A 461,373-nucleotide genomic window follows, 5' to 3' on the forward strand; every position below is an offset into this window, starting at 1 on the left:
GGTAGTGCCCGGCGACGGTGCGGAAGGCCAGACCCTCGATCATCGGGGCGAACGACATCGAGCCGACGTAGGTGCCGAAACCGTGCCGGATCTCCACGATGCCCATCGCCTGCAGCGCCTTCAGCGCCTCCCGCACCGAGTTCCGGCTGGCCCCCAGGTGCTCCATCAGCTCGGGCTCGGTCGGCAGCGGGGCGCCCGAGGGCAGCCGCCGGTCGACGATCAGCTTCTTGATCTGCTCCTGGAGGTCCCGCGCTGCCATGGCGAGAGGGTATCCGGCCAATCGGGGGAGGGCGCGGTTCCGGGCCACGCGGACCCTCGGACATGCGAAAGGCCCCCCGCTCACGCGAGGGGCCTTCCGGTCGGTGCGCCGCCAGGGACTCGAACCCCGGACCCGCTGATTAAGAGTCAGCTGCTCTAACCAACTGAGCTAGCGGCGCCTGCTGACGAAGAGAACTCTACCTGACCGGGGAGGGTGCTCCCGACACCTGGAGGTGGCGCGGAAGGGGCCGGATGGGGCCGGATGGGGCTCGCGTACATCATTCGGACCGTCAGCATGCGTACACCGGGGACAGTTGTGAAACTGATCAACGTGCACGCTCGCGGACAAAACCACCCGAATGTGAGGCAGATCGCATGACCACTCCGGCGTTCGAGGACTTCGTTCCCGCGAGCGACTGTGACTGCCCCGGCTGTGTCCAGGGGCGCCGGCTGGGCCCCCGCCCGTCGCCCCGCCGTTTCGGCGGCCACCCGGCAGGCCGGGGCATCGTGATCGTCGCCGCCGCGTCCGCCGCCCTCGGCGCGGTGCCCCCGGCCGCGTCCGCCGCCCCCGGTCAGTCCCCGCACCGGCAGGCGGATCCCGGAGACGACGGGCCCGCCACCCCCCAGGGCGCCAAGTCCCCGCTGCACGGCACGGCGGCCAAGCCCGGCACGGTGCCCATTCCGGCCACCACCAGGACCGCGATCATCAACCGGGCCAAGCTCTGGGTGGCCGCGAAGGTGCCGTACAGCATGACCGCCTACTGGTCCGACGGTTACCGGCAGGACTGCTCGGGCTACGTCTCCATGGCCTGGGGCCTGCCCGGCAACGAGTGGACCGGCAGCCTCGGCGAGTTCGGCACGAAGATCACCAAGGAGGAGCTGCAGCCCGGCGACATCCTGCTGTACCACAACCCGGACAACCCCGAGAGCGGCTCCCACGTGGTGATCTTCGGCGGCTGGACCGACTACACGCACACCTACTACACGGTCTACGAGCAGACACCCCCGCACACCCGGACGCAGACCACGCCCTACCCCTACTGGAACCACACCGACAAGTACGTCCCCTACCGCTACAAGGGCGTGCCCGCGGCGGTCGCGGACCCGCGAGCGGCCCGGAAGGCGGCGGGCGCCGCGGGGCCGGCACCGCACGCGGTGCCCGGCTATCCGGGCCGCGGCTTCTTCCGGCCGGGGGCGGTCAACGACCACGTCACCCGGCTCGGCGCCCAGCTGGTGAGAAGAGGCTTCGGCAGGTACTACGCCACGGGTCCCGGCCCGCGCTGGGGCGAGGCGGACCGGCGCGCCGTGGAGGCGTTCCAGCGCACCCAGGGCTGGCGGGGCGGCGCGGCGGACGGCTACCCCGGACCGGAGACGTGGCGGCGGCTGTTCGCCTGACCGGCGCCCGTCCCGCGACAGCTCCCGTACATCCCACCCCCCGTTCATGACGCGTCTGGCGCGGAGGCTGGAGGCACGCATGAGTACGACCACGTCACACACCCCACCCGTACCCGAGGGACGGCCGGAGGGCGCCGCGGGTGCGGGCACCCGCCCGGCCCGGCTGATCCAGAACGAGACCACCACCGAGATCCCCGTCCACCTGCTGTTCCGGGACGACCCCGACCCGGTGGCGGTGCCGCTCAGGCCCGCCGTGGTGGGCCGCCGCCAGGGCACCGGCGAACAGCCGCGCCACAGGCGCCCGGTGCCGGTGCGCCGACGGCCCCTCCCGCAGGTCGACCCGGAACTGGCGGAGCGCCCGGGGCGGGTGCTGCCCGGGGCGGCCGGACTGCTCGCGGGGGCCTGCGGGCTCACCGGATGCCTCGCCACCACCTGGTGGGCGGGACTGCTCCCGCCGGTCCTGGCCGGGGCGCTGTGCCTGCCGGCCGGGGCGGGCGCGGGCCTCGGTCCGGCCCAGTGGGCGGCGTACGCCGGGGCCGGTGCGCTCGGGATCTGCGGCTTCGGCGGGCTGGCCCGGGGGCGGACCGGGCGGGCCTGGGTGCTCGGCCTGTTCGGCCGGTACCGGGGGACCGTGCGGCGCACCGGGCTGCTGTGGGTGAATCCGCTGGTGCTGCGGCGGCGGGTGGACGTGCGGCTGCGGCACTGGCGCAGCGAGGCGATGGCCGCGACGGATCCCGACGGCATGGCGCTGCGGGTGGTGGTGATGGTGGTGTGGCGGGTGCGGGACACCGCGCGGGCCCTGCTCGGCATCGAGGACCACGAGACGTACCTGCGCGAGTGCGTGGAGGCGGCGCTGGCCCGGGTGCCGGTGGAGCCGGCCGGGGGGACGCGGGGCGGGGTGACGGCGGCGGGGGACGCGCTGACCCGGCTGGTGGCGGAGGAGGCCGGGGGCGTCGGCGTGGAGGTGTTCTCGGTGCAGCCCGTCCGGGTGGAGTACGCCCCCGAGGTCGCCGCCGTGATGAACCGGCGCCGGATCGCCGCGCTGGACGCCCGGCAGCGGGCCAGCATGCTCAGCTCGGTCGTCGACTCGGTGGAGGACACGGTGACCCGGCTGACCGTGCGCGGACTGGTCGAACTGGACGACTACGAGCGCAAGGTGCTGGTCCGTGACCTGACGGTGGCGTTCTGCTCGGGGCGCGCGGAGCCGGTCTGAGGAGGCTTCCGGGCCGGAGGTGTGATTGGTATGGACATGTTCAACTCGTGGCAATAATCTGACACTTGGTCTAGACCTACCTCCCTGCACAGCTCACCGAACTCCCCACGTTCCCGAGGAGCGGCAGCATGCGTACCAGGACCAAGTTGTCCGCGGCCGTACTGGGTGCGGCGACCGCCGGAGCCTTCGCGCTCTCCACCGGCGGCGCCAGCGGGCACGGCTACACCGACCTCCCCATCAGCAGGCAGAAGCTCTGCCAGAACGGCACCGTGACGAACTGCGGCCAGATCCAGTGGGAGCCGCAGAGCGTCGAGGGCCCCAAGGGCTTCCCGGCCGCCGGACCCGCCGACGGCCAGCTCTGCAACGCCGGCCTGGGCCAGTTCTCCCAGCTCAGCTCGCCGAGGACACCGTCCGGCGCGGCCTGGCCCACCACGCGGGTGACGGGCGGCCAGACGTACACCTTCCGCTGGCAGTTCACGGCCATGCACGCCACCACGGACTTCAAGTACTACGTCACCAAGCCGGGCTGGAACCAGAGCCACGCCCTCGCCCGCTCGGACCTCAACCTCACCCCGTTCCTGACGGTGCCGTACAACGGGCAGCGCCCGCCGGCCACGCTCAGCCACAGCGGCACCCTGCCGGCCGGCCTGAGCGGACACCACGTCATCCTCGCGGTGTGGACGATCGCGGACACGGGCAACGCGTTCTACGCCTGCTCCGACGTCACCTTCTGAGCCCCGTTCCGGTACGGCTCGGAAACTGAGGTTCCCTTGAGGCCGACCGCCGCTACCGCCGGGTAGGTTCACGCCACGCCGATCTGCCTCAGCGGCGCACCGACCTCGGGGGAACCTCATGGAACTGCTCTTCTACGTCGTGCCGTGCCTCATGATCGCCGGCTTCGGGTCCGCCGCCTACCTGCTGGTGCGCCGCGCCCGGCGGATCAGCAGGACGTGGCGGCACGGACTGACCGCCGAGGGGCGCTGCCTGCGGATGTACACGACGACCAGCGGGGGCGGCGGGGACACGTCCGTGCGGACGGCCGTGCACCACGTCTACGAGTTCACCACCCGCGACGGCCGCACCCAGCGCTTCGAGGAGGAGGACGGCCCCGCGACCGTCATCGAGGGCGACTTCGTCACCGTGCGGTACCTCCCGGAGCAGCCCCAGCGTGCCACCGCGCTCCCGCCGGCCCAGGGCAGCCTCGCCGTCGGCACCGGCTTCGGGCTGGCCTTCATCGGGGTGTGCGTCGCCTTCTGCACGGTCTTCATCGTCGTGGCCCACGAGATCTTCACGGAGTCGGCCGGCCTGATGCCGTGACCCGTGCCGGCCGGCGGCCTCCGCCCGGGGCCGCCCGCCGGCCGGCCCCGGACACGCAGAAGGGCCCCTCACCTCGGTGAGGGACCCTTCATCCGTGCGCCGCCAGGGACTCGAACCCCGGACCCGCTGATTAAGAGTCAGCTGCTCTAACCAACTGAGCTAGCGGCGCATGACTCCCGCCCTCCGCGGACTTTCCCCCGCGGTCGGCGACGAAGAAAATACTACCTGGTCCCGGGGCGTGCTCGTGACCGCCGCGATCAGAGCCTGGATGCCTAGATCGTGAGGGAGAGCAGCACCGGGGCCGCGTTCCTGTTCAGCGTCTCCGCCGCCCGCTTCAGGCGGTGGGCGTGCTCCACCGGGAGCGAGAGGGCCAGGCAGCCCACCGACGAGCCCGCCGTGATCGGGACGGCGGCGCAGACCGTGCCGACCGCGTACTCCTGGAGGTCGAGGACCGGCACCGTCGGCGGCTGGGACTCCAGGCGGGACAGCAGCAGCTTGTCGCTGGTGATGGTGCGCGAGGTGAGGCGGGCCATCTTGTGCCGGGAGAGGTGGTCGCGGCGGGCGTCGTGGTCCAGCTGGGTCAGCAGGCTCTTGCCGACGGCGGTGGCGTGGGCGGAGCAGCGGAAGTCGACCCACTCGTTGACCGCCGGGGTGCCCGGCCCGGCGGCGTACTGGGTGACCTTCACCTCCCCGTCGACGTACCGGCTCATGTACACGGCCGCGCCGACCGAGTCCCGCAGCCGGTCCAGGGTGTGCTGGAGCTTGTCGCGCAGGGCCCGCTCCCTCTCGTGCGCCGAGGTGAGGCGGCGCAGGGTGTCGCCGGTGACGTACGCCCCGCCGGTGACCTGCTCGACGTACCCCTCGCGGCGCAGCATGCGCAGCAGGGCCGTGAGCCGCTCGGGGCCGAGGCCGGTGCGGCGGGCCAGCTCGGTGTCGGTGACGCCGGCGCGGTGGCGCGCCACGTTCTCCAGCACGCGCAGCGCGTCCTGGGCGGAGTGGTACGGGGCGGTCGGCTCGTGCATCAGCGCCACGGTGTTTCCCCCTGCGCTCGCTACTTAGGGCCGCGAAGCCGCGGATCCGGTCGGCGGATCGTCTCCACGATAGCCGCCAAAGGCCCACCGGGGAGAGAGGGTTGGCGAGATTATGCACGTGCCGCCCTCCCTCCCAACTGCGGCGCAGGCCCTCTGGCATATGCCGGAGTCATGACCCAGAGGCCGGACCTCCGCCGTTCCGCTGTTCACGGGATGTAGTCACAGGACCGCGCTGAGGAATTCCCGGGTGCGCTCCCGCTCCGGATCACTGAAGATCTTCTCCGGCGGGGCCGCCTCGATGACGCGGCCGGAGTCGAACATCAGTACCTGGTCGGAGATGTCACGGGCGAAACCCATCTCGTGGGTCACGCACAGCATCGTGATGTCGGTGCTGCGGGCGATGTCCCTGAGCAGATCGAGGACACCCGCGACCAGCTCCGGGTCGAGCGCGGACGTCACCTCGTCCAGCAGCAGCACCCGCGGCCGCATCGCCAGCGCCCGCGCGATCGCCACCCGCTGCTGCTGGCCGCCGGAGAGCCGGGTGGGTCTCGCGTCGCACTTGTCGGCGAGCCCCACCAGGTCCAGCAGCTCCCGGGCGCGCGCCTCGGCCTCGTCCTTCGGCATTCCCAGCACCCGTACCGGCGCCTCGGTGATGTTGCGCAGCACCGACATGTTCGGGAACAGGTTGAACTGCTGGAACACCATCCCGATCTTCTTGCGGACCTCCCGGACCCGCTTCTCCGGCGCCGGGAACAGGTGCTCGCCGTCGACGGTGATCGTGCCCTCGTCCGGCTTGGTGAGGGTCATCAGCATTCTGAGGATCGTGGTCTTGCCGGAGCCGGAGGGGCCGATCAGGGTGACGTGCCGGCCCGCGTCCACGGACAGGTCCAGGCCGTCGAGGACGGTGTTGTCCCCGAACCGCTTGGTCACTCCCTCCAGGCGGATCAGTTCGCCCCGCCGGGTGCCGGCCGCGGGCTTGCCGTCGTCGTGTGTGCTGGTCTCAACGGACAAGGCGTCGCTCCAGGGTGCGCAGAAGAAGGGAGGCGAGGTACGAGACGACGATGAAAGCCACTCCGATCACCGTCAGGGGCTCGGTGAACTGGAAGTGCTGCTGGGAGACGAGCCGTGCCCGGCCCAGCATGTCCAGCACGCCGATCGTCATCAGCATCGGCGTGTCCTTCAGCATCGAGATGACGTAGTTGCCGAGCGGCGGCACCACCCGGCGGATCGCCTGCGGCAGGATCACCGCCGCCCAGGTCCGGTGCACCGGCAGGCTCAGCGCCGTCGCGGCCTCCCACTGGCCCACCGGCACCGCCTCGATACCGGCCCGGTAGACCTGCATCGTGTACGTCGAGTAGTGCAGCCCGATCCCGGCGACCCCGGTGGCCAGCGGCGACAGGGTCACCCCCGCCTCGGGCAGCACGTAGAAGAGGAAGAACAGCTGCACCAGCAGCGGGGTGTCCCGCACGAACTCGGTGAGGACCCCCACCGGCCAGCGCACCCAGCGGGTGGGGACCCGCATCAGCAGCGTCCAGACCAGCCCCAGCGCGAACGAGATCAGCGACCCCAGGGCCAGTGCCTCCAGCGTGACGAGCAGACCCTGCCAGAACTGCGGCATGAAGTCGGCGACCGCTCCCCAGTCCCACTTCACCGGGCCACCCCCGCCTTCAGCCGGCGCTCAAGCATCCGCATGCCGCGGGTGAGCAGGAACGCGATCACGAAGTAGATCAGCAGCAGGTACGCGTAGATCTCACCGCTCTCCTGCAACGCCAGGCGCACCAGGTTGCCGCTGAAGGCCAGGTCGCCCATGCCGGTGATGGACACCAGCGCGGTGCCCTTGAGCAGCTCCACCAGCAGGTTGCAGAAGGACGGGATCATCTCCGGCACCGCCTGCGGCAGCAGGATCAGCCTGAGCCGCTGCCAGGGGGAGAAGCCGAGCGCGATGCCGCCCTCCCGCTGCGCGGGCTCCACCGCCCGCAGGGCGCCGCGCACGATCTCCGCGCCGTACGCGCCGTACGTCAGGCCCAGGGCGAGGGTTCCCGCCCACATCGGCACCAGCTGCCAGCCGAAGGCGACCGGCAGCACGAAGAACACCCAGAAGATCATCACCAGCGCCGAGATGCCGCGGAACACCTCGGTGTAGAAGCCCGCGACGAAGCGGACGACGCGCAGCCGGTGGGTGCGCGCGGCACCGACGGCGAAGGACACGGCGGTGGCCAGCAGGGCGCTGTAGACGAGCAGCTGGAGCGTCGTGCCGACGCCCCTGAGTACGAGTTCCCACAGTCCCGGGGTCATCCGCCGCACAGCTCCTTCGCGGTCATGTCCGTCATCTCGGCCCTTGTGAAGCCGAACGGCCGCAGGATGCGGAAGAGTTCACCGCTCTTCCTCAGCTTGTGCAGTTCGGTGTTGAAGGCGTCGCGCAGCCGGGTCTCGCCCGTCCGGAACGCGAACGCGCCGCCGTCGACGTGCGGCTTGCCGTCGACCAGCGGGGCGAAGGGCTCGGTGGCCTCCGCCCTGGCGGACTTCTTCACCACCTCACGGGTGGTCAGCGCCGTCCCCGCGAACACGTCGGCCCGGCCCGTCTCCACGGCGTTCAGCCCCGCGACCTGGTCCGGGACGATGACGATGTCGCTCTCCTCCAGCCCGGCGTCCACCGCGTACTGGATCTCCGCGTAGCCGGTGCCGGTGGCGAACCTCGCCTTCTTCCGCACGACGTCCTGGTAGGTGCGCAGCCCCATGGGGTTGCCCTTGCGGACGATGAAGGAGTCCAGCATCCGGTAGTCGGGATCGGCGAAGATCACCTGCTCGCACCGGTCCGCGTTGACGTACATGCCGGCGGCCACGACGTCGAACTGCTGCGATTTCAGCCCCGGGATCAGCGAGCCGAACTCCGTCGGCACCGGCTGCACCCGGTCCACCCCGAGCCGCTTGAAGACCGCCTTGGCCAGCTCGGGCGCCTCCCCGGTGAGGTGGCCGTCCCTGTCGATGTACCCGAAGGGGATCTCACCGGCGATCCCGAGCCGTACGACGCCCTGCGCGCGCAGCCGGTCGAGCAGGGCGCCGCCCTTTCTGCCGGACGCCGACGCCACCCGCGTGCAGCCGGCGGCGCCGAGCGCGCCCAGCACGCCGATCGCGGAGACGCCGGCGAGGAGCGAGCGTCTGCTGTGGCCGTGTTCGGGCCCGGATCTGTGTCTGCCGTTCTCAGGTGGGGGAACCATGGCGGCGCCGCTACCCAGGCGGATCCGGCCCATGCCCCCCTGGAATCCGCCGCGTCGCTTCGTCACGGGATCCGCGAAGGACCCGCACGGAACGTCGGATTCAGTGACCGGGCACGTAGCCGCGCTTCTTGTCGACCACGTTGACCAGGGGCCGGCCGGCCGCCCACCGCTCGTACAGCTCCACGAACTGGGCGCCCAGCTCGTCCCGCCAGCCGACGGTGTCCCCGCTCATGTGCGGGGAGACGATCAGCCCCGGCAGGTCCCACAACGGGCTCTCCGCGGGCAGGGGTTCGGCGGTGAACACGTCCAGCGCGGCGCCCGCGATCCAGCGCCGTCCGAGCGCACCGGCGAGGGCGTCCTCGTCGACGAGCTGCCCGCGGCCGACGTTCACGAAGAACGCCGAGGGCTGCATCACCCCGAACCGGCGGGCGTCGAACATGCGGTACGTCTGCTCGGTCAGCGGAGCGGCCGCGATCACCCAGTCCGCGCGGGAGATCAGCCGGTCCAGGTCGGCCGGGCCGTGGATGCCGGTCCGTGGCACCCGTCCGACCAGCGCGGTCGTCACGCCCAGGGCCTTCAGCGTGCGGGCGATCGCCCGGCCGATCGGCCCGGAGCCGACCACGCAGGCGCGCGTGCCCGCCACCCGCCGGCCCTCCCGGTGCCGCCAGGTGCGCTCCCGCTGGTGCTCCAGGGTGCGCGGCAGGTCCTTGGCCACCGCCAGGACCAGGGCCGCCACGTACTCCGCGACGGGCTGCTCGAAGATCCCGCGCGCGTTGGTGACCACCGTGCCGGAAGCGGCCAGCTCCGGGCACAGCAGATGGTCCACACCCGCGCTCGCGGTGTGCACCCAGCGCGGCCTCGGCCCCTCGCCCGGCCAGGCCTCGCGCACCGCGTGCGAGGTGAAGTCCCACACCAGCAGCACGTCCGCCGCCGGCAGCCGCTCGGCCAGGTGCGCGGCGTCGGTGCGCACGATCCGGGCACGGCCGGTGAGGCGGCCGAGCCGGGGCGGCGGATCGGCGTCGAGAACGAGGACCGTGGGCGTCATACGGGGCGGCTCCGGGCGTCCGACATGCGCGGATTGACCACGCTGGCACCCGGACCCGATCCCGTCAACACGTTCCGGCCGGCCGTCCGTTGCCCCGCTGTCTCCCGGCGCGGGCGCGGCGCCCTCCCCCCTTCGCGGGTGGGCCCGGTGGGGCGACGAGCAGCCGGCCCGGGCCGGCGGCACCCCGCAGACGTGGCCTCTCCTGCGAGTCGGTGGGCTGGGCCGCGTCGGCTGGGTACCCGGGTCATGGGCCGCAGGGGCCCGTACCGCCCGCACAGACGCAGGAAGGCTGGACATGACCGCACTCGGATTCCTCTCCCCGGGCCACGCCGCCGAGGACGACTATCCGCGCATCGAGCAGCTGCTGGGCAGCGACATCCGGGTGGACCTGGCCCACACGGACGCGGGCGGCGACGCGCACGGCGCGGGGGCGCCGCGTGCCGCCGTTCCCGCCGAGCGGCTCGCCGCCGGCATGGAGGGACTGCGGCTGGCCGGGGCCGAGACGCTGGTGTGGGCGAGCACGAGCGGCAGCTTCGCGCACGGCTGGGACGGCGCCCAGGAGCAGGTGCGGGCACTCGCCCGGCTGGCCGGGATGCCGGCCTCCTGCACCTCCTTCGCCTTCGTGCACGCGGCCCGGGAGATCGGCGTGCGGCGGGTAGCCGTCGGCGCGACCTATCCGGAGGACGTCACGGCCCTGTTCGCGGACTTCCTGCGGGCCGGCGGCCTGGAGGTGACCGGGACGCGGTCCTGCGGCATCACGGCGGCCGAGGCCGCCACGTGGGGGGAGGAGGACGTGCTGACGCTGGCGCGTGCCGCCGACGTGCCCGACGCGGAGGCGGTACTGCTGCCCGGCACGGAACTGCGCACGGCCGCACACGTGGCCCTGCTGGAGAAGGTCCTGGCGAAGCCGGTGCTCACCGCCAGCCAGGTGACCGTGTGGGAGGGGCTGCGGCTGGCTGACCGGCGGGTGAACGCGCCGACCCTGGGGACGCTGTTCACGCGGGAGCCGCTGGTGCAGGCGTAGCCGGACGGGAGGCCGCGGCCACGGGGCAAGCGCCACGGGGCAAGCGGCCACGGAGTGAGCGGTCACGGACAAGCGGCCGCGGAATAAGCGGTCACGGAATAAGCGGAGGCCCCCTCCTGTTGGCGGAGCGAAGGACAGCACACGCTCGCAACCAGGAGGCCCACACCGTGTCGGCAGACGAGATCCGGGGCACGACGCACGGGACCGCCCCCGTCCCCCTCTCCGTACTCGACCTGGTGACCGTCGGCGCGGGCAGCACCGCCACGGACGCCCTGCGCACCAGCGTCGCGCTGTCCCGCCTGACCGAGTCCCGCGGCTTCCACCGGTACTGGGTGGCCGAGCACCACTCCATGCCCGGCGTCGCCTCCTCCTCGCCCGCCGTGATCCTCGCCCACCTCGCCGCCCACACCGACCGCATCCGGCTCGGCTCGGGCGGCGTCATGCTGCCCAACCACGCCCCGCTGGTGATCGCCGAGCAGTTCGGCACGCTGGAGGCGATGGCCCCCGGCCGGATCGACCTGGGCCTCGGCCGCGCCCCCGGCACCGACGGCGCCACCGCCGCCGCCCTGCGCCGCACCGACACCCTGAACGAGGGCGCCGACGACTTCCCGCAGCAGCTCGCGGAACTGCTCCGCTTCCTCGACGACGACTTCCCCGACGGCCACCCCTACCGCCGGATCCACGCGATCCCCGGACCGGTCCAGGGCACCGCCCCCGGTGGCGTCCAGTCCGCGCACCGCCCGCCGGTCTGGCTGCTCGGCTCCTCCGGTTTCAGCGCCCGCCTGGCCGGGATGCTCGGGCTGCCGTTCGCCTTCGCGCACCACTTCTCCGCGCAGAACACCATCCCGGCGCTCGACCTGTACCGGCAGACCTTCCGCCCCTCCGCGGTGCTCGACGAGCCCTACGCCCTCATCGGCGTCTCCGCCCTCGCCACCGACGACGAGCGCGAGGCCCGCCGCCAGACCAGGGCGATGGCACTGAACATGCTCCGGCTGCGCACCGGCCGCCCCGGCCTGTTCCCGGACCCGGAGGAGGCCGAGCGGCACGAGTTCAGCACGTTGGAGGAGGACTTCGTCGGCTCCTGGACGGCCAACGTCGTGCACGGTACGGCCGACGAGGTCCGCACCGGCCTGGACGATCTGCGCAAGCGCACGGGCGCTGACGAGCTGATGATCACCTCGCACGCCCACCGCGGCGAACTGCGTCTGCGTTCCTACGAACTGATCGCGGACGCCTACGGGTTGCCGACCGCGTAGGTCTGCGTCCCCAGCAGTTCGGAGATGCGGTCCGGTGACACCGGGCGGGAGTACAGCCAGCCCTGTCCGGTGTCGCAGCCGATCCGGCGCAGCCGGGTGGCCTGGGCCGAGGTCTCCACGCACTCCGCGGTGACGGTCAGGCCGAGGCGGTGCGCCAGCTGGATCATCGCCTCCACGATCACCTCGTCGGCCGGGTTCGGGGCGATCGCCTTCTTGTCGCCCTCGTACTGGAAGCCGCGTACGAAGGAGCCGTCCAGCTTCAGGACCGACACCGGGAGGCGGCTGAGATACGCGAGGTTGGAGTAGCCGGTGCCGAAGTCGTCGATGGCGATGCGCACCCCCATGTCGCTCAGGGCCTGCAGAGCCTGCAGCGGCCGGCCCGACGAGCCCATCACGGCGGACTCGGTCAGCTCCAACTGGAGAAGGTGAGGGGCGAGTCCGGTCTCGGCGAGGATCTGCGCCACGTCGGCCACGAGGTCCGAGTCCCACACCTGGCGCACGGCCACGTTGACGCTGACGAAGATGGGCGGCTCGCCCGGGTGGTCCAGTTGCCAGCGGCGGGCCTGCCGGCAGGCGGTGGCCAGCGCCCAGCGGCCGAGCTGCACGATCGAACCGTCCTCCTCGGCCAGTCCGATGAACCGATTCGGCGTCAGGGTGCCGAACTGGGGGTGGTGCCAGCGGATCAGCGCCTCCACCCCGCTGAGCCGGCCGTCCTCCATGCCGACCAACGGCTGGTACTCCAGGGCGAATTCGTCGCGCTCGATGGCGGGGCGCAGGGTGGAGGAGAGGGCCTGGCGGGTCATGCGGTGCGCGTTGCGCTCAGGGTCGAACAGCGTCCAGCGGGCCTTGCCGTCGGCCTTCGCCCAGTACAGGGTCGTATCGGCCGCCTGCATCAGGCCGGTCGCGGTCGTGCCGGCCACGCGCCGCTCGACCACGCCGATGGACGCGGTCAGCGAGAGCCGCTGCCCGGCCAGGTCGAAGGGCTCCTCCAGGGACTTCAGCGCCGACTCGGCGAGGTCGGCGAGCTGCTCGGTGCCGGTGGAGTCCTCGATGAGCAGGGCGAACTCGTCGCCGCCGAGCCGGGCCACGAGGGGAGTGACGGCGCGGGTGCGGCCGGCCTCGTCGGCGACCCCGGTCAGGCGTTCGGCGACGGCCGCGAGCAGCCGGTCGCCGATGCGGTGGCCGAGGGTGTCGTTGACGGCCTTGAACCCGTCGAGATCCAGGTAGCACAGCCCGATCCGGCCGGTGCCGCTCTCGGACGGCTCGGTCTCCAGCGCGGTCGTCAGCCGCTCGAAGAACAGCGTGCGGTTGGGCAGCCGGGTCACCGGGTCGTGCATCTGCAAGTGCCGCAACTGGGCCTGGAGTTCACGGCGGACGCTGATGTCGGTGGCCGAGAGCAGCACGCCGGGGGCGCGGTCGGCCAGCGGGGTGACGGTGACCTGCACCCAGAGCGCGTGCCCGTCGGGGCGCTTCAGCCGGCGGGTGCAGCGCATCCTCGTCTGCCCGCCGCGCAGCACCTCCCGGTAGGCGTGCCAGGTGCGGGCGTCGGAGGCCAGGTCCATCAGGTCGGCGGCGAGCTGCCCGGTGAGCAGCTCCGGATCCGTGCCGAGCAGCTCGCCGAAGGCGGGGTTGGCGCCGGTGACGATGCCCTCGGGGTCCACGACCGCCATGGACAGCGGTGCGGCCGCGAAGACACGGTGGTAGGTGGATTGGTCACTGTCTGTTACGGCTGACCGGTCGAGGTCTGCCGCGGGCGTCGGCCCTTCGGACGTTCCGCTCACCGCTCGCTCCCGCAGTGCACTCGATCCCTGTCCGTGCCGGAAAGTGTGCCGATCATAGAGGCTGGCCCCGGGGCCTTCCAGCCGCTCTCCAGTCTCCCGGACGGAGTACAGGTTCTGACAGATCGTTTCTGCCCGCACCTGGACGGCTTCTTCAGGCCTCCGACCAGTTGTGACGTTCCGTGAATGTTCCGGGGTGTCGAGCGCGGGCGTGCGCCGGTGCTCCGATGGGGCGTACTCACTCTTCTGGTGCAGGCGAACAGGGCATAGAGCGACAAACCACAGCAATCTGGGTGCGGATCAAGTGAACCGTCTCCGGAGGTCATGTCCGTGCCCAAGTTGCGCAGCACCGCCGCCGTGTGCACCACGCTGTCGGCGCTCGCCGCGACCTCGATCCTCACCGGCCCGTCGGTCGCCGAGCCCTTCTCGACGGCCCCCTGTGCCCTGCACCGGACCGCCGCCCACCACTCGGAGGGCGTGGACAGCTGGAACACCGCCTATCCCCGGCCGACCGGGGCGCTGGACGCGGTGCTGGTCTTCCTCTCCTTCCCGGACGCCGAGCCGCGCACCACCCCCGCCGAGCTGACCGCCGACCACTTCCCGGCCACCAGCCGCTTCTACGAGCGCGCCTCGTACGGCAGGTTCACGCTGCGCCCGCACCCGCTGAAGCACTGGCTGCGCATGCCGCGCCCGTCGACCTCGTACGCCATAAGGCGGGACTGGAGCGCGGAGGACCGGGCCGCCTACCTGCGGGACGCGTTCGCGCTGGCCGACAAGGAGGTCGACTTCTCGCGCTACCCGGTCGTGTACTTCGTCGCCGACCCGGACGCGCCCGGCGTGGACTCGGACGCCACCAAGGTCGTGAACCTCGACACGCCCCTGCGCGTGGACGGCACGGACGTCCGCCGGGTCGTCACCGTGTTCGAGAGGCACCCGCCGGACCGGCTGGTCCTCGCCCACGAGACCGGCCACGTCTTCGACCTGCCCGACCTCTACCACCGGCCGGCCGACGGCAAGGGGGACTGGGACACCTACGTCGGCGACTGGGACCTGATGGGCAGCCAGTTCGGGATGGCACCGGATCTGTTCGCCTGGCACAAGTGGAGGCTGGGCTGGCTCGACCCGCGCCAGGTCGCATGCGTGCGCGGCACCGAACCGACCCGGCTCACCCTGGAACCCCTCGCCGCCGGACCGGGGGTGCCGGTGCAGGGCACGGGCGGCGCGCCCGCGTTCGGTCTCGGCAGCGGAGTGAAGCTTGCCGTGGTCCGCACCGGCGAGGACAGCGCCGTCGCCTTCGAGGCGCGCGGATCGGCCGGGAACGACGGCGCGTCCTGCCGGCAGGGCGTCCTGGTCTACCGGGTCCGCGGCGGCGCCGAGTCCGGCGGCGGCCCGGTCGAGGTGGTGGACTCCCACCCGCACAGCGAGGCCTGCTGGGAGAACTCGGTCTACCCGCCCCTCGCCGACGCCCCGGTCGCCCTCGGCGAGAGCTTCACCGTCCCCGGGGAGGGCGTGAAGGTGGAGGTGGAGGGGCGCACGGCATCGGGTGCCTGGACCGTGAAGATCACCCCGGCCATGACGGCGTGATCCCTGACCGGGCGGCGAACCGGCCGGAAAACAACGATGGCGAGTCCCGACCGCGTTTCCGTGGTCATGACTCGCCATCGCCAACGTGCGCCGCCAGGGACTCGAACCCCGGACCCGCTGATTAAGAGTCAGCTGCTCTAACCAACTGAGCTAGCGGCGCCTGCTGACGTCGTAGACATTAGCATCCTGATCGGCGGGAGGAAAAATCGATATCCGCACGGCCGCGCGGGCGGCTCGTACGGCAGCCCACAGGACGACCTCGGGGCCCGGCAGCCACGGGTGCCGGGTCTCCGGGGCGACCAGCCAGCGCGCACCGCCGCAGGCCTCGCCCGCGGCCGGCGCCGGGACGGTCACGGCGTCCCCGGTGCCGTGGCACAACAGCGGCGGCACCGCCTCCGTCCGGGCGGAACCCCACTCCTCCCAGGCCAGCAGCGAGGGCAGCCGCTGGGCCGTGCCCACGGCGGCGAACAGCAGCACCCGGCCCCGGAACAAGGCGACCGGGCCCGATCCGAGGCCCCCGTCCCACAGCCGGTCCAGCATCCGGCGCCCGAAGACCGCCGGGGCGCTCACCACGTCGAAGACCGTGCCGCAGGGCAGGACGACCGGGGCGTCCGGCCGCTCCTCCCAGAGCGACAGCGTGCTCCGTGGATACGTCGCCGCTGAGGCGAGCCAGACGGCGCCGTCGCGGGTCGCGCGGGTGACGTTCGGTGCGCTGCTCATGACGACTACATGTACCCGCCGTGCATGCGCGGTTCCCCTGAGTTGCCGAAAAGCCGGACAGGGTGGCGGGGCGAGGAGTATCTTGCCCACCCGGCATATGCCAGGTGGGTCGGCACGGCGGCTACACGGGATCCGGCGACGTACGTCCCTCGTTGCCGCCCCGCATCAGGTCCCGCCCGAACTCGACCATCTTCTTCGCGTAGTCCTCGGTCCACTCGGCCCGTTCGGCGATGTCCCCCGGGGTCAGCCGGTCGAACCGGCGCGGGTCGGCCAGCTGGGCAGCCGCGATCGCCTGGAACTCCACGGCCCGGTCGGCGGCGGCACGGAACGCCTGGGCCAGCTCCGTCGCGCGCGTCAGCAGGGCCCGGGGGTCCTCGACCGACTCCAGGTCGAAGAAGTGCTCCGGGTCGGAGGCCGCATCCGCGGGCTCGAAGAGCAGGGGCGCGGGGCGTAGCCGCGGTTCGTTACGACGCGGCGTGGGCTCCGCCATGTCTTGTCTCCTCCTCGTACGGTTCGCTGGGCGCCGCCTTCAGGTGGGCCACCGTCCATTGTCCCGCGCCCACGCAAGGGGCGGCCCTGGCCGATGGCTCACCCGGTGTCGTTCTCTACGGCTCCCGGCTCGGCCGCCGTTCATCGGGGCTGCCGGCTCACCCGGGGTTCACGAGGGCTGCCGGCTCACCCGGTGTTCGCTCAGGTGTGCCAGGACGGCGTGGTTCGCCTCCCAGCCGTCCGGGCGGTGTCCGTCGGCCGCCTGCGGCGGCGTGCCGGACTGCGTCCGGCGGGGTGGGGGTGCCGGGTGCCGGCCTCTTCCGCGGGTGTGCCGTCGGTCACGGTGCCCAGCTCACCCGGTGTTCGCTCAGGTGTGCCAGGACGGCGTGGTTCGCCTCCCAGCCGTCCGGGCTGTGTCCGTCGGCCGCCTGCGGCGGCGTGCCGGACTGCGTCCGGCGGGGTGGGGGTGCCGGGTGCCGGCCTCTTCCGCGGGTGTGCCGTCGGTCACGGTGCCCAGCTCACCCGGTGTTCGCTCAGGTGTGCCAGGACGGCGTGGTTCGCCTCCCAGCCGTCCGGGAACTTCACCAGCGTGCCCAGCTGGACCGGTTCCGTGGACGGGTAGTCGTCCAGGAGGTCGCCCACGCCGGCCCGGCAGACCACGATGCACGCGTGCCGGTGCCGGGAGGCCAGGACGCACAGGCGGCCGGTCTCCAGGTGGAAGGCGGTGGCGTCGGGGCGGCCGGAGAGCGGGTGCAGGACGACCGTGATGTCGTACTCGCGGCCCTGGAGCCGGTTCGCGGTGTCGACCGTCACGTCCGCCACGCCCAGGTCGGCGAGGGCCGCGCGGACCGCCGCCGCCTGGTCGCGGTGGGCCGTGCCGACGGCGATGCGGTCGGCGGTGACGGGGGCCGGGTCCGGTGAGCGCTCCGAGGTCGCCGCGCCGCCCCGGTCCAGCAGGCGGCGCACGACCGCCGCCACCGCGCGCACCGCCTCCGGGTCCGTGCGCGGGGTGTGCCGGGCGGGCAGCTCCAGCAGGCCCCAGCCGGACTCCGCGGCCTCGTCGATCACCCGGTCCGGGCCGGAGCCGTCGGAGGGCACCGCGAAGGTGAGGCGGCGGTCGCCGTGGCCGGTGCCGCTGCGGAACGGCGTGTACGGGTAGAACGCATGGGACACCAGCGGGGCCGCGGACGCCGGCAGCCGCCAGGAGACCGGCAGACGGTGCTGGGGCAGGCCCGGGTTGTGGGCCAGCAGAGTGGTGACCGCGGACGCCGACGGGTCGTAGGACAGGCCCGCCCACTGCTCGCTGCCGACGATCGCGAACGGGTCCAGCTGCCCCGGGTCGCCCACGAACAGCGCCCGCTCGAACAGGCCGGCCACGGCCAGCAGGGAGTCGGAGCGCATCTGGTACGCCTCGTCGACGATCGCGTGCCGCCAGGGCTCGTCCACCTTCACGTGCGCCCACTTCGCGGCCGTGGAGAGCACCACCGGCAGGCCGTTCAGGTCGGCCGCCTTCGCGGACGTACGGACGCCCGGCAGGCCGTCCAGCGCCTTGTCGTACGCGTCGGCGTCGCTGCTGTGCAGGCGGCCGACGGGCAGCTCGGGGTCCTTCTCGGCGAGCCGCAGGACGAGGTCGTCCACCTGGGCGTTGGTCTGCGCCACCACCATCAGCGGGCGGCCCGCGTCCGCCAGCTCCAGGGCGGCGCGCACCACCAGGGTGGACTTGCCGGCGCCCGGCGGGGAGTCGACCACCACGCCCCGCTCGGTTCCGTGCAGGGTGTCGCGCAGGATCGCGTCGGTGGCGCGGGCGGCCGCGGCCGCCGGGTCGAAGTCGACGGTCGTCACAGCACGTCCTCCTCGGTCACCGTGTCGGGGGCCTCCGCCGCGGGCTCGCCCGGCGGGCCGCCGTGCGTCCACGGGGTCTCCTCCGGGTCGGGCAGCTTCGCGCCGCCGCGCTGCTCGTGCTCGAACAGCGTGAACAGGACCCGGTCGCCCTTCTCCGGCACCGAACCGGGCTCCGGCTCCTTGCCGCGGCCCATCTTGTCCACGATCCGCAGCACCAGCAGGTCCCCGTCGGGGGCGGACTCGTGGCCGGCGAACTCCGCCGACTGCGGCTTCCCGCCCAGCGAGCGGTACACCTTCGCCCGCTCCGCCAGGTGCGGACGGTCGTCCGTGCGGACCGTCACCAGCGGGCGCGGGCTCGGCCGCTTCCCCTCGCTGTACGCCATCACGACGTCGGTCACCTCGCCCGCGAAGGCCTCGCCGGCCAGCCGCCGCCCGGCCATCACCAGCGGGTCGTCGAGCGCCTCCTGCGCCTCCAGACGAGCCTGCTCGCGCTCGCGCGTCGCCAGCTTGTTCGCCGCCGTCACCGCGTCGTCCCGGCGCGGCTGCGGCGGCTCGCCGGCCAGCACCCGGTCGCGGTGGCCGGTGAACGACCAGCGGTCCCGGGTCCAGCGTTCCTCCACGTGCGCGCCCTCCGGCAGCGCCCGCAGCAGGTCCAGGCCGCGCCACACCGCGTCCCAGGTGGGCCGGGTGCGGCTCTCCACCAGGTCGCGGATCTCCCGCTCGGCCGCGGTCAGCGCGGCCAGCCGGTCGTCGGCGGCCAGGGCGTCCTCGGCGGCGGCGAGGGCGCCGCGCGCGCGGTCGTAGCGCTCGACAGCCGGGGCCAGCAGCTTGTTGTCGAAGGCCGGGTCGGTGGCCGGACCCGCGGGCGGGCACAGCAACTGCCCGGCCGCGTCCCGCTCCAGCTCGGCCCGCCGGGCGGCATCGGCGCCGCTCGCGTCGCCGGGCGGGTCGATCCAGGCGAGGAGAGCGCCCAGGTGCTGGTCCTCGAGGCTGGACTGGCCGGTGGCCCAGTGCCGGGACAGCACGTCGGTGAGGGCGAGCAGCAGCGCGGAGCCGGGGACCCGGGCCCGCTCGCCGTAGTGGGTCAGCCACCGGCCGAGCAGCGGCACCCGGGGCGGTGCCGGGTAGGGGGCCTCCGGCTCCTGCTCGGCGGTGCGGCGGAACCGCATCGAGCGGCCGAGCAGCCGTACCAGGTCCAGGCCGCCGCGGCTCGGCACGATCAGCTGGGGCGCGTCCGCGCACAGCTCGACCTCGACCTTGACCCGCTTGCCGGTCTCCGGGTCGGTCTCGGTGCGCTCGGCCGCCTCGACCGACTCCGCGTAGGAGTCGATGTACGGCAGGACGACGTCGGCGAGTTCGGCGAGGAACGCGAACCGCAGGTCCCGGTCGCGGGGCTGCGGCACGACCAGCAGGCGGGGCGCGTCCCGGTCGGTGCCGACGAGCGCGCCGAGCGGGGCGCCGGCCTCGCCGGCGGTGGTGAGCGGCACGAACACCAGCGGCCGGCCGGACAGGTGCCGGTGCCGGACGGTCGCGGCGGGCTGGGCCCGGCCGCTGCTGACGGCCTCCAGCCGGGCGAGGGCATCGATCAGCGACACCGGCTCACCTCCGGGCGGGCGGCGTCCGCCGGGGCCGCGGCACGCGGTCCGGCCGTGCCGTCCGCCGTGCGGGGAGCCTGCGCCGTGCCGTCTGCCGTACGGAGAGCCTGCGCCCGGCCGCCGGGCTCGCGGAGGGCTTCCGCGCGCAGGGCGGCGGCCCGGCGCAGGGCCGCGACCGCCGGGTCGTCCGGGTCGCCGCTCTCTCCGCGGGCGGCGGACAGGACGTCCTCGACCGTCGTCAGACCGCCCAGTTCGGCCCGCAGGGAACGGCCGAGGCGGGTGACGGCGCCGGCGGCCTGCGAGCGCTCCCGGCAGTGGAAGGCCAGTTCGCATGCGGACAGGCACTCGGGCGCGTACGTCGCCGGTACCGCCTCGACGGCGGCGGTCAGCTCGTCGGAGGGCCGGTCGGGCGCGAAACAGGTGCCCTCGGGAAGGGAGTCGGCGATCTCCTCGATCCGGGTGAGCCGGGCGAGCTGGCGCGCGGTGACGGCGCGTTGCTTGCGGACGTCCACGGCACGGCCCGCGGGCAGGTTGGAGAAGTCCTTCGGGCACACCAGCAGCACCCTGTGGTGCACGCGCGGGGCGGGGGTGAGGCGCGCGGCGACGTCCTCCAGCGCCAGCACGTACACCGCCGCCTGCCGGGCGGCGGCGCCCACCTTCGCGGGGTCCGCCGAGCCGTCCAGCATGGGGAAGGACTTGATCTCCACCACGGACCAGCTGCCGTCCGGGTGCACCACCACCGCGTCCGGCTCCAGGAAGGCGAGCGAGCCCGCCACGTCCAGCGCCAGCATCGGGTGGTCCAGCAGCGTCCAGCCGCCCGCGTCCACGGCCTCGCGCAGCGCCAGCGCCGTACGGGCCGTGCGCCCCTCGGGGCCCTGCGCGGTCAGGTCGGGCACGGCGGCTCCCTCGGGAGGCACGGCGCCCGGGTCCAGGCGGGCGTGCGCCAGCCGCAGCAGCTCGGCGCCGCCGTCCGCCTTCACCTTCGCCTCGAAGGCGTTGCCCCGGGTCAGCGCGAACTGCGACTGCCCGAAACCGGACGGCGTGCCCAGCGCGCTCGCCAGCCGCGCCTTGTCCACCCCGGCGCCGTCCAGGATCGCCCGCCTGCGGCACCCGGGGTTCGCGGCGAGCGCCGCGAGGGCGCGCGCGTCCAGGGCCTTGGCCGGTACGTCGGGGCCGCGCAGCTCAGCGAGCCGGTGCCGGAGCCTCTTCGCCCGCGTCGGCGGGGGAGAGGTCCGGTCCGCCCGCGGCGTCGAGCGGCGACTCGCGCTGCCGTGGAATTCGCTCACCCGCGGAAGTCTGGCATCCGGCACTGACAACCGGGGAACCCGTCCCGCTCGCGACCGGTGCGGGGCGCGGGACCAGGCGGGCCCGCAGCAGGTCCGCGGCCCGCATCACACGCGGCGCCAGCAGCAGGCCGATGCCCATCACGAGGACGCCCGCGGCCGCGTCCAGGAAGTAGTGGTTGGCGGTGCCCATGACCACGAGCGCCGTCAGCAGCGGGTAGGCGACGCCGAGGACCTTCGTGAGACGCGTGCCGCCGTGGCGCCACAGCATCACGCCGCACCACAGCGCCCAGCCGACGTGCAGGCTGGGCATGGCCGCGTACTGGTTGGTCATGCCGCCCATGCCGCGCGGCGCGCTCGCCTCGCCGCCCCACCAGCCGTACGAGCTGTAGTGGGCCATGGTGTCCACGAAGCCGTTCCCGGCCGAGAGCAGGCGCGGCGGGCAGGTCGGCAGCAGCGTGAAGCCGATGAGGCCCATGAACGTGGACGACATCAGCCAGGTGCGGGCCGCCCGGTAGTGCCGGGTACGGGCCCGGAAAAGCCAGATGAGGACGGCCGGCGTGACCAGGTAGTGCAGCGAGGCGTACCAGAAGTCGGCCGGCACCCCGAGCCAGGGCTCACGGGTGAACAACCGGTTGAGCGGGTGCTCGGCGTTCAGGTACAGCAGCTTCTCGACGCGCAGGATCGCCAGACCGTGGTCGACGGCGCTGTTGACGTCACCGCGCGCGAGCAGGCGGCCCGCCGAGTAGCAGCCGTAGACCAGCAGGATCAGCGGCAGCTCGGTCCACCAGCGCAGCCGGGGGCCAGGGGCGACCTCGGTGCCCGGTGTCTCGGTCTGCGGCATCCGATCGCCCTCCCCCTTCGGCTGTGCGGCGCCCGGGCGGGCGACCGTGCCACTTTACGGTGTCCTCACAAGCGCCCATGAGGGGATCCCGTCTCGCTCGTGCGGGCGCTCAGTCCTCGAAGACGTCGGGATCGACCGCCGGGTTGCTCCAGTGGGCGGTGAGCGATGATGGAGGGACCCCGTCCCCCCTGCTTCCGCGGCGTCCACGCGGCGTCCGCGTTCCGGAAAGGTCTCCCATGGCACCGCGCATTCTGCTGGCCCGGCACGGACAGACGGCCTGGTCGCTGTCCGGGAAGCACACCGGCCGGACGGACGTGCCGCTGCTGGAGGAGGGCCGGCGCGGGGCCAAGCTGCTCGGGGAGCGGCTGCACCGCGCTCCGCTGGACGGGCTGGCGGGGGTGGAGGTGCGGACCAGTCCGCTGGTCCGCGCACGCGAGACGTGCGAGCTGGCCGGCTTCGGCGACCGGGCCACGGAGTGGGACACCCTTATGGAGTGGGACTACGGCGCCTACGAGGGGATGACCCCGGCCGAGATCCAGGCCGTCCGCCCCGGCTGGCTGATATGGCGGGACGGCGTCCCGGAGGGCGAGAGCCTCGCGGAGGTCGCGGCGCGCGCGGACGAGGTGGTCGACTGGGCGCGGTCCGCCGACCGTGACGTCCTGGTCTTCGCCCACGGGCACATCCTGCGGTCGATCGGGGCGCGGTGGCTGGGACTGCCGCTGTCCTTCGCGGCGCGTATACGGCTGAACCCGACGTCGCTGTCCGTGCTGGGCTGGGCGTACGGGGAGCCGGCGATCGAGAGCTGGAACGACCTGGGCCATCTGGCGGGCTGACCGCCCGCACCGGATCGCCGGTCACCGCGGCGGCGCGGGGAAGCGCGACCGGCGACTGGTCCGGGCAGGGGGGCCGGTATGCGCGCGTGAGGGGGTACCCCCAGCGCCCGCCCGTGCCGCCCCAGCGGCACGACTGCCCGCAACGGCGGACCGGTGCCGTGCAAGTGCCGGCGACCGCGACTCCCCAGGGGCGCGGGGCGCGCCCGGCCACGGACGGCCCGCGGCCGCGGACCGGGCGGTTGGGCCCCGGGGCGGCGGTGCGGCGTCGGTGCCTGCAGCCCCGCAGGGGCGCGGGGAACTGCGCGACCGGCCACGGACGGCCCGCGGTTGTTCCGGCCAGGGTGGCGGCTTGCCCGCGCGTGCGGGGTGCCGCGGCGCCCACCCGTGCCGCCCCAGCGGCACGACTGCCCGCAGCGGCGGGTGGTGACGTGCGGATACCGGCGACCGCGACTCCTCAGGGGCGCGGGGAACTGCGCGAGCGGCCGCGGACGGCCCGCGGCGGCCCGGCGACGTCACCCCCGCGCGTGGCGGTCCAGGAACTCGGACACCCCCGAAGCCCGCCGGTGCGGCATCAGCACCCTGGCCGTGCCCGCCAGCATCGTGTGGATGCGGGACGACTGGACCTGGTCCAGCAGGGACAGCACCCGCAGCCCAGCCTGAGCCGCCTCGTCGGGACGACCCTCGCGGGCCAGGTCGTCGGCCAGCTCCGCGGTGTACAGCGCGATGTTCCGGGTGAAGTGCGGATCCTGCAGGTCCGCCGCACGGCGCGCATGCCGGGACGCGCGCCGCCAGTCGCCCAGCGTGGACCAGCACTGAGCCTCCAGCCCCTCCAGTTCCGCCTCCCCGTAGAAGCTCATCCACTCGGGGTCGGCGTCCGAGTGGCCGCGGCCGAAGAGGGCCTGGGCCCGGGCCAGCGCCCGTGCGCAGCCGGTGCGGTCGGCGAGCCCCGCCCAGCCACCCGCCTCGCGCAGTGCGAGCAAGGACAGCAGACGCGGGGAGCCGAGGGGGCCGGCGGCACGCTGGGCGGCCTGCGCGGCCCGCACCGCCTCCCGGGGGCGGCCGGCGTCACGGGCCAGGAACGCCGTGTTGCAGAAGGCGTGCGCCTCCAGCGCCGCATCCCCGCTCATGCGGGCGGTGGCCAGCGCCTCCGCATAGTGCGAGCGCGCGTCGTCGAAGCGTCCGGAGTCGTGGGCGAGCCAGCCCACGGAGATGGCGAGTTCACCGGCGCCCGCGTGCAGCCGGTCGGTGGTGGTCTGCCGGGTCGCGCCGGCGTCCAGCAGCGCGTAGGCCGCGCGCAGCGGAGCCGACGCGCGCCGGTAGAGGCCGTCCGCGCCGTGCCGGTCGTCGAGCAGCCGGATGCAGCGGACGGCTTCCTCCAGGGCGCTCGCCTCGGAGGCACCGGGTCGTCGCGTGGGCCGGGCCGCCGCGGCGGCCGCCTCCGTGGTGAGCCCCAGTGGGCCCAGCGTGGCGGCGGCAACCGTGGCGCCTCCGCCGGTCATGAATGCGCGACGCAGCACGTCGCTCTCCTCGTGGTTCAGGTGGTCTTCCGCGTGCGGCTCGTACGGCTCGTACGGGTCGCACGGGTGCGGTGGTGCGCCGTACGGGCCGAACGGGTCACACGGGTCGTACGTGCTCAGTGCGTCATGCAGGTCATGCAGGTCATGCAGGTCATGCAGGTCATGCGGGCCGTGCGGGCCGTGCGGGCCGTGCGGGTCTAATGGATCAGACGGGTCGAACGGATCAGACGGGTCGTACGTGTCCCGCTGCGCGGACGGTCCCGGTGTGTCATACGGCTCCGCCACCCCCCTCGTCTCAAGAGCCGCGCGCGCCGCACGTCCGCGGACGGACGAGCGGGGCGCGAAGCCGAGGTCGGTGAGCGTGCGGCCGGGGAACATGTGCAGGAACACCCGCTCGTACGCGTAGTTCGGGCAACGGATCTCGCCCGCCTCGACCCGGCCGACGTAACGCGCGTCACAGCTCACCCGCTCACCGATCTCGCGCGCGGCACGCCGTACGAGCGCCGCGAACTCGGCCGGTGAACGGCTGCCGCGCAGTTGCCGGAAGGCGAGGTTCGGCCGGGGTGGCCGTTCGGGCTGTGACGAGGTCACCGTTGACGACGCCATGGCCGGGTCCTCTCGTGCGAACCGTCGAACCATGCCGGCGCCGGGGCGGAGTCGGGACGAGCCGTCCGTGTGACGCCCTGGTTCCGGCGGTGAGAACGTACCGGCTGTGAAGGTCCCGCCACGCTGTGTTTGGCTACAAACCGGATATCTCAACCACGATCTGCCATGAAGTGCCATCCTTTGCGGCACACTTGTGCCGTGCCTCGTTGACGCGTTCGTGCGTTGGACTCCATGGACCGCAACAGGGCTGTGTGGTGGAGGCCGGCATGGAGACCATCCAGAGCAACGATCCTTCGACGTCGCCGCTGTCGGCGCTCCGGACACCCGGACGCGACACGGGATGCGACCTCGTCACGGTGCCCGCCCGGCAGGGGCTGGAGGCGGTCGACATCCTGCGGCGCGGGGCCGTGGACGCGGTGGGTCCCGTTCTGCACGACGGCGGCTGCGACACCCTCGGTTTCCTGGTCCCGGCCGGCACCGCCGCCGGCTGGGACGTGCCGGGCAGCACCTGCACGGAGACGAACGGCCGCGGACTGCGCCTGAACCCCGTGCCCCCGGTGGAGGGTTCCGACTGGCTGCTGCCCCCCGGCGAAGCCGACCTCGCCACCGACCCGGCCGAGCTGCGCCGGGCCCTGGGAGAAGCGGCCAGGCTCCTGGAGGCCGCCGACAACTGCCGGTGAAGCGCGTGCGCACGGCACCTGCGAGACTGGACCGATGGGCAGGTCCAGGAACACGCGGCGCAGGTCGGCCGCCGTCGAAGCCGTCGTGGAGGCGGTCGACGGCGGGCTCGCCCAGCTCGTCCCCGACCCCGACCGCGACCGGGCCTGGACACTGCTGATCGACGGGGCGCCCCAGTCGCACGTCGACCTGGACGACCCCGCGCACCTGTCCTTCGAGTACCAGCGCCGCCTCGGTCATGTCATCGACCTCGTCGCCCCGGCCGGCAGGCCCGTGCACGCGGTGCACCTCGGCGGCGGCGCGTTCACCCTCGCCCGGTACGTCGCCGCGACCCGGCCCCGCTCCACCCAGCAGGTCGTCGAGCGGGACGCCCAACTGGTCCAACTGGTCCGCCGCGAACTGCCGCTGGACCCGGGCGCGCGTGTGCGCGTGCGGTCGGCGGACGCCCGCGCCGGGCTCGGCAAGGTGCCGGACGGCTGGGCCGACCTGGTCGTCGCCGACGTCTTCAGCGGCGCCCGCACCCCCGCCCACCTCACCTCCGTCGAGTACCTGGACGAGGTCCGCCGCGCCCTGAAGCCGTCCGGCGTCTACGCGGCCAACATCGCCGACGGGCCGCCGCTCGCCCACCTGCGCGGCCAGATCGCCACCGCCGCCGCCCGGTTCGGCGAACTCGCGCTGATCGCCGACCCGGCCGTGCTGCGCGGCAAACGCTTCGGCAACGCCGTCCTCGTCGCCTCCGACCTGTCGCTGCCCCTCGCCGAACTCACCCGCCGCGCGGCCTCCGACCCGCACCCCGGACGGGTCGAACACGGCAGGCAGCTCATCGACTTCACCGGTGGCGCCGGCCCCGTGACGGACGAGGCGGCGGTGGCCTCCCCGGCCCCGCCGCCCTCCGTGTTCCGCTGAGCACCCGCCCGGTCAGTAGGTGCCGACCTCCACGCGCGGCGGGCCGTCGTGCCAGGTGCAGAACACCGACACCCGGTCCGCGCCCCGGCTGAACTCCACCCGGATCCAGCTCTGCGTCTTCCACACCTGCATCGACCAGCCGGTCCCAGGCGTCGCCGAGACGAGCTTCGCGTCGGCCGTGCCCAGGTCGAAGACCGCCCGCCCGCCGTCGGTGTCGTAGGCCTCGACCCGGCCCGAGGCGGTGGCGGAAGCGGAAGCGGCGGGGGAGGGGCCGGCGGAGCGGGCCGGGGTGCGGGACGGCGGGGCCGACGGCCCGGCCGACGGGCTCTTCGACGGCGACGGACGCACGGTCCGGGAATCCAGCGGCTTCGGGCGCTGCGTGCTCGTGTCCGCCGCCGTGACCGGCAGGGCGCGCGGCGGGTCGTACACCGTGCCGGCCATCACCGTGTGCACACCCCACCACGAGAGCGTGACCGCCGCGCCCGTGGCGAGCAGCCAGGCCAGTACGTGTACGAGTCCTCTGCGCATCGCGGCCATACTGCCTCAGGGGGACCGCCGTACGCACTTGCCCGGGGTTATCCACAGGCACCGCACCGGTGTTGGCCGCATGGCGTACGGTGCGGCGCATGGCAAGTGTGCTCGTGGTCGAGGACGACCAGTTCGTCCGCTCGGCGCTCATCCGGCATCTGACCGACGCCTCGCACACCGTGCGCAGCGTCGGCACGGCGCTGGAGGCGCTGCGCGAGGTCGCCCATTTCCGATTCGACGTGGTCATCCTGGACCTCGGACTGCCCGACCTGGACGGCTCCGAGGCCCTGAAGATGCTGCGCGGCATCACCGACGTGCCCGTCATCATCGCCACCGCCCGGGACGACGAGGCGGAGGTCGTCCGGCTGCTGAACGCCGGCGCGGACGACTACCTCACCAAGCCCTTCTCCGTCGAGCACCTCTCCGCCCGCATCGCGGCCGTGCTGCGCCGCGCCCGCACCGGCGGAGGCGAGGCCGCGCCCTCGTCCGTGCTCCGCGTCGGCGGGCTGACCGTCGACCCGCTGCGCCGCCAGGCCGAGCTGGACGGCGCCCGGCTGGACCTCACCCGCCGCGAGTTCGACCTGCTGGCCTTCCTCGCCGGGCGCCCAGGCGTCGTCGTCCCGCGCAGGGAACTGCTCGCCGAGGTCTGGCAGCAGTCCTACGGCGACGACCAGACCATCGACGTCCATCTGTCCTGGCTGCGCCGGAAACTGGGGGAGACCGCCGCGCGGCCGCGCTATCTGCACACCCTGCGCGGTGTGGGCGTGAAGCTGGAGCCGCCGGTGGCGGCGGAGGGGGAGCCACCGCGATGAGATGGGCTCTGGTCAAGGTCTGCCTGGCGGTCACCACGATGGTCGTGGTCGCCTTCGCCGTACCGCTGGGACTGGTCGTCAAGGAGATGGCCCGCGACCGGGCGTTCGCGGGCGCCGAGCGGGAGGCCGCCGCCGTCGCGCCCGCCCTGTCCATCACCACCGACCGGGACAAGCTGGAGCGGGTGGTCGCCTCCGCGGGCGCCGGCTCGGGCCTGGCCGTCCACCTGCCCGCCGACGGCGGCCGGACCGCGCTCGACCTCGGGCACCGGCGCGCCGCCGACCGCGACATCGAGGCCGTACGGAGACTGGGCCGCGCCTCGACGGCCACCGTCCCCGGCGGCTCCGCCCTGCTGCAGCCGGTGGCGCTCGGCTCGACGGCGATCGCGGTCGTCGAGGTCTACGTCCCCGAATCCGCGATGACCAACGGCGTGGGCACGGCCTGGGCGGTGCTCGCCGCCGTCGGCCTCGCCCTGATCGTCGGCTCGGTCGCCGTCGCCGACCGGCTCGGCGTGCGCATGGTGCGGCCCGCGCAGCGGCTGGCCGAGGGCGCGCACGAACTGGGCGAGGGCCGGCTGGGCGCAAGGGTGCGCGAGGAGGGCCCCACCGAACTGCGGCTCGCGGCGGTCGCGTTCAACTCCATGGCCGACCAGGTGGTGCAGCTCCTCGCCAACGAACGGGAACTGGCGGCCGACCTCTCCCACCGGCTGCGCACCCCGCTCACCGTGCTCCGCCTCAACGCGGCCTCCCTCGGCTCCGGACCGGCCGCCGAGCAGACCCGGGCCGCCGTCGCCCAGCTGGAACGCGAGGTCGACACCATCATCCGCACGGCCCGGGACGCCAGACCGCAGACCGCGGCGGCCGGCCCCGGCACCGGGTGCGACGCGGCCGAAGTCGTCCGTGAGCGGATGGAGTTCTGGTCCGCCCTCGCCGAGGACGAAGGCCGCAAGTGGCGGGTGGCCGGCGCCGACCGCCCGGTACGCGTACCCGTGGCCCGCGCCGACCTCGCCGCCGGGCTCGACGCCCTGCTCGGCAACGTCTTCCGGCACACCGCCGAGGGCACCGCCTTCGCGGTCGACGTCCACAACGGCGAGGACGCGGTGATCGTGCTGGTCTCCGACGCGGGCCCCGGCATACCCGACCCCGAGGCGGCGATGGCACGCGGCCGCGGCTCCGGCAGCGCCGGCTCCACCGGGCTGGGGCTGGACATCGTGCGCCGGCTCGCCGAGTCCACCGGAGGCGACGTCCGCATCGGCTCCTCCGTCCTGGGCGGCACCGAGGTGCGGATCTGGTTCCAGCTGGACGGCCGGGGGCCGGTGGGACCGGGGCGCCGGGGAGCCGTGCGGAGACGGCGGACGGGCAGAAGAGCGGGAAAATTGGTCTCGACCTTTAACCGTTCCCGATCGCTTCCTTAAGCGAACCCTAAGGTCTTCGGCGACCGTCCCCGACAGGCAGTTTGTCCGATTCCGGATCGCTAGCGTGCTGCCGCATCGCACAGGGCCGGCAAATCCCTGTGACTCCCCGTGAACAGCGAAGGCAGGCACGCGCATGAGCACGCACCGGCGCAGGATCAGTGGCAGGAACAAGGCGATAGGCGGCCTGGTGGCCGCGGCCGTGGCCGGTGGCGGCGCGGTCCTGCTCACCGGCACCGCCAACGCGGCCGGCGTGAACGCGGCGTACACGCGGACCAGCGACTGGTCGACCGGCTACAGCGCCCAGTACGTCGTCACCAACAACAGCGGCCAGACCGAGAAGACCTGGACGCTGGAGTTCGACCTCCCGACGGGCGCCACGCTCTCCTCCCTGTGGAACGGCGAGTCGAGCGTCAGCGGCCGCCACGTCACCGTGAAGCCCGCGAAGTGGGACACGGACGGCCTGGCCGTCGGCAAGTCCGTCACCGTCGGCTTCGTGGTCAACGGCAAGGGTGAGCCGACGGGCTGCCGCATCGACAACGCCCGGTGTTCCGCCGACGACGGCGCCACCCCCGAGCCGAGCGGCCGCCCGACCCAGCCCCAGTCCCCGGCCCCCACCGCGACGCCGAGCCAGAGCGCCACCCCCACCGGGAGCGCGAGCCCGACCCCCTCGCAGAGCACCGGTACCGGCAGCACCGCCTCCGCCGGCTTCGCGCCCTACGTCGACACCTCCCTCTACCCGGCGTTCGACCTCGTGGCCGCCGCCGACGCGACCGGCGTGAAGAACTACAACCTCGCCTTCGTCACCGACGGCGGCGGCTGCACCCCCAAGTGGGGCGGCGTCACCGACCTGACCGCCGACGGCGTGGCCGCCCAGATCGGTTCCCTGCGGGCCAAGGGCGGTGACGTCCGGGTCTCCTTCGGCGGCGCGTCCGGCTCCGAACTGGCCACCACCTGCTCCTCGGCGGACGCCCTGGCCGCCGCCTACGGCAAGGCCGTCGACGCCTTCAAGCTGACCAAGGTCGACTTCGACGTCGAGGGCGGCGCGCTGCCCAACACCGCGGCCAACACCCGCCGCGCCCAGGCCATCGCCAAGCTGCAGGCCAAGCACCCGAACCTGGACGTCTCCTTCACCCTGCCGGTGATGCCCGAGGGCCTGACCCAGGACGGCGTGAACCTGCTGGCCGACGCCAAGTCCAACGGCGTCCGGATCAACACCGTCAACATCATGGCGATGGACTACGGACCGGCGTACAGCGGTGACATGGGCACCTACGCCGAGCAGGCCGCGACCGCAACGCAGGCCCAGGTCAAGAGCGTGCTGGGGCTGTCCGACTCCGCCGCCTGGAAGACGGTCGCCGTCACTCCGATGATCGGCGTCAACGACGTCTCCTCCGAGGTCTTCAAGGTCGACGACGCCACCCAGCTGGTGAACTTCGCCAAGTCCAAGGGCCTCGGCTGGCTCTCCATGTGGTCCGCTACCCGCGACAAGAGCTGCGCCGGCGGCACCAAGCCCACCGCCGACGCCACGTGCAGCTCCATCGCCCAGGACAGGTTCGCCTTCTCCAAGGCGTTCGGCACCTTCGAGTGACCACCGTCTTCGGCTGACCACCGTCTTCGGCTGACCACCGTCTTCGGCTGACGGCCGTCTTCGGCTGACAGCGGCACGCGAGAGCGCGGCCCGCCCCCCACGGCAGGCCGCGCTCCGGTCCGTCAGGCGGCCGGCTGCTCCACCGCCGGCAGCGTGCCCGTGCGCGCCACCTCGCCGTACCACCGCGCACTGGACTTGGGGGTGCGCTCCAGCGTCGCGTAGTCGACGTACACCGCGCCGAACCGCTTGCCGTAGCCGTACGCCCACTCGAAGTTGTCCATCAGCGACCACAGGTAGTAGCCGCGGACGTCGGCGCCGTCGGTGAGGGCGCGGCGCACGGCCGCCAGGTGGCCGTGCAGGTAGGCGATGCGCTCCGGGTCGTGCACCCGGCCGTCGGGGTCGGGCTTGTCGTCGTAGGCCGCACCGTTCTCGGTGATGTACAGCGGCAGGCCGGGCGCCTCGCGCGAGTAGCGCATGATCAGGTCGTACAGGCCGGTCGGGTCGATCGTCCAGCCCATCTCCGTGCGCTCGCCCGGCGTCTGGTGGAACAGCACGTCGTCGGCGGCCGGCCAGGGGGAGTGGTCGCTGGCGCCGTGGCCGTCCGCCCGGGGGCCCTTGATCCGGCCGGGGGCCGCCGAGACCAGCGCCGGGGTGTAGTAGTTCAGGCCCAGCGCGTCCAGCGGCGCGTTGATCGTGCGGACGTCCCCGTCGAGGACGTACGACCAGTCGGTGACCGAGGCGGTCGAGGCGAGCAGCGTCTCCGGATAGGCGCCGTGCAGCATCGGGCCGTGGAAGACGCCGTTGGCCAGGTCGTCGATCCGGCGGGCCGCCGCCAGGTCGGCGGGGTCCTGGGTGAGGGACCGCACGACCGAGGAGTTGAGGCTGACGGCGATCTGGTTGCGGGCCGGCATCACCGAGCGCAGCGCGGTCGTGCCCAGGCCGTGCGCCAGGTTGAGGTGGTGGGCCGCGCGCAGGGAGGCCGCCGGGTCGGTGCGGCCGGGGGCGTGCACCCCGGAGCCGTACCCCAGGAAGGCGCTGCACCACGGCTCGTTGAGGGTGATCCAGTGCTCCACCCGGTCGCCCAGCGCCTCGCCGACGAGCGCCGCGTACTCGGCGAAGCGGAGCGCGGTGTCCCGCTCCGGCCAGCCGCCCGCGTCCTCCAGCTCCTGCGGCAGGTCCCAGTGGTACAGGGTGACGGCCGGCTTGATGCCGCGTCCCAGCAGCTCGTCCACCAGGCGGCGGTAGAAGTCCAGGCCCCGCTGGACCGCGGGGCCCCGGCCCGTGGGCTGCACCCGGGACCAGGAGACGGAGAAGCGGTAGGCGTTCAGGCCCAGCTCCGCCATCAGCGCCACGTCGTCGCGGTAGCGGTGGTAGTGGTCGACCGCGACGTCACCGTTCTCGCCGCCCGCCGTCTTTCCCGGCGTATGGCTGAAGGTGTCCCAGATCGAGGGGGTGCGGCCGTCCTCCCGCACCGCCCCCTCGATCTGGTACGCGGAGGTCGCGGCGCCCCAGAGGAAGGAGGGCGGAAAGGTCACGGGGGAAACGGAGTCAGGCATGGAAGCGCTCCCATAAAGGGTCGTAGGAGACCGTTGGACAGGCGGTCGGGTCGAGCCGCGTGAGGCGGACCGGGGCCGGGACGGCGATGGCCCGGCCCCTGGAGGGCGGGGGCGCCGGCCCGGATCGCGGGCCCGCCCCCGGGGCGAGGGGCGTCAGCCCTTGATGGCGCCCTGCATGATCCCGCCGACGATCTGCTTGCCGAACAGCAGGAAGGCGACCAGCAGCGGCAGCGTGCCGAGCAGCGCGCCCGCCATGATCACCGCTTGGTCCGGGACGTAGCCGGTACCGAGCGAGTTCAGGGCCACCTGCACGGTCGGGTTCTGCTGGTTCAGGGCGATGATCGGCCACAGGAAGTCGTTCCAGGCGAACACGAACGTCAGCAGACCGAGCACCGCCATCGCCGGCCGCGCGGCCGGGAAGACGACGTGCCACACGATCCGCAGGCTGCTCGCGCCGTCCACCCGGGCCGCCTCGATCAGCTCCGTGGGCAGCGCCTGCACCAGGTACTGCCGCATGAAGAACGTGCCGAAGGCGGTCACCAGGCTCGGCAGGATCACCGTCTGCAGCTGGTTGGACCAGCCCAGGTCCGACATCCACAGGTACAGCGGCACGACGGCCAGCTGCGGCGGGATCATCATCGTGCCGATGGTCAGCAGCAGCAGCAGGTTGGAGAACCGGAACCGCAGCTTGGCGAAGGCGAAACCGGCCAGCGTCGAGAACAGCACCGTGCTGACGGTGATCGTGCCCGCCACGACCACCGAGTTGACCATCGCGGTGCCGAGGCCGGCCTCGTCCCAGGCCGACTCCAGGTTCTTGAACAGGTTGCCGCCGAACCACAGCGGCGGCGGGCTCTGGGCGAGGCGGCCGTCGGTGCGCGAGGCCGCGATCGCCGTCCACACCAGCGGGGCCAGCGAGACGAGGGCGAAGACGGTCAGCACGACGTAGGTCACCGGGCCCGCGTGCATCTGCCGGCCGGCGCCCGTCCGGCCGCGCCGCCGCCGCTCCTCCTTGCGCACCCCCGGGGGTGCCGTCAGTTCAGTGGTGGTCATTGGGACTTCCTCAACCGTCGGGTGAGCAGCAGATTGACCGCGGCGACGAGCAGCAGTACCAGGAACATCGACCAGGCGATCGCGGACGCCTTGCCGAGGTTGCCGATGATCCAGCCCTGGTCGTACATGTAGAGACCGAGCGTCTGGTACTGGTGCTCGGAGCCGCCCTTGGACCCGCTGACCCCGCCGAACAACAGGGGCTCACCGAAGAGCTGGGTCGCGCCGATGGTGGAGACGACGATCGTGAACAGGATCGTCGGCCGCAACTGGGGGATCGTCACGTGCCGGAACTGCTGCCAGCGGTTGGCGCCGTCGAGCGCCGCCGACTCGTACAGGTCGGCCGGGATCGCCTGCATCGCGGCCAGGTAGATCAGCGCGTTGTAGCCGGTCCACCGCCAGATGACGATGGTCGAGACGGCGAACTGGGAACCCCAGTCCGACTCACGCCAGTTGACCGGGTCGACCCCGAAGAAGTGCAGGAACCAGTTGACCATGCCGCCGTCCCACGAGTACAGCAGCGTGAACACCAGGGTCGCGGCCGCCACCGAGGTGGCGTACGGGGTCAGCATCACCACACGCCACATGGTGGAACCGCGCAGCTTGTAGTTCAGCAGGTGCGCGAGCCCCAGCGCGGCCAGCAGCTGCGGCACGGTCGAGATGAGGCCGATGGTGAACGTGTTCTCCAGGGCGTTCCAGAAGAAGTCCGACGACAACAGGTTCTTGTAGTTGTCCAGGCCCGCCCAGGTCTGGTGGTCGAGGGAGGACAGCTGCACGTCGTGCAGCGAGTACCAGGCCGTGTAGAGCAGCGGTATCAGGGAGAAGGCCCCGAAGAGGACGAAGAAGGGGGTGACGAAGGCGTACGGCGACGCCTTCATGTCCCAGCGGTACAGCCGGCTGCGCCAGGAGTCGGGGCCCGCCGGATTACCGCGACCGTGAGCGCCCCGGGCCGCGCCCGGCGGGGTGCCGGGCGCGGCCTCGGCGCTCGACGCGGGATGCGCGAGAGCCTGCTTGGAGCTGCTCACTGGCCGAGCACGTCCTTGATCTCGTTCTTGGCGGCGTCCCAGCCCTGCTCGGGGGACTTGCCCTTCTGCTCGACCTGGAGGATGCCGACGTCGGTGAGCGCGGTGTTGATCGGCTGGTCCTTGATGCCGAAGTACTGCGTCGGGATGGTCCTCGCGGAGTCGGAGAAGATCTGCGTGATCGGCGCGTCCGAGAAGTACGCCGTGGTGTCGGCGGCCGGCTTCAGGCCCGCGTAGGCCGACGGGGTGGAGGGGAAGCTGGCCTGCTTGGCGAAGACCTTGGCCTGCTGCTCCGGAGCGGTCAGCCACTTCGCCAGCGCGATGGCCTCCTTCTGGTGCTTGCCCGCCGTCGGCACACCGATGAACGAGCCGCCCCAGTTGGCCGCGGTGGGCGCCGCCGCCACGTCCCAGTTGCCCTTGCCGGCGTCACCGGACTTCTGCTCGATGTAGCCGATCATCCATGCCGGGCAGGCCACGGACGCGAAGGAGCCCTTGGCGAAGCCCTGGTCCCAAGGCTTGTCGAACTGCTTGAGCTTCGCCGACATGTCGGTGGTGGCGACCGTCATGGCGGCGTCCCAGGCCGTCTTCACGCCGTCGGACTTGTCCCAGACGACGTTGCCGTCCTCGTCGTAGTACCGGGTGTCGGCGCCGCCGAGGGCCGCGTTGTAGACGGACGACGCGGAGTCCACGAACTTGGTGCCGCCGGGCGCCTTCTTCATGTACTTCTTGCCGAGGTCGACGTACTTGGCCCAGTCGCCCTTCCAGGAGGCGGCGAGCTTGGCGCGGTCCGTCTCCAGGCCGGCCTTCTTGAACAGGTCCTTGCGGTAGCAGATCGCCATGGGGCCGACGTCGGTGCCGAGCCCGATGGTCTTGCCGTCCTTGGTGGTGGCCTGCGCGAGCTTCCAGTCCAGCCACTGCGACTTGTCGACCTCCTTGCCGAGGTCGACGAACTTGTCGGCCTGGGTCTGGACGGCCTCGGTGATGTTGCCGACCTCGATGGCCTGGATGTCGTCGGTGCCGGAGCCGGCCTGGAGGCGGGTGAGCACCTTCGGCCAGTAGACGTCGGTACGGGTGGTGACGTTCTCCTTGATGTTGATGTCGGGGTGGAGCTTCATGTACTCGTCGTAGAGGCCGGCCTGCTTGTAGCCGAAGACGCCGAAGGTGCCGATGGTCAGAGTGAGGCTGCCCTTGCCGCCGCCGCTGCCGCCGTCCGCGTCGGACGAGCCGTCGTCCGAGTCCTTGGAGCAGCCGGCCAGCAGCCCTGTGGTCAGCGCGGCGATGGCCACGACGGCCCCCAGTCTGCGGGACCCGCGGATGCTCGTGCGCATTACGTCCTCCTGTTGCCTGACGTGCCGACCCCCCGGCCAACTGCATGGAATTGGGCCCGTTCGTACTCGCTGCGGCTCGGGCGGGGAACGTGCGGGATGTGTATGTGCCAGGTACTGTGGGAGCGCTCCCACAAGTGATGTGTTGAAGGGTCGCCGGTTCGGCGCGGGGTGTCAAGGGAGCGGACAAGGGCAAGAGCGTTCAGTTATCGGGACGTTAAGTGGACCATGGCCGTCCGGTTCGGGGAGGTCAAGGGGGGTGGACGGGCCCGGCCGGCACACGGGGGACGGGGCCCTGACGGCGGCCCGCGCGGGGTCGGGGTGGCGGCCCCCGGACCGGTCACCGTGTCGGACCGGGCTGTTACATTCCAGGCCAGCACCAGAATCGGTCGAGAGAGGCGGAGCCCATGGCAAGCCATGGAGGGCGGGGCCGGAGCGGGGGGCGGCCCACGCTCGAGGAGGTCGCCGCCCGGGCCGGGGTGGGGCGGGGCACGGTGTCGCGAGTGATCAACGGCTCGCCCCGGGTCAGCGACGCCACCCGCGCCGCGGTCGAGGCCGCGGTGGCCGAACTCGGCTACGTGCCCAACACCGCGGCCCGCGCCCTCGCGGCCAACCGCACCGACGCCATCGCGCTCGTCGTTCCGGAGCCGGAGACCCGGTTCTTCGCCGAGCCGTACTTCTCGGACATGCTGCGCGGCGTCGGCGCCGGACTCGCCGAGACGGAGATGCAGCTGCTGCTGATCTTCGCGGGCAGCGACCGCGAGCGGCAGCGCCTCGCGCAGTACCTGGCCGCCCACCGGGTGGACGGCGTCCTGCTGGTCTCCGTCCACGCCGACGACCCGCTGCCCGACCTGCTCGCCCAACTGGAGATCCCGGCGGTGATCAGCGGCCCGCGCTCGGCCGGCGAGACCCTCACCTCGGTGGACTCGGACAACTACGGCGGCGGCCGCTCCGCGGTGGAGCACCTGCTGTCCCGGGGCCGGCGCCGGATCGCGCACATCACCGGCCGCCTGGACGTCTACGGCGCCCAGCGCCGGGTCGACGGCTACCGCGACGCCCTGCGCGACGCCGGTCACGAGCCGGACGAACTCCTCATCGAACAGGGGGACTTCACGGAGGAGGGCGGCCGCCGCGCGATGACGACGCTGCTGGGCCGCCACGCCGACCTGGACGCGGTCTTCGCCGGTTCGGACGTGATGGCGGCCGGCGCCCGCCAGGTGCTGCGCGAGCAGGGCCGCCGCATCCCGGAGGACGTGGCCCTGGTCGGTTACGACGACTCGGCCATCGCCCGCCACATGGACCCGCCGCTCACCAGCGTCCGCCAGCCGATCGAGGAGATGGGCCGCGCGATGATCGACCTGCTCCTGGCGGAGGTCGCCGACCGCCGTCCCGCGGCATCCCGCGGCCTGGAGCGACGGCAGGCGGTCCTGCCGACCGAGCTGGTGACGCGCGCGTCGTCGTAACGAGGGCGCCGGGGCCGCGACACGGTCAGGCGGGGAGGCCGGAATCGGCGGGACCGGGTGGCGAGGTCGAGATGCGGGACCGGGCGCCGGGCGGCACGCGGCGCCCGGCGCCTGCTCCGCCCGGCCGGGAGGAGAGGACCCGAAGGGAGAGGAAGAGCCCAGTGGAAGTGGAAGAGCCGGAAGACGAGGACCGGCGCAAGAGGGCCCGGCAGGCGAGCAGTTCGCCGTGAACGCGATCAGCCGGTGACCCGTCTTGCGACGGAGTCACCGGCTGATCACTCAGGGTGAGTGACGGGACTCGAACCCGCGGCATCCTGGACCACAACCAGGTGCTCTACCAGCTGAGCTACACCCACCATGACCGGTAGTCCGAGGAGTGCTCTCCCCGACCGGCCGAGAAGAAGTCTACAGGGTCCCAAGGGGTGCTCGCGCACAGGTTTTCCCGCGTGCCCGCGAGCGCGCCCCGCGCGCTCTACTGCGCGGGCAGGACGTGCCGCGCGGCGATCGCCCTGGCGGTGTCGGAGTCCGGCCCGGGCTGCGGGACGAAGATCGCCTCGCGGTAGTAGCGCAGCTCGGCGATCGACTCGCGGATGTCGGCGAGGGCCCGGTGGTTGCCGTTCTTCTCCGGGCTGTTGAAGTACGCCCGGGGGTACCAGCGGCGGGCCAGCTCCTTGACCGAGGAGACGTCGACGATCCGGTAGTGCAGGTAGTCCTCCAGGGTCGGCATGTCCCGCAGCAGGAAGCCGCGGTCGGTGCCGACGGAGTTGCCGCACAGCGGCGCCTTGCCGGGTTCCTTGACGTGCTCACGCACGTAGGTGAGGACCTGCTCCTCGGCGTCGGCCAGCGTGGTGCCGCCGGCCAGCTCCTCCAGCAGCCCGGACGCGGTGTGCATCGCGCGCACCACCTCCGGCATCGTCTCCAGCGCCCGCGCCGGCGGACGGATGACGATGTCCACCCCCTCGCCGAGCACGTTCAGCTCGGAGTCGGTGACGAGGGCGGCCACCTCGATGAGAGCGTCGTCGGACAGCGAGAGGCCGGTCATCTCGCAGTCGATCCACACCATGCGATCGTTCATGTGTCTCACCTTACGGCGAGCCGCGCTGAGCTGGACCGACCCTGCGGCGACCTGTCGGTGCCCGGACACGGCAAAGGGGGCGGAGCCGGACTCCGCCCCCTCGGGCTCCTCGCTCAGCCGCCGCTGCGCGGTCCCGGCAGCAGGCTCACCGCGCCGGCCGCCGTGCGGCGGCTCTGCATCGGCACCCCGCTGTCCGGATGCAGCACCGGCGGCAGGTGGCCCACCGGTCCCGGGCCGTGCAGACCCATGGGCGGGCCCTGCTGGCCGGGCATGGACATCGACGTCTCCGGGTCACTCTGCCTGTCGCTCTGCGGCCGGCGGGCCCGGTAGGCGGCCCGGTAGGCGGCAGGGGACGAGCCGAGCTGGCGGCGGAAGTGCCCGCGCAGCGCCACGGGTGAACGGAAACCGCACCGTCCCGCCACCTCGTCCACGGAGTAGTCCGACGTCTCCAGCAGCCGCTGCGCCTGCAGTACCCGCTGTGTGATGAGCCACTGCAGCGGAGCGCTGCCGGTCAGCGAGCGGAACCGGCGGTCGAACGTGCGGCGGCTCATGTAGGCGCGTGCCGCCAGGGTCTCCACGTCGAACTGCTCGTGGAGGTGTTCCAGCGCCCAGGCGACGACCTCGGCGAGCGGGTCGGCGCCGATCTCCTCGGGTAAAGACCTGTCGAGGTAGCGCTCCTGACCGCCGCTGCGGCGCGGCGGGACCACGAGGCGCCGGGCGAGCGCGCCGGCCGCCTCGCTGCCGTGGTCCGTCCGCACGATGTGCAGGCACAGGTCGATGCCCGCGGCCGTACCGGCGCTCGTCAGCACGTCGCCGTCGTCGACGAACAGCTCCCGCGGGTCGACGTGCACCGACGGATAGCGCTTGGCCAGCGTCGGCGCGTACATCCAGTGGGTGGTCGCCGGGCGTCCGTCCAGCAGTCCGGCCGCCGCGAGCACGAACGCGCCCGTGCACAGCCCGACGATGCGGGCACCCTCCTCATGCGCCCGGCGCAGTGCGTCGAGCGCTTCCTCCGGTGGCGGTGAGGTGATCGAGCGCCAGGCCGGCACGACGACCGTCCCTGCGCGTGAGATCGCCTCCAGCCCATGTGGCGCGGTGAGTTCCAGGCCCCCCGTGGTCCGCAGCGGGCCCTCCTCGCCGCCGCACACCAGCAGTCGGTAGCGCGGCACGCCGGCGTCCTGGCGGTCGATCCCGAACACCGACAGCGGTATGGAACTCTCGAAGATGGGGCCGCCGCTGAACAGCAGCACCGCGACGATCTCCTTGCGGCGTCGCCCGGACAGTTTCCGGGCCACGGCTTCCGGCGCGGCGGTGGAGTCGTGGCTCATCCTGCTAAGCCCCCCTCGGTGGTCGCGGCTCCTCGGTTGTGTCGCTCCTGCACGTTTCCCCTCGGTCCTGCACGAGTCCCCCGCCATAAAGACAGTCAAGATCGAATCTACTGGCTACCGCGGTCTTACGGTGACCAGTTCCACAGCGGCACATTGTCGACATGACAACTTGGCGTGAAGCATTCGATCACGAAGCGTTGCACTCGCGGGCCGTGCAGGGAAGTGCGCCTTGTCCCGGTGGCCAAACCGCGTAGGGTGCGCGACGGCTCACAGACCCTTTCCGTGCAGGTGGAACGGGGGTTCGGGGGTGGTCGGGGGCCCTCCTGGCCGGTACCCGGAAGTTGGCTGAAAAGATGCGTTCGAGGGTATGGAAACCGGTCAGTCGACCGGTGTCTGCCCCCGGGTGTGACGTCCGCCTCTTTGCTTGGCGCAACGCGCGGCGCACCGCTCCGAGCGGCGCAGCAGCACCCGGCACACCGCCGTGACGGCCGCCAGGCCCAGCGCGGCCCCCGTCGCGCCGGCCAGCGAGGTGCCGTACCAGACCAGGACCACGGGGACGAGGACGCAGCTGAAGGCCGCCCAGCGGATCACATCGCTCACCGTGTCCGGCGCGGCGCGCGGGTCGGAGGTCGGTCGGGGTCCGGACATCTCGTACTCCCTGTGGCGGTGGCTCACCCCGGTTCAACGCGCGTTCGACGCGGCGGTCACCGGCCGCGCATCTGTGAATCCCGTGCAAACCGCTGTACGGGGCAGCAACCATTGCGTTACGGGCGCGGCTCGTGCATGCTCCGGTGAACCCCCACGGAAGTCGGGGTAGCGCTCACGGAGCGTGCGCGAGATTCGGGCGAGGGAGGCTTGCCGCCGTACCCTTGGGGGTAAGGGGTGGGGAAGACGTTTCCCGGACACCGCTCCGCAGCGCGCTCTCACCCACCCGATGAAGGATCACAACGCCGAGACAGTCATGGCCGGTCACGAATTCTCCGAACCCGCGGACCGCAAGCGGCCGGTCGCCGATCCCACGGCGGCCGATCCCCTGGCGGCGGAAGAGCCACGCCGGGCGTGCGATCCCGCCTTCCGGCACGGAGTCGTCGTCGGCTTCGACGGCTCGACCTCCAGTGAGCGCGCCCTGGCCTACGCGATCGGCATGGCCCACCGCTCCCACTCCGGCCTGATCATCGTCCACGTCGCGAACCGGCTGCCCACCACGGTGTGGGCGGGTTGCGAGCCGCCCGTCTTCGTCGACGTGCCGGACCACCGCACCGAGGTGCTGGGACTCGAACTGGCCTGCGCGGACTATCTGGCCGAGGTGCCGTGGATCCTGGTCGAGCGGGGCGGGGACATCTGCCACGAACTCGAAGAGGTGGGGCGGGAGTACGAGGCCGATGCGATCGTGGTCGGCTCGACCCACGGCATCGTGGGGCGGATCTTCGGCTCCGTGGCCGGGCGGCTGGCCAAGCGGGCGCAGCGTCCCGTGATCGTCGTCCCGTAGCTCCTGACGGCCCGTCAACTCCCTTTGTGCAGCGCGGAACTACTCGCGCGTAGAGGTGTTCGCGTCCTGGCGTGAAGGGCATACACCGGTCATCGCACCGAGGCGTGCCGCGGGCCGGGGGGTGACGGCCGCCGGCTCAGGGTGGAGGTCAGGCTGATCCCACAGCGGCACGGAAAGGACCCCCATGTGACAGGTGGCACACATGGGGGTCCGTTCTTCGCGCCGTCGGGCCGGGGGAGCCGCTACTCCACCGTCACCGACTTGGCCAGGTTGCGCGGCTTGTCGATGTCCCGGCCCAGGGCCTTGGCCGTGTGGTACGCCAGGAGCTGGAGCGGGATGCCCATCAGGATCGGGTCCAGCTCGTCCTCGTTCTTGGGGACGATGACCGTCTGGTCGGCCTTCTCCTGGTGCTGGTGGGCCACGGCGAGGATCTTGCCGCTGCGGGCCTTGATCTCCTCCAGGGCCGCGCGGTTCTTCTCCAGCAGGTCGTCGTCGGGCACGATCGCGACCGTCGGCAGGGCCGGCTCGATCAGGGCCAGCGGACCGTGCTTCAGCTCGGAGGCGGGGTAGGCCTCGGCGTGGATGTAGGAGACCTCCTTGAGCTTCAGGGAGGCCTCGCGGGCCACCGGGTAGCCCCGGACGCGGCCGATGAAGAGCATCGAGCGGGCGTCGGCGTAGCTCTCCGCGAGCTGCTTGATCTCCTCCTCCTGCTTGAGGATCTCGGTGATCTGCTCCGGCAGCCTGCGCAGGCCCTCGATGATCCGCTTGCCGTCCCGGACGGAGAGGTCACGGGTGCGGCCGAGGTGCAGGGCGAGGAGGGCGAAGGCGACCGTGGTGTTGGTGAAGCACTTGGTCGACACCACGCAGACCTCGGGGCCCGCGTGCACGTAGATGCCGCCGTCCGCCTCGCGGGCGATCGCCGAGCCGACCACGTTGACCACGCCGAGGACGCGGGCGCCCTTGCGCTTGAGCTCCTGCACGGCGGCGAGGACGTCGTAGGTCTCACCGGACTGGGAGACGGCGACGTACAGGGTGTCGGGGTCCACGACCGCGTTGCGGTAGCGGAACTCGGAGGCGGGCTCGGCGTCGGCGGGGATGCGGGCCAGCTCCTCGATCATCTGGGCGCCGATCATGCCCGCGTGGTACGAGGTGCCGCAGCCGAGGATCTTCACGCGGCGGATCCGGCGCGCCTCGCGGGCGTCCAGGTTGAGGCCGCCGAGGTGCACGGTGGAGAAGCGCTCGTCGATGCGGCCGCGCAGCACACGGTCCACGGCGTCGGCCTGCTCGTGGATCTCCTTGTGCATGTACGTGTCGTGGCCGCCCATGTCGTACGAGGCCGCCTCCCACTCCACGGTGGTCGGCTCGGCGCTCGTGCGGGTGCCCTCGGTGGTGTACGTGCGGAAGTCGTCGGCCTTGAGGGTGGCCATCTCGCCGTCGTCCAGCGTGACTATCTGCCGGGTGTGGGCGACCAGCGCGGCGATGTCGGACGCGACGAACATCTCCTTCTCGCCGATGCCGAGGACCACCGGGGAGCCGTTGCGCGCCACCACGATGCGGTCGTTGAAGTCGGCGTGCATCACCGCGATGCCGTACGTGCCCTCGACCACCCGCAGGGTCTCGCGGACCTTGTCCTCCAGCTTCTCGGCCGGGGAGCGGGCGATGAGGTGGGTGAGGACCTCGGTGTCGGTGTCGGAGAGGAACTCGACGCCGTCCGCCTCCAGCTTGCGGCGCAGGTCGGCGGCGTTGTCGATGATGCCGTTGTGCACGACGGCGACCTTGCTGTCGGCCGACATGTGGGGGTGGGCGTTCACGTCGGAGGGGGCGCCGTGGGTGGCCCAGCGGGTGTGGGCGATGCCGGTGGTGCCCTTGAAACGCGCCGGGACCTTGGCCTCCAGGTCGCGCACCCGGCCCTTGGCCTTGACCATCTTCAGGCCGGGCGTCTTCGGGGAGGTGACCACGATGCCCGCGGAGTCGTAGCCGCGGTACTCCAGCCGCTGCAGACCCTCCAGCAGGAGGGGCGCGACGTCACGCTTCCCGATGTATCCGACGATTCCGCACATATATAGACGTATCCCTTGGCTGTCGCTCGGTCCGTCGGCTGTCGTCAGCCGTAGACCATGCGGCGCAGCTGCCTGAGCGTCAGCTCCGGCGGCGCCACCGCCCGGTATTTCAGGTCCGCCTCGATCCGTTCGAAGATCTCCGCGTTCACCAGGCCCTGGGCCTGCAGCTCGCGGTGGCGGCGGCGGACGAACTCCTGCGTCGTCTCGTCGAAGAAGGCGAGCACGTCCTGCACCACCCGCAGCGCCTCGCCCCGGCTCAGGGGCGTGGAACGCGTCAGGTGATCAAGGAGTTCGTCGTGCACCCGGTAGATCCTGGAGTATGGCCGTGAGTTTCGCAAGAATCGTGCCCGTTTCCGGGCAGGCTCCAGGCGGGTCTCCTGTGGGGCGCTGTGCGCACGCCGCACCGAGGGTGTGGTGCACGTCACCGCGGGCGGACCTCACATGCGTTTGAGGACCGCCTGCTTGGCCAGCGTGAACTCCTCGTCCGTCAGCACCCCCGCACGGTGCGGCTCGCCCAGTTCGCGCAGTCGTCGCAGCAGGGCGTCGTGGTCCTCCCCGGCCGGTTCCTCCCGGAGCTGCGGCGCCTCGGGAGGGGCGGCGGTCCCGAGGGAGGCGGAGGGGGAGGCGTCACGGGCCGTGGCCGAGGGGTGCGGCAGCCGGGCCTGGACCGCCGCCGCGACCCCGGCCAACGCACCCAGAGGCACGCCGAGTTCCCCCAGCTCACGACGGAGCGGGCTGACGTTCCTGTCCCGGCCGGGCGTCAGCCGCAGGGCGTCGCCGTCGAAGACCCAGGTGCCGCCCTTCTGGATGATTTCCGCCATGCGGGGATTGTTTCACCGGATCTGCGGGATGGTGGTCTCGACCACATCTGAAGGGAGCGCAGGTGAGACGGAACCACAGCACGACTCCCCGAACGGCCCGCATCCTCGGATCACTTCTGCTCGTGGCGGCGGCCGGCGTGTGCGCCGTCGGCACGGCCCCGGCGGCCCCCGCCGCGCCCGCCGCGACACCGACCCCGCTCGACCGGGTGGTTCCGGCACCCACCTCCGTCAAGCCCGGCGGAACCCCGTACCGCATCACCCGCGCCACCGGCGTCCGGGTCGAGGGCTCCGCCGAGGTCCGCCGGATCGGCGCGTACCTCGCCGGCATCCTGCGGCCCTCCACCGGCTATCCGCTGCCGGTCACCGACCACGGCGCCGGCGGCATCCGGCTCAGCCTGGCCCCCGGCGATCTCGGGGCCGAGGGCTACCGGCTGCACAGCGGCGCGGACGGCGTCACCATCACCGCGAGCACTCCCGCCGGCCTCTTCCACGGCGTCCAGACGCTCCGTCAGCTGCTCCCGGCGGGCGTCGAGAGGAGGACCGTCCAGCCCGGCCCCTGGTCGGTCGCCGGCGGCACCGTCGAGGACCGCCCGCGCTACGCCTACCGCGGCGCCATGCTCGACGTCTCCCGGCACTTCTTCACCGTCGCCCAGGTGAAGCGCTATATCGACCAGCTGGCCCTGTACAAGGTCAACGAGCTGCACCTGCACCTCAGCGACGACCAGGGCTGGCGCATCGCCGTCGACTCGTGGCCGCGCCTGGCCGGCTACGGCGGTTCCACCCAGGTGGGCGGCGGCAGGGGCGGGTACTTCACCAAGGCCGACTACCGGGAGATCGTGCGGTACGCGGCCTCCCGCTACCTGGAAGTCGTCCCCGAGATCGACATGCCGGGCCACACCAACGCCGCCCTGGCCTCCTACGCCCGGCTCAACTGCGACGGCGTGGCGCCCCCGCTGTACACCGGCACCCACGTCGGCTTCAGCTCGCTGTGCGTGCCCAAGAAGGTCACCTACGACTTCGTGGACGACGTGATCCGGGAGCTGGCCGCCCTCACCCCCGGCCGCTACCTCCACATCGGCGGCGACGAGGCGCACTCCACGAGCCACGCCGACTACGTCACGTTCATGGACCGGGTCCAGCCGGTCGCCGCCAAGTACGGCAAGACGGTCATCGGCTGGCACCAGCTCACCGGCGCGCACCCCGCCAAGGGCGCCCTGGCGCAGTACTGGGGCCTGGACGGCACCAGCGCGGCGGAGAAGGCCCGGGTCGCCGAGGCCGCCCGGAAGGGCACCGGGCTGATCCTGTCCCCGGCCGACCGGGTCTACCTCGACATGAAGTACACGAAGAACACGAAACTGGGCCTCACCTGGGCGGGCCTGGTGGAGGTGAAGCGGGCCTACGACTGGGACCCGGGCGCCTACCTCGCCGGCGCCCCCGCCTCGGCGGTCAGGGGCGTCGAGGCACCCCTGTGGTCGGAGACCCTGAAGACGTCCGCCGACATCGAGTACATGGCGTTCCCGCGTCTGGCGGGCGCGGCCGAACTGGGCTGGTCGCCGGCATCCCGCCACGACTGGAACGCCTACAAGGCACGGCTGGCCGCCCAGGCCCCGCGCTGGGACGCCCTCGGCATCCACTACTACCGCTCCCCGCAGGTCCCCTGGCCGAAGCGCTGAACGGCCGCCCGGACGCGCCACGGGCACCCCGCGGGACCGTACCGCGGGGTGCCCGTGCGCACCGGTGGGCCGTCAGCGGCCCGCTATGGGGTTCTCCAGGTCCCCCACCAGCTGCAGCGCGCCGGACGGGTCGGCGAGGTCCACCATCTGGCGGTTGTCGCGCAGCTGGAGCCGGTTGAGGCAGGACAGGGCGAACCGGGGGGCGAAGATGTCGTACCGGCGGAACCGGTCGGCGAGCTCGGGGTGCGCCCCCTGGTACTCGCGGGTGACCTCGGCGACGGTGCGCCAGAAGTCGTCCTCCGCCAGGACGCCCTCGGCGGCGAGGCGGGCGGAGAGGAAGCGGAAGAAGCAGTCGAAGACGTCGGTGAAGATCGACAGCAGCTTCTGGTCGTCCGGGACGTCGACGCGGACGCGCCGCACCGGGGGCGGCAGGACGGCGTCGGGGTCCATCACCACGATCTCCTCGGCGATGTCCTTGTAGACCGCCCGCCGCACCACCCCGTCCTCCAGCACCAGGATCACGTTCTCGCCGTGCGGCATGAAGGCCAGGTCGTAGGCGTAGAAGCTGTGCAGGAGCGGGGTGTAGTAGGCCCGCAGGTACCGCCGCAGCCACTCGGCCGGGGGCAGGCCCGAGCGCGCGATCAGGGCGCCCGCGAAGGTGGCGCCCTCGTGGTCCACGTGCAGCAGGGACGCCATGGTCGCGAGGGACTCGCCGTCCCGCAGCGAGGGCACGGGGCTCTCCCGCCACAGCGCGGCCAGCATCTTGCGGTACGGCGAGTGGCGGTCGGTGGCCTTCTCGTACTCCAGGTGCCGGTAGCCGACGGCCGCGCGCTCCCGGATGATCGTCAGGCCGGCCGACCTGAGCACCGGGTCGTTCTCGATCAGCTGGGCCAGCCAGTCGTTGATGGCCGGGGTCGCCTCCATGTAGGCGGCCGAGAGCCCGCGCATGAAGCCCATGTTGAGGACGGACAGGGCCGTCTTCACGTAGTGCTTGCGCGGGTCGCCGGTGTTGAAGAAGGTCCGGATGGACTGCTGGGCCAGGTACTCGTCGTCGCCCTCGCCGAGGCAGACGAGATGGCCCCGGGCCACCTCGGCGGCGAAGGTGACGGTGAGCTTGTTCCACCACTGCCAGGGGTGGACGGGGACGAGCAGGTAGTCGGCGGGGTCGAGGCCCCGGCCGGTCAGCTCCCGGTGGAACCGCTCGACGGTCTTCCCGCCCAGCTCCTGCCGGATGAAGTCCTCGTACTCGATGCCGGCCCCGGCGGTGAACGCGGCCCGTGAGCGGTGCGCGGCCAGCCACACCAGCCGGACCGGGCTCGCGGTCTCCGGGGCGTACGCCAGGTACTCGTGGACGCCGAACCCGAGCCGTCCGTTGTTCGCGACGAAGCAGGGGTGTCCCTCGGTCATCCCTGTCTCGATGTCCTGGAAGCCGCCGCGGGCCAGCTCGGCGGAGGTCACCTCGGGCTTGGTGAGCTTGTAGCAGGTGCCGGAGAGGGTGGAGGAGATCTCCTCCAGGTAGACCGGCAGTATCTCGTCGGAGAGCCCCAGCGAGTCCCTCAGCTCGATGACGAAGTCCAGCGCCTCCAGGGGCAGTTCCGTGCCGTCGCGGTGCCTGGTGATCGATCCGGTGTCGATCTCCCAGTGGTCGAGGGCCCGGCGGACCGCGCGGAACCGGTAGGAGGTGAGGCCGTCGTCGGTGCGCACGACGTACCCGTCGCCCTCGGTTTCGGGCGTGATGAGGCGCTCGTGCGCGAACTCGGCGAGCGCCTTGCGTATCAGCAGACGGTTGGCGGTCGCCCAGCGCCCGGGGGACAGGTGGGCGACGGCGTCGGCGAGGCTCATGCGGCCACCGCCGCGGTGAACCGCTCGCGCGTGCAGAAGCTCAGCAGGGCGCGCTTCTCCGGCTTGCGTATCTCCCGCTCGGCCACGAACCCGACGGCCTCGTTCAGGCGGTGCACGGCCGTGTTGCGCACGTCCGGCTCGACGACGACCCGCCGGGTCGCCGGGTCCTCGAAGAGGTGCGTCATCACGGCGGTGATGACGGCCCGGGTGAAGCCGTGCACGGGGGTGTCGGTGGGTGCGACCAGGAAGTGCATGCCGACGTCCCCCGGGCGCGGCTCGTACAGGCCGACCAGCTCTCGGCGGGCCGGGTCGTACGTCTCCATGAGGAAGGCCGGCTCGCCGTCGTGCAGTCCGAGGAAGGCGTGATGGTACTCGTCGGCCGCGATCTCCATGTAGGCGCGCTCGACGTCCTGGAGTTTCGCGTCCTGCATCATCCAGAACGCCGCCTTCGGGTGGGTGACCCAGCCCAGCAGCAGCTCGGCGTCGTTCAGGGGGTCGAGGGGGCGGATGGTGAAGGTCATACGCTGAACTCCTGGAACGCGATGGTCTTCTCGACCGGGTAGTACTCCGTGCCGAGCAGTTCCCGGACGATGCTGCTGTTGCGGTAGGCGCCCATGCCCAGGTCCGGACTGGTGACGCTGTGGGTGTGGACCCCGGCGTTCTGCAGGAAGACGCCGCGGCCGGTGACGTCGATGGCGTAGTTGCGGGCGACGTCGAAGCGGCCGTGCCCGTCGAAGCGGAGGCGGTCGCGGATCGGGTCGAGGAAGGCCGGCGGCTCGTAGTGGTAGCCGGTGGCCAGCACCAGGCCCTCCGTGCGGATCTCGAAGTCCTTGCCCTGCTCGTCCTGCCGGAAGCCGAGCGTGTACGCGCCGTCCTCGTACGCCGCCGTGTTCAGCGTGGAGTTGGTGAGCAGGCGGGTGGGGACCGGGCGGTCGCCGCTGACGGCGTTCTTCTGGTAGAGCAGGTCGAAGATGGAGTCGATCAGGTCCGAGTTGATGCCCTTGAACAGGCCCTTCTGCTGCTTCTCCAGCCGGTAGCGGGTCTCCTCGGGCAGCGCGCGGAAGTAGTCGATGTAGTCCGGGGAGGTCATCTCCAGCGTCAGCTTGGTGTACTCCAGCGGGAAGAACCGCGGGGAGCGGGTGACCCAGTTCAGCCGGTAGCCGTGGACGTCGATCTCGGAGAGCAGCTCGTAGTAGATCTCGGCCGCGCTCTGGCCGCTGCCGACGATCGTGACGGACTCCTTCGCCCGCAGCTCCTCCTTGCGGTGCATGTACTGGGAGGTGTGCAGGAAGTCCCCGCCCAGCCCCTGGCATGCCGGGGGGACGTAGGGGACCGTCCCGGTGCCCAGGACGAGGTGCCGGGCCCGGTAGAGGTCGCCGTCCCGGGTGCGGACGACGTAGAGCTCGTCCTCGTACGTCACCTCGGTGACCGTCGTGCCGAAGCGGACGCTGCCGAGCTTGCCGGCCGCCCAGCGGCAGTAGTCGTCGTACTCGACGCGCAGCGGGTAGAAGTTCTCGCGGATGTAGAACGAGTACAGTCTGCCCTTCTCCTTCAGGTAGTTGAGGAAGGAGTACGGCGAGGTCGGGTCGGCCAGCGTGACCAGGTCCGACATGAACGGGGTCTGCAGGTGGGCGCCGTCCAGGAACATGCCCGCGTGCCACTCGAAGCCGGGCTTGGACTCCAGGAAGACGCCGTCCAGTCCGGCGATCGGCTCGGTGAGGCAGGCCAGGCCGAGGTTGAAGGGGCCGAGCCCGATTCCCACGAAGTCGTGGATGCGGTGGGCGGCTTCAGGACGCGCGGTCAAGGGACTCTCCCAGGTACTGCTCGGCGTGGCCGGCGATGAGGTCGAGGACGGTCGCGAGGTCGGCCGTCGTGGTCTCGGGGTTGAGCAGGGTGAACTTCAGGTAGTGGCGGCCGCCGACCTTGGTGCCCGCGACGACGGCGTTACCGGAGGCGAACAGGGCTTTGCGGGCGTGCAGGTTGGCGCGGTCGATCTCGGCGGGGTCGGTGACGGCCGCCGGGATGTAGCGGAAGACGAGGGTGGAGAGCGCCGGCTCGACGACGACGTCGTAGCGCGGGTCGGCCGCCAGCAGCCGCCAGCCCTCCCGCGCCAGGTCGCAGACCTCGTCGAAGAGCCGCCCGACGCCGTCGGCACCCATCGTCCGCAGGGTCAGCCACAGCTTGAGGGCGTCGAAGCGGCGGGTGGTCTGCAGGGACTTGTCGACCTGGTTGGGGATGCGCTCCGCCACCATGCGGCGCGGGTTGAGGTACTCCGCGTGATAGGTGGCGTGCCGCAGGGTGGCCGCGTCCCGGACCAGCACGGCGGAGGAACTCACCGGCTGGAAGAACGACTTGTGGTAGTCGACGGTGACGGAGTCGGCGCGCTCGATGCCGTCGATGCGGTCCCGGTTCCTCAGCGAGGCGAGCAGTCCGCAGCCGTAGGCCGCGTCCACGTGCATCCACACGCCGTACTGGGCGCACAGTCCGGCGATCTCCGGGAGCGGGTCGATGGAGCCGAAGTCGGTGGTGCCGGCGGTGGCGACGACGGCCATGGGGATCAGCCCGTCGCGCTCGCAGCGCTCCAGCTCGTGGGCGAGTGCGACGGTCTGCATGCGCTTGTCGTGGTCGACGGGGACGGTGACGACGGCGTCCGGGCCGAGCCCCAGCAGTTTCGCCGACTTCCTGACGCTGAAGTGGCCGGCCTCGGAGGCGAAGATCCGCAGTTTCGCGAGGTTGTCGCTCTTGGCCTCCTCCCGCGCGAGGAGCAGCGCCTGGAGGTTGGACTGGGTGCCGCCCGAGGTGAACACGCCGTCGGCGGCCGGGCCGAGGCCGATGCGGGCGGCCGTCCAGTCGATGAGCCTGCGCTCGATGAGGGTGCCGCCGGCCGACTGGTCCCAGGTGTCGAGCGAGGAGTTGACGGCGGCGAGCACGGCCTCCCCGAGCACCGCCGGGATGACGACCGGGCAGTTGAGGTGGGCGAGGTAGCGGGGATGGTGGAAGTAGACCGCGTCCCGGAGGTAGACGTCCTCCAGTTCGTCCAGGACCGCCGCGGTGTCGCCGAGCGGCCGGTCGAGGTCGATCGCGTCGATGCGGGGTGCGAGGGCGTCGACGGTGACGCCGGTGAACGGACGGTCGGTGGTGGCGAGTTTGGCCGCCACCCGCTCGACTCCTTCGGTCACGGAGCGGCGGTAGTGCTCCGCGGTGAGGCCATTGAGCAGGTGCGAGCGCATGTGGGGGTCCTCCGAGGGGACGATCCGCGAGGGGGTGAACTTAGGTTAGCCTATCCTAAGTTTTCTGGATCAAGGCGTGCCTGTGCGGCAACCGGCCCGAATGAGTCAGGAGTTGGTCACTCGGCGGCGCGCAGCTGCTCCTCCGTCATCCCCTGTCGCCAGTAGCCGACGAAGGTGACGCGCCGCCGGTCGACCCCGCGCTCGCCGGCGAAGTGCCGCCGCAGCTCCTTGACCTGACCCGATTCGCCCGCGATCCACACGTACGGCCTTTCGGCGGCGGGGAGCACCGCGGCCCGGACGGCGTCGAGGGCCGGGCGGCGGTCGTCGTCCCGCACCAGCCAGGTGATCTCCGCGTCCGCCTCCGTCACCACGTCCTGGACGTCCCCGGTGTGCGGCACCTGCAGGAAGGCGCGGGCGCGGGTGCCGGCCGGCAGGGACTCGAGGATGGCGGTGGCGGCGGGCAGCGCGGTCTCGTCGCCCCAGACGACGACGAGGTCGGCGTCCCCCGGCGGCCGGAAGCGGATCGCGCGGTTGTCGGCGATCGCCGGCCCGAGCAGCAGGACGCGGTCGCCGGCGGCCGCCCGGGAGGCCCAGCGGGAGGCGGGTCCGGCCGGGGCGGCCGCGCCGGGGCCGACCCCGTGCAGCACGAAGTCGATGTCGATCTCGTCGGGGTCCCGGCGCAGGGCCCGCAGGGTGTACGAGCGCATCACGGCCCGTACGTCGTCCGGGAGTTCGCGCCAGCCCTGCCACCACGCGTCCCCCAGCTCCAGCGGGACGGCCGGCTCGCTCTGCCCCGGGTGCGGCAGGAACAGCGAAAGGGACTGGTCCCGCCCGTCGGAGTGGAAGGCGTGCAGGTCCGCGCCGGTGAAGGTGACCCGGACCAGGGACGGGCCGAGCCGCCTCGTCCGTGCGACCCGGAGGGAGAAGAAGCGGAACGGGGCGGCTACGGCCGTCGTCATGGGGGCTCCTGGTGCGGGAGGTGTCAGGGCGGGACGGACTAGGCGACCTTCTCGGCCTTCTCCAGGGCCTCGGCCAGCCCGGTGAGCAGGGGTACGCACTTGTCGTACGAGAGAATCGGTTCGGGTGAACGGGGGATGACCTGGCCGGCCTTGACGGCGGGCAGCTTCTTCCAGGTCGCCTTGGTGATGTCGGCCGGCTGGATCGCCGAGGTGCGGTCGTCCATCATGATGATGTCGGCCTGGTACTTGTCGACGTTCTCCCAGCTCAGCGACTCGTACCAGCCGCCGCCCTGCTTCTTGGCGCTCTCCGGCGGCTCGACGAAGTTCACGCCGAGGGCCTTGAAGTACTCCAGGTCGATGGAGAGGTCGGTGCCGGAGACGTAGAAGAGCTGGTCGCTCGCGGAGCCGGCCAGCACCCTGATGCCGGGCTTGGCCTTGGCGGCGGCGCGCAGCCGGGCGGCGGCCGCCTCGAAGCGCTTCTTGGCCCGCGTCACCTTGGCGGCCTTCAGGTCGGCGCCGAGCGACCCGGCGAGCTGCGCCATGCGCTCCAGTGACCGGGTGAGCTGCCGGTCGTAGACGGAGATGCCGACGCTCGGGGCCAGTTGGGCGATCTTCTTGCTCGACTCCTCCGGCACGTACCAGAGGGTGCCGGCGCCATCGAACATGGTGCTGACGAGCAGGTCGGGCGCGAGGGCCGCGTACTTCTCGATGCTGAACTGCCCCCAGGTGTTACCGAGGACCGTCACCTTGCTGACGTCCATGTCGCCGGCCTGGACGTCCGGCTTGCCGCCCGAGGTCCTGGTCGGGCCGAAGACGCCCTTGACCTGGACGCCGTAGTCGTACAGCGCGGCGCCGGCGCCGGTGAACGCGACGATGTTCGCGGGCACGCGGTCCAGCTTCACGGTCGTGCCGCGGTCGTCCTTGAAGGACCAGGGGCCGGGCTTGCCGCCCTTCGCCTGTCCTCCGGAGCCCGTGTCTTCGCCCTTGTCGTCCCCGCAGGCGGCGAGCGCGGCGCCGAGTCCGAGGGCGCCGCCCGCGGCGAGCAGACCGCGGCGAGAGAGGTGGGTGGCACGGGCGTGGGGCATGGGTATGACTGCTTTCGAACGGGGCTGAGCGCCCGCCGGACAAGGTCAAATGTAGGTTAGCCTAACCTCACCTGATGTCCAGAGGGCGGGGCGCCCCGCCCGGGCCCGTGCGGTTCCGCGAGGCCTCGGACTCGACGGTTCGCCGGACAATCCCAGGGCCCACGGGTACGGTTGACACCGCACGGCCGGCACCGCCGGCTGCGACGGGAATGGGTCCGACGTCCCTTTCGGGCGCGAGGGTCGGCCGCAGCCGCCCCCGCGTCAATCACGACAACTGCACACTCGGCCTGTGCGTCGGCAGGGCCTCAGTTGGTCATCCGTATCCCGGGTGGTCGACCTGAGAGACCTGCCCTCCCGCATGTGCCGCACACTCAGCTCGGCCACCCGCCATCCGTGGGAGGAACCCGAGCGTGGATCTGCAGATCATCCTGGCGATTCTGGGCACGGCGGGCGTCGTGTCCGCAGCCCTGTCCGCCCTGCAGGGGCTGCTCGACCAGGTGCCCGGCGTCATCCGCTCGTGGCGCCGCGTCGTGGACGAGGCCCGGCGCACCCGTGCGGACGGCGGGCCGGTGCCGGACGGCCGTCGCTCGTCCGGCACGGCGGACACCCCCGACTCACCCGATGGCGACTCCTCGCCATGACGGGGGCGAGGGGAGTCGGCGTGCGGCCGGCCCGCGCAGGACCGGCCGCGTACGGTCCCGGATCAGCCCACCAGCCCCAGCTCCCGTGCGATCAGCATCCGCTGGACCTCGCTCGTGCCCTCGCCGATCTCCAGGATCTTGGAGTCGCGCCACATGCGGGCCACCGGGTACTCGTTCATGAAGCCGTAGCCGCCGTGCACCTGGGTGGCCTCGCGGGCGTTGTCCACGGCGACGGTGGAGGAGTACAGCTTGGCCATGGCCGCCTCCTTCTTGAAGGGCTCACCGGCCACCAGGCGGTAGGCGGCGTCGCGCCAGGCCAGCCGGGCCGTGTGGGCCTTCATCTCCATGTCGGCGATCTTGAACTGGATCGCCTGGTTGGAGCCGATCGGCCGGCCGAAGGCGTGGCGTTCCCTGGCGTACTTCACCGACTCGTCGACACAGCCCTGCGCCAGACCGGTCGCCAGCGCCGCGATAGCGATGCGGCCCTCGTCCAGGATGCGAAGGAACTGGGCGTAGCCCCGGCCCTCCTCGCCGAGCAGGTTGGCGGCGGGCACCCGGACGTCCTGGAAGGACAGTTCGCGGGTGTCCGAGGCGTTCCAGCCGACCTTGGAGTAGGGGGCCGCCACCGTGAAGCCGGGCGTGCCGGACGGGACGATGATCGCCGAGATCAGCGGCCTGCCGTCCGGCTTGCGGCCGGTGACCGCCGTGACCGTCACCAGGCCGGTGATGTCCGTGCCGGAGTTGGTGATGAAGCACTTGCTGCCGTTGATCACCCATTCGTCCGTGTCCGGGTCCAGGCGGGCCGTCGTGCGGGTCGCGCCCGCGTCGCTGCCGCCGTCCGGCTCGGTCAGGCCGAACGCGCCCAGGATCTCGCCCGCGCACAGGCGGGGCAGCCACTGGCGCTTCTGCTCCTCCGTGCCGAACAGGTGCACCGGCATGGCGCCCAGCGACACTCCGGCCTCCAGGGTGATCGCCACCGACGAGTCCACCCGGGCCAGCTCCTCCAGGGCGATGCCGAGGGCCAGGTAGTCGCCGCCCATGCCGCCGTACTCCTCCGGGAACGGCAGCCCGAACAGGCCCATGCGGCCCATCTCACGGACGATCTCGTACGGGAACTCGTGCCGCTCGTAGAAGTCGCCGATCTTCGGCGCCACGACGTCGTGCGCGAACTCCTCCACCGTACGGCGGAGTTCCTCCAGCTCGGGGCTGAGACGGTGGTCCATGCTGATCACTGATCCTCGTGGGGCTGTGTCGGTTTACCGAGTGCGCGGACGGTGCGGGACGGGCTGGGCCGGCCCAGCTGTTCGGCCATCCACACGCTTGTGGCGGTCAGACGGCCGAGGTCGACCCCGGTCTCGATGCCGAGGCCGTGCAGCATCCAGACGAGGTCCTCGGTGGCGAGGTTGCCGGTGGCGGACCGGGCGTAGGGGCAGCCGCCGAGGCCGCCCGCGGAGGCGTCGACCGTGCTCACCCCGGACTCCAGCGCGGCGAGGGTGTTGGCGAGCGCCTGGCCGTAGGTGTCGTGGAAGTGCACGCCGATGGCGTCCACCGGCACGCCCTCGCCGTCCAGGAGGGACAGCAGCGCACGGACGTGGCCCGGCGTCGCCACGCCGATCGTGTCGCCGAGGCTCAGCTCGTCACAGCCCATGTCCCGCAGGGCCGTGCAGACGCGGGCGACCTGTGTGAGCGGTACGGCGCCCTCCCAGGGGTCGCCGAAGCACATCGAGACGTATCCCCGCACGTGCACGCCCTCGTCCTTCGCGTGCCGCACCACCGGCTCGAACACGGCCAGCGACTCGTCCAGCGTGCGGTTGAGGTTGGCCTTCGCGAAGGACTCGGTGGCACTGGCGAACACGGCGATCCGCCGGGCGCCGAGCGCGAGCGCCCGGTCCAGGCCGCGCCGGTTCGGCACCAGCACCGGCAGCGCCACCCCGGGGAGGTCGCTCACCAGCGGGAACAGCTGCTCGGCGTCGGCCAGCTGGGGCACCCACTTGGGGTGCACGAAGCTCGTCGCCTCGATCGTCGTCAGGCCCGCCCCGGCCAGCCGGCGGACGAACTCCGCCTTGACCTCGGTGGGGACGGCCGTCTTCTCGTTCTGCAGCCCGTCGCGCGCGCCGACCTCGTGGATCCGCACCCGCCGGGGCAGGTTCGGGGCCGGTACGACCATGGGCAGGGCGTCCGTGCTCACTGCGCCGCCTCCTTGGGTGCGATGACGGCCAGCACCTGGTCCATGGCGACCGTCGCGCCCGGGGTCACGTCCAGCTCGGCGACCGTCCCGGCGTGCGGCGCGGAGATGACGTGCTCCATCTTCATCGCCTCCACCACCAGCAGGCTCTGCCCGGCGGTCACCTCGTCGCCGACGGCGACCTTCACCACCGTCACCGTGCCGGGCATCGGCGCGGTCAGCGAGTCGGCGCCCGCGTGGGCCGCGCGGCTCAGGGAGGCGGCCACCGGGTCGTGGTCGCGCACGTGCCAGGCGTCGCCGTCCCGGCCGATCCAGTCACCGCAGCGGTGGAAGGTGTGCCGGACGCCGTCGAGCGTGACGGCCACCCGCCCGGCGGTGACGGCGTGGGTGCCGCGCGGGCTGTACGTCACCGGGTCCTGCACCCGCAGCGGGAAGGCGGGCGCCTTCGGGGTGCCCCCCAGGCGCCAGCCGCTCGGCACCGAGAAGGGGTCGGTCCAGCCCTCGCCGCTCGGCCGCAGCGCCTCCAGGCGCACGGCGGCCGCCGCCTCGTAGACCTCCTCCGGCACGTCCGTGGAGACCAGCGCGTCCACCACCCGCTCCACCAGCCCGGTGTCCAGCTCGCCCGCCACGACGGCCGGGTGGGCCAGCAGCCGGCGCAGGAAGCCCGCGTTGGTCTGCACGCCCAGCGTGACCGTCTCCGCGAGGGCCGCCCGGAGCCTGCGCAGCGCCGTCTCGCGGTCGGGGCCGTGGGCGATCACCTTGGACAGCATCGGGTCGTACAGGCTGCCCACCTCCGTGCCCTCGCTGAGCCCGGAGTCGGTGCGGACGCCGTCGCCCTGGGGCTCGTTCAGCAGCAGCACCGTGCCGCCGGAGGGCAGGAAGCCGCGCGCGGGGTCCTCGGCGCAGATCCGGGCCTCGACCGCGTGCCCGATCAGCCGCACGTCCTCCTGCGCGAACCCCAGCCGCTCCCCGGCCGCCACCCGCAGCTGCCACTCCACCAGGTCGAGGCCGGTGACGAGTTCGGTGACCGGGTGCTCCACCTGGAGACGGGTGTTCATCTCCATGAAGTAGTACTGCGACGGGTCCGAGCCCGGCACGATGAACTCCACCGTGCCCGCGCCCCGGTACCCGCACGAACGGGCCGCCTGTACGGCCGCCTCGCCCATCGACGCGCGCGTGGCCTCGTCGAGGAGCACGCTGGGCGCCTCCTCGATGATCTTCTGGTGGCGCCGCTGGAGGGAGCACTCGCGCTCGCCGAGGTGGACCACGTTGCCGTGGCCGTCGGCCAGCACCTGGATCTCGATGTGCCGGGGCCGGTCGATCCACCGCTCCACCAGCAGCGTGTCGTCGCCGAAGGAGGCGCGGGCCTCGCGGCGGGCGGCGGCGATCTCGTCGGCCAGGTCCCCGGTGTCCCGGACCAGCCGCATGCCCTTGCCGCCGCCGCCGGCGCTCGGCTTCAGCAGCACCGGGACACCGATCTCGCGTGCCGCGTCGGCCAGTTCGGCGTCCGACAGGCCGCTGCCGCTCGATCCGGGCACCACCGGCACCCCGGCCGCCCGCACCGTCTCCTTCGCGCGGATCTTGTCGCCCATGAGGGCGATCGCGTCGGCCGGCGGGCCGATGAAGACCAGTCCCGCCTCCTCGCAGGCCCGCGCGAACCCGGCGTTCTCGGCGAGGAAGCCGTACCCGGGGTGGACGGCCTGGGCGCCGGTGCGGGCGGCGGCCTCCAGCAGCCGCTCCACCGACAGATAGCTCTCGGCCGCGGCCGGCGGCCCGATCCGCACGGCCGTGTCGGCCTCCCGGACGTGCCGCGCGTCGGCGTCGGCGTCGGAGAAGACCGCCACCGAGCGGACGCCCAGCGAGCGGAGCGTACGGATGACGCGAACGGCGATCTCGCCCCGGTTGGCGACCAGTACTGTGTCGAACACGGTTCCCCTCCTCACATCCGGAAGACGCCGAACTGGGGGTCTCCCAGGGGCGCGTTGGCGCAGGCCGTCAGGGCGAGGCCCAGCACCTGACGGGTCTGAAGCGGGTCGATGACGCCGTCGTCCCACAGCCGGGCGGTGGCGTAGTAGGCGCTGCCCTGGCGCTCGTACTGGGCGCGGACCGGCGCCTTGAAGGCCTCCTCCTCCTCGGCCGGCCACTCCTCGCCGCGCGCCTCCAGCTGGTCCCGCTTGACCGTGGCGAGGACGCTGGCGGCCTGCTCGCCGCCCATGACGGAGATCTTGGCGTTCGGCCACATCCACAGGAAGCGGGGGGAGTAGGCCCGGCCGCACATCGAGTAGTTGCCGGCGCCGTACGAACCGCCGACGACGACGGTCAGCTTGGGCACGCGCGTGCACGCCACGGCCGTCACCATCTTGGCGCCGTGCTTGGCGATGCCGCCCGCCTCGTAGTCCTTGCCGACCATGAACCCGGAGATGTTCTGCAGGAACACCAGCGGGATCCCGCGCTGGTCGCACAGCTCGATGAAGTGGGCGCCCTTCTGGGCGGACTCGGCGAACAGGATGCCGTTGTTGGCGACGATCCCCACCGGGTGGCCGTGGACGCGGGCGAAGCCGGTCACCAGGGTCTGGCCGAACTCGGCCTTGAACTCGGAGAACCGCGAGCCGTCGACCACGCGCGCGATGATCTCGCGGACGTCGTAGGGGGTGCGGGAGTCGACGGGGACGGCGCCGTAGATCCCGTAGGGGTCGACCTTGGGCTCGACGGCGGGCACGACCTCCCAGGGCAGGGACCGCCGGGCCGGGAGCGTGGCCACGATGTTGCGGACGATCCTGAGCGCGTGCGCGTCGTCCTCGGCGAGGTGGTCGGTGACCCCCGAGACCCGGGAGTGGACCTCGCCGCCGCCCAGCTCCTCGGCGGTGACGACCTCGCCGGTGGCGGCCTTCACCAGGGGCGGGCCGCCGAGGAAGATCGTGCCCTGGTTGCGGACGATCACGGCCTCGTCGCTCATCGCCGGCACGTACGCGCCGCCCGCGGTGCAGGAACCGAGGACGGCCGCGATCTGCGGGATCCCGGCGCCGGACATGCGGGCCTGGTTGTAGAAGATCCGGCCGAAGTGCTCGCGGTCCGGGAACACCTCGTCCTGCATCGGCAGGAAGGCCCCGCCGGAGTCGACGAGGTAGACGCACGGCAGCCGGTTGTCCAGGGCCACCTCCTGCGCGCGCAGGTGCTTCTTCACCGTCATCGGGTAGTACGTGCCGCCCTTGACGGTGGCGTCGTTCGCGACGATCACGCACTCGCGCCCGCTGACCCGCCCGATCCCGGCGATCACCCCGGCCGCCGGCGCCTGTCCGTCGTACAGCCCGTCGGCCGCGAGGGGGGCCAGCTCGAGGAACGGCGAGCCCGGGTCGAGCAGCGTGTCCACCCTGTCCCGCGGCAGCAGCTTGCCGCGCGCGGTGTGCCGGGCCCTGGCCCTCTCGCCGCCGCCGAGGGCCGCCGCGGCCAGCTTGCCGCGCAGCTCCTCGACGAGGGCGAGGTGGGCCTGTTCATTGGCTCGCCAGGCCTCCGACGCGGGATCTGCCGCGCTCCGGAGCTCCGGTGCCTCCTGCATTCTGCGGTCCCCTCACCCAGTGGTCGTACTGTTAATGAGCGTTAACCATTTCCCTCAGGTTAACGACCGCTAACCGTGCTGTCTAGAATTGGGCGCATGGCCACCAGAACCGACGCCACCACCCGCCGCGAGCAGATCCTCAAGGAGGCCGCCCGGCTGTTCGCCGAGCGCGGCTTCCATGGCGTCGGCGTCGACGAGATAGGCGCCGCGGTCGGCATCAGCGGCCCCGGCCTCTACCGGCACTTCCCCGGCAAGGACGCGATGCTCGCCGAGCTGCTCGTCGGCATCAGCGGCCAGCTGCTGACCGGTGCCAAGCGGCGCCTGGCGGAGGCCGACGGGGACGCCACCGCCCCGGCGGTCCTGGACTCGCTCATCGAGGGCCACATCGACTTCGCCCTCGACGACCGTCCCCTGATCACCCTGCACGACCGCGAGCTGGACCGCCTGCGCGACAGCGACCGCAAGCTGGTGCGGCAGCTCCAGCGGCAGTACGTCGAGCTATGGGTGGAGGTGGTCCGCGAGGTGTACCCGGCCCTGACGGAGGCGGCGGCCCGCTCGGCCGTCCACTCGGTCTTCGGCCTGCTCAACTCCACGCCCCACCTGGGCCGCGCGGGCACGCTGCCGGGCCGCGGCACCACGGCGACCCTGCTCCACCGGATGGCCCGCGGCGCCTTCGCGGCAGCGGGAACGCCCGGAGACTGAGCCCGCCCGGTAGGCCTGCCGGCCGGGCCCCGCCTCAGTACGCTGAGGCCATGGGCATGGATTACGCCAAGATGCGCGCTATCGCCGAGGAGCTCGGTGCCTACGCCGAGCGGCTCGAAGGGGCCTGGAGCGTCGAGATCGGGCCGGCGGGTCCGATACTGGCCATGATGTGCCCCTCGAAGCGGCACGAGGGCACGATCCGCCGCATCTGCAAGCAGCTGGACGAGCAACTGCTCGTCACGCACCCCGGCTACATCTCCGTGAGCGGACCCGAGATCGAGCACCCGGCCCTCGGGCGGATGCGGCTGCCCGATGCGATCGTCATCCCCGAGGCCGTACTCGACGAAGAGGGCATCGCCGTCGACGCGACGCAGGTGCTGGCGGTCGTCGAGATCGTCTCGCCCTCCAACCCGAACAACGACTACGTCGAGAAGCTCGCCGACTACCCGGCCATGGGGATCGCCCACTACCTGATCGTCGACCCGCGCACCGGCACCATCGAGGTGCACTCGGATCCCTGCAGGGGCCGGTACACCGCCAAGGACCCGTACATCTTCGGGGACTCGGTCCCCTTCGGCCCCTGGACGGTGGACACGTCCGCCTTCCGCCGTTACGGCAGGGCCGGGGACTGAGCCGGACGGGTGGGGAAGGTCACCCTGGACGCCTGAACGTACTCACCGGTACCTTGGGATCTGAGCAAGCGCTTAGACATGCCCACATGTCATGCCGAGGTACGTGGAGGTGGCGGCATGCGCCGTACGGTGTTCAACGAGGATCACGAGGCGTTCCGGGAGACCGTTCGCGCCTTCATCGAGGCCGAGGTCGTACCCGTGTACGACGAGTGGTTCGCCGCCGGCCAGGCCCCCCGTGACTTCTACTACAAGCTCGGTGAGCTGGGCATCTTCGGCATCAGCGTGCCCGAGGAGTTCGGCGGCGCCGGCATGGACAGCCACAAGTTCGAGGCCGTCCTCTACGAGGAGACCGCCCGCGCCGGCGTGCAGTTCGGCGGCTCCGGCGTGCACGTGCTGCTCGCCCTGCCGTACATCAAGATGCTGGCCAACGACGAGCAGAAGAAGCGCTACCTGCCGAAGTTCGTCACCGGCGAGGAGATGTGGGCCATCGCGATGACCGAGCCGGGCACCGGCTCCGACCTCGCGGGCATGAAGACCACCGCCAAGCTCTCCGAGGACGGCACGCACTACGTCCTCAACGGCGCCAAGACCTTCATCACCGGCGGCGTCCACGCCGACAAGGTCATCGTCTGCGCCCGTACCTCCGCGCCGACCGCCGAGGACCGCCGGCACGGCATATCCCTGTTCGCCGTCGACACCAAGTCCGAGGGCTACTCCGTCGGCCGCAAGCTCGACAAGCTGGGCCTGCGCACCTCCGACACCGCCGAGCTGGCCTTCGTCGACGTCAAGGTGCCGGTCGAGGACCTGCTCGGCGAGGAGAACAAGGGCTTCTACTACCTCGGCCACAACCTGGCCTCCGAGCGCTGGGGCATCGCCTTCGGCGCCTACGCGCAGGCCAAGGCCGCCGTCCGGTTCGCCAAGCAGTACGTGCAGGAGCGCACCGTCTTCGGCAAGCCGGTCGCCCACTTCCAGAACACCAAGTTCGAGCTGGCCGCCTGCCAGGCCGAGGTCGACGCCGCCGAGGCCGTCGCCGACCGCGCGACCGAGGCCCTGGACGCCGGCGAGCTGACCCCCGCCGAGGCCGCCTCCGCCAAGCTGTTCTGCACCGAGGTCGCCCACCGCGTCATCGACCGCTGCCTCCAGCTGCACGGCGGCTACGGCTACATGAACGAGTACCCGATCGCCCGCCTGTACGCGGACAACCGGGTCAACCGCATCTACGGCGGCACCAGCGAGATCATGAAGACGATCATCGCCAAGGACATGGGTCTGTAAGGCCCCCGCGACGGCCGGCCGGTACAACCGACTCCATGAGCCAGGCACTCCAGGATCTCCTCGATCTGCTCGACCTGGAGCAGATCGAGGAGAACATCTTCCGCGGCCGGTCCCGCTCCGCCGTCGTGCCCCGCGTCTTCGGCGGGCAGGTGGCGGCGCAGGCGCTGGTCGCCGCCGGGCGGACGGTCCCGGCGGACCGGCCCGCCCATTCCCTGCACGCGTACTTCCTGCGCCCCGGCGACCCCGGCGCGCCGATCGTCTACACCGTGGACCGCATCCGTGACGGACGGTCCTTCACCACCCGCCGCGTGGTCGCCGTCCAGCACGGCAAGCCGATCTTCCACCTGTCGGCGTCCTTCCAGGCCTACGAGGAAGGGCTGGACCACCAGACGCCGATGCCGGCCGCGCCCGACCCGGCGGCCCTGCCGACCTCCCAGGAGCGGCTGCGCGGCTACGCCCATCTCGCGCCGGACGTGGTGGAGCGCTTCCTCGAGGCGCGCGAGGCCATCGACCTGCGCTACGTCGACGAGCCGCCGTACGGGAAGTTCGGCGAGCCGCGCGAGCCGCACTCCCAGGTGTGGTTCCGCACCAACGGCAAGCTCGCCGACGACCCGCTGCTGCACATCGTCCTCGCCACCTACGTCTCCGACATGACCCTCCTCGACTCCGTGCTGCTCGCGCACGGCCGCGGCGGCTGGGCCGTCGGCGACGTCGTGGGTGCCTCCCTGGACCACGCGATGTGGTTCCACCGGTCCTTCCGCGCCGACGAGTGGCTCCTGTACGACCAGGAGTCGCCGTCCGCCCACGGTGGCCGGGGCCTCGGCCAGGCCCGCATCTACACCCAGGACGGACGCCTCGCCATCTCCGTCATCCAGGAGGGTGTCGTCCGCGTTCCCCGGTGAGGCCGGCCGGGAGGCTCTACCTACCTGCCCCACATGGGAGTTGACCGGCCCGGAGGGCGCCCTGGGCGTCGTCCGGGCGCCCGGCTCCGGGGCCCGAGAAGTAGTTGCCTGCTCAAAGTGACGTGTGACGCATGGGGGACTAGGCTCTACGAGTGAAAGCCGCAGCGCACGGCATGCCCGGCCGGCGAGGCTCCGGGCCTCTCGGGACTCAGCCGCGGCACCCGGCAGCGCGATCGCGTACGGGTGGGCCGCAGGCGCCGGCAAGGTGACGCACGTCGTGCCGTTCCACAGCCTGCGGTGACACCTGAAGACCGCTCCGCGTCCTTCCGTGTTGCGCGGCGCGGCCATCCACCTCGGGATGGAAGGTAATTTCCCATGCGAGCACAGCGCGCGAGGCGCCTCGTCGCCATGTCCGCCACCGGCCTGCTGCTGGCCGGCGGGGCCGCAGTCGGCGCGGCGGGCACCGCCGCGGCCTCCGGCCACGACGACCACGGCTCCTACAGCCACAGCTGGGGAGACGACGACTACAACGGCAACCACAACGGCCACCACGGCTGGTGGAACGACGACGATGACGACGACTACGGCGGCTACGGCGGCTATGGGGACCACGGCGGCTACGGCGGCCATGGGGACCACGGCGGCTACGGCGGTCACGGCGGCTATGGCGGCCACGGAGGACACGGAGGACACTGAACCGGCAGTCACCTGAACACGATGTGCGGCCCCGCTCGCGCGGAGCCGCACGTCCACCGTGCCGGACACGGCCTAGTCGAGGCCCGCCTCCGCCAGCAGATAGGCCGTCATCGGGTCGTAGTGGCGGGGGCTGACCACGTGGTCGTCGAGCGGCACGACCACCTGCACGGTGCCCTCTGACTCGGCGAGGAACAGCGCGGGGTCGTTGCAGTCGGCGTACCCCATGGAGTCGACGCCGTGCTGCCCCGCGTACCCGGCCCAGCCGTGGTCGGCGACGACCAGGTCCGGCAGCGGACGCCCCTCGCGCTCAAGTCCCGTCAGAATAACCTTCATCGGCTCTCCGGAGTGCGTGTGCCACAGCGACGCCCCGTGCTCCAGCACCGCCACGTCCGCGAACTGCATGACGTACCCCTCCTCCGTCTGCAGCCCGTCCGGGATGACGACGATCTCGCAGCCGGCGGCGCGCAGCGCCCCGGCCGTGGCCCGGTGCACGTCCAGCAGGCCGCCCGGGTGGCCGGTCGCGAACAGCACCCGCTGCTGCCCGTCGGCCGCCTTGCGCAGCCGCGCCGCCATGCGGTCCAGCGCGTCGACGGTCAGCTCGGGGTCGATGGTGTCCTGCCCGTACCGGTGCCCCGGGTCGTCGCTGACGCCCACCCGTTCGGCCATGACCGCGAGCACGTCCTGCTCGTCCGTCCAGCGGTCGCCGAGCTCCAGGCCGAGCCAGTAGTTGCGGACACCGTTGGCGAGCTGACGGTAGTGGGAGAGGTTGTTCTCGCGTGGCGTGGCGACGTCGCCCGCGATACGGGTCCTCACCAGGTGGTCGACGAGCTGGGCGCGGCTGGGTGTCCCGGATATCGGCATGCCCCCCATTGTGGAGCAGCAGGCCACGGGAGTCCTGGGCTTATCGCCCCTGCGACGGGGGTCACCCGCCCGCGCGCTCAGGTGTGCCGCGACGCGAACCACAGCTCCATGCGGACGTCCGGATCGTCCAGGTCGGCGTCCAACAGGGCGGCGCAGCGGCCGATCCGCTGCCGCACCGTGTTGCGGTGCACCCCCAGCGCCACCGCCGTGCGGTCCCAACTGCCGTGCAGGGACAGCCAGGTGCGCAGGGTCTCGGCGAGCGCGGCCTGCCCGGTGAGCGGTGCGAGCAGCGCGCGGGCGTGCGTCTCGGCGTCCGCCGGCGCCACCAGGTCCTTGAGTGCCGGCCGGGCCGTGTGCCGGACCAGCGGGGTGCGGGTCGCGCGGGCCCGGGCGAGGGCGCGGGCCGCCTGGGTGTCGGCGGCAGGCCACTCGTCCGGCTCGACGGCATCGCTCACGCCCAGCGTCCAGCCGGGCTGCGGCTCCGGCCGCCGCCCGGCCGGCACCAGCACCCGTACGACGTCACGGGCGAGGTCGACCAGCGGCGAACCCAGGGCCGCGCCGAGGGCGGAGGCGGCGACCGCGTCCGGTGCCTGGGTCTCCGGCCGCGCGTGCACGACGAGCCACCGGCCGGTGCCGAGCAGGGGGGCCACCTCCCCGGGCGGCGCGCCGAGCAGCAGCCGCACGAGGGCGGAGGACCGGGCGGCGCCGGCCCCGCTCTGGTGCTCACCGGTCAGCAGGGACAGCAGTACGGCGGCGACGGAGGCGATGGTGTGGTCACCGGGGTCGCGCCGGGCCGTGGCCACACCGAGTACGAAGCCCTCGCCGGCGCCGAGGGCGTAGACGGCGAGGTGGGTGGCGCCCAGGGTGTCGGTGGCGGAGCTGGGCAGCGGGCGTGAAGTGCCGGGGGCGGCCGGGGCGGGCGCCCCGCCGGACGAGAGGTCCACCGCCGTCGCGGCCGTAGCCGCCCTCGGCGTCGGGCGCACCACCCCGGCCAGCTCCGCCAGCGCGGCCCGTACGTCGTCCTGCGGGGTTCCCCGGCCCGCCTGAGCGACCTCCGTGCCGTCGGGCCCGTACAGCACGGTGTGCCCGCTCATCCGCTGGGCCAGCTGACGCAGTACCGAGGGCACCGGGTCCGGGCGGGATGCGGCCGCGGCAAGGCTCTGCTGGGCCTCCGTGACCCGGCGCAGTTCCGCGAGGCGGGCCTGCGCCATCAGCTGCCACACCGCGCGCGCCACACCGGAGAACGTGGTCTGCGGCGGGACCTCCAGCAGGGGCAGGCCGTGGGCGTCGCAGGCGGCGACCAGGGCGCGCGGGACGGTGTCGTGCACCGGCGCCACGCCGAAACCGAGGGCCGCGCCGCCCGCCGCCACGATCCGGGACACGTAGCCGTCGAAGTAGGCGGCCAGACCCGTTTCGTCCCGCGGGACGTGCACCCCGGCCGTGAGCAGCAGCTCCCCGCCCAGCAGGTAGGGGTACGGGTCGGCCATCTCCGAGGTGTGCGCCCAGTGGATCGCGATGCCCGGGTCCGTCGGGCCGGCGATCCGGCGCAGAGCGAGATCCTCCCGGGCCAGCAGCGCCTGGAGTGTGACCGGTGGGGTCGGTGGGACCGCTGGTGCGGCCGCTTCCGGCATGGTGTGCGTTCCCTCCATCCGGTACGGCTCGAATGGATGAAACGTACACTTCGCAGTCGCTTTCCGGCCACCTAGTGTCGAGTCAGCACGGCAGCCGCGGGTACGGGCGGATGTCCCCGCGATCCGCTGCCGCAGCTCCTCTCCCGAGGAACGACTCCCACGTCTCTGCACGACACGCCACCGGATTGTGCGCGAAGGAGGGCCCCACATGGCCGTCGACTACACAGTGATCGTCGTCTATCTGGCCGGCATGCTGGCCATGGGCTGGTGGGGCATGCGCCGGGCCAAGTCCAAGAGCGACTTCCTGGTCGCGGGCCGCCGCCTCGGCCCCGCCATGTACTCCGGCACCATGGCCGCGATCGTCCTCGGCGGCGCCTCCACCATCGGCGGTGTGGGCCTCGGCTACCAGTACGGCCTCTCCGGCGCGTGGATGGTCTTCACCATCGGCCTCGGTCTGCTCGCCCTCTCCGTCCTCTTCTCCGCGCGCATCGCCCGCCTGAAGGTCTACACGGTCTCCGAGATGCTGGACCTGCGCTACGGCGGCCGCGCCGGCGTGATCTCCGGCGTGGTCATGTGGGCCTACACCCTCATGCTCGCGGTGACGTCCACCATCGCCTACGCCACGATCTTCGACGTCCTCTTCGACCTGAACCGCACGGTCGCGATCATCCTGGGCGGCTCGATCGTCGTCGCGTACTCCACGCTGGGCGGCATGTGGTCCATCACGCTGACGGACATGGTCCAGTTCGTCGTCAAGACGATCGGCGTGCTGCTCCTGCTCCTGCCCATCGCCGTGGTCAAGGCGGGCGGCTTCTCCGAGATGAAGGCCAAGCTGCCGACCGAGTACTTCGACCCCCTGGGGATCGGCGGCGAGACGATCTTCACCTACGTGCTGATCTACACCTTCGGCATGCTGATCGGCCAGGACATCTGGCAGCGCGTGTTCACCGCCCGCAGCGACAAGACTGCCAAGTGGGGCGGCACCGTGGCCGGAACCTACTGCCTGGCCTATGCCCTCGCCGGCGCGGTGATCGGCACGGCCGCCAAGGTGCTCTACCCGAAGCTGGGCAGCCCCGACGACGCCTTCGCCACCATCGTCAAGGACGAGCTGCCGGTCGGTGTGCGCGGCCTGGTGCTGGCCGCCGCCCTCGCCGCCGTCATGTCGACGTCCTCCGGCGCCCTGATCGCCTGCGCCACCGTCGCCAACAACGACATCTGGTCGCGCCTGCGCGGTGCCGTGCGCCGCGACGGGGACGCGCACGACGAGGTGGCCGGAAACCGCCTCTTCATCCTGGTCATGGGTGTGGCGGTGATCGGCACGGCGATCGCGCTGAACAACGTGGTCGAGGCGCTGACCGTGGCCTACAACCTCCTCGTCGGCGGACTGCTCGTCCCCATCCTCGGCGGCCTGCTGTGGAAGCGCGGCACGGCCCAGGGCGCGCTCGCCTCGGTCGCCGTCGGCGGCCTGGCGGTGATCGGCCTCATGGCGGGCTACGGCATTCTCGCCAACGAGCCCGTCTACTACGGCCTGCTCGCCTCCCTCGCCGCCTACGTCGCCGTGTCCCTGGCGACCAGGCCCACCGACGAGACGGTCCTCGCCGCCTGGCGGGAACGCCTCGCCGGACGGTCCCCCGAACTCGCGTCCGAACCGGTCCCGGCTCACCAGTAGAGTCATAGGGAAAGCAGTACAAGCGCGACAAGGCGCTGGAAAGAAGGCATTTCATCATGAGCAGCAACGAGACGCCCCGCGGCCCCGTCGACTCCTCCCGCGTCCCGCGGTACGCCGGACCCGCGACCTTCGCCCGGCTGCCCCGCCTGGACGAGGTCGGCACCACCGACGTCGCCGTCGTGGGCGTGCCGTTCGACTCCGGCGTCTCGTACCGGCCGGGCGCCCGCTTCGGCGGCAACGCCATCCGCGAGGCGTCCCGGCTGCTGCGCCCGTACAACCCCGCGCAGGACGCCTCCCCCTTCGCCCTGGCCCAGGTCGCCGACGGCGGCGACATCGCGGTGAACCCGTTCAACATCAACGAGGCCGTGGAGACCATCGAGGCCGCGGCGGACGAGCTGCTGGGCACGGGCGCCCGCCTGATGACCCTGGGCGGCGACCACACCATCGCGCTGCCGCTCCTGCGGTCGGTCGCGAAGAAGCACGGTCCGGTGGCCCTGCTCCACTTCGACGCCCACCTCGACACCTGGGACACCTACTTCGGCGCCGAGTACACCCATGGCACCCCGTTCCGGCGTGCGGTCGAGGAGGGCATCCTCGACACCTCGGCCCTGTCCCACGTCGGCACCCGCGGCCCCCTGTACGGCAAGCAGGACCTCACCGACGACGAGAAGATGGGCTTCGGCATCGTCACCTCGGCCGACGTCTACCGCCGGGGCGCCGACGAGGTGGCCGACCAGCTGCGCCAGCGCATCGGCGACCGCCCGCTCTACATCTCCATCGACATCGACTGCCTCGACCCGGCCCACGCGCCCGGCACCGGCACCCCCGAGGCGGGCGGCATGACCTCCCGCGAGCTGCTGGAGATCCTGCGCGGGCTGGCGTCCTGCAACCTGGTGTCGGCGGACGTCGTCGAGGTGGCCCCGGCGTACGACCACGCCGAGATCACCTCGGTCGCGGCCTCCCACACCGCCTACGAACTGACCACCATCATGAGCCGCCAGATCGCGGCGGCCAGGAAGGACGCGTAAGCGCAGTGACTCACGACCACGACCTGGTGCTCCGCCCGTCCGAGGCGCAGATCTCGTCCGCGCTGAATCCTCCCCCGGGGCGCAACGGCGGAGACCTGGTCGTGGAAACCCTGGCCGGGCTCGGCGCGACCACCGTCTTCGGCCTGCCCGGCCAGCACGCCCTCGGCATGTTCGACGCCCTGCGCCGCTCGTCGCTGCGCTACATCGGCCTGCGGGTGGAGAACAACGCGGGCTTCGCCGCGGACGCCTACGGCAGGATCACGGGGGAGGCGGCCCCGCTGCTCCTCTCGACGGGCCCGGGCGCCCTGACGTCGCTCGCGGCCCTCCAGGAGGCGGCGGCGGCCTCCGCCCCCGTGCTGGCGATCAGCAGCCAGGTCCCTACGGCGGGCCTCGGCGGCGGCCGCCATGGCTACCTCCACGAACTCCCGGACCAGGCGGCCTCGTTCCGGGGCGTGGTCAAGTCGGTCCACACGGTCCGCACCCAGTCCCAGATCCCGTCGGCGATCGCGGCGGCCTGGAAGTCGGCGCTGACGGCGCCGCACGGCCCGGTGTGGGTGGAGATCCCGCAGGACGTGCTGCTCGCCGCGACCGCGCTGCCGGTGGTGACGGCGATGGACGCGGCCCCCGAGGACCTGGTGCCCCGCCCCGAACTCACGGCGGTGGCGGCGGACCTGCTGTCCCGCGCCGCCCGCCCGGCGATCATCGCGGGCGGCGGGGTCGTACGGTCGGACGCGTCGGGCAAGCTGCGGGCGCTGGCGGAGAAGCTGGACGCGCCGGTGGTGACGACGTTCGGCGGCAAGGGGGCGTTCCCGTGGAACCACCCCCTGTCGCTCCAGTCCTGGCTGGAGGACCGTCACACGACGGACTTCCTGGAGGACGCGGACGTCGTGCTGGTGGTCGGCTCGGGCCTCGGCGAACTCTCCTCGAACTACCACACGTTCAGGCCCCGGGGCCGGGTCGTCCAGATCGAGGCGGACGCCGGCAAGCTGGAGTCCAACCACCCGGCGCTGGGCATCCACGCGGACGCCCGCCTGGCGTTGCAGGCCCTGCTGGAGACGGTGGAGGAGCGGACCGACGAGTCGGCGCCGCAGCGGGTGCGGGAGCTCCTGGCGAAGGTGACCGACCGCATCGCCGGTCAGGACCTCACCCTGGAGCAGGACGTGCTGGCCTCGGTCCGCCGCGCCCTGCCGGCCGACTCCCCGTCCTTCTGGGACATGACCATCCTGGCCTACTGGGCCTGGTCCGCCTTCGACGCCCACGCCCCCAACACCATGCACTCGGCCCAGGGCGCCGGCGGCCTCGGCTACGGCTTCCCGGCGGCCCTCGGCGCGGCGGCGGCCGATCCGACACGTCCGGTGCTGGCGGTGTCGGGCGACGGAGGGGCGCTGTACTCCATCGCCGAACTGGCGACGGCCAGGCAGTACGACCTCCCCGTCACCTGGCTGATCGTGGACGACGGGGGCTACGGCATCCTCCGCGAGTACATGACGGACGCCTTCGGCCAGGCCACGGCGACGGAACTGACCCGCCCCGACTACGTCGCCCTGGCGGAGTCCTTCGGGGTGCCGGGGGTTCGTACCAGCCCGGAGACCCTGGAGGAGGACCTGGCGAAGGCGCTGGCGTCCCCTGGGCCCTCGGTGGTCGTACTCCCGGCGGTACTGCGGATGTTCGCGCCGACGCACCTGGGCTAGGGCGTCCGCCCGGCTGCCGGGCGCCTATGATCGTCGGCATGTCCGCCCTCCGTGAGCGCTCCGCCCTCAGTCAACTGGCCCCCGGTGAGCGGCTTCTGGCCTACGGCACGGTCGTCCCCGCCAAGAGCGCCAAGAGCGCCAAGGGCGGCGTCGGCGGCGCCGTCGCGAACCGGTTGGTGAACACCATCGGCGCCCAGTCCGCCGGCGCCGGCAGCATCGCCGCCGGCCTGCCGCGCACCTCCGGCGCGCTGCTGCTGCGGGTGACCGACCAGCGCGTCGGACTCGTCCAGCCCCTTGACGGCACCCCCGTGTGGGAGATTCCGCGCGACTGGGTGGTCCGGGTGGAACGCCGGCCCCGCACGCAGCTGATGGCCCGCTTCCGCCTGCACTGCGCCGACGGCTCCTGGCTCGCCTTCCTGACGATGCGCCGCCGCACGGTCGAGCAGTTCGGCTCGCTGATCGGCGGCTGAGCAGGTCGCCTCAGGCCGGGTCACCTCAGGATCTTCGGGAAGTCCGCCCTGAGGTCGGCCAGTTGGGCCTCGTACTTCTGCGTCATGAGCGAAGCATTGCCGGGCTTCCGCACCCTGACCCCTCGAACTCCCGCCCTACGAATGCGTGTACAACTGTCCGACGTGTCCGTGAGTCGAACTGGTGGCGCACGGGTGCGCTCGACGGCGTTCAGGGGGACGCCGCGACGTTCAAGGGGAACTCTTCATGACTTACCGGATATCCGGACGTACCGGCGCGGTCGCCGCCGTCCTCGGTGCCGCGCTGCTCGTACCGGCCGTCACCGCGACCCCGGCCTCGGCGACCACGCCCGCCGTGAGCTGCACGTCCGCCAATACGGGCCTGGCCGCCAAGCTGAAGAAGGACATCACGGCCGCCCTGGCCGACCGCAAGGGCACCGTCGCCATCGGCGTGTACGACCGCAGCACCAAGACCACCTGCACCCTGCGGGCCACGTCCGCCTACGACTCGGCCAGCACCGTCAAGGTGACCGTGCTCGCCACGCTGCTGTGGGACGCGAAGAAGCACAACCGGTACCTGACGAGCACCGAGCAGACCCTCGCCAAGGCCATGATCACGCAGTCGGACAACACGGCGACCAGCAAGCTCTGGAAGCAGCTGGGCATGACGAAGATCAAGGGCTTCCTGACCGCAGCCGGGATGACGAAGACCGTCCCGGGCACGGACGGGTACTGGGGGCTGACCCAGGAGAACGTCACCGACGAGCAGAAGCTGCTCAAGCTCGTCACCGCCAAGAACAGCGTGCTGAGCGACAACTCCCGTGCCTACATCCTCAAGCTGATGGGCCAGGTCGTCTCCGACCAGCGCTGGGGCACGCCCGCGGGCGCGCCGTCCTCCGTCGCCGTGCACGTCAAGAACGGCTGGCTGCAGCGCTCCACGCACGGCTGGCGCGTGCACAGCCTGGGCACCTTCAACGGCGCCGGGCACGACTACATGATCAGCGTGCTGACCCAGGACAACAGCACCATGAGCTACGGCGTCACCACCATCCAGAACGTCGCCAAGGCCATCCACAAGGACCTGGTGCCGACCACCTCCGGCGCCCTGCGCTACACCCCGACCAGCCGGCCCAGCGAGGCCACCGTCGCGGTGCCCCCGCAGGGCTGACGCTTCACGAGGCGGTCTCCCGCAGGACACCGGACCGCCCTACGGTGACGGGCATGCGCCTGCGAACCGTACTCGCCACCCTCACCGCCGGCCTGGCGGCGGCCACCTGTCTGGCCGCCGCCGGGCCCGCGGACGCCCACGACTCCGGGGACGCACACGCCTGTTCTCCGGCCGTTTCCATCGACCGCTTCTCCGACGCGCTCGACAAGACGGACCACGACGGGACCTTCGTCGGCAACTTCTCCGCCCTCGCGGTGGACCGGGACGGCTCCCTCGCCGCCCTGTCGGACCGGTCGTCCCTGTTCTCCCTGGACGCCCGGACCCTCCGGCCCGAGGCGGCCGTCCACCTCGCCGACGAGAAGGGCGGGGACCTCGACTCCGAAGGGCTCGCGGTCGACCGCGACGGCACCCGGCTGGTCAGCTCCGAGACCGAGCCGTCCGTACGCCGCTACTCCCGCGACGGCAGGATCCTCGACCGGCTCCCGGCCCCGCCCGCGCTTCTGGTCGCCCCGGCCGGCCGGGCCGCCGCCAACCAGACCTTCGAGGGGCTGACCCTGCTGCCCGGCGGTCGCACCCTGCTGGCCTCCATGGAGTACGCCATCGCGGGCGACTCGGCCGGCATCGTCCGCTTCCAGACCTGGCAGCGGCACCACGGCCACTTCCGGCTCGCCGCCCAGTACGCCTACCGCACCGACGCGGGCCTCGGCGTCCCCGAGGTCCAGGCCACGCCCGACGGCCGCCTCCTCGTCCTGGAGCGCGGCTTCACCGCCGGCGTCGGCAACACCGTCCGCCTCTACCTGGCCGACCCGCGCCACGCGACCGACACCAGCGGCATCGAGAACCTGACCGGGCAGGGCGGGGTGCGCCCGGTCCGCAAGACCCTGCTCGCCGACGTCGCCGCGTGCCCGAGTCTCGGTGCCACCGCCCGGCAGCCCCAGCCGAACCCGCTGCTGGACAACATCGAGGGCATGACCGTCACGGGGCGTGACCGGGCCGGCCGTTTGCGGGTTCTCCTGGTCAGCGACGACAACGGGAACACGGCCCAGACCACGCGGTTCTACTGCCTGCGGGTGCGGGTCTGACCGTCTTCGTCCGCTCCTCGTCCCGCCTCGTTCCGCCCCTCGTTTTGTTGCGGAGGGATGAAATCCGCTTCGTCGCGTGTTGGTGCCTTCCGGCAGAGCAGGTCTACAGGGAGGCACCGGCGTGGCAACGCAACGGGGATGGGCACGGCGGCTGGCGGGCTACGCCTGGCGGTATCCCAGGGACGTCGTACTCGCCCTCGGCTCCTCGCTCGCCGGCATGGCCGTCATGGCCGTGGTCCCGCTGATCACCAAGGTGATCATCGACGACGTCATCGGCGCCCACACCCGCTCCATGGCCCCCTGGGCCGGCGCCCTGCTCGGCGCCGCCCTCCTCGTCTACGCCGCCACCTACGTCCGCCGCTTCTACGGCGGCCGGCTCGCCCTCGACGTCCAGCACGACCTGCGGACCGAGATGTACGGCACGATCACCCGCCTCGACGGCCGCCGCCAGGACGAGCTGTCCACCGGACAGGTCGTCGGCCGCGCCACCAGCGACCTCCAGCTCATCCAGGGCCTGCTCTTCATGCTCCCGATGACCATCGGGAACGTCCTGCTCTTCGTGATCTCTCTGATGATCATGGCCTGGCTGTCGCCGCCGCTGACCCTGGTCGCCCTCGCCGTCGCACCGGCCCTGTACTGGATCGCCAAACGCAGCCGCAGCAAGCTCCACCCCGCCACCTGGTACGCCCAGGCCCAGGCCGCCGCCGTCGCGGGCGTGGTCGACGGCGCCGTGAGCGGCGTACGCGTGGTGAAGGGCTTCGGGCAGGAGGAGCAGGAGACCGGCAAGCTGCGCGAGGTCGGACGCCGGCTCTTCGCCGGACGGCTGCGCACCATCCGCCTGAACAGCAGGTACACCCCCGCCCTCCAGGCGGTCCCCGCGCTCGGCCAGGTCGCCATGCTGGCCCTGGGCGGCTGGCTCGCCGTACGCGGTCACATCACCCTCGGCACCTTCGTCGCCTTCTCCACCTACCTCGCCCAGCTGGTCGGCCCCGTCCGCATGCTCGCGGTGGTCCTCACCGTCGGCCAGCAGGCCCGCGCCGGCACCGAGCGCGTGCTGGAGTTGATCGACACCGAGCCGACGATGAAGGACGGCACGAAGACCCTCCCGGCGGACGCGCCCGCCACCGTCGAGTTCGACGACGTCTCCTTCGGGTACGGCGGGACCAGCCCCGTGCTCGCGGGGCTCAGCCTCGAGATCCGCCCCGGTGAGACCCTCGCCGTCGTCGGCTCCTCCGGCTCCGGCAAGTCCACCCTCTCCCTGCTGCTCCCGCGGTTCTACGACGTCACCCACGGCGCCGTCCTGATCGGCGGCCACGACGTGCGCGAGCTGACCCTGGACTCCCTGCGGGCCGCGATAGGCCTGGTCCCGGAGGACTCCTTCCTGTTCTCGGACACCGTCCGCGCCAACATCGCCTACGGCCGTCCGGACGCCGGCCAGGAGGAGATAGAGGCCGCCGCCCGCGCCGCCCAGGCGGACCGTTTCATCCGGGAACTGCCGAACGGCTACGACACAGAGGTCGGCGAGCACGGCCTGACCCTCTCCGGCGGCCAGCGCCAGCGCATAGCGCTCGCCCGCGCCCTGCTCACCGACCCGCGCCTGCTGGTCCTGGACGACGCCACCTCGGCGGTGGACGCCCGGGTCGAGCACGAGATCCACGAGGCGCTGGGGCACGTCATGGAGGGCCGCACCACCCTTCTCATCGCCCACCGCCGCTCCACCCTGAACCTCGCCGACCGCATAGCCGTCCTGGACGGCGGCCGGCTCGCCGACCTCGGCACCCACGAGGAGCTGCAGGAGCGCTCCGCCCTCTACCGGCGGCTGCTGACCGACCCGGACGAGCTGGGCGGGGTCTCCCCTGGCCGGGTCCCCCCGGCGGAGCCGCAGGAGGACACCTCCGTCCGCGAGGAGCTGGACGCCGAGTTCGACGCCGAGCGGGGCGTGACCCCCAGGCTGTGGACCGGCGACCGCGAACCGAAGGACCAGGCGCTCAGCGGCACCCCCGCCACCCCCGAGCTGCTCGCCCAGGTCGAGGCGCTGCCCCCGGCCACCGACACCCCCGACGTCGACGAGCGCCGGGCGGTCCTGCCCGAGGACTCCTACGGCCTGCGCCGCCTGCTGCGCGGCTTCGGCCGGCCCCTGCTGGTGAGCCTGCTGCTGGTCGCCGTGGACGCCGGCGCCGGCCTGCTGCTGCCGGTGCTGATCCGGCACGGCATCGACCAGGGCGTCAGCCGCACGGCGCTCGGCGCGGTCTGGGCGGCGTCCCTGCTCGGCCTCCTGACCGTCCTCGTGCAGTGGGCCGCGCAGACCGGCGAGACCCGGATGACCGGCCGCACCGGCGAGCGCGTGCTGTACTCGCTGCGGCTGAAGATCTTCGCGCAGCTCCAGCGGCTCGGCCTCGACTACTACGAGCGTGAGCTGACCGGCCGGATCATGACCCGGATGACGACCGACGTCGACGCCTTGTCGTCGTTCCTGCAGACCGGTCTGGTCACCGCGTTCGTCTCGGTCGTCACCTTCTTCGGCATCATGGTCGCCCTGCTGGTGATCGACGTGCAGCTCGCCCTCGTCGTCTTCACCACCCTGCCGCCGCTGATCGTCGCCACCTTCTTCTTCCGCCGGGCCAGCGTGAAGGCGTACGAACTCGCCCGGGAACGCGTCTCGCTGGTCAACGCCGACCTGCAGGAGTCGGTGGCGGGACTGCGGATCGTGCAGGCCTTCCGGCGGGAGCGGGACGGCGGGCGGCGGTTCGCCGAGCGCAGCGACAGCTACCGGGCCGCCCGCATCCGCGGCCAGCGGCTGATCTCGGTCTACTTCCCGTTCGTCCAGCTGCTGAGCTCGGTCGCCGCGGCGGCGGTGCTGATCGCGGGAGCGGGACGGGTGGAGGCGGCCACCCTGACCACCGGCGCGCTGGTGGCGTACCTGCTCTACATCGACCTCTTCTTCGCGCCCGTCCAGCAGCTCTCCCAGGTCTTCGACGGCTACCAGCAGGCCACGGTGTCGCTGGGCCGCATCCAGGAACTGCTGCGCGAGCCGACGTCGACGAAGCCCGCCGACCGGCCCCTGGACGTGCCGTCCCTGCGCGGTGACCTCGCCTTCGAGGACGTGCGCTTCGCCTACGGGGACGACGAGACGGCGCTGACGGGCATCGACCTGACGATCCCGGCCGGGCAGACGGTCGCCTTCGTCGGGGAGACGGGCGCCGGCAAGTCGACGCTGGTCAAGCTGGTGGCCCGGTTCTACGACCCCACCTCCGGCCGGGTCACGGCCGACGGCACGGATCTGCGCGACCTGGACCTCACGTCCTACCGGCACCGGCTCGGGGTCGTGCCGCAGGAGGCGTACCTCTTCCCCGGCACGATCCGTGACGCCATCGCCTACGGCCGTCCCGAGGCCACCGACGCCGAGGTGGAGGCGGCGGCCCGGGCGGTCGGCGCGCACGAGATGATCGCCACGCTGGAGGGCGGCTACCTGCACGAGGTCGCCGAGCGCGGCCGCAACCTCTCGGCCGGGCAGCGCCAGCTGATCGCCCTGGCCCGCGCGGAACTCGTCGACCCGGACATCCTGCTCCTGGACGAGGCCACGGCCGCCCTCGACCTGGCCACGGAGGCACAGGTCAACCAGGCCACCGACCGGCTGGCGGGGCGCCGCACGACACTGGTGGTGGCCCACCGGCTGACCACCGCGGCCCGGGCGGACCGGGTGGTCGTGCTGGACCACGGCCGGGTGGTGGAGGACGGCACGCACGAGGAGCTGCTGGCCCTCGGCGGCCGGTACGCCGAGCTGTGGCGGACCTTCGTGGGCCGTCCGGAGCCCGAGGAGCCGGTCGGCGCGGCGCGCTGAGGCCACCCGGGCGGGCCACCCCGTCGACGCGTACCGCTGACGGTCGTGCAACCATCCGACACATGTCGTGCGTCCGTACATCAGTACGTTCATCCGGGGATGCACGACCGCGGTACGGGGAGGACGACAGTGGACAGTGGTGCGATACGCCGGCGGATCGCGATGGCCGCGGCCGCGCTGGCCGCGTCGGGGGTGCTGGGCCTCACGGCGACCGGGACCGCGCAGGCCGGCACGGCGGGCGGCTGCGGGGGGCGCGAGGTGCGGACCCTGCCCTTCCGTACCGGTGTCACCCACGTCTACAAGAGAGACGGCTACGTCTGCGCGATCACGGTCGCCAAGCGCCCCGGCGCCGCCCGCACCATGGCGGTCAGCGTGCAGGCCCGCGGCAACCGGCCGGTCGTCGACAAGGGCCGCTACCGGCACCACGCCGGCCCGGTGACCGTGCACGCCGGGCACCGCTGCGTCTGGGTCAGGGGCTCGGTGGGCGGGTCCACGGTCAGCTCCGGCTGGATCCTGTGCTGACGGCCGCGCACGCGGTCAGGAACGGGACGCCTTCTCGCGGGCGGCGGGCAGCAGCGGCTCTATGAGCTTCACGACCTCGGCCTCGGTCACCTGGCCCGACCTGGCGGCCGCGATCCTGCCGGCCGGGTCGACGACGACCGTGAACGGGATCGCCTGGGCGTTCACCAGGCCGCGGGGCAGCTTCAGCGCCTGCCGTCCCGCCGGGTCGTGCAGGGACGGGTAGCCGAGCCGGAAGTCGCGCTGGAACGCGAGGCCGTCGCCGCGGTTCTGGTCGGTGTCCAGCCCCAGCACCTGCACGCCCCGGTCCTTCCAGGCCCGCTGGATCCGCCTCAGCTCGGGCGCCTCCACGCGGCAGGGCCCGCAGGTGGAGGCCCATGCATTGAGGAGGACGACCTTGCCCCGGTAGTCGGACAGACGGACGGTGCGCCCGTCCAGGGTGCCGCCGGAGATGTCGGGCGCGGCCGGGCGATCGGCCTTGCGGAAGGTCCGGGTGAGCGGATCGGACGGGCTGGTGTCGGCGACCGGCCCCGGCCGGGAACAGCCGGCCACGACCGCGCAGAGTGCGACGACGGCGGCCACGGCCGCCCGGTGACGACGGGACATGAGGGTCCTCCCTGACCCCGGCGCCCCCAGCAGACCCCCGTGGGCCGGGCGAACACCTTGATCACCCAGAATCTACCCAAGCCCTCCACCCATCCGACGGCCACCCCCGGCGCGGCCGCCTTCGGGCAGTCACCCCCGGGCCGCGCGCGGCCCGCCCCGCCCGAACACCGTCCGCCGCTCTCGCGGGCGGCGGACGGTGGGCGGCGTGGGCGTCACCTGCCGTACGTCAGCCCGTGCCCGATCGGGTACAGCACCCGCGCCGGATCGTCCGCCCGCTGCACCGGCACCGGAAGCTTCCCGCGGGGCGAGACCCGTCCGGCGATCACCCGTGCGGCGGCGCGCAGCTCGACGTCGGTCCAGCAGTACGTCGCCAGGCATGCCTTCACGGACGTCAGCTGGGCCACGTCGTAGGGGTTGCGGACGGCCACCGCCACGATCGGCCTGCCCGTCGCCAGCAGCCGATCCACCAGGGTCCGCTGCGAGCTGCCCGCCGTCACGTTGTACGTCGCCACCACCACCGCGTCCGCGTCCCCGGCCGCCGCGACCGCCTTGTCGACGGTCGCCGCCGAGGGTGCGGTGCCGGTGGACAGGGCGGTGGCCGTGAAGCCCAGTTCGGTCAGGGCGGCGGCCAGCACGCCGGTGGGCGGCCCGGTGGTGCCGGACGGGGAGGCGGGGTCGGCGCCGACCACGAGCACCCGGGGCTCCGTACGCCGGTCGAGCGGGAGCAGGCCGTCCTCGTTCACCAGCAGGGTGGTGGTGCGCTCGGCGATCCGGTCGGCGGCGGCGAGGTGGGCCCTGGTGCCGACCGTCCGGTCGACGCCGGACCGGCTGACGTACACCCGGTCGAGGAGTCCGAGCCGGGCCTTCAGCCGCAGGACGCGCAGGATCGATTCGTCCAGACGGGCCTCCGTCAGCTCTCCCTCCTGGACGGCCTTCAGTACCGCGTGCCAGGCCACGTCCAAGGAGGGCGGGTTGAGCAGCTGGTCCACGCCGGCCTTCAGCGCGAGCACCGGCACCCGGTCGTCGCCGTACTTCGTGCGGACGCCCTCCATGCCGAGCGAGTCGGTGATCACGACGCCGTCGTAGCCGAGTTCGCCGCGCAGGATGCCGGTGAGGATCGGGTGGGACAGGGTCGCCGGGTCGCCGGAGTCGTCGAGAGCCGGGAACTGGATGTGCGCGGTCATGACCGAGTCGATGCCCGCCCGGATCGCGGCCCGGAACGGCACCGCGTCCAGCGTCTCCCACAGTTCCCGGCTGTGCGTGATGACCGGGAAGCCGTAGTGGCTGTCGACGGCGGTGTCCCCGTGGCCCGGGAAGTGCTTGGCGGTGGCCGCGACCCGCGACGACTGGTACCCCTTCACCTCGGCGGCCACCAGTCCGGCGACCGCCTCGGGGTCGGCGCCGAAGGACCGTACGCCGATGACCGGGTTCGCCGGGTTGACGTTGACGTCGGCGTCGGGCGAGTAGTCCTGGTTGATGCCCATCGCGCGCAGCTCGGCGCCGGAGATCCGGCCGAGGGCGCGGGCGTCGGCGCGGGAGCCGCCCGCGCCGATCGCCATGGCGCCCGGGAAGAGGGTCGCGGGCTTGCCGACCCGGCAGACGGCGCCGTGCTCCTGGTCGGTGGCGATGAGCACCGGCAGGCCCCGAGGCTGGTCCAGGGACGCCTTCTGGATGCCGTTGGACAGGTCGGCGATCTGGTGCGGGTCGCGGGTGTTGTGCGCCCAGCTGAAGTAGATGATCCCGCCGACGCGGTACCTGGCGATCAGCTCGGCGGCGGTGCGGACCCCGATCTCCTTGAGGTTGGCGTCGACGTCGGGCTGGTCGGGCGCGGTGGCGGAGTGGCCGTAGACCCGCATCACGAAGAGCTGGCCGACCTTCTCCTCCAGCGTCATCCGGGAGATCAGGGCACGCAGGCGGTGGTCGTCGGGGGTGGCGGCGCGGGCGTTCGCCGGTACGGTCAGCGCGGCGGTGAGTCCCGCGGTCGCGGCGAGGACGGCGCGTCTGGACGGCCGTGCGGTGTTTCCCGTGCTTCCCGTGCTGGTGTCGGGCACGTGCGCTCCTTCCGGAGGGGGACCGCTGAAAGAAACTTCCGAGGAGTCACCAATATCCAGGAAGTTTCTTTCCGTCAAGGGAACGCACAGTACCCGCCGCAGGGGCCCCGCCGACCGCCCTACGCCGCCTCGCCCAGCAGCCGCACGAGGTGCTCGCGGCCCTCGCCCAGCAGCTCGGGAAGCGGCGCGGCCCCCTCGTACCAGCGCTTCTCGTACTCCCAGCACAGCCAGCCGTCCCAGCCGTGCCGGGTGAGGACGTCCACGCACTCGGTGAGCGGCAGCACGCCCGCGCCGAGCGGCAGCGGGTTGGTGTCCTCGGCCGAGGCGATGTCCTTGACCTGCACGTATCCAAGGTGCGGGGAGAGCGCCGCGTAACTGTCCGCGGGCTGTTCACCGCCCAGCCAGGTGTGCATCACGTCCCACAGCGCGCCCACCTGCCGGTGGCCGACGGGGCCGAGGATCCGGATCGCGTCGGCGCCCGTGCGGTGCGAGTCGTGGGTCTCCAGCAGGATGCGGACACCGAGCGCGGCGGCGTCCTCCGCGGCTGTGCCCAGCCGCCGGGCGGCGACGGCGTCGGACTCCTCACGGGGCCGGTCCGGGTCGGCGCCGGGGAAGACACGGACGAAAGGCGCCCCCAAGTCGTGGGCCAACCGGAGGAGCTGACGGATCTCCTCCAGTACGGGGGCGTCGTCACCGGGGGCGGCCACGCGGGCGTATCCGGCGACGCCCAGCACCTCCACCCCCGCCCCCTCGAACAGGGCCGCGACCTCGGCGCGGCCGGCGGGGGAGAGGCCGGGATGCACCGGCTCCTCCGGATGGGCGCGCAGTTCCACGCCGTGGTAACCGTGTGCGGTCGCGAGCGCCAGGACCTCCGGTACAGGCAGGCCGGGGACGCCGAGAGTGGAGAACGCCAGCTTCATGGGCACGGAACGTACCCGCCGGTCGCCGGGTCCATGCACCACCGCCCGCGAGACCCGACGGACGAGCCACACCCCTACGACCGTTCGGCGGCCCGCACCACGCAAGCCAGGACGCACCATCCCCTGACCGCCCACGGCGAGACCAACCCCCTGAGGGGCGCGGGGAACTGCGCGACCGGCCGCAACGCACCCGCACCCGACACCCCACCGCGTCACCCGCTCACGGCAACGTCACGGCTCCAGGAGCCGCGCCCAACGGCGAGACCAACCCCCTGAGGGGCGCGGGGAACTGCGCGACCGGCCACAACGCACCCGCACCCGACACCCCACCGCGTCACCCGCTCACGGCAACGTCACCGTCCAGGAGCCGCGTTCAACGGTGAGATCAACCCCTTGAGGGGCGCGGGGAACTGCGCGACCGGCCACAACGCACCCGCACCCGCACCCGCCCGCGCACCCGACACCCCACCGCTCCCAAACCCCACGCCCCGCCCCCCGGGCAACCTCACCCCCGCGGCACTCCGGAGGAGCCCCGCACCATCAGCTCCCCCCGCACCGAAGCGATCCCCCCGGGCGGCGCGTCCTCCCGCCCCATCGCTATCCGCCCGGCCCGGGCCCCCGCCTCCGACAACGGCAACCGCACCGTCGTGAGCGCCGGCACCGCGTCGATGCTGAACGGCAGGTCGTCGAAGCCGGCCACGGAGACGTCCTCGGGAATGCGCAGGCCGGACTCGCGCAGGGCGGCGCACGCGCCCAGCGCGACGGAGTCGTTCGCGGCCACGATTCCCGTCAGCGAGGGGTCCCGGCGCAACAGCTCCAGCGTGGCCTCGTACCCGGACTGCCGGTCGTAGCGGCCGTACACCGTCCAGCGCGGGTCGTCCTCGACGCCCGCCGCCTCCAGCGCGGCGCGGTGGCCCTCCAGGCGGTGCCGGGTCGTCGTGCGCTCCGCGGGACCGGCGATGTAGCCCAGCCGCCGGTGCCCGAGTCCGACGAGGTGGTCCGTCAGCGCCCGGGCGCCGCCGCGGTTGTCGAAGGTGAGGGCGACGGCCCCGGTGTCCGGCACCGGCGGGCGCCCGCACAGCACCACCCGGGTCCCCGCCTCCGCGAGCTTGCGCAGCTTCGCCGCCACCGCCGCCGCGTGCGGCGCGTCCTCCACGGCCCCGCCGGTCAGCACCACGGCCGCCGCCCGCTGGCGCTGGAGCAGGGTCAGATAGGTCAGCTCGCGCTCCGGCGACCCGCCCGTGTTGCAGACGACCGCCAGGCGCTCGCCGCCCGCGCGCCCGCCCGGCCCGCCGATCTCGGCCTGTATCGCGCTCGCCATGAGCCCGAAGAACGGGTCGGCGATGTCGTTGACGAGGATGCCGACCAGGTCGGAGGTGGCTGCGGCCAGCGCGCTGGCGGGACCGTTGAGGACGTAGTCCAGCTCGTCCACCGCCCGCAGCACCCGCTCGCGCGTGGACGCGGCCACCGGATAGTTCCCGTTCAGCACGCGCGACACCGTCGCGGGGGAGACCTGGGCGCGGGCCGCCACGTCCGCCAGGGTCACCGTCATCGTCGTCCTCCGGTCGTGCATCGTGTCGTACGCCCACGTAGACAGCCAGACCCCGGTCCTGGTTCCGAGGATCTGTGGAGCAGACCCTAAAGCCCGGACCCGCGATGTTCGCCTCCTCGAACAACTCGAAGAGGACACGGTCTTGTACGGACCACGGTCCAGCGGCTAGTTTTCACGACGTAGAAAGCGCTTGCTGCACTGCCCCGCCGCCACGTGAGGAGGCGGCGGGGCGACGCCCACGAAGGGGACCGACGTGACACGCAAGACGGTGCGTATCGCCATGAACGGCGTGACCGGGCGCATGGGCTATCGCCAGCACCTCGTCCGGTCGATCCTCGCCCTGCGCGAGCAGGGCGGTCTCGACCTCGGCGACGGAACCGTGCTGTGGCCCGAGCCGATCCTGCTCGGCCGCCGCGAGCACGCGCTGCGGCAGATCGCCGACCGGCACGGCCTCGCGCACGTCTCCACCGACGTGGACGCCGTCCTCGCCGACCCCACCGTGGACGTCTACTTCGACGCCCAGGTCACCTCCGCCCGCGAGGGGTCGCTGCGGAAGGCGATCGCGGCAGGCAAGCACGTCTACACCGAGAAGCCCACCGCCACCGGCCTCGACGGCGCCCTCGAACTCGCCCGCCTCGCCCACGGCAGGGGCGTCAGGCACGGCGTCGTCCAGGACAAGATCTTCCTGCCGGGCCTCATCAAGCTGAAGCGGCTCGTCGACGGCGGCTTCTTCGGCCGGATCCTGTCCGTGCGAGGCGAGTTCGGCTACTGGGTCTTCGAGGGCGACTGGCAGTCCGCCCAGCGTCCCTCCTGGAACTACCGCGCCGAGGACGGCGGCGGCATCGTCGTCGACATGTTCCCGCACTGGGAGTACGTGCTGCACGAGCTGTTCGGCCGCGTGAAGTCCGTCCAGGCCCTCGCCACCACCCACGTCCCGCAGCGCTGGGACGAGCGGGGCAAGCCCTACGACGCCACCGCCGACGACGCCGCCTACGGCATCTTCGAACTCGAGGGCGGCGTGATCGCCCAGATCAACTCCTCCTGGACGGTCCGGGTCAACCGCGACGAGCTCGTCGAGTTCCAGGTCGACGGCACCGAGGGCTCCGCGGTGGCCGGCCTCAGGAAGTGCCGCGCCCAGCACCGCGGCGCCACCCCCAAGCCCGTCTGGAACCCGGACGTCCCCGCCACCGAGGCCTTCCGCGAGCAGTGGCAGGAGGTGCCCGACAACGCCCACTTCGACAACGGCTTCAAGGCCCAGTGGGAGCTTTTCCTCAGTCACGTCCACGCCGACACCCCCTACCGCTGGGACCTGCTCGCCGGCGCCCGTGGCGTGCAACTGGCCGAGCTGGGCCTGAAGTCCTCCGCCGAGGGCCGCCGCATCGACGTACCGGAGATCACCCTGTGACCATCCAGCTCCCCTCCGCCGACGGCGCCCTGCGGACGTACGAGCCGCGCACCGAGCCCCTCGCACCTGCCCCGGGCACCCCCTTCACCTCCCGCACCGTCTTCTCGGCGGCCCACGTCGTCGCCGACCCGTACGCGGACGTCTCGCCCGACTCGCCCGCCGCCGTCGACTGGGACGCCACCCTCGCCTTCCGCCGCCACCTGTGGTCGCACGGCCTCGGCGTCGCCGAGGCGATGGACACCGCCCAGCGCGGCATGGGCCTGGACTGGGACGGTGCGGCCGAACTCGTCCGCCGCTCGGCGGCCGAGGCGAAGGCGGCCGGCGGCCGCATCGCCTGCGGCGCCGGCACCGACCAGATCACCGGCGGCACGCTCGCCGCCGTCCGCGCCGCCTACGAGGAACAGCTCGCGGTCGTCGAGGAGGCGGGCGCCCAGGTGATCCTGATGGCCTCCCGCGCGCTGGCCTCGGCCGCCCGCGGCCCCGAGGACTACCTGGAGGTCTACGGCCACCTCCTGCGCCAGTCCGCCGGACCGGTGATCCTGCACTGGCTCGGCCCGATGTTCGACCCGGCGCTGGAGGGCTACTGGGGCTCCTCCGACCTGGACACCGCCACCGACGTGTTCCTGGAGGCCGTCACCGCGCACCCGGAGAAGGTCGACGGCGTCAAGATCTCCCTGCTGGACGCGGAGCGCGAGATCGACCTGCGGCGAAGGCTGCCGGACGGCGTCCGCTGCTACACCGGCGACGACTTCCACTACCCCGAGCTGATCGCGGGCGACGACAGGGGCTTCAGCCACGCCCTGCTCGGCGTCTTCGACCCCCTCGGTCCGCTGGCGGCGCAGGCGGTGCGGGTCCTGGACACGGGCGACGTGGCGGGTTTCCGCTCCCTGCTGGAGCCGACGGCCGGCCTCGCCCGCCACCTCTTCCAGCACCCCACCCGCTTCTACAAGACGGGCGTGGTCCTCCTCGCCTGGCTCGCGGGCCACCAGTCGCACTTCACGATGGTCGGCGGCCTGCAGTCGGCCCGCTCCCTCCCGCACCTCGCCCGCGCCTACGAACTGGCCGACGGCCTCGGCCTCTTCCACGACCCGAAGCTCGCCGAGGAACGCATGAAGACCCTGCTGTCGCTGTACGGGGTGAACCAGTGAGCACCCGCACGGAACTCGAGCGCTTCTCCATCAACCAGATGACGGTCAGGCAGCTGTCCCTGCCCGAACTGGCCGACGCCTGCGGCCGGCTGGGCATCGGCCAGGTGGGTCTGTGGCGCGAGCCCGTCCAGTCGTACGGGCTGGCGAAGAGCGCCAAGCTGGTCCGGGACGCGGGCCTGACCGTGACCACCCTGTGCCGCGGGGGCTTCCTCACCGCGACCGACCCGGACGAACGGGCGGCCGCCCTGGCCGACAACCGCCGCGCCGTCGACGAGGCGGCCGCGCTCGGCACCGACACCCTGGTCCTGGTCTCCGGCGGCCTGCCGCCCGGCGCCAGGGACCTGCGGGCCGCCCGCGGGCGCATCGCCGACGCGCTGACCGAACTGGCCCCCTACGCCGGGGAGCACGGCGTCCGCCTGGCCATCGAGCCCCTGCACCCCATGTACGCGTCCGACCGTTGCGTGGTCTCCACCCTCGCCCAGGCCCTGGACCTCGCCGAGCGCTTCCCCGCACACCAGGTCGGGGTGGCCGTGGACACGTACCACGTCTGGTGGGACGACCAGGCCCCCGCCCAGATCGCCCGCGCCGGCACGGCCGGCCGCATCCACACCTTCCAGCTCGCCGACTGGACCACCCCCCTCCCCGAGGGCGTCCTCAACGGCCGCGGCCAGATCGGCGACGGCGTGATCGACATGCGCGAGTGGAGGACCCATGTGGAGTCGGCCGGCTACACCGGCCCGATCGAGGTCGAACTTTTCAACGAGACCCTGTGGGCCGGGGACGGCCACGCGGTACTGGCCGAGACGGCACGACGCTTCGTGGCACACGTGATCCGCCGGACCTGACCCCCGTCGCTGTCACACCCCACCGGTACCGTCGGATCATGGCCAGTCAGGCGGGGAACAGCGGGGGCGGTGAGCGCCGGCTCGCCACGCTGGACGGCGTGCTGGAGCGGATCACGTACGCCAACGAGGAGAACGGCTACACCGTCGCCCGGGTCGACACCGGAAGAGGCGCCGGGGACCTCCTCACCGTGGTCGGCGCGCTGCTCGGCGCCCAGGTGGGGGAGTCGCTGCGGATGGAGGGCCGGTGGGGTTCGCACCCGCAGTACGGCAAGCAGTTCCACGTAGAGAACTACACGACCCTGCTGCCCGCCACCGTGCAGGGCATCCGCCGCTATCTCGGCTCGGGACTGGTCAAGGGCATCGGGCCCGTCTTCGCGGACCGGATCACCCAGCACTTCGGGCTGGACACCCTGCGCGTCATCGAGGAGGAGCCCAAGCGGCTGATCGAGGTGCCCGGACTCGGCCCCAAGCGGACCCGGAAGATCGCCGACGCCTGGGAGGAGCAGAAGGCGATCAAGGAGGTCATGCTCTTCCTCCAGACGGTCGAGGTGTCCACCTCCATCGCCGTGCGGATCTACAAGAAGTACGGGGACGCCTCGATCTCCGTCGTCAAGGAGCAGCCCTACCGCCTCGCCGCCGACGTCTGGGGCATCGGCTTCCTCACCGCCGACAAGATCGCCCAGTCCGTCGGGATCCCGCACGACAGCCCCGAGCGGGTGAAGGCGGGCCTGCAGTACGCGCTGTCGCAGTCGGCCGACCAGGGGCACTGCTTCCTGCCGGAGGAGCGGCTGATCGCCGACGCGGTGAAGCTGCTCCAGGTCGACACCGGGCTTGTCATCGAGTGCCTCACCGAGCTGGCCGGGGCCCCGCAGGAGGGGGCCGACCCCGGCGTCGTGCGGGAGCGGGTCCCCGGGCCGGACGGCGGTGACTCCGACGCCGTCACCGCCGTCTACCTGGTCCCCTTCCACCGCGCCGAGCTTTCCCTCTCCGCCCAGCTGCTGCGCCTGCTGCGCACGGACCAGGACCGGATGCCGGCCTTCCGGGACGTGGACTGGGCGAAGGCGCTCGGCTGGCTGAGGAGCCGTACGGGAGCGGAGCTCGCGCCCGAGCAGGAGGCCGCCGTCAGGCTCGCGCTCACCGAGAAGGTGGCCGTACTGACCGGAGGACCCGGTTGCGGCAAGTCCTTCACGGTCCGCTCGATCGTGGAGCTGGCCCGCGCCAAGCGCGCCAAGGTGCTGCTCGCCGCCCCGACCGGCCGCGCGGCCAAGCGGCTGTCCGAGCTGACCGGCGCCGAGGCCTCCACCGTGCACCGGCTGCTGGAGCTGAAGCCCGGCGGCGACGCGGCCTACGACAGGGACCGCCCGCTGGACGCCGACCTGGTGGTCGTGGACGAGGCGTCCATGCTGGACCTGCTGCTCGCCAACAAGCTGGTCAAGGCCGTGCCTCCCGGCGCCCACCTCCTCTTCGTCGGGGACGTGGACCAGCTGCCGAGCGTGGGCGCGGGGGAGGTGCTGCGGGATCTGCTCGCCGACGGCAGCCCCCTCCCCGCCGTGCGGCTCACCCGCGTCTTCCGGCAGGCCCAGCAGTCCGGTGTCGTGACGAACGCGCACCGGATCAACGCGGGACGGCATCCGCTCACCGACGGCCTCGAGGACTTCTTCCTCTTCGTGGAGGACGACACCGAGGAGGCGGGGCGCCTCACCGTGGACGTGGCCGCACGCCGGATCCCGGCCAGGTTCGGCCTCGACCCGCGCCGGGACGTGCAGGTGCTCGCGCCGATGCACCGGGGGCCGGCCGGCGCCGGCAACCTCAACGGCCTGCTCCAGCAGGCCATCACGCCGGGCCGGCCCGACGTGCCGGAGAAGCGGTTCGGCGGCCGGGTCTTCCGCGTCGGGGACAAGGTGACCCAGATTCGCAACAATTACGAGAAAGGAAAGAACGGTGTCTTCAACGGCACCGTGGGTGTCGTCACCTCGCTCGACCCGGTCGACCAGCGTCTGACGGTGCTGACGGACGAGGACGAGGAGGTCCCGTACGAGTTCGACGAACTGGACGAACTCGCACACGCGTACGCGGTGACCATTCACCGCTCCCAGGGAAGTGAATATCCCGCGGTGGTGATCCCGGTCACCACCGGAGCATGGATGATGCTGCAGAGGAACCTGCTGTACACGGCGGTGACACGGGCGAAACGGCTCGTCGTCCTCGTCGGTTCACGCAAGGCGATCGGGCAGGCGGTGCGCACGGTGTCCGCGGGCCGGCGCTGCACGGCGCTGGACTTCCGGCTGCGCGGCTCCTGACGGCCGGTGACCTGTCGCTGACCTGGCCGAAGACCCGCTGTCAGGCAGGGGTGACGACCCTCATCGGAAAAAATGATCGATCAAACGAGTCGTAAAGGTCACAGAGCACTTCCAGATGCAGCCCCGAGCGGGCAGGATGAGCAGGTTGGCGGCACTGAGTGCCGCCAATAGGCCCAATGGTCGACCCCGAGTGCACTCTCCTGAGCCAAATGGGGGATGGTAGAGACAGTCAGGGCACCTCGAAGATGAGGCACTACGTCGGTGAGGGAAGACGTGAGCGACAACTCTGTAGTACTGCGGTACGGCGACGGCGAGTACACCTACCCGGTGGTCGGCAGCACCGTCGGCGACAAGGGCTTCGACATCGGGAAGCTCCGCGCCCAGACCGGTCTGGTGACCCTGGACAGCGGGTACGGCAACACGGCCGCCTATAAATCCGCGATCACCTACCTCGACGGCGAGGCGGGCATCCTCCGCTACCGCGGCTACCCCATCGAGCAGCTGGCCGAGCGCTCCACCTTCCTCGAGGTGGCGTACCTGCTGATCAACGGCGAACTGCCCACCGTCGACGAGCTGACGACGTTCAAGAACGACATCACGCGGCACACCCTGCTGCACGAGGACGTCAAGAACTTCTACAGGGGCTTCCCGCGCGACGCCCACCCGATGGCCATGCTGTCCTCGGTCGTCTCGGCGCTGTCCACCTTCTACCAGGACAGCCACAACCCGTTCGACGAGAAGCAGCGCGACCTCTCCACGATCCGGCTGCTCGCCAAGCTGCCGACGATCGCGGCGTACGCGTACAAGAAGTCGATCGGCCACCCCTTCGTCTACCCGCGCAACGACCTCGGCTACGTCGAGAACTTCCTGCGCATGACCTTCTCGGTCCCGGCGGACGACTACGAGCTGGACCCGGTCGTGGTGGCCGCGCTGGACAAGCTGCTCATCCTGCACGCCGACCACGAGCAGAACTGCTCGACCTCCACGGTCCGCCTGGTCGGCTCCTCGCAGGCCAACATGTTCGCGTCGATCTCGGCCGGCATCAGCGCCCTGTGGGGTCCGCTGCACGGTGGCGCCAACCAGTCCGTGCTGGAGATGCTCGAGGGCATCCGTGACTCCGGCTCCGGCGTCGACACCTTCATCCGCAAGGTGAAGAACAAGGAGGACGGCGTCCGCCTGATGGGCTTCGGCCACCGGGTCTACAAGAACTTCGACCCCCGCGCCAAGATCATCAAGGCCGCCGCGCACGACGTGCTCTCGGCGCTGGGCAAGGACGACGAGCTTCTCGACATCGCCCTGAAGCTGGAGGAGCACGCGCTGTCCGACGACTACTTCGTCGAGCGCAAGCTCTACCCGAACGTCGACTTCTACACCGGTCTGATCTACCGGGCCATGGGCTTCCCGACCGAGATGTTCACGGTCCTGTTCGCCCTCGGCCGCCTGCCGGGCTGGATCGCCCAGTGGACCGAGATGATCAAGGAGCCGGGTTCCCGCATCGGCCGCCCGCGCCAGATCTACACGGGTGTCGTCGAGCGCGACTTCGTGCCGGTCGAGGAGCGCTGACCGCGCTGACCGCGAGGGCCTGCCCGCCGGGCGGGCCCCGGTCCCCGGCCGTGCCGGCACGGCCGGACAAGCGGAGCCCAAGAGGCGGAGCCGAAGAGGCAAGGCTGATGAGGCAGTGCTGAAGAGGCGGAGCTGATGCGGCGAAGCTGAAGAGCGAAACAGAAGGCGCCCTGAGACGCCGGTCCCCCCACGGGCCGACGACCAGGGCGCCTTCCCATGTCCCGGTGCGGATTCCCCCCACGGGATCCGGCCGGGCGCTTGGAGAGGACAGCGCCTGAAATCGCTGTCGGTGAGCACGACGGACGGATCCCGCCGTACCCCCAGTGATGCGGTGCGGTCTGCCGGGACAACGCACGCAGGGAGGGCCGCTCAAAGCTTCCCGGTGTACGTGCCCCGGCAACGCATCTCTGAGGAAGTCCCCCAAGACATCCCCAGATGCCAGTCAGCGCCCCCCAAGACGCCGAACTGACATCGCCAACTTAGACCTTCGAACCCCTTCGATGGTTACGTTCGCATCACTGTGATCTGCGTCTCTTGCATATGTCCTTTAAGTGCGCAAGAGCCCCGATACGGCGATCGAGACTCCAGCGTAAGGATGATGCGCGAGCCTTGTGAAGAGCTTATGTGAGGCTCGCGCCGGACTCCAGGGGGACTGCTACTTCGGTCCCGGCGAATCCCCGGGCCCGCCGGTGGCACTCACCGGAAGGTCCGCAGCCGCAGGCTGTTGGTGACCACGAAGAGCGAGGAGAAGGCCATCGCGGCCCCCGCGATCATCGGGTTCAGCAGGCCCGCGGCGGCCAGGGGCAGCGCGGCCACGTTGTAGCCGAAGGCCCATACGAGGTTGCCCTTGATGGTGGTGAGGGTGCGCCGCGAGAGCCGGATCGCGTCCGCGGCCACCCGCAGGTCCCCGCGCACCAGTGTCAGGTCGCCGGCCTCGATCGCCGCGTCCGTGCCGGTGCCCATGGCGAGGCCCAGGTCGGCGGTGGCCAGGGCCGCCGCGTCGTTCACGCCGTCGCCGACCATCGCCACGGTCCGCCCCTCGCTCCGCAGCCGCCGTACGACGTCCACCTTCTCCTCGGGGAGGACCTCGGCGAACACGTCGCGCGCGTCGATGCCGACGGTCTTCGCGACCGCCTCGGCGACCGTCCGGTTGTCGCCGGTCAGCAGCACCGGGGTGAGTCCGAGGGCGCGCAGCTCGCGTACCGCCTCGGCGCTGGTCTCCTTGACCGCGTCGGCCACGGCGAGGACCCCGCGGGCCCGCCCGTCCCAGCCGGCCACGACGGCCGTACGGCCCTGCTGCTCGGCCTCGCGGGCCGCGCGGGCCACCCCCGGCGGAAGGTCGTCGTACAGGCGCCCCACGGCCACCTCACGGCCGTCCACGCGTCCGCGTACGCCCCGCCCGGGGACGTTCTCGAAGTGCTCCACCGCCGGCAGCGCTCCGGTGCGCTCCTCGGCGCCCGTGGCGATCGCCCGGGCGATCGGGTGCTCGGAGGCGTGCTCCAGGGCGCCCGCGAGGCGCAGCAGCTCCTTCTCGTCCTCGCCGTCGGCGGCGTACACCGCCTGCAGTGTCATCCGGCCCGTGGTGACGGTGCCGGTCTTGTCGAGGACGACGGTGTCGACGCGGCGGGTGGACTCCAGGACCTCGGGGCCCTTGATGAGGATGCCGAGCTGGGCGCCGCGGCCGGTGCCGACCATCAGCGCGGTCGGCGTGGCGAGGCCCAGGGCGCACGGGCAGGCGATGATCAGGACGGCGACGGCGGCCGTGAACGCGGCGCCCGTGTCCCCGGTGACGCCGAGCCAGACGCCGAACGTCGCGAGCGCGATGAGCATGACCACCGGCACGAACACCGCCGAGATGCGGTCGGCGAGCCGCTGCACCTCGGCCTTGCCGTTCTGCGCGTCCTCCACCAGCCTCGCCATCCGGGCGAGCTGGGTGTCGGCGCCGACCCGGGTGGCCTCGACGACCAGTCGGCCGCCCGCGTTGACGGTCGCTCCGGTGACCCGGTCGCCGGGGCCGACGTCCACCGGCACCGACTCGCCGGTCAGCATGGACGCGTCCACGGCGGAGACGCCCTCCACGACCGTGCCGTCGGTGGCGATCTTCTCGCCGGGCCGTACGACGAACCGGTCGCCGACGGTGAGGGAGCCCACGGGCACGCGCACCTCGCGGCCCTCGCGCAGGACGGCGACGTCCTTGGCGCCCAGCTCCATCAGCGCCTTCAGGGCGGCCCCGGCGCGCCGCTTGGAGCGGGCCTCCAGGTAGCGGCCGAGCAGGATCAGCGCCACGACGCCGGAGGCCACCTCCAGGTAGATGGTGGAGGCGCCGTCCATCCGGGAGACGGTGAAGCGGAACTCGTCGTGCATGCCGGGCATGCCCGCGTCGCCGAGGAACAGGGCCCACAGCGACCAGCCGAACGCGGCCAGCGTGCCGACCGAGACCAGGGTGTCCATGGTGGCGGCGCCGTGCCGGGCGTTGGTCCAGGCGGCCCGGTGGAACGGGGCGCCGCCCCAGACCACGACGGGTGCGGCGAGGGTGAGCGAGAGCCACTGCCAGTCGTCGAACTGCAGCGCGGGGATCATCGCGAGCAGGACCACGGGCGCGGCGAGCAGGGCGGACACGAGCAGGCGGTGACGCAGGGCGCCGAGTTCCGGGTCGCCCTCGGGGGTCTCGCGGGCCGTGTCGGGCTCCGGGGCCGGCGGCGGGGGCTCCTCGGCCGTGTAGCCGGTCCTGACCACGGTGGCGATCAGGTCGGAGACCTGGACGCCTTCGGCGCAGGTGACCTTCGCCTTCTCGGTGGCGAAGTTGACGGTGGCGCTGACGCCCTCCATCCGGTTGAGCTTCTTCTCCACCCGGGCGGCGCACGAGGCGCAGGTCATCCCGCCGATGAGCAGCTCGACCTGCGAGGCCGTGCCCGCGGCTATGGCTGTGTCTGCGGTGGTGCTGGTCATGTCCGGACTCCAGACATCGGACCGGACCGTACGGATCCAGTATCAGCTGGTCGGCACGGCCCGGTCGGGGAAAAGGGCGCGTGTTCCTCAGGCCTTGCCGGCCAGCTCGAAGCCGGCCTCGTCGACGGCGGCGCGCACCGCCTCGTCGTCCAGTGGAGCCTGGGAGACGACGGTCACCTCGCCGGCCGACGCGACGGCCTTCACCGAGCTGACGCCGGGGATCTGGGAGATCTCCCCGGAGACGGAGCCCTCGCAGTGGCCGCAGCTCATGCCGGTCACCTTGTAGACGGTGGTGACGGAGCCCGGTGTGTCGGTCTGGGCGCTCATGTCGTACTCCTCGTCGTGGCGTGTGGGGCCGGAGGGTTCCGAGGGGACCCTCCATGCTCCTCACACTATACCCCTAGGGGGTATTTCTCCAAGGGGGGTTCCGGCGCGTCAGCGACCGCAGCCAGCCGAGGCCCGCCAGTGTCACCAGGACGAGACCGGCGGCCGAGAAGAGGGCGGACAGGTGCTGTTGTGCGGCTTCCGGGCGGGCCGGGGGTGCCGGTGCGAACAGCCGGGAGCCGAGTCCCGTGCCGGACAGGCGGGCCGCCATCCGGAGCGCGACGCCGTGCGTGGAGTCCCACAGGGTGTGCAGCAGGCCGACCCCCATCCAGGCGGCGGCCACCGGCGGGGCGAACCGGAAGCGGCCGTCGAGCCGTCGCAGCGAGAGCAGCGCACCGCCCGCGATCGCCGTCCACAGGCCGTGCCCGAAGGGGGTGAGTACCCCGCGCGGCAGCTCCGTCTCCAGCAGCGTGCGGAGGTCGTGGCCCGCCGTGGAGACGGCGGTGACGGCGTACCCGATGCTCTCCGGCGCGGCGAAGCCGAGGCCGACGCAGGCGCCGAGCACCAGTCCGGCCCGCGTGCCGCGCAGACCCGGTTGCCGGCGCAGCGCGAACACCAGCGCCCCCAGCTTCGCCGCCTCCCCGGCCAGGGCGACGGTGAAGAGGGCTCCCAGGGAGGGGTGCGGCAGGTACGACTCGAGGGGGGCGGCGCCGGGCAGGCCGAGCGCGGCGCCGGTCAGGAAGCAGCCGAGGATCGGGCTGACGCCCAGGTCACGGGCGTGCCGCTCGTACGCCCACAGCACGAACACGACCGGTACGAGGAAGCCGCCGAGCAGGATCAGCGCCGGCAGCGGTGCGGTGCTCCGGGTGGCGTACGCGAGGCACGCGGTCAGCGCCCACACCACGAGCCCGCCGGCCAGGCCGTGCCGCCACAGGTTCGCCCGGATGCGCGGGTACGGGGGTGGGGGCTGCTGGGGGCCGGGGATGCGGGCCCGGGGTCTGCCGGGTGGCGGGGAGTGCGTCACGGGGTTCCCCTCGGGCTGCTGGGCGGTTCATCCGCACTTTAGGCAGATGTTCCCCATGTCGCAGTCCGGGCGCGGCCGTGCGGCGGATCGTGGCGCGGCCGTGCGGCCTGCGGTGGACGGTGGCGCGGCCGTGCGGTGGACGGTGGCGTGGTCGTGCGGTCAGCCGTGTCGCGGCCGTTCGCCCACCAGGGGTTCCAGGTAGCGGACCAGGACGTCCTTGACCTCCTGGATGTAGGCCGCGCGCTCGGCGCCCTCGTGGGCGAGGACCAGTTCCAGGCCGGCCTTGTAGACGCCGAGGCAGACGTGCGCCCTGCGGGTGACGTCGGCCGGGTCGGCGCCGGGCATGAGCGAGGCGAGCAGGCTCTCGATCCGAGCGGTGACGGTCGTGTGCAGCTGGTCGTGCGCCTCCGCCATCCGGCCGGGGATGTCGGGACCGTGCATCAGTGCGAAGAAGACCGGGTGCTCGGTGTTGAACGCCATGAAGCGGTCGACGGCCGAGCCGATGGCCTGCTCCACCGGGGTGCCGGGGTCGACGGGCGCCAGCGCCTCGCCGTACGCCTCCCGCATCTCGTGCACGAGCCGGTCGCCCAGCTCGATCGCGATGGCCTCCTTGTTCGGGAAGAACTGGTAGAGCGTGCCCGGCGAGACGCCGGCCTCGCGGGCGATGGCGTTGGTGCTGGCGGCCGTGTAGCCCGTCGTGCAGAAGACCTGGGCGGCGGCCTGGAGCAGCTGGGCGATGCGGCGCTCGCCGCGGGCCTGACGGCGGCGCGGCTGCTCTTTCTCCGAGGTTCCGGACACGCGTGCTCCCCAGATCTCCGACGGTCATTGACAAACGCGAGTGGTCGCTCGCATTCTTGAGAAACGCGAGCGATCTCTCGTGTTTGCCAGTCTATGGCAACGGCTCCACCGTGCCTCCGTTCGCGCGGGCGCGGCTCCTGGTGAAGGGGACACCGCAGGATGACCGAAGTCAACAGCCCGCCCCGGGCGGGGCGCTGGACCCGCGTCGTGACCGCCCGGCCACGCCTTTCGCTGCTGGTGGCCCTGCTGCTCACCGCGCTCGCCGTGGTGGCGGGCAGCGGGGTGGCGGACCGGCTGGGCAGCGGCGGCTGGGAGGACCCGGCCGCCGAGTCGACGTACGCGACCAAGGCACTGGAGCGCGAGTTCCCCGGCTCCCAGCCCAACCTGCTGCTCCTGGTCGGCTCGGGCCGGGCCTCGGTCGACGATCCCGCGGTGGCCGCCGCGGCCCGCAGCCTGACGACCCGGCTCGCCGCCGAGAAGGGCGTGACCGGCGTCGGCTCCTACTGGCAGAGCGCGTCACCCGCCCTGCGCGCCGGGGACGGACACGAGGCGCTGATCGCCGCCCGCATCACCGGCGACGAGAACGCTATGGCCGAGACCCTCGACCGCATCGCCCCCCGCTACCGGGGCACGCACGGCCCGGTCCAGGTGAAGCTGGGCGGCATCGTCGCGGTCCGGCACGAGATGCAGACCATCATCAAGGAGGACCTGACCCGCGCGGAGCTGATCGCCCTGCCCATCACGCTGGTGCTGCTGGTGATGGTGTTCGGCAGCGCGGTCGCGGCCCTGCTGCCGCTGGGCATCGGCATCGTGGCGATCCTCGGGACCAACGCGGTGCTGCGCGGCCTGACGGCCTTCACCGACGTCTCCGTCTTCGCACTGAACCTCACCACGGCCCTCGGTCTCGGCCTCGCCATCGACTACGCGCTGTTCATCGTCCGCCGCTATCGGGAGGAACTGGCCGCCGGCGCGGACCCGCTGACGGCCGTGGGCACCACTCTGCGCACGGCGGGCCGTACCGTGCTCTTCTCCGCCCTCACGGTCGCGGTGTCCCTGGCCGCCATGATGGCGTTCCCGCAGTACTTCCTGCGGTCCTTCGCCTACGCGGGCATCGCCGTGGTCCTCCTCGCGGCGGCCGCCGCCCTGGTCCTGCTCCCCGCCGCGCTGGTCCTGCTCGGCCCCCGGGTCAACGCCCTGGACCTGCGCCGCCTCTTCCGGCGCCGCTCCGGCGACGGGCCCGCCGAGGGCGCCGCCTGGGCCCGGGCGGCCTCGCTGGTCATGCGCCGCGCCCCGCTCTTCGCACTGGGCACCACCGTGCTGCTCGTCGTCCTCGGGCTGCCCTTCCTCGGCGTGAAGTTCGGCACCGCCGACGACCGCCAGCTGCCCTCGGCCGCCGAGTCCCACGTGGTGCAGCAGCACATACGCGAGGGCTTCCCGGGCAGCCCCGGCGGCGGCCTGGAGGTCCTCGCCGAGGGCGGGGCGACCGCGTCCCAGTACGCCGCCTACCGACAGCGGGTCTCGTCCCTGCCCGAAGTGGCCCGCGTCGACGGCCCGCTGGTCAAGGGCGACGCCGCCTACTTCACCGTGCAGCCCGAGGGGGAGGCCGTGGACGACCCCGCCCAGCGCCTCGTCGGCGACCTGCGCGCCCTGCACGCCCCCTTCGACACCAAGGTGACCGGGACGGCCGCCGTCCTGGTCGACACCAAGCACGCGATAGCCGAACGCCTGCCCTGGGCGGCCCTGTTCATCGCCGTCATCACCCTGCTGCTCGTCTTCCTGCTCACCGGCAGCGTCCTGATACCCCTGCAGGCCGTGGTGCTCAACGCGCTCAGCCTGACGGCCATGTTCGGGGCGGTGGTGTGGGTCTTCCAGGACGGCCATCTGTCGGGCGCGCTCGGCTTCGCCAGCTCGGGCTCCATCGAGACCACCCTGCCGGTCCTGATGTTCTGCGTGGCCTTCGGCCTCTCCATGGACTACGGCGTGTTCCTGCTCTCCCGCATCAAGGAGGAGTACGACCGCACCGGCGACCACGACGCGGCCGTGCGGCACGGACTGCAGCGCACGGGCGGGCTGATCACCGCGGCGGCGGTCATCCTCGCGGTGGTGATGGTGGCCATCGGGACCTCCCGGGTGACCAACACCAAGATGCTGGGCCTCGGCATCGCGCTCGCGGTCCTGATGGACGCGATGGTCGTGCGCAGCCTGCTGGTCCCGGCCATCATGCGGCTCACCGGCCGCGCCACCTGGTGGGCGCCGGCCCCGCTGCGCCGCTTCCACCGGCGGTTCGGCCTCAGCGAAGGCGAGCCCGCCGCCGCGAAGGAGCCGGAGAAGGAGCCCGCGCCGGTGTGAGGCACAGTGGCACCGCACCGGTCGCCGGAGAAGGGTTGAGGGCCATGAGAGCTGTGATGTTCGAGCGGTACGGCGAGCCGGCCGGCGTGCGGGAGGTGCCGGACCCCCGGCCCGCCGGCCACGGAGTCGTCGTGCGGGTCGAGGCGACCGGCCTGTGCCGCAGCGACTGGCACGGCTGGATGGGCCACGACCCCGACATCACGCTGCCGCACGTGCCCGGGCACGAGCTCGCCGGTGTGGTGGAGGCGGTGGGCGAGCGGGTGACCGGGTGGCGGGCCGGCGACCGGGTCACCGTGCCCTTCGTGTGCGCCTGCGGCACCTGCCCGTCCTGCGCCGCGGGCGACCAGCAGGTGTGCGAACGGCAGACCCAGCCCGGCTTCCACCACTGGGGCTCCTTCGCCGAGTACGTGGCGCTCGACCACGCCGACGTCAACCTGGTCGCCGTCCCCGACGACATGGACTACGCCACCGCCGCCGGACTCGGCTGCCGGTTCGCCACCGCCTTCCGCGCGGTGGTGCAGCAGGGCCGGGTCGCGGCGGGGGAGTGGGTCGCGGTGCACGGCTGCGGCGGGGTCGGCCTGTCGGCGGTGATGATCGCGGCGGCCTGCGGGGCGCGGGTGGTGGCCGTCGACGTCTCGCCGCACGCACTGGCGCTGGCCCGGAAGTTCGGCGCCGCCGAATGCGTGGACGCGACCGGCGTGACCGACACGGCCGTCGCCGTGCGCGAGCTGACCGGCGGCGGCGCCCATCTCTCCCTCGACGCCCTCGGCTCGCCCGCCACCTGCGCCGCCTCGGTCGACGGCCTGCGCCGCCGCGGCCGGCACGTCCAGGCCGGCCTCCTGCCCTCACCCGACGGCACCACGCCGGTACCGCTGGCCCGGGCCATCGCCCTCGAGCTGGAACTCCTCGGCAGCCACGGCATGGCCGCGCACACCTACCCCGCCATGCTCCGGATGGTCCGTTCCGGCGCCCTGCGCCCCGACCTCCTGGTGACCTCCACCATCACCCTCGACGCGGCCCCGGCGGCGCTCGCGGCGATGGGGACGGCGCCCGGCGCCGGGGTGACGGTCATCGAACCCTGGGGCCGGTAGCACCGCCGGGAGCCGCCCCCGGCCCCCCGGCCGCCGCCCGGCCGGGTCAGCCGTGTCTGCGGCCGCGGTTGCCCGGGCGGGCGGCGACCCAGGCGCGGACGGTGTCGGCGTACCAGTACGGCTTGCCGCTCTCCACGTGGTCGGGCGCGGGCAGCAGTCCGTGCTTGCGGTAGGACCGTACGGTGTCCGGCTGCACCTTGATGTGCGCCGCGATCTCCTTGTAGGACCACAGCCTTCGGTCGGTCATGAGTCGCACCTCCCTGCGCGCGCCGCGGCGGCGGCCGGGGACGGCCGTCGGGGGGACCGGGCGCACGCGTCGGCGATCACCAGCCTGTGCTTGGTGAACGACGCACAGTGACCGACGGGCAACGCCTGTCGACCGCATGTGACCGACAGGCCGCGTAGGTGCGACATATGTGACAGCAACGGGGTTTTCGTGACACGGCCGTGGCGGAATCGGTTCTCCAGGCGCCCGTGGCGCTCGCGCCCCTACACCCCGCACGACCGGAGGAACGCCCGTGTCCGCCGCGCGATCGGCAGCGGGGCGTCCGGGTCGCACGGGTACATGTCCTGCTCGACGATCGCGAACAGGTCGACGTCCAGCCGCTGCGCCGCCCGCAGTACCGGACCCAGTTCCGGCACGCCGGCCGGCGGTTCGCACATCACGCCCCGGGCGACCGCGGGCCCGAACGGCGTGCCGGCCGCCCGCACGCCGGCGAGGATCTCCGGGTCCACCTGCTTGAGGTGCAGATAGCCGATCCGCTCGCCGTAGGTCTCGATCAGCTTGACGCTGTCCCCGCCGCAGTAGGCGTAGTGCCCGGTGTCCAGGCACAGCGAGACCAGGCCGGAGTCGGTGCCGTCGAGGAAGCGGGCGACGTTCTCCTCGCTGTCGATGTGGGTGTCGGCATGCGGGTGGACGACGATCGTGAGGCCGTAGCGCTCGCGCACCTCCCGTCCGAGCCGCTCGGTCAGCGAGGTGAGGTCCCGCCACTGCCGCGGCGTCAGCTCCGGGGGCTCCAGCACCCGGCCCGTCCGGTCGTCCCGCCAGAAGGAGGGGATGACGACCAGATGGCGGGCACCCATCGCCTGGGCGAGGGCCGCGACGGACGAGACGTGGCCCCATGTCTCGTCCCACACCGCCGCACCGCGGTGCAGACCGGTGAACACCGTGCCGGCCGACACTTTCAGGCCACGCCGGGCGGTCTCACCGGCGAGCACCGCCGGATCGGTGGGCAGGTAGCCGTAGGGGCCCAGTTCGATCCACTCGTAGCCGGACGCGGCCACCTCGTCCAGGAAGCGCTGCCAGGGCACCTGCCGGGGGTCGTCCGGGAACCACACGCCCCAGGAGTCGGGGGCCGATCCGATGCGGATACGGGACAGTGAGGAAGGTGACAACGAGGTCATGGCCGTCAGGGTGCGGGCGCGGGGAAGGGGTGTCAAGGGCTGGTCCGAATGTCCGGACAAAACGTTGACAGGGTTCGGCGTACCGGACTACAAAGCCGGGTAGAGCCGTGACGAAGGGAAGCCGATGGCCTACGACCTGATCACCATGGGGCGGATCGGAGTGGACCTCTACCCGCTGCAGACCGGTGTCCCGCTCGCCCAGGTGTCGTCGTTCGGCAAGTTCCTCGGCGGCTCGGCGGCCAACGTCGCGGTCGCCGCCGCCCGGCTCGGCCGGCGCAGCGCCGTGATCACCCGCACCGGCGACGACCCGTTCGGCGCCTATCTGCACGAGGCGCTGCGCGGCTTCGGCGTCGACGACCGCTACGTGAGCGCGGTCCCCGGGCTCCCGACCCCGGTCACCTTCTGCGAGGTCTTCCCGCCGGACGACTTCCCGCTCTACTTCTACCGGCAGCCCAAGGCGCCCGACCTGGAGATCGACGCCCACGACCTGGACCTGGACGCCGTCCGCGACGCCCGCATCCTGTGGGTCACCGGCACCGGCCTGAGCGAGGAGCCGAGCCGCACGGCGACCCTCGCGGCCCTCGCCCACCGGGCCAGGACCGGCACGACCGTCTTCGACCTCGACTGGCGCCACATGTTCTGGGCCGACCCCGGCGCGGCCCGCCCCTTCTACGCCGAGGCCCTGCGCCACACCACGGTCGCCGTCGGCAACCTGGACGAGGTCGAGGTGGCGACCGGGCTGCGCGAGCCGCACGCCGCGGCCCGTGCGCTGCTCGCCGCCGGAGCCGAGACCGCCGTCGTCAAACAGGGCCCCAAGGGCGTCCTCGCCGTCAGCCGCGATGGCGAGGTGGCCGAGGTCCCGCCACTGCCCGTGACGGTCCTCAACGGCCTCGGCGCCGGGGACGCCTTCGGCGGCTCCCTCTGCCACGGACTGCTGGCCGGCTGGGACCTGGAGACCGTCATGCGGCACGCCAACGCGGCCGGCGCCATCGTCGCCTCCCGGCTGGAGTGCTCCTCCGCGATGCCGACCGCCGACGAGGTGGCCGCGGCGCTCGCCGCGGGGGCGGTGCTGTGAGGGCGGGCCGCGTCGCGGGCACCCGCACGCACGGCGGCGACGGGACGCACCACCCCCGGGTGGACGTGAGCCGGCTGGTCGGCATCCGCACCCGTCACCCCGAGGCGATCGAGGAGGCCGCCGCCCGCCGGGCCCGCCGCCCCCTCCTGACGGCGGGCGATCGCCTGCTGATCGTCGCCGCCGACCACCCGGCCCGTGGCGCCCTCGGCGTCGGCGACCGGAAGCTCGCCATGGCCAACCGCGCCGACCTGCTCGAACGCCTCTGCCTCGCGCTGTCCCGGCCCGGCGTCGACGGCGTCCTCGCCACCGCCGACATCCTCGACGACCTGCTCCTCCTCGGCGCCCTCGACCACAAGGTCGTCATGGGCTCGATGAACCGCGGCGGCCTGCAGGGCGCCGGCTTCGAACTGGACGACCGCTTCACCGGCCACCGCCCCGAGGACATCCAGCGCCTCGGCTTCGACGCGGGCAAGCTGCTGCTGCGCATCGACTACGGCGACCCGGGCTCCCTGACCACCCTGGAGTCCGCCGCACGCGCCGTCGACGAGATGGCCGCGCACCGGCTGCCGGTCTTCGTGGAGCCGTTCATCACCCGCCGCACCGCCGGCGGGGCGCTGCGCAACGACCTGTCCGCCGAGGCGGTCACCAGGTCCATCGCCATCGCCTCCGGCCTCGGCGGCTCCTCGGCCTACACCTGGCTGAAGGTGCCGGTCACCGACGACCCGGACGACATGGCCCGGGTGATGGAGACCTCCACGCTGCCCGCCGTGCTGCTCGGCGGCGACGTGGGCGACGCGCCGCAGGACCGGGTCGCCGCCTACGAGAAGTGGCGCGGCGCGCTCCGCCTGCCCACCGTGCGCGGCCTGGTGGCCGGCCGCTCGCTGCTGTACCCGGCGGACGGCGACGTGGCCGCCGCCGTGGACATCGCCGCCGGACTGCTGTGAGGGCCGTATGACCAGCACCGATCTGCACCTGCCCAGGGGTGCCGCCGCCACCGACCGGTACGCGGTGGACATCGGCCCGGAGCGGGCCGGCTGGACCCACAGCGGCCTGCGCGTCGTCGACGTGCCACCGGGCGGTACGCATGCGTTCACCACCGGGGACAGTGAATGGATCGTGCTTCCGCTGGAAGGCGGATGTACCGTGCGAATCGAGGAAAAGGAGTTTCAACTCCTGGGCCGGGAAAGTGTGTTCGCGGACGTCTCCGACTTCGCTTACGCGCCCCGGGACGCCCGGGTCCTGATCGCCTCCGGCGCGGGAGGCCGCTTCGCCCTGGCAGGAGCGAAGTGCGAGCGACGACTCCCCGCCCGCTACGGCCCCGCGCCGGAGGTCCCCGTCGAGCAGCGCGGCAGCGGCGGCTGCGCCCGGCAGGTGCGCAACTTCGCCGCCGCGGACTCCTTCGACTGCGACCGGCTGATCGCCGTCGAGGTGGTCACCCCCGGCGGCAACTGGTCCTCCTACCCGCCGCACAAGCACGACGAGGACCGGCCCGGCGAGGAGTCCCGGCTGGAGGAGATCTACTACTTCGAGATCGAGGGCCGGGACGGCTACGGATACCAGCGGGTGTTCCCCTCCCGCGAGGGCGGCTCCGACGTCCTCGCCGAGGTCCGCTCCGGCGACGCCGTCCTCGTCCCCGACGGATGGCACGGCCCCTCGATCGCCCAGCCCGGCCACGCCATGTACTACCTCAACGTGATGGCCGGCCCGGGCCCGGCCCGGGAGTGGCGGATCCGCTTCCACCCCGGCCACACCGACACCACACGGGGGTACCGATGACGATCCGGCTGACCGTCGCCCAGGCGCTGGTCCGCTTCCTCGCCGCCCAGCACACCGAGCGGGACGGCGAGCGGCGGCGGCTGATCGGCGCGACCTGGGGCATCCTCGGGCACGGCAACGTCGCCGGGCTCGGCCAGGCGCTGCTCGAGTACGCCGATGCGATGCCGTTCCACCAGGGCCGCAACGAGCAGTCCATGGTGCACGCGGCCGTCGGCTACGCCCGCCAGTGCAACCGCCTGTCCACGCACGCGGTGACGACGTCGATCGGCCCCGGCGCGACGAACCTCGTCACCGGCGCCGCCCTCGCGACCGTCAACCACCTGCCGGTGCTGCTCCTGCCCGGCGACGTCTTCGCCACCCGCCCCGCCGACCCGGTGCTGCAGCAGCTGGAGGTGGGCTACGCGGGCGACGTCTCCGTCAACGACACCCTGCGCCCGGTGTCGAGGTACTTCGACCGCGTCACCCGCCCCGAGCAGCTGATCCCGAGCGCCCTGCAGGCCATGCGGGTCCTCACCGACCCGGTGGAGACCGGCGCCGTCACCCTCGCCCTGCCCCAGGACGTGCAGGCGGAGGCGTACGACTGGCCGGAGGAGTTCTTCGCCGAGCGCGTGTGGACCGTACGCCGGCCGGGCGCGGACCCCACCGAACTGGCCGAGGCCGTCCGGGTGATCCGCGAGGCGCGCAGGCCGCTGGTCGTCGCGGGCGGCGGCGTCCACCACAGCCGCGCCGAGGCGGCCCTCGCCGAGTTCGCCGGGGCCACCCGCATCCCGGTCGCCTCCACCCAGGCCGGCAAGGGCTCGCTGCGCCACGACCACCCGCAGGACGTGGGCGGGATCGGCCACACCGGCACGGCGACCGCCGACGAGCTGGCCCGCACCGCCGACCTGGTCATCGGCGTCGGCACCCGGTACACGGACTTCACCACCGCCTCCGGCACCCTCTTCGCCGGCCCGGGCGTCCGCTTCCTCAACCTCAACATCGCGCCCTACGACGGCCACAAGCTGGCCGGACTGCCGCTGATCGCGGACGCCCGCAGTGCACTGGGCGAGCTGACCGAGGCGCTGGCGATGCACGGGCACCAGGCCGCCGGCCCCTACGTCGCCGCGTACACCGAGGCCAAGGAGCGGTGGGAGCGGCGCGTAGACGCCTGCCTCGGGGCCGGTGAGCCCGCCGCCCGGCCGACCCAGCCGCAGGTCATCGGCGCCCTGGACGCGCTGGTGGACGAGTCGGACATCATCGTGGGCGCGGCCGGCTCCCTCCCCGGCGACCTGCACAAGCTGTGGCGGGCGCGCTCGTACGACCAGTACCACCTGGAGTACGGCTACTCCTGCATGGGCTACGAGATCCCGGCCGCGCTCGGCGTGAAGCTCGCCGCGCCCGAGCGGAACGTGTGGGCGCTGGTCGGCGACGGCACGTACCTGATGATGCCGACGGAGATCGTGACCGCCGTCCAGGAGGGCGTCGCGATCAAGGTCCTGCTGGTGCAGAACCACGGGTACGCCTCGATCGGCGGACTGTCGGAGTCGGTGGGCGGCGAGCGGTTCGGCACGGCCTACCGGTTCCCGGCGGTCGGGGGGACGTACACGGGCGACCCGCTGCCCGTCGACCTCGCCGCCAACGCGGCCAGCCTCGGCATGCGGGTGCTGCGCGCGCGGACGGCGGCGGAGCTGCGCACGGCGCTCGCCGAGGCGCGCGCCGCCGACACTCCCACATGTGTCTACGTCGAGACCAAAACGTCCGACACTGTGTCGGGCGCGCCCGAGGCGCAGGCCTGGTGGGATGTTCCCGTGGCCGAGACCGCGACCCGAGCGTCGGCGGTCAAGGCGCGTGAGCTGTACGAACGGCACGTCTCGACCCGACGCCGCCATCTGTAGAGGGAGTTTCTGGGCATGACGAAGATCGTCAACCACTGGATCGGCGGCAAGGCCGTCGAGGGCGCGTCGGGTGCGTACGGGCCGGTCACGGACCCGGCGACCGGCGCGGTGACCACCAAGGTCGCGTTCGCGTCGGTGGAGGAGGTGGACGCGGCGGTCGCGGCGGCAAAGGACGCCTTCACGACCTGGGGCCAGTCCTCCCTGGCCCAGCGGACCGGGATCCTGTTCAAGTTCCGCGCGCTGCTCGACGCCCACCGCGACGAGATCGCCGAGCTGATCACCGCCGAGCACGGCAAGGTGCACTCCGACGCGCTCGGCGAGGTCGCGCGCGGCCTGGAGATCGTGGACCTGGCCTGCGGGATCAGCGTGCAGCTGAAGGGCGAGCTGTCCACGCAGGTCGCCAGCCGGGTCGACGTGGCGTCGATCCGGCAGCCGCTCGGTGTCGTCGCGGGCATCACGCCGTTCAACTTCCCGGCGATGGTCCCGATGTGGATGTTCCCGATCGCCATCGCGTGCGGCAACACGTTCGTGCTGAAGCCGAGCGAGAAGGACCCGTCGGCGGCGGTCAGGCTGGCCGAGCTGCTCGCCGAGGCCGGACTGCCCGAGGGCGTCTTCAACGTCGTGCACGGCGACAAGGTGGCCGTCGACCGCCTGCTGGAGCACCCGGACGTCAAGGCCGTCTCCTTCGTCGGCTCCACCCCCATCGCCCGCTACATCCACACCACCGCCTCCGCCAACGGCAAGCGCGTCCAGGCTCTCGGCGGCGCCAAGAACCACATGCTGGTCCTGCCGGACGCCGACCTGGACGCGGCGGCCGACGCGGCGGTCTCGGCGGCGTACGGTTCCGCCGGCGAGCGCTGCATGGCCATCTCGGCGGTCGTCGCCGTGGGCGCGGTCGGCGACACGCTCGTGGAGAAGATCCGTGAGCGGGCCGAGAAGATCAAGATCGGCCCCGGCAACGACCCGGCGTCCGAGATGGGTCCGCTGATCACCGCCGCCCACCGCGACAAGGTCGCCTCCTACGTGAAGGGCGCCGCGGACGAGGGCTGTGAGGTGGTCATGGACGGCACCGGCCACACCGTCGAGGGCTTCGAGGACGGGCACTGGATCGGCATCTCGCTGCTGGACAGGGTGCCGACCGCCGCGAAGGCGTACCAGGACGAGATCTTCGGCCCGGTGCTGTGCGTGCTGCGGGTGGACACCTACGAGGAGGGCCTGGCGCTCATCAACGCCTCGCCGTTCGGCAACGGCACCGCGGTCTTCACCCGGGACGGCGGCGCGGCCCGGCGCTTCCAGCTGGAGGTCGAGGCCGGCATGGTCGGCGTGAACGTGCCGATCCCGGTGCCGGTGGGCTACCACTCCTTCGGCGGCTGGAAGGACTCGCTCTTCGGCGACCACCACATCTACGGCAACGACGGCACGCACTTCTACACCCGCGGCAAGGTCGTCACCTCCCGCTGGCCCGACCCGGCCGACGCCCCGGCGGGCGTGGACCTGGGCTTCCCGCGCAACCACTGACCCGGAGAACACGTACCGGTGCCCCGCCCTCCGCACGGGAGGGCGGGGCACCGGTACGTGTCAGCCCTGCCGCTGCTTCGTCAGCACGTCCGTGAGGTCGGCGGTGCGCGCGGCGGGCGGGGCCTTGACGGTGGCCGCCTTGCCGAACTTGTCGAAGTCCATGGACACCGTCATGGTGCCCAGCCTCTCCTTCAGCCGGACCGGCAGGCCGTCGGAGCCGACCCAGACGTCCATGACGACCGAGGTCCCCCCGGTCGCCGCGCCGAGGGCGCTGCCCTCGCCGTAGGCGTCCTTGAGCTTGCCCATCCGGTCCGGGTCGATCACGGCGTGGTAGTGCGTGGCGCGCTTGCCGTTCACGGTCTGCGTGCCGAGGTCGTCGACGTCGCGGGCGTACTTCAGGCCCTTCATGGAGGCCGAGGGGCTGCCGTTGTCGCCGGTGAGGGCCTGGGCGCCCTTCTTGCCGAACACGGCCGAGCCGTCCACCTTGATCCAGTCCTTGCCCTGGTACGGGCCGGAGCGGAAGGTGTCGACGTCGTAGTAGTAGACGCCGTCGACGAACAGGACGTGCGTCTTGGGGGAGTGGTTCACCATCTGCATGTTCGCGGCCTTGGTGTCCATCTGGACGTCGAAGGCGTACCCGTGGCCCCAGGAGTACGTGCCGGCCATGGCGATCGGGCCGCTGGTGCCGGTGTCGGTCGTCATCCGGACCTCGGCCGAGCCCAGTTCCTCGGTCCGGTCCGACGCCCTGGCCAGTGCCGCCAGCGCGGTGCCGGCGTGGTCGGCCGCCTTGACGGCCGTCTTCGCGCTCTCCGTGCCGCAGCCGGAGGCCGCCACCAGTGCCGCCACCGTGAAGCCGGCCCAGGCGGCCGTGTGCCGCATCTTCATGTCCCACCCCAAGAGCTGTGTGCCTGCTGTGCGGGGCGCACTCTATCCGGGACCACTGACATGAACGCGACCGGATTACCCGTCCGGATAGCGGACGGCTGACATTTTTTTGAAGCGCCGGCTGCGGTTCCCGTTCATGGCGGACGAAACGGGTGCCTAAGGGAAGCATGTGATGTGGCCTTGGAAAGCAAGGTCATAGTCCCGCAGGGATTGATGGATGCCTTCGTAGGGCGTTCCGACCTGTGAAACTGATGCGGCGACCGTTCATCCGCAAGTGCGGATTCCGAAGGTAAACAGCCATTGACGCGCCGGTTTTCGTCGGGGTTCCCTATGCAGCGCCGGGAGCGGACGAGACGAACGTACGACGAGCCGCCGGAGGCGATAGCGCTCCCGTCCCCCACCCTCAGTCGCACGAGTCGATCGGACCCGCCGCATGACCGACACGCTCCGCCCTGTCGAGACAGCCGCCCCCCAGGCGCCCGACAGCCCCCAGAAGCTCAAGCGCTCCATCGGCGTCGTCGGCGGCACCCTGCTGACCCTCTCCTGCGTCACGCCCGCCTCCACGCTCTTCGTGGTCGTCCCGGACCTCTTCGGCTCCCTCGGCACCGCCACCGCTCTGACGATCGCCATCGGCTCCCTCCTCTGTATCGCCGTGGCGTTCTGCTACTCCGAGCTGGGCACCCTCATCCCCAGCGCGGGCGGCGAGTACGCCATGGTGTCGACGATGGCGGGACGGCTCGCGGGCTGGCTCGTCTTCGTCCTCTCCCTGCTGGTCGTCATGATCGTGCCGCCCGTCATCGCGATGGGCACGGCCGACTACCTGGCCCCGATCGTGCACCTCGACCCGGCCATGACCGGCGCCGGCGTGATGCTGCTCGCCACCCTCGCCGGCCTGCTCGACCTGCGCGCCAACGCCTGGATCACCGGCATCTTCCTGGTGCTGGAGGTCATCGCCGCCGGTGTGGTCGCCCTGCTGGGCTTCACGCACGGCCACCGCGGGGCCGGCAGCCTCGTCTCCATGCAGGTCGCGGGCGCGAACGGCCACACCGACACCGTCACCGCCATGCTGGTCGTCTCCGGCCTGGCCATCGCCCTCTTCGTCACCCAGGGCTTCTCGACCGCCGTCTACCTCTCCGAGGAGCTGGAGCACCCGCGCCGCAACGTCGCCCGCACGGTCCTCGCCACGCTCGCCATCTCCACCGTGATCATCCTGGTGCCGGTCGCCGCCATCACCATGGGCGCCTCCGACGTCGAGGAGCTGACCGGCGGCGACATCGGCGCCATGGTCACCGCCTGGTCCAACTCCGCGGTCGGCACCTTCGTCAGCCTCTGCGTCGCCCTCGCGATCATCAACGCGGGCATCGTCATGGTCATCCAGAACTCCCGCGTCCTGTTCGCCTCCGCTCGCGACAAGGCCTGGCCCGGGCCGGTCAACGACGTCTTCTCCAAGCTCGGCCGCTTCGGCTCCCCGTGGGTCGCCACCCTCGCGGTCGGCGTCCCCGGGGCGCTGCTGTGCTTCGTCAACCTGGACACGCTCTACGGCGTCACCGGCGTCTCCGTGACCGGCATGTACATCCTCGTCGCGGTCGCCGCCCTGCTGTGCCGCCGCGGCTCCCACAAGCACACCCCCGCCTGGCGGATGCCGCTGTGGCCCGCCATGCCGCTGCTGCTGATCGCGGTCCTCGCGTACATCCTCAGCCAGCAGGAGGTGGGCTACCTGCTGTGGACCGGCGGCATCACGGCCGTCGCGACCCTCTACTGGGCCTTCTACCTCCGCCCCCGCCGTGAGACCCGCTGGCTGGTGTCCATCCCGGAGGACGCGCAGATCCCGGAGGACGCGCAGATCCCGGAGGACGCGCAGATCCCGGAGGGCGTGCGGATCCCGCGGCAGACGCAGGCGTGACCCCGGCGTGACCCCGGCCTGACCCGGGCGTCAGGACCAGAACGCCCCCGGCATCCCGCCGGGGGCGTTCCCGTGCCCGCGCCGCCGCGACGGCCCGTACCACGGCCGGAGTACACCGGGACGGGCCCGTACGCCGCAGGGAGGGTCCGGGGTTCAGCCCGGCGGCAGCACCGTGCGACGGCGGCGGCCCGTACCGTTGACGCATGGATCTTCACCGGCTCCCCGAGGGGCCCGGCGGGCCCGGCGGGCGCGCCCTGCGAGGGCTGCTGAAGGGGCCGCGCCGGCTGGCCGCCGCCGCGGCCGCCGTCGTGGCGCTCGCGGGCGCCGGCACCTGGACGGCCGTCGCCTCCGGCGGGGCGCCGCCGGTGCACCGCGGCGACCGGGTCATGACCATGGCCGACGGCACGCGCATCGACACCTCGTACTTCACCGCCGGTTCCGCCGGCCGCCGCCCCGCCGTCCTGCTGGGGCACGGCTTCGGCGGCAGCAAGGACGACATGCGGCAGCAGGCCGAGGACCTCGCCCGCCACGGGTACGCGGTCCTGACCTGGTCCGCCAGGGGCTTCGGCCACTCCACGGGCCGCATCGGGCTGAACGACCCCGGGCACGAGGTCGCCGACGTCTCCCGGCTCATCGACTGGCTGGCGAGACAGCCCCAGGTCCGGCTGGACGCCCCCGGCGACCCGCGCGTGGGCGTGACCGGCGGCTCCTACGGCGGCGCGATCTCGTTGCTCGCCGCCGGACACGACCGCCGGGTGGACGCCATCGCCCCGGCCGTCACGTACTGGAACCTCGCGGACGCCATGTTCCCGGGCGGCGTCTTCAAGAAACTGTGGGCCGGCATCTTCTTCAACAGCGGCGGCGGCTGCGCCCGCTTCCAGCCCGCCCTGTGCCGGATGTACGACCGCGTCGCCCAGTCCGGCACCCCGGACGCGGCCGCGCGCAGGCTCCTGGAGAAACGCTCGCCGTCCGCCGTCGGCGACCTCATCAAGGTGCCCACCCTGTTGATACAGGGCCAGCGGGACTCCGTGTTCACCCTCGACCAGGCCGACGCGGCCGAGAAGGCGATCCGCGCGGGCGGCGCTCCGGTCAAGGTCGACTGGATCGCGGGCGGCCACGACGGCGGGGACATGGAGACCGCCCGGGTCGACGCGCGGGTGCGGGGCTGGTTCGACCGGTACCTCAAGGGCGACGGGAGCGCGGACACCGGCCCGGCCTTCCGGATCACCCGCACCGGTGGCGTCGACTCCACCGACGGCACCGCCCGGCTGCGCGGCGCGAGCGCCGCCGCCTACCCCGGCCTGCACGACCACCGGCGGACCGTCGCCCTCACCGGCCGCGAGCAGCGCGTCGCCAACCCGGCCGGCGCCAGCCCGCCCGGCGTCTCCGCACTGCCCGGCCTCGGCGGCACCGGCCTCGCCCGCCTGTCCGCGCTCGGCGTCGGCGTCTCCCTCGACTTCCCCGGGCAGTACGCGCGCTTCGACTCGGCGCCGCTCACCCGCGACCTGTGGATCACCGGCGCGCCGACCGCCACCGTCCACGTCACCTCCACCCGCGACGACGCCGTCCTCTTCGGCAAGGTCTACGACGTGAGCCCCGACGGCACCCGGCGGGTCCTGCCCTCCCAGCTCGTCGCCCCCGTGCGGGTGACCGGCGCCAGGGCGGGCAAGGACGTCACCGTCACCCTCCCGGCCGTCGACCACGAGGTGCGCAAGGGCCACCGGCTCCGCCTGGTCCTCGCCTCCACCGACCTCGCCTACGCCTCACCGGCGGCCCCGGCGACGTACACCGTCTCCCTGAAGGGAGACCTCCGCGTGCCGACGGCCCCCGCCGTCACCACCGCCGCGGCTCCTCTGCCCGCCTGGGTGTGGTGGCTGCCGGTGGCCGGCGCCGTGGCAGCGCTCGCCCTGCTGGTCACCGGCCGCCGCGCGGCCGCCGCCGCACCCGACCCGGGGCTGGCCGACGTCCCACTGCTGATCAAGGACCTGAGCAAGCGGTACGCCCGGTCCGCCGACCGGTACGCGGTGCGCGGGCTGTCCTTCCGGGTGGACAAGGGCCAGGTGCTCGGCCTGCTCGGACCCAACGGCGCGGGCAAGACCACCACCCTGCGGATGCTGATGGGCCTCATCGGGCCGGACGAGGGCGAGATCCGCGTCTTCGGCCACCTGATCCGGCCCGGCGCGCCGGTGCTGTCCCGGGTGGGCGCGTTCGTGGAGGGCGCGGGCTTCCTGCCGCACCTGTCCGGCCGGGAGAACCTGGAGCTGTACTGGCGGGCCACCGGCCGCCCGGCCGGGGACGCCCACCTGGACGAGGCCCTGGAGATCGCAGGGCTCGGCGACGCGCTCGCCCGCGCGGTGCGCACCTACTCGCAGGGCATGCGCCAGCGCCTCGCCATCGCCCAGGCCATGCTCGGCCTGCCCGACCTGCTCATCCTGGACGAGCCCACCAACGGTCTCGACCCGCCCCAGATCCGCGAGATGCGCGAGGTGATGATCCGGTACGCGGCCGGCGGCCGCACCGTGATCGTCTCCAGCCACCTCCTCGCCGAGGTGGAGCAGTCCTGCACCCACCTGGTCGTGATGGACCGCGGCCGCCTGGTGCAGGCGGGACCGGTCCGGGAGATCGTCGGCTCCGGCGACACCCTGCTGGTCGGCACCGCCGCCCCCGTGGCGGAGCCGCTGGCGGAGAAGGTGGCCGAGCTGCCCGGCGTCGCCTCCGCCGTGCGCACCGACGACGGGCTGCTCGTCCGCCTCGAACCCGGCGGTACGGCCGAGCGGCTGGTGGTGGATCTGGTGCGGCTGGAGGTGCCGGTCGCGTCGGTCGGTCCGCACCGCCGTCTGGAAGACGCCTTCCTGACCCTGATCGGAGGTTCCGCATGAGCACGCTCACCGAGCGCGCCGAGACGGCGTCCGGCTATCGCGCGGGCCACACCCTGCCGCTGCGGGTGGAGCTGGTCCGGCAGCTGAAACGGCGCCGCACCCTGGTCATGGGCGCGGTCCTCGCCGCACTGCCGTTCGTGCTGCTGATCGCCTTCGAGATCGGCGGCGACCCGGGCGGCCGCAACGGCCAGGTCACGCTGATGGACACGGCCACCGCGTCGGGCGCCAACTTCGCCGCCGTGAACCTGTTCGTCTCGGCGGGCTTCCTGCTGGTGATCCCGGTCGCCCTGTTCTGCGGGGACACGGTCGCCTCGGAGGCGGGCTGGTCCTCGCTGCGCTACCTGCTCGCCGCGCCCGTGCCCCGGGCCCGCCTGCTGTGGTCCAAGCTCACCGTGGGCCTGGGGACGAGCCTGGCCGCGATGGTGCTGCTCCCGGTCGTGGCCCTCGCGGCCGGTACGGCCGCCTACGGCTGGGGGCCCCTGCAGATCCCCACCGGCGGCGCGCTGGACCCCGGCACGGCGGCGCGGCGCCTCGCGGTGGCCGTGGCGTACGTCTTCGTGTCCCAGCTGGTCACCGCCGGGCTGGCGTTCTGGCTGTCGACCAGGACGGACGCCCCGCTCGGCGCGGTGGGCGGGGCGGTCGGCCTGACCATCGTGGGCAACGTCCTGGACGCCGTCACCGCCCTCGGCCACTGGCGCGACTTCCTGCCCGCGCACTGGCAGTTCGCCTGGGCCGACGCCTTCCAGCCGCATCCCGAGTGGTCCGGCATGATCCAGGGCACGGCGATCTCCGTGACGTACGCGCTCGTGCTCGTCGCCCTGGCCTTCCGGGGCTTCGGCCGCAAGGACGTGGTGTCGTAAGGGTGGCGTGCGCTGCGCGGGATCGAGGCGCTGTACCGCCGGTGACACGCCGCACCCGCGGCCGGACGGTGGAGATGGTGTCAGGGAGCGGGGCGATCGGGTGATTGTTCACCGGCCCGCGTTCCATGTCTCCCCACCGCGTCTATCCCTCTCCGTGCCACGAGCCCAGAGAGAGGGAACATCCATGAAGAAGAGCGCTGTCGTCGTCGCGGGTGCCGTTCTAGCCCTGGGGCTGGGCGGGCCCGCCTTCGCCGACACCGGGGCCAAGGCCGAGGCCGTCGCCACCAACTCGCCGGGCATCCTGTCGGGCAACGTCACCCAGGTGCCGATCAGCATCCCGATCAACATCTGCGGCAACTCGATCAACGCCGCCGCCGCCCTGAACCCGGCGTTCGGCAACATCTGCATCAACCGCTGACGGCGCGGCAACGTCCGACGCCCGTCCCTTGCCCGGCCGGTCCCGGACCTTCGGGTCCCCTCCCGGGGCCGGCCGCCCGACGCGCGGCCACCGCCGTGACCCCGCCCGCCCCTCCATTCGCCCGTGCGGGCGTCCGGACCGCCTGAAAGCCGTAGCCGGACTGGCGGAACGCCCGCCGGCATGACTGTGTGTCAGTAACGCCACAGGCGCGAACACAGTCGAGCGGAGAGGGGAGCAGACATGGCTCCACAGCAGCGACGGGACCGCGTCCGGCGGCGGGTTCTGGTCTCGTTGGCGGCGGTCGCCGTCTCGGTCGCCCTGGCGGCCGGTCCCGGTCGCGCGGCAGGCGTCGCCCCGGCCGCCGCCGGCCCGCCCGCTCCCACGCCGACCTCCCCGGCGCGCACCGAGTCCGGCGTCCCGCCCTTCGGCGCCTTCCTCGACTCCGGGCCGCTCGGGGTGGTGCGCATGAGCGAGCTGAGCCGCTGGCTCGGCGGGACGGACCTGAAGGTCGCCCACACCTATCTGCCCGGCGGCAGATGGCGGGACATCGAGGGCCGGCCCGGCTTCCTGGACCACTGGGCGCGGTGGCGGCTGCAGAAGGCCGACCGGACGCTCGTGCTCAACGTGCCCATGCAGGAACGCAACGAGGAGGGCCTCTCCGACGCCGAAGTGCGGGGGCTGCTGCGGCAGGCCGCGTCCGGGGCGTTCGACGACCACTTCCGGACCCTCGCCGAGCGGCTGGTGCGGCTGGGGGTGCCGGACACGGTGATCGTGCTCGGCTGGGAGATGAACGGCACCACCTACAGCCACCGCTGCGGACCGGACCCCCAGGCCTGGAAGACGTACTGGGACCGGATCGTCACCACCATGCGTTCGGTGCCGGGCCAGAGGTTCCGGTTCGACTTCACGCCGAGCCGCGGCCTGGACGCCGTACCGTGGACCGAGTGCTATCCCGGGGACGACACGGTCGACATCATCGGCATGGACTCCTACGACCAGCCGGCCGGGCTGTCCTTCGACGAACAGGTGACCGAGCCCTACGGCCTCCAGCAGCACGTGGACTTCGCGAAGGCCCACGGAAAGCCGATCTCCTACCCGGAGTGGGGGCTGTTCCGCAACGGTGACGACGCCGAGTACATGAGCCGCATGCTCGCCTGGATCGACGAGCACGAACCGCTGTACAACACGCTCACCGACTACTGCCCGCACGGCGTGTGGCAGTGTGCTCAGAACCCGAGGTCGGCGCAGGTGTACCGGGCGGCGCTGTACGACCGCACGGGCCCGGCGACCCCGGCTCCCACCCCCACGCCCGACGGGACACCCACGCCGCCGTCGGCCCCGGCCACGACTCCGGTCCCGGCGCCCACGTCGAGCCCCGCCCCGGCGTCGGCTTCGAGCCCGGCACCGGAGGCCACGCCCGAGGCGGCGCCCACCGCCACCCCGAAGCCGCCGGCCGGCTGCTCGCCACCGGACCTGGACGACTGGACCGAGTTCTGGCTCGCCGGAAGGCACTGCACACGCCTGGACTGGTGGTCGCCGGGCCACTGAGGAGCCCTACTCCCGGCCGCGTTCCCGCCACCGACGCAGCACCTCCTTGCCGTGCCGCCGGCCGGCCGCCTCGCACAGGGCGGCGGTCAGCAGCGGCGCGGTGCGCCGCCGGGCCAGCAGCAGCCGCTGATTGACCACCGGTTCGGGACGCCAGTGGTGCTTGTACGGCTCGTCGCCGCGCAGCAGGCTCAGCGTGCCGTGCCCGCCCGCCCCGGTGTGCTCCGCGCACGCGTCCAGCAGCATCACCGCCACGTCCGCCTTCCGCTCCCGCAGGCCCGGATGGGCGCCGTAGAGATAGCCGCCGGCCAGGCCGCGCGAGAGCAGGGTCACGTCGACGGCCACCACCTCGCCGTCGATTTGGAACTCGGTGACCACCGCGGCCCCGGAGCGCACCATCGGGCCGACCGCACGCACCAGGTGCGCGTGGAACCGGGGCTGCAGGTGCTCCGCCGTCATGTTCCGCCCCCGCCACTGCAGCCGGTGCAGTTGCAGCAGCCGGCTGAGCGCCGCCTCCACCTCCTCGGGCCCGACCGGCCGCCGCTGCACGCCGAGCGCGTTCAGCTTGCGGAGCTTGGCCCGCACCCGCTGGGCCTTGGCCGACGGCAACCGGGCCACCAGCCCGTCCATGGACAGGGCGGGCAGCTCCAGGCACAGGGAGTCGCACAGCCGGCGGCGCGGACCGAGCCAGCGGTCGTAGATCCGCTCCACCGCGCCGCCCGGCCGCACCTCGCGGAAGTCGATCAGCGCCGTACGGGCCGCGTCCGCCAGGGCCCCGGTGAGCGCCTGGGCCGCGCGCCCGTCGTCGCCGTCGTCCAGCAGCAGGTCCGCGTAGTCGGAGACCGCCCCGCCGAGCGGGACCAGTGCGGGCAGCGGCCGGTGGACCAGCATCAGCGGCGCGGCGGCCACCAGTTCGCCGCCCGACCGCACCAGCAGCAGCCTGAGCCGCCCGCGTCCGCCGTACGACAGCCACCACGAGTGCAGCCAGGCGTGGGTCTGGAACGGGGTGGCGGCGGCGCACCGCTCGTACAGCCGTTCCCAGGCCGGGGCCAGCCGGGCGAAGGCGGCCTCGTCGGTGACGCGTTCGACGGTGAGGGCGGGTGACGCGGCACGCGCCGTGTGCGTCGCCGTCACAGCCGGCCGTGCGTGTCGGCGGCGGCGGCCGGCCCGGGCACCGTGGCCGGGCGGGCGGCCTCCTCGGGCCGGCGCCTCGGGCGCACCAGCAGCGCGAGAGCGCCGAGCAGTCCGCCCGCGCTCGCGCCGACCAGACCCGTCACCTCGGCCGGGGCCGAGGCCGGCTCGGTGGGCTTGAGCGCCCGGGAGAACTGCACCAGCTCGACGTGGGTCTCGGCCTTGGTGTCGTTCGCGTGCTGGGTGAGCGCGCGGGCGACCGCGTTGGCCATGTCGGCGGCCCGGGACGGACGGGTGGAGGTGGCCGAGACGGCGACCATCGGGGCGTCCGGCGAGGTCGAGGTGCGGACACTGTCGCGCAGGGTGTCCACCGGTACCCCGGCCCACACCTGCGCGTCGCCGAGCACCGCGAGCTGGGTGGCGACCCGGCCGTAGGCCTGCGCGAAGCCGAGCGCCGTGGCGGTGTCGGCCCGCTCGGTGGGAACGGCGATGACATAGCTGGTCGCCGTGTACGCCGGCGGCTTCAGCACCCCGTAGCCGCCGCCGAGCGCTCCGCCCGCGATAACGCCGGCCGCCACCAGCGACCACGGCGGCAGCGTGCGCCATCGGGAGCGGGGCGCGGTGGGCTGGTGCTGGCTCTGGTTCTCCGTCATGACGGACTTCCTCCCTGCGGGTCCGGGACTTGGGGGGTGGTCGGGGTGAGCGCCGCCGTGTAGACGTCCATGAGCCGGGCGGCGCTGCGGGTGATGCAGTAGTGGCGGGCCGCCTCGGGGGCGGTGCGCGGGCCGGGGCCGGCGGCCCGGACCCCGGCGAGCGCGCGGGCGTAGGCGCCGGCGTCGCACGGGACGCGGGCCGCGTCCGGCGCGGTGCCGGGCGGCAGGTTCTCCAGGGCCGGGCAGGAGGTGTAGCGCACGGGCAGTCCGGCCGCGAGCGCCTCCACGACGGCGAGGCCGAACGCCTCCTCGGGGGACGGCGAGGCGAGCACGTCCATCGCCGACGCCAACGCCGGCAGGTCCGGGCCGGGGGAGCCGTCGGGGACGTAGGGCCGCTCGCCGGTGAACAGCACCCGGTCGGCGATCCCCGCCTCGCGTGCGGCCCGCCGCAGGGCGCCCTCCTCGGGGCCGCCGCCCACCAGCAGCAGCCGGCAGTCGTCCGGCAGCCGGGCGAAGGCGCGGATCAGGACGTCGAAGCGCTTGCCCGGGACGAGCCGGCCGACGCCGCCGACGACGAACGCGCCGGCGGGCAGCCCGAGCCGGTCGCGGGTGCGCAGCCGGGCCGCCGGGTCGAAGGCGAACCGCGCCAGGTCGATGCCGTTGGGCACCACGGCGATGCGCGGCGCGGGGACACCCCAGCGGGCGAGCCGTCCGGCGACCGCCGGGGAGACCGCGACGGTGGCCCGGCCCAGCCGCTCGCCCAGCAGGTACAGGCCGCGCACGCCCGGTGTGAGCGGCCGGCCCTCCATCTGCGTCTCGCCCAGGGAGTGTTCGCTGGCGACGACCGCGCGCACCCCGGCCAGCCGGGCGGCGATCCGGCCGTACAGGCAGGCCCGGTACAGATGGGTGTGCACGAGGTCGTAGCGACCGCGCCGGACCAGCCGGGCCAGCCTGGGCAGCGCGGCCAGGTCCCGGTTGCCGCGCATGCCGAGGTGCGCCACCCGCACCCCGTCCGCCACCAGGCCGTCGGCCACCGGCCCTGGGTCGGTCAGCGTCACCACGTCGCACCGCACCGGCAAGTGTCTGAGCAGCAGGCGCAGTTGCTGCTCGGCACCGCCGACACGGAGCCCGGTGATGACGTGCAGGGCCTTCACCGCAGTCCCGCCACGGGCCGCCGCCGCAGCCGGTGCAGCCGGTACTTCAGCAACAGGCGTACGGCGCCGTCGTGCTGCCCGACGTGCAGGCGCGGCAGCACGTGCGGGCCGCTCAGCTCGCCGGGGTCGATGGCGCAGGCGTAGGAGTAACCGGCGTCCCGTACGGCGTCCATGACGCGCCGGTCGACCGTGCCGTACGGGTAGCAGAAACCGGCCGCCGGGACGCCGGTCAGCTCCTCCAGCAGCGCCCGGCTCTCCACGGTCTCGGCCTTGAGGAGGGTGTCGTCGGCCCGCGTGAGGTCGACGTGGGTGAGGCCGTGCGAGCCGATCTCCATGCCCGCGCCGGCGGCGCGCCGGACGCCGTCGGCGGTGAGCAGCGGCTTGCGCGGGCCCAGCGGGTCCCAGGCGTTGTCGCCGCCGAGCCGGCCGGGCAGCACGAAGAGGGTGGCCGTGCACTTCCACCGGGTGAGGACCGGCAGGGCGTTGTCGAGGAAGTCGGTGTATCCGTCGTCGAAGGTGAGGCCGACCAGTCCCCGGCCCTCCCCCCGCGCCCGGGCGGCGAGCAGCTCGGCCACCGACACCCCGCGCAGCCCCCGCCGGCGCAACCAGCGCAGCTGCCGGTCCAGCCGCTCGGGGGTGACGGTGACGCGGTACGGGTCGTCGGAGCAGTCGCCCACCGAGTGGTACATGGCGATCCACGGGACCGGACCCGTTCTGGCCCGCCGCGGCGGCGGGGCGGTGTCAGCGCAGGGCATGAGTGAGCCTTCGGGTGCGGGTGCGTAGGAAACGGAATGCGTGGGCGAGGCCCTGGACGCCCAGGGCCCAGCCGAGCAGGACGAACACGAGGGTCACGGTGAGGCCCCCGGCGGCGAGCCCGGCGAGCGGCCCCGACGGCAGGCTCGCGGCGAACCCGCCGGCCACGGCGGCGACCGTCGCCGCCCGCAGCGGCCTGGTCAGCTCGTGCAGCACGCGCCGGGCCCGCACGGGCACGCCGCGGCGGCCCATCCCCGCGAGCAGCAGGACGGCGGTGACGGTGATGCCGGCGGCGTTGGCGGCGGCGATCCCCAGGACGCCCCAGGAGCCGACGCTCCAGACGGCGGTCCAGGTCGTCGCGACGATGCCCGCGGCCATCGCGGCGACCGGGTACCAGGTGGCACGGCCTGCCGAGAAGTAGGAGCGGACCAGGACGCCCGTCAGGGTCTGGGCGAGCAGCCCGAGCGCGTAGACGCGCATCACGCCGGCGGTCGCCGCGGTGTCCGCGGCCGTGAACGCGCCACGCTGGAACAGCAGGCCGATCAGCTGCGGGGCGCAGGCCACGACCGCCGCCGCGCCGAGCAGCACCAGCGTGGCGGCCACCGCCAGGTCCCGCTCCACCCGTTCCCGGGCCCGCTCGGTGTCGCCCTCGGCCAGGGCCCGCGCCACCACCGGGAAGGTGACCGTGCACAGCATCGTCGACAGCGTCATCGGGATCTGGGCGACCTTCTGCGCGTAGTTCAGGTGCGAGATGGCCCCGGCGGGCAGGCCGGCGGCGACGAACCGCTCGATGAGCACCTGTGACTGCCGGCACAGCGCGAACAGCAGCACGGTGGCCAGCAGCGGCACGTCCATCGGCTGCGCCGCCTTCGGGCCCCCCTCGCCGGCACGGCGGTGCCGCACCTCCCTGAGCAGCGAGGGCAGCTGGACCAGCACCATCAGGAAGCCGCCCGCCGCGACACCGAACGCGGCCGAGCGCACGCCCCAGCGGTCGCCGAGGGCGTACATCGCCGTGATGATGCCGGCGTTGTAGGCGAGGTAGATGGCGGCCGGCGCCCAGAACCGCCGGTGCGCCCTGAGGGCGGCGCTGCAGTACCCGGCGAGGCCGAAGCTCAGGACACATGTCGCCGTGAGCCGGGTGCAGTCGGCCGCGAGGCCACGGTCGGGCAGGCCCGGCGCGAGCACCCCGACGAACTGCGGCGCGGCCAGTGCGAGCAGCGCGCCCACCGCCGCGAACGCCAGCGCCAGCCGGGGCAGGGTGCCGGCGACCAGCGAGCGGACGGGGTCCCCGGGAGCGCCCTGGGCGCGGCGGGCCAGCGCCATGCTGAACGCCGGGACCAGCGCGAACGCCAGCCCGTCCTCGATGAGGAGCGTCGCCGCGAACTCCGGCACGGTCCAGGCGACCAGGAAGGCGTCGGTGTCGGTCCCGGCCCCGAACAACCGGGCCAGCGACTGGTCCCGGACGAGCCCCAGCAGCGCCGCCGCGACCGTGAGCCCGGCGGTGACGAACGCGGCCTTGGCAAGGAACCGGCCGGTGGGCGGGGTGCGGTCGGGATCGGTGGGGGCGGGGCGGGGGCTGCCGTCGGGTACGGCGGTCAGAAGCCGGGGGCCGCGCCCGGTTCCGGCGGCGGGCTGGTCCCCGGACCCGTTCCCGGCGACGGCGGCCTGGGACCCGTGCTCGCGCTCGGTGACGGCGCCCAGAGCCTCGGACTCGAAGTCGGACTCGGACTCGAAGTCGGCAGGAGACGCGGCGGCCGGGGCCACCGGCACGCCGGCCCGACCGCCGCCGGAAGCCGCCGTTTCCGGCGGCGTTCCCGGCATTGCGTCCGGTGTCGATTCCGGTGTGGGTTGCGGCGTCGGGACAGCGTCCGCCGGCGCGTGAGGCCGACCGGTCTCCGGCAGCGGTCCCGGCATCGCGTGCGCCGGATCGGCGTCCGGCACCGGTTTCGGCATCGCGTCCGTCGGCGGGTGCGGCGGGTCGGCGTCCACCTCCGGCGTGGCGTCCCCCGTCGGGGCGTGCGCCGGCTCGGGCCGGGGCCCTGGCACCCCGTTCGCCGGTGTGTGCGCGGGACGGGCTTCCGGCTCCGCCGCCGTCCCCGGCGCCGCGCCCGTCGGCGTAGGTGCCGACACGGTGTCCGGCGCCGGTTCCGGCTCCCGTACCGCGTCAGCCGGCGTGTGCCCCGGCACGGTGCCCGGGTCCGGCGCCGAGTCCGTGTGCGCGTCGTCGTGCGCTTCCGCGTCGTGCGCTTCCGCGTCGTGCGCGCCCGTGTCCGCGTCCGCGGACGGAGGGCAGGCGCCTGGGCTCGCCGCGGTGTCCGGCGCCGGTCCCCGCGGTGTGTGTGCCGGCGCCGGTTCCGGCTCCCGCAACGCGTTCGCCGGTGTGTGTGCCGGGCCGGTGTGCGGGTCCGGCATCGCGTTCCGCCGGGTCGCCGCCGGACCGGCGTCCGGGTCCGGTGGCGCGTCCGCCGGTCTGGCTCTCGGGGCCGGCAGGGCCTCCGTCGCCGGCCCGGGGGCCGTACCTGACGCCGGACGCGGGGTTCCGCCCGCCTCCGGTGTGGGGCCGTCGGGCCTCATCGCAGGGCCGCCTTCCCGGTCGGCGTGTCCAGGTCGCTCGGTTCGGCGGCGGCCTCGCCCGCAGTGGCCCGATCGGCGCCGAGCAGGGCCCACCAGGCGGTCAGGCCGAAGCACACCGCGGTCAGCACGGTCGAGGGGCCGCCGATGTCGGCGTACACGAAGTCCACGAGCTGCCAGACCAGCAGGCCGCAGGCGACCAGCGCGCACTCCAGGCCGTGGCCGCCGGCCGCACGGGTCCGCCGCAGTCCGCGCAGGGCGCACACCAGCAGGGCCAGCCAGCCGCCCGCGAGGCACAGCAGGCCGATCAGGCCCTGTTCGCCGAGGACCAGCAGGTACATGTTGTGCGGGGAGAGCAGCGGCTGTTTGCGGTAGGCGGTTCCGGCGCCCTCGGTGTCGCTGCCGGAGGACAGCGCGAGCGAGGCGTGCCCGTCGCGGTACTCGGGGAATCCCTTGAGCCCCACGCCGGTCAGCGGGTGCCCCCGCCACATGTCGGTGGCCGCCGCCCACATCGTGTACCGGTCGGTGACCGACTGGTCGGGTGCGTCGGTGACCTGGGTGATGCTGTCGATCCGCTCCTGCAGCATCGCCGTACCCACCCCGAGGCCGCCCAGGAGGACCACGCACGAGGCCGCCACGACCGCGCCCACCCGCAGCGCCCGGCGCACGCCGGTCAGCACCAGCTGGACGGCGAGCGTGACGGCGGTGGCGATCCAGGCGCCGCGGCTGAAGGAGAGGGCGAGTGGGAGGACCAGCGCGACGGCACAGGCGGCGGCGACCGCGCGGTCCCGTACCGCCGAGCGTCCCAGCGCCAGACCCACCGCGCACACCAGGCCGAAGGACACCACCGTCGCCATGCCCATCACGTCCGTCGCCCCGAAGGTGCCGACCGCACGGACCTGCTCGCCCCGGTAGGAGGCGCCGGTCCCGGTCAGGTACTGGTGCACGCCGATCCCGCCCTGCCACAGCGCGAGGCCCACCAGCGACCAGGCCAGCAGCCGGAAGTCGCCCCGCCCGCGGACGAGGAGCACGACGGCCGCGGGGACGAGGACGAACACCTGGAGGTAGCGGCCGAGACCGGTGACGCCGGCGCCGGGTGAGAGCGCGTTCATCGCGGCAACCGAGACGCCGAGCACCGGCAGACCGAGGACCAGCGCCGCGGTCGGAGTCAGCGGCCGCCGCCGCTCGCGCAGCAGCCGTACGGCGCAGTAGCCGACGACCAGCGCGGAGAGCGCGTCCGCCGGGCCCGCGCCGCCCTCGCCCTCGGGCGCGATCGGGAGCGCGAGCAGGGCGACCACGGCCACCACGGACAGCACCGGGGAGGGGCGCGGCGGCCGGCGCCGCGGCAGGACCTGGGCCATCGGTCAGCTTCCCGTCGAGCGCACGAGCGCGGCCGCGGTGCGCAGCAGGATGCAGACGTCCTGCCACAGCGACCAGTTGTCGATGTAGGCGTTGTCGAACCGGGCCCGGTCCTCGATGGAGGTGTCCCCGCGCAGCCCGTTGATCTGGGCGAGCCCGGTGATGCCGGTCTGCATGCGGTGACGGGCCGCGTAGCCCGGGTAGGTCTGGCTGAACTGGGTCACGAAGTAGGGCCGTTCGGGGCGCGGGCCCACCAGGCTCATGTCACCCCGGAAGACGTTCCACAGCTGGAGCAGCTCGTCGAGCGAGCTCTGTCTCAGGAAGCGGCAGAAAGGGCTCATCCGCCGCTCGCCGGCCACGCTCCAGCGGGTGGCCGACTCGTGCTCGTCGACCGGGCGGTGGGTGCGGAACTTCAGCAGGGTGAACGGGCGGCCGTCCTTGCCGATGCGCTTCTGCCGGAAGACCACGCCGGGGCCCTCGGTGAGCCGCAGTACGACCGCGCACACCAGCAGCAGCGGGCTGACCAGTACCAGCAGCGTCCCGGACACCACGCCGTCCAGCAGCCGCTTGCCGACGTCCGTGCGCCGGTGCGAGCCCAGGTGCAGCCGGCGCACGGCGAACCCGGCGAGCCGGTCGCGCACCGTGTACGCCGGGCAGTCCGTGTCCACCTCCCACACCGTGCAGCCCGACTCGGCGAGCGCCCGCAGCAGCGGGCCCTGCTCGGTGGGCACGGCCGGGTGCACGGTGAGCACCACGCGCACGCCGTTCTGGATCAGCGCCCGCTCCACCTCCTCGCCGGTGGTGAGCACCGGCAACCGGTCGCTGCCGTCCGGGTGCTCCGCGACGACGCCGACGGGCCGAACCCCGCAGCACGGGTGCCGCAGCAGGGCGGCGGCCACCCGCTGCGCGGTCGCGGCCGGCCCGACCACCAGGGCGGTGCGCGGGCGGCGCAGCAACGCGACCCTGCGGCGCCAGTGCACCAGGCTCCGGCCCGCGCAGGCCGCCATCACGTGCAGCGTCCAGCCGAGCAGCAGGGTCCGTGCGGACAGGGCGCGCCCGGGGGCGTGCGCGGCGAGCAGCGCGGCGAGAGCCAGCCAGACCACCGCGATCCGCCCGCTCACCGCGGGGAGTTCGTCGAGCACGCCGGACACCGGCCGGGCGGAACGCGGGCGCAGCAGCAGCGCGCCGCACATCAGGAAGGCCACCGGCAGCGGGCGGGCGAGCCCGCCCAGCGCGGCCCCGCCCGTGGGCGCGGCGAGCAGGTCGGCGGCGAGCAGCGGCAGTGACGAGGCGGCCCGCTCGGGCCGGCGCCGCAGCGGTAACCCGGAGCCGCTGCCGGCGCGGGGCGGCAGGACCGAGACGGACGAGAGCCCGTGGTCCCACGGTTGCCTGCCGGGGGAGGGGACGGTACTTTCCGCGGTCACGGCTGAATGGACTCCCTGCACTCGGAGGGCACGCGCGGTCGCGCGCCCAGGAGTTCGCGGTACACGGCCGCGACCTGTTCGGCGGTGTGCCGCACGTCGTGCGTGGACAGGACGTGCCGGTGTCCCTGAGCGGCGAGCGCCGTGCGCAGCGACGGGTCGGACAGCAGCGCGGTGACGGCACCGGCCAGTGCGGCGGGGTCCTCCGGGGGGACCAGGCAGCGCGCGGCGAGGGCGGTGGGCAGGCTCTCGCGGGCGCCGTCGACGTCGGTGACGACCACGGGCCGCCCGCAGCCGAGCGCCTCCAGCGGGGCGAGCGCCATGCCCTCCCAGCGCGAGGGCAGCACCACCAGGTCGGCGGCCCGGTACCAGGGCACGACGTCGCCGACCGCGCCGGCGAACCGCACGGAGGGGTGGGCGCTTCGCCGCAGGGCCGCACGGTCCGGTCCGTCCCCGACGAGCACCAGCCGGGCGTCCGGAACCGCGTCGAGGACGTCCGCCCAGGCCCGCAGCAGCACGTCCTGGCCCTTCTGCCGGCACAGCCGTCCGACGCAGAGCACGACGGGCGCGCCGGGGTCGAGGTCGGGCAGCACGGCGGCACGGTCGGGTCCGGACGGCACGGTGGCGGGAGTGGCGGAGTCCGTGCGGGAGGGCGAGCCGTTCACCGCGGTGGGCGGCGAGCCGTTCACCGCGTCGCGGGGTGGGGCGGGGGCCGTCGGCCCGGGGTGGAAGCGGTCGAGATCGATGCCGTTCGGGATGACGGTGTACGGGGCGTGCACCCCGGCGCGTCGGCCGGTCGCGCGCTCCGCCTCGCTGACGCACACCACCCGGTCCGCCCAGCGCGCCCCCAGGCGTTCCCAGCGCAGCGCGAGCGCCGCGGTGAGCCCGCCGACCGCCTCGAACGACCAGGCGTGCGGCTGGAACACGGTCGGCACGCGTCCCCGGACGGCGAGCCGGCCGGCCAGGCCGGCCTTGGCGCTGTGCGCGTGCACAAGTTCGGGCCGTACCTCATCGATCAGGTGTACGAGCCGCCGTACCTCGCCCGGCAGGCCCGGACCGGGGGACCGGCCGGCCCGCCAGTCCCGCACCTCGGCGCCCAGCCGCCGCAGGTCGGCGCCCAGTTCTCCGCCGGGACAGGCCACCGTGACGTGCAGACCCGCCGCGAGCTGGGCCCGTGCCAGGTCCCTCACGACTGTGGCGACCCCGCCGTCGACGGGCTGCACGAGGTGCAGGATCCGCAGCCGGGGGTCGGGTGCCGACTGGTGCATTCGCGGATTACCTCGCTCACGGGTGCGCTCGGGACTGCGGTCGGGATCGCGCATCACTACCGGGCGCACACGACGACGCGGAGTGCGCCGGTCGCCGCTTCCCCCGGTGCAAACGAGCCGGGAGCCCGGCTGGTCACCACCGCGCCGCAGAGCCGTGCGGGATCGAACAACGCCGGAGCCATGACCTCGTGAGCGTGTCACCCATGCTGTGTGTAGTTGCTCTCCGGCGGACTTCGCGTGCCGCCCCGCAGAGGACGCCGTGCACATCACCCCTTCGGCGGCACAACCCTTGGGGGCGTCACGCGTTGACACAGCACCGGGCATCCGCCCGCATGTTGTGTCGATTTCAAGGAGCATTTCTCCATGTCGCGTATCGCGAAGGGCCTGGTCCTGACCTCCGCCGCCGTCGCGGCCGTCGCCGGTGGCGTCGGTGTGGCCTCCGCCGACTCCGGCGCGAGCGGCGCCGCCGCCCACTCGCCGGGCGTGCTGTCGGGCAATGTCGTCCAGGTTCCGGTCCACGTGCCGGTGAACGTCTGCGGCAACACCGTGGACGTCATCGCCGCGCTGAACCCGACGTTCGGCAACGTCTGCGTCAACGACTGACGTCGCGCCTCACCCCTTGTGCCGGCCGTCCGCCCCGCGAACCCCCGCGGGGCGGACGGCCGGTTTCACTCACCCGGTTGCATCACTCGGGGCATTCGAGCGGTTGCGGAACGTGACAGGTGAACTGACGGTGGGCTGAGGTACCGATGTCCACCGAAAGGGAACCCTCATGCGTGGTCTGCCGCCGCGGCGTCTCGCGTCCACCGTCCTCTGTGCCGCGGTCCTGGTCGGCGTCACCGGCCCCGCCGTCGCCGTCACCGACTCGGCACGGGAGCGCGCCCACGCCGCCCACCGGGCGCCCGTACCCGATGTCGAGAAGCTGCTGGCCCAGGTCAGAGCCCTGGGTGCCACCAACACCGTCTTCACTCCGGTCGTCGACCTGCTCGACCAGTCACTGACGAAGGGCACGCTGCCCGCCGACCAGGCCGCACGGCTCGGTGAGGCGGCGAAGAAGGCCGTCGCCCAGGCCGCGGCGGACCCGGCGCCCACGGCCTCCGCCGCCTCCGGCACGCCGGCGGCACCGGCCGCGCCCACGGCGTCCGCCTCTCCGACGGCGCCCCCCGTCTCGGTCCCGCCGGCGGGATCCGCCAGTCCCGGGGCGTCCGCGCCGCCGGACGCGGCGGCCAGCCCGTCGCTGTCGGCGGCCGCGGCGGCGAAGCGGGGCGACGACGCCAAGCAGCCCGCGGCCCGCGACGCCGTCGACGACCTGGTCACCGCACTGGACCAGGCGATCGACAGACTCGTCGACGCCATCACCGCCGACGCCGACCAGACGGTCTCATCGGCGGAGGACGCCGCGGACGCCGCCGGCGCCGCCGCGGACACCGACGCCGACGCCGCCGACCAGGTGGCCACATCGGTCGCCGACGTGGTGAACGACCTCCTCGACCTCATCGACTCGTCCCTCGGCGACGCCACGACCTCGCTCCCCTCGACGACCGCCCTGCCGTCACTGGAGCTGCTGCCGGCCCCGGCGCTGTCACTGGACTGACACGCACCGCGGGGGCGCGCCTTCCAGGCATCTCATATGTCTTGTCCGGTCGGGGTTTCCGACCCGGCCGGAACTCGTTGGGCACGGTGTCGGACATTCCCCGGGGTGACGCCAAGTCGCCGAAGAAAGGAACACGATGAAGTCCCTGAAGGCTGCCGCCGTGGTCGCCGGTTCCGTGGCACTTGCCGGCGTCGCCGCGCCCGCGTTCGCCCAGAGCGCCCCCGGCCTGCCGCCCACGAGCCTCAACGGCGCCGTCGGCACCATCGCCGAACACCCCCCGACGGTCAAGGACCTGATGCCGGTGCAGCACCAGTCGGACGCGCTCGACACCGAGAACAAGGACTCCGTGCTGCACACCGCCAAGGGCGCCACCGAGTCCCTCAACCAGCCCCGGCTGCTCGGCGGCCTGCCCATGCACGGCTGACGCCCCCGCACACACGGGCCGGTACGCACCCGCCGTACCGGCCCGTGGTCGTGACCGGGTATCGCCGTGACCGTCTCGGCCGCGACCAGGCATCGCCGTGACCGGTCGTCGTCGGGCCCGGTGCGAGGTCCCCCGATCGTGTGGAGGGGCGCGGGACTCTGCTCCGGACGGGTGAGGAGCCGCCGGGGCGCCCCACGGGCCGTCGGTATGGTCGCGCGGTGACCTCAGCACCCAGCGCAGCGGGCGGCAGCCGCGCGTTCGCCCTGCTGCTCGTGCTCACGGGCGCGGCCGGCCTGCTCGCGTCCTGGGTCATCACCCTCGACAAGTTCAAGCTGCTGGAGAACCCCGCCTTCGTGCCGGGGTGCAGCCTGAACCCCGTGGTGTCCTGCGGCAGCGTGATGAAGAGCGCCCAGGCCTCGGTGTTCGGTTTCCCCAACCCGATCCTGGGACTGGTGGCCTACGGCATCGTCGTCTGCGTGGGCGTGAGCCTGCTCGCCGGTGCCCGCTTCCCCGGCTGGTACTGGCTGCTCTTCGACGCCGGCTGCCTGTTCGGGGTCGGGTTCGTCTCCTGGCTGCAGTTCCAGTCGCTGTACCGGATCAACGCGCTGTGCCTGTGGTGCTGCCTGGCCTGGACCGCGACGATCCTGATGTTCTGGTACGTCACGTCCCTCTGCGTGCGCGACGGCTTCCTGCCCGCTCCCGCGTGGCTGCGATCGTTCTTCGCCGAGTTCACCTGGGTGCCTCCGCTGCTGCACATCGGTGTCGTCGGCATGCTCGTGCTGACCCGCTGGTGGGACTTCTGGACGGGCTGATCCGCCCGCCCCGGCCCGCCGGCCCCCGACGGCGTGGCCGCACGGCCGTCCGGTGTGACCCGGGCCGCCCTTCGCCGGTTACCGGTACGGACAGGATCCGGGTCTTGGACGAGGAGGAGTGCGCGATGGTCGTCGGTGCCGGCGGAGTGGCGGTGGGCACGGAACAGCGGGTCACAGCGGCGGCACACAGACCGTCACGCCGGGAGGCGGCACGGGGGCTGCTGGTCTCGGCCGCCGCCCTGGCACTGGCCCCGGCCGTCGCCGACTCCGGGCCGGCGCGACCGGCCGGGGATTTCCGCGGCGGAGCCTTCGACGAGACCTACCGGGGCCGCCGGATCCGGGGGTCCTGGGTGCCGGACCCGGCGGGGCCGGAGGCCGGCGGCGCCTGGCGGATCGCCGTCGACGGCCGTCCGCTGCACCTGATGCGCCGGGCCGACGGCACCTGGCTGAGCATGCTCGACCACTACACGTCGTATCCGACGCCGCTGGCGGCGACCCGGGCCGCCGTGGACCAGATCGGCCCCCGGCAACGGCTGCGCGCACCGGCGCCGGGCCCGGACGGCGGCGAACACACCGGTGGCCACACGCACATGGGGGGACGGCATGGCGTACCTGCGTAAGAACGTCCGTACGCTCACCGCCGGCGAGCGGCGGCGGTTCGTCGACGCGCTGCTGACCGTCAAGCGGCGCGGCGAGTACGACGAGTTCGTGCGGCTGCACATCGACTACTACACCGCCGACGGCGAGGACGGTCTGCGTGCCGCCCACATGGCCCCGTCCTTCCTGCCCTGGCACCGCCGGTTCCTGCTGGAACTGGAGCGGGCGCTGCGCCGCGTGGACTCCTCGGTGACGGTGCCGTACTGGGACTGGACCCGGGACCGCACGACGGCCTCCGTGCCCTGGACGCGGGACCTGCTCGGCGGTGACGGGCGGCGCCCGGACCGGCAGGTGATGACGGGACCGTTCGCCTACGCGGCGGGCCACTGGACCCTCAGGGAGGGCGTCACGGACGCCGCGTTCCTCACCCGCGACCTCGGCGGCTCCGACGACCACCTGGAGCTGCCCACCGGCGGCGAACTGCGACGGGCGCTCGACGACCCGGTCTACGACGCGTGGCCCTGGAACTCCACCGTCCGCCATGGATTCCGCAACAAGCTGGAGGGCTGGGGCAGCGGCACCGGCAGCGCCTCCTGGCACAACCACAACCGGGTGCACCGCTGGGTCGGCGGTGCGATGCTCGGCGGCGCGTCGGTCAACGACCCGGTGTTCTGGCTGCACCACGCCTTCGTGGACCTGCAGTGGCACCGCTGGCAGAGCGCCCACCGGGACGGCCGCTACCTGCCCGAGGGGCCGCCCGGCGCCGGCGACGAGCAGCACGGCCGGGTCGTGGCCCGGCACGACAGGCTCCCGCCGTGGGACGAGACGCCGGACCAGTTGGAGGACGTGAGCCGGATCTACCGGTACGCGTGAGGCCCGGGACGACGAAGGGTCCCGGCGCTCGGAGCGCCGGGACCCTCGACTGCGTTTCGGTCCGGCTCAGCCGCCGTAGCCCTGGTCGTCTAGTCGTTGACGCAGACGTTGCCGATCGCCGGGTTCAGCGCGCCGACCACGTTGACCGTGTTCCCGCACACGTTGACCGGGATGTGGACCGGAGCCTGGACCACGTTGCCGGACAGCACGCCCGGCGAGTGGGCGGCCGCGCCCTGGGCACCCGCGTCGGCCATGGCCAGCCCGGCGCCGCTGACCACCACGGCACCGGTGCCGAGGACGACGGCGGCTGCCTTCGCGATGCGAGACATCACGTTCTCCTTCTGTAGCTCGATGACGTGCGGCGGCGGACGGCCGCCGCACTCCCCCTTCAACGGCGCCGCACCGGTCCGGTCACGGTGATCGACGAGGGATCACCCTTTCACGGCAACGGCGGCCGCCCACGGCACGGGCCCGGCGATATTCGGGGGCGCCGGGCGGCGGCGGTGGCCTAGCCTCCGGCCATGGAAACCGATGACCTCCCCGGGACGGCCGAACGGTCCCGGCAGCTGATCGGCCTGCTCGCCGATGAGCGGCGCCTGCGCGCCTTCGCCGCCGTGGCGCTGGGCGCGGACAGCGCCGAGCGGGTCGCCGAGGCGACCGGCCTCGCGGCGAAGGACACGTCCCTGGCACTGCTCAGGCTGCGCGAGCAGGGTGCCCTCACCGTGCGGGCGGACGGTGCCCTCGCCGTCTCCTACGACCTCCTGCGCGAGCTGGCCCGGCAGGAGCGGCCCACGCGGCCGTCCGGGGGCGACGTGCTGGCCACCTTCGTGCGCGACGGCAGGCTGGTGAGGCTGCCGGCCCAGTGGACCCGCAAGAAGCTGGTGCTGCGGCACATCGCCGAGCAGACCTTCGAGCCGGGTGTGGAGTATCCGGAACGCGTGGTGAACGAACGCCTGAGGGCCTGGTGCGAGGCGTCCGACGAGATCGACCATGTGACGCTCCGGCGCTACCTGGTCGACCTCCACCATCTGCGCCGGAGCGAGGGAGTCTACGAACGTCTGGCGGACGCCTGACCGTGCCTCAGGGCAGGCGCCGTACCGGGGAGCCCGCCAGGTAGGCCCGGATGTTCTCCACCGCCTGGCCGTAGTACGCCGCGAAGTTGGCCCGCGAGACGTAGCCGAGGTGGGGCGTGGCGAGCAGGCGGGGCGCGGTGCGCATCGGGTGGCCGGAGGGCAGCGGCTCGATGTCGAAGACGTCGACGCCGGCACCCGCGATCCGGCCCTCGTGCAGCGCCGTCAGCAGGGCGTCCTGGTCGACGATGGCCGCGCGCGAGGTGTTCACCAGATAGGCGGTCGGCTTCATCAGGGCCAGCTCCGCGGCGCCGACGAGGCCCCGGGTGCGCTCGCCCAGCGCCAGGTGGACGGAGACGAAGTCGCTGCCGGCCAGCAGCTCCTCCTTGGAGGCGGCCAGTTCGACGCCCGCCTCCGCGGCGCGCTCCGCGGTGAGGTTCTGGCTCCACGCGCTGACCCGCATGCCGAAGGCGAGCCCGACCCGGGCGACACGGCTGCCGATCCGGCCGAGCCCGAGCAGACCCAGCCGGGCACCGTGCAGGTCGGCGCCGACGGTGGACTGCCAGGGGCCGCCGGCGCGCAGTGCGGTGCTCTCCTCGACGACGCCGCGGGCGAGGCCCAGCAGCAGCGCCCAGGTCAGCTCGACCGGCGGGGTGCCCGAACTCGCCGTGCCGCACACGGTGACGCCGTGCGCGTCCGCGGCGGCGTAGTCGATGACGCTGTTGCGCATGCCGGAGGCGATGAGCAGCTTCAGCCGGGGGAGGCGGGCGATCAGCGAGCCGGGGAAGGCGACGCGTTCGCGCAGGGTGACGACGATGTCGTAGCCGGCGAGGGCCTCGGCGAGGGCTTCCTCGCCGTGGAGGTGCTCGCGCAGCGCGACGACCTCGACCTCGTCCTCGATCACCGACCAGTCGGCCATCCGGGTGGCCACGCCCTGGTAGTCGTCCAGCACCGCACAGCGAAGTCCCACGTCGCCTCTCGCCTCCCACGGTCGCGAAGGTTCCGACGGCGACTCTAACGGCTGGTCAGAAACGAGGTGCGAGGAGGGTTCCGCGGGAAGCGGGAAGCGGGAAGCGGGAAGCGGGAAGTCGGGAGCCGGGAGCGGGGGAGCGGCGGCGGTCCGGCCGGGCCGGACGAGAAATCCCCCGGAGCGGTGCGCTCCGGGGGATTTCGGCGTACACGTCCGGGCCTCAGCCCTTGAGGTGCCCGCTGTTGAGCTTCGCGTCGTTCTCCCGCTGGCTGGGGATCACCGGAAGCGCTCGAACGGCCATGCCCGCGCGGTGTGCGTCGGCCGCCTCGCACAGCGCGCGGGACGCGTCGTTGAAGCGGACGACGGACGGCGGGTCGGAGGGGCCGAGCAGGTGCAGCTTGAGGTCGGTGCGGGCCTCGGCGTAGGGGTCGTTCTCGGGGTGGCGCACGGAGTCCAGCAGGGCCGGTACGCCGGAGGCGTCCGGGGTGAGGACGGCACCCGCCCGGACGGTGGGGAAGGCGGCGCGGAAGTCCTGCTCCGTGAGACCGCTGGTGTTGGTGACCGCGTACGGCTTCTCGCTCGCCAGGTAGTCGGAGATGACGCTGGAGACGTCGCTGATCAGCAGGTCGGCCATGTTGAAGCAGCCGTAGACGGTCGGCCGCGGCCCCGTGACGATCTGGTGCTCCCACACCGGGAACGAGGCCCAGAACGCAGCCTCCCAGGCGGCGCTCGCGGCGGCCACGGCGGCGGCCCGGCCGGGCTCCGGAGCCGTCTGGAGCAGCATGCGCTCCACGTCGTCCGCGCTGTCCCGGAAGGAGGCCGTGGTCAGCCGGTCCAGGTCGGCGGCCCGGCGGGTCAGTTCCGCCGCCGCGGACGGCGCGGGCCGCCCGTCGGTGTGCTGCGCGGCACGGGAGACGTTCGCGGCGCGGATCATCTCCTGGATCCGGACGTTCGCCGCGCCCGCGCGGGGATCGACCGAGCCGGTCAGCGGGTGCGGCTTGTACAGCAGCCGGACCGCCGGGTCGGCGAGCAGCGCGCGGACGATGTTCTCGCCGGCCTCGACGACCGAGGTGTTGCCCGGGTTGCCGTCCCAGCCCTCCCACGTCGGGGCGTACAGGACCGTGGTGTACGCGCCGGTGGGCGCGCCGGCGTACGGCTGGATCGCGTCCAGCTGCGGGCGCCCGATCTCCACGATGTCCCTGTCGTCGACGCCCACGTCGGCCAGGGCGTACCGCTCGCGCGCCGCGGGACCGGCCACCCACACCTCGTCGTACGCCTTCGCGTACGGGTTGCAGCTGGAGAGCTTGTCGCTCTCGCCGTGGTTGACGAAGGCGTGCTTGATGGTGGGGATGCGCAGCACCTGCGAGGTCTTGCCCGAGTTCGACGGGTGGATCAGCATCTTCAGCGTGGAGTGCTCCAGCCGCATCAGATCGGCGACCTTCGGCAGGCACACGATCGGGATGTCGGTGGACGCGATCTTCCTCACCATGAAGCGCTCACGCAGCACGATCAGCGGGCGGCCCTCCAGCCGGGCCAGCGGCTCCAGCCACATGTTCGCCTGGTAGGCCGAGCTGTTGCCGCCGGAGAAGTACATGCCGACCGTCGGCTGGTACTCCGCGAGCCAGGCCTCGAACCACTCCAGCGCCTGCTCGCTCGTCGCCGGCCTGCGGCCCGGCAGCAGCCGTACCGCCAGCGTGACGAAGGCCACCACTCCGGCGGCGACGGACAGGGCGACACCGGCGGCGGCCCACCGGGCCGAGCCGGTGGCGGCGGTGGCCAGCAGGCCCGCCGTCGCGGGCAGGGCGAACGCGAGGAGCCGCTGTCCGGACCGGCGCATGAGCAGTGCCGGGGGAGCGGCGCTCAGCCGCAGCGCCGAGGCGTCGATGTTGCGGGTCACCACGGGCAGGGTGCGGGTGCGGCGCACCTGGATCGCCAGCGCCTGGCAGGCGAAGTGCAGGGCGTAGAAGACGAGCAGGCCGCAGACGAGGACCAGGTACCGCTGCTCGTCGTGCTGTTCCTCGATCCGCAGCAGACCGGTCACCAGCAGGAGGTCACGGACGACCTGCCGCACGGTCACGGTCGCGTGCAGCTTCCCGAGGGTGGCGGCCAGGCTCCGCTGCCACCGGTGCAGGGCGACGTCCGCCGCCAGCCCGGTGGCGGTGGCGGCCGCGAGCAGCGGGACGCTCGGCAGGAGGGCACCCACTGCCTGAACGGTGAACGACAGGGCGAGCACCGTTGGTAGGAGGAGGCGTGCCGCCGCGGTACGCAACCGGGCGGGCAAGGGCGATGCTGACACTTCGCGAGCTCCAGGAAACTCGACATCCTCGAGACCGGACTTGCTGAACGGCGCGGATCTTGCCGCGGCCGGAAGCCGATGCGTATGGATGTTCTCTCTTCAGGCAGGTGGTCGGACTTTACCCGTGCCGCCGCCTCCTTGGCAGCTCGGTGGCCTGGAACACAAGGATGTGCGTCTTGTGTGACCGGACAGCCAAAGGGGCCCTTCCTCCTTGGGAAGGGCGGATTCTGGCGCCCCCGGCAGGACTCGAACCTGCGGCCAAGCGCTTAGAAGGCGCCTGCTCTATCCACTGAGCTACGGGGGCCGGCTGCGGTGACAAGGATAGGGCTCCCGGTTCCCTGACCCTGTCGCTTCGCCTCCATGGCTCGATGTGGAGGTTCGGTGAAGCGGTCCCGATAATCGCAGGCGGGTACGAATCGTGCACCGCTTTTGGCGTCCGACGCACCGGGTGTTGTGCACTCGTTATGCCTGGCCTGTGCCCATGTCCCGGTCGTCCCTTACGTCCGATCTGCCACGTCGGCACGCAGACATGTCTATATGCTTCAGAATTCCCCTAAAATTGGGCATTCTTCGCATGTGGTGACCTTGGACGTACGGCCTCAGCTGCTCGACACACTTTCCGCTCTGCGCGACCGTGTCGCCGCCGCACGCTTTCCGCTGCCCCTGGCCGGGGCCCCACGCGCGCGTGCCAACCGCGACGAACTCCTCGCGCAGCTCGACGACTACCTGCTGCCCCGGCTACGAGAGCCGGAGGCGCCGCTGCTGGCCGTCGTCGGCGGCTCCACCGGCGCGGGCAAGTCGACGCTCGTCAACTCCCTCGTCGGCCGGCGCGTGAGCGAGTCGGGCGTACTGCGCCCGACGACCCGCACGCCGGTCCTCGTCTGCAATCCGGAGGACCATCACTGGTTCAGTAACCTGCGCGTGCTGCCCCAGCTCACACGAGTGTGGGCGCCCCACCGGGACGCACCCGAGGACCTCATGGTCCGCGGCGCGGACTCCAGACGCCTGCTGCGCGTCGAGACCGCCGACACCGTCCCGCGCGGGATCGCCCTCCTCGACGCCCCCGACATCGACTCCCTGATCGCCGACAACCGCGTCCTCGCCGCCGAACTCATCTGCGCCGCCGACGTCTGGATCATGGTCACCACGGCCGCCCGCTACGCCGACGCCGTCCCCTGGCACATGCTGCGCACCGCCAAGGAGTACGACGTGACCCTCGTCACCGTCCTGGACCGGGTCCCCCACCAGGTCGTGTCGGAGGTCTCACGGCAGTACGGCGCCCTGCTCACCAAGTCCGGACTCGGCGACGTGCCCCGGTTCACGGTGCCCGAGCTGCCCGAGTCGGCGTGGGGCGCGGGCCTGCTGCCCGCCTCCGCCGTCGCCTCGCTGCGGACCTGGCTCGTCCACCACGCCCAGGACGCCTCCGCCCGCCACCAGGCCATGGTGCGCACGGCCAACGGCGTCCTCGGCTCGCTCACGGCCCGCATGCCCGAGCTGGCGAGCTCCGCGGCCGCCCAGTACGCCGCCGCCCTCCGGCTCACCTCCGCCGTGGACTCCGCCTACGACACCGAGCACACACGCGTTCACGACCGTCTGCAGTCCGGTGCCGTCCTCTCCGGAGACGCCCTCAAACGCTGGCGGGCCTTCCCGCTGGACTGCACCGCCGGTGAACTGCTCAGCGCCCTCGTGGAGAGTCTGGGCGCACTCCTGCTGTGCTCCGTCACCGCCGCCGACGAGCGCGTCGACGAGGCCTGGCGGCACGAACCCGCCTCCGCCGCCCCGGGACTCGCCCACCGCGACACCTCCCTGGAGAACGCCGAACACCGCATCGGCCTCGCGGTACGGCGCTGGCGGCGCGAGCTGGAGGAGTTCGCCGAGGACGAGGTGCGGGAGCTGGAGCGCACGGTCGCGCCCGACTCCGAGGCCGTCGCCGCCCTGGTCGCCACCGCGCTGCTGGGCGGACGCCGGGCGCGCAACGCGGGCGAGGCGCTCGCCGAGCGGCTCGGCGCCCACGGCGCCCTCCGGTTGCGCGACCGGTCCGGGCGGCTGCTCACCGAACACGTGGACCGCGTCATGCACGCCGAACGTGAGCGGCGCCTCGCTCCGATCGACGCGCTGGACGTCCGCCCCGAACAGCAGGCGGATCTCATCGCCGCGCTGTCCGTACTGCAGAAGGAGAGGTGACCGGTGACCGCCGTCACTGACCAGGATCACATGGACCACACGGGTGACACCGACCACACGGGGCGCACGAACACGGGCGACACCGACCGCGCGGGGCGCATGAGTACGGGCGACACCGACGGCACGGGGCGCATGAACACGGGCGACACCGACGGCGCGGGGCGCATGGTTACGGGTTACCCCGACCGCAGGGGGCGCACGGACAAGGACACCGACGCGACGCGTCCGGACCCGGACGACGGTGCGGGGTACGGCCGTGACGCGAGCGGTGTGGGTGAGGGCCACGCGGGAGAGAGCCGCGCGGGGGACGGCGTGGCCGAAGGCGGCACCGGCCAGGCCCCGGCCGAGGGCCGCACCGGACGGAGCGCGGGGTGGGGCGGCGCGGAACGCGGGGTGGCCGATGGGCGGGTGGGATACGGCACCGGCGAGGTGAGGGTCGGATACGTCCCGGGCGATCGCCGGGGGGCCCGTGAGGTGGACGAGGACCGCGGGGGTCAGGTCGCGGGACGAGGTGATGTGGAACACGGCGCGGGGGAAGGGCACGTGGGTCGTGGCACCGGTGACGGCCGCGCGGAGTTCGGTGCGGAGGAGGGCCGCCCTCGGCGGGAAGCAGGGGACGTTCCCGTGGTTCACGGTCGCGCGGTGCGCGGTGCGGACGAGGGTCACGCGGGCCACGGCACGGGCGACGACCGCGTGGACCGCGGGGGTGTCGGTGCGGGCCGCGCCGGCCTCGGCACGGGCCACGACCGCGCGGGTCACGGCCCTGCGGAGCGCGGTGCGGACGAAGGGGACGCGATCCGTGGCAGCGGCGGCGGTCGCGTGGGCCACGGTCGCGGGGATTCCCGTCTCCACGGTGGTTTCGACGCGACGGCGGGACCGGTCGGGCGCGGTGACCACGTGGACCCCGGGGCGGGTCCGGCCTTCGGGCGCGGTGCCGCGGGGTCCGGGGCGGGCGGTGACGGCTCGACGGGGCCTGTCGCGCGCACCGGGGAGGGCGGCACGGGCGACGGGGCGACCGGCGAGGGCCGGCCGCTGAACGAGGGGCCCGCCCGCCGTTTCGCCGGTGGCGGCGGTGCCGCCGTCGCACCGGCCACCGCCGCCGGGGACGGGGACACGGACAGCGGACGGGAGGCGCGGGAAGCGGCGCCGAGCGCACGGGACTTGGCGGGCCAGGCGCCCAACGAGCGGCACGCACACGTGGATGAGGAGACCGCCGGCCGATTCGTGTTCCCACGCGGGCAGGGTGCCGCCACCCCGGACGCCGGGCCACGCCTCTGCGCCCCGAAACCGCGCCCCACGGACGACTCGCCGCAACTACGCCCGACCGAGGAGTCCCATGCTCCGCGTCCGCCGAGGGAGCCGCTGCGCTTCCTGGCCGTCGGGGAGCCGCCGACCCGTGACACCGCCCTGGAAACCCGGGGTGCCGAGGAGCAGCCGAACCCCGGGGACCCCGAGGACTCGCCGAGACTCCGGGCTCTGGAGGAACTGCTGAGGCCGCGAGCCGCCGAGGAAGCGCTGAGGCCGCGGGCCGCCGAGGTGGCCCCGAGGCCCCGGGCCGCCAGGGATCTTCCTGGTTCCCACCCCACCGACGAGCACCCCGAACCCCGGCCCTTCGACGGCGAACCGCATCCACGCACCGCCGGAACGGACCCGCACCCCGGCCCCGCCAACGAGGTCCCGAAGTCCCGCGCCGCGGAGGACGGCCTGACGTCGTGCCCGGCGGAGGAGGCGCCGAAGCCCCGCTCCGGCGGGGAGCCGCCCCAGCCCCGCCACGCGGAGGAGGCACCCCAGGCCCGCCACGCGGAGGAGGCACCCCAGGCCCGCCACGCGGAGGAGGCACCCCAGGCCCGCCACGCGGAGGAGGCACCCCAGACCCGCCACGCGGAGGAGGCGCCGGAACCTCGCTCCGGTGAGGAGGCGCCGAAGCTCCGTCCCACCGGCGCGGACCCGGAGCCCCACCCCGGCGACACGGCACCCGCACCCCGGTCCGCGGAGGGCGCGACGATCGGCACCGACCCCGCCGCCGGCCTCGCCACCGACCCCGCCGTCGACCCCGACGCCGAGTCCTCGGAAGCATGGGACGACGGGCTGATCGCCCGGCGTATCACGGAGGCCAACGCCGCGGCCCTGGCCGCCGAACGGACCTCGGCGCTGGAGACTTCGAGCCGCGGCCCGGGCAGCGGTCACAACCCCGCGCCGCTGGCGTACGACGGCCACCTCCGCTCCCGCCTGGACGCCCTGCGGGAACTCGTCGGACTCTCCCGCGCCCGGCTCGACCGCCGTACCCTCACCGAGGCGGGCCGCGTCCTCGACGAGGCGACCGCCCGCCGCAAGCTCTCCGGCCGCCACACCGTCGTGGCCATCGCGGGGGCGACCGGCAGCGGCAAGTCGCAGCTGTTCAACTCCCTCGCGGGAGTGGCCATTTCCGAGACCGGCGTACGCCGCCCGACCACGGCCGCCCCCATCGCGTGCAGCTGGAGCGACGGCGCGGCGGGCCTCATCGACCGGCTGGGCATCCCCGGCCGCCTGCGCCGCCGCCCGCTCCAGAGCCCGGAGGCCGAGGCACAACTGCGCGGGCTGGTCCTGGTCGACCTGCCCGACCACGACTCCGCCGCCGTGCAGCACCGCGAACAGGTCGACCGGATCCTCAAGCTGGTCGACGCGGTGATCTGGGTGGTCGACCCCGAGAAGTACGCCGACGCGGTCCTGCACGAGCGCTACCTGCGCCCCATGGCCGGGCACGCGGAGGTCATGTTCGTCGTCCTCAACCAGGTCGACCGGCTGCCCGGCGACGCGGCCGACCAGGTCCTGGACGACCTGCGGCGGCTGCTGGACGAGGACGGCGTCGCGCTCGGCGAGTTCGGCGAGCCCGGTGCCACCGTGCTCGCGCTGTCCGCGCTCACCGGCGAGGGCGTCGGCGACCTGCGCGAGGCACTCGGCGAGTTCGTGGCCGAGCGAGGCGCGGCGTCCCGGCGGGTCGCCGCCGACGTGGACGCCGCGGCGGCCGAACTGCGGCCCGTCTACGTCACCGGGCGGCGGGTCGGCCTCAGCGAGGACGCCCGCGAGGAGTTCGCCGCACGGCTCGCCGACGCGGTGGGCGCCATCGCGGCGGGCGAGGCGGCCGAGCGCGCCTGGCTGCGCAACGCCAACCGCGCCTGCGGCACCCCGTGGCTGCGGCTGTGGCGCTGGTACCAGGGCCGTGGCGAGCCCACCACGGGCCGCACTCCGGTGCGCGTGCAGGCCGCCGACGAGGAGGCCACGGCCCGCCAGCGCGTGGAACAGGCGGTCCGTACGGTCTCCGACCGGGCCTCGGCCGGTCTGCCCGCGCCCTGGGCGCAGGCGGTGCGCGAGGCGGCCGTACGCGGCTCCCAGGGGCTGTCGGAGGCGCTGGACGAGCTGGCGGCGCGGGCCGGACTGCCGCCGGGGCGTCCGCCCCGTCCGGGCTGGTGGCCGGTGGCGGTGCTGGTCCAGGCGTCCATGACGCTGCTGCAGGTCGTCGGCGGGCTGTGGCTGGTGGGTCAGATCGCCGGTGTCATGTCCCCCAATCTGGGCGTGCCGGTGCTGCTGATGGCGTGCGGGATCGTCGGCGGGCCGCTGGTGGAGTGGGCCTGCCGGATGGCGGCCCGGGCGCCCGCGCGGCGCTACGGCCACGATGCGGAACGGCGATTGCGGGAGGCGGCCGCGAGCTGCGGCCGGGCCCGGGTCCTCGATCCGGTGGCGGCGGAGCTGCTGCGGTACCGGGAGGTGCGGGAGCAGTACGGGCGGGTGGCACGGACCGGGGCCGCGGTGGGCTGAGCAGGGTCCCCGGGCGACGGCAGAGTGAGGGCACCCGCCTGGGTGACGGGGTTTTCCACAGGTGAGGTGGTCCTCCACAGCGCTCAGCGGGCTCGGCCCGGCGGAGGCAGTCTGAGGTCACGGCGATCGCACGGCGGGTCCGGCCGGATGGACGGCGGACGTGCGGGCGGTCGGCGGGACGTGCGGACGCGTACGGCATTCGTACGCGTCCGCACGGCAGACGCAGCCGTACGGGACGGGCCCGTACGCGTGTCCGCCCCGGCCGCGGAAGGCCGGGGGAGGGGAGCGAGGACGTGAACGAGACCATCGTCTGCGTGGTGGGCAACGTGGCCACCCCACCGGTGTACCGGGAGCTGCCGACGGGTCCGTCGGCCCGGTTCCGGCTGGCCGCGACCGCCCGCTACTGGGACCGGGAGAAGAACGTCTGGACGGACGGGCACACCAACTTCTTCACGGTGTGGGCCAACCGCCAGCTCGCGGTCAACGTGACCGCGTCGGTGGAAGTGGGCCAGCCGGTCGTGGTCCAGGGCCGGCTGAAGGTGCGTACGGAAGTGCGCGAGGGCCAGCAGCAGTGGGCGTCCGCCGACATCGACGCCGTGGCGGTCGGTCACGACCTGACTCGCGGCACCGCGGTGTTCCACCGCGCGGCCAAACCGGAGCCGCCGTCGACGGCCCGCCCGGAACCGAACTGGGAGACACCGCGGTCGGCGGCGGCCCCGGACGTCCGGGACGGTGAGCCGGCACAACCGGGCACGGACACAGCGCTGGTGACGTAACGTCAACAGGCGCCTGCGTATGGTCGTTGGCCCGTGCAAACCGGTGGATTTGTCGATAAGCCCAGCTCACGGAACGCCCTCGCGATAACGATTGCGGATCGGATCGGTCATCGGATGATCCGACCGGCAGGGGAGGCTGCGCGTGATCCATAGGATGCCGGGCGTGCCCCTCGGGGCTGCTGATGCTGCTGGTGGGACCGTCCCCCCGTCCAACGGGTCCTGCGCGAAGGGGAACTCTGTGTTTGCTGCGCTGTCCGGGATCCGCCGGTCCGCCCGAGCGGCCCGCCTGGCCGCCACCACCACGGTGACCGGTCTGGTGGCGGCAGGTGTGCTGTCCGGCGCCGGTGCGGCCGTGGCCGACGGGACCCCGCAGACCCAGGGCGGCGCGACGGCCACGATCAACGGTCTCAAGACGTACGGCCAGGCCGTGATCCACGCGGACGGCGAGGACCAGCGGGTGACGGCGGGCCTGTTCGAGATGTCCGTGGACGGCGGCGGCGCCCTGCAGACGTACTGCGTCGACCTCCACAACCCCACGCAGCGGGACGCGCACTACCGGGAGACGGCCTGGAGCGCCACCTCGCTGGCCGCCAACAAGGACGCCGGCAGGATCCGCTGGATCCTGCAGAACTCCTACCCCCAGGTCAACGATCTCGCCGAGCTGGCCCGTCGGGCCGGAGCCGGCACACTCACCGAGCAGGACGCGGCGGCCGGCACCCAGGTGGCCATCTGGCGCTACTCGGACGGCGCGAAGGTCGACGCCGTCGACCCGCAGGCCGAGAAGCTCGCCGACTACCTGGAGAAGAACGCCCGGAACAGCGGCGAGCCGCAGGCCTCCCTCACCCTGGACCCGCCCGCGGTCTCCGGGCGGCCCGGCGACCTGCTGGGACCGGTGACCGTGCACACCAACGCGGGCACGGTCGCGGTCGCCCCGCCGGCGGACGCGGCCACCGACGGGGTGCGGATCACCGACAGGACCGGCAAGGTCCTCACCACGGCCAGGAACGGCAGCCGGCTCTACTTCGACGTCCCCGAGGACGCGGCGGACGGCACGGCCCAGCTGACCGTGCAGGCGTCCACCACCGTGCCGGTGGGCCGCGCCTTCGTCTCCGACAGCCGGAGCCAGACCCAGATCCTGGCCGGTTCCAGCGAGTCGACGGTCTCCGCGACGGCGACGGCCTCCTGGGCGGCCGAGGGCGCCATACCGGCGGTGTCGGCGCGGAAGAACTGCGCCAGGGGCGGCGTCGACATCACCGCGGCCAACAAGGGGGACCAGCCGTTCACCTTCGAGCTGATGGGCGCCGAGCACACCGTCCCCGCGGGCGCCTCCCGCACGGTGAGCGTCCCGCTCCAGGAGGACCAGGCCTACGACTTCACGATCACCGGCCCGCACGGCTTCAGCCACCGCTTCACCGGCATCCTCGACTGCAAGACGCAGGGCGCGATCAGCACCGAGACCACCCAGGTCCGCAACCAGCCCAGCCCCGCCACGGTCGGCGGCACCGCCGCGGACACCACCGACCTGGCCGCCACCGGCAGCAGCGCGATCACCCCCCTGATAGCGGGCGTCGCCATCGGCCTCGTGGTGATCGGCGGCGCGGTCCTGGTCATCCTCCGCCGTCGCGAGACGACTCCGCGCGGCTGAGCGGCCCCGTCCGTCCGCCCCGGCGGTTCGCCGGCTCCCTCAAGGGCACTCGGCCGGAGAACGCGGAGGTACCGACATGAGTACCGGGCAGAAGGTCAAGGCCAAGGCCGAGCAGGTCGCAGGAAAAGCCGTACGGAAGGTGGCCCACGCGGTGCACAAGGACACCCTCGCGGCAAAAGGCGCCGCCCTCGAAGCACGGGGCAGGATGCGGGGCGCGAAAGAGGGAGCCAAGGGCGCCTTCAAACACTGACACCTGCCGGCGCAAGGGCCCGACCTGCGATCGGGCAGTGATTCCTCCGGCCGGGGGGGGATCGGCTGGCACCGAAGAGCACAGCTCAGAAGATCCTCAAGCTTCTCGCCATAGCTGACCACAGCACCACGAGAGATGGCATGGTGATCCCCAGAGGGCCGCGATCATGAATCCAGAGGCGGCCGCAGTCGATCGGTGGGGGAGACGCACATGTTCGGGACGATGCCTTTGGGCGCCAAGATCACCATAGCCGTCACGCTCATCGCCGTCTTGGGTCTGGCTCTCGCCGCGTTCCGCTGGTCCAGAGCACGGAACAGGTGAGCCGGCCTGGGCCGTCTCTGGGCCGCCGGCTGGTGCTGAGCACGCATCGCAGGTGGCGGCCGTCGGACGAGTGGCGGGGTGATCATCTCTGGGCTGCCAGGCGAGCGGTGCTCGCCACAGACGAAGCCCCAGGTCAGCGGGTCGGGACCATATGGGTTTCCCCCCAGGGGTGGCGGTCAGGCAAGATGGGGTGTATCTGCCCACTGCCAGATTTCAAGCTGCCGGACGGTTTCTCTTGGCTGAGTTCATTTACACCATGCGCAAGGCGCGCAAAGCGCACGGCGACAAGGTGATCCTCGACGACGTCACCCTGAGCTTCCTGCCGGGAGCGAAGATCGGTGTCGTCGGTCCGAACGGTGCCGGTAAGTCGACCGTGCTGAAGATCATGGCGGGGCTGGAGCAGCCGTCCAACGGTGACGCCTTCCTGTCGCCGGGTTACAGCGTCGGCATCCTGCTGCAGGAGCCGCCGCTGAACGAGGAGAAGACCGTCCTGGAGAACGTCCAGGAGGGTGTCGCCGAGATCAAGGGCAAGCTCGACCGGTTCAACGAGATCGCCGAGCTGATGGCGACCGACTACTCCGACGCGCTGCTCGACGAGATGGGCAAGCTCCAGGAGGAGCTGGACCACGCCAACGCCTGGGACCTCGACGCCCAGCTGGAGCAGGCCATGGACGCGCTGGGCTGCCCGCCCGGCGACTGGCCCGTCACCAACCTCTCCGGTGGTGAGAAGCGCCGCGTCGCGCTCTGCAAGCTGCTGCTGGAGCAGCCCGACCTGCTGCTCCTCGACGAGCCCACCAACCACCTCGACGCCGAGTCCGTGAACTGGCTGGAGCAGCACCTGGCCAAGTACCCGGGCACCGTCGTGGCGATCACCCACGACCGGTACTTCCTCGACAACGTCGCCGAGTGGATCCTCGAACTCGACCGCGGCCGTGCCTACCCGTACGAGGGCAACTACTCCACGTACCTGGAGACCAAGGCCACCCGTCTCAAGGTCGAGGGCCAGAAGGACGCCAAGCGGCAGAAGCGGCTCAAGGAAGAGCTGGAGTGGGTGCGGTCGAACGCCAAGGGGCGCCAGGCCAAGTCCAAGGCCCGCCTCGCCCGCTACGAGGAGATGGCCGCCGAGGCCGACAAGATGCGGAAGCTGGACTTCGAGGAGATCCAGATCCCGCCGGGCCCGCGCCTGGGCAGCATCGTCGTCGAGGTCGACAAGCTCAACAAGGCCTTCGGCGAGAAGGTCCTCGTCGACGGCCTCAGCTTCACGCTGCCGCGCAACGGCATCGTGGGCGTCATCGGTCCGAACGGCGCCGGCAAGACCACCCTGTTCAAGATGATCCAGGGCCTGGAGACGCCGGACTCCGGTGACATCAAGGTCGGCGAGACCGTCAAGATCTCCTACGTCGACCAGAGCCGCGAGAACCTCGACCCGAAGAAGACGCTGTGGGAGGTCGTCTCCGACGGGCTCGACTACATCAACGTCGGCCAGGTCGAGATGCCGTCCCGCGCGTACGTGTCCGCCTTCGGGTTCAAGGGCCCGGACCAGCAGAAGCCGACCGGCGTCCTGTCCGGTGGTGAGCGCAACCGCCTCAACCTGGCGCTGACCCTCAAGCAGGGCGGCAACCTGCTGCTCCTCGACGAGCCCACCAACGACCTCGACGTCGAGACGCTCTCCAGCCTGGAGAACGCCCTGCTGGACTTCCCCGGCTGCGCCGTGGTCGTCTCCCACGACCGGTGGTTCCTGGACCGGGTCGCCACGCACATCCTCGCCTACGAGGGTGAGTCGAAGTGGTTCTGGTTCGAGGGCAACTTCGAGTCGTACGAGAAGAACAAGGTCGAGCGGCTCGGCCCGGACGCCGCGCGTCCGCACCGCGCCACCTACAAGAAGCTGACCCGGGGCTGATCGGTCTTGCGCCACCTCTACCGCTGCCCGCTGCGCTGGGCGGACATGGACGCGTACGGTCACGTCAACAACGTGGTCTTCCTCCGCTACCTGGAGGAAGCCCGCATCGACTTCCTGTTCCGGCCGGACAAGGACTTCAAGCAGGGGTCGGTGGTGGCGCGCCACGAGATCGACTACAAGCGTCAGCTCGTCCATCGGCACCACCCGGTGGACATCGAGGTGTGGATCACCGAGATCCGTGCCGCCTCCTTCACGATCGCCTACGAGGTGAAGGACGCGGACCTCGTGTACGTGCGGGCCTCCACGGTGGTCGTGCCGTTCGACTTCGAGACCCAGCGGCCGCGGCGGATCACCGCTGAGGAACGCGAGTTCCTGGAGGAGTACACGGACGCCGCCGAGAACGCGGAGGCCCCGGGGGAGGCCGTCGCCGCATGACGGTGCTGCACCTCGCCGACGAGACGGAGGCGGCGGACCTCATCGCCTTCCTGTCCCGGCTGCTCCACTACGACCGTGGAGCAGCCGTACGCCTCCAGGCGGCGGGAACGGCACTCGCCGTCTTCGGACGGCCGCCGTCCTTCGAGGTGGTCGCGGTCCGCGCGGTGCGGCTGGCGAAGCCCTACGAGAACGGGCTCGACGTCACCCTCGACGTGACCGTCTCCGCCGGTGAGCTGCTGGAGTCCGTGGACGAGCGGGCGGCCACCGCCGCCGTCCCGGGCGCGGTCACCGGTCCGCCGTGGGCCGGTGTGCTGCCGCCGCGCGGCGGCTGGCGGCCGGAACCGGGGCTGCCGGCCCCCGCGGAACTGCGGGCGGCCGTCGCCGCGGCGGTCGCCGAGTTCAGGGCCCGCACCGACGAGCTGGCACCCGAGTCGCGCACCCGCGCCGAGCTGGACCGGATCGGGCGGGACATCTGGTCCCGGGAGACGGGGCGGACCCGGCTCCCCGTCCGGGCCGTGCACGCGGCGCAGTCCCTGGGCTTCCTGCGGCCCGGGACCGAGGCGGCCGACACCGGGCTGTTCTCCTCCGGGGCGTGGCTCAGGCTGCGCACCCCGTACGGGTCCGTCGCCGTCCGGCGCGCGGGACTCGGGACGCTGGGCATCAGCGTCCGCTGAACCGTGGGCCGTGGGCTGTGAGCCGTGGGCCGTGCCCGGACCGGCCACGAACGTTCCGTGCGGTCCCCCGGTCCTCCGAGGGCGGCCGGTCGGGCGGCCGGTGACGGCCGGTCAGTCCGGGGTGTTCACCATCGACGCGGCGGCGTACGTCAGGTAGTTCCACAGCGTGCGCTCGTGCTCCTCGGACAGGCCGAGTTCGTCCACGGCCACCCGCATGTGCCGAAGCCAGGCGTCGTGCGCCGCCCGGTCCACGGTGAACGGTGCGTGCCGCATGCGCAGCCGGGGGTGGCCGCGGTTGTCGCTGTAGGTGGTCGGGCCGCCCCAGTACTGGATCAGGAACAGGGTCAGCCGCTCCTCGGCCGGGCCCAGGTCCTCCTCCGGGTACATCGGCCGCAGGAACGGGTCCGCGGCGACCTCCTCGTAGAAACGGTGGACGAGCCGGCGGAAGGTCTGCTCCCCGCCGACCTGCTCGTAGAAGGTCTGCTGCTGAAGAGTGCCGCGCCGAATCTCGGTCACGTCGGAAGCCTCACAATGTCCGGCGATTGCAGTACCCGTCCATGGTCTCAGACCGGGCGGCCCAGGACTCAAGCCCTAGGACCCCCCTACTGTGGATCCATGGGCGCCTACGACATCGAGATCGAGGGGCTGGCCGCCGAGGCGCGGGCCGCGCTGGTGCGGGAGATCGACGCCGACGGTGCCTGGGCGGAGGACCCGGTGTGGCGGGAGGCGTTCGCCCAGGTGCCCCGGCACCTGTTCGTGCCGTACTACTACGTCGCCGGCCGGGGCGGCTACGAGCGCCGCTGGGGCCAGAGCCCGAACCCCGAGGCCCGTGAACGCTGGGTGCGCGGCGCGTACGACGACGTGCCGCTGGCGACCCGGCTGCGCGACGGCGAGCTGCTCTCCTCCAGCAGCCAGCCCTCGCTGATGGCGCGGATGCTGGTCGCCCTGCGCGTCGAGGACGGCGACCGGGTCCTCGAAGTGGGCGCCGGAACCGGTTACAACGCCGCTCTGCTCGCCCACCGGCTCGGCGACGACGACCTCGTCACCAGCATCGACCTGGAGCCGGAGATCACCGAGTCGGCCCGGCAGCACCTGGCCGCGGCGGGTCACCACCCGGTCGTCGTCACCGGCGACGGCGCGCGCGGGGTGCCCGAGCGCGCCCCCTTCGACCGGGTCATCGCCACCTGCGCGCTGCCCACCGTGCCGCGCGCCTGGCTCGCCCAGTGCCGCCCCGGCGCCCGCGTCCTGACCCCGCTGTCCACCGGCCTGCTGACCCTGACCGTGCGGGACGGGGAGCACGCCGAGGGCCGCTTCCTGCCCTCGGCCGCCTACTTCGTGCCCCTGCGCGGCGAGGGCCGGGCGCACCCGGACGGGATGTCCCTGGCCGGGCTGCCGGACCGGGCCCGCGAGCAGGAACTGTTCCGTTTCCTGCTCGTCCTGCTCCGCGGCACCCTCGACCCGCGGGAGGCGTACGGGCTGTGGGAGCGCGAGGGCGAGCCGGACCGCGGGCGGTACGGCGTCACGGTCGCCGGTGAGCGCGCCTGGGCGTGGCTGGACGACCCGGAGGGGCCGTACCTGTGGCCCCTCCCCTGACCGTGCCGGAGACCGTGCTCAGCCGCGGCGGACGGTGATCGTCGTCCAGGCGCCCACGTGCACCCGGTCGCCGTCCTGCAGCGGGACCGGCACGAACGGCTGGATCGGTTCCTCCGAGCCGTTGACGGTGGTGCCGTTCGTCGAGTTCTGGTCGACGACCGCCCAGGTGCCGTCCGCCTGCTGCACCAGCACGGCGTGCTGGTGCGAGACTCCCGGGTCCTCCGGCGGCACCGACAGGTCGATGTCGGGGGTGTCGCCGGTGGAGTGCCGGCGGCGGCCGATGGTGACCTGGTTGCCGGTGAGCGTGCGCTGCTGTTCGGGCGAGTACGCGGGCAGGTTCAGGCCCGTGGCCTCCGGGCCGGAGCGCTGCATCATCGCCATGAAGTACTCGCGGTCCGGGCCGATGGTCGCCGTCCAGGTGGCCGGCTGCTGCGGGAAGCCGGGACCGCCGGGGGACTGCGCGCTGCCGGGCTGCGGGTAGCCGTACCCGCCGCCCTGACCGCCGGGACCCTGACCCGGTCCGTGCCCGGACGGGCCGGTGGCCGACGGCGGGGAGAGCACCCAGTCGTCGTCACCGCCGCCGAAGGAGGGGCCACCGGAGGCCGGACCGCCGGCCGGGGGCCGGCCGCTCTCGCGCGGGAACGCGGGCGCGGCGGGCGCACCCGACTGCCGGAACGCCTGATGGGCGCCGCCGGGACCGGCGGACGGGTTCGGTCCGGGCGGGGGCGGCACCGGACGCGAGGGGTCGGCGCCGAAGCCGGGACCCTGGCCGGGGTTGCCTTCGAAGCCGGAGGGGCCGCCCGATCCGGGGCCTTGGCCCTGGCCGGGGTTGCCCCGGAAGCCGGAGGGGCCGCCGGAGCCCGGACCTTGGCCGGGGCCGCCGCCGAAGCCGGAGGGGCCGCCCGATCCGGGGCCTTGGCCCTGGCCGGGGTTGCTGCCGAAGCCGGAGGGGCCGCTGGAGCCCGGGCCCTGGCCGGGGCCGCCGCCGAAGCCGGAGGGGCCGCCCGATCCGGGGCCTTGGCCCTGGCCGGGGTTGCTGCCGAAGCCGGAGGGGCCGCTGGAGCCCGGGCCCTGGCCGGGGCCGCCGCCGAAGCCCGAGGGGCCGCCCGAACCGGGCCCCTGGCCCTGGCCGGGGTTGCCGCCGAAGCCGGACGGGCCGCCCGACCCGGGGCCGCCCTGGCCGCCGCCGAAGCCCTGCGGCGGTCCCGGCGGTCCCGGCGGTCCCGGAGGACGCCGGTCGCCGCCGAAGCCGGACGGGCCCGAGTTGCCCGAGGGGCCCGGTGAGGTCGGCGGGCCGGACGGGCCGCGGTCGCCGCCGAACGGCGTCGGGCCGGAGGGCTCGCTGTGGAAGGACGGGATCGGCTCGGCGGGCCGGTTCACCTGCGAGGGCCGCGAGCCCTGGTACTCGTACGCGTCACCGCCGCCGTAGGTGGCGCTCGGCGGCTCGAAGCGGGGCTGCGGCGGGCGCGGGGCGGCCGGCGTGTAGGAGGTGGCCGTGTTGGTCAGGAAGTTCCACCGGCACTCCTCGCAGAAGGGCGCACCACCCTCACGGGGCGTACGGCACTGCGGGCACAGCTCCGGCTCGTGGCCGCCGGAAGCGGGCGGGCGTCCGCCGGGCTGGGCGCCCTGCGGCGGCGGGAAGCCGTAGCCACCCGCGGGCGGGGGCGGCGGCGGGGGCGGAGGTACGGCACCGGCCATGCGGTGACCGCAGACCTCGCACCAGTCGTCGGAACCCGACTGGTGTCCGTTCGGGCAGGTCGGCATGTCGGCGCTTCCCCTTCTCCTAAGGGTCCGTCTGGATCGCTCGAATCGCTTCCAGGGTCACTTCTTTACACGGACAGTCTTTGTCGACCGGGTCTCCAGAGTCATCTCATCGGCCTCCGCGACCCTGGTCTTCAACCGCACAGTACCTGTCGCGGCGTCGACCACGTCCACCACCTTCGCAAGCAGTTTCGCAGTATCGGCGTTCCCCGAGGCGCTCGCGAGCTGAACCGCGCGTCCGAGTTTGGCCGTTGCCCTCTCGAAATCGCCCGCTTTGCGAAGGTCGAGGCCTTGCTTGATGGCTTGGGCCAGTTCGGCCTGCCCCGTGTAGTGGGCGACTTGGGGGCTGATCGAGGTGGAGGCCGCCATGTCGTCGGTCCACACGGCCCGCACGAGCCCCTGCGCGCCGAGGTTCTGTACCGTTCCGTCCGCTTGTGGGACGACCAGGGAGACCCGGGCGGCGAGCATCTCCTGGCCGAGCCCGGCCGGCGGGACCTGGACGCACAGGTGGTAGTCGCGGGACTCGTCGCCCCAGGACCCGGTGGGGTAGTCCCCGGCGCGTGGCCCGGCCTCGGTGCGCCGGCCGCTCAAGTCCTCGACGGAGGGCGCGACTTGCTTGACGAACTTGATCGTGGTGCCGACCGGCGTCCACACCCGCAGACAGACGTCGGCGACCTCCTTGCCCATCGCCGTCTCCATCATCCGCGTGAAGTCGGCGGTCAGGCCCGCCGGGTCGGCGACGATGTCGGCGGTGCCGAGCAGCGCGGAGGCGATGCCTGTGACTTCTTTCACTTCCCAGTCGGTGCCCACGCCCCGCGCGTCACAGGTGAACCGGCCCGCGCACGCGTCGAGGGCCCGCCGCAGTTCCTCGGGCGACTCGTGCTCGTTGCGCCCGTCGGTCAGCAGGATGCCGTGCCGGATGGTGACGTCCGCCGAGGACAGCAGCCGGTCGGCGAGCCGCAGCCAGGTGCCGATGGCCGTGCCGCCGCCCGAGCTCAGCCTGCTCAGCGCCCGCTTGGCCTGGCCCCGGGTGGCGTCGTCGGCGACGGCGAGCCGCCCGCCGCCCGGGTAGATCTCCGTGGCCACGTGCGTGCCGCCGATCACCGCGAAGTGGGTGCCGTCGCGCAGGGTGTCGATCGCGGCGGCCGTGGCGCTGCGGGCGCCCCGCATCTTGTCCGGCGGGTACTCCATGGAGCCCGAGCAGTCGACCATGACCGCCACGGCGGCGGAGGGCCGCTGCCCCGGCGGGTGGACGGGCGCGGCGACGGAACCGCCGACGGTGCCGCCGCCCGTCGCCGTGACCGTCACGACGGCGTTGACCTCCCGGCCGCCTTCGGGCAGGTACTCGTTCTGGTAGACGTCCACCGAGAACCGCGGCACGTTCGGCTTCGCGAAATTGGCCATGCTTGATCAGATCCCCCTGTGACGCCCCGCTGACGCGGGGCACTGCGTGTGGACGGACCGGTCCCCTCCGGTCCGCCGGCTTCCCCGTGGTGGTACGGCCTCAGGCCGATCCTGCCCCCTGGGACGGCGCGGGGAACGGCAGGACCGCCACTGTTACGTTGTCGTGGCCCCCGCCGTCCAGGGCGTGGCCGACCAGCACGCGGGCGCTGTGCAGCGGACGCTCCGTCGCGTCCGGGGGAACGATCTCGGACATCTCCTCGGCCGTCTCCGCGTAGTTCCACAGGCCGTCGGTGCACACCACCACGACGCCGGGCCGGTCCGGCTTGAACGACGCGGTGTGCGGCTCCAGTTCGTAGGCGTCCGCACCCAGCCACCCGGTGATCGCGTGGGCGCGCTCGTCGGCGTACGCCTCGGCCTCGCTCATCAGCCCGGCGGCGACCATCTGCGCGGCCCAGGAGTCGTCCTCGGTCAGCCGGGCCGGGGGCGCGCCGCGGTCGGCGGGCACCCAGTAGACGCGGCTGTCGCCGACCCAGCCGACGACCAGCAGGCCGTCGGTGACGACCGCGCCGACGATCGTGCAGGCCGGGGCGTTCTGGTGCGGGGCGTGCTCGCGGTCCGCGGCGCCCTCCCCGGCGAGGGCGTCGACGGCCTGCCCGGCGGCGACGATCGCCTCGTGCATGGCCTGCTGCGGGTGGGTGCCGCGCGGCAGGGCGGCCAGCAGCGCGTCCCCGGCCGCCCGGGAGGCGGCCAGGGAGGCGTCGTCGGGGCGGGTCGCCGAGGAGACGCCGTCGCAGACGACGGCGAGCGCGGCGGGCGTGCCGTCGGGCAGCGTGGTGTGGCCGACGGCGAAGGCGTCCTCGTTGCGGTGGTGGCGCAGGCCGCGGTCGCTGACGGCGGCGACCGGACCCGACTCGCGCTCCATGTGGTCGCGTTCGCGGGGCTGGGCGTGCCCGCAGTTCTCGCAGTAGCCGTCGCTGTCCACCCGGCCCGCCCGGCAGGCCACGCAGACCTGTGCCGGATCGCCGGCCGCGGGGTCCGGCGCGGCGGCCGCGGGTCCGGCGGCCGCCCGCGGGTCGGGCGCCTGCAGCGGGTACTCGTCGGGCTCCGCGGGCCGGTCGAAGCGGACACCGGGCGCGGCCGGTTCCCCCGGCTGCAGGGGTTTGCCGCCCGAGTCGGTGCCGGGCAGGTCGGCCGGCAGGTGCGGCGCCGGCGAGGTGCTGTCCGAGCCGGGCGGCTCGGGAGCCGGCCAGTCCACGCCGTCCCCCTGCACGGGGGAGGCCATGGCGAGCGTCGGATGGTCCTGCTGGGGGGCGGCCACCACCGAGAGGTCGTGACCGCACGCCCCGCAGAAGTGGTCACCCGGCTCGACGGGTTCCGCGCAGCTCGGGCACTTCGGCGGTGCGGCCTGCTGGGGCATCTGCGACATCAACTACACCCACGTCCGGGGGCGGTAACGGTTGGCCCGTTCCACCAGTTCGATCCTCTCCTCGCCGCCGGGCGCCAGCCGGGCCAGCGTGCGGTAGGCGCGCTCCAGGCCGAAGCGCAGTCCCCGCTCGTCCAGACCGCTGCCCAGCAGCACCCGCCCACCGGTGGCCGGCGTGGTGCCCTGGCCCCCGGAGAGTATCCAGTCCAGCGCGCAGCCGAGCACCTCCGCCGACAACTGCTCGCGGCGGGCGGGGTCGAGACCGTACGCCTGCAGCGCCTCGACCTGCCCGGCGGCGGCGGTCAGGTCGTCCGGCAACGCCGCGTCACCGGGGGTCGCCGTGCGCTGTCTGAGCCGGGCCCGGACGGCGGCGACCCGGGCGGCCGTGTAGTGGATGGAGGACTCCGGCACCGACTCCAGCGTGCGTACGGCGCCACGCCGGTCCCTGGCCGCGAGCCGCACCCGGGCGAGCCCGAAGGCCGCGCTGACGAAGCTCGGGTCGGTCGCCCACACCAGGCGGTAGTACTCGGCGGCGTTGTCGAGCTGGCCCAGCACCTCCGCGCACAGACCGAGCGCCAGCTTGGGCGCGGCCTCGCCGGGGAAGGCGTCGTAGATCGCGTCGAAGGCGAGTGCCGCGCCCTCGAAGTCGCCGGTCACCAGGGCGGTCACGCCCCGGTACCAGACCACCCGCCAGTCGTCGGGCCGCTCCTCGTCCAGCTCGGCCAGGGACGTCAGCGCGGCCCGGTGGTCGCCGCCCTCCAACCGGGCGCGGATCTGCCGCAGCCGGGTCTCGACGGTCGGCGCGGGCGCCGCCTCCAGCGCGCTGATCAGCTCGGCCGGCGCGGAGGCCATCAGGCCGGCCAGGAAACCGGCGTTGGGGTCGGTCGGGTCGACCAGCGGGACCGGCAGGGCCAGGGCCGCGGCCGGGACGTCGACGGGCCGGACGAGGGACGGCGGCGGCGCGGCGGCCGCCGCGGGCCTGCGTACCGGACGGGCCCCCAGCCGGGACACGTCACCGTCCAGCCGGGGGAACAACTCCGTGTCCGTCACCCGTACTTCCGGGCCGAGCAGCGTCGACAGCGCGGGCCGCGCCTGCCCGGTCTGCAGCGAGACCACCTCGCGCAGCACCCCGGTCAGCTGCTCGGCCATCTCCTGGGCGGAGGCGAACCGGCGGGCCGGGTCGGGGTCGGTGGCCCGCACCAGCAGCCGGTAGAAGGACTCGTACCGGCGGAAGACGTCGATGGTGTCCGGGTCGGGCAGGGAGTCCACGTAGACGTTCGTGTAGCCCTGGAAGTCGAAGGTGAGCACGGCGAGCGTCCGGCCCACCGTGTACAGGTCGCTCGCCACCGAGGGGCCGACGTCGGCGACCTCCGGCGCCTGGTAGCCGACCGTGCCGTAGATCGCCGACTCCTCGTCGTCCATGCGGCGCACGGCACCCATGTCGATCAGCTTCAGCTGGTCCTCGGTCTGGATGGCGTTGTCGACCTTGAAGTCGCAGTACAGCAGGTTGCGGCTGTGCAGGTGGCCGAGCGCCTCCAGCGCCTCGATGCCGTACGCGCACGCCTGCTCCACCGGCAGCGGGTCGCGCCTGCCGTCCGGGGTGCGGCGGGCGTTGGCGATCTCCTTCAGCGACTTGCCGCCGACGTACTCCATGACGATGTAGCCGTCGAGGGAGCCGGTGCGCTGGTCGAGGTGCTCGACGAAGTTGTAGATCCGCACGATGTTGGCGTGCTCGATCTCCGCCAGGAACCGCCGCTCGGAGATGGCCGCCGCCATCGCGTCCTGGTCGCCGGTGTCCAGCAGGCCCTTGAGCACCACCCACCGGTCGGAGACGGCCCGGTCCACGGCCAGGTAGATCCAGCCCAGCCCGCCGTGCGCCAGGCAGCCCGCGACCTCGTACTGGCCGTGCACGATGTCCCCGGCCCGCAGCTTGGGCACGAAGGAGTACGGGTGCCCGCACTTGGTGCAGAAGCCCTCCGTGCGGCCCGGCCGGTCGCCCCGGGCCCGGCCGACCGGCGCCCCGCAGTCCGACCGGGAGCAGAAGCGCTTGCGCTCGGGCACCTCCGGGTTGCGCAGCACCATGGCGCGCGGGTCCGGCCGGGGCACCTGCGGCACGCTCACCAGTCCGGCGCCCAGCCGCCCGCGCGTCGACGCGCCCGAGGACGAGCCCGAGCTGCGCACCGACACCGAGCGGCCGGTGGAGCTGCCCGACAGGGACCGCGAGAGCCGCCCGGACACCGAGCGGCGCGACTTCGAGGACTGCGACGACGTACGGGAACTGCGCGAGCTGCCGCTGTCGGCGGCGCCCTTGGCGACCCCGGTGGGCGGCGAGCCCACCGAGCCGTTCGCGGAGACCACCGGTGCGAGGCCGCAGGTGTCGCAGTACAGCTCACCGCCGCCGACGTCCTCGTACGACCCCGCGCAGTCCGGCCGCTGGCAGGTCTGCCCCGGCTGGCTCATGACCGACCCCCTTCACGGTCCTGCGGCGCGCTCGCGCCGCCGAGCTGCTCGGCCGCCGCCTGCTGGTAGCGCAGCACGGCCTGTTCCGCCACGCGCAGGTCGCAGGGCGCGCTCCACAGCATGCGCCGGGCCGCGTCGTACCGCTCCACGAGCAGCGGGTCCTCGGCGAGACCGTGCCGGGCGACCTTCGCCTTGTACGCGTCGAGCCGGCCCCGCAGCTCGGCGCGGACCGCCAGCGGTGCGGTGACCGCGGTCAACGACTCACGGGCCCGCAGCAGTTCGTCCTCCGCCTTCCGCTCCAGCGACTCCAGCAGCGGGGAGAGCCGGTGCCACTGCCCCTGCCGCCGGTACTCGGCCGCGGTCGCCAGCTGCTCCTGCAGCACGGTCGGCGGGCCGCTGACGACGGGCACCTCGGTGGCGGCGATCTTCGCCAGCACCTCACCGCGCGCCGTACGGGCCTCGGCGAGCGTGCGGTCCGCGCGGGAGAGCACGTCCCGCAGCCGGATCAGCCGGGCCTCCGCGTCCTGCCGGACCGTCAGCACGGCGTCGATCTCCCGGCGAACGTCCTCCAGGGCGCGCGCCTCACGGTCGTACACCGTGGTGTCCGGGCGGCCGCCCCCGGGCGCGGAACTGCCCTCGGCCGGCACCCAGAAGGCGAGCGGGTCCGAGACCACGTCCTCGCGCAGCCCGGTCAGCGTGCGGGTGATCCGCTCCAGGTCGTCACCGGCCGGGTGTTCGCCCGGCCGGACACCGACGGAACGGGCGAGCTCGCGGGTGCGCCGGAGTTCCGCGGCGAGTAAATCGATCCGCGCGGGCAGCGCCGACCAGACGGCGTCGGCGGCGACGACGAGGTCCAGGCTCGTCGCGTACAGCTCGTTCATCCGGTCCACCAGCGCGGTCAGCGAGTACGTCTCGCTCAGCCTGCCGTGGCCGGGGACGGTGACGGACTCGCCGCGCAGCAGGCCGGTCAGCTCCGCCAGGTCCTCACGGCTGGACCAGCGGCGCCGGCCACGGATCTCCCGGGCGCCGCGCAGCGTGGCCGTGTAGGCGTCGAAGTACCCCCACAGCAGAGTGATCCGCTCCTCCGCGGCCTGCCAGCGCTCCTGGGTGACGCCGGTCAGTTTCGCCCCTTCGAGGAGTCTGCGGCCCGCGTGGTCCTGCAGCGCCAGCAGCGAGGTCTCGATCGCCTCGTGCTCCTGGCCGAGCCGCGCCAGCGCACGGTCCACCTCGTCCCGGTCCATCACCGGCCCGGCGGGGTCCGTGACGCCCATCGATCACCTCTCGCTGCTGTATGTCGGCCTGTCGGGGGATACGGGATGTCAGCTGGTGCGCAGGTAGCGCGGCGCGGGCGGCTCGGAGGCCGCCGAGTCCTTCCCCAGTGTCGCCGAAAGCCACTTGTCGTACGACGCCTGCCAGCCGTGCGCGCGGTAGTCCACCAGTATGTGGTTCACCCGGCGTACCAGATCGTCGGCGTCCCTCTTCATCGCCACGCCGTAGTACTCGGTCGTGAACGCCGCGCCCTTGAGTTCGAGGGTCGGGTCCTGCGCCGCCTGGCTCGCGGCGAGCGCGCCGTCGGTCACCACCGCGTCCACCTCGCCGAGTTGCAGCCGCACCAGGCAGTCGAGCTGGTTGGGCACGGTGACGGAGATGTCGGCGGAGGAGGGCAGGTCCCCGGCCTTCCGGTCGGCGTCCAGCTTGGTGTACGCGGTCGAACCGGCCGCCGTGCAGATCCTCTTGTGCGCGAGCGAGCCGTCGTAGCCGTTGACGGCGGACGACTTGGGCGCGAGCACCTGCTGGCCGGTCTTGAAGTACGGGGCGGAGAAGGCCACCTGGGACAGGCGGTCGCAGGTGATGGTCATGGTCCGGACGACCATGTCCACCCGCCCGTCCTGGATCGCCGTGATCCGCTGGCTGGTCGGTATCGCCTTGAACTGCACGGCGTCCGCGTCGCCGAGGATGTCCTGGGCGATCCGGTGCACCAGGTCGATGTCGAAGCCCTCCAGCTCCGCGCCCTCGGTGTTCGGGTTGCGGTAGCCCCAGCGGTAGCTGTTCTGGTCGACGCCCACGATCAGCTTGCGCTTGGCGCCGGTACGGGCCTTGATGGCGTCGATCGTCTCCCCGTCGGCGCCCGACGGGGACAGCGTCTGCTGCTGCGCCTCGGAGTCCCGGCATTCCCCGGCGCGCGCCTGGCGGCCCACGGCCGCCCGCTGGCCGGCCGTCCCCGCCTCGGGCGGCGACTGGGTCGACGGCAGCAGCAGGACGAACGCCAGCGCCACCGCGCACAGCACCGCCATCGCGCCGACCCCGCCCCAGCCCCGCAGGGAGGCCCGTGCACGTGTCGCGTACATCGCCCCGCCCCCTGTCACCGGTACTCCGAAAGCCTGCGCCCGATGCCGGCCACGGCGCCGGCCGCGCCCAGCGCCGCGAGGACGGCCGCGCCCACCGGCAGGCCGGTCATGGCGTCCCGCCCGTCCCCGGCGGCCCGCTGGAACCGGGCCTGTTCGTGGTCGATGGCCCGCGCGAGGTTGGCGTCGACACTGTCGAAGCACTCACCGGTCGCGCCCTTCGCGCCGATCACCTTCTCCAGCGCCTGCTGGTAGTTGCCGTTCTCGTCCTCGGCGCGGGCCGAGGCGTGGCGCTGCTTCCACACCGCCATGTTGCCCTCGGCCGCCTCGACCGGCGTGCTGCCCGCCCGGTCGTCGGCGAGCTTCGCGGCCCTGGTCAGCCCCTTGCCGAGCACGGCCATGTCCTTGTCGAAGTCGTAGTAGTAGGCGTCGCGCGGCTGTCCGTCGACCGTGACGGTCTCGGCGCCGCGCGCCACCAGGCTGAGGTTCTCGTTCCCGCGCGCCTTCAGGGAGGCGATCCGGGCGTCGTGCAGGACGCTCAGCGAGCGGATGCCGTGGTCGTAGGAGCCGTCCAGCTGCGACCGGGCGACCGCGTGCCCGACGACCAGCCACAGCAGCGCGGCCGCGGCGGCGGCGGTGCCGGCGACCAGGCCGTGGTTGAGGACGCGGTTGGTGTGCCGGTAGGTGCGGTGCTGCGCCCAGCCGAGCGCCGCGAGCGCGAGCACGCCGAGCGCGATGGCCGCCCAGGGATAGGGCGTGGCATCGGCGTAGTCGGCGTCGAGCCGCTGGTTCTCCTTGGCGTAGAGGTCCTCCGCCGCCGGCAGCATCCGCTTCTGCATCTTCTCGTTGGCGTACCGCAGGTAGGCGCCGCCCACCGGATAGCCCTGCCGGTTGTAGGTCCGGGCCCGCTCGACGAGGCCCTTGTACTCGGGCAGCAGCCGGTTCAGCCGGGTGATGGCCGCCTCCGAGGGCGAGCCGGGCTCGGCGTTGGCGGCGGCGGTCACGAGCCCCGCGGCGGCGCTGCGGATGTCCTTCTCGTACCGGTCCCGGGTGGCGGCCGTCTCCTGACCGCCCGCGAGGAACCCGCTGGAGGCCGCCGTGTTGGCGTCAGCCAGCGAGCGGTAGATGCCGGCCGCGCCGGAACTGAGCGGCTGGCTGCGGTGCAGCACGTCGTCGGCGGCGGCCGCCCGCTCACTGGACTGCCAGGCGGTGACGGCCCCGAACGAGACGACCAGCAGGGCGAGCACCGCTCCGATGATCCGCAGCCGTCCGGGCTCCGTGGTCGCGGCGGCGCGCACCCGCTCGACGCCCTCGGCGAAGGCGGTACGGCGGGCGGGCGGGGCGGGCGGCACCACGGGCACCGGCCGGCCCGGCTGAGGGGGGATCGCGGGGGCGGCGGGGCCCGGCAGCGGTGGCGCCGCGCTGCTCTTCGGCGGGTGTGTCACTCGACCTCCCCCATGGTCTTCTGTTCGCCGCCAAGTATCGTCGTCCGGACCGGTATCCGCACCGGCCTTCGCTGGATCTTGATCGGATCGCAGCGTGCGCCGCTCATGAACACGCCGGGAGCATGTGTTCGGTTCCCCGCGCGGGCCGCTGCGCCGCTTCAGCGGGGCGCCTTCTCCCAGTGGCCCCTGGCCCTTTCACCTGCCTCGATGCCCGCTCCCAGCCGGTCCAGGCCCAGCAGGGCCGCCCCCAGCACCGGGCTCGCGGTGACCACGCGGACCTCGGCCCTCGGGGCGCGGGAGGCGAGCAGGTCGCGGACGGCGCCGTTCAGCTGGGGATGGCCCGCGGCCAGCACGCCGCCGCCCAGCAGCACCGGCGTCCGTTCGCCGAGAAGGTCCAGCCGGGTCAGGGCCACCGTGGCCATCACCGTGACCTCTTCCGCGAGCCGGGCGACGACGGAGCCGGCCAGGGCGTCACCGCCGGCCGCCGTCGCGAAGAGCACCGGGGCCAGCTCGTGACGGCGCTCCTGCGCGATGCGCCCCAGGTGCAGGGCCTCGACGAGCGCGTACACGGTCGGCAGGCCGAAGTGCGCGGGCAGGGTGCGGGACAGGGCCGTGGGCGCCCCGCGCCCGTCCTCAGCGCGGGCCGCGAGCCACAGCGCCTCCTCGGCCAGTCCCCACCCTCCGCCCCAGTCGCCGGAGATGCGGCCGAGCGCCGGGAAGCGGGCGGTGCGCCCGTCGGGCCGCATGCCCACGCAGTTGATGCCGGCGCCGCACACCACCGCGACGCCCCGGGGCTCGGCCACGCCCGCGCGCAGGATCGCGAACGTGTCGTTGCGGACCTCCACCGACGCCCCCCAGCCGCGCGCCCGCAGCCGGTCCGCCAGCAGCTCCTCCTCCACGGGCAGGTCGGCGTTGGCCAGGCAGGCCGAGACATGGGCGACGGACTCCACGCCCGCCTCGGCGAACGCCCGCGCGACCGGATCGGCCAGGGCGTCCAGTGCCGCCCGCACGCCCACCGCGGGCGGGCGGAAGCCGCCGCCGCGGGCCGTGGCCAGCACCTCGCCGGCGGCGGTCACCACGGCCACGTCGGTCTTGCTGTTGCCCGCGTCGACGGCGAGGACACACGCGGTCTTCGGTGCGGTCAGGCCCACGCCAGGTGCTCCCGGTTGTGTGCGACGAGCCGGTCGGTGAGGGTCTCGGCGTACTCGTACTGCCCGATCAGCGGGTGGGCCAGGAGCGCGCGGAAGACCCGCTCCCGGCCGCCGTGCAGCGCCGCGCCGAGGGCCAGGTCCTCGTACGCGGTGACGTTCGCGAGCAGACCGGCGAACAGGGGGTCCGGGGCGGCGACCGGCAGGGGCGCGGGGCCTGCTGGGCCGACGGCCGCCTGCACCTCGATCACCGCGTCGTCGGGGAGGAACGGCAGCGTGCCCCGGTTGAGCGTGTTCACCACCTGGTACGGGCTGCCCCCTCCGCCCAGCAGGGCCGCCGCGAGGTCCACGGCCGCCTCCGAGTAGTAGGCCCCGCCCCGCCGGGCGAGCAGCGCGGGCTTCTCGTCCAGCGACGGGTCGCCGTACATCCGCAGCAGCTCGCGCTCCATGGCGGCGACCTCGGCCGCGCGGGAGGGCTTGGTGCGCAGTTCGCGCACCACCTCGTCGTGCGCGTAGTAGTAGCGCAGATAGTAGGAGGGGACGACGCCGAGGCGGTCCAGGAGCGGGCGGGGCAGGCGGAGGTCGCCGGCGATCGTCCCGCCGTGCTCGCCGAGCAGCTCGGGCAGGACGTCCTCGCCCTCCGGTCCGCCCAGCCGGACGCCGGTCTCCCAGGTGAGGTGGTTGAGCCCGACGTGGTCGAGGTGGAGGTCCGCCGGGGCCACGCCCAGCAGGCCGGCGAACTTGCGCTGGAGGCCGATCGCCACGTTGCACAGGCCGACCGCACGGTGCCCGGCCCGGAGCAGGGCGCGGGTGACGATGCCGACCGGGTTGGTGAAGTCGACGATCCAGGCACGGGGGTTGGCGCGGCGGACGCGCTCGGCGATGTCCAGCACCACCGGGACCGTGCGCAGGGCCTTGGCCAGGCCGCCGGCGCCGGTCGTCTCCTGGCCGACGCAGCCGCACTCCAGCGGCCAGGTCTCGTCCTTCTCGCGGGCCGCCTGCCCGCCGACGCGGAGCTGGAGCAGCACGGCGTCGGCGCCGTCCACGCCCGCGTCCAGGTCGCCGGTCGTGACGATCCGGCCGGGGTGGCCCTGTCTGGCGAAGATGCGGCGGGCCAGGCCGCCCACCAGTTCCAGGCGGTCCTCGGCCGGGTCCACGAGGACGAGTTCCCCGACGGGCAGGGTGTCCCTGAGGCGTGCGAAGCCGTCGATGAGTTCGGGGGTGTAGGTCGAGCCGCCGCCGACCACGGTGAGTTTCATATGTGTCCTAACCCTTCACTCCGGTGAGCGTGACGCCCTCGACGAACGCCTTCTGGGCGAAGAAGAACACGAGGATCACGGGGGCCATGACCAGCACCGTGGCGGCCATGGTGAGGTTCCAGTCGGTGTGGTGGGCGCCCTTGAAGGACTCCAGGCCGTAACTCAGGGTCCAGGCGCCGGGGTTCTCGGACGCGTAGATCTGCGGGCCGAAGTAGTCGTTCCAGGCGTAGAAGAACTGGAACAGGGCCACCGCGGCGATGCCCGGCTTCGCCATCGGAAGCACCACCCGCAGCAGCGTCCGCAGGTCACCGCAGCCGTCCACCTTCGCCGCGTCGACGTACTCGTTCGGGATCGTCATCAGGAACTGCCGCAGCAGGAAGACGGAGAAGGCGTCCCCGAACGCCATCGGCACGATCAGCGGCCACAGCGTGCCGGACAGGTCCAGCTGCTTCGCCCAGAACAGGTACATCGGGATGACGACCACCTGCGGGGGCAGCATCATCATCGAGATCACCAGCATGAGTGACAGGTCGCGGCCCCGGAAGCGGAACTTGGCGAGGGCGTACGCCACGGGGACGGAGGAGACGACCGTCAAGGCCGTGCCGAGGCCCGCGTAGAGGAGCGTGTTCCGCCACCAGGTCAGGAAGCCGGGGGTGTCGAGGACCTTCCGGTAGTTGCCCCATTCCCAGGTGTGCGGGACCAGGTCCCGGCTGAGCGCCTGGCTGTCGCTCATCAGCGAGGTCAGGAACACGAACACGAACGGGAGGGTGAAGAAGAGCGCGGCGGCGACTCCGAGGGAGTGGACCGCGACCCACTCCAGCAGGGCGCGCCGGCGCGCCGCGCGTCCGGCGCCGTACGGCAGCGGGGGCGCCGGCCTCACCGGCTGCTCCAGTACCTGGGTCATCGTCAGTCACCTGCCTGGATGAGACCGCCCCGGCGCCGCATCAGAGTCGCGGTGAACACCATGGACAGGGCGAAGAGCACCAGCGCCACCACGCAGGCGGAGCCGTAGTCGAAGCGCTGGAAGCCGAGGTTGTAGACGAGCTGGGGGAGGGTGAGCGTGGACCTGTCCGGGTAGCCGGGCTCGAACTGGGTGCCCGCGCCCTGGATCACGCCCGAGGCGACCTTCCCCGCGATCAGCGGCTGTGCGTAGTACTGCATGGTCTGGATCACGCCGGTGACGACGGCGAACATCACGATCGGGGAGATGTTCGGGAGCGTGACGTACCGGAAGCGCTGCCACGCCGAGGCGCCGTCCAGCTGCGCCGCCTCGTACTGCTCGGCCGGCACGTCGAGCAGGGCCGCCATGAAGACGACCATCAGGTCGCCGACGCCCCACAGGGCCAGCAGGGTCAGGGCCGGCTTGGACCAGGCGGGGTCGTTGAACCAGCCGGGGGCCGTCATGCCCGCCTTCTCCAGGACCGAGTTCACCGGGCCCGTGCCGGGGTTGAGCAGGAACGCGAAGGCCATGGTCGCCGCGACCGGCGGGGCCAGGTACGGCAGGTAGAACAGGGTGCGGAAGACACCCGTCCCGGTCTTGATCTTCGTGATGAGCAGCCCGACGCCGAGCCCGAAGACCACCCGGAGGCTCACCAGCACCACGACCAGCCACAGGGTGTTGCGCAGGGCGGGCCAGAACAGCGGGTAGTGCTCGAAGACGTAGGCCCAGTTCTGCCCGCCGCTCCACGTCGGCGACCGGAAGCCGTCGTAGTGCATGAAGGAGAAGTAGACCGTCGAGATCAGCGGGTACGCGAAGAAGACCGCGAAGCCGATCAGCCAGGGCGACATGAAGGCGAGGGTGCGGAGCGCCGCCCGCCGGCGCTTGGCCGCCAGAGTGGGCGTGGCCATGGACTACTCCGCCTGCGCGATGTCGGTGTCGATCTGCGCGGCCGTCTTTCTCAGCCCGTCCCTCAGGTCGGTGACCTTGCCGCTCTCGTAGTCGTAGCCGAACTGCTGGATGGTCACCAGGTACACACCGCCGTTGACGGAGGCGGGCGTCGTGGTGGAGCGGGGGTCGGCGGCGATGTCCAGGAAGGTCTTGAACCGGGGGTCGTGCCTCAGCTTCGGGGACTTCAGCGCGGCCAGCGTGGAGGGCACGTTGTGGATGCGGTTGGCGAAGCCGACCACCGCGTCCGTGTCCGTGGTCATGTACTTCACCAGCTCCCAGGCCGCGTTCTGCTTGTGGCTGGTGGCGGCGATGCCGGTGATGGTGCCGGTGATGTAGCCCTTGCCGTACTGGCCGGCCTGGTCGTCCGGCACCGGCAGCGGGGCGACGCCGATCTCGAACCCGGGTTTCGCGTCCTCGGCCATGCCGAGCCGCCACTCGCCGTCTAGCTGCATGGCGACCTGGCCGGTGTGGAAGGGGTGCCTGGGGCCCCACTCGTCGCCGAGGGTGGCCCGGAACCTCTCCAGCCTCCGGAATCCGCCGAGTTCGTCGACCAGCCGCTTCTGCAGCGCGAAGCCCTTCTCGAAGGCCGGGTCCGAGGCGAGGCGGGACTTGCCGTCCTTGCCGAAGTACGTCGGTGAGAACTGGGCGAAGTAGTGCTCGGTGGTGGACTCCCAGCCGTGGTAGTCCGGCATGAAGCCGAGCTGCCGGTAGCCGTCGCCCCGGGGGATCGTCAGCCTCTTCGCGTCCGCCTCGAACTCGGACCACGTCTTCGGCGGGTGTGCGATGCCCGCCTTCGCGAACGCCGTCTTGTTGTAGTACAGCCCGTAGGCGTCACCGAGCAGCGGCACCGTGCAGCGGTCGCCCTCGAACCGGGTGTACTCGTTCATCGGCTTCGGGAACGTCTTCTCCGGGTCGATGCGCGACTTCTCGAAGAAGGGGTCCAGGTCCACCAGCGCGCCCGAGGAGCAGAACTTGCCGACGTTGTTGGTGGTGAAGGAGGAGATCACGTCCGGTGCGCTGCCGCCGCCGGAGCGCAGTGCCTGGTTGATCTTGTCGTCGGTCATGTTGCCGACGACGTTCACGTGGATGTTGGGGTGCTCCTTCTCGAAGCCGGCGACCAGCGACTCGACCGCCTTCACCTCGTTCGGCGCGCTCCAGGCGTGCCAGAAGTTGATCGTCGTCTCCTTGGTGGCGTCGTCGGTGGCGCCGGCGCCGGACCGGCCGGTACAGGCGGTGGCGAGCAGGGCCAGCGACGCGGTCAGGGCGAGAGCCGTCTTCCGGGCGAGGGCGGGTATGGCTTCGGGCATGGCGAGGTCTCCCTGGGGCGGGGTGAATGAGGGGGAGGTGCTGCCGAGGTGCTGTTCGGTGCCGTGGTGTGCCGTGGTGTGCCGTGGTGTGCCGTGGTGTGCCGTGGTGTGCCGTGGTGTGCCGTGGTGTGCCGGGGTGGTGCAGTGGTGGTGCCGTGGTGGTGCCGGTCGGGGGCGGGTCTCAGCGGGAGGTGTCGAAGACCTCGTCGCGGGTGGCGGCGAGCGCGGACTCGAGCGCGCCGCGCAGGACGGGGTGTTCGCGCACGTCGCCGACGACCAGCCGGGGGCGGGCCGCCGCCAGTTCCTCCAGCTCGGCCTGGACGAGGGCGCGCAGCACCTCGCCGCCGGCCGTCAGGGCGGAGCCGCTGAGGACGACGAGTTCGGGATCGAGGACGGAGACGAGCGAGGCGAGACCGGTGGCCAGCCGGGTCGCGTAGGTCCGCAGCAGCTCCCGGTACGGACCGGTCGGGTGATCGGCGGCGCGGGCCACGAGTTCGGCCGCGGCCTCGGCGTGCGGGCCCGACGGCACGTCCGCGAGGCCCAGTTCGCGGGCCAGCGCGGGTACGGCCTGGGAGCCGGCCAGCTCCTGGTAGCCGCCGCTGTTGGCCTTGGTCACCTGGCGCACCAGGGGGGTGCCCGGCACCGGGAGGAAGCCGACCTCGCCGGCGCCGCCGGTCCAGCCGCGGTGCAGCCGGCCGCCGAGGACCAGGGCGGCGCCGAGGCCCTCCTCGTTCCACAGCAGCACGAAGTCCGTGTGGCCGCGGGCCGCGCCGAGCCGCTGCTCGGCGATGGCGACGAGGTTGACGTCGTTCTCGTACTCGACCGGCATGGGCAGTGCCGCCGCGAGTTCGTCGAGCAGCGCGGGGGAGTGCCAGCCGGGCAGGTGGGAGGCGTAGCGCAGCCGGCCGGTGCCCGGGTCGAAGGCGCCGGGGGTGGCGATGACCAGCCGGTGCACGTCGCGGCGGGTCAGCCCCGCCGCCTTCACGGCGCCGTCGAGGGCGTCGGTGACCTGCTGGACGACGGGCCGGGTGCGGCCCGGGGTGGGCAGTTCGTGCTCGCCGACGGTGCGGCCGGTGATGTCGGCGACGGCGGCTCGGATGCGGTGCGGGGTGACGTCGAGGCCGGCGGCGTACGCGGCGTGCGGGTCGACCGCGTACAGCTGGGCGCCTGGGCCCGGCCTGCCCTCGCTGGTGCCGGTGAGCCGGACCAGCCCGGCCGCTTCCAGGCGGGCGAGCAGCTGGGAGGCGGTCGGCTTGGACAGGCCGGTGAGCCTGCCGATCCGGGCGCGCGACAGCGGGCCGTGCTCCAGCAGGAGGTCGAGGGCGGCGCGGTCGTTCATGGCGCGCAGCACGCGCGGGGTGCCCGGCGTACCGGCGGTTCCAGCCATGGGGTCGACACCTGCCCTTCCAGCCGCCCAGCCTCTCAGCGGCCCGGGCCCGGCGTCCAGCCTTGATCATCGGTGCCCGCGACCACTGTTAGGAAACTTTCCTATCGGGGTGGGAGGAACGTAAGCCCAGGGCGAAGGGGGCGTCAAGAGACGACGCCCCCGAGGCGACGGAGTCGTTGCCTCGGGGGCGTCGGCGGTAGGCCCGGGGCGGGCCCGGGGTGACTACCTGACGGTCACGTGGTCACCGGCGGACGTCTTGGCGCCCGTGGTGGAGGTGCCGGCGAACACGAAGCGGTAGGTGCCGCTCTTCGCGGCCTTCACCGTGGTGGACAGGGCGCCGCCGGTGCCGGAGGTGATCGTCTTGACGTTGGCGTACGAGCCGCCGTCCGCCTTGAACTGCAGGACGACCGGCTGCGCCTGGTAACCGGCGTACCGGCCCAGCTCCCAGTCGGCCCGGGTCAGCTTGCCCGTGACGGTGAGCGTCCTGCCCTTGACGGCGGGCTCGGGGGCGGCGTTCACGGTCAGCTGGGCGGCGCGCTGGAACTTGACGGTGGCGAGGTTGCCCCAGGCGGTCATGTCGTTCTCGGCGTGCATGTAGTCGTCCGAGGCGGAGCCGTCGCTGTGCGCGAAGAGGCCTGCGGCCTTCCAGGTGGTGGCGTCGGCGGCGTCCCACAGCGACTCGGCGGGGTCGACGGGGATCTTCTCGGTGCAGCTCTCGGTGACCGTCGTGTCGGTCGTGGCGGTCTGCGTGCACACGGGCGGCACCTGGGGGCCCAGGTCGTTGTCCATCGCCCTCAGGGTGCCGCGGTACAGCATCACCGCCTGGATGGTCTTCTCCTGGTCGATGACCAGGTCCTTGGGCCGGGTCAGGGTGTAGGAGACCGGCACCGTCACGACCTTGGCGGTGCCGACCACGACCGGCTTGCCCTTGTTCGCGGTCACGCCGGAGAATTTCAGGTCCGGAGTACCGGCCGCCGAGGCGGCGGGCGCGGCCAGGCCGGCCAGAGCCAGGGCGCCGGACAGGGCGGCGCCTATGGCGAGCTTTCGCATGTATCCCCACATTCGGACCGGGCCCCCGGGCGGCGTCGCGCTCCAGAACAAGGGCCCGATGTGGACGTGACCTTAAGCGATCACCGGGCGTGGAGGGAACGGGGGGTTCCTGTGAAGGCGATCCACACCCGAACCATGATCACGAATGTGCACGGGGCGGTTCCGGCAGGTCACAGGGCCCGCCCCGGCAGAACGACGGGGGCACCCGGTGCGCACGGCGCGCCGGATGCCCCGGTCGTTCACTCGAACGAGTGTGCTGAACCGTTCCGCTCGTGTCCCTACTTCCCGGGCGGCGCCGGGCGCTGGGTGGCGATCGGGGCCGTGGCCGCCACCTGCGGGGAGTCCGCGTTGGCGTACACCGAGGGGGCCGCCACCGCCGCCGTCGGGTCGGGGCCGCCCGCCACGTCCTCCACGGCCGTCGCCCCGCCCACGATGCGGATGTCCGCCGCGTCGAACGCCCGCTTGATGCGCCAGCGCAGCTCCCGCTCGACCGTCACCGACTTGCCCGGCATGGTCCTTGCCGAGACCCGCACCACCATGGAGTCGATGAGCACGCTCTCCAGGCCCAGCACCTCCACCGGACCCCACAGCAGCTCGTTCCAGGGCTCTTCCTTGCTCAGCTTCTCGGCGACCTCGTCCAGCGTCGCCTTGACCCGGTCCAGGTCCTCGCTCGCCTTCACGGTCACGTCCACCCCGGCCGTCGCCCAACCCTGGGAGAGGTTGCCGATCCGCTTCACCTCGCCGTTGCGGACGTACCAGATCTCACCGCTGTCGCCGCGCAGCTTGGTGACCCGCAGCCCGACCTCTATCACCTCGCCCGAGGCCACGCCCGCGTCGATCGTGTCGCCGACGCCGTACTGGTCCTCCAGGATCATGAAGACACCGGAGAGGAAGTCCGTCACCAGGTTGCGGGCGCCGAAACCGATCGCCACACCGGCCACACCGGCCGACGCCAGCAGCGGCGCCAGGTTGATCTTGAACGTCGACAGCACCATCAGCGCCGCCGTGCCGAGGATCAGGAAGCTCGCCACCGAGCGCAGCACCGAGCCGATCGCCGCGGCCCGCTGCCGGCGCCGTTCGGCGTTGACCAGCAGCCCGCCCAGCGCGCCGCCGCCGTCCACCGCCTGCACGGTCCGGGTCATCCGGTCGATCAGCTGGGTGATGGCCCGTCGCACCACCGCTCTCAGCGCCACCGCCACGACCACGACCAGCAGGATCTGCAGCCCCATCGCGAGCCACGTCGACCAGTTCTGCTCGACCCAGCTCGCCGCGTTCGTCGCGCTCTCCTGCGCGTCCTGGAGCGTCGGCACGGCCGGGGCGGTCGAGCCCGAGGGCGACGGCGACGGGGACGGCGATGCACCGGCGGCCGGCAGGGCGGCGGGCAAGGACGACACGACAGGTACCTCCAAGGTGCTGCGCGGTCCGTGCGGCGGGCGGTCAAGGTCACGAAAAGGTCACCGGACGGACAGGACCACCACACTAACGGGGCATCGTGTGCGCCCCGCACGGATCCGGCAAGGAGGCGCCCACGAGAGACGGGACTCACCCCGGCTTGAACAGGCCGTGATCCTGGGGACGCATCAGGTGTGGTCGAAAACACTCCCAGCCCGTTACCGGGACATGGTGGCGCCCGCGCCAGGCATGAGGGGAGACTGACTGCAGATCGTCCCGGCGCGAGCCACGCGCCGCCGACGCCCAAGGAGGCACCCGTGCCGCACGTCCTGGTCCTCAACGCGTCGTACGAGCCGCTCGGCGTCGTACCGCTCCGCCGCGCGCTCGTCCTCGTCCTGGAGAACAAGGCCGTCTCCCTCGAGGAATCCGGCGCCTACCTGCACAGCGCGACCGTCACAGTCTCGGCACCCAGCGTGGTCCGGCTCAAGCGATTCGTACGGGTTCCCTACCGGGGGCCCGTTCCTCTCACCCGGCGGGCCCTGTTCGCCCGCGACGGCGGCCGGTGCATGTACTGCGGTGGCGTCGCAACCAGCGTCGACCACGTCATTCCGCGCAGCCGCGGAGGCAAGCACGTCTGGGACAACGTGGTGGCCTCCTGCCGCCGCTGCAACCACGTCAAGGCCGACCGCCACCTCGTCGAGCTGGGCTGGCGGCTGCGCCACAAACCGGCTCCGCCGACGGGCCTGGCCTGGCGCATCATCGGGACCGGCCACCGGGACCCGCGCTGGCTGCCCTACCTGCAGCCGTACGGCGCGGACGACGCCCTGGCCCGGATCGACGGCATCTCCGCGTAGCCGATCCGGGCCCCGGTCGTCTCCGGGGCCGGCCATCGGCCGGCCCCGGGTTCAGCCGCGTGCCCGCTCCGGGCGGGCGCCGCGGACGGCGTAGAGGGCCGTGCCCAGCGCGAACGCCGTCATGGCCGCCGCCCATGCCCCCGGTTGCGTGCCCGGCTGCATCGGCCACGCCCACACCGAGGCCGCGCCCCAGCGCGTTCCGTGGGAGCCCAAATACACCGCGGTCACGTAGCCGAAGGCGGGCAGCCAGCTCAGCCGGGCGCCCAGCAGGACGGCCGCCGCCGCGGTGATCCCCGTGCAGCCCAGCGTGTTGCGCACCACGGAGGGCGCCCCGAAGGTGTCCGCGTGGCCCAGCACGGCGGGGGTCACCAGCAGGGCGGCCAGCGCGGCCAGCCCCGCCACCTGCGCCAGCCGGCGCGGCCACCACGGGCGTACCGCGGTGCGGTCCAGTTCGTCCGACGCGCTGTACAGGCTCGTCCCGATCACCGCCGACGCCAGCAGCGGCGCCAGGGCGACGATCGGCACCCGGCGCTCCGGGTCCAGGTAGGCGTCCAGCCGGCCGGCCGCCCACACCGCGAAGGCCGCCGTGCCGGCGAGCGCGGCGAGGGTCAGGGGCAGGGCACGGGAGCGGGCGTACAGGAGGGGACCGGTCACAGGGACGGCACCCCCTTCACGCCGCAGTCGCCGCGGGCCGCGAAGTAGGCCGACAGCCACTCCCGGCGCTCGCGCGCGCCCATCCCGGCCAGCCGGGCCCGGGCGGCCCGGCGCTCGCGCAGCTGGGCGCGCTGCGCCGCGTCGCCCTCGGCGTCGTCCCGGTCGATCTCCTTCTGCAGCGGGCTCGGCGCCAGGTAACTGCTCACGGCGTCGTCCGCGACGAGAACGCGGTCGGTCAGCTCCTCCGGGGGACAGTCACTGCCGCTCAGCATCTGCACGGCCTCCCACGCGAACTCCTCGCGCTCGATCAGCCGGCCGCGCACGACGTACCAGCCGAGCGGCGTCAGCATCGGCAGCTGGGCCTCGTGCGCCCGCGGGCGCCCGGCCCGGTCCGCCCAGCGCACCGGCAGGTTCCGGACGCCCTCCAGCTTGCCCGTGACCCCCGACAGAGCGCTCGTGACCTGCGGGAGCAGGTCCGGGTACCGGGCGTTGACACAGACCGCCGGGGCGACGGAGGTGTCGCACACCTGACGCCGGGCGAGCGGGTCGGCGTGCAGCAGGCCGTCCCCGGTCTGCACGAGCAGCGCGCCCGCGGCCACGGCGGCCGCCAGCGGCAGCACCGCCGTCACCCGGCGGCGGGCGGCGTACGCCAGCCCGGCGGCGAGGGCCAGGCCGCCCGTCCACCCGGTCGTCACCCAGGGCAGCCACCACACCGGCACCTCGGTCGCCGCCACGGGGAGGGCCGGGTTCAGGAAGGACGCGCCGCCCGAGTGGGCCGCCGTCAGGGTGCCGAGCACCACGTACCCGGCCATCGCCAGCAGCGGAGCGGCCAGCCGCGTGGGAACGACCCGCCCCACCACGTGCCCGGTCAGCGCGGCCGCCGCCATGGTCACCGTGTCCCCCGGCAGCAGGGCGAGCCGGGGCCCGTCGCCCCGGGCGCAGGACCAGGTGGCGAGCAGGGCCAGGCCGACAGTGACCAGGTAGCCGGCGGCCACCCAGAGCGCGACCGGCAGGGCCGAGGCCAGGAACCGGACGAGCGGCGTGCGGACCACGGTCCGCCACAGCTCCTCGGTGCCGCGCCGCCGCTCCCGGCCGCCCTGCCAGCAGCCCGCGGCGGCCGCCAGCGGCACGCTGATCAGCAGGGCGCCGTGCACCTCCGCGGCGGTCTCCGCCCAGCCGCCCTGCCAGCGGGCGGAGGAGGCGGCCAGCATCGCGCCCAGGGTGAGCGTCACGGCGGCCCCGGCGAAGGGGGCGAAGCCGCGGACCGTCTCGGCGCGCAGCGGGTGCGGGGCCCGGACGGCCGCCTTCGGTGCGGCCGCGACGGTCATCGGACCGCCTCCCGCGTCCCGTGCGCGCGGTGGGCGCGCAGCGCGGCCGTGTAACCGCGCTCGATGGGGTGGTCGCCGGGGCCGTCCGTGTCCGCGCCGAGCCGGGTGAGTTCTCCGGGCGTGCCCCGGTAGGCGACCCGGCCCCCGGCCAGCAGGGTGACCTCCGTGCAGGCGGCGGCCACGTCCTCCACCAGGTGGGTGGAGACCACGACGGTCGCCGTGCCGCCCAGCTCGCGCAGCAGCTCGCGGAACTCCACGCGCTGCTCCGGGTCCAGCCCGGCGGTCGGCTCGTCCAGCAGCAGGACACCGGGGTCGTTGACGATGGCCTGCGCGATGCCGACGCGGCGGACCATGCCGCCCGACAGCGTCCTGACCTTGGCGTCGATGCGGTCGGCGAGTCCCACCCGGGCCACGGCCCGCTCCACGGCGGCCGGGACCCCTGCGGCCGGCACCTCCTTCAGCCAGGCCACGTACGCGACGAACTCCCGCACGGTGAAGCCCGGGTAGTAGCCGAACTCCTGCGGCAGGTAGCCGAGCCGGCGCCGCACCCCGGTCCGGCCGCGGTGGTCGGCGACGTCCTCGCCGAGCAGCTCCACCCGGCCTGCGTCCGGCCGGGCCACCGTGGCCAGCACCCGGATCAGGGAGGTCTTCCCGGCGCCGTTCGGGCCGAGCAGCCCGTGCACGCCGGTGCCGAGGTCCAGGTCGACGGAGTCGAGCGCGAGGGTTCTGCGATGCCGGACCCTGAGGCCGGTCACACGTATGGAAGTCAAGGGTTCTCCAGGAAGGCGCACCGCCGGTCGGTGGCGGTGGCGGTGATGGTGGTTCGTAGGGCCGGGAAGCCCGGGAGGGTCCGGGTGGGCCCGGCCGGTCAGCGCAGGGGTCGGTCGTAGGCGGGGCGGCGGGCCGCCAGCAGGGCCGCGCTCAGCACGGCCGCCCCCGCCCACGCGCCCTGCGCGCCGACGCCGTCGAGGCAGCGGGACAGCTGCTCGGCCAGCCGGGCGGTGAACGCGCCGCCCGGTGCGGCGGGCACCGGGGCCAGCACGGCGCACAGCCAGCCGCCCCCCGTCAGCAGTGCCGCCGCCCGGCACCCCGTGAACGAGGCCAGGGCCAGCGAGCCCAGCACCAGCGCGAGCCCCGGCAGCAGCCAGGCCGCGGCGGCCGGGGCGCCGGAGGCGGGCAGCAGCAGACCGGTGAAGGTCAGCAGCGGCAGGCTCACCGCCAGCACCGCGGCCGTACGGGTGAGCGCGAGCCGCAGCCCGCCGCCCGGGGTGGCCGCGGCCACCTCGTACAGGGGGTCGGAGTGCGGACCGTAGGACAGCGCGACCCCGGAGAGCGGCACGAGCGGCGCCAGCGCCAGCAGCAGCGCCCGCGCGCCGGGGAGCCCGGCCCCGTAGGAGAGGGCCAGCGCGCCGGCGGCCACGACGAGCACCGCGGGCAGCCACGCCCCGCGCACGGCGGGCCCGGCGGCCCACAGCAGCCGGGCGGACCGGGAGGCCGTGGGGGGCGCGAGTGGCCCGCGAGGCGCGCCCGCGCGCGCCGACGGGAGAGCGGGGCGAGGCGCCCCGGCCTCCGCGAAGGCGCGCGACGTCTCCGGCAGCGCCGCCAGCACCGCGTCCCGCACCTGCGTGAGCACCGCCCCGGCCGCCGTGCCGCGCACCGAGGCCGACACCCGGGACGCGCAGGCGGTACAGGACTCCACGTGCCTCTCCAGGGACCACGCGTCGGGCTCCGGCAGCACCCCCTGCGCATAGCGGGCCGCGAGGTCGTCGCCCACGTGCCAGATGTTCGCGTTGCCTTTCGTCATGCCGTGCCTCCCAGCGGGGACGGGTTCAGCAGGTCGAGTGCCGCCCGCAGTTCGGCGCGGGCGCGCCGGGCGCGGGACTTGACCGTGCCCTCGGGTATGCCGAGCAGCCGGGCCGCCTCGCGGGTGCTGAGCCCGTCCACGACGGTCGCGCGCAGCACCTCGCGCAGCTCGGGGGAGATGCGGTCCAGGGCGGTGCCCACGTCGCCGTACTCCAGGCCCGCCAGCACCCGGTCCTCCGCCGACGGCGCGGCGGCGGGCTCGTACCGGCCGGGACAGGCGGGCTCCAGCGGCGGTCCCGCGAACCGCGCGACCCGCTCCTGCGCCCGCCGCGCGTCGACCAGGCGGCGCGCGGCGATCGTCCACAGCCAGCCGCCGGCGTCCTCCCCGCGGTGCCCGTCCGCCGACCGCCACACGGTCACGAACGTGTCCTGCAGCACCTCGCGCACGACCTCGGGATCGGCGCAGCGCCGCGTCAGCCGCGCGTGCAGCCATCCCGCGTGCCGGTCGTACAGGGTGGCCATCGCGGCCGCGTCCCCCGCGGCGACGGCCCGCAACAGCGCCGCGTCGCCGCCGGCACCGTCGTCCTTCTTCCGCTGGCCCCCCACGGGGCGGAACAGTCTCACACCCTCTCTATCGCTCACCGGACCGGCTCCGGATCACGACCATCCCTTCAGGTGCTCCGCGAGCGGTGGCGAGTGCCGACGCCGTTACGGGGTAGGGCTGCCGTGACCCGCCCAGATCCGCACCGTCCGGCGCACCGCGTCAACCGGCCCGCCGACGGTCCGCGCACGACCGACCGACCGACAAGGAGGCCCCTCGTGGCCGCACCGGCTCGTCTCATGTTCCCGGCCCAGTGCAAACCCGTGGCGGAGCAGTCCGCCGACACCGACCAGGCGCGGCCGTGCGCCTTCAGCGCGGAGGGCGCGTACACGCAGGCGCCGCTGACCAGCGAGCCGCCGCTGCCCGACGCCGAGCCCCTGACCAGTGAGCCCCCGCTCGCCGAGGCCGCCCCACTGACCAGCGAGTCCGACCCGGTCCCGGACTCCTTCACACCGGAGCCGTAGATGGCCGCGGCGCCCGACGGGCACCTCGCGGCGGACCTCACCCGGCTCGCCGGGCTGCACGGGGTCGCCACCTCCTACAGCCCGGCGCCGGACCGTACCGTCACGGTTTCCGCCTCCGCGGTGATCGCCGCCCTGGCAGCCCTCGACGTCGACGCGGGCACCCCGCACGCCGTACGCGCCGCGCTCGCCGAACGGGACCGCGAGCTGCGCGAGCGCCTGCTGCCGCCGACGGTGGTCCAGTGGGCCGGCGCGGAGCCGCCCGCCGCCCTCGCCGCCCTGCCCGCCGGCACCCGGCTGCGCGTGACGACGGAGGACGGGCCGGAACAGGACGGCACCGCCGGCCTCCCGCCCGGGGTCCACCGGCTGACCGCCCACGCGCCCGACGGCCGCACCGGCCGCGCCCACCTCGTCGTCGCCCCCGCCCGGCTGCCCGCCCCGCCCGGCCGCTCCTACGGCCTGCTGGTCCAGCTGTACTCCCTGCTCTCCCGCCGTTCCTGGGGCATGGGCGACCTCGGCGACCTCGCCGAGCTGGCCGGCTGGGCCGGGCGCACCGCGGGCGCGGGGTTCGTCCAGGTCAACCCGTTGCACGCCGCCGTGCCCGGCGCCCCGACCGACCCGTCGCCGTACCGGCCCTCCTCCCGCCGCTTCCCCGACCCCGTGCACCTGCGGATCGAGGAGATCCCCGAGTTCGCCCACGTCGAGGACCGCGAGCGCCTGGACGCCCTGCTGGAACGCGCGCGGCGGCTGCGGGCCACCGTCCTCGACAAGGGCGCCCTCATCGACCGCGACGCCGTCTGGGAGCTCAAGCGTGAGGCCCTGGAGCTGGTCCTGGCCGTTCCCCCGGGCCCCGGCCGGCAGGCCGCCTACGACGACTTCCGCGCCGCCCACGGCCAGGCCCTCACCGACCACGCCACCTGGAACGCCCTCGCCGAGATCCACGGCTCCGACTGGCACCGCTGGCCCGACGGTCTGCGCGACCCCCGCTCGGCCGCCACCGCCCGTGCCCGCGCCGAACTCGCCGGCCGCGTCGACTTCCACTCCCGGCTCGCCTGGCTCACCGACGGCCAGCTCCGCGCCGCCCAGCGTGCCGCCCGCGAGGCCGGCATGCCCGTGGGGATCGTGCACGACCTCGCCGTCGGGGTGCATCCGGTGGGCGCCGACGCCTGGGCGCAGCAGGACGTGTTCGCCGCCGGCACGTCGGTGGGCGCCCCGCCGGACGCCTTCAACGCCCGCGGCCAGGACTGGGGCCTGCCGCCCTGGCGCCCCGACCGGCTCGCCGCCTGCGGCCACGCCCCCTACCGCGAGCTGCTGCGCGCCCTCTTCCGCTACGCCGGCGCCCTGCGCATCGACCATGTCATGGGCCTGTTCCGGCTGTGGTGGGTGCCGCAGGGCAGCCCGCCCACCGAAGGCACCTACGTCCGCTACGACGCCGACGCCATGCTCGCCCTCCTCGCCCTGGAGGCCACGCGCGCCGGCGCGGTCGTCATCGGCGAGGACCTGGGCACCGTGGAGCCCGGCGTGCGGGAGACGCTGCAGCGGCGCGGGGTGCTGGGCACCTCCGTGCTGTGGTTCGAGCGGGACTGGGAGGGCGACGGCCGCCCGCTGCCGCCCGAGCGCTGGCGCGCCGACTGCCTGGCCACCGCCACCACCCACGACCTGCCGCCCACCGCCGCCCGGCTCACCGGCGACCACGTCGACCTGCGCGACCGGCTGGGCCTGCTGACCCGCACGGCGGCCGAGGAGCACGCCGAGGCCACCGCCGACGCCGCGGAGTGGCTCGCCCTGCTGGGCAGCCTCGGGCTGCTGGACAGCCCGGCGCCCGGACCGCCCGGCTCCGACGAGGAGGAGGAGATCCGCGCCCTGCACCGCTTCCTGCTGCGCACCCCGGCCCGGCTGATCGGCGTCTGGCTGCCGGACGGCGTGGGCGACCTGCGCCCGCAGAACCTGCCGGGCACGTGGGACGAGTACCCGAACTGGCGGCTGCCGATCGCGGACCGGGAGGGTCGCCCCCTGCCGCTGGAGGAGCTGACGGCTTCCGGACGGGTGCGGGCACTGCTGGAGGTCCTGCGGGAGGGGGTTCTCCGGGAGGGCGGCGGTAATCGCTAGGGGACCCCGGGCGCGCGGCCCCGTCGTCCGTTCGCTAACTTGATTTCCGTGGACAAGAAGAACGCCCTGCGCGCCGGCGCCCTGGCCGCCGGTACGACGCTGATGATGCTGCTCATGTCGTCCCCCGCGCTCGCGCTGGCGCGCGACGACGGCGACGACCCCGGCACCGGCCTGAGCGTCGCCGAGACGCTGGGCCTCTACGTGCTGCTCCCGGTGGCGCTGTTCGCCGTCATCGCCGGCCTGGTCATGGTGCTGAGCAAGTCCCAGGCCAAGAAGGACGACACCTCGTCCAACATCACCGTGAAGTCCGGCACCCAGGCGACCAAGGCCTGACCGGACCGCAGTTCCTCGCGCCGGGGCGCCTTGCCTCCCGCCGGTACGCGCACACGCCGTAACCGGACGGGGCGGGCGCCCTCGGTGTTTGCCGGGCCGCGCCGCCCGGCCGGGCTACTTCGCGGTCCCCGCCAGCAAGTCCCGCAACAGGTCGGCCAGCCGGCCGGCCTGTTCGGCGTCCAGGGCGTCCAGGGCGTCCCGCTGTTCGGCCAGTCCCGCGCCGACGGCCTCGTCGATCAGCCGCAGCCCCTCCTCGGTGAGCGTCACGCGCAGGCCGCGCCGGTCGTGCGGGTCGGGTGAGCGGCGCAGCAGCCCGGCGCGTTCCAGCTTGTCGAGGCGTCCGGTCATCCCGCCCGTGGTGAGCATGAGCGTGGCCGACAGCTCGCGCGGGGAGAGGGTGTGCGGCTCGCCTGCCCGGCGCAGGGTGGCCAGCACGTCGAACTCGCCCCGGGAGATGCCGTAGGGCTCGTAGGCCTTCTCCATGCGGTCACCCATGGCGCGCGCGAGCCGGAAGACACGGCCGAAGACCTCCATCGCCCTGGTGTCGAGGTCGGGCCGCACCCGGGCCCACTGGCCGATGATCGCGTCGACGGCGTCCGTCCGCCGCTCCTCCTGCTGCTGCATGGGCCGAGTATCCGCCCCCTTCCGATCGGCCGCAAGAAAGGGACTTGACGCTAAGTAGCTTAGAGTTAAGCTACTTGCCAGTGATTCATTCGCTCGTCTCCCGAAGGATGTCTCCCATGACCGCCGTCCGCGCCACCCGCCCCGCCGCCCTGGCGGCCGTCACCGCTCTCGCCCCGGTCTCCTGGGGCACCACCTACGCCGTCACCACCGAGTTCCTGCCGCCGGACCGCCCCCTGTTCACGGCCCTGGCCCGCGCCCTGCCCGCCGGTCTGGCGCTGCTCGCCGTCACCCGCGTGCTGCCCCGCGGCGCCTGGTGGGCGAAGGCGGCGGTACTGGGCGCGCTGAACATCGGCGCCTTCTTCCCGCTGCTGTTCGTGGCGGCGTACCGGCTGCCCGGTGGAACGGCCGCGGTCGTCGGCTCGCTCGGGCCGCTGTTCGTGGTCGGCCTCTCCGTGCCGCTGCTCGGGCAGCGGCCGGCCGCGCGGACGCTCGCCGCGGGGACCGCCGCCGCGTTCGGCGTCAGCCTCGTCGTCCTCAGGGGAGCCGGCGCCCTGGACACCGTCGGCGTGCTCGCCGCCGCCGCCTCCACCGCCTCCATGGCGGCCGGGACGGTCCTGACCAAGCGCTGGGGACGCCCGGACGGGGTGAGCCCCCTCGCCCTCACCGGCTGGCAGCTCACCGCGGGCGGCCTGCTGATCGCGCCCCTGGCCCTCCTGGCCGAGGGCGCCCCGCCCGCACTGGACGGCCGTGCCACCGCCGGCTACCTCTACCTCGCCCTGGCCAACACGGCCCTCGCCTACTGGCTCTGGTTCCGGGGCATCGGCCGGCTCACCGCCACACAGGCGGGCTTCCTGGGCCCGCTCTCCCCGCTCACCGCCGCCGTCGTCGGCTGGGCGGCCCTCGGCCAGGAACTCACCGCCGCGCAGCTGGCAGGCATGACCCTCGCGTTCACGGCGACGCTGGCGGGCCAGCTGCCGGCCGGCGCGCGCCGGCCGGCCGGACCCGGCGGGAGCAGCGGCCACGACCGCACGGCGGTCCTGGCGGCCCAGGGACGGTAGGCGCACACCGGCGGCCGCCGGCAGGCGGACGACAGGGCGCCCGGTGAGACACCGGGCGCCCTGTCCGCGTCGTACTACCGGTACTACCCGGCCTACCGGTACTACTCGGCGGCCGCGTCCGCCGCCTGGGCCTTCAGGGCCCGCTCGATGCCCGAGCGGGACTCCGACACGAGGCGGCGCAGTGCCGCGTTCGGCTCGGCCGCGGCCAGCCAGCTGTCCGTCTTGGCCAGGGTCTCCTCGGAGACCTGGACCGACGGGTACAGGCCGGTCGCGATCTGCTGGGCGATCTCGTGCGAACGGGAGTCCCAGAGGTCCTTGACGACCTCGAAGTACCGCTCCGTGTACGGCGCCAGCAGCTCGCGCTGGTCGGTCTGCACGAAGCCGCCGATCACGGCCTCCTGCACGGCGTTCGGCAGCTTGTCGGACTCCACGACCGACGCCCAGGCCTCGGCCTTGGCCTCCGCCGTGGGACGGGCCGCGCGCGCGGTGGCCGCGTGCCGCTCACCGGCGGCGGTACGGTCCCGCTCGTACTCGCCCGCGATCTCGGCCTCGTCGAACCGGCCGACCGCGGCGAGCCGCTGCACGAACGCCCAGCGCAGCTCGGTGTCCACGGCCAGACCCTCGATGGTCTGCGTGCCGTCCAGCAGCCCCTCCAGCAGGTCCAGCTGCTCGGGGGTGCGCGCCGTCGCCGCGAACGCCCGCGCCCAGGCCAGCTGGTGGTCACCGGCCGGCTCGGCCGCGCGCAGGTGGGCCAGCGTGGCGTCGGTCCAGCGGGTCAGCAGGGCCTCGCGGGCGGCCGGGTCGGCGTACAGCTCGATCGCCAGCTTCACCTGGCGGTGCAGCGACTGCACCACGCCGATGTCGGACTCCTTGCCGACGCCGGAGAGCACCAGGGAGAGGTAGTCGCGGGTGGCCAGCTCGCCGTCCCGCGTCATGTCCCAGGCGGACGCCCAGCACAGGGCGCGCGGCAGGGACGCCTCGAAGTCGCCGAGGTGCTCGGTGACGACCTTCAGCGACTCCTCGTCGAGGCGGACCTTCGCGTACGACAGGTCGTCGTCGTTGAGCAGGAAGACCGCCGGGCGGCGCCGGCCGGCCAGCTGCGGCACGGCCGTCAGCTCGCCGTCCACGTCCAGCTCGATCCGCTCGGTGCGCACCAGCTTGCCGGTGGCCTCGTCGAGGTCGTACAGGCCGACGGCGATGCGGTGCGGGCGCAGGGTCGGCTCGCCCTTGGCGCCGGCCGGCAGCGCCGGCGCCTCCTGGCGGACGGCGAAGGAGGTGATGGCACCGTCGGCGCCGGTGGTGATCTCCGGGCGCAGCACGTTGATGCCGGCGGTCTCCAGCCACTTCCTCGACCAGGTCTTCAGGTCGCGGCCGGAGGTCTCCTCCAGGGCGCCGAGCAGGTCCGACAGGCGCGTGTTGCCGAACGCGTGCCGCTTGAAGTAGGCCTGCACGCCCTGGAAGAACTCGTCCTCGCCGACGTACGCCACGAGCTGCTTGAGCACGCTCGCGCCCTTGGCGTAGGTGATGCCGTCGAAGTTGACGAGCACGTCGTCCAGGTCGCGGATGTCCGCCATGATCGGGTGCGTGGACGGCAGCTGGTCCTGGCGGTACGCCCAGGTCTTCATCTGGTTGGCGAACGTGGTCCACGAGTGCGGCCACTTCGAGCCGGGCGCGGCGGCCTGGCAGGCCACCTCGGCGTAGGTGGCGAACGACTCGTTCAGCCACAGGTCGTTCCACCACTCCATGGTGACCAGGTCGCCGAACCACATGTGGGCCAGCTCGTGCAGGATCGTCGCGGCCCGCACCTCGTACGACGCGTCGGTCACCTTGGACCGGAAGACGTACTGGTCGCGGATGGTCACGGCGCCCGCGTTCTCCATCGCGCCCGCGTTGAACTCGGGCACGAAGAGCTGGTCGTACTTCGCGAACGGGTAGGCGTAGTCGAACTTCTCCTGGAACCAGTCGAAGCCCTGCCGGGTCACGTCGAAGATCGCGTCCGCGTCCAGGAACTCGGCCAGCGAGGGGCGGCAGTAGATGCCGAGCGGCACGGACTGGCCGTCCTTCTCGTACACGCTGTGCACGGAGTGGTACGGGCCGACGATCAGCGCGGTGACGTACGTCGAGATGCGCGGCGTCGGCTCGAACGTCCAGACGTTGTCCTCGGGCTTCGGCGTCGGCGAGTTCGAGATCACCGTCCAGCCCTCGGGCGCCGTCACCGTGAACTGGAAGGTCGCCTTCAGGTCGGGCTGCTCGAAGGAGGCGAAGACGCGGCGGGCGTCCGGCACCTCGAACTGGGTGTACAGGTAGGCCTGCTCGTCGACCGGGTCGACGAAGCGGTGCAGGCCCTCGCCGGTGTTGGTGTACGCGCAGTCGGCCACGACGCGCAGGATGTTGCGCCCCGCCAGCAGACCCGGCAGCGCGATCCGGGAGTCCGCGAAGACCTCCGCGGGGTCGAGCGAGTCCCCGTTGAGCGTCACCTCGTGGACGGCCGGGGCCACCAGGTCGATGAAGCTGTCGCCGCCGTTGCCGGCGACGTCGAAGCGCACCGTGGTCACGGACCGGTAGGTACCGCCCTCCTGCGCCCCGGAGAGGTCGAGTTCGATCTCGTACGAGTCAACGGTGAGCAGCTCCGCCCGCTGCTGAGCCTCTTCGCGAGTCAGGTTTGTGCCAGGCACGCGGTCATCTCCTCGTTATGTGTCGGTTGCGTCATCCTTCCATGGACCCACCCCGATCCCTCCACCAGATTCACCTGCGGCGCGATGTCCGTTTCCCGCCGGACGACGGCCCGCTCGCGCGCGACGCTGGCTCCATGACGACCACCACGACGGCATACACCGCGCGACCGCTCTCGGCGCAGGTCCTCCGGGAGCTGCGCACCCGCGACGACGCCGGGCGCGCCCCGGTCCCCGTGACGGACGAGGAGGGCGGCGCCCCGCTGCGCTGCTGCCTGCGCCGTGGCGAGCCCGGCGAGCGCATCGCCCTGGTCTCGTACGCGCCGCTGCGCCGCTGGGCGGCCGGCACGGGCGTCGATCCGGGCGCCTACGACGAGCAGGGCCCCGTCTTCATCCATGCCGGGGACTGCCCGGGCCCGGCGGCCGGCGCCGCCCTGCCCTTCACGAACGCCCACCGCACGGTCCGCCGCTACTCGGCCGCCGGCCGCATCCTCGGCGGCCGCCTGGTCGAGGACGAGGCCGGCACGCGTGCCGCCTTCGCGGAGGCGTTCGCCGACCCGGAGGTGGCGCTGGTCCACGTGCGGGCGGTGGAGTACGGCTGCTTCCTGTACGAGGTGCGCGGGACCTGAGCCGGACGGCGCGGAGGGGCGGCCACGCGCGCGTGACCGCCCCTTTTGGAGTGCCGGGTGTCCTACTTGGCGGACAGCTCCGCCGCGACCAGCTCCGCGATCTGCACCGCGTTCAGCGCGGCGCCCTTGCGGAGGTTGTCGTTGGAGACGAAGAAGGCCAGGCCGTTGTCCGCCGTCTCGTCGCGCCGGATGCGGCCGACGTACGACGGGTCCTGGCCGGCCGCCTGCAGCGGGGTCGGGATGTCGGAGAGGGCGACACCCGGGGCGCCCGCGAGCAGCTCGGTCGCGCGCTCGGGGCTGATCGGCCGGGCGAAACGGGCGTTGACCTGGAGGGAGTGGCCGGAGAAGACCGGGACGCGCACGCAGGTGCCGGAGACCTTCAGGGCGGGGATCTCCAGGATCTTGCGGGACTCGTTGCGCAGCTTCTGCTCCTCGTCGGTCTCGTTGGAACCGTCGTCGACGACGTTTCCGGCGAGGGGCAGCACGTTGAAGGCGATGGGGCGCTTGTAGACCTGCGGCTCGGGGAAGTCGACCGCCGCGCCGTCGTGGGTGAGCCGGTCGGCCTCGGCGGCGACCTTCTGCACCTGGCCGTGCAGCTCGGCCACGCCCGAGAGGCCGGAGCCGGACACCGCCTGGTAGGTGGCGACGATCAGCGCCTCCAGACCGGCCTCCTCGTGCAGCACCCTCAGGGCCGGCATGGCGGCCATGGTGGTGCAGTTCGGGTTGGCGATGATGCCCTTGGGGCGGTCGGCGATCGCGTGCGGGTTCACCTCGGAGACGACCAGCGGGACCTCGGGGTCCCTGCGCCACGCGGAGGAGTTGTCGATCACGACGGCGCCCTGGGAGGCGACCTTCTCGGCCAGCGCCTTCGACGTCGCGCCGCCCGCGGAGAAGAGCACGATGTCCAGGCCGGTGTAGTCGGCCGCCGCCGCGTCCTCCACCGTCACGCCGTCCAGCACCGTCCCGGCCGAGCGGGCCGAGGCGAACAGGCGCAGCTGCGTCACCGGGAAGTTCCGCTCCGCGAGGATCCTGCGCATGACCGTGCCGACCTGACCGGTGGCTCCGACGATTCCTACCTTCACGGCGACTCCTCTGGATGACGTGCGTTCCTGTGCCCGGGCGGCCGGGGCCCTTCCATCATGCGGGGGACCCCGGCCGACGTGTCCAATCGTTTGCCCACGTGGTGGACGGGTACTCGGACCGGTCGCGCCTCTCGATCGTCCGGTCGCCGACCGCCCGGACGGGGAGGATTCCCTCCGAGACGCGGTACGGGCCGGAAGTCGCGGTCACTTCGAGGTGGCGGAACAGGTTTTCGTCCAGCTGGCAGAGGTGCTGGGCGACGTCCGTGGAGACGTACGTCACCTCGGTCCCGGGCCCGGTGTGACGTACGACTCCGTACCGCGTACCCGGTTCCCCTGGCCCGCCCGCCGGGCAGGGGCGCGTCCTCGAACGATGCCGGCTCCGGGCGCCGGCCCGCGTTCCGCGCGGCGTAGACCACCACGAAGCACGAACCGCCCGGGCCGACCCACGGCGACGGCGGTTCCTGACGTCGGCGATCGTCACCACCGGCTTGCCGAGCGGGCGCAGCTGATCACCGGTCCGGTCGAGGGCAAGGGGAACACCGTCCTGCCTGGCTCGCGGAACCCGGTCGAACGTTTCCGCCCGCGGCCGCGTCATAGGGGAAACGCGGCGAGGAGAGGGGTGGCTGTGCTGCGCGGAGATGCCCGCTGCGGCCAGGGGGAGGACCTGGGCGCCGACGATCCGCTGGACGCGGCCCAGCAACGCCGGGTGCGGGCGGTGCTCGCGCTGGGCGGGGTGCCGCAGTCGGACCTGCCGGACGGGGTGCAGCAGGTCCGCCTGCGGCTGCTGGAGCGGACCGCGAGCGGCCGCGAGGCCCCGCGGGACGTGTCGGCGTGGGCGGCGGTGGTCGCCTCCAACCTCGCCATGGACTGGCACCGGGCCAAGCGGCGCCGGGAGCGGCTGGGGGAGCGGCTGGCCGCGCTGCACGAGCCCGTGCACCCCTCCGGCGAGGAGACCAGCCTGCTCTCCCTCGCCGTCGCCCGGGGCCTGGACGAACTGCCCGCGGCCCAGCGGCAGGTGCTCGTCCTGCGGTTCTTCGCCGACCTGCCGGTGCGGGACATCGCCGGGCAGCTGGGCGTCCCCGAGGGCACGGTCAAGAGCAGGCTGCACACGGCGGTCCGCGCGCTGCGCGAGAGGCTGCACGAGGACGAGGTGGTGTGACGTGACCGCCGGACACGAGGGCACGGACGGTGCGGCCCGCGACGGCATGGACGCCCTGATGGCGGCGATCACCGGGGAGCCCCTGCCGGAGGACGCCCGCCGGGACCCGGCCGTCCTGGCCGAGCACCGGGCGGCCGAGGCCGATCTGGCCGTGCTGAGGGGCCGGCTGACCTGGCTGGCGGAGGCCCTGACCGGGGAGACGCAGGCGCCCGCGTCCGGGGAGGAGCCGGCGCCCGCGCAGGATCCGGCGCGGGCGGCGGAACGGGCGGCCCCGCCGCCCGCCGCCGCCCGCCCGCCCGGTGACCGCCCCCGCAGCCGCACTCGCCCCACCGGCCGGTCCCGGCCCCCGCGCCCCGGCCGCCCGTCGGGACCCCGCCGGGCGTGGCGCATCGCGCTCGGCTCGCTCGCCGGTGCCGCGGCCTTCTCCCTGGCCCTCGGCCTCGGCTGGCTCGTGGCGAACTCCCCGGGCGGCCTGACGGCGGACGGGGGCGCCGACGAGAAGACGGCGAGGAGCGCGGCCGACGCGACGGCCGAGGCGGCCGGACGGGACGGCCGGCCGGCCGACCCGGCGCGCGAACTCGCCTGTTCCAGGCTGGTGGTGGAGGGCACGGTGACCGGGGTCGGGCGCGAGCCGTCCGGCGGGAGCCGGGTCACGCTGACCGTGATCCGCTCCTACCGGCCCGCGCACGGACCGGCCGAGGTCTCCTTCCGGCTCGACGGCGGCGCCGAGCCGGCACCGCGCGCGGGACAGCACGTCCTCGTCCGCGTCGGCAAGGGCCGGCAGCACGCCGGCCTGTGGGCCGTCGGCGACGCCCGGGTGGCCGACGCCCGCGCCTGGATCACCGAGGCCCTGCCCGAGTCCCGGCACCTGGCGTGCCCCTCCGGCGGGACGCCGTGACGGGAGCGGGCGCGGGAACGCGAAGAGGGGCGGGCGCCCTCACGGACACCCGCCCCTGCCGGTCGGTCGGCCCGCTTACGGCGTGACCTTCCCGATCTTCACGCTGCCGGTGCCGGCGACCGTGCCGCGCGCGTTCACGAGCTGCACCTGCCCGAAGAACTCGCGGCCGGCGGGAGCCTCGGCGGCCGCCGTGACCTGGCCGGTCACGGTCGCCGAGTCGCCCGTGCCCAGCTCGACCGGGGCGGAGTCGACCGTGACGGTGCCGAGCGCGGACGAGAAGAACACGTCCCGGTAGTCGTAGTCGGTCGAACCGGCCGGGACCGAGTAGCCGACGACCTTGATGGTGTACGTGCCGGCGGCCGGGGACGCGACGGAGACGGCCTCCTCCGAGTCGCCGTCCGCGGACTGCGCGACCTGCGTGCCGTTCGCGTCGTACACCGTCAGGTCGAGGTCGGCGCCCGCGTCGGAGACGCGGCCGATGGCGACGTCCAGGGACTTGGCGCCGGCCGGGACCTGCACCGTGGTGGTCTGCGTCTCACCCTCCTTGATCGACGGACGCGCCGTCTTCGAGGAGCCGAGCGGGCCGCCGACCAGCTTGCCGTCCAGGGCCGCGTACTTGTTGGTCACCTTCCAGGAGGCGGCGGCCGGGGTGCCGGCCTTGGCCTCGTCGACGGTCACGGTCTCCGGGTCGAAGGCCGCGCCGAGGACGGAGGCGTCCAGGCGGTAGGGGTTGTCCAGCAGCGGCGAGGTGCGGCGGGCCTCCACCTCGACCTCCCAGACGCCGGGCTGCGGGTCGGCGTAGGCGCGCACGTCGGGCTTGCAGCCGTTGCCGTCGAGGTAGTTGTTGTAGCAGTTCGGGGTCGAGGTGCTGTCGACCGGAGTGCCGTAGGGGTGGATGGCGATGAACCGGGTCTGGCTCTTGTCCTTCAGCCCGCCGATCGCGACCTCCAGCGACTTGGCGCCCTCGGGCACGTTCAGGAAGTACGACCGCGTGCTGTTGCGCTGCACCGAACCCGACGCCGAGTAGGTGTACTTCACCGGGTCGGCGACCACGACGGTGGACAGCACCTGCTTGTCGACGCCCTCCGTGGCCGGGTCGTCGATCTCCAGGATGGCGCTCTTGATGCCCGCGGACCTCGGGGCGGCCTGCACCTTGACGGTCACCGGCTGGTTCAGCGGCAGCCGCACCACGTCGTCACCGAGGACGCGGAAGGTGTGGCCGGCGTTGTTCGCGAAGTACAGCTCGTGCCGGACGGCCTTGGCGGGGCCGGAGGTGCGGGTGACGGTGACCTCGTAGGTCTTCTTCTGGCCGGCCTTGAGGCCGCCTTCGCGGTCGTAGAGACCGGTGCCGAAGCCCGGGGTCTTCAGGGCGTAGTCGATCGCGGTGTCGACCGGGGCCTTCACCGTGTAGTCGTGCGCGGTGGCGTCGTGGCGGATGGCCTGCCAGGCGTCCACGATGTCGATCAGGCCCGCGCCCTCCTCGTAGGCCTGCACACCCTTGATGTGGCCGGCGGTCGAGGTCAGCGCCGTGCGCAGCGTGGCGGGCGTCAGGTCGATGCCCTTCTGCTTCGCGGCCGACAGCAGCAGCGCCGAGGCGCCCGCGGCCTGCGGGGAGGCCATCGAGGTGCCCTGGAGCATCGAGTAGCCGGCCGGCAGCGAGTAGCCCGCCTCGGCGACCGGGGAGCCCGGCAGCCAGGTCTGGGTGGTGTTGATCGCGGCGCCGGGCGCGCTCAGGGTCGGGGTGAAGCCGCCGTCCTCACGCGGGCCGCGCGAGGAGAAGGGCATCATCGCGTACCTGGTCTCCACGGCCGAGCCGTAGTTGGCGGCCCAGGTCTCCCTGGAGACGGCCGCGCCGACGGAGATCACCTTGTCCGCCAGGCCGGGGTCGCCGATGGTGTTGGCGCCGGGGCCCGAGTTGCCCGCGGAGATCACCAGCTGGACGCCGTAGGTGTCGATGAGCCGGGTGTACAGCTCGGCGCGCGCGTTGTTGCCGTCGTTCAGCGCCGGCAGGCCGCCGATCGACATGTTGACGATGTCGACACCGCGGTTGGTGACGAGGTCGATCATGCCCTCGGTGAGGGCGACGTTGGTGCAGCCGCCGGTCCAGGTGCAGGCCCGCGAGGAGACGATCTTCGCACCGGGGGCGGCGCCGTTCATCTTCCCGCCGAACAGGCCGTTGGCGGAGGTGATGCCGGCGACGTGGGTGCCGTGCTCGGACTCGATGACGCCGATGTTGACGAAGTCGGCCTTCTTGCCGACCCAGTCGCCGCCGTACGGGTCGGTGGGGACGTCCTTGCGGATCTGGACGACGAACGGCTGACGCTCGGCGACGTCGGTCTTCGGGTCGTCGGTGCCGAAGTACCCGACCTGGTGACCGTCCTTGTACGGCTTCAGCGGCGTGTCGTCGGTGAAGTCGAAGTTGTTGTTCAGGTCGACGCGGACGGTGCCGGCGGCCGGGTCGTAGAGGATGCCCCAGGCGTCGGTGGTGTCGCCGTCGCGGTTGGCGTCGCCCTTGGCGTCGCCGCCGGCCGTCGCGGACTCGCGGAACAGGTTGACCTGGTAGCTGCCCTCGGGCGCCTTCCAGGTCGCGCCGCCGTAGCTGAACGACGGGCCGCTGACCGGGTTGGTCATCCGGCGCCAGGTGCCGTCGGAGTCGATGATCGGGTCGGTCGCGGTGACCCAGTCGGTGATCTTCCGCTCGCCGGTGGTCGTCTTCTGCAGCGCGGGGTGGCCGAGGTCGACGCCGGAGTCGAGGATGCCGATGGTGATGCCGCGGCCGTCCGCCTTCGGGTGCTCCTGGACGAAGTTGACGGCGCCGGTCTCGAAGGAGGGGTTGTACGGGTTCTCCGCCGGGGTGTTCCGGCCCGGACCGGAGTAGGTGCCCTTCGCGGTGCGGGACTTGCCGGCGGTGGCCGCGTCCGGCGCCGGGTCGTCGAGCGGGATCTCCTGCCGCAGGTCGATGGCGTGCACCGAGGACAGCTTCGCGGCGGCCGCGATCGCCGAGTCCGCCTTCGCGGTCGGGACGGTGGCGCGTACGTAGCCGAGCCTGTCGTAGGTGCGGCCCACCGAGCCACCCTTGACCGCGTCCAGCTCGGAGGCGACCTGCTCGGTCTTCCCGGGCGCGGTCGCGATCATCATCGTGACGTTCTTGTCGCCGTCCGCCTTGGCCTCGGCGAGCCGGTCGGCGTCGTCCGATCCGAGCTTGTCGTGGGCGGACTTGACGGCGGGGTCGGCCGTGGCGGGCGGCGCGTCCGCGGCGAGGGCCGGCAGTACCGGCCCGGCCGCGGAGAGGGCGGCCAGCACGCCCACGGCCACGGCTATGCGGGCCAGGCGTCTCGGGCCGGATATCGGATCGCGCTCGGGGGTGTGGGTCATCGGCATCCCTTGTAGGTGAAGAAACCAGTGCCGGACGAGCGCACAGCTTTACCCAGGGCAAGGGACTTTGGGGACCGTTGACCGAAACGATATGGATGTATGGGGAAAACCCGCGATGGGATTCGTGCCGTTCGGGGCCGGTTGGTCCCGTATCGGCTCAGCTCTCCTTCGAGCGGGCGTAATGCCGGGACGCCTTGGCGCGGTTGCCGCAGGCCGCCATCGAGCACCAGCGGCGGGTGCCGTTCCTGGACGTGTCGAAGAAGTGCAGGATGCAGCTCTCGTGGGCGCAGCGGCGGATCCGGTCGGGCGCCTCGGCGAGCAGGTCCAGGTAGTTCCGGGCGGCGAGCCAGGCCGGCGCCCAGGACGGGTCGGTGAACTCCGGCTCCTCCCGCACCCCCTGCCCGGTCAGCCGCACCCGGACGCGCCCGTGGGCGAGCACCGCGTCCACGAGCGGCGCGCCGTCCGCCGGTGATCCGTCCACCGCGGTCTTCAGCGCCTCCCGCGCCTGGCGCAGATGGCGCAGTACGTCCGCGTCGGCCGCGTGGGCGCCGTCGAGTCCGTTGTCCGCGAGCCACACCGCGAGCCCCTCGGTGCCGTCGAGCAGGTCCTGGACGACGCCCTCCCTGTTCCACCGGGTGTTGAGCAGGTCGAGCGCGAGGGGTTCGCCGGTGAGCGGGCGGGGGTCGCGGGCGGCGGTCATGGGCATTCCTCCTCGGCTAACCGCTCAAGAGTACGTGACCGGTTGACGCTCTTCACTCTAACCGCTTAGTGTGGAAACAACGGTTAGATGATCCAAAGGGGAGAGCCATGACCTTGCGCACCGGCCACACCGGCCTGAACGTCACCGACCTCGACCGCTCGCTCGCCTTCTACCGGGACGTCCTCGGCTTCGCGCTGCTCGCCGAGGGCAAGGAGGACGGGCGCAGGTACGCCTTCCTGGGCGAGGGCGGGGCGGACGCGCCGCTCGTCACCCTCTGGCAGCAGGCCGGGGAGCCCTACGACGGAGGGCGGGCCGGACTGCACCACCTGGCCTTCACGGCCGACTCGGTGGACCGGGTCCGCGCCTACGAGGCGGCGCTCAGGGCCGCCGGGGTGGAGTTCGCCCACGAGGGCGTAGTCGCCCACCGGGAGGGTTCGGCCTCGGGCGGCATCTTCTTCCACGACCCGGACGGCACCCGCCTGGAGATCTCCGTCCCGCACGGCGCCGAGAACGCCCCCGCCCCGCACGCCTCCACCCCGACCTGCGGCTTCTTCTAGGCATGGGCGTGTACCACGCCGGATCGCGCGCCGTGCAGGACCTGGCCGGCGCGCGCGAGCGGGCCGACCACGTCGGCCGCTCCCTCGGCCAGGACATCAAGCCGGTCGCGGCGGCCTTCCTGGAACTCCAGCCCCTGCTGGTCGTCGGCGCGGCGGATCCCGGCACCGGCCGGGTGTGGGCCTCGGCGCTCACGGGCGCCCCCGGTTTCGTCCGGGCCACCGGCCCCCGGCAGATGTCCGTCACGGGAGGGCTCGTCCCGGACGACCCGCTCGCGGCGGCCCTGGCCGTGCCGGGCACCCCCGTCGGCACCCTCGCCCTCGACCCGCGCACCCGCCGCCGCATGCGCCTGAACGGCCGGCTGCGGCCCACGGCACGCGGCTTCGCCGTCGAGGCGGACCAGGTGTTCTCCAACTGCCCCAAGTACATCCAGCGCCGGGAGTCCTTCGAGCGCGCCGGCGGGCGCGGGCCGGGCGCGTCCCGGCGGTGCGGGCGGCTCGAGCCCGCCGACGCGGAGACCGTCCGGACCGCCGACACCTTCTTCGTGGCCACCGTGCACGGCACCGGTGCCGACGCGAGCCACCGGGGCGGCAACCCCGGCTTCGTCCGGGTCGTCTCCCCGCACGAGCTGGACTGGCCGGACTACCCCGGCAACGCCATGTTCCGCACCCTCGGCAACCTGCGCGAGGACCCGCGCGCCGGCCTGCTCTTCCTGGACTGGGACACGGGCACCACCCTCCAGCTCACCGGGGAGGCCCGCACCGAGTTCCGCGCGGGCGGCGAACGGACCGTCCGCTTCACCGTCGCGCGGGCCGTCCGCACCGAGGACGCCGTGCCCCTGCGCTGGTCCGCACCGGAGTTCTCGCCGGCCAACCCGGCCGGGTAACGTCGTGAGATGCGACGGAAGTTGAGGGTGGCGGCCTACGCCGTGTGCGTCCGCGACGGACAGATCCTGCTGGCCCGCTCACCGGGACCAGACGGCACGCCCGAGTGGGTGCTGCCCGGCGGCGGCATGGAGCACGGCGAGGACCCGTACGACACCGTCCGCCGCGAACTCACCGAGGAGACCGGTTACCGCATCGAGGTGACCGGTCTGCTCGGCGTCGACTCCGCCCGCAGGGTCGTCGCCGGCGGACGCCCGCCCCGCCGCACCGACCACCACGGGGTGCGCATCGTCTACGAGGCCCGCGTCGTCGGCGGCGAACTGCGGTACGAGGTCGGCGGCTCGACCGACCTCGCCGCGTGGCAGGACCTGGACGCCGTACCCGGTCTCACCCGGGTGCGGCTGGTCGACGTGGCGCTGCGGCTGTGGCGTGAACGCCCGGCCGGCGGACGGCTCTACCCCGCCGGATGAACGGGCGGTGACCGGCCCACGGCCCGACGCGATCCAGTCCGTGACCGCGCGCGGTACCCGGTGATCCACGTACGGTGATCGGCGCCGCGCGTTGCCACCGAGTTCACGCGCAGGTCATCCCCGCTGCCAACGATCCAGTACGAGCGGGGCGTTCGCGCCTGCGACGGCCCGCGACCACTGCCGACGCGTACGCACTCGGGGAGATCGCGCCATGTCGCGCACACGCTCTGTCGCCACCTCCACGGCGGGGGTCCACCGCCGTACCGTCCTCGCCGCCGCCGGAGCCGTCTCGCTCTCCGCCGGCGCCGGCTACGCCCTGCGGCCCACCGACGGTCACGCCGCCACCACCGCCGAGGAGCCCGCCGCCCACTCCCGGCAGGCCTCCGCCAAGACCCCGCTCGCCCCCTACACCAAGGGCACCACCCTCGCCTCGGTGGCCGCCCCCCGCAACAGCTCCGGCTACCGCCGCCTCGGCGACGGACCGGGCTGGAAGCGGGTCGTGCGCGCCGAGCTGGCCACCCCGAAGGCCGGCCGAGCCGGCCGCCGCCGGACGCTCGCCGCCTTCGTGCAGTTCACCGACCTGCACCTGATGGACGTGCAGCATCCGCTGCGCTGGGAGTTCCTGCGCGCGGGCGACCCGCACGCCTGGCGCCCGCACGAGGCGCTCACCGTGCCCGGCGCGGTCTCGCTCGTCGAGCGGGTCAACGCCCTGCGGGGCGCCCCCGTCACCGGCGCCCCCCTGCACTTCGTCATGACCACCGGCGACAACACCGACAACAACGCCCACTCCGAGCTGGAGTGGTTCATGAAGGTGATGAGCGGCGGCCGCATCACCCCCAACACCGGGGACCCCCGGCACTACGAGGGCGTCCAGAACAGCGGACTGAAACTGTACTGGCAGCCCGACTCCACCGCCCGCGACAACGACAAGGCGCTCGGCTTCCCGCACCTGAAGGGCTTCCTGGCCGCGGCGATCCGCGAGGTGCGCAGCCCCGGCCTGAACCTGCCCTGGTACTCCACCGTCGGCAACCACGACTTCCTCCCGCTCGGCGCCTACGGCTCCCACGGCGACCCCTACCTCGCCGAGGCCGCCATCGGCGGCAGGAAACTGATGACCGCCTCCGCCGCCGACGCCAGGAAGATCCTGGACTCCGTGAAGCACGCCACCGACCCCAAGGGCGCCGGCTACCGCGACTTCCTCAAGGCGCACGCCCGCTCCATGCGCTCGGTCACGCCGGACGAGAGGCGGGCCCCCTACACCCCCGCCGACTACCTCAAGGCCCACCTCGACCCCGCCCACCAGGGCCACGGCCCGGTCGGCCACGGCTACTCCACGGCCAACCTGGACGCGGGCACCCAGTACTACGTCTTCCGCGTCTCCGACGACGTCATCGGCATCAGCCTCGACACCACCGACCCGGGCGGCCACTACGAGGGCTCCGTCGGCACCGCCCAGCTGAAGTGGCTCGAGAAGACCCTGAAGGACAACAAGGACTCCTACGCCGTCGTCTTCAGCCACCACACCAGCACGACGATGACCAACACCCGCCCCGACCCGGCCCGCCCCGGGGAGCGCCGCCACGACGGCGCCGAGGTGGTGTCGGTGCTGTCCGCCCACACCAACGTGCTCGCCTGGGTGAACGGCCACGTCCACAAGAACGTGGTCACCCCGCACAAGGCCTCCGGCGGCCGCTCCTTCTGGGAGATCTCCACCGCCTCGCACATCGACTTCCCCCACCTGGCCCGCGTGGTCGAGCTGACCGACAACAAGGACGGCACCGTCTCCCTGTTCACCACGCTGATCGAGTCAGCGGCCCCGCACCGCACCGACTTCTCCGACCTCTCCCAGACCGGCCTCGCCGCCCTCTACCGCGAGCTGGCCCACAACGCCCCCGGCGCCCACAAGACGCTCGCGGGCAGCGCCGCCGACCGCAACACCGAACTGGTGCTGAAGAAGGGCTGAAGGGGGGAAGAAGGGCCGGAAATCACCCAACCGGCCCACACCGGAGCAACCTTCGCGCAACATCACCGGGTCCCTTCCCCCGACCGCATCACAACCACCCGTAGGGGGAAGGCATGCACGTACGTTCGACCCTGGTGGGCGCCACCGCCCTGCTCCTCTCGGCCGCACTGGCGGCCACAGCCGCCGCCGCGACCGGGCCCGCCTCCTCCTCCGGCGGCCACGGCGCGACCCGCAAGGCCGTCGAGGCGGCGGTCGCGGCCGGCGTGCCCGGAGCGACCGCCACCGCCACCGACGCCCACGGCGCCTGGTCCGCCACCGCGGGCACCGGCGACCTCCGCACGGGCGCGCCCCGCTCGGCCGCCGACCGCTACCGGGTCGGCAGCATCACCAAGACCTTCGTCGCCACCGTCCTGCTCCAGCTGGAGGCGGAGGGCCGGCTCTCCCTGGACGACAAGGTGGACAAGTGGCTGCCGGGCGTGGTCCGCGGCCACGGCCACGACGGCCGCCGTGTCACCGTGCGCCAGCTCCTCAACCACACCAGCGGCGTCTTCGACTACACGGCCGACGAGGACTTCGACCGTGCCTACTTCCTGAAGGACGGCTTCTTCCAGCACCGGTACGACACGCTCACCCCGCAGGAGCTGGTGGCGATCGCCATGAAGCACGCACCGGACTTCGCGCCGGGCGCGACCTGGAAGTACTCCAACACCAACTACATCCTGGCCGGCATGGTGATCGGCAAGGTGACGGGCCACTCGTACGCCACCGAGATCAACCGCCGCGTGATCGGGCCCCTGCACCTCACGGCCACCTCGCTGCCCGGCACCCGGGTCACCGTCCCGCAGCCGAGCAGCCGCGCCTACTCGAAGCTCTCCCTGACGGCGACGGGCCCCACCTACGACGTCACCACCCTCAATCCCTCCATCGCCTCCTCGGCCGGCGAGATGATCTCCGACTCCGCCGACCTCGACCGCTTCTACGCCGCCCTGCTGCGCGGCAAGCTCCTCCCGGCCCGGCAGCTGAAGGAGATGAAGGCCACCGTGAAGATCGACGGCGACCCGAACACCCGTTACGGCCTCGGCCTCATGGACACGCGGCTGACCTGCGGTACGCACGTGTGGGGCCACGCCGGCGGCATCCACGGCTCCACGACCACGGCGGTGACGACGGCGGACGGCCGGCACGCCCTCGCCTTCAACTTCAACGGCGACTGGACCGGCAGCCACGCAGCGGTGGTCGAAGCCGAGTTCTGCTGACACCGGGAGGGGCCGCCGGCGTCTTCCCGTGGCCCCTCCTCTCCCCCTTCGGATGCTCCTCCGGCCCGTCACTACCGGGGCAGCACCACGACATAGGCGGCCGGGTCGCGGTCGCCGGAGGCCATCAGCGCCGTGCGCACCACCGCCGCCTGCTGCTCCATCGCGTCCCTGAGCTTCCTCGGCGTGATGTACACGACCGTGATCCCCAGACGCTCCAGGTGCTCGCGCTTGCGCGCGTACTCCGACCACTCGGGATCCTCCTCCTGCTCCTGCCCCCGTCCCTGCCGGTGCGCGCGGGTGTCGAGTTCGACCGCGACGGCCTGGTCCGGCCAGTAGGCGTCCAGGCCGCCGAGGTGCGGGCCGCCGGGCAGGCGCAGGTCGACGTTCCAGACCGGGGCGGGCAGGCCGTACTCGCCGACCATCCGGTAGAGGCGGTCCTCGGCGATCGAGCGCCCCTCCGCCAGGAGCGAGTCCACGGCGTCCACCACGTGCGGGCGGGTCAGCAGCCTGGCCCGGGTCAGCTCCCGCACCACCGCGGCCGGTTCGCAGTGTCCGCCGCGCACCGCCTCGGTCAGCAGCCGGCGTACCGCCCGGGGGTCCGTCAGTCCCGCCACCGCGTCCGCCAGGGCTCGCGGCACCGGCGCCACCGGCAGGCCCGTCACCGCGCGGGGTGTGGGCAGCGCGGGGGAGCGCAGGATGCGCACGTACCCCGTGGACCGCAGCCGGCGCAGTCGCGGGACCAGGACGTCGACCTGGTCCAGCGAGGGCAGTGACGGTGTGGCGGAGAAGCCGTACAGGGCCAGTGCGGCGAGCCCCGTGATCATCGCCTCCGCGTACAGCGGGCGGTGCGGGCTCCGCGCCGTCGGCTGGGCCGGAACGGCCGGCGCCTGCGCGCGGGCCGCGTACAGCAGGGCCCCGTGCAGCCGCTCCTCGCCCGTCGGGGGCCCGGAGTGCAGCAGGACCACGTTCGGGAGCAGCTGACGCCAGGGGCCGTCGGGGCGGCACCGCTCGGTCAGCTCGGCGGCGCCCACCCCGTGGGCGCGGATCTGGGCCGCCGTCAGGACGCGGCGGTGGGCCTCGGACAGGTGGCGGAGCGGGCGGGGGGAGAGCGGGGCGTCGTGCGTCATGGCGTCGAATTTCCCGCGCCGAGTCCCCCTTGTAACCGCTGTTACACGGTCGTCGAGGAATGCGGACAAGACGGTACTAAAGGTCAGGTGTTCGGGTGCCGAGTAGGCAACGGAAACCCCTGGTCCGATCGGGTGCGGACCAGGGGTTACGGCTACTCGTGCCCGGATTTCGTAACGGTCACCGAACGGGCAGGCTCAGGCCAGGGCTCACCGGCCGGACGCCGTCGCGTCGCACTCCTGCGCACGCAGCGCCCGCGCCAGGTCGTCCCGCGCCTCCAGCACCAGCCGGCGCAGCGCGGGCGCCGCGTCCCGGTGCGCCCGAAGCCACGCGTCCGTCGCCTCCAGGGTCTCCGGCCGGTCCTGGAGCGCGGGGAACAGACCCCGGACGACGTCCATGCCGATCTGGATCGACCGCTCCCGCCAGATCCGCTCGATCGCCGTGAAGTACTGCCCGGCGTACGGCGCCGTCAGGGCCCGCTGCGAGGGCCGGCCGAACCCCGCGATGGTGGCCTCCACCAGCGCGTTCGACAGCGCGTCGGACTCCACCACCTGCGCCCACGCCTGCGCCTTGACCGCGGCCGACGGCCGGGCCGCGAGGCAGCGGACCTGGTGTCGCTTGCCGGAGGCGGTGTCGTCGCGGGACAGCTCGGCGGCCAGCACCGCCTCGTCGGCCGCCCCGTGTGCGGCCAGCGGCTCCAGGAACGCCCAGCGCAGTTCCTGGTCCATCTCCAGGCCGTCGATCGCGGTGGTCCCGTCCAGCAGCTCCTTCAGCAGCGCCAGGTCCGGCCCGGCGGAGGCCACCTCCGCGAAGAACCGTGCCCAGGCCAGCTGGTGCTCACTGCCCGGCCCGGCCGCCCGCAGCTCCCGCAGGGCGCCCTCGGCCAGCAGCTCCCCGCCGGTCTCCCGCCAGGCCGGCGCCGCGTAGTGCACCAGCGCCGTGTTCGCCCAGGCGTGCAGCATCTGCAGAACGCCGATGTCCGACTCGCGGCCCGCGAACCGCAACACGTAACCGATGAAGTCCCGCGCCGGCAGCAGCCCGTCGCGTGTCAGGTTCCACAGCGCCGACCAGCACAGCGCACGGGCCAGCGGGTCGGTGAGCGCGCCCAGGTGCTCGCGCAGGGTCGACAGCGAGGTCTCGTCGAAGCGGACCTTGCAGTAGGTCAGGTCGTCGTCGTTGACCAGCACCAGCTCCGGCGCCTGGGCGCCCGCCAGCTCGGCCACCACCGTGCGCGCGCCGTGCACATCGGTCTCCACGCGCGCGTACCGCTCCAGCGCGCCCTGGGGCGTGCGCCGGTACAGGCCCACGGCGATCCGGTGCGGGCGCAGCTCCGGGTGCGTCTCCGGGGCCTCCTGGAGGACCGCCAGCTCGGCGATCCGGCCGCCCTCGGTGTCCAGCAGCACCTGCGGGGTCAGCGAGTTCACCCCGGCCGTCTGCAGCCAGGACCGGGCCCACGCGGTCATGTCCCGGCCGCTGGTCTCGGCCAGCACCGACAGCAGGTCGCCGAGGCGCGTGTTGCCGTACGCGTTGCGCTTGAAGTAGCGGCGGGCGCCCTCCAGGAACGCGTCCTGCCCGGCGTACGCCACCAGCTGCTTGAGCACCGAGGCACCCTTGGCGTAGGTGATGCCGTCGAAGTTCAGCTTCGCGTCCTCCAGGTCACGGATGTCCGCCGTGACCGGATGCGTGGACGGCAGCTGGTCCGCGCGGTACGCCCACGCCTTGCGGCGGTTGGCGAAGGTGATCCACGCGTCCCGGAAGCGGGTCGCGCCGACGTTGGCGAACGTGCCCATGAAGTCCGCGAAGGACTCCTTCAGCCACAGGTCGTCCCACCACTCCATGGTGACCAGGTCGCCGAACCACATGTGCGCCATCTCGTGCAGGACGACGTTGGCCCGCGCCTCGTACGACGCCTGCGTCACCTTCCCGCGGAAGATGTACTCCTCGCGGAAGGTCACCAGACCGGGGTTCTCCATCGCGCCCAGGTTGTACTCCGGGACGAACGCCTGGTCGTACTTGCCGAACGGGTACGGGTAGTCGAAGTGGTCGTGGAAGAAGTCCAGGCCCTGCTTGGTGACCAGGAAGACGTCGTCGGCGTCGAAGTGCGGGGCGAGACCCTTGCGGCACATCGCGCCCAGCGGGATCTCCAGCCTCGTCCCGTCCTCGAAGGTGCGCGCGTAGAGGTCCGTCACGTAGTGGTACGGCCCCGCGACCACGCACGTGATGTACGTCGAGATCGGCTTCGTCTCCGCGAACCGCCAGACGCCGTCGGTCAGTTCGCCCGCGCCGTTGCTCCACACCGTCCAGCCCTCGGGCGCCCGGACCTCGAACCGGTAGGGAGCCTTGAGGTCCGGCTGCTCGAAGTTCGCGAAGACACGGCGGGCGTCGGCCGGCTCGTACTGGGTGTACAGGTACACCTCGCCGTCCTCCGGGTCGACGAAGCGGTGCATGCCCTCGCCGGTGCGGGAGTAGGCGCAGCGGGCGTCGACGACCAGCTCGTTCTCGGCGGCCAGGTTCTCCAGCGCGATCCGGGCGCCGTCGAACACCTCGCTCGGGTCGAGGTCCTTGCCGTTGAGCGAGACGGCGGTCACGCCCGGCGCGACGAGGTCGGCGAAGGTGGCCGCGCCCGGCTCGCCGCAGCGGAAGCGGATGGTGGTCACCGAGCGGAAGGTGCGCGGCTCCCCGTCCCCGTCACCGACGGCGGACCGCAGGTCCAGGGACACGTCGTACCCGTCGACGGACAGCAGTGCCGCCCGCTCCCGGGCCTCCTCACGGGACAGATTCTCACCGGGCACGGAGGGCACTCCTTTGTGGTCGCGTGAATGGCCGTTAACAGCAGTGATCCTGCCATGCGCTCCTGACGCAGGGCAGCAGGGAATGCGCCTCGCGCCGACGTCGTTGACGATTGAAAGAACGCTTGCGCAAGGAGAGCCATGTCCGAGACCCCGGCCGCGTCCGGCAAGACCCCCGTCGACTTCTGGTTCGACCCGCTCTGTCCCTGGGCCTGGATGACCTCCCGGTGGGTGCTGGAGGTGGAGAAGGTCCGCGACATCGAGGTCCGCTGGCACATCATGAGCCTCGCCGTCCTCAACGAGGACAGGCTGGACGAGCTGTCCGAGTCCTACCGGGAGATGCTCACCACCAAGGCGTGGCAGCCGGTGCGCGTGGTCACCGCCGCCTGGCAGAAGCACGGCGACGCGGTCCTCGGCCCGCTCTACACGGCGCTCGGCACCCGCTTCCACAACAACGGCGAGGGCCCGACCGTCGAGGCCGTCGCCGGCGCGCTCGCGGACGTCGGCCTGCCCGCCGAGCTGATCGAGTACGCGGACCAGGAGAACTTCGAGTTCGACGCCGAGCTGCGCGCCTCCCACAAGGAGGGCATCGAGAAGGTCGGCCAGGACGTCGGCACCCCGATCATCGCGCTCCCCGGCGCGGACGGCGAGCAGATCGCCTTCTTCGGCCCGGTCGTCACCCCCGCCCCCAAGGGCGAGGAGGCGGCCCGCCTGTGGGACGGCACGATCGCCGTGGCCTCCGTCCCCGGCTTCTACGAGATCAAGCGGACCCGCACCAAGGGCCCCGACTTCAGCAACCTGTAGCCCCCCGCGCAGGAGGACCCCCGCGAGTCACGTCCTCGCGGGGGTCCTCCGTTCATCCGCCTGCCGCGTGAAGGGTGAGAAGACGATCACGAGGCAGGACGCTCACGGGCGCCCGGCGCCCTCAGGGCGCGAGCAGCAGCGCGTCCGTGCGGGACCTGGCCGCCTCGTACCGGCGGGCCACGTCCTGCCAGTTCACCACCTGCCACATCGCCTCGACGAAGTCCGCCTTCTGGTTGCGGTACTGGAGGTAGAAGGCGTGCTCCCAGGCGTCGAAGACCAGGATCGGGGTGGAGGCCTGGCCGACGTTGCCCTGGTGGTCGTAGACCTGCTCCACGATCAGGCGCCCGCTCAGCGGCTCGTACGCCAGCACGCCCCAGCCCGAACCCTGGGTGGTGGCCGAGGCCTTGGACAGCTGGGTCCTGAAGGCGGCGAAGGAACCGAAGGACTCCCTGATCGCCTCGGCCAGCCCGCCCACCCCGTCGGCCTCGAGCGGCTCGCCGCCGCCGTCCTGCGGGCCGGTCATGTTCTGCCAGTAGATGCTGTGCAGGATGTGCCCGGAGAGGTGGAAGGCGAGGTTCTTCTCCAGCCCGTTGACCGAGCCCCACGACTCCCGGTCCCGCGCCTCGGCGAGCTGCTCCAGGGTGTCGTTCGCGCCCTTCACGTAGGCCGCGTGGTGCTTGCCGTGGTGCAGCTCGATGATCTCCGGGCTGATCACGGGCGCGAGCGCCGAGTAGTCGTAGGGCAGCTCGGGCAGCGTGTAGACGGGCATGGGCGATCCCCTCCGGACCTTATTGCAAGTCTCTTGCAACTACACGCTATCAGCAACAGGTCCGGGCGCCTGGGAACGGCGAAGGGCCCGGCGCCGTCGGCGCCGGGCCCTTCGTCCACGCGAGGCGGTCAGTCCGTGCCGGACTCCATCGCGGCGCGGTCCAGCAGTTCCTCGTCCTCGGAGACCTCGCCGCGGGAGGCGATGGCCTCCGCGCCGCCTTCCGGCATGGCGCCGATCAGGCCGGTCGCGGCCGCCTGGGCGGCGCCGACGGCGGGACCCGTGGCGCCGATCATGCCCAGCCCCGCGTACTGCTCCAGCTTGGCGCGCGAGTCGGCGATGTCCAGGTTGCGCATGGTGAGCTGGCCGATCCGGTCCGTCGGGCCGAACGCGGAGTCCTCGGTGCGCTCCATCGACAGCTTGTCCGGGTGGTAGCTGAACGCCGGACCCGCGGTGTCGAGGATCGAGTAGTCCTCGCCGCGGCGCAGCCGCAGCGTCACCTCGCCGGTGACCGCCGCGCCGACCCAGCGCTGCAGCGACTCCCGCACCATCAGTGCCTGCGGGTCCAGCCAGCGGCCCTCGTACATCAGCCGGCCCAGACGCCGGCCCTCGTTGTGGTACTGGGCGACGGTGTCCTCGTTGTGGATCGCGTTGACGAGGCGCTCGTAGGCGGCGTGCAGGAGGGCCATGCCGGGCGCCTCGTAGATGCCGCGGCTCTTGGCCTCGATGATCCGGTTCTCGATCTGGTCGGACATGCCGAGGCCGTGCCGGCCGCCGATGGCGTTGGCCTCCATGACCAGCTCGACGGCGGAGCCGAACTCCTTGCCGTTGACGGTGACCGGACGGCCCTGGTCGAAGCCGATCGTCACGTCCTCCGCGGCGATCGCGACCTCGGGGTCCCAGAACCGCACGCCCATGATCGGCTCGACGGTCTCGACGCCGGTGTCCAGGTGCTCCAGCGTCTTCGCCTCGTGGGTGGCGCCCCAGATGTTGGCGTCGGTGGAGTAGGCCTTCTCCGTGCTGTCCCGGTAGGGCAGTCCGTGGGCGAGGAGCCACTCGGACATCTCCTTGCGGCCGCCCAGCTCCGTCACGAAGTCCGCGTCCAGCCACGGCTTGTAGATCCGCAGGTGGGGGTTGGCGAGCAGGCCGTAGCGGTAGAACCGCTCGATGTCGTTGCCCTTGAAGGTCGAGCCGTCACCCCAGATCTGCACGTCGTCCTCGAGCATGGCCCGGACCAGCAGGGTGCCCGTCACGGCGCGGCCGAGCGGCGTGGTGTTGAAGTACGCGCGTCCGCCCGAGCGGATGTGGAACGCGCCGCAGGCGAGGGCGGCCAGGCCTTCCTCGACCAGCGCCGCGCGGCAGTCGACCAGGCGTGCGACCTCGGCGCCGTACGTCTTCGCGCGGCCGGGCACCGAGGCGATGTCGGGCTCGTCGTACTGGCCGATGTCGGCGGTGTACGTGCACGGGACGGCGCCCTTGTCACGCATCCACGCGACCGCGACGGAGGTGTCGAGGCCGCCCGAGAAGGCGATGCCGACGCGCTCGCCGGCGGGCAGGGAGGTGAGGACCTTGGACATAGGAAGAGTATGCGGGAAAATGTATATCCATGCAACGTGGGCAGGGAAAGCTCATGGTGGGCGCCGGTGGCGGCGGGCCCGCCGGGCCCGCCGCCACCGGGTCAGCTACGGGCGCGCAGGCGCTGGCGGACGTAGCCGGCCGCGGCGAGGGACAGCGTCATGGCACCCGTGGAGTACAGCTGGAGACGGGTGTCGTGCTCGCGGGCCATCAGGACGAGGATCGCGGCCATGCCGGCCAGGGCGAGCCAGGTCAGCCACGGGAACGCCCACATGCGGACCACGAGCTTCCCGGGGGCCTCGCGCTCGATCCGGCGGCGCAGCAGCAGCTGGGAGACGGCGATGAAGATCCAGACGACCAGGATCACCGCGCCGATCATGTTCAGCAGCCAGGGGAAGACGTCGTCCGGACGCCAGTAGCTGAGCAGCACGCAGACGAAGCCGAAGAAGCAGGAGGTCAGCACCGCGATCCGGGGGACGCCGCCGGAGAGCCTGGCCAGCGCCTTCGGGCCCAGGCCGCGCTGGACCAGCGAGTAGGCGATCCGCGAGGAGCCGTAGATGTTCGCGTTCATCGCCGACAGCAGCGCCACCAGCACGACCACGTTCATCAGCCGGCCCGCGCCGGGGATGCCCAGGTGGTCGAGCGTGGCGACGTACGGGCCCTTCTCCACGACCTCCTTGGAGTCCCACGGGACCAGGGTCACCACGACCGCCATCGAGCCGATGTAGAAGAGGGCGATGCGCCACATCGCCGTGCGGACGGCGGAGGCCACGCCCCGCACCGGGTCCGGCGACTCGGCCGCCGCGATCGTCACCGTCTCCAGGCCGCCGTAGGCGAAGACGGAGGCCAGCAGGCCGATCACCAGGCCCTCGCTGCCGTGCGGGAGGAAGTCGCCCAGGTTGGCGGTGCCGGGCGCGTCCGTACCGGGCAGCACCCCGGCGATCGCCAGCACGCCCAGGACGAGGAACAGGCTGATCGCGCCGACCTTCAGCGCGGCGAACCAGAACTCGAACTCACCGAAGTTCTTCACCGCGGCCAGGTTCGCCCCGCAGAACACCACCATGAACAGGGCCACCCAGGCCCACTGCGGGGTCCCCGGCAGCCAGCCCTGGACGATCTTCGCGGCGCCGATGCCCTCCAGGCCGACCGCCGTGCACAGCAGCACCCAGAAGGACCAGCCGGCGGCGAAGCCCGCCCACGGGCCGATGGCCCGCTCGGCGTGCGCCGAGAAGGAACCGGACGACGGGTGGGCGGCCGACATCTCGCCGAGCATCCGCATCACCAGCATCACCAGGAGCCCGGAGACCGCGTAGGCGATGACGACGGACGGGCCGGCGGCGGCGATACCCGCGCCGGATCCGACGAACAGGCCCGCGCCGATCACCCCGCCTAGGGCGATCATCGACAGGTGGCGCTGCTTGAGGCCGGGGGAGAGGGAAGTGCCGTCCCGCTGCTGCGGGGGCGTCTCGGTCTGCGTGCTGCTGGGCATGGGCGCGACTCGTCCAGTCCGTAGGCGGAAGAAAAAACTCCACCATACTGGGCGGCCCGTCCGCTCACGCGGGGGAGCCGCCCAGTATCCGGACACCCACCGCACCCGGCGTGAGCCCGCCGTCACGCCGCCGCGGGCACCGGCGTGTAGTGCGAGGCGTCGCCCTCGACCGAGTAGCTCTCCTTGCCCTCGACGCCGACCGGGACGTCACCGGCGACGGTCACCCGGTGCAGGCGGCGCGGCCGGCCGTCGTAGTTGTCGACGGCGTAGTGCTGGGTGATGCGGTTGTCGAAGAGCACCAGCTGGTTCTCCGACCAGCTGTGGCGCAGCACGTTCTCCGGACGGGTGACGTAGGCCTGGAGCAGGTCCAGGACCCTGCGGGACTCACCCACCGACAGGCCCGCGATCCGCTGTGCGAAGCCGCCGATGAACAGCCCGCGCTCACCGGTCAGCGGGTGGACGCGCACCACCGGGTGGGCGGTGCGGTACGTGATGGAGGTGAACTCGGCGCGCTGGGCGGCCTTCTGCTCGTCGATGTCCTCCTGCGGCACGGCGTAGTCGTAGTCGTTGGTGTGCTCGGCCCACAGGGTGTCGGCGAAGCGCCGCAGCGGCTCGGGCAGGTCGCGGTAGGCGGCCGCCGCGTTGGCGATCAGGGTCTCGCCGCCGTACGGCGGGAGCGTGATCGAGCGCAGGGTGCTGGCCTGGGGCGGGTTGAGGACGAAGGTGACGTCGGTGTGCCAGTGGTTGGCGCTGCCCTGCTCGCTGTCGACCGGGAGCACGTTCGGCGCGCCGTCTACGGCGCCCACGGTCGGGTGGGCGGTGGTCAGGTCGCCGAAGTGCCGGGCGAAGGCCTGCTGCCCCGCGTCGTCCAGGTCGACGTCGTCGAAGACGAGCGCCTTGTGGACGCCCAGGGCCTCCCGGATCGCGGAGACCTCCTGCGCCTCCAGCGGCCGGGAGATGTCGACGCCGCTGACACGGGCGCCGATGTTCGCGGTGATCCTGCTGATCTTCAGGGACATGGGGGATTCCTCTCAGGCGAACGCGGGGGTCAGGTACTGGTTGGCGGGGCGGGGCAGGCCGTAGCGCTCGCGCAGGGTCCGGCGGGGCCCGTACTCGGTGCGCAGCAGGCCTCTGGCGCGCAGCAGCGGTACGACGTGCTCGACGAAGGCGTCCAGGCCGGAGGGCAGGACGGCCGGCATGATGTTGAAGCCGTCGGCGGCTCCTCGCGTGAACCAGGTCTCGATCTGGCCGGCGACCTGCTCGGGCGTCCCGGCGAAGGTGCGGTGCCCGCGTCCGCCGCCGAGCCGGCCGATCAGCTGCCGCACGGTGAGCCGCTCGCGCCGGGCCAGCTCGACCACCAGGGTGTAGCGGCTCTTGGCACCCTCGATGGCGGACTCGGGCGGCAGGTCGGCGGGCAGCCGCGCGTCCAGTTCCAGGGCGCCGGCCGGGAGGTGCAGCAGGTTCTCCAGGCGGGCCACTCCGTGCGTGTACACGATGTGGTCCTCCAGCACCTGCTCGTTCGCCCGCGCCTCGGCCTCGGTCGACCCGAGCACCGGCACGATGCCGGGCAGCACCTTCAGGTGCTCGGGGTCCCGCCCGGCCCGTGCGGTACGGGACTTGAGGTCGGTGTAGAAGGCCTGGGCGTCGGCGAGGGTCTGCTGGGCGGTGAACACCGCCTCCGCGTACCGGGCGGCGAAGGCCTTGCCGTCGTCCGAGGAGCCGGCCTGCACCAGCAGGGGGTAGCCCTGCGGGCTGCGCGGCACGTTGAGGGCGCCCTCGACGCGGAAGTAGGCGCCCCGGTGCCGGGGCGGGTGGATCTTGCCGTCGTCGCCCCAGACGCCGGCCTCCTTGTCGGCGACGATCGCGTCGTCCTCCCAGCTGTCCCACAGCTTGAGGGCCACGTCGAGGAACTCGGCGGCGCGGGCGTACCGCTCGGCGTGCGCGGGCTCGGCGTCCAGGCCGAAGTTGCGGGCGGCCTCCGCGCCGGCGGTGGTGACGATGTTCCAGCCGGCCCGGCCGCCGCTGATGATGTCCAGCGAGGCGAACTTGCGGGCCAGGTTGTAGGGGGAGTTGTAGGAGGTGGAGGCGGTGGCGATCAGGCCGATGTGCTCGGTGGCGGTCGCCAGCGCCGTCAGCAGGGTGAGCGGCTCCAGTGCGCCGGCCGGGCGCTGGGCGAGGTTGCCCCACAGCTGGGGGCCGTCGGCGAGGAAGAGCGAGTCGAAGGTGCCGCGCTCGGCGATCCGCGCCAGCTCGACGTAGTGGGCGAGGTCGACGTGCGCGTACGGGTCGCTCTCCGGCAGCCGCCACGATGCCTCGTGGTGTCCGGTGTTCATCAGGAACGCGTTGAGGTGCAGCGTGCGGGTCATGCGTGGTCCTCCGTGACGCCGAGGGCGGCCAGCAGCCGCTCGCGGTACTCGCCCAGCACCGGCTCGCGGTAGGAGCGCGGGTGGGGACGGTCGATGGTCAGGTCGAGGCCGATCCGGCCGTTCTCCAGGACGAGGACCCGGTCGGCGAGCACGATCGCCTCGTCCACGTCGTGGGTGACGAGCAGCACGGACGGCCGGTGGCGCTTCCACAGGTCGCGCAGCAGGTTGTGCATCCGGATCCGGGTGAGCGCGTCCAGCGCCCCGAACGGCTCGTCCGCCAGGAGGAGTTCGGGCTCGCGGACCAGGGAGCGGGCGAGGGCGGCCCGCTGGGCCTCACCGCCGGACAGCTCCCCGGGCCAGGCCCGCTCCCGGCCCTTCAGGCCGACCTCCTCCAACGCGGCCCGGCCGCGCTCCTCGGCGTCCTTGCCGTCCAGGCCGAGCAGGACGTTGCCCAGTACCCGGCGCCAGGGCAGCAGCCGGGAGTCCTGGAACACCACCGAGACCCGCTCGGGTGCGGTCAGCCGCCCGCTCCCGGCCACCCCGTGGTCGAGTCCGGCGACGGCCCGCAGCAGGGTGGACTTGCCCGAGCCGCTGTGCCCGAGCAGGGCCGTGAACTGTCCGGCGGGCAGGTCGAGGTCGATGCCGTCGAGGACCGCGCGGCCGCCGAACGAACGCGTCAGGCCCCTCAGCCGGACGGCGGGCCGGGTCAGTTGCTCAGTGTGCGGCGCCACGACAGCACCCTCCGTTCGATGAGGCGGACCACGCTGTCGGAGACCAGGCCGAAGACGCCGTAGATCAGCAGGCCGACCAGGATGACGTCGCTCTGGCCGTAGTTCTGCGCCTGGAACATCAGGTAGCCCAGGCCGCTGGTGGCGTTGATCTGCTCCAGGACCACCAGGCCCAGCCAGGAGCCGGTGACACCGAGCCGGAGCCCCACGAAGAATCCGGGCAGCGCCCCGGGGATCACCACCTGCCGGACGAAGGCGAGCCGCGACAGGCCCTGCACCTCGGCGAGTTCGACGAAGCGGCTGTCGATGCCGGACAGCGCGGCATGGGTGTTCAGGTAGATCGGTATGTAGACGACGATCGCGATGATGGCGACCTTGAAGGTCTCCCCGATGCCCAGCCAGAGGATGAACAGCGGGATCAGGCCGAGCGTGGGGATCGCCCGGTTGAGCTGGACGGTTCCGTCGATCAGCGCCTCACCGGTCCGGCTGAGCCCGGAGGCGAGCGCGAGCAGCACCCCGGCGGTCAGGCCGATCGCGAAACCGTAGCCGGCCCGTTCCAGGGAGGTCAGCACATCGGTGGGCAGCGTGCCCTCGGTCCACAGGTGGCCGGCGGTCCTCACCACCGTCCAGGGGGCGGGTATGGCGCCCGGGTCGAGCCGCCCCGCGGCCGAGGCGGCGGCCCACAGGGCGAGCACCACCAGCGGGCCGAGCAGCCGGGCGGCGGGCAACCGGCGGCCGGGGGAGAGCCGGCGGCGCCTGCGGACCTGGGGCGGGTCCGGGGCCGCCGCGGCGGGCGCCGCGGTCGTGGTCGTCGTGGTCACGGTGGTCACCTGCGGTACTCCTCGGGTACGGCCTTGGCGGCGATGGACTCGAAGCGGTGGTCGAAGAGCGAGGAGACGTCGAACTTCTTCACGAAGCCGCCCTCGGCGAGCAGGTCGGCGGTCTCCTGCTCCCACTTGACGGCCTCGTCCCAGCTGGGCGGGAACAGCGGCTTGTTGGCGAGAGCGGTGATGGACCTGGCCTGGTCCGGGGTCAGGTTCTGGGTCTTGACGTAGAACTCCTCGTTCCAGGCGTCCGGGTGCTCGTACGCCCACACCTGGCCCTTGGCCCACGCGGGGATGTAGGCGGCGACCGCGGCGGCCTTCGCCGGGTCGGAGAGCACGGACTGCGGGGCCCACAGCAGGTTGAGCAGGTCGACGACGTCGGTGGTGATGGTGTGCGCGCCCTTGGACCGGTACTTCTCGAGGTAGGCGGGTGCCTGGCTGTTGGCGAGCGGGGCCACGTCGACCTGGCCGGACTGGAGCGCGGTCAGGAACTGGTTGCTGGTCAGCGGGACCAGCGAGACGTCGTCGTACTTCAGGCCGGCCTTCTTCAGGGCCCGCAGCAGGACGACCCCCTGGGCCTGGCCCTGCGAGAAGGCGAGCTTCTTCCCCTTGAAGTCCCCGACCGTGCGGATGTCGCTGCCGGGCTTGGTGGCGAAGAGGTAGTTGGGCTTGCGGGTGACGCCGATCGCCACGATCTTCGCGTCGAAGCCCTGGAAGTGCGCCTGGATCGGCGGGATGCCCGCGTTGTTCGCCAGGTCGAGGGACTTGGCGCGGAACGCGTTGATCACGTCCGGTCCGGCCCCGATGTTCACCCAGGTGGACACCGTGAACGGCAGCTTGGGCAGCTTCGCCAGCCGGAACTGCAGCTGCTGGGTGCCCTGGTAGGAGGCGATCTTCAGGCTGGTGCCGGCCGGGACCTCGTCGGCCAGCGGCTCGGTGGCGGCGCCCTGGATGCGGGCGGCGGAGTCGCCGTCGGCGCAGCCGCTGAGGCCCACGGCGGCGGCGGACGCGCCCAGCAAGGAGGTGAGAAAGACACGACGGTGCATGGGATGACTCCCAGGAGGAAAAGAGGGAAAAGGCAGGAAGAATTCCAGGAAAGGGAATCCGGGGCAAGAGAACTCACGCAGTGGGAAACACGCGCTTCATGCGCGGCAATGTGTCAGCAACAGAGGGTGCGACAGCTCGTGAGCGGGGCCATGACCAGGATGTTCCCGGCCATGCGCACCCCCTGTCAACATTCCGAGTTTCTGAATTAAATAGCCTCAGGTGACGGGCTTCGCAGCGCGCCGAACGGATCCCGGAACAGCGTGTCCAGTGCCACCGAACCGCCCGCCGTCGCGAGTACGGAATCCGGGAAACTCGTCGCGTAGACATCCGCCGCACGTGCCGTGCCCGCCGCCTCCCGCAGCGCGGCGAGGCAGTCCTCGAAGTGCATGACCCCCACCTCGGTCACCACCACGGATTCCGGGTTGAGCACGTCGAGCAGCAGCCCGGCCGCCCGGCCCGTCGCCCGGGCCCGGTCCACCAGCAGCCGCCGGGCCACCGCGTCCCCGGCCGCCGCGGCGGCCACCACGTGCATCGGGTTGGCCGAGCCGATGACCCCGGCCGCCCGCGCCCGCCGGCACAGCGTCCGCTCGCTCAGCTCCGCCTGCAGGCAGCCGGTACGGCCGCACGCGCACGGCTCGATGCCGCCCGGCACCGGCAGGTGGGCGATCGCCCCGGCCGCCGAACGCGGCCCGTGGTGCACCTCGTCGTTGGTGGCGAAGGCCGCGTCGACCATGTTGCCCATGAACAGGTGCAGCACGCTGCGGCTGCCCCGGGCCCGCCCGAACAGCCGCTCCGCGTTCACCAGCGCCCGCGCGTGACCGTCCACTTCGACCGGCAGACCGGTCCGCGCGCCGAGCAGCGCCCGCACCGGCACCTCGCGCCAGCCCAGCAGCTCGTGCTCCACCACGGTGCCCGACTCCCGGTCCACCCAGCCGCCGAGCGCCACCCCGACCCCCAGCGGACGGCGGTCCGGGACCGCGGCGAACAGCTCCGCGAGCCCGTCCGCGGCCCGCGCCAGCACCCGGCCCGGATCGGTCCGCTCGTGCTTCAGCTCCCGCCGGGCCACCACCCGGCCGCGCAGGTCCAGCAGCGCCACCGTCGTGTACGGCACGGCCACATGGACCCCGGCGACCAGGAAGCGGCGGCCGTCGAGGTCGACGGGGACGTGTGGCCGGCCGACCCCGTTCGAGCGCCGGGGCGCCGACGACTGGCGTATCAGGCCCAGTTCGGCGAGCCGGGCGCAGTGCTCGGTGACCGAGGCCGGGGACAGCCCGGTCAGCCGGGCGACGGTGCTGCGCGCCACCGGCCCGTGCTCCAGCACCGCACGCAGCACGACGCTGGCACTGGTGCGCCGCCGGTCGCTGTCGGCGGCACGCGGAACGGGGGAGGCGAGGGTGGGAACCGCGGTACGGGGCATGGGGAAACCGTCCTCGGGAACGGGGCCGACACGTCTCTCGGAACGAGGGCGCGCCGGGGGGCGCCCTACCTCGGACGGCGACAGGTGGCCGTGCCCTGCCGTCGCAGGTCGACGTAGCGACGCGACGTGAAGTACCGGGCCTGGGCAACCATGCGCTCGAAGCTAGCAAAACGCCCCCGCGCTGCCCAGACGGCGACCGACGGGCGAGACGGCCACCGGCCCATTGGCGGAACCCTACAGACGGCCCGTCACCCTCCCGCGTTCCGCGGACCACTCCACCTCAGTGACCGGCATCACGCCGTGTCCGGTGTGTCCCGCCGTTTTTGTGCGAAGCCCACCAAGCGCCGGTTCGAGCCTTTGTCGAGCGCTGACGGTGATCACCGCACAGGCACCGGTATAGCGTCACGGTGTTCCCACCTGCCCAGACACCCGCGGAGTCCCCATGAGCACCGCCACCGCCACCGCTCGCCCCGGCGCAGTCCTCGCCGACCTGCTCCCCGCGTCCCGCGTCCGCGACGCCGCCCTCGTGCTCGGCGGCGCCGTGCTCACCGGTCTCGCGGCCCAGCTGTCGGTCCCGGTGCCCGGGTCCCCGGTGCCGGTGACTGGCCAGACCTTCGCCGCGCTGCTCGTCGGCACCTCGCTCGGCGCCCGCCGCGGCTTCCTCTCCCTCGCCCTGTACGCGATCGCGGGCGTGGCCGGCGTGCCGTGGTTCGCGGGCGGCGCCTCCGGCGCGGGCGCCGTCTCCTTCGGCTACGTCCTCGGCATGCTGCTGGCCTCCGCGGCCGTGGGCGCCCTGGCCCGCCGCGGCGCCGACCGCTCCCCGCTGCGCACGGCGGGCACGATGATCCTGGGCGAGGCGGTCATCTACGCGGTCGGCGTGCCCTACCTGGCCCTGGCCGCCCACCTGTCCGCGTCTCAGGCGATCGCGGCCGGTCTCACCCCCTTCCTGATCGGCGACGCCCTCAAGGCCGCCCTGGCGATGGGCGTGCTGCCCACCGCCTGGAAGCTCGTCGGCAAGCGCTGACGGGGCAGTCCGTCAGTCGGAACTGATGCCGTGGTTCCTGCGGAAGAGGTTCGCCGGGTCGTAGGTCTCCTTCAGCCCGGCGAGCCTCTTGCGTGTCTGAGGGTCGTACAGCCCGTCGCCGCGGTCGCCCGCGCCGAACGCGAAGTTGAGCGACCGGCCGAGCGTGTCGTCGGCCAGCAGCGCGAACGCCGGGTCCAGCACGGCCCGCGCCCGGTCCCGCTCCCCGACGCCCACCACCCGTACCAGGAACCGCCCCTCCCGGTACGGCACCGCGTTCGGCGCCGGCCTGGCCAGCGCGCCGCCCAGGTGGTTGACCAGCACGACACACATCAGGTCCGCCTCCGGGCCGGTGAGCCGCAGCAGCTCACCGGCCCGCTCGACGTCCAGCTCCCGCAGCACCGCGCTGTCGCCGCAGTAGGCGTGCGGGGCCGGGGGGTCGTTGTGGATGGTGTGACTCTGCGCGTACGGCATCACGCGCAGCGAGTCCGACACCACCGGGCCGATCTTCCGCAGCGGGGCGGTGACGTCCTCGCCGTCCTCACCCGTGTACGCGACGGTGACCGAGACGAGGTACGTGCCGCGCAGGTGCGGGGGCAGGGTGGGCGCGTCCGGATACGCGACGGCGGTGAAGGACGAGGTCAGACCGTCCGGCACGGTCCGCGTCCAGGCCTCGTACGCCCGCAGCACGGCCGCCGGGTCCACCACGCGCCCGTCGAAGGCGAGCGAGCCGCCGTACAGCGTCCGCACCGGAACGAGCCCGATCTCCAGTTCCGTGACGACGCCGAAGTTCTGCCCGGCGCCGAGCAGCGCCCAGTACAGGTCGGGCTCGGAGGTCCGGGTCACGTGCCGCAGCGCGCCGTCGGCGGTGACGACCTCCAGCCACCGCACATGGTCGGCCGCGTAGCCGAACTCACGTGCCAGGATGCCGAAACCGCCGCCCAGGGTGTACGAGACCGCGCCCACACCGGGCGACGAGCCGTTCAGGGGCGCCAGCCCGTGCGGCTCGGCCGCCGCGACCACCTGAGCCCAGGTCGCCCCGGCCTGCACGCGCGCGGTACGGGTCCCGGGATCGACCGTGACCCCGTTCATGCGCCTCGTCGTCACCAGCAGCCCGCCCCGGTAGCCGTCGGGCAGCCCGTGCCCGCTCGCCTGCACCCCGACGGGCAGGCCCCCGGCCGCCGCGTGCCGGACGGCCGCCACCACACCGGCGGCCGAGCGGACGGGCGCGATCAGGTCGGGCCGCTGGGTGAAGCCGAGCTGGAAGCCGGCTAATTCGTCGTCGTAACCCGGGTCACCGGGACGGAGGAAGGCGAGGTCCGCGTCAGCGTCGCTGTAGGTCATGGGACGCAGCATGGCCGCATAACCTGTCACCTTCCGACAGGTTATGCGGCCATGTTGGGGAGCGTTTCCGGCCGGGGCCGGATCAGCCGACGGACACCTTGTCGGCCGGGGCCTCCGCCACCGGGGCGGGGCGGTTCGCCGTGATCCGCTCCTTGATGAAGGCGATCACCAGCACGACCGCCGCCACGCCCAGCGACAGGAGCACGGTCTTGCGGCCGCTGCTCGGGCCCTCGGTGTCGGTGAGCATGTAGCCCAGGACGAACACGATCATCGCGGCCGTCACCCACGTCAGGTACGGGTACAGCCACATCTTCACGATGAGCTTCTCCGGGGCCTCCCGCTGGATGATCTTGCGCATCCGCAGCTGCGAGAAGCAGATGGCCAGCCACACGAACAGGGCCACGGCGCCGCTGGAGTTGAGCAGGAAGAGGAAGACGCTGTCGGGGAACTTGTAGTTGAAGAACACCGCGACGAAGCCGAAGACGACCGAGGACAGGATCGCCGTCATCGGCACACCCCGGGAGGTGGTGCGGGCGAACGCCTTGGGCGCGTCACCGCGCTGTCCGAGCGAGAACGCCATGCGCGAGGCCGTGTACAGGCCGGAGTTCAGGCAGGACAGCACCGAGGTCAGCACGATGACGTTCATGATCTCGCCGGCGTGCGCGATGCCGAGGGAGTTCAGCGCCGCGACGTAGGAGCCGTCCTTCTTGATGGACGGGTCGTTCCACGGCAGCAGCGAGACCACGACGAGGATCGAGCCCAGGTAGAAGACGCCGATCCGCCAGATGATGCTGTTGGTGGACTTGGTGACCGCGCGCTGCGGGTCCTCCGACTCTCCGGCCGCCAGGGTGGCGATCTCGCTGCCCATGAAGGAGAAGACGACCAGCAGCACGCCGGTGAGGATCGCTCCCGGCCCGTGCGGCAGGAAGCCGCCGTGGTTCGTCAGGTTGCCGAACGTCGCCTTGTCGGTGTGGGCGCCCGGCAGCACGCCGAACACCGCGAGCAGGCCGATGACGATGAACGCGCCGATCGCCACGACCTTGATGCCGGCGAACCAGAACTCGAACTCGCCGTAGGACCCGACGGAGACCAGGTTGGTCGCGGTCAGGACGACCATCACGATGAGCGCCCAGCCCCATTGGGGTACGGCCGGGACCCAGCCCTCGAGGATCTTCGCGCCGGCGGTGGCCTCCACGGCCAGCACGACGACCCAGAAGAACCAGTAGAGCCAGCCGATGGAGAAGCCGGCCCAGCGCCCGAGCGCGCGGTCGGCGTGGGCGGAGAACGAACCCGACGTCGGGTTCGCGGCCGACATCTCGCCCAGCATTCGCATCACCAGCACGACGAGCGTGCCGACGAGCGCGTACGACAGGAGGATGCCCGGTCCCGCGGTAGCGATACCGGTACTGGAGCCGACGAAGAGGCCGGCTCCGATGACGCCACCGATCGCGATCATCGAGAGGTGGCGGTTCTTCAGTCCTGCTTGAAGGCCCGAACCAGGGGTCATGGACGGATTTCCTTTACGCCAGGTGGAGCTGCCCGCACGAGCGGTGTACGAGCCGGTCCAGTGAATCCGAGGTGTACGAATTCGGGAACCTCTGAATCCGTATTGTTACTTGAGGTTTCCTTGAGGATCTATGGCCGGACTCACATTTCCGGAATGTGCTCCTCCCCGGCACGGGCACCGGCGCCGCCCCGTCGGCACCCGGGGCTGCTGCCCCGGTACGGGCGTGTCACACTCGTGACATGCGCGTGTACCTCGGCTCGGACCATGCGGGCTACGAACTCAAGAACCACCTCGTCGAGTGGCTGAAGGCCGCCGGCCACGAGCCCGTGGACTGCGGGCCGCACATCTACGACGCCCAGGACGACTACCCGCCCTTCTGCCTGCGTGCCGCGCAGCGGACGGCCGGGGACGCGGACGCCCTCGGCATCGTGATCGGCGGCTCCGGCAACGGTGAGCAGATCGCCGCGAACAAGGTGAAGGGCGTGCGGGCGGCCCTGGCCTGGAGCGAGGAGACGGCGGCGCTCGGCCGTCAGCACAACGACGCCAACGTGGTGGCCGTGGGCGCGCGCATGCACAGCACGGAGGAGGCGACGAAGTTCGTCGAGATCTTCCTAAGCACGCCGTTTACCGGTGACGAGCGTCACATCCGCCGCATCGACATGCTGTCGGCGTACGAGACGACCGGCGACCTGCCCCCGATCCCGGCCCACCACCCGCAGCAGGACTGACTTCCGGGAAGACGGGCCCCAGGGGCTGGAAGGAACAGGGAACCGTGCCAGAGGGGCACACGATCCACCGGCTGGCGCAGGACTACGCCGCCCGCTTCACCGGCACGGCTCCCCGCGTCACCAGCCCCCAGGGCAAGTTCTCCGACGCGGCGGACCTGCTCGGCGGCGCCGTGCTCACCGCCACCGAGGCCCACGGCAAGCACCTGTTCCTGCGCTTCCGGGACGCCGACTGGGTCCACATCCACCTCGGCCTCTTCGGCAAGGTCGGCTTCGGCGCCGCCCCGGCCCCGCCTCCGGCCGACACCGTCCGGCTGCGGCTGGCGAACGACACCGCCTACGCCGACCTGCGCGGCCCCACCACCTGCGCCCTCATCACGGACGCCGGGAAGCGGGCCGTGCACGACCGCCTCGGTCCCGACCCGCTGCGCGAGGACGCCGACCCGGGCACGGCCTACCGCAGGATCTCCCGCAGCCGCACGACGATCGCCGCGCTGCTCATGGACCAGAAGGTCGTCGCCGGCGTCGGCAACGTCTACCGCGCCGAGGTCCTCTTCCGGCACGGTATCGACCCCTACCGCGCGGGCCGGGACATCACCCCGGCCGAGTGGGACGCCCTGTGGGCCGACCTCGTGGAACTGATGCGTGAAGGGGTCCGCAACAACCGGATCGACACGGTGCGTCCCGCGCACACCCCGGAGGCGATGGGCCGCCCGCCCCGCGTGGACGACCACGGCGGTGAGGTGTACGTCTACCGCCGGGCCAGCAGGCCCTGCCACCTCTGCGGCGACGCCGTCCGCACCGCCGGCCTCGCCGCGCGCAACCTCTTCTGGTGCCCCACCTGCCAGCAGCGGTGAACCGGCGCCGGAAGGCGGCAACGGTGAACCGGCGCCCGAAGGCGCCGGACACGGCCCAGAAGTGGCCTAGAAGCCGTGCGGCAGCCAGGGCGCCACCGGAGAACCGAGGGCCACAGACGCCCGCGTCAGCGCCCCCGGCCGAAGCTCCCGGACCCGGCCGGCCGCCGCCAGCGACACGAGGCTCACCCCGCCGAGGCACGCAGCGCCCAGCTCCCGGGCGGACAGGGACAGGTCCGGCGTGTCCGTCGTACGTTCGCAGGACGCCCCCTCGGCGTCCCCGGTCAGCCGCCAACGCCCCGCGTTCCAGGTGCAGAAGGAGTCCTCGACGTCGAACACGACGTCGACCGGCGTCAGGTACGTGCGCGCCGACAGCCCCGCGCCCACGTCCACCAGACGGACGTACCCGGCGTCGCGCAGCCGCGGCAGGCAGCGCCGGATGTCGGAGACCTGGTGCTGCCAGGCCTCGTCGACCGGCCGGCCCCGCACCGTCAGCTTCGTCATCAGGTCGATGCCGAACAGCAGCCGCCACAGCGCCGCCTCGGTCGCCGGATCCAGCGCGGCCAGTTCCTCCAGGGTCACCGTGCCGTCGTGCCCGCTCGGCCCCCAGCCCATCCTGGTGCGGAAGCGGGCGTACCCCGTGACGGAGCCCTCCCGCTCGGCGACCACGCACTGCAGGGCCGACGCCCCGTCCCGTCCGCTCTCGGGGTCGAGCAGGCCCGCCCGCTCCCAGCCGGGCTGCCGGGCCAGCATGCCGGGACGGCGGGGCACCAGCGCCGCGTACACCGCCTCGCACTCCTTCAGGACGTCGGCGGGCGGCGCGTACCGCACCCGCACCTCGTCGGCGCCCTCGGGCAGGGACAGGGCGACCCTGCCGGTGTCGATCTCGGCGCTGAGCTGGAAGGTCGCCGCGCCGAACCCGAACCGGCCGTAGATCGCGGGCTCGGAGGCGAACAGCGCCGCCAGCGGCTCGCCCTTGGTGTGCGCGTCGTCCAGCAGCCGCCGCATCATCGACGTCAGCACCCCGCGCCGCCGGTGCGTCGCGGCCACGCTGACCATCGTCACACCGGCGGTGGGCACCTCGCCGCCGCCCGGCACGGTCATCCGGAAGCTGAACGCGCCGGACGTGCCGACGATCGCGTCCCCGTCCCACACGGCCAGGGCGCGGTCGAACTCGGTGAGGGATCTGTCCAGTCCGCGCTCCTCGGGGGAGGCGGGGCCGCCGCCGAACGCACGGATCAGGTGGTCCCACCACCGGTCGAAGTCGTCCGGGTGCAGCGTCCTCGGCTCGATCCCGTGCTCAGTCCCCATGAGCCATGCCTATCAGGGCATTGCGGGGCGAGCCAGTGAATTTCTCCCGGGTGGCGGCGAGATGGCCCCCGGTGCCGTTCACTGTGAGGACGAAGCAAGCGGCAGGCCTCGGGCGAGGGACAAGTGGGACCTCCCGTGCCAAGGGGCCGGTCCGATGGATAGGGTCCCGAACTGATGGCAGCAGGAGAGCGGCGCGCGAAGGCCGAGACGTTCACGGCCCGGTGCAGGATGCAGTGGCACCGGGTCCGCGTCGGCCTGCGCAGAAGCGCCGTGGACTACTTCCGCGGGGACGGTTCGGACTGGATCGCGCTCATCGGCCTGCTGCTCACCATCCCCGTCCTCGCGGCCCTGACACTCGGCAACTCGGTGTGGTTCTCGCCGGCCGCGCTGGTCCTGCCGATCGTCGCGGGCGGTCTGCTGCTGCGCCCGGCGAGCCTGCTCGGCCTGTACGCGACGGCGGCCACCGCGCTGATCGTCGAGTCGGTGCGGCTCGGCCCGTACACCGAGGGGCCCTCGCGGGTCACGCCGGGCGTGGTCCTGGTCGTCGCGGCGTCCGGCCTCTTCGGGCTGCTGACCGCGCAGTTCCGCAGCCGGGTCGGTGTGCCCTGGCGGCGCGGCGGCACCATGCTGTTCGACCTGCGCGAGCGCATCCGGGTGCAGAGCGCGCTGCCGAAGCTGCCGCAGGGCTGGCACCACGAGATGGCGCTGCGCCCGGCCGGCGGGCAGTCCTTCTCCGGGGACTTCGTCGTCGCGGCCCGCACCAACGGCGGCCGCACCCTGGAGGTCGTGCTCACGGACGTGTCCGGCAAGGGCATGGACGCCGGCTCGCGCGCCCTGCTGCTGTCGGGCGCCTTCGGCGGCCTCCTCGGCTCCCTCCCGCCGCACGCCTTCCTCCCGGCCGCCAACGGCTACCTGCTCCGCCAGAACTGGGACGAGGGCTTCGCCACCTCCATCCACCTGGTCCTCGACCTCGACTCCGGGGACTACGAGCTGTACTCCGCTGGCCATCCGCCGGGACTCCAGCTGAGCGCGGGCAGCGGGCGCTGGGAGGAGAAGGCGGCCGAGGGGCCGCTGCTCGGCGTGTACGACGGCGCCCAGTTCGACTCCACGAAGGGCTCGCTGCGGCCCGGTGACGTACTGATGCTGTTCACGGACGGGCTGGTGGAGACCTCCGACCGGGACATCGTGGAGGGCATCGACCGCCTCACCGGCGAGGCGGACCGCTATGTCGCGGGCGGCTTCCACGGTGCCGCCTGGCACCTCATCGAGGCGGTCGCCAAGGACGTCAACGACGACCGCGCCCTCCTGCTCATCTGCCGTGACGCCTCGGCGGCCGTCCGCTGAGCGGCCCGGCGGCGGGGGAGACTGAAGGGGTGACCGAGACACCCCTCACCCTGGCCGAGGTCGAGGCGCTCGCCCGCGCGGCGCACGACGGGCAGACCGACAAGGCGGGACGGCCGTACGCCGAGCACCTCGCGGCCGTCGCCGAGGGCGTCCGCGCCCGTGGCGGCGACCCGGAGCAGATCGCGGCGGCCTGGCTGCACGACGCCGTCGAGGACGATGCGCTCACCCGGCAGTGGCTGGCGGCGGCGGCCCTGACCGAGCGCACCAGGGCCATCGTGGACGCCCTCACCAAACGGCCGGGGGAGGCGCCTGAGGAGTACGCCCGCCGGATCCTCGCCACGCCGGGCGCACGGCTGGTCAAGGAGTCCGACCTCGCCCACAACAGCGATCCGCGGCGGCTCGCCGTCCTGCCCGAGGCCACGAGGGCCCGGCTGACCGGGAAGTACGCGCACATGCGCGCACTGCTCGGCCTGGCGCGGGAGAGTCCGGGCCAGGGGTGACCCGGTGCGTCAGGCGCCGACCTTCTCGCGTTCGCGCTCCTTCTGCTGCCGCCCACGGGCCAGCTCGACCGCGTCCTGCCTGAACGCCCACTCAAGCTTCGGTTCCATCGCGAAGCGGAAGAGGCGCTGCACCGGCGGGGTGCACAGCAGCGTGACGACGGCGGCCGCGACGGCGGTCACGGCGATCTCGCCGGCCGGGCGGTGCATCCAGGAGTGCTCGAACCAGCCCTGGTAGTCGCCGTACTTCTTCAGGAAGCCGTGCAGCAGGTAGCCGTACAGGGTGCCCGAGCCCAGGACGGTGAACCACATCCTCCGCCGCGGCACCCAGGCGAAGAAGCAGGCCGTCAGCACCAGCGAGCAGCCCATCAGGGCCAGCGTCATCATCGGCCCGGACCACCAGGGGCCGCCCAGCTCCTGAGCGGCGTCGCGGTGGTAGAACCAGGCGGCGTTCATGCGCGGCGCCGCCCACCAGCCGACCACGAACGCCGCCGCCAGCACCGGCACCGAGGCGATCCGCACCGAGCGGCGGCGCACCAGGTGGAAGTGCTCGGGCTTCATGCTCAGGCCCAGCACGAAGTACGGCAGGAACTGCAGGACGCGCTGCACGTCGAAGTCGTTGCCGAGTTCCGGGGTGACGGTCGCGAGCATGGCGATGCCGAGGGCGAGCGGCAGCGGCCAGCGCACGAGCTTCCAGATCGGAGTGGTCAGCCGCCAGACGAACAGGGCCACCAGGAACCAGGTCAGGTACCAGGGATCGAGCAGGGTGACGCCGTCGTCGGAGCCGGTGACGAGGTTCCGGAAGACCGAGTACGCGGTCTCGAACAGGACGTACGGCACCGCGACACCGGTGATCAGCCGCTTCAGCCGGTCCGGGCGCATGTCGAAGCTGCGCGAGAAGAAGCCGGAGATGATGATGAACGCCGGCATGTGGAAGGTGTACACGATGGTGTACAGGGTCTCCACGGTCCGGCTGTCGCCCTTGAGCGGCTCCCAGGCGTGCCCCATCGCGACGAACGCGATGGCCAGGTACTTGGCGTTGTCGAAGAACGCGTCACGCTGTTTGCCGGGTCTGTCCGCCTTCGTCTGCCGCTCCTGCGTACTCATGGGAGTACGCGGACGGGGCACTCCGTCCGCCGGCGGCTGTGCCGGGGGGAGTGGCCTGCGGTTCTGGCCGGGGAGCGGGGCGGCGTCAAACATCTCTGGCACCCTAGCGTCGTCTGTGGCATTCCGTAAAACCCCCTCGGCCATTCCTGGTTATCGCCTTCGGATACCCCCTGATTCGCAGAACTTGCCACCCCTGTTCACGTGATCGTGCGCACATCCGCGACGCCAACTCACCCCCGATGTACCGATTCATCCCGACTAAATGGGGCATACGGCCTCTCTGTGCCATCAATTCCAATTACCTGCCCGCGGGATGTGTGGAGAACGAAACGAACTCGCGGAATTCTCAGGGCGGTCACACGGCGGAGCGCTTCGAATTACCGCGGAGTACCTTGCCCGCCCCGGCTTGGCCGCCGACGTTGTGTCACGTTCCGCATGGGGAGGCCGGGTTGGTGGCACGATGGTTCTGGCGGAGGTGCGCGGGCGCACCTCCGGGCCGGGAGAGCGGACCGACCGAGGGTGTGATCAGTGTGGCCATTTCACTGTCCGTGGTGCTGCTGTTGGCGATCATCCTGGTGGTGCTGATCCGAGGGGGGAACATCAAGGCCGGCCCGGCGATCGTCGCGATCCTCTTCGGCTTCTTCCTGGCCTCGACCGGCATGGCGCCGTCCATCAACCGGTTCCTGAACTCGATAGCGGAGTCCATCAACTCGATCAGGTTCTGACCGGCGGGGACCGCCGGCGCCTCCCGCGGACCCGGGCGCGACCCGGCCCGGCCCCGCTGTCACCCGTACGGGTGCGGCGCGCAGTGCCACCCGGACCGCCCCCGGAAAACGATCAGGGCCAGGCGGAGGAATGATCCTCTGACCTGGCCCTGAGCCGTACAGAGCGGGCGACGGGAATCGAACCCGCGTAGCTAGTTTGGAAGACTAGGGCTCTACCATTGAGCTACGCCCGCGACAGTGTGTCGCCGGTCGGTGACCGCGGCACTGCAGAGCATCGTAGCGGGTCGCCCGCCGCCGAGGCCAACGTGCCGGTCCGGCGGCGGGCGGCGACGCTGCGCGACCGCCCCGGCCCCTCCCGTAATGCGGCCGACGCGACCGGCCGGGGCATGTACCCTACGTGTCGCACCAGACGGGGTGTGGCGCAGCTTGGTAGCGCGTCCGCTTTGGGAGCGGAAGGCCGTGGGTTCAAATCCCGCCACCCCGACCACCGGCTCACGACGTCGTGATGATCGCCTTTGGGGCGCTGACCGGCTGCGGCTAGTATGCAGACTGCGCGCCCGTGTGTCCCGGCCCACTCGGCCTACGAACTCCTCCGGGCGGCGAAATCCGCCGGACCAGTCTGGCTCCGGCAGAAACCAAGAAGTCAGCCACAAGGAGACCGAACCGTGAAGAGCGCCGTGGAGACCCTGAACCCGACCCGGGTTCGGCTCACTGTCGAGGTGCCCTTCGAGGAGCTCAAGGACAGCCTCGACGCGGCGTACAAGAAGATCAACCAGCAGGTCACGGTGAAGGGCTTCCGCAAGGGCAAGATCCCGGCTCGCGTGATCGACCAGCGGTTCGGCCGCGGTGCGGTGCTGGAGGAGGCCGTCAACGACGCGCTGCCCAAGTTCTACACCGAGGCGGTCAACGAGGCCGAGCTGAACCCGCTCGGCCAGCCCGAGGTCGACATCACCGAGCTGAAGGACGGCGAGACGCTGAACTTCACCGCCGAGGTCGACATCCGCCCGGCCCTCGAGATCCCGGACTACTCCGGCATCGAGGTCGAGGTCGACGCCGTCGAGGTCACCGACGAGGACGTCGAGAAGTCGGTCGAGCAGCTGCGCGAGCGCTTCGCCTCCACCTCCCCGGTCGAGCGCGCCGCCGAGGACGGCGACGTCGTCACCATCGACCTCGAGGCCAAGGTCGACGGCGAGGTCCTGGAGGACGGTGTCGCGAGCGGCGTGTCCTACACCATCGGCTCCGGCGAGCTGCTGGACGGCATCGACGACGCCGTCAAGGGCCTGTCCGCCGACGAGGAGGCCACCTTCACCTCCGAGCTGAAGGGCGGCTCCGCCGCGGGCCGGGAGGCCGAGGTCACCGTCAAGGTCACCCAGGTCGCCGCCCGCGAACTGCCCGAGCTGGACGACGAGTTCGCGCAGCTCGCCTCCGAGTTCGACACCCTGGACGAGCTGAAGGCCGACAGCCGCAAGCGCCTGGCCAACATGAAGCAGTTCGACCAGGCCACCCAGGCCCAGGAGCGCGTCCTGGAGAAGCTGCTGGAGCTGGTCGAGGTCCCGGTCCCCGAGAAGCTGCTCGAGGACGAGATCAACACCCGCAAGCACAACCTGGAGCACCACCAGCTCGGCCAGATGGGCCTCACCCTCGACAAGTACCTGGAGATCCAGGGCAAGACCGCCGAGGAGTTCGACACCGAGACCCGCGAGGCCGCGGTCAAGGGCATCAAGACCCAGTTCGTCCTGGACGAGCTGGTCAAGAAGGAGAACCTCAACGTCAACCAGGAGGAGCTCACCGAGCACCTCATGCGGCGTGCGGCCTCCTCCGGCATGTCCCCCGACCAGTTCGCCCAGGCCGTCGTCGAGGGCGGCCAGGTTCCGCTCCTGGTCGGCGAGGTCGCCCGCGGCAAGGCCCTGGCCGTCGTCGTCGAGGCCGCCACGGTGAAGGACACCAACGGCGAGGTCGTCGACCTGGACGACGAGGACGAGGAGACGCAGGAGGCGTCGGCCGAGGCCGAGGCCACCGAGACCGCCTCCGAGGAGAAGACCGAGGGCTGAACCGCCCCACGGCGCCTCTGACGCACGTACGACGGGCCCCGGGGATCTCCCCGGGGCCCGTTCGCGTCGCGGGACCGGCCGGCCGCCCCCGAGGGGCGCGGGGAACCGCGTGACGAGCCCCGCCGCGCACTCGCGGCCCGGCCACCACCACACCGGCCCCGCACGGGACGCGCCGCCCCGCACGGGACGCGCCCGCCTCTCACGGCACGCGCCGCCCCGCACGGGACGCGCTCCCCCGCCCGGGACGCGCTCCCCCGCCCGGGACGCGCCGCCCCCCACGAAGAGCACCGGCCCCCCTGCGGAGCGCTACGCCCCCGGCGAACACTCCCATCTCCGGGATTCCCCGAAGGGACCCGCGCGTTAGGGTCCATGAATACGGGGGCAGGGGAGTCTCCTGAGACCCCCCGCCAAGCCTCCGGCAGGACGACGTGAGACGGCCCGGCGCCGTCGTAAGACGAGCAGGTGGATACGTGACGAATCTGATGCCCTCCGCCGCCGGCGAGCCTTCCATCGGTGGTGGCCTCGGCGACCAGGTCTACAACCGGCTGCTCAACGAGCGGATCATCTTCCTCGGCCAGCAGGTTGACGACGACATCGCCAACAAGATCACCGCACAGCTTCTGCTCCTTGCCGCCGATCCGGACAAGGACATCTACCTCTACATCAACAGCCCCGGCGGCTCTGTGACGGCCGGCATGGCGATCTACGACACCATGCAGTACATCCCGAACGACGTGGTCACCATCGCCATGGGCATGGCCGCCTCGATGGGCCAGTTCCTGCTCACCGGCGGCGCCGCCGGCAAGCGCTTCGCGCTGCCCCACGCGGACATCATGATGCACCAGGGTTCCGCCGGTCTCGGCGGCACCGTCTCGGACATCAAGATCCAGGCCGAGTACCTGCTGCGCACCAAGAAGCGCATGTCCGAGCTGACCGCTCAGCACTCCGGCCAGACGGTCGAGGCGATCATCCGCGACGGCGACCGCGACCGCTGGTTCACCCCGGAAGAGGCCAAGGAGTACGGTCTCATCGACGAGATCATCACGCACGCCTCGGGTGTTCCGGGAGGCGGCGGCACCGGTGCCTGACCGGCCCGGCCACGCCACGCACCGCCGAGACCTCAAGCCCCCAGAACGCCACCAGGACGGTGAACACCCCATGAGCAACTTCCCCGGCGCCGCCAGCGGCCTGTACGAAGGGCCCCGCCCCGACAGCCGCTACGTCATCCCGCGCTTCGTCGAGCGCACCTCCCAGGGCATCCGCGAGTACGACCCGTACGCCAAGCTCTTCGAGGAGCGCGTGATCTTCCTGGGCGTCCAGATCGACGACGCCTCCGCCAACGACGTCATGGCGCAGCTGCTGTGCCTGGAGTCGATGGACCCGGACCGGGACATCTCGATCTACATCAACAGCCCCGGCGGCGACATGACCGCCCTCACGGCGATCTACGACACGATGCAGTTCGTGAAGCCCGACATCCAGACGGTCTGCATGGGCCAGGCGGCCTCGGCCGCCGCCATCCTGCTCGCCGCCGGCACCCCGGGCAAGCGCATGGCGCTGCCGAACTCCCGCGTGCTGATCCACCAGCCGGCCGGCTCCACCGGCCGCGGGCAGCTCTCCGACCTGGAGATCATCGCCAAGGAGTTCACCCGGATGCGGGAGCAGCTGGAGGACATGCTGGCCAAGCACTCGAACCAGCCGATCGAGAAGATCCGCGAGGACATCGAGCGCGACAAGATCCTCACGGCCGAGGAGGCGCTGGAGTACGGCCTCGTCGACCAGATCATCTCCACCCGCAAGCTGAACAACTCCGCGGTCCGCTGACCCGGAGGACGTACTTTCTGCCCCTCTTGGCACGGTGCACGTCAAAGTGAACCCTGCCAAGGGGGGCCCGAACACCGGGCCCGGCAAGGTACCGTCGGACATAAGGCAGCACCAGGAGCCGCTGGACCCAGTGTCCAGGCGTCTCCCAGGCGAAGGGGAAGCACACCGTGGCACGCATCGGTGACGGCGGCGATCTGCTCAAGTGCTCGTTCTGCGGCAAGAGCCAGAAGCAGGTCAAGAAGCTCATCGCAGGGCCCGGTGTGTACATCTGCGACGAGTGCATCGACCTCTGCAACGAGATCATCGAGGAAGAGCTCGCGGAGACCAGCGAGGTCCGCTGGGAGGAGCTGCCCAAGCCCCGCGAGATCTACGAGTTCCTCGAGGGCTACGTGGTCGGCCAGGAAGCGGCCAAGAAGGCGCTCTCCGTCGCGGTGTACAACCACTACAAGCGGGTCCAGGCGGGCGAGAACGGCGGCGGGAGCGGCCGTGACGACGCCATCGAGCTGGCGAAGTCCAACATCCTGCTGCTGGGCCCCACGGGCTCCGGCAAGACCCTGCTCGCGCAGACCCTGGCGCGCATGCTGAACGTCCCGTTCGCGATCGCCGACGCGACCGCGCTGACCGAGGCGGGCTACGTCGGCGAGGACGTCGAGAACATCCTCCTGAAGCTCATCCAGGCGGCCGACTACGACGTCAAGAAGGCCGAGACCGGGATCATCTACATCGACGAGATCGACAAGGTCGCGCGCAAGAGCGAGAACCCGTCGATCACCCGCGACGTGTCGGGCGAGGGCGTCCAGCAGGCGCTGCTGAAGATCCTCGAGGGGACCACGGCCTCGGTCCCGCCCCAGGGCGGGCGCAAGCACCCGCACCAGGAGTTCATCCAGATCGACACGACGAACGTGCTGTTCATCGTGGGCGGCGCCTTCGCGGGCCTGGAGAAGATCATCGAGGCCCGCGCGGGGGCGAAGGGCATCGGCTTCGGCGCGACGATCCTGTCCAAGCGCGAGCTGGAGTCCAAGGACGTCTTCGAGGACGTCATGCCGGAGGACCTGGTCAAGTTCGGCATGATCCCCGAGTTCATCGGCCGCCTCCCGGTCATCACCTCGGTCCACAACCTGGACCGCGAGGCGCTCCTGAAGATCCTCGTCGAGCCCCGCAACGCGCTCGTCAAGCAGTACCAGCGCCTCTTCGAACTCGACGGCGTGGAGCTGGACTTCGAGCGCGAGGCGCTGGAGGCCATCGCCGACCAGGCCATCCTCCGCCAGACCGGCGCCCGCGGCCTGCGCGCCATCATGGAGGAGGTCCTCCAGGGCGTGATGTACGAGGTCCCGTCCCGCAAGGACGTCGCCCGGGTGGTCATCACGGCCGACGTGGTCCTCTCCAACGTCAACCCGACCCTCATCCCGCGGGACGCGCGGGGCCGGGGTTCGGGGGAGCAGAAGACGGCGTGACCGGACACGTGAACGCGAGTGGGGCCCCGGCCGACCGGCCGGGGCCCCTCTTCGTGCACCGCGAGGGCGTCAGGCCGGCTTGCGGACCTCGTTGCGGAACTTCGCCGTCATCTCGGCGGCCGTCGCCGGGTCGTCGCTCCTGCCCGCCATGAGGCTGGCGAGGTCCATCGGCATGACCATTCCGAGGGTGCTGTGGTCGCCCCAGACGCAGATGGTCAGCGTCACGTCCTTCGGGCCGCTGCTCGCGCCGGTGGGGGCGCTGGCCTGCTGGCACTTGAGGACCGCGCCGTTGAGTCCGTCCGGCTCGTACGCCTTCGGCTCGCCCTTCAGGGCGACCTTGCTGTCCGGCTCCTTCTGCGACTCGGACTTGAAGTAGGCGAACATCGCGTCGACGGCCTTCGCCGGGTCGTCGATGGTGCCGTAGACGCCGCCGAAGTTGATCATCTTCTTGCTCAGCGGGTTGTCCTCGTCACCGGACTCGTACTTCGCGCTGACGTCCTTCGGGTCGTGCACGCCCCACTTCTCGGCGTCCTTCAGGTCCTTGGACGTCATCGTGTCGCTGTCGCCGCCCTTGTTCTTGTACTCCGTGAGCACCGTCGCCGGCGTCGTCAGCTTGTGCGGGCCGTCGTCCGCGACGTCGCTGCTGCCGCTCTTGCCGCCGACCACGAAGTACACGCCCACCGCCACCGCGGCCACCACGGCCACCGCGCCGATGATCAGGCCCGTCTTCTTCTTGCCCCCGCTCGGCTCCGGCGCCTGAGCCATGCCGTAGGGCTGCTGGCCGTAGGCGCCCGGCTGCTGGCCGTACGGGGCCGGCTGCTGCGGAACACCCTGCTGCGGGTAGCCGTAGCCGGGCTGCTGCGGAGCCTGCGGAGCCTGCGGGGCCTGCTGGGCCTGCTGGGGGTAGCCGTAGCCGGGCTGCGGAGCCTGCGGCGGCTGGCCGTAGGGGCCCGGCTGGCCGTACGGCCCAGGCTGCCCCGGCTGGCCGTACGGACCCGGCTGCTGGGGCTGCTGGCCGTACGGGCCCGGCTGGTTGTTGCTCATTCCTGGGTTCCCCTCCAGAGCTTATGTGTTCCTGACATCCTGGCCCAGGCCAAGCGGCGGCACGGCACCGGGGGCCGCACCGTTACAGAACAAACGCGTTTCGGGACCGCCCCGTAACACCTCTAAACTGACCCCCGTGACCGAGAACGCTCAGCAGCAGCCACCCGCGCCCGACTCCGAACTGCCGACCCAGTACGCGCCGGCCGATGTAGAGGGGCCGCTGTACGAGCGCTGGGTAGAGCGCGGTTACTTCGAGGCGGACGCCAAGAGCGACAAGCCGCCGTACACGGTGGTCATCCCGCCGCCGAACGTCACCGGCAGCCTGCACCTCGGGCACGCCTTCGAGCACACCCTCATCGACGCCCTGACCCGCCGCAAGCGCATGCAGGGCCACGAGACGCTGTGGCAGCCCGGCATGGACCACGCCGGCATCGCCACGCAGAACGTCGTCGAGCGCGAACTGGCCAAGGAGGGCAAGTCCCGCCACGACCTCGGCCGGGAGGCGTTCGTCGAGCGCGTCTGGCAGTGGAAGGCCGAGTCCGGCGGCCAGATCAGCGGCCAGATGCGCCGCCTCGGCGACGGCGTCGCCTGGTCCCGCGAGCGCTTCACCATGGACGAGGGCCTCTCCCAGGCCGTCCAGACCATCTTCAAGAAGCTCTACGACGACGAGCTGATCTACCGCGCCGAGCGCATCATCAACTGGTGCCCGCGCTGCCTGACCGCCATCTCGGACATCGAGGTGGAGTACCAGGACGACGACGGCGAACTGGTCTCCATGACGTACGGGGACGGGGACGACACCATCGTCGTCGCCACCACCCGTGCCGAGACGATGCTCGGCGACACCGCCGTCGCCGTCCACCCCGACGACGAGCGCTACCGGCACCTCGTCGGCAAGCAGATCAAGCTCCCGCTCACCGACCGCTCCATCCCGGTCGTCGCCGACACGCACGTCGACCCCGAGTTCGGCACCGGGGCCGTCAAGGTCACCCCGGCCCACGACCCGAACGACTTCGAGATCGGCCAGCGGCACGACCTGCCGTCCATCGCCGTGATGGACGAGCACGCCGTCATCACCGCCCACGGCCCCTTCCAGGGCCTGGACCGCCTGGAGGCCCGCTCCGCCATCGTCGCCGCGCTGCGCGCCGAGGGCCGGATCGTCGCCGAGAAGCGGCCCTACGTCCACTCCGTCGGCCACTGCTCGCGCTGCAAGACCACCATCGAGCCGCGCCTGTCCATGCAGTGGTGGGTCAAGGTCGGCCCGCTGGCGAAGGCGGCGGGCGACGCCGTCCGCGACGGCCGCGTCAAGATCCACCCGCAGGAGATGGAGAAGCGGTACTTCGACTGGGTCGACAACCTCCACGACTGGTGCATCTCGCGGCAGCTGTGGTGGGGTCACCGCATCCCGGTCTGGTACGGCCCGAACGGCGAGGTCGTCTGCGTCGGCCCCGACGAGGAGCCGCCGGCCGGCGAGGGCTGGCACCAGGACACCGACGTCCTCGACACCTGGTTCTCCTCCGGCCTGTGGCCCTTCTCGACCCTCGGCTGGCCCGAACAGACCGATTCGCTCGCGAAGTTCTACCCGAACTCCGTCCTGGTCACCGGCTACGACATCCTCTTCTTCTGGGTCGCCCGGATGATGATGTTCGGCCTGTACGCGATGGACGGCACCCCGCCGTTCCACACCATCGCCCTGCACGGCATGGTCCGCGACCAGTTCGGCAAGAAGATGTCGAAGTCCTTCGGCAACGCGGTCAACCCGCTGGACTGGATGGACAAGTACGGCTCCGACGCCCTGCGCTTCACCCTCGCCCGCGGCGCGAACCCGGGTGTCGACGTCCCGATCGGCGAGGACTGGGTCCAGGGCTCGCGGAACTTCGCCAACAAGATCTGGAACGCCACGCGCTTCGCGCTGATGAACGGCGCCACGGTGGACGGGCCGCTGCCGGAGCCGTCCCGCATGTCGGCGACGGACCGCTGGATCCTCTCCCGCCTCAACTCGGTCGTCGCCGAAGTCGACGCCCACTACGAGGACTTCCAGTTCGCCAAGCTCTCCGACGCCCTCTTCCACTTCGCGTGGGACGAGGTGTTCGACTGGTACGTCGAGCTGTCCAAGACGACGTTCCAGGCGGGCGGCGAGGCGGCCGAGGTCTCCCAGCGCGTCCTGGGCGAGGTCCTCGACGTCACCCTCAGGCTGCTGCACCCGGTCGTCCCGTTCGTCACCGAGACCCTCTGGACCACCCTCACGGGCGGCGAGTCGGTCGTCATCGCCGAGTGGCCGGTCGACAGCGGCTTCCGCGACCAGGCCGCCGAGCGCGAGATCGAGACCCTCCAGTCGGTCATCACCGAGGTCCGCCGCTTCCGCGCCGACCAGGGCCTCCAGCCCGGCCAGCGGGTCCCGGCCCGGCTGACCCTGGACGGCACGCCCCTCGCCCCGCACGAGGCGGCGATCCGCAACCTGCTCCGTCTCCAGCCGGAGGGCGGCTCCTTCACGACCACGGCCACCCTCCCGGTCGCCGGTGCCGAGGTCGCCCTCGACCTCTCCGGCACGATCGACGTGGCGGCCGAGCGCAAGCGCCTCGCGAAGGACCTGGCCGCCGCCGAGAAGGAGAAGGCCCAGGCCACGGCCAAGCTCGGCAACGAGGCGTTCCTGGCCAAGGCCCCGGAGAACGTGGTCGGCAAGATCCGCACCCGCCTGGCCAAGGCCGAGGAGGACATCACCCGGATCCAGTCCCAGCTGGAGAAGCTGCCGCCGGCCTGATCCGGACGGAAGACCCCGCCCGGGACGAGTCCCGGCGACCGAAGGCCCCCGGAACCGCACGGCTCCGGGGGCCTTCCACATCTCCAGGGGCGCGGAAGACCGCCGGGCGGCACGGGCGCACCCCGCGCCCGCCGGGCGGCACGGGCGCACCCCGCGCCCGCCGGGCGGCACGGGCCCACCCCGCCACCTGCCCGCACGGCCCCCACGAGCCACCGCACGCTTTGTCACCGCGGCTCCGTAGACTGGCCCCGTGAGCGACAATCCCGGCACCAGTGACACCCCCGACCCCCTCGACGCCTTCGAAGAGATCATCGCCGAGGAGACCGACCGCGACCCCGACCTCGCGGTCATCGAGGCAGGCAGCCGGACGCTGCGCACCCAGGGCGGCCCGCCGCACGCCGACGTACCCGCGCGGCCCGCGGACCCCGAGGTCGACAAGGCCCTGCGCGAGGTCGAGGCGGAGCTGGCCACCCGCTGGGGCGAGACCAAGCTGGAGCCGTCCGTCAGCCGTATCGCCGCGCTGATGGACGTGCTGGGCGAGCCGCAGCGCTCGTACCCCTCCATCCACATCACCGGCACCAACGGCAAGACCTCCACCGCCCGCATGATCGAGGCCCTGCTCGGCGCCTTCGAGCTGCGCACCGGCCGCTACACCAGCCCGCACGTGCAGTCGGTCACCGAGCGGATCAGCCTGGACGGCGCCCCGATCTCCGCCGAGCGGTTCGTCGAGACGTACCAGGACATCAGGCCCTACGTCGAGATGGTCGACTCCGCGCAGGAGTACCGGCTGTCCTTCTTCGAGGTGCTCACCGGCATGGCGTACGCGGCCTTCGCCGACGCCCCGGTGGACGTCGCCGTCGTCGAGGTCGGCATGGGCGGTTCCTGGGACGCGACCAACGTGATCGACGGCGACGTCGCCGTCGTGACCCCCATCGACCTCGACCACACCGACCGCCTCGGCGAGACGCCGGCGCAGATCGCCGTCGAGAAGGGCGGCATCATCAAGCAGGACGCCACCGTCATCCTGGCGCAACAGCCGGTGGACGCGGCGCAGGTGCTGCTGAAGAAGGCCGTCGAGGTGGACGCGACCGTCGCCCGCGAGGGCCTGGAGTTCGGGGTCGTCGCCCGGCAGATCGCCGTCGGCGGGCAGCTGCTCACCCTGCGCGGCCTCGGCGGCGAGTACCCCGAGGTGTACCTCCCGCTGCACGGCGCCCACCAGGCGCACAACGCGGCCGTCGCCCTCGCCGCCGTGGAGGCGTTCTTCGGCGTCGGCGCCCAGCGCGCGGAGCCGCTGGACATCGACACCGTGCGAAAGGCCTTCGCCGCCGTGTCCTCGCCGGGCCGCCTGGAGGTCGTCCGGCGCTCCCCGACGGTCGTGCTGGACGCCGCGCACAACCCGGCGGGCGCCGTGGCGACCGCGGAGGCCGTGCGGGAGGCGTTCGACTTCACCCGGCTGATCGGGGTCGTCGGAGCGAGCGGCGACAAGAACGTGCGGGGGCTGCTGGAGGCCTTCGAGCCGATCTTCGCCGAGGTCGTCGTCACCCAGAACACCAGCCACCGCGCCATGGACGCGGACGAGCTGGCCGCGGTCGCCGTCGAGGTGTTCGGCGAGGAGCGGGTGCAGGTCGAGCCGCGGCTGCCCGACGCCCTGGAGGCCGCGATCACGCTGGCCGAGGAGGAGGGCGAGTTCGCGGGCGGCGGCGTGCTGGTCACCGGTTCCGTCATCACCGTCGGCGAGGCCCGGCTGCTGCTGGGGAAGGGCTGAGGTATCCCGTGCGTACGCTCTGCGCATCGACGCTCATCGGCGAATTCTTCGTCATCGCCTTCGCCGGGCTCGTCGCCATGAAGGACCCGGACCTGTCCACGTCCACGGTGTGGCTGGTCAGCGGTGTCGCCATGGTGCTGTGCCTGCTGCTGTGCGGCATGGTGACCCGGCCCGGCGGGGTGGCCCTCGGCTGGGCCCTGCAGCTCGCGCTGATCGCCTCCGGCGTCTTCGTCCCGACCATGTTCTTCATGGGCGCGGTCTTCGCTGCGCTGTGGTGGGCCTCGGTGCACTTCGGCAGAAAGGTGGACGAGGCGAAGGCGAGAGCCGCCGCGCAGACCGAGCCCTCCTCCACGGCTGACGCTGCGTGACGGGCGCCCCGACACGCCCTGTAACCTCATCCCACCGCACTCGCACGTCGTGTAAGGAGCCCTCCGTGAGCCAGCGCACCCTCGTCCTCCTCAAGCCCGACGCCGTCCGTCGTGGCCTGACCGGCGAGATCATCAGCCGCATCGAGCGCAAGGCAGGCTGGCGGATCACCGCGCTGGAGCTGCGTGCCCTGGACCAGGACACGCTGGAGCAGCACTACGGCGAGCACAAGGGCAAGCCGTTCTACGAGCCGCTGGTCGAGTTCATGTCCTCCGGCCCGGTCGTCGCCCTGATCGTCGAGGGCGAGCGGGTCATCGAGGGCGTGCGGCAGCTGGCCGGCCCGACCGACCCGATCGCCGCCGCCCCCGGCTCGATCCGCGGCGACTACGGCGTGATCGTCCGCGAGAACCTGATCCACGCCTCCGACTCCGAGGAGTCCGCCGAGCGCGAGGTGAAGATCTTCTTCCCGGGCCGCGCGTAACACGGCACCGCACGAAGCGGAATGTCCGGGGGACGCCCCCGGACCGCGTTTCCCCAGCACCTGTGCATGAGTACCGGCGATCGAGGGAACGAGCCGCCCCGAACGCCCGTCTCCACAAGCGGGGCGGACCGCCATCCGGTGACAATGGCGGAGACCCTCGCGCAGTGTTCGTGCAGGCGCGTTTACGATGGAAGCCTTCACGTCACAGCACCCGCCTCGCCGACCTGACATGCCCTCAAAAGCTCGGGAAGGCCCGATGAATCCGGATGGGGAACTCAATGTCGTTCATCGGCCGTGACATGGCTGTCGACCTCGGGACCGCCAACACGCTGGTGTACGTCAGGGGTCGCGGAATCGTACTCAACGAGCCGTCCGTCGTCGCGATCAACACGAACACGGGCGGGATCCTCGCGGTCGGCGCCGAAGCGAAGAAGATGATCGGCCGGACGCCGGGCAACATCGTCGCCGTCCGTCCGCTGAAGGACGGCGTGATCGCCGACTTCGAGATCACCGAGCGGATGCTCCGGTACTTCATCCTGAAGATCCACAAGCGCCGCTACCTCGCCCGTCCCCGGGTCGTCGTCTGTGTGCCCTCGGGCATCACGGGCGTCGAGCGCCGCGCGGTCATCGAGGCGTCGAGCCAGGCCGGTGCCCGCCAGGTGCACATCATCGAGGAGCCCATGGCGGCCGCCATCGGCTCCGGTCTGCCGGTCCACGAGGCCACCGGCAACATGGTGGTGGACATCGGCGGCGGCACCACCGAGGTCGCCGTGATCTCGCTCGGCGGCATCGTCACCGCCCAGTCCATCCGTGTCGCCGGTGACGAACTGGACAACGCGATCATCCAGTACATCAAGAAGGAGTACAGCCTTCTGCTGGGTGAGCGCACCGCGGAGCAGATCAAGATCACGATCGGTTCGGCGTACGCCCTGGAGACCGACGAGCACACCGAGGTCCGCGGCCGGGACCTGGTCTCCGGGCTGCCCAAGACCGTCGTCATCTCGGCCGGCGAGGTCCGCAAGGCGATCGAGGAACCGGTCAACGCGATCGTCGACGCGGTCAAGACGACCCTCGACAAGTGCCCGCCGGAGCTGTCCGGCGACATCATGGACCGAGGAATCGTTCTGACCGGCGGCGGAGCCCTGCTGCGCGGACTCGACGAGCGGCTTCGGCGGGAGACCGGCATGCCGATCCACATCGCCGAGGATCCGCTCGACAGTGTCGCGCTCGGCTCCGGCAAGTGCGTCGAGGAGTTCGAGGCGCTGCAGCAGGTCCTGGACGCCCAGCCGCGCAGATGACGCACCTCCTCGATTCCGCCGTACGAGACGTTCTCCTCTCGTGCGGCGGATCGTCGATATAGAGGCATAAGCTCCCCCGAATGGGCCTCTTGGACGTGCGCCGCACGATCCGCGTCCACCAGAGGTCCCCGAATTCCTACTTGAGGAAGGGCACGGCCGCCGCACGTGAGGGACACGAAAGAGAGCCGGCTGCTCCTGGTACTGCTGGTCGTCATCGCGTTCGCGCTGATCACGGTGGACATCCGCGGGGGCCGCAACTCCCCGGTCGACGGCGCCCGGCAGGCCGCGGCCACGGTGTTCGGCCCGGTCGAGAACGGACTGTCCTCGGCGGTCGACCCGGTCGGCAACGCCGTCTCCGCGATCCGCGACTCCGGTGGCCGGCACGACCGGCTCGCCGCGCTGGAGAAGGAGAACACGGCCCTCAAGGCGAAGCTCGGCAGCGACGACCGCAACCGCAGCCGCCTGGGGCAGCTCGACAAGATGCTCAAGATCGCCGGCGAGGGCCAGTACGGCATCAAGGGCGCCCAGGTCATCGCCATAGGGTCGGCGCAGGGCTTCTCCTGGACCATCACCATCGACGCGGGCGCCAACGACGGCATCAAGCGGGACATGACCGTCCTCAACGGCGACGGACTGGTCGGCCGCGTCACCACCGTCGGCCCCGACACCGCCACCGTCCTCCTCGCCAACGACCCCGACTTCACCGTCGGCACCCGCATGGAGGGCAGCGACGAACTCGGCTTCGCCTCCGGGCAGGGCGACCGCCCGCTGCGCGTGGAACTGCTCAACGGCAAGGCGGAGGTGAAGAAGGGCGACCGGCTCATCACCTTCGGCTCCCAGGCCGACAAGCCGTTCGTGCCGGGCGTCCCGGTCGGCGTCGTCTCCCGCGTCGACCCCTCGGGCGGCGGCCTCACCCGCACCCTCTACGTCACCCCGTACGTCGGCTTCACCAAGCTCGACATCGTCGGCGTGGTCGTCGAGGGCCCGAAGAAGGACCCGAGGGACACCGTGCTGCCCACCAAGCCCAAGCCGGTGCCGACCCCCACGGTGACCGTCACGGTGACCCCGTCCGCCGGCGCCGACACCGCCGACACCCAGCAGTAGGAGCTGAATCCCCATGCGCGTCAACCGGATCCTGCTCTCCTCCGCGCTGGTCGTCGTGGCCCTGGTGGTCCAGGTGAGCGTCCTCGCCCGCCTGCACCTGCCGGGCGCCGTCCCCGACCTGCTGCTGCTCACCGTCCTCGGCCTCGCCATGGTGTACGGCCATGTCGGCGGCGCCCTCGTCGGGTTCGGCGCCGGGCTCCTCGCCGACCTCGCCCCGCCCGCCGACCACGCGGCCGGCCGCTACGCGCTCGTGCTGTGCGTCATCGGCTACTTCGCCGGGCTCATCAGGCCCGAGAACGGCCGCCTGAAGTCGGCGACCGGCCCGATGGCCGTCGTGGTCGCCGCCGCCGTCGGCTCCACCCTGCTGTACGCCGGCGTCGGCGCCCTGGTCGGCGACACCGCTGCCCGCCACGTCGGCCTGACCGGCCTGCTGGTCTCGGCCGCCCTGTACGACCTGCTGCTCGCCCCCTTCGTGGTGCCCGGCATCATGTGGCTGGCCCGCCGCTGCGACAACGACCCGCTCGCCGAGACGGGGACCGCCGCCAAGTCCGGTGACATCTCCTCCGGCTGGCTCTCCTCCGGCACCGGCCTGCGCGTCGGCGGCCAGCGCGGCGGCCTCGGCGCCCTGAAGGCCAAGGCGCGCACGCGCTCCGCCCGGGTCGGCCGCATCAAGGGGGTCAAGCGGCTGTGAGAACCGCACAGTTCACCCGAACGGGTCGGCTTTCCCGGAACGAGGGCCCACCGGCCGGTCGTTCACCATTCGTACACACGCGGACGGTCCGCACACGCGCACGTCACGCCCGGACGTCCGAGCACTGAGAGGGGGAGACCGCCGCAGTGACCAACATCCCCGAGACCGGCCGGACCCCACGGGTCCAGATCCGGCTCGTCGTGATCCAGATCCTCGTCCTCTCCCTCCTCGGCACGCTCGGCGGCCGGCTGTGGTACCTGCAGATCCGCGAGGGCGCCGAGTACCAGAAGGAGGCGTCCGGCAACCACGTCCAGCAGGTCGTCGACCCCGCCGTGCGCGGCGACATCCTGGACGCCCGGGGCGTGCCCCTCGCCGACAACGAGACCCGCCTGGTCGTCTCCGCCTCCCGCACCGACCTGCTCAAGCAGAGCGACGGCGGCAAGGCCGTCCTGGCCAAGCTGGCCGGCGTCCTCGGCATGAAGCCCGCGGACGTCATGCAGAAGGTCCGGCTGTGCGACGCCAAGACCCCGCAGCCCTGCTGGAACGGCTCGCCCTACCAGCCCATCCCCATCACCGACGAGGCGACGGCCAAGCAGGCCCTGCAGATCCGGGAACGCTCCGAGGACTTCCCCGGCGTCACCGCCGAACCCGAGGCCGTGCGCCGCTACCCGGGCCCCGGCAAGTCCAACAGCGCCCAGGTACTCGGCTACCTCTCGCCCGTCACCGACTCCGAGATCCAGAAGGCCAAGGACACCGACTCGCCCTATCTGCGCTCCGACATGGTCGGCCGCTCCGGCCTGGAGCGCCAGTACGACAAGGTGCTGCGCGGCAAGGCCGGCGTGACCCGCTACGAGGTGGACAACCTCGGCCGCGTCATCGGCAAGGCCAAGTCGGACGCCGCCGAGTCCGGTTCCAACCTGGTCACCAGCATCGACTCCCGGGTCCAGCGGGTCGCCGAGTACGAACTGGACAAGGCGATGAAGATCGCCCGCCAGCAGTACGACAAGATCACCGGCGAGAACTACAAGGCCGACTCCGGTGCCGTCGTGGTGATGGAGGCCAAGACCGGCCGGATCGTCGCCATGGCCTCCGCGCCGACGTACGACCCGAACGTCTGGGTCGGCGGCATCTCCGCCAAGGACTACAAGGCCCTCACCGGCAAGGACTCCGACTACCCCCTGCTGAACCGCGCCATACAGGGTCAGGCCGCGCCCGGTTCGACGTTCAAGGTGGTCTCCACGGCCGCCGCGGTACAGGCCGGCTACCCGTGGGACGGCGGCTACCCGTGCACCAGCTCGTACTCCGTCGGCGGTCAGGTGTTCAAGAACTTCGAGGGGGAGAGCTTCGGCGCGATCTCGCTCGGCCGGGCCCTGGAGGTCTCCTGCGACACCGTCTTCTACGGCCTCGCCGACAAGGAGTGGAAGCGGGACGGCGGCATCAACCCCAAGAAGGGTGAGCCCAAGGACTGGTTCTTCAAGACCGCCCACCAGTTCGGCCTCGGCAAGGAGACCGGCGTCGACCTGCCCAACGAGGTCACCGGCCGCGTCCCCGACCGCGAGTGGAAGCAGGCGTACTGGAAGGCCAACAAGAACGCCTGGTGCAAGTCCGGCAAGAAGGACGGCACCTACGTCGAGAAGATCGCGTACGAGAACTGCCTCGAAGGCAACAAGATGCGCGAAGGTGACGAGATCAACTACTCCATCGGCCAGGGCGACACCCTCGTCACCCCGATCCAGGAGGCCGTGATCTACGGCGCCGTCGCCAACGGCGGCACGAAGTACCAGCCGACCATCGGCAAGGCGATCATCAGCGCCGACGGCAGGACCGTCACGCCGATCAAGCCGAAGAAGACCGGGAAGCTGCCGGTCAGCCAGGCCACCCTGAAGGGCATGAACGACGCCTTCGCGGGCGTCATCACCCGCGGTACCGCCGCCTGGAAGTTCGGCGGCTGGCCCCAGGACAAGATCGCGCTGCACGGCAAGACCGGTACGGCGGAGGTCTACGGCAAGCAGACCACCTCCTGGCTGGCCACCTACTCCAAGGACTACACGGTGATCATGACGATCGCCCAGGCCGGTACGGGTTCCGGCGCCTCCGGTGAGGCCGTGCGCAACATCTACAGCGCGCTCTACGGCGTCCAGGGCGACGGCTCCGTCGACAAGAAGAAGGCACTGCTGCCCGAGCCACAGAAGGGCCTGCCGAAGGTCCGCACGGACGGCACCATCGTCAACCCGAAGGTCACCGGCGACCCGGCGAAGGACGTCGAGGCCTCCCAGAAGGACAACACCACCAACGGGGACGACCAGCAGGACCCGGCCACCACGCCCCCGCCCACCACGGGCAACCGTGACACCCGCAGGAAGCCTCGCAAGAGGGGAAGCCGGAGGATGCCCGCATGACCGGCGCGAACGGCTTCTCCGTCTCCGGGTACGGCCCCGAGCGGGCCGGCTGGACGAGGATCCTCTCCCGCGACTCCCTCGCCCGCCGACTGGACTGGCCGATCCTCCTCGCGGCCACCGCCCTGTCCCTGCTGGGCTCCCTGCTGGTGTACTCCGCGACCCGCAACCGCACCGAGCTGAACCAGGGCGACCCGTACTTCTTCCTGCTGCGGCACCTGATGAACCTCGGCATCGGCATCGCCCTGATGATCGGCACCATCTGGCTCGGCCACCGCGCCCTGCGCAACGCCGTGCCGATCCTCTACGGCCTGTCGGTACTCCTCGCGCTGGTGGTCCTCACCCCGCTCGGCGCGACGATCAACGGCCAGCGCAACTGGCTCGTCATCGGCGGCTTCTCGCTCCAGCCCGCCGAGTTCCTCAAGGTGACGATCATCCTCGGCATGGCCATGCTGCTGGCCACGCGCGTGGACGCCGGCGACAAGCCCTTCCCGGACCACCGGACCGTGTTCCAGTCCCTGTGCCTGGCCGCCGTACCGATCCTGATCCTGCTGCTCATGCCCGACCTCGGCTCCGTGCTGGCCATGGTCGCGATCATCCTGGGCGTCCTGCTCGCCTCCGGCGCCTCCAACCGCTGGGTCTTCGGCCTGCTCATCACCGGCGTGATCGGCTGTGTCGCCATCTGGCAGCTGCACATCCTGGACGAGTACCAGATCAACCGCTTCGCGGCCTTCGCCAACCCCGACCTCGACCCGGCCGGCGTCGGCTACAACACCAACCAGGCCCGCATCGCCATCGGCTCCGGCGGACTGACCGGAGCAGGCCTCTTCCACGGCTCGCAGACCACCGGCCAGTTCGTGCCCGAGCAGCAGACCGACTTCGTCTTCACGGTCGCGGGCGAGGAACTGGGCTTCGTCGGCGCGGGCCTGATCATCCTCCTGCTCGGCGTCGTCCTCTGGCGTGCCTGCCGGATAGCGCGCGACTCGACCGAGCTGTACGGGACGACCGTCGCCGCCGGCATCGTCGCCTGGTTCGCCTTCCAGGCCTTCGAGAACATCGGCATGACCCTCGGCATCATGCCGGTCACCGGCCTCCCCCTGCCCTTCGTGTCGTACGGCGGCTCATCGATGTTCGCGGTGTGGGTCGCGATCGGGCTCCTGCAGTCGATCAAGGTGCAGCGCCCCATGTCGGCCTAGACATCCCGCGCGGCACGCCCGGCACCCGCCCGCCGCCGCCGGAAGCCCGGCAGCGGCGGGCCCCGGTGCGCCACGGGCGACCCGCGCCGTCACGGCGCCCTCTGCCATATCGGCCCCCGCACCACTAGATTCAATTCATGGCGGATACGAAACGCGAGATCGAGCGCAAGTACGAATCCGGCGACAACGGGCTGCCCGACCTCACCGGCGTCGACGCGGTGGCTGACGTCCTCGACCAGGGCCTGGCCGAACTCGACGCCACCTACTACGACACCGCCGACGAACGCCTGGCCGCCGGCTCCCTCACCCTCCGCCGCCGCACCGGAGGCGGCGACGCCGGCTGGCACCTCAAGTTCCCGGTCGCCCCCGGAGTCCGCGACGAGATCCGCGCCCCCCTCTCCGACACCGTCCCCCACGAGATCGCCGCACTCGTCCGCTCCCGCGTCCGCGACGCCGAACTGATCCCCCTGGTCCGCCTCCGCTCCGCCCGCGACGTACGCCACCTGGTGGACGCCGACGGCAGACTCCTCGCGGAGGCCAGCGTCGACACGGTCACCGCCGAACGGCTCACCGGCCCGGGCGGGACCGCCCAGTGGACCGAGATCGAGATCGAACTGGCCGACGACGGCGACCCCGCCTTCCTCGACCGGGTGGAGGAACGACTGCGCAAGGCGGGCGTACGCCCCTCCAGCTCACCGTCCAAACTGGCCCGCGCCCTCGAACAGACCGGCGGACGCAGACCCGCCCGGCAGCCGAAGCCGGTGACCGCCGGCGACCACGTCCTCGCCTACCTCCGCACCCAGCGCGACGAACTGGTCACCCTCGATCCCGCCGTCCGCCGCGACCTCCCCGACTCCGTGCACCGCATGCGCGTCGCCACCCGGCGCGCCCGCAGCACCCTGCGCACCTTCCGCAGCGTCCTGGACCGCACCGTCACCGACCCCCTCGCCACCGAGCTGAAATGGCTCGCCGGCGAGCTGGGCCTGGACCGCGACCAGGAGGTGCTGGCCGACCGCCTGAGCACCGCCCTCACCGCCCTCCCACCCGGCCTGGTCACCGGCCCCGCCGCCGAGAGGCTCGCCGCCTGGTCGAGCGCACGCCACGACAGCGCCCACGCCCACCTCGCCGCCATCCTCGACTCCCACCGCTACCTGACCCTCCTGGACACCCTGGACGCCCTCCTGGCCGACCCGCCGCTGCGGAAGGCGGCCGGCCGGAAACCCGGCAAGGTGCTCGCCAAGGCCGTACGCAAGGACGTGAAGCGGCTCACGGGCCTGGTGGAGCACGCGCTGCACCTGCCGCCCGGCGAGGACCGCGACCACGCCCTGCACGAGGCCCGCAAGAAGGCCAAGCGCACCCGGTACGCGGCCGAGGCGGCCACCCCGGCCCTGGGCGACCCCGCCCGGGCCCTGACCAAGTCAATGAAGTCCCTCACCACCCTGCTGGGCGAGCACCAGGACAGCGTCATGGCCCGCCAGACCCTGCGGGAACTCGCGGCGGTGGCGCACGCGGCGGGGGAGAGCACGTTCACCTACGGGGTGCTGTACGGGCGGGAGGAGCAGCGGGCGTCGGCGGCCGAGGCGGAGCTCAAGGGCAGGTGGGAGCGGATCGGCTCCGAAGCCAGCCTCCGGGCGTAGGGGGGAGTCCGCCGGGCGGGTTACGCTTGATGGTCACCCCTGTCAGCTCATGAAGGTTCGCGAGATGCCTGTCGAGTCGGTTTTCCCGCAGCTCGAAGCTCTGCTCCCCCACGTGCAGAAGCCGATCCAGTACGTCGGCGGAGAGCTCAACTCCACCGTCAAGCCGTGGGACAGCTGCGACGTCCGCTGGGCGCTCATGTACCCGGACGCCTACGAGGTGGGTCTGCCCAACCAGGGCGTCATGATCCTCTACGAGGTGCTCAACGAGCAGGAGGGCGTCCTCGCCGAGCGCACCTACAGCGTGTGGCCGGACCTGGAGGCGCTGATGCGTGAGCACGGCGTCCCGCAGTTCACGGTGGACAGCCACCGCCCGGTGAAGGCCTTCGACGTGTTCGGCCTGAGCTTCTCCACGGAGCTGGGCTACACGAACATGCTGGCGGCGCTCGACCTGGCCGGGATCCCCCTGGAGTCCAAGGACCGGGGGCTGGACGACCCGATCGTCCTGGCCGGCGGCCACGCGGCCTTCAACCCGGAGCCCATCGCCGACTTCATCGACGCCGCCGTGATCGGCGACGGCGAGCAGGCCGTGCTCGACATGACCCGGATCATCCGCGAGTGGAAGGCGGAGGGCCGCCCCGGCGGCCGCGAGGAGGTCCTCCTCCGCCTGGCGAAGACCGGCGGTGTCTACATCCCGGCGTTCTACGACGTCGAGTACCTCCCCGACGGCCGCATCGCCCGCGTCGTCCCCAACAGGTCGGGCGTCCCGTGGCGCGTGTCCAAGCACACCGTCATGGACCTCGACGAGTGGCCCTACCCCAAGCAGCCGCTGGTCCCCCTGGCCGAGACGGTCCACGAGCGCATGTCGGTGGAGATCTTCCGCGGCTGCACGCGCGGCTGCCGCTTCTGCCAGGCCGGCATGATCACCCGCCCGGTGCGCGAGCGCTCGATCACGGGCATCGGCGACATGGTCGACAAGGGCCTGAAGGCGACCGGCTTCGAGGAGGTGGGCCTGCTCTCCCTGTCCTCCGCGGACCACACGGAGATCGGCGACATCGCCAAGGGCCTGGCGGACCGCTACACGGACGACAAGATCGGCCTCTCGCTCCCCTCCACCCGCGTGGACGCCTTCAACATCGACCTGGCGAACGAGCTGACCCGCAACGGCCGCCGCTCTGGCCTGACCTTCGCCCCCGAGGGCGGCTCGGAACGCATCCGCAAGGTCATCAACAAGATGGTCTCGGAGGAGGACCTGATCCGCACCGTCGCCACGGCCTACGGCAACGGCTGGCGCCAGGTGAAGCTCTACTTCATGTGCGGCCTGCCCACCGAGACCGACGACGACGTCCTCCAGATCGCCGACATGGCGACCCACGTCATCCAGAAGGGTCGCGAGGTCTCCGGCTCCAACGACATCCGCTGCACGGTCTCGATCGGCGGCTTCGTCCCCAAGCCGCACACCCCCTTCCAGTGGGCGCCCCAGCTCTCCGCCGAGGAGACGGACGCCCGCCTGGCCAAGCTCCGCGACAAGATCCGCGGCGACAAGAAGTACGGCCGCTCGATCGGCTTCCGCTACCACGACGGCAAGCCCGGCATCGTCGAGGGGCTGCTCTCCCGCGGCGACCGCCGCATCGGCGCCGTCATCCGCGCGGTGTACGAGGACGGCGGCCGCTTCGACGGCTGGCGCGAGCACTTCTCCTACGACCGCTGGATGCAGTGCACCGACAAGGCCCTCGCCCCCTTCGGCGTCGACCTCGACTGGTACACCACCCGCGAGCGCACCTACGAGGAGGTCCTGCCCTGGGACCACCTCGACTCCGGCCTGGACAAGGACTGGCTCTGGGAGGACTGGCAGGACGCCCTCGACGAGACCGAGGTCGAGGACTGCCGCTGGACCCCGTGCTTCGACTGCGGCGTGTGCCCGCAGATGGATACGGCCATACAAATCGGCCCGACCGGCAAGAAGTTGCTGCCTCTGACGGTCAAGAACGCAGGTCAGGCGCCGGCTTCGAGTGGTCACGCGCACTGACGTGAGCGAGGCACTCGATCGGGTGGTTGAGGTGATGACAGCGGCGAGTGAGGAAGAGTTGGCTGCGGTGCTTGCCGTTGTCGGTGCCTCTCGCCGTCGCCCTGCGGCGCCGGCGGTGTCTCGCACGCCGCTTCCGGAGGCCGACGGCCAGCCTCACATCGTCTCCGAGGTGGAGTGGGTCTGACCGCTCCAGACTCATGAACGGTTGGACGACGCGTTGAGCCCCTTCCCAGCCAGGGAGGGGGCTCGTTGCCGTCTCGAACAACCAAGGGAGCAATCGCTGGCTAGGTGATGCCCGAAGTCTTCCGATGGACACCTCGCCCCAACCCGTAAATGTGATGTACATCACGCACGATGGTCGCTATGTGAGCTTCTGGCGCAGGCGCGTAGCGTTGTTGCTGGCACCGCCAACACGCCATGAGCCGCGGTGCTACAGGCCGCTAGCGGAGCCCCACACCCCTGGGTTGCAGCCGTAGGCGGACGCACTTCAGCCGACGTCGGCGGAGCCACCACATTCATGGCGTTCGACTGGCGGGTTGAGAGCTTTGGGATAAGAGCGACCCAAGAGAGCTGGAACACTTGAATAGTGTGCGCACTGCTGCTTTGTGGCTGTGCATCGTGTTCTTCCTGGCGGCTACGTGGCGACCATGAACGCCCCCTTCGCCTCGGGGGGCGTAGTCGTGTCTTGACTGCAGTGACAGCCGAGTGCGAGTTGCCTTCGGCAAGTTGGTGCCCATGTAAGCGATGGCTGGATAAAGTCATTTGGTTACTACTGGTTGCGGGGGCAACCAGAGCTCGGTCGGCTGTGCCGACGTCCTGGGGAGGGCCTGTAGCGCATGAGTCGTCGCTCTGCTGGTTTCGTCGGTGCCTGGGCAGAAATGCAGCGTCAGCACCAGCGGCAAGTGGAAGCCGAGGCCAGGCGGCGCCGAGAAGAGGCACGGCAGGTGCGGGCCCGTCAACGACTTGCCACTCAAGAGCATCGGCAGTTTCGACAGGCCGAGGCGAGGCGGCGAACGGAGGAGCTGGACGCGCAGGTCGCCACCTTGCAGGGACTGCTGACTGCGGGTTGCCAGGCGCCGGTCTTCAGAGCGTCCTCGCTGATGCGCGCGGAAGAGATCCCGCCGTTCGACCCGGGACAGTTCGCGTGGCCCGTGCTCATGCCGGATCCGAGCCAGTACCAGGCGCAGGGCGGCTGGACCACGAACGGGCGTGCACAGGCTCAGGCAGCGGCGCGGGCTCGTTTCGAACGGGCTTGGCACGCCGCGCAAACTGCCGAAGCACAGCGACAACAGCACTTGGCGGCCCTCCAGCGGGACTACGAGCAGAGAACCGACGCCCAGCGGGCGGAGGTGCGTCGGCACAATGACGGGGTTGTCGAGGTGACCGAGGGTATGAGGCGGGGAGACTCTGACTCCGTTGTCGAGTACTTCTCAGCGGCTCTGTACTCGTCGAATGTCTGGCCGGAAGGGTTTCCCCGACAGGTTGCGGCAGCCTTCGACTCGGCAGCGCGGCAGCTGGTTCTGGACTGGGAGCTGCCCGGATACGAAGTGGTCCCCGAGGCGAAATCCGTGAGGTACGTGACCGCCCAGGACGAGGACAGGGAAACCGCACGTCCTGTGACTCAGCGCCGTGGGCTGTACCGAGAGGTGCTGGCGCAGAGCCTGCTTCTGGTCCTGCATCAACTCTTCGCGGCGGACGAGTACGGGATCCTCGACTCGGTGGCCCTGAACGGTTTCGTGGACATGGATCCGCTCGAATTCGAGGCACTCGTCGCCGATCTGTTCCGTGCGATGGGAATGCAAGCTGTGACGACCCAACGCTCCAATGACGGCGGCGTGGATGTGGACGCGCTGGACCCGACGCCCATACGGGGCGGCAAGATCGTCGTCCAGGTCAAGCGCTACCGCAGCACGGTGCCGCCCACCGCGGTGCGTGACCTGTACGGAACGGTTCAGGACGTAGGCGCCAATAAGGGAGTGCTGGTGACCACGGCGGGCTTCGGCCCCGGCTCACACACCTTCGTTCGGGGCAAGCCGTTGGAGCTGATCTCGGGCGGTGAACTCGTCGATCTACTGCACCGGCACGGGCTTCGTGGGCGCTTGGGGGACGGTGGCCGATCGACTTCAGCGCAGCCGTCGCCGTCCAGTCCTGCAGGGGCGCCCGACGACTACAACGTGTTGGGCATGACTTGGTCCGGCCGTGTCGCACTGGACGTATGCGCGCTTGTCTGCCAAGGCAACAGAGTCCTGAGCGACGACCACTTCGTCTTCTTCAACAATCCGCGGACTCCGGACGGCTCGGTGCACGCAGTGCCGGCTGCGGCGCCGGACAAGGCAGCGCTCCATGTTTCTTTCGACGCATTGCCGGAAGCGGCTGATCGGTTTGTTCTCGTGGCGGCCGTTGACCCTGAGGTGAACCCGCAAGCCGACCTGTCCGGATTCACCGATGCATGTATCCGGCTCCTTGACCCGGCAATGACTGAGCTCGGTCGGCTCAAGGTATCCGATGGCCGCTCCGGCGAGACCGCACTGGTGCTCGGCTCCTTCCGGCGCAGGCCCAATGGAGACTGGGACTTCGTGCTCGGCGGGAAGGGGTACACAGGCGGGCTGGAGCAGCTCGTCCAGGAGTACGGCATCGAAGTGGAGTGACGACACGGAGCTCCTTGAGGCACGGGTGGATGCGAGTGAGGACGAGACGCCGGCTGCGCTGTTCGCGGCCGGTGTCTCCGCTCGTCGCCCGCCGGCGTCGCCAGTACCCCTTGATCCGCCCCGCAGAGAACGCGCTCCAGCGGTTCCCCGTGCTCCCGTCGGCTGATTCTTCCTCCTCCTGGGCGATGACTCTTCCTCCTCCTGGGTGATGACATGGATGCGCCCGGCGGTTGACGCCCATGGGGCAGCGGCGGATGAGACTTGAACTCCGTGGCCGGGATGGGGAGTCAAGGTGGACCGATGGGATCGGGCAGGGCGGGTTGCGGCATACGGGGCGGCGCTGGCGCTGACGCCCTACTTGCTGATCAAGGTGTCGTGGGTGGTCGGCTCGCTCTTGGGGCTGCTGCCTGTCGGGACCGGGTTCGGCAAGGCGGGGTGGGTGGTGCTCAACAGCGCGACCATCGGTATGGCGGGGATCGGCATCGCGGTGGCGCTCGCGCTGGTGCAGCCGTGGGGGATGCGCATACCGGGAGCGCCGTTGGCCTTCTGTGCCTGGGTCGGGACGGGGTTCCTCGTCCCCGTGCTGCCGTACGCCGTTGTCAGTTCGCTACTGGGGTCGGCGGACGGCGATCCGAAGAGCGGGAGTGATGCCGGTCCGTCGATGCCGGGCTGGGAGGCCGCCCTGGTCCAGACCGGGTTCGTGGGCATGGGGCTGGGTCTGGCCATCGCGCTGCCCGCGTACATGCGGCGGCGCTGGCCGGGCGCGTTCGTGGGCCGGCTCGGGGACGGTGGAGAGTGCTCGCCTAGGGCGCTGCCTTGGATGACGGTGGTCGGCGCCTCGGTCGGTCTCGTCTGGCTGTACTGGGCGGCAGGCGGCACTGCGGGTGTCGCCCACCGTGGTGAGCGGGACCTTGCCTGGTACGCGCTGTCCGGGGTCTTCGGACTCTGGGCGTTCGTGGCGTCCCTCGCCACCTTGGCTGCCGTCCGAGGTCGACCCGCACGAGTTCCCCGGTGGGGCCCGGTGGTGTTCGGCTGGCTCGGTTCGGGCTCGTTGTTCGCCTGGAGCGGCTGGAAGCTTCCGTTCACCCTGTACCTGATGGTCGCGCAACCGGCCGATGCGGCCCTGCCGGAAGACCTCGCGCTCGCGGCATGCCTGCACCTTGCGGCCGTGGGGGCGGGTGCCGCGATGCTGCGAACGCTGGTTCGCACCGGACGACCGGGCAGGGCCGCTGTGCCTTCCCCGACCGCACCCTGCGTCTGACCCCGGCCACCACACGTCGGCTGGTGTGGCGGGAAGGGGTGCACAGGGGCTGGAGCAGCTGGTCCAGGAGTACGGCATCGAAGCGGAGGGAGTGCCGGGCCAGGGCCGATCAGTCGTCCGTGACCGGCGCCCGGCCCGGTGCGGGCTTCTAGCGGCCACTCCCGTCGGTGCCCTGCACGGAGGCCGCGAACGCCTCGGGGCCCTGTTCGGCCGCAGCCGGGTCCATCCACATGACCTGCCAGCCGTGGCCGTCGAGGTCGAAGAAGCTGCGTGCGTACATGAAGCCGTGGTCCTCGGCGTCATCTGCCTGGGTGCCGCCCGCCGCGAGGGCGGCGGCGCCGACGCTGTCGACCTCGTCGCGGGACGACACGCTGAAGCAGTACAGCGCCAGCGTGTGCGTGGTGGGGTCGGCCATGGGCAGCTTCGCCAGCTCCGCGAACTTCTCGTGGCCGGCCAGCATGACGAAGGCCCGTTCGCCGACCGGCATGCAGGCGGCGGTCTCGTCGCTGAACATCGGGTTGAAGCCGAACCCGAGCTCGGCGAAGAACGCCTTGCTGCGCTCGAGGTCCGCTACGGGGATGGTCACGAACAGCATGCGGCCGGGGTGTGCGGGAGCGGTCATGGTGGGTCTCCAGTCGGTGGCTCGATGGCGTGCGTCCTGTGGACCGGCCCGGCCGGCGGAACTCATCGGTGGTCACGCCGGGGCGTGCCATCCGGGTTCCAGGCTGTCGAGGAGGGCGTGGAAGGCCTCGTGGGCCCGGTCCCAGTGGCCGTCCGCCAGGGGGGCGATGAGCAGGCCCAGGGAGGCGTCGGTCAGGAGGGTGGCCTGCGCCCGCGCCCTGTCCGGAGCCAGGCCGAGGTCACGGAACACGGAGGTGAGCAGGTCCGTCCATTCGGTGACGATGTCGCGCATGACGGGTCCGTAGCGGTCCGGGTGGAGAACGCTGGCGCTCATGACCTCCAGGTAGAGCGGCAGCGTGGTGCGCACGCCGGGGTCGCTGAACTGTCGCCACACCTCCTCCATGAAGCGGCGCAGGCCCGCCGGGTCCGTGGGGGAGCCGACGGTCTCCAGCAGCGTGCGGGTGCGCAGGAGGGGCCGGTGCTCGTAGATGTCGAGGGCCTCGGTGACCATCCGTTCCTTGGTGCCGAAGTAGTACAGGAGCATGCGGTCGCTGGTGCCCAGGGCCTTCGCCAGCGGGCGCAGGGACAGGTCGGCGAGGCCGTTGCGCATCACGTACTCGCGGACCCGGTCGAGAAGGTCGCGGCGCTTGGCCGGGTCGGGCGGGCGGGGCATGGGACTCCCAGGCGTCCGTTTTGGTGGGTTCTTTACTGTAGCGGTGGTTACGTCTATGATTGTGATGTAGCGACCGCTACATGCACGCCCGCCCGGACCTTGCCGGGCACGCTCACCGGACGGACCGCTCGGCCGTCGGAGAAGGGACTGATCCCCATGGCCTCCTGGGCCCTCGGCCACCCCGTCGCCTTTCACCAGGCCGGGAGGAGGCCCTCCCACGCCGCTCACCTGTCGTGGGTCGCCAGGCAGTGGGCCCTGTGGTCCCGCATGCTCGCGCCGCTCAGGCCGCTGGGCGCACCGCGCGGCCGCGCCACCGCCTGGGACGCGTCCTGGCCCCTGGGCCGGGAGCTGACCTCCGTGCGCCGGGCCCGGCGGCTGGTCACCGCGCAACTGGACGACTGGGCCGTCGCGGACCTGGCCGACGCCGCCGAGCTGCTGGTCAGCGAGCTGGTCACCAACGCCCTGCGGCACACTCGCGGTCCGCTCAGGCTCAACCTGCGGCTGAGCGGCACCCGCCTGCTGTGCGAGGTCGAGGACACCGAGCCCGTCGACCCGGTACGCGGCACCGGCGATCCGGACGCGGAAGGCGGCCGGGGTGTCGAGCTCGTCGGCCTGCTCGCGGATGCCTGGGGCAGCACGCGCACCGCCACCGGCAAGACCATCTGGTTCGAGCTGCGGGCCGAGGACGCCGGCTTCCCGGAGTGCGGGTGATGTGAGCGCGGCATAGGCTGTCGGGAGGAAGACACGGGATCTTCAGGCGGTTCCGTACCCGCCAGTCACCCACTGCACGGTGATCAGTCCTCTCTGCGGAGACCCGACGAGCGCGGTCGGTGCGCCCCCTCTCCAGCCGGGGCTCGTGCCGCGCGCGACGCACCGCCGCCGCCAGGGTCCGCAACTCGAAGTCCCTGGAGGTCGGGATGAGAGTCGTCGTCGATCTTTCCCGGTGCCAAGGCTATGCGCAGTGCGCGTTCCTGGCCCCGGACGCGTTCCGGATGCACGGCGAGGAAGCCCTGATGTACGACCCGACGCCGGACGACGCCCGGCGTGAGCAGGTGCTGCGCGCCGCGGCGGCCTGCCCGGTCCAGGCGATCCTGGTCGATCGGCTGGAGGGGCGGGACGCACCGGCGAAGGCGTCGGCGTCATGACCAGCGCCGAGAACCTGCAGGCGTTCAAGCGCGACGGCCGCATCGTGGTCGTCGGGGCGTCCCTGGCGGGACTGCGGGCCGCGGAAGCCCTGCGCACCGAGGGTTTCACCGGATCCCTGACCATGATCGGCGACGAGTCGGGCGAGCCCTACGACCGGCCTCCCCTGTCCAAGCAGGTGCTGACCGGGTGGGTGCCGGCCGACGGCACCACCCTGCCGCGGCGCCGTGACGTCGACGCGGAGTGGCTGCTGGGCGTACCCGCCGGCGGGCTGGACCTGGCCACCAACCGGGTGCGTCTCACCGACGGCCGGGAGATCCCCTTCGACCGGGTGCTGATCTCCACCGGGGTGCGGGCCCGGCCCTGGTTCGTCGAGTCCGAGGCGGCGCTGGAGGGGGTGTTCGTCGTGCGCACGCGCGAGCACGCCGAGGGCCTGCAACGGGCCCTCTCCGCCGGGCCCTCCCGCGTTCTGGTCATCGGTGCGGGATTCACCGGATCGGAGATCGCGTCCATCTGCCGCGAGCGGGACATCCCGGTGACGGTCGCCGAACTGGCACCGGCGCCGCTGGTCGGGGCGCTCGGCGCCATGATCGGCGAGGTCGCGTCGGACCTGCAGCGCGCCCACGGTGTCGACCTGCGCTGCGGTGTCAAGGTCACCCGGCTGGAGGGCGACGCACAGGGACGGTTCCGCCGGGCTCATTTCGACGACGGCAGCACGATCGACGCCGACGTGGCGGTGGTGGCACTCGGCGGCATCCGCAACACCGACTGGCTCACGGGCTCGGGGCTGGCGGCGGGACCCTGGGGGATCGCCTGCGACACGGGGTGCCGCGCCCTCACCCTCGACGGCCTGGTCACCGACGACGTCTTCGCCGCCGGAGACGTGGCCCGCTGCCCGAACCCGGTCTACGAGTACCGGCTCATCTCGCTGGAGCACTGGGCCAACGCGGTGGAGCAGGCCGAGATCGCGGCACACAACATGGTCAGCGGCCAGGCGGACCGCTGGCCCCACCTGTCCCTCCCGGTGTTCTGGTCGATCCAGTTCGGCGTCAACATCAAGTCGGTCGGCGTGCCGACCTTCGCCGACGAGGTGGTCGTCGCCCAGGGGTCCGTCGCCGACCGCCGCTTCGTCGCCGCCTACGGCTATCAGGGCCGCGTCACCGCGGCGGTCAGCTTCAACAACGCGAAGTGGCTCGACCACTACCGGCAGCTGATCGAGACGGCCGCCCCCTTCCCGCCGCCCTGCCCCACACCCGACCAGCCCGCCGACATGAAGCCGGTGCCCGTCGACTTCCCCGGTCCCCAACTGCTCGCCCAGGGCGCCACCGTGGTCGTCACCGGCCATGACCCCGGTGAGCGGCGGGTCACGGCCGCACAGCAGCACCACCGGTAGGAGGGAAGCGAGATGACCACGACTCGGACGCCCGACACCCTGCGCCGGATCCTCGACTACTCCTCCCGCGCCGACCCGTACCCGCTCTACGCCGAACTGCGTCGGACGCCGGTGGCCCGGCAGGAGGACGGCAGTTACGTCGTCAGCACCTATCGCGCGCTCATGGACCTGCTGCACGATCCGCACCTGAGTTCCGACGTCCGCAACCTGTCGCGTCCGATGGAGGCGGCCGAGAGCCGGACCACCCCGCCGTTCATCAACATGGACCCGCCCGAGCACGACCGCCTGCGGCGCATGGCGATGCGCCACTTCGGGCCGCCGCACACGCCGGGGCTGGTGGCCGGTATGGAGGGCGACCTGACCGCCACCGTCAGCGGCCTGATCGACGGCTTCGCGGGCAGGGAGGAGATCGACATCGTCGACGACTTCGCCTACCCGTTCCCGGTCACGGTGATCTGCCACCTCCTCGGCGTGCCGCGCGAGGACGAACCGAGGTTCCGCGTGTGGGTGAACGACATCGTCGACTCGATCGACTACGACCCCAGAACCGACCCGAAGGAGAAGCTGGACAAAGGCGTCCAGGCCCGCGTGGACCTCCACCGGTACCTCGGCGGCCTGCTGGAACAGCGCCACGGCCGGCCGGGCGGCGAGGACCTGCTGTCACGCTTGGCCAACGACGACGGTCCGGACGGGCGGATGACCGACGAGGAGATCGTCGCCACCGCGAACCTGCTGCTGATCGCCGGCCACGAGACCACCGTCAACCTCATCACCAACGGCATGCTCACGCTGCTGCGCCACCCGCAGGTGCTGCGACGACTGCGCGACGAACCGGACCTGGTCGTTCCGCTGGTCGAGGAACTGCTGCGCTACGAGCCTCCCGTGCACATCATTCCCTGGCGGGCGGCCTACAGCGACATCACCGTCGACGGCACCGTCATCCCCAAGGGCTCGCAGATCATGCTCATGCTGGCTTCGGGCAGCCGCGATCCGGACCGCTTCCACGATCCCGACCGCTTCGATCCGGACCGGCGCGACAACCAGCACCTCGGGTTCGGCAGCGGGATCCACCTGTGCTTCGGCGGCCCACTGGCCCGGCTGGAGGCCCAGATCGCCCTGACCGGGCTGGTACGCCGCCTCGACCACCCCCGGCTGGCCGCCGACCCGCCACCGTATCGCCGCAGCCCGGTGCTGCGGGGTCCCATCCATCTGAACGTCCAGCAGGGTCAGGGGGCACAGTGAAGCCGTCCATCGCCCATCGGGCCGGCCTGAGGGGCCGTCGCCGGATCCTGCTGGCGAGTTCGCTCGGCGGCGTCCTCCTCGCCGGTGTGGTCGCCGGCTGCGGCGGTGGAGCCGGGCAGAACGGTGGCACCACGGCGCAGCCCAGCGCCTCCAGTTCACCGAACGCCTCGTCCTTCTCCGGGACACCGCCCTCGGCGATGGCGTCGTCGGCCTCCGAGGCCGTCAGCTCGGCCCGGGCCTCCGCCTCAGCGGCGGCGTCCTCCGCCTCCGCACGCGCCTCCGAGTTCAAGGCGTCGGTGGACGCCGAGACGCAGCGCAGGAGCGCGACGGCGGAGAAGGAGCTGAAGGGCGTCACGGGCCGGGGCAACGCCGTCTCCGAGGTCGCCATGACGGGCCTGCCGAGGGCGCAGACCGGGGGAGTGCTCGCCGTGCTGGTCACCATCACCAACAAGACCGGCAGCGAGGCCTCCTACGCCGTGCAGGTCGACTTCAAGGACGCGTCGGGCAAGGTGGTCGAGACACGGTACGTCGGCGCCGAACACCTCCAGCCCGGCAAGAAGGAACAGCCGATCGCCTTCAGCCACCAGCCGCCGGAGCCGAAGCTGACGCCCGTACTGGCCAAGGCGCAGCGCTACTGACCGCGGCTCACCGGGTGCCGTGCCGGTCGGCGAGGATCATCGCCACGTCGTCCGCCAAGTCGCCACCGGTGTGGCGGACCAGCGCGTCGTGCAGCAGTTCCAGGAAGACCTGGGGAGGGGTGCCGGCGCGTATCCCCTCCATGTTCTCCGGCAGAGCGAAGAACTCGCCGTCGCGGTCGCGGGCCTCGATGACGCCGTCGGTGTACAGCAGCAGACGGTCACCCGGGACGAACGGGTAGCTCTCGGGCTTGGCGGGGAGGTCGCCGGCGAGGTCCTCGAGGCCGAGGGGCGGCAGCGGCGAGGACGGCACCAGAGGCGTCGCCCCGCCCCGGTGCAGCAGCAGGGGTGGCGGGTGCCCGCGGTTGACCAGCTGCACCACGGGCTCGTCCGGCACCTGCGCGACGAGCGCCGTGATGAACCCTTCCAGGAGGACCTCCTCGCCGTACGCGCCCGGGACGGCGACCTCCCGCCGCAGCGCCGCCGAGCATCGGTTCATGACCTCCACGAGTTCGTCCTCGTAGTGCACGGCCTCCCGGAACGCGCCCAGCACCACCGCGACGGCCCTCACCGCGGAGAGCCCTTTGCCCCGCACGTCCCCCACGATCATCCGGACGCCGTAAGGGGTCTCCACGGCCTCGTACAGATCACCGCCCACCCGGGCCCCCGTCCCCGCGGCCAGGCACAGGCTGCCCGCCGCCACCGGGCCCAGCCGCGCGGGCACGGGCCGCAGCACGACGTCCTGGGCCGCCACGGCGATCCGGCGGACCTGGTCCAGCTCTCGCTGCCTGCGCGCCTGCATGGCGCCGCTCGTGATGAAGCCGGCCGCCGAGACCAGGCCCAGGGCCAGGAAGTTCGTGTAGACCTGCAGGCTGCCCCAGGCGTCGTTGTGGGTCGCGGTGATCACGCTGATCGCCAGCGCGAGGGCCGTGGCCGCGGCGGTGCCCCTGGGGCCCATCGTCACCGCGGCCAGCGCCGGAACCGCGGTGAGGAAGGGGCCGGTGTAGATGAAGTGCGCCGGCGTGAGCTCGATGACGAGGACGGCCAGTGCGATCAGGAAGGGGGAACACTGCATCAGCGTGAAGAGGAACCGGCCGCGCCCGCCCGCTCCTGGGCGCGGGGGCGAGCGCAAGGGCGATTTCATGCACCCAGCCTCCCTCGCCGCGGCCCGCCGCTCCACTCGCGGTTCACGGCCGCGCTCACCGCGGACCCGGGCACGAGGCTCGGCGCGCGCCACCGTCCGAAGATGCCTACGCTTGTCTGGCGACCGCAGGGCGAGCAGGGGATCGCCGCGTTGTGGGGGTGGCGGTCGAACTCCCTACGGCACCAGAAGGCGGTCCACCTATGGCCACTGCATCCGAGACGCCCGTACTCGACATGATCGCCGCCATGACGATCGACTCCGTCGAGCGTTGTCACATGGACGAGCGGACGCTCATCCTCGCCCGCGTCGCCGCGCTCGTGGCCATGGACGCACCGGCGATCTCGTACCTGGCCCACATCGACCCCGCGATGAAGGCCGACTTCACGGTCGAGCAACTGCAGGACCTCCTCGTCGCCATCGCCCCCGTCGTGGGGACGGCACGCGTCATGTCGGCCGCGGGCCACATCGCCCAGGCGTTCGGCGTCGCGCTGGCGCTGGCCGAGAGCGAGGCCGAAGCCATAGCCCAGGCGGAAGCCCGGAGCCGTAACGCTCCCTGAGGATCCCCTCCGTGCTCATGTCGGCGCTCGCCGGGCGCCGACGCCGGCCGGCACACCGCGGTGACCGGTGGGCCGGCCCTGCGAGGTGAGGTTCCGTCACCGCAATTCCGACGCCGGACCGGCGCCCAGTGGACGGCGGTCCCCTTCCCGACGGCCCGTGATCGTTCGCCCGTTCGTACGGTCACACGTTGCACTGAAAAGCCGGCGACACAGCCAGCACCGCTCGCGCACGGCCTCGCCTTGATCAAGCTGGTGTCTTCTGCGAAGGAGACGCCACCGTGCGAATTTCTGACATTCAGCGCTGCGAGGTCCGGCCCGGCCGGCTCGTCGAGTGGACGTTCAGCCCGGCGACCGTCGCGGCCGCGGCAGCGCTGCCGCCGGATCCGCGGCCACCGGCGTACATCCAGGAGTCGCACATCAGAACGGCCCGGTCGGTGCGGGAGGACGGGCTGTTCGTGCCCACGTGGCTCGGCACGGCGTTCGACCTGCCGGGCCCCGCGGACCTCGGCTCGCTGGAGCGGGCGTTGCGCGGCTGGACGTTGCGCCACGAGACGCTGCGCAGCGGCTTCAGGTGGGCCGGGGACGACATGCACCGGTTCACGCTCGGCGAGGACGACGTGTCGCTGCACCGCGAGGTGATCGGCGACTTCGCCGACGCCAAGGCGCTGGTCCGGTACCTGCAGGATCGATTCGATGTCGCGGCGGACGCGCTCGGCTGGCCGAACCTCATCTACGCGGCGGTGGTGCGCGAGGACTCCACCAGCGTCTACATGGCCTTCGACCACACCAACGTCGACGCCTACTCGCTCCAGCGCATCCCGGACGAGGTGCACGAGCTGTACACGGCGGACGTCACGGGGCGGTCCGCCGGCGGCATGTCCGCGGGGAGCTACGTGGACTTCTGCGAACTGGAGCGGATGAACGCGGACGGGATCGACGACACCCACGCGATCGTCGCGCGCTGGCGGGAGTTCATCGGCCGGTGCGACGGGAGACTGCCCGAGTTCCCGGTCGACCTCGGTCTGCGGCCGGGCGGCGCGCTGCCCACCCAGAAGCTGGTGTGCGAACCGCTCGTCGGCGCCGACGCGGCAGCCGCCTTCGAGGCGCGTTGCCGGCCCTACGGCGGCAGCCAGGTGGGCGTCCTGGCCGCGACCAGCCTGATCGTCCACGAACTCGGCGGGCAGCCGGTCTACCGCACGGTCGTGCCGTTCCACACCCGGGTGAAGTCCACGTGGTCCGACTCCGTGGGCTGGTACGTCGGCGGGGCCCCGATCGAGGTGCCCGCGGCCCGGGACTTCGAGGGCGCGCTCGCCGCGGTGCGCGCCCAGCTGCGGGCCAACCGTTCGCTGGCGCGCATTCCGCTGGCCCGCGTACTGCGTCTGCTCGGTGCGGACTTCCGCCCCACGTCGCCCGACATGTACTCGATCGTCTCGTACGTGGACGCCCGTCCCGCGCCCGGCTCGGCACGGTGGGCCGAGGGCAAGGCCTACGGGCTGATCCGGGTGTCGTACGGCGATCAGGTGTGTGCCTGGGTCAACCGGCTGCACGAAGGCCTGTGGTTCGCCTGCCGCTACCCGGACACCGGCGTCGCCCGCGAGAACGTGCGGCGCTATTTCGAGGGGCTGCGGGACCTGATCGTCTCGGTGTCCGCGCACGAGCACTCGGGTGTCGCGGAGCCGGCGTTCTCCTGACGGGGCGCTCCCGTCGCCGGTCGGCGCCCGTTCATGCGTCCCGGCCGCTTTATCACCCTCGCGAGGGATGCCCGAAGTGGAATGGCGCGTCCCGCTACTGCTAGTGTCTGCGCCGTCACGCTAGGCAATCAATGTCGAAGGACCGAGGGTTCCATGCGCAAGCTTCAGCAGGTCGTGATCGCAGCAGTGGCGGCTGGCGGGCTCTCCGCCATCGGCGTCGGCACCGCTACCGCCGCCACCACCGACACCGGCCCGCACGTCTCCGACCTCTTCCGTCCGTACCAGGAGTGCAGCCCGCAGACGGTGGTCGAGAACGACGTCCCGATCGGTGTGCTCGGCCTCGCCGGCACCCTGGACACCACCTGTGGCCAGTACAACAGCGCCTTCAACGGCTGATCCCGGCGTCGTCGTCCTGTACGACGTCCGGTACGGGGCCCCCGGGCGTCAGCCCCGGCGGGCCCCGTTCTCCCGGCCCCCAAAAGGAGACTCACACATGTTCAGCAGGAAGAAGATCGCGGCCGTCTCGGGGCTCATCGGCGGCCTCGTCATGACCTGCACCGGCATCGCCCAGGCGCATGCCGCGGGAGGTCCGGGGACCTGCAGTCGTGACCAGGAGGGCACCGTCACCTGCTCCCAGCACATCAAGGGCACGGTTCCCGAAAGCGGTGTCATCCCTCACCAGGAGACCTGTATGCCGGTGCAGCCCGTGACGCTGCCCGCCGCCGTGGGGTCCGGGACGACGCGGTTCGGGCCCGAGGTGACCTGTGCCGCGACGACGGGTGCGGCCGGAGTGGCCGACGGTCAGTAGGCGGGACGGCCTGCGCGTCGGGCCGACATCGCGGGGTGTAGATCCCCTGTGGTGACAGGCCGTGCATGTAGGCTCACGTCAGGTAGTCGAAGCCGGCGGAGGCCGGTACGGACATGCCGAAGGCTCATCCCTGTTTCGACCTTCTCAGGCCCGGGTGCGCGCCGGTCATGGCGCGCGTGTCCGGGCCTCCGTCGTAAAGGAGAACAGCACATGTTCACTTCGCAGAAGATCGCCGTCGTGTCGGGGCTCGTCGGAGGTCTCGCCGCGTTCGGCCTCGGTGTCGGACAGGCGTACGCGAACGGACCCTCGGGTGACTGCGAGCGGACCGAGAGCGGCGTCGTGTGCGTCCACAAGAGCGAGACCCACAGTGACAAGGACGGCGTGCACATCGTCCAGCAGGCGCAGAACTGCTCGACGGTCGACCGTCCGCAGGCGGATCCGGACGGCCGGCTGCTGGGTGACGGGAACGCCAGCACCGGGTCGGTCGTGGACTGCTCCAACGAGGCGCAACTGCCGAAGGGATTCAAGAAGCCGGCCTTCGGGTTCTGAGCACCTGCGGGCGAGTGCCGGGCCGGGATCGTTCCGGCCCGGCACTTCTGTTTTCCGCGAGGTGGTCCACCGAGAGGTGAGCGGACGGTGAACGACGAATCCCCACGGTGAACGACGAATCCCCACGGTGAACGACGAATCCCCACGGTGAACGACGAATCCCCACGGTGAACGACGAATCCCCGGTGCGGCGGCCGCTGGCCGGCCGCACCGGGGATTCCCTGTCACGTCACGTCATTCGGTGTCCGCCGTCACGGCGGACAGGGCCTCAGAAGGCGCTGTTGCTGCAGCCCGCGGAGGAGCCCTGGTGGGTGGCCTGGGCGCCCGGGCTGCCCTCGCCGTTCAGCAGGTTGCCGGCGACGCCGTTGAGGATGCCGACCTCGCCGAGGACGTCCAGGTTCAGGTCGTGCGACGTGCAGGACGCGCTCTGCTTGACGTCGAAGTCGTTGCCACCCTTGTGGCCGCCGGCGTGGGCCGTGCCGGCGCCCAGGAGACCGACGGCGCCGAGCGCGGCGACGAGAACGGCGGCCTTGCGGAGCTTGAACATGTGCCCTCCAATGGGCGTGAGGAAGATGTGTGATGCGTGGGAGTCCGGCCTCCGCGCGGTGCCGTCGACGTTGGTGTGGAGCACCGTTCGTCCGGAGGCCGGGTGTTGCACAGCAGTGGTCCCGGCGCCCAGCCTGCGGCCCGGAGCCGGGACCATTCACTTGTCCGCGCCCTTAGCGCGGGCAGGGCCTCAGAAGGCGCTGTTGTTGCAGCCCATGGTCGAGCCCTGGCTGGTGGACTGGGCGCCCGGGTTGCCCTCGCCGTTGAGGGCGTTGCCCAGCAGGCCGTTGAGGATGCCGACCTCGCCGAGGACGTCGACGTTCAGGTCGTGCGACTTGCAGGTGGTGCTCTGCGAAACCTTGAACCCGTCGTGGTCCCCGCCGGCGTGGGCCGTGCCGCCGACCAGACCGACGCTGCCGAGCGCGGCGACCAGGACGGCGATGTTGCGAAGCTTGCGCATGTCATCTCCGGTGGAGTGAGTGGGTGCGGTCCGTAACGGACCGAATCCTTACAGTTATGGAAGATAGGAATGAACCGCCATCGAGCGCCACAAAGACACGCCTCGTTCGTGATCACGTGACCGATTCACCCGGAAGGCCCATCGCGTGCGAATGCGAACGGGCCCCTCGGTGAGAAACCCGAGGAGCCCGTTGCGGGTGCCGTGGTGCGGCGTCAGTGCTGGGACAGGGAGTTGGACTGGCTGTTGGCCTGCGTGCACTCCACGCCGTGGGTCTCGGCCGCGCCGAGCAGGCCGACCGGGACGTTCGCGTCGAGCAGCGTCTGCGGGCTGCACTCCTGGTACGGACGGAAGAGGTTCGTCTGGGTCGCCGACACGACCTCCTCCGTCTTCGGGGCCTGCGACAGCTGGGGGCTGAGCTGCGGGTTCAACTGGGGGTTGACCTGCGGCGCGACCTCGGTGCCCCGCTGCGGCGCCGCCTGCCGCGAGGAGGCCTGCTGCGAGGACGCCTGCTGCTGGGAGGAGCCGTAGCCCTGCGTGGTCGCCTGGGACGACGCGGCCGAGGCCGCCGAGGCGGCGTGGGTGTCCTGCTGCGAGGCGGGAGGCGGCGCGGACCCGTTGTGCGTGGCCGGAGCGGCGAAGCTTGGGCCGGCGCCGACAGCGGACAGACCGCCGGCTGCTGCGACGATGAGCGCGACTTGGTGAAGCTTGCGCATGGAATCCTCGGCCCTTCGTTGAACCTGTGCGCGGAACTTGGCGAAATGCTCACGGGCAGCACAGCCGAGAGCTGTTCCTGCTGCCTTGTGCGGCTGCGATGAACCATCGCTCTTGCCGCACGGGAAACGAGACGGGCGCCGGCCCGGACACGGGCGGCGGGTCGTGGTCACCCGTTTGACGCAAGGTCGCCGACGCCGGGCGCGAGGGGCCGGACCACCCGTCCCGGCGGTGGCAAACGGGTGACGGTCGTTCGGGTGCCGTGACCGCGACGAGGGACCCCTCGTTCCGGAGGGGAGAGGGCAGCGGCGACCGTGGACTCGAAGAGGGCGGGGGAACTCGCTGCCGGCTCCGATGCGACGTCCGTGTGCCGGTGTGAATACCGCACCGATCGCACGCGCGACCGCACCGAATGCAATGGCTTCCCTTTTCAGGTATCGAAGGGCCGAGAGTTTCATGCGAAAGCTACACAAGGCCGCGCTGTTCGTCGTGGCGGCCAGCGGTCTGTCCGCCATCGGCGCCGGCGTCTGCCATGCCGACACCGGCACCGATCACGGCCGTGCCGCCCCGGTGCCGGCTCCCGAGCACCCTGCTCCCCAGGCCGCCGCCCCCGCTGCCCAGCCGGCGCAGCAGGCACCGCAGCAGACCGGTTACGCCTCCGCGTCCGCCTCGGCCTCGTCGCAGGGCTCGGCACAGTCCTCCACGTCGCCGTACGCGCAGCAGGCCCCGCAGCAGGCCGCTCCGCCCCAGCAGGCGCAGGCCGCCGCTCCGCCGGCCGCCCAGGTCGTGCCCCAGGTCATGCCGCAGGTCACGCCCCAGGTCGCTCCGCAGGTCGCCGTACCCGAGACGCTCGGCGGCCAGGAGTCCCCGGTGCACGTCGCCCCACAGGTGAACCCGCAGCTCAACCCGCAGGTCAACCCGCTCGTCAACCCGGAGCTCGGGCAGCCGGGCGTGCCGCAGCTGTCCCCGGTCGGCCTCGGCCAGGTCGCGGCGCCGCCCGTCGGCCAGCTGGGCCTGCCCCGGCTCGGCTGACGGCCGCCCCGTCATCCATCGCGCCCGACCGATCCCCACATCCACCCGCTCGACCAACGGAACCAACGGAGAACCCATGCGCACGTTCCAGAAGGCAGTCCTGGTGGGCGCCGCCGTCCTCGGCGGCGTCTGCTCCCTCGGCGCCACCACCGCCTCCGCACACGGAGAGGCGGGCAGCCACGACATCGACGTCACCCAGGGCATCGAGTGCCGCTCGCACGACATGAACATCGAGGTGCTCGGCAGCGTCGGCGCCCTCACCGGCCTGGCCGGCAACGCGCTGAACGGCGAAGGAGCCCCGGGCGGCCAGCAGAGCCACCTCGGCTCGAACATGGGCTGCAACAACCAGGCGTTCTGACCGGCCCCGCACCACTCGCTCCACCCCGCCCGCCGGCCCCTCCCCGGCACCCTCCGGCCCGCGGACGGCCCCGTCCCGGACAGCGACCGTCATCCGCGCCGTCGCCGTCCGGGGCCCCGTCGCACACGGACGGACGCGCCACTTCGGCGACGCCGCGCGGGAGACGAAGCGCGGCCCGCCGCACAGGGACCCACGGCCCCACGGGCGCCGCGCTGTTGCGCGGGGTGTGGCCCGGCGTTGGAATCAAGTGTGAGGCTCTTCGGCAGTGCCGGGTCAGCCCGCCCCGCTCCAGGCACCGGGGTCGGCCGGAAAGGGCTCAAAAAAGACGCCCTGGGCATGTTCTCCTCCGTCGCCATGGGCCTGGCCTCCACCGGCCCGGCGTACAGCCTCGCCGCCACGCTGGGCATCATCGTGGCGGGAGTCGGACTGCAGACCCCGGTCGTCACCGTCCTGGCCTTCATCCCGATGCTGCTGGTGGCGTACGCCTTCCGGGAGCTCAACGCGAGCAACGCCGACTGCGGGACCACGTTCACCTGGGCCACCCGCGCCTTCGGGCCGCGCACCGGCTGGATGGGCGGCTGGGGCCTCATCGTCGCCAACATCATCGTCATGGCGAACCTCGCCGAGATCGCCGCCGCCTACGGCTTCCGGCTCGTGGGCCTGGACCACCTGGCGGACGACAGGGCGTGGACCACCTCGGCGGGCATCGTCTGGATCGTGCTGCTGACCGCGGTCTGCTACGTAGGCATCGAGGTGTCGGCGGCCGTCCAGCGGTGCCTGCTGCTGCTGGAGATGGCGATGCTGCTCCTGTTCGCCGTCGCCGCGCTGGTCCGGGCGTACAGCGACCCGCCCGCCACCGCGCTCCATGTCTCCGCCTCCTGGTTCAACCCCTTCGAAGTCCCCTCGGTGAAGGCCCTGACCTCCGGCGTCCTCGCCGGCGTCTTCATCTACTGGGGCTGGGACACCACCTTCACGGTCAACGAGGAGACCGTCGACAGCACACGCGTCCCCGGGCGCGCCGCGGTCCTGTCCACCGTGCTGTTGCTGATCACCTACGCGCTGGTGTCCACCTCGGCCCAGGCCTTCGCGGGAGTCGGCACCTCGGGCATCGGGCTCGGCAACGCGGACAACTCCGACGACGTGTTCCACGGCCTGGGGGAGGCCGTGTTCGGCAGCCACGACACCGGGCTGGTTCTGTCGAGACTGCTGATCCTGATGGTGCTGACCTCCGCGCTGGCCTCCGCCGAGACCACCATCCTGCCGCTGGCCAGGACCGTCCTGTCCATGGCGGCCCACAAGGCCGTCCCCTCCCGGTTCGCCCGGGTCCACCGCAGGTTCCTCACCCCGACCTGGGGAACCGTCGGCATGGGAGCGGCCGCGGTCGCCCTGCTGATCCTGCTGTCGTCGTTCAGCCAGAACATCCTCGCCGACTCGATCGACTCGGTCGGCCTCGCGATCGCCTTCCAGTACGGCCTGACCGGCTTCGCCTGTTTCTGGTACCACCGCAAAGTACTCACCCGCAGCGTCAGGGACCTGGTGTTCAAGGGCGTGTTCCCGGCACTCGGCGGCCTGGTCATGCTCGCGCTGTTCCTCTACGCCGCCTTCGGCGTCTACGCGAACCCCGGCTTCGGCGCGACCGCCGTCGACCTGCCCCTGATCGGCCGGACGGGTGGGGTCACCGTCCTGGGCCTGGGCGCGCTGCTGATCGGCCTGCTGCTGATGCCGTTGGTCACCCGTGGCCACACCGTGGCCCTCAAACTCCAGCGGAGCCTGCTCCCGCACCGCCTGCCGCAGCACGCCGCCATCGACACCGCCAGCCGCTACCTTCCCGCCGACAGCGGGTCCGGGGTGGGCGGCGACTGGTACGACGTGATCCCCCTGTCCGGTACCCGGGTCGCCCTGGTCGTCGGAGACGTGGTCGGGCACGGTCTGCGCGCAGCGGCCACCATGGGGCGACTGCGCACGGGCGTGCGCGTCCTGGCCAGGCTCGACCTCAGCCCCGACGAACTGCTGTCCCGTCTGGACGACCTGGTCGAGCAGACCGCGCACGAGCAGGGCGACGGCCAGGGCCCGGGCCGCCCGAGGCCGCGCCCCGACGAGGCCATGGGCGTGACGTGCCTGTACGCGGTGTACGACCCGATCTCGGGGAGGTGCAGCCTGGCCCGGGCGGGGGAGTCGCTGCTGGCGGTCGTCGAACCGCACACGGGCACCGTCGACTACCCGCGGCTGCCCCCCGGGCCACCGCTGGGGGTCGGCGGCCCGCCGTACCAGAGCAGCGAACTCGACCTCGCGCCCGGCAGCCTCGTCGCCCTCTTCACGGGCGGCCTCATCCAGGCGGCCGACGGCCGGGCAGCCGGGCTCGCGCAGCTCTCCCGCATCCTCTCCGGCGACCGCAGGTCCCTGGACGAGGTGTGCGACCGGGCGGTGAGCACTCTGCTGCCCGGGCCCGTGGACGAGGACGCGACGCTGCTCGTGGTCCGCACCCGGCTGCTCGACCGGAGCCGGTTCGCCCAGTGGGCCCTGCGCCCCGATCCGGCGGCGGTGGCCACCATCCGCACCGCGGTCCGCAAGCAACTCGGCGACTGGGAGATGGACGACCTGGCGTTCACCACCGAACTCATCGTCAGCGAGCTGGTCACCAACGCCATCCGCTACGTGGGCGGCCCGATCCAGGTGCGCCTGATCCGCGACCGGACCCTGATCTGCGAGGTCTCCGACACCGGCCACACCACGCCCAATCTGCGGCACGCCGCGAGCGACGACGAGGGGGGCCGGGGCCTGTTCATCATCGCCCAGATGACCCACCACTGGGGCACGCGCTACACCCCCACCGGCAAGACCATCTGGACCGAGCAGGACCTGCCGCCGGCCGACGTCCGGTAGCGCCCGGCCCGGGCCCGCTGCACCGGCGCCCGGCCGGGTGCATCCGCGGGTGCGCTCCCGGCGTCTACGCGGGTATGGACCTCGACAAGCCGCCCGCACAGCCGCCGTACCCCCAGGGGTGCCTCGCCGCCGCGATCCGCATTCCGGTGCGTGTCGTCGTGCTCGTGCTGGTGGTGCCGGTACGGGTGGCGTGGGACGCGCTGGTCGTCGCCGGGCGGTTCCTGCGGGACACCGTCCTGCGGCCGCTCGGACGGGCCCTGCTGTGGACCGGGAAGGCCCTGTTCGTGTGGCCGTTCGTGGCCCTGTGGCGGTATGTCCTGGTTCCCTCGGGCAGGGCGCTGGCCTGGCTCGCGAGAGTCCTCGTCGTCGTGCCGGCGGTGTGGCTCCACCGGTACGTCCTCACCCCCGTCGGGCACGCCCTCGCCTGGCTGGCCCGCGGGTTCGGCGCCGTCCTCGCGTGGGTGTACGCGCGCCTGCTCACTCCGGTCGGGCACGCGCTGACCTGGCTGCTGACGGGCGCCGGCGCGGTGCTGGCCGCCGTCGGCACCGGGTTGTACACGGCCGTCGCCAGGCTCGTGCGGTACCTGCTCGTCGTGCCCGCCCGGTGGCTGTACACCTGGGTCCTCGCGCCCGTCGGCCGTGCGGCCGCCTGGTGCGCACGGGGACTGGGGCGACTGCTGGGACTGCTCGTCACCGGCGCCGGCATGATCCTGTACTGGACCACGCGCGTCCTGCTCGTGCTGCCCGCGCTCGCCCTGTGGCGCTGGGTCCTCTTGCCCGTCGGCCGCTTCCTCGCCGCCGTCGCCCGCGAGGTGGCCGACGCGTTCGGGCATGCCTGGCGCATCGCCGGGCGGATCTCCCTGGCGGTCGGACGGGCGCTCGGAACCCTCCTGCGGTGGATCCTCGTGGAGCCGCTGCGCTGGGTGTACCGGAGCGTCCTCACCCCGGTCGGGCACCTCGTCCGGGACGCCGTCCTGCGGCCCGTCGCCGCGGGCCTGCGCGCGGTGGGCCGGGCCACCCGCGAGGTCCTGACCGCGGCGCGCGACACCGTACGGCAGGCCCGTGCCGACTTCCGGCGGATGCTGCTCGGGCCGCCCCCGCAGCCGGTCGCCGCGGACCGGCGGGAACCTTCGGCCGAGCCGGCGCGTACTCTAGAGAAAAGGGCCAGACGCGAGACGTACCCGCCGGCACGGGGGTGACCCCGACCGGGACACCGGTCGAGCGCCGGCCCGGACGTGCTCCCCGCGCACGCGGGGATGGCGCGCAGGGACCGCGTACACAAGGAGAAGTTCCCCTGGGCAAGCGACAGCCCGAAGGCCCGCCGCCCGCACCCGCGGTGCAGCGCATCCGACTGCGCTACACCAAGCGCGGCCGCCTGAGGTTCACCAGCCACCGAGACTTCCAGCGCGCCTTCGAGCGTGCGCTGCGCCGCGCCGAGGTGCCCATGGCGTACTCGGCGGGGTTCACGCCGCATCCGAAGGTGTCGTACGCCAATGCCGCACCCACCGGCACGGGCAGTGAGGCGGAGTACCTGGAGATCGCGCTGACCGCACCGCGCGACCCGGAGATCCTGCGGGTCCTCCTCGACGAGTCCATGCCCGCGGGGCTCGACGTCGTCGAGGCGGTCGAGGCACGGACCTCCGGCCTCGCCGACCGGCTGACCGCCTCCGTCTGGGAGCTGCGGCTGGACGGTGTCGACCCGGCCGACGCCGGGCGCGCGGTCGAAGCGTTCACCGGGGCCGACGCCGTCGAGGTGCAGCGGATGACCAAGAACGGCATCCGGACCTTCGACGCCCGCCCGGCCGTGGTGAGTCTGGAAACGCACGGTTCGCCGGCTGATAGGCCGACCGACCGGCCCTGTGCGATACTGCGGCTGGTTGTTCGGCACGTGACGCCTGCCGTACGACCCGACGACGTCCTGTCCGGTCTCCGCGCCGTGGCCGACCTGGCGCCGCCGGTCCCCGCAGCGGTGACCAGGCTGGCGCAGGGGCTGCTCGATGAAGAGACCGGCACGGTGACCGACCCGCTCGCGCCCGACCGCGAGGCAGCCGAGGCCCCGAAGGCCGTACCGGCTGCCGCCGCGACGGCGTCGACGCCGGAAGGTCCCGCGTAGGGACGGACGTCGTAGCGCCGCCCTCGTACTCGGGAGCCACCTGGGTCGGGCAGCGCACCGACCAGAAGACTTTCGCCAGGCCGTACCGACAAGGCGTACGGAACCGGCGAGACAGGACACAGAGTGCTCCCGTGCGGCGCCCGCGCCCCGGACGGCGGCCATCGCGCAACGCGCGGGCCGCGGACGTCAACGGCGGACGGTCCATCGAGACCGGCGCCGGACCAGGTGCGGCGCCCGGGGGCCTGACGGGAGAAACGCCCGCATGCTCGAGCCGACCGAACCCGCGAAGTCCGCAACGGACTCCGAACCGAACACTCCGAGCGACACCCTGCCGCCGCGCAGGCGTCGCCGTGCCGCCTCTCGCCCGGCCGGCCCGCCGGCCGGGCCCGAGGCGGCCACCGAGGTCACCGTGCCGGCCATACCGGCCGCGGACGCCGACGAGGTCGCGGAGGTCACCGAGGCCACCGCTGCCGAGGAGGCCGAGGAGACCGAGGAAGCGGCGGCGACCGCCGAGACCCAGGCCGGTGCCCCGGCGCCCGCCGCCGAGGAGACCGCCCCCGCCGGCCGCCCGCGTCGCCGTGCCACGCGCCGCGCGTCCGCCCCGGCCGGGGCGCCCCAGAGCGCGGAGGCCGCCGAGACCGTCGTCCCGGCCACGCCCGCCGCCGAGGCCGGGAAGACCGCGGACGTCGCCGATGGTGGCGAGGTCGTCGTCGGCGAGGAGGCCGCCCCGCGCCGCACCCGGCGCCGGGCCACCCGCACCGTCGCCGCCCCGACCGCCGCCGGGGAGACGCCGGCCGAGACCGCCGTCGCCGCGACCGAGACCCCTGCCGCTGACAGCGTTCCTGCCGAGAGCGCCCCCGCCGAGACGGCCGCGCGTCCGCGTCGCCGCGCGACGCGCCGTGCGTCCGCCCCGGCCGCGACCCCCGCGGCTGCCGAGACGGCCGAGACCGTGGTGCCCGCCGCCGGTGCGGCCGAGCAGGTACCGGAAGCGGGGACCGGGGCCGTCGAGGCGGCTGCTCCTGCCGAAAGCGCCCCCGCGGAGACCCCTGCGCGTCCGCGTCGCCGTGCGACCCGTCGTGCGTCCGCCCCGGCCGCGACCCCCGCGGCTGCCGAGACGGCCGAGACCGTGGTGCCCGCCGCCGGTGGGGCCGAGCAGGTACCGGACGAGGCGGAGGCCGTCGAGGAGGCCCCGCGTCCGCGCCGCCGCGCCACCCGCCGCGCCGCCGCGCCCGCCGGGGCCCCGCGGGCCGAGGAAGAGACGCCGGCCGTGCAGGACGCGCAGGTCGCACCGGAGGCCGCCGCGCCGGTGGTGACCCCGGAGCAGGCCGCCGGGGACAGCGGCGCCGAAGCGGCGCAGCCGGCCGAGGAGGCCGCCCCCCGCCGTACCCGCCGGCGCGCCACCCGCCGGGTGTCCGCTCCCGCAGGCACCCCCGCCGGGGAGGCGACCACCGTGGCCCAGGCCGACGAGTCCGCCGCCGAGACCCGGCCCGCCGAGCGGACGGCTGCCGACGAGGCCCCGGCCGAGGCCGCCCCCGCCGCCCAGGCGTCCGACGAGAGCACCGCCCCGCGCCGGGGCCGCCGCCGGGTCCAGCGTGCCGCGTCCGGGTTCGCCGCGCCCCGGGCCACCGCGTCCGAGGCCGCCGAGGCCCCGCGCCGGCCGGCCCGGCCCGCCGTCGCCGTGTTCCAGGCGCCGGTGTTCGCCGAGCCCAGGTTCCAGACCCCGGAGCGGGCCGCCGCCGAGGCCGCCGCGGAGGCCGCCACGGGCGAGGAGACCGAGCAGACCGAGACGTACGCCGAGGAGCGCGCCGAAGCCGGTACGCGCCGTCGCCGTCGCCGCCGGGACGCCGCTCCCGCCGAGGAGACACGGGCCGCCGAGGCCCCTGCCGAGGACGAGGAGCCCGAGCCGGCCGAGGAGGCCGTCGAGGACCTCGCCGAGGGCGAGGAGGGTGAAGAGGCCGAGGGCGCCGAGGAGTCCGGCTCCCGCCGCCGTCGCCGCCGGGGCGGCCGTCGCCGTCGCCGCGGTGACGCCGCGGACGGCGAGGGCGCGGACGAGACCGACGAACTGGCCGCCGAACAGGCCGCGCAGGACGCCGAGGACACCGCCGAGCAGGAGGAGGAGGACGTCGAGGAGGACCACGAGGACTCCGCCGGCTCCAGCTCCAGCAGCCGTCGCCGCCGTCGCCGGCGCCGCCGGGCCGGTGACACCGGCGGCGAGGCCGAGCCCTCGGCCGACGACCCGGAGCGCACGGTCGTCAAGGTCCGTGAACCGCGCAAGCCCAGCGAGCCGTCCGACGAGGTGCAGTCCATCAAGGGCTCGACCCGTCTGGAGGCCAAGAAGCAGCGCCGCCGTGAGGGCCGCGAGCAGGGCCGCCGCCGGGTGCCGATCATCACCGAGGCCGAGTTCCTCGCCCGGCGCGAGGCCGTCGAGCGTGTGATGGTCGTCCGCCAGCACGGCGACCGTACGCAGATCGGCGTCCTGGAGGACGGCGTGCTCGTCGAGCACTACGTCAACAAGGAGCAGTCGACCTCGTACGTCGGCAACGTCTACCTCGGCAAGGTGCAGAACGTGCTGCCGTCGATGGAGGCCGCCTTCATCGACATCGGCAAGGGCCGCAACGCCGTCCTGTACGCCGGCGAGGTCAACTTCGAGGCGCTCGGCATGGCCAACGGGCCGCGTCGCATCGAGTCGGCCCTGAAGTCCGGCCAGTCGGTCCTCGTCCAGGTGACGAAGGACCCGATCGGTCACAAGGGTGCCCGTCTGACCAGCCAGGTCTCCCTGCCGGGCCGTTACCTCGTGTACGTGCCCGAGGGCTCCATGACCGGCATCAGCCGCAAGCTGCCCGACACCGAGCGGGCCCGGCTGAAGACCATCCTCAAGAAGATCGTCCCCGAGGACGCGGGCGTCATCGTGCGCACCGCCGCCGAGGGCGCGAGCGAGGACGAGCTGCGCCGGGACGTCGAGCGGCTGCAGGCGCAGTGGGAGGAGATCCAGAAGAAGGCCAAGAGCGGCAACGCCCCGACGCTGCTGTACGGCGAGCCGGACATGACCGTCCGGGTCGTGCGCGACATCTTCAACGAGGACTTCTCCAAGGTCGTCGTCAGCGGCGACGAGGCGTGGCAGACCATCCACGGCTACGTCTCGCACGTGGCGCCCGACCTCGCCGAGCGGCTGTCGAGGTGGACCAGCGAGGTCGACGTCTTCGCCACCTACCGGATCGACGAGCAGCTCGCCAAGGCGCTGGACCGCAAGGTCTGGCTGCCCAGCGGCGGTTCGCTGGTGATCGACCGGACCGAGGCGATGGTCGTCGTCGACGTCAACACGGGCAAGTTCACCGGCCAGGGCGGCAACCTGGAGGAGACGGTCACCAGGAACAACCTGGAGGCGGCCGAGGAGATCGTGCGCCAGCTGCGGCTGCGCGACCTCGGCGGCATCATCGTGATCGACTTCATCGACATGGTGCTGGAGTCCAACCGCGACCTGGTGCTGCGCCGCCTGCTGGAGTGCCTGGGCCGGGACCGTACGAAGCACCAGGTGGCGGAGGTGACCTCGCTGGGCCTGGTGCAGATGACCCGCAAGCGGGTCGGCCAGGGCCTGCTGGAGTCCTTCTCCGAGACCTGCGTCCACTGCAACGGGCGCGGTGTCATCGTGCACATGGAGCAGCCGACCTCCGGTGGAGGCGGCGGCAAGCGCAAGAAGCGCGGGCGCGGTGGTGAGGCGCAGGAGCACGTGCACGAGACCGCCGCGGTGGCCGTGGAGACCGGTGAGGCCGTGGAGCCGGAGGTGGAGACCGCCGTGGAGGTGGCCGCCGAGCAGGCCGAGCCGGTCGCCCTCCCGTCCCCCGACTTCGCCGCGGACGAGGAGCTGTACAGCAGCATCGCCGAGGCGGAGGCGGCGGCCACCCGTGGCCGTACCCGCCGCCGGGCGAGCCGCCGGGCGTCGGCTCCGGCCGGCGCGCCGAAGGCGGAGAAGGCCCCGAAGGCCGGGAAGGCCTCCCGGGGCGAGAAGCCCGCGGACGCCGAGCCGGCCGCGCCGGAGCAGGCGGCCCCCACCGCGCAGGACGTCACCGCCGACGAGGCGGCGGCGCGCCCGGTGCAGCCGGAGCCGGCCGTCGAGGCGCTGGCCGAGCCCGCGGCCGCCGAGGACCAGGTGGTCCCGGCTCCGGAGGCCGAGGCCGCCGAGGAAGCCGCGCCCAAGGGCCGTACGCGCCGTCGGGCGACGCGGAAGGTGTCGGCCCCGGCCGGTTCCCCCGCGGGCGTCGAGGCGGCCGTGGTGACGGTGCCCGAGGCCGCGCCCGCCGCCGAGGCTCCGGTGGAGCAGCCGGAGGCCCAGGCTCCGGCCGAGGAGGCGCCCGCCGAGAGCGCCGCCCCGGCCCGCCCGCGCCGCCGTGCCGTGCGCAAGGCCACCGCGCCGACCGCGCCCGAGGAGACGGCCGTCGTGGTCGTCCCGTCGGCCACGGCGGAGGAGGCCCCGGTGACCGGGGCGGCGGCCGAGCCGGTGGCCGGTGGAACGGCCGACGAGACGGCCGGTGAGACGGCCGAGCCGGCCGCCAAGAAGACCGCCCGCAAGGTGGCCAAGAAGGCGACGGCGAAGAAGGCCGCCACCAAGAAGACCGCGGCCAAGAAGACGGCCGCCAAGAAGACGACGGCCAAGAAGGCGGCCAAGACCGCCAAGACGGCCGCCGCGAAGTCGACGGCGAAGAAGACCACCACGGTCTCCGCGGCCGGCGACGAGGGCTGACACCCGGTCTGTGCGGCCGGTCCGACCGGGACCGGCCGCACAGCGGGGCCCGAGTGACCGGGAGCACACCGCCCGGGGCCCGGTTTGACCCCCTCGGCTGTGGCCCCGTAACCTTGACCGTCGGCGTGCCCACTGAGCACGCCACATCCCCGTAAACCTTTTCCTCCCGGGCGCAAGGCGGGCCGGGAGAGGTCGTCCGTGGTGTTTCTGGGCGGCTGGCCTGCGGGGGTGCCGTTTCTTCGAGCGAAAGAGAGATCCGCGTGTACGCCATCGTGCGCAGCGGTGGTCGCCAGCACAAGGTTGCTGTCGGCGACATCGTTGAGGTTGACAAGATTTCCACTGCCAAGGTCGGCGACACGGTCGAGCTCTCGACCCTGCTCGTTGTCGACGGCGACTCCGTGACCAGCGACCCGTGGGTGCTGGCCGGCATCAAGGTCCAGGCCGAGGTCGTGGACCACCACAAGGGCCAGAAGATCGACATTCTGCGCTACAAGAACAAGACCGGCTACCGCCGTCGTCAGGGCCACCGCCAGCAGTACACGGCGATCAAGGTCACGTCGATCCCCGCGGCTGCGAAGTAAGGGACTGAGGAGAAATGGCACACAAGAAGGGCGCATCGTCCACCCGGAACGGTCGCGACTCCAACGCCCAGCGGCTCGGCGTGAAGCGCTTCGGCGGTCAGGTCGTCAACGCGGGTGAGATCCTGGTCCGCCAGCGCGGCACCCACTTCCACCCCGGCGCCGGCGTCGGCCGTGGCGGCGACGACACGCTGTTCGCGCTGCAGGCCGGTGCGGTGGAGTTCGGCACCAGCCGTGGCCGCAAGGTCGTGAACATCGTTCCGGTCGCCTGACACCAGGCGTAGACCGAACGTTTTCATCGCGCGAGGCGGACCTCACTTCCCGGTCGGGAAGGCGGGTCCGCCTTTCGCGTGTTGAGCAGAGACTGACACCGTATTTCTTCTGGAGGCACTGAACCATGACCACCTTCGTGGACCGCGTCGAGCTGCACGTCGCCGCGGGTAACGGGGGCCACGGCTGTGCCTCCGTCCACCGTGAGAAGTTCAAGCCGCTGGGCGGCCCGGACGGCGGCAACGGCGGGCGTGGCGGTGACGTCGTCCTGACCGTCGACCAGTCGGTGACCACGCTCCTCGACTACCACCACTCCCCGCACCGCAAGGCCACCAACGGCAAGCCCGGCGAGGGCGGCAACCGCTCCGGCAAGGAGGGCCAGGACCTGGTCCTGCCGGTGCCGGACGGCACGGTGGTGCTGGACAAGGCGGGCAACGTGCTCGCCGACCTGGTCGGCCACGGCACCTCGTACATCGCGGCGCAGGGCGGCCGGGGCGGTCTCGGCAACGCGGCGCTGGCCTCGGCCCGCCGCAAGGCCCCCGGCTTCGCCCTGCTCGGCGAGCCCGGCGACCTGCACGACATCGTCCTGGAGCTGAAGACCGTCGCCGACGTGGCCCTGGTCGGCTACCCGAGCGCCGGGAAGTCCTCGCTGATCTCCGTGCTCAGCGCGGCCAAGCCGAAGATCGCCGACTACCCGTTCACGACGCTCGTGCCGAACCTGGGCGTGGTGACCGCCGGCTCCACCGTCTACACCGTCGCCGACGTGCCCGGTCTCATCCCCGGCGCCAGCCAGGGCCGGGGCCTCGGCCTGGAGTTCCTGCGGCACGTGGAGCGGTGCAGCGTGCTGGTGCACGTGCTGGACACCGCCACGCTGGAGTCCGACCGCGACCCGCTCTCCGACCTCGACGTGATCGAGGAGGAGCTGCGGCAGTACGGCGGCCTCGGCAACCGGCCGCGGATCGTCGTCCTGAACAAGGTCGACGTGCCGGACGGCAAGGACCTCGCCGAGATGGTCCGCCCCGACCTGGAGGCGCGTGGTTACCGCGTCTTCGAGGTGTCGGCCGTCGCCCACATCGGGCTCAAGGAGCTGACCTTCGCGCTCGGTGACCTGGTCGCCCGCGCGCGTGCCGCCAAGCCGAAGGAGGAGGCGACGCGGATCGTCATCCGGCCCAAGGCCGTGGACGACGCTGGCTTCACCGTCACCCGCGAGGAGGTCGGCGGCGAGCCGCTGTTCCGGGTGCGGGGCGAGAAGCCGGAGCGCTGGGTCCGCCAGACCGACTTCAACAACGACGAGGCCGTCGGCTACCTCGCCGACCGCCTCAACCGCCTCGGCGTCGAGGAGCAGCTGATGAAGGCGGGCGCCCGTCACGGCGACGGTGTCGCCATCGGTCCCGAGGAGAACGCGGTCGTCTTCGACTGGGAGCCCTCGGTCATGGCAGGCGCGGAGATGCTGGGCCGCCGTGGCGAGGACCACCGCTTCGACGCGCAGCGGCCCGCGGCCCAGCGCCGCAGGGACAGGGACGCGGAGCGGGACGAGGCACTGCGGGCGTACGACGAGTTCGACCCGTTCGAGTAGGAACGCGCGCCCTCGTTCGAGTAGAGACGCGTGCCCTCTCGTTCGAGTAGGAACGTGCCCCCTTCGCCCGCCGGGCGGCCGGAACCGGTCGCGCAGGCGGGCGGGAGCCGTGCACCGGGCCCCCGAGGAACAATTCTCGGGGGCCCGGGTCATGTGCGGGCCGGCCCTCGGGGCCCCGGGTGCCCCGTGCCGGGGTGTCCGCGGACTGGACCGGCGGATGCGCGAGGGGCCCTTCGCGTAGATTGTTGCCACGCGCGAGGAGTGGAGACAGCACGTGACCAGGGCAAGGCAGGCCGTGGGTGAGGCCCGCAGGATCGTCGTCAAGGTGGGCTCCTCGTCGCTGACCACCGCCGCGGGCGGGCTGGACGCCGACCGCGTCGACGCGCTGGTCGACGTCCTCGCCAAGAGCCGCAGCGGGGGAGAGAAGGAGATCGTCCTCGTCTCCTCCGGCGCCATCGCCGCCGGCCTCGCCCCGCTCGGCCTGCGCCGCCGCCCCCGGGACCTCGCCCGCCAGCAGGCCGCCGCCAGCGTCGGCCAGGGCCTGCTCGTCGCCCGCTACACCGCCTCCCTCGCCCGCTACGGCGTCCGCGTCGGCCAAGTCCTGCTCACCAGCGACGACATGAGCCGTCGGGCCCATCACCGCAACGCCTCCCGCACCCTCGACAAGCTGCTCGCGATGGGCGCCCTGCCGGTCGTCAACGAGAACGACACCGTCGCCACCGACGAGATCCGCTTCGGCGACAACGACCGCCTGGCCGCCCTCGTCGCCCACCTCGTCCACGCCGACCTGCTGGTCCTGCTCTCCGACGTCGACGGCGTCTACGACGGCGACCCCAGCCGGCCCGGCACCTCCCGGATAGCGGAGGTCCGGTCACCGGCGGACCTGGCCGGCGTCGAGATCGGCAGCGCGGGCCGGGCCGGCGTCGGCACCGGCGGCATGGTCACCAAGGTCGAGGCCGCCCGCATCGCGGCCGCCGCCGGCATTCCCGTCGTGCTGACCAGCGCCGTCCACGCTGCCGAGGCCCTCTCCGGCGGCGACACCGGCACCTACTTCCACCCCACCGGCAAGCGCTCCGCCGACCGGCTGCTGTGGCTCCAGCACGCCTCCACCCCGCAGGGCGCCCTGACCCTGGACGACGGCGCGGTGACCGCGGTCGTGAAGGGCCGCAAGTCGCTGCTGCCCGCCGGAATCGCGGCCGTGGAGGGTGAGTTCAGCGCCGGCGACCCCGTCGAGCTGCGCGACGCGACGGGCCGCGCGGTGGCCCGGGGGCTGGTCAGCTTCGACGCCAAGGAGATCCCCCGGCTGATCGGGCGCTCGACCCGCGAGCTGGCGCGCGAACTGGGCCCGGCCTACGAACGCGAGGTCGTACACAGGGACGACCTGGTGCTGCTGCACGCGTAACTCCCGTGGAACCGCGCGTAAAACGGGGCGTAAGGACCGCCCCCGGTGGGGGACGTTCCGTAAAACCGCCACGCGGAGCCCTGCGGCCTGCTCAACTTTGTCTCGGGGACATGTTGCAGGGACACGTCCCGTCAAGGGGCCGCGCGAGCCGTGCGAGCCATGCGTGCCATGCGTGAAGGAGGCCGTCGTGAGACGAGTGCGCCCTGGGACGGCGTCCCGCGGTGCTCTGACGAGCGTCGCGGCCGGGGACACCTACGAGGAGCCCAAGGACCTGCCCCGCCTGTGGCACGTCACCCTCAGCGTCTCCGGGGGGAAGGTGCCCCTGCCGGACCTGCGCAGGGCCCTGGAACAGCTCGCGTACGACCACCCCTTCCTGCTGACCAGCAGATACGCCCCCGACCACGCGGAGATCCGGTACTGGGAAGAGGCCCGTGACCTGCACGACGCCGCGGCCGTGGCGCTGCGCCTGTGGGGCGAGCACCGGCAGAGCGCCGGGCTGCCGGCCTGGGAGATCGTCGGCCTGGAGGTCATCGACCGCGAGACCTACCACCAGCGCATCGCCGACGGCTACGGCCCGGCACCGGCGGCACCCGTCGGGGTGCACCCGTTCTGACCCCCGGCAGGCCGGGCAGCCGAAGCGGTATGCGCCTTTTGCGGTGTCTCGCGGTATGGGACGACCGCTGAACGCTCCCGCGCCGCGCACTACCCTTCCTCCATGACCACGCTCTCGCCTTACGACTCGATGTCCCCGGTCACCCAGGCCGCCTACCGGGCCAAGGCCGCCGCCGCCGACCTCGCGCCGCTGCCGCGCGCCGTCAAGGACGACGCGCTGCTCGCCATCGCCGACGCCCTGGAGGTCCGGACCGCGGAGATCGTCGAGGCGAACGCCAGGGACGTGGCCAAGGCCCGGGAGAGCGGCACCAGCGAGTCCGTCGTCGACCGGCTCACCCTCACCCCCGAGCGGGTGCGCGCCATCGCCTCCGACGTCCGCGACGTCGCGAAGCTGCCCGACCCGGTCGGCGAGGTGGTCCGCGGATCGACCCTCCCCAACGGCATCGACCTGCGCCAGGTCCGCGTCCCGCTCGGCGTGGTCGGCATCATCTACGAGGCCCGCCCCAACGTCACCGTCGACGCCGCCGTCCTCTGCCTGAAGTCCGGCAACGCGGTCCTGCTGCGCGGCTCGGCCTCCGCCTACGAGTCCAACACCGCCCTCGTCCGGGTGCTCCGGGACGCCGTCGGCGGCGCCGGGCTGCCCGCCGACGCCGTGCAGCTCGTGCCCGGCGAGAGCCGCGAGTCCGTGCGCGAGCTGATGCGCGCCCGGGGCCTGGTCGACGTCCTCATCCCGCGCGGCGGCGCCTCCCTGATCCAGACGGTCGTGAACGAGTCCACCGTCCCCGTCATCGAGACCGGCACCGGCAACTGCCACGTCTACGTCGACGCCCAGGCCGACATCGACACGGCGATCGAGATCCTGATCAACTCGAAGGCGCAGCGGGTCAGCGTCTGCAACGCCGCCGAGACCCTCCTCGTCCACCAGGACATCGCCCCCGAGTTCCTGCCCCGCGCCCTGGACGCCCTCGCCGAGGCGGGCGTCACCGTCCACGCCGACGAGCGCGTGCTCGCCCACGCCAAGGACTCCAAGGCCACCGTGGTCGAGGCGACCCCGGAGGACTGGGAGACCGAGTACCTCTCCCACGACATCGCCGCGGCGGTCGTCGACTCCCTCGACAAGGCCGTCGAGCACATCCGGCTGTGGACCTCCGGCCACACCGAGGCCATCGTCACCACCTCCCAGCAGGCCGCCCGCCGCTTCACCCAGCTGGTCGACTCCACCACCGTCGCGGTGAACGCCTCCACCCGCTTCACCGACGGCGGCCAGTTCGGTTTCGGCGCGGAGATCGGCATCTCGACCCAGAAGCTGCACGCCCGCGGCCCCATGGGCCTGCCGGAGCTGACCAGCACCAAGTACATCGTCACCGGCGACGGGCACGTCCGCCGCTGAAGGCCACCCCGCCGGCCGCGTTCCGGACCCCGCCCGGCGCGGCCGGAAGCCGTCTCATCAGGCGGATGAATTTCCGTACCGTCTGCCCAAATTGACCCCCCAGGTCTACTCTGGAGCCGTGCCGGAGGACGTGGGGGGCACGCCGTTCCCGGACGGCTGGGAGCCCGACGACGACCACGACCGCGGGGTGTCGGACGAAGAGTTCGCCTCCGTGGTCTTCGACGAGGCCTTCGTACAGGCGGCCACGGTCCATGAGCCGACCGCCGTCGAGCGCCTCCTGGCCGCCGCACAGGCCAGAGCCGAGGCCTCCGAGGCCGAGGCCCGCCGCGCATCCCCCGGAGGCGACCGCTACGACGACGCCCACCACCGCGGAGGGACCGATTTCGGTCAAGATCCGGACGACGGCGAACTGGACGGCACCTACGTCCTCGGCGATCACCGCGGCCCCTTCGGCCCCTACGGCAAGCAGGTCCGCTGGCACCGCCCCGTCGCCTGGGTACTCGCCGTCGTGATGGGCGTAGGTATGGTCGCCCTGGCCTTCGCCGCGGTCTACCGGGGCGCGTCCTCGGGCACCCGCGACCGGGTCCCGGCCCCGGCCTCCACCGGCCTAGAACAGGGCAGCGCGGCCGCGCCGTCCGTCTCCGCGGACTTCTCCCGTCCGGCGGCCCCGGCCGGCCCGCGCACCCCCTGAGCGCCGCGCCCGCGCCGGGTGAGAAAGTGTCAGAACTTGGCGCGCAGCAGGGCGTTTACCCGGGGCTGCCAGGACCTACCCTCAGAGTATGGGCGGACCTGGAGACCCACCGGAGGGGACACCCGAGGGCGGCCCCGGCGGCGCAGAGGACGAGTACCGATCCGTCGTGTTCGACGAGTCGTTCGTGCGCGCTGCCCGCCTCCAGGAGTCCTCCGCCCAGGAGCGGGTGACCGACCACGCGCCCGCCGTACGCCGCCGCACGCCCCTGCACCGGGGCCTGACCCGGCAATTCCTGATCCTCGTCGTGCTGATCGCCGTCGCCTTCGGCACCGCGATCTACATGGGCGTCCGGCACCCCTACGGATCCCCGCAGGTCAGACGGCCCATCGAGCCCCTGCGGATGACGGTCGTGCCGCTCGCCCCGCAGGGCAGGGTGCCCGGTGCCGCCGATGCCGACAGCCTGTACGCCAACAGCCCGGCCGCCCATTTCGACGTCGGCGCCGAGGGCGTACCGCTGCCGGTCGCCCGCGCCACCGCCCACTTCTCCGACAGCCAGGTCGTGGCCGCGCTCACCACCGCCAAGGACTACATCGTCCGCTCCGCGCTCTACCCGTCGGTGCTCACCGGCCGCGCGGTCCGTCCCGCCCGGGCACTCCTCGATCCGGACCAGCTCGACCAGTTCGAGCAGAGCCTGCAGCACCCGGTGGCGGACGGGCGGCACGCCCTGACCGGCTGGCTGGTCCGCCTCGACCCCGCGCGGGTCCGGCTGGCCGACGACAAGGTTCGCGTCCAGGGCAGCCTCCAGGCCGTGGAGACCGACTCGGCCACCCTCGAGGTCACCGCCGACCACACCTTCGCCTACGCCCTGCGCCCAGCCGACGCCGCCTCCGGCGCCCAGGTCTCCCTGTTCACCGTCCGCCGCGAGATCACCTTCCGCTTCGACCGCGACGACCTGCGCACCCACCAGGTACAGCTCGTCACGTCCTCCACGCAGGCGGGCCCCCTGGCCTGCCCCGACGACTCCAGCGCCTACCTGCGCCCCCTCCTGGCCGGCCAGAAGGCCAGGACGGGCGGCCCCGCGGGCACCGACCCCTACGAGCCGGACGACACCCCGGCCCTGTGCGGCACGCTGGCCACCGGAGCCACCGGAGCCACCGGAGCCACCGCACCGCAGGCGTGACGGCGCGGAAGCCGGCGCGCTCGTTCGGCTACTCCTTGTCCCCGCCCCGCGCGCCCCCGGGGCCGCCGTCGGCCGGCGGCGGGCTCCTGAAGCCGTCGAAGCCCCGCCGGACCCGGCCACCGAGGTCGCCCGCGCCGCCCGCGAGATCCGTGACGAGCTTCATCAGCGGGTCCTTCGAGCCCTTCACATCGGCGGCGTAGCTCGCCGCGGACTCGCGGAACGAGTCGCTCACCGAGGTCTCCGGGTCCTCGCTGCGCCGCGGGTAGTGGCCGTCCATGAGCCGCTGGTAGTCCCGGGACTCGGCCCACTTCTTCAGCTCGGCCGCCCGCACGGTGGTGAACGGGTGCGAGCGCGGCAGCACGTTGAGGATCTTCAGCACCGAGTCGCGCAGATCGCCCCCCGAGTCGTATTCCTCCGCCTGCTCCAGGAACGCGTCCACGTTCATCTCGTGCAGGTGGTTGCCGCCCGCTATCTTCATCAGGCCCCGCATCGAGGCACGTACGTCCTGGCCCACCAGCAGCCCCGCGCGGTCGGCGGACAGCTCCGACTTGCGGAACCACTCCCGGAGCGCCGTGACGATCGCCATGACCGCCAGATTGCCGAGCGGGATCCACGCGACCCTCAACGCCAGGCTCGTCAGGAACAGCAGGATCGTGCGGTACACCGAGTGCCCCGACAGGGCGTGCCCCACCTCGTGCCCGACGACCGCCCGCATCTCCTCCTCGTCGAGCAGTTCGACGAGCCCGGTCGAGACCACGATGATCGGCTCGTCCAGACCGACGCACATCGCGTTCGGCTGCGGGTCCTGCGTGACGTACATCGGCGGGACCTTCTCCAGGTCCAGGATGTAGCAGGCGTCCAGCAGCATGTCGTGCAGGTGCGAGAACTGCCGCTCCGAGACACGCACCGAGTCCGACAGGAACAGCAGCCGAAGGCTTCGCTCCGGCAGCAGCCCGCTGAGCCCCTTGAAGACCGTGTCGAACCCGCTCAGCTTGCGCAGCGCGACCAGGGCCGACCGGTCGGCCGGGTGCTCGTAGGCACGCGTGGAGATTCCGGGGAACCGCCTGCGCTGCCTGCTGGGCACGTGCTCACGCCCCGTCTGCTGGTGGCCGTCGTCCGACATTCTTCCCCCATGTGCGTGTAGGTGCCCTGTGCCCCCGGAGTGGGGCACAGCCTAGGCGGAGATACCGTGGACGGGCAGTACAGCCGAAGGAGTCCACGCCATGGAGCACCGCCCCCCAGCCGCCCGGCTGACCGAGGCCGTCGCGAGCGCCGTCCAGCAGCACGGGGCGGGGAATCTGCTCCGCATCGTCCTCATCGTGATGGTCCTGGGCTGTGTGCTGACCGCCTGGTTCCTGCTGCGCGGCTACAAGCGGAAGGACGACTGACAGGCGGCGAAGGTTCCCCGCAGTCCGCCGCGCAGGCCTCCCCGGGGACGTCCCGGCGCCGCCGTCCGTCACCAACGGCGGAGTCGGCGTGATCGCCGTGAGGCCGCACGCTTACGATGAGCCGACGTCTTTATCCCGCCCACACGCGATAGGTCCTGACGAAGATGAGCTTCCACAGCGCCGCAGCCCAGTTGGTCACCCTTGCCGCCGAGGGCGAGGAGCACGGCGGAAACCACAACAGCCTCAACCCGGCCGTCACCGGCGGCGGCGCCCTGATCATCCTGCTCCTCCTGCTGTGGATCACCACGCGCTTCAACCGCGACCGCTGAGCGGGGAGCCCGTCCCCGGCCGGACGTCCGAGACCGGGCCGGTAGGGTCTGCACGCATGGGAGAGCAGGACATGCCTACCGGTCCGGCGCACGAGAGCGCCGACGGCACGGGGAAGCACCCGCAGTACCGGCCGGGCAGCGGCCCCGTCCACACGGGCAAGCGCCGCCTGGGCGTCATGGGCGGGACATTCGACCCGATCCACCACGGGCACCTCGTGGCGGCCAGCGAGGTCGCCGCGCAGTTCCAGCTGGACGAGGTGGTGTTCGTACCCACCGGCCAGCCGTGGCAGAAGTCCCACCGCAGCGTCTCCCCGGCCGAGGACCGCTACCTGATGACGGTCATCGCCACCGCCGAGAACCCCCAGTTCTCCGTCAGCCGCATCGACATCGACCGCGGCGGCCCCACCTACACCGTGGACACCCTGCGCGACCTGCGGGCCCTCAACCCGGACACCGACCTGTTCTTCATCACCGGCGCCGACGCGCTCGGCCAGATCCTCACCTGGCGCGACTCGGAGGAGCTGTTCTCCCTCGCCCACTTCATCGGCGTCACGCGCCCCGGCCACCACCTGGCCGACCCGGGTCTGCCGGAGGGCGGTGTCACACTCGTCGAGGTGCCCGCGCTCGCCATCTCCTCCACGGACTGCCGTGCGAGAGTCGCCAAGGGGGAGCCCATCTGGTACATGGTGCCGGACGGAGTCGTGCGCTACATCGACAAGCGCGAGCTGTACCGCGGCGAGTGAGCCGAGAGGGGCACCGGTGAACGACCGATACGACACGGGTGACGCCGGCTACGGCGCCGGCCCGTACGAACTCGTCGGCTACGACGAGTACGGGCAGCCGGTGTACCGGCAGGTTCCGGCACAGCAGGCTCCGCAGTCGACCTACGACTCCTACGGCCGGCAGCAGGGCTACGGCTACGACCCGTACGCCACCGGTACGCAGCCGCAGGCGTCCCCCTACGACTCCGCCCAGCAGCCGTCCGCCTACGGCACCTACGGCTCCCAGGCCCCGTACGATGCGTACGACCCGTACGGCACCGACGCGCACGGCACCGGCAACCATGACGCCGCCGCCTACGACCCCTACGGGCGGACCGCGGCCGGCGGACAGCAGCCGCGGGCCGCCGAGCAGACCGCCCACATCCCGCAGCAGCCCCGTCCCGCGGAGGACACCCCTGTCCCGGAGACGGCCGAGCGGCAGGCGGACCCGGACGAACCGGACTACCGCACCGAGCAGTTCGCGTTCGTCGAGGAGCCGGACGGTGACTCCGAGGACGTCATCGACTGGCTGAAGTTCACCGAGAACCGCACCGAGCGCCGCGAGGAGGCCCGCCGCCGCGCCCGCAGCCGGATCATCGCCCTGCTGGTCGTCGTCGCCCTCGTCGTGGCCGGCGGCGCCGGCTACCTCTGGTACGCCGGAAAGCTGCCCGGTCTGTCCTCCTCCGGTGGCGGCGACGGGACGGCCACGCCCGCCGCCGCCCAGAAGCGCGACGTGATCGTCGTCCACCTGCACAACACCGGCAAGGGCGGCACCTCGACGGCGCTGCTCGTCGACAACACCACCACGAAGCAGGGCACCACCGTGCTGCTGCCCAACTCCCTGGCGCTGTCCGGTGACGACGGCTCGACCACGACCCTCGCCAAGTCGGTCGACGACGACGGCTCCTCCGGCACCCGCGACCAGCTCGACACCGTCCTCGGCACCGACATCCAGGGCACCTGGCGCCTCGACACCCCCTACCTGCAGAACCTCGTCGACCTGGTCGGCAGCATCGACATCGACACCAACGCCGACGTACCCGACCCGGACGCCAAGAAGAAGGGCACCTCGCCCCTCGTCCACAAGGGCAGCGGCCAGACCCTCAGCGGCAAGATGGCCGTCGCCTACGCCACCTACCGCGCCTCCGGCGAGTCCCAGAACGCCCAGCTGGAGCGGTTCGGCCAGGTCATCCAAGCCGTCATGCGCAAGATGCCCTCCGAGTCGTCCTCGGCCACCACCACGGTGCAGACCCTCGCGCAGATCCTCGACCCGTCCCTGACCGACAAGGACCTCGGCGCCTTCCTCGCCAAGCTCGCCGACCTCGCCAAGAGCGGCGACTACCGGACCGCCCTGCTGCCCGTGCAGGGCGACGGCACACTGACCGCCGCCACCAGCGACAGTGTGGTGAAGGACATCCTCGGCGGCGCCGCCAGGAGCCCCGGCGCGGACTCCGCGGTCCGGGTCTCCGTTCAGAACGCCACCGGCGTGAAGGACAACGGCGAGAAGGCACGCGTGGTCCTCCTCAACGGCGGCTTCACCTTCCGGGAGGGCGGCACCGCCTCCGGCACCCGGGCCACCTCGAAGGTCGTCTACTCGGACGCCGCCCACAAGGCCGACGCCGCCGAGGTCGCCAAGACCCTCAGCCTGCCCGCCGGCTCCGTGGCCAAGGGCACCGTCTCCTCCGGCGCCGACGTCTCGGTCGTCCTCGGGGCCGACTACAAGCCCGCCGCCTCCTGACGGCGCGGCCGTGACGGCCCGGGCACCCCGCGCGGGTAATCGCGTGGGGTGCCCGGGGCGGTCCGTGAGACCCTTGAGGTCCAGTGACCGCCGACGGAAAGCCATGCAGTGACCGCAACCGACCATTCCCTCGAGCTCATCAACACCGCCGCCCAGGCGGCGGCCGACAAGCTCGCCCACGACGTCATCGCCTACGACGTCAGCGACGTACTGTCGATCACGGACGCCTTCCTGCTGGCGTCCGCGCCGAACGACCGCCAGGTCAGGGCCATCGTCGACGAGATCGAGGAGCGCCTGCTGAAGGAACTCGGCGCCAAGCCGGTACGCCGCGAGGGCGACCGCGAGTCCCGCTGGATCCTTCTCGACTACGTCGACATCGTCGTGCACGTCCAGCACAGCGAGGAGCGCGTCTTCTACGCCCTGGAGCGGCTGTGGAAGGACTGCCCCGAGCTGGAGCTGCCCGCCGACGCCAAGGCCACCCGCGGCAAGGCCGAGGAGCACGCCAAGCTGCAGGCCGCCGAGGCCGAGCAGGAACCGGACAGGGAGTGGCGGTGAGCGCCACCGGCGAGGTCACCGACCGCAGGGGCAGGGGCCGCCGCGTCATCCTGTGGCGGCACGGCCAGACCTCGTGGAACGTGGAGCGCCGCTTCCAGGGCAGCACGGACGTCGAGCTGACCGAGACCGGCATCGGTCAGGCCCGCCGTGCCGCCCGGCTGCTCGCCTCCCTGGGCCCCGACGCGATCATCGCCTCGGACCTGCGGCGGGCCGCGGACACGGCCGCCGAGCTGGCCGCCCTCACCGGTCTCGACGTGACCTGCGACGAGGGCCTGCGCGAGACCTACGCGGGCGTCTGGCAGGGGCTGACCCACGAGGAGATCATCGCGCGCCACGGCGAGGAGTACGCCGCCTGGAAGCGCGGCGAGCCGGTCCGCCGCGGCGGCGGCGAACTGGAGACGGAGGTCGCCGACCGCGCCGCCCCCGTGGTGCTGCGGCACGCCGAGAAGCTGCCCGAGGACGGCACCCTCGTCGTCGTCAGCCACGGCGGCACCATCCGCACCACCATCGGCCGGCTCCTCGGCCTGGAGCCCCGGCACTGGGAGAGCCTCGGTGGCCTCTCCAACTGCTGCTGGTCCGTGCTCGGCGAAGGCGCCCGCGGCTGGCGCCTGCTGGAGCACAACGCGGGCACCCTGCCGGAGCCCGTCCTCGGCGACGACGACTGAGCGTCCCGCCACTCGCCGGACCCCGGATTTCACTTTCTGGCAGGTCACAGGCTAAAGTTCTTCTTGTTCGCCCCGCCGAGCGGGGAGAACACCATGCGGCTCCGCCGCGTGGCACCAGGGGCTATAGCTCAGTTGGTAGAGCGCCTGCATGGCATGCAGGAGGTCAGGAGTTCAATTCTCCTTAGCTCCACTGATCGACACTCTCTTGAGTTGTCAAAGATCGGTGATGAGGATCCCGTCCCCTCCAGGGGGCGGGATCTTCTGTTATTCCGGACGTGCCGGCGGCCACAACCGCACCTCCCGCTTCCGCAGCAGCGCCACCTTCCTCCGTGTCTCGTCGTCCTCCGGGGTGTAGACCACGATCCGGCACTCGGGCATCCCGTCGATGGACAGCGACTGCGAGGTCATCCGCATGTCGCCCACCGCCGCGTGACGGAACGTCTTCACCCGAGGGCCCGGCGGTATCACCTCACCGCTCGCCCACAGCCGCGCGAAGCAGGGGCTGGCCGCCGACAGCGCGCGTATGAAGTCCTCCCACGCGGGCTCGCCCACGTGCCTTCCGTACGAGGACCGCAGCGTCGCCACCATCACCGGCAGTTCACGCTCCCGGTGCACGATCGGGCAGGTCTCCTCCGGCAGGGTGAACAGCGTCCACAGCACGTTCGGCACCCCCGTCCTGAGCGCCGGCATCACGAACAGGCTCCGGTAGGCCGGGTTGGTGGCCAGGACGTCGTAGCGCGAGTTGTAGACCACCGCGAGCAGCGGATCGAGGGCGTCGATGATGGCCTGCACCGCCGGGGCGACCCGCAGGGGCAGGCTCTCCGGGGCGGGATCGAAGGGCACCTCCGCCAGTCGGTACAGGTGCTCGCGCTCCGGCGGGTCCAGCCGCAGGGTGCGGGCCACCGCGTCGAGCACCTGCGGCGAGGCGTTGATCGGCCGTCCCTGCTCCAGCCACGTGTACCAGGTCACGCCCACCCCCGAGAGCTGGGCGACCTCCTCCCGGCGCAGCCCGGGCGTGCGCCGCCGCAGCCCCGGCGGCATGCCCACGTCGGCGGGTGTCACCCGCGCCCGCCGCGTGCGCAGAAAAGCGGCGAGCTCCGGCCGGCGGCGCTGTGCGCGCGCCGTGCCCGTCCCGTTCGTCGTGGGTGTCGTGCCGCGCGCCGTGCCCGTCCCGTTCGTCGTGCGTGTCGTACGCGTCGTACTCGTGGTCATGGTCGGTCCCCCGTAATCCCCGTCTCCATCGTCGGTACCCGTACTCGCCCCTGCCAGGTGCTGGCAGTACCAGCATCGGCGGGCACTCGGCACCAGTACCGGCTCCTCGTCAGGCTCGACGCCATGACGACGACATCCCGAACCGGGCCGGGCACGGAGCCCGTTCCCGACTCTGCGACCAGTGAAGCACTCGCCACTGACAGTGACTCCGCCGCCGCGAGCGGACCCAGCCTCAGGAAGACCGCCCCCGGCAGCGCTTCACCGGCTTCCGGCGGCGCCCCACCCGTCACGGAAAGTGAAGCACCCGCCACTGACAAGCGGCCCCGGCTCCTGCTCACGGTCCTGCTCGCCGCCTTGTTCATGGCGGCCCTCGACGTCTTCATCGTCAACGTGGCGGCCCCGACCATCGGCTCCGAGCTGCACTCCTCCGGAGCCGACCTGCAGCTGGTGATAGCCGGCTACGCCATCACCTACGCCGTGCTGCTGGTCACCGGCGCCCGGCTCGGTGACCGGCTCGGCCACGGCCGGGTCCACCTCGCCGGCCTCGCCCTGTTCACCGCCGCATCCCTCGCCTGCGGCCTCGCGCAGGGACCGGCCCAGCTGATCGTGTTCCGGCTGGTGCAGGGCGCCGGCTCGGCGCTGATGATCCCGCAGGTGCTCAGCCTGATCCAGCGCACGTTCACCGGTGAGGCCCGGGCCCGGGCGCTCGGCGCCTACTCGGCGGTCCTCGCCGTCGGCGCCGCCGCCGGACAGGTCGCGGGCGGTGTGCTGGTGAGCGCCGATCTGTTCGGCACCGGCTGGCGGCCGGTGTTCCTGGTGAACGTGCCGGTCGGCGCCGTCCTGCTGGTGGTGGGCAGGCGGGTCCTGCCGCTGGGCCGGGCGGGCGGCGAGGAGCGGAACCGCCCGCTCGACCTGCCCGGACTCGTGCTGCTCGCCGCGGCGGTGTCGCTGCTGACGGTGCCGCTCGTGCTCGGGCAGGAAGAGGACTGGCCCGCGTGGTCCTGGCTGTCTCTGGCCGCGTCCCTGGTGCTGCTCGCGCTGTTCTGCGGCCATGAATCCCGCCTGGCCCGGCGCGGCGGCGCCCCGCTGATCGCGCTGCGCGTGCTGCGGCACCCCGGCATCGGCCTGGCCGTCCTGCGCATCCTGGCGGTGATGTCGGTCAACGCCGGGTTCATGTTCGCGCTGACCCTGCACGTCCAGGGCGGTCTCGGCTACAGCGCCCTGCGGGCCGGCCTGGGCTTCGCGCCGACCGCGGCGGTCTTCGGCGCCGTCAGCCTGACCTGGCGGAGGTGGCCCGCGCCCTGGCAGCGCCGGCTCGCACCGGCCGGATTCGCGCTGACCGCGCTGTCCGTCGCCGTGGTGGGCCACGCCTTCCACGACGGCGGCGACGGGGGAGCGGTCCTGTACGCCGGATACACGGGAGTGGGCGCCGGCCTCGCGCTCGCCTTCAGCCCGACCCTCACCGGTGCGCTCGCCACCGTGCGCCCGCAGGACGCGGCGGACGCCAGCGGGCTGCTGGCGACGGTCACCCAGCTCGGCCAGCTAATCGGCGTGGCGTCGTTCGGCACACTGTTCCTGAACCGGCTTGAGTCACTCGGGGTCCCAGGGCCGTATACCTCCGCGGAGGCGTTCTCCGCGTGTGCCTGGGCCCTGGCCGGAACGGCCGTGGCAGGGGCCGTGTCCGGACTGGTACTGAGGCGTCGCTGACCGTATTGGCCCGGCCGTGGCAGAATCAAACGGCCGGAAGGGGGCGCGGCCCGACGGGAGGAGTAGCGATGCCTGCGAGCATCCTTGAGGAGGTCGGCCACCTCCTCGGTGCGGCGTTGATACGGGACACGACCACCCGGCTCAGCTGCCCTTCCTGCGGTTCCGCGCACGTGGCCCAGGTGCTCGGCGACAACGGCGGAATTTCCTACGTGTGCACGGCCTGCGGCCACAGCTGGAGCTGATCGATGGGTGCACACAGGCGAAAGTGCGACTGGTGCGGCAGTGGTACGCCGATCGTCCGTGACATGGAGCCGGTCAATCCCGACTACCAGTACTGGTGCGAGGAATGCGCGCGGGCGCTGATCATAAAAGGCGACCCGATCGAGACGTACCGGGAATTGGAGGGCGAGCCGATCTACGGCCGTCTCCTCGAGGAGCACTGCACGCTCAAAAGGTTCTATTCCTTCGTCACGGCTTGACGTCGGCCGCACCGGGCCCGGGCCGGCCGAACCGGGGCCGGTCCGGCGACGACGACGTCCACGCCAGCGCGAGGAAGGCGGCGCCGGCGCCCGCGTAGAGGGCCGAGAACGCCAGTTGCGCACCCTGCTGGTGGAGTTCGGGCCGCCCGGCGCCGTGCGGCACCCACCAGGGCGCGTACGACCAGAACGCCGTGAGCATGCCCAGCGCCGGTGCCCGGTGTCCGTGCGTCCACAGCAGCAGGACCAGTGGCACGCACCACACCCAGTGGTGCGTCCAGGAAACCGGGCTGATCAGGAGCCCCGTGACGGCGCACGCGCACACCGCCCAGGCCCGCCGGCCGCGCAACTCCGCCGCCACGGCCGCCGCGAGGCCCAGGGCGGCCGCCAGGGCCGCGGTGGCGACCCAGAGCGCTCCCGGGTCGGGTGAGTGCAGCAGGCGGGCCAGGACGCCGCGCAGGGCCTGGTTGGCGGTGTCCTCGGTACGCCCGACGCGGCCCACGCGGAAGACCATGTCCGTCCAGAACCGCCACGAGTCGTACGGCAGGACGGCCCAGGCCAGCAGCGTCGCTCCGGAGAAGGCGGCTGCGGCCCCGCGCGCGTGCCGCAGCCACGGCCTTCCGTCCCCGCCGCCCAGCCGCGCCGCGATGCCCGTGAGGAAGAGGAAGAGGAGGAACAGCGCGGGCGTCAGCTTCACCGCGGCGGCGAGTCCCAGGCCCACTCCGGCCCACCGGCGGCGGCCGCCGGCGGGGCTGTGGGACAGATCCCACAGCACCAGGACGGCCAGCAGCAGATTGACCTGGCCGTAGCGGAGGGTCGTCCAGACCGGCTCGCACCACACGGCCGGCGCCGCGACCCACCAGACGGTCTCCACGCGCGCGTGGCCGACGAGTTTCAGCGACAGCCGTACGAACGCCACCAGCAGCACGAGGTTCCCGGCCGTGGCCAGCGTGCTCAGGGGCGCCGCGTCGAGCAGCGACAGCGGTGCGAACAGCATGGCCGCGAACGGCGGGTAGGTGGTGGGCAGATGCGCGGACGTGGCCCGCAGTGCGTACAGGTCGCCGCCGGCGCGCACGGTGGCGCCCTCGGCCCGGTAGACCATCAGGTCGATCATCGACACGTGGGCGGCCCGCTGAGCGGCCCAGAAGGCCGTGAACGACACGAGGCACACCCCCAGGGCGGCCGGCACCCGGCGGGCTGCGGCAAACGCGTTCACGGTCACGAATGAGGACATTAGCCCTCGAACACGAGTGGAACGGAAACCGATTTGGTACTGCACCCCCAGGACCGTGTAATGTTGGCGTCGTCGCCGGGGGAACCGGGCGACACGGTCGAGAATCCGGCTCAGTCGGATGACGGCAAGGGGCTATAGCTCAGTTGGTAGAGCGCCTGCATGGCATGCAGGAGGTCAGGAGTTCAATTCTCCTTAGCTCCACAACGATCGAAGGCGGATCATCCTATGGATGGTCCGCCTTCGTCGTGTTGCGGGCCGGAGAACGCGCGCGGAACCAGGGCGGCGGAGTGTGGCGGCGGGCCACCCGGGCCGGGTGAGCCGCCGCCACACTCCGCTCAGCGGCCGAGAGCGCGCCGTCCGCGCCCCTGAGACAGGACCGGGAGGTTGCGCGACGGGGCCTGCCCGCGCGTGTCCTCCTCGATGCGCAGGGCCAGCGCCGGGCAACGGCGCACCGCGCGCAACGCCTTCGCCTCCGCGAAACGCGGCACCCTCGCCTGGGCGACGGTCGGGAAGCCGTCGGCCCCGAGTTCGAACACCTCGGGGAGGATGTCGGCGCACAGACCGTGGCCCCGGCACAGGGTCCAGTCGACGTAGATCTTCTGGCGGCTGCCGCCGCTCTCCTCGGGCTCCGCGCCGCCCGAGATGCCCGTAGGGGCCCTGCCCCCCTCGAAGAGCGGCAGAACGCCTTCCACGGGCCGTCCGCAGCCGTTGCCGAGGACATGGGCGGCGAGGTCGTCGGTGAACGCCTTGATGGTCGACTCCAGGAACATCGCGGAGCCGTCCGGGTGCGAACAGGCCCCGCGGCGCTTGACGTTCTTCGCGACCTGCTTCAACGCCTCCAGGGCGGCCGGCCCGCCGCCGTTCAGGATGTCCTCCATGCCGCGCGCGGCGGCGGGCAGCCCGAGGTAGCAGGGGCCGCACTGGCCGGCGCTCTCCTCGGCCAGCCACTGCGCCACGCGCAGCGACTCGCCCAGCGGACAGGTCTCCTGGCTGATCGGCAGGATCGCGCCCGCGCCCAGCGAACCGCCCACCGCGTCCAGCGAGTTGCGGGAGACGATCGCCTCGTTGACGGTCGCGGCGTCGATCCACTTGCCGTGGTAGCCGCCGGTCAGCACGCCCTGCGGCACCGGCGGGGCGCCCGCCAGCTGCAGCACGTAACGCAGCGGCACGCCCGTGGGGACCTCGATCACCATCGGGCGGGCCACCGCGCCGGAGACCGTCAGCATGACGGTGCCCGGCTCGTCGTACAGACCGGTGTTGCCGTAGCGCTCGGGGCCGATACGGGCCGCGATGGCCAGCTGCGCGAACGTCTCCGCGTTCGACAGCAGCGTCGGCGCGCCGCCGACGCCGCTCTGCGAGGCGCTGATCTTGCGGCCGGGAGGGATCGCCGGGCCGCCGTCGACCGAGCGGATCAGCGAGGCGGCGGCGCCCGTGACCATGCGTACCGGGTTGCGCTGCACCCAGGCGCGCAGCGCGGATCTGCGGCTGTTGCTCAGCCCTCGTTCGGTGAGCGCGGCCTCCATGGAGCGCTGCGTGGACTCGCGGGTGACGCCGATGACGAGGGTGCGCGCGCCGAGCGCCTCGGCGCACAGCAGCGCGCCGTCCAGGATGAGGTGCGGAGCACGGTTGATCAGCACCGTGTCCTTGCGGCAGGCCGGTTCGTCCTCGCTGCCGTTGACCACCACGACCGGCCGCACCCCGCGCTTGATCGCCGACTCGGCGACCGAGCGCAGCTTCTTGTGGAACGGGAAACCCGCACCGCCACGGCCCCTGAGGTTGATGCTTTCGGCGAGCTGGGCGAGCTGTTCACCGCCCAGCGGGTCGAGCGGGCCGTGCACCTTCAGGTGCATGGGCAGGTCGAGCCGCTCCACAAGGTCGAAGCCCGACGTGAGCTGGGGAAGCCCGACCACGCGGACCTCGGGGACGTCGGGCAGGGCCTCGTTCACCTATAGCCTCCGGAAGGCATGTTCCAAGGTTCGCCCGAACCCGGCGCGTCGTACGTGCCGGGGGATGGTTCGCTGGCGGGACCGCTGTCGAACGTGTCACCCGGGTTGTACGTGCCGTAGAGGCCGTTTGTCTCACGAGTGTCGTACACGTCACTTCCGCCGTATCCGGGTGTGCCCGGATTGCCGTAGACCGGGATGGTGTATCCGGTGTCCTGCAGCGGGTCGTACGCGGACGGCGGGGCCTCCCCGACCGGCGGCGGGGACGGGACCGGCCAGCTGCCCGAGGTGCTGGACGGGCCGTCGACGCGCGGAACGGCCTGCGTGGGCTGGAGGTCCAGCGGCAGGTCCATGCGGGCGGTCTGCCCGGCCGCGAACGGGTCCTGGGGCCGGCCCGGTGTGGACACCGCGCGGTAGGCGGCCGCGAAGCCCGAGGACGGCTCCCCGCCGGGAGCGGCGGGCGACTGGTAGAGGGGCGCGGACGGGGAGGCCGCGGGCTCGGCGCGCGCCGGCTTCGGCTCGCGACGGCCCTCGTAGCCGGGCAGGCCGGAGTCGGCCGCACGGGAGCGGCTCGCGTCCAGCTCATCGAGTCCCGGCCGCTCGGAGCTGCCGAACAGGGCCACCAGCCGGTCGGCGACCTTGCGTTTGACGGGGCGCGGGGCGGCGCGCAGCGCGAGGGCGCCCATCACGCCGAGCAGGGACAGGCTGTAGAGGATCACGAAGATCGGCTTGGCCGCGCGACCCGCGTAGAGCCCGTGGACGAGCGCCGCGCACCAGGCCGGGTAGGCCAGCATGTGCATGGCTCGCCAGCGGGCGGCGACGGGGGCCGGCGTGGCGAAGTTGCTGCGCAGGGCGCCGGTGACGCCCACGAAGATCATCAGCAGGCCGGCCAGCGAGCCGAGGCCGATCAGACCGCCGATGCCGGTGACACCGAGCGAGAACGGAATGATCGCGGCGATCGTCTGGGTGTGTCCGAGCGCCACCTTCGTGGTGATGTGCAGCAGCAGGAACGCGATGGAGCCGACGGCGGTCGTGCGGTGCACCGCCTGGCCGATGATCCGCTGCCGCGTGTTGAGGAAGATCCGGTCCTGGGCGAACAGGCCCCAGATCACGGAGCAGCTGAGGGAGACCAGGGAGAGCACGCCTGCGCCGAAGTTCAGAAATTCGCGGAACTGGCTGCCTCCGACCAGCACGACCACGGGTATCAGCAGCAGGACGACGGCCGACGCCACCCCATAGGCCGAGCGGCCCGGCCTGGGGAGCGAACTGGTACTACGACGAGGGTTCATGGGGGCAACTCCGAGCAGTTTCGGGAAAGCGGTCCCGCTGCCGAACTCTAAGTGGCGTCATACCGATCAGTACGGTGTTTGAGTTATTGCGTTGTTATCAACGGACGATCTAACTGGAGCGATGTCCCTTAGCGGGCGTTACGCGAAGTAATCATTGACCTTGATTCAGTTCCGGGGCCGGTTCATGTCATGTCCACCAGTCATACGGAAGCGCGTCGCAGCTTGCTCAAGGCCTGCGGTACCCTAACGCCATGCGTGCCGTACGCCTTCTGCTTAGCGGGCCGCGCTGATCAGTACCGACCTACGGTCCAGCCGTGAGGCCGGCATCGGCGCGGCGTCCCCTCCTGTGTGAGGGGATTTTTCGTTTCCGCAGGCAGAGACGATCGATGGAGCTTTGAGGATCATGAGCGAGACGAACCCCGCTGCCACCGCCGAGGTGGCCGCGCCGCACCGCTACACGGCCGCCATGGCGGCCGACATCGAGGCACGCTGGCAGGACTTCTGGGACGCCGACGGCACGTACGCCGCGCCCAACCCCACGGGTGACCTGGCCGGTGATCCCGAGCTGGCCGCGAAGCCCAAGAAGTTCATCATGGACATGTTCCCGTACCCCTCCGGTGCGGGCCTGCACGTCGGCCACCCGCTGGGCTACATCGCCACCGACGTCTACGCCCGGTTCCAGCGCATGACCGGCCACAACGTCCTGCACACCCTGGGCTTCGACGCCTTCGGCCTGCCCGCCGAGCAGTACGCCGTGCAGACCGGCACGCACCCGCGCGTGTCCACCGAGGCCAACATCGAGAACATGAAGGCCCAGCTGCGCCGGCTGGGCCTGGGCCACGACAAGCGCCGGTCCTTCGCCACGATCGACCCGGACTACTACAAGTGGACCCAGTGGATCTTCCTGCAGATCTTCGGCTCCTGGTACGACGAGGAGGCGCGCAGGGCCCGCCCGATCTCCGAGCTGATCGCGCAGTTCCAGTCCGGTGAGCGGGCGATCCCGGGCTCCACGCGCGCGTGGAGCGAGCTGAGCGGCCCCGAGCGTGCCGAGATCCTGGGTGAGTACCGCCTGGCCTACGCCTCCGACGCGCCGGTGAACTGGTGCCCCGGCCTGGGCACCGTGCTGGCCAACGAGGAGGTCACCGCCGACGGCCGCTCCGAGCGCGGCAACTACCCGGTCTTCAAGGCCAAGCTGCGCCAGTGGAACATGCGCATCACCGCCTACGCCGACCGGCTGCTGGAGGACCTGGAGGAGCTGGACTGGCCCGAGGCCATCAAGCTGCAGCAGCGCAACTGGATCGGCCGCAGCGAGGGGGCCCGCGTCGACTTCCCGATCGACGGCGAGCGCATCACCGTCTTCACCACCCGCCCGGACACCCTGTTCGGCGCGACCTACATGGTGCTGGCGCCCGAGCACCCGCTGGTGGAGAAGTTCACCCCGCAGTCCTGGCCGGAGGGCACCCACGACGTGTGGACCGGCGGTCACGCGACCCCGGCCGAGGCCGTCGCCGCCTACCGCGCGCAGGCCGCCGCCAAGTCCGACGTCGAGCGGCAGGCCGAGGCCAAGGACAAGACCGGTGTCTTCATCGGCGCGTACGCGACCAACCCGGTCAACGGCGACCGCGTCCCGGTCTTCATCGCCGACTACGTCCTGATGGGCTACGGCACCGGCGCCATCATGGCCGTGCCGGCGGGCGACCAGCGCGACTTCGAGTTCGCGCGCGCCTTCGAGCTGCCGATCCACTGCGTCGTCGAGCCGACCGACGGCCGCGGCACCGACACCTCGACGTGGGAGGACGCCTTCGCCTCGTACGACGCGAAGATCATCAACTCCTCCAACGACGAGGTCTCGCTGGACGGCCTGGGCGTCACCGAGGCCAAGGCCCGCATCACCGAGTGGCTGCAGGCCAGGGGCATCGGCGAGGGCACCGTCAACTTCCGCCTGCGCGACTGGCTGTTCAGCCGCCAGCGCTACTGGGGCGAGCCCTTCCCGATCGTCTACGACGAGGACGGCGTCGCCCACGCGCTGCCCGAGTCGATGCTGCCGCTGGAGCTGCCGGAGGTCGAGGACTACAGCCCGCGCACCTTCGACCCCGACGACGCCGACACCCAGCCCGAGACGCCGCTGTCGCGCAACGAGGAGTGGGTCCACGTCACCCTGGACCTGGGCGACGGGCCGAAGAAGTACCGCCGCGAGACCAACACCATGCCCAACTGGGCCGGTTCCTGCTGGTACGAGTTCCGCTACCTGGACCCGCACAACGAGCGCCGGCTGGTCGACCCCGAGATCGAGCGGTACTGGATGGGCCCGCGCGAGGGCCTGCCGCACGGCGGTGTCGACCTGTACGTCGGCGGCGCCGAGCACGCCGTGCTGCACCTGCTGTACGCCCGCTTCTGGTCCAAGGTGCTGTACGACCTGGGGCACGTCTCCTCCGCGGAGCCGTTCCACAAGCTGTTCAACCAGGGCATGATCCAGGCCTACGTGTACCGGGACAGCCGCGGCATCGCGGTGCCGGCCGCCGAGGTCGAGGAGCGCGACGGCGCCTACTACCACCAGGGCGAGAAGGTCAGCCGCCTGCTGGGCAAGATGGGCAAGTCGCTGAAGAACGCGGTGACCCCGGACGAGATCGCCGCCGAGTACGGTGCCGACACGCTGCGCCTGTACGAGATGGCCATGGGCCCGCTGGACGTCTCGCGCCCGTGGGACACGCGCGCGGTCGTGGGCCAGTTCCGGCTGCTGCAGCGGCTGTGGCGCAACATCGTCGACGAGAGCACCGGCGCGGTCACGGTCACCGACGACGAGCCCGGCGAAGAGACGCTGCGAGCCCTGCACAAGGCGATCGACGGTGTCCGCCAGGACCTGGAGGGCCTGCGCTTCAACACCGCCATCGCCAAGGTCACCGAGCTGAACAACCACCTCACCAAGGCCGGCACGGCGGTGCCGCGGTCCGTGGCCGAGCCGCTGGTCCTGATGGTCGCGCCGTTGGCCCCGCACGTCGCGGAGGAGCTGTGGCGCAAGCTGGGCCACACCGACTCGGTCGTCCACCAGGACTTCCCGGTCGCCGACCCGGCCTATGTCGTGGACGAGACCGTGACCTGCGTCGTGCAGATCAAGGGCAAGGTCAAGGCCCGTCTGGAGGTGCCGCCGGCCATCTCCGAGGAGGAGCTGGAGAAGGTGGCGCTGGCGGACGAGAAGGTCGTCGCGGCGCTGGACGGTGCGGGCATCCGCAAGGTGATCGTACGGGCGCCGAAGCTGGTGAACATCGTCCCCGCGTGACGATCGGCGACCGCGACCGGACGGTGTAGGGGTGGTCCCCTACGGGCAGGTTCGGGGTTCTCGCGGAACTCCGGACCTGTCCGCTGCGTTTACCGTGGAGAGCACAGCGGCTTGTGCCGCACCGGCCTGAGGAGGGGTGTTCGTGGAGGCAGTGATCGCCGTGTTCGCTCTGCTTTTCCTGCTCTTCGTCGGGCTGGGCGCCTACGCCACCGTCAAGGCGGTCGGCGCCGCCAAGCGCGGGGTGGACCGGACCATCGCGCAGGCCCGCCGCACGGTGGAGGACCACACCCTGCGCGCCAGATCCCTGGCGCAGGCCGGCCCCGCCGGGGAGATCGCCCAACTGAGGCTTACCCTGCGTACCTCCATGCGCGCCACGCAGGACGCGCTGTACGCGGGTGCGGAGGAGGACGAGTCCCTCAAGGAGTCCCTGCACCTCTTCGAGCGGCTCAGCGCGCACGGCCACGAGCTGGACGCGGACCTCAGGCGCATGGAGTCCGAGCCGGACCGCGCCAGGCTCGCCGCCCACCTGCCCGAGCTGCGGGCCCGCACCGAGCGCATCACCGAGTCGGCGGACTCGCTGCGCTGGGCCGTCCGCGACCGGGCACGCCGCTTCGCCGACGACGACCTGGGCTCGCTCAGTGCCCAGATCAACCTCGAGGCCGACGCACTGCGCCACTGGACCCGGGCCGAGGCCGCACCGACGGCCCCGCAGTGGCCGGACACCCCCTCCTCGGCCGAAGACCCGGCCGCGCGGGAGAGCCGCCCAGGCGCACCCGGCTCACACCCCGCGGAGGAACCGGCCGCCCAGGCGATCACCGCGCCGAAGCCGCGCCCCGCCTACCCCTGGCAGAAGAAGACCCGCCCGGAGACCACCACCTGAGCCGTCCCCCGAATCCGCAGGACAGGGGCCGGACTGCCGAGTGACCGCCACGACGGGTAACCTCCAGTCTCATGTCCCGCCATGTCGCGATCGTCACCGATTCAACGGCCTACCTGCCGCCACGGACGATGGAGCGCCACGGCATCACCGCGGTACCGCTGACCGTGGTCCTCGGCGACCGAGCGCTCGAAGAGGGCACCGAGATCTCGACCCGCTCCCTGGCCCAGGCCCTGCAGAAGCGGCGCCCCGTCACCACCTCCCGCCCCAGCCCCCGGGTCTTCGCGGAGACCTACCGCAGGGTCGCCGAGTCCGGCGCGAGCGCCATCGTCTCCCTGCACCTGTCGGCGGAGCTGTCCGGCACCTATGACGCGGCGGTCCTCGCGGCGCGTGAGGCAGCGGTGCCCGTGCGTGTGGTGGACACCGGCATGGTCGCGATGGCCCTCGGCTTCTGCGCGCTCACCGCGGCCGAGGTGGCCGGCTCCGGCGGCACCGTGGACGAGGCCGTCGCCGCCGCCGAGAAACGGGCGACGGGCACCTCCGCCTATTTCTACGTCGACACCCTCGACTACCTGCGCCGGGGCGGCCGTATCGGCGCGGCGCAGGCACTCCTCGGCTCCGCACTCGCCGTCAAACCCCTGCTGCAGCTGGAGGGCGGCCGCATCGAGCTGCTCGAGAAGGTGCGCACGGCCTCCAGGGCGATCGCCCGGCTGGAGGAGATCGCCGCCGAGCGCGCGGGCGCCGCCGAGGTGGACATCGCCGTGCACCATCTCGCCGCCCCCGAGCGGGCCTCCGCACTCGCCGACCGGCTGCGGGCACGGGTGCCGGGGCTGGCCGACCTCCATGTCAGCGAGGTCGGAGCGGTGATCGGCGCGCACACGGGACCCGGTCTGCTGGGCGTGGTGGTCTCACCTCGCTGACGAGCGGGAGCCGCCCTGAGCGGTTTCACTCGTGCGGGTGACGGAGTTTTCCACAAGCGGGCTGTTCTCCCCGGGAACTGACCAAGATCATCGCGAACCGGCGAGGTGTTCCATCCTCGTCGCATGGCACTTCGATCACGCTCCCGCACAGCTGTCGTGACCAGCGGTCCCGGCCGCGGTCCCACCTCCGACGGCCGTGTCCGCGGCCACCGCGGCAGCGGCACACGTCACGGCACCGGCCACCGCCGCGGCGCCGACCGGCGTCGCGCCCGTCACCGCCCGCCGGCTCCGGCGGACGAACTGCGCCGCCGGGCGGAACTCCTGTTCGGCGAACGAGCCGTCCGCCACCAGGAGTCGGGCAACGCGCCGCCGGAGCCGCAGGACCCCGTGGGCGCGGCGACGACGACGGTGAGGGGCCCGGTGCCCGGACTGAGCCCGGCGCGTCCGGCGCCTGCGGCCGCACCGGGGCCGACGACGGCTTCGCGACCCGAACGGTCCGGTGCCGCACCCCTGTCGGGGCCGCCTGCCACCTCGTCACCGGACTGGCGGGAGCGGGCCGGGCTGGCACTGCGGGAGCGCATGCCTGTGTGGCTGCAGACGCGGTGCGGGGTGGACCGGCGGGGAGCCGTGGCGCTCGCCGTGGTGCTCGTGGCCGCGGCCGTGTTGGCCGCGCAGCACTTCTGGACCGGCCGCGCCCAGTCCGTGAGCGCTCCGCAGGTGGTGCGCACGGAGGCTTCCCGCGTCCGGCAGCACGAGGACACCAGGGGCGCCAAGGGCGGTGCGGCCATGGGCGCCTCGACGGCTCCGGGCGGGGACATCGTCGTGGACGTCAGCGGCAAGGTACGGGAACCGGGCATCCGGCGGCTTCCGGCCGGTTCCCGGGTGGCCGACGCGTTGCGGGCGGCGGGCGGTGTCCGTCCGGGTGTCGGCACCGACGGCCTCAACCGGGCCCGCTTCCTGGTCGACGGCGAACAGGTCGTCGTGGGCACGCCCGCCGGAGCACCGGCCGCGCCCGGCCCGGCGGGCGGGGCGGCCGCCGGACCGGTGGGCGCCGGTCCCACGGCCCCGGTGTCCCTGAACACGGCGACCGTGGACCAGCTCGACACCCTCCCCGGAGTCGGGCCCGTACTGGCCCAGCACGTCATCGACTACCGCACCCAGCACGGTGGTTTCCGCTCGGTGGACGAACTCCGCGAGGTCAACGGGATCGGCGACCGCCGCTTCACCGATCTGAAGGCCCTGGTGCGGCCATGAGCCGCCCGCGTGACGAAGCCACCCCCGGCCCCGGCCACAACTCCGGCCCCGGCCCCGGCTCCAACCTCTTCCCCGGCCCCGGCCCGGGGTCCGGGGAGCGCGGGGGCGAGCACGCCGGCCCAACGGGCCCGGTGGACCTGCGCCTGGTGCCGCCCGCCCTGGCGGCCTGGGCCACGGCGGCCCTGACACTGGACGTGTCCGCGGGCTGGAGCGCCGTGGTCGCGGTCGCCGGCGCGGTCGGCGGGATCCTGCTGCTGTCGGTGCGGGGGAGGAGACGCACCGTGCGGGTCCGGACGGACGGCCGGAGAGGACGAGAGGGTCCCGGTGCGCGGACCGCACCGCCGCAGGGAGCGCCAGGCCGGATCACGTGGGCCCGTTCCTCGGCCGCCGCAGTGCTGCTCTGCGTCGCGGCGGCCGCCGCTTCCGCGGGGTTGCACGGGGCGGACGTGCGGCGCGGCCCGGTGCCCGAACTGGCCCGGCGGTTCGCGACCGTGACCGCCGAGGTCGAGGTGACCGGCGATCCCTGGCTGAGCAGGCCCCAGGTGCACGGTGACCACGCGGCGCCCGTGGCGGTGCTGCTCCGCGCGCAGGTGCGCCGTGTCGAACGGAGCGACGGGACGGCTGTGCGCACGCGCACCCCTGTGCTGATGGTCGTCGACGCGGACATTCCGGCGCCGTGGAGGAGTCCCGCGAGGGGTGAGCGCTCCGGAGAGGCGCCGATGCGCAGGACCGCCGCTCCCGGACCGCCGGGCACCCCTGCCCGGGGAGCGGAGCGGCGTGCCGCTTGGCTCGGGGTGTTGCCGTCCACGCGGCTGTGGGTGGGCGGGCGGCTGGCGCCCGCGTCGGGCGGCGGTGACCGGACCGCGGCCGTGCTCCGGGTGCGCCGCGGGCCGCAGCCGCGGATCGTGGCGGGGCCCAGCGCGCCGCAACGACTGGCGGGGCGGCTCAGGGTGGGGCTGCGGGAGGCGACCGACGGTCTGCCGGGGGACGCGCGTGCGCTGCTTCCCGGGCTGGTGGTCGGCGACACCGCGCGGATCACGCCCGAGCTGGACGAGGCCTTCAAGGAAACCGATCTGGCACACACGCTCGCCGTCTCGGGCAGCAACCTCACCGTGCTGCTCGCCCTGCTCATCGGGCCGCCCGGCCTGGCGCAGCGCGCCGAACGCCGTGGTTTCGCCCCGCGCCTCGGGCTTTCGCTGCGGGTGACCGCCCTGTCCGCGGCAGCGCTGACACTGGGTTTCGTCATCGTGTGCCGGCCGGACCCCAGCGTGCTGCGCGCCGCCGCCTGCGGTGCGGTCGCCCTGCTCGCCCTGGCCACCGGGCGCCGCAGGTCCCTGGTCCCGGCGCTGGCCACGGCGGTCCTGCTGCTGGTGCTGTACGACCCGTGGCTGGCCCGCAGCTACGGCTTCCTGCTCTCCGTACTGGCCACCGGCGCGCTGCTGCTCCTGGCACCGGGCTGGAGCGAGGCGTTGCGGCGGCGCCGGGTGCCCCCGCGGCTCGCCGAGGCACTGGGCGCGGCGGCGGCGGCGCAGGCCGTGTGCGCGCCGGTGGTGGCGGTGCTGTCGGCCCGGGTGAGCCTGGTGGCGGTGCCCTGCAACCTGCTGGCCGAGGCCGCTGTGGCGCCGTCCACCGTGCTGGGGTTCGCGGCGCTGGCGACGGCACCGGTGGCGATGCCGGTGGCCAAGGCGCTTGCTTGGTGCGCGAGTTGGCCGGCCGGATGGATCGCCGGGGTCGCCCGTACGGGGGCGGCGCTGCCCGGAGCCGGAGTGGACTGGCCCGCGAGCTGGGCGGGAGCGCTGGCGCTCGCGGTGGTCACGGCGGCCGTCGTCCTGGCCGGCCGGAGGCTGCTACGGCACCCCTGGTGGTGCGGACTCCTCACGGTGGTGCTCCTGCTGGCGGTCGTACGGCCGGCGCCGCTGACCCGGGTGATCACGGGCTGGCCGCCACCGGGCTGGCGGTTCGCGATGTGCGATGTGGGACAGGGCGACGCGACCGTACTGGCGGCCGGGAGGGGAACCGGAGTGGTCGTGGACGCCGGACCCGATCCGGCGCCGGTCGACCACTGTCTGCGGCAGCTGGGCATCACCCGCGTCCCCCTCCTCGTCCTCACCCACTTCCACGCCGACCACGTGGCGGGCCTGACCGGCGTTCTCCGCGGCCGCTCGGTGGCCGAGATCCAGACCACTGGCTTCGAAGAGCCGGCCGGGCAGGCCGAGTTCGTCATGAGGGAGGCGGCCGCACGGCACATCCCCGTCACGCGTGCCGTCGCGGGGGCGGAACGGCGCACCGGGCCGCTCGCCTGGCGCGTCCTGTGGCCCCCGCCGCAGGCCCGGCCGCCCTCGGGCGCACTGACACCCCCGGCCTGGCCGGGCGCACTGACGGAGCCCGACGGACCGAACGACGCGAGCGTCGCGCTGCTCGTGCGCACGGGCGGACTGCGGCTGTTGCTGCTCGGGGATCTCGAACCCCCGGCTCAGGAGGCGTTGTCGCGGTCCCCGGCGGTGGCGGAGCTGGCCGGCGTCGACGTACTGAAGGTCGCCCACCACGGCTCGGCCTACCAGGACCCGGAGCTGATACGGCTGGCGGCGCCCCGGGTGGCCCTCGTGTCCGCCGGAGCCGGCAACCCGTACGGTCACCCGGCACCGTCGACCATGGCCGCGCTGCGGGCCGGTGGCGCCACGGTACTGAGCACCGACCGGGACGGAGCGCTGGCGGCCACGGGGACGGGAGGGGCCGCCGGGGAGATACGGGTCACGAGGGGGTGAGACGGGTCACGTGTGACGAGAGCGAGGAGAGGGGAGGTCACACCCCGCACGAACCCGGCGCACGCGCGCGCTCGCCCAGACTGGGGCCATGGATTCAGCACAGGTCGATGCCTATCTCCTCCGGCTCGGGGCGGCGCGCCCGGAACGGCCCACCAGTGAGGCGCTGCGCGAGCTGCATCTTCGGCACCTGCGGACGGTCCCCTTCGAGAATCTGTCGATCCACCTCGGCGAGGAGATCGTGCTGGAGGAGAAGCGCCTGCTGGACAAGGTGACCGGAAGCGGGCGCGGTGGCTTCTGCTACGAACTGAACGGTGCCTTCGGGTCCTTGCTCACCGCCCTCGGCTACGCGGTCGACCTGCTCGCGGCACGCGTGTACGACGACCAGGGCCGGGCGGGGATCCCCTACGACCATCTCGCGCTGCGGGTGCGGACGGCGGACGGGGACACCTGGCTGGCCGACGTCGGCTTCGGCGCGCACAGCCACTACCCGCTGGCCTACGGGGAACGCGGCGAGCAGGACGATCCGGGCGGGAGGTTCCGCCTGGCGGAGGCCGGCCCGGACGCGGCAGGCGTGCGTGGTGGCGGCGGGCCGGCGGGCGCCGGGGATCTGGACGTCATTCGGGACGGCAGGCCGCAGTACCGGCTGGAGACGCGGGCCCGGGTACTCGGGGACTTCGCGGCCGGCGCCTGGTGGCACCGCACCTCGCCGCTGTCGCACTTCACACGGTCGCTGGTCTGCTCACGGATCACCGAGGACGGCGGAAGGATCACGCTGGGCGGGCGCACGCTGACGGCGACGGCCGCCGACGGCACGCGCCGGAAGCGGGAGTTGGGGACGAGCGAGGAGGTGCTCGCGGTGTACCGGGAGCGGTTCGGCATCGAACTGGACTCCGAACCGGGCGTGCGGGCCCGGAGACATACCGAATAATCGGCCCGTGAGCGATGTGAGACACGTGCTGGTGCTGCCCGACCGCGACGCCGCCGAGGAGGCGGCCGAGGCGCTCCGGCAGCGTTTCGGGATCGACGAGGAGCCCCGGCTCGTCCGGGACGCGCTGGCCGGCGAGGACGACGCCGAGGACGCCCAGTGGCTGCTGGTCCTGCGCGATGAGCACGAGCGGCTGGACCCCGCGGAGCTGGACGAGTTCGCGGGGGAGTGGGACGGCTGGCGCGAGGAGCCGTGACCCGTGACGGATCCAGGGGCGGACCCCGGGGCGTACTTCGGGACGGACTTCGGGACGGACCTCGAGTCGGACCCCAGGTCGGGCCCCGGGACGGACCCGGGGACGGACTCCGGGCACGGTCAGGGACGGGTCGGGGGCCGCGGGCCGGTTCGGTGTCAGTGCCGCGTGGGATGCTGTAGGCGATGGCCAGGAAGACTGCGAATGACGACCCTCTCGCCCCGGTGACGCTTGCCGTGGGCCAGGAGGACCTCCTGCTCGACCGCGCCGTGCGGGAGGTGGTGGCCGCCGCCAGGGCCGCCGACGCCGACACGGACGTACGCGACCTCACCCCGGACCAGTTGCAGCCCGGCACGCTCGCCGAACTGACCAGTCCCTCGCTCTTCGCCGAGCGCAAAGTCGTGGTCGTACGCAATGCGCAGGACCTGTCCGCCGACACGGTCAAGGACGTGAAGGCCTACCTCGGCGGACCCGCCGAGGAGATCACGCTGGTGCTGCTGCACGCCGGCGGAGCCAAGGGCAAGGGGCTGCTGGACGCCGCGCGCAAGGCGGGCGCGCGGGAGGTGGCCTGCCCGAAGATGACCAAGCCGGCGGACCGGCTGGCCTTCGTACGGGGCGAGTTCCGCTCGTCCGGTCGTTCGGCGACACCCGAGGCGTGCCAGGCGCTCTGCGACGCGATCGGCAGCGACCTGCGGGAGCTGGCCTCGGCTGTCTCGCAGCTGATCGCCGACGTGGAGGGCACGATCGACGAGGCGGTCGTCGGGCGGTACTACACCGGCCGGGCGGAGGCCTCCAGCTTCACGGTCGCCGACCGGGCCGTGGAGGGGCGTACGGCGGAGGCGCTGGAAGCGCTGAGGTGGTCGCTGGCGACGGGTGTGGCGCCGGTGATGATCACCAGTGCGCTGGCGCAGGGCGTGCGGGCCATCGGCAAGCTGTCCTCCGCGCGCGGGGGCAGACCGGCGGACCTGGCCCGTGAGCTGGGCATGCCGCCGTGGAAGATCGACCGGGTGCGCCAGCAGATGCGCGGCTGGACCCCGGACGGGGTGGCGGTGGCGCTCAGAGCGGTGGCGGATGCCGACGCCGGCGTCAAGGGCGGTGGCGACGATCCCGAGTACGCCCTGGAGAAGGCGGTCGTGACGATCGCCCGTGCCGCCCGGTCACGCGGACGCGGATAGCCGACCCCGCGCGCTCGCCGCTGAGCGCTCGCCCTTGAGCGCCTACGCCTGCGCGCCTGCGCGCTCACCGTGCACGCAGACCCCCGGTCTGCGCCCGCACCCCCCGTACGCAGGCCCCCCGGTCTGCGCCCGCACCCCCGATACACCGAAGACCCCGCCACCCGCCCTGGGGAAGGGCAGGCGCCGGGGTCCTGGTTTCAAGCTGTCGAGCCCGTTCCCGCGTGGCGAACGCAGGCCGCGAACAGGCTCTTGGGCGCCGGACGGGAGCGGATGAGAGAGGGCCCGCTCTGGGTCCTTCCGGCAGTCAGATCAGGAAGGAGGTTCAGCCCTTGAGGGTCGCGACCTTGGAAGCAAGCGCCGACTTCTTGTTGGCGGCCTGGTTCTTGTGGATGACGCCCTTGGAGACGGCCTTGTCGAGCGCACGCGCGGCAGCGCGCTGCAGCTCGGTGGCCTTCTCGACGTCACCCGCGGCAGCGGCCTCGCGGGCCTTGCGGATCGCGGTCTTCAGGGAGGACTTGACGGCCTTGTTGCGCAGCCGAGCCTTCTCGTTGGTCTTGATCCGCTTGATCTGGGACTTGATGTTCGCCACGAAGGAGCCTTTTCAGGTTCTGGTACGGGGCCGCTCGGGTCCCGTACCGGTGATCCAAAATGTTTTGTCGCGCCTCGCGCTGAGAGGGCATGAGGCACAGCCATCTACAGTACCAGTGGCCCTCCGGACGGCCCAAAACGGCCCCCGGTCCCTGCGCGTGGGACCATGGAGACTACGTAACGATCCGACCCGAGGCATAAGGCGCCTCAAGAGACAGGACCCTGCGTGCCCGCGACCCCTAACCATGTGCCCGAGCCGAGCCGTACCGCCCCGGCTCTGATCCGCAATTTCTGCATCATCGCGCACATCGACCACGGCAAGTCCACGCTCGCCGACCGGATGCTCCAGCTGACCGGTGTGGTCGAGCAGCGGCAGATGCGTGCTCAGTACCTCGACCGGATGGACATCGAGCGCGAGCGCGGCATCACGATCAAGTCCCAGGCGGTGCGTCTGCCCTGGGCCCCGACCGAGGGCCCCGACCAGGGCACGACGCACATCCTCAACATGATCGACACCCCGGGGCACGTCGACTTCACCTATGAGGTCTCGCGGTCGCTGGCCGCCTGTGAGGGGACGATCCTCCTCGTCGACGCCGCCCAGGGCATCGAGGCGCAGACCCTCGCCAACCTCTACCTGGCGATGGAGAACGACCTCACGATCATCCCGGTGCTGAACAAGATCGACCTGCCGGCCGCGCAGCCGGAGAAGTTCGCCGAGGAGCTGGCGAACCTGGTCGGCTGCGACCCGGAGGACGTCCTCAAGGTCTCCGCCAAGACCGGCCTGGGCGTCGACGCGCTGCTGAACAAGGTCGTCAAGGAGATCCCGGCGCCGGTCGGGGTCGCCGACGCCCCCGCCCGCGCGATGATCTTCGACTCGGTCTACGACTCCTACCGCGGTGTCGTGACGTACGTCCGTGTCATCGACGGCCAGCTCAACAAGCGCGAGCGCATCAGGATGATGTCGACGGGCGCCACGCACGAGCTGCTGGAGATCGGCGTCAACTCGCCCGAGATGCTGCCGGCCGACGGCCTCGGCGTCGGTGAGGTGGGCTACCTCATCACCGGTGTGAAGGACGTCCGCCAGTCCAAGGTCGGTGACACCGTCACCAGCCAGAGCAAGGGCGCGACCGAGGCGCTGGGCGGCTACAAGGACCCGAAGCCGATGGTCTTCTCGGGTCTGTACCCGCTCGACGGCTCGGACTACCCGGAGCTGCGCGAGGCCCTGGACAAGCTCCAGCTCAACGACGCCGCCCTGGTCTACGAGCCGGAGACCTCCGCCGCCCTCGGCTTCGGCTTCCGCGTCGGCTTCCTCGGCCTGCTGCACCTGGACGTGATCCGGGAGCGGCTGGAGCGCGAGTTCGGCCTGGACCTGATCGCCACCGCCCCCAACGTGGTCTACCGCGTGGTCATGGAGGACGGCACCGAGCACACGGTCACCAACCCGAGCGAGTTCCCCGAGGGCAAGATCCACGAGGTCTTCGAGCCGGTCGTGCGGGCCACCATCCTCGCGCCCACCGAGTTCATCGGCTCGATCATGGAGCTGTGCCAGACCCGGCGCGGCACCCTGCTCGGCATGGACTACCTCTCCGAGGACCGGGTCGAGATCCGCTACACGCTGCCGCTCGCGGAGATCGTCTTCGACTTCTTCGACCAGCTGAAGTCCAAGACCCGCGGCTACGCCTCGCTGGACTACGAGCCCACCGGCGAGCAGACCAGCTCCCTGGTCAAGGTCGACATCCTGCTGCACGGCGACAAGGTGGACGCGTTCTCCGCGATCACCCACCGGGACCAGGCGTACGCGTACGGCGTGCGGCTCGTCGCCAAGCTCAAGGAGCTGATCCCGCGGCAGGCCTTCGAGGTGCCGGTGCAGGCCGCCATCGGCTCCCGGGTCATCGCCCGCGAGACCATCCGCGCCATCCGCAAGGACGTCCTCGCCAAGTGCTACGGCGGTGACATCTCCCGTAAGCGCAAGCTGCTGGAGAAGCAGAAGGAAGGCAAGAAGCGGATGAAGATGGTGGGTTCCGTGGAGGTTCCGCAGGAGGCCTTCATCGCCGTGCTGTCCAGCGATGACAGCGCGGGGTCGGCCAAGGGCAAGAAGTAACCGCTGGTAACAACGCGTTACCCCCGCATATGGGGCATGTAGGGGTCCGCCGTGCGAAAGCGCGGCGGGCCCCTACGCGTGCGTAGCGTCGCTGTGAGTGGAAAGTGACAGGCCGAAGCCCCTTACGCAGCGGCCGGTCGCCCCTTACTCTGATCCCTGCTCGATAGTTACTCGCGAGTTAAACAACAGCCCGAAACCCCACCGTGAGTTAACCCAGCCGCACGAGTCAGCCGCACCGTCGCGGGCCCCCGGAGGATGTCGTGAGCGACACACAGACCCTGATCGAGAACCGTCCGCCGTCCGTGGCGGCCCTCTTCCTGGAGCGCGTGGCGGCCACACCGGACGCCGAGGCCTACCGCTATCCGGTCCCACCGGCCGCCGGCCAGGGCCCCGACGACTGGAAGTCGCTCACCTGGGCGCAGGCGTCCGACCGGGTGTACGCCATCGCGGCGGGCCTCATCGAGCTGGGCGTCGAGGCCGAACAGCGCGTCGCGCTCGCCTCCTCGACCCGTGTCGAGTGGCTCCTCGCCGACCTTGGCATCATGTGTGCCGGCGGCGCGACGACCACCATCTACCCGCAGACCAACGCCGACGAGTCGGCCTTCATCCTCTCCGACTCCGAGAGCCGGGTGCTGATCGCCGAGGACGCGGCCCAGGCGGCCAAGGCGGTCGAGAAGCGGGCCGAGCTGCCCGACCTGGCGAAGGTCGTCGTCGTGGACCCGGCCGGCGTCCAGGCCGACGACTGGGTGATCACCCTCGCCGAGCTGGAGCGGCGCGGCGCCGCCTACCTGGAGAAGCACCCGCAGCTCATCAAGGAGCGGGTCGGCGCGATCACCAAGGACCAGCTGGCCACCCTGATCTACACCTCCGGCACCACCGGCCGGCCCAAGGGCGTGCGCCTGCCGCACGACAACTGGGCCTACATGGCGAAGGCGATCGCCGCCACCGGGCTGATCAGCGGCGACGACGTGCAGTACCTGTGGCTGCCGCTCGCCCACGTCTTCGGCAAGGTGCTCACCTCGGGGCAGATCGAGGTCGGGCACGTCACCGCCGTCGACGGACGGGTGGACAAGATCATCGAGAACCTCCCGGTGGTGCGGCCGACGTACATGGCGGCCGTGCCGCGCATCTTCGAGAAGGTCTACAACGGCGTCGCGGCCAAGGCCCGGGAGGGCGGCGCGGCCAAGTACAAGATCTTCCAGTGGGCCGCCGAGGTCGCCCGCGAGTACGCCAAGGTGAGCCAGGACAACTTCCGGCGCACCGGCACCCACGCCGTGCCGTTCGGCCTGGGCGCCAAGCACAAGGTCGCCGACACCCTCGTCTACGGCAAGCTCCGCGAGGCCTTCGGCGGCCGGCTGCGCGCCTGCGTCTCCGGCGCCTCCGCGCTCTCCCCGGAGATCGGCTACTTCTTCGCCGGCGCCGGCATCCACATCCTGGAGGGCTACGGCCTCACCGAGTCCTCCGCGGCCTCCTTCGTGAACCCCGGCGAGGCCTACCGCACCGGCACGGTCGGCAAGCCGCTGCCCGGCACCGAGGTGCGCATCGCCGACGACGGCGAGATCCTGCTGCGCGGCCCCGGCATCATGGAGGGCTACCACCGGCTGCCCGACAAGACGGCCGAGGTGCTGGAGTCCGACGGCTGGTTCCACACCGGCGACATCGGCGAGCTGTCGCCCGACGGCTACCTGCGCATCACCGACCGCAAGAAGGACCTCATCAAGACCTCCGGCGGCAAGTACGTGGCGCCCGCCGAGGTGGAGGGCCAGTTCAAGGCGGTGTGCCCCTACGTCTCCAACATCCTGGTGCACGGCGCCGACCGGAACTACTGCACCGCCCTCATCGCCCTGGACGAGCTCGCGATCCAGGACTGGGCGAACGACAACGGCCTGGCCGGCAAGCCGTACGCCGAGATCGTCGCGGCCCCGCAGACGGTCGAGATGGTCGACGGCTACGTCAGGCAGCTCAACGAGGGCCTGCAGCGCTGGCAGACCATCAAGAAGTTCCGGCTGCTCCCGCGTGACCTCGACGTCGAGCACGGCGAGATCACGCCGAGCCTGAAGCTGAAGCGGCCGGTGGTGGAGCGGGAGTACAAGCACCTCATCGACGACATGTACGCGGGGACCCGGGAGGCGTAGCGCGGGCCCGAAGGGGGCGACGGAGCCGTTTCCGTCTCGCGTCGCCCCCGCCGGCGGACGTGTTCGGGCGCCGTTCTAGCACACTCCCCGTCCGCCGCCATCCTTTTCGGTGACTGAACGCTTATGGAAGCCCCCGTTCTGTCACCCTTGCCGCATGGACATGGCGGCCATACCGACGCAGCGGGAGAGCCAGGCCCCGGCCCGTGAGGTGCGGGGGCACACCACCCTGCCCGGCAGCCCCCTCGCGCCCGGCTCCGCCCGCGCGCTGGTCCGTGCCGCGCTGGCCGTGGCGCCCGGGGTGCCCGCCCGGCTGGCCGACGACGCCCTGGTCGTCGTCAGCGAGCTGGTCACCAACGCCGTCCTGCACGCCGGCACCGACGTCGACGTCGACTGGCGCCTGGAGGAGACCGGCGCGTTCGTCGTCGAGGTGGGCGACCGGCATTCCCCGCGGGCCCCTCGTGATCCCGCCGCCGGCGAGGCGCCGTGCGACGTGCCCGATCACGGGCGCGGGCTGCGGCTGGTCGCCGCCCTCGCCGAGTCCTGGGGCGTCACCTACCGCACCGACGCCAGGACGGTCTGGGCGCGGCTGTCCCCGGCCGGCGCCCCGGCCGCGGACGGCCCGGCCCCGCCACCCGCCCCGGGGGCCGCGGGAGAGCTCGCGCCCAGGCAGTACCGCGCCGGCGGCGACCGGGACTGGCTCGGCCGCGGCGCGCTGTCCTTCCTCGCCGAGGCCTCCGACCTGCTCGCCGGACAGCTCGACGAGAACCTGGTCGCGGCCCTCACCGGCCGGCTGATCGTGCCCCGGCTCGCCGACTGGTGCGCCCTCTGGCTGGAGGACGAGGCGACCGTACGGGGAGGTGGGGACGGCGGCCCGGCCCGGGTCTGGCACACCGGCGAAGCCCGCGTCGAGGAGCTGCGGTGCGCCCTGCGGAAGGAGCCGCCCCGCCAGCGCGACGGGCTGCGCCCCGGCCCGGAGCCGTACCCCTGGCCCGGCCACGCGCTGGGCCCCGAGGGCACACACGGTTCGGCACTGGCGTACCGGCTGATCGCGGGCGGCCGGCCGCTCGGCACGCTCGTGATCGGCCGGTGCGGGCCGGCCCGGTTCCCCGACGAGGTCACCGGGCTCGTCGAGGACCTCGGCCGGCGGGTCGCGCTCGCCATCGGCGCGGCCCGCCAGTACGCCCGCCAGGCCACCATCAGCGCCGTCCTGCAGCGCGGTCTGCTGCCCGGCGCGGTCGCCGAGATCCCCGGCGTGCGCAGCGCGCTCGTCTACGAGCCCTGCGACAAGGGCGGCCCCAGCGGCGACTTCTACGACCTGTTCCCGGCCGGTGACGGCCGCTGGTGCTTCGCCGTGGGAGACGTCCAGGGCAAGGGTCCCGAGGCCGCCGTGGTGATCGGGCTCGCCCGCCCCTGGCTGCGCCTCCTCGCCCGCGAGGGCTACCGGGCCGCGGACGTCCTCGACCGCCTCAACCAGCTCCTCCTCGACGACGCCACCGAGGCCGCCGACGCCGCCGCCCGCGCCCTCGTCACGGCGGGCGGCCGCCCGCTGCCCCCGGGAGACGCCCCGCAGACCCGCTTCCTGTCCCTCCTCTACGGCGAGCTGACCCCGCGCGAGGACGGCGGTGTGCGCTGCACCCTCGCCTCGGCCGGGCACCCCCTGCCGCTGCTGCTCCGCCCCGACGGCCAGGTGCGCACCGCCGCCCGCCCGCAGACGCTGCTCGGCGTCGTGGAGGACGAGACCTACACCAGCGAGACCATCGAGCTGCGGCCCGGCGACAGCCTGCTGTGCGTCACCGACGGCGTGACCGAGCGGCGCTCCGGATCCCGCCAGTTCGACGACGGCGACGGCCTCGCCCGCGCCCTGTCCGGCTGCGCGGGCCTGAGCGCCGAGGGAATCGCCGGGCGGATCCGCCGCCTCGTGCACGACTTCGGCGGCGGCCTGCCCGAGGACGACCTGGCCCTGCTGGTGCTCCAGGCGGAGTGAGGCCGGCGGTACGGGACAATGGACCACATGCCTTCCGCACTCCCCGACGGCGAGCCCGTCCCCGCCGACGGCGCGCTGCCCGCCTCCGCGCTCGCCGGGGCCGCCGGCCGCCCCCTCGGGTTCTACCTGCACGTCCCGTACTGCGCGACCCGCTGCGGCTACTGCGACTTCAACACGTACACGGCCACCGAGCTGCGCGGCACGGGCGGGGTGCTCGCGTCGCGGGACAACTACGCGGACACGCTGACCGACGAGATACGGCTCGCCCGCAAGGTCCTCGGCGACGACCCGCGCCCGGTCCGTACGGTGTTCGTCGGGGGCGGCACGCCGACGCTGCTGGCCGCCGGCGACCTCGTACGGATGCTGGGCGCGATCCGGGACGAGTTCGGACTGGCGCCGGACGCGGAGATCACGACGGAGGCGAACCCGGAGTCGGTCGACCCGGCGTACCTCACCGCCCTCCGGGAGGGCGGTTTCAACCGGATCTCCTTCGGCATGCAGAGCGCGAAGCAGCACGTGCTCAGGGTCCTGGACCGTACGCACACCCCCGGCCGCCCCGAGGCCTGCGTGGCGGAGGCACGGGCGGCGGGGTTCGACCACGTCAACCTCGACCTGATCTACGGCACCCCGGGGGAGAGCGACGACGACTGGCGGGCCTCGCTGGACGCGGCGGTCGGCGCGGGCCCCGACCACGTCAGCGCGTACGCCCTGATCGTCGAGGAGGGCACCCAGCTCGCCCGCCGCATCCGCCGGGGCGAGGTCCCGATGACGGACGACGACGTCCACGCCGACCGCTACCTGATCGCCGAGGAGACGCTGTCCGCGGCGGGCTTCGACTGGTACGAGGTCTCCAACTGGGCCACCTCCGAGTCCGGGCGCTGCCTGCACAACGAGCTGTACTGGCGGGGCGCGGACTGGTGGGGCGCGGGACCCGGGGCCCACTCGCACGTGGGCGGCGTGCGCTGGTGGAACGTCAAGCACCCGGGCGCCTACGCGGCGGCGCTGGCGTCGGGCCGGTCCCCGGGCGCTGGCCGGGAGCTGCTGTCGGACGAGGACAGGCGCGTGGAGCGGATCCTGCTGGAGCTGAGGCTGCGGGAGGGCGCGCCGCTGTCACTGCTGCGGAAGGAGGGCCTCGCGGCATCCCGGCGCGCGCTGACCGACGGTCTCCTCCAGGAAGGCCCCTACGAGGAGGGCCGCGCCGTACTGACACTGCGCGGGCGGCTGCTGGCGGACGCGGTGGTGCGGGACCTGGTCGACTGACCGCCCCGGCCGAGTGTCCGGCCAAGTGCCCGACATTGCCGGGCGTCGGCCTGGACACGGGAGAACCGGGCACGTTTCCGGGCGTCAGGCCCCACCGGTGGCCGTGACGAAGTCGATCAACTCCTCCACCCGCCCCAGCAGCTCCGGCTCCAGGTCCCGGTAGGACCGGACCCGCCCGAGGATCCGCTGCCAGGCCGCACCCGTGTTCTCCGGCCAGCCGAGCGCCCGGCACACCCCCGTCTTCCAGTCCTGCCCGCGCGGCACGCGCGGCCAGCCCTCGATGCCCACCGAGGCGGGCTTCACCGCCTCCCAGACGTCGATGTACGGGTGGCCCACCACCAGCGCGTGCTCGCTGGTCACCGACTCGGCGATCCGCCACTCCTTGGAGCCCGGCACCAGGTGGTCCACCAGGACGCCCAGGCGCGCGTCCGGGCCCGGCGCGAACTCCGCCACGATCGACGGCAGGTCGTCCACGCCCTCCAGGTACTCCACGACCACGCCCTCGATGCGCAGGTCGTCGCCCCAGACCTTCTCGACCAGCTCGGCGTCGTGCCGGCCCTCGACGTAGATGCGGCCGGCGCGGGCCACGCGCGCGCGTGCGCCGGGAACGGCGACCGACCCGGACGCGGTGCGGGTGGGCCGGACCGGGGCGGGGGACGACGGCCGTACGAGCGTCACCACCCTGCCCTCCAGCAGGAAGCCGCGCGGCTCCAGCGGGAACACCCGGTGCTTGCCGAAGCGGTCCTCCAGCGTCACCGTGCCCGCCTCGCAGCGGACCACCGCCCCGCAGAACCCGGTGCCGGGCTCCTCCACCACCAGCCCCGGCTCCGCGGCCACCTCCGGCACGGGCGGTGACTTCTTCCACGGCGGAGTGAGATCGGCGGAGTACTGGCGCATTCGAGTGACGATAGGAGAAGCCGCGCGCCCAGGTTCACGACACGCCGAAACGCGCCGCCAGCTCGTCGCGCTGGCGCCGCACGAAGGCCGCGTCCACCACCGCTCCGTGACCGGGCACGTACAGGGCGTGCTCGCCGCCGAGGGACAGCAGGCGGTCCAGGGCGGCGGGCCAGCGGGAGGGGACCGCGTCCGGGCCCGCCTGGGGTTCGCCCGACTCCTCGACCAGGTCGCCGCAGAAGACGACCTCCGGATCGCCCGGCACCAGCACCGCCAGGTCGTGGGCCGTGTGGCCGGGCCCCACGTTGGCCAGGAGCACCTGGCGGCCGTCGCCGAGGTCCAGCGTCCACTCGCCCGACACCAGGTGCCGGGGCGGGGCCAGCGCGTCCACCGCCTCGTCGGCCTCCGCGACCGGCAGGCCGTTCCTGACCGCGTCCAGGCGCAGCCCCGCGCGCTCGTGGGCGAACACCGCCTCCGTGCCCACCGCCGCGTACACCTCCGCCCCGGCCAGGGCGGCGGCGCCGAAGACGTGGTCGAAGTGGGGGTGCGTGAGCGCGAGATGGGTCACACGCCGCCCCGCGATCCGCTGCGCCCGCTCCCGCGTCCGCGCCCCCTCGGCGAGGCTCGACCCGGCGTCCACCATCAGCGCCGTACCCGCCCCGAGCACCAGGCCCGCGGTGCAGTCCCAGCCCGGCAGCCGGCACCGCCCGACCCCCGCGGCCAGCCGCTCCCACCCGACCTCTTCCCAAGTCACCGTCATAACGCGACGCTAACGGTAGGAGCGGGCGGGGCGGGTTCGCCCTTGCCCAGGGCGTACCCCACAGCCGTACACTGGGCCGGGGAAGGTTGGCACTCGTGGACGCAGAGTGCCAGGGCGGACGGATCGCAAGGGCCCGGGGACGACGTGCTGGAGGTGCGCGCGGATGCTGAGTGAACGCAGGCTGCAGGTGCTGCGCGCCATCGTCCAGGACTACGTCGGCACCGAGGAGCCGGTGGGGTCCAAGGCGCTCACCGAGCGGCACAGCCTCGGCGTCTCCCCGGCGACCGTGCGCAACGACATGGCGGCCCTGGAGGAGGACGGGTACATCGCCCAGCCCCACACCAGTGCCGGACGCATCCCGACGGACAAGGGTTACCGCCTCTTCGTCGACAAGCTCGCGGGCGTGAAGCCGATGACCGCGCCCGAGCGGCGGGCGATCCAGAACTTCCTGGACGGCGCCGTCGACCTCGACGACGTCGTGGCCCGCACGGTGCGGCTGCTGGCGCAGCTGACCCGGCAGGTCGCCGTCGTGCAGTACCCGTCCCTGACCCGGTCCACCGTCCGGCACGTGGAGCTGCTCTCGCTCGCTCCCGCGCGCGTGATGCTCGTGCTGATCACGGACACCGGCCGGGTCGAGCAGCGGATGGTCGACTGCCCGGCGCCGTTCGGCGAGGCCTCGCTCGCGGACCTGCGGGCGCGGCTGAACAGCCGGGTCGCGGGCCGCCGGTTCACGGACGTGCCGCGACTGGTCGAGGACCTGCCCGACGCCTTCGAGGCCGAGGACCGCGGTACGGTCTCCACGGTGCTCTCCACCCTTCTGGAGACACTGGTCGAGGAGAACGAGGAGCGGCTGATGATCGGCGGCACCGCCAATCTCACCCGCTTCGGGCACGACTTCCCCCTCACGATCCGCCCCGTCCTGGAGGCACTGGAGGAGCAGGTCGTGCTCCTCAAGCTCCTCGGCGAGGCGAAGGACCCCGGCGTTACCGTGCGCATCGGCCACGAGAACGCCCATGAGGGACTCAACTCCACCTCTGTGGTGTCGGTGGGCTACGGTTCGGGCGGCGAGGCGGTTGCCAAGCTCGGCGTGGTCGGACCGACCCGCATGGACTATCCGGGAACGATGGGAGCGGTACGCGCAGTGGCACGGTACGTCGGACAGATCCTGGCGGAGTCGTAAGTGGCCACGGACTACTACGCCGTTCTCGGCGTGCGCCGCGACGCGTCGCAGGATGAGATCAAGAAGGCGTTCCGCCGGCTCGCGCGCGAGCTGCACCCGGACGTCAACCCCGACCCGAAGACCCAGGAGCGGTTCAAGGAGATCAACGCCGCTTACGAGGTGCTGTCGGACCCGCAGAAGAAGCAGGTCTACGACCTCGGCGGCGACCCGCTCTCCCAGTCGGGCGGAGCCGGCGCGGGCGGCTTCGGGGCCGGTGGCTTCGGCAACTTCTCCGACATCATGGACGCGTTCTTCGGCACGGCGTCGCAGCGCGGTCCGCGCTCGCGCACCCGGCGCGGCCAGGACGCGATGATCCGTATCGAGGTGGAGCTGGACGAGGCGGCCTTCGGCACGACCAAGGACATCCAGGTCGACACCGCGATCGTCTGCAACACCTGCAGCGGCGAGGGCGCGGCCCCGGGCACGTCGGCCCAGACCTGTGACATGTGCCGCGGCCGCGGTGAGGTCTCCCAGGTCACCCGGTCCTTCCTGGGCCAGGTCATGACCTCGCGGCCCTGCCCGCAGTGCCAGGGCTTCGGGACCGTCGTGCCGACGCCGTGCCCGGAGTGCGCCGGCGACGGCCGCGTCCGCTCGCGCCGCACGCTCACCGTGAAGATCCCGGCCGGTGTCGACAACGGCACGCGGATCCAGCTCGCCGGTGAGGGCGAGGTCGGGCCCGGCGGCGGTCCGGCCGGTGACCTGTACGTGGAGATCCACGAACTGGCGCACCACACCTTCCAGCGGCGTGGCGACGACCTGCACTGCACGGTCACCATCCCGATGACCGCGGCGGCCCTCGGCACCAAGGTGCCGCTGGAGACCCTGGACGGCATGGAGGAGGTCGACATCCGGCCCGGCACCCAGTCCGGCCAGTCGATCCCGCTGCACAACCGGGGCGTCACGCATCTGCGCGGCGGCGGCCGGGGCGACCTGATCGTGCACGTGGAGGTCACGACGCCGACCAAGCTGGACCCGGAGCAGGAGCGGTTGCTGCGCGAACTGGCCAAGCTGCGGGGCGAGGAGCGGCCGCAGGGGCAGTTCCAGCCGGGACAGCAGGGGCTGTTCTCGCGGTTGAAGGACGCGTTCAACGGTCGCTGAGCCGTTGCCGACGAGGCATGCGGGGTGCTCCGGCGCCCCGCATGCCCGTGGCTTATGCCGGGGGAAGCCTCGATTCGGCGTTGTTCGAAGGACGTGACAACATGCGGTCATGTCCTCCGCGCTGACCGGTCTCTTCCCCCACCCGATCGTGCAGGCACCCATGGCGGGCGGTGTCTCCCTCCCGCAGCTCGCCGCCGCCGTCTCCGAGGCGGGCGGCCTCGGGTTCCTCGCCGCCGGATACAAGACGGCCGACGGCATGTACCAGGAGATCAAGCAGCTCCGCGGGCTCACGAACCGCCCCTTCGGCGTGAACGTGTTCGTGTCCCAGCCCGAACATCCCGGTGCGGGCACCGGCTCCACCGCGGCGGCCGGCGCCGCGCCCCTCGACGCGGGCGCCGTGGAGATGTACGCGCAGCAGCTGGCCGGCGAGGCCGCCTGGTACGAGACCGAGCTGGGCGACCCCGACAGCGGCCGGGACGACGGCTACGACGCCAAGCTCGCCGTGCTCCTGGACAACCCGGTGCCCGTGGTCTCCTTCCACTTCGGCGTGCCGGGCCGGGAGGTCATCGACTCCCTCCACCGTGCCGGGACCTTCACCATGGTCACCGCCACCACCGCCGAGGAGGCCCGCGCGGTCGAGCGGGCCGGGGCGGACGCGGTGATCGCGCAGGGCGTGGAGGCCGGCGGTCACCAGGGCACCCACCGGGACCTCCCCGAGAACGACGGCTCCGGCATAGGGCTGCTGTCCCTGGTGGCGCGGATCCGCGAGTCCGTGGGCATCCCGGTCGTCGCCGCCGGCGGCCTCATGCGCGGCGGCCAGATCGCCGCCGTCCTCGCCGCGGGGGCGAGCGCCGCCCAGCTGGGCACCGCCTTCCTCGCCACCCCCGAGTCCGGCGCCCACCCGCTGCACAAGCAGGCGCTGACCAACCCGCTGTTCGCGCGCACCGAGCTGACCCGGGCCTTCTCCGGCCGCCCGGCGCGCGCGCTCGTCAACCGCTTCCTGCGCGAGCACGGCCCGTACGCCCCCGCCGCCTACCCGGAGGTCCACCACCTCACCGCCCCGCTGCGCAAGGCCGCCGCCAAGGCCGGGGACGCGCAGGGGATGGCACTGTGGGCGGGCCAGGGGCACCGGATGGCCCGGGAACTGCCGGCCGGACGGCTGGTGGAGGTGCTGGTGGCCGAACTCGCCCAGGCGGGGACAGCGTTGTCGGAACTCGCCGTGCGTGGAGGTGACTGGCGATGACCGCGCCCGTCTTCGTGGTGGAGCGACTCGACCGGGTCGCGCCCGAGTTCGTGCTCGACGGGCCCGAGGGCCGGCACGCCGTCTCCGTGAAGCGGCTGCGGCCCGGTGAGGACGTGGTCCTCACCGACGGGCGCGGCCGCTGGGCCGAGGGGGTCGTCAAGGCGGCGGAGGGCAAGGACCGGCTGGTCGTCGTCGACCTGGAGCCCGTCCACGAGGAGGCCCCGGCCGCCCCGCGGATCACCGTCGTGCAGGCCCTGCCCAAGGGCGACCGGGGTGAACTGGCCGTCGAGACGATGACCGAGGTCGGCGTCGACGCGATCGTGCCCTGGCAGGCGTCCCGGTGCATCACCCAGTGGAGGGGCGACCGCGGCCTGAAGGCCCTCGGCAAGTGGCGGGCCACCGCCCGCGAGGCCGGCAAGCAGTCCCGCCGTGTCCGCTTCCCCGACGTCGCGGACGCGGCGACGACCCGGCAGGTCGGCACACTTCTGGCCGGGGCGGACTTCGCGGCCGTCCTCCACGAGAGCGGCGAGGAACGGCTCGCCACCGTCGAGCTGCCCACCCGGGGCGAGATCGTGCTGGTCGTGGGCCCCGAAGGCGGCGTCTCCCCCGAGGAACTGGCGGTGTTCGCCGAGGCGGGTGCGAAGCCGTACGTCCTGGGGCGTACCGTGTTGCGCACATCGACCGCCGGCACCGCCGCGGCGGCCCTCGTGCTGGCGCGCACCGGCCGGTGGTCCTGACTCCACGGGGGGACACCATGGAACTCGCCCAAGTCCGGCTCCTGGTAACCGACTTCGCCGCCTGCTACCGGTTCTACGCCGACGTCCTCGGCCTCAAGCCGCAGTCCGGCGCGACCGAGGGCCCGTACGAGAAGTTCAGCCCGCACGCCGGCTCCGCGGGGATCGCGCTGCAGGACCGGTCGATGATGGCCCGGGTCCTGGACGAGCTGAGCGAGACCGCCACCGGCCACCGCTCCCTGGTGGTGCTGCGGGTGGACGATCTCGACGCCTACTGCGCGGAGATCGCCTCCCGGGGCGCGGAGCTGCTGCACGGCCCGGCCCCCATGACCGACCGCATGCGCGTGGCCCACCTCAGGGACCCGGAGGGCAACCTCGTCGAACTCCAGGAGTGGCTGCTGCTGCGCGGCTGACGGCGACGGCGGCCAGCAGTTCCCACCCCGTCCACCTCGCCGGTGACCGGCCCGCGCGCGCGGAGCTCGTCGGCGAACGCCCTCACGACACCGGGCTCGTGCAGGTCGACCGTGTTGCCGCGGTCGTCGAAGACGAGCCCGGAATGGGTGTACCCGCCCGTGACGGCCCCCTCGAACACGTCGTACGCACACCGTCCCGGTACAGCGCCAGCACCTCGGCACAGGTGCCGCCGGCGGCGTGCCGGTGCCGGACGGCCCACAGCCAGACGGTCCCGTCCGCCACCACGAGCCGCCTCAGAGCGTGTTTGCCGCGCATCGGGCCGGCGTAGGGAGCGGCGGCGGGCGCACGTCCCCGATCGGGTGAGTGGCCGTATGCGGCCTTCCGCCCCGCCCGGCCCGGTGGCACGCTGCCCTTCATGGGGCCACCGAGGGGAATCCGGCGGGGAGTGCGGGCGATGGCCGTCGTGGGCCTGGTCGTGACGGCCGGCGGTGCCATGGCCGCGTGCCGGCCGGGCGACCTCAGCTCCGCGACCGCCGCCTACACCACCGACACGACCGCGACCGCCCGGCTGAAACGCGAGCACGTGGACGTCAGTTGGCTCACCTGCACCGGCGACTACGGCAAGGGCGGCGGCGCGGCGGCCGGGACGCCCTCGCCGTCCGAGACGACCGTCGTCTCCGTCGACTGCCGCGGTGAGACGAAGGACGGCCGGAAGATCACCGTCACCGGCAGGGTGACCAGGGCCGTCGAGGGCGCCTGCGTGCGCGGTGACCTCACGGCGAGGGTGGGCGGCAGACAGGTGTTCCACGTCAGCGGGCTCGGCGACTGCGACGCCCGGCCCCGCCCGACGTACCGGCTGCCCACCGGAGGGCAGCCGCGGCCCACCGTGACCGTCACCGTCACCCGCACCGTCTGGTGCAAGGGCGACCCCACCTGCTGGCCCGTCGAGGGCAAGTGATCGGAAACCGGGAGCGGGGCACACGGTCCGCTGCGTACAGTGACGGGGTGACCCAAGGTGCTACCCGAACCACGGATTCGTCCGCCTACCTGCGATTCCCCCATCTGCACGGGGACTTGGTGACGTTCGTCGCCGAGGACGACGTCTGGCTCGCCCCGCTCGACGGCGGCCGCGCCTGGCGGGTCAGCGCCGACAACGTGCCGGTGACCCAGCCCCGGATATCGCCGGACGGACGGCACCTCGCCTGGACCTCCACCCGGGACGGCGCCCCCGAGGTGCACGTCGCCCCCGTGGACGGCGGCCCCGCCCGGCGGCTGACGTACTGGGGCAACATCCGTACCGAGGTACGGGGCTGGACCCCCGACGGCCGGGTGCTCGCGCTCGGCGCGCACGGCCAGTCCAGTTTCCGGCGCACCTGGGCGCACGCCGTCCCACTGGACGGCGGACCGGCCGAGACCCTGTCCTACGGGCCGGTCGGCGCGGTGGCCTTCGGGCCGGCCACCGTGCTGCAGTCCGCGCCGATGGGCCGCGAGGCCGCCTACTGGAAGCGCTACCGCGGCGGCACGGCGGGCAAGCTGTGGATCGACCCCGACGGCGACGGCGAGTTCGTCCGGCTGCACGAGGAGATCGACGGGAACATCGAGCGGCCGGTCTGGGTGGGCGACCGGATCGCGTTCCTCTCCGACCACGAGGGCACGGGCGCCCTGTACTCCTCCCTCGCCGACGGCTCCGACCTGCGCCGGCACACCCCCCTCGACGGCTTCTACGCCCGGCACGCCGCCGGCGACGGCGACCGGGTCGTCTACAGCTCGGCCGGTGAACTGTGGCTGCTGGACGACCTGGAGGGCGCCGAGCCGCGCCGGCTGGACGTACGGCTCGGCGGACCCCGGGTGGACCTGCGGCCGCACCCGGTCAACGCCTCCCGCTGGTTCGGCGAGGCGTCCCCCGACCACGCGGCCCGGGGCAGCGCCGTCTGCGTGCGCGGCGGCGTCCACTGGGTCACCCACCGCTCCGGGCCCGCCCGCGCCCTCGCCGCCACCCCCGGCGTCCGCGCCCGGCTGCCCCGCACCTTCCGCGCCGACGGCGAGGAGTGGGTGGTGTGGGTGACGGACGCCGAGGGCGACGACGCCCTGGAGTTCGCCCCCGCGACCGGCACCGTGCCCGGCGCCCCGCCCCGCAGGCTCGCCGCCGGGCAGCTCGGCCGGGTCCTGGAGCTGGCCGTGGCGCCGGACGGCAGCAGGGCCGCCGTCGCCGCGCACGACGGACGGCTGCTGCTCGTCGAGTGCGTGACCGGCGAGGTCCGCGAGGTCGACCGCAGCGACGACGGCGAGGTCTCCGGGCTGGCGTTCTCGCCCGACTCCGCCTGGCTCGCCTGGGCCCACCCCGGCCCCCGCCCGCTGTCCCAGCTGCGGATCGCCCACACCACCGACCTGTCGGTCACCGAGGCGACCCCGCTGCGCTTCCAGGACTACGCGCCCGCCTTCACCCTCGACGGCAAGCACCTCGCCTTCCTCTCCAACCGTGCCTTCGACCCGGTCTACGACGAGCACGTCTTCGACCTCGCGTTCGTGGTCGGCGCCCGCCCGCACCTGATCACCCTGGCCGCCACCACCCCGTCCCCGTTCGGTCCGCAGCGGCACGGCCGCCCCTTCGAGACGCCCGACAAGGACGAGACCCCCGACAGCGAGGGCACCCCCGTGACCCGCGTCGACCTCGAAGGCCTCGCCGACCGGATCGTGCCCTTCCCGGTCGAGGCCGGCCGCTACTCCAGCCTGCGCGCCGCCAAGGACGGCGTCCTGTGGCTGCGCCACCCCGTGCACGGCGTCCTCGGCGCCTCCCGCGCCCACCCGGAGGACGCCGACCCGCACACCGAGCTGGAGCGCTACGACCTCGCCCAGCGGCGTCTGGAGCACCTCGCCTCCGACGCCGACCACTTCGAGGTCAGCGGCGACGGCAGACGCGTCCTGCTGTGGAGCGACGGCCGGCTGCGGGTCGTGCCCAGCGACCGGCGTACCGGCACCGACGACGACGGCGACACCAGCGTCACCGTCGACCTCGCCCGCGTCCGGCAGACCGTCGACCCGGCCGCCGAGTGGCGGCAGATGTACGACGAGACCGGCCGCCTCATGCGCGACCACTTCTGGCGGCCCGACCTCGGCGGCGTCGACTGGGACGGCGTCCTCGGCCGCTACCGCCCGCTGCTCGCCCGCGTCGCCACCCACAGCGACCTCGTCGACCTGCTGTGGGAGGTGCACGGCGAACTCGGGACCTCGCACGCCTACGTCACCCCGGCCGGCGGCCGCGGCGGCGGCGCCCGGCACGGCCTGCTCGGCGCCGACATCTCCCGCCACGAGGACGGCAGCTGGCGCGTCGACCGCATCCTGCCCTCGGAGACCTCCGACCCGGACGCCCGCTCCCCGCTCGCCGCACCCGGCGTCGCGGTCCGCCCCGGCGACGCGGTCATCGCGGTCGCCGGACACCCGGTCGACCCGGTGACCGGCCCCGGCCCCCTGCTCGTCGGCACGGCCGGCCACCCCGTCGAGCTGACCGTCTCCCCGGCGGGCGGCGGCGAGCCGCGCCACACGGTCGTCGTCCCGGTCGCCGACGAGGAGCCCCTGCGCTACCACGCCTGGGTCGCCGACCGCCGGGCCCACGTCCACGCGGCCTCCGGCGGCCGCCTCGGCTACCTCCACGTGCCCGACATGCAGGCCCCCGGCTGGGCGCAGATCCACCGCGACCTGCGCGTCGAGGTCGCCCGTGAGGGACTCGTGGTCGACGTCCGCGAGAACCGCGGCGGCCACACCTCCCAGCTCGTGGTGGAGAAGCTGGCCCGCCGCATCATCGGCTGGGACCTCGCGCGCGGCATGCGCCCCACCAGCTACCCGCTCGACGCGCCCCGCGGTCCGGTCGTCGCCATCGCCAACGAGTGGTCCGGCTCCGACGGCGACATCGTCAACGCGGCCATCAAGGCCCTCGGCATCGGCCCGGTCGTCGGCACCCGCACCTGGGGCGGCGTCATCGGCATCGACAGCCGCTACCACCTGGTCGACGGCACCTCGGTCACCCAGCCCAAGTACGCGATCTGGCTGGAAGGCCACGGCTGGGACGTCGAGAACCACGGCGTGGACCCGGACGTGGAGGTCGTCCAGCGCCCCCAGGACTGGGCGGCGGGCACGGACGCCCAACTGGACGCCGCGATCGCCCTCGCGCTGGAAACCCTGGAGACCAGCCCGGCGAAGACACCCCCGGGCATGCCGACGTAAGGGGCGCGGGGCTGTGTCCATATGCGGCTCCGCCGCATAGGCGCGATCACCCCCCCGACCCGCACCCGACCGACTACCATGCCCCCGTAAAGATCACCGTCGAAAGCGAGCGCAGCGCCATGGCTGGGGAACCGCAGGACGACTGCCTGTTCTGCAAGATCGTCGCGGGTTCGATCCCGGCGACGATCGTCCGCGAGACCGAGACGACCGTCGCCTTCCGGGACATAAACCCCCAGGCGCCCACGCACATCCTGGTGATCCCCAAGGCCCACTACGAGAACGCCGCCGCCCTCGCCGCGGGCGCGCCGGAACTCGCCGCCGACGTCCTGCGGGAGACCCGGGCGGTGGCGGAGGAGGAAAAGCTGGAGAGCTACCGCACGGTGTTCAACACCGGCAGCGGCGCCGGCCAGACCGTCTGGCACGCCCACGCGCACGTCCTCGGCGGGCGCGGTCTGGAATGGCCCCCCGGATAAGCATGTCCGTCCGTGAACTGGTGGTCCTCGGCACCGCCAGCCAGGTCCCGACCCGGCACCGCAACCACAACGGCTACCTGCTGCGGTGGGACGGCGAGGGCATCCTGTTCGACCCCGGCGAGGGCACGCAGCGCCAGATGCTGCGTGCCGGGGCCGCCGCCCACGACCTGAACCGGATCTGCGTCACCCACTTCCACGGCGACCACTCGCTGGGCCTCGCCGGGGTCATCCAGCGGATCAACCTCGACCAGGTCCCGCACGAGGTCACCGCGCACTACCCGCGCTCCGGGCAGCGCTTCTTCGACCGGCTGCGGTACGCGACCGCCTACCGGGAGACGGCCGGCCTCACCGAGGCACCGGTCGCCGCCGACGGCATCCTCGCGGTGACCCGGTCGTACACCCTGGAGGCCCGCAGGCTGTCCCACCCGGTCGAGTCCTTCGGCTACCGCCTGATCGAGCCCGACGGCCGCCGCATGCTGCCCGACCGTCTCGCCGCGCACGGCATCAAGGGCCCGGACGTGGGCCTCCTCCAGCGCGCCGGCCGGCTCGGGGACGTGACGCTGGACGACGTCAGCGAGGTGCGGCGCGGACAGCGGTTCGCCTTCGTCATGGACACCCGGCTGTGCGACGGGGTGCACGCGCTGGCCGAGGGCTGCGACCTGCTCGTCATCGAGTCCACGTTCCTCGACGAGGACGCGGGACTGGCGGCCGACCACGGCCACCTGACCGCCGGGCAGGCCGCCGCGGTGGCCCGGGACGCGGGCGTGCGGCACCTCGTCCTCACCCACTTCAGCCAGCGCTACTCCGAGCCCGGCGAGTTCGAGCGGCAGGCGCGGGCGGCCGGGTTCGGGGGCGAACTGACCGTGGCGCACGACCTGCAGCGGGTACCGGTCCCCAAGCGCAGGTGAAACCGCAGGTCACTGGGTCGTACGATGCTTTGATGCCCCTCCCCAAAGCAGAGCTGCACCTCCACGTCGAAGGCACCCTGGAGCCGGAGCTGGCGTTCGAGCTGGCCGCCCGCAACGGCGTCGAGCTGCCCTATGCCGGCACCGACGAGCTGCGCGAGGCGTACCGGTTCGAGGACCTCCAGTCCTTCCTGGACCTGTACTACGAGCTGATGGCCGTCCTGCTCACCGAGCAGGACTTCGCCGACCTGGCCGACGCCTACCTCGCCCGGGCCGCCGCCCAGGGCGTGCGGCACGCGGAGATCTTCTTCGACCCGCAGGCCCACCTCGCCCGGGGCGTGTCCATGGGCACGGTCGTGGAGGGGCTGTGGCGGGCGCTCGGCCGCAGCGAGGAGAACCACGGGATCTCCACCAGGCTCATCCTCTGCTTCCTGCGCGACGAGTCCGCCGAGTCCGCGTTCGAGACCCTGGAGGCGGCACGGCCGTACCTGGACCGGATCACCGGGATCGGCCTGGACTCCGCCGAGGTCGGACACCCGCCGGCGAAGTTCCGCCGGGTGTACGAGGCCGCCGCCGCGCTCGGGCTGCGCCGGGTCGCGCACGCCGGCGAGGAAGGCCCGCCGCAGTACATCACCGAGGCGCTGGACGTGCTCGGTGTCGAGCGCGTCGACCACGGCCTGCGCTGCATGGAGGACCCGGCGCTGGTCGAGCGGCTGGTCCGGGACCGCGTCCCGCTCACGCTGTGCCCGCTGTCCAACGTCCGGCTGCGCACGGTGGACACCCTGGCCGACCACCCGCTGCCGGCCATGCTCGACGCCGGTCTGCTGTGCACGGTCAACTCGGACGACCCGGCGTACTTCGGCGGGTACGCCGGCGACAACTTCGCGGCCGTACGGCGGTCGCTGGGCCTCACCGAGGACCGGCTGCGCGAGCTGGCCCGCAACTCCTTCCTCGCCTCCTTCCTGGAGGACGACGAGGAGCGCCGGGCCCGCTACCTCGCCGAGGTGGCGGCGTACGAGTTCGGGGACGCGGTGTCGTAGGCCCGCCGGACGGGCACGGCGGACGTCTCCACCGGGACCTCCACGACCGGGAGCGCCCGCCTGCCGGTCCGCAGGGCCACCGCCGTCATCGGCACGGCGGCCAGCAGGAGCCCGGCGGCGAGGAGCAGGCCCGTCGCCGGGAACCCGGCCCACCCCGCCAACACGCTCCCGGCCAGCGGGCCCGCCGCCGTCCCCAGGGAGGCCGACGAGCCGACCAGGACCGCCCAGCGGCCCCGCGGGTCGAGGGAGGCGGCGAGGCCGATGACGTACGACAGCACGACCGGGTAGAGCAGGTTCCAGGAGATCTCGCCCGCCGCGAAGGCCGGCAGGTCCCGCGCGGACGCGCTCAGGGCGACGCAGCCGGCGATGAGCGCCGTACCGGCGCCGATGGGCAGCGCCCGGCCGAGCCGCGGCCCGAGCGCTCCGGCGCCCACGACGCCGGCCAGACCGGCGCCGAGCGCCACCGCGAACACCGCGCCCACGGTGACCTCGGTGAGGTGGGCCTGTGCGGTGCCGATGCGCCCGCTGACGCCCCACAGGGAGTTCTGGGCGAGAGACCAGCAGGGCATGGCGGCGGCGAGCAGCAGCCCGGCGCGCGGCCGGGGCAGGCGGCCGCGCCCCAGGGACGTGTGGACGGCCGCCGTGCGGGCGGACAGCCGGCCGGTGACGGGCCAGACGGCGAGCGCGGTCAGCGCGAGGGCGGCGAGCGGGAGACCGTGGCCCGGGCCGAGCCGGGGGATCGTCAGGTAGAGGGCGCCGGCGAGGGCGGAGACGCCGAGCAGGCCGAGCGTGGTGACGCGGTGCGGATCGCGCTGGGCGGCGATCCCGCTCGCGGCGACCGCCGTGACCGTGCCCGACCCGAACCCGCCGGCGAGCGCGCCCGCGACCACGGCGGGTACGCACCCGGTGAGGGCGGCGCCGCCGTAGCCGAGGAAGGCGAGCGCGAGGCCGGTGCGGGCGAGCGTCCGGGGGCCGAGGCGGTCCACCCGGGAGGCCAGCAGGAAGCCCGCCGTCGCCGAACTCAGCAGCAGGGCGCTGCCGATGGCACCGGCCTGGGTGGCGGTGAGCGGGAGCCCGCCGTCGAGTCTGCCGACCGTGGTCGGCAGCAGGTAGGGGGCGAGGTACCCGGCCGTGAAAAGGGCGACGAGGGGCCAGGGCATGGAGCGGGGGGCGGACACGGGCGTTCCCAGGGCAGGCTGAAGGAGCGGCTCGAGAGCCGGGGGAGAGGGGAGGGCGACGGCCGTCGACGGACGGGAACGCGCGAGCAAGTTGTATCAAGCACGCGGTTGCGGAAGAAGATCGGGTGACGTGATCTGGGTCACTGGTGCGTTTGGGTTCGGCGATCTCGGGTAAAGGCGCGCGCTTTCCCGGGTGCCGTTGACGGCCTCCTGTCCGTCTACATAGCCTCAGTTCTCATACATGGACGAGCGTCTGACGTGGGAGCCCCCCGTGACCCGTGACCTGACCATCTCCGAGGTGCGGCTGACGCCGATCCTGGTGGCCGACCCGCCCCTGCTCAACACCCAGGGGGTGCACCAGCCGTACACACCCCGGCTGATCGTGGAGATCGTCACGGCCGACGGTGTCACGGGGCTCGGCGAGACCTACGGCGACACCGGGTACCTGGACCTGGCCCGTTCGCTCGCCGCACGGCTCCCCGGCCGGTCGGTCACGGATGTGAACGGTATGTTCGCGATCGATCTCCCCGTGGACGAGTCGCAGGTGGCGGGCGCCGTGGACGCGGGCGGGCTGCGCGGGGTGCAGAGCGCGGGCAAACTGCGGCTGTCCGTGCTGTCCGCCTTCGAGGTCGCCTGCCTGGACGCCCAGGGCAGGGCGTTCGGACTGCCCGTGCACGCGCTCCTCGGCGGCAAGGTCCGCGACGCCGTCGAGTACAGCGCCTACCTGTTCTACAAATGGGCCCGGCACCCGGCGGGCGTGCCGGCCGAACCGGACCGGTGGGGCGCCGCCCTGGACCCGGCCGGAATCGTTGCGCAGGCGCGGGAGCTGCGGCGGCGGCACGGCTTCGGCTCGTTCAAGCTCAAGGGCGGTGTGTTCCCGCCCGGCGAGGAGGTCGCCGCGGTGCGCGCCCTCGCCGAGGCCTTCCCCGGGCACCCGCTGCGCCTCGACCCCAACGGCGCCTGGTCGGTGGCCACCTCGCTGAAGGTGGCGGAGGAACTCGGTGACGTCCTGGAGTACCTGGAGGACCCGACGCTGGGCACCCCCGCCATGGCAGAGGTCTCGGCGGCCACCCGCGTCCCGCTCGCCACCAACATGTGCGTGACCACCTTCGGGGAGATCGCGGAGGCGTTCACGAAGGACGCCGTCCAGATCGTCCTCTCCGACCACCACTACTGGGGCGGACTGCGCAACACCCGCCACCTCGCGGCGATCTGCGCGGCCTTCGGCGTCGGGGTGTCCATGCACTCCAACACCCACCTCGGCATCAGCCTCGCCGCCATGACCCACGTGGCGTCGACCGTGCCGGACCTCCACCACGCCTGCGACTCGCACTACCCCTGGCAGTCGGAGGACGTCCTCACCGAGCGGCTCACCTTCACCGGCGGCTCGGTCACGGTGTCCGACGCGCCCGGCCTCGGCGTCGAACTGGACCGGGACGAACTCGCCCGGCTGCACCGGCGGTGGGCCGACGACGACGGCTCGCTGCGGGACCGGGACGACGCGGCGGCGATGCGGGCGGCCGAACCGGGGTGGCGGACACCGGTGATGCCGCGCTGGTGACGGCTGCGACCGGCGGTCCCGGTGGGGCCCCTGGTGCACACTGGCCACAACCGCACCACGTCAGGGAGCGCACGTGACCCCGTCGCACACGATCGCCGGAGAGGAACCCGAACACCTCACGCAGGCCGCGCGCCGGCAGGCCCAGGTGGACCCGCTCGCCGCCCTGCGCGCCCCCGGCGACCCGCCCTGGGACGTCTACCTCACGGGCACCGTCTTCCTCGACATCGTCTTCACCGGCCTGGACTCGGCGCCCGTGCGCGGCACCGAGTCCTGGGCCCGGGGCATGGGCTCGAGCCCGGGCGGGATCGCCAACATGGCCGCCGCCCTCGCCCGCCTCGGCCTGCGCACGTCCCTCGCCGCGGCCTTCGGCGACGACCACTACGGCGAGTACTGCTGGGACGCCCTCGAACACGGCGAGGGCATCGACCTCTCGGCCTCGCGCACCGTGCCCGGCTGGCACTCGCCGGTGACCGTCTCCATGGCCTACGAGGGCGAGCGCACGATGGTGTCCCACGGGCACGAGCCGCCGCCCGAGGAGCCGGCGCCGGACTTCCCGCCCAGGGCCCGGGCGGCCGTCGCCTCCCTCACGCCGGGGCGCCGCGCACCCTGGATCGCGCAGGCCGCCCGCGCGGGCACCCGGGTCTTCGCCGACGTCGGCTGGGACGAGACCGGGGCGTGGGACCTTCGGGGGCTGGCCGACCTGGAGCACTGCGAGGCGTTCCTGCCCAACGCCGAGGAGGCGCGGCGCTACACGGGGGCGGACTGCCCCCGGGCCGCCGCGCACGCCCTGACCGAGTACGTACCGGTCGCCGTCGTGACCCTCGGCTCCGAGGGTGCGTACGCGGTGGACCGGCGGACGGGGGAGGCGGCCGAGGTGCCCGCCATCGCCGTGGAGGCGCTGGATCCCACCGGGGCGGGGGACGTGTTCGTCGCCGGGTTCGTCACCGGGAGCCTGGCGGGGTGGCCGCTGGCTGACCGGCTGGCCTTCGCGGGGCTGACCGCGGCCCTGTCGGTGCAGGAGTTCGGCGGATCGCTGTCGGCGCCGGGCTGGTCGGAGATCGGGGCGTGGTGGCGGCGCGTGCAGTCGCTGCCGGGGCGGGAGCAGCCGCCCGCGGCCCTCGGGCGGTACACGTTCCTGGAGACGCTGGTGCCGGAGGAACTGGACCGGCCCTGGCCGTTGCGGCGGGCGGTGCCCACCATCGGATTCCGCGGGACCGGCTGAGCGGCCGGAGGCACCGCCGGACGGGGGGGGCCGGGCCGGCCGGGCGGCGGCCCGGAACGGCCCACGGAAAAGCCCTTCGGCCTTGTCGGTGCCCCGTCGTACTCTGGACTGTGCGAGGCCGCCCTCAGCTACGCGGCCGTGAAGAGGAGGAACCGCAGGCCTTCAGCGCCGGCCCATGACTCAGACACCCACAGCTCACACCCCCGCGCAGGGGCAGGCGACGGCACAGATCACGGTCCCCGCCCAACACCCCATGGTGATGGTGCTCGGTTCCGGGGACTCCCTGCTGCGCGTGATCGAGAGGGCCTTCCCGGCGGCCGACATACACGTCCGGGGCAACGAGATCAGCGCGGTCGGCGCCCCGGCGGACATCGCCGTGATCCAGCGCCTGTTCGCGGAGATGATGCTGGTGCTCCGCACCGGACAGCCGATGACGGAGGACGCAGTGGAACGCTCGATCGCCATGCTCAGGGCGAGCGAGAACGGCGAGGGCGACGGACCGGAGACGCCGGCCGAGGTACTGACGCAGAACATCCTGTCCTCGCGCGGCCGCACGATCCGCCCCAAGACGCTCAACCAGAAGCGGTACGTCGACGCGATCGACAAGCACACGGTCGTCTTCGGCATAGGCCCCGCGGGCACCGGCAAGACCTACCTGGCCATGGCCAAGGCCGTGCAGGCCCTGCAGTCCAAGCAGGTCAACCGCATCATCCTGACCCGCCCCGCGGTCGAGGCGGGCGAGCGGCTCGGCTTCCTGCCCGGCACGCTCTACGAGAAGATCGACCCCTACCTGCGCCCGCTGTACGACGCGCTGCACGACATGCTCGACCCCGACTCGATCCCGCGGCTGATGGCGGCCGGGACGATCGAGGTCGCGCCGCTCGCCTACATGCGCGGCCGTACGCTCAACGACGCCTTCATCATCCTCGACGAGGCCCAGAACACCTCCCCCGAGCAGATGAAGATGTTCCTCACCCGCCTCGGTTTCGACTCGAAGATCGTGATCACGGGTGACGTGACGCAGGTCGACCTGCCGAACGGCACCAAGAGCGGTCTGCGGCAGGTGCAGGAGATCCTGGAGGGCGTCGAGGACGTCCACTTCTCCCGGCTGTCGTCCCACGATGTCGTACGGCACAAGCTGGTGGGCCGTATCGTCGACGCGTACGAGTTGTACGACAGCAAGCACGGCACGGAGAACGGCGCCCACAAGGGCGGCCGTGGCAGGACCGGCGCCAAGGCTCCCAAGGGGAAGTAGACCAGCACGACCATGTCGATCGACGTCAACAACGAGTCCGGCACCGAGGTCGACGAGCAGGCGATCCTCGACATCGCCCGCTACGCGCTCGCACGGATGCGCATCCACCCGCTCTCCGAGCTCTCGGTGATCGTCGTGGACGCCGACGCCATGGCGCAGCTGCACGTCCAGTGGATGGACCTGCCCGGGCCCACCGATGTCATGTCGTTCCCGATGGACGAGCTGCGGCCGCCGTCCAAGGACGACGACGAGCCGCCGCAGGGGCTGCTCGGCGACATCGTGCTGTGCCCGGAGGTCGCCAGGAAGCAGGGGGAGGAAGCGCCCACGCGGCACTCCATGGACGAGGAGCTCCAGCTGCTCACCGTCCACGGCGTGCTGCACCTGCTCGGCTACGACCACGAGGAGCCCGACGAGAAGGCCGAGATGTTCGGGCTCCAGGCCGCCATCGTCGACGGGTGGCGGGCCGAGCACGGCCTGACCGGGCCGTCGCCGGCGCCGACCGTCTCGTAAGCGGGCCGCATGTCTCCGCAGATCGTGGTCGGCGCGATCGCGCTGGTCGTCGTCGCCTGGCTCGCCGCCTGCGCGGAGGCGGGCCTGGCCCGCGTCTCCAGCTTCCGGGCCGAGGAGGCCGTCAAGTCCGGCCGGCGCGGCAGCGCCAGGCTCGCCCAGGTCGCCGCGGACCCGACCCGCTACCTCAACGTGGCCCTGCTGGTCCGCGTCGCCTGCGAGATGGCCGCCGCGGCCATGGTGACGTACGCCTGCCTGCAGGAGTTCGACGCCACCTGGCAGGCGCTGCTCGTCGCCATCGGCGTGATGGTCCTCGTGTCGTACGTCGCCGTCGGCGTCTCCCCGCGCACCATCGGCCGCCAGCACCCGCTGAACACGGCGACGGCGGCCGCGTACGTGCTGCTGCCGCTGGCCCGGATCATGGGCCCGATCCCGTCGCTGCTGATCCTCATCGGCAACGCGCTCACCCCCGGCAAGGGCTTCCGCCGCGGCCCGTTCGCCTCCGAGGCGGAGCTGCGCGCGCTGGTCGACCTCGCCGAGCAGGAGTCCCTGATCGAGGACGAGGAGCGCCGCATGGTGCACTCGGTGTTCGAGCTGGGGGACACCCTCGTGCGCGAGGTCATGGTGCCGCGCACCGACCTCGTCGTCATCGAGCGGTACAAGACCATCCGGCAGGCCCTCACCCTCGCCCTGCGCTCCGGCTTCTCCCGCATCCCGGTCACCGGGGAGAGCGAGGACGACATCGTCGGGATCGTCTACCTCAAGGACCTGGTCCGCAAGACGCACATCAGCCGCGACGCCGAGAACGACCTGGTGTCCACGGCCATGCGCCCGGCCGTCTTCGTGCCCGACACCAAGAACGCCGGCGACCTGCTGCGCGAGATGCAGAAGGAACGCAACCACGTCGCCGTCGTCATCGACGAGTACGGCGGCACCGCCGGCATCGTCACCATCGAGGACATCCTGGAGGAGATCGTCGGCGAGATCACCGACGAGTACGACCGGGAACTCCCGCCGGTCGAGGACCTCGGCGACGACCGCCACCGGGTCACCGCGCGCCTGGACATCACCGACCTCGGCGAGCTGTACGGCCTGGAGGAGTACGACGACGAGGACGTGGAGACCGTCGGCGGACTGCTCGCCAAGGCCCTGGGCCGCGTGCCCATCGCCGGCGCCTCCGCGCAGGTCGAACTGCCCGACGGACGCAGGCTGAGGCTGACGGCGGAGGCGGCGGCCGGCCGCCGGAACAAGATCGTCACGGTACTGGTGGAACCGGTCCCCGTGGCCGTCGCCGAGGAGGAGCGGGCCGAATGACCCCGAAGGAGCTGCGCGCCTTCTGCCTGTCCTTCAACGCGGCCGTGGAGGACTTCCCGTTCAACCCGGAGACGTCCGTCTTCAAGGTGCTGGGGAAGATGTTCGCCCTCACGGCCCTGGACGCGCGGCCCCTGACGGTCAACCTCAAGTGCGACCCGGACGACGCCGCCCGGCTCCGGGCCGACCACGAGGGACTGGTCGTGCCCGGCTGGCACATGAACAAGCGGCACTGGAACACCGTCACGGTGGACGGCGGCCTGCCGGACCGGCTCGTGAAGGAGCTGATCGAGGACTCGTACGACCTCGTCGTCGCCGGGCTGCCGAGGGCGGAGCGGCTGCGCCTGGACCGGCCGTAGCAGCCGTGAACCCGTTGCCGGGACAGGCCCGCCTCCGGTGGGACACCGGTGCATGAGGCGGCTGGAAGGTTCTTCGACCGGGCCGTCCTCGCCGGCCGCGCCAACGCCCCCGACAGCCCCACCCTCACCCAGCACGAGGCCGTCCTCGACGCGCTCGGCCCGCTGGGCGCGCCGATCGCCGCCGGGATCGAGTGCGGGCACGTGGCGCCCTACCTGCCCCTGGTCAACGGCGCGCGCGGCCGCGTGGTGCACACGGCCGCGCGGAGCGCGATCGTTCAGACCCTGGACTGACCCCGGCGCAGGCCCAGTGCGACCAGGACGGCGGTGGCGAGGACGATCGCCGCGTCCAGCGCGAGGACCGTGCGGACGCCCGGCAGCAGGGGGCCGGAGGTGGTGGCCAGCACGCCGAGCAGCGGGATGCCCACCGTGATGCCGACCTGCTGGGTGGAGGTCACCAGGCCGGTCGCCAGGCCCTGCTCCTCGTCCGGGACGCCCGAGGTGACGGTCAGGCCGTAGGAGATGATCGCGCCCAGGTGGCACATGCTCGCCAGGGACACGGCGGCCGTGGCGAGCCAGACCGACCAGGAGTGGGCGTCCAGCAGCACCAGCGGTGCGACCAGCGCGCCCTGCCCGGCCAGCGAGCCGGCCAGGGTGCGGCGGGCGCCGAAGCGGCCGATGACCTTCGGGGCCGCCGTGCCGGCGACGACCGACAGCACGCCCTGGACGCCGAAGACCAGGCCCGTCTCGAAGGCCGACAGGCGCAGGATCTCCTGGAGGTAGAGCGTCAGGACGAAGACCACCGTCGACATCATCGAGAAGGTGACCAGACCGCCCAGGTTGCCCCACGCCACCGTGCGGCGGCGCAGCATGGGCAGCGACACCAGGGGGGCCGCCGAGCGGGACTCCACCACCGTGAACGCGGCCAGCAGCAGGAGGCCGGCGACGAGCGCGGTGAGGACGTCGGCGCGGCCGAAGCCGTGGTCGGCGGCCGTGGACAGGGCGTAGATCAGCGACAGCAGGCCGGCGGTGACGGTGACCGCGCCGGGCACGTCCAGCCGGGGGCGGTGCGGGGTGCGGGACTCCGGCAGCAGGCCCGGCGCCAGCGGCAGCACGACCAGCGCGAACACCGTGAGCAGGGCCATCGTGGAGCGCCAGCCGAGCGCGTCCGTCAGCACACCGCCGGCCACCATGCCGACCGTGAAGCCCAGCGACAGCAGGGTGCCGGAGATGCCGAGCGCACGGTCGCGGGCCGGGCCCTCCGGGAAGGTGGTGGTCAGCAGGGACATGCCCGTCGGGACGATCGCCGCGGCGCCGAGGCCCTGCAGGGCGCGCCCGGCGAGGAAGGACGCCGGGTCCCAGGCCAGCGTCGCGAGCAGCGAGGCCGCGCCGAACAGGGTCAGGCCGGCCAGGAACAGCCTGCGGCGGCCGTACAGGTCGCCGATGCGGCCGAACAGCAGCAGGAAGCCGCCGGAGGGCAGCGCGAACGCGGTGACCGCCCACTGCAGGGCGGAGCGGCTCATGCCGAGGTCGTCACCGAGCTTCGGCAGGGCCACGTTGAGCACGGAGAAGTCCAGCGCGACCATGAACTGGGCCGCGCACAGCACGAAGAGGACGAGCCGGTCACGCGTCGACAGCCGGGGGGCGCCGGGCAGTTCGTCCGCGAGGGCGGTGGGTGGGGTGGTGGTGTCGATCGCCATGCCCCGAGCTTCGGGCGCGCGGAATACGGGTGGGGAGTCGGAACTTATGGTGGTGGTGGCACCACCAGACACGACGGGGGAGGCGGTACGTGGCTGCTGCGCAGGCGGTGACGAGTCAACGGCGCAACGAACTGCGGGAGTTCCTGATGAGCCGGCGGGCCCGGGTCAGCCCCGAGGAGGCCGGCCTGCCGGGCGGCGGGGGCCGGCGCCGCACGCCCGGGCTGCGCCGCGAGGAGGTCGCCGTGCTCGCCGGGGTGGGCGCCTCCTGGTACCAGTGGCTGGAACAGGGCCGGGACATCTCCGTCTCCCCGCAGGTCCTCGACGCCGTCGCCCGGGTGCTCCGGCTCAGCGACGCCGAGCGCCGGCACCTGTACCTGCTGGCCGGAATGAACCCGCCCGCGCCCCAGGTGGCTCCGGATAAGCGGGACATGTGCGACGGGCTGCGGCGGCTGATCGACACCTGGATGCCGTACCCGGCCCACATCATGGACCTGTACTACAACTGCGTGATGTACAACGACGCGGCGGCGATCGTGCTCGGCATGCGGCCGGACATCACCCAGAACTGCCTCGTCGACTTCTTCGTCGACCCGCTGTACCGCTCGCGCAGCCACAGCTGGGAGCGGAACGCGCGGACGGTCGTGGCACAGTTCCGGGCCGCGTGCGCGGCCCGGCCGGACGACGAGGGGTTCCGGGCGGTGCTCGCCGAAGTGTCCGCGCGCAGCCCCGAGTTCGTGGCGCTGTGGGCCGAGCGGGACATCGAGGACCAGGGGCAGGTCCGCAAGGAGCTGGAACACCCGCTGGTCGGGCTGCTGGCGGTGGAGTCCACGGTGATGAAGGTGCCGGCCCGGCCCGATCTCATGATCGTGCTGCACACGCCGCTGGACGAGGCGAACACCGCGGCGAAGCTGGAGTGGCTGGCCTCCCCGGAGGGGCGGCGCGGCGCCATGTACCCCGTGGCGGGGTGAGCCTGCCGTGGCTCCGTATGCTCGGGGCATGACCGAGAGCAACGCGCTGGACGCCGAGGACCGCAAGATCGTCACCCTGGCCCGCTCGGTGCGGGCCCGCAACGGTGTACCCGAGGGGGCGGCCGTACGGGACGAGACGGGACGCACCTACACCGCCGGGTCGGTGGAGCTGGCCTCGCTGAAGCTGAGCGCGCTGCGGACCGCCGTCGCCATGGCCGTCGCGTCGGGCGCCACGTCCCTGGAGGCGGCGGCGGTGGTGAGCGACGCGGAGTCGGTGCCGGCGGAGGACCTGGCCGCCGTCGCGGACCTCGGTGGCGCGGGGACGCCGGTGCTGCTCGCCGGCGCCGACGGCACCGTGCGGCTCACCGTCTCCGCGGGCTGATCCGCGGAGGGGACGGGGCGGCGCCGGTCAGAGCGCGTCGGGGCCGCGCTCGCCGGTGCGCACCCGCACGACCGTCTCCACCGGGACGGCCCACACCTTCCCGTCCCCGATCTTCCCCGTCTGCGCGGCCCTGACGATCGCGTCGATCACGTCCTCCGCCACCGCGTCCTCCACCACGACCTCGATGCGCGCCTTCGGCACCAGGTCGACCCGGTACTCGGCGCCCCGGTACACCTCGGTGTGGCCGCGCTGCCGGCCGTAGCCGCTCGCCTCGGTGACGGTCAGACCGTGCACGCCCAGCTCCTGCAGGGCCGTCTTGACCTCGTCGAGGCGGAACGGCTTGACGATCGCGGTGATGAGCTTCATGCCTGCGTCTTGACCTTCTGGGCGGTGGGGAGGGCGGAGTGCGAGACCGGGGCGCCGTGGCCCAGGACTCCGTGATCGTAGGCCGTCTCGGCGTGCACCGTAAGGTCCAGGCCGGTGTGCTCCTGCTCCTCGCCGGCGCGGAAGCCCAGGGCCCTGTCGATCAGCTTCCCGAGGCCGTACGTCACCGTGAAGGCGTACGCCGCCACGACCACCACGGCGAGGAGCTGCTTGCCGAGCGGGGCGAGTCCGCCGCCGTAGAGCAGGCCCTCCGTGCCGCCGGTCATCGCCTTCTCGGCGAACAGGCCGATCAGCAGGGTGCCGATGACGCCGCCGACCAGGTGGACGCCGACGACGTCGAGGGAGTCGTCGTAGTTCAGCCGGAACTTCCAGCCGACCGCGTAGGAGCAGACGACACCGGCGGCGAGGCCGACGGCCAGCGCGCCGAGCAGGGACACCGTGCCGCAGGACGGGGTGATCGCGACCAGGCCGGCCACCGCGCCGGAGGCCGCGCCCAGGGTGGTCGGGTGGCCGTCGCGCTTCTGCTCGACGAAGAGCCAGCCGAGCAGGCCGGTGCAGCCGGCGGCGAGGGTGTTGAGGAACGCGGCGGCGGCGAGGCCGTTCGCGCCGAGCGCGGAGCCCGCGTTGAATCCGAACCAGCCGAACCAGAGCAGACCGGCGCCGAGGACCACCATGGGCAGGTTGTGCGGCCGCATGGCGTCCTTCTTGAATCCCAGGCGGGGGCCGAGCACCAGGCACAGGGCGAGTCCGGAGGCGCCGGAGGTGATCTCGACGGGCAGACCGCCGGCGAAGTCGAGGGCGCCGAGCCGGTCCACGATCCAGCCGCCCGGGCCCCATACCCAGTGGGTGACCGGGACGTATACGAGCAGGGTCCACACCGGGACGAAGACCAGCCAGGCCGAGAAGCTGGTCCGGTCGGCGACGGCACCGCTGATCAGCGCGGCCGTGACGATCGCGAAGGTCAGCTGGAAGGTGGCGAAGAGCAGGGTGGGGACCGAGCCGTGCACGCTCGCCGGGCCGAGGCCGCTCATCCCGGAGTGGCCCAGGCCGCCGATGAGCCCGGCGAACGCGTCGTCCCCGAAGGCGAGCGAGTAGCCGGCCGCCAGCCACACCACCGTGACCAGGGCGATCGACACGAAGCTCATCATCAGCATGTTGAGGACGCTCTTGGCGCGGACCATGCCGCCGTAGAAGAGGGCCAGACCCGGGGTCATCAGCAGGACGAGGGCGGTGGCGGCGAGCAGCCAGGCGGTGTCACCGGTGTTCACATGGGCTGCGGCGAGGGTCACGGGCGTCTCCAGCGGTGTGGGGGCTCGTCAGAGGTTCACCGGTACGGGTTTCCGGTCGCGTACGGGTGTGTTTCCGTGACGTTTCGTTGCGGGCGGGTTTCCGGAAGCTCACGCGGAGGGACGGTGGCCGCCGCCGGTGCGGCGCGGCTTCGTGGATCAGGGACAATGGTCGCCATGAGCGTTCGTACCCAGTCATCCGAACAGCCGGCCGAGTCCGCCCACCGCGCCGGCTTCGCCTGCTTCGTGGGCCGTCCCAACGCGGGCAAGTCCACCCTCACGAACGCTCTGGTCGGGCAGAAGGTGGCGATCACCGCCAACCAGCCGCAGACGACGCGGCACACGGTGCGCGGCATCGTGCACCGCCCGGACGCGCAGCTGATCCTGGTGGACACCCCGGGGCTGCACAAGCCGCGCACGCTGCTCGGCGAGCGGCTCAACGACGTCGTCCGCACGACGTGGGCCGAGGTCGACGTGATCGGCTTCTGCCTGCCGGCGAACGAGAAGATCGGTCCGGGCGACCGCTTCATCGCCAAGGAGCTGGCCGGGATCAGGAAGACCCCGAAGATCGCCATCGTCACCAAGACCGACCTGGTGGACTCCAAGACCCTCGCCGAGCAGCTGATCGCGATCGACCAGCTGGGCAAGGAGCTGGGCTTCGAGTGGGCGCAGATCGTGCCGGTGTCGGCGGTCGGCGACAAGCAGGTGGGCCTGCTGGCCGACCTGCTCGTCCCGCTGCTGCCGGAGGGCCCGGCGCTCTACCCCGAGGGCGACCTCACCGACGAGCCCGAGCAGGTCATGATCGCGGAACTCATCCGCGAGGCGGCTCTGGAGGGCGTCCGCGACGAGCTGCCGCACTCCATCGCCGTGGTCGTGGAGGAGATGCTCCCGCGCGAGGACCGCCCGGCGGACCGGCCGCTGCTGGACATCCACGCCAACGTCTACATCGAGCGCCCGAGCCAGAAGGGCATCATCATCGGCCCCAAGGGCAAGCGCCTGAAGGAGGTCGGCATCAAGTCCCGCAAGCACATCGAGGCGCTGCTGGGCACGCCCGTCTTCCTGGACCTGCACGTCAAGGTCGCGAAGGACTGGCAGCGGGACCCGAAGCAGCTGCGGCGGCTCGGCTTCTGACCGCGGGGCGGGCGGGGACCGCCGCGGGGCCGCCCCCGAGGACTCATCCCTGGGACCGCAGCACTTCCCGGAACCAGTGGTACGACGCCTTCGGCGTCCGCTCCAGCGTCGCGAAGTCCACGTGCACCAGGCCGAAGCGGCGCGCGTAGCCCTCGGCCCACTCGAAGTTGTCCATCAGGGACCACACGAAGTAGCCGCGCACGTCCACCCCGGCCCTGAGCGCGGCGTGCAGGGCGCGGAGGTGGGCGTCCAGGTAGGCGATGCGGTCGTGGTCGTCGGTGCCCGCGTAGGAGCAGCCGTTCTCGGTGATCACGACCGGGGGGAGCCGGTCGCCGTAGCGTTCGCGGAAGCCGCACAGCAGCTCGGTCAGCCCCTCCGGCACGACCGGCCAGCCGAAGTCCGTCACGGGCCGGCCCTCGATGTCCCGCACCGAGAAGGGCAGTCCGGGGGGCAGCGTCAGACCGCCGTACTCGGTGTCCCCGCCCACGGGCGCCCCCACCCGGGCCGGCGCGTAGTAGTTGACGCCGTACCAGTCGACGGGCTCGGCGATGACGGCGAGGTCCGCCGCCACGTCCCCGGGCATCAGCTCGTCCATGCCGTCGGGATACCGGCCCAGGATGACCGGCTCGGCGAACAGGCGGTTGAGGAGCAGGTCGTAGAAGTCCGCGGCCTCCCGGTCGGCCGGCTCCCCGGAGGCGGGCCAGGTCGGCCCGTGGGAGTTGGCGATGCCGATGTCCCGCGCCCCTGCCGCGCGCAGCGCCCGTACCGCGAGGCCGTGGGCGAGGAGCTGGTGGTGGGCCACCGGCAGGGCGTCGAAGAGCAGCTGCCTGCCGGGGGCGTGGGCGCCGAGCGCATGCCCGAACAGGGTGTGCTCCGCGGGCTCGTTGAGGGTGATCCACTTCGCCACCCGGTCGCCGAGCCGCTCGGCCACCACCGCCACGTGGTCGGCGAACCGGGCGGCCGTGTCCCGCCTGAGCCAGTCCAGCGTGGCGGGCAGGTCCCAGTGGAAGAGGGTGGGCACGGGCCGGACGCCCGCCGCGCACAGCTCGTCCACCAGACGGTCGTAGAAGTCCAGGCCGCCGTGGGAGTTGACCCGTGGCCAGGATATGGAGAAGCGGTACGCGTCCACGCCGAGGCCCGCGATGAGGGCCACGTCCTCCCGGTAGCGGTGGTAGTGGTCGCAGGCCACCGCGGCCGTCGAGCCGTCCTTCACCCGCCCCGGCTCGGCCGTGAACACGTCCCACACGGACGCCTCGCGCCGGTCGGCGGCGCCCTCGATCTGGTGCGCCGAGGTCGAGACGCCCCACAGAAAGCCGTCCGGGAAGCGCGGTATCGGATCGCTCGCGTCAGTGGCCATGCCGGGATCATCCGTACCGGCGGTAACCGAAGTCAACGCCCGGGAACGCAAACGACATTGAGGGTGAAGATCCATATGATCAACGGATGATCGAAGGCAAGCTCGTACGACTCCGCGCCCTGCGCCCCGAGGACCTGGACGCCCAGCTGCGCTGGCGCAACGACCCGGAGGTGGTGCACTGGGCCACCGGCGGCCAGCCCCGCTTCGGCCCCGTGACCCGCGAGGCGCTGGAGCGCTTCCACGAGGCGCGGCTCCTGGAGGACCCGCGCGACGGGGCCGTCCTCACCGTCGAGGAACGGGTCGACGGGCGCGTGATCGGCATGGCCGACTACCGGGACGCGGACCCGTTCACCGGCCGGGCCACCGTCGGCATCACCATCGGCGAGCGGGACCGGTGGGGCGGCGGCTACGGCACCGAGGCGCTGGCCCTGCTGCTGGACCACCTGTTCGGGGCCCGCAACCTGCGGCGGGTCGAGCTGGACACCTGGAGCGGCAACGAGCGCGCCATGAAGGCCTTCCGCCGCCTCGGCTTCGTCGAGGAGGGTCGGCGCCGCAAGGCCGTCCGGGTTGGCCGGGAGTGGTACGACGAGGTCCTCTACGGCCTCCTGCGCGAGGAGTGGGAGGGCGCCACGGCGCGCTAGGCCCCTTCCTTCAGCACTCTGGAGATCAACTCCCGCTGTTCCTCGGTCAGTCGGGGGTCGGCCGTGTGGACCGTGCTGCCGTCCACCGTGATCTCGTACTGGAAGCCGTCCGGTACACCCGCCGCAGGGGTCGCCCGGCCGGACGCGAGGACGCGTTCGGCCAGGCACCGCAACTCGTCGGCGTCGGGCCGGCCCGCGGTGTCCACCTCGGCCCGGCGCTCGATGCCCGCGAACCCGCCCGTGCGCCGTACTCGAATACGCATGGGTCCCTGTCTAGTACGGAACTACAGCGTCCGCACCCCCACCTGTTCCCACGCCTTCTTCACGGCCTGGAGTTCGTCACCGGCGCCGTACCGCTCCCGGGCCGCCTTCACGGTCAGCGTCGCGAAGTCGGTGAACAGCGCGTCCTCCGTGAGGCCGCCGCCCGTCAGCACGTCGTACCAGATCTGGCCGGCCTTCTCCCAGGCGTAGCCGCCGAGGGCGGTGGCGGCCAGGTAGAAGGCGTGGTTCGGGATGCCGGAGTTGATGTGCACGCCGCCGTTGTCGCGGCCCGTGCGGACGTAGTCCTCCATCTTGGCCGGCTGCGGGTCCTTGCCGAGCACGTCGTCGTCGTAGGCCGTGCCCGGCGCCTTCATGGAGCGCAGGGCGGTGCCGGTGACGCGCGGGGCGAGCAGGCCGGCGCCGATCAGCCAGTCGGCCTCGGCGGCGGTCTGGCCGAGCGTGTACTGCTTGATCAGCGAGCCGAAGACGTCGGAGACCGACTCGTTGAGGGCGCCGGACTGGCCGAAGTAGGCCAGGTTGGCGGTGTGCTGGGTGACGCCGTGGGTCAGCTCGTGGCCGATGACGTCGACCGGGATGGTGAAGTCGAGGAAGATCTCGTCGTCACCGTCGCCGAACACCATCTGCTCGCCGTTCCAGAAGGCGTTGTCGTAGCCCTCGCCGAAGTGCACGGTGGCGTCCAGCGGCAGCCCGTTGTCGTCGATGGAGTGCCGGCCGTACGCCTTCAGGTACAGCTCGAAGGTGGCGCCGAGGCCCGCGTAGGCCCGGTTGACGCTGGCGTCCTGCCCGGCGTCGTCACCCTCTTCCCGCACCTTGGTGCCGGGCAGGTCCTGGGTGTGCTCCGCGTCGTAGACGGTGCGGTGCGGCTGGTCGGCGGCGGCGCCGGCGGGCGGGGCCACGGCGGCCGCGCCGATCACCGTCGTCAGGCGCCGCTTGGTCCGCTGGTAGGCGTCGTGCTCCAGGGACCGGCGGGCGGGTCCGGAGAGGGCGGGGTCCTCGGCCCGGGCGAGCCGGTCGAGGACGTGCGGCGGCACGATCGTGCAGAAGACGGGCTGGGAGCCCCCGTTGGTCGTCATGCCTCGCACCATCGCACTGCGTGACTCTCGTGTCACTACTCGCAACCATGATTGGTGAAATACCGGGACAGCAGGCGCCACGCAGCGTGACGATGTGCTAGGAGGATGTGGTGCAGCGCACGTTTTGTCCATTTTGCGACACCGGTCCCGCATACTGGAACGGACCCCCTCGACCGTGACGACTCGGCTAGGCTGCGGAGCATCATGCGTTACGGGCTGCTTCTTCTTAGCTGCCGCGGCGAGGGCCTGTAGTCGAGGCCGACCCCCTCCCCGCGGAGCTTGGCGTTGCGTCGTCGGCCGTCCTTCCGGTCATCCAGAGGAGCCTTACGCATCATGGCGAACCGCCAGCAGCCCACCTCCATGCCGATCCACAAGTACGGCCGCTACGAGCAGGTCGACATCCCGGACCGCACCTGGCCCGGCAGGCGTGTCACGACCGCCCCCCGCTGGCTCTCCACCGACCTGCGCGACGGCAACCAGGCCCTGATCGACCCGATGTCGCCCGAGCGCAAGCGCCGCATGTTCGACCAGCTGGTCAAGATGGGCTACAAGGAGATCGAGGTCGGCTTCCCCGCGTCCGGCCAGACCGACTTCGACTTCGTGCGCTCGATCATCGAGGAAGAGGGCGCGATCCCCGAGGACGTGACGATCTCCGTCCTCACCCAGGCCCGCGAGGACCTGATCGAGCGGACGGTCGAGTCCCTGAAGGGCGCCCGCCGGGCCACCGTCCACCTGTACAACGCGACGGCTCCGGTGTTCCGCCGGGTCGTCTTCCGCGGCTCCAAGGACGACATCAAGCAGATCGCCGTCGACGGCACCCGTCTGGTGATGGAGTACGCCGAGAAGCTGCTGGGCCCGGAGACGGAGTTCGGCTACCAGTACTCCCCGGAGATCTTCACCGACACCGAGCTGGACTTCGCGCTGGAGGTCTGCGAGGCGGTCATGGACGTCTACCAGCCCGGGCCGGGCCGCGAGATCATCCTCAACCTGCCCGCCACGGTGGAGCGTTCGACCCCCTCCACGCACGCCGACCGGTTCGAGTGGATGCACCGCAACCTGTCCCGCCGCGAGTACGTCTGCCTGTCCGTCCACCCGCACAACGACCGCGGCACGGCCGTGGCGGCGGCCGAGCTGGCCCTGATGGCCGGCGCCGACCGCGTCGAGGGCTGCCTGTTCGGCCAGGGCGAGCGCACCGGCAACGTCGACCTGGTCACCCTGGGCATGAACCTGTTCTCCCAGGGCGTCGACCCGCAGATCGACTTCTCCGACATCGACGAGATCCGTCGCACGTGGGAGTACTGCAACCAGATGGAGGTCCACCCGCGCCACCCGTACGTGGGCGACCTGGTCTACACGTCCTTCTCCGGCTCCCACCAGGACGCCATCAAGAAGGGCTTCGACGCCATGGAGGCCGACGCGGCGGCCAGGGGCGTCACGGTCGACGACATCGAGTGGGCGGTGCCGTACCTGCCGATCGACCCCAAGGACGTCGGCCGCTCCTACGAGGCGGTCATCCGGGTCAACTCCCAGTCCGGCAAGGGCGGCGTCTCCTACGTCCTGAAGAACGACCACAAGCTGGACCTGCCGCGCCGCATGCAGATCGAGTTCTCCAGGATCATCCAGGCGAAGACCGACGCCGAGGGCGGCGAGATCACGCCGAAGGACATCTGGGCGGTCTTCCAGGACGAGTACCTGCCGAACCCCGGCAACCCGTGGGGCCGCATCCAGGTCAGGACCGGCCAGTCGACCACCGACACCGACGGCGTGGACACCCTCACCGTCGAGGCGACGGTCGACGGCGAGGACACCGTCCTGACCGGTTCCGGCAACGGACCGATCTCGGCCTTCTTCGACGCCCTGCAGTCCATCGGCGTCGACGTACGCCTGCTGGACTACCAGGAGCACACGATGAGCGAGGGCGCCTCCGCGCAGGCCGCCTCCTACATCGAATGCGCGATCGACGGCAAGGTCCTGTGGGGAATCGGCATCGACGCGAACACGACGCGTGCGTCGCTGAAGGCGGTCGTCTCCGCCGTCAACCGCGCCGCCCGCTGACGCCGCTGACCGGCACTTTCGACGCCCTGACCGCCATGTACGGCGGTCAGGGCACCGTCATGTATCGGCCATCGCACCCCGAAGATCACGGACAGGTCTCGTACGGGGTACTGACTCAGCCTCCGGGATGTGGCTAACATCACGCCAGCGCGGCGATGCCGCCGTGCCGTTACGGAGGTGCGACGTGCTGCCAGTACGGGGACGAGACGACCGTGCCACCTGGGCTGCGCGCATCCTGGGCACTCGCATCGCCTGGACACCCGTGGGAGACGGCGAGTTCTTCTGCACCGGCTGCGGGGGCGACCGCAACTACCAGCGGCTCACCGGGCGCCGCCGCCTCACCGTGCTCGGCGTCCCCGTGCTGCCGCGCGGGGCGACCGGACCCGTCGTGGAGTGCGTCTCCTGCCGCCGGCACTGCGGCACCGACGCCCTGGACCACCCCACCACCCGCCGCTTCTCCGCGATGCTGCGCGACGCCGTGCACACCGCCGCCCTCGCCGTGCTCGCCGCGGGCGGCACCTGCTCCCGTACGGTCCTGGAGACGGCCGCCGGCACGGTCCGCGCGGCGGGCTTCGACGACTGCACCGAGGAGCAGCTGGCCGACCTGGTCGACGCCCTCGCCGCCGACACCGGCCGGTTCTTCGAGCAGCCGTGCGGCGCGAGCCTGACGATAGAACTGCACGAGGCCCTGGACCCGCTCGCCCCGCACCTCGCCCCCGCCGGCCGCGAGGCCCTCCTCCTCCAGGCCGCCCGCATCGCCCTGGCCGACGGCCCCTACACCCCCGCCGAGCGCGACGCCCTCACCACGATCGGCGCCGCCCTGACCCTCCACGCCGACGACGTCACCCGCCTGCTGGCGGCGGCACGGACACCGTCCTGATCACCCGGACGCGGTAAGGACGCCCCGGAGGATCCGGGGACCGTCAGGGCGTGCCCCCGCCGAGCCGCCGTCTCCTCGTCACCCTGCCTCTCCTCGCCCCGGACGTGCCGATGGGCGGACGGTGGCGTACCGGGCGGGCGGAGTCCGACCGGTGGGTGAGGGCGCAAGGAGAGGGCTCAGAGCAGTCCGGTCGCCGCCAGCAGCTTGGCGATCCGCTCCGTCTCCTCGCCCGACAGGGGCACCTGCGGCTCGGCCGTCGCCGGGCAGTCGATGACGCCGCGCAGGTGCAGTGCCGCCTTGAAGGCGCCGAGGGCCGCGGAGCCGGGGCCCATGCGAGCCGGGTCGGCGGCGGTGGTGATGGCGAAGAGGGCGCACAGGCGGTCCTGTTCGGCCCGGGCGGCCTCCCAGTCGGCCGCCCGGCACTGGCGGTAGAGGCGGACGTAGCCGTGCGGGTCGACGTTCGCCAGGCCCGGGACCGCCCCGTCGGCGCCCAGCGCCAGCGCCGCGTCGGTGATCAGTTCGGAGCCCGTCAGCGTGCTGAAGCCGGGGTGCGAGCGGGCGCCGGTGACCAGCTCACGGAAGGCGGCCAGGTCCCCGCTGGAGTCCTTGACCCCGGCCAGCACGCCGTCCCCGGCGAGCCCCAGCACCAGGTCGGCGGGGAGCTTGGTGTGCACGGCCACGGGGATGTCGTAGGCGACGACCGGCACCGGGCTGGCGGCCGCGATCCGGCGGTAGTGGTGGACGATCTCCGCGCGGTGGGTGCGGGCGTAGAAGGGAGCGGTGACGACGACGGCCTGGGCGCCGGCCGCGGTGACGGACGCGACGTGGTCCAGGACGCGCGGGGTGGTCATGTCGATGGCGCCCGCGAGGACGGGCAGCTGGCCCCCCACGTGCGCCGTCACCGCCTCCACGACCTGCCGGCGCTGCCGGTCCGTCAGGAAGGCGGCCTCCGAGGTCGACCCGAGCAGGAACAGCCCGTGCACCCCTGCCTCCACCAGATGGCCGGTCAGCCGGAGCAGCGAGCGCACGTCCACCTCGCGCTCCGGTGTCAGGGGCGTGCAGACGGGCGGTACGACACCGGTGAGCGGGGAGGGGAAGGTCATTCGTGGCTCCTGGCGTGCTGGTCTGAGGTGTCCGGGGCCGGCTGGTCCTCCTCCACAGGATGGTGACAGCGGTAGCGGTGTCCCGGCAGCGACGCGGCCGAGAAGTCCGGCATCGACTCGGCGCACCGGCCGTCGGCCTTCCAGCAGCGGGTACGGAAGGGGCAGCCGCTCGGCGGGCGGGTCGCCGACGGCACGGGACCGGCGAGCGGGACCGGGTCGATGGGGGCGAGCAGACCGGGCGTGGCGGAGAAGAGCGCGCGGGTGTACGGGTGCCGGGCGCCGCCGGTGACCCGGCCGGCCGGGGTCTCCTCCACGATCCGCCCCAGGTACATGGTGACCACCCGGTCGCTCATCCGCCGTACCGTCTGGATGTCGTGCGAGACGAACACCAGCGCGAGCCCCAGCCGTTCCCTCAGGTCCAGCAGCAGGTTCAGGATCTGCGCCCGGACCGACACGTCCAGGGCGCTCGTCGGCTCGTCGGCGACCACCAGCGCGGGGTCCAGGGCGAGCGCGCGGGCGATGGCCACCCGTTGGCGCTGCCCGCCCGACAGCTGTCCGGGCAGCGCGTCGGCCAGGGGCCGCGGAAGCCCCACCAGAGCCATCAGCTCCCGCACCCGCTCCTCCCGTTCGGGCTTCGTGCCGCGCCGGTGGACGTCGAGCGGGTCGCGCAGGATGCGCCGCACGGGCAGCCGGCGGTTCAGGGCGGTCGACGGGTCCTGGAAGATCATCCCGGTGCCGGCGCCCGCGACGCTCCGGCGCTCGGCGGACGGCATCGCCCACAGGTCCCGGCCCTGGAACGACACCGTCCCCGCGGCCGGCCGCTGGATGCCGGTCAGCACCCTCGCCAGGGTCGACTTCCCGCACCCCGACTCGCCGACCACGCCCACCGTCTCACCGGGCGCCACGCGGAGGTCGGCGCCGGTCAGGGCGTACAGCCGGTCCCGGGTGAACAGGCCGCCGCCGCGCACCCGGTGGACGACATGGGCGCCCCTGACCTCCACCACAGCGGTCACCGCAGGGCCTCCTCGCTCTCCGCCGACGTCGGCCGCACCGCCGGATGGTGGCAGGCGACCGTGTGTGTGGGGGCACCGGCCAGGGCCGGGGCGTGCGCGTGGCACACCGCGGTGGCCAGTGGGCAGCGGTCCGCGAAGCGGCAGCCCGCCGGGAAGCCGGCGGGGGACGGGACCACGCCCCTGATCTGCGTCAGCCGCTCCTCGGCCGACTCCAGCGAGAGCACGCTCCCGAGCAGCCCGCGCGTGTAGTGGTGGGCCGGCGCCGCCACCAGGTCGGCGGTCAGCCCGGTCTCCACGATCCGCCCGCCGTACATCACCGCCACCCGGTCCGTGACGTCGGCGACCAGCGCCAGGTCGTGCGAGACCAGGACCAGCGCGAAGCCCAGCTCCTCGCGCAGCCGGAGCAGCAGCTCCATGACCTGCGCCTGCACGGTGACGTCCAGCGCCGTCGTCGGCTCGTCGGCGACGATCAGCGAAGGGTCGCGGGAGAGGGCCATGGCGATCAGCACCCGCTGGCGCTGGCCGCCGGACAGTTCGTGCGGGTAGCTGCGCAGCGTGCGGCCGGGCTCCAGCCCGACCATCGACAGCAGTTCCCCGGGGCCGCGCCGCCCTCCGCGCCGGACGAGCTGCCCGAGCTGGGCCCGGACGGTCATGGCCGGGTTCAGCGAGGACAGGGCGTCCTGGTAGACCATCGCCATCTCGTGGCCGAGCAGCCGCCGCCGCACGCGCATCGGCTCGGCGAGCAGATCGCGCTGCCGGAAGAGGACCCGGCCGCCGACGCGCGCACCCTTCGGCTGCAGCCCCATGACGGTGAGCGCGGTGAGCGACTTCCCGCAGCCCGACTCGCCGACCAGCCCCAGCACTTCACCGGGGTACACCTCGAAGCCGACGCCGTCGACGACGTCAACGCCCCGGTGCCGGTCCGGGAAGCCGATGGTGAGGTCCTCCACCGCGAGCACCGGCCGGCCGTCCCGTCCGGGCAGCGGCCGGGCCCGGGAACGCAGCCGCCGGGCGGCCTCGGCCAGCCCGGGCAGCGGCAGCACCTCGCCGCTGCCGGGCTCCGGGGTCCGCAGCGGGTCCCCGGGCGCCTCGACCTCCCGCGGCGCCGGCGCCGCCCACGCGTCGGAGACGCCCTCGGAGAGGACGTTCAGCGACAGCACCGTGAGCAGGATCAGCAGCCCCGGGAACACGGTCGCCCACCAGCCGCCGGTCAGCACCATGTTCTTGCCGTCGGCGATCACGCTGCCCCAGGACGGCTCCGGGGGCCGCACGCCCGCGCCGATGAAGGACAGCGACGCCTCGAACACGACGGCCTCGGCGACCTGCACGGTGCAGAACACCAGTACCGGGGCGGCACAGTTGACGGCCACGTGCCGCAGCACGATGTGCGGGGTGCGGGCGCCGATGACCCGCTCGGCGGTGACGTAGTCCTCGCCGTACTGGTCGAGCACGTTCGCCCGTACGACCCGGGCCACCGGCGGGGTGAACAGGAAGGCGATCGCGCAGATCAGCACGCCGATCCCGCCGCCGAACACGGCCACCAGCACGGCCGCGAGCGCGATGCCCGGAAACGCCATCACCACGTCCAGGCAGCGCATCAGCGTCTCGTCGACACCCTTGCGGGAGGTGGCGGCCACCGCCCCGATCACCGCCCCGGCGACCAGCGCGAGGCCGGTCGCGCCGAGCCCGATCGCCAGCGACCAGCGGGCGCCGTACATCAGCCGGCTGAGGACGTCCCGGCCGAGGCTGTCCTGCCCCATCCAGTGCGCGGCGGACGGACGACCGGTCCCGCCGACCGGGTCCTGCTGGTCGAGCGGGTCGTCCGGGGCGAGCAGCGGGGCCAGTACGGCGACCAGGGCGACCAGGGCCAGGAAGCAGACGGCGACCTTCGACGGCAGCGGCAGCCGGCGCGGGCCGCGCCGCCGGACCCCGGGCCGGGCAAGCCGCTCGGCGAGCAGCGCGCGCGTGACCATCAGGCACCCCGCAGACGTGGGTTGACCAGCAGATACAGAACGTCGATGACGAGGTTGACGACGACGAACCCGGTGGCCGTGGTCAGGACGACCCCCTGCACGACGGCCGGGTCGCCGTTCTTCACGGCGTCGATCATCAGCTTGCCCATGCCGGGCAGCGAGAAGATCGTCTCGATGACGACGGCGCCGCCGAGCAGGTAGCCGACCCGCAGACCGAGCACGGTCAGGGGATTGACCAGGGCGTTCCTGAGGACGTTCCGCCCGACGACCACCCGGGGCGGCAGCCCGCCGCCGATCGCGGTGCGCACGTAGTCCTTGTCCAGCTCCTCCACCACCGACGTCCGCACGATCCGCGTCAGCTGGGCGGCGACCGGCAGGGAGAGCGCGAAGGCGGGCAGCGCCATCGTCCTCAGCCAGCCGGTGACGGAGTCGGCGGGATTGACGTACCCGCCGGTCGGGAACCACCCGCGCTCCACCGCCAGGTACTGGATCATCAGCAGCGCCAGCCAGAACCCGGGCGCGGCGACCCCGACCAGCGACACCACCCGGATCACCTGGTCCGGCAGCCGGTCCCGGTACACGGCCGCCGTCACCCCGCCGGCCAGCGCCAGCACCACCGCGACACCGAGGCCCAGGAAGGTCAGCTGGAGGGTGAGCGGCAGCGCGGTGGTGACCTGGTCGACGACCGGGGCGCGGGTCAGGGCGCTGGTGCCGAGGTCGCCGTGGAGCAGGTCGCCGACGAAGTGGACGTACCGCACGGGCAGCGGGTCCAGCAGCCCGTTGCGCTCCCGGAAGTCGTGCAGCTGCCGGGGCGTCGGGTTGGCGCCCTGGAAGAACGCGGACGCCGGGTCCACGTCCGAGAAACGCATCACCAGGAACACGAACAGCACGATCCCGAGCAGCAGCGGCACGAGCAGGGCGACACGGCGCAGCAGGATCCGTAGGACGGCCGTCATCCCGTCAGACCCACCTGGCCTGCAGCAGGTTGATGCCCGGGTAGGGCTGCGCCCTTATGCCGGTGAGCCTGTCCGGGTCCCAGGCGGTCATCAGCTCGTTGTGCACCACCGGATACAGCACGGCCTGCTCGGCGACGACGTCGATGTAGTCCTGGACCATGGCCCGCTTCTTCGCGGGGTCCGGTTCCCGGGTCGCCCGGTCCATGTCCTTGAAGAGCCGCTCGGCGACAGGGTGGCCGGCCCACCGGGTGTACCGCATCCACAGGTTCCCGGGGCCGTAGTTGTAGTGCATGATCAGGTCGGCGTCGAGCCCGAACTGATTGGGGTTGGAGGCCGCCGCCACCACCTGGTAGTCCTGCTTCTGGTCCATCTTGGTGAACACGGCCGTGGTCTCCTGCGGCGCCAGCGTCGTCTCCACGCCGATCGCGTCCCAGGAGGACTTGATGGTGGGCAGGCAGTCGACGATCCAGCTCACGTTCACGGCCAGGAGCTCGACCTTGAGCCCCTTGACCCCGGCGGCCCGCAGCAGCGCCTTCGCCCGGTCGGGGTCGTGGCCGTAGACGGTCCTGGCCCGCCGGTGACCGGGGTTGCCCTCGTCGAGGAAGGAAGTCGCGGGCCTGCCGTGCCCCTTGAGGGCGACACGCACCATCTTCTCGCGGTCGACGGCGTAGTGCAGCGCCTGCCGCACCCGGACGTCGTCGAACGGCTCGTGCCTGGTGTTGAACATCAGGAACAGGTTGTTCATCCCGGCGCCGCCCGCGACCTTCAGCCCGCCCTGCTCCAGGCGCGCGACGTTCGCGTAGGGGATGTTGTCGGCGATCTGCGCGCCGGCGCCGCTCCCGGAGATCTTCGCGACGCGCGGGGCCGCGTCCACGATGGTCAGCCAGTTCATCCGCCGGAACGCGGCCTTGCGCGGGCCGTTGTAGGCGGCGAAGGCCTCGAAGGTGGTGTTGGACTTCGGGTGGTGCGCGACCTGCCGGTACGGCCCCGAACCCACGGCGAGGCCCCTGATCGCCTCGTCCCAGGCGCCCGGCTTCGAGAAGACGTGCTCCGGCATGACCTTGGCCAGGGTGAGCCGCGAGAGCCCGTCGGGGAAGGGGAACCTGAGCGTCAGCTCCACGGTGCGCGGGCCGACCTTCCTGACGCCCTCCAGCCAGCTCGCGAAGAAGCCCTTGGCGAGGGTCTGGGTGCCCGGGTCCAGGATCCGGTCGAAGACGAACACGACGTCGTCGGCCCTGACGGGCCTGCCGTCGTGGAAGGTGGCCCCCTCGCGGAGGGTGAAGCGCCAGCTGGTGGCGTTCGGGTCCTTCGGCACCTCGGTGGCCAGCGCCGGATACGGCGCCCGGGAGATCGGGTCGGTGTCCAGCAGCCCCTCGTAGACGTGGTTGTTGGCGGCCATCGCGAACGCCGACGCCGTCTGCGTCGGGTCCCAGCTGCCGTCGTTGCCGTACCCGATCACCGCCGTCAGCGTGCCGTCCTTGCCGCTGCCCCCGTCACCGGTGTCGTTCGTGGAGTCGGGCCCGGAGCAGGCGGCCAGCGCGGGCGGCACGAGGGCGCTCGCGCCGAGCACGCCGGTGTACTTGAGGAACTGCCGGCGGCGAGGTGCCGGCAGGTCGGGGCTCACGTCGTCGCGCACGGGTCCTCCAGCGGGTGGGAGAGGGAGGGGAGGGGGAGATGCGAGACATCCGACGTCCTACGTCCGGTGCCGGTAGCGCGACCATAGGAGGGGCCCCGGAAGCGGTCAAGACGGCCTGCACGAATGGCGGAGCCGCCAGAGGTGGGTACCAGTGGCGGCCCGGGGGCCGAGCGGTACCGCGGCGCCGGCGGACCACCCCACCCGCCGTCACCCCCATGGGCGAGAATGGGGGGCATGAGTCTGTTCCGCGACGACGGCATCGTGCTGCGCACCCAGAAGCTGGGCGAGGCGGACCGGATCATCACGCTGCTCACGCGCGGGCACGGACGGGTGCGGGCCGTGGCCCGGGGCGTGCGGCGCACCAAGTCGAAGTTCGGGGCGCGGCTGGAGCCCTTCTCCCACGTGGACGTGCAGTTCTTCGCGCGGGGCAGTGAGCTGGTCGGGCGGGGGCTGCCCCTGTGCACGCAGAGCGAGACGATCGCCCCCTACGGCGGCGGCATCGTCACCGACTACGCCCGCTACACCGCCGGCACGGCCATGCTGGAGACCGCCGAGCGGTTCACCGATCACGAGGGCGAGCCCGCGGTGCAGCAGTACCTGCTGCTCGTCGGCGCCCTGCGCACGCTCGCCCGGGGCGAGCACGCCCCGCACCTCGTGCTCGACGCCTTCCTCCTGCGCTCCCTCGCCGTCAACGGCTACGCCCCCAGCTTCGGCGACTGCGCGAAGTGCGGCATGCCCGGTCCGAACCGCTTCTTCTCGGTCTCCTCCGGCGGCTCCGTCTGCCCCGACTGCCGGGTCCCGGGCAGTGTCGTGCCGTCCCCGCAGACCCTGGTGCTGCTCGGGGCGCTGCTTACGGGAGACTGGGAGACGGCGGACGCGTGCGAGGCACGGTACGTCCGGGAGGGCAGCGGCCTGGTCTCCGCCTACCTGCACTGGCATCTGGAGCGGGGACTGCGCTCGCTCCGGTACGTCGAGAAGTCGTAGCCGCGGCCGCACACCGCAGACGAATCCGTAGATCGCAGAGGGAGACGAGAAGCAGATGGTGGTACGCGGGATCCTCGGGCGCCAGCGGCGCGAGTACACGGCGCCGACGCCACACCCGTCGGGCGCCCGTCCGCCGAAGCTCCCCCGCGAGCTGGTACCGAACCACGTGGCGATCGTCATGGACGGCAACGGCCGCTGGGCCAAGGAGCGCGGGCTGCCCCGCACGGAGGGGCACAAGGTCGGCGCCGAGCGGGTGCTGGACGTGCTGCAGGGCTCGATCGAGATGGGCGTCCGCAACATCTCCCTGTACGCCTTCTCCACCGAGAACTGGAAGCGCTCGCCCGACGAGGTGCGCTTCCTGATGAACTTCAACCGCGACTTCATCCGCAAGACCCGCGACCGGCTCGACGAGCTGGGCATCCGGGTGCGCTGGGTGGGACGCATGCCCAGGCTGTGGAAGTCGGTGGCGAAGGAACTGCAGGTCGCGCAGGAGCAGACCAAGGGCAACGACCTGCTCACCCTGTACTTCTGCATGAACTACGGCGGCCGGGCCGAGCTCGCCGACGCGGCGCAGCGGCTCGCCGAGGACGTGAAGGCGGGCCGGCTCGACCCGTCCAAGGTCAGCGAGAAGACCATCCAGAAGTACCTGTACTACCCGGACATGCCGGACGTGGACCTGTTCCTGCGCCCCAGCGGTGAGCAGCGCACCTCCAACTACCTGCTCTGGCAGAGCGCCTACGCCGAGATGGTCTTCCAGGACGTGCTGTGGCCCGACTTCGACCGCCGTGACCTGTGGCGGGCCTGCCTGGAGTTCGCCTCCCGCGACCGCCGCTTCGGCGGGGCGATCCCGAACGAGGAACTGCTGGCCATGGAGGGCACGCCGGACACCTGAGCCGGACGCCCCCGGTCACCCGGTGGCCACCGCCGGTTCACACGGGCCGCCGAGGATGCGGATCATGAGACGTCTCGCCCCTGTCCTCGCCCTCGGCGCGCTGCTCCTCACCTCGCTGCCCGCGCACGCCTCGGACGGCCCCGCCCACCGTGAGAGCTACGGCACCAAGGCGCCGTACGCTCCCGGGCAGAACCCGCACGCCTACCAGAAGGCCCCCGCCGGCTTCGTTCCCGTCTTCACCGAGAACGTCTCGCGGCACGGCTCCCGTGCGGCGAGCGACAGCGAGGACGGCGACCTCCTCCTCGCGCTGTGGGACAAGGCCGAGGCCGAGGGGCAGCTGACGCGCAGGGGCGCGGAGTTCGGGCCGAAGGTCCGCGCGCTGCAGGCCGCCATGGCGAGGACCGGCTACGGCAACCTGAGCGGGCGCGGCAAGCGGGAACTGAAGGACACGGCGGCGCGCCTGGAGCGGCGGCTGCCGTCCCTGTTCGCCACGATCGCCAGGACCGGCGAGAAGATCGACGTCGTCAGCTCGGGCCAGGGCCGGGCGGTGGAGAGCGCCGACGTGTTCGCGGGCACCCTCGCCGACGCCGACCCTGCGCTGCGGCCGCTGATCGGGCCGACCCGCACCGACAAGGACCTGCTCTACTTCCACAAGGCGGCGGGCGGCGCGGCCTACCGCGACTACATCGCGAACGACCAGCGCCTCAAGGACACCCTGAACGGCATCACGGACCAGCCCAGGACCGGGCGGGCGGCCCGCAGCGTGCTGCGCCGGATCTTCAAGGACGCCTTCGTCGAGCGGATCCCCGACCGGTTCGCCGCCGCCCAGGCCGTCTACAACCTGTACGCCATCGCCCCGGCCATGCGCGAGGAGAGCCCGGACGGTGCGGGCTGGGGCATGGAGCGCTACATCTCCCGCAGGGACGCGGCCTGGTTCGGCTACCTCGGCGACGCCGAGGACTTCTACGAGAAGGGCCCCGGCTTCGCCGGCAGCGACATCACCTACGAGATGGCGGGCGTCCTCCTGGACGACCTCTTCCAGCAGGTGGAGGCCAAACGCGCCGGCACCAGCGACCTCGGCGCCGAACTGCGCTTCACGCACGCCGAGGAGCTCGTCCCGCTCGCCGCGCTGATGGGCCTGCCCGGCAGCACGCGGCCCGCGACGCCGGGCAGCCCGTACACCTACTCCGGCAACCCCTGGCGCGGCGCCGACGTCTCCCCGCTGGGCGCGAACATCCAGTGGGACGTCTTCGAGAAGGACGGCCGCTACCTGGTCCGCATGCTCTACAACGAGAAGGAGACGCCCTTCAGGGCGGGCTGCCGCCCGATCAGCGCGAACAGCGCCTTCTACGACCTGGACGAGCTGGAGCGCTGCTTCGGGCGGGCCTGAGCCGGCCGCACCTCAGCGCGCCGCGCACTCCGCGCAGGTGCCGAAGATCTCCACCGTGTGGGCCACGTTCACGTAGCCGTGCTCGGCCGCGATGGCCTCCGCCCACTTCTCCACCGCCGGGCCCTCCACCTCGACCGCCTTGCCGCAGGTACGGCAGACCAGGTGGTGGTGGTGCTCGCCGGTGGAGCAGCGGCGGTAGACGGACTCGCCGTCGGAGGTGCGCAGGACGTCGACCTCGCCGGCCTCGGCGAGGGACTGCAGGGTGCGGTAGACGGTGGTGAGGCCGACCGAGTCGCCCTTGTGCTTGAGCATGTCGTGCAGTTCCTGCGCGCTGCGGAACTCCTCGACCTCGTCCAGGGCCGCCGCCACGGCTGCACGCTGTCGGGTCGCGCGGCCCTTCACGGGCGGTCCAGCGGTGGTCACCGTTGCCTCCTTGGATGGCTCACGTCTCGCCTGCTGCCCGGGCCATTGTGCCAGCCCGGACACCGCGCGGTCAGACGCCGACGCCGTCGCCGGCCGCTCGTGTGGCCGGAATCGAGCACTCCGCCGGATCCCCGGCGGGCCGCGCGGCAGCCGCCGCGCGGGCGCGTCGGCGGGCCAGCGGAGTGGCCAGTGCCGTCAGCGCGGCGAACGCGGCGATGGTCAGCAGGACGATCGTGGCACCGGGCGGGACGTCCTGGTAGAACGACGTGATCGTGCCGCTGATCGCCACGGTGACGCCGAGGGCGACGGCGATCGCGAAGGTCGCGGCGAAGCTGCGGGTGAGCTGCTGCGCCGCGGCGACCGGGACGACCATGAGCGCGGAGACCAGGATCAGCCCGACCACCCGCATCGCGACCGTCACCGTGACCGCCGCGGTGACCGCCGTGAGCAGGTTGAGCGCACGGACCGGCAGCCCGGTGACCCGCGCGAACTCCTCGTCCAGGCTGACCGCGAACAGCTGACGGCGCAGCCCCAGGGTGACCAGGACGACGAACGCCGCCAGCACCGTGATCGCGTCCACGTCCGAGGGGGAGACCGTGGAGAGGGAGCCGAACAGGTACGACGTCAGGTTCGCGTTGGAGCCGCCCGGCGCGATGTTGACGAACATCACGCCGCCGGCCATCCCGCCGTAGAAGAGCATCGCGAGCGCGATGTCGCCGCGTGTCCGGCCGTACCAGCGGATCAGCTCCATCAGCACCGAGCCGAGTGCCGAGACCGCCGTGGCCATCCACACGGGGGAGGCGTTCAGCAGGAAGCCGAGGCCGACGCCGGTCATCGCCACGTGCCCGATGCCGTCGCCCATCAGGGGCTGGCGGCGCTGGACGAGGTAGATTCCGATCGCGGGCGCGGTGATGCCGACCAGGACGGCGGCGACGAGCGCCCGCTGCATGAAGGCGTAGTTCAGGAATTCCATCAGCTCAGCAGTCCCGTGCGGATCGGTCCGGTGCCCGCGGGTGCGTGCGGGTGTACGTGGTCGTGGCCGGGCAGGGCGTGCTGGCCGACGGCCTTGGGTGGCGGGCCGTCGTGCAGGACGCAGCCGTCGCGCAGGACGACCGCCCGGTCGATCAGGGGCTCCAGGGGGCCCAGTTCGTGCAGGACGAGCAGGACGGTGGCGCCCTGGGCGACCTGCTCGCGCAGGGTCGCGGCCAGCACCTCCTGGCTGGCCAGGTCGACGCCCGCCATCGGCTCGTCCATGATCAGCAGCTCGGGCCCGGCGGCCAGGGCGCGGGCGATCAGCACGCGCTGGTGCTGGCCGCCGGAGAGGGCGTCGACCGGGTCTCTGGCGCGGTCCGCCATGCCGACCAGCTCCAGGGCGCGGCGCACGGCGTCGCGGTCGCCCCTGCGGAAGACGCCGAAGCGGGTGCGTGACAGCCGGCCGGAGGAGACGATCTCGGTCACCGTCGCCGGGACCCCGCCCGCGGCCGTGGTGCGCTGCGGCACGTAGCCCACGCGCGCCCAGTTCCTGAAGGAGCGGCGGGGTGTGCCGAACAGTTCGATCGTGCCGCCGCTGACCGGCACCTGGCCGATGATCGTGCGGATCGCCGTGGACTTGCCGGAGCCGTTGGCGCCGAGGAGCGCGACGACCTCGCCGCGGCCGACGGTGAGGTCGATGCCGCGCAGGACGGGGCGCGCGCCGAGTTCGGCGGTCACCTTGCGCATCGTTATGACGGGTTCGTCCATGATCTGGTCCTCCGTACCGGTCACTTGGCGCCCAGGGCCCGCTTGAGTGCCTTGAGGTTGGCCTCCTGGACGGAGAAGTAGTCGTCGCCGCGGGATCTGTCGGTGATGCCCTCGACGGGGTCGAGCACGTCGGTCCTCAGGCCCGCGTCGTGCGCGACGGTCTTCGCGGTCCTGTCGCTGACCAGCGTCTCGTAGAAGACGGTGGTGACGCCCTCGGCCCGGGCGGTCCGCTCCAGGTCCCTGATCCGGGCGGCGCTGGGCTCGGACTCGGGGTCGAGGCCGTTGACGGCCTCCTCGGTGAGGCCGTAGCGCTCGGCGAGGTAGCCGAAGGCGGCGTGCGTGGTGATGAAGACCTTGGTCCTGGTGTGCGCGAGGTCCTGCCGGAAGGCGAAGTTCAGGGCGTCCAGCTTCCCGACCAGTTTCGCGGTGTTCTTGCGGTAGTCGGCCGCGTGCTTCGGGTCGGCCTCGGCGAAGGCGTCGCCGACGCCCTGGGCGACCTGGGCGTAGCGCACCGGGTCCAGCCAGATGTGCGGGTCCTTGCCCCCGGCCCCCTCGTCCTCGTGGCCGTCGTCCGCGGCGGTGTGCCCGCCGGCCTCGGTGCCGTGACTCTCCAGCGTGGTCAGGGAGGCCGCGTCGATCTTCGTCGCGACCGGGGACTGGGCCACCGCCTCGTCGACCGAGGGCTGGAGGTTCTTCAGGTACAGCACCGCGTCGGACACCTCCAGCTGGGCGATCTGCCGGGGGCTGAGCTCCAGGTCGTGCGGTTCCTGGCCGGGAGAGGTGAGACTGGTGACGTGGACGTGGCTGCCGCCGATCTGCTCGGCGAGGAACCTCATCGGGTAGAACGACGCGACGACGTCGAACTTGTCCGTGTTCGTCACGGCCACAGAGTCACCGGAGCAACCGGCGAGGGTGCCGGCCCCGAGGGCGGTGGCCGCGACGGCCGCGGCGGCCGGTATGAGGCGTCGTCGTACGTTCATGACAGTCATTTTCACTTAACATGGAAACCGTTGTCAACAACGGCCTTCAGGCAGCCCGGAACAGGGGGGCCGATTTGGTTGTGGGGGAGCCTGCGCCGGTAACCTGAGTCATTCGCTGGAAGCATCTCGCTTCAACGCCCGTCGTCGTAATGAAGAGAGCACCGTGGCCGCCGACAAGATCGACACCATCGTCAGCCTGAGCAAGCGCCGTGGCTTCGTTTTCCCCTGCAGTGAGATCTACGGCGGACAGCGTGCCGCCTGGGACTACGGACCGCTGGGTGTCGAGCTCAAGGAGAACATCAAGCGCCAGTGGTGGCGCTACATGGTGACGTCGCGCGAGGACGTGGTCGGTATCGACTCGTCCGTCATCCTGGCCTCCGAGGTCTGGGTCGCCTCCGGTCACGTCGCCACCTTCACGGACCCGCTGACCGAGTGCACCTCGTGCCACAAGCGGTTCCGTGCCGACCACCTGGAAGAGGCCTACGAGGAGAAGAAGGGCCACGCCCCGGCGAACGGCCTGGCCGACATCAACTGCCCGAACTGCGGCAACAAGGGCCAGTTCACCGAGCCCAAGCAGTTCTCCGGCCTGCTGTCGACGCACCTCGGCCCGACCCAGGACTCCGGCTCCGTCGCCTACCTGCGCCCCGAGACCGCCCAGGGCATCTTCACCAACTTCGCCCAGGTGCAGACCACCTCGCGCCGCAAGCCGCCGTTCGGCATCGCCCAGATGGGCAAGTCGTTCCGCAACGAGATCACGCCCGGCAACTTCATCTTCCGCACCCGCGAGTTCGAGCAGATGGAGATGGAGTTCTTCGTCAAGCCGGGCGAGGACGAGCAGTGGCAGGAGTACTGGATGGAGCAGCGCTGGAACTGGTACACGGGCCTCGGCCTGCGTACCGAGAACATGCGCTGGTACGAGCACCCGAAGGAGAAGCTCTCCCACTACTCCAAGCGCACCGCCGATATCGAGTACCGCTTCCAGTTCGGCGGCAGCGAGTGGGGCGAGCTGGAGGGCGTCGCCAACCGCACCGACTACGACCTCGGCGCCCACGCCAAGGCCTCCGGCCAGGACCTCTCCTACTTCGACCAGGAGGCCGGCGAGCGCTGGACGCCTTACGTCATCGAGCCCGCCGCCGGTGTCGGCCGCACCATGCTGGCCTTCCTGCTCGACGCCTACGTCGAGGACGAGGCGCCCAACGCCAAGGGCAAGATGGAGAAGCGCACCGTGCTGCGCCTGGACCACCGCCTCGCCCCGGTGAAGGTCGCCGTGCTGCCGCTGTCCCGCAACCCGGAGCTGTCGCCCAAGGCCAAGGGCCTCGCCCAGGCGCTGCGGCAGAACTGGAACATCGAGTTCGACGACGCGGGCGCCATCGGCCGCCGCTACCGCCGCCAGGACGAGATCGGCACGCCGTACTGCGTCACCGTCGACTTCGACACGCTCGAGGACAACGCGGTGACCGTGCGCGAGCGCGACTCGATGAAGCAGGAGCGCGTGTCGCTGGACCAGATCGAGGGCTACCTGGCCCAGCGCCTCCTGGGCTGCTGAGGCCCGCGGCGCTCCCCTGGACCCTCGCCCACCCGGCAGGCCGGCCCGGCCTGCCGGGTGGGCGTCTTCACAGGTCCAGGTCGACGAAGAGCGCCGCGTGGTCGGACGCCGCGTTCGTCTTCGACGTCACGGTGCAGAAGGACTTGATGCCCTTCGCGAAGATGCCGCGGGTCTCCAGGCCGACGTGCTGCACCTCGTGCCACAGCGGCGGCGGGAGCAGCAGGTAGTCGATCTTGTCGTGCTTGCTGCCGCAGTCCCCGTGCGTGCCTGGCTCCCCGTGGTAGGAGCGGTGGCTCATCACGTCCCGCAGCCCGGTGTCCATCAGGGCGGTGGCCGCCGCGCTGTCCGGGTCGTCGTTGAGGTCGCCCGCGACCACCACGTGCGGGGTGCGCTCCTGGGCCTCCCGGTAGATCTGCGCGACCCGCCGCGCCTGCGCCAGCCGCAGCTCGGGGTCGTCGTGGAACTTGCTCTTGAGGTGGTTGCCGAGGACCACGAGGGGCGTTCCGTCGAGCCCGATCTCGAACTCGGGGCAGTCACGGCTGAAGAGGCGGTCCTCGGGCCGGTCCGGGTCGGTGTCGAAGATGTGCGTCCGCACGGACGTGACCGGATGACGGCTGAGGATCCCGATGTCGATGCCCCGGGGATCGTTGCCGTCGATCAGCAGGACGTAGGGGTACGGCCGCCTGCCCAGTGCCCCGGCCAGGACCTGTGTGTTGAAGCGCTCCAGGGTGAGCCGGTCCTCCACCTCCACGGTGAGCAGGATGTCGGCGTCGACCTCCGAGACCACCCGGCCGGTGTTCTGCACCACGCACAAGTCGAGGTCGTCCTGCCCCAGTTCGGCCCAGCCGGCCCAGTCGGCGCGGCCGCCCGCCTTGACCTCGATGTGGACGTTCTTGCCCGAGCCGGTCTGCTCGAACAGCCCGGAGCCCTTGCCCGGACGCGCGTCGTTGATGAAGATCAGCGGCGGGTCCTCGGGGTCGACCGCGTACGCCCGGTGCTTCTCGATGAGCCGGGCGATCTCCTCCTTGTCCCTGTCGCTGTACTTCGGCAGGTCGAGGAGGGTGACCAACCTGGTGAAGTCGCCGATGACCTTCTCGCGGTCCGCCGGGTTCCGCAGCCGGAAGGCCGTGGGCCTGCGGAAGACGTTCTCCATGTTGAAGGTGGCGAGACGGATGCTCATCGCGGGCCTCCTCGGGCGGCGCGAGTGCACCGCACGGCCGGCGGCAGGCGCCGCCTGAGGACTGCTCGTCGGCAGTTCCCATTGTCCGAGCCCCGGTGAACGGTGTCCAACGGGGCGCGGAGCGCGGGACGGCCGGGCTCAACGGCCCTGCAGTGCCCTGACGTTGTCGCCGAAGGTCCAGTTCTTCGAGCCGTCCCAGTTGACCGACCAGGTCATCAGGCCCTTGAGCGAGGTGCCGTAGTGCCGCCACGCCTGGGCGACGAGGGAGGGCGACATGTAACCGCCGCCCGCACCGGGTTGGGCGGGCAGGCCCGGGACCTGCTTGTCGTAGGGCACCCGGATCGTCGTGCCCTGCACGACCAGGCCCTTGTCGAGGCAGTCGGTCTGGGCGGTGAAGCCCTGCACGGTGCCCGCCGCGTAGGAGTCGCCGGAGCAGCCGTACATGCTGCCGTTGTAGTACTGCATGTTCAGCCACCACAGGCGGCCGTTGTCCGCGTACTTCTTGACGATCGGCAGGTAGGCGCCCCAGATGGAGCCGTAGGTGACGCTGCCGCCGGTGACGTACGCCGTCTCCGGGGCCATGGTGAGCCCGAAGCCGGACGGCATCCTCGCGAGGATCCCGTCGATGATCCGGACCAGGTTGGCCTGGGACGTGGAGAGCCGGCCGATGTCACCGCTGCCGACCAGGCCGGTCTCGATGTCGATGTCGATGCCGTCGAAGTTGTACTTCTGCAGGATCGGCACGATCGTCGCCACGAAGCGGTCGGCGACGGCCGAGGAGGACAGGTCGATGCCCGCCGCCGCGCCGCCGATGGACAGCAGGACCGTCTGCCCGGACGCCTTGGCCGCGCACATCTCCGCGGGCGTGGCCACCTTCACGCCGCTGTCCATGCCGTCCTCCCACAGGGCCGTGCCGTCCGAGCGGATGACCGGGAAGGCCGCGTTGATCACGTTGTAGCCGTGGGCGGGGATGCGGGGGTCGGTGATCGGGGTCCAGCCGAACGGCGGGTGCACGCCGTTCGAGGAGCCGTCCCAGTTCTCCCAGTAGCCCTGGAGCACCTTCCCGGCCGGGCGGGACTTGACGGCACACGTGTCGGCGGCCGAGGCGGTCCCGGCAGCCGGCAGCTGGGTGAGACAGGCGGTCGCGAGCGCGGCGGCGAGCAGGCGCAGGGCGCGGCGGAGCATACGGGCCTCCCGGTGGGGGTGCGGCGAGGTGTCGTAGACATGACACTGACTTGGTCCAGACCTGTCGTCAATAGGTCTGAACCAATCCAGGCGTCATGGACTATGGAATGACAGATATTGAAATCTGTCAGCTGTCATGGCAGGGTGGAGCCATGACGATGCGAACCCGAACCCTCGGAACCACCGGCCCCCGGGTGTCCGCCCTCGGCCTCGGCTGCATGGGCATGTCCGCCCTGTACGGCGGCGCCGACCGCGCGGAAGCCGTCGCGACCGTCCACGCCGCCCTGGAAGCCGGCGTGACCCTCCTGGACACCGGCGACTTCTACGCCATGGGCCACAACGAGATGCTCGTCGGCGAGGCCCTGCGCACCGCGCCCGCCGCCCGCCGCGAGCAGGCACTGGTCAGCGTGAAGTTCGGCGCCCTGCGCGACCCCGACGGCAACTGGACCGGCTACGACGGCCGCCCCGCCGCCGTGAAGAACTTCGCCGCCTACTCCCTGCAGCGCCTCGGCGTCGACCACATCGACGTCTACCGGATCGCCCGCCTCGACCCGGACGTGCCGATCGAGGAGACCGTCGGCGCGATCGCCGAACTCGTCGAGAAGGGGTACGTCCGCCACGTCGGCCTCAGCGAGGTCGGCGCCGAGACCATCCGGCGCGCCGCCGCCACGGCCCCGATCGCCGACCTGCAGATCGAGTACTCGCTCATCTCGCGCGGCATCGAACGGGAGATCCTGCCCACCACCCGCGAACTGGGCATCGCCGTAACCGCCTACGGCGTCCTGTCCCGCGGACTGATCTCCGGCCACTTCTCCCGCGACCGGCGGCTCCCCGCGAACGACTTCCGCGCCCACTCGCCCCGCTTCCAGGGCGACAACCTCCGGCACAACCTCGACCTCGTCGACGCCCTGCGCGGGATCGCCGAGCGGAAGGGCGCCACGGTCGCGCAGACCGCCATCGCCTGGGTGCTCTCCCGCGGCGAGGACATCGTGCCGCTGATCGGCGCCCGCACCCGCGAGCGGCTGGGCGAGTCGCTGGGCGCGCTCGACGTGACCCTGGACGCGGCCGACCTGACGGCGATCGAGGAGGCCGTCCCGGCGGACGCGGCGGCCGGCGACCGCTACCCGGCCGTGCAGATGGCACACCTCGACAGCGAACGCTGAGACCGCCGGCCGGTACGGTCTAGGGCATGGCACCGACCAGCGAGATCCTCACCGCGGAGCGCATCCTCGAAGCGACCGAGGAGGTGCTGCGCCGCCACGGACCGGCCAAGGCAACCGTGGTCGACGTGGCGCGCGCGCTCGGGGTCAGCCACGGCAGCGTCTACCGGCACTTCCGGACCAAGGCGGCGCTGCGCGAGGCGGTGACGAAGCGCTGGCTGGACCGTACGTCGCTGACGCTCGCCGGGATCGCCGCCGGGGACCGGGACCCGGAGGCCCGGCTGCGGGAGTGGCTTTCCGCCCTGTTCGAGGCCAAGCGGCACAAGGCGGGTGACGACCCCGAGCTGTTCGCCACCTACAGCGTGCTGGCCGAGGAGAACGGCACGGCCGTCGGCGAGCACATAGCCGACCTCGCCGCACAGCTGACCCGGATCATCGCGGCGGGCACCGGGTCGGGCGCCTTCTCGGTGCCCGACCCGGCCGCGGCCGCCCGCGCCGTCTTCCACGCGACCGGCCGCTTCCACGACCCCTGCTACGCCCGGGAGTGGACCGCCCCCGGCATCCAGGAGGAGTTCACGGCCGTCGTGGACCTGCTGGTCCGCGGCCTCAGGCCCTGACCCGCCGCGACTCCCGCACCGGCGGCGCGCGCGGCCGCCCGCGCCGTCTTCCCGTCTTCCACGCGACCGGCCGCTTCCACGTCCCGTGCTACGCCCGGGAGTGGACCGCCCCCGGCATCCAGGAGGAGTTCACGGCCGTCGTGGACCTGCTGGTCCGCGGCCTCAGGCCCTGACCCGCCGGAGCCCCCGCACCGGCGGCGTCGGCGCCGGGCCGGTGGGGCGTCCTCCGCATGAGGGGACGGCGCCCGTGCCGGTGGCGGGCGCGAGGCGGGCGGTGGTGCCGCTGCCGCCGGCCCGGCCGTAGCGGGCGGGCACCTTCCACGGCTCGGCGGCGGCGCCGTGCCGATCCGGCCGCCCGTGCCTCCCACCGGCCGCCGGAACTCACCTGCCCGTGGACGGCCCCTGCCGTGCCCCAGCCGGATCCACCGTCGCCTGGTGAGCCTCGGCCAGGTGCCGCTCAGCCTTCGGCAGGGGCCGAAGCCGCGCGCCTTGGCGCCAGCCACAGGTGTCGCACGACATCGTGCGCCGCACGCCCGAGCGCCGCACCCGCACCACGTGCTTGCGGCCGTGCCGGTCCCAGCGGCCGACCTCGCTCGCGCCGTCGCCCCGCGCCATGGCCTCTCCCCGTGACTCCGCCACTCCCCACGCCCCCTCGCTCACCCTGACTCCCCCACCGGCCCGTGCCGGCACTCAGGAGTGTGCAGCAGGACCGGCGGCGGCCGGGCGGCACCGCGGGCCGGACCGGCCGCCGTCAGCGGATGTCACGGGGCAGCCGCAGGCTGAGCAGACCCGTCAGCGCGACCCCGGCCAGCTGCGCCAGCAGCGCGGTGACCAGCGCGTCCCGCATGCCCACGTGCGGCACCAGGGTGAGGAAGAGCGTGCCGAGCGTGGCCACGCCCAGGGCGAGCGCGGACTGCTGGGTGGTGACCATCACACCGCTGCCGACACCCGCCCGGGCGGGCGGCACCTCGGACATCACGATGCGCATCAGATTGGGCAGCTGCAGCGCCTGCCCGGCCCCGGCCACGGCAGCGCCCGGCAGCAGCGAGCCGACGCCCAGGTGCGGCCAGTCCTGCCGGACGGCCAGCACGATCAGCAGCACGCCGACGGCTTGCACCACGGATCCGGCGGTGACCACCCGGCTGCCGTGGCGGGCGATCAGCCGCGGCCCGGCCAGCGAGGTGAAGAGGAACACCACCGCCATCGGCGCCAGCGCGAGCCCGGCCGGCACCGGTCCGAGCCCCGCGCCCTGCTGCAGCGCCAGCGCGATCACGAACATGAATCCGCTGAAGCCGACGGAGAACGGCACGATCAGCAGCAGCCCGCGCCGCAGCGAGGGCGTCGCCAGCAGACTCGGCGGCACCAGCGGGGTGCGCCCCGCACGGTCCGCCCGCCGCTCCACCGCCCAGAAGGCGCCGGCGACGAACGGGAAGGCCGCCAGCGACAGCCACGTCCACAGCGGCCAGCCCGCCGCCCGGCCCTCGGTGAGCGGGACGAGCAGCGTCAGCAGGGACAGCGCCAGCAGCACGGTGCCGGGCCCGTCGACGGCCTCCGGACGCGGCGCCCGGGTCTCGGGCACGCACCGGACGGCGAGGACCAGCCCGGCCAGCACCACGGGCACGTTGACGAGGAAGACCGCCCGCCACCCGGTCCCGGCGACGTCGGCGGCCACGAGAACCCCGCCGAGGATCTGTCCGGCCACCATGGACAGCCCGGCCGTGGCGCCGTACAGGCTCATGGCCCGCGCCCGGCGCGGCCCCGCCGTGGCGGCCTGGATGGTGGCCAGCACCTGCGGCAGCATCGCGGCGGCCGAGGCGCCCTGCGCGATCCGCGCCGCGACGAGGCCCCAGGCGCCCGGCGCCAGCCCGCAGGCCAGCGAGGTGAGCCCGAAGGCGGCCATCCCGCCGAGGAACAGCCGCCGGCGCCCGAACAGGTCCCCGAGCCGACCGCCGAGCACGAGCAGCACGGCGTACGCGACGCCGTACCCGGCCACCACCAGCTCCAGCACGGCCTCGCCCGCCGCGAGGTCGGTGCCGATGGCCGGCAGGGCGACGTTGACGATGAAGAAGTCGACCAGCGGCAGCGCCGCGGCCAGCAGAACGGTGAAGAGGCCGAGCCCGCCGAGCACGGGCGGTGCCGCCGTCGGCGGACGGACGGCCAAGGGGGTGGTGACGGTTTCACTCATGCCCTGAGCCTGCGGCCGGGCCGAGAGGGGTACCAGAGTGTCCTTGTCCTGGTAGAAGAACTACCCGGCAACAGGTTCGGACACCTCAGTGGCGGCAGGCTCGCCGCCCGGGCCGGTCTCCACCCGGTCGGCGGCCAGCAGCCAGTCCCCGCCGTCCCGCCGGGCGAACGTCATGGTGTGCGTCGGGCCGCTGGAAGCCCGCCGTCGGACTGGTGGTCGTGACCCCTCATCCTGTTACTGGGAGCACCTGGAACCAGGCTGGTGTTCGCGGGACCCTGGACCCATGACGACCACGGTCCAGGAGAGCGCCCCGCGACCGGCCGGCCGGGGCTCGGAGATCCGCCGGAACGAACTGGCCGCGTTCCTGCGCAGCCGCCGCGAGCGCATCACACCCGAACAGGTGGGCCTGCCGCGCGGCGCCCGGCGCCGCACCCCGGGCCTGCGCCGGGAGGAGGTCGCCCAGCTCTCCGCGGTCGGCGTCACCTGGTACACGTGGCTCGAACAGGCCCGGGACATCCAGGTCTCCGTCCAGGTCCTCGACGCCCTCGCCCGCACGCTCCGGCTCGACGCCAGCGAGCGCGCCCACCTCTTCCAGCTCGCCGGCGCCACGGACCCGACCCCCGCCGCGACCTGCCCGAGCGTGACCCCGGCGCTGCGCGAGACGCTGCGCCGGCTGGAGCCGCTCCCGGCCTGCGTCCAGAACAGCCGGTACGACATCCTCGCCTACAACCGCACCTACGGCCGCCTGCTGAGCGACCTGGACGCGATGCCGCCCGAGGACCGCAACTGCATGCTCCTCGTCTACACCGACAAGGAGTGGCAGGCGGCGATCGTGCACCTGGAACAGACCCAGCGCCTGATGGCGGCCCGGCTGCGCGCCTCCCTGGCCGGCCACCTGGGCGAGCCGGCCTGGAAGATACTGCTCAAGCGGCTGGAGCAGTTCCCGGAGTTCCGCGAGCACTGGCGCCGCTACGAGGTGGTCGGCACCCGCTCCAAGGTCAAGGAGTTCCTCAACCCCCACGTCGGTCTCCTCACCCTGGAACACACCGACCTGTGGCTCGGCCCCCAGCTGGGCCCGCGCATGGTGACGTACACACCGAGGAACGAGGAGACCCGGGAACGGCTGGAGAGGCTGCACCGGATAGCGGTGGGGGAGGCGGACGGCGTCGATTAAGCCGTTGAACCGCCCGGCCCGCTCCATGCATGATCCACTCTGTGGAAACCTACCTGCAGACCGAGCGCCTGACCCTGCGCCGCTTCACCTCCGACGACGCGGACCTGCTGATCGAGCTGGACAGCGACGCCGCGGTGATGCGCTACCTGTCCGGGGGCGAGCCGACCGCCCCGGAGATCGTCCGCGAGCGCCATCTGCCCAACATAATCGCCGGCTACGAGAAGTGGGGCGGCGACCTCGGACTGTTCGCCGCGCACGAGAGGGACGGCGGCGCGTTCATCGGCTGGTTCTGCCTGCGCCCCGAGCCTCAGGGCCCCCTGGACGAGGCCGAACTCGGCTACCGGCTGCGGCAGGCGGCCTGGGGCAAGGGGTACGCCACCGAAGCCTCGCGGGCCTTGCTCGGCAAGGCGTTCGACGGGCTCGGTCTGCGCATGGTCTGGGCCGAGACGATGACCATGAACCAAGGCTCGCGCAACGTCATGGAGAAGCTCCGGATGACCCTCACGGACACCCTCCCGACTCCCCCCGACATGAAGATGGTCGAGGGCGCCGAACACGGGGGCGTGCGGTACGAGATCACCAAGGAACAGTGGGAGCGGCGGTAGCCACCGGGTGAGTGCCGGGGCAGGGGGCGGCTCGTGGTGCTACGCGCGCCCCGAAGCCCCCACCACCTCGCGTACCTCCGCCGACCGCAGGCGCTCGGCCGTCCGCTCCGCCGTGTGGCGGGCCCAGCGGCCCGTGGTGAGCAGGCCGAGGGTGAGGACGGCGAAGCCGCAGGCCGCGAGGATCCACCAGCCGGGGCGCGCCGCCGAGACGAAGGCCCGGCTCATGCTCGACGAGCCGACTCCCGACGCCAGTACGGCGCCGAGGACCGCCACACCGAGGGTCTGGCCCAGTTGCCGGCTCGTGGAGGCGATCGCGGCCGCGACACCGGCCTGGGCGCGCGGCATGCCCGACACCGCCGTGTTGGTGATCGGCGCGTTGACGAAGCCGAAGCCGATGCCGAAGAGGACGTAGCCGGTCACGAGGGTGGCGTTCGACGTCTCCGCCTCGAAGGCCGCGAACAGGATGCCGCTCGCCGTCATCGCCGTACCCGCCACCAGGAGCGGCAGGCGCGGACCCCGGCTGCCGATCAGGCGGCCGGACAGCGGGGCGCACAGGAAGCACGGGACGGCCATCGGCAGCATCCACAGGCCCGCGTGCAGGGCGTTCAGGCCGCGCACGTTCTGCAGGTAGAGGGTGGACAGGAAGAGGAAGCCGCCCAGCGCGGCGAAGGCGCTGACCGCTATCCCGGTCGCCCCGCTGAACGGCGCGGAGCGGAAGAAGCGCAGGTCGACCAGGGGTTCGGCGCGCCGGGGCTCGTACCACAGCAGGGCGGTCAGGGCCACCAGGGCGACCGCCGCGAAGGGCACCGCCGTGCCGAGGCCCGCGTCCGGGGCCTCGATGATCGCGTACGTCAGCGAGCCGAAAAGGGCGATCACCAGCAGCTGGCCGACCGGGTCGGGCCGGCGGGCCTTGGGCGCGCGGGACTCGGGGACGAAGCGGAGGGTGAGCAGCAGCGCCGCGAGGCCGACCGGGAGGTTGACCCAGAAGATCGAGCGCCAGTTCACCGACTGCACCAGCAGGCCGCCGACCAGCGGGCCGGCCGCCATGCTGATGCCGACCACCGCGCCCCACACGCCGATGGCGCGGGCGCGCTCACGGGCGTCGGTGAAGGTGTTGGTGATGATCGACATGGCGACCGGGTTGAGCATCGAGCCGCCCACCGCCTGGACTATGCGCGCGACGACCAGCAGCTCCAGGCTCGGGGCCAGGGAGCACAGCAGGGAGCCGAAGGAGAACACCACCAGGCCGGTCATGAAGACCTTCCTGCGCCCTATGCGGTCGGCCGTCGAGCCCGCGAGCATCAGCAGCGAGGCCAGGACGAGCGTGTAGGCGTCGATCGTCCACTGCAGGCCGGACGTGCCGACGTGCAGATCACGCTGCATGGACGGCAGCGCCACGTTCAGCACGGTGTTGTCGAGGCTCACGATCAGCAGGCTCATGCAGCAGATGGCGAGCACGAGCAGGCGTCGGCGGTGGCTGAGCTCGGGCATGCGTCTCATCGTACGCCTTGTTCGATAGTGCGTCTAACTAATGACTAGCCTAATTAGTGGCATATACATGATTGGGGGGCCGGGGACCCGCGCCGCCGTCGTCGCAGGCGGCGGGCGGGGCAGTGGGCGGGCGGCGCTCGGCACCCCGCCCCCTCACCCCAGTGCCCGCGGCAACCGCAGGCCCAGCGCGCCCAGCCACAGCAGCCCCGCCGACTGGACCGCCAGGGTCACGGCCAGCGCGTCGCGCATGCCCAGGGCCGGGGTGAGGGAGAGGAACAGGGACCCCAGTGCGGCCACCCCGACGGCCAGGCACGACTGCTGGAGCGTCGCCGCCAGACCACTGCCGGTGCCCGCGAGCCGGGCCGGGACCGCCGCCAGCACGACCCGGTAGTACAGCGGCAGCTCCAGGCCCTGCGCCGCACCGCACAGCACCAGGCCCGGAGCGAGGGCGAGCGGGCTCAGCCCGGGCCAGGATCCCAGCAGGAAGGCCGCCGTCACCGTCGCCAGACCCGCCACGTGCACCGCCGCCGCCAGCGCCACCGCCCGGCCGCCGAGCCGCCGTACCGCCCGCGGCGCCAGCACCGAGGCCCCGAACTGCGCCACCCCCATCGGCACCAGCGTCAGCCCCGCCCGCAGCGACCCGTAACCAAGCCCCTCCTGAAGCGCGACGGCACCGACGAACATCCAGCCCGCGAAGCCGGTGAACACCGGTACCCCCAGCAGCAGCCCCCGGCGTACCCCCGGCGCGCCCAGCAGCGAGGGCGGCAGGAGCGGGGCCCCGCCGGACGCCTCGCCGCGCCGCTCCACCCGCCAGAAGGCGGCGGCGAGCAGCGGCGACGCGCACAGCAGCAGCACCGACCACACCGGCCACCGCGCCGCCCGGCCCTCGGTCAGCGGGAGCAGCACCGCGGTCAGCGCCGCCGCCAGCAGGGCCGTACCGGCCAGGTCCCCGCGCGCGGGACGCTCGGCACGGCTGTCCGGCACCGACCGCAGGGCGCAGCCGAGGGCGGCCGCCGCCACCGGCACGTTCACCAGGAACACCGCACGCCAGCCGGTGCCCGCGAGGTCCGCGGCGACCAGGATGCCGCCCAGCACCTGCCCGAGCACCACCGAGACACCGCCCACCGAGCCGTAGAGGGCGACCGCGCGGGCCCTGCGCTCGCCGCTCGTCGAGGCGTGCAGCGTGGCCAGCACCTGCGGCAGCAGCAGCGCCGACGCGGCGCCCTGCGCGGCTCGCGCGCCCACCAGCCACCAGGCCCCGGGCGCGAGACCGCAGGCCAGCGACGTGAGCCCGAAGCCGGCCACGCCCCACAGGAACAGCCTGCGCCGCCCGTAGGCGTCGCCCAGCCGGCCGCCGAGGACGAGGAGCACGGCGTACGCGACCGCATACCCGGCCACCACCATCTCCACGGTCGCCGGGGAGGCCGCCAGATCGCTCTCGACCGCCGGCAGGGCGACGTTGACGACGAAGAAATCGATCATGGGCAGTGCGGCCCCGAGCAGCAGCGTGCACAGGCCGAGGCGGGTCAGGGGCCGGGGCGGGGCGCCGGGCGGGGAGGGCGTCGTCGTGGTCGTCACGCCTCGACCCTGCGGCAGCTCCCCGCCTGGTACCAGGCGGCGGTCATCCGGGTACTGGCACCAACTGGAAGCCGCACGCGGCGCATTGGCACTCTGGATGCCATGACCACCGCAGCACCGGACCGGCAGACGGAGCAGACACGGCAGGGGCGGGAGGGGCAGCGGGAGGCACCGGGGGAGTCGCGGTCGCGGGAGCTGCGCATCCGGCGGCGGGAGCTGGCCGCCTTCCTGCGCAGCCGGCGTGAGCGGATCACGCCCGAGCAGGTCGGGCTGCCGCGCGGCCCGCGCCGCCGTACGCCCGGCCTGCGCCGGGAGGAGGTCGCCCAGCTCTCCGCGGTCGGCGTCACCTGGTACACCTGGATCGAGCAGGCGCGCGCCACCCACGTGTCCGCCCAGGTGCTGGACGCCATGGCCCGCGCCCTGCTGATGGACCGGGCCGAGCGCGCCCACCTCTTCGCCCTCGCGGGCACGGCCGACCCACGCTCGGAGGCGGAGTGCACCGTCGCCGCCAAGTCCGCGATCAAGATCGTCGAGCGGCTGGCGCCCTACCCGGCCTCCCTGCAGAACGCCCGCTACGACCTCCTCGCCGTCAACCGCCCCTTCGCCCAGCTCTTCGGCGACCCGGCCGAGCTGCCCCCGGCCGACCGGAACTGCCTGTGGCTGCTGACCGCGAGCGAGCGGTGGAAGCGGGACTTCCTGGACCGTGACGAGATGCTGCGGGACCTGATCGCCAAGTACCGGGCGGCCATGGCCGAACACGTCGCCGAGCCCGCCTGGCAGCGGCTGCTGCGGGCCTCCCGCGAGTTCCGGGAGCTGTGGGACAGGCACGAGGTCGCGCCGATGTCCCCGCACGTCAAGCGCTACCGGCACCCGCGTGTCGGCCTGGTGCGCCTGGAGCACCGCAACATGTGGCTGGCCCCTCACGCGCCGGCCCAGCGGGTGGTCGCCTACGTCCCCGCCGACGAGGAGAGCGAGGAGCGGCTGGAGCGGCTGGCCGAGCCGTCCCGGGTGTGAGGGACAATGGGGTCTGCCGTATGCCGTACGTCCGTCCCCGGAGCCCCCTGATGACCCACCCGCTCTCCATCGGTCCGCACGCCGTCGTACCGCCCGTCGTGCTCGCACCCATGGCGGGGATCACGAACGCGCCCTTCCGGACCCTGTGCCGGGAGTTCAGCGGCGGCAAGGGACTGTTCGTCAGCGAGATGATCACGACCCGGGCGCTGGTGGAGCGCAACGAGAAGACGATGCAGCTGATCCGGTTCGACGCTAGCGAGCAGCCGCGTTCGATCCAGCTGTACGGCGTCGACCCGGCGACCGTCGGCAAGGCCGTCCGCATGATCGCGGAGGAGGACCTGGCCGACCACATCGACCTGAACTTCGGCTGCCCGGTTCCGAAGGTCACCAGGAAGGGCGGCGGCTCCGCCCTGCCCTTCAAGCGGAACCTGCTGCGGGCGATCCTGCGGGAGGCCGTCTCCGGCGCAGGCGACCTGCCGGTGACGATGAAGATGCGCAAGGGCATCGACGACGACCACATCACCTACCTCGACGCCGGGCGCATCGCCGTCGAGGAGGGGGTCACGGCCATCGCCCTGCACGGGCGCACGGCCGCCCAGCACTACGGCGGCACCGCCGACTGGGACGCCATCGCCCGGCTGAAGGAGCACGTCCCGGAGATTCCCGTCCTCGGCAACGGCGACATCTGGTCGGCGCAGGACGCGCTGCGGATGGTGCGGGAGACCGGCTGCGACGGTGTGGTCGTGGGCCGCGGCTGCCTGGGCCGGCCGTGGCTGTTCGCCGACCTCGTCGCGGCGTTCGAGGGCCGCACGGCGGACCTCGCGCGGCCCACGCTGCGCGAGGTCGCCGACGTCATGGTGCGCCACGCCCGGCTGCTCGGGGAGTGGGCCGGCGACGAGTCCAAGGGCGTCGTCGACTTCCGCAAGCACGTCGCCTGGTACCTCAAGGGCTTCGCGGTCGGCTCCGAGATGCGCAAGCGGCTCGCGATCACGTCCTCGCTGGAGGAACTGCGGGCCGGGCTCGACGAGCTGGACCTCGGCCAGCCGTGGCCGGCCGGCGCGGACGGGCCCCGCGGCCGTACGTCCGGCAACAACCGGGTGGTGCTGCCGGACGGCTGGCTGAAGGACCCGTACGACTGCGCGGGCGTGAGCGAGGACGCGGAACTGGACACCTCGGGCGGCTGACCGCCCGGGAGCCGCGGATCAGCCCTTCTTCGGGTGGGGCGTGGAGCCGTACGCCGTCAGGAAGCGGTCGCGGAACGCGCTCATCTTCCAGACGGGGGCGTCGTGGGCGGGGCGCAGGCCGTCCGTCCAGCCCCAGTCGGCGACCTTGTCGAGGACCTTGGGGTCCTTGGCGACGATCGCGACCGGCACGTCACGGCTGGCGTGGTTGCCGCTGACCCGGGCGATCGGCTGGTGGTCGCCGAGGAACACCAGGACGGTGTCGTCGGTGCCGTAGCGCTTCAGCCACTCGGTGAGGGCGGTCACCGAGTACTGGATCGTCTTGCCGTACTCCTGGCGGGACTTGGTGGTGTCGGCGATGACGTCGGCCGGATCGTTGCCCGCCGCCTGGATGCCCTTGAAGATCGAGCCGTCACCCAGCTGGTCCCAGCCGACCATCTTCGGAATCGGCGCCCAGGGCTGGTGGCTGGAGGTGAGGATCAGCAGCGACATCCGCGACCTGCCGTCGGCCGGCTTCTTGCTGTGCACCCGCTCCTGGTACTGCTGGAGCGCGTACTGGTCGGGCATGGTCGACCAGCTGAACTTCGGCCCCTTGTAGCCGAGCTGGAAGGCGTTGTAGACCTTGTCGAGGCCGTACCACTTCTGCTCCGGCCAGCCCTTCTGCACGCCCGGCATCACGCCGACCGTGTCGAACGCGCCCGTCCGCTTGAAGGCGTCGGTGAGGCTCATGTGGTCACTGGCCATCACGGTGCGGTAGCGCTGCTGGTTGCTGATCCACAGGCCCGACATGGTGGTGGAGTGGCCGAGCCAGCTGCTGCCGCCGTAGGTCGCCGAGGTCAGCCAGCCGCTCTTGGCGTGGAACCCGGCCTTGGCCAGCACCTTGGTACGGGCGTCGAGGGTCTTGTCGACACCGGGCGCCATGATCGGGTCCTCGATCGCGCTGCGGCCGTAGCTCTCGATGAACGTGAAGATCATGTCCTTGCCGCGCAGGTCCGGGACCAGCTGACTGCCCGGGGTGTTGCCGAAGGCGTCGACCCGGGCCACCTTCCGGAACTCCGCCTCATCCTTGAGCGTGTCCGAGACGCGCCGGGCCTGCACCCGCAGCGCGGCGGCCGTGCGGTCGGACGCGATCGGCACGCCGGCCATCTGCAGGCCGAGCGAGGAACAGGTGATCCACACGACGCCGGCGATCAGCGTGCCCCGGGTCGCGGCACCGGTGTGCCGGGCCAGCAGATTGCTCAGCCTGACCAGGGACAGCGCCAGCAGCACGGTCAGCAGCAGCACCAGGACGACGACGCCGGCGGTCGCGGCGAGGGTGGCCGTACGGCCGAGCGAGTCCTCCAGGTAGGACTGCGCGTCGCCGAGCAGGCTCCAGTCCAGGACCGGGTTGAAGGGGCGGCCCAGGTACTGGTTGAACCCCATGTCCAGCAGGTTCAGCACGGTCATCCCGGCCAGCGCGACGCCGGACACGACCGCCAGCGCCACCCGGGGCCGCCGCGGCAGCGCCGGCAGCACGGCCGCCCCGATGACGGCTTCCCCCGGCACGCGCAGGAACTTGGCCGGCCCGAGCCCCACGACGCTGTTCGGCATCACGAGCGCGCAGACGACGAGGGCGGCGGCGAGCACGGTGACCGTGACGGACAGGACCCGCGTCGCCGCCGGGTGCTCGGCACGCCACCGCCGGACCCGCGCCGCCAGGACGTTCCAGGGCCGGCCCAGGGACCGCCCGGCGACGTCCGGGACGGACGCCGGCTGAGGACCGCCGGCCGCCTCCGAGGAGGGGGCCGGCGCGGACTCTGGAGCGGACTTCGGCTCGGGAGCGGACTTGGTCTCGGGAGAGGACTCGGCTTCGGGGGCCGGCCCGGGCGCGGAGGACGAATCCGCCTCCGGGGCCTGCGCGGACTCCGGAGCGGACTCAGGAGCAGATTTCGAAACGGACTTCGAAGCGGACTTCGGCTCGGGAGCGGACTTGGTCTCGGGAGACGACTCGGCATCGGAGGCCGGCGTCCGCGCCCGCGCCGCCGCCTCCGCCTCGGCCGCCTCGGGCTCCCCGGCCGTGCCCGATGGCTGACGCGTGCTCGTGTACTGAGACAACCCGAAGGTCCTTCCGTGCGAGACCCGTAACGCCGTCTCGTACGACGCCCCCTCCACCCCTGTTCACGACACCGGGCAAACACCGGGCAAAGGTCACGACGGCGCACCCGCACCGGAACGACGGCGGAACCCACCCCAGGGGCGCGGGGAACTGCGCGACCAGCCACGACGAACCCGCACCATGACCCCACAGCCCCCGAACCGCACCCCCGGCCGAGCCCACGGAGTGCTACGCGCCGCCGACCGCGGTCAGCAACGCCAGCGGCGCCGCCGCCGAGCGGGACTCGCGCACGCAGGCGTGCGGATAGGGGACCGGCTCGCAGCGGGTGTCGCGGCCGTAGCCCGCGAGGACCTCCGGCAGCCGGTGCCCCGTCGCCGTCGCCGCGTCGACCAGCGCGTGAGCCACCGTCCGGGCCTCGTCGTGCAGGCCGTAGCGGGCCAGGCCCAGGGTGATCAGCGCGTTGTCGTGCGGCCAGACCGAGCCGCGGTGGTAGGAGAGCGGGTGGTACGCCGGCTGGTCCGCCGCGAGGGTGCGCACGCCCCAGCCGGAGAAGAAGTCCGCTTCGAGCAGCCGCCGGCCCACCACCTCGCCGTACTCCTTGTCCAGCAGCCCGGACCACAGCAGGTGCCCGGCGTCGGAGGCCAGCGCGTCGATCCGGCGGCCGTTCCCGTCCAGCGCGAGCGCCGGGAAGGAGTGCTCCGGCATCCAGAAGTCCCGCTGGAAGCGGTCCCGCAGGTCGGCCGCCGCCTGCTCCAGCAGGGCCGCGTACGTCTCGTCGGCCCACACCGTGCGCGCCACCCACGCCGTGCGGCGCAGCGCGTCGTAGGCGTAGCCCTGGGCGCCGGCCGCCATCACCGCCCCGGTGGGCCGGGAGCCGTCGGCGCAGCAGATGGCGCCGGGGGAGTCCTTCCAGTTCTGGTTGGCGAGGCCGCCCTTGTCGGCCCGGTAGACGAGGTAGCCGCGCGAGGTCAGGCCGCCGTGGTCGAGCATCCAGCCGACGGCGGCGCGGGCGTGCGGCTCCAGGCGGCGGGCCAGGGAGGTGTCCGAGGTCCGCTCGACGTAGGCGCCGAGCAGGACCAGGAACAGGGGGGTGGCGTCGACCGAGCCGTAGTAGCGCCGGTAGGGCACCTGCCCGAAGTGCGCCAGCTCGCCGTGCCGCACCTCGTGCACGATCTTGCCGGGCTGGGCCACCGGGGACACCTCCGTGCCGGTCGCCTGCGTGGCGGCGAGCGCGGGCAGCGTGGCGGCGGCCAGCCGCGGGTGGTACGGCAGCGCGAACAGGGAGGTGAGCAGGGCGTCCCGGCCGATGAGGGTGAGGAACCAGGGGGCGCCGGCGGCCGGTACCCGCAGCTCCTCGCGGTCCGGTCCGGTCGCCGTGACCTGCAGCGCGGCGAGGTCGGCGAGGCCCCGCGCGCAGGCCGCCGCGAGTTCGGGCCAGCCGGTCGGGAAGGCCACGCCCTCGGCGAACCCGCCCTCTAATTCGAGTAGTTGGCGGCGCACGGAGGCCGGGTCGCGGGGTACGCGCAGGGCGCGACGTTCGCCGTGCGGGCGGGCGATCACGCGCAGCAGCAGCTCGGTCGTGCCGTGCGGCGTGAGGTCGAGGGTCCACACCAGGCGGCGGGCGCCCGTGCCCGTCTCCTCGACGGCGTCCGGAGCCGGGTCGGCCGTGATGGTCGTACAGGAACGCCATTCGGCGCGGTGGTAGGCGAACTCGATACCGTCGTCGAGGACCCGGCGGGAGCGCAGGGCGCCGGTCTTGACGTAGGTGCGATGGTCGGAGCGCAGCTCGAACTGGTCGGTGAAGTCGGCGTCCACGGTGAGCGCGAGGCGGACCCCCGTCGGTACCGGGCGGTTGCTGGTCACCCGGAGGGACTCGACGAACGAGCTGTCTCCGACGGCCTGTTCGCGGAAGAGGGTGTGCGCCGGGGGCTCCTGACGGCCGCCGCGGGGCACCAGTACGCAGCGGGCCGCGTCCCCGTCCGCGACCGGGCTGAGCACCTCGGGCACCGCGCCGTCTACGGTGAGCTGCCAGCGGCTGAGGTGCCGGGCGTCCCTCACGAACATCCCGTCCGGGAAACTGCCGCCCCGGACGCCGCTGATGTCGCCGCGGTCGCCCACGGCGGCGAACGTCGCCCCGTGCACGAGCAGATGATGCCGGTCCGTCATGTCCGGTCCCCTCCCTTGTCCCTTGTGCCGGACGCCCCGGTCCCCGCCGGGGACGGGCCCCGCCCGGGGCTGTCGTGCGATTCGTGGTGCAGGTCCAGTGCGAGCGCGGCGGTCCAGCCGAAGCCGGTCGCACCGCAGGCCTCGCCCGTGTACGGGTCGGCGTACTCCGCGAAGCCGGTGGCGTCGGCCAGGTCGAGGAACGCCTCGCGCAGGGCGTCGGCCCGCTCCCGCTCGCCCTGCGCGCGCAGCCCCCGCTCCAGCAGCCAGTTCGTGTTGAACCAGGCGGGGCCGCGCCAGTACCGGTGCGGGTCGAAGGCCTCGCCGAGGAGGTCGTAGCTGGGCGCGAGCCGGGTGCGGTCGCCGAGCGAGAAATGGGGGCCTTCCAGGGTGTGCACCAGGGCGGCGGCCACGTCCCGGGGAAGGTCCGGCAGCAGCAGCGGGACCAGACCCGTGACGGCGCGCTCGCGGATCAGCCCCGCGCCGCGAAGGTCCCGGCACAGGAACATCCCCGCCTCCGGGTCCCACAGGCGCCGCACCAGCGCCGTCGTCAGCCGGCCGGCGCGCGCGTGCCGTGCGGTGCCGGCCGCGCCCAGCTCCTCGGCGATGCGCGCCAGCGCGTGCTCGGAGGCGATGAGCAGTGCGTTGAACGCGGGGTCCTCCACGGCGAATCCACCGGCGCCGCCCGTGCCGTCGGCGTACCCCGCGTCCCGGTAGGCGGCGGCCAGCCGTACGTACCGCCCGTAGTCCAGGTCCGTCGGCCGGTCCTCCGGCGCGCCGTGGTCGAGGTCGGCGCGGCGGAAGGAGCCGGCCGGAGCCGGGGCGATCCGGGCGAGCGGGGCGTCCCAGCAGGGACTGTTGTCCATGCCCTGCTCCCAGGGGTGGACCACGGACACCAGCCCGCCGCCGCCCAGGTCCCGCCGGTGCAGCAGGTACCGGTGCCAGGCGGCCAGCCGCGGGTACATCCGGGCCAGGAAGCCGCGCGACCGCGACAGACCCGGGTCGGCGCGGTGCACCAGCCAGGCCGCCAGCGCGTGCACCGGTGGCTGCACGATGCCGGACGTCTGTACGGTGCGCGGGGCTCCCGCGGCGCGGCCGGCGGTGGCGGAGCGCCAGAAGTCGGGGCTGGGGAAGTACGCGTCGAGGGGGACGGAGGGGTTGAACACGATGTGCGGGACGCGCCCGTCGGCCCACTGGGCCGCCAGCAGCGTCTCCAGCTCGGTCTGGGCCCGCAGCGGCGAGAGGTGCCGCAGTCCGATCGCGATGAACGCCGAGTCCCACGACCACTGGTGGGGGTACAGGCTCAGGGAGGGGACGGTCGAGGCGCCCGTCCAGTTCGCGTCGAGCACCCGGGCGGCCCTGACGTGCGGGGACGTGCCGGACGGCGGTGGATCGTATGCGGTCCCGAACTGCTCGGGAGGGATGGTGAGCTGGGCGGTGCGATCCACTCGGGGCTCCCCGAAAGACGTCCGGCCGACCGGGTTCGGCTGCGGCTACCGTAGAGTTACGTCTATTTAACACGCAAAACTCAATATGTAATGCAGGCTTGAGAAACACAAGGGGGTGCGCATGACCGGACGCCCGGGAAGAACCGGGACGACCTCCAGGTCCGGCGGCCAGGCCGGTGCCGGGGATCTGCTCGAACTGGTGCGCAGCGGCCGTGCCGTGACGCGCGGCGCGCTCCAGCGGGCGACGGGGCTGTCCCGCGCCACCGTCGGCCAGCGCCTGGACCGGCTGTTCCGGGCCGGCTGGCTGCGCGAGGGCGCCGGCGGCCCGGTGGACTCGCCGCTCGGCGGACGCCCCGCCATCACCCTGGAGTTCGACGACTCCCACGCCGTGGTCCTCGCCGCCGACCTCGACACCCGGCACGCCCGCGCGGCCGTCCTCACCCTGACCGGGGAGGTCCTGGCCGAGCGCGCCGGCACGCTGGTGGTCGAGGACGGCCCGGAGGCGGTGCTCGGGGAACTGGGCGGCTGGTTCGCCGAGTTGCTGACCAAGGCCGGGCAACCGGCGGCGGAGGTCTGCGGAATGGGACTCGCCGTGCCCGGCCCGGTGGACAGCGGGACCGGCCGCGTCGTGCAGCCGCCGATCATGCCGGGCTGGGACGGCTACGACATAACGGGCCGCCTCTCCCGTGCCTTCACCGAGCGCACCGGCGCCCCGGCGGTCCCCGTCCTGGTCGACAACGACGCCAACCTCATGGCCCTCGGCGAGCAGCGCACCGGGCACCCGGACTGCCCGGCCTTCGTCCTGGTCAAGGTGTCGACCGGCATCGGCGCCGGGGTCGTGGTCGACGGCTCGGTCTACCGGGGCCTCGACGGGGGCGCGGGCGACATCGGGCACATCCGGGTCGGCGCGGACGCGCTGTGCCGGTGCGGCTCGTACGGCTGTCTCGCCGCCGTCGCGAGCGGCGGTGCCGTGGCCCGGCGGCTGGCGGAGTCCGGGGTGCCGGCCGCGTCCGGCTCGGACGTGCGGGACCTGCTGGCGGCGGGGCACCCGGAGGCCGCCGCGCTGGCCCGGGAGGCCGGACGCCGGGTCGGGGACGTGCTGGCGACGGTCGTGACGCTGCTCAACCCGGGCGTGCTGATGATCGCGGGCGACCTGGCCGGCACGCCGTTCCTGACCGGCGTGCGCGAGCTGCTCTACCAGCGGGCGCTGCCGCGCTCCACGGCCCGTCTGGACGTCGTCACTTCCCGGCTGGGGGAGCGGGCCGCGCTCATCGGAGCGGGGGCGATGGTCGTGGAACACCTGTACGCGCCGGCGCGGGCGGAGGAGCGGCTCGCGGCGATGGGCGTGTGACGGAGGCGGTCTGCGCGCCGTCATGGCTGCTCGGCGGCCCTGTGACAGGCGCGTTTGCCGTCGGTTTCCGGTTCCGGCCTCGCGTCCGCATGGTGAAATCCGGGCCGCTGTGGCAGCGTGATTCTCGCCACCCTTGATAAGGGCTGCGCTCAGATGAGCGGATCAAGCGCGGCTGCACTTCTCCAAGGGGTGGCACTGGGTGCCACCCCTTGATCGTTCATCGATCGAACTCAGTCGTGGCGATGACCGCTCATGTGAGCGGAAAGCCGCCTCGGGAAGGGTGGGTGCGTTCAAGAAGTGAAAACATCGGAGCGTCTGGGCTTGCCAAGCTTTGACTTTCGATCCCCTGGCGGACGAGTGGTTACAGGCGCATGACGCGCAAGTAGACGTACCCAGGGACCTTCGATCTGGGTATGTTCCTCGCCGTCAGGGCAGCCACCGCGGCCTCAAGGAGTCGAGACCCGTGTCGGAAAACAAAGAACCCCACGTAGCGAAGTTCGTTTACGACTTCACCGAGGGCAACAAGGACCTCAAGGACCTCCTGGGCGGCAAGGGTGCCAACCTCGCCGAGATGACCAACCTCGGTCTCCCGGTCCCTCCCGGCTTCACCATCACCACCGAGGCCTGCAAGGTCTACCTGGACAGTGGTGAGGAGCCCGCGGCACTGCGTGACGAGGTGAGTGCGCACCTCGACGCCCTCGAGCGGAAGATGGGCAAGAAGCTCGGCCAGTCCGACGACCCCCTGCTGGTCTCGGTCCGCTCCGGCGCCAAGTTCTCCATGCCCGGCATGATGGACACCGTCCTGAACATCGGCCTCTCCGACAAGTCGGTGCAGGGCCTGGCCAAGCAGGCCGGCGACGAGCGGTTCGCCTGGGACTCCTACCGCCGCCTCATCCAGATGTTCGGCAAGACCGTCCTCGGCGTCGACGGCGAACTCTTCGAGGAGGCCATCGACAAGGCCAAGGAGGCCAAGAAGGTCACGGTCGACACCGACCTGGAGGCCGCGGACCTGAAGAAGCTGGTCACCGCCTTCAAGAAGATCGTCAAGAAGGAGGCCGGCCGGGACTTCCCGCAGGACCCGCGCGAGCAGATGGACCTCGCCATCAAGGCGGTCTTCGACTCCTGGAACGGCGACCGCGCCAAGCTGTACCGCCGCCAGGAGCGCATCCCGCACGACCTGGGCACGGCCGTCAACGTCTGCTCCATGGTCTTCGGCAACCTGGGCCCCGACTCCGGCACCGGCGTCGCCTTCACCCGCGACCCCGCCTCCGGGCACCAGGGCGTCTACGGCGACTACCTGCAGAACGCGCAGGGCGAGGACGTGGTGGCGGGCATCCGCAACACCGTCCCGCTGGCGGATCTGGAGCAGATCGACAAGAAGTCGTACGACCAGCTCATGCAGATCATGGAGACCCTGGAGAACCACTACAAGGATCTCTGCGACATCGAGTTCACCATCGAGCGCGGCCAGCTGTGGATGCTGCAGACCCGCGTCGGCAAGCGCACGGCGGGCGCGGCCTTCCGCATCGCGACCCAGCTGGTGGACCAGGGCCTGATCGACGAGACCGAGGCGCTCCAGCGAGTCAGCGGCGCCCAGCTGGCGCAGTTGATGTTCCCCCGCTTCGACGAGTCCGCCAGGATCGAGAAGGTCGGCCGGGGCATCGCCGCCTCGCCGGGCGCCGCGGTCGGCAAGGCGGTCTTCGACTCGTACACCGCCGTGAAGTGGTCCCGTTCGGGCGAGAAGGTCATCCTGGTCCGCCGGGAGACCAACCCCGACGACCTGGACGGCATGATCGCCGCCGAGGGCATCCTGACCTCGCGCGGCGGCAAGACCTCCCACGCGGCCGTCGTGGCCCGCGGCATGGGCAAGACCTGTGTCTGCGGCGCCGAGGAGCTGGAGGTCGACACCAAGCGCCGCCGGATGACGGTGCCGGGCGGCCACGTGGTGGAGGAGGGCGACGTCATCTCCATCGACGGCTCCTCCGGCAAGGTCTACCTGGGCGAGGTCCCGGTGGTCCCCTCCCCGGTCGTGGAGTACTTCGAGGGCCGGATGCACCCCGGTGCCGACGACGCCGACGAACTGGTCGAGGCCGTGCACCGGATGATGGCCTTCGCCGACCGCAAGCGCCGGCTGCGGGTGCGGGCCAACGCCGACAACGCCGAGGACGCGCTGCGCGCCCGTCGCTTCGGCGCCCAGGGCATCGGCCTGTGCCGCACGGAGCACATGTTCCTCGGCGACCGCCGCGAACTGGTCGAGCGCCTGATCCTGGCGGACACGCAGGAGGAGCGCGAGGAGTCCCTCAAGGGCCTGCTGCCGCTGCAGAAGAAGGACTTCGTGGAGCTGTTCGAGGCGATGGACGGCCTGCCCGTCACCATCCGCCTCCTCGACCCACCGCTGCACGAGTTCCTGCCCGACATCACGGAACTCTCCGTCCGCGTGGCCCTCGCCGAGTCCCGCCAGGAGCCGCACGAGAACGACCTCCGCCTGCTCCAGGCCGTCCACCGCCTGCACGAGCAGAACCCGATGCTCGGCCTGCGCGGCGTGCGCCTCGGCCTGGTGATCCCCGGCCTGTTCACGATGCAGGTCCGCGCGATCGCGGAGGCCGCGGCCGAGCGCAAGGCGGCCAAGGGCGACCCGCGCGCCGAGATCATGATCCCGCTGGTCGGCACCGTCCAGGAGCTGGAGATCGTCCGCGAGGAGGCCGACAAGGTCATCGCCGAGGTCCAGGCGGCGACCGGCACGGAGCTCAAGCTCGCCATCGGCACGATGATCGAGCTGCCGCGCGCCGCGCTGACCGCCGGCCAGATCGCGGAGGCGGCGGAGTTCTTCAGCTTCGGCACGAACGACCTCACCCAGACGGTGTGGGGCTTCAGCCGCGACGACGTGGAGGCCTCCTTCTTCACGGCGTACCTGGAGAAGGGCATCTTCGGCGTCAGCCCCTTCGAGACGATCGACAAGGACGGCGTCGGCTCCCTGGTGAAGGCGGCGGCGGAAGCGGGCCGGCGCACGCGCCCCGACCTCAAGCTCGGCGTCTGCGGCGAGCACGGCGGCGACCCGGAGTCGGTCCACTTCTTCCACGAGGCCGGCCTGGACTACGTCTCCTGCTCCCCCTTCCGCATCCCGGTCGCCCGCCTGGAGGCGGGCCGCGCCGCCACCCAGTCGGCGGGCAGCGACCACCGGTAGCCCGGCCCCGGGCACCCGAACCCCGGAGCCGCCGCTGGTCCCCGACCCTCACCGATCGGCGGCGGCTCCGGCGCACGAAGGAGAGGCGGCACCCTGTGCGGGGGTGCCGCCTCTCGGCGCGTCATCTGCGGGGACTGTCAAGCTACGTCGCTGACCAGGCAGGATGGCGTTTATGCGCGTCGGCTGTTGTTGAAGCCGCGCGAAGCCGTTGTGCCCTCGTCGTGCCCTCCGGCGCGGCCAGCTATGGCGGCGTCGAGCGGTGGCAGAACATCCACTTCTGGCCCCTGTACACGGGCCAGGCCATCCCGATCGACCAGTGGCGGTCGCGGATGTGACTGGAGACCTGGGTCTAGCTGGGCAGACCGGCCGGCTACTAGGGCACAGCCGCCGACCGTGCCCTCGTAGCCGTTATGGGTTGTTGTCGGTCACTGTTGGCCGCCCTCGGACGGCCCAGAGACGGTCCACGGCAGATTTTCAGCGGGCTCCGTTCGCCTCCTACGGCCTGCGGCTTTCCGCGTGACACCCGCTGCCGGGGGATACCTGCGGAAGCAGGCCCAGGCCAAGGCTGCGTAGAGCTGCCCAGCACGGCACCAACCGAGAGAAGCCCCGTACGCCGCACATCATGGACCATCTCTTGAGATGGAGCGCAGTAGAGATCTTCGAGTTTCCGGGATCCGCTCTGCGTGAGGATCAAGGAAGTTTACCAAATTCATCAAGCCACACTGCAGATCCGTGATTCGTTGGAGCGAATCGAGGCTTTGGATCAGCGTTTCGATATCCGCCGTCAAGCCTTGCGTCCATTTTGTAAATCCTGGATCGACTTCAAGCCGATTACAGAACTCGGCATACCCCAGGCATGATTCCGCGTGCCCGCCTCTGTTGATCATCAGCTCGCCCAGGGCGCGCTGTTCACCACGCAGGACGCGGAAGCGGCGATCCGAGTAGGTACTCGTACTAAGCGCTTCACTGATTTCGGTCAGCAGCGAGATCAGCTTGCGATTATCCTGTCGATTCCCTAGATCTAGGAATCTGATTCGGCGCCGTATTATCTCAACCCAGCCCAAGTATTCGCAGATCACAAAAAGGGTACTCCGGCGAGCATACTCCCTCTCCCGCGCCACCTCCGAAGCCCCGTAGGTTTGCAGAAAATGCTGTGTCATGATGTTATAGAGGCGCGACTGCAAGTCAAATGCCGACCATAGCAATGGGTCCCGGAAGCGGCTCATGATGTCGTGCCGCTTTGCCTCTCGAGCGAGCTCAGCGGATTGCCGCTCAAGCTCTGCTGATAGCAGGGTTTGCATTCTGGCCGCTCGAGAGCTCAACACTATGCTCACCAGGGCAACGACGGCCGATATTGCCGATACGGTGAGCTGGATACTCATAAGGCGATTATCGACCACTCGCTTGTTGCGCGCACTCTGGGGCTTCATATCCGACCTCAGTACCTGGCCGACACCGGGCCAGACGCAGCCTGCCTGTCGGGGTCAGCGGGGCATTACGGTGGGACACGAGGGCCCCCTGAGTACCGGTCGTAGATGTCGCAATCCACACCGAACCCAGAAGGCCCTCACCTGTTCAAGCACTCAGCTCGCGTGTCACCAACGTCCCGGGACAGCACACCTAGCGCCGGTCCTGATGTGAAACCGGCGGACGTGACCGGGCTGACCTCTCGGCCATGGCAAGCCGTCGGTGATCCTGAAGCAGAGTGTTTCTACGGGAGCGGGGGAAGGAGTCAGAGCGGGAGGGAGGACAGGAGGCAGCCGTGGCCGTCCTCGCGATCTTTCTCCTCACCATCGGGACGCTCTTGGTCCTGCTCGGGGTGCTTCTGGTCCTTGTCGGGACGCTTCTGACCGCCATCGGGGTGGCCTTGATCCCTATCGGGGTGGCCCTGATCGCCGTAGGCACGTTCTTGCTAATCCGGAGACTTCTTGGCCGCGATCGAACGCGATCTCACTTCGGGTGAACTCGAGGGCAGCCCTCAGTGCAGCCACAACTGATCACCGGCGGCCGTGACCTGCGGTCGCCGAATCGATCAATGCCTGACCTCTGTCAGTCGCTGGTGAGGGGCCAGACCTTCCAGGCCAGATCCAAGCGGCCGTATGCGTCGTCGAACCAGGCATCGTCCAGCGGGACGGTCACTGTCACCGTCGTCAAGGACGATGAGGCGTCTCTGATCGTCACATGAGCCCGTTCCTCCTCCAGGTCACGCTCGATGAACACCTCAGGCCCGCGGGTGTCCTCGCGCCACGCGATGTCCTGCCCGGCGTCGAGCGCGTCCAGGGCTTCCTGCCAGTGCCGCAGGTCGTCCGGGAGCACCCAGGTCTTGAGGCTTCCGCGCACGAACGGCGTGTCGACCAGAAACTCCCCGGTCAGTGCATCGCTGGCGTCCTGAGCGTCCGAACGCTCCCTTCCCGTGAGGCGGAGGATGACGCTGTTGCCCTCGCCCTCCAGGCGGATCACGTCGATCGGGCCCTCGTCCACCGGTAGTCCTTCCCGCTTGTGCATGCTGCCGCACCCTAGCCGTCGCTACGGTCGGTACGCGCACTCGTGCGAGCGTGAGCGAACAAAGGCCCACTCCGCTGGGCCACGGTGAAGGCCGAGTGGCGTGCCGGTTGAGCGAGTTGAGCGTTGTGCTGCCGGAAGCGAGGCCGGACGCTCGGGCGGCCGCCTCAGGCGTCCTCGGCGTCCAGGCGTTCCGCCGACTCCAGCAGGTATCCCGGCAGCTTCGAAGCGGCCCCCAGCACCTCGACGCCGATGAGGCGTCCCTGTGCGTCGAAGTCCAGGTTGATCATGCCGTCGACCCCCGCCGGGTCGCAGGCGTACATGTGCGCCGACCGCGCACGGGTTCGTGGGTCGGTGAAGTACACGTACGCGGCATCCGCCGTCCCGTCGTAGGTCACTCTGACATCGGCCACGTCGGCTCGCTCCCCGGATGCGGTTCACGTCGGCGCGATCCGCTTCGCGCCCGGACAGCCCCGACGATGTCGGTGATGCGTCCGGTGCGCAACGGAGTCGATGCGGGCATCGCCGGCCGGCCGGGGCGGGGGACACGTGGCGGAACCCGCCGGGGGCCGTCGGGAGCGAGGAGCCCTCCGCCGCGCCGTCCGTCAGGCCGTGGAGCCGCCGTCCACCACCAGGTCGGCGCCGACCACCGACGCCGCGTCGTCCGAGGCCAGGTACAGGACCGCCGCGGCCACCTCCTCGACCGTGGAGACCCGGCCCAGTGGGACCCCGGCGCGCACGCGGGCGGCGCGGCCGGCCGCCGTCTCCCCGGGCAGGAAGGACATGTCCGTGTCCGTGGCGCCGGGGCTGACCGCGTTGATGCGGACGCCGTCGGCGATGTGGTCCAGGGCCGCGCCGCGGGTCAGGACCGAGACGGCCGCCTTGGTGGCCGCGTAGGCGGCGGTGCCCGGCAGGCGGCTGTGGACGCCGATCCGGGAGGCGATGTTCACGATGGCGCCGCCGCGCGGCTGGGTGCGCATCTGCGCCACCTCGGCCCGCAGCGCGAGGAAGACGCCGGTCACGTTGACGTCGAGCATCCGCCGCCAGTCCTCCTCGGCCAGGTCCGCCACGGCCCGTCCGCGGCCCTCCAGGATCCCGGCGTTGTTCACGGCCACGTCCAGGGAGCCGAAGCGTTCCACCGCCGCGGTCACCGCATCCCGCAGGTCGCCGGCGCGGCCGACGTCGGCGGTGACGGCCAGCGCCGTGCCGCCCGCCCGCCCGACCAGCGCCGCCGTCTCGTCGAGCGGCTCCCGGCGGCGGCCGGCGACGACCACGCGCGCGCCCTCGCGGGCGAGGGCGAGGGCCACGCCCCGCCCGATGCCCGATCCGGCACCGGTGACGAGTGCGGTCCTGCCGAGGAAACGGCCCGTGGTCATGATCTCCCCTTTTTCTTGACTGATCGGTTCAGAATGCGGGCAGAAAAAAGAGCGCACCTCCGTGAGGCGCGCCGGCGTCAGTCCAGCAGGGTCAGTGCCCCCTCGGCCGCGTCCCGCACGCGGGACGGGTCCGCCGACGCCTTGCCCACCACCCGCAGGCCCTGCAGCAGCACCAGCAGCGTGCGGGCGAGGACGGCCGGGTCCCGGTCCCCGGGCAGCTCGCCCTGTGCCCGCGCGCGCAGCAGCGCGGAGTGCAGCAGGGTTTCGAGGTGGTCCCAGCTCTGCTCCACCCGGCGAGCGGCGGCCGGGTCGTGCGGGGCCAGCTCCACCGCCGTGTTGGTGACGAGGCAGCCGTACTCCCGGCTCTCCGTGGCCGTGGCCTCGGCGGCGAACCGCCGGACCACCGCGCGCACGGCCGGCAGGACCGGCCCCGGCCGGGACAGCTCGCCCGCGAGCCGCGGGTGCTGGGTCCGGCCGTACCGGTCCAGCGCCTTGAGGTACAGCTCGTGCTTGCTGCCGAAGGTGGCGTACAGGCTGGCCCTGCCGATGCCCAGGTGCTCGACCAGGTCCGCCATGGAGGTCGCCTCGTAGCCGCGCCGCCAGAACAGCTCCAGCGCTGCCCGCAGCGCGGCGTCGGGGTCGAACTCCTTGGTCCTGGCCATGCCGTGCAGCCTAGGTTTTTGTGGAACGATCAGTCAAGTAAGGGTCGGTCGAGTATGCGTCTGCCGGGCAGCGGAGCGGCCGGGGCGGTCAGGCCGCCCGGACCCGGTAGGCGGTGATCCGCACCGACTCGTCGTCCAGGCACTGCCCGCTCTCCAGGTCGAAGCGCTGCTTCAGCAGCGGGGACGCCACGAACGGCCGGTCGCGGTGGGTGCCGGTCAGACCGCGGGAGAGGACGGCCGCGCCGGTGAACGGGTCGCGGTTGTCCACGGCGTACAGGCGGTCGCCGCGGTCGCGGAAGAGGGCCACCTGCCCGCCGCCCGGCAGCAGGGCGGCCACCCCGCGGCCCGGGTCCAGCGCACTCAGGTCGCAGACCGTGAACCAGCTGTCGGCCAGCCGTACTTGGATCTTCAGGTCGGTCGTCTCGGGGGCCAGGGTCATCGCTGGGCGCTTCCTTCCAGGACGTCGTCGGCGGGCCGCATGCCGATGGACAGCAGCGGCAGGTCGGGCTTGATCTGGTCGCGCTCGGGGACGAAGGCGACGACCGGGTCCGGGGTGTCCGGGGCGTTCACGAAGGACACGAACCGGGCGAGCTTCTCGGGGTCGTTGACGGTCTCGGCCCACTCGTCGCGGTAGTGCGCGACATGGGCCCGCATGAGCTGTTCCAGCTCGTCGCAGATGCCGAGCGAGTCGTGCACCACCACGTCCCGTACGTGGTCCAGGCCGCCCGGGATCCGCTCCAGCCAGGTCGAGGTCCGCTCCAGCCGGTCGGCGGTGCGGATGTAGAACATCAGGAAGCGGTCGATCAGGCGCACCAGTTCGGCGTCGGACAGGTCCTGGGCCAGCAGGTCCGCGTGGCGCGGGGTCGCGCCGCCGTTGCCGCCGACGTACAGGTTCCAGCCGTTGGAGGTGGCGATGACGCCGAAGTCCTTCGACTGGGCCTCCGCGCACTCCCGCGCGCAGCCGGAGACGGCGGACTTGAGCTTGTGCGGGGAGCGCAGCCCCCGGTAGCGCAGTTCCAGGTCGATCGCCATGCGCACCGAGTCCTGGACGCCGTAGCGGCACCAGGTGGAGCCCACGCAGGACTTCACCGTGCGCAGTGACTTGCCGTAGGCGTGCCCGGACTCGAAGCCGGCGTCCACCAGGCGGGCCCAGATCAGCGGCAGCTGCTCGACGCGGGCGCCGAACATGTCGATCCGCTGGCCGCCGGTGATCTTCGTGTAGAGGCCGAAGTCCCGGGCGATCTCGCCGATCACGATCAGTTTCTCGGGCGCGATCTCCCCGCCGGGAATGCGCGGCACCACCGAGTACGAGCCGTTCTTCTGCAGGTTGGCCAGGAAGTGGTCGTTGGTGTCCTGCAGGGCCGCCTGCTCGCCGTCCAGGACGTAGCCGCTCGCGCCGATCGCCGGGGCGAGGGAGGCGATGATCGAGGCCACGGCCGGCTTGCAGGTCTCGCAGCCGTCGCCGCCCCGGGCGTCCTCACGGCCGTGCCGGTCCAGCAGTTCCCGGTACGAGGTGACGCGCAGCGCGAGGACGATCTCGTACAGCTCCTCGCGGGTCTGGGCGAAGCAGCCGCACAGGCCCTTGTCGACCTCGACGCCGGACGCCTCCAGCTCGGCGGTGACCAGCTGTCCCAGCACCTTCACGCAACTGCCGCAGCCGGTACCGGCCTTGGTGCACTTCTTCACCTCGGGCACGGTGGCGCACCGGTGTTCGGTGACGGCGCCGCGGATCGTGCCCTTGCTGACGTTGTGGCAGGAGCAGACGACCGCGTCGTCCGGCAGGGCCGACGGGCCGAGCTGGGCCCCCGAGTCCGCTCCGGCGGGCAGGACGAGGGACTCGGGGGAGATGGGCGGCACCGTGCCTGTCAGCGCGCGCAGGGTGCCGTACGCCTCGGCGTCGCCGACCAGGATGCCGCCGAGCAGCGTGCCGTCGCGGCCGACGACCAGCTTCTTGTACAGGCCGGCCCGGGAGTCGGAGTAGACGACGTCCAGGCAGTCCTCGGTGGTGCCGTGCGCGTCGCCGAAGGACGCCACGTCCACGCCGAGCAGCTTGAGCTTGGTGGACAGGTCGGCGCCCGTGAACGCGGCCTCGTCCCCGGCGATGGCCGCCGCGGCCGTCTCGGCCTGCTCGTACCCCGGCGCGACCAGACCGTACACCCGGCCGTCCGCCGCCAGCGCGCACTCGCCGATCGCGAACACGCGCGGGTCGGAGACGGTGCGGCACCGCTCGTCGACCGTGATGCCGCCGCGCTCGCCGACCGTGAGGCCGCAGTCCCGGGCCAGCTGGTCGCGGGGGCGGACACCGGCGCTGAACACCACCAGGTCGGTGGCGAGCGCGGAGCCGTCGGACAGCTTCATGCCGGTGACGGCACCGGAGGCGTCCGTCACGATCTCCTGGGTGCCCACGCCGGTGTGGACCGTCAGGCCCATGTTCTCGATGGTGCGCAGCAGGGCCGCGCCACCGCCGTCGTCGACCTGGACCGGCATCAGCCGGGGCGCGAACTCGACGATGTGGGCGTCGAGCCCGAGGCCCTTGAGCGCGCCCGCCGCCTCCAGGCCGAGCAGGCCGCCGCCGACCACGGCGCCGGTCGTCGCCCGCGCCTTCGCGTACTCCTCGATGGCCAGCAGGTCCTCGATGGTCCGGTAGACGAAGCAGCCGGTGGCGTCCTTGTTCGGCACCGGCGGGACGAACGGGTAGGAGCCGGTGGCCAGGACCAGGACGTCGTAGTCGACGGCGAGGCCCGAGCGGGCGGTCACCCTGCGCGCCTCGCGGTCGACGCTCGTCGCCGGGTCGCCGACGTGCAGCTCGATGCCGTGGTCCTTGATGAACTCCATGTCGGTAAGCGAGAGGTCCTCCGGTGTCCGGCCGGAGAAGTACGAGGTCAGCTGCACGCGGTCGTAGGCCGGACGTGGCTCCTCGCACAGCACGACCACGCGGTGGGTGGCGGTCAGGCCACGCTCGGCGAGCGCCTCGAGGAAGCGCTGGCCGACCATGCCGTGGCCGACGAGCACGATCGTGGGGGTGGCCCCCGGGGTGGCGGTCATTCAGGAGCCTCCATCGTTGGTGAGCAGGTGGAGCAGGGGGCCGTCGCCGGGGAGCGGCTCCGTGCCCTCCCAGGCGCGGGCGAGCGCGCCGACGGTGCCGAGTTCGCCGACGAGGACCCCGCCGACCAGCCGGTCGTCGCGGACGACGACCTTGCGGTAGGTGCCCCGGGTGGCGTCGGCGAGCCGCACCACGTCGTCGCCGGGGCGTGCCTCGGTCTCGCCGAACGCGGCGAGGTCGAAGGGGGAGCCCGGGCCCGTGAGGGTCAGCCGGGTCAGGGAACGGGTGCCCGAGTAGCGGGCGTTCGCGTCGCCCGCGAGCAACTCGGCGAGCGCGTCGGCCTGTTCCAGGGCCGGGGCGGCCAGTCCGTAGACCGTGCCGCCGTGCTGGGCGCAGTCGCCGATGGCGTGGATGTGCGGGTCGGAGGTGCGCAGTTCGTCGTCGACCAGGACGCCCTTGCCGACGGCGAGTCCCGCCTGCTCCGCCAGACCGGTGCGCGGCCGCACGCCGCAGGCGAGGACGACGAGGTCGGCGTCGAGGGCGTACCCGTCGGCCATCTCCACCGAGCGGACGGCGCCCGCGACACAGCGCACGTCGCGCACCCGGCACTCGGTGTGCACCTCGACGCCGAGGTCCGTCAGGTGCCGCAGCACCAGCCGGGAGGCCTCCGGGTCGAGCTGGCGCTCCATGAGCCGCTCGGCCTGCTGGGCGAGGACCACCTGGGCGCCGCGCACGGCGAGCGCGCGGGCGGCGGAGACGCCCAGCAGCCCGCCGCCGACGACGACCGCGCGCACCCCCGGCCGGGCCGTCTTGGCCAGCCCCAGGCAGTCGTCCATCGTGCGGAACGAGTGGACGCCCTCGGGGAGCTGGTGGTCCGGGCCGAACAGGCCGCGCAGCGGCGGCAGCACCGGGTTGGAGCCGGTGGCCAGGACCAGCGTGCCGTATGCGATCGACGTGCCGTCGGCGCAGACGACGGCACGGGCGGCCCGGTCGATGCCGGTGATCCGGGCGCGCAGCAGGCCCTCGGGCGCCGGCAGGCCGATGACCTCCGGGGCGTACCGGCCGGCCAGCACCTCGGCGAGCAGGACCCGGTTGTACGGCGGGTGCTCCTCCTCGCCGGCCAGTAGCGCGGGCGTGCCCAGCTCGCCGAGCCGCCGGGCGAGCCGTACGCCCGCGAGGCCGGCGCCGATCACCACCACACGCGTATTCGAGGTCATGTCCCTGAGCGTGCGGCCCCGACGTTACCCGGCAGCATCACCGTTGTTTCCCGGGAGGAACGCTGCCCTCAGCTGGCGGGGGCGGGGGGTGTGAGGGGCCGGCGCGCGGGCGGGGCGGGGGTGTGAGGGGTTCGCGCGCGGGCGGGACGGGGGTGTGAGGGGGCCGCGTGCGGGGCCGGGCCGGGGTGTGAGGCGGGGGCACGCACGGCCCTGACCTGCGGCGGCCGAACGGAAGGCCTTAGGGTCACGGGCATGCCCGACATACCCGTGACCGTCGTAGCCCTGCTCTGTCTGGCCGCTCTCGCGGCGGGCTGGATCGACGCGGTCGTCGGTGGAGGCGGGCTGCTGCTGTTGCCGGCCCTGCTGCTGGGGCTGCCCGCGGCCACCCCGGCCGCGTACGCGCTGGGCACCAACAAGGCGATCTCGATCGTCGGCACCAGCGGCGCCGCCCTGACCTACGTCCGCAAGGCGCCGGTCGACACGGGCACGGCCGTGCGCATCGGGCTCGCCGCCCTGGCCGGCTCCTCCGTGGGCGCCTTCTTCGCGGCCGGCATGAGCACGGACGTGCTGAAGCCGGTGATCATGGTGGTGCTGCTGGGCGTGGCCGCCTTCGTGATCATGCGCCCCGGCTTCGGCCGGGCCCCGGCCGCCGGCCCCGTGGGCCGCCGCCGCAGGCTCGCCGCGATCGGCCTGGCCGGCCTGGGCATCGGCTGCTACGACGGCCTGATCGGCCCCGGCACCGGCACGTTCCTGGTCCTCGCGCTGACCGCGGTCCTCCGGCTGGACCTGGTCACCGCCTCCGCCACCGCGAAGATCGTCAACTGCTGCACCAACGGGGGCGCCCTCGCGATGTTCGCCTGGCAGGGCACGGTGCTGTGGCGGTTCGCGGCCCTGCTCGCCGTCTTCAACCTCGCGGGCGGCACCCTCGGCGCCCGCACCGCCCTCAAGCAGGGCAGCGGCTTCGTGCGGATCGTCCTGCTGACGGTCGTCCTGGCGCTGGTGGCGAACCTGGCCTACGGACAGTGGTTGGCCTGACCAGGGGTCACCGGCTGCCGGTCAGACGGGCGAACACCACCACGTTGCCCCGGTAGCCGGTCGTGCGCGAGTAGCCGCCGCCGCAGGTGATGACGCGCAGCTCGGGGCGGGCCGCGGCGCCGTAGACCTTCTCGTCGGGGAAGGCACTGGCCGCGTACACCTCCACCGCGTCCACGGTGAACACGGCCACGCTGCCGTCCTGGCGGTCCACCTCGATGCGGGCGCCCCGCCTGAGGGCGCCGAGGTCGTAGAAGACGGCGGGGCCCTCGGTGTTGTCGACGTGCCCGGCGACGATCGCGGTGCCGGTCTCGCCGGGCATGGTGCCCGCCTCGTACCAGCCGGCGAGGTTCTTCCGGTCGGCGGGCGGCACGTCCAGGCTGCCGGCCGGCGTGAGGGCCAGCGCCATCAGCGGGGCGTTCACGTGGATCGCGGGGATGCGGATGCGGGTGGGCGGGGACGGGGCGAGCGGGGGTGCGGCGAGCCGCTCACCGCCCGGATCGGGGCGGCCCTCGGCGGCCGGCGGCTGCGGTGGCGCGTGCTCCCCGGCGCCGCCGCCGAGCAGCCACACCGCCGACCCGAGGGCCACGACGGTGAGCGCGGCTATCGCGGTGTCGCCGAGCCGGGCACGCCTGGCGCTGCTGCGCATACCAACCCCTCTCCCGGGGGCGGCCCCCCGAAGGCCCCTCCCCCTCCGGGCCGCGAGGGGCATCGGACCCGGAGGGGGCGGGACGTGCGGTACCGGCGGACGGACAGCGGAGGGTGTCCGTCAGATCCCGTCGCCTCTCGCCCGGCGATGCAGGAGCCAGGTACCGCCCGCGGCGGCGACGGCCAGAGCGGCCACGCCCGCCGCGGTCTGCACGGGGTCGGTGCCGAGTGCGCCGCCGACCCCCGTCTTCACGCTTCCCCGCGGCTGCACCTGCTGGTGCACCGCGCTGAGGGCCACCACCAGGTCGCCCTTCACCTGCCGGGCGCCCTCGGCGCACTCGGCGACGATCTCGTACGTCCCCGGCTGCGCGCTCGGCGGCACCCGGAACTGGCCGATGGCCTCGCCCTGGTGGGTGGTGGGCGCCAGCGGGAAGGTGCCGGCGCCGACGGCGCCCGCGTCCCCGGTCGCGGCTCCGCGTTCGCCGCACGCGGCCGTGTTCACCGTGACCTGCGCCCCGGGGGCCGCGGTGTAGGGGTACACGTCCAGGCGACCGGCGCGGGTGTCACCGGCATGGGCGGGTGCCGCGGCGGCCACGGCGAGCGCGGTACCGGTCAGCAGACGGGCGGTGCGTCGCATGGTGCTCCCCAGAGCTTGTCCGACTGGTGCTTTACCGAGGTAAATGGCTCCGTGGTCCGCTCGCTTGCTGACAGAGCGTCAGGTATTGCGGAGAACGGGTGTCGGGCCGGCCCCGCACGGGCTAGTCCCGGGGGAGGTTCTGGCTGGTCAGGGGCGTGCCGGGTGCCGCCGGGAGGTAGTAGTACGAAAAGAACACGAATGGAGCGAGGGGTGCCGGTGAACGGGTGACGGGGTGTCAGCGTCCGCCGGGCGCCCGGGGCGGGCCGGCGGTGGTGCGCCGCGCGCCCGGAGGCGTGACAGAGGCCGGCGCCCGCCCGGGCGCCGGCCTCCCGCCGTCGGCTGTGGGGGGTCAGCTGACGTTGACCGCGCTCCAGGCCGCGGCCACCGCGTTGTACTCGGTGCTGCCGGAGCCGTAGAGGTCCTTGGCCGCGTTCAGCGTGGCGGTCCGGGCGCCCTTGTAGTTCGTCGAGGACGTCATGTAGACCGTCAGCGCCCGGTACCAGATCCTGCCGACCTTGTCCCGGCCGATGCCGGTGACCGTCGAGCCGTTGGACGTCGGCGAGTTGTAGTCGACGCCGTTGATGGTCTTCGCGCCGCTGCCCTCGGCGAGCAGGTAGGCGAAGTGGTTGGCGACGCCCGAGGAGTAGTGGACGTCGAGGTTGCCGACCGACGAGCTCCAGTAGTCCGCGGAGCTGCCGTCCCTGGACGGCTTGTCCATGAAGCGCAGGGCGGCCTTGCCGAAGCCCGGCTTCACGATCTCCTCGCCGATGAGGTAGTCGCCCTGGTCGGAGGAGTTGTTCGCGTACCACTCGACCATCGTGCCGAGGATGTCGGAGGTGGCCTCGTTGAGTCCGCCGGACTCGCCCGAGTAGGTCAGCGCGGCCGTCTTCGACGTCACGCCGTGGCTCATCTCGTGCCCGGCGACGTCCAGCGCCACCAGCGGCCCGAAGGTGGTGCCGTCACCGTCGCCGTACGTCATGCAGAAGCAGCTGTCGTCCCAGAAGGCGTTGTTGTAGTTGCTGCCGTAGTGGACGCGGTTGTACGAGCCCTTGCCGTCGCCCGCGATGCCGTTGCGGCCGTGGACGTTCTTGTAGTAGTCCCAGGTCTCGTTGGTGCCGTACTGGGCGTCGACGGCGGCCGAGGAGCGGTCGGAGGTGGCGCCGCTGCCCCAGTGGTTGTCGGCGTCCGTGAACAGGGTCGCGGGGGCCCGGCTGAAGCAGATGCCGAAGAAGCACAGGTCGGTCTTGTTCTCCGCGTCGCCGGTGTAGGTGTTGCCCCGGGTCGGGTCCTTGAGCTGGTACGACGATCCCGACTGGGTCGTCTCCAGCGGCACCGTCCCGCTGTACAGGGACCTGCCGTCGCCGGTCGCCGTCTCGATGCTGTCCCAGGCGTCGATCTGGGCGCCGGTGCGGGCGTCGGTCAGCACGGTGCGGGCGACCGGGTTGCCGAGCGAGTCCTGGCCCACGGCGTCGGTGCGCCAGGCGAGGCGCGGCGTGCCGTGCAGGGCGTCGACCACCAGCTCCGGCTTGGCCTTGACCCGGGCCAGCCTCTCGCCGAGGTGGGCCGCGCGCAGGGCGTTCACCGCGAGGCCGGCGGCCTTCGGGCCGGACACCTCCGGGGTGACGGAGGACAGGGATATCCGGGTGTGCGTCGCCCGGTCGGCGCCGCGGTAGGCGCCGCCGGAGGCCAGGTGGACGACGAAGTCGCCGCCCAGCACCGGCAGGTGACGGTAGGTGCGGTCGTAGCGGACGTGCTGGGTGCCGTCCCCGTCGACGATCACGTCCCGCACGCCGGTGTCCTCGGCGGAGGTGAGGCCGAGGCCGGCGGCGTGGGCGAGAAGCGCCGACGCCGCGTTCCGGACGGCCGTGGCGCGGGTCGGTCTGCCGTCTGCGTGGGCGGCGGGGGACAGGGCGGTTGCCAGCAGGGTCGCGGTGGTGACGGCGATGCCGGCCGTGGCGATGCGACGGGATCCTCGGACGTGCCGTATCCGGCTCATCGGTCTCCTCGGGGGACGCGCCTGGAAGGCGTGGGGGTGGGCGCTGACGTGTCCACGATTTAAATGCCCATGACATGTCATGTCCATAGCGCCTTCATGGAGATGTGTGACGAGCCGGAGGGGGTAGAGAATCGTTTCCGTGATCACTCCGGAGTCCCGGCGGGCCCTGCCCTTCTTCGTCTACGGCACGCTGCGCCCCGGCGAGCCCAACCACGACCTGTTCCTGCGGGGCCGCACCGCCGCCGAGGAACCGGCCCGCCTCCCGGACGCCGTCCTGTACGACGGCCCCGGCTACCCCTACGCCGTAGACCGGCCCGGAACCGAGGTGCGCGGGGAACTGGTGACGGCCCGGACGGAGACGTACGAGGACCTGCTCACGGCCCTGGACCGGCTGGAGGAGTACGTGCCGGGCGACCCCCGCAACCTGTACGTACGCGTCACCCGGGACGTCCTGCGCCCCGACGGCACCGCCGTACGGGCCTGGGTGTACCTGGCCGCCCCGCACGTCGCCGCCCGGCTGAGCGCCACGGGCAACCGCATAGCGACCGGTGACTGGCTGTCCCGCCGCTGAACCGCGTCACCCGTGTCCGGCGGGCCGGCGCACCTTCTCCACCCGCACCGCACAGGACTTGAACTCCGGCATGCGGGAGACCGGGTCGAGCGCCGGGTTGGTGAGGGTGTTGGCGCGGCCCTCGCCCGGCCAGTGGAAGGGCATGAAGACGGTGTCCGGGCGGATGGAGTCCGTGATCCGGGCGGGCGCCACCGCGCGGCCCCGGCGGGAGACCACCGCGAGCGGGTCGCCCTCGGCCGCGCCCAGGCGGGCCGCGAGACGCGGGTGCAGCTCCACGAAGGGTCCGGGCGCCGCCGCGTTCAGCTCGGCCACGCGCCGGGTCTGCGCCCCCGACTGGTACTGCGACACCACCCGGCCGGTGGTCAGCAGCAGCGGGTACTCGGCGTCCGGCTCCTCCGCCGTCGCCCGGTGGGTCGCGGCGGCGAACCGGGCCCGGCCGTCAGGGGTCGCGAAGCGGTCCAGGAAGAGGCGCGGGGTGCCGGGGTGCACGGCGGGGGCGGCCGGTGCGGCGCCGCCGTCCCGGTCCGGGGCGTCCGGCTCGACGTCGAACAGGGCGTCCTCGCCGTCGCCGCCGTCCCCCTCGGCCGGGACGGGTGCCGGGCACGGCCAGAACACGCCGTCCTCCTCCGCCAGCCGGCGGTAGGTGATGCCCGAGTAGTCGGCGGGGCCGCCCGCGCTGGCCCGGCGCAGTTCGGCGAAGACCGCCTCGGGGTCGGTCGGGAACCCCTTCTCCACGCCGAGGCGGGCGGCCAGTTCGTGCAGGACGTACAGGTCGCTGCGGACGCCCGGCGGGGGAGCGACCGCCTGGCGGCGCAGCAGGACCCTGCCCTCCAGGCTGGTCGTCGTGCCCGTCTCCTCCGCCCACTGCGTCACCGGCAGCACCACGTCCGCCAGCTCGGCCGTCTCCGACAGGACGACGTCCGCGACCGCGAGGAAGTCCAGCGAGCGCAGTCGCTCCTCGACGTGCGCCGCGCGCGGCGCCGACACCACCGGGTTGGAGCCCATCAGCAGCAGCGCCCGGATGTCCGTGCCGAGCGCGTCGAGGAGTTCGTAGGCGCTGCGCCCGGGCCCCGGCAGGCTGTCCGGGTCGACACCCCACACCCCGGCCACGTGCCGCCGCGCCGCCGGATCGTCCAGCTTGCGGTACCCGGGCAACTGGTCGGCCTTCTGGCCGTGTTCGCGCCCGCCCTGCCCGTTGCCCTGCCCGGTCAGGCAGCCGTAACCGGACAGCGGGCGGCCCGCGCGGCCGGTCGCCAGGCACAGGTCGATCCACGCGCCCACCGTGTCCGTGCCCTTGGACTGCTGCTCGGGGCCGCGCGCGGTGAGCACCATCGCCGACTCCGGCTCGCAGAACATCCGCACCGCCTGCCGCAGTAGTGGAACGGACACCCCCGTGATCCGCTCCACGTACTCCGGCCAGTGGGCCATCGCCGCCGCCCGGGCCTCCTCCCAGCCCGTGGTGCGCTCACGGATGTACTCCTCGTCCGTGCGGCCCTCGGCGATCACCAGGTGCAACAGGCCGAGGGCGAGGGCGAGATCGGTACCGGGCCGGGGCGCGAGGTGCAGGTCGGCCTGGTCGGCGGTCCGGGTGCGGCGCGGGTCCACGACGATCAGGGTGCCGCCGTTCTCGCGCAGCTCGGTGAAGAAGCGCAGCGACGGGGGCATGGTCTCGGCCAGGTTCGAGCCGACGAGGATCACGCACCCGGTCCTCGGGATGTCCTCCAGCGGGAACGGCAGCCCCCGGTCGAGGCCGAACGCCCTGGTGCCGGCCGCCGCGGCCGAGGACATGCAGAAGCGGCCGTTGTAGTCGATCTGGGAGGTGCCCAGCGCGACCCGCGCGAACTTGCCCAGCGCGTAAGCCTTCTCGTTGGTCAGCCCGCCCCCGCCGAACACCCCCAGCGCGTCGGGCCCGCTGTGCGCCCGCACCGACGACAGCGCTCCGGCGATCCGGTCCAGGGCCTCCTCCCAGCCCGCCTCCACCAGCCGTCCGCCGGAGCGCACCAGGGGAGTGGTCAGCCGGGCCGCCGGCGACAGCACCTGGGCGGCCGTACGGCCCTTGCCGCACAGCGCGCCCCGGTTCACCGGGAAGTCCGGGCGCTCGGAGACCTCGACGCCACCCCGCGGCAGGGGCGTGATGTTCATCCCGCACTGCAGGGCGCAGTACGGGCAGTGGGTGGGCGTCGAGGCGGTCTCCATGCCGACCAGCGTGCTTCGGCCGTGTTACGGCCCGTGGCGGCTCCTTGTTACACGGCCGGGAAGCCGACCTCCCCGTGCCGGTCCACCCGCCGTGAGGAGGCCTCCCGGCGAGCCGCGCTCCGGCCCGTCAGCGCCCCGCGGCGAGCGCCCGCGCCACGCCCGGCTCCTTCGGCCCGAGGAACCGCGGATCCGGTTCGAACAGCGCGTCCAGCGCCGCCTTGCCCGCCGCGAACACCTCGCGCGTGCCGCCGTAGTACCAGGTCACGTCGTGCTTGGCGGCCACCCCGACCCCGTAGGAGTCCACCCCTGCCGCCTCGCACAGCGCCACCGCGCGCCGGATGTGGAAGTCCTGGCTGATCAGCACCGCCCGGTCGACACCGAAGATCTTCTTGGCCCGCACGCAGGAGTCCCAGGTGTCGAAGCCGGCGTAGTCGCTGACGATCCGCGTGTCCGGCACCCCGTGCTTCGTGAGGTAGGCGCGCATGGCGTCGGGCTCGTCGTAGTCCTCGCGGCTGTTGTCGCCGGTGACGAGGACGACCTCGATCCGGCCCGCCTCGTAGAGCCTGGCCGCCGCGTCCAGGCGGTGCGCGAGGTACGGCGACGGCTCCCCGTCCCACAGCCCGGCCCCGAACACCACCGCGACCTCCGTGCGCGGCACGTCCGCCGTCGTGCGCAGCCGGTCCGCGGTCGACACGTACAGCCAGGTGGCCGGCAGCAGCGCCAGCACGCACACGGCCATCAGGGCCTGCACCAGCCGCCGCTGCCCCGTGCGGGTGCGCGGCAGCCGCGGTCGACGGATCCTCATTCGGCCCCCAGTGATCGATCCCCCGGTGATCGCTTCCGACCGTGGAAGACGCGCGCGCGGACGGTCCGGTTCGCCCGGGTCCGGCCGTCCGTTCCCCGCGCGGTGCGCCGGCCCTTCCCTCACCTCGTGCATCCGTATGACGTGAAGCCGCGGAAAACACCCGTGACGGCGACGCAACGGGCCCGCAACGTCGCCCCGTCAGGATCCCTCCATGACGGCCTCGAACCCACCCCGCGACGAGCCCCCCGTCCATCTCGACAGTACGGCGCAACTCATGAACAGCATCAGCAGCCAGGTCGCCGGCCGGCTCCGGCTCGTTTCCACGGGCGCACGCCGCCGTCCGGCACCGCCCGCACTCGTCCTGGTCGGCCACGGCAGCCGCGATCCGCGCGCGCTGGAGACCGTGCGGGCCCTCATGGACCGGGTACGGGCGCTGCGCCCCGGCCTCGCCGTCCACCTGGGGCACATCGAGCTGAACGAGCCCCTGCTGCCGGACACCCTCGCCGCCCTCGGCGGCACCCCGGCCGTCCTGGTCCCGCTGCTCCTGTCCCGCGGCTACCACGTCAAGCGGGACATCCCCGAGATGGCCGCCGTGGCACCGGCGCCCGCGCGCGTGGCCGCCCCGCTCGGCCCGCACCCCCTGCTCGTGGAGACCCTGCACGACCGGCTGGTGGAGGCGGGCTGGCCGGCGGACCCGGACGGCCGCACGCGCCGCGCGAGCGCCGTCGTCCTGGCCGCGGCCGGCTCCCGCGACCCCGACTCGGCGACCGACACCCGCCGCACCGCCCGCCTGCTCGCCGGCCGGCTGGGCGTGCCGGTGATCCCCGCGTACGCCTCGGCGGCGACCCCGACGGTCGACACGGCGGTGCGCGCGCTGGCCGCCCGCGGCCGGCACCGGGTGGCGGTGGCGTCGTACTTCACGGCCCCGGGCCGCTTCGCGACCCAGTGCGCGGACCGGGCCCCGTGGCTCGCGTCGGCCCCGCTGGGCGACCACCCCTCGATGGCCCACCTGATCCTGGACCGCTACGACCAGGCACGCACACCGGCGGCGGCGCAGCCGGCCTCGGCCTGACGCCGCCCGGCAGCCCCACGCACCCCACGGCGCCGGACCACTCCGGCACCCTCCGGCCGCCACGCCGGCGCCGGGAGACGCCACCGCCGTGCGGCCCGCGTCGACGACGAGAGCGATCCCGGCGCGGTGCGGCCGCCCGCCCGGTCTCGCCCGCGCCCGTGTTCCTCGGCCGCCGGGCGGCCCGTATGGGTGACGGGAGCGCTCCGGAGCCTTCTGGCCGCCGCTCGGCCCTGCCCGCGCCCGGGGGTTCTTCCGCCGTCGCGCGGACCCTGTGGGTGACGGGCGTCAGCCGGGGCGCCGCTCGGGCGCCTCGCGGCCGTCCGCCCGGGCTGCCCGTGCCGGGGCCGGCGGCGCCGTGCGGCCCCTCCAGGGTGATGACGGGAGTCGCCGGACAGGCCCCGGCGCACGGGTTTGCCGGCCGCGTCAGCGGTTTGCCGGGCCCGGCGCTTACTGTCGAGCCATGGAAGGCACCGCACCCTCTTCGGCCTACGACCCGGCGTCGGCCGAACGCTGGGCTCCCGAACCCGACAAACGCCCCGGCCGCACCGCCTTCCAGCGCGACCGGGCCCGCATCCTGCACTCCGCGGCACTGCGGCGCCTCGCCGGCAAGACCCAGGTGGTCACGCCCGGCACCCGCAGCCGGGCCTGGGACGCCAGCCCCCGCACCCGGCTCACGCACTCCCTGGAGTGCGCCCAGGTGGGCCGGGAACTCGGCGCGGCCCTCGGCTGCGACCCCGACCTCGTCGAAGCGGCCTGCCTCGCCCACGACCTCGGCCACCCGCCCTTCGGCCACAACGGCGAACACGCCCTGAACGAGTTCGCCGACGACTGCGGCGGCTTCGAGGGCAACGCCCAGTCCCTGCGCCTGCTCACCCGCATCGAGCCCAAACGTTTCACCGAGGACGGCTCCGTCGGCCTCAACCTCACCCGCGCCACCCTAGACGCCGCCACCAAGTACCCCTGGCCGCGCGGCGCCCACCCCACCGACCCGGCGTCCGGGAAGTTCGGCGTCTACGAGGACGACAGCCCGGTCTTCGACTGGGTCAGGAAGCACGCCCCCGGCACCCGCACCTGCTTCGAGGCGCAGGTCATGGACTGGTCGGACGACGTGGCCTACTCGGTGCACGACGTCGAGGACGGCCTGCACGCCGGCCATGTCGACCCCGGCAGCCTCCGCGCGCGGTCCGAGCGGCAGGCCGTGTTCGAGGTCGCCGTCGGCCGCTACGTCCCCGCGGACACCGACCCCGCCGAACTCGCCGCGGCCCTCGACCGCCTGCAGGAGCAGGAGTGGTGGCCGCACGGCTACGACGGCACGGCGGTCGCCCAGGCCCGCCTCAAGGACGCCACCAGCCAGCTCATCGGCCGCTTCTGCCTGGCCGCCGAGGGCGCCACCCGGGCCGCGTACGGCAGCGGCCGGCTCACCCGCTACGGCGCCGAACTCGTCGTACCGCGCGGGACCCGCATGGAGTGCGCGGTGCTCAAGGCGGTCGCCGACCGGTACGTGATGCAGCGCGCCGAGCAGGAGCGGCTGCGCCGGGACCAGCGGGTGATCGTCGCCGAACTGGCGCAGGCGCTCACCGCCGGCGCCCCCGACGGCCTGGACCCGCAGTTCCGGGCCCTGTTCCGGACGGCACCCGACGACGCCGCGCGCAAGCGGGTGATCGTCGACCAGATCGCGTCCCTGACCGACGCGTCCGCGCTCTCCCTGCACGCGAGACTGACCGGGCATATGTAGGGGGAAAGTGACCCGTCGTGGCCTGATCGGGTCACCCCCTCTTCCCGCAGCACGCCACGTGCGGGAGGCTCGCATGTGGCGGCACCCTTACGAGGAGGCATCAAGTGGTCGACGCGGATCAGACATTCGTCATCGTCGGAGGCGGCCTCGCCGGAGCGAAGGCGGCCGAGACGCTCCGTGCGGAGGGCTTCAGCGGCCGGGTGATACTGATCTGCGACGAACGCGACCACCCCTACGAGCGGCCGCCGCTGTCCAAGGGCTACCTGCTGGGCAAGGAGGAGCGGGACAGCGTCTTCGTGCACGAGCCCGCCTGGTACGCGCGCAACGACGTCGAACTGCACCTCGGCCAGACCGTGGACCGGATCGACCGCGCCGCGAAGACCGTGCACTTCGGCGACGACGGCACCCTCGTGCACTACGACAAGCTGCTCCTGGCCACCGGCGCCGAACCGCGCCGCCTCGACATCCCCGGCACCGGCCTGGCGGGCGTCCACCACCTGCGCCGGCTGGCGCACGCCGAGCGCCTCAAGGGCGTCCTGGGCGCCCTCGGCCGGGACAACGGGCACCTCGTGATCGCCGGCGCCGGCTGGATCGGCCTGGAGGTCGCGGCGGCGGCCCGCGAGTACGGCGCCGAGGTCACCGTGATCGAGCCCGCGCCGACCCCGCTGCACGGCGTGCTCGGACCCGAGCTGGGCAACGTCTTCGCCGAACTGCACCGCGCGCACGGCGTCCGCTTCCACTTCGGGGCGCGGCTCACCGAGATCGTCGGCCAGGACGGCATGGTCCTCGCCGCCCGCACCGACGACGGCGAGGAGCACCCGGCCCACGCCGTCCTCGCGGCGATCGGCGCGGCCCCGCGCACCGCGCTCGCGGAGGCGGCGGGACTCCGGCTGGCCGACCGCGCGCACGGCGGCGGCGTGGTGGTGGACGAAGCGCTGCGCACGTCCGACCCGGACATCCACGCGGCCGGTGACGTCGCCGCCTTCCCGCACGCCCTGTTCGGCACCCGGCTGCGGGTGGAGCACTGGGCCAACGCCCTGAACGGCGGCCCGGCCGCCGCCCGGGCGATGCTCGGCCAGGACGTCACCTACGACCGCGTGCCCTACTTCTTCACCGACCAGTACGACCTGGGCATGGAGTACAGCGGCTGGGCGCCCCCCGGGTCGTACGACGAGGTGGTGATCCGGGGCGACGCCGGCAGGCGGGAGTTCATCGCCTTCTGGGTGAAGGAGGGCAGGGTCCTCGCCGGGATGAACGTGAACGTGTGGGATGTCACAGAGCCGATCCAGCGCCTCATCCGTTCCCGCGCCAGGGTGAACACGGAGGCGCTCGCCGACCCGCACGTGCCCCTCGACGGCCTCGGCGCGTGACCCGCGCGGGCACCGGGCCTGTCACTCGGCCCCCGTAGAATTCACTCGTGGCAGGACGGATCAACGACGAGGACGTGAAGGCGGTACGGGACGCGGTCCCGATCGACGCCGTGGTCTCCGAGTACCTCCAGCTGCGCAACGCGGGCGGCGGCAACCTCAAGGGCCTGTGCCCGTTCCACGACGAGAAGTCGCCGTCCTTCCAGGTCAGCCCGAGCAAGGGGCTCTTCCACTGCTTCGGCTGCCAGGAGGGCGGCGACACCCTCACCTTCGTCATGAAGGTGGACCACCTCTCCTTCTCGGAGGCGGTGGAGCGGCTGGCCGCCCAGGCCGGCATCACCCTGCGCTACGAGGAGGGCGGGTACAACCCGGCCCACCAGCGCGGCGAGCGCATCCGCCTGGTCGAGGCGCACAAGACCGCCGCCCAGTGGTACGCCGAACAGCTCGCCACCGGACCCGAGGCCGAGACCGGCCGGATCTTCCTCGCCGAGCGCGGTTTCGACCAGGCCGCCGCCGAGCACTTCGGCGTCGGCTACAGCCCCCAGGGCTGGGACCACCTCACCCGCTACCTGCGCGGCAAGGGGTTCAGCGACAAGGAACTGCTCCTGTCCGGCCTGGCCCAGGAGGGCCGCCGCGGCCCCATCGACCGCTTCCGGGGCCGGCTGATGTGGCCCATCAGGGACATCGGCGGCGAGGTCGTCGGCTTCGGCGCCCGCAAGCTGTACGAGGCGGACAACGGCCCGAAGTACCTGAACACCCCCGAGACGCCGATCTACCGCAAGAGCCAGGTGCTCTACGGCATCGACCTCGCGAAGAAGGACATCGCCAAGGCCAGCCGGGCCGTGGTCGTGGAGGGCTACACGGACGTCATGGCCTGCCACCTCGCCGGAGTGACGACGGCCATCGCGACCTGCGGCACGGCCTTCGGCGGCGAGCACATCAAGATCCTGCGCCGGCTGCTGATGGACAACGGCTCCGCCCGCGTGATCTTCACCTTCGACGGCGACGCCGCCGGACAGAAGGCCGCCCTGCGCGCCTTCGAGGACGACCAGAAGTTCGCCGCCGAGACGTACATCGCGATCGCGCCCGACGGCATGGACCCGTGCGACCTGCGCCTGGCCAAGGGCGACGAGGCGGTCGCCGACCTGGTCGAGCCCCGCACGCCGCTGTTCGAGTTCGCGCTCCGCCAGATCGTGAGCCGCTACGACCTCGACACCCCGGCGGGCCGCGCGGCCGCGCTGGACGAGGCCGCCCCGGTCGTCGCCCGGATCAAGAACAGCGGCGCGCAGCACGAGGTCGCCGTCGAGCTGGCCGGCATGCTCGGCATCCTCGACACCCAGTTCGTGGTCCGGCGCGTGGCCCAGCTGGCCCGCTGGGCCCGCGAGGGCGGCGGCCGGGCGCCGGCACCGGCGCGGCAGCACCGCCCCCAGCAGACGCCCGAGCCGTCCCGGGCCCCGTCCGGCCCCGCCCTGACCCTGCGCAACCCCGTCTACGCCACCGAGCGCGAACTGCTCAAACTCGCCCTGCAGCGCCCCGAGCTGGTGTCGCCCGCGTTCGACGCGTACGGCGTCGACGAGTTCACCGCCCCGCCCTACGCGGCCGTCCGCCAGGCGATCGCGGAGGCGGGCGGCGCCGAGCACGGCACCCAGGACGCCCAGGAGTACTTGGTCCGGGTCCGCGAGGCGGCCCCCGACGACACGGTGCGGGCGATGGTGACGGAGCTGGCCGTGGAGGCGATCATGCGCCGCACGGTCGACGAGGCCTACGCGGGCGAACAGCTCGTCACCGTCCGGCGCCGGGCCGTCGCCCGCCGGCTCACCGACCTGCAGGGCACACTGACCCGGCTCGGGCACTCGGATCCGGCCCAGTCGGCCGCCATCCAGAACGAGATGATGATCCTGACCAGGTACGACAGGGCTCTGCAGGACGAGGGCCCGTCGGCGCTCTGAGCCACCGGGATCACCAGCCGGTCACGAACCGGATGCAAAAAGTCACCGCACGCCCCTCGTGGTGGCGTTGTGTCTTACCCCACACTGGGCCGAGTACCGCTGCCGTACACCTCCGCAGCGATCAGCCTGGAGGTCGCCCCCGTGCAGACCCGGACCCTCAGTCAGACCCACAGCAGCGCCGGCGCCACCGCGGACGAGCCGGAGGCGGAGAGGGACGTGTCCGTGGCCGTGCCCCCGCAGAACCGCGCCGCCGCGCACCCGGAGACGGTGCCCGCCGAACCGGCGGAGCCGCCCGCCGGGGAACTGGCGGAGGAACCCGAGGACCCCGGGGGACCCGGCGCGTCCGGGGAGGCCGCGGAGGCGGTCGAGGCCGAGGAGGAGGCCGCCGGGTCCGCCGGGTCACCCGCGGCCGTCCGCGCGGAGACCGGGGGCCCCTCCGCCGACCTGTTCCGCCAGTACCTGCGCGAGATCGGCCGCATCCCGCTGCTCACCGCCGCCGAGGAGGTCGACCTCGCCCGCCGGGTGGAGGCCGGGCTGTTCGCCGAGGAGAAACTGGGCGGCGCCCCCGACCTGGACAGCCGGCTGGCCGACGACCTGGACCGGCTGGTGGTCATGGGCCGGATGGCCAAACGCCGGCTCATCGAGGCCAATCTGCGGCTCGTGGTCTCCGTCGCCAAGCGGTACGTCGGCCGCGGCCTGACCATGCTCGACCTCGTGCAGGAGGGCAACCTCGGGCTGATCCGCGCGGTGGAGAAGTTCGACTACGCGCGCGGCTACAAGTTCTCCACCTACGCCACCTGGTGGATCCGCCAGGCCATGTCCCGGGCCCTGGCCGACCAGGCCCGCACCATCCGGGTGCCCGTCCACGTGGTGGAGCTGATCAACCGGGTCGTCCGGGTCCAGCGCCGCATGCTCCAGGAGCGGGGGTACGAGCCGACGCCCGAAGAGGTCGCCGCCCACCTCGACCTCCCCCCGGAGCGGGTCGGCGAGGTGCTGCGCCTCGCCCAGGAGCCGGTGTCGCTGCACGCCCCGGTCGGCGAGGAGGACGACGTCGCCCTCGGCGACCTCATCGAGGACGGCGACGCGGCGAGCCCGGTCGAGTCCGCCGCGTTCCTCCTGCTGAGGGAGCACCTGGAGGTGGTGCTCTCCACCCTCGGCGAGCGCGAGCGCAAGGTCGTCCAGCTCCGCTACGGGCTGGTCGACGGCCGCCCCCGCACCCTGGAGGAGATCGGCCGCATCTTCGGCGTGACCCGGGAGCGGATACGGCAGATCGAGTCCAAGACCCTCAACAAGCTGCGCGACCACGCCTTCGCCGACCAGCTGAGGGGATACCTGGACTGAGGAAGGGGCCGCCCACCGGGCGTGAGCGGCCCCCGTGAGCGACCCCCGTGGGATCAGTCGACCTCGGCCACCGCCTGTGCGAACTGGGCCTTGTACAGGCGGGCGTAGGCGCCGTCGGCCGCCAGCAGCTCCGTGTGCGAGCCCTGTTCGACGATGGAGCCGTTCTCCATCACGAGGATCGTGTCCGCGTCCCGGATGGTCGACAGCCGGTGAGCGATCACGAACGACGTGCGCCCGGCCGCCAGCTTGGCCATCGCCTTCTGGATCAGCACCTCCGTGCGGGTGTCCACGGAACTCGTCGCCTCGTCCAGCACCAGGATCACCGGGTCGGACAGGAACGCCCGCGCGATGGTGATGAGCTGCTTCTCACCGGCGCTGACACCCGTGCCCTCGTCGTCGATCACGGTGTCGTAGCCGTCGGGGAGCGTACGGATGAACCGGTCCGCGTGCGCGGCCCGCGCCGCCTCCTCGATCTCCCCGCGCGTGACGTCGCGGGCGGCGCCGTACGCGATGTTCTCCGCGATGGTGCCGCCGAACAGCCAGGTGTCCTGGAGCACCATGCCGATGCCGGACCGCAGCTCGTCGCGGGACATACTCCGGACGTCGACCCCGTCGAGGGTGATCCGCCCGCCGGACACGTCGTAGAACCGCATCAGCAGGTTGACCAGCGTGGTCTTGCCCGCGCCGGTCGGGCCGACGATCGCCACCGTGTGCCCGGGCTCCACCGTGAGCGACAGGTCCTCGATCAGCGGCTTGTCCGGGTCGTACCGGAACGACACGTGCTCCAGCCGCACCCGTCCGCGCAGCTCGGACGGCCGCTCGCCCGGCACCGGGTCCGCCTCCTGCTCCTGCGCGTCCAGGAGTTCGAAGACCCGCTCGGCCGAGGCGACGCCCGACTGCACCAGGTTCGCCATCGAGGCGACCTGCGTCAGCGGCATCGAGAACTGCCGCGAGTACTGGATGAAGGCCTGGACGTCACCGATGGACAGCGCGCCGGACGCGACCCGCAGACCGCCGACGACGGCCACCAGCACGTAGTTGAGGTTCGACACGAACATCATCAGCGGCTGCATCACACCGCTGTTGAGCTGCGCCCGGAACCCGGCCTCGTACAGCGCCTCGTTCTGCTCGGCGAACTGCTTCGCCGACTCCTCCTGCCGCCCGAACACCTGCACGAGGATGTGCCCGGTGTACATCTCCTCGACGTGCGCGTTCAGTTTGCCGGTGGTGCGCCACTGCTGCACGAAGTGCGGCTGGGACCGCTTGCCGACCCGGGTGGCGACCACGAACGACAGCGGCACGGTCACGAGCGCGACCAGCGCCAGGATCCAGGAGACGTAGAACATCATGGCGAGCACGCCGATGATGCTCAGCACCGCGTTGATGAGCTGGCCCATCGACTGCTGCAGCGTCTGCCCGATGTTGTCGATGTCGTTGGTGGCGCGGGAGAGCACCTCGCCGCGCTGGCGCTTGTCGAAGTACGACAGCGGCAGCCGCGACAGCTTCGTCTGCACCTCCTCGCGCAGGCGGTACATGGTGCGGTTCACGGCCCGGTTGACCAGCCGGGTCGCGACGGCCATCAGCAGACCGGCGACCAGGAACGTCCCGAGCGCGAGCAGCAGGACGTCGCCGACGGCGCCGAAGTCGATGCCCTCGCCGGGGGTGAAGTCGGTGCCCTTCAGCACGTCGGCGACGGAGTCCTGCCCCCGGTCGCGCATCGACTGGAGCACCTGCTCCTTGGTGGCGCCGGCGGGCATCTGCCGGCCGACGATGCCGGCGAAGACGAGGTCGGTGGCCCTGCCGAGGATCTTCGGCCCGATCACGTTCAGGGCGACGCTGACCACCACGCAGACCAACAGGGCGTAGACGGTGAGGCGTTCGGGCTTGAACTGGGCGACGAGCCGTTTGCCCGACCCCTTGAAGTCCATCGAGCGCTGGTCGGGGCCGCCCCCGGCCATCATGCGTCCCATGGGCCCGGCCATCAGGCGGCCTCCGCTTCCGTCAGCTGGGAGAGCACGATCTCCCGGTAGGTGTCGTTGGACGTCATCAGTTCCCGGTGCCGGCCGGTGCCGACCACGCGGCCCTCGTCCAGCACGACGATCCGGTCGGCGTCCCGGATGGTCGCCACCCGCTGGGCGACGATGACGACGGTCGCCTCGGCGGTCTCCCGGGCGAGCGCCGCGCGCAGCGCCGCGTCCGTGGCGTAGTCGAGCGCGGAGAAGGAGTCGTCGAAGAGGTAGATCTCCGGGCGCTGCACCAGCGTGCGGGCGATGGCGAGCCGCTGGCGCTGACCGCCGGAGACGTTCGTCCCACCCTGGGAGACCGGGGCGTCCAGACCGCCCTCCAGCTTCCGCACGAAGTCCGCGGCCTGCGCCACCTCCAGGGCGTGCCACAGCTCCTCGTCGGTGGCGTCCGGGTTGCCGTAGCGCAGGTTGGTGGCGACCGTGCCCGCGAACAGGTACGGCTTCTGCGGGACGAGCCCGACGGTCCTCGCGAGCAGCGCGGGGTCGACGTCCTGGACGGGCACACCGTCCACGAGCACCTCGCCCTCGGTGGCGTCGAACAGCCTGGGCACCAGCCCGAGCAGCGTCGACTTGCCGCTGCCGGTGGAGCCGATCACGGCCGTCGTCTCGCCCGGGCGGGCCACCAGTTCGACGGCCTTCAGCACCGGCTCCTCGGCACCCGGATAGCGGAAACCCGCCCCCCGGATCTCCAGGTGGCCGTGCCGGCGCAGCTCGGTGACCGGCGCGAGCGGCGGCACCACGCTGGAGTCGGTCTCCAGGACCTCCTGGATGCGCTCGGCGCAGACCTCCGCGCGCGGCACCATCATGAACATGAAGGTGGCCATCATCACGGACATGACGATCTGCATCAGATAGGCGAGGAACGCGGTCAGGTCGCCGATCGCCATTCCGCCGCTGTCGATGCGGTGGGCGCCGAACCACACCACCGCGATGGACGACAGGTTCACCACCGTCATCACCATCGGGAACATGAGCGCGAGCATCCGCCCGGTGGCCAGCTGCATGTCCGTCAGCTCGGCGTTGGCCTTCCCGAAGCGGCCCTGCTCGTACTCGTCGCGCACGAAGGCGCGGATGACCCGGTTGCCGGTGATCTGCTCGCGCAGCACCCGGTTCACCGTGTCGAGGCGGACCTGCATGGACCGGTACAGCGGCCGCAGCCGGCGCACGATCAGCGTCACGCAGACGCCGAGCACCGGGACGACCGCGACGAGCACCGCGGACAGCGGCACGTCCAGCCCGAGGGCGAGCACGATGCCGCCGACGCACATGATGGGCGCCGACACCATCAGCGTGAACGTCATCAGGGCCAGCATCTGGACCTGCTGCACGTCGTTCGTCGTGCGGGTGATGAGCGAGGGGGCCCCGAAGTGCCCCACCTCACGGGCGGAGAAGGACTGCACCCGGTCGAAGACGGCGCCGCGCAGGTCCCGGCCGAGCGCGGAGGCGGTCCTGGCGCCGAAGTACACGGCGCCGATGTTGCCCGCGACCTGCACCAGCGAGACGCCGATCATCGCGGCCCCGTAGGACAGGATGTAACCCGTGTCGCCCTTCACGACACCGTTGTCGATGATGTCGGCGTTCATGGTGGGCAGATAGAGGGTGGCGCAGGTCTGCAGGAACTGCAGCAGCACCAGGAAGGCTATGGGTTTCTTGTAGGGCCTGAGATAGGTCCGCAGAAGTCGTATGAGCACGCTACGTCTCTCGGAGTGTCGGCGATACGGACGGGGTGTGCGCCCGTGGCCCCTATCGTCGGACACTCCACCCGCGTTACCTCAACCGATTAACCCGGCAGCGGGGCCCGCTTGGGCCTTCCGGGTCCCGTCCGCGCCGCTGCGGTTTGCGGCGGCGCGGAGTGTGCCGGCCGTCGTCCACGGCGCGGACGTGCCGTCCCCCACGGCGCGGACCGTACCCGGCGCGCCCTCCTGGGCCGTGTCCGCGAAGTCGCGCCTGCGCCGCGACGCCCGCCCTGCGGGCGAACGACGCGACTTCGCGGACACGGCCTAGAAGTTGAACGCCCCCGGGTGCGTCTGTTCGCGCACCGCCGTGAACTGCTGGCGCACCGCCTGGCCCACCGCCAGTTCCTCGCCCGGCTCCAGCACCTGCGCCGCCGCGCCCTGCCAGGCCGGCGGGTTCCGCGGGTCGAGCGCGCCCTGCGAAACGCCCAGCGCCCAGGCGGCCTGCCGGGCGGCGCCGATCGCCGCGTAGTCCGCCGGCTGCGGCACGACGACCCGCGCGGCGAACAGCGAGGGCGCCGCCGCCTGCACGGCCGGCAGCTCGGCGGCCGGGCCGAGCAGGAAGACCCGCCGCACGTCCACGCCCCGGCCGCGCAGCACGTCCAGCGCGTCGGCGAGACCGCACAGCATGCCCTCGAACGCGGCCCGCGCCAGGTGCTCGGGCTTCATCGACTCGCGCCGCAGCCCCGCGAGCGTCCCCGCGGTGTGCGGCAGGTTCGGTGTCCGCTCGCCCTCCAGATAGGGCAGCAGCACCAGGCCGTGGGAGCCCGGCGTGGACTTCATCGCCAGGTCGGACAGGCTCTCCAGGTCCGGCAGGCCCAGCATCTCGGCGGTGCCGCGCAGGGTGCGTACGGCGTTCAGGGTGGTGACGACCGGCAGGTGCATGCCGGTCGCGTCGGCGAGGGACGTGATCATCCCGGACTGGTCCGTGAGCGCCTCCGGGTGCACGGCCATCACGGACCCGGACGCCCCGAGGGAGACGACCGCGTCCCCGAGCCCGATCCCGAGCCCGAACGCGGCGGCCATGGTCTCGCCGGTCCCGGCGGAGATCAGCAGCCCCTCCGGGGTCGTGCCGGCCGCGTCCGAGGGGCCGATCACCTCGGGCAGCATCGCCTGGTGCCCGAGCGCCAGCTCGACCAGGTCGGGGCGGTAGGCGCCGATGGCCGCGGACCAGTACCCGGTGCCGGAGGCGCCGCCGCGGTCGGTGGTCCGCCGCACGGGCCGGCCGAGCAGCTGCCACACCAGCCAGTCGTGCGCCTGGAGCAGACCGGCCGTGCGCAGCGCGTTCTCGGGTTCGCTCTTCGCGAGCCAGCGCAGTTTGGTGACCGGCTGGGCGGCCGTCGGGACGGAACCCACGGCCTGCGCCCAGGCCTCGCGCCCGCCGAGGGCGTCGACGAGGTCGGCCGCCGCGACCTGGGCCCGCTTGTCGCCGCCGGTCATCGCCGGCCGCACGGTGTTGCCCTGGGCGTCCAGCGGGATCAGCGCGTTCTGCTGCGAGGAGACCCCGATGGCCTGCACGCCCTCCAGCAGACCGCCCCCGGCGGCCTCGCCCAGCGAGAGCAGCCAGGCCTGCGGATCCACGTCGCTGGGCCGGCCCCCGCCCTCCGGCGTCTCCACCGGGTGAGGGGCATACCCCTGCCGTAGCACGGCACCGGTGTCCGTGTCGCAGACCACGATGCGCGTGAAGTCCGGTGAGCTGTCCAAGCCGGCGACTATCCCCATACCGAGAATTTTGCCGTACCGCGGCGCCTGCTCCGGCCGGGGACGCCCAAGGACGCGGAAGCACCCGCCGTTCGGCGGGTGCGGGTCCGTCATGGCCGGGCGCGCGGGATCCTCCCCGCGCTTCTGGGCGGGAGGACTCGCCCGGGCGCCGGGCGGCCTTCGCTCACGTGTTGCTCGTGCCCCAGTCGTCCTCCGGAGTCCCGTCGATGTTCCGGTCGCGCAGGGAGCGGACCCGCTGGGCGACGGAGGCCGGGACCCGGTCGCCGACCTTGTCGCTGACCGTGTGGAAGGCCTTGCCGGCGTAGACGCGGCCCTGCTGGGCGGCCGTCTCCGCGGTGTTGCGCACGGCCGGGTTCTGCGCGATCTGCTGGGCGGACTTCTTCAGCTGCTCGTAGCGCTCGCGACCGGCCCTCGTGCCGAGCACGTAACCGAGGGCCACTCCGAGGACGAACGTGAGCCGGTAGCGCATGGCGGCCACCCTTCCCTTGCTAGGTCTCTGGTTGCGGCGACGGGGCCGGGGGGAACCGATTGGCGGAGCACCCCCCTGCTTGCGCTAATGTATGTGTCGCAGCGAGCGCCCGCCCCCTGGCGAATACCCAGGCAGGTACGTTCGATGCAATCGAGGCGATCCTCCGTAGCTCAATTGGCAGAGCAGCCGGCTGTTAACCGGCAGGTTACTGGTTCGAGTCCAGTCGGGGGAGCTTCGGTCCTCCGTAGCTCAATTGGCAGAGCAGCCGGCTGTTAACCGGCAGGTTACTGGTTCGAGTCCAGTCGGGGGAGCACGCTGAACGAGGACCCCACAGGGGTCCTTTTTCATGTCCGGGGGAACCGTCCCGCCCGCGGTGCTGTCCTCAAGGTCATGAGCAGCGCGGAAGCCGACCATCCGAAGCAGGAGATCGTATGACCGGCTATGCTGCGGCAGACGGCGCGCACACTTGTACGCGACACGCCGCTATGGGGCGGTAGCTCAGCCGGTTAGAGCAGCGGACTCATAATCCGCCGGCCGTGGGTTCGAGTCCCACCCGCCCCACCAAGCACCTCCACGCGCGGCATCTTCACGGATTCCCCGCCGTGAACGTCGAACACCCGGCTGATTTGTGGATAGGCTCAGCCCCGACCGGAAACGGCCGCCGGGCGTCGCGGACGTGACGCAGGACGACAGGACCGCGTACCCGGAGGACACAGTGCCCGCCGCATTCCCTGCCTTAACCGGCAGGCGTCTCCGCCCCGGCCGTAGCCAGGTCGTCATGGTCGCGTTACCGCCCGTCAGGTTCCGCGGACGCCTGGGACTTCCCCGCGGGTTCCGCCCCCGCTCCCGGCCCCTGCCATGTCATGCCCGCGTCCACGCGCGCGTCGCGGGCGATGTCGCGGCGGCAGGGTCCCGCAGTCGGCCGCTTCCCCAGCCGTGGCGCCGTCCCGCCTCCGACCGGTTCGCGACTCCTACTTGGGAGAGGACTCGATGACCGTATCGATACTGGTCGCCGGTGCCGTGGTCGCTCTTGTGGCCGCAGCGGCCGCATGGCGTTCCCACCGCGCGTACCGGCGCGAGCGAAGCAGGGCCGGCCGGCTCCAGGACCGGTCCGAGCAGCTCACCCAGCAGCTCCACGCCGTGGAGTACGCGCTGGCGCAGCTGACCGCGGACGTGGTGCCCGCACTGGCCGGGGCGCCCCGGCCGGGCGGTCAGCGCCCCGGCGACCTCGTCGTGCCCCCGCCGCTGGCGCACACGCCGATCGCCGACCGCCTGCGGGACCTCACCGGCCACGTGGCCGCCACCGTGACGGGCGTCCGGGAGAGCACGCAGGCGGCGGCCGAGCAGCACATCGCCCAGCTCCGGTCCGCCGCCGACCAGGAGATCGCCAAGGCGCACCGGGACGCGCAGCAGGCCACCCGGGCCGCCGTACGCAGCTTCGCCTCCAACGTGGTGGCCCGGGCGTCCCGGCTGGGACGGGAGATCAGCCAGGGGGTGCGCTCCCACCAGGACGACGAGGCGTACGCGACCCTCGTGCACATCGACCACATCGCCCAGCAGATGCTGCTCACCGCACAGGGTTACGCGGTCCTGGCCGGCGACAAGCTCTCCAGGCGCTGGCCCCGGACCTCGCTGACCGACGTGATCCGCGCGGCGATGGGCCGGATCGAGGGCTACCAGCGGGTGCAGCACCACGAGTCCGACACCATCGCGGTGCAGAGCCGGGCGGTCGAGGCCGTCGTCCACACCCTGGCGCTGCTGCTGGACAACGCCCTGCGGTACTCCCCGCCGGCCGCGCGCGTGCACGTCTCGGTGGAGGAGGGCCACCACGCCTGCTTCCTGATCGTGGACGACGCCGGTCTGCGGATGGACGACGAACGGCTGCTGTGGGCCCGCGACATCATGTCCGGTGAGCAGCGCGACGACATCACCCGGCTCGGCGCCCACCCGCAGACGGGTCTGCGGGTCGCCTCGCTGCTCGCCGAGAACTACGGCTTCCGGGTCGAGCTGACCGCGCCGAACATCTACCAGGGCACCCGCGCCGTCCTGGTGCTGCCGAAGAACCTCCTGGTGTTCTCCTCCCCGACCCCCACCCCCGCCTCGGCGGCGACCGCGACCCCCACCCCCGCCTCGGCGGCGACCGCGACCACCTCCCCCACCCCGGCGGCGACCGTGACCCCTGCACCCACCCCGGCGGCTCCCGAGCCCGCCACCGCTCCCGAGCCCGCCACCGCCCCCGAGCCCGTGACCCAGCCGGAGCCCGCGGCCCCGCCGCAGTCGCCCGTGACCACTGCCAGCGGCCTGACCGTCCGTCAACGCCCGGCCAGGGTGCGCAGCACGCCCCCCGCACCGTCCGGGGAACCGGCCGTGCCGGGGCGGCCGAGCGTCGCCGCCGCCTGGGCGGCGGGCACCCGCCGCGGACGCCAGACCGAGGAAAACAACGGACCCACCGAAGGACACTGACCATGCGCGACACGCACAGCAACAGCCTGGGGTGGCTGCTCGACCAGGAACTCGGCTCCGTCGAGGGCGTCGAGTACGCGGTGCTGATGAGCAGCGACGGCCTGCTGCAGGCCCGTACGCAGACGATCGGCCAGGAGGACGCGGAGAAACTCGCCGCCGTGACCGCCTCGCTGCGCGCCGCCGGCAAGGCGTGGGACGAGCACGTCGGGGGCAAGGGGATGTGCCAGCTGCTGATCGAGTCGCAGGGACGCATCGGGCTGACGACCGCGGCCGCGAAGAACAGCATGCTCTCGGTCGTCACCACCGGGCCCGACTCCGACGTCGGCCTCATCACCCACCACATGGTGCGGCTGGCGACCCGGCTCGGCCACGAGCTGGAAGTCGGGGACCGACGGCCCGCCGCGGGAGGCGGCACCGCGACGTGACGGGCCCGCGGCACGACCCCGACCTGATCAGGCCCTACGTCCGCACCGGCGGGCGGGTCCGCCCCAGCCGGGACGTGCGCCTGGAGACGGTGGTCATCGCCGCCTCCGGCGGCACCGAGACGCTGGCGCCCGACGCCCGCAGGGTGATGCGCCTGTTCGGCGGCGGCGGCCGGGGCGGTCTGGCCGTGGCGGACATCGCCGCCGCGCTCGAACTGCCGCCCTCCACCGTCCGGATCCTCGTCTCCGCCCTGATGGACAGCGGCCATCTCACCAGCCCGGTCCCCGTCGAGGAGGGCCGGCCCGGACTCGATCTGCTACAGGAGGTGCTGCGTGGACTCCGCGAACTGGTCTGACGGGCCCGCCCCCCATTTCCTGGCTCCCGCCGTGACCCGGTCGGCGAAGATCGTCGTCGCCGGGGCGTTCGGCGTCGGCAAGACCACCTTCGTCGGCAGCGTCTCCGAGGTGACCCCGCTGCGCATGGAGGAGCCGATCACCGAGGCGAGCGTCGGCGTGGACGATCTGCGCGGCACTCCGAACAAGACGACCACCACCGTCGCCATGGACTTCGGGCGCATCCACCTGCTCGGCGACCGCCTGGTGCTCTACCTGTTCGGCACCCCGGGCCAGACCCGGTTCCGGCCCCTGTGGGAGGGGCTGACCGAGGGCGCGCTGGGCGCCGTCGTCCTGGCCGACACCCGCGACCTCGACGGCTGCCACGAGGTGCTGGGCCTGCTGGAGGAACAGCGGACGCCGTACTCCGTCGTCATCAACGTCTTCCCCGACGCGCCCCGCTACCCCCTCGAGGAACTCCGGCAGGCGCTCGCGCTGGACCCCGGCACGCCGCTGACCGAGTGCGACGCGCGGGACGGCCGGTCCTGCGTGTACGCGCTCATCACCCTCGTCGAGTACCTGACCACCCGTCACGCACCCGCCTCTCTTGTGGAGCCCCGTTCATGACCACCTCCGCACCCGGGACCGCGAGCCCGCCGACCCGGATCGCGCTCTACGACGCCGAGTTCGCCGAGGACCCGCACCGCGCCTACGCCCGCATGCGCGACCGGTTCGGCCCCCTCGTCCCCGTGGAGCTCGCCCCCGGCGTCCCCGCGACCCTGGTCATCGGCTTCCACCAGGCCCGCCGCATCCTCAACGACCCGCTGCACTTCCCCGCCGATCCGCGCATCTGGCAGCAGGCGATACCCGACACCTGCCCGGTGAAGCCGATGATGGAATGGCGGCCCAACGCGCTGCGCTCCGCCGGCGCCGAGCACACCCGCTACCGCGCGGCGAACACCGCGAGCCTGCAGGCGGTCGACCAGCACGAGCTGCGGGCCCTGGTGGAGAAGGTCGCCTCCGAGGCCATCGGCGACTTCCGTGCCCTCGGCCACGCCGACCTGCTCACCCAGTACTCGTGGCCCATCGCCTTCCGCGTGCTGAGCGCGCTGCTGGGCTGCCCGGACGAGATCGGCCGGCGCATCGCCGACGGCATGGCCAAGATCTTCGACGCGGAGGCCGCGACGGCCGCCCTCGGCAACGAGATCCTCGGCCGGGCCGTGGCCGACCTCGTCGCACTGCGGCGGCACCAGCCCGGCGACGACGTCACCTCACGGCTGATCGCCCACGCCGCCCGCCTGGACGACGTGGAGATGTCGCATCAGCTGGTCACGCTCTACGGCGCGGGCATCGAGCCGCTGACCCACCTGATCAGCAACACCGTGCTCAAGATCCTCACCGACGAGCACTTCTCCGCCGGGCTGCACGCCGGCCAGCCCGTCCGGGACGCCCTCGACACCGTCCTGTACACGGACCCGCCGCTGGCCAACTACTGCATCACCTACCCGCCTTACCCGATCGACGTCGACGGCGTGCTGCTCCCCGCCCACCAGCCCGTCGTCATCTCCATGGCCGCCTGCAACAACGACCCGGCCGTCACCGCCGGCGTCGCGGCCGCCGACCTCACCGGCAACCGCGCCCACCTGTCCTGGAGCATCGGCCCGCACTCCTGCCCGGCCAGGAGCCACGCCTACCTCATCGCCGAGACCGCCATCAGCTGGCTCCTCGACGCGCTCCCCGAGCTCGACCTCGCCCGTCCCGTGTCCGAACTGGTCTGGCGGCCCGGCCCGTTCCACCGCGCCCTGGAGAGCCTGCCGGTCCGCTTCCCCGCCGTCGTCTGAAGGAGTCCGGCCATGTCCCAGCACGCTCCGCTCGTCCTCGACCCGACCGGCGCCGCCGCCCATCAGGAACACCGGGCCCTGCGCGAACGCGGCCCGGCCGCGCGCGTGGACCTCCTCGGCGTCCAGGCCTGGGCCGTCACCGACCCTGTCCTGCTCAAGAACCTGCTGACCAGCCCGTCCGTGTCCAAGGACGCGCGGGCGCACTGGCCCGACTTCCAGCAGACGGTGGCGACCTGGCCGCTCGCCCTGTGGGTCGCGGTCAAGAACATGTTCACCGCCTACGGCGCCGACCACCGCAGGCTGCGCCGCATGGTCGCCCCCGCCTTCAGCGCCCGGCGCATCGAGGAACTGCGCACGGCCGTCGAGGGCATGGTCGCCGAACTGGTCGACGACCTCGCCGCGCTGCCCGCCGGGCAGGTCGTGGACCTGCGCGAGCACCTGGCCTACCCGCTGCCCATCGCCGTGATCGGGCACCTGATGGGCGTTCCGAAGGACCAGCGGGCCGGCTTCCGGCAGCTCGTCGACGGGGTCTTCGACACCACGCTGACCCCGGAACAGTCCCAGGCCAACACCGTCCGCCTGTACGGCGTCCTCGACGAGCTGATCGCCACGAAGACCGCCACGCCCGGCGACGACATGACGTCCCTGCTCATCTCGGCCCGCGACGAGGAGACGGACGGCACCGGCTTCACCGCCGAGGAGCTGCGCGACACGCTCCTGCTGATGATCAGCGCCGGGTACGAGACCACCGTCAACGTCATCGACCAGGCCGTCGTCGCCATGCTCACCCGTCCCGACCAGCTCGACCTCGTGCGCACCGGCAAGGCCGGCTGGAACGACGTCGTGGAGGAGACCCTGCGGCACGAACCCGCCGTCAAGCACCTGCCGCTGCGCTACGCCGTCACCGACATCGAGCTGCCCGACGGCCGGACCATCGCGCGGGGCGAGGCCATCCTCGCCTCGTACGCCGCCGCCAACCGCCACCCGGACTGGCACGGCGACGCCGCCGACACCTTCGACCTCACCCGCACGCTGAAGGACCATCTGGCCTTCGGCCACGGCGTGCACTTCTGCCTCGGCGCCCCCCTGGCCCGCCTGGAGGTCGCGGAGGCCCTGCGGCAGCTCTTCGAGCGCTTCCCCGGGCTGTCGCTCGCGGTGCCCGCCGGGGAGCTGCGGCCGGTGGCCTCCCTCATCAGCAACGGCCACCAGGAACTGCCCGTGCGCCTCACCCCCGCCTGAGCCGGGCGGGCGGGTGGCGAGCCACCCGCCCCCCGCCGGCCGGTCCCGCGCGGCGGCCATACTGTGCGCATGGAACGCATTGGGGGGTACGTCGTCGAGCGCCGGCTCGGCGAAGGAGGCATGGGAACCGTCTACCTCGGGCGGACACGCGGCGGGCGGGCCGTGGCGCTGAAGGTCGCCAAGACGGAGCTGGCGGCCGATCCGGTCTTCCGCGAGCGGTTCCGCAGCGAGGTCGAGGCGGCCCGCGCGGTGGGCGGCTTCCACACGGCCCCGGTCGTCGACGCGGACGTCGACGGCGACCCGCTGTGGCTGGCCACGGCCTACATACCCGGGCCGACCCTCGCGGCGCGGCTCGCCTCCGACGGCGCCATGGACGAGCCGCGACTGCGGTCGCTGGCCGCCGCGCTCGCCGAGGCGCTGGAGTCCATCCACTCCTGCGGCCTGGTGCACCGCGACCTCAAGCCGGGCAACATCATCATGGCCGCCGACGGGCCCCGCGTCCTCGACTTCGGCATCGCCCGGGCCGTCGAGTCCACCCGCCTCACCGCCACCGGCACCGCCTTCGGCACCCCCGGCTTCCTCGCGCCCGAACAGGCGCTGGGCCACGACGTGACCGGCGCCGCCGACGTGTTCGCGCTCGGCGCCGTGCTGGTCGCCGCGGCGGGCGGCAGCGCCTGGGGGGAGGGCACCCCGATGGGGCTGATGTACCGCTCGGTGCACGAACCGCCGGACCTGGCCACCGTCCCCGCCGCTCTCGCCGAACTGGTGTCGGCGTGCCTGGCGAAGGACCCCGCGGCGCGGCCGACACCCACCGAACTGCTGGACCGCCTGACCGGCACGGCACCCGAACCGGACCGGCCGGCACCGGCGTACACCCCCACCGTCGCGGCTCCCGCACCGCCCGCGGCCCCGCCCCCGCCGCACCCCGCACAGGTCCCGCCGCACCCCGCGACGCCCCCGCACCCCGCGACGCCCCCGCACCTCGCCGTGCCGCCCGCGCCGGTGCCGCAGGCCGTCCAGGGGTTCGGGCCGCCGATCCCGCTCCTGTACGGCAGCCCGGAGGCCGTGCTGGCCGACGGGACGGCGCGCGTCGTCGTGAACGCCACCGGCGTACTGCTCGAACTGGGCGGTGCGGCCGCGGACTTCGAGTGGGCGGAGATCGCCCACGTCGCTCGTACCCGGCGCGGCAACCGCCTCACGGTGACCGTCCGGCTGTGGGACGGCAGCGTGTACGAATGCGAGCTGAACGCCCGCCGGGCGGCCCGGCTCGGCGCCTGGCTGGCCCAGCTCGACCCGGTCCTCGGCCGGTACCTGGCCCGGTAGGGCCGGCCCGGCGAGCGGCGGGAGACGTCCGGCAGGCCCCGGCGGCCACCCGCCGCTGCCCCCCTGCCCGCCGCCTCTGCAACGGCACCGTCAAAACGAGGACTTGAGTCCGATCACGCTTGAACACGCCGGGTCCTGGGCACGGACCTCCTACCGGCGTCCGCCGCCGGACCGTTCCGGACAGGAGGAGGGCGTCATGGACCGTCGGATCCGGGTGCGTGTCAGCCGGCGCCCAGCCGCCCCGCGCGGGCAGGAGATCGACCGCAGGACACCTTCGGGGCGCATCCTGCCGTACTGACCGTACTGACCGGACTGACCGCCGCGCGGCCGCCGGGGCGGTTCAGCGGGCGTGGCGGGCCGCCGCCGCACGCAGCGCGGCGCGCAGCGGTCCGGGCGGGGCGGGTCCCTCGGGCACCGCGCTCGCCGTGACGGCCGCCGCCACCTGCCGCAGCTTGAGGTTGGTGCGCTGCGAGGCCTCGCGCAGGATGTCCCACGCCTGGTCCGAAGTGCAGGCGTGCGCGGCCATCAGGATGCCGCGGGCCTGGTCGATCAACGGGCGTGAGTCGATCGCGTGCCGCAACTGCTCTATCTCCAGCCGCAGCGACTCCACCTCTTCGGCGCGCTCCTGGACCACCGCGGAGGCGGTGCGGACGGCGGACGCGCGGGGCAGCGCGGTACGCAGCGGGTCGGTGGTGTCCAGGTCGAGCAGTTCCAGCACCCGGTGCGGCTGGCCCCGCCAGCCGGTGGCCGAGACCGGGATGCCGTGCCGGCGGCCGTAGCCGCTCAGCAGGTCGAGGAAGCGCAGCCCCGCCGTGTCCATCAACGAAACGCCGGAGACGTCCAGTTCTATGCGGGCGGCGTCCGCCGGCAGGGCGGCGAGGGTTCCCGCCAGGGTGTCCGTGCAGCCGACGACCAGTTCTCCATGGGCGCGCAGGAGGATCCGGTCCCCCTCCTTCCTGCCCTCGACCGTCAACGTGGCCTGCCGCCCGGCGCGCGGTGAGCGTGCCGCTGAGGTCATGTCCTTCGCCCTCTTCGGTCCTCGGGGTGCCACACCCGACGCCTGCCCCATGCTCCCCGGGATACACCCGTTCGTCCCGTACCGCGCCCGGTGCGCCGGCTGTCGCGGCGAGTTCACGGCGGCGGCACGGGCAGGGGGCCGAGGAACACCGGAAGTGCATCGCAAGGGGATGCCCGCCGTCAGTTCGCTTGCGGCCCGAACCGGCGCTTGTACGCCGACGGTGTGATGCCGGTCTCGCGGCGCATCAGCGTGCGCAGATTCGCGGCAGTGCCGAGACCGCTGCGTCGCGCGACCACCTCGAACCGGAACTCACCTCGCTCGATCAACCGGCACGCCAGAGCGAGCCGTTCCCCCGTCAGCCACGTCAACGGCGTCGTGCCCAGTTGCGCCTGGAAGCGGCGGTGCAGGGTCGCCGGACTGACCGTCGCACGTGCCGCGAGGTCCGACACGGTGAGCGGTGAGTCCAACCGTTCCTGGGCCCAGGCCAGGACAGGCGCCAGAGACTCGTCCGGCAGGTCGGGCATGGGACGCTCCACGAACTGCCGCTGCCCGCCGTCCCGGTGCGCCGCGAAGACCAGTCGCCGGCTCACCAAGTTGGCCACCTCCGCGCCGTGGTCGCGGCGAACCACATGCAACCCGAGATCGAGAGCGGCGGCACTCCCCGCCGCGGTGAGGATGTCACCGTCGTCCACGAACAGCACGTCCGCTTCGAGGTGGACGGAGGGGAAGCGGGCCCGGAAGGAGTCCGCCCACTGCCAGTGCGCGGTGGCCCGGCGCCCGTCGAGGACTCCGGCTTCGGCCAGTGTGAAGGCGCCACTGCAGAAGCCGACCAGGCGCGCACCGCGGGAGTGTGCCCGGCGGATGGCATCGAGCACGGCGGGACGTCGGGGCACTTCGGTGTCCGGGCGGTTGGGGACGATCAAGGTGTCCGCCGCGTCGGCCGCTTCCAGGTCGGCGACTCCGGTGAGCGTGAAGAAGCCGTCGCGCATCAGGGTGCGGGGCTCGGGGGAGCAGAGCCTGAAGTCGTAGAGATCACGGCCGATCTCCGGTCTGCGCAGACCGAAGACCTCGGTCGCGCAGCCGAGCTCGAACGGGTTCGAGTTCTCGTCCACGATCACGACGACCCGGTGTGCGCCCACCGCGCGGGCCGGGTGCGAGGATTCTTTCGTCATGTGCGATTCCTAGCACTCACCGTGGCCATGCGAAACGGCTCAGGATGAGCCCATGAGCAACGAACCCATCCCCCTCAGCAAGGCTCTGGCTTCCTTCGATGCCCTGTGGAGCCCCCGCATCGTCACGCGTGTCAACGACTACGACGTCCGCATCGCCAAGGTCGAGGGCGAACACGTCTGGCACGTCCACGACGACACGGACGAGTTCTTCCTGGTACTCGACGGCGAACTGCACATCTCCCTGCGGGAGCCCGAGGGGGAGCGCACGGTCCTGCTCCCGCAGGGGGCGGTCTTCACCGTCCCCCGAGGCACGCAGCACAAACCGTACGCTCCGTCCGGCGCCGCGATCCTCATGTTCGAGCCCACCGGGACACCGACCGTGGGCGATCGCCACGACGAGATCCCGGAGCACGTCGACTCGACGACCGGGCACGCCCTCGGCACCTGACGCCGACAGGCTTAAGGTTCACCGGCTCGCGGCACACTCGCCGGGCGGGGCCGGGACGGGGACGCGCCGCACGGCCGGCGGCGGCTTCAGGCGGCCAGCGGGTTGAGGAGCAGCGGCTCGACGCGGCCCTCCAGCATGGCGCCCAGTCCCTCCGCCGCGCAGACGTCGGGCCGCTCGGCGATGTGCACCGGCATCCCGGTGGCCTGCCGGAGCATCTGGTCGAACCCGGGCAGCAGCGCGGAGCCGCCGACCATCACCATCCCGCGGTCGGCGAGGTCGGCGACCAGATCGGGCGGGCAGTCGCGCAGCACCTTGCCGATGCCGTCCAGGACGGCCGTCAGCGGGGTCTGGATGGCGACGCGCACGGCCGCGGTGTCGACGCGCACGGTGCGCGGGAGCCCGGTGACCACGTCCCGCCCGTGGATCTCGGCCGACGCCGGCCCGTGCTGGGCGAGTCCGCTGGCCGACAGGGCCACCTGCAGCGGACGCACCGACTGGCTGGGCAGCATCAACTGGTGTGCGTGGCGCAGGTGCTGCACGATCGCGCGGTCCACCGCCTCGCCGCCCACCGGGATCCGCTCGGCGGTGACGATGGACCCGAGCGAGAGCACGGCGACCTGCGTGGCCGCCGCCCCGCACACCATGATCATGGTGGCCTCGGGCCGCTCCACGGGCAGTCCGCAGCCCACGGCGGCCGCGATCAGCGTGTCCACCAGCACCACCCGGCGCGCGCCCAGCCCGACCAGCGTCTCGATCGTGGCCCGGGTGGCCAGCGGGTCGGCGGCGTGCGGGGTGCAGGCCGCCGCGCGCAGCCGGGGCTTGCGGCGCAGGGCGCGGCGCGTCTTCTCGCCGAGCAGATGCCGCAGCATTCGCTGGGCCATCTCGATGTCGACCACCGTGCCACCGGAGATGGGCCGCACGACCCTGATGTAGCCCGGGGTCCGCCCCGTCATCTGCTCGGCCAGGTCGCCCACGGCTATCAGCGCGCCGCTGCGGTTGTTCACGGCCGCTACCGAGGGCTGGTCGACGACGAGTCCGGCCCCCTTCACGTACACCCGCGTGCGGGCGGCGCCCAGGTCGACGGCGAAGTGACAGCGGCGCAACTGCTCCAGGCTGACGGTCACGGCGGATCCTCCCGAGTGCACGGGCCATGGGCGGCCGCCGGGGCGACGGGCCGCACCTGCATCCTGCGCGGCGGCCGGGGCGGCCGCCTGCTGGGAGGGGCCGGGCGGGGCGCCGCCGAACGGGGGGTTCTCCGGCGTGGCGCGGCCACGGAGCGCGGGCGGCGGCGAGGGGAGGGGGTAAGGGCTGCTCCCGCCTCGTCCCCGGCTTCGCCCCGCGCCGCCCCGCCCTTCGGCCTCGCCGCGCCCTCTGGCCCCGCCTCGCCAGGAAAGGGTGTCGGCGGACCGCCGTCAGGGCACCTTCCCGCTGGTACCCCTCAACGCCCTTGCACCGTACGGCACATGACAGCACCGGCGAGTCCGACGAGAAGAGGCGCGGATGACCACCGGACCATTCGGACGCCCGGCGGCCCTGCTGGCCGCCGCCCTCGTGGGCACCCTGCTCCCGGCCGCCCCGGCCGCCCCGGCCGCCGCGCGCACCGTCCCCGCGGCACACGCCCGGCGAACGGCCGCCGACGCCACCACCGTCACCCTCGTCACCGGCGACAAGGTGACCGTCACCGGTCTGGGCCGGGGGCGGGAGGCCGTCACCGTGCGGCGGCCCCGCGGGGTCACCGGGGCCGTGCGGACGCAGCGGAGCGGCGGCGACCTCACCGTCGTACCGGACGAGGCGCTGCCGTACCTGCGGGCGGGGACGCTGGACCGGCGGCTGTTCGACGTCAGCGGGCTGATCCGGCAGGGGCTCACCGACGCCGAGGCCCGCACGCTGCCGCTGATCGTCACCTACGGCAGGGGCGCCCGCACCGCCGTCCCGGCCGGCGCCGAGCGGACCCGCGCCCTGCCCAGCCTGCGCGGGGCGGCCGTCGAGGCGGACCGGGGGCGTACCTTCTGGCGTTCCCTCACCCGCACGGCCGGTATCGGCAAGGTGTGGCTGGACGGGCGGGTGACGGCGGACCTGGCCGAGAGCAACGCCCAGATCGGCACCCCCGCCGCCTGGGACGCCGGGCTCACCGGCAAGGGCGTCACGGTCGCCGTCCTCGACACCGGTGCGGACCTCGGACACCCCGACCTGAAGGACCGGGTGAGCCGGACCCGCAGCTTCGTCGACGGCCAGGAGGTCGCCGACCTGAACGGCCACGGCACGCACGTCACCTCCACGGTGGGCGGCAGCGGAACCGCCTCCGACGGCGCCGAGAGGGGCGTGGCGCCGGGCGCGGCACTCGCCGTCGGCAAGGTGCTCGACGACCAGGGCGCGGGCAGCGAGTCGCAGATCATCGCCGGAATGGAGTGGGCGGCGCGGGACGTGCGCGCCCGTATCGTCTCCATGAGCCTCGGCTCCACCGAGCCGAGCGACGGCACCGACCCGATGGCCGAGGCGGTCGACACCCTCTCACGGGAGACCGGCGCGCTGTTCGTCGCCGCCGCCGGGAACACCGGAGCCCCGTCCTCCATCTCCTCGCCCGGCGCCGCCGACGCCGCGCTCACGGTGGGCGCGGTGGACGCCGGCGACCGGCCGGCCCCCTTCACCAGTGCCGGCCCCCGCCACGGCGACAACGCCCTCAAGCCCGACCTGGCGGCGCCCGGCGTCGGCATCCTCGCCGCCCGTTCCCAGCTCGTCCCCGGCAGCGGCTACTACACCTCGATGAGCGGCACGTCCATGGCGGTCCCGCACGTCGCCGGGGTGGCGGCGCTGCTCGCCGAGGAGCACCCGGACTGGACCGGCGCCGAGCTGAAGGACGCGCTGCTGTCCACCTCCCGCCGGCTGGACGCCTCCGCCTACACGGTGGGCGCCGGCCGGGTGAACGTGCCGGACGCGGTGCGGGCGGAGATCACCGCCACCGGCAGCACCGACCTCGGCTTCCACCGCTGGGCCCACGACGCGGACGAGCCCGTCACCCGGACCCTGACCTACACCAACTCCTCCGACCGGGAGGTGCGGCTGCGGCTGTCCGTGGACGGGGCCCCGGAGGGCGTCGCCACCCTCGCCGGCACCTCCCTCACGGTCCCCGCCCACGGCACCGCCTCCACCACCGTCACCGGCGACGCGTCCAGGGCGCCGGCCGGCGCGACCAGCGGGCAGATCGTGGCCGCCGGCCCGGCCGGCGAACCGCTCGCCCACACCGCGTTCGCGCTGGTCAAGGAGGACGAGCGGTACACGCTCACCGTCCACGTCAAGGATCGCGCCGGCACCCCCGCCGCCGCCGACCTCACCGTGCAGAGGCTCGCCCGGGGCGAGGACGCGCAACCGGCCCACGTGGACGCGTCCGGCACGCTGGAGCTGCGTCTGAGGCCCGGCACCTACGCCCTCACCTCGTTCCTCGACGTGTCCGGCAGCCACGGCGCCGACTCCCTCGGCCTCGGCTTCCTCGCCGCCCCCGAGATCACCCTCGACCGGGACCGCGGCGTCACCCTGGACGGGCGGGAACTGCGCGAGGTGAAGGCGGAGGTGGGCCGGCGCACCGAGACCCGCCAGCTTCTGATGGAGTACGACCGCACGGCGGACGGCGCCGACCTGTTCGGCGCGGTCCAGGTGCCCCTCGCCTACGACAGCGTCTTCGCCGCCCCCACCCGCGAGGTCACCCGGGGCGACTTCGAGTACCGGACCGTGTGGCGGCTGGCCGAGCCGCGACTGACGGTCAGGGGCGTCGGCGAGGCCACCGTCCAGTCCGGCGGCACCCTGATCGAGGGCCGCACCCGGCTGCCGCTCGTGGACGTCGGTGACGGGCCCGTGACCGGGGTGAGAGGCGAGGCGGTGCTCGCCCGCCTCGCCGACGGCGCCGAGCCGGCCGCGCTCGCCCGGGCCGCCCAGGACGCGGGCGCCAGGGCACTGTTCGTCACGGACGACGCGCCCGGCCGGCTGACGGCCTGGTGGGGTACGGAAGACAACGCCGACCGGCCGCTGCAGATCGCGACCGTGAACGCGGCCGACGCGGCACGGCTGCGGACGGCCGGACGGGTCGACATGACCGGCAGCGCCGACCCCGCGTACGTGTACGACCTCTCCGAGGGCCACCGGGGCGCCGTCCCCGGCCGGACCCTCACCTTCGCGCCCTCCCGGCACGAACTCGCCGCCCTGCGGGTCCGGTTCCACGCCGCACGGCCGTCGGCCGGCGGGGAGTTCCGTTACTCGGTGACCGACGCCTTCCCGATCGCCCTCGGCTTCCAGGAACCCGTGGACCTGCCCGCCGAGCGCACCGACTACGTCTCCACCGGCCCCGGCCAGCTGTGGCACGAGTCCGTCACGGCCGGCGACGGCGCCCTGGAGGAGCGCGGCGGCCTGGTCCGCTACGGCGGCGGCACCCGGCCGGAGCTGGACTGGTTCCGGCCGGTGTGGCACCCGTGGCTGGGCACCGCTCTCGACGGGACACCGCAACGGCAGGGCGACCGCCTCCGGTTGAACGTCCCCGGCTGGGGCGACTCGGGGCCCGACCACACCGGGTTCGGCGACGTGTGGAGCGAGGACAGCGGCATGAGCCAGACCACCGCCGTCGCCCTCGACGGCACACCGGTCGACCGGCGGACCGGCTCCGCCGTCGACGTGCGGGACGCCCCCGCCGACGAGCATTCCTACCGGGTCGTCACCGACACCGCTCTCGCCGCGGACCGCTGGCCGCTCGCCACGCGGGGCCACAGCGAGTGGACCTTCCGCTCGGCGGCCACCGCCGAGGACCACTGGACGGTCCTGCCGCTGATCAACCTCTCCTACCGCCTCTCCACCGACCTCCGCGGCGCCGTGCGCGGCGGGCGGCGCACACCGGTCACCCTCGGCGCCGGGTACGTGGCGGGCGCCGCCGGCACCGGCACGCTCGGCGGCGGGAGGCTGGAGGTGTCGTACGACGAGGGCGTCACCTGGCGGCGGGTCCGGCTCACCGCGGGCGCCGGGGCCTCCTGGCGCGGCACGCTGACCGTGCCGCGCACCGCCGCCTCCGTCTCGCTGCGGGCCGCGGCCCACGACGACAGGAGCGGCTCGGTGACCCAGGAGATCGTCCGGGCGGCCGCCGTGAAGTGACCTACGTCCCGGGGCGGTCCGCGTGGACCGCGTGGTCCGTGTGCTCTGCGATGCCCCGGACCACCCCCAGCTCCACCAGGTCCTGCGGCCGGATACGCAGCTGCCCGGCCGTCGCCTCCACCTCCTCGGGCGGGCGTTTGAGGATGGCCGCCGCGAGTTCCGGGGCGATCACCGAGAAGTAGCCGTCCGGCGTGACCCAGGTGTTGCCGGGCGCCGCCAGCGCGAGCGCACCGCCGGAGCCGCCCTCGCCGACGACGAGCGTGGTGACCGGCACCCGGGCCCCGGCCACCGCGGCGAAGACCTCGGCGATCGCCGCACCCGCGCCCTGCCGCTCCGCCTCCGCGTCGTTCGCGGCGCCCGGGGTGTCCACGAGCGTCAGCACCGCGATGCCGAGCCGGTCCGCCAGCCGGATCAGCCGGGCCGCCGTCCGGTACCCGGCGGGCCGCGTCGCGCTGCCCGTCTGGGCGGCGTAGGCCACGGTGCGGCCGTCCCGCTCGCCGAACCCGCAGAGCATCCCGTCGTCGTCCCTGCCGCCGCAGCGGTCACCGCCGATGCCGGCCCGGTGCGTGAAGTAGGCGTCCAGGTAGGCCCCGGCACGCGGACGTTCCGGGGAGCGGGCGCGCCGCACGGCCTCCCAGCCGGTGGCGGGCAGCGCGGCCTCCCCGAGGGCGGCGGGGACGGGGGCGGGCTCGGCGGGCCGCCGTCCCGCCGTCCCGCGCGACAGCAGCCGCAGCCACGCCCCCAGCACCCCCTTCAGCTCCGCCGGCGCCACCACCGCGTCCGCCGCCCCCGCCGCCAGCTGCGCCTGCGCCGTGTACGCGGCCGGGTCGGCGTCCGGCGGCCTCACCCGCGAGCCCGCGAAGCCCACCTGGGCGCCGGGCAGGGCCAGTACGACGTCCGCGCCCGCGCCGAGCGTGGCCCAGCCGCCGCCCGTCGTCGGGTCCCGCAGTACCGCGATCTGCGCCAGTCCGGCCTCCCGGGTGAGCGCCGACTGGCGGGCCACCCGCTGCAGCTGGGTCAGCGCGAGCATCCCCTCCTGCATCCGGCTGCCGCCCGTGGCGATCAACGGCACCACGGGCAGCCGGTGTTCCCGGGCGTACGCGTACGCCGCCTCCAGCCGGTCGCCGGTTCGCCCGCCCAGCGAGCCGCCGAGGAAGCCGAACTCGAAGGCGATCAGCACGGCCGGGACGCCTTCGACGCGGCCGGTGCCGCAGACGACCGACTCCTCCTCGCCGGTGCGCTCGGCGGCCCGGGCGCGCGAGGCGTCGTAGCCCTGCCAGCCGAGCGGACCGTCCGGCTCCGGCTCCCGTATGACGCAGGGGATGTCCGTGAAGCTCCCGGCGTCCGTGACGAGGGCCAGGACCTCCCGCGCCGAGCGGCGCTCAGCCATCGGCCAGCGCCCGCTTCATGATCTTCCCCATGTCGTTGCGGGGCAGCGCGTCCAGGTGCCGGACGACCCGCGGCCGCTTGTGCGGGGCCAGCCGCCGGGCAACGTGGTCCGCCAGCTCCGCGTCGGCGGGGGGCGCCTGCGGGTCCGCCGGGACGATCCAGGCCACGATCCGCTCGCCCAGGTCCGCGTCCGGCTCCCCGGTGACCGCCGCCTCCCGTACGCCCGGGTGCTCCAGCAGCGCGTTCTCGATCTCGCCCGCACCGATCTTGTAGCCGCCGCTCTTGATCAGGTCGGTGGCCTTCCGCCCGACGATGCGGACGTATCCGTCCGGCTCGCGCACGGCCATGTCCCCGGTGCGGAACCAGCCGTCCCGCGTGAACGCGGCCGCGGTCGCGTCCGGCCGGTTCAGGTACCCGGTGAACAGGTTCGGGCCGCGCACCTGGATCTCGCCGACGCTCTCCCCGTCGTACCCGGCGATCTCCGTGCCGTCCTCCTCCACCAGCCGCAGCTCCACGCCCGGCAGCGGCACCCCGACCGTCCCCGCCCGGGCCTCGCCGTCGGCCCGCACACTCGTGTTCATCAACGTCTCGGTCATGCCGTACCGTTCGATCACCCGCCGACCGGTGGCCGCGCGGATCCGCTCGTGATCGTGCACCGGCAGCGCGGCCGACCCCGAGACCAGCAGGCGCGCCCCCGCGAGCGCCCCGGCCAGCTCCGGGTCCCCGGGCAGGGCCTCGGCGATGCGGTGGTACATCGTCGGCACCCCGAACAGCATCGTGGCCCCGGCGTTCAGCTCCCGCGCCACGCCCCGCGGGCTGAACCGCCCCAGGTGCCGCACCGAGCCGCCGCGCCGCAGCGGCCCGAGCACGCCGAGCACGAGACCGTGCACATGGAACAGCGGCAGCCCGTGCACCAGCACGTCGTCGCCGGTCCACCGCCAGGCGACGGCGAGCGCGTCCAGGGTCGCGGCGAGTGCCCGCCGCGGCAGCACCGCGCCCTTGGGCGGCCCGGTGGTGCCGGAGGTGTAGACGACCAGTGCCGGGTCGCCGTCGGCGGCCCGCTCCTCGGGGACGGCGCCGACGGCGGAGGCGTCCACGTCCAGCCGCTCCAACCCGTCGAGTATTGGGGGCAGTTGTGTGCCGGGCGCGGCGAGCACGAGAGCCGGCGCGCTGTCGGAGAGGATGTGCGCCAGCTCCTTCTCGCCCGACCTGGGGTTCAGCGGCACGGCCGCCACCCCGGCGAGCAGCGAGCCCGTCACGGCGACGGCGGTCTCCAGTTCCGTCGTGGCCCACACCGCGACCCGGCCGGCGCCCCGCAGCCGGGCGGCCAGCGCACCGGCGGCGCCCGCGAGGCCGCCGTACGTCAACGACCGTTCGCCGAACCGCAGGGCGACCCGGTCGCCCGGGCCGTCCGTCAGGGCGGGGAAGAGGGAGGACACGCGGCGCACTCCTTGCTGCCGGACCGGGCCGGCCGTCGGGGACGACAACACCCTTCCTACACCAGGAGCCTCGTGCCCACGACCGTGCACAGGCCGGGCGCGAGCCGCAGTTCGGTCGCCCGCAGCGCGGGGTGCTCCAGCCAGTGCAGCCGGGCCCGGTCGGGCTCGCCCCCGTGCAGCGGCGGCCAGCCGGTGGCCGGGGTGAAGTCGTCCACGACCACCGTCCCGCCCGGCGTGAGCAGCCGCTCCACGTCGGCGGGTTCGTCCCCGGGCGCCTTGCCCTGCCCGCCGCCGTCGAGGACGAGCAGATCGTAGGGACCGTGCTCGGCGATCCGCCGCCAGTCGCCGCCGAGGACGGTCACCCCGGGCCGCCCGGCGAAGACCGCGGCGGCGGCCCGCGCCCGCCCGGGGTCCCGCTCCACGCTGTACAGCCGTACACCCGGGGCGGCCCCCGAGACCAGCCACGCCAGCCCCACCCCGAGCCCGGTCCCGGTCTCCCCGATGCGGGCGCGGGCCCCGCCGGCCAGCACGCGCAGCAGGCGTCCCTGCTCGGGACGGCACGAGGCCGCGAAGCCGTGCGCCCGGGCGGCGAGCACGGCCTGCCGGACGAGCGGCGGGAGGCCGCCGGCCCCGCCGTACGCGTCGGTTCCCCCGATCGACATGACGCCTTCCTACCGGATCCCGCGGTGGCCGCGCCGGTTGTTAACCTCGCCGGAGATCGAACCGTCGTACGACAGGGAGTCCGCCGTGCCCCGCATCGCCCTCGCGACCTACGACCCCGGCGCCGAGCCCTGGCGCGACACCGACCTGCCGGTGCTGGTGCGGGCGCTCAGGGACGCGGGCGCCGAGGCCGAGGCCCGGCACTGGGACGACCCGCGGGCCGACTGGGGCGGCTACGACCTCGTCGTCATCCGCTCCACCTGGGACTACAGCTGGCGCACCGAGGAGTTCGGCCAGTGGGTCGAGCGGGCCGGCGCGCTGACCCGGCTCGCCAATCCGGCCCCGGTGGTGCGCTGGAACACCGACAAGCGGTACCTGGGCGAGCTCGCGGAGGCCGGCGTGCCCACCGTCCCCACGCGCTACATAGCCCCCGGCGAGCCGGCCCGCCTGCCCACCGGCCACGACTACGTGGTCAAGCCGACCTCGGGAGCGGGCGCCCGGTTCGCCGCCCGCTACTCGCCCGCCGAGCACGACACGGCGGTACGGCAGCTCGCGCGGATGCACGCGGAGGGCTTCACCGCGATGGTCCAGCCGTACGTGCGGGGCATCGACGTCAGCGGGGAGCGGGCGCTGCAGTTCTTCGGCGGCCGGCTGCTGCACGCCAGCCGCAAGGGCGCCGTCCTCACCCCCGGCACCCCCTACGACGCCGACAAGGTGCCTCACCCCGACCTGGAGCGCTGGCAGCCGACGGACGCCGAACTCGCGCTGGCGGAGCAGGCGCTGGCCGCCGTGCCCGGCGCTCCGGGGCTGCTGTACGCGCGGGTGGACCTGGTCGACGGGGAGGACGGCGAGCCCCGCCTGATGGAGCTGGAACTGGTCGAGCCGAACCTGTTCCTGTCGCTGCACCCCGACTCCCTGCCCCGGGTGACCGAGGCCATCCTCGCGGCGGCCGGGGACGTCACCGGCTGACCGTCTCCCGGCACGCCTCGGCGTAGGCCCGCACCAGGGGCCGTCCCCCGTCCTCCCGGCGCCAGGCCAGCGCGTAGCGGCTGGGGCCGATGCCCCGCACCGGGCGGGTGGTGACGCCGCCCAGGCTGATCAGCGGGGCGTTGCCGACGGCGACCAGACAGACGCCGAGGCCCGCGACCAGGGCCTCGTACGTCTCCTCCGCCCCGGCGATCTCCGCGCCGATCCGGGGCGGCCGGCCCGCCCGCGCGTCGACGGCCAGCCAGTGGTCGCGCAGCACGCCCGCGGACACCGGCAGGGCCAGGAACGGTTCGTCCAGCAGCTCCGCGAAGCCGATCTCGGTGCGGGCGGCCAGCGGATGCGTCACCGGCAGCGCCAGCAGGCGCGGTTCCTCGGCGACGACGGTCCAGGCGTAGCGCTCCTCGTCGGGCAGCGGCAGCCAGACGAAGGCGATGTCCGTGGCGCCGTCCGCCAGCCCCGCCGTCGGATCGTCCCAGCTCATCTGGCGCAGCCTGACAGTGACGCCGGGGTGTGCCGCGGTGAAGCGGGAGCGGACGGCGGGCAGCAGCCCGCCCCGGCCCGGACTGGTGCTCATGCCCACCACGAGCGTGCTGCGCTGCGCGGCCTTGGCCGCCTCCACGGCGGCCACGCCGTCCTCCAGTGCGGCCAGCACCCTGCGGGCGTGCGGCAGCAGCGCCTCCCCGGCCGCCGTCAACGACACCCGGTGCCGGTCCCGCCGGAACAGCTCGGTCGCCAACCGCCGCTCCAGCGACCGGATCTGCTTGCTCAGCGCGGGCTGGGACACGTACAGCCGCTGGGCGGCCCGGGTGAAGTGCAGTTCCTCGGCGACCGCGGTGAAGTAGCGGAGGTCCCGTGCGTGGACGTCAGGGGTCATGGCCGTTGGTTATCACCGAAGATCTTGGACGGGCAACGGAGTTCGGCGAGAGGCTGGTCGAGGACGATGAGCCACGACGACGGATTACGGGGAGTTGCAGTGAACAAGGTATGGCTGGTTACCGGGGCGAGCAGCGGTTTCGGGCGGGCGATCACCGAGGCGGCGGTCGCCGCCGGTGACGTGGTGATCGGCGCGGCCCGGCGCCCGGAGGCCCTGGACGACCTGGTGGCCGCCCACCCCGACCAGGTGGAGGCGCTGCGGCTGGACGTGGTCGACACGGCCGCGATCGACACGGCGGTACGGGACGTGCTGGCCCGGCACGGCCGGATCGACGTCCTGGTCAACAACGCGGGCCGCACCCACGTCGGAGCGGTGGAGGAGACCACGGACCAGGAGCTGCGGGACCTGTTCGACCTGCATGTGTTCGGCCCGACGGCCCTGGTGCGAGCGGTGCTGCCGCACATGCGGGAGCGGCGCTCGGGCGCGATCGTCCAGATGAGCAGCATGGGCGGGCAGCTGTCCTTCGCGGGCTTCGGGGCGTACAGCGGCACCAAGTTCGCGCTGGAGGGCATCTCCGAGGCGCTCGCGGACGAGGTGGCCGAGTTCGGGATCAAGGTGCTGATCGTGGAGCCGGGCGCGTTCCGGACCTCGCTGTTCGGCACCGGCCGGGCCGGGCTCAGCCCGGACAGCGGGGTGTACGCGAAGGTCGGCGGGACCCGTGGTGCCGTGGCCGGCGGCGACGGCAGCCAGCCCGGCGACCCGGCCCGGGCGGCGGCCGTGATCCTGGCCGCGCTGGAGGCGGAGCGCACCCCGCTGCGGCTGCCGCTCGGCGACGACGGGGTGAGCGCGGTGCTGGCCCACCTCGACCAGGTCCGCGACGAGGTCACCGCCTGGGAGAAGCGGACCAGGGCGACGGGCTTCACCGGCTGAGAAGGGGCCCGGCCCCGGGCGTCAGGCGACGACCGCCGTCCGCTGCAGCAGGCCCCAGGTGAACTCGGCGACCGTCTCGTGCCGTACGCCGTCCCGGTCCGGCGCGACGAAGGCGAGGCCCCACCGCGTCGGCGCGGTGCCCTCCAGGGGGCGGGCCGGTGCGAAGGCGCGGGCGGCCTCGTCCACCGTGCAGGACCAGGGGACGAGGTCGTCCAGGGACTCGAGCCTGGGCACCGGGGCGCCGGGAGCGCGGACCAGCCACTCGTTCCACACCGCGCCGTCGGGGGAGACCAGCACCTCGAAGCGCAGGCCGGGCCAGAGGGGCAGGGCCCAGCGGCGGGCCTCGCAGTCGACGTCGCCGAGGCGCCGGGGGAGCACCGACTCCGGCTCGCCGAGGACGCAGCGGTACCGGGCGGCGGCCGGCCGGGACCGGGGCGAGCGGACCATCGCCTGCCAGCGCCTGTTCGCCTCCCGCATGTCCGCGACCGACGCGCCCAGCCGGCGCCGCGCGTCCTCCACCAGGTCCGGATTGTGGTCGGCCATGCGGCGCAGGAGCACCAGCTGGAAGTCGAGTGCCATGTCCTCATGGTGCCCGTCCCCGCCCGGCCATTGCCCGGGGAGGTTCCCCATGACTAGCCTGTGTTCGCCATGCCGATCGTCTGTTGAAATCTCGAACACAGACTCCTAGACGCAAGGGAGGGGGCCGGACGTGGGACGCCTCGTGCCTGCCGTGACCCGGGCTCTCGACATTCTTGAGCTGTTCCTCGACGGGGACGGGACGCTCTCCGCCCCCGACATCGTGCGCAGGCTGCAACTGCCGCGCACCACCGTGCACGAACTGGTCACCACGCTCGCCGCACGCTCGTACATCGTGCAGGTGCCGGGACAGCCCGGACGGTACCGGCTGGGCGTACGTCCGTACCAGCTCGGCAGCCGCTACGCCGAGCAGCTCGACCTCGCCGCCGAGGGCCAGCAGGTCGCCCGCTCGGTCGCCGAGACCTGCGACGAGACCGTCCACGTGGCCATCCTCGAGGGCACCGACGTCATCTACATCGCCAAGGTCGACTCCACGCACGCCGTGCGCATGGTCTCGGCGGCCGGCCGCCGGCTGCCCGCCCACTGCACCTCCGTCGGCAAGATGCTGCTGGCCTCCCTGCCGGAGCAGGAGCTGACCGAGCGTGTCCCGGACGGGGCGGAGCTGACCGCGATGACCCCGAACAGCATCACCGAGCCCGCCACGCTGCGCTCGGCCCTGGCGGAGATCCGGCAGCGCGGCATCGCGGTCGAGAGCCGCGAGTCCAACCCGGACGTCTCCTGCGTGGCCGCGCCGGTCCGCGACCGCACCGGCCAGGTCGTCGCCGCGCTGTCCATCTCCGTCCCCATGATCCGCTGGAGCGACGAGCGCCGGGGCGAGCTGGAGCAGCTCGCGGTGAAGGGCGCCGCCGAGCTGTCGGAGCGGCTGGGCCACCGGGGCGCGGCGTGACGGCGTACGAGGTCGCGGTGGCGGCCGGGGCGACGCTGGGCGAGGGCCCGACCTGGGACCCGGCGTCCGGGCGGCTGCTCTGGGTCGACGTCCTGGGCATGCGCGTCCACTCCTACGACCCCTCTACGGGCCGTCGTGCGGTGCGGACGACGGAGCAGCACGTCGGTGCGGCCAAGCCCCGGGCGGGCGGCGGCCTGGTCCTCAACCTCCGGGACGGGGTCGGTCTGCTGGACCCGGACGGCGCCTTCCGCTGGCTGCACCGCGAACCGGTACCGGGCCGCCGCGCGAACGACGCGGCGGTGGCGCCCGACGGGTCACTGTGGGCGGGCACGATGCGCTACGACGAGGCGGCGGGCGGCGGCACGCTGTCCCGGGTGGCCGGGGACGGGGCGGTGCGGACGGTGCTGCCCGACGTCACGGTCAGCAACGGCACCGGGTGGAGTCCGGACGGCCGCCTGGTGTACTACGTGGACACCCCGACGCGCCGGGTCGACGTCTTCGACTGCGACGGTGAGGATGTGCGCGGACGGCGTCCGCTGGCGGTGATCGAGGACGGCGCGGGGTATCCGGACGGCCTGACCGTGGACGCGGACGGGTGTGTGTGGGTGGCGCTGTGGGACGGGGGAGCGGTGCGGCGGTACACGCCGTCCGGTGAGCTGGACCGGGTGATCGAGTTGCCTGCGCGGCGGGTGACGGCCTGTGCGTTCGGCGGCGCCGCGCTGACGGACCTGTACGTCACGACGGCCCGGGTCGGGCTCACGCGCCCCCACCCCCTGTCCGGTTCCCTCCTCGTCCTGCCGACCGCGGGCCAGGGCCTAGCCCAACCACCCTTCACAGGCTGACCGACGCGCGTCGGGCGCGGGGGAGGAGGCCCGCGTGTGCGGGGTGCCTCCCCCGGAGGGGGCACCCCCAGCGCCCACCCGTGCCGCCCCAGCGGCACGACTGCCCGCAGCGGTGGTGGCCGTTCGGCCCCGGCCTGCAGGCGGCGGCGCACCGGGACCCCGCAAGGGGCGCGGGGAACTGCGCGACCAGCCACCACGGGCCCGCGGGCGAGTGACCGGCGTTGCTCAGGGGCGCGGGGAACTGCGCGACCGGCCCCCACGGGCCTGCGGGCGAGTGACCGGCGTTGCTCAGGGGCGCGGGGAACTGCGCGACCGGCCCCCACCGGCCCGCGGGTGAGTGGCCGGTTAGACCACCCCCGCGGTGCTGTCCGCCTTCGCCTCCGCGCGGGCGCGAACGCCGGCGACCGTCCCGGGATGGCGCAGGGCGCGGGAGATCGGCCCGATCTCCCGGAGGAGCCCGGCCGCGTCGGCCGCCGGCACGCCCGCCCGGGCGACGGCGGCGGCCCGGTTCTCGACCGCGTCCAGGACGCCCACCGCCCCCGCCAGCGCCCGCGCCCACTCGGGCGGATGCCCCACCGCGAGCGCGGCGTCGTAGGCGCGCCGCCCGAGATCCGGGTCGACGTGCCGGGCCAGCGGCAGCAGCGCGTCCCGGATGAACGTCTCGCGCCGGGTCAGCCGCAGCTCGGGCGTCGCCCGGAGCGCGAACGGGACGCCTTCGCCGCTCGCGTTCCGCATCAGCCGGTACAGCGGCCCCAGTTCGCGGTGGGCGAGCCGGATCCGCCAGCGGTCGCGCAGGTACTGGCCGGCGTGCGGGAGGATGAAGCCGGCCGCCACCAGGATGGCGGCCAGCGAGGCGACCGGCGGGGCGAGATTCGTGCTCAGCCAGTCCAGGTCCCGCCCGCACCAGCGCGCGAGGACGGCGGTCAGCTTGGCCGCGTTGAAGAGCAGGTTCAGCGCCTCCCCGGCGCCGAGCAGCCGCAGCCCCCAGCGCAGCCAGGCGTCCAGGCCGTCGGTGCGGATCCAGTTCAGGATGAGCCGTGAGGTGATCAGGCCGGCCACCCCGTGGGCGGCGAGGTAGAGCAGGATCTCCTCGCGCATGAACGGGGTCGCGGCGTAGTAGGTGTCGAGGTCCCGGACGCGTTCCACGGGCGCGTCGGCCAGCAGGAACAGCACCCACAGCGCGGCGATCACCATGCAGTACACCGAGGCCACCCGCCGCAGCGCCCGCCGGGTGGCCGCGGAGCGGCCGGACGGGCCGGCGCGCCAGGTGATGATCAGCAGCAGGCAGGACCCGGACATCGCGGTGATGAGCGAGTAGCACCAGGGCGCCGCGATGTTGGGCACGCCCGTCAGCCGGTTGGTCCGGGCGATCGTGGACGGCGAGCAGAACACGAAGACCGCGCAGCAGAGCAGCAGCAGCCCGCCGAGGGCGCGCAGTTGCGGGTCCCGCCACAGCCGGATGATCGTGGGCAGTTTGATCACCAGGGCGACGGTGAGCAGCGCGGCGGGCACCCAGAAGGAGATGTAGAACCGGTCGAGGAGCGCGGACGGGTCGAGGGCCAGTCGCATCACCGCGCGGCTCCTCCCCGCCCCCGGTAGCCGAGGGCGCGTTGCACGGCGCCGGGCTGGGCGTCGCCGGTGCCGGTCACCTGGGCACGGAACAGGGTGGCCAGGCGGTGCCCGAAGTCGTCGGCCTCCGCCTCGTCGGCCTCGCGGGAGCCGTTGCGGGCGGCCACGGTGAGCGCCATGTCCCGCCAGCCGGGTGCCTCGGCGAGCGCGCGGGCCGCCGCGGACCCGGCCAGGTGGTGATGCCGGTGTCCGGCGTGCAGATGCCACAACTCATGGCCGAGGATGACCAGTTGCTGAACCTCCTCGGCCCGTTCCTCCACGATGACCAGGTCGAAGTCGGCGAACTCCACCCAGAGTCCGGTGACCTCTATCTCGTCGGGGAACCGCTCGAAGCGCAGTTCGACCGGCCGGCCGCCGCGCAGCGCGGACATCTCCTCGCACAGCGCCCTGCTCAACTCCCGTACACCAGACGGTCGTTCAGGACGGGCTTGGACGGCGGCGGCGAGGTCGCCGGCCAGGGAGCGCATCGCCGATCCGGGGCGGGGGCGCCGCAGCCGCGCGGACAGGCGTGCCGCCCGGTCCCGCGCGTCCCCGAAGCCCATCGGTCTCCCTTCCCCGCCGCCCGTGTGCGGCGGTCCGAGCGTACGCGCCGGGACGGGTGCGCGTCAGGGGATACGGCGACGGAGGGGTGACCGCACGGGCCGCCGCCCCGGAGGGGGCGGTCAGACCGGTGTGACCGGTACACCGCCGCTAGCCCTGCCGAGCAGCGTCAGGCGTACCGCCCCAGGGCCCGACAGCGTCGTGAACTCCGAAAGGACCGCCAGCGCGAGCGTGTTGGCGCCCCGTGTGCGCAGGATGCCGTTCGGCAGCACGAAGGTGTGCTGCGGCCCCACGTTGTTGATGTACTGGCCCAGGTTCCAGCCGTTGAGGAAGATCTGGGCGCGGTAGGCGCGGTACGGGTCGTCCTCCAGGGTCAGCCCCACCGAGGCGTCGACGTCGGCCGGCACCGACAGCCGGAAGGCGGTCCGGTACCAGGTGACGCCCTGGCGCCGGTCGGCGCGCGGGAAGGACGCCTCCTCCCAGTCGTGGTCCCGGAAGCCGGGCAGGTGCCAGCCCTGCCGCTCCCCGTACAGGCCGCCGTTGTTCATCGGCCCGCGTACGGGGTCGGGAGCGCCCTCGCCCTGGATGCGCCACGTCACCTTCGGGGCCGCCCCCCTGAAGGCGGCGGCCGTCAGACCGCGTGCCGCCTTGTGGGTGTCGAGCGCCTTGCCGTCCTGGTCGTGCTGCATGCGCCGGACGAGCACCGACAGCACGTGCCGGCCGGGGGAGCGCAGCCGCTCGCGCACCGGGAGGACGGCCGTGTCCGTCCAGGTGCCCTTGCGTACGGTGGTGGTCTTGTCCGGCACGGGCATCCGGTGCGTGCCGAGCGGTTCACCGTCGAGCCACGCCATCAGCATCCCCTGCGTGCCGGTGCTGTAGGCGAGCGAGATCTCCTCCAGGCCACGGGAGTCGGTGAAGGCGCCCCGGTACCAGACGTCGCCGTAGTGGAAGCCGTAGTCGTCGGCGAAGAGCACCGGCTGCCCGTCCGGCACCGGCGTCGTGCTGAACGAGGACGTCCTGCCGGCCACCTGCCACGACGAGTCGTCGAAGTTGGGCCCCGCCTCCGGGTTCTCCGTCCGCGTCCGCCAGCCGCTCAGCTCGGGCAGCACCACCTCGGGGACCTCGGGCAGCAGGTCGGTGGTCATGAGGCTGCCGGAGAGGGTCACCCGGGTGTGCAGGGCGCGTCCGTTCCACACCAGCGTGTCGAGCCCGCGCGGGGCCCACACCTCCAGGCTCGTCGCGTCGGTGACGTCACCGGTCAGGTGGATCTCGGAGCCCCGCAGCTCGACGTGGCGCAGCAGCTTGGGCCCGTACACCAGCAGGGTGCCGGAGGGCGTGTCGTACGGGAACAGGCGGACCGAGGTGGCGTCGTCGGCGAAGAGCAGCACCAGCGGGGTGTCGCTCCCGCCCTTCTCCACCAGTACGCGGGTCAGCCCGCCCTTGCCGAGCGGCGCGTTCACGTGCAGGTCGCGGCCGTCGAAGCCCCAGCCGGCCTCCGGGTCCAGCCGCTGGACGGCGGGCTCGGCCGGACAGCTCAGCACCAGCTCGGCCATGTCGTCGGGCCGCCCGGCGAACAGGGCGATGTCCGTGCGGCCCGCCGTCAGGCAGAACACCGGCTGGGCGGTGCAGTACTTCAGGGTCCGCCCGCCCAGCGACAGCCCGGTGGCCAGCAGCTTGGCGTCCTTGCCGGGCACGGTGATCCGCAGGTCGCCGGCGTCGGTCGGCAGGTCGGTGGTGACGGCGTCCGTGCCGTCGTTGCGGGCGACGTACACGTGGGCGCCGGTGTCCGGGTTGGCCAGGTGGTAGACCTTCAGCCCCTTGGCCTTCACCTCGGCCGCCCGGTCCAGCTTGGCGAAGTCGGGCACCCGCTGGAGCAGATGCCCGAGCTGGTGCATCGGCGCGATCTTGTCGGTGACGTTCCGGGCCTCGTCGATGGCGGCGCCGTAGTCGTACGACGTGTAGACGACCGGCGCGGGCAGCCAGCCCCACGACGTCCCGCCGAAGGTCATGTACACGTTGTGCAGGGTGAGACCGTTGGCGAGGTTCGTCAGGTGGAAGCGGCGTTCGTAGGCGGCGTCCCGGGTGCGCCGCGACTCGGCGTACCCCTTGCCGTCGAAGTAGGCCCCGCCCCACGGGTCGAACCAGCCGCCCCCGAACTCGGGCACGAACCCGGGCGTGGACGGCGAGGCGGTGGCCCCGCCCGTCGTCCCGCCGGACCCGAAGCGCCCCCAGTCGGGCGGCGTCCGGTACGGCGACGGGTACCCGTCGAACCCGTACAGCCAGCCGCCCCGCTCGCCGCCGGTGTCGAACGAGCCGGGTGTCCAGTGGCCGTTGCGCCCCTTGTCGTTGTGGAACAGCGGGACGTCGATCCCGTCCGCCCGCACCTTCTTGTACAGGTGGGACATGTAGGCGCGGCCGGTGGCCTCGGTGACGTGGGAGTCGTACTCGTTCTCGATCTGGTACAGCAGCACCGTGCCGGTGCCCTGCGTGAACAGGTGCCTGCGCGCGATCCGGTCGACCTGGGTCAGCCACTCGTCCACGTGCGACAGGTACGCCGGGTCGTCGGTGCGCGCCGTGCCCTTCGTCGCCGTGAGCCAGCCGGGGAAGCCGCCGCCGTCGACCTCGGCGTTGATGTACGGGCCGGGCCGCAGGATGACGTACAGGCCGGTCTCGGCGGCCGTGCGCAGGAACAGGTCCAGATCCCGGACGCCGGTGAAGTCGTACCGGCCCGGCGCGGGGGAGTGGTAGTTCCAGGCCACGTAGATGCTGACGGTGTTGTAGCCGTGGGCGCGCATCTTCTGCAGCACGTCCCGCCACAGGGACGGGCTCGGCAGCCGGAAGGGGTGCAGCTCACCGGACCACACGGCCAGCCGCCTGCCGTCGACGAGCAGGGAGTAGCGGTCGTACCCGACGATGTGCCGTCGGCCGTCCGCGCTCGGCGGCGCGGGCGCCGGGCCGGTCGGCACACTGCGCGCCGCGTACGCCGAGGGCGCCCCGGGGCCGCCGCTGCCGCCCAGGGCGAGTCCGAGCGCGGCCGAGCCGGCCAGGGCACTGAAGGTACGTCTGCTGAGCGCCAAGGTGGATCCTCCCGGGCGATCTTACGGGGCGCGGGTCCGGCCATTCTCCACGCGCGGACGCCTCACAATGGACCCATGAGGATCTCGGCACGGGCGGATTACGCGGTACGGGCGGTACTGGAGCTGGCCGTACGGCAGGGTAACGGCCCGGTGAAGGCGGAGGAAATCGCCGCCGTACAGGACATCCCCCACAAGTTCCTCGAAGGGATCCTGGGGGACCTGCGACGCGCGGAAGTCGTCGAGAGCCGGCGCGGCGGGGGCGGCGGATACCGGCTGGCCAGGGACGCGGCGGCGATCACGGTCGCGGACGTGATCCGCGCGGTCGACGGCCCGATCGTCTCGGTGCGCGGCGAACGCCCGACCGGACTCGCCTACACCGGCCGGGCCCAGCCCCTGCTGCCCCTGTGGATCGCCCTGCGCGCCAATGTGCGCCGGATCCTGGAGGGCGTCACCTTCGCCGACCTCGCGGCGGACGCGCTGCCCGAGCCGGTCCAGGCGCTCGCGGCGGAACCGGCGGCCTGGGAGAACCCGTGAGGGCGCCGCGTCGGACGTGAAAACCCTGATGTGAATGGCCGGAGTTGACGCTCCCGGGGCCGGGCGGGGGTTCCTACGCTACCCACGCCTCCCCTCCTTGTTCACAGACGGCACACAGTTTCTCCGGACCTCGGCGGTGCGCACGTCCGGCGGGCGGGAGGGGCGGGTCCACCCCCCACCCGACAACCTGGAGAAACCATGGCAGGCGGACTCCTTCTGAGCGGCGCCGTAGCCGCTCTTCTCACCACCGCGCTACCCGCCCAGGCCTCGTCCCCCGTGGTCGACAACCCGCCGCCGGACAAGATCGTCATCGACGTGGCGACGGTGAACGGCTCGGGCTGCCCGGCGGGCACGGCCGCCGTGGCCGTGTCGCCGGACAACACGGCCTTCACGGTGACGTACAGCAGCTACCTCGCCCAGGCGGGCGGCAACTCCGATCCCACGGCCTTCCGCAAGAACTGCCAGCTCAACCTGGTGGTCCATGTGCCCCAGGGCTTCACCTACGCCGTCGCCAGCGCGGACTACCGGGGCTTCCTCTCGCTGCAGCCGGGCGCGACCGCCACGCAGAAGGCGTCGTACTACTTCCAGGGCTCGTCGAGCACCGTGCCGAGGACCCACCCCTTCAGTGGTGCCTACAACGACGACTGGCAGGCCACCGACAGCACCGACTGGGCCCAGCTGGTCTGGGCGCCCTGCGGAGCCCTGCGCAACTTCAACATCAACACCGAGCTGCGGGTGAACGCGGGCAGCGCGAACCCGGGCAAGGTCAGCTTCATGACGATGGACTCGACGGACGGGGACATCAGCACGGTGTACCACCTGGCGTGGAAGGAGTGCCCGCACCAGTAGCCCGCTCGCCCCGGGCCCGTGCCGGTCCCCGGGCCCGGTCCGCTAACCCGTCTGTCCCATACCCGCCGCGTTCGGCCAGCTCTGGGCGTTGGGCCAGCCCGTCGCCGGAGCCGGGGCCAGGCCCGTCGGGGGTGCCGGGGTGGCCGGGGCCGTCATGCCGCGCACCTGGGCCGCGGTGAGGCCGCCGCGGGCCGGGACGCCGGGCGGGGTCGGCGCGACCGCCGCCGGGGGCACCGGCGTCGGCACGGGGGCCGGTACAGGTGTGGGCACGGGCGCGGGCACCGGCGCAGGGACAGGGGCCGGTACAGGTGTGGGCGCGGGCACCGGCGCGGACGCCGGGAGCTGGGCCGCGGCGGCCGGCGCCATCGGCTGCTGGAACGGCGCCGGTGCGGGCGTCTGCACCGGCGCCGGCATCTGCACCGGCGCCGGCATCTGCACCGGCGCGGGGGCGGAAGCGGGCGCCGGCTGGGCTGCCGCCGGCATCGGCATGCCGCCGCCGGTCGGCGCTGCGGCGGTGGGGAGCGGCATGCCGGTGCCGACGGCCGGGGAAGGGGCGGCGGCAGCCGCGGCAAGCCGCATGCCTGCCCCGTTGGTCTCGCTGACCAGCCGGTCCACGGCCGCCGTACCCGAGCTGTAGCTGGTCCCGGTGCCCAGCTCGGGTACGGCGGCTCCCCTCCTGGACCCGTAGAGCACCTGCTCCAGGCCGGACACCAGGCGACGCACGTCGACCTGGGGGCGCACCACGAGTCTCAGGAAGCGGCTGGACGAACCGATCTTGTTGCCGCACTCACGGACCAGGATCCGGTGCTCGGTGAGCATCCGGTCCCGCACCACCGTGCCCTCCGCGCCGACGGGAAGGCGCACGAACAGGAAGTTGCCCTGTGAGGGGTAGACGGTGAGGCCGGGAAGTGCGGAGAGATGGCTGGCCATCTCCAGGCGGTCGCGGCGCACCTGCTGGAGGCTCTGCGCGTACTCCGCCCCGTGTTCCTTCAGCATGAACACCACGTGCTCGGCGAAGGAGTTGAGGTTCCACTTGGGCAGCATCGAGCGGATCCTGCCGGCCAGCGCCGGGTTGGCGACCAGGTAGCCGAAGCGTATGCCGTGCAGCCCGAAGTTCTTGCCGAGGCTGCGCAGGACGACCACGTTGGGGCGCAGCATCGCCTCCTGGACGACGCTCGGCTCGGCCTCGGCGTCGGCGAACTCCAGGAAGGACTCGTCGACCACCACCAGGTCCAGGTCCGCCATCGCGTCCATGAACTGCACCACCTGCTGCTTGCGCAGATAGCCGCCGTCGGGGTTGTTCGGGTTGCAGATCACCGCGACCCGGGTGCCCCGGGCCCGGATGAACTCGGCGTACTGGGCCAGGTCCAGGGCGAAGCCGTTCGCCTCCTGGAGCGGGAACATGTCGACCCGCTTGCCGGTCTCCATCGGCTGGTCGGTCCAGCGGCCGAAGGTGGGCACCGGGACGGCCAGCGAGTCGCGGACGAGGAGGTGGTCGATCCAGGTGATCAGCTCCGTCGACCCGTTGCCCATCGCCACGCACTGCGGGGGGAGCCGGAGCAGACTGCACAGCTCCGCGGTGATGGTGTCGGCGCCGCTCGGGTAGTAGGTGATGATCTCGCGCAGCCGGACCGCCATGTCCTCGAACATGGCGGGGGTGGGGAAGTAGGGGTTGCACGGGATGCAGAAGTCCACCGGGCCCGACCCGTCGCTCTCCCGCGCCAGCGCCGCCATCGAAGGGCTGTGCGCGGCGGTGTTGCGGAACAACGAGGTGACGTTGTCAGGCAAGGGAACCTCCGTCGAAAGGCGGCCCGTGCGGGGGAGCACGGGCCGCCCCTGAATACGGAGGGGACGGCAGTGGCGTTCAACTCACGTGCCGTGTGAGCCGCTTCACGCCACCCGTGTCACGTCACGCCCCGAAGGTGTGCAGCGTCGTGGACCGGTACGTCTGCCCCGGCCGGAGCACGGTCGACGGGAAGCCGGCCTGGTTCGGCGAGTCCGGGAAGTGCTGCGTCTCCAGGCACAGCGCGTCGCCCTGACGGTAGGTGCGGCCGCCGGTGCCGGTGAGCGTCCCGTCGAGGAAGTTGCCGGAGTAGAACTGCAGCCCCGGCTGGTCGGTGGCGATCCTCAGGGTGCGGCCGGAGCGCGGGTCGCGCAGGGTCGCGACGTGCTCGGGCCGGGCCGTGACGCCCTTGTCCAGCACCCAGTTGTGGTCGTAGCCCTTGGCCGGCACCTGCTGCTCGTGGCCGGCCCGCAGGTCCCGGCCGACGGGCTTGGCGCGGCGGAAGTCGAACGGCGTGCCCGCGACCCCCGCCAGCTCACCGGTCGGGATCAGACCCGCGTCGGTGGGGGTGTACCGGGCGGCGGCGATCGTGAGTTCGTGGTCCTCGATCGTGCCGCTGCCCTCGCCGGCCAGGTTCCAGTAGACGTGGCTGGTGAGGTTGACGACGGTCGCCCGGTCGGTGGTGGCCTCGTAGTCGATGCGCCATTCGCCGCGCCGGGTGAGCGTGTACGTCACCCTGGTCCGGAGCGTGCCCGGGTAGCCCATCTCGCCGTCGAGGCTGGTGCGGTGCAGGTGCAGGCCGACGTCGGCGCCCCTGGTGAACGGCTCGACGTCCCACACGCGCTTGTCGAACCCCTGGGCGCCGCCGTGCAGGCTGTTCTCGCCGTCGTTGACGGACAGCTGGTACGACGTGCCGTCGAGGGTGAACCGGCCCTTGCCGATGCGGTTGCCGTAGCGGCCGATCAGGGCGCCGAAGTACGGGCTGCCCGCCACGTAGTCGCCGATGTCGCCGAAGCCCAGGGACACGTTGGCGTACCGGCCGTGCCGGTCCGGGACCTCCAGGCGCTGCACGACGCCGCCGTACGACAGCACCTTCATCCGGGTGCCGCCGTTCTCCAGCGACCAGCGGTACACCTTGGTGCCGTCCGCGAGTCTGCCGAAGGGTTCCCGCACCGGCTTGTGGCCCGGGGCCGCCTGCGCGGTGCCCCCGAGGGTGGTGGCGGCGATGCCCGCCGCCGCTGCTCCGGCGATGACCGTACGTCTGTTCAGTTCCATCTGCGGCTCCTGCGCGTAGGAGGGGCCCCGCCGGTCATGCGGCGGGACCCGGCTGACTTACGAACCGGACTTGCGCTTGTTCCACACGTCGAACCCGACCGCCACCAGCAGGGCCAGGCCCTTGATGACCTGCTGCCAGTCGGTGCCGACGCTCAGGAGGTTCATGCCGTTGTTCAGCACGCCGAGGACGAGACCGCCGATGATGGCGCCGAGGACGGTGCCGACACCGCCGCTCATGGAGGCGCCGCCGATGAACGACGAGGCGATCGCTTCGAGTTCGAAGTTGACGCCCGCCTTCGGCGAGGCCGCGTTCAGCCGGGCGGCGACCACCAGACCCGCCAGGGCCGCGAGCACGCCCATGTTCAGGAAGACGAGGAAGGTGACCTTCTTGTCCTTCACGCCGGACAGCTTGGCCGCCGGCAGGTTGCCGCCGATCGCGTAGATGTGCCGGCCGAAGACGGCGTTGCGCATCACGTAGCCGTAGCCGACGACCAGCGCGCCGAGGATGATCAGCACGATCGGGGCGCCCTTGTAGCTGGCGAGCAGCAGGGTGAGGACGAGGATCGCGGCGGCCAGGGCCGTCAGCTTGAGCAGGAAGAACCGGGTCGGCACGACGTCCAGGGAGAACTCCTGCTGGCGGCGGCGGTCCCGGAGCTCCTGCCACACCACGGCCGCGATCAGGACGAGCCCGAGCAGCAGCGTGAGGTTGTGGTAGTCGGTGTCCGGGCCGGTCTCGGGCAGGAAGCCGTTGCCGAGCTTCTGCAGGCCGTCGGGGAACGGCCCGAGGGTCTGGCCCTCGAGCAGGATCTCCGTCAGGCCGCGGAAGAGCAGCATCCCGGCGAGCGTGACGATGAAGGACGGTATGCCGAGATACGCGATCAGGAAGCCCTGGACCGAGCCGGCCACGGCGCCCACCAGCAGGCACAGCACCAGCGCGACGGGCCAGGACGCCCCGTGCTGCACGGTCAGTACGGCCGCGAAGGCGCCGACGAACGCCGTGAGCGAGCCGACCGACAGGTCGATGTGCCCGGCGATGATGACCAGCATCATGCCGATCGCCAGGATCAGGATGTAGCTGTTCTGCAGCACCAGGTTGGAGACGTTGCGCGGGAGCAGCAGGTCCCCGTCGGTCCAGATCGCGAACAGGACCACGATCAGGCCGAGCGCGATCAGCATGCCGTACTGGCGCATGTTGCGGCGCAGGCCGTCGAGCACCGCCTGGAGCAGGCCCTGGGCCGGTCCGCTCCGGCCCGGCGGAGCCGGTGCCGGGGTCTTGGCGGTCACATCCGTGCTCATGGCGTTACCTCTTCGTCCCTCGTGTCCTTCGTCATACGGCGCATCAGCACTTCCTGCGTGGCCTCGGCCCGCGGCACCTCACCCGTCAGCCGCCCGGCGGCCATCGTGTAGATGCGGTCGCACATGCCGAGCAGTTCGGGCAGCTCGGAGGAGATGAAGACGACCGCCTTGCCCTGGGCGGCGAGCTGGTCGATGACCGTGTAGATCTCGTACTTGGCGCCGACGTCGATGCCGCGGGTCGGCTCGTCGAGGATCAGCACGTCGGGACCGGCGAAGATCCACTTGCTCAGGACGACCTTCTGCTGGTTGCCGCCCGACAGCTTGCCCACCGGCTCGAACACGGTCGGCGCCTTGATGTTCATGGACTTCCGGAAGCCCTCGGCGACCTGCCGTTCCTCGTGCTCGTCCACCACACCCCGCTTGGCGACCTTGTCCAGCGCGGTCAGCGAGACGTTCCGGTTGACGGTGTCGATGAGGTTGAGGCCGTAGTGCTTGCGGTCCTCGGTGACGTAGGCGATGCCGTGCCGGACCGCCTCCGCGACCGTCCTCGTCCGGATCTCCGCGCCGTCCTTGAGGACCGTGCCGGCCGCGTACCGGCCGTAGGAGCGGCCGAAGACGCTCATCGCGAGTTCGGTGCGGCCGGCGCCCATCAGGCCCGCGATGCCGACGATCTCCCCCCGGCGTACGTGCAGCGACACGTCGTCGACGACCCTGCGCTGCTGGTCGACGGGGTGGTGCACGGTCCAGCCGCGGATCTCCAAGGCCGGTGCCGCGCCCTCCTCCGGGTGGTGCGGGGTGCGTTCGGGGAACCGGTGGTCGAGGTCGCGGCCGACCATGCCGGCGATGATCCGCTCCTCGGTGGTCTCCGGCGCCTTCACGTCCAGGGTCTCGATGGACCGGCCGTCCCGGATGATCGTCACCGAGTCGGCGACCTTGCGGATCTCGTTGAGCTTGTGGGAGATGATGATCGAGGTGATGCCCTGGTCCTTCAGCTCCAGGATCAGGTCGAGGAGCTTGCCGCTGTCCTCGTCGTTCAGGGCCGCCGTCGGCTCGTCCAGGATCAGCAGCCTCACCTGCTTGGACAGTGCCTTGGCGATCTCCACCAGCTGCTGCTTGCCCACGCCGATGTCGGCGACGCGGGTCTCGGGGTGGTCGTGCAGACCGACGCGGCGCAGCAGCTCGGTGGCGTGGCGCAGGGTCTCGCGCCAGTCGATGAGGCCGCGGGTGGCGTGCTCGTTGCCGAGGAAGAGGTTCTCCGCGATGGACAGGTGCGGCACCAGGGCCAGTTCCTGGTGGATGATGACGATGCCGCGCTGCTCGCTCGCGCGGATGTCCCTGAACCGGCAGACCTCCCCCTCGAAGAGGATGTCCCCCTCGTAGCCGCCGTGCGGGTGGACGCCGGAGAGCACCTTCATCAGGGTGGACTTGCCGGCGCCGTTCTCCCCGCAGATGGCGTGGACCTCGCCGCGCCGGACGGTCAGGGTGACGTCCGACAGCGCCCTGACACCGGGAAAGGTCTTGACGATCGAGCGCATTTCCAGGACGGGTCCCGCCATGGTCGTGCCTTCCAATCCGTAGGGAACAGGGCGGGTTACTTCAGCTCGGACTCGGTGTAGTAGCCGCCGTCGACCAGGACCTTGCGGTAGTTGGACTTGTCGACGCTGACCGGCTGGAGCAGGTAGGCGGGCACGACCTTGCTGCCGTTGTCGTAGGTCTTGCTGTCGTTGACCTGCGGCTTCTTGCCCTTCAGGACGTCGTCGACCATGGTGGCCGCGACCTTGGCGAGCTGCCGGGTGTCCTTGTAGACGGTCTGCGTCTGCTGGCCGGAGATGATCGACTTCACCGAGGCCAGCTCGGCGTCCTGGCCGGTGACGACGGGCAGCGCCTTGCCGCCGGAGCCGTAGCCGTCCGACTTCAGGGCGGACAGGATGCCGATGGAGATGCCGTCGTAGGGCGAGAGGACCGCGTCGACCCGGCCGCTCTTGTACGACGAGGTGAGGATGTCCTCCATGCGCTTCTGCGCGGTGGTGCCGTCCCAGCGCAGGGTGACGACCTGGGTGAGCCCGGTCTGCCCGGACCTGACGACCAGCTGCTTCCTGTCGATGTACGGCTGCAGCACGCTCATCGCGCCGCCGAAGAAGTACTTGGTGTTGTTGTCGTCGTTGGAGCCGGCGAACAGCTCGATGTTGAACGGGCCCTTCTTGCCGCTGTCCAGGCCGAGCTTGTGCACGATGTACGAGCCCTGCAGCCTGCCGACCTTCTCGTTGTCGAACGAGGCGTAGTAGTCGACGTTCTCGGTGCCGAGGATCAGCCGGTCGTAGGCGATGACCGGGATGCCCGCGTCCGCCGCCTCCTGCAGGACGTTCTTCAGCGACTTGTTGTCGATCGCCGCGACGACCAGGCCCTTCACGCCCTGCGTGATGAGGTTCTCGATCTGCGAGACCTGGGTCTCCGGGTTGTCCTCGCCGTAGACCAGCTTGGTCTTGTAGCCCTTGGCCTGGAGGTTCTTCTCGACGTTCCTGCCGTCGGCGATCCAGCGTTCGGAGGACTTGGTCGGCATGGCGATGCCGATCGCGCCGCCCTTGCCGTCGCCGCCCTTGTCCTTGCTGCCGCCCTCGCTGTTCTGGCCGCAGGCGGTGAGGGCGAGGGCGAGCGAGGCGGCTACGGCTGTCGCCGCGAGTGCGCTGCTACGAGTGCGCATGGTGATCGGTCCCTGTTCTTCTCGGCGTTGAGATGGTGAGCGAGGTCTGTCGGGGCGCCCGGAGGGGGCACGGGCTTCACCCCGCGGAGCGCTCCGCGGGGAAGCGGTGGAGCGTCCCCGGCAGCCGGGAGCCGAGCGGCGCCATGCCGCCGTCCGCGCCGTGCCGGGCGAGCAGGTCCAGGGCGAGCCGGCCGCGCCGGACCCGCTCCCGGGCGGTGTCCAGGGTCACGTCCCGCAGGTGGGCGCCCCACGGGTAGATGCCGGGAGCCCTGGACAGGCCGAACTTCAGGTAGAGCGGTGCGCCGCGCCGGATCAGCTCGGCGACCTCGTACATCCGCACGTAGCCGCCGAGGTCGTCGGGGGCCTCGATGTACATGTCCATGGGGGCGCCGGACGCCCGGCGGATCTCGGTGAGGTGAGCCAGCGTCAGGTCGCTGGGCACGTTGATCGAGTCGGCGCCCAGCCGTTCGTAGACGGCGTACGACGTCGGGTTGACGGGGCCGATCAGCGCCGAGACCTTCAGCGTGGTGTCGGCCGGGACGATGCCTGCCTCGCGGGCCCGGTGCAGGGTCCACAGCACGCCCTCGTCGGCGACCAGCAGGCACTTGACGCCCAGTTCGGTGGCCCGGACGGCGTCTTCGAGGCAGCCGGCGACGGCGTCGTGGCCCCGGGCGCGCAGTCCGGCCCCCCGCGAGTCGGACCGCACCGAGCCGCCGATGTCCCAGGTGCCGCGCGGGCCGGTGAACAGGCAGAGTTCGATGCCGCGTTCGGCGGTGGCCTCGACCATCTCGGTGATCTCGGCGTCGGTGAGCATCCACACGCCGCTGCCCTGGCTGATCCGGTGGATCGGCACGTCCAGGCGCGAGGCCTCCTTGAGCACGGCCGCCAGCGCCTCCGGCCCCTCGCAGGAGGGGATCTCGGTGCGCCAGCGGCCACCGCCCGGGAAGCTGTGGGCGGAGGCGTCGGCGGGGTCGAGGGCGGGCGCGCCGAGGCCGAGAGCGGCGAGCACCTGCTCGCCGGGCCTGCGGGCTGCCGGAGCGGAAGCGTCGGTCACAAGCAGTCCTTCGTGTTCGGTATTTCGGACAAGGTTCGCAGCTCGGGGCGCGGGGAGGCCCTGGCGGAGCCGCGGAAAAAACGGCCCCGGGGGTACGCCGGCCAGGGTGCCGTCAGGTCACGCCCCGGCCGGCGTACCGTCAGGGGCGGAGCAGCACCTTGCCCACCTCGGGATCGCCGGCCCCGACCAGGTCGATGGCGCGCGCGAACTCGGTCAGCGGCAGTTCGTGCGTGACCAGCGGCAGCGGGTCCAGCAGCCCGGCGCCGAACACCCGCACGGTGTGCGCCCAGGCGTCCGGCGGCGCCCCGAAGACGGTGTGCACCTCCAGCTGCCGTACGACGAGGTCGGTCGGGTCGAGCCCGTCCGCGCCCGGCGCCGGGATGCCGGTCAGCACCAGCCGTCCGCCGCGCCGCAGCAGTGAGGCGGCGGTCCGCGCGGCGGACGCGGACCCGGCGGTCTCGATGACCACGTCGAAGTCACCGGGCAGTTCCTGGTCCCGGAGCCGGAAGCCGGTGGCCCCGAACCGGCGGGACAGCGCCTCCCGGTCGCCCCGGGTGCCCACCACCAGCAGTTCCGCCGGCGAGTGGGCCCTCAGGAACTGCACGGCGAACATCCCCAGCGTGCCCGTGCCGACCACCGCGACCCGCTCGCCCGGCCGGGCGCCCGCCTTGAGCGCGGCGGCCGCCACGCAGGCGGCCGGCTCCAGCAGCACGGCGGCGGTGAGGTCGGCGTCGTCCGGCAGGACGTGCAGCAGCCGGGCGGGCAGGGTCAGCGTGGCGGCCATGGCGCCCGGCCTGGTGAAGCCGGTCTCCTCGTAGCCGGCCGTGCACAGCGTGGTCTCGCCCGCGTGGCAGCGGTCGCAGACCTGGCAGTTGCGGAAGCCCTCGCCGACCGTCCTGCGGCCGACGAGCGACGCGGGAACCCCCGGGCCCACGGCGCGCACGGTGCCGGACCACTCGTGTCCGGGCGTGAGCGGGTACCGCACATACCCCTCGGGCCGGTTGCCCTGGTACACCTCGCGGTCGCTGCCGCAGATGCCGGCCGCGTGCACGGCGACCAGCGCCTCGCCCGGGCCGGGCTCGCGGGGCGTGTGGGCCTCGACCCGGTGCACGCCCGGCGCCTCGACCACGATCTGGGAGCTCACCGGGTCCCCCTCGGCCTGCGCTGCTCCCAGCCCTCGGCCCACAGGTCGAACCGGGCCTGCTGCTGGGGGAACTCGGCCGCCGCGTCGACGTCCAGCTCGACCCCGAGCCCCGGCGCGTCCGACAGGTGGAAGTACCCGTCGACGACCTGCGGAGCACCCTTGACCACCTTCTTGATCTCCGCGTCCGCGAAGTCGTTGAAGTGCTCCAGGATCTTGAAGTTCGGTGCGGTGAAGCCGACCTGGAGGGAGGCGGCGGTCAGCACGGGACCGCCCACGTTGTGCGGGGCGACCAGCATGTAGTGGGTCTCGGCGGTGGCGGCGAGCTTCCGCGTCTCCCAGATGCCTCCGATGTGGCCCACGTCGGGCTGGATGATGTCCACGGCCTGGCTCTCGAACAGCTCGCGGAACTCGATGCGGTCGTGGATGCGCTCGCCGGTGGCGACCGGGACGTCGACCTTGGCCGCCACCTTCTCCAGTGCCTTGAGGTTCTCCGGCGGCACCGGCTCCTCCAGCCACGCCGGCCGGAACGGCGCCAGTTCCCTCGCCAGCCGGACGGCGGTGGCGGGGGAGAAGCGTCCGTGCATCTCCAGCATCAGCTCGGCCTCGGGCCCGATGGCGTCGCGAACCGCCTCGATGAGCGAGACGGCGTACCGGGTCTGCTCGTGGTCGAGTTCGAGGTGCCCGGTGCCGAAGGGGTCGATCTTGAGCGCCCGGTACCCGCGCTCCATCACCTCCCGGGCGGCCTTGTGATAGGCCTCCGGGGTCCGCTCGGTCGTGTACCAGCCGTTGGCGTACGCCTTGACCCGGTCCGTCACCTTGCCGCCGAGCAGCTGCCAGACCGGCACGCCCAGCGCCTTGCCCTTGATGTCCCAGCACGCCATCTCGACGACCGCGATGCCGGACATGACGATCTCGCCGGCCCGGCCGTAGTCGCCGTACTTCATCCGGCGCACCAGATCCTCGACGGCGAAGGGGTCCGATCCGAGGATGTGGTTGGTCTCGGCCTCCCGCAGGTAGCCGAGGAGCGCGTCGGTGTGACCGAGCATCCGGGTCTCGCCGACGCCCGTGAGCCCCTCGTCGGTGTGCACCAGGACGTAGGTCAGGTTGCGCCACGGCGTGCCGACCACGTGCGTGCTGATTCCGGTGATGCGCACGGCAGTTGCCTCTCAGCTGTTCGAGATTTCGTCACACGTTCGAAATGTTGGCGTGACAGTAAGGATGCGGCGGCAGGGGTGTCAATGGGTCCGACAGATATCGGTTTCGGCGAGCCTTTCGATACTTCTTTCGCTCCCGCACCAAACCTTCACAGGCGTGCCTAGGAACGAGACCGGCGCGGACTCTAGTCTTCCGGCGTCATGGACTTCTGCCACCCGTGCCAACGGCACCTCAACGGCGCCCTGGCCTGCCCGGGGTGCGGCACGCCGGCCCAGCGGGCGACCGCACCCGCGCACGTGCCGGCCGCGTACGCGCAGGCGTACGCCGGTGCGGGTGAGGCGTACGGCCAGGTTCCGGCCGGGGGGTACGACGAGCATGTCGCTTCCGGGGCGGTCCCGCGGGGATACGGCATACCCCGGCAGTACGAGCCTGAGGGGCCGGAGCGGCTGGAGCACCCCCAGGACCCGGAAGGCGCGGAAGGCTCCCGGTACGCGCGGTACTCGCGGGACGCGGACGAATCAGGCGAACTGGACGGACCGGACGGTACCGAGGAGCCGGAGCCCGAGCCGGACGGCGCGGCCGGAGCCGGCGGGCGGGCCGCCCGGCGCAGGGCGCGCGGCGCCACCACCGTGGGCCCCGCCGAGACGGACTCCAGCCGGCGTGACCGCAAGGCCGCCGCGCACCGTCGCCGACGTCGCCGCACCGTGCTGGTCGCCGCCGGCTTCGTGCTGGCCGCGGGCGGACTCAGCCTCGCCGAGCTGGGCACGGACGCACCCTTCCTGCCCTTCTCCGGCGACGCGCCGGCCACGTCCTCGGACACCTCGGCGGACGGCGGCGCCTCCTCCCCGGCTCCGGACGGCACGGCCGGCCCGGCCGCCGGCGTCTCCGGCACCGTACCCGGCACCCCGGCCTCCCCGGGCGCCTCGGCCTCCGCGTCCGCCTCGAAGTCCCCCAAGGACAAGGACAAGGGCAAGGACAAGGACAAGGACAAGGGCCCGGCGTCCCCGTCCGCCGAGGCCACCGGCAAGGCGCAGCAGTCGTCGACGACGGGCTCCGGTGCCACCGCCACCGCCGCTCCGCCCGCGACCGGCCCCGCCGCCACCCCGACGGCGGCGCCGACGACCGCCGATCCCACGCCGACGCCCTCACCCACCAGGACCTGCGACCGCTTCCTGTGGTGGTGCACCTGAGCCGCGGCGCCGCAGGCGCGCTGCGTACCACCCCTGCCATCCGCCATCCGGGGCATCGGTGACACCCGCCGGGCCCCCGGGCGGTTGAGTCGAACGGGTACATCTCGCCGTACCGATCTCGGGAACGCCCCGAACGGGAACGGGTGCTGTGAGGGGGAGCAGCGAGCACCGGCTCAGTTGAGGAGAACGGATGACGCAGGAGACCACCGTCCACGGCGCGGTCGCCGAGGGCTACGAGGCGGTGCGCGAGGAGTTCGGCGCCTTCGTCGCCGAGGAACGGGACGACTACGAGGGTCAGTTGTGTGCGTACGTCCGCGGGCGGTGCGTCGTGGACCTGTGGGCGGGTGAGGGCGTGGCGGGTGACTCGCTGTACGCCGTGCACTCGGCCACCAAGGGCGCGGCCCATCTGGTCGCCGCGCTGCTCGTGCAGGACGGCACCCTGGAGCTGGACCGCAGAGTCACCTACTACTGGCCCGAGTTCGCGGCGGAGGGCAAGGGCGCGCTGACCCTGCGGGACCTCCTCGCGCACCGCGCGGGGCTGATCGGCACCGACAGCGGTTTCACCCTCACGGAGCTGGCCGACGACCGGGTCCTGGCGGAACGCCTGGCCGACCAGCGCCCCTTCTGGCGGCCGGGCACGGCGTTCGGCTACCACGCCCTGGTCATCGGCGCGCTGACCGGCGAGGTGGTCCGGCGTGCGGCGGGCCGCACCGTCCAGGAGCTGTTCGAGGAGCGCGTCCGCGCCCCCTACGGCCTCGACCTGCACCTCGGTCTGCCTGCCGCGCGGGAGCCGCGCTACCGGAGCGTCCTGCCGATGCTGCCGACCCCGCAGCAGCAGGCCCTCCTCGACGGGCGGGAGTCCGGCCCGCACACCCTTGAGGCCGTCGCCTTCAACCGGCACGGCGCGGAGCCCACCGGTCTGGAGGACCTGCCGAACCAGCGGCTGATCCGCGCCAAGGGCCCGGCCTCGGTGGGCGGGGTCGGCTCGGCGCGCGGCCTCGCGGGGATGTACGCGGCGGCGGTCAGCGAGGTCGACGGCAAGGCGCCGCTGCTGAAGGAGGACACGGTCGCGGAGTTCGGGCAGATCCACTCCGCCGGCTACGACCTGGTGGCCCGGGCCCACCAGGCCTTCGGCCTCGGCTTCCAGGCGACCGCCGACACCTGGCACCCCTTCCTGGGCGCCGGCACGATCGGCCACAGCGGCGCGAACGGCGTCCAGTCCTTCGCCGACCCCCGCGCCGGCCTGGCCTACGGCTACACCCGCCGCCGTCTCGCGTTCCCGGGCGGGGCCGCCCCGGAGAACAACAGGCTGGTGGCGGCCGTGCACCGGGCGGCACTGCGGGACGGGTGAGGGTCCGTCCCGGACGGCGGCAGCCGCACCCCACGTCCAGGGATGCGGCTGCCGTCCTGCGCAACGACCGGACCGGACCGGCGTCACGGGGTCAGAGCTTGACGATCATCTTGCCGGTGTTGTCGCCGCGCAGGACCCCGAGGAACGCCTCCAGGTTGTTCTCGATGCCCTCGACCACCGTCTCGCGGTACTTCAGCGCGCCGGAGGCGACCCAGGGGCCGACCTCCTGGACGAACTGGGGCTGCAGGTCGTAGTGGTCGCCGACCAGGAAGCCCTCGATGCGGCCGCGGGTCTGGATCAGCCGGGCGAGGTTCCGCGGGCCGGGAGCCGGTTCGGTGTCGTTGTAGACGGAGATCATGCCGCAGACGGCGATCCGGCCGCCCTGGTTGAGCGATCCGATGGCGGCCTCCAGGTGGTCGCCGCCGACGTTGTCGAAGTACACGTCGATCCCGTCGGGGGCGGCCTCCCGCAGCTGCTCGTGCACCGGCCCGTTCTTGTAGTTGAAGGCCGCGTCGAAGCCGTACTCCTCCACCAGCAGCCTGACCTTCTCGTCCGAGCCGGCCGAGCCGATGACCCGCGAGGCACCCTTGAGCCTGGCGATCTGCCCGACCTGGCTGCCCACGGCCCCCGCGGCGCCGGAGACGAAGACGCTGTCGCCCTCCTTGAAGGAGGCGGTGCGCAGCAGACCGGCGTAGGCGGTCAGGCCGGTCATGCCGAGCACGCCGAGGTACGCCGACAGCGGCGCGGCCCCGGGGTCGACCTTGACGGCGTTGCGCGCGTCCACGGCCGCGTACTCGCGCCAGCCGGAGAAGTGCAGCACGTGGTCGCCCACCGAGACGCCCTCGGCGTTCGAGGCGACGACCTCTCCGACCGCGCCGCCCTGCATGGCCTTGCCCAGCTCGTAGGGGGCGGCGTACGACTTCGCGGCGCTCATGCGGCCGCGCATGTACGGGTCGACGGAGACGTACGCGTTGCGCACCAGCACCTGCCCCTCGCCCGGGGTCGGGACCGGCGTCTCGACCAGGGCGAAGTCCTCGGGCTTCGGCCAGCCGACCGGGCGGCTGAGCAGGTGCCACTCGCGGCTGACGGCGGGGAGTTCGGGGGACTCGGGCATGGTGAGCGACCTTCCTGGGGAGCAGAATACTTCAGTACCTGAAACAACCCTGCATCTGAATATTTCAGGATGTCAAGTAACTGGGTATCCTGGTGAGCATGTCCACCCCATCGAATGCCCGCCGCGCCGACGCCGTCACGATGGAGGTCGTCGAGCTGATCGGTGACGTCGTGGCCCGCTTCTACGCGGACTACGAGAAGGCGGCGGGCGAGCACACGCTGACCGGCCCGCAGGCCCGGCTGCTCAGCCTGCTCTCCCTGGAGCCGCTGCCCATGCGCAAGCTGGCCCAGCGGCTCAAGTGCGAGCCGTCGAACGTGACGGGCATCGTGGACCGCCTGGAGTCCCGCGGCCTCGTGGAGCGCCGGCCCGACCCGGCCGACCGCCGGGTGAAGGTGGCCGCCGCCACCGAGGAGGGCCGGCAGGTCGCCCGGGACCTGCGCGAAGGCCTGCACTTCGCCCGTGAGCCCCTCGCCGGCCTGTCCGACGACGAGCGCCGCTCCCTGCGCGACCTGCTGCGCCGGATGCTCGACGCCTAGGGCCTTTCGTTCGGATCATGCCGGGCTCGCGGGCCCTGGTGCCGTGCCTCGCCGCGTTGTCGTCGGTTGCCATGGCTCCGCCATGCCGCCCTCCTCCGCCTTGCGAGGCGCGGCACCAGGCCCCGCTCCCTGATCCGGCCTGATCCGAACGGAAGACCCTGGGCCGGGCCCGCCCGCCACCGGCGCGCCGGGGCCTTGGGTAAAGTCTGCGCCATGCGCGATCTCGGGGTGGGGTTCGGTTATCTGCTGAAGGGCCAGCGATGGGTGGCCCGGCACGGCCGCAGGTACGGCTTCGCCCTCCTGCCCGGCCTGATCACGCTGGTCCTCTATGCGGCGGCGCTGGTCGCCCTCGCCGTGTGGGGCGAGGACGCGGTCGCCTGGGCGACGCCGTTCGCCGACGACTGGTCCGGCCCCTGGCAAGGGCTGTTCCGCGGCTTCCTGACGGCCGTGCTCTTCGCCCTCGGGCTGCTGCTGGCCGTGCTCACCTTCACCGCCGTCACCCTGCTCGTCGGCCAGCCCTTCTACGAGAGCCTCTCGGAGGAGGTCGACGCCGACGTCTCGCCCGACGGCACGGCCCCGCAGTCCGGCCTCCCGCTCTGGCGTGAGCTGTGGATCTCGGCCCGCGACAGCCTGCGCATCCTGGTGCGGGCCCTGCTGTGGGGCGTGCTGCTCTTCGCCCTCGGCTTCCTGCCGTTCGTCGGCCAGACGGCCGTACCCGTGATCGGGTTCTTCGTCACCGGTTTCTTCCTCACGGAGGAACTCGCCGCGGTCGCCCTGCAGCGACGGGGCGTCGGACTGCGCGCCCGGCTCACCCTGCTGCGTTCCCGCAGGACCCTGGTCTGGGGCTTCGGCACACCCCTGGGCCTGGCCTTCCTGGTCCCGTTCGTCGCGGTTTTCCTGATGCCGGGCGCGGTCGCGGGCGCCACACTCCTCGCCCGCGACCTGCTGGGCGAGGAGAACGCCGGCGAGGACTCCGAAGCCGAGGCTCCGCCCGCCCACCGGCCGGTCCCCTGAGGGCACCCGGCGCCGCCGGCACCGACAGGACACCGTTGCCCGGTGCCGAGCCCGCGTGTCACCAACGTCCCGGGACAGCACACCTAGCGCACCGAGAAGGCGTATACCGTCTCGGAGCGGAAGACCTCGCCGGGGCGCAGCACGGTGCTGGGGAAGTCCGGGCGGTTGGGCGAGTCGGGGAAGTGCTGGGTCTCCAGGGCGATGCCGTCGCCGGGCGCGAAGGGGGCCGACAGGTGGTCGGCCGTGTAGAGCTGGAGGCCCGGCTCGGTCGTCGCCACGGTCAGGGTCCGCCCGGAGGCGGGGTCGTGCAGCTCGGCGACCTCCTGCGCGGCCTCGGTGACCCCCTTGTCCAGCACGAAGTTGTGGTCGTAGCCCGAGCCGACCTTGCGGGCCCGGCGGAAGTCGAAGCGGGAGCCGGACACGTCCTGCGGCGCGCCGGCCGGGATCAGGTTCGCGTCGACCGGGGTGAACCGGGAGGCGGCCAGCCGCAGTTCGTGCCCGCCGGCGCTGCCCGCGTCGTGCCCGGCCAGGTTGAAGTAGCTGTGGTTGGTGACGTTGATCACCGTCGGCGCGTCCGTCACCGCCTCGTAGGCGATGTGCAGCGCGCCGGAGGCGTCCAGCGTGTACGCCGCCGACATCTCCAGCCGGCCGGGGAAACCCTCCTCGCCGTGCTCGCTCACCCGGCTCAGCCGGACACCGTGCGGGAGGGGCCGAGAGTCCCACACCCGCTTGTCGAAGCCGCCGTCGCCGCCGTGCAGCGAGTTGGGCCCGTCGTTCGGCTCCAGGGCGTACACCAGGCCGTCCAGCGGGAAGCGGGCGCCGCCGATCCGGTTGGCGTAGCGGCCGATCAGCGCGCCGAAGTACGGCCCGGGGTGCGCGAGATAGCCGTCCAGGCCGGCGAACCCCAGCACCACGTTGGCCGTACGCCCCGCCCGGTCCGGAACCTCCACCGACCGCACGATCCCCCCGTACGTCAGCACCTCCACCCGGGTCCCGGCGCGCTCCAGCGTCCAGCGGTGCACCACGGAGCCGTCGGAAAGTGTGCCGAAAAGTTCGCTCATGGGGAAAACCCTAGGGCCTGTCCCGGCCGCCGTCGTCCGTGGCGGCCGCCTTCACCGCGGTGATCGTGCGGTAGGCGATCGACGCGAGCCGGGCCTGGCCGTCCTTGCTGGGGTGGAACCAGTCCCAGCGGCTGAGCTGGCCGGTGCCGAAGTCGTAGTCGTAGACCGCGTTGCCGTCGAAGCGGCAGCGGCGGTCCTTGGCGCAGACCTCCGCCAGCACCCTGTTGTACGCCATCACCCGCTGCTGCACCCGGTCCCGGCGCAGGGCGGCCGCGCTGGTCAGGTCGTCCGGGTCGGCCAGCATCGACGGGCAGATGCCGAGCCTCCAGACCTGCTTGCCCAGCGCGTTGGTCCGGCCCTCGGACCACAGCCGCTTGAGGTTCGGCACGCTCGACACGTACACCTGCGCCTTCGGCCGCGCGGCACGCAGCGTGCCCAGCGCCTTCTCGAAGTCCGCGCGGAAGTCGTCCACCGGGGTCATCGCCGCCGTCGACGCCCGGCAGGCGTCGTTCGCCCCCACCATCACCGTCACCAGTTCCGGATCGTGGGCGGCCGCCCGCGCCATCTGGTCCGGCAGGTCGGCCACCCGGGCGCCGGTCACCGCGTGGTTCCAGCTGTGCCGTGCCGCCCCGGCGGCACCGAGCAGCCGCACCGCCAGGCTGTCCACCCCGGCGTCGCTGCCCGTCGCCCACGACACCTCCGGGCAGTCCGACAGCACCGCGCACGCGTCGAAGCCGCGCGTGATGGAGTCGCCGACCGCGGCGATCGAGTCCGGGGTGCGGTCCCACACGGGGGCGGGCTTCGCGGCCCGCGACCCGGTCCCCTGCGGCGCCGGTGAGCCCCCGCCGCCGGCGTCGCATCCGGCGAGGCCCAGCACGGCGGCCGCCACGCCGGCGAGCGCCACGCGCGTACGGCTGGTTCGCTTCCGCATCCCCTGGTGATCCCCTCGTCGTGACGGCGGCTCCTGACCGGTGCCTCCCCCCATGACAACGTGTGGGGGTTCCCGGCCGGGCGCACGGGAACGGGGGACCCCCGCACAAGCGTCCCCCTGGGTGAATGACGAGGGTTTCCTGGCACCGGGACCGACGGTACGTCACACTCCTTGCCCCGCCGCAGGGTAGCCTCGCCATCAACGCGGCCGTCGTGCCACTGCCGCCCAGTCAGACCGCAAGATGTCCCGCTCAGCCCGGAGGTTCCGGTGACGACACGTGGAGTTCTGTACGTGCACTCCGCGCCGCGCGCGCTGTGCCCGCACGTCGAGTGGGCCGTCGCCGGGGTGCTCGGCACGCGCGTCGGCCTCGACTGGATCCGGCAGCCCGCGGCCCCCGGCACCTGGCGCTCGGAGTTCTCCTGGCAGGGCGAGGCGGGCACGGCCTCCAAACTCGCCTCGGCGCTGCGCGGCTGGCAGCTGCTCCGTTTCGAGGTCACCGCGGAGCCCTGCCCGACCGCCGAGGGCGAGCGCTACAGCTGCACCCCCGACCTCGGCATCTTCCACGCCGTCACCGGCATCCACGGCGACATCCTCATCCCCGAGGACCGGCTGCGCGCGGCCCTGCTCCGCAGCCGGAAGGGCGAGACGGACCTCGAGGCCGAACTCTCCAGGCTGCTCGGCAAGCCGTGGGACGACGAACTGGAGCCCTTCCGCTACGCGGGAGAGGGCGCACCGGTGCGCTGGCTGCACCAGGTCGTCTGAACCGGCCCCCTACGGCGAACGGCCCGGCCCCCACCAGGTGGGGACCGGGCCGTGCGGCGTCACGGGACTCAGACGGTGCGGAACGCCAGGACCACGTTGTGTCCGCCGAAGCCGAACGAGTCGTTCAGCGCGGCGATCCGTCCCTCGACCGGCAGCTTGCGGGCCTCGTCGCGCACGACGTCCGCGTTGGCCTCGGCCTCGGGGTCGATGTTCTCGACGTTGATGGTCGGCGGGGCCACGCGGTGGTACAGCGCGAGCACCGTCGCCACCGACTCCACGCCGCCCGCGCCGCCGAGCAGGTGCCCGGTCATCGACTTGGTCGCGGACACCGCGATGTGGTCGGCGTCGTCGCCCAGCACCTTCCGCAGCGCCTTGAGCTCGGCGATGTCACCGGCCGGCGTCGAGGTGGCGTGCGCGTTGACGTGGACGATCTCGGCCGGGTCGAGGCCGGTGCTGTCCAGCAGGTTCTGCAGCGCGTGCGAGATGCCGCGGCCCTCGGGCTCCGGCTGCACGATGTCGTGGCTGTCGGCGGAGATGCCCTGTCCGACGGCCTCCGCGTAGACGCGGGCCCCGCGCTTGGCGGCGTGCTCGGCGGACTCCAGGACGATCACGCCGGAGCCCTCACCGAGGACGAAGCCGTCCCGGGCGACGTCGTAGGGACGCGACGCGCCCTGCGGGTCCTCGTTGTTCTTGGACATCGCCATCATGTTGCCGAAGGCCGCGATGGGCAGCGGGTGGATGGCCGCCTCGGTGCCGCCGGCGACGACGACGTCGGCCCGGCCGGTGCGGATCATCTCGATGCCGTAGCCGATGGCCTCGGCGCCCGACGCGCAGGCGGAGACCGGCGTGTGCACGCCCGCCCGGGCGCCCACGAGCAGGCCCACGTTGGCCGAGGGGCTGTTCGGCATCAGCATGGGAACGGTGTGCGGGGAGACACGGCGGACGCCCTTCTCCTTGAGCACGTCGTACTGGTCGAGCAGCGTGGTGACACCGCCGATGCCGGAGGCGATGACCGCGCCCAGCCGGTCGGGGTCGACGCTGCCGTCGTCACCGGCCTTGCCGGTGAAGCCCGCGTCCTTCCAGGCCTCCTGAGCCGCGATCAGCGCGAACTGCGCCGAGCGGTCCAGCCTGCGGGCCTGCGGGCGGGGGATGACCTCGGTCGGTTCCACGGCCACCGGGGCCGCGATACGGACGGCCTGCTCGGCCGCCCACTCCTGCTCCAGGGGCTTGACGCCGGACCGGCCGGCGATCAGGCCTTCCCAGGTTGAGGCTGCGTCGCCACCCAGCGGTGTGGTTGCGCCGATACCGGTGACGACCACGGTGCGATTGGTCGGGCTCACGGGAATTCTTTCTCCAACGGATGCGGGATTCAACGGCGCCACCGCCGGGTGGCGGGGCTCAGGGTCTGACGTCCGGATCATGCCGGTCTTGGCGGCCTGATCCGGACGAAAGACCCAGCAGCCTGGGCCTTGAGGGCTGGATCAGGCCTGGTGCTTGAGGATGTAGTCGGTCGCGTCGCCGACGGTCTTGAGGTTCTTGACGTCCTCGTCCGGGATCTTCACGTCGAAGCGCTCCTCGGCGGCGACGACGACCTCGACCATGGACAGCGAGTCGACGTCCAGGTCGTCGGTGAAGGACTTGTCCAGCTGGACGTCCTCGGTGGGGATCCCGGCGATCTCGTTCACGATCTCGGCGAGACCGGCGACGATCTCTTCCTGAGTGGCGGCCATGTCAGGCGCTCCTTCTTCGATATAACCAGACGGTTTTACGGCGCCCGCCGTGTGAGCGGCGGGTGGTACTCCGCTGTCCGGACCTCATGATCCGGCACGGAGTGCCTAGGGGAGGGTAACGACCGTGGCGGCGTAGGCGAGACCCGCCCCGAATCCGATGACGAGCGCGGTGTCGCCGCTCTTCGCCTCCCCGGTCGCCAGGAGCCGCTCCATCGCGAGCGGGATCGAGGCGGCCGAGGTGTTGCCGGTGGTGCGGATGTCACGGGCGACCGTGACGTGCTCCGGCAGTTTCAGGGTCTTCACCATCGAGTCGATGATCCGCACGTTGGCCTGGTGCGGGATGAAGACGTCCAGGTCGTCCGCGGTGATCCCGGCCGCGTCCAGCGCCTGCTGGGCGACCTTCGCCATCTCGAACACGGCCCAGCGGAACACCGCCTGGCCCTCCTGCGTGATCGCGGGGAACTTGACGTTGCCCGCGCTGTCGAGGGGGAGATCGGCGACGTCGCCGATCCGGAAGCGGTCCCAGGAGACGGTCTGCTTGATCGTCTCGGACTTGTCGCCCTCGGAGCCCCAGACGGTCGGGCCGATCGCCGGCTCCTGCGCGGGACCGACGACGACCGCGCCGGCGCCGTCACCGAACAGGAAGGCCGTCGCCCGGTCCTCCCGGTCGGTCAGGTCGCTGAGCCGCTCCACGCCGATGACGAGCACGTACTCGGCGGAACCTTCCACCACGATGCCCTTGGCGAGCGTCAGGCCGTAGCCGAAGCCCGCGCAACCGGCCGAGATGTCGAACGCGGCGGCCTTCTTCGTGCCCAGCTTGTCCGCGATCTCGGTGGCGACGGCCGGCGTCTGGGCGAAGTGCGAGACGGTGGAGACCACCACCGCGCCGACCTGCTCGGCGTCGATGCCGGCGTCCGCGATCGCCTTGCCCGAGGCCTCGATGGCCATCGCGGCCACCGTCTCCTCGGGACCGGCCCAGTGCCGGGTCTCGATGCCGGAGCGCGAGCGGATCCACTCGTCGGACGAGTCGATCTTCTCGAGGATCACCTCGTTGGGCACCACGCGGGTCGGCCGGTAGCCGCCGACACCGAGGATGCGCGCGTACGGGGCACCCTTGCTGGGCTTGATCTTCGCCATGTACGGCTCCTTAGGCACCTGCGTGCTCGGAGATGAGCGCACGGGCCGCGTCGAGATCGTCGGGGGTCTTCAGGGCCGGCGTCCGCACGCCGGGCAGCGCCCGCTTGGCCAGGCCGGTCAGGGTGCCGCCCGGGCACACCTCGACGAGCGCGGTGACGCCCAGCTCCTTGAACGTCTCCATGCACAGGTCCCAGCGCACGGGGTTGGCGACCTGGCCGACCAGCCGCTCCAGCACCTCGGTGCCGGTCGCGACGGTACGGCCGTCCTTGTTGGAGACGTAGGCGACCTTCGGGTCGGCGGGCACGAGCTCGGCGGCGGCCTTGGCCAGGGTCTCGACGGCGGGAGCCATGTGGTGGGTGTGGAAGGCGCCGGCCACCTTCAGCGCGACGACCTTGCGCACGCCCTCCGGCATGTCCTCGTTCAGCGCGGCCAGCTGCTCCAGCGTGCCGGCGGCGACGATCTGGCCCGCGCCGTTGATGTTCGCCGGGGTCAGGCCCAGCTTCTCCAGGTGCGCGACGGATGTTGCGGGGTCGCCCCCGAGCAGTGCCGACATGCCGGTCTCGGTGATCGCCGCGGCGTCCGCCATGGCCAGACCCCGCTTGCGCACCAGGCCCAGCGCGGCGGTCTCGTCCAGGACCCCGGCGAAGGCGGCGGCGGTGATCTCGCCGACGCTGTGGCCGGCGACGGCCCCGGGCGCGATCTCGGAGATGTCACCGAGTGCCGCGGCGGACAGGAGTCCGGCGGCGACCAGCAGCGGCTGCGCCACCGCGGTGTCACGGATGGCGTCGGCGTCGGCCTGGGTGCCGTAGTGGACGAGGTCCAGTCCGATGGCCTCGGACCAGGAGGCGACGCGGTCC

General features: G+C 72.7%; 391 protein-coding genes, 12 tRNA genes and 1 pseudogene (2 of these 404 running past the window's edge). 215 read left to right on the forward strand and 189 right to left on the reverse strand.

Going from position 1 to position 461,373, the window contains the following annotated elements; all coding sequences use genetic code 11:
• Both IE177_RS04940 and IE177_RS04945 read right to left on the reverse strand, forming a co-directional pair.
• Positions 1 to 259, reverse strand: partial view of a FadR/GntR family transcriptional regulator gene (locus IE177_RS04940; protein ID WP_190013499.1) — the start only. The gene continues 413 nt to the left of window position 1, outside the view; only the first 259 of its 672 coding nucleotides appear in the window; the start codon lies at positions 257 to 259; the stop codon falls past the left edge of the window.
• Positions 260 to 363: 104 nt separating this feature from the next.
• Positions 364 to 437: transfer RNA gene (locus IE177_RS04945), tRNA-Lys, on the reverse strand.
• A gap of 196 nt (positions 438 to 633) precedes the next feature.
• On the opposite strand from IE177_RS04945, the gene IE177_RS04950 reads away from it, so the two are divergent.
• From IE177_RS04950 to IE177_RS04965, 4 genes are all read left to right on the forward strand, one after another.
• On the forward strand, positions 634 to 1,653 hold the full coding sequence (locus tag IE177_RS04950; RefSeq protein WP_190013500.1) for a peptidoglycan-binding protein: 1,020 nt from the start codon (positions 634 to 636) through the stop codon (positions 1,651 to 1,653).
• A gap of 79 nt (positions 1,654 to 1,732) precedes the next feature.
• The gene (locus IE177_RS04955; protein ID WP_190013501.1) at positions 1,733 to 2,866 is read left to right on the forward strand and encodes an SPFH domain-containing protein; all 1,134 of its coding nucleotides are present in this window, start codon (positions 1,733 to 1,735) and stop codon (positions 2,864 to 2,866) included.
• 128 nt (positions 2,867 to 2,994) lie between these two features.
• A complete protein-coding gene (locus IE177_RS04960; RefSeq protein WP_190013502.1) occupies positions 2,995 to 3,600 on the forward strand; it encodes a lytic polysaccharide monooxygenase auxiliary activity family 9 protein in 606 nt (201 codons plus the stop codon).
• Positions 3,601 to 3,718: 118 nt separating this feature from the next.
• The gene (locus tag IE177_RS04965; protein WP_190013503.1) at positions 3,719 to 4,183 is read left to right on the forward strand and encodes a DUF3592 domain-containing protein; all 465 of its coding nucleotides are present in this window, start codon (positions 3,719 to 3,721) and stop codon (positions 4,181 to 4,183) included.
• Positions 4,184 to 4,278: 95 nt separating this feature from the next.
• On the opposite strand, the gene IE177_RS04970 is transcribed toward IE177_RS04965, so the two are convergent.
• From IE177_RS04970 to IE177_RS05000, 7 genes are all read right to left on the reverse strand, one after another.
• Positions 4,279 to 4,352: transfer RNA gene (locus IE177_RS04970), tRNA-Lys, on the reverse strand.
• A 103-nt stretch (positions 4,353 to 4,455) separates the two neighbouring features.
• Positions 4,456 to 5,214, reverse strand: a complete 759-nt coding sequence (locus IE177_RS04975) for an IclR family transcriptional regulator (RefSeq protein WP_190013504.1) — start codon at positions 5,212 to 5,214, stop codon at positions 4,456 to 4,458.
• A 219-nt stretch (positions 5,215 to 5,433) separates the two neighbouring features.
• Positions 5,434 to 6,225, reverse strand: coding sequence for an ectoine/hydroxyectoine ABC transporter ATP-binding protein EhuA (ehuA, locus tag IE177_RS04980; protein ID WP_190013505.1), 792 nt, complete (start codon positions 6,223 to 6,225; stop codon positions 5,434 to 5,436).
• Positions 6,215 to 6,865 carry an ectoine/hydroxyectoine ABC transporter permease subunit EhuD gene (ehuD, locus tag IE177_RS04985; RefSeq protein WP_190013506.1) on the reverse strand — a complete coding sequence of 217 codons (651 nt, stop codon included), beginning with the start codon at positions 6,863 to 6,865 and terminating at the stop codon, positions 6,215 to 6,217. The genes ehuA and ehuD overlap by 11 nt, the downstream gene beginning before the upstream one ends.
• Positions 6,862 to 7,509 (reverse strand): ectoine/hydroxyectoine ABC transporter permease subunit EhuC, encoded by a 648-nt coding sequence (gene ehuC / locus IE177_RS04990; protein WP_190013507.1) that lies wholly within the window; start codon positions 7,507 to 7,509, stop codon positions 6,862 to 6,864. The genes ehuD and ehuC overlap by 4 nt, the downstream gene beginning before the upstream one ends.
• On the reverse strand, positions 7,506 to 8,432 hold the full coding sequence (gene ehuB / locus IE177_RS04995) for an ectoine/hydroxyectoine ABC transporter substrate-binding protein EhuB (protein WP_190013508.1): 927 nt from the start codon (positions 8,430 to 8,432) through the stop codon (positions 7,506 to 7,508). Before ehuB ends, ehuC begins: the two co-directional genes overlap by 4 nt.
• A gap of 100 nt (positions 8,433 to 8,532) precedes the next feature.
• Positions 8,533 to 9,477, reverse strand: coding sequence for a D-2-hydroxyacid dehydrogenase (locus IE177_RS05000; RefSeq protein WP_190013509.1), 945 nt, complete (start codon positions 9,475 to 9,477; stop codon positions 8,533 to 8,535).
• 295 nt (positions 9,478 to 9,772) lie between these two features.
• Here IE177_RS05000 and IE177_RS05005 point away from each other — a divergent pair, with 295 nt between their 5' ends.
• Together IE177_RS05005 and IE177_RS05010 are read left to right on the forward strand one after the other, a co-directional pair.
• On the forward strand, positions 9,773 to 10,501 hold the full coding sequence (locus IE177_RS05005) for a maleate cis-trans isomerase family protein (protein WP_190013510.1): 729 nt from the start codon (positions 9,773 to 9,775) through the stop codon (positions 10,499 to 10,501).
• 167 nt (positions 10,502 to 10,668) lie between these two features.
• Positions 10,669 to 11,757, forward strand: coding sequence for an LLM class flavin-dependent oxidoreductase (locus tag IE177_RS05010; protein ID WP_190013511.1), 1,089 nt, complete (start codon positions 10,669 to 10,671; stop codon positions 11,755 to 11,757).
• Here the strand turns inward: IE177_RS05010 and IE177_RS05015 are convergent.
• Positions 11,736 to 13,538, reverse strand: a complete 1,803-nt coding sequence (locus IE177_RS05015) for a putative bifunctional diguanylate cyclase/phosphodiesterase (protein WP_190013512.1) — start codon at positions 13,536 to 13,538, stop codon at positions 11,736 to 11,738. The two genes, IE177_RS05010 and IE177_RS05015, sit on opposite strands and share 22 nt — an antisense overlap.
• Before the next feature lie 321 nt (positions 13,539 to 13,859).
• Between IE177_RS05015 and IE177_RS05020 the strand changes: the two genes are divergently transcribed.
• Positions 13,860 to 15,119, forward strand: a complete 1,260-nt coding sequence (locus tag IE177_RS05020) for a M6 family metalloprotease domain-containing protein (protein WP_190013513.1) — start codon at positions 13,860 to 13,862, stop codon at positions 15,117 to 15,119.
• Between the two features lie 86 nt (positions 15,120 to 15,205).
• Here IE177_RS05020 and IE177_RS05025 read toward each other — a convergent pair.
• From IE177_RS05025 to IE177_RS05055, 7 genes are all read right to left on the reverse strand, one after another.
• Positions 15,206 to 15,279, reverse strand: a tRNA-Lys gene (locus tag IE177_RS05025).
• Positions 15,270 to 15,839: a bifunctional DNA primase/polymerase gene (locus IE177_RS05030; protein WP_190013514.1), complete on the reverse strand. Its 570-nt coding sequence runs from the start codon at positions 15,837 to 15,839 to the stop codon at positions 15,270 to 15,272. Before IE177_RS05030 ends, IE177_RS05025 begins: the two co-directional genes overlap by 10 nt.
• A 121-nt stretch (positions 15,840 to 15,960) precedes the next feature.
• Entirely contained in the window at positions 15,961 to 16,329 is a 369-nt protein-coding gene (locus IE177_RS05035; protein WP_190013515.1) for a DUF8844 domain-containing protein, read from the reverse strand.
• 503 nt (positions 16,330 to 16,832) lie between these two features.
• Positions 16,833 to 18,170 (reverse strand): AAA domain-containing protein, encoded by a 1,338-nt coding sequence (locus IE177_RS05040; protein ID WP_190013516.1) that lies wholly within the window; start codon positions 18,168 to 18,170, stop codon positions 16,833 to 16,835.
• On the reverse strand, positions 18,167 to 19,765 hold the full coding sequence (locus IE177_RS05045) for an amino acid adenylation domain-containing protein (RefSeq protein WP_190013517.1): 1,599 nt from the start codon (positions 19,763 to 19,765) through the stop codon (positions 18,167 to 18,169). The genes IE177_RS05040 and IE177_RS05045 overlap by 4 nt, the downstream gene beginning before the upstream one ends.
• Entirely contained in the window at positions 19,756 to 20,946 is a 1,191-nt protein-coding gene (locus IE177_RS05050; RefSeq protein WP_229815936.1) for a hypothetical protein, read from the reverse strand. Before IE177_RS05050 ends, IE177_RS05045 begins: the two co-directional genes overlap by 10 nt.
• Position 20,947: 1 nt before the next feature.
• Positions 20,948 to 21,892, reverse strand: a complete 945-nt coding sequence (locus IE177_RS05055) for a phosphatase PAP2 family protein (RefSeq protein ID WP_190013518.1) — start codon at positions 21,890 to 21,892, stop codon at positions 20,948 to 20,950.
• Positions 21,893 to 22,128: 236 nt separating this feature from the next.
• Between IE177_RS05055 and IE177_RS05060 the strand changes: the two genes are divergently transcribed.
• Positions 22,129 to 22,725: a histidine phosphatase family protein gene (locus IE177_RS05060; protein WP_190013519.1), complete on the forward strand. Its 597-nt coding sequence runs from the start codon at positions 22,129 to 22,131 to the stop codon at positions 22,723 to 22,725.
• 512 nt (positions 22,726 to 23,237) lie between these two features.
• On the opposite strand, the gene IE177_RS05065 is transcribed toward IE177_RS05060, so the two are convergent.
• Entirely contained in the window at positions 23,238 to 24,848 is a 1,611-nt protein-coding gene (locus IE177_RS05065) for an NsdA family TPR-like regulatory protein (protein WP_190013520.1), read from the reverse strand.
• Positions 24,849 to 25,114: 266 nt separating this feature from the next.
• On the opposite strand from IE177_RS05065, the gene IE177_RS05070 reads away from it, so the two are divergent.
• Complete coding sequence (locus IE177_RS05070) at positions 25,115 to 25,528, forward strand: hypothetical protein (protein WP_190013521.1); 414 nt, start codon at positions 25,115 to 25,117, stop codon at positions 25,526 to 25,528.
• A 34-nt stretch (positions 25,529 to 25,562) separates the two neighbouring features.
• Positions 25,563 to 26,432, forward strand: a complete 870-nt coding sequence (locus IE177_RS05075) for a spermidine synthase (protein ID WP_190013522.1) — start codon at positions 25,563 to 25,565, stop codon at positions 26,430 to 26,432.
• Positions 26,433 to 26,444: 12 nt separating this feature from the next.
• Here the strand turns inward: IE177_RS05075 and IE177_RS05080 are convergent, their stop codons facing one another.
• Positions 26,445 to 26,960, reverse strand: coding sequence for a hypothetical protein (locus tag IE177_RS05080; protein ID WP_190013523.1), 516 nt, complete (start codon positions 26,958 to 26,960; stop codon positions 26,445 to 26,447).
• A 98-nt stretch (positions 26,961 to 27,058) separates the two neighbouring features.
• On the opposite strand from IE177_RS05080, the gene IE177_RS05085 reads away from it, so the two are divergent.
• The 3 genes from IE177_RS05085 to IE177_RS05095 all read left to right on the forward strand — a co-directional run bounded on the left by IE177_RS05085 (position 27,059) and on the right by IE177_RS05095 (position 30,772).
• Positions 27,059 to 27,772 carry a response regulator transcription factor gene (locus tag IE177_RS05085; protein ID WP_190013524.1) on the forward strand — a complete coding sequence of 238 codons (714 nt, stop codon included), beginning with the start codon at positions 27,059 to 27,061 and terminating at the stop codon, positions 27,770 to 27,772.
• Entirely contained in the window at positions 27,769 to 29,184 is a 1,416-nt protein-coding gene (locus IE177_RS05090) for a sensor histidine kinase (RefSeq protein WP_190013525.1), read from the forward strand. The genes IE177_RS05085 and IE177_RS05090 overlap by 4 nt, the downstream gene beginning before the upstream one ends.
• A gap of 133 nt (positions 29,185 to 29,317) precedes the next feature.
• Positions 29,318 to 30,772, forward strand: coding sequence for a glycoside hydrolase family 18 protein (locus tag IE177_RS05095; protein WP_190013526.1), 1,455 nt, complete (start codon positions 29,318 to 29,320; stop codon positions 30,770 to 30,772).
• A gap of 122 nt (positions 30,773 to 30,894) precedes the next feature.
• Here IE177_RS05095 and IE177_RS05100 read toward each other — a convergent pair whose 3' ends face one another.
• From IE177_RS05100 to IE177_RS05115, 4 genes are all read right to left on the reverse strand, one after another.
• Positions 30,895 to 32,328, reverse strand: a complete 1,434-nt coding sequence (locus tag IE177_RS05100) for a GH1 family beta-glucosidase (RefSeq protein ID WP_190013527.1) — start codon at positions 32,326 to 32,328, stop codon at positions 30,895 to 30,897.
• Positions 32,329 to 32,481: 153 nt separating this feature from the next.
• A complete protein-coding gene (locus IE177_RS05105; RefSeq protein ID WP_190013528.1) occupies positions 32,482 to 33,378 on the reverse strand; it encodes a carbohydrate ABC transporter permease in 897 nt (298 codons plus the stop codon).
• A complete protein-coding gene (locus IE177_RS05110; RefSeq protein WP_190013529.1) occupies positions 33,375 to 34,400 on the reverse strand; it encodes a carbohydrate ABC transporter permease in 1,026 nt (341 codons plus the stop codon). The genes IE177_RS05105 and IE177_RS05110 overlap by 4 nt, the downstream gene beginning before the upstream one ends.
• Positions 34,397 to 35,725 carry an ABC transporter substrate-binding protein gene (locus tag IE177_RS05115; protein ID WP_190013530.1) on the reverse strand — a complete coding sequence of 443 codons (1,329 nt, stop codon included), beginning with the start codon at positions 35,723 to 35,725 and terminating at the stop codon, positions 34,397 to 34,399. The genes IE177_RS05110 and IE177_RS05115 overlap by 4 nt, the downstream gene beginning before the upstream one ends.
• A gap of 404 nt (positions 35,726 to 36,129) precedes the next feature.
• Between IE177_RS05115 and IE177_RS05120 the strand changes: the two genes are divergently transcribed.
• A complete protein-coding gene (locus IE177_RS05120; RefSeq protein WP_190013531.1) occupies positions 36,130 to 37,185 on the forward strand; it encodes a LacI family DNA-binding transcriptional regulator in 1,056 nt (351 codons plus the stop codon).
• Positions 37,186 to 37,468: 283 nt separating this feature from the next.
• Here the strand turns inward: IE177_RS05120 and IE177_RS05125 are convergent.
• The 4 genes from IE177_RS05125 to IE177_RS05140 form a co-directional block, all read right to left on the reverse strand.
• Positions 37,469 to 37,541: transfer RNA gene (locus IE177_RS05125), tRNA-His, on the reverse strand.
• Between the two features lie 116 nt (positions 37,542 to 37,657).
• Positions 37,658 to 38,260 carry an oligoribonuclease gene (gene orn / locus IE177_RS05130; protein WP_190013532.1) on the reverse strand — a complete coding sequence of 201 codons (603 nt, stop codon included), beginning with the start codon at positions 38,258 to 38,260 and terminating at the stop codon, positions 37,658 to 37,660.
• A 113-nt stretch (positions 38,261 to 38,373) separates the two neighbouring features.
• Positions 38,374 to 39,588 (reverse strand): helix-turn-helix domain-containing protein, encoded by a 1,215-nt coding sequence (locus tag IE177_RS05135; RefSeq protein ID WP_190013533.1) that lies wholly within the window; start codon positions 39,586 to 39,588, stop codon positions 38,374 to 38,376.
• Positions 39,589 to 39,966: 378 nt separating this feature from the next.
• Complete coding sequence (locus tag IE177_RS05140; protein WP_190013534.1) at positions 39,967 to 40,236, reverse strand: hypothetical protein; 270 nt, start codon at positions 40,234 to 40,236, stop codon at positions 39,967 to 39,969.
• Positions 40,237 to 40,549: 313 nt separating this feature from the next.
• On the opposite strand from IE177_RS05140, the gene IE177_RS05145 reads away from it, so the two are divergent.
• Positions 40,550 to 41,077, forward strand: coding sequence for a universal stress protein (locus tag IE177_RS05145; protein WP_190013535.1), 528 nt, complete (start codon positions 40,550 to 40,552; stop codon positions 41,075 to 41,077).
• Positions 41,078 to 41,319: 242 nt separating this feature from the next.
• On the opposite strand, the gene glmS is transcribed toward IE177_RS05145, so the two are convergent.
• From glmS to IE177_RS05160, 3 genes are all read right to left on the reverse strand, one after another.
• Entirely contained in the window at positions 41,320 to 43,137 is a 1,818-nt protein-coding gene (gene glmS, locus IE177_RS05150; RefSeq protein WP_190013536.1) for a glutamine--fructose-6-phosphate transaminase (isomerizing), read from the reverse strand.
• A gap of 44 nt (positions 43,138 to 43,181) precedes the next feature.
• A complete protein-coding gene (locus IE177_RS05155; protein WP_190013537.1) occupies positions 43,182 to 43,439 on the reverse strand; it encodes a hypothetical protein in 258 nt (85 codons plus the stop codon).
• A gap of 135 nt (positions 43,440 to 43,574) precedes the next feature.
• Positions 43,575 to 43,958 carry a DUF4429 domain-containing protein gene (locus IE177_RS05160; RefSeq protein WP_190013538.1) on the reverse strand — a complete coding sequence of 128 codons (384 nt, stop codon included), beginning with the start codon at positions 43,956 to 43,958 and terminating at the stop codon, positions 43,575 to 43,577.
• Positions 43,959 to 44,020: 62 nt separating this feature from the next.
• Here IE177_RS05160 and IE177_RS05165 point away from each other — a divergent pair, with 62 nt between their 5' ends.
• Positions 44,021 to 45,631: a beta-N-acetylhexosaminidase gene (locus IE177_RS05165; protein ID WP_190013539.1), complete on the forward strand. Its 1,611-nt coding sequence runs from the start codon at positions 44,021 to 44,023 to the stop codon at positions 45,629 to 45,631.
• A gap of 72 nt (positions 45,632 to 45,703) precedes the next feature.
• Here IE177_RS05165 and IE177_RS05170 read toward each other — a convergent pair whose 3' ends face one another.
• The 6 genes from IE177_RS05170 to IE177_RS05195 form a co-directional block, all read right to left on the reverse strand.
• Entirely contained in the window at positions 45,704 to 47,473 is a 1,770-nt protein-coding gene (locus tag IE177_RS05170) for an IucA/IucC family protein (protein ID WP_190013540.1), read from the reverse strand.
• Positions 47,470 to 47,994, reverse strand: a complete 525-nt coding sequence (locus tag IE177_RS05175) for a GNAT family N-acetyltransferase (RefSeq protein ID WP_190013541.1) — start codon at positions 47,992 to 47,994, stop codon at positions 47,470 to 47,472. The genes IE177_RS05170 and IE177_RS05175 overlap by 4 nt, the downstream gene beginning before the upstream one ends.
• Positions 47,991 to 49,277 carry a lysine N(6)-hydroxylase/L-ornithine N(5)-oxygenase family protein gene (locus IE177_RS05180; RefSeq protein WP_190013542.1) on the reverse strand — a complete coding sequence of 429 codons (1,287 nt, stop codon included), beginning with the start codon at positions 49,275 to 49,277 and terminating at the stop codon, positions 47,991 to 47,993. Before IE177_RS05180 ends, IE177_RS05175 begins: the two co-directional genes overlap by 4 nt.
• Positions 49,261 to 50,703, reverse strand: coding sequence for a lysine decarboxylase DesA (gene desA / locus IE177_RS05185; RefSeq protein ID WP_190013543.1), 1,443 nt, complete (start codon positions 50,701 to 50,703; stop codon positions 49,261 to 49,263). The genes IE177_RS05180 and desA overlap by 17 nt, the downstream gene beginning before the upstream one ends.
• A gap of 116 nt (positions 50,704 to 50,819) precedes the next feature.
• Positions 50,820 to 51,662, reverse strand: coding sequence for a siderophore-interacting protein (locus IE177_RS05190; protein ID WP_190013544.1), 843 nt, complete (start codon positions 51,660 to 51,662; stop codon positions 50,820 to 50,822).
• A 38-nt stretch (positions 51,663 to 51,700) separates the two neighbouring features.
• Positions 51,701 to 52,747, reverse strand: coding sequence for an ABC transporter substrate-binding protein (locus IE177_RS05195; protein WP_190013545.1), 1,047 nt, complete (start codon positions 52,745 to 52,747; stop codon positions 51,701 to 51,703).
• 410 nt (positions 52,748 to 53,157) lie between these two features.
• Here IE177_RS05195 and IE177_RS05200 point away from each other — a divergent pair, with 410 nt between their 5' ends.
• Positions 53,158 to 53,388, forward strand: a complete 231-nt coding sequence (locus tag IE177_RS05200) for a hypothetical protein (RefSeq protein WP_190014153.1) — start codon at positions 53,158 to 53,160, stop codon at positions 53,386 to 53,388.
• Positions 53,389 to 53,450: 62 nt separating this feature from the next.
• On the opposite strand, the gene IE177_RS05205 is transcribed toward IE177_RS05200, so the two are convergent.
• From IE177_RS05205 to IE177_RS05220, 4 genes are read right to left on the reverse strand one after another with little or no spacing between them, the layout of a single operon-like run.
• On the reverse strand, positions 53,451 to 54,611 hold the full coding sequence (locus IE177_RS05205) for an acyl-CoA dehydrogenase family protein (RefSeq protein ID WP_190013546.1): 1,161 nt from the start codon (positions 54,609 to 54,611) through the stop codon (positions 53,451 to 53,453).
• Between the two features lie 5 nt (positions 54,612 to 54,616).
• The gene (locus tag IE177_RS05210) at positions 54,617 to 55,555 is read right to left on the reverse strand and encodes a hydroxymethylglutaryl-CoA lyase (protein WP_190014084.1); all 939 of its coding nucleotides are present in this window, start codon (positions 55,553 to 55,555) and stop codon (positions 54,617 to 54,619) included.
• A gap of 17 nt (positions 55,556 to 55,572) precedes the next feature.
• Positions 55,573 to 57,501 (reverse strand): acetyl/propionyl/methylcrotonyl-CoA carboxylase subunit alpha, encoded by a 1,929-nt coding sequence (locus IE177_RS05215; RefSeq protein WP_190013547.1) that lies wholly within the window; start codon positions 57,499 to 57,501, stop codon positions 55,573 to 55,575.
• An 11-nt stretch (positions 57,502 to 57,512) separates the two neighbouring features.
• Positions 57,513 to 59,129, reverse strand: coding sequence for a carboxyl transferase domain-containing protein (locus IE177_RS05220; protein ID WP_190013548.1), 1,617 nt, complete (start codon positions 59,127 to 59,129; stop codon positions 57,513 to 57,515).
• A gap of 96 nt (positions 59,130 to 59,225) precedes the next feature.
• Here IE177_RS05220 and IE177_RS05225 point away from each other — a divergent pair, with 96 nt between their 5' ends.
• The 5 genes from IE177_RS05225 (at position 59,226) to IE177_RS05245 (ending at position 63,336) form a co-directional block, all read left to right on the forward strand.
• Entirely contained in the window at positions 59,226 to 59,831 is a 606-nt protein-coding gene (locus IE177_RS05225) for an SACE_7040 family transcriptional regulator (RefSeq protein WP_190013549.1), read from the forward strand.
• A gap of 56 nt (positions 59,832 to 59,887) precedes the next feature.
• Positions 59,888 to 60,463, forward strand: coding sequence for a Uma2 family endonuclease (locus tag IE177_RS05230; protein WP_190014086.1), 576 nt, complete (start codon positions 59,888 to 59,890; stop codon positions 60,461 to 60,463).
• A gap of 117 nt (positions 60,464 to 60,580) precedes the next feature.
• Entirely contained in the window at positions 60,581 to 61,738 is a 1,158-nt protein-coding gene (locus IE177_RS05235) for an acyl-CoA dehydrogenase family protein (protein WP_190013550.1), read from the forward strand.
• A gap of 35 nt (positions 61,739 to 61,773) precedes the next feature.
• The gene (tesB, locus tag IE177_RS05240) at positions 61,774 to 62,640 is read left to right on the forward strand and encodes an acyl-CoA thioesterase II (RefSeq protein ID WP_190013551.1); all 867 of its coding nucleotides are present in this window, start codon (positions 61,774 to 61,776) and stop codon (positions 62,638 to 62,640) included.
• Between the two features lie 375 nt (positions 62,641 to 63,015).
• The gene (locus tag IE177_RS05245) at positions 63,016 to 63,336 is read left to right on the forward strand and encodes a hypothetical protein (RefSeq protein ID WP_190014155.1); all 321 of its coding nucleotides are present in this window, start codon (positions 63,016 to 63,018) and stop codon (positions 63,334 to 63,336) included.
• A gap of 72 nt (positions 63,337 to 63,408) precedes the next feature.
• Here IE177_RS05245 and IE177_RS05250 read toward each other — a convergent pair whose 3' ends face one another.
• Complete coding sequence (locus IE177_RS05250) at positions 63,409 to 64,197, reverse strand: phosphatase (protein WP_190013552.1); 789 nt, start codon at positions 64,195 to 64,197, stop codon at positions 63,409 to 63,411.
• Between the two features lie 77 nt (positions 64,198 to 64,274).
• Complete coding sequence (locus IE177_RS05255) at positions 64,275 to 65,846, reverse strand: PucR family transcriptional regulator (RefSeq protein WP_373305026.1); 1,572 nt, start codon at positions 65,844 to 65,846, stop codon at positions 64,275 to 64,277.
• A gap of 190 nt (positions 65,847 to 66,036) precedes the next feature.
• On the opposite strand from IE177_RS05255, the gene IE177_RS05260 reads away from it, so the two are divergent.
• The 8 genes from IE177_RS05260 to IE177_RS05295 all read left to right on the forward strand — a co-directional run bounded on the left by IE177_RS05260 (position 66,037) and on the right by IE177_RS05295 (position 77,296).
• The gene (locus IE177_RS05260) at positions 66,037 to 67,497 is read left to right on the forward strand and encodes a sodium:solute symporter family protein (protein WP_190013554.1); all 1,461 of its coding nucleotides are present in this window, start codon (positions 66,037 to 66,039) and stop codon (positions 67,495 to 67,497) included.
• 56 nt (positions 67,498 to 67,553) lie between these two features.
• The gene (gene speB / locus IE177_RS05265) at positions 67,554 to 68,525 is read left to right on the forward strand and encodes an agmatinase (RefSeq protein WP_190013555.1); all 972 of its coding nucleotides are present in this window, start codon (positions 67,554 to 67,556) and stop codon (positions 68,523 to 68,525) included.
• A 5-nt stretch (positions 68,526 to 68,530) separates the two neighbouring features.
• Positions 68,531 to 70,216, forward strand: coding sequence for a thiamine pyrophosphate-binding protein (locus IE177_RS05270; RefSeq protein WP_190013556.1), 1,686 nt, complete (start codon positions 68,531 to 68,533; stop codon positions 70,214 to 70,216).
• Positions 70,217 to 70,254: 38 nt separating this feature from the next.
• Positions 70,255 to 70,686 carry a hypothetical protein gene (locus IE177_RS05275; protein WP_190013557.1) on the forward strand — a complete coding sequence of 144 codons (432 nt, stop codon included), beginning with the start codon at positions 70,255 to 70,257 and terminating at the stop codon, positions 70,684 to 70,686.
• Between the two features lie 244 nt (positions 70,687 to 70,930).
• Positions 70,931 to 71,851, forward strand: a complete 921-nt coding sequence (locus tag IE177_RS05280; RefSeq protein ID WP_190013558.1) for a serine hydrolase — start codon at positions 70,931 to 70,933, stop codon at positions 71,849 to 71,851.
• 53 nt (positions 71,852 to 71,904) lie between these two features.
• Positions 71,905 to 72,933: an esterase-like activity of phytase family protein gene (locus IE177_RS05285; RefSeq protein ID WP_190013559.1), complete on the forward strand. Its 1,029-nt coding sequence runs from the start codon at positions 71,905 to 71,907 to the stop codon at positions 72,931 to 72,933.
• 121 nt (positions 72,934 to 73,054) lie between these two features.
• Positions 73,055 to 76,774, forward strand: a complete 3,720-nt coding sequence (locus tag IE177_RS05290) for an ABC transporter ATP-binding protein (protein WP_190013560.1) — start codon at positions 73,055 to 73,057, stop codon at positions 76,772 to 76,774.
• A gap of 129 nt (positions 76,775 to 76,903) precedes the next feature.
• The gene (locus tag IE177_RS05295; RefSeq protein WP_190013561.1) at positions 76,904 to 77,296 is read left to right on the forward strand and encodes a hypothetical protein; all 393 of its coding nucleotides are present in this window, start codon (positions 76,904 to 76,906) and stop codon (positions 77,294 to 77,296) included.
• Positions 77,297 to 77,311: 15 nt separating this feature from the next.
• Here IE177_RS05295 and IE177_RS05300 read toward each other — a convergent pair whose 3' ends face one another.
• The 4 genes from IE177_RS05300 to IE177_RS05315 all read right to left on the reverse strand — a co-directional run bounded on the left by IE177_RS05300 (position 77,312) and on the right by IE177_RS05315 (position 82,422).
• Positions 77,312 to 77,899, reverse strand: a complete 588-nt coding sequence (locus IE177_RS05300) for a TlpA family protein disulfide reductase (protein ID WP_190013562.1) — start codon at positions 77,897 to 77,899, stop codon at positions 77,312 to 77,314.
• A 212-nt stretch (positions 77,900 to 78,111) separates the two neighbouring features.
• Positions 78,112 to 79,950 (reverse strand): glycoside hydrolase family 3 protein, encoded by a 1,839-nt coding sequence (locus tag IE177_RS05305; protein WP_190013563.1) that lies wholly within the window; start codon positions 79,948 to 79,950, stop codon positions 78,112 to 78,114.
• 119 nt (positions 79,951 to 80,069) lie between these two features.
• Positions 80,070 to 80,870, reverse strand: coding sequence for a sugar phosphate isomerase/epimerase family protein (locus IE177_RS05310; RefSeq protein ID WP_190013564.1), 801 nt, complete (start codon positions 80,868 to 80,870; stop codon positions 80,070 to 80,072).
• 505 nt (positions 80,871 to 81,375) lie between these two features.
• Positions 81,376 to 82,422, reverse strand: coding sequence for a LacI family DNA-binding transcriptional regulator (locus IE177_RS05315; RefSeq protein WP_190013565.1), 1,047 nt, complete (start codon positions 82,420 to 82,422; stop codon positions 81,376 to 81,378).
• Between the two features lie 253 nt (positions 82,423 to 82,675).
• On the opposite strand from IE177_RS05315, the gene IE177_RS05320 reads away from it, so the two are divergent.
• From IE177_RS05320 to IE177_RS05340, 5 genes are all read left to right on the forward strand, one after another.
• Complete coding sequence (locus tag IE177_RS05320; protein WP_190013566.1) at positions 82,676 to 83,827, forward strand: Gfo/Idh/MocA family protein; 1,152 nt, start codon at positions 82,676 to 82,678, stop codon at positions 83,825 to 83,827.
• Positions 83,824 to 84,975, forward strand: coding sequence for a dihydrodipicolinate synthase family protein (locus tag IE177_RS05325; RefSeq protein ID WP_190013567.1), 1,152 nt, complete (start codon positions 83,824 to 83,826; stop codon positions 84,973 to 84,975). The genes IE177_RS05320 and IE177_RS05325 overlap by 4 nt, the downstream gene beginning before the upstream one ends.
• 38 nt (positions 84,976 to 85,013) lie before the next feature.
• Entirely contained in the window at positions 85,014 to 85,820 is an 807-nt protein-coding gene (locus IE177_RS05330) for a sugar phosphate isomerase/epimerase family protein (RefSeq protein WP_190014088.1), read from the forward strand.
• 38 nt (positions 85,821 to 85,858) lie between these two features.
• Complete coding sequence (gene recD2 / locus IE177_RS05335; protein WP_190013568.1) at positions 85,859 to 88,120, forward strand: SF1B family DNA helicase RecD2; 2,262 nt, start codon at positions 85,859 to 85,861, stop codon at positions 88,118 to 88,120.
• A gap of 273 nt (positions 88,121 to 88,393) precedes the next feature.
• Positions 88,394 to 89,683, forward strand: coding sequence for a citrate synthase (locus IE177_RS05340; RefSeq protein ID WP_190013569.1), 1,290 nt, complete (start codon positions 88,394 to 88,396; stop codon positions 89,681 to 89,683).
• Positions 89,684 to 90,379: 696 nt separating this feature from the next.
• Here IE177_RS05340 and IE177_RS05345 read toward each other — a convergent pair.
• The 4 genes from IE177_RS05345 to IE177_RS05360 form a co-directional block, all read right to left on the reverse strand.
• The gene (locus tag IE177_RS05345) at positions 90,380 to 92,632 is read right to left on the reverse strand and encodes a heavy metal translocating P-type ATPase (protein WP_190013570.1); all 2,253 of its coding nucleotides are present in this window, start codon (positions 92,630 to 92,632) and stop codon (positions 90,380 to 90,382) included.
• Between the two features lie 87 nt (positions 92,633 to 92,719).
• Positions 92,720 to 92,959, reverse strand: coding sequence for a heavy-metal-associated domain-containing protein (locus tag IE177_RS05350; RefSeq protein ID WP_190013571.1), 240 nt, complete (start codon positions 92,957 to 92,959; stop codon positions 92,720 to 92,722).
• Between the two features lie 73 nt (positions 92,960 to 93,032).
• Positions 93,033 to 93,980, reverse strand: coding sequence for a PrsW family intramembrane metalloprotease (locus tag IE177_RS05355; RefSeq protein WP_190013572.1), 948 nt, complete (start codon positions 93,978 to 93,980; stop codon positions 93,033 to 93,035).
• 159 nt (positions 93,981 to 94,139) lie between these two features.
• On the reverse strand, positions 94,140 to 94,778 hold the full coding sequence (locus tag IE177_RS05360) for a TetR/AcrR family transcriptional regulator (protein ID WP_190013573.1): 639 nt from the start codon (positions 94,776 to 94,778) through the stop codon (positions 94,140 to 94,142).
• A gap of 159 nt (positions 94,779 to 94,937) precedes the next feature.
• Between IE177_RS05360 and IE177_RS05365 the strand changes: the two genes are divergently transcribed.
• A complete protein-coding gene (locus tag IE177_RS05365; protein WP_190013574.1) occupies positions 94,938 to 97,127 on the forward strand; it encodes an MMPL family transporter in 2,190 nt (729 codons plus the stop codon).
• Between the two features lie 44 nt (positions 97,128 to 97,171).
• Positions 97,172 to 98,218, forward strand: coding sequence for a zinc-dependent alcohol dehydrogenase family protein (locus tag IE177_RS05370; RefSeq protein WP_190013575.1), 1,047 nt, complete (start codon positions 97,172 to 97,174; stop codon positions 98,216 to 98,218).
• A gap of 46 nt (positions 98,219 to 98,264) precedes the next feature.
• Here IE177_RS05370 and IE177_RS05375 read toward each other — a convergent pair whose 3' ends face one another.
• Both IE177_RS05375 and IE177_RS05380 read right to left on the reverse strand, forming a co-directional pair.
• Positions 98,265 to 98,465 (reverse strand): helix-turn-helix transcriptional regulator, encoded by a 201-nt coding sequence (locus IE177_RS05375; protein ID WP_190013576.1) that lies wholly within the window; start codon positions 98,463 to 98,465, stop codon positions 98,265 to 98,267.
• Positions 98,466 to 98,707: 242 nt separating this feature from the next.
• Positions 98,708 to 99,622 (reverse strand): sugar phosphate isomerase/epimerase family protein, encoded by a 915-nt coding sequence (locus IE177_RS05380; protein WP_190013577.1) that lies wholly within the window; start codon positions 99,620 to 99,622, stop codon positions 98,708 to 98,710.
• A 124-nt stretch (positions 99,623 to 99,746) separates the two neighbouring features.
• Here IE177_RS05380 and iolC point away from each other — a divergent pair, with 124 nt between their 5' ends.
• The 5 genes from iolC to mmsA (IE177_RS05405) all read left to right on the forward strand — a co-directional run bounded on the left by iolC (position 99,747) and on the right by mmsA (IE177_RS05405) (position 105,865).
• Positions 99,747 to 100,697 (forward strand): 5-dehydro-2-deoxygluconokinase, encoded by a 951-nt coding sequence (iolC, locus tag IE177_RS05385; RefSeq protein WP_190013578.1) that lies wholly within the window; start codon positions 99,747 to 99,749, stop codon positions 100,695 to 100,697.
• Between the two features lie 65 nt (positions 100,698 to 100,762).
• Positions 100,763 to 101,641 (forward strand): Cgl0159 family (beta/alpha)8-fold protein, encoded by an 879-nt coding sequence (locus IE177_RS05390; protein WP_190014090.1) that lies wholly within the window; start codon positions 100,763 to 100,765, stop codon positions 101,639 to 101,641.
• Between the two features lie 7 nt (positions 101,642 to 101,648).
• Complete coding sequence (iolB, locus tag IE177_RS05395) at positions 101,649 to 102,473, forward strand: 5-deoxy-glucuronate isomerase (protein WP_190013579.1); 825 nt, start codon at positions 101,649 to 101,651, stop codon at positions 102,471 to 102,473.
• Positions 102,470 to 104,347: a 3D-(3,5/4)-trihydroxycyclohexane-1,2-dione acylhydrolase (decyclizing) gene (iolD, locus tag IE177_RS05400; RefSeq protein ID WP_190013580.1), complete on the forward strand. Its 1,878-nt coding sequence runs from the start codon at positions 102,470 to 102,472 to the stop codon at positions 104,345 to 104,347. Before iolB ends, iolD begins: the two co-directional genes overlap by 4 nt.
• Positions 104,348 to 104,362: 15 nt before the next feature.
• Positions 104,363 to 105,865, forward strand: coding sequence for a CoA-acylating methylmalonate-semialdehyde dehydrogenase (mmsA, locus tag IE177_RS05405; RefSeq protein WP_190013581.1), 1,503 nt, complete (start codon positions 104,363 to 104,365; stop codon positions 105,863 to 105,865).
• A gap of 60 nt (positions 105,866 to 105,925) precedes the next feature.
• On the opposite strand, the gene IE177_RS05410 is transcribed toward mmsA (IE177_RS05405), so the two are convergent.
• Positions 105,926 to 106,750 (reverse strand): SCO4651 family lipoprotein, encoded by an 825-nt coding sequence (locus IE177_RS05410; RefSeq protein ID WP_190013582.1) that lies wholly within the window; start codon positions 106,748 to 106,750, stop codon positions 105,926 to 105,928.
• Positions 106,751 to 107,183: 433 nt separating this feature from the next.
• Here IE177_RS05410 and IE177_RS05415 point away from each other — a divergent pair, with 433 nt between their 5' ends.
• From IE177_RS05415 to IE177_RS05435, 5 genes are all read left to right on the forward strand, one after another.
• Positions 107,184 to 108,653: an APC family permease gene (locus tag IE177_RS05415; RefSeq protein ID WP_229815903.1), complete on the forward strand. Its 1,470-nt coding sequence runs from the start codon at positions 107,184 to 107,186 to the stop codon at positions 108,651 to 108,653.
• 203 nt (positions 108,654 to 108,856) lie between these two features.
• The gene (locus IE177_RS05420) at positions 108,857 to 111,532 is read left to right on the forward strand and encodes an alpha/beta fold hydrolase (RefSeq protein WP_190013583.1); all 2,676 of its coding nucleotides are present in this window, start codon (positions 108,857 to 108,859) and stop codon (positions 111,530 to 111,532) included.
• Positions 111,529 to 112,392: an ABC transporter permease gene (locus IE177_RS05425; protein ID WP_190013584.1), complete on the forward strand. Its 864-nt coding sequence runs from the start codon at positions 111,529 to 111,531 to the stop codon at positions 112,390 to 112,392. Before IE177_RS05420 ends, IE177_RS05425 begins: the two co-directional genes overlap by 4 nt.
• Before the next feature lie 184 nt (positions 112,393 to 112,576).
• A complete protein-coding gene (locus tag IE177_RS05430; protein WP_190013585.1) occupies positions 112,577 to 112,810 on the forward strand; it encodes a chaplin in 234 nt (77 codons plus the stop codon).
• A 240-nt stretch (positions 112,811 to 113,050) separates the two neighbouring features.
• Positions 113,051 to 114,358, forward strand: a complete 1,308-nt coding sequence (locus IE177_RS05435; protein ID WP_190013586.1) for a glycoside hydrolase family 26 protein — start codon at positions 113,051 to 113,053, stop codon at positions 114,356 to 114,358.
• Positions 114,359 to 114,364: 6 nt separating this feature from the next.
• Here IE177_RS05435 and IE177_RS05440 read toward each other — a convergent pair whose 3' ends face one another.
• From IE177_RS05440 to IE177_RS05475, 8 genes are all read right to left on the reverse strand, one after another.
• The gene (locus IE177_RS05440; RefSeq protein WP_190013587.1) at positions 114,365 to 115,489 is read right to left on the reverse strand and encodes a GNAT family N-acetyltransferase; all 1,125 of its coding nucleotides are present in this window, start codon (positions 115,487 to 115,489) and stop codon (positions 114,365 to 114,367) included.
• A complete protein-coding gene (locus IE177_RS05445) occupies positions 115,486 to 116,139 on the reverse strand; it encodes a YveK family protein (RefSeq protein ID WP_190013588.1) in 654 nt (217 codons plus the stop codon). Before IE177_RS05445 ends, IE177_RS05440 begins: the two co-directional genes overlap by 4 nt.
• Positions 116,136 to 117,293 (reverse strand): glycosyltransferase, encoded by a 1,158-nt coding sequence (locus tag IE177_RS05450; RefSeq protein WP_190013589.1) that lies wholly within the window; start codon positions 117,291 to 117,293, stop codon positions 116,136 to 116,138. Before IE177_RS05450 ends, IE177_RS05445 begins: the two co-directional genes overlap by 4 nt.
• Entirely contained in the window at positions 117,290 to 117,982 is a 693-nt protein-coding gene (locus IE177_RS05455) for a polysaccharide deacetylase family protein (RefSeq protein WP_190013590.1), read from the reverse strand. The genes IE177_RS05450 and IE177_RS05455 overlap by 4 nt, the downstream gene beginning before the upstream one ends.
• A gap of 52 nt (positions 117,983 to 118,034) precedes the next feature.
• A complete protein-coding gene (murJ, locus tag IE177_RS05460) occupies positions 118,035 to 119,867 on the reverse strand; it encodes a murein biosynthesis integral membrane protein MurJ (protein WP_229815904.1) in 1,833 nt (610 codons plus the stop codon).
• 749 nt (positions 119,868 to 120,616) lie between these two features.
• Complete coding sequence (locus IE177_RS05465) at positions 120,617 to 121,978, reverse strand: O-antigen ligase family protein (RefSeq protein ID WP_190013591.1); 1,362 nt, start codon at positions 121,976 to 121,978, stop codon at positions 120,617 to 120,619.
• Positions 121,979 to 121,981: 3 nt separating this feature from the next.
• Complete coding sequence (locus IE177_RS05470) at positions 121,982 to 123,400, reverse strand: exopolysaccharide biosynthesis polyprenyl glycosylphosphotransferase (RefSeq protein WP_190013592.1); 1,419 nt, start codon at positions 123,398 to 123,400, stop codon at positions 121,982 to 121,984.
• Positions 123,397 to 124,665, reverse strand: coding sequence for a glycosyltransferase (locus IE177_RS05475; protein WP_190013593.1), 1,269 nt, complete (start codon positions 124,663 to 124,665; stop codon positions 123,397 to 123,399). Before IE177_RS05475 ends, IE177_RS05470 begins: the two co-directional genes overlap by 4 nt.
• A gap of 363 nt (positions 124,666 to 125,028) precedes the next feature.
• Between IE177_RS05475 and IE177_RS05480 the strand changes: the two genes are divergently transcribed.
• From IE177_RS05480 to IE177_RS05505, 6 genes are all read left to right on the forward strand, one after another.
• Positions 125,029 to 125,268, forward strand: coding sequence for a chaplin (locus IE177_RS05480; protein WP_190013594.1), 240 nt, complete (start codon positions 125,029 to 125,031; stop codon positions 125,266 to 125,268).
• A 169-nt stretch (positions 125,269 to 125,437) separates the two neighbouring features.
• On the forward strand, positions 125,438 to 126,259 hold the full coding sequence (locus IE177_RS05485; RefSeq protein ID WP_190013595.1) for a hypothetical protein: 822 nt from the start codon (positions 125,438 to 125,440) through the stop codon (positions 126,257 to 126,259).
• A 136-nt stretch (positions 126,260 to 126,395) separates the two neighbouring features.
• Complete coding sequence (locus IE177_RS05490; protein ID WP_190013596.1) at positions 126,396 to 126,683, forward strand: hypothetical protein; 288 nt, start codon at positions 126,396 to 126,398, stop codon at positions 126,681 to 126,683.
• 218 nt (positions 126,684 to 126,901) lie between these two features.
• Positions 126,902 to 127,495, forward strand: a complete 594-nt coding sequence (locus tag IE177_RS05495) for a vitamin K epoxide reductase family protein (protein WP_190013597.1) — start codon at positions 126,902 to 126,904, stop codon at positions 127,493 to 127,495.
• A 125-nt stretch (positions 127,496 to 127,620) separates the two neighbouring features.
• Positions 127,621 to 128,115: a tyrosinase family oxidase copper chaperone gene (locus IE177_RS05500; RefSeq protein WP_190014094.1), complete on the forward strand. Its 495-nt coding sequence runs from the start codon at positions 127,621 to 127,623 to the stop codon at positions 128,113 to 128,115.
• On the forward strand, positions 128,099 to 128,965 hold the full coding sequence (locus tag IE177_RS05505; RefSeq protein ID WP_190013598.1) for a tyrosinase family protein: 867 nt from the start codon (positions 128,099 to 128,101) through the stop codon (positions 128,963 to 128,965). Before IE177_RS05500 ends, IE177_RS05505 begins: the two co-directional genes overlap by 17 nt.
• An 89-nt stretch (positions 128,966 to 129,054) precedes the next feature.
• Here the strand turns inward: IE177_RS05505 and IE177_RS05510 are convergent, their stop codons facing one another.
• On the reverse strand, positions 129,055 to 129,294 hold the full coding sequence (locus IE177_RS05510) for a chaplin (protein WP_190013599.1): 240 nt from the start codon (positions 129,292 to 129,294) through the stop codon (positions 129,055 to 129,057).
• A 192-nt stretch (positions 129,295 to 129,486) separates the two neighbouring features.
• Between IE177_RS05510 and IE177_RS05515 the strand changes: the two genes are divergently transcribed.
• Entirely contained in the window at positions 129,487 to 130,038 is a 552-nt protein-coding gene (locus IE177_RS05515; protein ID WP_190013600.1) for a DUF2087 domain-containing protein, read from the forward strand.
• A 7-nt stretch (positions 130,039 to 130,045) separates the two neighbouring features.
• Here IE177_RS05515 and IE177_RS05520 read toward each other — a convergent pair whose 3' ends face one another.
• The 3 genes from IE177_RS05520 to IE177_RS05530 all read right to left on the reverse strand — a co-directional run bounded on the left by IE177_RS05520 (position 130,046) and on the right by IE177_RS05530 (position 133,605).
• A complete protein-coding gene (locus tag IE177_RS05520) occupies positions 130,046 to 131,005 on the reverse strand; it encodes a D-2-hydroxyacid dehydrogenase family protein (protein WP_190013601.1) in 960 nt (319 codons plus the stop codon).
• A gap of 220 nt (positions 131,006 to 131,225) precedes the next feature.
• On the reverse strand, positions 131,226 to 133,286 hold the full coding sequence (locus tag IE177_RS05525; protein WP_373305045.1) for a CDP-glycerol glycerophosphotransferase family protein: 2,061 nt from the start codon (positions 133,284 to 133,286) through the stop codon (positions 131,226 to 131,228).
• 243 nt (positions 133,287 to 133,529) lie between these two features.
• Positions 133,530 to 133,605: transfer RNA gene (locus tag IE177_RS05530), tRNA-Arg, on the reverse strand.
• Between the two features lie 272 nt (positions 133,606 to 133,877).
• Here IE177_RS05530 and IE177_RS05535 point away from each other — a divergent pair.
• The 8 genes from IE177_RS05535 (at position 133,878) to IE177_RS05570 (ending at position 145,281) form a co-directional block, all read left to right on the forward strand.
• On the forward strand, positions 133,878 to 135,485 hold the full coding sequence (locus tag IE177_RS05535; protein ID WP_190013603.1) for a dynamin family protein: 1,608 nt from the start codon (positions 133,878 to 133,880) through the stop codon (positions 135,483 to 135,485).
• Between the two features lie 1,704 nt (positions 135,486 to 137,189).
• Complete coding sequence (locus IE177_RS35695; protein ID WP_373305046.1) at positions 137,190 to 139,280, forward strand: GTPase; 2,091 nt, start codon at positions 137,190 to 137,192, stop codon at positions 139,278 to 139,280.
• A 293-nt stretch (positions 139,281 to 139,573) separates the two neighbouring features.
• Complete coding sequence (locus IE177_RS05545) at positions 139,574 to 140,056, forward strand: single-stranded DNA-binding protein (protein WP_190013604.1); 483 nt, start codon at positions 139,574 to 139,576, stop codon at positions 140,054 to 140,056.
• A 238-nt stretch (positions 140,057 to 140,294) separates the two neighbouring features.
• A complete protein-coding gene (locus tag IE177_RS05550; RefSeq protein WP_373305028.1) occupies positions 140,295 to 141,701 on the forward strand; it encodes a Cys-Gln thioester bond-forming surface protein in 1,407 nt (468 codons plus the stop codon).
• A 76-nt stretch (positions 141,702 to 141,777) separates the two neighbouring features.
• Complete coding sequence (locus IE177_RS05555) at positions 141,778 to 141,951, forward strand: hypothetical protein (protein ID WP_190013605.1); 174 nt, start codon at positions 141,778 to 141,780, stop codon at positions 141,949 to 141,951.
• A gap of 556 nt (positions 141,952 to 142,507) precedes the next feature.
• The gene (gene ettA, locus IE177_RS05560) at positions 142,508 to 144,172 is read left to right on the forward strand and encodes an energy-dependent translational throttle protein EttA (protein ID WP_190013606.1); all 1,665 of its coding nucleotides are present in this window, start codon (positions 142,508 to 142,510) and stop codon (positions 144,170 to 144,172) included.
• Positions 144,173 to 144,178: 6 nt separating this feature from the next.
• Entirely contained in the window at positions 144,179 to 144,607 is a 429-nt protein-coding gene (locus IE177_RS05565; RefSeq protein WP_190013607.1) for an acyl-CoA thioesterase, read from the forward strand.
• Positions 144,604 to 145,281 carry a DUF8185 domain-containing protein gene (locus tag IE177_RS05570; protein WP_190013608.1) on the forward strand — a complete coding sequence of 226 codons (678 nt, stop codon included), beginning with the start codon at positions 144,604 to 144,606 and terminating at the stop codon, positions 145,279 to 145,281. Before IE177_RS05565 ends, IE177_RS05570 begins: the two co-directional genes overlap by 4 nt.
• A gap of 111 nt (positions 145,282 to 145,392) precedes the next feature.
• Here the strand turns inward: IE177_RS05570 and IE177_RS05575 are convergent, their stop codons facing one another.
• Positions 145,393 to 145,797, reverse strand: coding sequence for a globin (locus IE177_RS05575; protein WP_190013609.1), 405 nt, complete (start codon positions 145,795 to 145,797; stop codon positions 145,393 to 145,395).
• A 99-nt stretch (positions 145,798 to 145,896) separates the two neighbouring features.
• On the opposite strand from IE177_RS05575, the gene IE177_RS05580 reads away from it, so the two are divergent.
• Positions 145,897 to 146,874 (forward strand): methyltransferase domain-containing protein, encoded by a 978-nt coding sequence (locus IE177_RS05580; RefSeq protein ID WP_190013610.1) that lies wholly within the window; start codon positions 145,897 to 145,899, stop codon positions 146,872 to 146,874.
• An 18-nt stretch (positions 146,875 to 146,892) separates the two neighbouring features.
• On the opposite strand, the gene IE177_RS05585 is transcribed toward IE177_RS05580, so the two are convergent.
• The 15 genes from IE177_RS05585 to IE177_RS05655 all read right to left on the reverse strand — a co-directional run bounded on the left by IE177_RS05585 (position 146,893) and on the right by IE177_RS05655 (position 167,145).
• Positions 146,893 to 148,638, reverse strand: a complete 1,746-nt coding sequence (locus tag IE177_RS05585) for an FHA domain-containing protein (protein ID WP_190013611.1) — start codon at positions 148,636 to 148,638, stop codon at positions 146,893 to 146,895.
• Positions 148,639 to 148,695: 57 nt separating this feature from the next.
• Positions 148,696 to 150,039: a vWA domain-containing protein gene (locus tag IE177_RS05590; protein WP_190013612.1), complete on the reverse strand. Its 1,344-nt coding sequence runs from the start codon at positions 150,037 to 150,039 to the stop codon at positions 148,696 to 148,698.
• Between the two features lie 100 nt (positions 150,040 to 150,139).
• The gene (locus IE177_RS05595) at positions 150,140 to 151,465 is read right to left on the reverse strand and encodes a PP2C family protein-serine/threonine phosphatase (protein WP_190013613.1); all 1,326 of its coding nucleotides are present in this window, start codon (positions 151,463 to 151,465) and stop codon (positions 150,140 to 150,142) included.
• A gap of 3 nt (positions 151,466 to 151,468) precedes the next feature.
• Entirely contained in the window at positions 151,469 to 153,922 is a 2,454-nt protein-coding gene (locus IE177_RS05600; RefSeq protein WP_190013614.1) for a serine/threonine-protein kinase, read from the reverse strand.
• Complete coding sequence (locus IE177_RS05605) at positions 153,919 to 155,193, reverse strand: coiled-coil domain-containing protein (protein WP_190013615.1); 1,275 nt, start codon at positions 155,191 to 155,193, stop codon at positions 153,919 to 153,921. Before IE177_RS05605 ends, IE177_RS05600 begins: the two co-directional genes overlap by 4 nt.
• A gap of 48 nt (positions 155,194 to 155,241) precedes the next feature.
• Positions 155,242 to 156,270: a glutamate ABC transporter substrate-binding protein gene (locus IE177_RS05610; RefSeq protein ID WP_190013616.1), complete on the reverse strand. Its 1,029-nt coding sequence runs from the start codon at positions 156,268 to 156,270 to the stop codon at positions 155,242 to 155,244.
• A 14-nt stretch (positions 156,271 to 156,284) separates the two neighbouring features.
• Entirely contained in the window at positions 156,285 to 157,712 is a 1,428-nt protein-coding gene (locus tag IE177_RS05615; RefSeq protein ID WP_190013617.1) for a GlnX family signal transduction membrane protein, read from the reverse strand.
• 158 nt (positions 157,713 to 157,870) lie between these two features.
• On the reverse strand, positions 157,871 to 158,863 hold the full coding sequence (locus IE177_RS05620) for an N-acetylglucosamine kinase (RefSeq protein ID WP_190013618.1): 993 nt from the start codon (positions 158,861 to 158,863) through the stop codon (positions 157,871 to 157,873).
• Positions 158,854 to 160,119 (reverse strand): 6-phospho-beta-glucosidase, encoded by a 1,266-nt coding sequence (locus IE177_RS05625; RefSeq protein WP_190013619.1) that lies wholly within the window; start codon positions 160,117 to 160,119, stop codon positions 158,854 to 158,856. Before IE177_RS05625 ends, IE177_RS05620 begins: the two co-directional genes overlap by 10 nt.
• A 7-nt stretch (positions 160,120 to 160,126) precedes the next feature.
• Positions 160,127 to 161,023, reverse strand: a complete 897-nt coding sequence (locus IE177_RS05630; protein WP_190013620.1) for a carbohydrate ABC transporter permease — start codon at positions 161,021 to 161,023, stop codon at positions 160,127 to 160,129.
• A gap of 2 nt (positions 161,024 to 161,025) precedes the next feature.
• Positions 161,026 to 161,967, reverse strand: coding sequence for a carbohydrate ABC transporter permease (locus IE177_RS05635; protein WP_190013621.1), 942 nt, complete (start codon positions 161,965 to 161,967; stop codon positions 161,026 to 161,028).
• Between the two features lie 3 nt (positions 161,968 to 161,970).
• The gene (locus tag IE177_RS05640) at positions 161,971 to 163,314 is read right to left on the reverse strand and encodes an ABC transporter substrate-binding protein (protein ID WP_190013622.1); all 1,344 of its coding nucleotides are present in this window, start codon (positions 163,312 to 163,314) and stop codon (positions 161,971 to 161,973) included.
• 181 nt (positions 163,315 to 163,495) lie between these two features.
• The gene (locus IE177_RS05645; RefSeq protein ID WP_190013623.1) at positions 163,496 to 164,701 is read right to left on the reverse strand and encodes an ROK family transcriptional regulator; all 1,206 of its coding nucleotides are present in this window, start codon (positions 164,699 to 164,701) and stop codon (positions 163,496 to 163,498) included.
• 222 nt (positions 164,702 to 164,923) lie between these two features.
• A complete protein-coding gene (locus IE177_RS05650) occupies positions 164,924 to 165,751 on the reverse strand; it encodes a hypothetical protein (RefSeq protein WP_190013624.1) in 828 nt (275 codons plus the stop codon).
• A 278-nt stretch (positions 165,752 to 166,029) separates the two neighbouring features.
• Positions 166,030 to 167,145 (reverse strand): mechanosensitive ion channel family protein, encoded by a 1,116-nt coding sequence (locus IE177_RS05655; RefSeq protein ID WP_190013625.1) that lies wholly within the window; start codon positions 167,143 to 167,145, stop codon positions 166,030 to 166,032.
• A gap of 315 nt (positions 167,146 to 167,460) precedes the next feature.
• Here IE177_RS05655 and IE177_RS05660 point away from each other — a divergent pair, with 315 nt between their 5' ends.
• Complete coding sequence (locus IE177_RS05660; protein ID WP_190013626.1) at positions 167,461 to 167,997, forward strand: HNH endonuclease; 537 nt, start codon at positions 167,461 to 167,463, stop codon at positions 167,995 to 167,997.
• Positions 167,998 to 168,048: 51 nt separating this feature from the next.
• Here IE177_RS05660 and IE177_RS05665 read toward each other — a convergent pair whose 3' ends face one another.
• The 5 genes from IE177_RS05665 to IE177_RS05685 all read right to left on the reverse strand — a co-directional run bounded on the left by IE177_RS05665 (position 168,049) and on the right by IE177_RS05685 (position 172,388).
• Positions 168,049 to 168,651, reverse strand: coding sequence for a hypothetical protein (locus IE177_RS05665; protein WP_190013627.1), 603 nt, complete (start codon positions 168,649 to 168,651; stop codon positions 168,049 to 168,051).
• Positions 168,648 to 169,979: a hypothetical protein gene (locus IE177_RS05670; RefSeq protein WP_190013628.1), complete on the reverse strand. Its 1,332-nt coding sequence runs from the start codon at positions 169,977 to 169,979 to the stop codon at positions 168,648 to 168,650. The genes IE177_RS05665 and IE177_RS05670 overlap by 4 nt, the downstream gene beginning before the upstream one ends.
• Entirely contained in the window at positions 169,976 to 170,749 is a 774-nt protein-coding gene (locus tag IE177_RS05675; RefSeq protein ID WP_229815907.1) for an ABC transporter ATP-binding protein, read from the reverse strand. The genes IE177_RS05670 and IE177_RS05675 overlap by 4 nt, the downstream gene beginning before the upstream one ends.
• A gap of 98 nt (positions 170,750 to 170,847) precedes the next feature.
• Complete coding sequence (locus tag IE177_RS05680; protein ID WP_190013629.1) at positions 170,848 to 171,783, reverse strand: zf-HC2 domain-containing protein; 936 nt, start codon at positions 171,781 to 171,783, stop codon at positions 170,848 to 170,850.
• Positions 171,780 to 172,388, reverse strand: coding sequence for an RNA polymerase sigma factor (locus tag IE177_RS05685; protein WP_190013630.1), 609 nt, complete (start codon positions 172,386 to 172,388; stop codon positions 171,780 to 171,782). The genes IE177_RS05680 and IE177_RS05685 overlap by 4 nt, the downstream gene beginning before the upstream one ends.
• 213 nt (positions 172,389 to 172,601) lie before the next feature.
• Between IE177_RS05685 and IE177_RS05690 the strand changes: the two genes are divergently transcribed.
• The 3 genes from IE177_RS05690 to IE177_RS05700 are packed head-to-tail and all read left to right on the forward strand — an operon-like array spanning position 172,602 to position 175,286.
• The gene (locus tag IE177_RS05690; RefSeq protein ID WP_190013631.1) at positions 172,602 to 172,847 is read left to right on the forward strand and encodes a hypothetical protein; all 246 of its coding nucleotides are present in this window, start codon (positions 172,602 to 172,604) and stop codon (positions 172,845 to 172,847) included.
• Positions 172,848 to 174,953, forward strand: a complete 2,106-nt coding sequence (malQ, locus tag IE177_RS05695) for a 4-alpha-glucanotransferase (protein WP_190013632.1) — start codon at positions 172,848 to 172,850, stop codon at positions 174,951 to 174,953.
• A gap of 48 nt (positions 174,954 to 175,001) precedes the next feature.
• Positions 175,002 to 175,286: a hypothetical protein gene (locus IE177_RS05700; RefSeq protein WP_190013633.1), complete on the forward strand. Its 285-nt coding sequence runs from the start codon at positions 175,002 to 175,004 to the stop codon at positions 175,284 to 175,286.
• A 114-nt stretch (positions 175,287 to 175,400) separates the two neighbouring features.
• Here IE177_RS05700 and IE177_RS05705 read toward each other — a convergent pair whose 3' ends face one another.
• Positions 175,401 to 175,910 carry a MarR family winged helix-turn-helix transcriptional regulator gene (locus IE177_RS05705; protein WP_190013634.1) on the reverse strand — a complete coding sequence of 170 codons (510 nt, stop codon included), beginning with the start codon at positions 175,908 to 175,910 and terminating at the stop codon, positions 175,401 to 175,403.
• 116 nt (positions 175,911 to 176,026) lie between these two features.
• Between IE177_RS05705 and IE177_RS05710 the strand changes: the two genes are divergently transcribed.
• Complete coding sequence (locus IE177_RS05710; RefSeq protein ID WP_190013635.1) at positions 176,027 to 176,968, forward strand: EamA family transporter; 942 nt, start codon at positions 176,027 to 176,029, stop codon at positions 176,966 to 176,968.
• 101 nt (positions 176,969 to 177,069) lie between these two features.
• Here IE177_RS05710 and pepN (IE177_RS05715) read toward each other — a convergent pair whose 3' ends face one another.
• A complete protein-coding gene (gene pepN / locus IE177_RS05715) occupies positions 177,070 to 179,643 on the reverse strand; it encodes an aminopeptidase N (RefSeq protein WP_190013636.1) in 2,574 nt (857 codons plus the stop codon).
• Between the two features lie 134 nt (positions 179,644 to 179,777).
• Between pepN (IE177_RS05715) and IE177_RS05720 the strand changes: the two genes are divergently transcribed.
• Entirely contained in the window at positions 179,778 to 180,269 is a 492-nt protein-coding gene (locus IE177_RS05720; RefSeq protein ID WP_190013637.1) for a DUF1203 domain-containing protein, read from the forward strand.
• A gap of 62 nt (positions 180,270 to 180,331) precedes the next feature.
• On the opposite strand, the gene IE177_RS05725 is transcribed toward IE177_RS05720, so the two are convergent.
• Positions 180,332 to 181,351, reverse strand: a complete 1,020-nt coding sequence (locus IE177_RS05725; RefSeq protein ID WP_190013638.1) for an aspartate-semialdehyde dehydrogenase — start codon at positions 181,349 to 181,351, stop codon at positions 180,332 to 180,334.
• 625 nt (positions 181,352 to 181,976) lie between these two features.
• Between IE177_RS05725 and IE177_RS05730 the strand changes: the two genes are divergently transcribed.
• Both IE177_RS05730 and IE177_RS05735 read left to right on the forward strand, forming a co-directional pair.
• Positions 181,977 to 182,510, forward strand: coding sequence for a sigma-70 family RNA polymerase sigma factor (locus IE177_RS05730; protein ID WP_190013639.1), 534 nt, complete (start codon positions 181,977 to 181,979; stop codon positions 182,508 to 182,510).
• Between the two features lies 1 nt (position 182,511).
• Positions 182,512 to 183,408 carry a hypothetical protein gene (locus IE177_RS05735; RefSeq protein ID WP_229815908.1) on the forward strand — a complete coding sequence of 299 codons (897 nt, stop codon included), beginning with the start codon at positions 182,512 to 182,514 and terminating at the stop codon, positions 183,406 to 183,408.
• Positions 183,409 to 183,483: 75 nt separating this feature from the next.
• On the opposite strand, the gene IE177_RS05740 is transcribed toward IE177_RS05735, so the two are convergent.
• Positions 183,484 to 186,783, reverse strand: a complete 3,300-nt coding sequence (locus IE177_RS05740) for a S8 family serine peptidase (protein WP_190013640.1) — start codon at positions 186,781 to 186,783, stop codon at positions 183,484 to 183,486.
• 157 nt (positions 186,784 to 186,940) lie between these two features.
• Positions 186,941 to 187,483, reverse strand: a complete 543-nt coding sequence (locus IE177_RS05745; protein ID WP_190013641.1) for a CGNR zinc finger domain-containing protein — start codon at positions 187,481 to 187,483, stop codon at positions 186,941 to 186,943.
• A gap of 107 nt (positions 187,484 to 187,590) precedes the next feature.
• Here IE177_RS05745 and IE177_RS05750 point away from each other — a divergent pair, with 107 nt between their 5' ends.
• The 5 genes from IE177_RS05750 to IE177_RS05770 all read left to right on the forward strand — a co-directional run bounded on the left by IE177_RS05750 (position 187,591) and on the right by IE177_RS05770 (position 192,611).
• The gene (locus IE177_RS05750) at positions 187,591 to 188,040 is read left to right on the forward strand and encodes a VOC family protein (protein WP_190013642.1); all 450 of its coding nucleotides are present in this window, start codon (positions 187,591 to 187,593) and stop codon (positions 188,038 to 188,040) included.
• 2 nt (positions 188,041 to 188,042) lie between these two features.
• Positions 188,043 to 188,924, forward strand: a complete 882-nt coding sequence (locus tag IE177_RS05755; RefSeq protein WP_190013643.1) for a pyridoxamine 5'-phosphate oxidase family protein — start codon at positions 188,043 to 188,045, stop codon at positions 188,922 to 188,924.
• 9 nt (positions 188,925 to 188,933) lie between these two features.
• On the forward strand, positions 188,934 to 189,392 hold the full coding sequence (locus IE177_RS05760) for an NUDIX hydrolase (RefSeq protein WP_229815909.1): 459 nt from the start codon (positions 188,934 to 188,936) through the stop codon (positions 189,390 to 189,392).
• A gap of 211 nt (positions 189,393 to 189,603) precedes the next feature.
• Complete coding sequence (locus IE177_RS05765; RefSeq protein ID WP_190013644.1) at positions 189,604 to 191,355, forward strand: TIGR03767 family metallophosphoesterase; 1,752 nt, start codon at positions 189,604 to 189,606, stop codon at positions 191,353 to 191,355.
• A gap of 113 nt (positions 191,356 to 191,468) precedes the next feature.
• On the forward strand, positions 191,469 to 192,611 hold the full coding sequence (locus IE177_RS05770) for a serine hydrolase domain-containing protein (protein ID WP_190013645.1): 1,143 nt from the start codon (positions 191,469 to 191,471) through the stop codon (positions 192,609 to 192,611).
• A gap of 71 nt (positions 192,612 to 192,682) precedes the next feature.
• On the opposite strand, the gene IE177_RS05775 is transcribed toward IE177_RS05770, so the two are convergent.
• Complete coding sequence (locus IE177_RS05775) at positions 192,683 to 193,738, reverse strand: hypothetical protein (protein WP_190013646.1); 1,056 nt, start codon at positions 193,736 to 193,738, stop codon at positions 192,683 to 192,685.
• Between the two features lie 207 nt (positions 193,739 to 193,945).
• Positions 193,946 to 196,528, reverse strand: coding sequence for an aminopeptidase N (pepN, locus tag IE177_RS05780; protein WP_190013647.1), 2,583 nt, complete (start codon positions 196,526 to 196,528; stop codon positions 193,946 to 193,948).
• A 138-nt stretch (positions 196,529 to 196,666) separates the two neighbouring features.
• On the opposite strand from pepN (IE177_RS05780), the gene IE177_RS05785 reads away from it, so the two are divergent.
• Complete coding sequence (locus IE177_RS05785; protein ID WP_190013648.1) at positions 196,667 to 197,329, forward strand: mycothiol-dependent nitroreductase Rv2466c family protein; 663 nt, start codon at positions 196,667 to 196,669, stop codon at positions 197,327 to 197,329.
• Between the two features lie 121 nt (positions 197,330 to 197,450).
• On the opposite strand, the gene IE177_RS05790 is transcribed toward IE177_RS05785, so the two are convergent.
• From IE177_RS05790 to IE177_RS05830, 9 genes are all read right to left on the reverse strand, one after another.
• Positions 197,451 to 198,098 carry a superoxide dismutase gene (locus tag IE177_RS05790; protein WP_190013649.1) on the reverse strand — a complete coding sequence of 216 codons (648 nt, stop codon included), beginning with the start codon at positions 198,096 to 198,098 and terminating at the stop codon, positions 197,451 to 197,453.
• Positions 198,099 to 198,226: 128 nt separating this feature from the next.
• Positions 198,227 to 199,672, reverse strand: a complete 1,446-nt coding sequence (gene argG / locus IE177_RS05795) for an argininosuccinate synthase (RefSeq protein ID WP_190013650.1) — start codon at positions 199,670 to 199,672, stop codon at positions 198,227 to 198,229.
• 101 nt (positions 199,673 to 199,773) lie between these two features.
• On the reverse strand, positions 199,774 to 201,159 hold the full coding sequence (locus IE177_RS05800; protein WP_190013651.1) for an amino acid permease: 1,386 nt from the start codon (positions 201,157 to 201,159) through the stop codon (positions 199,774 to 199,776).
• A gap of 122 nt (positions 201,160 to 201,281) precedes the next feature.
• Positions 201,282 to 202,178, reverse strand: a complete 897-nt coding sequence (locus IE177_RS05805; protein WP_190013652.1) for a TauD/TfdA dioxygenase family protein — start codon at positions 202,176 to 202,178, stop codon at positions 201,282 to 201,284.
• Between the two features lie 12 nt (positions 202,179 to 202,190).
• Entirely contained in the window at positions 202,191 to 203,525 is a 1,335-nt protein-coding gene (locus IE177_RS05810) for an LLM class flavin-dependent oxidoreductase (protein WP_190013653.1), read from the reverse strand.
• Positions 203,522 to 204,256 carry an ABC transporter ATP-binding protein gene (locus IE177_RS05815; RefSeq protein WP_190013654.1) on the reverse strand — a complete coding sequence of 245 codons (735 nt, stop codon included), beginning with the start codon at positions 204,254 to 204,256 and terminating at the stop codon, positions 203,522 to 203,524. Before IE177_RS05815 ends, IE177_RS05810 begins: the two co-directional genes overlap by 4 nt.
• Positions 204,232 to 205,083: an ABC transporter permease gene (locus tag IE177_RS05820; RefSeq protein WP_373305032.1), complete on the reverse strand. Its 852-nt coding sequence runs from the start codon at positions 205,081 to 205,083 to the stop codon at positions 204,232 to 204,234. Before IE177_RS05820 ends, IE177_RS05815 begins: the two co-directional genes overlap by 25 nt.
• Complete coding sequence (locus IE177_RS05825; RefSeq protein ID WP_190013655.1) at positions 205,080 to 206,123, reverse strand: ABC transporter substrate-binding protein; 1,044 nt, start codon at positions 206,121 to 206,123, stop codon at positions 205,080 to 205,082. The genes IE177_RS05820 and IE177_RS05825 overlap by 4 nt, the downstream gene beginning before the upstream one ends.
• Positions 206,124 to 206,329: 206 nt before the next feature.
• On the reverse strand, positions 206,330 to 207,541 hold the full coding sequence (locus IE177_RS05830; RefSeq protein WP_190013656.1) for an ROK family transcriptional regulator: 1,212 nt from the start codon (positions 207,539 to 207,541) through the stop codon (positions 206,330 to 206,332).
• Between the two features lie 442 nt (positions 207,542 to 207,983).
• Here IE177_RS05830 and IE177_RS05835 point away from each other — a divergent pair, with 442 nt between their 5' ends.
• Positions 207,984 to 208,565, forward strand: a complete 582-nt coding sequence (locus IE177_RS05835) for a biotin transporter BioY (protein WP_190013657.1) — start codon at positions 207,984 to 207,986, stop codon at positions 208,563 to 208,565.
• Positions 208,566 to 208,577: 12 nt separating this feature from the next.
• On the opposite strand, the gene IE177_RS05840 is transcribed toward IE177_RS05835, so the two are convergent.
• Positions 208,578 to 209,906 (reverse strand): FAD-binding oxidoreductase, encoded by a 1,329-nt coding sequence (locus IE177_RS05840; RefSeq protein WP_190013658.1) that lies wholly within the window; start codon positions 209,904 to 209,906, stop codon positions 208,578 to 208,580.
• 82 nt (positions 209,907 to 209,988) lie between these two features.
• Positions 209,989 to 211,413 carry an amino acid permease gene (locus IE177_RS05845; RefSeq protein WP_190013659.1) on the reverse strand — a complete coding sequence of 475 codons (1,425 nt, stop codon included), beginning with the start codon at positions 211,411 to 211,413 and terminating at the stop codon, positions 209,989 to 209,991.
• A gap of 239 nt (positions 211,414 to 211,652) precedes the next feature.
• On the opposite strand from IE177_RS05845, the gene IE177_RS05850 reads away from it, so the two are divergent.
• Positions 211,653 to 212,141, forward strand: coding sequence for a ribose-5-phosphate isomerase (locus IE177_RS05850; RefSeq protein WP_190013660.1), 489 nt, complete (start codon positions 211,653 to 211,655; stop codon positions 212,139 to 212,141).
• A gap of 44 nt (positions 212,142 to 212,185) precedes the next feature.
• A complete protein-coding gene (locus IE177_RS05855; protein WP_190013661.1) occupies positions 212,186 to 212,995 on the forward strand; it encodes an Fpg/Nei family DNA glycosylase in 810 nt (269 codons plus the stop codon).
• Between the two features lie 66 nt (positions 212,996 to 213,061).
• On the opposite strand, the gene IE177_RS05860 is transcribed toward IE177_RS05855, so the two are convergent.
• Positions 213,062 to 214,303 carry a GNAT family N-acetyltransferase gene (locus IE177_RS05860; protein WP_190013662.1) on the reverse strand — a complete coding sequence of 414 codons (1,242 nt, stop codon included), beginning with the start codon at positions 214,301 to 214,303 and terminating at the stop codon, positions 213,062 to 213,064.
• A 174-nt stretch (positions 214,304 to 214,477) separates the two neighbouring features.
• Between IE177_RS05860 and IE177_RS05865 the strand changes: the two genes are divergently transcribed.
• Both IE177_RS05865 and IE177_RS05870 read left to right on the forward strand, forming a co-directional pair.
• On the forward strand, positions 214,478 to 215,647 hold the full coding sequence (locus IE177_RS05865) for a PP2C family protein-serine/threonine phosphatase (RefSeq protein ID WP_190013663.1): 1,170 nt from the start codon (positions 214,478 to 214,480) through the stop codon (positions 215,645 to 215,647).
• A gap of 29 nt (positions 215,648 to 215,676) precedes the next feature.
• The gene (locus IE177_RS05870) at positions 215,677 to 216,147 is read left to right on the forward strand and encodes an HD domain-containing protein (protein ID WP_190013664.1); all 471 of its coding nucleotides are present in this window, start codon (positions 215,677 to 215,679) and stop codon (positions 216,145 to 216,147) included.
• Positions 216,148 to 216,156: 9 nt separating this feature from the next.
• Here IE177_RS05870 and IE177_RS05875 read toward each other — a convergent pair whose 3' ends face one another.
• Positions 216,157 to 217,251: an acyltransferase family protein gene (locus IE177_RS05875; RefSeq protein WP_229815910.1), complete on the reverse strand. Its 1,095-nt coding sequence runs from the start codon at positions 217,249 to 217,251 to the stop codon at positions 216,157 to 216,159.
• 530 nt (positions 217,252 to 217,781) lie between these two features.
• Here IE177_RS05875 and IE177_RS05880 point away from each other — a divergent pair.
• Positions 217,782 to 217,976 carry a hypothetical protein gene (locus IE177_RS05880; protein WP_030648672.1) on the forward strand — a complete coding sequence of 65 codons (195 nt, stop codon included), beginning with the start codon at positions 217,782 to 217,784 and terminating at the stop codon, positions 217,974 to 217,976.
• Between the two features lie 162 nt (positions 217,977 to 218,138).
• Here IE177_RS05880 and IE177_RS05885 read toward each other — a convergent pair.
• Positions 218,139 to 218,209, reverse strand: a tRNA-Gly gene (locus IE177_RS05885).
• 177 nt (positions 218,210 to 218,386) lie between these two features.
• On the opposite strand from IE177_RS05885, the gene IE177_RS05890 reads away from it, so the two are divergent.
• The 5 genes from IE177_RS05890 (at position 218,387) to clpX (ending at position 223,305) form a co-directional block, all read left to right on the forward strand.
• Positions 218,387 to 218,463, forward strand: a tRNA-Pro gene (locus tag IE177_RS05890).
• 178 nt (positions 218,464 to 218,641) lie between these two features.
• A complete protein-coding gene (gene tig / locus IE177_RS05895) occupies positions 218,642 to 220,027 on the forward strand; it encodes a trigger factor (protein WP_190013666.1) in 1,386 nt (461 codons plus the stop codon).
• Positions 220,028 to 220,509: 482 nt separating this feature from the next.
• Positions 220,510 to 221,115 carry an ATP-dependent Clp protease proteolytic subunit gene (locus IE177_RS05900; protein ID WP_107423707.1) on the forward strand — a complete coding sequence of 202 codons (606 nt, stop codon included), beginning with the start codon at positions 220,510 to 220,512 and terminating at the stop codon, positions 221,113 to 221,115.
• 70 nt (positions 221,116 to 221,185) lie between these two features.
• Positions 221,186 to 221,851: an ATP-dependent Clp protease proteolytic subunit gene (locus tag IE177_RS05905; RefSeq protein ID WP_190013667.1), complete on the forward strand. Its 666-nt coding sequence runs from the start codon at positions 221,186 to 221,188 to the stop codon at positions 221,849 to 221,851.
• Positions 221,852 to 222,018: 167 nt separating this feature from the next.
• Positions 222,019 to 223,305 carry an ATP-dependent Clp protease ATP-binding subunit ClpX gene (gene clpX / locus IE177_RS05910; RefSeq protein ID WP_190013668.1) on the forward strand — a complete coding sequence of 429 codons (1,287 nt, stop codon included), beginning with the start codon at positions 222,019 to 222,021 and terminating at the stop codon, positions 223,303 to 223,305.
• A gap of 69 nt (positions 223,306 to 223,374) precedes the next feature.
• On the opposite strand, the gene IE177_RS05915 is transcribed toward clpX, so the two are convergent.
• On the reverse strand, positions 223,375 to 224,349 hold the full coding sequence (locus IE177_RS05915) for a hypothetical protein (protein ID WP_190013669.1): 975 nt from the start codon (positions 224,347 to 224,349) through the stop codon (positions 223,375 to 223,377).
• Positions 224,350 to 224,485: 136 nt separating this feature from the next.
• Between IE177_RS05915 and IE177_RS05920 the strand changes: the two genes are divergently transcribed.
• The 13 genes from IE177_RS05920 to IE177_RS05980 all read left to right on the forward strand — a co-directional run bounded on the left by IE177_RS05920 (position 224,486) and on the right by IE177_RS05980 (position 243,979).
• Positions 224,486 to 227,110, forward strand: a complete 2,625-nt coding sequence (locus IE177_RS05920) for a valine--tRNA ligase (protein ID WP_190013670.1) — start codon at positions 224,486 to 224,488, stop codon at positions 227,108 to 227,110.
• A 250-nt stretch (positions 227,111 to 227,360) separates the two neighbouring features.
• Positions 227,361 to 228,875: a bifunctional tetrahydrofolate synthase/dihydrofolate synthase gene (gene folC / locus IE177_RS05925; protein ID WP_190013671.1), complete on the forward strand. Its 1,515-nt coding sequence runs from the start codon at positions 227,361 to 227,363 to the stop codon at positions 228,873 to 228,875.
• An 8-nt stretch (positions 228,876 to 228,883) separates the two neighbouring features.
• Positions 228,884 to 229,243: a DUF4233 domain-containing protein gene (locus IE177_RS05930; RefSeq protein WP_190013672.1), complete on the forward strand. Its 360-nt coding sequence runs from the start codon at positions 228,884 to 228,886 to the stop codon at positions 229,241 to 229,243.
• A gap of 65 nt (positions 229,244 to 229,308) precedes the next feature.
• Entirely contained in the window at positions 229,309 to 229,722 is a 414-nt protein-coding gene (gene ndk / locus IE177_RS05935; protein WP_190013673.1) for a nucleoside-diphosphate kinase, read from the forward strand.
• A gap of 278 nt (positions 229,723 to 230,000) precedes the next feature.
• On the forward strand, positions 230,001 to 231,020 hold the full coding sequence (locus IE177_RS05940; protein ID WP_190014106.1) for a rod shape-determining protein: 1,020 nt from the start codon (positions 230,001 to 230,003) through the stop codon (positions 231,018 to 231,020).
• A gap of 165 nt (positions 231,021 to 231,185) precedes the next feature.
• Positions 231,186 to 232,124: a rod shape-determining protein MreC gene (gene mreC / locus IE177_RS05945; protein WP_190013674.1), complete on the forward strand. Its 939-nt coding sequence runs from the start codon at positions 231,186 to 231,188 to the stop codon at positions 232,122 to 232,124.
• A gap of 13 nt (positions 232,125 to 232,137) precedes the next feature.
• Entirely contained in the window at positions 232,138 to 232,815 is a 678-nt protein-coding gene (gene mreD / locus IE177_RS05950) for a rod shape-determining protein MreD (protein WP_190013675.1), read from the forward strand.
• Positions 232,816 to 232,961: 146 nt separating this feature from the next.
• Positions 232,962 to 235,214 carry a penicillin-binding protein 2 gene (mrdA, locus tag IE177_RS05955; RefSeq protein ID WP_190013676.1) on the forward strand — a complete coding sequence of 751 codons (2,253 nt, stop codon included), beginning with the start codon at positions 232,962 to 232,964 and terminating at the stop codon, positions 235,212 to 235,214.
• A complete protein-coding gene (gene rodA / locus IE177_RS05960; protein ID WP_190013677.1) occupies positions 235,211 to 236,407 on the forward strand; it encodes a rod shape-determining protein RodA in 1,197 nt (398 codons plus the stop codon). The genes mrdA and rodA overlap by 4 nt, the downstream gene beginning before the upstream one ends.
• 137 nt (positions 236,408 to 236,544) lie before the next feature.
• On the forward strand, positions 236,545 to 238,044 hold the full coding sequence (locus IE177_RS05965) for a CYTH and CHAD domain-containing protein (RefSeq protein WP_190013678.1): 1,500 nt from the start codon (positions 236,545 to 236,547) through the stop codon (positions 238,042 to 238,044).
• A 64-nt stretch (positions 238,045 to 238,108) separates the two neighbouring features.
• Positions 238,109 to 240,070 carry a TIGR03960 family B12-binding radical SAM protein gene (locus IE177_RS05970; protein WP_190013679.1) on the forward strand — a complete coding sequence of 654 codons (1,962 nt, stop codon included), beginning with the start codon at positions 238,109 to 238,111 and terminating at the stop codon, positions 240,068 to 240,070.
• Between the two features lie 836 nt (positions 240,071 to 240,906).
• Complete coding sequence (locus IE177_RS05975; protein ID WP_190013680.1) at positions 240,907 to 242,718, forward strand: restriction endonuclease; 1,812 nt, start codon at positions 240,907 to 240,909, stop codon at positions 242,716 to 242,718.
• 292 nt (positions 242,719 to 243,010) lie between these two features.
• Positions 243,011 to 243,979: a hypothetical protein gene (locus IE177_RS05980; protein ID WP_190013681.1), complete on the forward strand. Its 969-nt coding sequence runs from the start codon at positions 243,011 to 243,013 to the stop codon at positions 243,977 to 243,979.
• A 148-nt stretch (positions 243,980 to 244,127) separates the two neighbouring features.
• Here the strand turns inward: IE177_RS05980 and IE177_RS05985 are convergent, their stop codons facing one another.
• The gene (locus IE177_RS05985) at positions 244,128 to 244,601 is read right to left on the reverse strand and encodes a VOC family protein (protein WP_190013682.1); all 474 of its coding nucleotides are present in this window, start codon (positions 244,599 to 244,601) and stop codon (positions 244,128 to 244,130) included.
• A 72-nt stretch (positions 244,602 to 244,673) separates the two neighbouring features.
• Positions 244,674 to 245,273, reverse strand: a complete 600-nt coding sequence (locus IE177_RS05990; protein WP_190013683.1) for a TetR/AcrR family transcriptional regulator — start codon at positions 245,271 to 245,273, stop codon at positions 244,674 to 244,676.
• A gap of 156 nt (positions 245,274 to 245,429) precedes the next feature.
• Between IE177_RS05990 and IE177_RS05995 the strand changes: the two genes are divergently transcribed.
• The 5 genes from IE177_RS05995 (at position 245,430) to IE177_RS06015 (ending at position 249,689) form a co-directional block, all read left to right on the forward strand.
• Positions 245,430 to 245,984 carry an ATP-binding protein gene (locus IE177_RS05995; protein ID WP_229815911.1) on the forward strand — a complete coding sequence of 185 codons (555 nt, stop codon included), beginning with the start codon at positions 245,430 to 245,432 and terminating at the stop codon, positions 245,982 to 245,984.
• A gap of 206 nt (positions 245,985 to 246,190) precedes the next feature.
• On the forward strand, positions 246,191 to 246,418 hold the full coding sequence (locus tag IE177_RS06000) for a ferredoxin (RefSeq protein ID WP_190013684.1): 228 nt from the start codon (positions 246,191 to 246,193) through the stop codon (positions 246,416 to 246,418).
• The gene (locus IE177_RS06005) at positions 246,415 to 247,809 is read left to right on the forward strand and encodes an NAD(P)/FAD-dependent oxidoreductase (RefSeq protein ID WP_190013685.1); all 1,395 of its coding nucleotides are present in this window, start codon (positions 246,415 to 246,417) and stop codon (positions 247,807 to 247,809) included. The genes IE177_RS06000 and IE177_RS06005 overlap by 4 nt, the downstream gene beginning before the upstream one ends.
• Before the next feature lie 12 nt (positions 247,810 to 247,821).
• The gene (locus tag IE177_RS06010) at positions 247,822 to 249,051 is read left to right on the forward strand and encodes a cytochrome P450 (RefSeq protein ID WP_190013686.1); all 1,230 of its coding nucleotides are present in this window, start codon (positions 247,822 to 247,824) and stop codon (positions 249,049 to 249,051) included.
• Positions 249,048 to 249,689, forward strand: coding sequence for a hypothetical protein (locus tag IE177_RS06015; RefSeq protein WP_229815912.1), 642 nt, complete (start codon positions 249,048 to 249,050; stop codon positions 249,687 to 249,689). The genes IE177_RS06010 and IE177_RS06015 overlap by 4 nt, the downstream gene beginning before the upstream one ends.
• Positions 249,690 to 249,696: 7 nt before the next feature.
• Here IE177_RS06015 and IE177_RS06020 read toward each other — a convergent pair whose 3' ends face one another.
• Positions 249,697 to 250,830, reverse strand: coding sequence for a PP2C family protein-serine/threonine phosphatase (locus IE177_RS06020; RefSeq protein WP_190013687.1), 1,134 nt, complete (start codon positions 250,828 to 250,830; stop codon positions 249,697 to 249,699).
• A 200-nt stretch (positions 250,831 to 251,030) separates the two neighbouring features.
• Here IE177_RS06020 and IE177_RS06025 point away from each other — a divergent pair, with 200 nt between their 5' ends.
• From IE177_RS06025 to IE177_RS06045, 5 genes are all read left to right on the forward strand, one after another.
• Positions 251,031 to 251,387, forward strand: coding sequence for a carboxymuconolactone decarboxylase family protein (locus IE177_RS06025; RefSeq protein WP_190013688.1), 357 nt, complete (start codon positions 251,031 to 251,033; stop codon positions 251,385 to 251,387).
• A 278-nt stretch (positions 251,388 to 251,665) separates the two neighbouring features.
• On the forward strand, positions 251,666 to 253,078 hold the full coding sequence (locus IE177_RS06030; protein WP_190013689.1) for a condensation domain-containing protein: 1,413 nt from the start codon (positions 251,666 to 251,668) through the stop codon (positions 253,076 to 253,078).
• 153 nt (positions 253,079 to 253,231) lie between these two features.
• Complete coding sequence (locus IE177_RS06035; protein WP_190013690.1) at positions 253,232 to 253,474, forward strand: hypothetical protein; 243 nt, start codon at positions 253,232 to 253,234, stop codon at positions 253,472 to 253,474.
• Between the two features lie 97 nt (positions 253,475 to 253,571).
• On the forward strand, positions 253,572 to 253,886 hold the full coding sequence (locus IE177_RS06040) for a hypothetical protein (protein ID WP_190013691.1): 315 nt from the start codon (positions 253,572 to 253,574) through the stop codon (positions 253,884 to 253,886).
• 210 nt (positions 253,887 to 254,096) lie between these two features.
• Positions 254,097 to 254,435: a hypothetical protein gene (locus IE177_RS06045; protein WP_190013692.1), complete on the forward strand. Its 339-nt coding sequence runs from the start codon at positions 254,097 to 254,099 to the stop codon at positions 254,433 to 254,435.
• A gap of 268 nt (positions 254,436 to 254,703) precedes the next feature.
• Here IE177_RS06045 and IE177_RS06050 read toward each other — a convergent pair whose 3' ends face one another.
• From IE177_RS06050 to IE177_RS06060, 3 genes are all read right to left on the reverse strand, one after another.
• A complete protein-coding gene (locus IE177_RS06050; RefSeq protein WP_190013693.1) occupies positions 254,704 to 254,982 on the reverse strand; it encodes a hypothetical protein in 279 nt (92 codons plus the stop codon).
• A gap of 189 nt (positions 254,983 to 255,171) precedes the next feature.
• Positions 255,172 to 255,441 (reverse strand): hypothetical protein, encoded by a 270-nt coding sequence (locus IE177_RS06055; RefSeq protein ID WP_190013694.1) that lies wholly within the window; start codon positions 255,439 to 255,441, stop codon positions 255,172 to 255,174.
• Between the two features lie 212 nt (positions 255,442 to 255,653).
• Positions 255,654 to 256,154 carry a hypothetical protein gene (locus IE177_RS06060; protein WP_190013695.1) on the reverse strand — a complete coding sequence of 167 codons (501 nt, stop codon included), beginning with the start codon at positions 256,152 to 256,154 and terminating at the stop codon, positions 255,654 to 255,656.
• A 454-nt stretch (positions 256,155 to 256,608) separates the two neighbouring features.
• On the opposite strand from IE177_RS06060, the gene IE177_RS06065 reads away from it, so the two are divergent.
• From IE177_RS06065 to IE177_RS06135, 14 genes are all read left to right on the forward strand, one after another.
• A complete protein-coding gene (locus IE177_RS06065) occupies positions 256,609 to 257,184 on the forward strand; it encodes a hypothetical protein (RefSeq protein ID WP_190013696.1) in 576 nt (191 codons plus the stop codon).
• A 76-nt stretch (positions 257,185 to 257,260) separates the two neighbouring features.
• Positions 257,261 to 257,542, forward strand: coding sequence for a hypothetical protein (locus IE177_RS06070; RefSeq protein WP_190013697.1), 282 nt, complete (start codon positions 257,261 to 257,263; stop codon positions 257,540 to 257,542).
• A gap of 336 nt (positions 257,543 to 257,878) precedes the next feature.
• On the forward strand, positions 257,879 to 260,425 hold the full coding sequence (locus IE177_RS34720; protein ID WP_229815913.1) for an amino acid permease: 2,547 nt from the start codon (positions 257,879 to 257,881) through the stop codon (positions 260,423 to 260,425).
• A 74-nt stretch (positions 260,426 to 260,499) separates the two neighbouring features.
• Entirely contained in the window at positions 260,500 to 261,624 is a 1,125-nt protein-coding gene (locus IE177_RS06085) for a hypothetical protein (protein ID WP_190013698.1), read from the forward strand.
• 137 nt (positions 261,625 to 261,761) lie between these two features.
• Positions 261,762 to 262,538 (forward strand): TIGR03936 family radical SAM-associated protein, encoded by a 777-nt coding sequence (locus IE177_RS06090; protein ID WP_190013699.1) that lies wholly within the window; start codon positions 261,762 to 261,764, stop codon positions 262,536 to 262,538.
• A gap of 262 nt (positions 262,539 to 262,800) precedes the next feature.
• The gene (locus IE177_RS06095) at positions 262,801 to 267,276 is read left to right on the forward strand and encodes an Rne/Rng family ribonuclease (RefSeq protein WP_190013700.1); all 4,476 of its coding nucleotides are present in this window, start codon (positions 262,801 to 262,803) and stop codon (positions 267,274 to 267,276) included.
• A 260-nt stretch (positions 267,277 to 267,536) separates the two neighbouring features.
• The gene (gene rplU, locus IE177_RS06100) at positions 267,537 to 267,857 is read left to right on the forward strand and encodes a 50S ribosomal protein L21 (protein ID WP_030653874.1); all 321 of its coding nucleotides are present in this window, start codon (positions 267,537 to 267,539) and stop codon (positions 267,855 to 267,857) included.
• Positions 267,858 to 267,871: 14 nt separating this feature from the next.
• The gene (rpmA, locus tag IE177_RS06105) at positions 267,872 to 268,126 is read left to right on the forward strand and encodes a 50S ribosomal protein L27 (protein ID WP_030051735.1); all 255 of its coding nucleotides are present in this window, start codon (positions 267,872 to 267,874) and stop codon (positions 268,124 to 268,126) included.
• 125 nt (positions 268,127 to 268,251) lie between these two features.
• Positions 268,252 to 269,700: a GTPase ObgE gene (gene obgE / locus IE177_RS06110; RefSeq protein WP_190013701.1), complete on the forward strand. Its 1,449-nt coding sequence runs from the start codon at positions 268,252 to 268,254 to the stop codon at positions 269,698 to 269,700.
• Positions 269,701 to 269,995: 295 nt separating this feature from the next.
• A complete protein-coding gene (proB, locus tag IE177_RS06115) occupies positions 269,996 to 271,102 on the forward strand; it encodes a glutamate 5-kinase (RefSeq protein ID WP_190014115.1) in 1,107 nt (368 codons plus the stop codon).
• A gap of 187 nt (positions 271,103 to 271,289) precedes the next feature.
• Positions 271,290 to 271,715: a DUF8830 family protein gene (locus tag IE177_RS06120; RefSeq protein ID WP_190013702.1), complete on the forward strand. Its 426-nt coding sequence runs from the start codon at positions 271,290 to 271,292 to the stop codon at positions 271,713 to 271,715.
• A gap of 102 nt (positions 271,716 to 271,817) precedes the next feature.
• The gene (locus tag IE177_RS06125) at positions 271,818 to 273,104 is read left to right on the forward strand and encodes a glutamate-5-semialdehyde dehydrogenase (RefSeq protein ID WP_190013703.1); all 1,287 of its coding nucleotides are present in this window, start codon (positions 271,818 to 271,820) and stop codon (positions 273,102 to 273,104) included.
• Positions 273,105 to 273,222: 118 nt separating this feature from the next.
• Entirely contained in the window at positions 273,223 to 273,795 is a 573-nt protein-coding gene (locus IE177_RS06130; RefSeq protein ID WP_444545616.1) for an SCO2584 family spore wall biosynthesis protein, read from the forward strand.
• 88 nt (positions 273,796 to 273,883) lie between these two features.
• The gene (locus tag IE177_RS06135; protein WP_190013705.1) at positions 273,884 to 274,975 is read left to right on the forward strand and encodes an SCO2583 family membrane protein; all 1,092 of its coding nucleotides are present in this window, start codon (positions 273,884 to 273,886) and stop codon (positions 274,973 to 274,975) included.
• Between the two features lie 28 nt (positions 274,976 to 275,003).
• Here the strand turns inward: IE177_RS06135 and IE177_RS06140 are convergent, their stop codons facing one another.
• On the reverse strand, positions 275,004 to 276,098 hold the full coding sequence (locus tag IE177_RS06140) for a M48 family metallopeptidase (RefSeq protein ID WP_190013706.1): 1,095 nt from the start codon (positions 276,096 to 276,098) through the stop codon (positions 275,004 to 275,006).
• A gap of 100 nt (positions 276,099 to 276,198) precedes the next feature.
• Between IE177_RS06140 and IE177_RS06145 the strand changes: the two genes are divergently transcribed.
• From IE177_RS06145 to IE177_RS06175, 7 genes are all read left to right on the forward strand, one after another.
• The gene (locus IE177_RS06145) at positions 276,199 to 276,363 is read left to right on the forward strand and encodes a hypothetical protein (protein ID WP_190013707.1); all 165 of its coding nucleotides are present in this window, start codon (positions 276,199 to 276,201) and stop codon (positions 276,361 to 276,363) included.
• A 164-nt stretch (positions 276,364 to 276,527) separates the two neighbouring features.
• On the forward strand, positions 276,528 to 276,692 hold the full coding sequence (locus IE177_RS06150; protein ID WP_190013708.1) for a hypothetical protein: 165 nt from the start codon (positions 276,528 to 276,530) through the stop codon (positions 276,690 to 276,692).
• A 56-nt stretch (positions 276,693 to 276,748) separates the two neighbouring features.
• On the forward strand, positions 276,749 to 277,435 hold the full coding sequence (gene nadD, locus IE177_RS06155; protein ID WP_190013709.1) for a nicotinate-nucleotide adenylyltransferase: 687 nt from the start codon (positions 276,749 to 276,751) through the stop codon (positions 277,433 to 277,435).
• A 16-nt stretch (positions 277,436 to 277,451) separates the two neighbouring features.
• Positions 277,452 to 279,191 carry an LCP family protein gene (locus IE177_RS06160; RefSeq protein ID WP_190013710.1) on the forward strand — a complete coding sequence of 580 codons (1,740 nt, stop codon included), beginning with the start codon at positions 277,452 to 277,454 and terminating at the stop codon, positions 279,189 to 279,191.
• 108 nt (positions 279,192 to 279,299) lie between these two features.
• Positions 279,300 to 279,746 carry a ribosome silencing factor gene (gene rsfS, locus IE177_RS06165; protein ID WP_190013711.1) on the forward strand — a complete coding sequence of 149 codons (447 nt, stop codon included), beginning with the start codon at positions 279,300 to 279,302 and terminating at the stop codon, positions 279,744 to 279,746.
• Positions 279,737 to 280,411: a histidine phosphatase family protein gene (locus IE177_RS06170; RefSeq protein ID WP_190013712.1), complete on the forward strand. Its 675-nt coding sequence runs from the start codon at positions 279,737 to 279,739 to the stop codon at positions 280,409 to 280,411. Before rsfS ends, IE177_RS06170 begins: the two co-directional genes overlap by 10 nt.
• Before the next feature lie 117 nt (positions 280,412 to 280,528).
• Positions 280,529 to 280,601 (forward strand) — tRNA-Ala (locus IE177_RS06175).
• Between the two features lie 74 nt (positions 280,602 to 280,675).
• On the opposite strand, the gene IE177_RS06180 is transcribed toward IE177_RS06175, so the two are convergent.
• Positions 280,676 to 281,623, reverse strand: coding sequence for a helix-turn-helix transcriptional regulator (locus IE177_RS06180; RefSeq protein ID WP_190013713.1), 948 nt, complete (start codon positions 281,621 to 281,623; stop codon positions 280,676 to 280,678).
• A 354-nt stretch (positions 281,624 to 281,977) separates the two neighbouring features.
• Between IE177_RS06180 and IE177_RS06185 the strand changes: the two genes are divergently transcribed.
• The 3 genes from IE177_RS06185 (at position 281,978) to IE177_RS06195 (ending at position 283,809) form a co-directional block, all read left to right on the forward strand.
• Complete coding sequence (locus tag IE177_RS06185) at positions 281,978 to 283,330, forward strand: MFS transporter (RefSeq protein ID WP_190013714.1); 1,353 nt, start codon at positions 281,978 to 281,980, stop codon at positions 283,328 to 283,330.
• A 68-nt stretch (positions 283,331 to 283,398) separates the two neighbouring features.
• Positions 283,399 to 283,572, forward strand: a complete 174-nt coding sequence (locus tag IE177_RS06190) for a hypothetical protein (RefSeq protein ID WP_014672673.1) — start codon at positions 283,399 to 283,401, stop codon at positions 283,570 to 283,572.
• Positions 283,573 to 283,575: 3 nt separating this feature from the next.
• The gene (locus IE177_RS06195) at positions 283,576 to 283,809 is read left to right on the forward strand and encodes a hypothetical protein (protein ID WP_003976229.1); all 234 of its coding nucleotides are present in this window, start codon (positions 283,576 to 283,578) and stop codon (positions 283,807 to 283,809) included.
• Here the strand turns inward: IE177_RS06195 and IE177_RS06200 are convergent.
• Positions 283,799 to 285,028 carry a glycosyltransferase 87 family protein gene (locus IE177_RS06200; RefSeq protein WP_229815914.1) on the reverse strand — a complete coding sequence of 410 codons (1,230 nt, stop codon included), beginning with the start codon at positions 285,026 to 285,028 and terminating at the stop codon, positions 283,799 to 283,801. The two genes, IE177_RS06195 and IE177_RS06200, sit on opposite strands and share 11 nt — an antisense overlap.
• 140 nt (positions 285,029 to 285,168) lie before the next feature.
• On the opposite strand from IE177_RS06200, the gene IE177_RS06205 reads away from it, so the two are divergent.
• Positions 285,169 to 285,241, forward strand: a tRNA-Ala gene (locus IE177_RS06205).
• Positions 285,242 to 285,375: 134 nt separating this feature from the next.
• Here IE177_RS06205 and IE177_RS06210 read toward each other — a convergent pair.
• Complete coding sequence (locus tag IE177_RS06210; protein ID WP_190013716.1) at positions 285,376 to 286,986, reverse strand: NADH-quinone oxidoreductase subunit NuoF family protein; 1,611 nt, start codon at positions 286,984 to 286,986, stop codon at positions 285,376 to 285,378.
• Entirely contained in the window at positions 286,983 to 288,272 is a 1,290-nt protein-coding gene (locus IE177_RS06215) for a cytochrome b/b6 domain-containing protein (RefSeq protein WP_190013717.1), read from the reverse strand. The genes IE177_RS06210 and IE177_RS06215 overlap by 4 nt, the downstream gene beginning before the upstream one ends.
• A gap of 403 nt (positions 288,273 to 288,675) precedes the next feature.
• Here IE177_RS06215 and leuS point away from each other — a divergent pair, with 403 nt between their 5' ends.
• The 8 genes from leuS (at position 288,676) to holA (ending at position 299,718) form a co-directional block, all read left to right on the forward strand.
• Positions 288,676 to 291,549, forward strand: coding sequence for a leucine--tRNA ligase (leuS, locus tag IE177_RS06220; RefSeq protein ID WP_190013718.1), 2,874 nt, complete (start codon positions 288,676 to 288,678; stop codon positions 291,547 to 291,549).
• A gap of 142 nt (positions 291,550 to 291,691) precedes the next feature.
• Positions 291,692 to 292,429 (forward strand): hypothetical protein, encoded by a 738-nt coding sequence (locus tag IE177_RS06225; protein ID WP_190013719.1) that lies wholly within the window; start codon positions 291,692 to 291,694, stop codon positions 292,427 to 292,429.
• 71 nt (positions 292,430 to 292,500) lie between these two features.
• On the forward strand, positions 292,501 to 293,346 hold the full coding sequence (locus tag IE177_RS06230) for a DegV family protein (protein WP_190013720.1): 846 nt from the start codon (positions 292,501 to 292,503) through the stop codon (positions 293,344 to 293,346).
• Positions 293,347 to 293,469: 123 nt separating this feature from the next.
• Positions 293,470 to 294,600, forward strand: a complete 1,131-nt coding sequence (locus tag IE177_RS06235; protein ID WP_190013721.1) for a ComEA family DNA-binding protein — start codon at positions 293,470 to 293,472, stop codon at positions 294,598 to 294,600.
• Positions 294,597 to 297,365, forward strand: coding sequence for a ComEC/Rec2 family competence protein (locus tag IE177_RS06240; RefSeq protein WP_190013722.1), 2,769 nt, complete (start codon positions 294,597 to 294,599; stop codon positions 297,363 to 297,365). Before IE177_RS06235 ends, IE177_RS06240 begins: the two co-directional genes overlap by 4 nt.
• 88 nt (positions 297,366 to 297,453) lie before the next feature.
• Entirely contained in the window at positions 297,454 to 298,293 is an 840-nt protein-coding gene (locus IE177_RS06245) for an arylamine N-acetyltransferase family protein (RefSeq protein ID WP_190013723.1), read from the forward strand.
• Between the two features lie 7 nt (positions 298,294 to 298,300).
• Positions 298,301 to 298,546, forward strand: coding sequence for a hypothetical protein (locus IE177_RS06250; RefSeq protein WP_190013724.1), 246 nt, complete (start codon positions 298,301 to 298,303; stop codon positions 298,544 to 298,546).
• A 182-nt stretch (positions 298,547 to 298,728) separates the two neighbouring features.
• Positions 298,729 to 299,718 (forward strand): DNA polymerase III subunit delta, encoded by a 990-nt coding sequence (gene holA, locus IE177_RS06255; RefSeq protein ID WP_190013725.1) that lies wholly within the window; start codon positions 298,729 to 298,731, stop codon positions 299,716 to 299,718.
• A gap of 322 nt (positions 299,719 to 300,040) precedes the next feature.
• On the opposite strand, the gene rpsT is transcribed toward holA, so the two are convergent.
• Positions 300,041 to 300,307 carry a 30S ribosomal protein S20 gene (gene rpsT, locus IE177_RS06260; protein WP_061922887.1) on the reverse strand — a complete coding sequence of 89 codons (267 nt, stop codon included), beginning with the start codon at positions 300,305 to 300,307 and terminating at the stop codon, positions 300,041 to 300,043.
• 225 nt (positions 300,308 to 300,532) lie between these two features.
• Between rpsT and lepA the strand changes: the two genes are divergently transcribed.
• The 4 genes from lepA to hemW all read left to right on the forward strand — a co-directional run bounded on the left by lepA (position 300,533) and on the right by hemW (position 307,786).
• Positions 300,533 to 302,407 carry a translation elongation factor 4 gene (gene lepA / locus IE177_RS06265; protein WP_190013726.1) on the forward strand — a complete coding sequence of 625 codons (1,875 nt, stop codon included), beginning with the start codon at positions 300,533 to 300,535 and terminating at the stop codon, positions 302,405 to 302,407.
• Positions 302,408 to 302,667: 260 nt separating this feature from the next.
• The gene (locus IE177_RS06270) at positions 302,668 to 304,542 is read left to right on the forward strand and encodes an AMP-dependent synthetase/ligase (protein WP_190013727.1); all 1,875 of its coding nucleotides are present in this window, start codon (positions 302,668 to 302,670) and stop codon (positions 304,540 to 304,542) included.
• Between the two features lie 160 nt (positions 304,543 to 304,702).
• On the forward strand, positions 304,703 to 306,526 hold the full coding sequence (locus tag IE177_RS06275) for a SpoIIE family protein phosphatase (RefSeq protein WP_190014116.1): 1,824 nt from the start codon (positions 304,703 to 304,705) through the stop codon (positions 306,524 to 306,526).
• Between the two features lie 27 nt (positions 306,527 to 306,553).
• On the forward strand, positions 306,554 to 307,786 hold the full coding sequence (gene hemW, locus IE177_RS06280; protein ID WP_190013728.1) for a radical SAM family heme chaperone HemW: 1,233 nt from the start codon (positions 306,554 to 306,556) through the stop codon (positions 307,784 to 307,786).
• Between the two features lie 84 nt (positions 307,787 to 307,870).
• Here the strand turns inward: hemW and IE177_RS06285 are convergent, their stop codons facing one another.
• Together IE177_RS06285 and IE177_RS06290 are read right to left on the reverse strand one after the other, a co-directional pair.
• Positions 307,871 to 308,683 carry a DUF3097 domain-containing protein gene (locus IE177_RS06285; protein ID WP_190013729.1) on the reverse strand — a complete coding sequence of 271 codons (813 nt, stop codon included), beginning with the start codon at positions 308,681 to 308,683 and terminating at the stop codon, positions 307,871 to 307,873.
• Between the two features lie 34 nt (positions 308,684 to 308,717).
• Complete coding sequence (locus tag IE177_RS06290) at positions 308,718 to 309,440, reverse strand: MBL fold metallo-hydrolase (RefSeq protein WP_190013730.1); 723 nt, start codon at positions 309,438 to 309,440, stop codon at positions 308,718 to 308,720.
• A 163-nt stretch (positions 309,441 to 309,603) separates the two neighbouring features.
• Here IE177_RS06290 and hrcA point away from each other — a divergent pair, with 163 nt between their 5' ends.
• The 10 genes from hrcA to IE177_RS06340 all read left to right on the forward strand — a co-directional run bounded on the left by hrcA (position 309,604) and on the right by IE177_RS06340 (position 320,787).
• A complete protein-coding gene (gene hrcA / locus IE177_RS06295; protein ID WP_190013731.1) occupies positions 309,604 to 310,620 on the forward strand; it encodes a heat-inducible transcriptional repressor HrcA in 1,017 nt (338 codons plus the stop codon).
• Positions 310,621 to 311,757 (forward strand): molecular chaperone DnaJ, encoded by a 1,137-nt coding sequence (gene dnaJ, locus IE177_RS06300; RefSeq protein ID WP_190013732.1) that lies wholly within the window; start codon positions 310,621 to 310,623, stop codon positions 311,755 to 311,757. It begins immediately after the preceding gene.
• Between the two features lie 109 nt (positions 311,758 to 311,866).
• Positions 311,867 to 313,000 (forward strand): nitronate monooxygenase, encoded by a 1,134-nt coding sequence (locus IE177_RS06305; RefSeq protein WP_190013733.1) that lies wholly within the window; start codon positions 311,867 to 311,869, stop codon positions 312,998 to 313,000.
• Positions 312,997 to 313,737: a 16S rRNA (uracil(1498)-N(3))-methyltransferase gene (locus IE177_RS06310; protein WP_190013734.1), complete on the forward strand. Its 741-nt coding sequence runs from the start codon at positions 312,997 to 312,999 to the stop codon at positions 313,735 to 313,737. The genes IE177_RS06305 and IE177_RS06310 overlap by 4 nt, the downstream gene beginning before the upstream one ends.
• Positions 313,738 to 313,754: 17 nt before the next feature.
• Positions 313,755 to 314,147 (forward strand): VOC family protein, encoded by a 393-nt coding sequence (locus tag IE177_RS06315; protein ID WP_190013735.1) that lies wholly within the window; start codon positions 313,755 to 313,757, stop codon positions 314,145 to 314,147.
• Between the two features lie 455 nt (positions 314,148 to 314,602).
• On the forward strand, positions 314,603 to 315,106 hold the full coding sequence (locus IE177_RS06320) for a hypothetical protein (protein ID WP_190013736.1): 504 nt from the start codon (positions 314,603 to 314,605) through the stop codon (positions 315,104 to 315,106).
• A gap of 47 nt (positions 315,107 to 315,153) precedes the next feature.
• A complete protein-coding gene (locus IE177_RS06325) occupies positions 315,154 to 318,369 on the forward strand; it encodes a S41 family peptidase (protein WP_190013737.1) in 3,216 nt (1,071 codons plus the stop codon).
• Positions 318,370 to 318,488: 119 nt separating this feature from the next.
• Positions 318,489 to 318,842 carry a histidine triad nucleotide-binding protein gene (locus tag IE177_RS06330; RefSeq protein WP_190013738.1) on the forward strand — a complete coding sequence of 118 codons (354 nt, stop codon included), beginning with the start codon at positions 318,489 to 318,491 and terminating at the stop codon, positions 318,840 to 318,842.
• Between the two features lie 2 nt (positions 318,843 to 318,844).
• Entirely contained in the window at positions 318,845 to 319,750 is a 906-nt protein-coding gene (locus IE177_RS06335; protein ID WP_190013739.1) for a ribonuclease Z, read from the forward strand.
• 32 nt (positions 319,751 to 319,782) lie between these two features.
• A complete protein-coding gene (locus tag IE177_RS06340) occupies positions 319,783 to 320,787 on the forward strand; it encodes an adenosine deaminase (protein WP_190013740.1) in 1,005 nt (334 codons plus the stop codon).
• Here the strand turns inward: IE177_RS06340 and IE177_RS06345 are convergent.
• Positions 320,739 to 321,965 carry an MFS transporter gene (locus tag IE177_RS06345; protein WP_190013741.1) on the reverse strand — a complete coding sequence of 409 codons (1,227 nt, stop codon included), beginning with the start codon at positions 321,963 to 321,965 and terminating at the stop codon, positions 320,739 to 320,741. The two genes, IE177_RS06340 and IE177_RS06345, sit on opposite strands and share 49 nt — an antisense overlap.
• Positions 321,966 to 322,236: 271 nt before the next feature.
• Between IE177_RS06345 and IE177_RS06350 the strand changes: the two genes are divergently transcribed.
• The 7 genes and pseudogenes from IE177_RS06350 to IE177_RS06380 all read left to right on the forward strand — a co-directional run.
• The gene (locus IE177_RS06350; protein WP_190013742.1) at positions 322,237 to 323,526 is read left to right on the forward strand and encodes a glucarate dehydratase family protein; all 1,290 of its coding nucleotides are present in this window, start codon (positions 322,237 to 322,239) and stop codon (positions 323,524 to 323,526) included.
• A 73-nt stretch (positions 323,527 to 323,599) separates the two neighbouring features.
• A complete protein-coding gene (locus IE177_RS06355) occupies positions 323,600 to 324,748 on the forward strand; it encodes a carbohydrate kinase family protein (protein ID WP_190013743.1) in 1,149 nt (382 codons plus the stop codon).
• 175 nt (positions 324,749 to 324,923) lie between these two features.
• On the forward strand, positions 324,924 to 326,003 hold the full coding sequence (locus tag IE177_RS06360; protein WP_190013744.1) for a PhoH family protein: 1,080 nt from the start codon (positions 324,924 to 324,926) through the stop codon (positions 326,001 to 326,003).
• Between the two features lie 12 nt (positions 326,004 to 326,015).
• Positions 326,016 to 326,513 carry an rRNA maturation RNase YbeY gene (gene ybeY, locus IE177_RS06365; protein ID WP_190013745.1) on the forward strand — a complete coding sequence of 166 codons (498 nt, stop codon included), beginning with the start codon at positions 326,016 to 326,018 and terminating at the stop codon, positions 326,511 to 326,513.
• Positions 326,514 to 326,522: 9 nt separating this feature from the next.
• Positions 326,523 to 327,824: a hemolysin family protein gene (locus IE177_RS06370; RefSeq protein ID WP_190013746.1), complete on the forward strand. Its 1,302-nt coding sequence runs from the start codon at positions 326,523 to 326,525 to the stop codon at positions 327,822 to 327,824.
• A complete protein-coding gene (locus IE177_RS06375) occupies positions 327,821 to 328,180 on the forward strand; it encodes an MmcQ/YjbR family DNA-binding protein (protein WP_190013747.1) in 360 nt (119 codons plus the stop codon). The genes IE177_RS06370 and IE177_RS06375 overlap by 4 nt, the downstream gene beginning before the upstream one ends.
• A 69-nt stretch (positions 328,181 to 328,249) precedes the next feature.
• Positions 328,250 to 328,471 (forward strand): annotated as a pseudogene (locus IE177_RS06380) (LD-carboxypeptidase); the annotation flags it as partial.
• On the opposite strand, the gene IE177_RS06385 reads toward IE177_RS06380, so the two are convergent.
• A complete protein-coding gene (locus tag IE177_RS06385) occupies positions 328,456 to 329,877 on the reverse strand; it encodes an MFS transporter (protein WP_190013748.1) in 1,422 nt (473 codons plus the stop codon). The pseudogene IE177_RS06380 and the gene IE177_RS06385 sit on opposite strands and share 16 nt — an antisense overlap.
• A 146-nt stretch (positions 329,878 to 330,023) precedes the next feature.
• Here IE177_RS06385 and IE177_RS06390 point away from each other — a divergent pair, with 146 nt between their 5' ends.
• On the forward strand, positions 330,024 to 330,845 hold the full coding sequence (locus IE177_RS06390; protein ID WP_190014118.1) for a helix-turn-helix transcriptional regulator: 822 nt from the start codon (positions 330,024 to 330,026) through the stop codon (positions 330,843 to 330,845).
• Positions 330,846 to 330,873: 28 nt separating this feature from the next.
• Complete coding sequence (locus IE177_RS06395; protein ID WP_190013749.1) at positions 330,874 to 331,227, forward strand: cytidine deaminase; 354 nt, start codon at positions 330,874 to 330,876, stop codon at positions 331,225 to 331,227.
• A gap of 27 nt (positions 331,228 to 331,254) precedes the next feature.
• Here the strand turns inward: IE177_RS06395 and IE177_RS06400 are convergent, their stop codons facing one another.
• Positions 331,255 to 331,593, reverse strand: a complete 339-nt coding sequence (locus IE177_RS06400; RefSeq protein WP_190013750.1) for a P-II family nitrogen regulator — start codon at positions 331,591 to 331,593, stop codon at positions 331,255 to 331,257.
• The gene (locus tag IE177_RS06405) at positions 331,590 to 332,900 is read right to left on the reverse strand and encodes an ammonium transporter (protein WP_190013751.1); all 1,311 of its coding nucleotides are present in this window, start codon (positions 332,898 to 332,900) and stop codon (positions 331,590 to 331,592) included. The genes IE177_RS06400 and IE177_RS06405 overlap by 4 nt, the downstream gene beginning before the upstream one ends.
• 174 nt (positions 332,901 to 333,074) lie before the next feature.
• On the opposite strand from IE177_RS06405, the gene era reads away from it, so the two are divergent.
• Positions 333,075 to 334,028 (forward strand): GTPase Era, encoded by a 954-nt coding sequence (gene era, locus IE177_RS06410; RefSeq protein WP_190013752.1) that lies wholly within the window; start codon positions 333,075 to 333,077, stop codon positions 334,026 to 334,028.
• Positions 334,029 to 334,071: 43 nt separating this feature from the next.
• Here era and IE177_RS06415 read toward each other — a convergent pair whose 3' ends face one another.
• Positions 334,072 to 335,385 (reverse strand): GH1 family beta-glucosidase, encoded by a 1,314-nt coding sequence (locus IE177_RS06415; RefSeq protein WP_190013753.1) that lies wholly within the window; start codon positions 335,383 to 335,385, stop codon positions 334,072 to 334,074.
• A gap of 86 nt (positions 335,386 to 335,471) precedes the next feature.
• Here IE177_RS06415 and IE177_RS06420 point away from each other — a divergent pair, with 86 nt between their 5' ends.
• Entirely contained in the window at positions 335,472 to 336,026 is a 555-nt protein-coding gene (locus tag IE177_RS06420; RefSeq protein ID WP_190013754.1) for a GNAT family N-acetyltransferase, read from the forward strand.
• On the opposite strand, the gene IE177_RS06425 is transcribed toward IE177_RS06420, so the two are convergent.
• Positions 336,023 to 336,289, reverse strand: coding sequence for a protealysin inhibitor emfourin (locus tag IE177_RS06425; protein WP_190013755.1), 267 nt, complete (start codon positions 336,287 to 336,289; stop codon positions 336,023 to 336,025). The genes IE177_RS06420 and IE177_RS06425 overlap by 4 nt on opposite strands.
• A gap of 21 nt (positions 336,290 to 336,310) precedes the next feature.
• Positions 336,311 to 337,381: a M4 family metallopeptidase gene (locus IE177_RS06430; RefSeq protein ID WP_190013756.1), complete on the reverse strand. Its 1,071-nt coding sequence runs from the start codon at positions 337,379 to 337,381 to the stop codon at positions 336,311 to 336,313.
• A 333-nt stretch (positions 337,382 to 337,714) separates the two neighbouring features.
• On the opposite strand from IE177_RS06430, the gene leuA reads away from it, so the two are divergent.
• Complete coding sequence (gene leuA, locus IE177_RS06435; RefSeq protein ID WP_190013757.1) at positions 337,715 to 339,436, forward strand: 2-isopropylmalate synthase; 1,722 nt, start codon at positions 337,715 to 337,717, stop codon at positions 339,434 to 339,436.
• A 184-nt stretch (positions 339,437 to 339,620) separates the two neighbouring features.
• Entirely contained in the window at positions 339,621 to 340,316 is a 696-nt protein-coding gene (locus tag IE177_RS06440; RefSeq protein WP_190013758.1) for a TerB family tellurite resistance protein, read from the forward strand.
• Positions 340,317 to 340,492: 176 nt separating this feature from the next.
• Here the strand turns inward: IE177_RS06440 and IE177_RS06445 are convergent, their stop codons facing one another.
• The 5 genes from IE177_RS06445 to IE177_RS06465 are packed head-to-tail and all read right to left on the reverse strand — an operon-like array spanning position 340,493 to position 346,997.
• A complete protein-coding gene (locus IE177_RS06445) occupies positions 340,493 to 341,419 on the reverse strand; it encodes a dihydrodipicolinate synthase family protein (RefSeq protein WP_190013759.1) in 927 nt (308 codons plus the stop codon).
• Positions 341,416 to 342,432 carry an ABC transporter ATP-binding protein gene (locus IE177_RS06450; protein WP_190013760.1) on the reverse strand — a complete coding sequence of 339 codons (1,017 nt, stop codon included), beginning with the start codon at positions 342,430 to 342,432 and terminating at the stop codon, positions 341,416 to 341,418. The genes IE177_RS06445 and IE177_RS06450 overlap by 4 nt, the downstream gene beginning before the upstream one ends.
• Positions 342,429 to 344,405, reverse strand: coding sequence for a dipeptide/oligopeptide/nickel ABC transporter permease/ATP-binding protein (locus IE177_RS06455; protein ID WP_190013761.1), 1,977 nt, complete (start codon positions 344,403 to 344,405; stop codon positions 342,429 to 342,431). Before IE177_RS06455 ends, IE177_RS06450 begins: the two co-directional genes overlap by 4 nt.
• Positions 344,405 to 345,361: an ABC transporter permease gene (locus IE177_RS06460; RefSeq protein ID WP_190013762.1), complete on the reverse strand. Its 957-nt coding sequence runs from the start codon at positions 345,359 to 345,361 to the stop codon at positions 344,405 to 344,407. Before IE177_RS06460 ends, IE177_RS06455 begins: the two co-directional genes overlap by 1 nt.
• Positions 345,362 to 345,365: 4 nt before the next feature.
• On the reverse strand, positions 345,366 to 346,997 hold the full coding sequence (locus IE177_RS06465; RefSeq protein WP_190013763.1) for an ABC transporter substrate-binding protein: 1,632 nt from the start codon (positions 346,995 to 346,997) through the stop codon (positions 345,366 to 345,368).
• Positions 346,998 to 347,231: 234 nt separating this feature from the next.
• On the opposite strand from IE177_RS06465, the gene recO reads away from it, so the two are divergent.
• From recO to IE177_RS06480, 3 genes are all read left to right on the forward strand, one after another.
• Complete coding sequence (recO, locus tag IE177_RS06470; protein WP_190013764.1) at positions 347,232 to 347,981, forward strand: DNA repair protein RecO; 750 nt, start codon at positions 347,232 to 347,234, stop codon at positions 347,979 to 347,981.
• Between the two features lie 55 nt (positions 347,982 to 348,036).
• Positions 348,037 to 348,873, forward strand: coding sequence for an isoprenyl transferase (locus tag IE177_RS06475; protein ID WP_190013765.1), 837 nt, complete (start codon positions 348,037 to 348,039; stop codon positions 348,871 to 348,873).
• A gap of 64 nt (positions 348,874 to 348,937) precedes the next feature.
• Positions 348,938 to 350,263, forward strand: a complete 1,326-nt coding sequence (locus tag IE177_RS06480; protein ID WP_190013766.1) for a histidine-type phosphatase — start codon at positions 348,938 to 348,940, stop codon at positions 350,261 to 350,263.
• 12 nt (positions 350,264 to 350,275) lie between these two features.
• Here the strand turns inward: IE177_RS06480 and IE177_RS06485 are convergent, their stop codons facing one another.
• The 4 genes from IE177_RS06485 to IE177_RS06500 form a co-directional block, all read right to left on the reverse strand.
• Entirely contained in the window at positions 350,276 to 350,686 is a 411-nt protein-coding gene (locus tag IE177_RS06485) for a Fur family transcriptional regulator (protein WP_190013767.1), read from the reverse strand.
• A 70-nt stretch (positions 350,687 to 350,756) separates the two neighbouring features.
• A complete protein-coding gene (locus tag IE177_RS06490) occupies positions 350,757 to 351,659 on the reverse strand; it encodes a metal ABC transporter permease (RefSeq protein ID WP_190013768.1) in 903 nt (300 codons plus the stop codon).
• On the reverse strand, positions 351,659 to 352,426 hold the full coding sequence (locus IE177_RS06495; protein WP_190013769.1) for a metal ABC transporter ATP-binding protein: 768 nt from the start codon (positions 352,424 to 352,426) through the stop codon (positions 351,659 to 351,661). Before IE177_RS06495 ends, IE177_RS06490 begins: the two co-directional genes overlap by 1 nt.
• 20 nt (positions 352,427 to 352,446) lie before the next feature.
• A complete protein-coding gene (locus IE177_RS06500) occupies positions 352,447 to 353,406 on the reverse strand; it encodes a metal ABC transporter substrate-binding protein (RefSeq protein WP_190013770.1) in 960 nt (319 codons plus the stop codon).
• A 163-nt stretch (positions 353,407 to 353,569) separates the two neighbouring features.
• Between IE177_RS06500 and IE177_RS06505 the strand changes: the two genes are divergently transcribed.
• Positions 353,570 to 354,952 (forward strand): glycine--tRNA ligase, encoded by a 1,383-nt coding sequence (locus IE177_RS06505; RefSeq protein ID WP_190013771.1) that lies wholly within the window; start codon positions 353,570 to 353,572, stop codon positions 354,950 to 354,952.
• Positions 354,953 to 355,019: 67 nt separating this feature from the next.
• Here IE177_RS06505 and IE177_RS06510 read toward each other — a convergent pair whose 3' ends face one another.
• Both IE177_RS06510 and IE177_RS06515 read right to left on the reverse strand, forming a co-directional pair.
• Positions 355,020 to 356,132, reverse strand: a complete 1,113-nt coding sequence (locus IE177_RS06510) for an endonuclease/exonuclease/phosphatase family protein (RefSeq protein ID WP_190013772.1) — start codon at positions 356,130 to 356,132, stop codon at positions 355,020 to 355,022.
• Positions 356,133 to 356,270: 138 nt separating this feature from the next.
• Positions 356,271 to 357,317, reverse strand: coding sequence for a chitinase (locus IE177_RS06515; RefSeq protein WP_190013773.1), 1,047 nt, complete (start codon positions 357,315 to 357,317; stop codon positions 356,271 to 356,273).
• Positions 357,318 to 357,469: 152 nt separating this feature from the next.
• Between IE177_RS06515 and IE177_RS06520 the strand changes: the two genes are divergently transcribed.
• From IE177_RS06520 to IE177_RS35700, 3 genes are read left to right on the forward strand one after another with little or no spacing between them, the layout of a single operon-like run.
• Positions 357,470 to 358,480, forward strand: coding sequence for an aldo/keto reductase (locus IE177_RS06520; RefSeq protein ID WP_190013774.1), 1,011 nt, complete (start codon positions 357,470 to 357,472; stop codon positions 358,478 to 358,480).
• 26 nt (positions 358,481 to 358,506) lie between these two features.
• A complete protein-coding gene (locus IE177_RS06525) occupies positions 358,507 to 359,094 on the forward strand; it encodes a TetR/AcrR family transcriptional regulator (RefSeq protein ID WP_190013775.1) in 588 nt (195 codons plus the stop codon).
• On the forward strand, positions 359,022 to 359,267 hold the full coding sequence (locus tag IE177_RS35700; RefSeq protein ID WP_373305035.1) for a hypothetical protein: 246 nt from the start codon (positions 359,022 to 359,024) through the stop codon (positions 359,265 to 359,267). Before IE177_RS06525 ends, IE177_RS35700 begins: the two co-directional genes overlap by 73 nt.
• Before the next feature lie 578 nt (positions 359,268 to 359,845).
• Here IE177_RS35700 and IE177_RS06535 read toward each other — a convergent pair.
• Complete coding sequence (locus IE177_RS06535) at positions 359,846 to 361,279, reverse strand: MFS transporter (protein WP_190013776.1); 1,434 nt, start codon at positions 361,277 to 361,279, stop codon at positions 359,846 to 359,848.
• 283 nt (positions 361,280 to 361,562) lie between these two features.
• Between IE177_RS06535 and IE177_RS06540 the strand changes: the two genes are divergently transcribed.
• Together IE177_RS06540 and IE177_RS06545 are read left to right on the forward strand one after the other, a co-directional pair.
• Positions 361,563 to 362,453: a helix-turn-helix transcriptional regulator gene (locus IE177_RS06540; protein ID WP_190013777.1), complete on the forward strand. Its 891-nt coding sequence runs from the start codon at positions 361,563 to 361,565 to the stop codon at positions 362,451 to 362,453.
• Between the two features lie 41 nt (positions 362,454 to 362,494).
• Positions 362,495 to 363,058, forward strand: a complete 564-nt coding sequence (locus IE177_RS06545; protein ID WP_190013778.1) for a GNAT family N-acetyltransferase — start codon at positions 362,495 to 362,497, stop codon at positions 363,056 to 363,058.
• 39 nt (positions 363,059 to 363,097) lie between these two features.
• Here IE177_RS06545 and IE177_RS06550 read toward each other — a convergent pair whose 3' ends face one another.
• Entirely contained in the window at positions 363,098 to 364,549 is a 1,452-nt protein-coding gene (locus tag IE177_RS06550) for an MFS transporter (RefSeq protein WP_190013779.1), read from the reverse strand.
• Positions 364,550 to 364,702: 153 nt separating this feature from the next.
• Positions 364,703 to 366,127, reverse strand: a complete 1,425-nt coding sequence (locus IE177_RS06555) for an MFS transporter (RefSeq protein WP_190013780.1) — start codon at positions 366,125 to 366,127, stop codon at positions 364,703 to 364,705.
• 102 nt (positions 366,128 to 366,229) lie between these two features.
• Here IE177_RS06555 and IE177_RS06560 point away from each other — a divergent pair, with 102 nt between their 5' ends.
• The gene (locus tag IE177_RS06560; protein WP_190013781.1) at positions 366,230 to 367,141 is read left to right on the forward strand and encodes a helix-turn-helix transcriptional regulator; all 912 of its coding nucleotides are present in this window, start codon (positions 366,230 to 366,232) and stop codon (positions 367,139 to 367,141) included.
• A gap of 50 nt (positions 367,142 to 367,191) precedes the next feature.
• The gene (dusB, locus tag IE177_RS06565; RefSeq protein WP_190013782.1) at positions 367,192 to 368,325 is read left to right on the forward strand and encodes a tRNA dihydrouridine synthase DusB; all 1,134 of its coding nucleotides are present in this window, start codon (positions 367,192 to 367,194) and stop codon (positions 368,323 to 368,325) included.
• An 18-nt stretch (positions 368,326 to 368,343) separates the two neighbouring features.
• On the opposite strand, the gene IE177_RS06570 is transcribed toward dusB, so the two are convergent.
• From IE177_RS06570 to IE177_RS06580, 3 genes are all read right to left on the reverse strand, one after another.
• On the reverse strand, positions 368,344 to 369,912 hold the full coding sequence (locus tag IE177_RS06570; RefSeq protein ID WP_190014122.1) for an alkaline phosphatase family protein: 1,569 nt from the start codon (positions 369,910 to 369,912) through the stop codon (positions 368,344 to 368,346).
• A 733-nt stretch (positions 369,913 to 370,645) separates the two neighbouring features.
• Positions 370,646 to 372,583: an amylo-alpha-1,6-glucosidase gene (locus IE177_RS06575; protein ID WP_190013783.1), complete on the reverse strand. Its 1,938-nt coding sequence runs from the start codon at positions 372,581 to 372,583 to the stop codon at positions 370,646 to 370,648.
• Positions 372,580 to 374,028: an MGH1-like glycoside hydrolase domain-containing protein gene (locus tag IE177_RS06580; RefSeq protein WP_190013784.1), complete on the reverse strand. Its 1,449-nt coding sequence runs from the start codon at positions 374,026 to 374,028 to the stop codon at positions 372,580 to 372,582. Before IE177_RS06580 ends, IE177_RS06575 begins: the two co-directional genes overlap by 4 nt.
• Before the next feature lie 121 nt (positions 374,029 to 374,149).
• On the opposite strand from IE177_RS06580, the gene IE177_RS06585 reads away from it, so the two are divergent.
• Positions 374,150 to 375,379 (forward strand): ROK family transcriptional regulator, encoded by a 1,230-nt coding sequence (locus tag IE177_RS06585; RefSeq protein WP_190013785.1) that lies wholly within the window; start codon positions 374,150 to 374,152, stop codon positions 375,377 to 375,379.
• A gap of 463 nt (positions 375,380 to 375,842) precedes the next feature.
• Positions 375,843 to 378,563 (forward strand): pyruvate, phosphate dikinase, encoded by a 2,721-nt coding sequence (ppdK, locus tag IE177_RS06590; RefSeq protein ID WP_190013786.1) that lies wholly within the window; start codon positions 375,843 to 375,845, stop codon positions 378,561 to 378,563.
• A gap of 620 nt (positions 378,564 to 379,183) precedes the next feature.
• On the opposite strand, the gene IE177_RS06595 is transcribed toward ppdK, so the two are convergent.
• Positions 379,184 to 379,945, reverse strand: a complete 762-nt coding sequence (locus tag IE177_RS06595; RefSeq protein ID WP_190013787.1) for a hypothetical protein — start codon at positions 379,943 to 379,945, stop codon at positions 379,184 to 379,186.
• Positions 379,946 to 380,325: 380 nt separating this feature from the next.
• On the opposite strand from IE177_RS06595, the gene IE177_RS06600 reads away from it, so the two are divergent.
• Positions 380,326 to 380,526: a hypothetical protein gene (locus IE177_RS06600; RefSeq protein ID WP_190013788.1), complete on the forward strand. Its 201-nt coding sequence runs from the start codon at positions 380,326 to 380,328 to the stop codon at positions 380,524 to 380,526.
• An 86-nt stretch (positions 380,527 to 380,612) separates the two neighbouring features.
• Here IE177_RS06600 and IE177_RS06605 read toward each other — a convergent pair whose 3' ends face one another.
• From IE177_RS06605 to IE177_RS06635, 7 genes are all read right to left on the reverse strand, one after another.
• Entirely contained in the window at positions 380,613 to 381,044 is a 432-nt protein-coding gene (locus IE177_RS06605) for a DUF5959 family protein (RefSeq protein ID WP_190013789.1), read from the reverse strand.
• Between the two features lie 188 nt (positions 381,045 to 381,232).
• The gene (locus IE177_RS06610; protein WP_190013790.1) at positions 381,233 to 381,478 is read right to left on the reverse strand and encodes a DUF2283 domain-containing protein; all 246 of its coding nucleotides are present in this window, start codon (positions 381,476 to 381,478) and stop codon (positions 381,233 to 381,235) included.
• A gap of 192 nt (positions 381,479 to 381,670) precedes the next feature.
• The gene (locus tag IE177_RS06615) at positions 381,671 to 382,441 is read right to left on the reverse strand and encodes an SDR family NAD(P)-dependent oxidoreductase (protein WP_190013791.1); all 771 of its coding nucleotides are present in this window, start codon (positions 382,439 to 382,441) and stop codon (positions 381,671 to 381,673) included.
• A gap of 77 nt (positions 382,442 to 382,518) precedes the next feature.
• Complete coding sequence (locus tag IE177_RS06620) at positions 382,519 to 383,103, reverse strand: TetR/AcrR family transcriptional regulator (protein ID WP_190013792.1); 585 nt, start codon at positions 383,101 to 383,103, stop codon at positions 382,519 to 382,521.
• 88 nt (positions 383,104 to 383,191) lie between these two features.
• Complete coding sequence (gene nirD, locus IE177_RS06625; RefSeq protein WP_190013793.1) at positions 383,192 to 383,542, reverse strand: nitrite reductase small subunit NirD; 351 nt, start codon at positions 383,540 to 383,542, stop codon at positions 383,192 to 383,194.
• Positions 383,539 to 386,148, reverse strand: a complete 2,610-nt coding sequence (gene nirB / locus IE177_RS06630) for a nitrite reductase large subunit NirB (protein ID WP_190013794.1) — start codon at positions 386,146 to 386,148, stop codon at positions 383,539 to 383,541. Before nirB ends, nirD begins: the two co-directional genes overlap by 4 nt.
• Complete coding sequence (locus IE177_RS06635; RefSeq protein WP_190013795.1) at positions 386,149 to 387,363, reverse strand: NAD(P)/FAD-dependent oxidoreductase; 1,215 nt, start codon at positions 387,361 to 387,363, stop codon at positions 386,149 to 386,151.
• 252 nt (positions 387,364 to 387,615) lie between these two features.
• Here IE177_RS06635 and IE177_RS06640 point away from each other — a divergent pair, with 252 nt between their 5' ends.
• Positions 387,616 to 388,398, forward strand: a complete 783-nt coding sequence (locus tag IE177_RS06640) for a sulfite exporter TauE/SafE family protein (protein WP_190013796.1) — start codon at positions 387,616 to 387,618, stop codon at positions 388,396 to 388,398.
• Between the two features lie 7 nt (positions 388,399 to 388,405).
• Here the strand turns inward: IE177_RS06640 and IE177_RS06645 are convergent, their stop codons facing one another.
• From IE177_RS06645 to IE177_RS06655, 3 genes are all read right to left on the reverse strand, one after another.
• The gene (locus IE177_RS06645; protein WP_190013797.1) at positions 388,406 to 389,044 is read right to left on the reverse strand and encodes a class F sortase; all 639 of its coding nucleotides are present in this window, start codon (positions 389,042 to 389,044) and stop codon (positions 388,406 to 388,408) included.
• A 120-nt stretch (positions 389,045 to 389,164) separates the two neighbouring features.
• Positions 389,165 to 389,680, reverse strand: a complete 516-nt coding sequence (locus IE177_RS06650) for a GVDTG sorting domain-containing protein (protein ID WP_190013798.1) — start codon at positions 389,678 to 389,680, stop codon at positions 389,165 to 389,167.
• A gap of 349 nt (positions 389,681 to 390,029) precedes the next feature.
• Positions 390,030 to 391,676 (reverse strand): M4 family metallopeptidase, encoded by a 1,647-nt coding sequence (locus tag IE177_RS06655; protein ID WP_190013799.1) that lies wholly within the window; start codon positions 391,674 to 391,676, stop codon positions 390,030 to 390,032.
• A 139-nt stretch (positions 391,677 to 391,815) separates the two neighbouring features.
• Here IE177_RS06655 and IE177_RS06660 point away from each other — a divergent pair, with 139 nt between their 5' ends.
• Positions 391,816 to 392,247: a gamma-glutamylcyclotransferase family protein gene (locus tag IE177_RS06660; protein WP_373305038.1), complete on the forward strand. Its 432-nt coding sequence runs from the start codon at positions 391,816 to 391,818 to the stop codon at positions 392,245 to 392,247.
• A gap of 6 nt (positions 392,248 to 392,253) precedes the next feature.
• Here IE177_RS06660 and IE177_RS06665 read toward each other — a convergent pair whose 3' ends face one another.
• Positions 392,254 to 394,443, reverse strand: a complete 2,190-nt coding sequence (locus IE177_RS06665; RefSeq protein WP_190013800.1) for a molybdopterin oxidoreductase family protein — start codon at positions 394,441 to 394,443, stop codon at positions 392,254 to 392,256.
• A 127-nt stretch (positions 394,444 to 394,570) separates the two neighbouring features.
• The gene (locus IE177_RS06670) at positions 394,571 to 395,248 is read right to left on the reverse strand and encodes a SanA/YdcF family protein (RefSeq protein ID WP_190013801.1); all 678 of its coding nucleotides are present in this window, start codon (positions 395,246 to 395,248) and stop codon (positions 394,571 to 394,573) included.
• A 211-nt stretch (positions 395,249 to 395,459) separates the two neighbouring features.
• On the opposite strand from IE177_RS06670, the gene IE177_RS06675 reads away from it, so the two are divergent.
• The 5 genes from IE177_RS06675 (at position 395,460) to IE177_RS06695 (ending at position 402,712) form a co-directional block, all read left to right on the forward strand.
• Positions 395,460 to 396,320, forward strand: a complete 861-nt coding sequence (locus IE177_RS06675) for a sirohydrochlorin chelatase (protein ID WP_190013802.1) — start codon at positions 395,460 to 395,462, stop codon at positions 396,318 to 396,320.
• 460 nt (positions 396,321 to 396,780) lie between these two features.
• The gene (locus tag IE177_RS06680; RefSeq protein WP_190013803.1) at positions 396,781 to 398,055 is read left to right on the forward strand and encodes a deoxyguanosinetriphosphate triphosphohydrolase; all 1,275 of its coding nucleotides are present in this window, start codon (positions 396,781 to 396,783) and stop codon (positions 398,053 to 398,055) included.
• A gap of 104 nt (positions 398,056 to 398,159) precedes the next feature.
• Positions 398,160 to 399,425 carry an NAD(P)/FAD-dependent oxidoreductase gene (locus IE177_RS06685; RefSeq protein ID WP_190013804.1) on the forward strand — a complete coding sequence of 422 codons (1,266 nt, stop codon included), beginning with the start codon at positions 398,160 to 398,162 and terminating at the stop codon, positions 399,423 to 399,425.
• Positions 399,426 to 399,472: 47 nt separating this feature from the next.
• Complete coding sequence (gene dnaG, locus IE177_RS06690) at positions 399,473 to 401,371, forward strand: DNA primase (protein ID WP_190013805.1); 1,899 nt, start codon at positions 399,473 to 399,475, stop codon at positions 401,369 to 401,371.
• Between the two features lie 69 nt (positions 401,372 to 401,440).
• Positions 401,441 to 402,712, forward strand: a complete 1,272-nt coding sequence (locus tag IE177_RS06695) for an RNA polymerase sigma factor (protein WP_229815916.1) — start codon at positions 401,441 to 401,443, stop codon at positions 402,710 to 402,712.
• A gap of 53 nt (positions 402,713 to 402,765) precedes the next feature.
• Here the strand turns inward: IE177_RS06695 and IE177_RS06700 are convergent, their stop codons facing one another.
• The 4 genes from IE177_RS06700 to IE177_RS06715 all read right to left on the reverse strand — a co-directional run bounded on the left by IE177_RS06700 (position 402,766) and on the right by IE177_RS06715 (position 408,660).
• The gene (locus IE177_RS06700; RefSeq protein WP_190013806.1) at positions 402,766 to 404,694 is read right to left on the reverse strand and encodes an ABC transporter ATP-binding protein; all 1,929 of its coding nucleotides are present in this window, start codon (positions 404,692 to 404,694) and stop codon (positions 402,766 to 402,768) included.
• Positions 404,694 to 406,427 (reverse strand): ABC transporter ATP-binding protein, encoded by a 1,734-nt coding sequence (locus IE177_RS06705; RefSeq protein ID WP_190013807.1) that lies wholly within the window; start codon positions 406,425 to 406,427, stop codon positions 404,694 to 404,696. The genes IE177_RS06700 and IE177_RS06705 overlap by 1 nt, the downstream gene beginning before the upstream one ends.
• Before the next feature lie 309 nt (positions 406,428 to 406,736).
• A complete protein-coding gene (locus IE177_RS06710) occupies positions 406,737 to 408,191 on the reverse strand; it encodes a xylulokinase (RefSeq protein ID WP_190013808.1) in 1,455 nt (484 codons plus the stop codon).
• A 163-nt stretch (positions 408,192 to 408,354) separates the two neighbouring features.
• Positions 408,355 to 408,660, reverse strand: a complete 306-nt coding sequence (locus IE177_RS06715) for a YtxH domain-containing protein (protein ID WP_190013809.1) — start codon at positions 408,658 to 408,660, stop codon at positions 408,355 to 408,357.
• Between the two features lie 159 nt (positions 408,661 to 408,819).
• On the opposite strand from IE177_RS06715, the gene IE177_RS06720 reads away from it, so the two are divergent.
• The 10 genes from IE177_RS06720 (at position 408,820) to IE177_RS06765 (ending at position 416,281) form a co-directional block, all read left to right on the forward strand.
• A tRNA-Asn gene (locus tag IE177_RS06720) sits at positions 408,820 to 408,892 on the forward strand.
• A gap of 6 nt (positions 408,893 to 408,898) precedes the next feature.
• A tRNA-Asn gene (locus IE177_RS06725) sits at positions 408,899 to 408,971 on the forward strand.
• 176 nt (positions 408,972 to 409,147) lie between these two features.
• Positions 409,148 to 409,224 (forward strand) — tRNA-Ile (locus IE177_RS06730).
• 426 nt (positions 409,225 to 409,650) lie between these two features.
• Positions 409,651 to 411,123 carry an ATP-binding protein gene (locus IE177_RS06735; RefSeq protein ID WP_190013810.1) on the forward strand — a complete coding sequence of 491 codons (1,473 nt, stop codon included), beginning with the start codon at positions 409,651 to 409,653 and terminating at the stop codon, positions 411,121 to 411,123.
• Between the two features lie 2 nt (positions 411,124 to 411,125).
• Positions 411,126 to 411,548, forward strand: coding sequence for a roadblock/LC7 domain-containing protein (locus IE177_RS06740; RefSeq protein WP_190013811.1), 423 nt, complete (start codon positions 411,126 to 411,128; stop codon positions 411,546 to 411,548).
• Positions 411,545 to 411,901, forward strand: a complete 357-nt coding sequence (locus IE177_RS06745; protein ID WP_190013812.1) for a DUF742 domain-containing protein — start codon at positions 411,545 to 411,547, stop codon at positions 411,899 to 411,901. Before IE177_RS06740 ends, IE177_RS06745 begins: the two co-directional genes overlap by 4 nt.
• Complete coding sequence (locus IE177_RS06750) at positions 411,879 to 412,505, forward strand: GTP-binding protein (protein ID WP_190013813.1); 627 nt, start codon at positions 411,879 to 411,881, stop codon at positions 412,503 to 412,505. The genes IE177_RS06745 and IE177_RS06750 overlap by 23 nt, the downstream gene beginning before the upstream one ends.
• On the forward strand, positions 412,502 to 413,719 hold the full coding sequence (locus tag IE177_RS06755; protein ID WP_190013814.1) for a cytochrome P450: 1,218 nt from the start codon (positions 412,502 to 412,504) through the stop codon (positions 413,717 to 413,719). The genes IE177_RS06750 and IE177_RS06755 overlap by 4 nt, the downstream gene beginning before the upstream one ends.
• Positions 413,720 to 413,731: 12 nt before the next feature.
• The gene (locus IE177_RS06760; protein ID WP_190013815.1) at positions 413,732 to 414,958 is read left to right on the forward strand and encodes a cytochrome P450 family protein; all 1,227 of its coding nucleotides are present in this window, start codon (positions 413,732 to 413,734) and stop codon (positions 414,956 to 414,958) included.
• Between the two features lie 69 nt (positions 414,959 to 415,027).
• Positions 415,028 to 416,281, forward strand: coding sequence for a serine/threonine-protein kinase (locus IE177_RS06765; protein ID WP_190013816.1), 1,254 nt, complete (start codon positions 415,028 to 415,030; stop codon positions 416,279 to 416,281).
• Between the two features lie 340 nt (positions 416,282 to 416,621).
• Here IE177_RS06765 and IE177_RS06770 read toward each other — a convergent pair whose 3' ends face one another.
• Both IE177_RS06770 and IE177_RS06775 read right to left on the reverse strand, forming a co-directional pair.
• Positions 416,622 to 417,299 (reverse strand): ANTAR domain-containing response regulator, encoded by a 678-nt coding sequence (locus IE177_RS06770; RefSeq protein ID WP_190013817.1) that lies wholly within the window; start codon positions 417,297 to 417,299, stop codon positions 416,622 to 416,624.
• 179 nt (positions 417,300 to 417,478) lie between these two features.
• On the reverse strand, positions 417,479 to 418,471 hold the full coding sequence (locus tag IE177_RS06775) for a GlxA family transcriptional regulator (RefSeq protein WP_190013818.1): 993 nt from the start codon (positions 418,469 to 418,471) through the stop codon (positions 417,479 to 417,481).
• 52 nt (positions 418,472 to 418,523) lie between these two features.
• On the opposite strand from IE177_RS06775, the gene IE177_RS06780 reads away from it, so the two are divergent.
• Positions 418,524 to 418,919, forward strand: coding sequence for a cupin domain-containing protein (locus IE177_RS06780; protein WP_190013819.1), 396 nt, complete (start codon positions 418,524 to 418,526; stop codon positions 418,917 to 418,919).
• 86 nt (positions 418,920 to 419,005) lie between these two features.
• On the opposite strand, the gene IE177_RS06785 is transcribed toward IE177_RS06780, so the two are convergent.
• Positions 419,006 to 420,043: a rod shape-determining protein gene (locus IE177_RS06785; protein ID WP_190013820.1), complete on the reverse strand. Its 1,038-nt coding sequence runs from the start codon at positions 420,041 to 420,043 to the stop codon at positions 419,006 to 419,008.
• A gap of 376 nt (positions 420,044 to 420,419) precedes the next feature.
• Between IE177_RS06785 and IE177_RS06790 the strand changes: the two genes are divergently transcribed.
• On the forward strand, positions 420,420 to 424,049 hold the full coding sequence (locus IE177_RS06790) for a S8 family serine peptidase (protein ID WP_190013821.1): 3,630 nt from the start codon (positions 420,420 to 420,422) through the stop codon (positions 424,047 to 424,049).
• 1 nt (position 424,050) lies between these two features.
• Here IE177_RS06790 and IE177_RS06795 read toward each other — a convergent pair whose 3' ends face one another.
• Genes IE177_RS06795 through IE177_RS06805 form a run of 3 tightly spaced genes read right to left on the reverse strand, consistent with a single transcriptional unit; the run spans position 424,051 to position 427,539 of the window.
• Positions 424,051 to 425,439 (reverse strand): carboxyl transferase domain-containing protein, encoded by a 1,389-nt coding sequence (locus IE177_RS06795; RefSeq protein WP_190013822.1) that lies wholly within the window; start codon positions 425,437 to 425,439, stop codon positions 424,051 to 424,053.
• Entirely contained in the window at positions 425,432 to 426,877 is a 1,446-nt protein-coding gene (locus IE177_RS06800; protein WP_190013823.1) for an acyl-CoA synthetase, read from the reverse strand. The genes IE177_RS06795 and IE177_RS06800 overlap by 8 nt, the downstream gene beginning before the upstream one ends.
• 56 nt (positions 426,878 to 426,933) lie before the next feature.
• Complete coding sequence (locus tag IE177_RS06805; protein WP_190013824.1) at positions 426,934 to 427,539, reverse strand: O-methyltransferase; 606 nt, start codon at positions 427,537 to 427,539, stop codon at positions 426,934 to 426,936.
• Positions 427,540 to 427,624: 85 nt separating this feature from the next.
• On the opposite strand from IE177_RS06805, the gene IE177_RS06810 reads away from it, so the two are divergent.
• The gene (locus IE177_RS06810) at positions 427,625 to 428,506 is read left to right on the forward strand and encodes an ATP-grasp domain-containing protein (RefSeq protein WP_190013825.1); all 882 of its coding nucleotides are present in this window, start codon (positions 427,625 to 427,627) and stop codon (positions 428,504 to 428,506) included.
• Here IE177_RS06810 and IE177_RS06815 read toward each other — a convergent pair.
• Complete coding sequence (locus IE177_RS06815) at positions 428,496 to 429,398, reverse strand: LysR family transcriptional regulator (RefSeq protein ID WP_190013826.1); 903 nt, start codon at positions 429,396 to 429,398, stop codon at positions 428,496 to 428,498. The genes IE177_RS06810 and IE177_RS06815 overlap by 11 nt on opposite strands.
• A gap of 99 nt (positions 429,399 to 429,497) precedes the next feature.
• Between IE177_RS06815 and IE177_RS06820 the strand changes: the two genes are divergently transcribed.
• Positions 429,498 to 430,328 (forward strand): oxidoreductase, encoded by an 831-nt coding sequence (locus IE177_RS06820; protein ID WP_190013827.1) that lies wholly within the window; start codon positions 429,498 to 429,500, stop codon positions 430,326 to 430,328.
• A 21-nt stretch (positions 430,329 to 430,349) separates the two neighbouring features.
• On the opposite strand, the gene IE177_RS06825 is transcribed toward IE177_RS06820, so the two are convergent.
• Complete coding sequence (locus IE177_RS06825; protein WP_190013828.1) at positions 430,350 to 430,907, reverse strand: hypothetical protein; 558 nt, start codon at positions 430,905 to 430,907, stop codon at positions 430,350 to 430,352.
• 130 nt (positions 430,908 to 431,037) lie between these two features.
• Here IE177_RS06825 and IE177_RS06830 point away from each other — a divergent pair, with 130 nt between their 5' ends.
• Positions 431,038 to 431,811: an IclR family transcriptional regulator gene (locus IE177_RS06830; RefSeq protein WP_190013829.1), complete on the forward strand. Its 774-nt coding sequence runs from the start codon at positions 431,038 to 431,040 to the stop codon at positions 431,809 to 431,811.
• Entirely contained in the window at positions 431,808 to 432,653 is an 846-nt protein-coding gene (locus tag IE177_RS06835; protein ID WP_190013830.1) for an SMP-30/gluconolactonase/LRE family protein, read from the forward strand. Before IE177_RS06830 ends, IE177_RS06835 begins: the two co-directional genes overlap by 4 nt.
• A gap of 345 nt (positions 432,654 to 432,998) precedes the next feature.
• Here the strand turns inward: IE177_RS06835 and IE177_RS06840 are convergent, their stop codons facing one another.
• From IE177_RS06840 to IE177_RS06850, 3 genes are all read right to left on the reverse strand, one after another.
• The gene (locus tag IE177_RS06840; protein WP_190013831.1) at positions 432,999 to 434,222 is read right to left on the reverse strand and encodes an MAB_1171c family putative transporter; all 1,224 of its coding nucleotides are present in this window, start codon (positions 434,220 to 434,222) and stop codon (positions 432,999 to 433,001) included.
• The gene (locus tag IE177_RS06845; protein ID WP_190013832.1) at positions 434,222 to 434,824 is read right to left on the reverse strand and encodes a toxin-antitoxin system, toxin component family protein; all 603 of its coding nucleotides are present in this window, start codon (positions 434,822 to 434,824) and stop codon (positions 434,222 to 434,224) included. The genes IE177_RS06840 and IE177_RS06845 overlap by 1 nt, the downstream gene beginning before the upstream one ends.
• Before the next feature lie 120 nt (positions 434,825 to 434,944).
• The gene (locus IE177_RS06850; RefSeq protein WP_190013833.1) at positions 434,945 to 437,899 is read right to left on the reverse strand and encodes a glycoside hydrolase family 35 protein; all 2,955 of its coding nucleotides are present in this window, start codon (positions 437,897 to 437,899) and stop codon (positions 434,945 to 434,947) included.
• A gap of 75 nt (positions 437,900 to 437,974) precedes the next feature.
• Here IE177_RS06850 and IE177_RS06855 point away from each other — a divergent pair, with 75 nt between their 5' ends.
• Positions 437,975 to 438,433, forward strand: coding sequence for an RrF2 family transcriptional regulator (locus IE177_RS06855; protein ID WP_190013834.1), 459 nt, complete (start codon positions 437,975 to 437,977; stop codon positions 438,431 to 438,433).
• Positions 438,434 to 438,631: 198 nt separating this feature from the next.
• Positions 438,632 to 439,282 carry a DUF4360 domain-containing protein gene (locus IE177_RS06860; protein ID WP_190013835.1) on the forward strand — a complete coding sequence of 217 codons (651 nt, stop codon included), beginning with the start codon at positions 438,632 to 438,634 and terminating at the stop codon, positions 439,280 to 439,282.
• A gap of 42 nt (positions 439,283 to 439,324) precedes the next feature.
• Here the strand turns inward: IE177_RS06860 and IE177_RS06865 are convergent, their stop codons facing one another.
• The 8 genes from IE177_RS06865 to IE177_RS06900 form a co-directional block, all read right to left on the reverse strand.
• Positions 439,325 to 441,070, reverse strand: a complete 1,746-nt coding sequence (locus tag IE177_RS06865) for a pyridoxal phosphate-dependent aminotransferase (RefSeq protein ID WP_190013836.1) — start codon at positions 441,068 to 441,070, stop codon at positions 439,325 to 439,327.
• A gap of 121 nt (positions 441,071 to 441,191) precedes the next feature.
• Positions 441,192 to 442,340 (reverse strand): aldose epimerase family protein, encoded by a 1,149-nt coding sequence (locus IE177_RS06870; protein ID WP_190013837.1) that lies wholly within the window; start codon positions 442,338 to 442,340, stop codon positions 441,192 to 441,194.
• Positions 442,341 to 442,397: 57 nt separating this feature from the next.
• Positions 442,398 to 443,636, reverse strand: coding sequence for a multiple monosaccharide ABC transporter permease (gene mmsB, locus IE177_RS06875; RefSeq protein WP_190013838.1), 1,239 nt, complete (start codon positions 443,634 to 443,636; stop codon positions 442,398 to 442,400).
• The gene (gene mmsA, locus IE177_RS06880; RefSeq protein WP_190013839.1) at positions 443,633 to 445,192 is read right to left on the reverse strand and encodes a multiple monosaccharide ABC transporter ATP-binding protein; all 1,560 of its coding nucleotides are present in this window, start codon (positions 445,190 to 445,192) and stop codon (positions 443,633 to 443,635) included. The genes mmsB and mmsA (IE177_RS06880) overlap by 4 nt, the downstream gene beginning before the upstream one ends.
• A 35-nt stretch (positions 445,193 to 445,227) precedes the next feature.
• A complete protein-coding gene (chvE, locus tag IE177_RS06885) occupies positions 445,228 to 446,337 on the reverse strand; it encodes a multiple monosaccharide ABC transporter substrate-binding protein (RefSeq protein ID WP_190013840.1) in 1,110 nt (369 codons plus the stop codon).
• A gap of 76 nt (positions 446,338 to 446,413) precedes the next feature.
• Positions 446,414 to 447,391: a hypothetical protein gene (locus IE177_RS06890; protein ID WP_190013841.1), complete on the reverse strand. Its 978-nt coding sequence runs from the start codon at positions 447,389 to 447,391 to the stop codon at positions 446,414 to 446,416.
• Positions 447,392 to 447,530: 139 nt separating this feature from the next.
• A complete protein-coding gene (locus tag IE177_RS06895) occupies positions 447,531 to 448,535 on the reverse strand; it encodes a zinc-dependent alcohol dehydrogenase (RefSeq protein ID WP_190013842.1) in 1,005 nt (334 codons plus the stop codon).
• A complete protein-coding gene (locus IE177_RS06900; protein ID WP_190013843.1) occupies positions 448,532 to 449,689 on the reverse strand; it encodes a mandelate racemase/muconate lactonizing enzyme family protein in 1,158 nt (385 codons plus the stop codon). The genes IE177_RS06895 and IE177_RS06900 overlap by 4 nt, the downstream gene beginning before the upstream one ends.
• A gap of 201 nt (positions 449,690 to 449,890) precedes the next feature.
• Between IE177_RS06900 and IE177_RS06905 the strand changes: the two genes are divergently transcribed.
• Positions 449,891 to 450,880 carry an SCO2400 family protein gene (locus IE177_RS06905; RefSeq protein ID WP_190013844.1) on the forward strand — a complete coding sequence of 330 codons (990 nt, stop codon included), beginning with the start codon at positions 449,891 to 449,893 and terminating at the stop codon, positions 450,878 to 450,880.
• A gap of 190 nt (positions 450,881 to 451,070) precedes the next feature.
• A complete protein-coding gene (locus tag IE177_RS06910; RefSeq protein ID WP_190013845.1) occupies positions 451,071 to 452,231 on the forward strand; it encodes a serine hydrolase domain-containing protein in 1,161 nt (386 codons plus the stop codon).
• A 91-nt stretch (positions 452,232 to 452,322) separates the two neighbouring features.
• Here IE177_RS06910 and IE177_RS06915 read toward each other — a convergent pair whose 3' ends face one another.
• Positions 452,323 to 453,345, reverse strand: coding sequence for an NADP-dependent oxidoreductase (locus IE177_RS06915; protein ID WP_190013846.1), 1,023 nt, complete (start codon positions 453,343 to 453,345; stop codon positions 452,323 to 452,325).
• A 98-nt stretch (positions 453,346 to 453,443) separates the two neighbouring features.
• On the opposite strand from IE177_RS06915, the gene IE177_RS06920 reads away from it, so the two are divergent.
• Positions 453,444 to 453,881 (forward strand): MarR family winged helix-turn-helix transcriptional regulator, encoded by a 438-nt coding sequence (locus IE177_RS06920; RefSeq protein WP_190013847.1) that lies wholly within the window; start codon positions 453,444 to 453,446, stop codon positions 453,879 to 453,881.
• Positions 453,882 to 454,094: 213 nt separating this feature from the next.
• Positions 454,095 to 454,895, forward strand: coding sequence for an EI24 domain-containing protein (locus tag IE177_RS06925; RefSeq protein ID WP_190013848.1), 801 nt, complete (start codon positions 454,095 to 454,097; stop codon positions 454,893 to 454,895).
• An 83-nt stretch (positions 454,896 to 454,978) separates the two neighbouring features.
• Here IE177_RS06925 and IE177_RS06930 read toward each other — a convergent pair whose 3' ends face one another.
• Both IE177_RS06930 and IE177_RS06935 read right to left on the reverse strand, forming a co-directional pair.
• Positions 454,979 to 455,956, reverse strand: coding sequence for an aldose epimerase family protein (locus IE177_RS06930; RefSeq protein ID WP_190013849.1), 978 nt, complete (start codon positions 455,954 to 455,956; stop codon positions 454,979 to 454,981).
• Positions 455,957 to 455,966: 10 nt separating this feature from the next.
• Positions 455,967 to 456,887, reverse strand: a complete 921-nt coding sequence (locus tag IE177_RS06935) for an SGNH/GDSL hydrolase family protein (protein WP_190013850.1) — start codon at positions 456,885 to 456,887, stop codon at positions 455,967 to 455,969.
• A gap of 267 nt (positions 456,888 to 457,154) precedes the next feature.
• Here IE177_RS06935 and IE177_RS06940 point away from each other — a divergent pair, with 267 nt between their 5' ends.
• Complete coding sequence (locus IE177_RS06940; protein ID WP_190013851.1) at positions 457,155 to 457,649, forward strand: DUF3145 domain-containing protein; 495 nt, start codon at positions 457,155 to 457,157, stop codon at positions 457,647 to 457,649.
• A gap of 68 nt (positions 457,650 to 457,717) precedes the next feature.
• Here IE177_RS06940 and IE177_RS06945 read toward each other — a convergent pair whose 3' ends face one another.
• From IE177_RS06945 to IE177_RS06960, 4 genes are all read right to left on the reverse strand, one after another.
• The gene (locus IE177_RS06945; protein ID WP_190013852.1) at positions 457,718 to 458,989 is read right to left on the reverse strand and encodes a beta-ketoacyl-[acyl-carrier-protein] synthase family protein; all 1,272 of its coding nucleotides are present in this window, start codon (positions 458,987 to 458,989) and stop codon (positions 457,718 to 457,720) included.
• Between the two features lie 141 nt (positions 458,990 to 459,130).
• Positions 459,131 to 459,379, reverse strand: coding sequence for an acyl carrier protein (locus IE177_RS06950; protein ID WP_018545314.1), 249 nt, complete (start codon positions 459,377 to 459,379; stop codon positions 459,131 to 459,133).
• 105 nt (positions 459,380 to 459,484) lie between these two features.
• Positions 459,485 to 460,516, reverse strand: coding sequence for a ketoacyl-ACP synthase III (locus tag IE177_RS06955; RefSeq protein WP_190013853.1), 1,032 nt, complete (start codon positions 460,514 to 460,516; stop codon positions 459,485 to 459,487).
• A 10-nt stretch (positions 460,517 to 460,526) separates the two neighbouring features.
• Positions 460,527 to 461,373: the 3' portion of an ACP S-malonyltransferase gene (locus IE177_RS06960; protein ID WP_190013854.1), read on the reverse strand. It continues 80 nt past the right edge of the window; only the last 847 of its 927 coding nucleotides appear in the window; its start codon lies off the right edge, out of view; the stop codon is at positions 460,527 to 460,529.

The sequence above is a fragment of the Streptomyces lucensis JCM 4490 genome, from assembly GCF_014650035.1.
Classification (GTDB): Bacteria; Actinomycetota; Actinomycetes; order Streptomycetales; family Streptomycetaceae; genus Streptomyces; species Streptomyces lucensis.

Bases quoted from the DNA above. Each gene is read 5' to 3' on its own strand.
- IE177_RS04950 (WP_190013500.1), top strand. From the start codon at position 634: ATGACCACTCCGGCGTTCGAGGACTTCGTTCCCGCGAGCGACTGTGAC.
- IE177_RS04955 (WP_190013501.1), top strand. From the start codon at position 1,733: ATGAGTACGACCACGTCACACACCCCACCCGTACCCGAGGGACGGCCG.
- IE177_RS04960 (WP_190013502.1), top strand. From the start codon at position 2,995: ATGCGTACCAGGACCAAGTTGTCCGCGGCCGTACTGGGTGCGGCGACC.
- IE177_RS04965 (WP_190013503.1), top strand. From the start codon at position 3,719: ATGGAACTGCTCTTCTACGTCGTGCCGTGCCTCATGATCGCCGGCTTC.
- ehuC (WP_190013507.1), bottom strand. From the start codon at position 7,509: ATGACCCCGGGACTGTGGGAACTCGTACTCAGGGGCGTCGGCACGACG.
- ehuB (WP_190013508.1), bottom strand. From the start codon at position 8,432: ATGGTTCCCCCACCTGAGAACGGCAGACACAGATCCGGGCCCGAACAC.
- IE177_RS05000 (WP_190013509.1), bottom strand. From the start codon at position 9,477: ATGACGCCCACGGTCCTCGTTCTCGACGCCGATCCGCCGCCCCGGCTC.
- IE177_RS05005 (WP_190013510.1), top strand. From the start codon at position 9,773: ATGACCGCACTCGGATTCCTCTCCCCGGGCCACGCCGCCGAGGACGAC.
- IE177_RS05020 (WP_190013513.1), top strand. From the start codon at position 13,860: ATGTCCGTGCCCAAGTTGCGCAGCACCGCCGCCGTGTGCACCACGCTG.
- IE177_RS05030 (WP_190013514.1), bottom strand. From the start codon at position 15,839: ATGAGCAGCGCACCGAACGTCACCCGCGCGACCCGCGACGGCGCCGTC.
- IE177_RS05035 (WP_190013515.1), bottom strand. From the start codon at position 16,329: ATGGCGGAGCCCACGCCGCGTCGTAACGAACCGCGGCTACGCCCCGCG.
- IE177_RS05055 (WP_190013518.1), bottom strand. From the start codon at position 21,892: ATGCCGCAGACCGAGACACCGGGCACCGAGGTCGCCCCTGGCCCCCGG.
- IE177_RS05060 (WP_190013519.1), top strand. From the start codon at position 22,129: ATGGCACCGCGCATTCTGCTGGCCCGGCACGGACAGACGGCCTGGTCG.
- IE177_RS05065 (WP_190013520.1), bottom strand. From the start codon at position 24,848: ATGGCGTCGTCAACGGTGACCTCGTCACAGCCCGAACGGCCACCCCGG.
- IE177_RS05070 (WP_190013521.1), top strand. From the start codon at position 25,115: ATGGAGACCATCCAGAGCAACGATCCTTCGACGTCGCCGCTGTCGGCG.
- IE177_RS05075 (WP_190013522.1), top strand. From the start codon at position 25,563: ATGGGCAGGTCCAGGAACACGCGGCGCAGGTCGGCCGCCGTCGAAGCC.
- IE177_RS05080 (WP_190013523.1), bottom strand. From the start codon at position 26,960: ATGCGCAGAGGACTCGTACACGTACTGGCCTGGCTGCTCGCCACGGGC.
- IE177_RS05085 (WP_190013524.1), top strand. From the start codon at position 27,059: ATGGCAAGTGTGCTCGTGGTCGAGGACGACCAGTTCGTCCGCTCGGCG.
- IE177_RS05090 (WP_190013525.1), top strand. From the start codon at position 27,769: ATGAGATGGGCTCTGGTCAAGGTCTGCCTGGCGGTCACCACGATGGTC.
- IE177_RS05095 (WP_190013526.1), top strand. From the start codon at position 29,318: ATGAGCACGCACCGGCGCAGGATCAGTGGCAGGAACAAGGCGATAGGC.
- IE177_RS05100 (WP_190013527.1), bottom strand. From the start codon at position 32,328: ATGCCTGACTCCGTTTCCCCCGTGACCTTTCCGCCCTCCTTCCTCTGG.
- IE177_RS05105 (WP_190013528.1), bottom strand. From the start codon at position 33,378: ATGACCACCACTGAACTGACGGCACCCCCGGGGGTGCGCAAGGAGGAG.
- IE177_RS05115 (WP_190013530.1), bottom strand. From the start codon at position 35,725: ATGCGCACGAGCATCCGCGGGTCCCGCAGACTGGGGGCCGTCGTGGCC.
- IE177_RS05120 (WP_190013531.1), top strand. From the start codon at position 36,130: ATGGCAAGCCATGGAGGGCGGGGCCGGAGCGGGGGGCGGCCCACGCTC.
- orn (WP_190013532.1), bottom strand. From the start codon at position 38,260: ATGAACGATCGCATGGTGTGGATCGACTGCGAGATGACCGGCCTCTCG.
- IE177_RS05135 (WP_190013533.1), bottom strand. From the start codon at position 39,588: ATGAGCCACGACTCCACCGCCGCGCCGGAAGCCGTGGCCCGGAAACTG.
- IE177_RS05140 (WP_190013534.1), bottom strand. From the start codon at position 40,236: ATGTCCGGACCCCGACCGACCTCCGACCCGCGCGCCGCGCCGGACACG.
- IE177_RS05145 (WP_190013535.1), top strand. From the start codon at position 40,550: ATGGCCGGTCACGAATTCTCCGAACCCGCGGACCGCAAGCGGCCGGTC.
- glmS (WP_190013536.1), bottom strand. From the start codon at position 43,137: ATGTGCGGAATCGTCGGATACATCGGGAAGCGTGACGTCGCGCCCCTC.
- IE177_RS05160 (WP_190013538.1), bottom strand. From the start codon at position 43,958: ATGGCGGAAATCATCCAGAAGGGCGGCACCTGGGTCTTCGACGGCGAC.
- IE177_RS05170 (WP_190013540.1), bottom strand. From the start codon at position 47,473: ATGAGCCTCGCCGACGCCGTCGCCCACCTGTCCCCCGGGCGCTGGGCG.
- IE177_RS05175 (WP_190013541.1), bottom strand. From the start codon at position 47,994: ATGACCTTCACCATCCGCCCCCTCGACCCCCTGAACGACGCCGAGCTG.
- desA (WP_190013543.1), bottom strand. From the start codon at position 50,703: ATGCGCTCGCACCTGCTCAATGGCCTCACCGCGGAGCACTACCGCCGC.
- IE177_RS05190 (WP_190013544.1), bottom strand. From the start codon at position 51,662: ATGACGACGGCCGTAGCCGCCCCGTTCCGCTTCTTCTCCCTCCGGGTC.
- IE177_RS05195 (WP_190013545.1), bottom strand. From the start codon at position 52,747: ATGCCCCACGCCCGTGCCACCCACCTCTCTCGCCGCGGTCTGCTCGCC.
- IE177_RS05205 (WP_190013546.1), bottom strand. From the start codon at position 54,611: ATGGACCACCGTCTCAGCCCCGAGCTGGAGGAACTCCGCCGTACGGTG.
- IE177_RS05210 (WP_190014084.1), bottom strand. From the start codon at position 55,555: ATGGTCGTACCGGCCCCGAACCTGCCCCGGCGGGTGCGGATCCACGAG.
- IE177_RS05220 (WP_190013548.1), bottom strand. From the start codon at position 59,129: ATGCAGGAGGCACCGGAGCTCCGGAGCGCGGCAGATCCCGCGTCGGAG.
- IE177_RS05225 (WP_190013549.1), top strand. From the start codon at position 59,226: ATGGCCACCAGAACCGACGCCACCACCCGCCGCGAGCAGATCCTCAAG.
- IE177_RS05230 (WP_190014086.1), top strand. From the start codon at position 59,888: ATGGATTACGCCAAGATGCGCGCTATCGCCGAGGAGCTCGGTGCCTAC.
- IE177_RS05235 (WP_190013550.1), top strand. From the start codon at position 60,581: ATGCGCCGTACGGTGTTCAACGAGGATCACGAGGCGTTCCGGGAGACC.
- tesB (WP_190013551.1), top strand. From the start codon at position 61,774: ATGAGCCAGGCACTCCAGGATCTCCTCGATCTGCTCGACCTGGAGCAG.
- IE177_RS05245 (WP_190014155.1), top strand. From the start codon at position 63,016: ATGCGAGCACAGCGCGCGAGGCGCCTCGTCGCCATGTCCGCCACCGGC.
- IE177_RS05250 (WP_190013552.1), bottom strand. From the start codon at position 64,197: ATGCCGATATCCGGGACACCCAGCCGCGCCCAGCTCGTCGACCACCTG.
- IE177_RS05255 (WP_373305026.1), bottom strand. From the start codon at position 65,846: ATGGAGGGAACGCACACCATGCCGGAAGCGGCCGCACCAGCGGTCCCA.
- IE177_RS05260 (WP_190013554.1), top strand. From the start codon at position 66,037: ATGGCCGTCGACTACACAGTGATCGTCGTCTATCTGGCCGGCATGCTG.
- speB (WP_190013555.1), top strand. From the start codon at position 67,554: ATGAGCAGCAACGAGACGCCCCGCGGCCCCGTCGACTCCTCCCGCGTC.
- IE177_RS05275 (WP_190013557.1), top strand. From the start codon at position 70,255: ATGTCCGCCCTCCGTGAGCGCTCCGCCCTCAGTCAACTGGCCCCCGGT.
- IE177_RS05280 (WP_190013558.1), top strand. From the start codon at position 70,931: ATGACTTACCGGATATCCGGACGTACCGGCGCGGTCGCCGCCGTCCTC.
- IE177_RS05285 (WP_190013559.1), top strand. From the start codon at position 71,905: ATGCGCCTGCGAACCGTACTCGCCACCCTCACCGCCGGCCTGGCGGCG.
- IE177_RS05300 (WP_190013562.1), bottom strand. From the start codon at position 77,899: ATGTCCCGTCGTCACCGGGCGGCCGTGGCCGCCGTCGTCGCACTCTGC.
- IE177_RS05310 (WP_190013564.1), bottom strand. From the start codon at position 80,870: ATGAAGCTGGCGTTCTCCACTCTCGGCGTCCCCGGCCTGCCTGTACCG.
- IE177_RS05315 (WP_190013565.1), bottom strand. From the start codon at position 82,422: ATGACGGTGACCCTGGCGGACGTGGCGGCCCGCGCCCAGGTCTCCCCC.
- IE177_RS05330 (WP_190014088.1), top strand. From the start codon at position 85,014: ATGACGGTCAGGCAGCTGTCCCTGCCCGAACTGGCCGACGCCTGCGGC.
- recD2 (WP_190013568.1), top strand. From the start codon at position 85,859: ATGGCCAGTCAGGCGGGGAACAGCGGGGGCGGTGAGCGCCGGCTCGCC.
- IE177_RS05345 (WP_190013570.1), bottom strand. From the start codon at position 92,632: ATGACCAGCACCACCGCAGACACAGCCATAGCCGCGGGCACGGCCTCG.
- IE177_RS05350 (WP_190013571.1), bottom strand. From the start codon at position 92,959: ATGAGCGCCCAGACCGACACACCGGGCTCCGTCACCACCGTCTACAAG.
- IE177_RS05365 (WP_190013574.1), top strand. From the start codon at position 94,938: ATGACCGAAGTCAACAGCCCGCCCCGGGCGGGGCGCTGGACCCGCGTC.
- IE177_RS05370 (WP_190013575.1), top strand. From the start codon at position 97,172: ATGAGAGCTGTGATGTTCGAGCGGTACGGCGAGCCGGCCGGCGTGCGG.
- IE177_RS05375 (WP_190013576.1), bottom strand. From the start codon at position 98,465: ATGACCGACCGAAGGCTGTGGTCCTACAAGGAGATCGCGGCGCACATC.
- IE177_RS05380 (WP_190013577.1), bottom strand. From the start codon at position 99,622: ATGACCTCGTTGTCACCTTCCTCACTGTCCCGTATCCGCATCGGATCG.
- iolC (WP_190013578.1), top strand. From the start codon at position 99,747: ATGGCCTACGACCTGATCACCATGGGGCGGATCGGAGTGGACCTCTAC.
- iolB (WP_190013579.1), top strand. From the start codon at position 101,649: ATGACCAGCACCGATCTGCACCTGCCCAGGGGTGCCGCCGCCACCGAC.
- iolD (WP_190013580.1), top strand. From the start codon at position 102,470: ATGACGATCCGGCTGACCGTCGCCCAGGCGCTGGTCCGCTTCCTCGCC.
- mmsA (WP_190013581.1), top strand. From the start codon at position 104,363: ATGACGAAGATCGTCAACCACTGGATCGGCGGCAAGGCCGTCGAGGGC.
- IE177_RS05410 (WP_190013582.1), bottom strand. From the start codon at position 106,750: ATGAAGATGCGGCACACGGCCGCCTGGGCCGGCTTCACGGTGGCGGCA.
- IE177_RS05415 (WP_229815903.1), top strand. From the start codon at position 107,184: ATGACCGACACGCTCCGCCCTGTCGAGACAGCCGCCCCCCAGGCGCCC.
- IE177_RS05420 (WP_190013583.1), top strand. From the start codon at position 108,857: ATGGATCTTCACCGGCTCCCCGAGGGGCCCGGCGGGCCCGGCGGGCGC.
- IE177_RS05425 (WP_190013584.1), top strand. From the start codon at position 111,529: ATGAGCACGCTCACCGAGCGCGCCGAGACGGCGTCCGGCTATCGCGCG.
- IE177_RS05430 (WP_190013585.1), top strand. From the start codon at position 112,577: ATGAAGAAGAGCGCTGTCGTCGTCGCGGGTGCCGTTCTAGCCCTGGGG.
- IE177_RS05435 (WP_190013586.1), top strand. From the start codon at position 113,051: ATGGCTCCACAGCAGCGACGGGACCGCGTCCGGCGGCGGGTTCTGGTC.
- IE177_RS05445 (WP_190013588.1), bottom strand. From the start codon at position 116,139: ATGACGGAGAACCAGAGCCAGCACCAGCCCACCGCGCCCCGCTCCCGA.
- IE177_RS05455 (WP_190013590.1), bottom strand. From the start codon at position 117,982: ATGTACCACTCGGTGGGCGACTGCTCCGACGACCCGTACCGCGTCACC.
- murJ (WP_229815904.1), bottom strand. From the start codon at position 119,867: ATGCCGGGAACGCCGCCGGAAACGGCGGCTTCCGGCGGCGGTCGGGCC.
- IE177_RS05465 (WP_190013591.1), bottom strand. From the start codon at position 121,978: ATGGCCCAGGTCCTGCCGCGGCGCCGGCCGCCGCGCCCCTCCCCGGTG.
- IE177_RS05475 (WP_190013593.1), bottom strand. From the start codon at position 124,665: ATGCACCAGTCGGCACCCGACCCCCGGCTGCGGATCCTGCACCTCGTG.
- IE177_RS05480 (WP_190013594.1), top strand. From the start codon at position 125,029: ATGTCGCGTATCGCGAAGGGCCTGGTCCTGACCTCCGCCGCCGTCGCG.
- IE177_RS05485 (WP_190013595.1), top strand. From the start codon at position 125,438: ATGCGTGGTCTGCCGCCGCGGCGTCTCGCGTCCACCGTCCTCTGTGCC.
- IE177_RS05490 (WP_190013596.1), top strand. From the start codon at position 126,396: ATGAAGTCCCTGAAGGCTGCCGCCGTGGTCGCCGGTTCCGTGGCACTT.
- IE177_RS05500 (WP_190014094.1), top strand. From the start codon at position 127,621: ATGGTCGTCGGTGCCGGCGGAGTGGCGGTGGGCACGGAACAGCGGGTC.
- IE177_RS05505 (WP_190013598.1), top strand. From the start codon at position 128,099: ATGGCGTACCTGCGTAAGAACGTCCGTACGCTCACCGCCGGCGAGCGG.
- IE177_RS05510 (WP_190013599.1), bottom strand. From the start codon at position 129,294: ATGTCTCGCATCGCGAAGGCAGCCGCCGTCGTCCTCGGCACCGGTGCC.
- IE177_RS05515 (WP_190013600.1), top strand. From the start codon at position 129,487: ATGGAAACCGATGACCTCCCCGGGACGGCCGAACGGTCCCGGCAGCTG.
- IE177_RS05555 (WP_190013605.1), top strand. From the start codon at position 141,778: ATGAGTACCGGGCAGAAGGTCAAGGCCAAGGCCGAGCAGGTCGCAGGA.
- IE177_RS05570 (WP_190013608.1), top strand. From the start codon at position 144,604: ATGACGGTGCTGCACCTCGCCGACGAGACGGAGGCGGCGGACCTCATC.
- IE177_RS05580 (WP_190013610.1), top strand. From the start codon at position 145,897: ATGGGCGCCTACGACATCGAGATCGAGGGGCTGGCCGCCGAGGCGCGG.
- IE177_RS05585 (WP_190013611.1), bottom strand. From the start codon at position 148,638: ATGCCGACCTGCCCGAACGGACACCAGTCGGGTTCCGACGACTGGTGC.
- IE177_RS05590 (WP_190013612.1), bottom strand. From the start codon at position 150,039: ATGGCCAATTTCGCGAAGCCGAACGTGCCGCGGTTCTCGGTGGACGTC.
- IE177_RS05595 (WP_190013613.1), bottom strand. From the start codon at position 151,465: ATGTCGCAGATGCCCCAGCAGGCCGCACCGCCGAAGTGCCCGAGCTGC.
- IE177_RS05600 (WP_190013614.1), bottom strand. From the start codon at position 153,922: ATGAGCCAGCCGGGGCAGACCTGCCAGCGGCCGGACTGCGCGGGGTCG.
- IE177_RS05605 (WP_190013615.1), bottom strand. From the start codon at position 155,193: ATGGGCGTCACGGACCCCGCCGGGCCGGTGATGGACCGGGACGAGGTG.
- IE177_RS05610 (WP_190013616.1), bottom strand. From the start codon at position 156,270: ATGTACGCGACACGTGCACGGGCCTCCCTGCGGGGCTGGGGCGGGGTC.
- IE177_RS05625 (WP_190013619.1), bottom strand. From the start codon at position 160,119: ATGAAACTCACCGTGGTCGGCGGCGGCTCGACCTACACCCCCGAACTC.
- IE177_RS05630 (WP_190013620.1), bottom strand. From the start codon at position 161,023: ATGACCCAGGTACTGGAGCAGCCGGTGAGGCCGGCGCCCCCGCTGCCG.
- IE177_RS05635 (WP_190013621.1), bottom strand. From the start codon at position 161,967: ATGGCCACGCCCACTCTGGCGGCCAAGCGCCGGCGGGCGGCGCTCCGC.
- IE177_RS05640 (WP_190013622.1), bottom strand. From the start codon at position 163,314: ATGCCCGAAGCCATACCCGCCCTCGCCCGGAAGACGGCTCTCGCCCTG.
- IE177_RS05645 (WP_190013623.1), bottom strand. From the start codon at position 164,701: ATGGCTGGAACCGCCGGTACGCCGGGCACCCCGCGCGTGCTGCGCGCC.
- IE177_RS05650 (WP_190013624.1), bottom strand. From the start codon at position 165,751: ATGCGAAAGCTCGCCATAGGCGCCGCCCTGTCCGGCGCCCTGGCTCTG.
- IE177_RS05670 (WP_190013628.1), bottom strand. From the start codon at position 169,979: ATGACCGTCGCGGCCGCACCGAAGGCGGCCGTCCGGGCCCCGCACCCG.
- IE177_RS05680 (WP_190013629.1), bottom strand. From the start codon at position 171,783: ATGACGAAAGGCAACGCGAACATCTGGCACGTGGGCGACGACCTCGCG.
- malQ (WP_190013632.1), top strand. From the start codon at position 172,848: ATGGCCGCGGCGCCCGACGGGCACCTCGCGGCGGACCTCACCCGGCTC.
- IE177_RS05705 (WP_190013634.1), bottom strand. From the start codon at position 175,910: ATGCAGCAGCAGGAGGAGCGGCGGACGGACGCCGTCGACGCGATCATC.
- IE177_RS05710 (WP_190013635.1), top strand. From the start codon at position 176,027: ATGACCGCCGTCCGCGCCACCCGCCCCGCCGCCCTGGCGGCCGTCACC.
- IE177_RS05720 (WP_190013637.1), top strand. From the start codon at position 179,778: ATGACGACCACCACGACGGCATACACCGCGCGACCGCTCTCGGCGCAG.
- IE177_RS05740 (WP_190013640.1), bottom strand. From the start codon at position 186,783: ATGACCCACACCCCCGAGCGCGATCCGATATCCGGCCCGAGACGCCTG.
- IE177_RS05745 (WP_190013641.1), bottom strand. From the start codon at position 187,483: ATGACCGCCGCCCGCGACCCCCGCCCGCTCACCGGCGAACCCCTCGCG.
- IE177_RS05750 (WP_190013642.1), top strand. From the start codon at position 187,591: ATGACCTTGCGCACCGGCCACACCGGCCTGAACGTCACCGACCTCGAC.
- IE177_RS05755 (WP_190013643.1), top strand. From the start codon at position 188,043: ATGGGCGTGTACCACGCCGGATCGCGCGCCGTGCAGGACCTGGCCGGC.
- IE177_RS05760 (WP_229815909.1), top strand. From the start codon at position 188,934: ATGCGACGGAAGTTGAGGGTGGCGGCCTACGCCGTGTGCGTCCGCGAC.
- IE177_RS05765 (WP_190013644.1), top strand. From the start codon at position 189,604: ATGTCGCGCACACGCTCTGTCGCCACCTCCACGGCGGGGGTCCACCGC.
- IE177_RS05770 (WP_190013645.1), top strand. From the start codon at position 191,469: ATGCACGTACGTTCGACCCTGGTGGGCGCCACCGCCCTGCTCCTCTCG.
- IE177_RS05775 (WP_190013646.1), bottom strand. From the start codon at position 193,738: ATGACGCACGACGCCCCGCTCTCCCCCCGCCCGCTCCGCCACCTGTCC.
- IE177_RS05785 (WP_190013648.1), top strand. From the start codon at position 196,667: ATGTCCGAGACCCCGGCCGCGTCCGGCAAGACCCCCGTCGACTTCTGG.
- IE177_RS05790 (WP_190013649.1), bottom strand. From the start codon at position 198,098: ATGCCCGTCTACACGCTGCCCGAGCTGCCCTACGACTACTCGGCGCTC.
- argG (WP_190013650.1), bottom strand. From the start codon at position 199,672: ATGTCCAAGGTCCTCACCTCCCTGCCCGCCGGCGAGCGCGTCGGCATC.
- IE177_RS05800 (WP_190013651.1), bottom strand. From the start codon at position 201,159: ATGCCCAGCAGCACGCAGACCGAGACGCCCCCGCAGCAGCGGGACGGC.
- IE177_RS05805 (WP_190013652.1), bottom strand. From the start codon at position 202,178: ATGTCCCTGAAGATCAGCAGGATCACCGCGAACATCGGCGCCCGTGTC.
- IE177_RS05810 (WP_190013653.1), bottom strand. From the start codon at position 203,525: ATGACCCGCACGCTGCACCTCAACGCGTTCCTGATGAACACCGGACAC.
- IE177_RS05825 (WP_190013655.1), bottom strand. From the start codon at position 206,123: ATGCACCGTCGTGTCTTTCTCACCTCCTTGCTGGGCGCGTCCGCCGCC.
- IE177_RS05830 (WP_190013656.1), bottom strand. From the start codon at position 207,541: ATGCCCCGTACCGCGGTTCCCACCCTCGCCTCCCCCGTTCCGCGTGCC.
- IE177_RS05835 (WP_190013657.1), top strand. From the start codon at position 207,984: ATGAGCACCGCCACCGCCACCGCTCGCCCCGGCGCAGTCCTCGCCGAC.
- IE177_RS05840 (WP_190013658.1), bottom strand. From the start codon at position 209,906: ATGACCTACAGCGACGCTGACGCGGACCTCGCCTTCCTCCGTCCCGGT.
- IE177_RS05845 (WP_190013659.1), bottom strand. From the start codon at position 211,413: ATGACCCCTGGTTCGGGCCTTCAAGCAGGACTGAAGAACCGCCACCTC.
- IE177_RS05850 (WP_190013660.1), top strand. From the start codon at position 211,653: ATGCGCGTGTACCTCGGCTCGGACCATGCGGGCTACGAACTCAAGAAC.
- IE177_RS05860 (WP_190013662.1), bottom strand. From the start codon at position 214,303: ATGGGGACTGAGCACGGGATCGAGCCGAGGACGCTGCACCCGGACGAC.
- IE177_RS05865 (WP_190013663.1), top strand. From the start codon at position 214,478: ATGGCAGCAGGAGAGCGGCGCGCGAAGGCCGAGACGTTCACGGCCCGG.
- IE177_RS05875 (WP_229815910.1), bottom strand. From the start codon at position 217,251: ATGAGTACGCAGGAGCGGCAGACGAAGGCGGACAGACCCGGCAAACAG.
- IE177_RS05900 (WP_107423707.1), top strand. From the start codon at position 220,510: ATGCCCTCCGCCGCCGGCGAGCCTTCCATCGGTGGTGGCCTCGGCGAC.
- IE177_RS05905 (WP_190013667.1), top strand. From the start codon at position 221,186: ATGAGCAACTTCCCCGGCGCCGCCAGCGGCCTGTACGAAGGGCCCCGC.
- IE177_RS05915 (WP_190013669.1), bottom strand. From the start codon at position 224,349: ATGAGCAACAACCAGCCGGGCCCGTACGGCCAGCAGCCCCAGCAGCCG.
- IE177_RS05940 (WP_190014106.1), top strand. From the start codon at position 230,001: ATGTCGTTCATCGGCCGTGACATGGCTGTCGACCTCGGGACCGCCAAC.
- mreD (WP_190013675.1), top strand. From the start codon at position 232,138: ATGCGCGTCAACCGGATCCTGCTCTCCTCCGCGCTGGTCGTCGTGGCC.
- rodA (WP_190013677.1), top strand. From the start codon at position 235,211: ATGACCGGCGCGAACGGCTTCTCCGTCTCCGGGTACGGCCCCGAGCGG.
- IE177_RS05965 (WP_190013678.1), top strand. From the start codon at position 236,545: ATGGCGGATACGAAACGCGAGATCGAGCGCAAGTACGAATCCGGCGAC.
- IE177_RS05970 (WP_190013679.1), top strand. From the start codon at position 238,109: ATGCCTGTCGAGTCGGTTTTCCCGCAGCTCGAAGCTCTGCTCCCCCAC.
- IE177_RS05975 (WP_190013680.1), top strand. From the start codon at position 240,907: ATGAGTCGTCGCTCTGCTGGTTTCGTCGGTGCCTGGGCAGAAATGCAG.
- IE177_RS05985 (WP_190013682.1), bottom strand. From the start codon at position 244,601: ATGACCGCTCCCGCACACCCCGGCCGCATGCTGTTCGTGACCATCCCC.
- IE177_RS05990 (WP_190013683.1), bottom strand. From the start codon at position 245,273: ATGCCCCGCCCGCCCGACCCGGCCAAGCGCCGCGACCTTCTCGACCGG.
- IE177_RS05995 (WP_229815911.1), top strand. From the start codon at position 245,430: ATGGCCTCCTGGGCCCTCGGCCACCCCGTCGCCTTTCACCAGGCCGGG.
- IE177_RS06000 (WP_190013684.1), top strand. From the start codon at position 246,191: ATGAGAGTCGTCGTCGATCTTTCCCGGTGCCAAGGCTATGCGCAGTGC.
- IE177_RS06005 (WP_190013685.1), top strand. From the start codon at position 246,415: ATGACCAGCGCCGAGAACCTGCAGGCGTTCAAGCGCGACGGCCGCATC.
- IE177_RS06010 (WP_190013686.1), top strand. From the start codon at position 247,822: ATGACCACGACTCGGACGCCCGACACCCTGCGCCGGATCCTCGACTAC.
- IE177_RS06020 (WP_190013687.1), bottom strand. From the start codon at position 250,830: ATGAAATCGCCCTTGCGCTCGCCCCCGCGCCCAGGAGCGGGCGGGCGC.
- IE177_RS06025 (WP_190013688.1), top strand. From the start codon at position 251,031: ATGGCCACTGCATCCGAGACGCCCGTACTCGACATGATCGCCGCCATG.
- IE177_RS06035 (WP_190013690.1), top strand. From the start codon at position 253,232: ATGCGCAAGCTTCAGCAGGTCGTGATCGCAGCAGTGGCGGCTGGCGGG.
- IE177_RS06040 (WP_190013691.1), top strand. From the start codon at position 253,572: ATGTTCAGCAGGAAGAAGATCGCGGCCGTCTCGGGGCTCATCGGCGGC.
- IE177_RS06045 (WP_190013692.1), top strand. From the start codon at position 254,097: ATGTTCACTTCGCAGAAGATCGCCGTCGTGTCGGGGCTCGTCGGAGGT.
- IE177_RS06050 (WP_190013693.1), bottom strand. From the start codon at position 254,982: ATGTTCAAGCTCCGCAAGGCCGCCGTTCTCGTCGCCGCGCTCGGCGCC.
- IE177_RS06055 (WP_190013694.1), bottom strand. From the start codon at position 255,441: ATGCGCAAGCTTCGCAACATCGCCGTCCTGGTCGCCGCGCTCGGCAGC.
- IE177_RS06060 (WP_190013695.1), bottom strand. From the start codon at position 256,154: ATGCGCAAGCTTCACCAAGTCGCGCTCATCGTCGCAGCAGCCGGCGGT.
- IE177_RS06065 (WP_190013696.1), top strand. From the start codon at position 256,609: ATGCGAAAGCTACACAAGGCCGCGCTGTTCGTCGTGGCGGCCAGCGGT.
- IE177_RS06070 (WP_190013697.1), top strand. From the start codon at position 257,261: ATGCGCACGTTCCAGAAGGCAGTCCTGGTGGGCGCCGCCGTCCTCGGC.
- IE177_RS34720 (WP_229815913.1), top strand. From the start codon at position 257,879: ATGTTCTCCTCCGTCGCCATGGGCCTGGCCTCCACCGGCCCGGCGTAC.
- IE177_RS06085 (WP_190013698.1), top strand. From the start codon at position 260,500: ATGGACCTCGACAAGCCGCCCGCACAGCCGCCGTACCCCCAGGGGTGC.
- IE177_RS06095 (WP_190013700.1), top strand. From the start codon at position 262,801: ATGCTCGAGCCGACCGAACCCGCGAAGTCCGCAACGGACTCCGAACCG.
- rpmA (WP_030051735.1), top strand. From the start codon at position 267,872: ATGGCACACAAGAAGGGCGCATCGTCCACCCGGAACGGTCGCGACTCC.
- obgE (WP_190013701.1), top strand. From the start codon at position 268,252: ATGACCACCTTCGTGGACCGCGTCGAGCTGCACGTCGCCGCGGGTAAC.
- IE177_RS06125 (WP_190013703.1), top strand. From the start codon at position 271,818: ATGACCACGCTCTCGCCTTACGACTCGATGTCCCCGGTCACCCAGGCC.
- IE177_RS06135 (WP_190013705.1), top strand. From the start codon at position 273,884: ATGGGCGGACCTGGAGACCCACCGGAGGGGACACCCGAGGGCGGCCCC.
- IE177_RS06140 (WP_190013706.1), bottom strand. From the start codon at position 276,098: ATGTCGGACGACGGCCACCAGCAGACGGGGCGTGAGCACGTGCCCAGC.
- IE177_RS06145 (WP_190013707.1), top strand. From the start codon at position 276,199: ATGGAGCACCGCCCCCCAGCCGCCCGGCTGACCGAGGCCGTCGCGAGC.
- IE177_RS06150 (WP_190013708.1), top strand. From the start codon at position 276,528: ATGAGCTTCCACAGCGCCGCAGCCCAGTTGGTCACCCTTGCCGCCGAG.
- nadD (WP_190013709.1), top strand. From the start codon at position 276,749: ATGGGAGAGCAGGACATGCCTACCGGTCCGGCGCACGAGAGCGCCGAC.
- IE177_RS06180 (WP_190013713.1), bottom strand. From the start codon at position 281,623: ATGACCACGAGTACGACGCGTACGACACGCACGACGAACGGGACGGGC.
- IE177_RS06190 (WP_014672673.1), top strand. From the start codon at position 283,399: ATGCCTGCGAGCATCCTTGAGGAGGTCGGCCACCTCCTCGGTGCGGCG.
- IE177_RS06195 (WP_003976229.1), top strand. From the start codon at position 283,576: ATGGGTGCACACAGGCGAAAGTGCGACTGGTGCGGCAGTGGTACGCCG.
- IE177_RS06215 (WP_190013717.1), bottom strand. From the start codon at position 288,272: ATGAACCCTCGTCGTAGTACCAGTTCGCTCCCCAGGCCGGGCCGCTCG.
- leuS (WP_190013718.1), top strand. From the start codon at position 288,676: ATGAGCGAGACGAACCCCGCTGCCACCGCCGAGGTGGCCGCGCCGCAC.
- IE177_RS06230 (WP_190013720.1), top strand. From the start codon at position 292,501: ATGTCCCGCCATGTCGCGATCGTCACCGATTCAACGGCCTACCTGCCG.
- IE177_RS06235 (WP_190013721.1), top strand. From the start codon at position 293,470: ATGGCACTTCGATCACGCTCCCGCACAGCTGTCGTGACCAGCGGTCCC.
- IE177_RS06240 (WP_190013722.1), top strand. From the start codon at position 294,597: ATGAGCCGCCCGCGTGACGAAGCCACCCCCGGCCCCGGCCACAACTCC.
- IE177_RS06245 (WP_190013723.1), top strand. From the start codon at position 297,454: ATGGATTCAGCACAGGTCGATGCCTATCTCCTCCGGCTCGGGGCGGCG.
- holA (WP_190013725.1), top strand. From the start codon at position 298,729: ATGGCCAGGAAGACTGCGAATGACGACCCTCTCGCCCCGGTGACGCTT.
- IE177_RS06275 (WP_190014116.1), top strand. From the start codon at position 304,703: ATGGCGGCCATACCGACGCAGCGGGAGAGCCAGGCCCCGGCCCGTGAG.
- hemW (WP_190013728.1), top strand. From the start codon at position 306,554: ATGCCTTCCGCACTCCCCGACGGCGAGCCCGTCCCCGCCGACGGCGCG.
- IE177_RS06285 (WP_190013729.1), bottom strand. From the start codon at position 308,683: ATGCGCCAGTACTCCGCCGATCTCACTCCGCCGTGGAAGAAGTCACCG.
- IE177_RS06290 (WP_190013730.1), bottom strand. From the start codon at position 309,440: ATGACGGTGACTTGGGAAGAGGTCGGGTGGGAGCGGCTGGCCGCGGGG.
- hrcA (WP_190013731.1), top strand. From the start codon at position 309,604: ATGCTGAGTGAACGCAGGCTGCAGGTGCTGCGCGCCATCGTCCAGGAC.
- IE177_RS06305 (WP_190013733.1), top strand. From the start codon at position 311,867: ATGTCCTCCGCGCTGACCGGTCTCTTCCCCCACCCGATCGTGCAGGCA.
- IE177_RS06310 (WP_190013734.1), top strand. From the start codon at position 312,997: ATGACCGCGCCCGTCTTCGTGGTGGAGCGACTCGACCGGGTCGCGCCC.
- IE177_RS06315 (WP_190013735.1), top strand. From the start codon at position 313,755: ATGGAACTCGCCCAAGTCCGGCTCCTGGTAACCGACTTCGCCGCCTGC.
- IE177_RS06320 (WP_190013736.1), top strand. From the start codon at position 314,603: ATGGCCGTCGTGGGCCTGGTCGTGACGGCCGGCGGTGCCATGGCCGCG.
- IE177_RS06330 (WP_190013738.1), top strand. From the start codon at position 318,489: ATGGCTGGGGAACCGCAGGACGACTGCCTGTTCTGCAAGATCGTCGCG.
- IE177_RS06335 (WP_190013739.1), top strand. From the start codon at position 318,845: ATGTCCGTCCGTGAACTGGTGGTCCTCGGCACCGCCAGCCAGGTCCCG.
- IE177_RS06340 (WP_190013740.1), top strand. From the start codon at position 319,783: ATGCCCCTCCCCAAAGCAGAGCTGCACCTCCACGTCGAAGGCACCCTG.
- IE177_RS06360 (WP_190013744.1), top strand. From the start codon at position 324,924: ATGACTCAGACACCCACAGCTCACACCCCCGCGCAGGGGCAGGCGACG.
- ybeY (WP_190013745.1), top strand. From the start codon at position 326,016: ATGTCGATCGACGTCAACAACGAGTCCGGCACCGAGGTCGACGAGCAG.
- IE177_RS06370 (WP_190013746.1), top strand. From the start codon at position 326,523: ATGTCTCCGCAGATCGTGGTCGGCGCGATCGCGCTGGTCGTCGTCGCC.
- IE177_RS06375 (WP_190013747.1), top strand. From the start codon at position 327,821: ATGACCCCGAAGGAGCTGCGCGCCTTCTGCCTGTCCTTCAACGCGGCC.
- IE177_RS06385 (WP_190013748.1), bottom strand. From the start codon at position 329,877: ATGGCGATCGACACCACCACCCCACCCACCGCCCTCGCGGACGAACTG.
- IE177_RS06390 (WP_190014118.1), top strand. From the start codon at position 330,024: ATGAGCCGGCGGGCCCGGGTCAGCCCCGAGGAGGCCGGCCTGCCGGGC.
- IE177_RS06395 (WP_190013749.1), top strand. From the start codon at position 330,874: ATGACCGAGAGCAACGCGCTGGACGCCGAGGACCGCAAGATCGTCACC.
- IE177_RS06400 (WP_190013750.1), bottom strand. From the start codon at position 331,593: ATGAAGCTCATCACCGCGATCGTCAAGCCGTTCCGCCTCGACGAGGTC.
- era (WP_190013752.1), top strand. From the start codon at position 333,075: ATGAGCGTTCGTACCCAGTCATCCGAACAGCCGGCCGAGTCCGCCCAC.
- IE177_RS06415 (WP_190013753.1), bottom strand. From the start codon at position 335,385: ATGGCCACTGACGCGAGCGATCCGATACCGCGCTTCCCGGACGGCTTT.
- IE177_RS06420 (WP_190013754.1), top strand. From the start codon at position 335,472: ATGATCGAAGGCAAGCTCGTACGACTCCGCGCCCTGCGCCCCGAGGAC.
- IE177_RS06425 (WP_190013755.1), bottom strand. From the start codon at position 336,289: ATGCGTATTCGAGTACGGCGCACGGGCGGGTTCGCGGGCATCGAGCGC.
- IE177_RS06430 (WP_190013756.1), bottom strand. From the start codon at position 337,381: ATGACGACCAACGGGGGCTCCCAGCCCGTCTTCTGCACGATCGTGCCG.
- leuA (WP_190013757.1), top strand. From the start codon at position 337,715: ATGGCGAACCGCCAGCAGCCCACCTCCATGCCGATCCACAAGTACGGC.
- IE177_RS06445 (WP_190013759.1), bottom strand. From the start codon at position 341,419: ATGACCTTCCCCTCCCCGCTCACCGGTGTCGTACCGCCCGTCTGCACG.
- IE177_RS06455 (WP_190013761.1), bottom strand. From the start codon at position 344,405: ATGGTCACGCGCGCGCTGCTCGCCGAGCGGCTTGCCCGGCCCGGGGTC.
- IE177_RS06460 (WP_190013762.1), bottom strand. From the start codon at position 345,361: ATGACGGCCGTCCTACGGATCCTGCTGCGCCGTGTCGCCCTGCTCGTG.
- recO (WP_190013764.1), top strand. From the start codon at position 347,232: ATGAGTCTGTTCCGCGACGACGGCATCGTGCTGCGCACCCAGAAGCTG.
- IE177_RS06475 (WP_190013765.1), top strand. From the start codon at position 348,037: ATGGTGGTACGCGGGATCCTCGGGCGCCAGCGGCGCGAGTACACGGCG.
- IE177_RS06480 (WP_190013766.1), top strand. From the start codon at position 348,938: ATGAGACGTCTCGCCCCTGTCCTCGCCCTCGGCGCGCTGCTCCTCACC.
- IE177_RS06490 (WP_190013768.1), bottom strand. From the start codon at position 351,659: ATGGAATTCCTGAACTACGCCTTCATGCAGCGGGCGCTCGTCGCCGCC.
- IE177_RS06495 (WP_190013769.1), bottom strand. From the start codon at position 352,426: ATGGACGAACCCGTCATAACGATGCGCAAGGTGACCGCCGAACTCGGC.
- IE177_RS06500 (WP_190013770.1), bottom strand. From the start codon at position 353,406: ATGAACGTACGACGACGCCTCATACCGGCCGCCGCGGCCGTCGCGGCC.
- IE177_RS06510 (WP_190013772.1), bottom strand. From the start codon at position 356,132: ATGAGCATCCGTCTCGCCACCTTCAACATGGAGAACGTCTTCCGCAGG.
- IE177_RS06515 (WP_190013773.1), bottom strand. From the start codon at position 357,317: ATGCTCCGCCGCGCCCTGCGCCTGCTCGCCGCCGCGCTCGCGACCGCC.
- IE177_RS06520 (WP_190013774.1), top strand. From the start codon at position 357,470: ATGACGATGCGAACCCGAACCCTCGGAACCACCGGCCCCCGGGTGTCC.
- IE177_RS06525 (WP_190013775.1), top strand. From the start codon at position 358,507: ATGGCACCGACCAGCGAGATCCTCACCGCGGAGCGCATCCTCGAAGCG.
- IE177_RS06535 (WP_190013776.1), bottom strand. From the start codon at position 361,279: ATGAGTGAAACCGTCACCACCCCCTTGGCCGTCCGTCCGCCGACGGCG.
- IE177_RS06540 (WP_190013777.1), top strand. From the start codon at position 361,563: ATGACGACCACGGTCCAGGAGAGCGCCCCGCGACCGGCCGGCCGGGGC.
- IE177_RS06550 (WP_190013779.1), bottom strand. From the start codon at position 364,549: ATGCCCGAGCTCAGCCACCGCCGACGCCTGCTCGTGCTCGCCATCTGC.
- IE177_RS06560 (WP_190013781.1), top strand. From the start codon at position 366,230: ATGACCACCGCAGCACCGGACCGGCAGACGGAGCAGACACGGCAGGGG.
- dusB (WP_190013782.1), top strand. From the start codon at position 367,192: ATGACCCACCCGCTCTCCATCGGTCCGCACGCCGTCGTACCGCCCGTC.
- IE177_RS06570 (WP_190014122.1), bottom strand. From the start codon at position 369,912: ATGCCGAACAGCGTCGTGGGGCTCGGGCCGGCCAAGTTCCTGCGCGTG.
- IE177_RS06575 (WP_190013783.1), bottom strand. From the start codon at position 372,583: ATGACGGACCGGCATCATCTGCTCGTGCACGGGGCGACGTTCGCCGCC.
- IE177_RS06585 (WP_190013785.1), top strand. From the start codon at position 374,150: ATGACCGGACGCCCGGGAAGAACCGGGACGACCTCCAGGTCCGGCGGC.
- IE177_RS06595 (WP_190013787.1), bottom strand. From the start codon at position 379,945: ATGAGTATCCAGCTCACCGTATCGGCAATATCGGCCGTCGTTGCCCTG.
- IE177_RS06615 (WP_190013791.1), bottom strand. From the start codon at position 382,441: ATGACCACGGGCCGTTTCCTCGGCAGGACCGCACTCGTCACCGGTGCC.
- IE177_RS06620 (WP_190013792.1), bottom strand. From the start codon at position 383,103: ATGGCCAGGACCAAGGAGTTCGACCCCGACGCCGCGCTGCGGGCAGCG.
- nirD (WP_190013793.1), bottom strand. From the start codon at position 383,542: ATGACCCTGGCCCCCGAGACGACCGACCTGAAGATCCAAGTACGGCTG.
- nirB (WP_190013794.1), bottom strand. From the start codon at position 386,148: ATGACCGCCACCCCGGGGGCCACCCCCACGATCGTGCTCGTCGGCCAC.
- IE177_RS06635 (WP_190013795.1), bottom strand. From the start codon at position 387,363: ATGACCTCGAATACGCGTGTGGTGGTGATCGGCGCCGGCCTCGCGGGC.
- IE177_RS06640 (WP_190013796.1), top strand. From the start codon at position 387,616: ATGCCCGACATACCCGTGACCGTCGTAGCCCTGCTCTGTCTGGCCGCT.
- IE177_RS06645 (WP_190013797.1), bottom strand. From the start codon at position 389,044: ATGCGCAGCAGCGCCAGGCGTGCCCGGCTCGGCGACACCGCGATAGCC.
- IE177_RS06650 (WP_190013798.1), bottom strand. From the start codon at position 389,680: ATGCGACGCACCGCCCGTCTGCTGACCGGTACCGCGCTCGCCGTGGCC.
- IE177_RS06655 (WP_190013799.1), bottom strand. From the start codon at position 391,676: ATGAGCCGGATACGGCACGTCCGAGGATCCCGTCGCATCGCCACGGCC.
- IE177_RS06665 (WP_190013800.1), bottom strand. From the start codon at position 394,443: ATGGAGACCGCCTCGACGCCCACCCACTGCCCGTACTGCGCCCTGCAG.
- IE177_RS06670 (WP_190013801.1), bottom strand. From the start codon at position 395,248: ATGAGGATCCGTCGACCGCGGCTGCCGCGCACCCGCACGGGGCAGCGG.
- IE177_RS06675 (WP_190013802.1), top strand. From the start codon at position 395,460: ATGACGGCCTCGAACCCACCCCGCGACGAGCCCCCCGTCCATCTCGAC.
- IE177_RS06680 (WP_190013803.1), top strand. From the start codon at position 396,781: ATGGAAGGCACCGCACCCTCTTCGGCCTACGACCCGGCGTCGGCCGAA.
- IE177_RS06700 (WP_190013806.1), bottom strand. From the start codon at position 404,694: ATGGCCGGGCCCATGGGACGCATGATGGCCGGGGGCGGCCCCGACCAG.
- IE177_RS06710 (WP_190013808.1), bottom strand. From the start codon at position 408,191: ATGGGGATAGTCGCCGGCTTGGACAGCTCACCGGACTTCACGCGCATC.
- IE177_RS06715 (WP_190013809.1), bottom strand. From the start codon at position 408,660: ATGCGCTACCGGCTCACGTTCGTCCTCGGAGTGGCCCTCGGTTACGTG.
- IE177_RS06735 (WP_190013810.1), top strand. From the start codon at position 409,651: ATGACCGTATCGATACTGGTCGCCGGTGCCGTGGTCGCTCTTGTGGCC.
- IE177_RS06740 (WP_190013811.1), top strand. From the start codon at position 411,126: ATGCGCGACACGCACAGCAACAGCCTGGGGTGGCTGCTCGACCAGGAA.
- IE177_RS06755 (WP_190013814.1), top strand. From the start codon at position 412,502: ATGACCACCTCCGCACCCGGGACCGCGAGCCCGCCGACCCGGATCGCG.
- IE177_RS06760 (WP_190013815.1), top strand. From the start codon at position 413,732: ATGTCCCAGCACGCTCCGCTCGTCCTCGACCCGACCGGCGCCGCCGCC.
- IE177_RS06765 (WP_190013816.1), top strand. From the start codon at position 415,028: ATGGAACGCATTGGGGGGTACGTCGTCGAGCGCCGGCTCGGCGAAGGA.
- IE177_RS06770 (WP_190013817.1), bottom strand. From the start codon at position 417,299: ATGACCTCAGCGGCACGCTCACCGCGCGCCGGGCGGCAGGCCACGTTG.
- IE177_RS06775 (WP_190013818.1), bottom strand. From the start codon at position 418,471: ATGACGAAAGAATCCTCGCACCCGGCCCGCGCGGTGGGCGCACACCGG.
- IE177_RS06780 (WP_190013819.1), top strand. From the start codon at position 418,524: ATGAGCAACGAACCCATCCCCCTCAGCAAGGCTCTGGCTTCCTTCGAT.
- IE177_RS06790 (WP_190013821.1), top strand. From the start codon at position 420,420: ATGACCACCGGACCATTCGGACGCCCGGCGGCCCTGCTGGCCGCCGCC.
- IE177_RS06795 (WP_190013822.1), bottom strand. From the start codon at position 425,439: ATGGCTGAGCGCCGCTCGGCGCGGGAGGTCCTGGCCCTCGTCACGGAC.
- IE177_RS06805 (WP_190013824.1), bottom strand. From the start codon at position 427,539: ATGTCGATCGGGGGAACCGACGCGTACGGCGGGGCCGGCGGCCTCCCG.
- IE177_RS06815 (WP_190013826.1), bottom strand. From the start codon at position 429,398: ATGACCCCTGACGTCCACGCACGGGACCTCCGCTACTTCACCGCGGTC.
- IE177_RS06825 (WP_190013828.1), bottom strand. From the start codon at position 430,907: ATGGCACTCGACTTCCAGCTGGTGCTCCTGCGCCGCATGGCCGACCAC.
- IE177_RS06840 (WP_190013831.1), bottom strand. From the start codon at position 434,222: ATGCGACTGGCCCTCGACCCGTCCGCGCTCCTCGACCGGTTCTACATC.
- IE177_RS06845 (WP_190013832.1), bottom strand. From the start codon at position 434,824: ATGGGCTTCGGGGACGCGCGGGACCGGGCGGCACGCCTGTCCGCGCGG.
- IE177_RS06855 (WP_190013834.1), top strand. From the start codon at position 437,975: ATGAGGATCTCGGCACGGGCGGATTACGCGGTACGGGCGGTACTGGAG.
- IE177_RS06860 (WP_190013835.1), top strand. From the start codon at position 438,632: ATGGCAGGCGGACTCCTTCTGAGCGGCGCCGTAGCCGCTCTTCTCACC.
- IE177_RS06870 (WP_190013837.1), bottom strand. From the start codon at position 442,340: ATGGAACTGAACAGACGTACGGTCATCGCCGGAGCAGCGGCGGCGGGC.
- mmsB (WP_190013838.1), bottom strand. From the start codon at position 443,636: ATGAGCACGGATGTGACCGCCAAGACCCCGGCACCGGCTCCGCCGGGC.
- mmsA (WP_190013839.1), bottom strand. From the start codon at position 445,192: ATGGCGGGACCCGTCCTGGAAATGCGCTCGATCGTCAAGACCTTTCCC.
- chvE (WP_190013840.1), bottom strand. From the start codon at position 446,337: ATGCGCACTCGTAGCAGCGCACTCGCGGCGACAGCCGTAGCCGCCTCG.
- IE177_RS06905 (WP_190013844.1), top strand. From the start codon at position 449,891: ATGGACTTCTGCCACCCGTGCCAACGGCACCTCAACGGCGCCCTGGCC.
- IE177_RS06910 (WP_190013845.1), top strand. From the start codon at position 451,071: ATGACGCAGGAGACCACCGTCCACGGCGCGGTCGCCGAGGGCTACGAG.
- IE177_RS06915 (WP_190013846.1), bottom strand. From the start codon at position 453,345: ATGCCCGAGTCCCCCGAACTCCCCGCCGTCAGCCGCGAGTGGCACCTG.
- IE177_RS06920 (WP_190013847.1), top strand. From the start codon at position 453,444: ATGTCCACCCCATCGAATGCCCGCCGCGCCGACGCCGTCACGATGGAG.
- IE177_RS06925 (WP_190013848.1), top strand. From the start codon at position 454,095: ATGCGCGATCTCGGGGTGGGGTTCGGTTATCTGCTGAAGGGCCAGCGA.
- IE177_RS06930 (WP_190013849.1), bottom strand. From the start codon at position 455,956: ATGAGCGAACTTTTCGGCACACTTTCCGACGGCTCCGTGGTGCACCGC.
- IE177_RS06935 (WP_190013850.1), bottom strand. From the start codon at position 456,887: ATGCGGAAGCGAACCAGCCGTACGCGCGTGGCGCTCGCCGGCGTGGCG.
- IE177_RS06950 (WP_018545314.1), bottom strand. From the start codon at position 459,379: ATGGCCGCCACTCAGGAAGAGATCGTCGCCGGTCTCGCCGAGATCGTG.
- IE177_RS06955 (WP_190013853.1), bottom strand. From the start codon at position 460,516: ATGGCGAAGATCAAGCCCAGCAAGGGTGCCCCGTACGCGCGCATCCTC.